At 40.0% G+C, this 461,373-nt stretch carries 367 protein-coding genes, 9 tRNA genes, 1 rRNA gene, 1 other RNA gene and 9 pseudogenes (2 of these 387 only partly in view); 209 read left to right on the top strand and 178 right to left on the bottom strand.

Translation table 11 applies throughout. The annotated features are described in order from the left end of the window. A 16S ribosomal RNA gene (locus tag MSKOL_RS14240) occupies positions 1-471 on the bottom strand; it reaches 1,007 nt to the left of the window's first position. A gap of 718 nt (positions 472-1,189) precedes the next feature. Between MSKOL_RS14240 and eif1A the strand changes: the two genes are divergently transcribed. The 3 genes from eif1A to MSKOL_RS14255 are packed head-to-tail and all read left to right on the top strand — an operon-like array spanning position 1,190 to position 2,859. Next, positions 1,190-1,525 carry a translation initiation factor eIF-1A gene (eif1A, locus tag MSKOL_RS14245; protein ID WP_048157257.1) on the top strand — a complete coding sequence of 112 codons (336 nt, stop codon included), beginning with the start codon at positions 1,190-1,192 and terminating at the stop codon, positions 1,523-1,525. Position 1,526: 1 nt separating this feature from the next. Next, the gene (locus tag MSKOL_RS14250) at positions 1,527-2,309 is read left to right on the top strand and encodes a serine protein kinase RIO (protein ID WP_048121974.1); all 783 of its coding nucleotides are present in this window, start codon (positions 1,527-1,529) and stop codon (positions 2,307-2,309) included. Between the two features lies 1 nt (position 2,310). After that, on the top strand, positions 2,311-2,859 hold the full coding sequence (locus MSKOL_RS14255; protein ID WP_048121976.1) for a KH domain-containing protein: 549 nt from the start codon (positions 2,311-2,313) through the stop codon (positions 2,857-2,859). Positions 2,860-3,149: 290 nt separating this feature from the next. Here the strand turns inward: MSKOL_RS14255 and MSKOL_RS14260 are convergent, their stop codons facing one another. The 6 genes from MSKOL_RS14260 to MSKOL_RS14285 form a co-directional block, all read right to left on the bottom strand. Further along, on the bottom strand, positions 3,150-4,556 hold the full coding sequence (locus MSKOL_RS14260; RefSeq protein WP_048157259.1) for a dihydroorotase: 1,407 nt from the start codon (positions 4,554-4,556) through the stop codon (positions 3,150-3,152). 170 nt (positions 4,557-4,726) lie between these two features. Further along, positions 4,727-5,377, bottom strand: a complete 651-nt coding sequence (gene phoU, locus MSKOL_RS14265) for a phosphate signaling complex protein PhoU (RefSeq protein ID WP_048157261.1) — start codon at positions 5,375-5,377, stop codon at positions 4,727-4,729. Between the two features lie 5 nt (positions 5,378-5,382). Continuing rightward, positions 5,383-6,159 carry a phosphate ABC transporter ATP-binding protein PstB gene (gene pstB / locus MSKOL_RS14270; RefSeq protein ID WP_048157264.1) on the bottom strand — a complete coding sequence of 259 codons (777 nt, stop codon included), beginning with the start codon at positions 6,157-6,159 and terminating at the stop codon, positions 5,383-5,385. Between the two features lie 55 nt (positions 6,160-6,214). Then, complete coding sequence (gene pstA, locus MSKOL_RS14275; RefSeq protein WP_048124104.1) at positions 6,215-7,072, bottom strand: phosphate ABC transporter permease PstA; 858 nt, start codon at positions 7,070-7,072, stop codon at positions 6,215-6,217. A gap of 68 nt (positions 7,073-7,140) precedes the next feature. Continuing rightward, positions 7,141-8,031, bottom strand: a complete 891-nt coding sequence (gene pstC / locus MSKOL_RS14280; protein WP_048157266.1) for a phosphate ABC transporter permease subunit PstC — start codon at positions 8,029-8,031, stop codon at positions 7,141-7,143. A gap of 56 nt (positions 8,032-8,087) precedes the next feature. Beyond that, a complete protein-coding gene (locus MSKOL_RS14285; RefSeq protein ID WP_048121988.1) occupies positions 8,088-8,978 on the bottom strand; it encodes a phosphate ABC transporter substrate-binding protein in 891 nt (296 codons plus the stop codon). Positions 8,979-9,152: 174 nt separating this feature from the next. Between MSKOL_RS14285 and MSKOL_RS20420 the strand changes: the two genes are divergently transcribed. After that, positions 9,153-9,296 carry a hypothetical protein gene (locus MSKOL_RS20420; protein ID WP_156151105.1) on the top strand — a complete coding sequence of 48 codons (144 nt, stop codon included), beginning with the start codon at positions 9,153-9,155 and terminating at the stop codon, positions 9,294-9,296. Between the two features lie 541 nt (positions 9,297-9,837). On the opposite strand, the gene MSKOL_RS14295 is transcribed toward MSKOL_RS20420, so the two are convergent. The 5 genes and pseudogenes from MSKOL_RS14295 to MSKOL_RS21160 all read right to left on the bottom strand — a co-directional run bounded on the left by MSKOL_RS14295 (position 9,838) and on the right by MSKOL_RS21160 (position 18,248). Then, positions 9,838-10,515, bottom strand: a complete 678-nt coding sequence (locus MSKOL_RS14295) for a pentapeptide repeat-containing protein (RefSeq protein WP_048157271.1) — start codon at positions 10,513-10,515, stop codon at positions 9,838-9,840. Positions 10,516-10,758: 243 nt separating this feature from the next. After that, a complete protein-coding gene (locus MSKOL_RS14300; protein ID WP_231592256.1) occupies positions 10,759-12,288 on the bottom strand; it encodes a PKD domain-containing protein in 1,530 nt (509 codons plus the stop codon). Between the two features lie 523 nt (positions 12,289-12,811). Next, positions 12,812-14,926: a PAS domain-containing protein gene (locus tag MSKOL_RS14305; protein ID WP_052725521.1), complete on the bottom strand. Its 2,115-nt coding sequence runs from the start codon at positions 14,924-14,926 to the stop codon at positions 12,812-12,814. 923 nt (positions 14,927-15,849) lie between these two features. Next, positions 15,850-16,596, bottom strand: a complete 747-nt coding sequence (locus MSKOL_RS14310; protein ID WP_231592257.1) for a hypothetical protein — start codon at positions 16,594-16,596, stop codon at positions 15,850-15,852. Between the two features lie 854 nt (positions 16,597-17,450). Then, a pseudogene (locus MSKOL_RS21160) lies at positions 17,451-18,248 on the bottom strand (acetoacetate decarboxylase family protein). Between the two features lie 408 nt (positions 18,249-18,656). Between MSKOL_RS21160 and MSKOL_RS14320 the strand changes: the two are divergent. Beyond that, positions 18,657-19,127, top strand: a complete 471-nt coding sequence (locus MSKOL_RS14320) for a hypothetical protein (protein WP_048157274.1) — start codon at positions 18,657-18,659, stop codon at positions 19,125-19,127. 362 nt (positions 19,128-19,489) lie between these two features. Then, entirely contained in the window at positions 19,490-20,323 is an 834-nt protein-coding gene (locus MSKOL_RS14325; RefSeq protein ID WP_048157276.1) for an SDR family oxidoreductase, read from the top strand. A gap of 172 nt (positions 20,324-20,495) precedes the next feature. On the opposite strand, the gene MSKOL_RS14330 is transcribed toward MSKOL_RS14325, so the two are convergent. Together MSKOL_RS14330 and MSKOL_RS14335 are read right to left on the bottom strand one after the other, a co-directional pair. Then, positions 20,496-20,993 carry an inorganic diphosphatase gene (locus tag MSKOL_RS14330; protein WP_048121997.1) on the bottom strand — a complete coding sequence of 166 codons (498 nt, stop codon included), beginning with the start codon at positions 20,991-20,993 and terminating at the stop codon, positions 20,496-20,498. Positions 20,994-21,592: 599 nt separating this feature from the next. After that, the gene (locus MSKOL_RS14335) at positions 21,593-22,486 is read right to left on the bottom strand and encodes a NosD domain-containing protein (protein WP_048122000.1); all 894 of its coding nucleotides are present in this window, start codon (positions 22,484-22,486) and stop codon (positions 21,593-21,595) included. A 584-nt stretch (positions 22,487-23,070) separates the two neighbouring features. On the opposite strand from MSKOL_RS14335, the gene MSKOL_RS14340 reads away from it, so the two are divergent. From MSKOL_RS14340 to MSKOL_RS14355, 4 genes are all read left to right on the top strand, one after another. Then, a complete protein-coding gene (locus tag MSKOL_RS14340) occupies positions 23,071-23,478 on the top strand; it encodes a DUF1699 family protein (RefSeq protein WP_048122002.1) in 408 nt (135 codons plus the stop codon). Positions 23,479-23,983: 505 nt separating this feature from the next. Continuing rightward, positions 23,984-24,280, top strand: a complete 297-nt coding sequence (locus MSKOL_RS14345) for a Rieske 2Fe-2S domain-containing protein (protein WP_048157279.1) — start codon at positions 23,984-23,986, stop codon at positions 24,278-24,280. A 251-nt stretch (positions 24,281-24,531) separates the two neighbouring features. Then, entirely contained in the window at positions 24,532-25,359 is an 828-nt protein-coding gene (locus MSKOL_RS14350) for a sulfite exporter TauE/SafE family protein (RefSeq protein ID WP_048122005.1), read from the top strand. Between the two features lie 1,027 nt (positions 25,360-26,386). Beyond that, positions 26,387-26,884: a GNAT family N-acetyltransferase gene (locus MSKOL_RS14355; protein ID WP_048122006.1), complete on the top strand. Its 498-nt coding sequence runs from the start codon at positions 26,387-26,389 to the stop codon at positions 26,882-26,884. A gap of 360 nt (positions 26,885-27,244) precedes the next feature. Here MSKOL_RS14355 and MSKOL_RS14360 read toward each other — a convergent pair whose 3' ends face one another. From MSKOL_RS14360 to MSKOL_RS14370, 3 genes are all read right to left on the bottom strand, one after another. Next, complete coding sequence (locus tag MSKOL_RS14360) at positions 27,245-28,375, bottom strand: ABC transporter ATP-binding protein (protein WP_048157281.1); 1,131 nt, start codon at positions 28,373-28,375, stop codon at positions 27,245-27,247. A gap of 2 nt (positions 28,376-28,377) precedes the next feature. Then, a complete protein-coding gene (modB, locus tag MSKOL_RS14365) occupies positions 28,378-29,055 on the bottom strand; it encodes a molybdate ABC transporter permease subunit (RefSeq protein ID WP_048122010.1) in 678 nt (225 codons plus the stop codon). Between the two features lie 335 nt (positions 29,056-29,390). Beyond that, entirely contained in the window at positions 29,391-29,600 is a 210-nt protein-coding gene (locus tag MSKOL_RS14370) for a molybdopterin-binding protein (RefSeq protein WP_048122012.1), read from the bottom strand. A gap of 1,458 nt (positions 29,601-31,058) precedes the next feature. Here MSKOL_RS14370 and MSKOL_RS14375 point away from each other — a divergent pair. Genes MSKOL_RS14375 through MSKOL_RS14400 form a run of 6 tightly spaced genes read left to right on the top strand, consistent with a single transcriptional unit; the run spans position 31,059 to position 37,044 of the window. Next, the gene (locus tag MSKOL_RS14375) at positions 31,059-31,556 is read left to right on the top strand and encodes an FmdE family protein (protein WP_255352008.1); all 498 of its coding nucleotides are present in this window, start codon (positions 31,059-31,061) and stop codon (positions 31,554-31,556) included. Positions 31,557-31,568: 12 nt separating this feature from the next. After that, on the top strand, positions 31,569-32,609 hold the full coding sequence (locus tag MSKOL_RS14380) for a 4Fe-4S binding protein (protein WP_048157283.1): 1,041 nt from the start codon (positions 31,569-31,571) through the stop codon (positions 32,607-32,609). Beyond that, positions 32,610-34,364 (top strand): formylmethanofuran dehydrogenase subunit A, encoded by a 1,755-nt coding sequence (locus MSKOL_RS14385; RefSeq protein ID WP_048157285.1) that lies wholly within the window; start codon positions 32,610-32,612, stop codon positions 34,362-34,364. 4 nt (positions 34,365-34,368) lie between these two features. Beyond that, positions 34,369-35,274: a formylmethanofuran dehydrogenase subunit C gene (locus tag MSKOL_RS14390; RefSeq protein WP_048157286.1), complete on the top strand. Its 906-nt coding sequence runs from the start codon at positions 34,369-34,371 to the stop codon at positions 35,272-35,274. Between the two features lie 10 nt (positions 35,275-35,284). Further along, positions 35,285-35,680, top strand: a complete 396-nt coding sequence (locus MSKOL_RS14395; protein ID WP_048124112.1) for a molybdopterin dinucleotide binding domain-containing protein — start codon at positions 35,285-35,287, stop codon at positions 35,678-35,680. Next, entirely contained in the window at positions 35,677-37,044 is a 1,368-nt protein-coding gene (locus MSKOL_RS14400; protein WP_048157288.1) for a formylmethanofuran dehydrogenase subunit B, read from the top strand. Before MSKOL_RS14395 ends, MSKOL_RS14400 begins: the two co-directional genes overlap by 4 nt. Positions 37,045-37,492: 448 nt before the next feature. On the opposite strand, the gene MSKOL_RS14405 is transcribed toward MSKOL_RS14400, so the two are convergent. The 3 genes from MSKOL_RS14405 to MSKOL_RS14415 form a co-directional block, all read right to left on the bottom strand. After that, entirely contained in the window at positions 37,493-38,566 is a 1,074-nt protein-coding gene (locus tag MSKOL_RS14405; RefSeq protein ID WP_048157290.1) for a hypothetical protein, read from the bottom strand. A 1,156-nt stretch (positions 38,567-39,722) separates the two neighbouring features. After that, entirely contained in the window at positions 39,723-40,424 is a 702-nt protein-coding gene (locus tag MSKOL_RS14410) for a dienelactone hydrolase family protein (RefSeq protein ID WP_048157292.1), read from the bottom strand. 102 nt (positions 40,425-40,526) lie between these two features. Further along, positions 40,527-41,180, bottom strand: coding sequence for a phosphoribosyltransferase (locus MSKOL_RS14415; RefSeq protein ID WP_048122024.1), 654 nt, complete (start codon positions 41,178-41,180; stop codon positions 40,527-40,529). A 1,030-nt stretch (positions 41,181-42,210) separates the two neighbouring features. Here MSKOL_RS14415 and MSKOL_RS14420 point away from each other — a divergent pair. Together MSKOL_RS14420 and MSKOL_RS14425 are read left to right on the top strand one after the other, a co-directional pair. After that, positions 42,211-44,253 (top strand): MASE3 domain-containing protein, encoded by a 2,043-nt coding sequence (locus MSKOL_RS14420; RefSeq protein WP_082091147.1) that lies wholly within the window; start codon positions 42,211-42,213, stop codon positions 44,251-44,253. A 282-nt stretch (positions 44,254-44,535) separates the two neighbouring features. Next, the gene (locus MSKOL_RS14425) at positions 44,536-45,147 is read left to right on the top strand and encodes a hypothetical protein (protein ID WP_048157294.1); all 612 of its coding nucleotides are present in this window, start codon (positions 44,536-44,538) and stop codon (positions 45,145-45,147) included. A gap of 58 nt (positions 45,148-45,205) precedes the next feature. Here MSKOL_RS14425 and MSKOL_RS14430 read toward each other — a convergent pair whose 3' ends face one another. After that, positions 45,206-45,424 carry a transcriptional regulator gene (locus tag MSKOL_RS14430; RefSeq protein ID WP_048122028.1) on the bottom strand — a complete coding sequence of 73 codons (219 nt, stop codon included), beginning with the start codon at positions 45,422-45,424 and terminating at the stop codon, positions 45,206-45,208. Between the two features lie 591 nt (positions 45,425-46,015). Between MSKOL_RS14430 and MSKOL_RS19475 the strand changes: the two genes are divergently transcribed. Then, positions 46,016-46,876, top strand: a complete 861-nt coding sequence (locus MSKOL_RS19475; RefSeq protein WP_231592259.1) for a PRC-barrel domain-containing protein — start codon at positions 46,016-46,018, stop codon at positions 46,874-46,876. Between the two features lie 296 nt (positions 46,877-47,172). Here MSKOL_RS19475 and MSKOL_RS14440 read toward each other — a convergent pair whose 3' ends face one another. Then, positions 47,173-48,312 carry a DUF362 domain-containing protein gene (locus MSKOL_RS14440; RefSeq protein WP_048157296.1) on the bottom strand — a complete coding sequence of 380 codons (1,140 nt, stop codon included), beginning with the start codon at positions 48,310-48,312 and terminating at the stop codon, positions 47,173-47,175. Between the two features lie 90 nt (positions 48,313-48,402). Beyond that, positions 48,403-48,810, bottom strand: a complete 408-nt coding sequence (locus MSKOL_RS14445) for a hypothetical protein (protein WP_048122034.1) — start codon at positions 48,808-48,810, stop codon at positions 48,403-48,405. Positions 48,811-49,047: 237 nt separating this feature from the next. Between MSKOL_RS14445 and groES the strand changes: the two genes are divergently transcribed. From groES to MSKOL_RS14470, 5 genes are all read left to right on the top strand, one after another. After that, positions 49,048-49,326, top strand: a complete 279-nt coding sequence (gene groES / locus MSKOL_RS14450) for a co-chaperone GroES (protein ID WP_048122036.1) — start codon at positions 49,048-49,050, stop codon at positions 49,324-49,326. Between the two features lie 148 nt (positions 49,327-49,474). Continuing rightward, entirely contained in the window at positions 49,475-51,085 is a 1,611-nt protein-coding gene (groL, locus tag MSKOL_RS14455; RefSeq protein ID WP_048122038.1) for a chaperonin GroEL, read from the top strand. A gap of 428 nt (positions 51,086-51,513) precedes the next feature. Then, positions 51,514-52,341, top strand: coding sequence for a hypothetical protein (locus MSKOL_RS14460; RefSeq protein WP_048122040.1), 828 nt, complete (start codon positions 51,514-51,516; stop codon positions 52,339-52,341). 220 nt (positions 52,342-52,561) lie between these two features. Further along, a complete protein-coding gene (locus MSKOL_RS14465; RefSeq protein ID WP_082091149.1) occupies positions 52,562-53,230 on the top strand; it encodes a hypothetical protein in 669 nt (222 codons plus the stop codon). Between the two features lie 266 nt (positions 53,231-53,496). Then, positions 53,497-54,693, top strand: coding sequence for a pyridoxal phosphate-dependent aminotransferase (locus tag MSKOL_RS14470; RefSeq protein WP_048157298.1), 1,197 nt, complete (start codon positions 53,497-53,499; stop codon positions 54,691-54,693). Between the two features lie 85 nt (positions 54,694-54,778). On the opposite strand, the gene MSKOL_RS14475 is transcribed toward MSKOL_RS14470, so the two are convergent. Continuing rightward, positions 54,779-55,540, bottom strand: coding sequence for a hypothetical protein (locus MSKOL_RS14475; RefSeq protein WP_048157300.1), 762 nt, complete (start codon positions 55,538-55,540; stop codon positions 54,779-54,781). Between the two features lie 284 nt (positions 55,541-55,824). Here MSKOL_RS14475 and MSKOL_RS14480 point away from each other — a divergent pair, with 284 nt between their 5' ends. Then, the gene (locus MSKOL_RS14480) at positions 55,825-56,907 is read left to right on the top strand and encodes an FRG domain-containing protein (RefSeq protein ID WP_048157301.1); all 1,083 of its coding nucleotides are present in this window, start codon (positions 55,825-55,827) and stop codon (positions 56,905-56,907) included. Positions 56,908-57,186: 279 nt separating this feature from the next. Here the strand turns inward: MSKOL_RS14480 and MSKOL_RS20425 are convergent. From MSKOL_RS20425 to MSKOL_RS14500, 5 genes are all read right to left on the bottom strand, one after another. Continuing rightward, a tRNA-Trp gene (locus MSKOL_RS20425) sits at positions 57,187-57,378 on the bottom strand. A gap of 175 nt (positions 57,379-57,553) precedes the next feature. Then, positions 57,554-58,711, bottom strand: coding sequence for an ABC transporter ATP-binding protein (locus tag MSKOL_RS14485; RefSeq protein ID WP_052725525.1), 1,158 nt, complete (start codon positions 58,709-58,711; stop codon positions 57,554-57,556). Beyond that, entirely contained in the window at positions 58,708-59,385 is a 678-nt protein-coding gene (gene modB, locus MSKOL_RS14490) for a molybdate ABC transporter permease subunit (RefSeq protein WP_048157303.1), read from the bottom strand. The genes MSKOL_RS14485 and modB (MSKOL_RS14490) overlap by 4 nt, the downstream gene beginning before the upstream one ends. Before the next feature lie 21 nt (positions 59,386-59,406). Next, the gene (modA, locus tag MSKOL_RS14495) at positions 59,407-60,303 is read right to left on the bottom strand and encodes a molybdate ABC transporter substrate-binding protein (RefSeq protein WP_048157306.1); all 897 of its coding nucleotides are present in this window, start codon (positions 60,301-60,303) and stop codon (positions 59,407-59,409) included. 746 nt (positions 60,304-61,049) lie between these two features. Further along, entirely contained in the window at positions 61,050-61,259 is a 210-nt protein-coding gene (locus MSKOL_RS14500; RefSeq protein ID WP_048122053.1) for a molybdopterin-binding protein, read from the bottom strand. Positions 61,260-61,869: 610 nt separating this feature from the next. Here MSKOL_RS14500 and MSKOL_RS14505 point away from each other — a divergent pair. Together MSKOL_RS14505 and MSKOL_RS14510 are read left to right on the top strand one after the other, a co-directional pair. After that, positions 61,870-63,264 carry a formylmethanofuran dehydrogenase subunit B gene (locus tag MSKOL_RS14505; protein WP_231592260.1) on the top strand — a complete coding sequence of 465 codons (1,395 nt, stop codon included), beginning with the start codon at positions 61,870-61,872 and terminating at the stop codon, positions 63,262-63,264. A 112-nt stretch (positions 63,265-63,376) separates the two neighbouring features. Beyond that, the gene (locus tag MSKOL_RS14510) at positions 63,377-63,898 is read left to right on the top strand and encodes a gamma carbonic anhydrase family protein (RefSeq protein ID WP_048157307.1); all 522 of its coding nucleotides are present in this window, start codon (positions 63,377-63,379) and stop codon (positions 63,896-63,898) included. Between the two features lie 677 nt (positions 63,899-64,575). Here MSKOL_RS14510 and MSKOL_RS21165 read toward each other — a convergent pair. After that, positions 64,576-65,250, bottom strand: a complete 675-nt coding sequence (locus tag MSKOL_RS21165) for a transposase (RefSeq protein ID WP_048157310.1) — start codon at positions 65,248-65,250, stop codon at positions 64,576-64,578. Next, the gene (locus tag MSKOL_RS21170) at positions 65,220-65,867 is read right to left on the bottom strand and encodes a hypothetical protein (RefSeq protein WP_048157311.1); all 648 of its coding nucleotides are present in this window, start codon (positions 65,865-65,867) and stop codon (positions 65,220-65,222) included. Before MSKOL_RS21170 ends, MSKOL_RS21165 begins: the two co-directional genes overlap by 31 nt. A gap of 214 nt (positions 65,868-66,081) precedes the next feature. Between MSKOL_RS21170 and MSKOL_RS14525 the strand changes: the two genes are divergently transcribed. Further along, entirely contained in the window at positions 66,082-66,378 is a 297-nt protein-coding gene (locus MSKOL_RS14525; protein ID WP_048122071.1) for a nucleotidyltransferase family protein, read from the top strand. Further along, on the top strand, positions 66,375-66,725 hold the full coding sequence (locus MSKOL_RS14530) for a DUF86 domain-containing protein (RefSeq protein WP_048122073.1): 351 nt from the start codon (positions 66,375-66,377) through the stop codon (positions 66,723-66,725). Before MSKOL_RS14525 ends, MSKOL_RS14530 begins: the two co-directional genes overlap by 4 nt. Before the next feature lie 338 nt (positions 66,726-67,063). Here the strand turns inward: MSKOL_RS14530 and MSKOL_RS14535 are convergent. Further along, a pseudogene (locus MSKOL_RS14535) lies at positions 67,064-68,606 on the bottom strand (IS1182 family transposase). 407 nt (positions 68,607-69,013) lie between these two features. Here MSKOL_RS14535 and MSKOL_RS14540 point away from each other — a divergent pair. Both MSKOL_RS14540 and MSKOL_RS14545 read left to right on the top strand, forming a co-directional pair. Continuing rightward, positions 69,014-69,637, top strand: coding sequence for an isoprenylcysteine carboxylmethyltransferase family protein (locus tag MSKOL_RS14540; protein ID WP_048122075.1), 624 nt, complete (start codon positions 69,014-69,016; stop codon positions 69,635-69,637). Between the two features lie 175 nt (positions 69,638-69,812). Next, positions 69,813-70,250, top strand: coding sequence for a hypothetical protein (locus MSKOL_RS14545; RefSeq protein WP_082091150.1), 438 nt, complete (start codon positions 69,813-69,815; stop codon positions 70,248-70,250). A gap of 115 nt (positions 70,251-70,365) precedes the next feature. On the opposite strand, the gene MSKOL_RS14550 is transcribed toward MSKOL_RS14545, so the two are convergent. After that, positions 70,366-70,905: a tyrosine-type recombinase/integrase gene (locus MSKOL_RS14550; protein ID WP_231592261.1), complete on the bottom strand. Its 540-nt coding sequence runs from the start codon at positions 70,903-70,905 to the stop codon at positions 70,366-70,368. A 698-nt stretch (positions 70,906-71,603) separates the two neighbouring features. Here MSKOL_RS14550 and MSKOL_RS14555 point away from each other — a divergent pair. The 6 genes from MSKOL_RS14555 (at position 71,604) to MSKOL_RS19495 (ending at position 77,207) form a co-directional block, all read left to right on the top strand. After that, positions 71,604-71,945 (top strand): hypothetical protein, encoded by a 342-nt coding sequence (locus MSKOL_RS14555; RefSeq protein WP_048157318.1) that lies wholly within the window; start codon positions 71,604-71,606, stop codon positions 71,943-71,945. Positions 71,946-72,443: 498 nt separating this feature from the next. Then, positions 72,444-73,826 carry a hypothetical protein gene (locus MSKOL_RS14560; protein WP_048157320.1) on the top strand — a complete coding sequence of 461 codons (1,383 nt, stop codon included), beginning with the start codon at positions 72,444-72,446 and terminating at the stop codon, positions 73,824-73,826. 98 nt (positions 73,827-73,924) lie between these two features. Next, positions 73,925-76,048 (top strand): hypothetical protein, encoded by a 2,124-nt coding sequence (locus MSKOL_RS20430; protein ID WP_052725527.1) that lies wholly within the window; start codon positions 73,925-73,927, stop codon positions 76,046-76,048. A gap of 416 nt (positions 76,049-76,464) precedes the next feature. Beyond that, positions 76,465-76,794: a hypothetical protein gene (locus tag MSKOL_RS14570; protein ID WP_048157321.1), complete on the top strand. Its 330-nt coding sequence runs from the start codon at positions 76,465-76,467 to the stop codon at positions 76,792-76,794. Next, entirely contained in the window at positions 76,757-76,993 is a 237-nt protein-coding gene (locus tag MSKOL_RS14575; RefSeq protein ID WP_048157324.1) for a hypothetical protein, read from the top strand. Before MSKOL_RS14570 ends, MSKOL_RS14575 begins: the two co-directional genes overlap by 38 nt. Before the next feature lie 55 nt (positions 76,994-77,048). Beyond that, a complete protein-coding gene (locus tag MSKOL_RS19495; RefSeq protein WP_197078773.1) occupies positions 77,049-77,207 on the top strand; it encodes a hypothetical protein in 159 nt (52 codons plus the stop codon). 391 nt (positions 77,208-77,598) lie between these two features. Here the strand turns inward: MSKOL_RS19495 and MSKOL_RS14585 are convergent. The 9 genes from MSKOL_RS14585 to priS all read right to left on the bottom strand — a co-directional run bounded on the left by MSKOL_RS14585 (position 77,599) and on the right by priS (position 84,067). Then, positions 77,599-77,682, bottom strand: a tRNA-Ser gene (locus MSKOL_RS14585). 123 nt (positions 77,683-77,805) lie between these two features. After that, positions 77,806-79,179 (bottom strand): endonuclease Q family protein, encoded by a 1,374-nt coding sequence (locus tag MSKOL_RS14590; protein ID WP_048157328.1) that lies wholly within the window; start codon positions 79,177-79,179, stop codon positions 77,806-77,808. A 166-nt stretch (positions 79,180-79,345) separates the two neighbouring features. Continuing rightward, positions 79,346-80,116, bottom strand: a complete 771-nt coding sequence (locus MSKOL_RS14595) for a proteasome assembly chaperone family protein (RefSeq protein WP_048157330.1) — start codon at positions 80,114-80,116, stop codon at positions 79,346-79,348. A gap of 9 nt (positions 80,117-80,125) precedes the next feature. Next, positions 80,126-80,281 (bottom strand): RNA-protein complex protein Nop10, encoded by a 156-nt coding sequence (locus MSKOL_RS19500; protein ID WP_082091151.1) that lies wholly within the window; start codon positions 80,279-80,281, stop codon positions 80,126-80,128. A 6-nt stretch (positions 80,282-80,287) separates the two neighbouring features. Further along, the gene (locus MSKOL_RS14600) at positions 80,288-81,094 is read right to left on the bottom strand and encodes a translation initiation factor IF-2 subunit alpha (protein WP_048122087.1); all 807 of its coding nucleotides are present in this window, start codon (positions 81,092-81,094) and stop codon (positions 80,288-80,290) included. A 73-nt stretch (positions 81,095-81,167) separates the two neighbouring features. Further along, complete coding sequence (locus MSKOL_RS14605) at positions 81,168-81,356, bottom strand: 30S ribosomal protein S27e (RefSeq protein WP_011306561.1); 189 nt, start codon at positions 81,354-81,356, stop codon at positions 81,168-81,170. A 6-nt stretch (positions 81,357-81,362) separates the two neighbouring features. Beyond that, a complete protein-coding gene (locus MSKOL_RS14610) occupies positions 81,363-81,641 on the bottom strand; it encodes a 50S ribosomal protein L44e (protein ID WP_048122089.1) in 279 nt (92 codons plus the stop codon). Between the two features lie 493 nt (positions 81,642-82,134). Then, positions 82,135-82,857, bottom strand: a complete 723-nt coding sequence (locus MSKOL_RS14615) for a hypothetical protein (RefSeq protein WP_048157332.1) — start codon at positions 82,855-82,857, stop codon at positions 82,135-82,137. Continuing rightward, positions 82,823-84,067 (bottom strand): DNA primase catalytic subunit PriS, encoded by a 1,245-nt coding sequence (gene priS, locus MSKOL_RS14620; protein ID WP_048122094.1) that lies wholly within the window; start codon positions 84,065-84,067, stop codon positions 82,823-82,825. The genes MSKOL_RS14615 and priS overlap by 35 nt, the downstream gene beginning before the upstream one ends. 832 nt (positions 84,068-84,899) lie before the next feature. On the opposite strand from priS, the gene MSKOL_RS14625 reads away from it, so the two are divergent. From MSKOL_RS14625 to MSKOL_RS14650, 6 genes are all read left to right on the top strand, one after another. Next, positions 84,900-85,724, top strand: a complete 825-nt coding sequence (locus MSKOL_RS14625; protein ID WP_231592262.1) for a formylglycine-generating enzyme family protein — start codon at positions 84,900-84,902, stop codon at positions 85,722-85,724. A 484-nt stretch (positions 85,725-86,208) separates the two neighbouring features. Beyond that, positions 86,209-86,523: a hypothetical protein gene (locus tag MSKOL_RS14630; protein ID WP_048122098.1), complete on the top strand. Its 315-nt coding sequence runs from the start codon at positions 86,209-86,211 to the stop codon at positions 86,521-86,523. A 16-nt stretch (positions 86,524-86,539) separates the two neighbouring features. Further along, the gene (locus MSKOL_RS19505; protein WP_082091152.1) at positions 86,540-88,303 is read left to right on the top strand and encodes an SUMF1/EgtB/PvdO family nonheme iron enzyme; all 1,764 of its coding nucleotides are present in this window, start codon (positions 86,540-86,542) and stop codon (positions 88,301-88,303) included. 184 nt (positions 88,304-88,487) lie between these two features. Beyond that, entirely contained in the window at positions 88,488-90,917 is a 2,430-nt protein-coding gene (rqcH, locus tag MSKOL_RS14640) for a ribosome rescue protein RqcH (protein ID WP_048122100.1), read from the top strand. Then, positions 90,914-91,966, top strand: a complete 1,053-nt coding sequence (locus MSKOL_RS14645) for an mRNA surveillance protein pelota (protein WP_048157336.1) — start codon at positions 90,914-90,916, stop codon at positions 91,964-91,966. The genes rqcH and MSKOL_RS14645 overlap by 4 nt, the downstream gene beginning before the upstream one ends. Before the next feature lie 937 nt (positions 91,967-92,903). Then, a complete protein-coding gene (locus MSKOL_RS14650; RefSeq protein WP_048157338.1) occupies positions 92,904-95,135 on the top strand; it encodes an S-layer protein domain-containing protein in 2,232 nt (743 codons plus the stop codon). 232 nt (positions 95,136-95,367) lie between these two features. On the opposite strand, the gene MSKOL_RS14655 is transcribed toward MSKOL_RS14650, so the two are convergent. Together MSKOL_RS14655 and MSKOL_RS14660 are read right to left on the bottom strand one after the other, a co-directional pair. Then, entirely contained in the window at positions 95,368-96,087 is a 720-nt protein-coding gene (locus tag MSKOL_RS14655; RefSeq protein WP_048157340.1) for a DUF1614 domain-containing protein, read from the bottom strand. A gap of 280 nt (positions 96,088-96,367) precedes the next feature. Beyond that, entirely contained in the window at positions 96,368-97,243 is an 876-nt protein-coding gene (locus tag MSKOL_RS14660; protein WP_048158398.1) for a diadenylate cyclase, read from the bottom strand. Between the two features lie 420 nt (positions 97,244-97,663). Between MSKOL_RS14660 and thpR the strand changes: the two genes are divergently transcribed. Further along, complete coding sequence (gene thpR / locus MSKOL_RS14665; protein WP_048124138.1) at positions 97,664-98,209, top strand: RNA 2',3'-cyclic phosphodiesterase; 546 nt, start codon at positions 97,664-97,666, stop codon at positions 98,207-98,209. A 187-nt stretch (positions 98,210-98,396) separates the two neighbouring features. On the opposite strand, the gene MSKOL_RS14670 is transcribed toward thpR, so the two are convergent. Beyond that, positions 98,397-99,476, bottom strand: coding sequence for an epoxyqueuosine reductase (locus MSKOL_RS14670; RefSeq protein WP_048157342.1), 1,080 nt, complete (start codon positions 99,474-99,476; stop codon positions 98,397-98,399). 649 nt (positions 99,477-100,125) lie between these two features. On the opposite strand from MSKOL_RS14670, the gene MSKOL_RS14675 reads away from it, so the two are divergent. Beyond that, positions 100,126-101,130 (top strand): replication factor C small subunit, encoded by a 1,005-nt coding sequence (locus MSKOL_RS14675; RefSeq protein WP_048122111.1) that lies wholly within the window; start codon positions 100,126-100,128, stop codon positions 101,128-101,130. 118 nt (positions 101,131-101,248) lie between these two features. Then, positions 101,249-101,761, top strand: coding sequence for a small multi-drug export protein (locus MSKOL_RS14680; protein ID WP_048157344.1), 513 nt, complete (start codon positions 101,249-101,251; stop codon positions 101,759-101,761). Positions 101,762-102,081: 320 nt separating this feature from the next. Here the strand turns inward: MSKOL_RS14680 and MSKOL_RS14685 are convergent, their stop codons facing one another. Together MSKOL_RS14685 and MSKOL_RS20435 are read right to left on the bottom strand one after the other, a co-directional pair. After that, complete coding sequence (locus tag MSKOL_RS14685) at positions 102,082-102,303, bottom strand: histone family protein (RefSeq protein WP_255420828.1); 222 nt, start codon at positions 102,301-102,303, stop codon at positions 102,082-102,084. A gap of 154 nt (positions 102,304-102,457) precedes the next feature. Beyond that, positions 102,458-102,730 carry a hypothetical protein gene (locus MSKOL_RS20435; RefSeq protein WP_156151106.1) on the bottom strand — a complete coding sequence of 91 codons (273 nt, stop codon included), beginning with the start codon at positions 102,728-102,730 and terminating at the stop codon, positions 102,458-102,460. A 175-nt stretch (positions 102,731-102,905) separates the two neighbouring features. Between MSKOL_RS20435 and MSKOL_RS14690 the strand changes: the two genes are divergently transcribed. The 5 genes from MSKOL_RS14690 to MSKOL_RS14710 all read left to right on the top strand — a co-directional run bounded on the left by MSKOL_RS14690 (position 102,906) and on the right by MSKOL_RS14710 (position 109,358). Further along, the gene (locus MSKOL_RS14690) at positions 102,906-103,862 is read left to right on the top strand and encodes a class I SAM-dependent methyltransferase (protein WP_048157346.1); all 957 of its coding nucleotides are present in this window, start codon (positions 102,906-102,908) and stop codon (positions 103,860-103,862) included. Between the two features lie 518 nt (positions 103,863-104,380). After that, positions 104,381-106,102 (top strand): sodium-extruding oxaloacetate decarboxylase subunit alpha, encoded by a 1,722-nt coding sequence (gene oadA, locus MSKOL_RS14695; RefSeq protein WP_048157348.1) that lies wholly within the window; start codon positions 104,381-104,383, stop codon positions 106,100-106,102. Positions 106,103-106,124: 22 nt separating this feature from the next. Beyond that, on the top strand, positions 106,125-107,606 hold the full coding sequence (locus MSKOL_RS14700; RefSeq protein ID WP_048122142.1) for an acetyl-CoA carboxylase biotin carboxylase subunit: 1,482 nt from the start codon (positions 106,125-106,127) through the stop codon (positions 107,604-107,606). A 110-nt stretch (positions 107,607-107,716) separates the two neighbouring features. Further along, positions 107,717-108,694 (top strand): biotin--[acetyl-CoA-carboxylase] ligase, encoded by a 978-nt coding sequence (locus tag MSKOL_RS14705; RefSeq protein ID WP_048157350.1) that lies wholly within the window; start codon positions 107,717-107,719, stop codon positions 108,692-108,694. 67 nt (positions 108,695-108,761) lie between these two features. Further along, on the top strand, positions 108,762-109,358 hold the full coding sequence (locus MSKOL_RS14710) for an S-layer protein domain-containing protein (RefSeq protein WP_231592264.1): 597 nt from the start codon (positions 108,762-108,764) through the stop codon (positions 109,356-109,358). 309 nt (positions 109,359-109,667) lie between these two features. Here MSKOL_RS14710 and MSKOL_RS14715 read toward each other — a convergent pair whose 3' ends face one another. The 5 genes from MSKOL_RS14715 to MSKOL_RS14735 all read right to left on the bottom strand — a co-directional run bounded on the left by MSKOL_RS14715 (position 109,668) and on the right by MSKOL_RS14735 (position 114,861). Continuing rightward, positions 109,668-110,627 (bottom strand): coiled-coil protein, encoded by a 960-nt coding sequence (locus MSKOL_RS14715; RefSeq protein ID WP_048122149.1) that lies wholly within the window; start codon positions 110,625-110,627, stop codon positions 109,668-109,670. A 31-nt stretch (positions 110,628-110,658) separates the two neighbouring features. After that, the gene (locus tag MSKOL_RS14720; protein ID WP_048157355.1) at positions 110,659-111,282 is read right to left on the bottom strand and encodes a hypothetical protein; all 624 of its coding nucleotides are present in this window, start codon (positions 111,280-111,282) and stop codon (positions 110,659-110,661) included. A 122-nt stretch (positions 111,283-111,404) separates the two neighbouring features. Next, a complete protein-coding gene (locus MSKOL_RS14725) occupies positions 111,405-111,695 on the bottom strand; it encodes a DUF424 domain-containing protein (RefSeq protein WP_048122153.1) in 291 nt (96 codons plus the stop codon). A gap of 183 nt (positions 111,696-111,878) precedes the next feature. Further along, positions 111,879-113,981, bottom strand: a complete 2,103-nt coding sequence (locus MSKOL_RS14730) for a minichromosome maintenance protein MCM (protein WP_048157357.1) — start codon at positions 113,979-113,981, stop codon at positions 111,879-111,881. Between the two features lie 121 nt (positions 113,982-114,102). After that, entirely contained in the window at positions 114,103-114,861 is a 759-nt protein-coding gene (locus MSKOL_RS14735; protein ID WP_048124142.1) for an RNA methyltransferase, read from the bottom strand. 615 nt (positions 114,862-115,476) lie between these two features. Here MSKOL_RS14735 and MSKOL_RS14740 point away from each other — a divergent pair. The 10 genes from MSKOL_RS14740 (at position 115,477) to MSKOL_RS14785 (ending at position 126,844) form a co-directional block, all read left to right on the top strand. Beyond that, complete coding sequence (locus MSKOL_RS14740) at positions 115,477-115,860, top strand: ferritin family protein (RefSeq protein WP_048157359.1); 384 nt, start codon at positions 115,477-115,479, stop codon at positions 115,858-115,860. A gap of 673 nt (positions 115,861-116,533) precedes the next feature. Further along, entirely contained in the window at positions 116,534-117,211 is a 678-nt protein-coding gene (locus tag MSKOL_RS14745; RefSeq protein ID WP_048157360.1) for an NAD(P)/FAD-dependent oxidoreductase, read from the top strand. An 801-nt stretch (positions 117,212-118,012) separates the two neighbouring features. Next, complete coding sequence (gene hdrE, locus MSKOL_RS14750) at positions 118,013-118,792, top strand: dihydromethanophenazine:CoB--CoM heterodisulfide reductase subunit HdrE (protein ID WP_048122162.1); 780 nt, start codon at positions 118,013-118,015, stop codon at positions 118,790-118,792. 4 nt (positions 118,793-118,796) lie between these two features. Further along, positions 118,797-120,026 carry a dihydromethanophenazine:CoB--CoM heterodisulfide reductase subunit HdrD gene (gene hdrD, locus MSKOL_RS14755; RefSeq protein WP_048157362.1) on the top strand — a complete coding sequence of 410 codons (1,230 nt, stop codon included), beginning with the start codon at positions 118,797-118,799 and terminating at the stop codon, positions 120,024-120,026. 107 nt (positions 120,027-120,133) lie between these two features. Further along, positions 120,134-120,769 carry a DUF116 domain-containing protein gene (locus MSKOL_RS14760; RefSeq protein WP_048157364.1) on the top strand — a complete coding sequence of 212 codons (636 nt, stop codon included), beginning with the start codon at positions 120,134-120,136 and terminating at the stop codon, positions 120,767-120,769. Next, the gene (locus MSKOL_RS14765) at positions 120,762-121,391 is read left to right on the top strand and encodes a DUF116 domain-containing protein (protein ID WP_048122169.1); all 630 of its coding nucleotides are present in this window, start codon (positions 120,762-120,764) and stop codon (positions 121,389-121,391) included. Before MSKOL_RS14760 ends, MSKOL_RS14765 begins: the two co-directional genes overlap by 8 nt. 311 nt (positions 121,392-121,702) lie before the next feature. After that, positions 121,703-122,857 carry an NAD(P)/FAD-dependent oxidoreductase gene (locus tag MSKOL_RS14770; protein WP_197078774.1) on the top strand — a complete coding sequence of 385 codons (1,155 nt, stop codon included), beginning with the start codon at positions 121,703-121,705 and terminating at the stop codon, positions 122,855-122,857. 413 nt (positions 122,858-123,270) lie between these two features. After that, positions 123,271-124,395 carry a geranylgeranyl reductase family protein gene (locus MSKOL_RS14775; protein WP_048157368.1) on the top strand — a complete coding sequence of 375 codons (1,125 nt, stop codon included), beginning with the start codon at positions 123,271-123,273 and terminating at the stop codon, positions 124,393-124,395. 18 nt (positions 124,396-124,413) lie between these two features. Then, positions 124,414-125,538 (top strand): geranylgeranyl reductase family protein, encoded by a 1,125-nt coding sequence (locus tag MSKOL_RS14780; protein ID WP_048157371.1) that lies wholly within the window; start codon positions 124,414-124,416, stop codon positions 125,536-125,538. A gap of 130 nt (positions 125,539-125,668) precedes the next feature. After that, positions 125,669-126,844, top strand: a complete 1,176-nt coding sequence (locus MSKOL_RS14785) for a geranylgeranyl reductase family protein (protein WP_048157373.1) — start codon at positions 125,669-125,671, stop codon at positions 126,842-126,844. A gap of 138 nt (positions 126,845-126,982) precedes the next feature. On the opposite strand, the gene rnpB is transcribed toward MSKOL_RS14785, so the two are convergent. After that, positions 126,983-127,340: RNase P RNA component (rnpB, locus tag MSKOL_RS18975), an RNA gene on the bottom strand. 325 nt (positions 127,341-127,665) lie between these two features. Between rnpB and MSKOL_RS14790 the strand changes: the two genes are divergently transcribed. Genes MSKOL_RS14790 through MSKOL_RS14800 form a run of 3 tightly spaced genes read left to right on the top strand, consistent with a single transcriptional unit; the run spans position 127,666 to position 130,464 of the window. Further along, the gene (locus tag MSKOL_RS14790; protein WP_048157375.1) at positions 127,666-128,805 is read left to right on the top strand and encodes a methanogenesis marker 9 domain-containing protein; all 1,140 of its coding nucleotides are present in this window, start codon (positions 127,666-127,668) and stop codon (positions 128,803-128,805) included. Further along, on the top strand, positions 128,792-129,838 hold the full coding sequence (locus MSKOL_RS14795; RefSeq protein WP_048157378.1) for a triphosphoribosyl-dephospho-CoA synthase: 1,047 nt from the start codon (positions 128,792-128,794) through the stop codon (positions 129,836-129,838). The genes MSKOL_RS14790 and MSKOL_RS14795 overlap by 14 nt, the downstream gene beginning before the upstream one ends. Continuing rightward, entirely contained in the window at positions 129,835-130,464 is a 630-nt protein-coding gene (locus MSKOL_RS14800; protein ID WP_048157380.1) for a DUF447 domain-containing protein, read from the top strand. Before MSKOL_RS14795 ends, MSKOL_RS14800 begins: the two co-directional genes overlap by 4 nt. Positions 130,465-130,599: 135 nt before the next feature. Here MSKOL_RS14800 and MSKOL_RS18895 read toward each other — a convergent pair whose 3' ends face one another. Next, the gene (locus MSKOL_RS18895) at positions 130,600-131,079 is read right to left on the bottom strand and encodes a hypothetical protein (RefSeq protein WP_052725530.1); all 480 of its coding nucleotides are present in this window, start codon (positions 131,077-131,079) and stop codon (positions 130,600-130,602) included. Positions 131,080-131,274: 195 nt separating this feature from the next. Between MSKOL_RS18895 and MSKOL_RS14810 the strand changes: the two genes are divergently transcribed. Then, on the top strand, positions 131,275-131,994 hold the full coding sequence (locus MSKOL_RS14810; protein ID WP_048157382.1) for a dihydromethanopterin reductase (acceptor): 720 nt from the start codon (positions 131,275-131,277) through the stop codon (positions 131,992-131,994). Positions 131,995-132,281: 287 nt separating this feature from the next. Here the strand turns inward: MSKOL_RS14810 and MSKOL_RS14815 are convergent, their stop codons facing one another. Both MSKOL_RS14815 and MSKOL_RS14820 read right to left on the bottom strand, forming a co-directional pair. Continuing rightward, complete coding sequence (locus MSKOL_RS14815; protein ID WP_048157384.1) at positions 132,282-132,788, bottom strand: nitroreductase family protein; 507 nt, start codon at positions 132,786-132,788, stop codon at positions 132,282-132,284. 175 nt (positions 132,789-132,963) lie between these two features. Beyond that, entirely contained in the window at positions 132,964-133,794 is an 831-nt protein-coding gene (locus MSKOL_RS14820; protein WP_082091153.1) for a metal-dependent hydrolase, read from the bottom strand. 273 nt (positions 133,795-134,067) lie between these two features. Here MSKOL_RS14820 and MSKOL_RS14825 point away from each other — a divergent pair, with 273 nt between their 5' ends. Both MSKOL_RS14825 and MSKOL_RS14830 read left to right on the top strand, forming a co-directional pair. Further along, positions 134,068-134,487: a pyridoxamine 5'-phosphate oxidase family protein gene (locus tag MSKOL_RS14825; protein WP_048157388.1), complete on the top strand. Its 420-nt coding sequence runs from the start codon at positions 134,068-134,070 to the stop codon at positions 134,485-134,487. Positions 134,488-135,141: 654 nt separating this feature from the next. After that, entirely contained in the window at positions 135,142-135,552 is a 411-nt protein-coding gene (locus tag MSKOL_RS14830) for a pyridoxamine 5'-phosphate oxidase family protein (RefSeq protein ID WP_048122196.1), read from the top strand. Between the two features lie 311 nt (positions 135,553-135,863). On the opposite strand, the gene hdrB is transcribed toward MSKOL_RS14830, so the two are convergent. Genes hdrB through hdrA form a run of 3 tightly spaced genes read right to left on the bottom strand, consistent with a single transcriptional unit; the run spans position 135,864 to position 139,901 of the window. After that, positions 135,864-136,808, bottom strand: a complete 945-nt coding sequence (gene hdrB / locus MSKOL_RS14835) for a ferredoxin:CoB-CoM heterodisulfide reductase subunit HdrB (RefSeq protein WP_048157391.1) — start codon at positions 136,806-136,808, stop codon at positions 135,864-135,866. Further along, complete coding sequence (gene hdrC, locus MSKOL_RS14840) at positions 136,762-137,472, bottom strand: ferredoxin:CoB-CoM heterodisulfide reductase subunit HdrC (protein WP_048157393.1); 711 nt, start codon at positions 137,470-137,472, stop codon at positions 136,762-136,764. The genes hdrB and hdrC overlap by 47 nt, the downstream gene beginning before the upstream one ends. Beyond that, entirely contained in the window at positions 137,469-139,901 is a 2,433-nt protein-coding gene (gene hdrA, locus MSKOL_RS14845; RefSeq protein ID WP_048157395.1) for a ferredoxin:CoB-CoM heterodisulfide reductase subunit HdrA, read from the bottom strand. Before hdrA ends, hdrC begins: the two co-directional genes overlap by 4 nt. Positions 139,902-140,455: 554 nt before the next feature. Here hdrA and MSKOL_RS14850 point away from each other — a divergent pair. Then, entirely contained in the window at positions 140,456-140,857 is a 402-nt protein-coding gene (locus MSKOL_RS14850) for a transcriptional regulator (protein WP_048122205.1), read from the top strand. Between the two features lie 184 nt (positions 140,858-141,041). Here MSKOL_RS14850 and MSKOL_RS20440 read toward each other — a convergent pair whose 3' ends face one another. Continuing rightward, the gene (locus MSKOL_RS20440; protein ID WP_156151107.1) at positions 141,042-141,368 is read right to left on the bottom strand and encodes a hypothetical protein; all 327 of its coding nucleotides are present in this window, start codon (positions 141,366-141,368) and stop codon (positions 141,042-141,044) included. A gap of 1,114 nt (positions 141,369-142,482) precedes the next feature. Here MSKOL_RS20440 and MSKOL_RS14860 point away from each other — a divergent pair. Continuing rightward, positions 142,483-142,896, top strand: coding sequence for a transcriptional regulator (locus MSKOL_RS14860; RefSeq protein ID WP_048122209.1), 414 nt, complete (start codon positions 142,483-142,485; stop codon positions 142,894-142,896). Between the two features lie 537 nt (positions 142,897-143,433). On the opposite strand, the gene MSKOL_RS14865 is transcribed toward MSKOL_RS14860, so the two are convergent. Beyond that, positions 143,434-143,507: transfer RNA gene (locus MSKOL_RS14865), tRNA-Ile, on the bottom strand. A 59-nt stretch (positions 143,508-143,566) separates the two neighbouring features. Continuing rightward, positions 143,567-143,643, bottom strand: a tRNA-Ile gene (locus MSKOL_RS14870). A 224-nt stretch (positions 143,644-143,867) separates the two neighbouring features. On the opposite strand from MSKOL_RS14870, the gene MSKOL_RS14875 reads away from it, so the two are divergent. Then, positions 143,868-143,939: transfer RNA gene (locus MSKOL_RS14875), tRNA-Ala, on the top strand. A gap of 597 nt (positions 143,940-144,536) precedes the next feature. Here the strand turns inward: MSKOL_RS14875 and MSKOL_RS14880 are convergent. Continuing rightward, complete coding sequence (locus MSKOL_RS14880; protein WP_082091154.1) at positions 144,537-147,695, bottom strand: type I restriction endonuclease subunit R; 3,159 nt, start codon at positions 147,693-147,695, stop codon at positions 144,537-144,539. A 252-nt stretch (positions 147,696-147,947) separates the two neighbouring features. On the opposite strand from MSKOL_RS14880, the gene MSKOL_RS14885 reads away from it, so the two are divergent. From MSKOL_RS14885 to MSKOL_RS18900, 3 genes are all read left to right on the top strand, one after another. Beyond that, the gene (locus MSKOL_RS14885; RefSeq protein WP_048157401.1) at positions 147,948-148,619 is read left to right on the top strand and encodes a hypothetical protein; all 672 of its coding nucleotides are present in this window, start codon (positions 147,948-147,950) and stop codon (positions 148,617-148,619) included. A 287-nt stretch (positions 148,620-148,906) separates the two neighbouring features. Further along, positions 148,907-149,605, top strand: coding sequence for a hypothetical protein (locus MSKOL_RS14890; protein ID WP_048157403.1), 699 nt, complete (start codon positions 148,907-148,909; stop codon positions 149,603-149,605). A gap of 225 nt (positions 149,606-149,830) precedes the next feature. After that, a complete protein-coding gene (locus tag MSKOL_RS18900) occupies positions 149,831-150,010 on the top strand; it encodes a hypothetical protein (RefSeq protein WP_052725532.1) in 180 nt (59 codons plus the stop codon). A 467-nt stretch (positions 150,011-150,477) separates the two neighbouring features. Here MSKOL_RS18900 and MSKOL_RS14900 read toward each other — a convergent pair whose 3' ends face one another. The 5 genes and pseudogenes from MSKOL_RS14900 to MSKOL_RS14915 form a co-directional block, all read right to left on the bottom strand. Beyond that, positions 150,478-151,152 (bottom strand): hypothetical protein, encoded by a 675-nt coding sequence (locus tag MSKOL_RS14900; protein ID WP_048157404.1) that lies wholly within the window; start codon positions 151,150-151,152, stop codon positions 150,478-150,480. A 42-nt stretch (positions 151,153-151,194) separates the two neighbouring features. After that, a pseudogene (locus MSKOL_RS21665) lies at positions 151,195-151,476 on the bottom strand (DUF6884 domain-containing protein); the annotation flags it as partial. 88 nt (positions 151,477-151,564) lie between these two features. After that, positions 151,565-152,887, bottom strand: a complete 1,323-nt coding sequence (locus tag MSKOL_RS18905; RefSeq protein WP_052725534.1) for a restriction endonuclease subunit S — start codon at positions 152,885-152,887, stop codon at positions 151,565-151,567. A gap of 212 nt (positions 152,888-153,099) precedes the next feature. After that, positions 153,100-154,470 carry an ATP-binding protein gene (locus MSKOL_RS14910; RefSeq protein WP_048157405.1) on the bottom strand — a complete coding sequence of 457 codons (1,371 nt, stop codon included), beginning with the start codon at positions 154,468-154,470 and terminating at the stop codon, positions 153,100-153,102. Beyond that, positions 154,460-156,013: a class I SAM-dependent DNA methyltransferase gene (locus MSKOL_RS14915; protein WP_048157406.1), complete on the bottom strand. Its 1,554-nt coding sequence runs from the start codon at positions 156,011-156,013 to the stop codon at positions 154,460-154,462. The genes MSKOL_RS14910 and MSKOL_RS14915 overlap by 11 nt, the downstream gene beginning before the upstream one ends. Positions 156,014-156,484: 471 nt before the next feature. On the opposite strand from MSKOL_RS14915, the gene MSKOL_RS14920 reads away from it, so the two are divergent. Together MSKOL_RS14920 and MSKOL_RS14925 are read left to right on the top strand one after the other, a co-directional pair. Further along, the gene (locus MSKOL_RS14920; RefSeq protein WP_048157407.1) at positions 156,485-157,066 is read left to right on the top strand and encodes a nucleoside deaminase; all 582 of its coding nucleotides are present in this window, start codon (positions 156,485-156,487) and stop codon (positions 157,064-157,066) included. Positions 157,067-157,957: 891 nt separating this feature from the next. Continuing rightward, the gene (locus MSKOL_RS14925) at positions 157,958-158,956 is read left to right on the top strand and encodes a beta-propeller fold lactonase family protein (RefSeq protein WP_048158402.1); all 999 of its coding nucleotides are present in this window, start codon (positions 157,958-157,960) and stop codon (positions 158,954-158,956) included. Between the two features lie 383 nt (positions 158,957-159,339). On the opposite strand, the gene MSKOL_RS14930 is transcribed toward MSKOL_RS14925, so the two are convergent. Both MSKOL_RS14930 and MSKOL_RS14935 read right to left on the bottom strand, forming a co-directional pair. Then, positions 159,340-163,842 (bottom strand): PAS domain S-box protein, encoded by a 4,503-nt coding sequence (locus MSKOL_RS14930; RefSeq protein ID WP_048157408.1) that lies wholly within the window; start codon positions 163,840-163,842, stop codon positions 159,340-159,342. Positions 163,843-164,853: 1,011 nt separating this feature from the next. Then, the gene (locus MSKOL_RS14935) at positions 164,854-165,372 is read right to left on the bottom strand and encodes a hypothetical protein (RefSeq protein WP_231592265.1); all 519 of its coding nucleotides are present in this window, start codon (positions 165,370-165,372) and stop codon (positions 164,854-164,856) included. 550 nt (positions 165,373-165,922) lie between these two features. Between MSKOL_RS14935 and MSKOL_RS14940 the strand changes: the two genes are divergently transcribed. The 6 genes from MSKOL_RS14940 to MSKOL_RS14970 all read left to right on the top strand — a co-directional run bounded on the left by MSKOL_RS14940 (position 165,923) and on the right by MSKOL_RS14970 (position 170,529). Then, entirely contained in the window at positions 165,923-166,405 is a 483-nt protein-coding gene (locus MSKOL_RS14940) for a peptidylprolyl isomerase (protein WP_052725536.1), read from the top strand. A gap of 5 nt (positions 166,406-166,410) precedes the next feature. Next, a complete protein-coding gene (locus MSKOL_RS14945; protein WP_048157411.1) occupies positions 166,411-166,980 on the top strand; it encodes a peptidylprolyl isomerase in 570 nt (189 codons plus the stop codon). Between the two features lie 82 nt (positions 166,981-167,062). Beyond that, complete coding sequence (locus MSKOL_RS14950) at positions 167,063-167,575, top strand: peptidylprolyl isomerase (protein ID WP_231592266.1); 513 nt, start codon at positions 167,063-167,065, stop codon at positions 167,573-167,575. Between the two features lie 29 nt (positions 167,576-167,604). Then, positions 167,605-168,012 carry an OB-fold nucleic acid binding domain-containing protein gene (locus MSKOL_RS14955; protein ID WP_048157413.1) on the top strand — a complete coding sequence of 136 codons (408 nt, stop codon included), beginning with the start codon at positions 167,605-167,607 and terminating at the stop codon, positions 168,010-168,012. A gap of 411 nt (positions 168,013-168,423) precedes the next feature. Next, on the top strand, positions 168,424-169,602 hold the full coding sequence (locus tag MSKOL_RS14960) for an NDP-sugar synthase (protein WP_048157415.1): 1,179 nt from the start codon (positions 168,424-168,426) through the stop codon (positions 169,600-169,602). Between the two features lie 330 nt (positions 169,603-169,932). Then, positions 169,933-170,529, top strand: coding sequence for a diacylglycerol/polyprenol kinase family protein (locus MSKOL_RS14970; RefSeq protein ID WP_048157419.1), 597 nt, complete (start codon positions 169,933-169,935; stop codon positions 170,527-170,529). Positions 170,530-171,043: 514 nt separating this feature from the next. Here MSKOL_RS14970 and MSKOL_RS20795 read toward each other — a convergent pair. Beyond that, positions 171,044-171,208: a hypothetical protein gene (locus tag MSKOL_RS20795; protein ID WP_197078775.1), complete on the bottom strand. Its 165-nt coding sequence runs from the start codon at positions 171,206-171,208 to the stop codon at positions 171,044-171,046. A gap of 30 nt (positions 171,209-171,238) precedes the next feature. Here MSKOL_RS20795 and MSKOL_RS14975 point away from each other — a divergent pair, with 30 nt between their 5' ends. Both MSKOL_RS14975 and MSKOL_RS14980 read left to right on the top strand, forming a co-directional pair. After that, positions 171,239-171,439, top strand: coding sequence for a hypothetical protein (locus tag MSKOL_RS14975; RefSeq protein WP_048157421.1), 201 nt, complete (start codon positions 171,239-171,241; stop codon positions 171,437-171,439). Then, on the top strand, positions 171,429-172,520 hold the full coding sequence (locus tag MSKOL_RS14980; RefSeq protein ID WP_048157423.1) for a UDP-2,3-diacylglucosamine diphosphatase: 1,092 nt from the start codon (positions 171,429-171,431) through the stop codon (positions 172,518-172,520). The genes MSKOL_RS14975 and MSKOL_RS14980 overlap by 11 nt, the downstream gene beginning before the upstream one ends. 222 nt (positions 172,521-172,742) lie before the next feature. Here MSKOL_RS14980 and MSKOL_RS14985 read toward each other — a convergent pair whose 3' ends face one another. The 7 genes from MSKOL_RS14985 to MSKOL_RS15015 all read right to left on the bottom strand — a co-directional run bounded on the left by MSKOL_RS14985 (position 172,743) and on the right by MSKOL_RS15015 (position 183,449). Then, entirely contained in the window at positions 172,743-175,238 is a 2,496-nt protein-coding gene (locus tag MSKOL_RS14985) for a VWA domain-containing protein (protein ID WP_048157426.1), read from the bottom strand. Next, complete coding sequence (locus tag MSKOL_RS14990) at positions 175,235-177,118, bottom strand: VWA domain-containing protein (protein WP_048157429.1); 1,884 nt, start codon at positions 177,116-177,118, stop codon at positions 175,235-175,237. The genes MSKOL_RS14985 and MSKOL_RS14990 overlap by 4 nt, the downstream gene beginning before the upstream one ends. Positions 177,119-177,120: 2 nt before the next feature. Beyond that, positions 177,121-178,002, bottom strand: a complete 882-nt coding sequence (locus tag MSKOL_RS14995; protein ID WP_048157431.1) for a DUF58 domain-containing protein — start codon at positions 178,000-178,002, stop codon at positions 177,121-177,123. Between the two features lie 111 nt (positions 178,003-178,113). Further along, entirely contained in the window at positions 178,114-179,088 is a 975-nt protein-coding gene (locus MSKOL_RS15000; protein WP_048157433.1) for a MoxR family ATPase, read from the bottom strand. 195 nt (positions 179,089-179,283) lie between these two features. Beyond that, positions 179,284-180,177 carry an OadG family protein gene (locus tag MSKOL_RS15005; protein WP_048157435.1) on the bottom strand — a complete coding sequence of 298 codons (894 nt, stop codon included), beginning with the start codon at positions 180,175-180,177 and terminating at the stop codon, positions 179,284-179,286. A gap of 523 nt (positions 180,178-180,700) precedes the next feature. Further along, on the bottom strand, positions 180,701-181,582 hold the full coding sequence (gene pheA, locus MSKOL_RS15010) for a prephenate dehydratase (protein ID WP_048124148.1): 882 nt from the start codon (positions 181,580-181,582) through the stop codon (positions 180,701-180,703). 343 nt (positions 181,583-181,925) lie between these two features. Beyond that, positions 181,926-183,449 carry a DUF4139 domain-containing protein gene (locus MSKOL_RS15015; RefSeq protein WP_048157437.1) on the bottom strand — a complete coding sequence of 508 codons (1,524 nt, stop codon included), beginning with the start codon at positions 183,447-183,449 and terminating at the stop codon, positions 181,926-181,928. Between the two features lie 646 nt (positions 183,450-184,095). Here MSKOL_RS15015 and MSKOL_RS15020 point away from each other — a divergent pair. Further along, positions 184,096-185,694 (top strand): PGF-pre-PGF domain-containing protein, encoded by a 1,599-nt coding sequence (locus tag MSKOL_RS15020; protein WP_048157438.1) that lies wholly within the window; start codon positions 184,096-184,098, stop codon positions 185,692-185,694. 276 nt (positions 185,695-185,970) lie between these two features. On the opposite strand, the gene MSKOL_RS15025 is transcribed toward MSKOL_RS15020, so the two are convergent. Both MSKOL_RS15025 and MSKOL_RS15030 read right to left on the bottom strand, forming a co-directional pair. After that, positions 185,971-186,912 carry a nucleotidyltransferase domain-containing protein gene (locus MSKOL_RS15025; RefSeq protein WP_048157441.1) on the bottom strand — a complete coding sequence of 314 codons (942 nt, stop codon included), beginning with the start codon at positions 186,910-186,912 and terminating at the stop codon, positions 185,971-185,973. 433 nt (positions 186,913-187,345) lie between these two features. Further along, on the bottom strand, positions 187,346-187,837 hold the full coding sequence (locus MSKOL_RS15030) for a cupin domain-containing protein (RefSeq protein ID WP_231592267.1): 492 nt from the start codon (positions 187,835-187,837) through the stop codon (positions 187,346-187,348). Between the two features lie 711 nt (positions 187,838-188,548). Here MSKOL_RS15030 and MSKOL_RS15035 point away from each other — a divergent pair. Beyond that, entirely contained in the window at positions 188,549-189,826 is a 1,278-nt protein-coding gene (locus tag MSKOL_RS15035) for a M20 family metallopeptidase (RefSeq protein WP_048157442.1), read from the top strand. A gap of 36 nt (positions 189,827-189,862) precedes the next feature. Next, complete coding sequence (locus tag MSKOL_RS15040; RefSeq protein ID WP_048157444.1) at positions 189,863-190,300, top strand: GNAT family N-acetyltransferase; 438 nt, start codon at positions 189,863-189,865, stop codon at positions 190,298-190,300. A gap of 465 nt (positions 190,301-190,765) precedes the next feature. Here MSKOL_RS15040 and MSKOL_RS15045 read toward each other — a convergent pair whose 3' ends face one another. Continuing rightward, complete coding sequence (locus MSKOL_RS15045) at positions 190,766-191,467, bottom strand: glycoside hydrolase family 16 protein (protein ID WP_048157446.1); 702 nt, start codon at positions 191,465-191,467, stop codon at positions 190,766-190,768. 548 nt (positions 191,468-192,015) lie between these two features. Between MSKOL_RS15045 and MSKOL_RS21430 the strand changes: the two genes are divergently transcribed. Beyond that, the gene (locus MSKOL_RS21430) at positions 192,016-192,147 is read left to right on the top strand and encodes a hypothetical protein (RefSeq protein ID WP_255351941.1); all 132 of its coding nucleotides are present in this window, start codon (positions 192,016-192,018) and stop codon (positions 192,145-192,147) included. Positions 192,148-192,592: 445 nt separating this feature from the next. Here the strand turns inward: MSKOL_RS21430 and MSKOL_RS15050 are convergent, their stop codons facing one another. The 5 genes from MSKOL_RS15050 to MSKOL_RS15070 all read right to left on the bottom strand — a co-directional run bounded on the left by MSKOL_RS15050 (position 192,593) and on the right by MSKOL_RS15070 (position 200,588). Continuing rightward, positions 192,593-193,804: a glycosyltransferase family 2 protein gene (locus tag MSKOL_RS15050; protein ID WP_048157448.1), complete on the bottom strand. Its 1,212-nt coding sequence runs from the start codon at positions 193,802-193,804 to the stop codon at positions 192,593-192,595. Then, complete coding sequence (locus tag MSKOL_RS15055; protein ID WP_231592268.1) at positions 193,804-194,496, bottom strand: ATP-grasp domain-containing protein; 693 nt, start codon at positions 194,494-194,496, stop codon at positions 193,804-193,806. The genes MSKOL_RS15050 and MSKOL_RS15055 overlap by 1 nt, the downstream gene beginning before the upstream one ends. A gap of 239 nt (positions 194,497-194,735) precedes the next feature. Continuing rightward, positions 194,736-195,446 (bottom strand): PIG-L deacetylase family protein, encoded by a 711-nt coding sequence (locus MSKOL_RS15060; protein ID WP_231592269.1) that lies wholly within the window; start codon positions 195,444-195,446, stop codon positions 194,736-194,738. A gap of 1,822 nt (positions 195,447-197,268) precedes the next feature. Continuing rightward, positions 197,269-197,883 carry an integrase gene (locus tag MSKOL_RS15065; RefSeq protein WP_048122306.1) on the bottom strand — a complete coding sequence of 205 codons (615 nt, stop codon included), beginning with the start codon at positions 197,881-197,883 and terminating at the stop codon, positions 197,269-197,271. A 995-nt stretch (positions 197,884-198,878) separates the two neighbouring features. Further along, positions 198,879-200,588, bottom strand: a complete 1,710-nt coding sequence (locus MSKOL_RS15070; protein ID WP_082091156.1) for a glycoside hydrolase family 15 protein — start codon at positions 200,586-200,588, stop codon at positions 198,879-198,881. A 1,746-nt stretch (positions 200,589-202,334) separates the two neighbouring features. Between MSKOL_RS15070 and MSKOL_RS15075 the strand changes: the two genes are divergently transcribed. Continuing rightward, entirely contained in the window at positions 202,335-203,603 is a 1,269-nt protein-coding gene (locus MSKOL_RS15075) for a PKD domain-containing protein (protein ID WP_048157454.1), read from the top strand. A gap of 596 nt (positions 203,604-204,199) precedes the next feature. After that, positions 204,200-204,355 (top strand): hypothetical protein, encoded by a 156-nt coding sequence (locus MSKOL_RS20800; RefSeq protein WP_197078776.1) that lies wholly within the window; start codon positions 204,200-204,202, stop codon positions 204,353-204,355. Between the two features lie 223 nt (positions 204,356-204,578). On the opposite strand, the gene wrbA is transcribed toward MSKOL_RS20800, so the two are convergent. Next, entirely contained in the window at positions 204,579-205,208 is a 630-nt protein-coding gene (gene wrbA / locus MSKOL_RS15080; protein ID WP_048122314.1) for an NAD(P)H:quinone oxidoreductase type IV, read from the bottom strand. A gap of 278 nt (positions 205,209-205,486) precedes the next feature. Between wrbA and MSKOL_RS15085 the strand changes: the two genes are divergently transcribed. The 6 genes and pseudogenes from MSKOL_RS15085 (at position 205,487) to MSKOL_RS15110 (ending at position 211,801) form a co-directional block, all read left to right on the top strand. Next, a complete protein-coding gene (locus MSKOL_RS15085) occupies positions 205,487-206,635 on the top strand; it encodes a glycosyltransferase family 2 protein (protein ID WP_048157457.1) in 1,149 nt (382 codons plus the stop codon). An 8-nt stretch (positions 206,636-206,643) separates the two neighbouring features. After that, complete coding sequence (locus MSKOL_RS15090) at positions 206,644-207,813, top strand: glycosyltransferase family 4 protein (RefSeq protein WP_048157459.1); 1,170 nt, start codon at positions 206,644-206,646, stop codon at positions 207,811-207,813. A 355-nt stretch (positions 207,814-208,168) separates the two neighbouring features. Then, positions 208,169-209,474, top strand: a pseudogene (locus MSKOL_RS15095) (ISNCY family transposase). Positions 209,475-210,008: 534 nt separating this feature from the next. Further along, complete coding sequence (locus MSKOL_RS15100) at positions 210,009-210,923, top strand: hypothetical protein (protein WP_231592270.1); 915 nt, start codon at positions 210,009-210,011, stop codon at positions 210,921-210,923. Positions 210,924-211,006: 83 nt separating this feature from the next. Beyond that, complete coding sequence (locus tag MSKOL_RS15105) at positions 211,007-211,468, top strand: hypothetical protein (RefSeq protein ID WP_156151108.1); 462 nt, start codon at positions 211,007-211,009, stop codon at positions 211,466-211,468. Positions 211,469-211,609: 141 nt separating this feature from the next. Continuing rightward, on the top strand, positions 211,610-211,801 hold the full coding sequence (locus MSKOL_RS15110) for a hypothetical protein (protein ID WP_156151109.1): 192 nt from the start codon (positions 211,610-211,612) through the stop codon (positions 211,799-211,801). Between the two features lie 302 nt (positions 211,802-212,103). On the opposite strand, the gene MSKOL_RS15115 is transcribed toward MSKOL_RS15110, so the two are convergent. The 8 genes from MSKOL_RS15115 to MSKOL_RS15150 form a co-directional block, all read right to left on the bottom strand. Next, positions 212,104-213,111: a segregation/condensation protein A gene (locus MSKOL_RS15115; RefSeq protein WP_048122327.1), complete on the bottom strand. Its 1,008-nt coding sequence runs from the start codon at positions 213,109-213,111 to the stop codon at positions 212,104-212,106. Further along, complete coding sequence (gene smc / locus MSKOL_RS15120) at positions 213,104-216,631, bottom strand: chromosome segregation protein SMC (RefSeq protein ID WP_048157462.1); 3,528 nt, start codon at positions 216,629-216,631, stop codon at positions 213,104-213,106. Before smc ends, MSKOL_RS15115 begins: the two co-directional genes overlap by 8 nt. Before the next feature lie 52 nt (positions 216,632-216,683). Next, on the bottom strand, positions 216,684-217,772 hold the full coding sequence (locus MSKOL_RS15125; RefSeq protein WP_048157463.1) for a hypothetical protein: 1,089 nt from the start codon (positions 217,770-217,772) through the stop codon (positions 216,684-216,686). Between the two features lie 955 nt (positions 217,773-218,727). Further along, positions 218,728-218,967 carry a hypothetical protein gene (locus tag MSKOL_RS15130; RefSeq protein ID WP_048122334.1) on the bottom strand — a complete coding sequence of 80 codons (240 nt, stop codon included), beginning with the start codon at positions 218,965-218,967 and terminating at the stop codon, positions 218,728-218,730. A 258-nt stretch (positions 218,968-219,225) separates the two neighbouring features. After that, positions 219,226-221,205, bottom strand: coding sequence for a ferrous iron transport protein B (gene feoB / locus MSKOL_RS15135; RefSeq protein WP_048157466.1), 1,980 nt, complete (start codon positions 221,203-221,205; stop codon positions 219,226-219,228). 49 nt (positions 221,206-221,254) lie between these two features. Continuing rightward, entirely contained in the window at positions 221,255-221,920 is a 666-nt protein-coding gene (locus MSKOL_RS15140) for a metal-dependent transcriptional regulator (RefSeq protein WP_048124176.1), read from the bottom strand. 206 nt (positions 221,921-222,126) lie between these two features. Next, positions 222,127-222,606 carry an N-acetyltransferase gene (locus tag MSKOL_RS15145; protein WP_048157467.1) on the bottom strand — a complete coding sequence of 160 codons (480 nt, stop codon included), beginning with the start codon at positions 222,604-222,606 and terminating at the stop codon, positions 222,127-222,129. A 287-nt stretch (positions 222,607-222,893) separates the two neighbouring features. Beyond that, positions 222,894-222,968 (bottom strand) — tRNA-Arg (locus MSKOL_RS15150). Positions 222,969-223,463: 495 nt separating this feature from the next. Here MSKOL_RS15150 and MSKOL_RS15155 point away from each other — a divergent pair. The 9 genes from MSKOL_RS15155 (at position 223,464) to MSKOL_RS15200 (ending at position 231,916) form a co-directional block, all read left to right on the top strand. Then, the gene (locus tag MSKOL_RS15155) at positions 223,464-223,967 is read left to right on the top strand and encodes a biotin transporter BioY (protein ID WP_156151166.1); all 504 of its coding nucleotides are present in this window, start codon (positions 223,464-223,466) and stop codon (positions 223,965-223,967) included. Between the two features lie 121 nt (positions 223,968-224,088). Next, entirely contained in the window at positions 224,089-224,913 is an 825-nt protein-coding gene (locus tag MSKOL_RS15160) for an energy-coupling factor transporter ATPase (RefSeq protein ID WP_048157471.1), read from the top strand. Further along, entirely contained in the window at positions 224,889-225,725 is an 837-nt protein-coding gene (locus tag MSKOL_RS15165) for an ATP-binding cassette domain-containing protein (protein ID WP_048157473.1), read from the top strand. The genes MSKOL_RS15160 and MSKOL_RS15165 overlap by 25 nt, the downstream gene beginning before the upstream one ends. Before the next feature lie 139 nt (positions 225,726-225,864). Beyond that, entirely contained in the window at positions 225,865-226,638 is a 774-nt protein-coding gene (locus tag MSKOL_RS15170; RefSeq protein WP_048157475.1) for an energy-coupling factor transporter transmembrane protein EcfT, read from the top strand. Between the two features lie 107 nt (positions 226,639-226,745). Next, positions 226,746-227,093 (top strand): helix-turn-helix transcriptional regulator, encoded by a 348-nt coding sequence (locus MSKOL_RS15175; protein ID WP_048122348.1) that lies wholly within the window; start codon positions 226,746-226,748, stop codon positions 227,091-227,093. Then, positions 227,090-228,505: an SO_0444 family Cu/Zn efflux transporter gene (locus MSKOL_RS15180; protein ID WP_048157477.1), complete on the top strand. Its 1,416-nt coding sequence runs from the start codon at positions 227,090-227,092 to the stop codon at positions 228,503-228,505. Before MSKOL_RS15175 ends, MSKOL_RS15180 begins: the two co-directional genes overlap by 4 nt. An 85-nt stretch (positions 228,506-228,590) precedes the next feature. Further along, positions 228,591-229,349: a PspC domain-containing protein gene (locus MSKOL_RS19520; RefSeq protein WP_231592271.1), complete on the top strand. Its 759-nt coding sequence runs from the start codon at positions 228,591-228,593 to the stop codon at positions 229,347-229,349. A gap of 647 nt (positions 229,350-229,996) precedes the next feature. Next, on the top strand, positions 229,997-231,160 hold the full coding sequence (locus tag MSKOL_RS15195; RefSeq protein ID WP_156151110.1) for a 4Fe-4S binding protein: 1,164 nt from the start codon (positions 229,997-229,999) through the stop codon (positions 231,158-231,160). A 147-nt stretch (positions 231,161-231,307) separates the two neighbouring features. Continuing rightward, positions 231,308-231,916: a sulfite exporter TauE/SafE family protein gene (locus MSKOL_RS15200; protein ID WP_082091158.1), complete on the top strand. Its 609-nt coding sequence runs from the start codon at positions 231,308-231,310 to the stop codon at positions 231,914-231,916. Positions 231,917-232,356: 440 nt separating this feature from the next. Here MSKOL_RS15200 and MSKOL_RS15205 read toward each other — a convergent pair. After that, positions 232,357-232,431, bottom strand: a tRNA-Arg gene (locus MSKOL_RS15205). 352 nt (positions 232,432-232,783) lie between these two features. Between MSKOL_RS15205 and ilvE the strand changes: the two genes are divergently transcribed. The 3 genes from ilvE to MSKOL_RS15220 all read left to right on the top strand — a co-directional run bounded on the left by ilvE (position 232,784) and on the right by MSKOL_RS15220 (position 237,656). Next, positions 232,784-233,662: a branched-chain-amino-acid transaminase gene (gene ilvE / locus MSKOL_RS15210; RefSeq protein ID WP_048122356.1), complete on the top strand. Its 879-nt coding sequence runs from the start codon at positions 232,784-232,786 to the stop codon at positions 233,660-233,662. Positions 233,663-234,097: 435 nt separating this feature from the next. After that, entirely contained in the window at positions 234,098-236,026 is a 1,929-nt protein-coding gene (locus MSKOL_RS15215; protein ID WP_048157485.1) for a molybdopterin biosynthesis protein, read from the top strand. 535 nt (positions 236,027-236,561) lie between these two features. Beyond that, positions 236,562-237,656 carry a GTP-binding protein gene (locus MSKOL_RS15220; RefSeq protein ID WP_048122359.1) on the top strand — a complete coding sequence of 365 codons (1,095 nt, stop codon included), beginning with the start codon at positions 236,562-236,564 and terminating at the stop codon, positions 237,654-237,656. Positions 237,657-237,753: 97 nt separating this feature from the next. Here MSKOL_RS15220 and MSKOL_RS15225 read toward each other — a convergent pair whose 3' ends face one another. Both MSKOL_RS15225 and MSKOL_RS15230 read right to left on the bottom strand, forming a co-directional pair. Continuing rightward, a complete protein-coding gene (locus tag MSKOL_RS15225; protein WP_048157487.1) occupies positions 237,754-239,862 on the bottom strand; it encodes a methyltransferase domain-containing protein in 2,109 nt (702 codons plus the stop codon). 185 nt (positions 239,863-240,047) lie between these two features. Beyond that, the gene (locus tag MSKOL_RS15230; protein WP_048158407.1) at positions 240,048-241,310 is read right to left on the bottom strand and encodes an anion transporter; all 1,263 of its coding nucleotides are present in this window, start codon (positions 241,308-241,310) and stop codon (positions 240,048-240,050) included. Positions 241,311-241,463: 153 nt separating this feature from the next. On the opposite strand from MSKOL_RS15230, the gene MSKOL_RS15235 reads away from it, so the two are divergent. Then, positions 241,464-241,655, top strand: a complete 192-nt coding sequence (locus tag MSKOL_RS15235; protein ID WP_048122361.1) for a hypothetical protein — start codon at positions 241,464-241,466, stop codon at positions 241,653-241,655. 1,427 nt (positions 241,656-243,082) lie between these two features. On the opposite strand, the gene purH is transcribed toward MSKOL_RS15235, so the two are convergent. After that, positions 243,083-244,699 (bottom strand): bifunctional phosphoribosylaminoimidazolecarboxamide formyltransferase/IMP cyclohydrolase, encoded by a 1,617-nt coding sequence (gene purH, locus MSKOL_RS15240; RefSeq protein WP_048157490.1) that lies wholly within the window; start codon positions 244,697-244,699, stop codon positions 243,083-243,085. A 496-nt stretch (positions 244,700-245,195) separates the two neighbouring features. Here purH and nth point away from each other — a divergent pair, with 496 nt between their 5' ends. Next, on the top strand, positions 245,196-245,903 hold the full coding sequence (gene nth / locus MSKOL_RS15245) for an endonuclease III (RefSeq protein ID WP_048157492.1): 708 nt from the start codon (positions 245,196-245,198) through the stop codon (positions 245,901-245,903). Positions 245,904-246,064: 161 nt separating this feature from the next. Here nth and MSKOL_RS15250 read toward each other — a convergent pair whose 3' ends face one another. From MSKOL_RS15250 to MSKOL_RS15265, 4 genes are all read right to left on the bottom strand, one after another. Further along, the gene (locus MSKOL_RS15250; protein WP_048122367.1) at positions 246,065-246,370 is read right to left on the bottom strand and encodes a PDGLE domain-containing protein; all 306 of its coding nucleotides are present in this window, start codon (positions 246,368-246,370) and stop codon (positions 246,065-246,067) included. Then, on the bottom strand, positions 246,367-247,032 hold the full coding sequence (gene cbiM / locus MSKOL_RS15255) for a cobalt transporter CbiM (protein ID WP_048122369.1): 666 nt from the start codon (positions 247,030-247,032) through the stop codon (positions 246,367-246,369). Before cbiM ends, MSKOL_RS15250 begins: the two co-directional genes overlap by 4 nt. A 1,286-nt stretch (positions 247,033-248,318) precedes the next feature. Continuing rightward, on the bottom strand, positions 248,319-248,684 hold the full coding sequence (locus MSKOL_RS15260; protein ID WP_048157495.1) for a response regulator: 366 nt from the start codon (positions 248,682-248,684) through the stop codon (positions 248,319-248,321). A 174-nt stretch (positions 248,685-248,858) separates the two neighbouring features. Then, the gene (locus MSKOL_RS15265; RefSeq protein ID WP_048157497.1) at positions 248,859-249,821 is read right to left on the bottom strand and encodes a hypothetical protein; all 963 of its coding nucleotides are present in this window, start codon (positions 249,819-249,821) and stop codon (positions 248,859-248,861) included. A 1,113-nt stretch (positions 249,822-250,934) separates the two neighbouring features. On the opposite strand from MSKOL_RS15265, the gene MSKOL_RS15270 reads away from it, so the two are divergent. Both MSKOL_RS15270 and MSKOL_RS15275 read left to right on the top strand, forming a co-directional pair. Continuing rightward, positions 250,935-251,660, top strand: coding sequence for a nicotianamine synthase family protein (locus MSKOL_RS15270; RefSeq protein ID WP_231592272.1), 726 nt, complete (start codon positions 250,935-250,937; stop codon positions 251,658-251,660). After that, complete coding sequence (locus MSKOL_RS15275) at positions 251,653-252,474, top strand: nicotianamine synthase family protein (RefSeq protein ID WP_048157501.1); 822 nt, start codon at positions 251,653-251,655, stop codon at positions 252,472-252,474. The genes MSKOL_RS15270 and MSKOL_RS15275 overlap by 8 nt, the downstream gene beginning before the upstream one ends. A gap of 162 nt (positions 252,475-252,636) precedes the next feature. Here the strand turns inward: MSKOL_RS15275 and cbiQ are convergent, their stop codons facing one another. Together cbiQ and MSKOL_RS15285 are read right to left on the bottom strand one after the other, a co-directional pair. Continuing rightward, a complete protein-coding gene (gene cbiQ, locus MSKOL_RS15280) occupies positions 252,637-253,443 on the bottom strand; it encodes a cobalt ECF transporter T component CbiQ (protein WP_048122378.1) in 807 nt (268 codons plus the stop codon). Positions 253,444-253,476: 33 nt separating this feature from the next. Next, positions 253,477-254,460, bottom strand: coding sequence for an ATP-binding cassette domain-containing protein (locus MSKOL_RS15285; RefSeq protein WP_048157503.1), 984 nt, complete (start codon positions 254,458-254,460; stop codon positions 253,477-253,479). A gap of 678 nt (positions 254,461-255,138) precedes the next feature. On the opposite strand from MSKOL_RS15285, the gene MSKOL_RS15290 reads away from it, so the two are divergent. Then, the gene (locus tag MSKOL_RS15290; protein WP_157206109.1) at positions 255,139-255,327 is read left to right on the top strand and encodes a hypothetical protein; all 189 of its coding nucleotides are present in this window, start codon (positions 255,139-255,141) and stop codon (positions 255,325-255,327) included. 708 nt (positions 255,328-256,035) lie between these two features. Here the strand turns inward: MSKOL_RS15290 and MSKOL_RS15295 are convergent. Both MSKOL_RS15295 and tnpC read right to left on the bottom strand, forming a co-directional pair. Continuing rightward, positions 256,036-256,557 (bottom strand): hypothetical protein, encoded by a 522-nt coding sequence (locus MSKOL_RS15295; RefSeq protein ID WP_156151111.1) that lies wholly within the window; start codon positions 256,555-256,557, stop codon positions 256,036-256,038. A gap of 1,832 nt (positions 256,558-258,389) precedes the next feature. Further along, positions 258,390-259,826: pseudogene (gene tnpC, locus MSKOL_RS15300) on the bottom strand (IS66 family transposase). A gap of 314 nt (positions 259,827-260,140) precedes the next feature. On the opposite strand from tnpC, the gene dinB reads away from it, so the two are divergent. After that, complete coding sequence (gene dinB / locus MSKOL_RS15310) at positions 260,141-261,238, top strand: DNA polymerase IV (protein ID WP_048158409.1); 1,098 nt, start codon at positions 260,141-260,143, stop codon at positions 261,236-261,238. Positions 261,239-261,411: 173 nt separating this feature from the next. Here the strand turns inward: dinB and MSKOL_RS15315 are convergent, their stop codons facing one another. After that, the gene (locus MSKOL_RS15315; RefSeq protein ID WP_048157507.1) at positions 261,412-263,316 is read right to left on the bottom strand and encodes a phosphoadenosine phosphosulfate reductase family protein; all 1,905 of its coding nucleotides are present in this window, start codon (positions 263,314-263,316) and stop codon (positions 261,412-261,414) included. 3 nt (positions 263,317-263,319) lie between these two features. Here MSKOL_RS15315 and MSKOL_RS20445 point away from each other — a divergent pair, with 3 nt between their 5' ends. Further along, entirely contained in the window at positions 263,320-263,475 is a 156-nt protein-coding gene (locus MSKOL_RS20445; protein ID WP_156151112.1) for a hypothetical protein, read from the top strand. A 149-nt stretch (positions 263,476-263,624) separates the two neighbouring features. Here the strand turns inward: MSKOL_RS20445 and MSKOL_RS15320 are convergent, their stop codons facing one another. Together MSKOL_RS15320 and MSKOL_RS15325 are read right to left on the bottom strand one after the other, a co-directional pair. Beyond that, positions 263,625-264,317 (bottom strand): HAD family hydrolase, encoded by a 693-nt coding sequence (locus MSKOL_RS15320; RefSeq protein ID WP_082091159.1) that lies wholly within the window; start codon positions 264,315-264,317, stop codon positions 263,625-263,627. A gap of 401 nt (positions 264,318-264,718) precedes the next feature. Continuing rightward, entirely contained in the window at positions 264,719-265,156 is a 438-nt protein-coding gene (locus tag MSKOL_RS15325; RefSeq protein WP_048122392.1) for an N-acetyltransferase, read from the bottom strand. Between the two features lie 442 nt (positions 265,157-265,598). Here MSKOL_RS15325 and MSKOL_RS15330 point away from each other — a divergent pair, with 442 nt between their 5' ends. After that, positions 265,599-265,886 (top strand): hypothetical protein, encoded by a 288-nt coding sequence (locus tag MSKOL_RS15330; protein WP_048157510.1) that lies wholly within the window; start codon positions 265,599-265,601, stop codon positions 265,884-265,886. Positions 265,887-266,031: 145 nt separating this feature from the next. Here MSKOL_RS15330 and MSKOL_RS15335 read toward each other — a convergent pair whose 3' ends face one another. The 3 genes from MSKOL_RS15335 to MSKOL_RS15345 form a co-directional block, all read right to left on the bottom strand. Then, on the bottom strand, positions 266,032-267,369 hold the full coding sequence (locus MSKOL_RS15335) for a YncE family protein (RefSeq protein WP_082091161.1): 1,338 nt from the start codon (positions 267,367-267,369) through the stop codon (positions 266,032-266,034). Between the two features lie 201 nt (positions 267,370-267,570). Beyond that, positions 267,571-268,779 carry a C39 family peptidase gene (locus tag MSKOL_RS15340; protein ID WP_048157512.1) on the bottom strand — a complete coding sequence of 403 codons (1,209 nt, stop codon included), beginning with the start codon at positions 268,777-268,779 and terminating at the stop codon, positions 267,571-267,573. Between the two features lie 648 nt (positions 268,780-269,427). After that, positions 269,428-270,246, bottom strand: a complete 819-nt coding sequence (locus MSKOL_RS15345; RefSeq protein ID WP_231592273.1) for a Dna2/Cas4 domain-containing protein — start codon at positions 270,244-270,246, stop codon at positions 269,428-269,430. Between the two features lie 139 nt (positions 270,247-270,385). On the opposite strand from MSKOL_RS15345, the gene MSKOL_RS15350 reads away from it, so the two are divergent. The 4 genes from MSKOL_RS15350 to MSKOL_RS15365 are packed head-to-tail and all read left to right on the top strand — an operon-like array spanning position 270,386 to position 273,816. After that, entirely contained in the window at positions 270,386-271,126 is a 741-nt protein-coding gene (locus MSKOL_RS15350; protein ID WP_048122399.1) for a helix-turn-helix domain-containing protein, read from the top strand. 46 nt (positions 271,127-271,172) lie between these two features. Then, positions 271,173-272,222: a hydroxymethylglutaryl-CoA synthase gene (locus MSKOL_RS15355; protein ID WP_048157516.1), complete on the top strand. Its 1,050-nt coding sequence runs from the start codon at positions 271,173-271,175 to the stop codon at positions 272,220-272,222. A gap of 16 nt (positions 272,223-272,238) precedes the next feature. Continuing rightward, positions 272,239-273,411, top strand: a complete 1,173-nt coding sequence (locus tag MSKOL_RS15360; RefSeq protein ID WP_048122403.1) for a thiolase domain-containing protein — start codon at positions 272,239-272,241, stop codon at positions 273,409-273,411. A 6-nt stretch (positions 273,412-273,417) separates the two neighbouring features. Further along, positions 273,418-273,816: a Zn-ribbon domain-containing OB-fold protein gene (locus MSKOL_RS15365; protein ID WP_048157518.1), complete on the top strand. Its 399-nt coding sequence runs from the start codon at positions 273,418-273,420 to the stop codon at positions 273,814-273,816. Between the two features lie 477 nt (positions 273,817-274,293). Here the strand turns inward: MSKOL_RS15365 and MSKOL_RS20450 are convergent, their stop codons facing one another. Continuing rightward, positions 274,294-274,515: a hypothetical protein gene (locus tag MSKOL_RS20450; protein ID WP_156151113.1), complete on the bottom strand. Its 222-nt coding sequence runs from the start codon at positions 274,513-274,515 to the stop codon at positions 274,294-274,296. A 306-nt stretch (positions 274,516-274,821) separates the two neighbouring features. On the opposite strand from MSKOL_RS20450, the gene cyaB reads away from it, so the two are divergent. Beyond that, positions 274,822-275,355, top strand: a complete 534-nt coding sequence (cyaB, locus tag MSKOL_RS15375) for a class IV adenylate cyclase (protein WP_048122412.1) — start codon at positions 274,822-274,824, stop codon at positions 275,353-275,355. Positions 275,356-275,540: 185 nt separating this feature from the next. Further along, the gene (locus MSKOL_RS15380; RefSeq protein ID WP_048122414.1) at positions 275,541-276,152 is read left to right on the top strand and encodes an orotate phosphoribosyltransferase-like protein; all 612 of its coding nucleotides are present in this window, start codon (positions 275,541-275,543) and stop codon (positions 276,150-276,152) included. A gap of 112 nt (positions 276,153-276,264) precedes the next feature. Here the strand turns inward: MSKOL_RS15380 and MSKOL_RS15385 are convergent, their stop codons facing one another. From MSKOL_RS15385 to metG, 4 genes are all read right to left on the bottom strand, one after another. After that, positions 276,265-276,948 carry a hypothetical protein gene (locus tag MSKOL_RS15385; protein WP_082091162.1) on the bottom strand — a complete coding sequence of 228 codons (684 nt, stop codon included), beginning with the start codon at positions 276,946-276,948 and terminating at the stop codon, positions 276,265-276,267. A 54-nt stretch (positions 276,949-277,002) separates the two neighbouring features. Continuing rightward, positions 277,003-277,782, bottom strand: a complete 780-nt coding sequence (locus MSKOL_RS15390; protein WP_048157522.1) for a hypothetical protein — start codon at positions 277,780-277,782, stop codon at positions 277,003-277,005. Positions 277,783-277,836: 54 nt separating this feature from the next. After that, on the bottom strand, positions 277,837-278,517 hold the full coding sequence (locus MSKOL_RS15395) for a hypothetical protein (RefSeq protein WP_197078777.1): 681 nt from the start codon (positions 278,515-278,517) through the stop codon (positions 277,837-277,839). A 626-nt stretch (positions 278,518-279,143) separates the two neighbouring features. Next, positions 279,144-281,285, bottom strand: a complete 2,142-nt coding sequence (metG, locus tag MSKOL_RS15400; protein WP_082091256.1) for a methionine--tRNA ligase — start codon at positions 281,283-281,285, stop codon at positions 279,144-279,146. A 564-nt stretch (positions 281,286-281,849) separates the two neighbouring features. Here metG and sppA point away from each other — a divergent pair. From sppA to MSKOL_RS21175, 3 genes are all read left to right on the top strand, one after another. Further along, positions 281,850-283,034 carry a signal peptide peptidase SppA gene (gene sppA / locus MSKOL_RS15405; protein ID WP_048157525.1) on the top strand — a complete coding sequence of 395 codons (1,185 nt, stop codon included), beginning with the start codon at positions 281,850-281,852 and terminating at the stop codon, positions 283,032-283,034. Between the two features lie 227 nt (positions 283,035-283,261). Further along, positions 283,262-284,533 carry a serine--tRNA ligase gene (gene serS, locus MSKOL_RS15410; RefSeq protein WP_048122427.1) on the top strand — a complete coding sequence of 424 codons (1,272 nt, stop codon included), beginning with the start codon at positions 283,262-283,264 and terminating at the stop codon, positions 284,531-284,533. A gap of 621 nt (positions 284,534-285,154) precedes the next feature. Beyond that, the gene (locus tag MSKOL_RS21175; RefSeq protein WP_052725543.1) at positions 285,155-286,978 is read left to right on the top strand and encodes a PKD domain-containing protein; all 1,824 of its coding nucleotides are present in this window, start codon (positions 285,155-285,157) and stop codon (positions 286,976-286,978) included. A gap of 460 nt (positions 286,979-287,438) precedes the next feature. Here MSKOL_RS21175 and MSKOL_RS15420 read toward each other — a convergent pair whose 3' ends face one another. From MSKOL_RS15420 to purL, 5 genes are all read right to left on the bottom strand, one after another. Continuing rightward, on the bottom strand, positions 287,439-289,460 hold the full coding sequence (locus MSKOL_RS15420; RefSeq protein ID WP_048157527.1) for a glycoside hydrolase family 15 protein: 2,022 nt from the start codon (positions 289,458-289,460) through the stop codon (positions 287,439-287,441). Next, positions 289,457-290,266 carry a V4R domain-containing protein gene (locus tag MSKOL_RS15425; RefSeq protein ID WP_048157529.1) on the bottom strand — a complete coding sequence of 270 codons (810 nt, stop codon included), beginning with the start codon at positions 290,264-290,266 and terminating at the stop codon, positions 289,457-289,459. The genes MSKOL_RS15420 and MSKOL_RS15425 overlap by 4 nt, the downstream gene beginning before the upstream one ends. Before the next feature lie 37 nt (positions 290,267-290,303). Then, positions 290,304-291,500 carry a glycoside hydrolase family 57 protein gene (locus MSKOL_RS15430; protein ID WP_048157530.1) on the bottom strand — a complete coding sequence of 399 codons (1,197 nt, stop codon included), beginning with the start codon at positions 291,498-291,500 and terminating at the stop codon, positions 290,304-290,306. Beyond that, positions 291,497-292,633: a glycoside hydrolase family 57 protein gene (locus tag MSKOL_RS15435; protein ID WP_048157532.1), complete on the bottom strand. Its 1,137-nt coding sequence runs from the start codon at positions 292,631-292,633 to the stop codon at positions 291,497-291,499. Before MSKOL_RS15435 ends, MSKOL_RS15430 begins: the two co-directional genes overlap by 4 nt. Before the next feature lie 428 nt (positions 292,634-293,061). Next, a complete protein-coding gene (gene purL / locus MSKOL_RS15440) occupies positions 293,062-295,209 on the bottom strand; it encodes a phosphoribosylformylglycinamidine synthase subunit PurL (RefSeq protein ID WP_048157534.1) in 2,148 nt (715 codons plus the stop codon). Between the two features lie 339 nt (positions 295,210-295,548). On the opposite strand from purL, the gene MSKOL_RS20455 reads away from it, so the two are divergent. Then, the gene (locus MSKOL_RS20455) at positions 295,549-295,710 is read left to right on the top strand and encodes a hypothetical protein (protein ID WP_156151114.1); all 162 of its coding nucleotides are present in this window, start codon (positions 295,549-295,551) and stop codon (positions 295,708-295,710) included. Positions 295,711-296,014: 304 nt separating this feature from the next. On the opposite strand, the gene MSKOL_RS15445 is transcribed toward MSKOL_RS20455, so the two are convergent. Then, positions 296,015-296,263, bottom strand: a complete 249-nt coding sequence (locus MSKOL_RS15445; RefSeq protein ID WP_229394529.1) for a winged helix-turn-helix domain-containing protein — start codon at positions 296,261-296,263, stop codon at positions 296,015-296,017. Positions 296,264-296,922: 659 nt separating this feature from the next. Here MSKOL_RS15445 and yciH point away from each other — a divergent pair. The 3 genes from yciH (at position 296,923) to MSKOL_RS15460 (ending at position 299,084) form a co-directional block, all read left to right on the top strand. Continuing rightward, the gene (gene yciH / locus MSKOL_RS15450; protein ID WP_011023951.1) at positions 296,923-297,231 is read left to right on the top strand and encodes a stress response translation initiation inhibitor YciH; all 309 of its coding nucleotides are present in this window, start codon (positions 296,923-296,925) and stop codon (positions 297,229-297,231) included. A gap of 264 nt (positions 297,232-297,495) precedes the next feature. Next, positions 297,496-297,861: a transcriptional regulator gene (locus tag MSKOL_RS15455; RefSeq protein ID WP_048122441.1), complete on the top strand. Its 366-nt coding sequence runs from the start codon at positions 297,496-297,498 to the stop codon at positions 297,859-297,861. Further along, complete coding sequence (locus MSKOL_RS15460; RefSeq protein WP_048157537.1) at positions 297,858-299,084, top strand: Nre family DNA repair protein; 1,227 nt, start codon at positions 297,858-297,860, stop codon at positions 299,082-299,084. Before MSKOL_RS15455 ends, MSKOL_RS15460 begins: the two co-directional genes overlap by 4 nt. Positions 299,085-299,244: 160 nt before the next feature. Here MSKOL_RS15460 and purC read toward each other — a convergent pair whose 3' ends face one another. Then, positions 299,245-299,958, bottom strand: a complete 714-nt coding sequence (gene purC, locus MSKOL_RS15465) for a phosphoribosylaminoimidazolesuccinocarboxamide synthase (protein WP_048122446.1) — start codon at positions 299,956-299,958, stop codon at positions 299,245-299,247. Between the two features lie 485 nt (positions 299,959-300,443). On the opposite strand from purC, the gene MSKOL_RS15470 reads away from it, so the two are divergent. The 5 genes from MSKOL_RS15470 to MSKOL_RS15490 all read left to right on the top strand — a co-directional run bounded on the left by MSKOL_RS15470 (position 300,444) and on the right by MSKOL_RS15490 (position 305,096). Further along, positions 300,444-301,724, top strand: a complete 1,281-nt coding sequence (locus tag MSKOL_RS15470; RefSeq protein ID WP_048157540.1) for an ATP-binding protein — start codon at positions 300,444-300,446, stop codon at positions 301,722-301,724. A gap of 1 nt (position 301,725) precedes the next feature. Then, complete coding sequence (locus tag MSKOL_RS15475; RefSeq protein ID WP_048157542.1) at positions 301,726-302,466, top strand: MBL fold metallo-hydrolase; 741 nt, start codon at positions 301,726-301,728, stop codon at positions 302,464-302,466. A gap of 158 nt (positions 302,467-302,624) precedes the next feature. Beyond that, complete coding sequence (locus tag MSKOL_RS15480) at positions 302,625-304,013, top strand: deoxyribodipyrimidine photo-lyase (RefSeq protein ID WP_048157544.1); 1,389 nt, start codon at positions 302,625-302,627, stop codon at positions 304,011-304,013. 296 nt (positions 304,014-304,309) lie between these two features. Further along, on the top strand, positions 304,310-304,636 hold the full coding sequence (locus MSKOL_RS15485) for a hypothetical protein (RefSeq protein ID WP_048157546.1): 327 nt from the start codon (positions 304,310-304,312) through the stop codon (positions 304,634-304,636). A gap of 226 nt (positions 304,637-304,862) precedes the next feature. Continuing rightward, positions 304,863-305,096, top strand: a complete 234-nt coding sequence (locus MSKOL_RS15490) for a DUF378 domain-containing protein (protein WP_048122454.1) — start codon at positions 304,863-304,865, stop codon at positions 305,094-305,096. A gap of 160 nt (positions 305,097-305,256) precedes the next feature. On the opposite strand, the gene MSKOL_RS21180 is transcribed toward MSKOL_RS15490, so the two are convergent. After that, a complete protein-coding gene (locus MSKOL_RS21180; protein ID WP_231592274.1) occupies positions 305,257-305,448 on the bottom strand; it encodes a hypothetical protein in 192 nt (63 codons plus the stop codon). A 715-nt stretch (positions 305,449-306,163) separates the two neighbouring features. On the opposite strand from MSKOL_RS21180, the gene MSKOL_RS15495 reads away from it, so the two are divergent. From MSKOL_RS15495 to MSKOL_RS15505, 3 genes are all read left to right on the top strand, one after another. Continuing rightward, positions 306,164-308,329, top strand: coding sequence for a DUF2298 domain-containing protein (locus tag MSKOL_RS15495; RefSeq protein WP_048157548.1), 2,166 nt, complete (start codon positions 306,164-306,166; stop codon positions 308,327-308,329). A 123-nt stretch (positions 308,330-308,452) separates the two neighbouring features. Further along, entirely contained in the window at positions 308,453-310,177 is a 1,725-nt protein-coding gene (locus tag MSKOL_RS15500) for a flippase-like domain-containing protein (protein ID WP_048157550.1), read from the top strand. A gap of 341 nt (positions 310,178-310,518) precedes the next feature. Further along, the gene (locus MSKOL_RS15505) at positions 310,519-310,875 is read left to right on the top strand and encodes a helix-turn-helix transcriptional regulator (protein ID WP_048122456.1); all 357 of its coding nucleotides are present in this window, start codon (positions 310,519-310,521) and stop codon (positions 310,873-310,875) included. A gap of 154 nt (positions 310,876-311,029) precedes the next feature. Here MSKOL_RS15505 and nikR read toward each other — a convergent pair whose 3' ends face one another. The 7 genes from nikR to MSKOL_RS15540 all read right to left on the bottom strand — a co-directional run bounded on the left by nikR (position 311,030) and on the right by MSKOL_RS15540 (position 318,893). Further along, on the bottom strand, positions 311,030-311,452 hold the full coding sequence (gene nikR, locus MSKOL_RS15510) for a nickel-responsive transcriptional regulator NikR (protein ID WP_048122457.1): 423 nt from the start codon (positions 311,450-311,452) through the stop codon (positions 311,030-311,032). A 459-nt stretch (positions 311,453-311,911) separates the two neighbouring features. Further along, complete coding sequence (gene ftsA, locus MSKOL_RS15515; RefSeq protein WP_082091163.1) at positions 311,912-313,279, bottom strand: coenzyme F390 synthetase; 1,368 nt, start codon at positions 313,277-313,279, stop codon at positions 311,912-311,914. A 339-nt stretch (positions 313,280-313,618) separates the two neighbouring features. Beyond that, positions 313,619-314,398: an ABC transporter ATP-binding protein gene (locus tag MSKOL_RS15520; protein WP_048122460.1), complete on the bottom strand. Its 780-nt coding sequence runs from the start codon at positions 314,396-314,398 to the stop codon at positions 313,619-313,621. Continuing rightward, the gene (locus tag MSKOL_RS15525) at positions 314,389-315,408 is read right to left on the bottom strand and encodes an iron ABC transporter permease (RefSeq protein ID WP_048157552.1); all 1,020 of its coding nucleotides are present in this window, start codon (positions 315,406-315,408) and stop codon (positions 314,389-314,391) included. The genes MSKOL_RS15520 and MSKOL_RS15525 overlap by 10 nt, the downstream gene beginning before the upstream one ends. Continuing rightward, positions 315,401-317,173 carry a radical SAM protein gene (locus tag MSKOL_RS15530; protein ID WP_048157554.1) on the bottom strand — a complete coding sequence of 591 codons (1,773 nt, stop codon included), beginning with the start codon at positions 317,171-317,173 and terminating at the stop codon, positions 315,401-315,403. Before MSKOL_RS15530 ends, MSKOL_RS15525 begins: the two co-directional genes overlap by 8 nt. Positions 317,174-317,175: 2 nt before the next feature. Beyond that, entirely contained in the window at positions 317,176-317,799 is a 624-nt protein-coding gene (locus MSKOL_RS15535; RefSeq protein ID WP_048157556.1) for a class I SAM-dependent methyltransferase, read from the bottom strand. Beyond that, positions 317,796-318,893 (bottom strand): iron ABC transporter substrate-binding protein, encoded by a 1,098-nt coding sequence (locus MSKOL_RS15540; RefSeq protein WP_048157558.1) that lies wholly within the window; start codon positions 318,891-318,893, stop codon positions 317,796-317,798. Before MSKOL_RS15540 ends, MSKOL_RS15535 begins: the two co-directional genes overlap by 4 nt. A 521-nt stretch (positions 318,894-319,414) precedes the next feature. Between MSKOL_RS15540 and MSKOL_RS20460 the strand changes: the two are divergent. The 5 genes and pseudogenes from MSKOL_RS20460 to MSKOL_RS15560 form a co-directional block, all read left to right on the top strand. Continuing rightward, positions 319,415-319,537, top strand: a pseudogene (locus MSKOL_RS20460) (IS5/IS1182 family transposase); the annotation flags it as partial. Between the two features lie 61 nt (positions 319,538-319,598). After that, the gene (locus MSKOL_RS21670) at positions 319,599-320,138 is read left to right on the top strand and encodes a DUF134 domain-containing protein (protein WP_048157559.1); all 540 of its coding nucleotides are present in this window, start codon (positions 319,599-319,601) and stop codon (positions 320,136-320,138) included. Next, positions 320,131-320,481, top strand: coding sequence for a NifB/NifX family molybdenum-iron cluster-binding protein (locus MSKOL_RS15550; protein ID WP_048122477.1), 351 nt, complete (start codon positions 320,131-320,133; stop codon positions 320,479-320,481). Before MSKOL_RS21670 ends, MSKOL_RS15550 begins: the two co-directional genes overlap by 8 nt. A 98-nt stretch (positions 320,482-320,579) precedes the next feature. Then, entirely contained in the window at positions 320,580-320,861 is a 282-nt protein-coding gene (locus MSKOL_RS15555) for a DUF4405 domain-containing protein (RefSeq protein WP_255352009.1), read from the top strand. A 41-nt stretch (positions 320,862-320,902) separates the two neighbouring features. Continuing rightward, positions 320,903-321,592 (top strand): DUF169 domain-containing protein, encoded by a 690-nt coding sequence (locus MSKOL_RS15560; protein ID WP_048157569.1) that lies wholly within the window; start codon positions 320,903-320,905, stop codon positions 321,590-321,592. A gap of 557 nt (positions 321,593-322,149) precedes the next feature. On the opposite strand, the gene MSKOL_RS15565 is transcribed toward MSKOL_RS15560, so the two are convergent. The 4 genes from MSKOL_RS15565 to MSKOL_RS20465 form a co-directional block, all read right to left on the bottom strand. After that, positions 322,150-322,545, bottom strand: coding sequence for a hypothetical protein (locus MSKOL_RS15565; RefSeq protein WP_052725546.1), 396 nt, complete (start codon positions 322,543-322,545; stop codon positions 322,150-322,152). Positions 322,546-322,562: 17 nt separating this feature from the next. Next, positions 322,563-322,889: a carboxymuconolactone decarboxylase family protein gene (locus MSKOL_RS15570; protein WP_231592275.1), complete on the bottom strand. Its 327-nt coding sequence runs from the start codon at positions 322,887-322,889 to the stop codon at positions 322,563-322,565. A 53-nt stretch (positions 322,890-322,942) separates the two neighbouring features. Further along, entirely contained in the window at positions 322,943-323,539 is a 597-nt protein-coding gene (locus MSKOL_RS15575; protein WP_048157573.1) for a hypothetical protein, read from the bottom strand. A gap of 234 nt (positions 323,540-323,773) precedes the next feature. Beyond that, a complete protein-coding gene (locus MSKOL_RS20465; protein ID WP_156151115.1) occupies positions 323,774-324,091 on the bottom strand; it encodes a hypothetical protein in 318 nt (105 codons plus the stop codon). Positions 324,092-324,124: 33 nt separating this feature from the next. On the opposite strand from MSKOL_RS20465, the gene MSKOL_RS15585 reads away from it, so the two are divergent. After that, positions 324,125-324,700 (top strand): permease, encoded by a 576-nt coding sequence (locus MSKOL_RS15585; protein ID WP_197078778.1) that lies wholly within the window; start codon positions 324,125-324,127, stop codon positions 324,698-324,700. A 6-nt stretch (positions 324,701-324,706) separates the two neighbouring features. Here MSKOL_RS15585 and MSKOL_RS15590 read toward each other — a convergent pair whose 3' ends face one another. Continuing rightward, positions 324,707-325,036, bottom strand: coding sequence for a pyrimidine dimer DNA glycosylase/endonuclease V (locus MSKOL_RS15590; protein WP_048122486.1), 330 nt, complete (start codon positions 325,034-325,036; stop codon positions 324,707-324,709). A gap of 140 nt (positions 325,037-325,176) precedes the next feature. Between MSKOL_RS15590 and MSKOL_RS15595 the strand changes: the two genes are divergently transcribed. The 4 genes from MSKOL_RS15595 to MSKOL_RS15610 all read left to right on the top strand — a co-directional run bounded on the left by MSKOL_RS15595 (position 325,177) and on the right by MSKOL_RS15610 (position 330,371). Next, entirely contained in the window at positions 325,177-326,271 is a 1,095-nt protein-coding gene (locus MSKOL_RS15595) for a hypothetical protein (RefSeq protein ID WP_048122487.1), read from the top strand. Positions 326,272-326,989: 718 nt separating this feature from the next. Then, a complete protein-coding gene (locus tag MSKOL_RS15600) occupies positions 326,990-328,192 on the top strand; it encodes an MFS transporter (RefSeq protein WP_048157576.1) in 1,203 nt (400 codons plus the stop codon). A 255-nt stretch (positions 328,193-328,447) separates the two neighbouring features. Next, positions 328,448-328,711, top strand: coding sequence for a MarR family winged helix-turn-helix transcriptional regulator (locus MSKOL_RS21190; protein ID WP_231592276.1), 264 nt, complete (start codon positions 328,448-328,450; stop codon positions 328,709-328,711). A gap of 229 nt (positions 328,712-328,940) precedes the next feature. Next, entirely contained in the window at positions 328,941-330,371 is a 1,431-nt protein-coding gene (locus MSKOL_RS15610; RefSeq protein WP_231592277.1) for an aldehyde dehydrogenase, read from the top strand. A gap of 318 nt (positions 330,372-330,689) precedes the next feature. Here the strand turns inward: MSKOL_RS15610 and MSKOL_RS15615 are convergent, their stop codons facing one another. Together MSKOL_RS15615 and MSKOL_RS15620 are read right to left on the bottom strand one after the other, a co-directional pair. Continuing rightward, the gene (locus MSKOL_RS15615) at positions 330,690-330,962 is read right to left on the bottom strand and encodes a DUF3303 domain-containing protein (RefSeq protein ID WP_011305536.1); all 273 of its coding nucleotides are present in this window, start codon (positions 330,960-330,962) and stop codon (positions 330,690-330,692) included. Positions 330,963-331,535: 573 nt separating this feature from the next. After that, positions 331,536-332,870: an NAD(P)/FAD-dependent oxidoreductase gene (locus tag MSKOL_RS15620; RefSeq protein WP_048157580.1), complete on the bottom strand. Its 1,335-nt coding sequence runs from the start codon at positions 332,868-332,870 to the stop codon at positions 331,536-331,538. Between the two features lie 635 nt (positions 332,871-333,505). Here MSKOL_RS15620 and MSKOL_RS15630 point away from each other — a divergent pair. After that, positions 333,506-336,229: a calcium-translocating P-type ATPase, SERCA-type gene (locus tag MSKOL_RS15630; RefSeq protein WP_048157584.1), complete on the top strand. Its 2,724-nt coding sequence runs from the start codon at positions 333,506-333,508 to the stop codon at positions 336,227-336,229. 168 nt (positions 336,230-336,397) lie between these two features. Here MSKOL_RS15630 and MSKOL_RS15635 read toward each other — a convergent pair whose 3' ends face one another. The 12 genes from MSKOL_RS15635 to MSKOL_RS21200 all read right to left on the bottom strand — a co-directional run bounded on the left by MSKOL_RS15635 (position 336,398) and on the right by MSKOL_RS21200 (position 355,426). After that, positions 336,398-337,210 (bottom strand): winged helix-turn-helix transcriptional regulator, encoded by an 813-nt coding sequence (locus MSKOL_RS15635; protein ID WP_048157586.1) that lies wholly within the window; start codon positions 337,208-337,210, stop codon positions 336,398-336,400. Continuing rightward, positions 337,167-337,475: a hypothetical protein gene (locus MSKOL_RS15640; protein ID WP_048122499.1), complete on the bottom strand. Its 309-nt coding sequence runs from the start codon at positions 337,473-337,475 to the stop codon at positions 337,167-337,169. Before MSKOL_RS15640 ends, MSKOL_RS15635 begins: the two co-directional genes overlap by 44 nt. Next, positions 337,475-337,636: a hypothetical protein gene (locus MSKOL_RS20470; RefSeq protein WP_156151116.1), complete on the bottom strand. Its 162-nt coding sequence runs from the start codon at positions 337,634-337,636 to the stop codon at positions 337,475-337,477. Before MSKOL_RS20470 ends, MSKOL_RS15640 begins: the two co-directional genes overlap by 1 nt. 553 nt (positions 337,637-338,189) lie before the next feature. Beyond that, on the bottom strand, positions 338,190-339,050 hold the full coding sequence (locus MSKOL_RS15645) for a hypothetical protein (protein ID WP_052725548.1): 861 nt from the start codon (positions 339,048-339,050) through the stop codon (positions 338,190-338,192). After that, positions 339,047-340,114: a hypothetical protein gene (locus MSKOL_RS15650; RefSeq protein WP_156151117.1), complete on the bottom strand. Its 1,068-nt coding sequence runs from the start codon at positions 340,112-340,114 to the stop codon at positions 339,047-339,049. The genes MSKOL_RS15645 and MSKOL_RS15650 overlap by 4 nt, the downstream gene beginning before the upstream one ends. A 39-nt stretch (positions 340,115-340,153) precedes the next feature. After that, entirely contained in the window at positions 340,154-343,246 is a 3,093-nt protein-coding gene (locus MSKOL_RS15655) for a hypothetical protein (RefSeq protein ID WP_048157590.1), read from the bottom strand. Between the two features lie 425 nt (positions 343,247-343,671). Beyond that, entirely contained in the window at positions 343,672-345,948 is a 2,277-nt protein-coding gene (locus MSKOL_RS15660) for a hypothetical protein (RefSeq protein ID WP_048157592.1), read from the bottom strand. Positions 345,949-345,961: 13 nt separating this feature from the next. Then, entirely contained in the window at positions 345,962-348,139 is a 2,178-nt protein-coding gene (locus MSKOL_RS15665; RefSeq protein ID WP_048157594.1) for a hypothetical protein, read from the bottom strand. A gap of 23 nt (positions 348,140-348,162) precedes the next feature. Next, complete coding sequence (locus tag MSKOL_RS15670; RefSeq protein ID WP_048157596.1) at positions 348,163-349,602, bottom strand: hypothetical protein; 1,440 nt, start codon at positions 349,600-349,602, stop codon at positions 348,163-348,165. A 185-nt stretch (positions 349,603-349,787) separates the two neighbouring features. After that, positions 349,788-352,943, bottom strand: a complete 3,156-nt coding sequence (locus MSKOL_RS21195; protein WP_052725550.1) for a YncE family protein — start codon at positions 352,941-352,943, stop codon at positions 349,788-349,790. A 17-nt stretch (positions 352,944-352,960) separates the two neighbouring features. Beyond that, entirely contained in the window at positions 352,961-355,249 is a 2,289-nt protein-coding gene (locus tag MSKOL_RS15680) for a hypothetical protein (RefSeq protein ID WP_048157598.1), read from the bottom strand. A gap of 27 nt (positions 355,250-355,276) precedes the next feature. Then, entirely contained in the window at positions 355,277-355,426 is a 150-nt protein-coding gene (locus MSKOL_RS21200; RefSeq protein WP_231592278.1) for a hypothetical protein, read from the bottom strand. 621 nt (positions 355,427-356,047) lie between these two features. On the opposite strand from MSKOL_RS21200, the gene MSKOL_RS15685 reads away from it, so the two are divergent. From MSKOL_RS15685 to MSKOL_RS15695, 3 genes are all read left to right on the top strand, one after another. Then, positions 356,048-357,016 (top strand): ADP-ribosylglycohydrolase family protein, encoded by a 969-nt coding sequence (locus MSKOL_RS15685; RefSeq protein ID WP_048157600.1) that lies wholly within the window; start codon positions 356,048-356,050, stop codon positions 357,014-357,016. A gap of 96 nt (positions 357,017-357,112) precedes the next feature. Beyond that, the gene (locus MSKOL_RS15690; RefSeq protein ID WP_197078779.1) at positions 357,113-357,637 is read left to right on the top strand and encodes a DUF123 domain-containing protein; all 525 of its coding nucleotides are present in this window, start codon (positions 357,113-357,115) and stop codon (positions 357,635-357,637) included. Positions 357,638-357,739: 102 nt separating this feature from the next. Further along, entirely contained in the window at positions 357,740-359,287 is a 1,548-nt protein-coding gene (locus tag MSKOL_RS15695) for an MBL fold metallo-hydrolase (protein WP_048157601.1), read from the top strand. A 296-nt stretch (positions 359,288-359,583) separates the two neighbouring features. On the opposite strand, the gene MSKOL_RS15700 is transcribed toward MSKOL_RS15695, so the two are convergent. Together MSKOL_RS15700 and MSKOL_RS15705 are read right to left on the bottom strand one after the other, a co-directional pair. After that, positions 359,584-359,668, bottom strand: a tRNA-Leu gene (locus MSKOL_RS15700). Positions 359,669-359,764: 96 nt separating this feature from the next. Beyond that, positions 359,765-359,836, bottom strand: a tRNA-Gly gene (locus tag MSKOL_RS15705). 1,650 nt (positions 359,837-361,486) lie between these two features. Here MSKOL_RS15705 and MSKOL_RS15710 point away from each other — a divergent pair. The 14 genes from MSKOL_RS15710 (at position 361,487) to MSKOL_RS15775 (ending at position 376,420) form a co-directional block, all read left to right on the top strand. Then, positions 361,487-361,681: a hypothetical protein gene (locus MSKOL_RS15710; protein ID WP_156151118.1), complete on the top strand. Its 195-nt coding sequence runs from the start codon at positions 361,487-361,489 to the stop codon at positions 361,679-361,681. Next, positions 361,657-362,544, top strand: coding sequence for a geranylfarnesyl diphosphate synthase (locus tag MSKOL_RS15715; RefSeq protein ID WP_048157603.1), 888 nt, complete (start codon positions 361,657-361,659; stop codon positions 362,542-362,544). The genes MSKOL_RS15710 and MSKOL_RS15715 overlap by 25 nt, the downstream gene beginning before the upstream one ends. Before the next feature lie 151 nt (positions 362,545-362,695). After that, entirely contained in the window at positions 362,696-363,877 is a 1,182-nt protein-coding gene (locus MSKOL_RS15720; protein WP_048157604.1) for a radical SAM protein, read from the top strand. A 755-nt stretch (positions 363,878-364,632) separates the two neighbouring features. Next, positions 364,633-364,962, top strand: coding sequence for an ATP synthase archaeal subunit H (gene ahaH / locus MSKOL_RS15725; RefSeq protein WP_048122509.1), 330 nt, complete (start codon positions 364,633-364,635; stop codon positions 364,960-364,962). Then, positions 364,955-366,889 carry a V-type ATP synthase subunit I gene (locus MSKOL_RS15730; RefSeq protein ID WP_197078780.1) on the top strand — a complete coding sequence of 645 codons (1,935 nt, stop codon included), beginning with the start codon at positions 364,955-364,957 and terminating at the stop codon, positions 366,887-366,889. The genes ahaH and MSKOL_RS15730 overlap by 8 nt, the downstream gene beginning before the upstream one ends. A gap of 4 nt (positions 366,890-366,893) precedes the next feature. Then, positions 366,894-367,139 (top strand): ATP synthase, encoded by a 246-nt coding sequence (locus MSKOL_RS15735; protein WP_048109111.1) that lies wholly within the window; start codon positions 366,894-366,896, stop codon positions 367,137-367,139. 194 nt (positions 367,140-367,333) lie between these two features. After that, positions 367,334-367,885 (top strand): V-type ATP synthase subunit E, encoded by a 552-nt coding sequence (locus MSKOL_RS15740; protein WP_048122513.1) that lies wholly within the window; start codon positions 367,334-367,336, stop codon positions 367,883-367,885. Positions 367,886-367,891: 6 nt separating this feature from the next. Continuing rightward, positions 367,892-368,974 (top strand): V-type ATP synthase subunit C, encoded by a 1,083-nt coding sequence (locus tag MSKOL_RS15745; protein ID WP_048157607.1) that lies wholly within the window; start codon positions 367,892-367,894, stop codon positions 368,972-368,974. Next, the gene (locus MSKOL_RS15750; protein ID WP_048122517.1) at positions 368,974-369,276 is read left to right on the top strand and encodes a V-type ATP synthase subunit F; all 303 of its coding nucleotides are present in this window, start codon (positions 368,974-368,976) and stop codon (positions 369,274-369,276) included. The genes MSKOL_RS15745 and MSKOL_RS15750 overlap by 1 nt, the downstream gene beginning before the upstream one ends. Continuing rightward, entirely contained in the window at positions 369,267-371,003 is a 1,737-nt protein-coding gene (locus MSKOL_RS15755) for an ATP synthase subunit A (protein WP_048122519.1), read from the top strand. Before MSKOL_RS15750 ends, MSKOL_RS15755 begins: the two co-directional genes overlap by 10 nt. A gap of 2 nt (positions 371,004-371,005) precedes the next feature. Next, positions 371,006-372,388, top strand: a complete 1,383-nt coding sequence (locus tag MSKOL_RS15760; protein ID WP_048122521.1) for an ATP synthase subunit B — start codon at positions 371,006-371,008, stop codon at positions 372,386-372,388. A 5-nt stretch (positions 372,389-372,393) separates the two neighbouring features. Further along, the gene (locus MSKOL_RS15765) at positions 372,394-373,017 is read left to right on the top strand and encodes a V-type ATP synthase subunit D (RefSeq protein ID WP_197078781.1); all 624 of its coding nucleotides are present in this window, start codon (positions 372,394-372,396) and stop codon (positions 373,015-373,017) included. A 426-nt stretch (positions 373,018-373,443) separates the two neighbouring features. Next, on the top strand, positions 373,444-375,747 hold the full coding sequence (hypF, locus tag MSKOL_RS15770) for a carbamoyltransferase HypF (protein WP_048157608.1): 2,304 nt from the start codon (positions 373,444-373,446) through the stop codon (positions 375,745-375,747). Between the two features lie 217 nt (positions 375,748-375,964). After that, a complete protein-coding gene (locus MSKOL_RS15775) occupies positions 375,965-376,420 on the top strand; it encodes a DUF1699 family protein (protein WP_048122527.1) in 456 nt (151 codons plus the stop codon). A gap of 31 nt (positions 376,421-376,451) precedes the next feature. Here the strand turns inward: MSKOL_RS15775 and MSKOL_RS15780 are convergent, their stop codons facing one another. Continuing rightward, the gene (locus MSKOL_RS15780) at positions 376,452-377,702 is read right to left on the bottom strand and encodes a hypothetical protein (protein ID WP_048157610.1); all 1,251 of its coding nucleotides are present in this window, start codon (positions 377,700-377,702) and stop codon (positions 376,452-376,454) included. A 402-nt stretch (positions 377,703-378,104) separates the two neighbouring features. On the opposite strand from MSKOL_RS15780, the gene MSKOL_RS15785 reads away from it, so the two are divergent. Then, positions 378,105-378,512, top strand: coding sequence for a DUF1699 family protein (locus MSKOL_RS15785; protein WP_048122531.1), 408 nt, complete (start codon positions 378,105-378,107; stop codon positions 378,510-378,512). A gap of 1,013 nt (positions 378,513-379,525) precedes the next feature. Here the strand turns inward: MSKOL_RS15785 and MSKOL_RS15790 are convergent. The 4 genes from MSKOL_RS15790 to MSKOL_RS18925 all read right to left on the bottom strand — a co-directional run bounded on the left by MSKOL_RS15790 (position 379,526) and on the right by MSKOL_RS18925 (position 385,579). Beyond that, complete coding sequence (locus tag MSKOL_RS15790; protein ID WP_048122533.1) at positions 379,526-380,698, bottom strand: glycosyltransferase family 4 protein; 1,173 nt, start codon at positions 380,696-380,698, stop codon at positions 379,526-379,528. Next, the gene (locus MSKOL_RS15795) at positions 380,695-381,750 is read right to left on the bottom strand and encodes a glycosyltransferase (RefSeq protein ID WP_048157612.1); all 1,056 of its coding nucleotides are present in this window, start codon (positions 381,748-381,750) and stop codon (positions 380,695-380,697) included. Before MSKOL_RS15795 ends, MSKOL_RS15790 begins: the two co-directional genes overlap by 4 nt. A gap of 2 nt (positions 381,751-381,752) precedes the next feature. Then, positions 381,753-381,917: a glycosyltransferase gene (locus MSKOL_RS19545; RefSeq protein WP_197078782.1), complete on the bottom strand. Its 165-nt coding sequence runs from the start codon at positions 381,915-381,917 to the stop codon at positions 381,753-381,755. Between the two features lie 344 nt (positions 381,918-382,261). Further along, positions 382,262-385,579 (bottom strand): methyltransferase domain-containing protein, encoded by a 3,318-nt coding sequence (locus MSKOL_RS18925; protein WP_052725555.1) that lies wholly within the window; start codon positions 385,577-385,579, stop codon positions 382,262-382,264. A 669-nt stretch (positions 385,580-386,248) separates the two neighbouring features. Between MSKOL_RS18925 and MSKOL_RS20475 the strand changes: the two genes are divergently transcribed. Then, positions 386,249-386,398, top strand: a complete 150-nt coding sequence (locus MSKOL_RS20475) for a hypothetical protein (RefSeq protein ID WP_156151119.1) — start codon at positions 386,249-386,251, stop codon at positions 386,396-386,398. Positions 386,399-387,601: 1,203 nt separating this feature from the next. Then, positions 387,602-389,830: an amino acid permease gene (locus MSKOL_RS15815; protein WP_048157615.1), complete on the top strand. Its 2,229-nt coding sequence runs from the start codon at positions 387,602-387,604 to the stop codon at positions 389,828-389,830. 255 nt (positions 389,831-390,085) lie between these two features. Here MSKOL_RS15815 and MSKOL_RS15820 read toward each other — a convergent pair whose 3' ends face one another. Together MSKOL_RS15820 and MSKOL_RS15825 are read right to left on the bottom strand one after the other, a co-directional pair. Then, a complete protein-coding gene (locus MSKOL_RS15820) occupies positions 390,086-391,879 on the bottom strand; it encodes a PKD domain-containing protein (RefSeq protein ID WP_048157617.1) in 1,794 nt (597 codons plus the stop codon). Between the two features lie 304 nt (positions 391,880-392,183). Further along, positions 392,184-392,555, bottom strand: coding sequence for a hypothetical protein (locus MSKOL_RS15825; protein ID WP_156151120.1), 372 nt, complete (start codon positions 392,553-392,555; stop codon positions 392,184-392,186). A gap of 1,180 nt (positions 392,556-393,735) precedes the next feature. Here MSKOL_RS15825 and MSKOL_RS15830 point away from each other — a divergent pair. Continuing rightward, complete coding sequence (locus MSKOL_RS15830; RefSeq protein WP_048157619.1) at positions 393,736-393,996, top strand: hypothetical protein; 261 nt, start codon at positions 393,736-393,738, stop codon at positions 393,994-393,996. Between the two features lie 601 nt (positions 393,997-394,597). On the opposite strand, the gene MSKOL_RS20480 is transcribed toward MSKOL_RS15830, so the two are convergent. Further along, positions 394,598-394,810 (bottom strand): hypothetical protein, encoded by a 213-nt coding sequence (locus MSKOL_RS20480; protein WP_156151121.1) that lies wholly within the window; start codon positions 394,808-394,810, stop codon positions 394,598-394,600. Positions 394,811-395,535: 725 nt separating this feature from the next. Here MSKOL_RS20480 and MSKOL_RS15835 point away from each other — a divergent pair. The 22 genes and pseudogenes from MSKOL_RS15835 to MSKOL_RS15940 all read left to right on the top strand — a co-directional run bounded on the left by MSKOL_RS15835 (position 395,536) and on the right by MSKOL_RS15940 (position 412,562). Beyond that, the gene (locus MSKOL_RS15835) at positions 395,536-396,396 is read left to right on the top strand and encodes a transglutaminase-like domain-containing protein (protein ID WP_048158419.1); all 861 of its coding nucleotides are present in this window, start codon (positions 395,536-395,538) and stop codon (positions 396,394-396,396) included. A gap of 267 nt (positions 396,397-396,663) precedes the next feature. Beyond that, a complete protein-coding gene (locus tag MSKOL_RS15840) occupies positions 396,664-397,101 on the top strand; it encodes a hypothetical protein (RefSeq protein WP_048122677.1) in 438 nt (145 codons plus the stop codon). Between the two features lie 718 nt (positions 397,102-397,819). Further along, complete coding sequence (gvpA, locus tag MSKOL_RS15845; RefSeq protein ID WP_048122675.1) at positions 397,820-398,050, top strand: gas vesicle protein GvpA; 231 nt, start codon at positions 397,820-397,822, stop codon at positions 398,048-398,050. 36 nt (positions 398,051-398,086) lie between these two features. After that, entirely contained in the window at positions 398,087-398,317 is a 231-nt protein-coding gene (gene gvpA / locus MSKOL_RS15850) for a gas vesicle protein GvpA (protein WP_048122675.1), read from the top strand. A 36-nt stretch (positions 398,318-398,353) separates the two neighbouring features. Continuing rightward, positions 398,354-398,584, top strand: coding sequence for a gas vesicle protein GvpA (gene gvpA / locus MSKOL_RS15855; RefSeq protein ID WP_048122675.1), 231 nt, complete (start codon positions 398,354-398,356; stop codon positions 398,582-398,584). Between the two features lie 34 nt (positions 398,585-398,618). Next, positions 398,619-398,849 carry a gas vesicle protein GvpA gene (gvpA, locus tag MSKOL_RS15860; protein ID WP_048122673.1) on the top strand — a complete coding sequence of 77 codons (231 nt, stop codon included), beginning with the start codon at positions 398,619-398,621 and terminating at the stop codon, positions 398,847-398,849. A 549-nt stretch (positions 398,850-399,398) separates the two neighbouring features. Beyond that, positions 399,399-399,710 (top strand): hypothetical protein, encoded by a 312-nt coding sequence (locus tag MSKOL_RS15865; RefSeq protein WP_048122671.1) that lies wholly within the window; start codon positions 399,399-399,401, stop codon positions 399,708-399,710. Between the two features lie 702 nt (positions 399,711-400,412). Beyond that, positions 400,413-401,792 carry a gas vesicle protein GvpN gene (gene gvpN / locus MSKOL_RS15870; RefSeq protein WP_048157621.1) on the top strand — a complete coding sequence of 460 codons (1,380 nt, stop codon included), beginning with the start codon at positions 400,413-400,415 and terminating at the stop codon, positions 401,790-401,792. A gap of 179 nt (positions 401,793-401,971) precedes the next feature. Beyond that, positions 401,972-402,310 carry a gas vesicle protein GvpO gene (gene gvpO, locus MSKOL_RS15875; protein WP_048157623.1) on the top strand — a complete coding sequence of 113 codons (339 nt, stop codon included), beginning with the start codon at positions 401,972-401,974 and terminating at the stop codon, positions 402,308-402,310. A gap of 364 nt (positions 402,311-402,674) precedes the next feature. After that, positions 402,675-403,334 (top strand): GvpL/GvpF family gas vesicle protein, encoded by a 660-nt coding sequence (locus MSKOL_RS15880; protein WP_048122665.1) that lies wholly within the window; start codon positions 402,675-402,677, stop codon positions 403,332-403,334. Then, positions 403,334-403,615: a gas vesicle protein GvpG gene (locus tag MSKOL_RS15885; protein WP_231592280.1), complete on the top strand. Its 282-nt coding sequence runs from the start codon at positions 403,334-403,336 to the stop codon at positions 403,613-403,615. The genes MSKOL_RS15880 and MSKOL_RS15885 overlap by 1 nt, the downstream gene beginning before the upstream one ends. Beyond that, positions 403,590-403,898: a hypothetical protein gene (locus tag MSKOL_RS15890; RefSeq protein ID WP_048157625.1), complete on the top strand. Its 309-nt coding sequence runs from the start codon at positions 403,590-403,592 to the stop codon at positions 403,896-403,898. Before MSKOL_RS15885 ends, MSKOL_RS15890 begins: the two co-directional genes overlap by 26 nt. A gap of 293 nt (positions 403,899-404,191) precedes the next feature. Next, positions 404,192-404,365: pseudogene (locus MSKOL_RS21675) on the top strand (gas vesicle protein); the annotation flags it as partial. Between the two features lie 326 nt (positions 404,366-404,691). After that, positions 404,692-405,360 carry an Hsp20/alpha crystallin family protein gene (locus MSKOL_RS18930; protein ID WP_052725557.1) on the top strand — a complete coding sequence of 223 codons (669 nt, stop codon included), beginning with the start codon at positions 404,692-404,694 and terminating at the stop codon, positions 405,358-405,360. Continuing rightward, positions 405,344-405,715, top strand: coding sequence for a gas vesicle protein K (locus MSKOL_RS15905; protein ID WP_048122659.1), 372 nt, complete (start codon positions 405,344-405,346; stop codon positions 405,713-405,715). The genes MSKOL_RS18930 and MSKOL_RS15905 overlap by 17 nt, the downstream gene beginning before the upstream one ends. A gap of 301 nt (positions 405,716-406,016) precedes the next feature. Then, entirely contained in the window at positions 406,017-406,820 is an 804-nt protein-coding gene (locus MSKOL_RS15910; protein ID WP_048157627.1) for a GvpL/GvpF family gas vesicle protein, read from the top strand. A 26-nt stretch (positions 406,821-406,846) separates the two neighbouring features. After that, complete coding sequence (locus MSKOL_RS19550; RefSeq protein WP_231592282.1) at positions 406,847-407,362, top strand: gas vesicle protein; 516 nt, start codon at positions 406,847-406,849, stop codon at positions 407,360-407,362. Positions 407,363-408,240: 878 nt separating this feature from the next. Next, positions 408,241-408,609, top strand: a complete 369-nt coding sequence (locus tag MSKOL_RS15920; protein ID WP_048122654.1) for a PadR family transcriptional regulator — start codon at positions 408,241-408,243, stop codon at positions 408,607-408,609. A 101-nt stretch (positions 408,610-408,710) separates the two neighbouring features. Then, the gene (locus MSKOL_RS15925) at positions 408,711-409,301 is read left to right on the top strand and encodes a hypothetical protein (protein WP_048157629.1); all 591 of its coding nucleotides are present in this window, start codon (positions 408,711-408,713) and stop codon (positions 409,299-409,301) included. 353 nt (positions 409,302-409,654) lie between these two features. Beyond that, on the top strand, positions 409,655-410,095 hold the full coding sequence (locus tag MSKOL_RS15930) for a DUF2267 domain-containing protein (RefSeq protein WP_048122643.1): 441 nt from the start codon (positions 409,655-409,657) through the stop codon (positions 410,093-410,095). A gap of 518 nt (positions 410,096-410,613) precedes the next feature. Beyond that, positions 410,614-412,227, top strand: a complete 1,614-nt coding sequence (locus MSKOL_RS15935; RefSeq protein ID WP_082091168.1) for an ammonium transporter — start codon at positions 410,614-410,616, stop codon at positions 412,225-412,227. After that, entirely contained in the window at positions 412,224-412,562 is a 339-nt protein-coding gene (locus tag MSKOL_RS15940; RefSeq protein WP_048122641.1) for a P-II family nitrogen regulator, read from the top strand. Before MSKOL_RS15935 ends, MSKOL_RS15940 begins: the two co-directional genes overlap by 4 nt. 293 nt (positions 412,563-412,855) lie before the next feature. Here MSKOL_RS15940 and MSKOL_RS15945 read toward each other — a convergent pair whose 3' ends face one another. Then, entirely contained in the window at positions 412,856-414,538 is a 1,683-nt protein-coding gene (locus MSKOL_RS15945; protein ID WP_369799550.1) for a heavy metal translocating P-type ATPase, read from the bottom strand. A gap of 3 nt (positions 414,539-414,541) precedes the next feature. Then, positions 414,542-414,784, bottom strand: a complete 243-nt coding sequence (locus MSKOL_RS21205) for a hypothetical protein (RefSeq protein WP_231592283.1) — start codon at positions 414,782-414,784, stop codon at positions 414,542-414,544. Between the two features lie 419 nt (positions 414,785-415,203). Here MSKOL_RS21205 and cfbA point away from each other — a divergent pair, with 419 nt between their 5' ends. Both cfbA and cfbE read left to right on the top strand, forming a co-directional pair. Next, a complete protein-coding gene (gene cfbA, locus MSKOL_RS15950) occupies positions 415,204-415,596 on the top strand; it encodes a sirohydrochlorin nickelochelatase (RefSeq protein ID WP_048157631.1) in 393 nt (130 codons plus the stop codon). Between the two features lie 26 nt (positions 415,597-415,622). Beyond that, positions 415,623-417,230: a coenzyme F430 synthase gene (cfbE, locus tag MSKOL_RS15955; protein ID WP_048157633.1), complete on the top strand. Its 1,608-nt coding sequence runs from the start codon at positions 415,623-415,625 to the stop codon at positions 417,228-417,230. Positions 417,231-417,318: 88 nt separating this feature from the next. Here the strand turns inward: cfbE and MSKOL_RS20485 are convergent, their stop codons facing one another. After that, positions 417,319-417,465, bottom strand: a complete 147-nt coding sequence (locus tag MSKOL_RS20485) for a hypothetical protein (protein WP_156151122.1) — start codon at positions 417,463-417,465, stop codon at positions 417,319-417,321. A gap of 34 nt (positions 417,466-417,499) precedes the next feature. Between MSKOL_RS20485 and cfbD the strand changes: the two genes are divergently transcribed. The 7 genes from cfbD (at position 417,500) to MSKOL_RS15995 (ending at position 425,549) form a co-directional block, all read left to right on the top strand. Beyond that, positions 417,500-418,612 carry a Ni-sirohydrochlorin a,c-diamide reductive cyclase catalytic subunit gene (cfbD, locus tag MSKOL_RS15965; RefSeq protein WP_048157635.1) on the top strand — a complete coding sequence of 371 codons (1,113 nt, stop codon included), beginning with the start codon at positions 417,500-417,502 and terminating at the stop codon, positions 418,610-418,612. Between the two features lie 37 nt (positions 418,613-418,649). Further along, complete coding sequence (gene cfbC, locus MSKOL_RS15970; RefSeq protein WP_048157637.1) at positions 418,650-419,447, top strand: Ni-sirohydrochlorin a,c-diamide reductive cyclase ATP-dependent reductase subunit; 798 nt, start codon at positions 418,650-418,652, stop codon at positions 419,445-419,447. Between the two features lie 63 nt (positions 419,448-419,510). Continuing rightward, entirely contained in the window at positions 419,511-420,998 is a 1,488-nt protein-coding gene (gene cfbB, locus MSKOL_RS15975) for a Ni-sirohydrochlorin a,c-diamide synthase (RefSeq protein ID WP_048157639.1), read from the top strand. Between the two features lie 366 nt (positions 420,999-421,364). Next, entirely contained in the window at positions 421,365-422,417 is a 1,053-nt protein-coding gene (gene endA / locus MSKOL_RS15980) for a tRNA-intron lyase (RefSeq protein ID WP_048157641.1), read from the top strand. 124 nt (positions 422,418-422,541) lie between these two features. After that, entirely contained in the window at positions 422,542-422,937 is a 396-nt protein-coding gene (locus MSKOL_RS15985) for a DUF2209 domain-containing protein (RefSeq protein ID WP_048124232.1), read from the top strand. A gap of 2 nt (positions 422,938-422,939) precedes the next feature. After that, the gene (gene hflX / locus MSKOL_RS15990; protein WP_048157643.1) at positions 422,940-424,244 is read left to right on the top strand and encodes a GTPase HflX; all 1,305 of its coding nucleotides are present in this window, start codon (positions 422,940-422,942) and stop codon (positions 424,242-424,244) included. A 630-nt stretch (positions 424,245-424,874) separates the two neighbouring features. Beyond that, entirely contained in the window at positions 424,875-425,549 is a 675-nt protein-coding gene (locus MSKOL_RS15995) for a PHP domain-containing protein (protein WP_048157646.1), read from the top strand. 108 nt (positions 425,550-425,657) lie between these two features. Here the strand turns inward: MSKOL_RS15995 and MSKOL_RS16000 are convergent, their stop codons facing one another. Next, complete coding sequence (locus MSKOL_RS16000) at positions 425,658-426,284, bottom strand: type 1 glutamine amidotransferase family protein (protein WP_048158422.1); 627 nt, start codon at positions 426,282-426,284, stop codon at positions 425,658-425,660. Between the two features lie 221 nt (positions 426,285-426,505). Next, entirely contained in the window at positions 426,506-430,498 is a 3,993-nt protein-coding gene (locus MSKOL_RS18935) for an NB-ARC domain-containing protein (RefSeq protein WP_052725559.1), read from the bottom strand. Positions 430,499-431,003: 505 nt separating this feature from the next. On the opposite strand from MSKOL_RS18935, the gene MSKOL_RS21500 reads away from it, so the two are divergent. Together MSKOL_RS21500 and MSKOL_RS16015 are read left to right on the top strand one after the other, a co-directional pair. Continuing rightward, on the top strand, positions 431,004-433,358 hold the full coding sequence (locus tag MSKOL_RS21500; protein ID WP_048157648.1) for an exonuclease SbcCD subunit D: 2,355 nt from the start codon (positions 431,004-431,006) through the stop codon (positions 433,356-433,358). Next, on the top strand, positions 433,355-436,579 hold the full coding sequence (locus tag MSKOL_RS16015; protein WP_048157650.1) for a DNA double-strand break repair ATPase Rad50: 3,225 nt from the start codon (positions 433,355-433,357) through the stop codon (positions 436,577-436,579). The genes MSKOL_RS21500 and MSKOL_RS16015 overlap by 4 nt, the downstream gene beginning before the upstream one ends. Positions 436,580-436,741: 162 nt before the next feature. On the opposite strand, the gene MSKOL_RS16020 is transcribed toward MSKOL_RS16015, so the two are convergent. The 7 genes from MSKOL_RS16020 to MSKOL_RS16045 form a co-directional block, all read right to left on the bottom strand. Continuing rightward, positions 436,742-437,530: a C15orf41 family protein gene (locus tag MSKOL_RS16020; RefSeq protein ID WP_048157652.1), complete on the bottom strand. Its 789-nt coding sequence runs from the start codon at positions 437,528-437,530 to the stop codon at positions 436,742-436,744. A gap of 594 nt (positions 437,531-438,124) precedes the next feature. Continuing rightward, entirely contained in the window at positions 438,125-438,835 is a 711-nt protein-coding gene (locus MSKOL_RS16025; protein ID WP_048157654.1) for a hypothetical protein, read from the bottom strand. A 60-nt stretch (positions 438,836-438,895) separates the two neighbouring features. Further along, a complete protein-coding gene (locus tag MSKOL_RS16030; RefSeq protein ID WP_048157657.1) occupies positions 438,896-439,747 on the bottom strand; it encodes a ribose-phosphate diphosphokinase in 852 nt (283 codons plus the stop codon). 76 nt (positions 439,748-439,823) lie between these two features. Continuing rightward, a complete protein-coding gene (moaC, locus tag MSKOL_RS16035) occupies positions 439,824-440,291 on the bottom strand; it encodes a cyclic pyranopterin monophosphate synthase MoaC (RefSeq protein ID WP_048158424.1) in 468 nt (155 codons plus the stop codon). Between the two features lie 63 nt (positions 440,292-440,354). Then, positions 440,355-440,501 (bottom strand): hypothetical protein, encoded by a 147-nt coding sequence (locus MSKOL_RS20495; RefSeq protein WP_156151123.1) that lies wholly within the window; start codon positions 440,499-440,501, stop codon positions 440,355-440,357. 21 nt (positions 440,502-440,522) lie between these two features. Continuing rightward, a complete protein-coding gene (locus tag MSKOL_RS16040; protein ID WP_048157659.1) occupies positions 440,523-440,708 on the bottom strand; it encodes a hypothetical protein in 186 nt (61 codons plus the stop codon). A 161-nt stretch (positions 440,709-440,869) separates the two neighbouring features. Next, positions 440,870-442,378 (bottom strand): bifunctional ADP-dependent NAD(P)H-hydrate dehydratase/NAD(P)H-hydrate epimerase, encoded by a 1,509-nt coding sequence (locus tag MSKOL_RS16045; RefSeq protein WP_048157661.1) that lies wholly within the window; start codon positions 442,376-442,378, stop codon positions 440,870-440,872. Between the two features lie 726 nt (positions 442,379-443,104). On the opposite strand from MSKOL_RS16045, the gene MSKOL_RS16050 reads away from it, so the two are divergent. Beyond that, positions 443,105-444,571: a DHH family phosphoesterase gene (locus MSKOL_RS16050; protein ID WP_048157663.1), complete on the top strand. Its 1,467-nt coding sequence runs from the start codon at positions 443,105-443,107 to the stop codon at positions 444,569-444,571. 184 nt (positions 444,572-444,755) lie between these two features. Here MSKOL_RS16050 and MSKOL_RS16055 read toward each other — a convergent pair whose 3' ends face one another. Further along, complete coding sequence (locus MSKOL_RS16055; RefSeq protein WP_048158425.1) at positions 444,756-447,305, bottom strand: oligosaccharyl transferase, archaeosortase A system-associated; 2,550 nt, start codon at positions 447,303-447,305, stop codon at positions 444,756-444,758. 867 nt (positions 447,306-448,172) lie between these two features. Between MSKOL_RS16055 and MSKOL_RS16060 the strand changes: the two genes are divergently transcribed. From MSKOL_RS16060 to MSKOL_RS16085, 6 genes are all read left to right on the top strand, one after another. Beyond that, positions 448,173-449,270 (top strand): glycosyltransferase, encoded by a 1,098-nt coding sequence (locus tag MSKOL_RS16060; RefSeq protein ID WP_048157665.1) that lies wholly within the window; start codon positions 448,173-448,175, stop codon positions 449,268-449,270. A 76-nt stretch (positions 449,271-449,346) separates the two neighbouring features. Further along, the gene (locus MSKOL_RS16065; RefSeq protein WP_048122597.1) at positions 449,347-450,114 is read left to right on the top strand and encodes an ABC transporter permease; all 768 of its coding nucleotides are present in this window, start codon (positions 449,347-449,349) and stop codon (positions 450,112-450,114) included. 25 nt (positions 450,115-450,139) lie between these two features. Beyond that, complete coding sequence (locus MSKOL_RS16070; RefSeq protein WP_048122595.1) at positions 450,140-451,402, top strand: ABC transporter ATP-binding protein; 1,263 nt, start codon at positions 450,140-450,142, stop codon at positions 451,400-451,402. Positions 451,403-451,611: 209 nt separating this feature from the next. Beyond that, positions 451,612-452,967 carry a bifunctional 2-polyprenyl-6-hydroxyphenol methylase/3-demethylubiquinol 3-O-methyltransferase UbiG gene (locus MSKOL_RS18940; RefSeq protein WP_052725560.1) on the top strand — a complete coding sequence of 452 codons (1,356 nt, stop codon included), beginning with the start codon at positions 451,612-451,614 and terminating at the stop codon, positions 452,965-452,967. A gap of 66 nt (positions 452,968-453,033) precedes the next feature. Then, complete coding sequence (locus MSKOL_RS16080; RefSeq protein WP_048157667.1) at positions 453,034-454,203, top strand: glycosyltransferase family 4 protein; 1,170 nt, start codon at positions 453,034-453,036, stop codon at positions 454,201-454,203. Positions 454,204-454,205: 2 nt separating this feature from the next. Beyond that, the gene (locus tag MSKOL_RS16085; RefSeq protein ID WP_048157669.1) at positions 454,206-455,255 is read left to right on the top strand and encodes a glycosyltransferase family 4 protein; all 1,050 of its coding nucleotides are present in this window, start codon (positions 454,206-454,208) and stop codon (positions 455,253-455,255) included. A gap of 323 nt (positions 455,256-455,578) precedes the next feature. Here the strand turns inward: MSKOL_RS16085 and MSKOL_RS16090 are convergent, their stop codons facing one another. The 3 genes and pseudogenes from MSKOL_RS16090 to MSKOL_RS21215 form a co-directional block, all read right to left on the bottom strand. Next, complete coding sequence (locus tag MSKOL_RS16090) at positions 455,579-456,238, bottom strand: hypothetical protein (RefSeq protein WP_231592284.1); 660 nt, start codon at positions 456,236-456,238, stop codon at positions 455,579-455,581. Positions 456,239-456,496: 258 nt separating this feature from the next. Further along, positions 456,497-456,586 (bottom strand): annotated as a pseudogene (locus tag MSKOL_RS21680) (hypothetical protein); the annotation flags it as partial. An 890-nt stretch (positions 456,587-457,476) separates the two neighbouring features. Beyond that, positions 457,477-457,758, bottom strand: a pseudogene (locus MSKOL_RS21215) (DUF134 domain-containing protein); the annotation flags it as partial. A 2,071-nt stretch (positions 457,759-459,829) separates the two neighbouring features. Here MSKOL_RS21215 and cdhA point away from each other — a divergent pair. Beyond that, positions 459,830-461,373, top strand: the 5' portion of a protein-coding gene (gene cdhA / locus MSKOL_RS16100; RefSeq protein ID WP_048157672.1) for a CO dehydrogenase/acetyl-CoA synthase complex subunit alpha. The gene runs 877 nt beyond the window's last position; 1,544 of the gene's 2,421 nt are visible here — the first part of the coding sequence; it begins with the start codon at positions 459,830-459,832; its stop codon lies beyond the right edge, outside the window.

A 461,373-nucleotide genomic window follows, 5' to 3' on the forward strand; every position in this document is an offset into this window, starting at 1 on the left:
ACCGCGGCGGCTGGCACCGGTCTTGCCCGGCCCTTGCTAACAGGTGTATTTTACACACCTGGACAGCCAGCATATGATGCTAGCACTCGGTGTCCCCTTATCACGGTTTCCCGCATTGTAAAGTTTTCGCGCCTGCTGCGCCCCGTAGGGCCTGGATTCATGTCTCAGAATCCATCTCCGGGCTCTTGCTCTCACAACCCGTACCCGTTGTAGGCTAGTAGGTACATTACACCCACTACTACCTGATAGGCCGCAGACCCATCCTTGGGCAGACGAATCCATTTTACGCATAAAGCATTCCAGCATATGTGCGTTATCCGGAATTATCCCCAGTTTCCCGGGGTTATGCCGGACCCAAGGGCAGGTTATCCACGTGTTACTGAGCAGTACGCCATGTTCACGAAGAACATATGACTCGCATGGCTTAGGCGAACACCGATAGCAGTAACCTCTGGCAGGATCAACCAGAATTGTTAATGTATCGCACACTTCAAAATAAAGGTCTTGGTCGCAGAAACTTGCACTAACAACTATCAATTCAGTTATTTCAGTTTCGCGATGATATGTTATGAAAACTCTCACCGCCCAGAATTAACCGAACCGACAAAATCCTCGTCAGTCAGGAAACAACTCCTGACTCCATTATTAATGAATCGTAATTGCTGCATGTATGATGCAGGAAATTATAGTTATGTGCTCATAGTATTTAAAGGTATTTATCCCCTTCCAAATTAAGAAGGAACCTTAACCAGATGACTATGAGAAAAACCGCCCAGCACAAGAAATTCATGCTGAAACAGGGAACACATATACATCATTTTTAATATATAAAGCTTTTTGTTCAGGAACATTTGAGAAAAACAAATTAAATAAATAATGGAAATCTGTTTTGTAAAATTCCTGACTTTCACTCTTGAATTACAAATTCAAGAGCAATCCACGCTTGTTTTGCGCGTGGAACATACAAAGGAATATCCGATATATATACCTGTCGCCTGGGCAATTACTTAGAAAAAAATAATAATAAGATCGGAGAAAAAGAGAATAGAAAAGCGCAGCATTAAAATATTAGCAGAAAGTTGAAAGCTGCAAGACAAATAACCTTAAAACTCGAAAAAACGATATATAAGGGATTTAAGTGTATAAAAATAAAAAATATACCTATAATATAAACTACACATAATGAGGTATCAAACTGGCAGACTTAAAGAAACCTACATCTAAAGCCAAGCCCGCAACTGAAGAAACCGTTACAAGAGTACGCACACCGCGCAGAGAGAATAACGAAATCCTGGCAACCGTTGAGAGTCTACTGGGTGCAAACCGACTGAGACTCCGTTGCATGGATGGGGTCGTTCGTATGGGGAGGATTCCAGGTTCAATGAAGAAAAAAACCTGGATAAGAGAAGGAGACGTCGTTATTGTCGTGCCCTGGGAGTTCCAGAACGAAAAGGCAGATGTGATCTGGAAGTATACAAGGCCGCAAGTAGACTGGCTTGAGAGAAAAGGGTACCTGAAAGGATAATATGGGAATGGATCAGGAAAAGAAGATAAGGCGCATAGATAGCGCTAAAGATAAATCCAGGGCCAGGGAGAAGGACTCCGACCGGCTGAAAGTAGAAGAAAACGTATTCGATGTACCCACCCTTAAAATTCTTTATACCCTTTCCAACAAGGGCGTAATAAAAGCAATGGGGGGATCTATCAGTACTGGAAAGGAAGCAAACGTATTCTATGCCGAAGGCCCAGATAAAGAGCTGGCTATAAAAATATACAGGATTGCAAGCAGCACCTTCAGGGCCATGGATGCCTACATTATGAAGGACCCTCGCTTCACAAACATCCGAAATAAAAAGCGAGACATTATTTTTGCATGGACACGCAAGGAACTTCAGAACCTGAAACGTGCGAAAAGTGCAGGAGTACGAGTTCCGGAGCCCATACTTGCCGAAAAGAATATTCTTATAATGGAATTTATGGGGGAAAAAGAGGCACCTTACCCGCTCCTCAAAAACACGCATCTTGAAAACGAGGAAGCAAAGAGTATTTTTGATATCATCGTTGAATACATGCGTCTTCTATATAAAAAAGCAAATCTTGTACATGCCGATCTAAGTGAATACAATATCCTGATCGACCCGAATAACCTGACTCCCATATTTATCGATATGGGGCAATCCGTAACCCTGGAGCATCCTAATGCCCGGGAGTTCCTTTACAGGGACGTGCAAAATATACTCAGGTTCTTCAGCCGCTATGGGATAAAGGACAAACCTGAAGATCTATTTAAAAAAATACAGGCGGAATAACATGACCCAGTATGTCAAAATCCCCAAAGAAAGAGTCGGAGTAATAATAGGCCCGAAAGGAGAAACAAAAAAGTTTATCGAGGACAAAACTGCGTGCCAGCTTGAAATCGATAGCGAAAGCGGAAAGATAGACATTACCTGTGAAGAAGATCCACTAAAAGAGTTCAGGGTTCTCGAAACTATAAAAGCGATAGGAAGAGGATTCAGTCCAGAAAAAGCTCTTGAACTTCTGGATGATGAGATGCTTATGCTTGAGATCATGGATCTTTCCGACGTTGCTACAACTCCAAAAGAACTTCAGCGGATAAAGGGCCGGATAATAGGAAGAAACGGAAGAACCAGAGAACTTGCAGAAACCCTGATAAACGTTAAGATCTCAGTCTACGGAAAAACCGTATCCATACTTGGGCACCCTGAGCAGAACACTATAATTCGGACAGCTATAAGGATGCTGCTCGACGGAGCTACCCACGGTGCAGTCTACAAATTCCTGGAAAAAAAGCATCAGGAACTGTTGCAGTCACAGTTAGACTCGGTTGACTTTTTTTAAAAGAATAATATGAAATCTGCAGGACCTTAGAATATTATATAAATATTTCAAGGTCCCTATAATATTATTTTAACTTTTCTGGAAAACTGATTTGCAGTTTTCCGCTTTTGCTGAACCTTCTCAGCTAAAGCTTCTCACTCGAAGTTTCTCACTTAAAATATCTCACCTAAAATTTAGCATGAAAGTACTGCCATCTGCAAGCACTTTCTTTGATTGTGCATGTTATTCGAAGAATATCATGTGCGTTTTTCATGTAAAGTATCTCACCAGGCTTTTTCAAAATCTGTTTCTTAGTCCTGAGTTTCACCAGTTTCTTCCAGGTCTTCTTCGTCCTCTTCGGATCGTTCTCCTCTGCCTTCGAGGAAGTTACCCCGCCCAGGTTTTGCATTAATTGACTCCTCAATCCAGATAACTTCACCCCTGGAGAGAGTATACTCAGGGAAAACTCCTTCCATACCTTCAAAGGGAGTCCAGCCCGCTTTACTGTGAAGAAATTCGGCCTTTATAGGACGAAGCTCGCGGGGATTTACAATAATCAGATCTGCATCAAAACCTACCTCAAGCCGTCCTTTGGATTTGCGGTCCAGCCCAAAGGCTTTTGCCGGATTCCAGCTTGTAAGCATGATCATCCGTGAAAGCGGCAGGATGTTTTTTCTTACTGCAGCAAGCATAAGAGGCATAAGGGTCTCAACCCCGGGCACTCCTGAAGGAGCAACTCGTATATCGACATCTTTTTCAGACTCAAGATGCGGGGCATGATCCGAAGCCACCATGTCAATAGTGCCATCGTTAATCCCATTTACGAGAGCTTTAATACTGTTGCTTCCCCGGAGAGGAGGATTCATTTTTCCAAAAGACCTGAGCCTTTCCCAATCTCGTGTAGAAAGGAAAAGGTGATGAGGAGTAACCTCACAGGTGAAAAGGGGTTCTTTATTTTCCCTCCTTGCAAGGTATTTTTCCTTTCGTATAATACCTGTAGCTTCAAGCGTGCTCATGTGACAAAGATGAGCCCTTACTTTTAGTTTGGAAACAAGCTCCAGGGCTTTTTGAACAGCAATCGCCTCACAAGCATTAGGGCGTACCCTTGAATGGTACTCATAAGAAATGTCTCCTTTTAATAGCCCTTCCAGCTCAAGGCGCATTTTCTCGTCTTCAGCATGGATAGTTGCAAGCGCCCCAAGACGTTTAATTTCAGCAAGTGATTCTTCAAGGGTTTCTTCATTAATATTTAGCCCGCCTGTAGACTCGGCCATAAAGATTTCCCCAAAAGCCGTGATCCCCAGTTTCCATAGTTCTTCTAATTTCTCAATATTGCCTGTTACCCCACCATTGATTCCAAAATCAACGATAGACTTTCCTCTGGCAAGTTTAAGTTTCTGTTCGAACGCCCGCCGGTCTGTTGTGGGAGGCACAGTATTAGGCTGATCAATAACAGTTGTAACTCCCCCAGCCGCTGCCGCACACGAACCTGTATACCAGTTTTCCTTTGAGGTCATGCCAGGTTCCCTGAAGTGGACATGAACGTCAATCCCGGCAGGTAAAGTAAGAGCGTCGCCTGCATCTATTATCATATCCGAGCTTGAGACCCTGAGATCTTTTCCTATCCTGGTAACTTTGCCGTCTTCAATAATGATCTCGGCAGACTGAAGCGAATTATTGTAATAAATCCTTGTATTTTTGATAAGAATATCAGGCATGGGCGTCTATATGCTTATAAACGTACTTAAAACCTGACATCAGATAGAACAGGAAATGGTTAGTTAAAAAAGAGAGAAATGAAAAAGAAAATGAATAAGTGAAAAAGATAGAAATGAAAAAGTGAAAAAGATAGAAATGAGAAAGAAAAAAGAAAAAGAAAAAAGCCTGTTCAGTTCAGTTTGACTCTCTCAGCCGTAGCAAGATAAACTACACTTTCACAGATATTGCAGCAGTGGTCTGCAATTCTTTCAAGATAACGGATCAGGAAAAGTAAATTTGTGGCTCTCGAAATGATACTTGCATCTTTTGCCATCATTTCGAGCAGCTCGACCCAGACTGCGTAAAAGAGTTTATCGACCTCTTCGTCCCTTCTTGCTGCTGCTCTTGCAAGTTCGACATCCTGAGTCTCAAAAGCCTTGAGAGACTTTTCAAGCATAACTGCGGCAATATCTGCCATTTTTTTTGTATCTATAAGTGGTTTTACATGTTCGCCCTCTATTCTTCCCGGAATTTTGGCGATATTTATTGATAACCCCACAATTCTCCTCAGATCTGCCGTGATCTTCAGAGTAGATACTACAAGCCGGAGATCACTGGCCATCGGCTGCTGAAGTGCAAGCAGATCAAAAACCGAGACCTCGATACCTTCCTCAAGTTTATCCACTTCAGGCTCAAGGGCAAGTGTCTTTTCAGCAAGCTTGACATCGAGATTTATAACTGAAGTCATCGAGTCCCGGAAAATTAGTTCTACCGTTTCTCCAAGAGAAAGTACAGACTCCTTAAGCAGATCCAACTGCTTCACATATTGTTCTCGAGTCATTTAAATCACCCAAACCTGCCTGTAATATAATCCTCAGTACTCTTTTCCCCTGGATTTTGAAAAATCTGCCTGGTCTGGCCAAACTCAATCAATTTTCCCATTAGGAAAAATCCGGTATAATCTGAGATCCTCGCTGCCTGCTGCATATTATGAGTTACGATTACTATAGTATAATATTTTTTAAGATTCATGATAAGGTCTTCAATCCTTAAGGTAGAAATAGGATCAAGAGCGCTTGTGGGTTCATCAAAAAGAATTGTTTTTGGCTTTACTGCCAGAGTTCTGGCAATGCAAAGTCTTTGTTGTTGCCCTCCGCTTAGAGAGAGAGCAGGAGACTTAATCCTGTCTGAAATTTCATCCCAGATCGCAGCTGAACGAAGGGCCTGTTCAACAATGCCGTCAAGATCTTTTCTGTTTGCACCGTGAATACGCGGCCCATACGCAACATTATCATAAATCGACATAGGAAAGGGGTTGGGTTTCTGGAAAACCATGCCCACATCTTTTCTAAGCTCAACAACATCCACATCTGGTCCGTAGATATCCTTGCCTTCTATCGTAACTTTACCTTCGATTCTGCAGTTATTAATAAGATCATTCATCCTGTTTAAGCAACGAATAAAGGTGGACTTGCCACAGCCTGAAGGACCTATAAGGGCAGTTACACTGTTCTTAGGGATCTGCATGGAGACGTTCATAAGCGCCTGCTTCTCCCCGTACCACAGATTAAGGTTTTCTATTTTTATCTGAGGTTGAGATACGTTTTGAATACCTTCAGTCATTTAGGAACCTCATTATCATATAAATCCTGATAGATCACTATTAACAAAACTCTAGTTAAATTTTCAATTTGTTTTTGTAGTGCCTGCGAATCAGAACAGCTATAAGATTCAAACACAGGACGAGAAGTAACAGAACCAGAGCTGTCCCATATTGAATAGGTCTGGTTTTTGCAATATTTGTCCCTGCCGTTGCAAGCACGAAAAGGTGGTAAGGGAGCGCCATAAACTGCGAATAAATCGAATCAGGCAGCCTGGGCAAGAAGTAAGCCACACCAGTAAAAAGAATTGGAGCCGTTTCCCCTGCAACCCTTCCTATACTCAGGATAGAACCTGTAATGATTCCAGGAATAGCAGCCGGCAGTACCGCATGTCTGATTGTCTGCCATTTACTGACCCCAAGTGCAAGGGATGATTCCCGGTATTCCTTAGGAACCGCAATCAATGCCTCTTCAGTGGAACGGATAATCACTGGAATGATCAGGAGTGAAAGTGTAAGGGAAGACGAAAGTAGGGAAGGACCAAAACCAAAATATTTAACAAATAGTGCCAGCCCGAAAAGCCCAAAGACCACAGAAGGAGTCCCTGCAAGATTGTTGATTGCCATTTCAATTAACCAGGTTGTGCGGGTTTCTCCTGCATACTCATTAAGGTATATAGCAGCCATAACTCCCACGGGAAGGGCCACGCTCATGGAGCCTATGATGAGGTATAAGGTACCTACAATTGCTGGATAGATTCCGCCTTGAGTCATCATAAGTCTGGGCATTTCAGTAAGGAACTCAATGTTAATTGCACTATACCCATTGTAAATAATATAACCAAGAATAACTAGCACAAACCCCATTACTGTCAATGCTGAGAGGCCAAGCAGCGCAAAGGCGATTTTTTCACTGTTCTTTGCGTTTAATCTCATACTTAGTCCTCCTTGAATCCTGGCCACTTTACTATCGGTTTCTTTTACTTCTGCGTTTAGCTCCATGCTCAATCCACCTTGAATCTGTACCTTTTTTTGATTGAATCCGCAATCAGGTTAATCAGGAAAGTTATGATGAAAAGTACAGACCCGACCGCAAAGAGAGCATGGAAATGTGTACTTCCCTGAGGGACCTCTCCCATTTCAAGCGCAACTGTGGCAGTCATTGTCCTTACCGAAGCAAAAAAGCCTCCTGAAAAAGAAGGAATAACCGCAGTATTTCCAGTAACCATCATAAGGGTCATAGTCTCCCCTATAGCTCTTCCTATGCCCAGCATTACAGCCGCTGAGATTCCCGATAGTGCCGCAGGAACTATGACTTTATATATTGTCTGCCATTTTGTAGCTCCAAGAGCTAGCGAACCCTGTTCGAGAGTACTGGGAACAGAACTTATAGCATCCTCTGAAATAGTGATAATCGTAGGAAGTGCCATAATTCCCAGCATAATAGAACCTGTAAGAGCAGTTTGGCCAGTTGGCAGGTTAAAGCTCTTCTGTATAATTGGAACCAGTACAACAAGTCCAAAGAATCCAAACACAACAGAAGGAATTCCTGCAAGAATTTCAATAAATGGCTTCAGGAAATCTGCAACCTTTGGATTAGCAATTTCAGAAATATATATAGCAGTAGCAATTCCCAGAGGCACAGCAAAAAGAATAGCTCCGACAGTAACAATGAGAGATCCGAAAAATAGAGGTAATAACCCAAACTGCATGTTTATAGACGTTGGATACCAGAACTTTCCTGTAAGAAAATCCATAAGAGACGTATCCTTAAAAAGAAATAAACCGTCTCTAAACAAAAAAAGACATATAAGGAAGATAATTACAACCGTAAGGACACTGACTGAAAACAGTGTCCATTCGATTGTTTTTTCCTTATAATTTCTGCTTAGCATTTTATCCCTTAGATAAGTATATAATATAGTTTAGAAGTCTTTTTTTAGAAGTTGCTTTACTTCTTTAGTGGAATATACCCGACAGTGCTCACAATGCTCTGCCCATTCTCGCTCAACACAAAATCGGTGAATTCCTTTGTTAAGCCCGAGGGTTCCCCATTGGTGTAGAAGTAGAGAGACCTTGAAAGAGGATATGAGCCATTAAGTATAGCTTCGGCAGTTGGAGCTACAGATCCATTACCTTTGTCCAGGCTTAATGCCTTTACACTGCTGTCAAGGTATGCAAAACCAATATAGCCTATCGCATTGGTATTCTGAGATACCTCAGTAACTATGCCTCCAGTAGCAGGCTGAGTAAGAGCATCAGGTCGGTATTCATCGCCTTGCAAAACGTCTTTCTGGAAGTCTTTATAGGTTCCGGAACTGCTGTCTCGTGAAATTACAGCAATTTGCGCATCTGCTCCGCCAACGTCTTTCCAGTTGCTAATGCTTCCGTTATAGATACCACGTAGCTGGTCAAAGGTAAGGTTAGAAACAGAATTAGAAGGGTTTACAATTACAGTAATACCGTCATAAGCAATAGTAGTTTTAACAGGATTGATTCCTTTTGCTTCAGCAGATTTAATTTCGTCATCAGTCATTTCTCTGGATGCCGAAGCAATATTTACTTCACCATCAATGAGCGCAGCAATCCCAACACCGGACCCGCCTCCAGTTACTGTTACACTTTTTCCAGAGTTTTCAGCCATGAATTCTTCAGATTCAGCCTGTGCAAGAGGCAAAACCGTATCCGAACCCTTCAAGAAAATGCTTCCAGATTCCGCACCAGTAACGTTTTCTGCAGAAGATCCTTCGTTATTTTTAGTTCCGGTACACCCAATTCCCAGGAACACAAGCCCGATGATCAATAGCAAAAGAATTGTATACTTTTTTAACTTATTTGCCATGTGTACAGATACTCCATTATTAAATAATTTAAATTTACATTTGTCTAAGTTGTTTTCAGCATAATGCACAATAAATGAAAAATATATAAAGATTCGCCTGGTAGAATATAGAGAAGTACATATAAATAAAAAATAGGAAAGAAAGTAGTATAGTATATACAATCTATATAAAGTATGGAGAAACAGAGAGAAGAGAGAGTAGACAAAGAGAAAAATATCATTAAGAAAAATCAGTATAAGAGACCAATCGCAGGCAAAAAATTGATTGAAGCCCGGAAACTGCCTTTCCACAGATTTCCATTCAAATCTTCAACTTAATTCTCTTTTTGAGCATTGACCAATATAAGATAATATAAACAGAGGACAAGCACCATCGTCAAATCGTTGGCTATGTCAATTCACCTCCTGGGTCGCAGTGACCAATTTCTTAGACTTTATGGCAACCAACCAGAGCAACAGAAAATCCAGTATTAATTGGAATCTTTCCTAAAAATATACCTGTGCAAACTCAGAAGTTATCAAAAAAGTTGCTGAATCGAAGAGCTATCCGGAGACTGGAAAAAAAGACGGGAAAAAAAGACAGGAAAAAAGAGACTGGAAAAAAGAGACAGGAAAAAAAAGACGGGAAAAAAAGACGGGAAAAAAAGACAGGGAAAAAAGACAGGAAAAAAACAGTGATATTTCATTGTTTACAACACAATAGAACACTAAAAGAACATCAATAGCTTAGAATTAGATAGAAAATACAGATGAAAATACAGACTCTTACTAGCTAGAATTAGTAGAAACCTTTAAAAAAATTCGGTCCAAAGAAAAATACGGAAATTTTAATATGGAGAAATTTAGACAGAATGTCTGATCATTCTTCAGGCCCTTTAAACAGGGCAGGATATTTTTCTCTTAATGGAATCAGGATCTCCTCGTCTAATTTTGCGTTATAAAGTGTTTTTACTTTAGAAACTTGCTCAATGGATAAATCATGAACTCCAGTAAGGTTAGCCCCTTCAAGGTTAGCTTTCTCAAGATCAGCTCTCATAAGATGAGCTTTGTGAAGGTCTGCTCCATAGAGGTTAGCGCCTCTAAGGTTAGCTTCTTGAAGATTTGCTTCTTGAAGGCCAGCTCCATAAAGGTCAGCCTCTTCAAGATTAGTTCCCTGCAGGTGAGCTCCCTCAAGATTAGCCACTTGCAAGTTAGCCTTTTTAAGGTTAGCTCCTTTAAGATTGGCCAGATGAAGATTAGCCAGTTGAAGATTAGCTTTTTCAAGGTTAGCCTGTTCAAGATTAGTTTTTACAAGGCTGGCTCCCTGTAGATTAGCTTCTTGAAGATTAGCCCCTTGAAGATTAGCTCCTTTACCTTCAAGAAGGTGAGTATCTGAAAGGTTGGACCCTCGAAGATCTGCTTTTTTAAGGTTAGCCCCTCGAAGGTCAGCCCCTTCAAGGTTAGTTTTTACAAGGTCAGCTTCTTGAAAGTCCGCTCCTTGAAGTTTAGCTCCTATAAGATTAGCTCCCCTAAGGTGTGTTCTCCCCGGTATACCCATGAAAGTAAATCTGCTCTAAATTAAAATAAACATTGCTATTCTGGAGAAATATTTGAGAAATATTTTATACTTCTCAAAGTATGGTCCGTAATTTTTTACTCAGAAACCTATATGTTCACAGTTACACACGGTTCGTGTATACCTGAAGTTACACATGGTTACTGTATTCCTAAACAGAATAACTTAAGAACCCCCCACTCCTTTTTAGATTTGCCCTCTTTTACTGTTTCTTATTTAAGCTGCTCATTTTTTGGCTACTACGATATATCCAGATATTGTTTTAGTGTTACTTCCTTTTGCATTCTTTACCGTCAAACTGACAGTATATTTTCCGGCTTTACTGTAGGTATGTGAAGGGTTCTGGGATGTTGAATACGTTTTATCTCCAAAGCTCCATTTCCATGAAGTTGGACTATTGCTACTTTTATCAGTAAACTGCACATTCAGCGGGGCTTTTCCGGAGGTCGGTTTTGCAGAAAAAGTAGCAACCGGAGCTTTCAGCGAGTTTACAACAATATAGTTCTTTATTGTTTTCGTACTTGTCCCAGCCGTATTCTTTACTGTTAAGCTGACAGTGTATTTTCCTGCTTTACTATATGTGTGTACAGGATTTTTAACTGTTGAAGTTTTTCCGTCTCCAAAAGTCCATTTCCATGAAGTTGGACTATTGCTACTTTTATCAGTAAACTGAACCTTCAGTGGAGTTTTTCCAGACGTAGGTTTCGCAGAGAATGCAGCAACAGGTCGTTTTGGTTGTGATACTTCAATAGTAGCCATGTAAATGTCGCTGTTTTCACCATAGCCCTCCCCATATTGCCATACTATCTTGTTACCGTAAATAGCAGGCTGGTATGCTGATCCTTTGGCGCTAATTTTCATTTTCTGGTTAGTGGAAATATCGTACATGTAGATGCCATGATTTTCCCAACCATCATCATCACCACCATCATCCTCCCACACTATCCTATTTTCATAGATAGCAGGAGATCTCTGCCAATCTGGACTGCTAGTTATCTGAGTTTCCTTTTTAGTAGAAAGATAATACATATAGATATCAGCATTCCCACTACGTTCATCGGCCCATACTATTCTGTTACCATATATCGCAGGTTTTCCCGCCGATCCACTGTTGGTTATCCGAGTTTCCTTTTTAGTGGAAAGATCATACATGTAAATGTCATGGGCGGAGTTTTCATTGCGATAGGCATAATATACTATCCTATTACCGTAGATATCAGGAGAGTATGCATCGGCGGTGATGAAAGTTTCCTCTTTAGTAGAAAGATCATACACAGAAACACCCGAATCCTCATCGTAAAGATCTTGCCACACAATTTTGTCACTGTAGATTGCAGGTGCGACCTCAGCCACCATTCCATCAAAATTGGGGGGAATCTGAGTTTCCTTTTTTGTAGAGAGATCGTACATATGTATATCGGATAAGTCCCAATAGGGAAGCATGTGGCTTTCGTCTTCCCACACTATCTTATTCCCGTAGATTGCAGGAGAACGCTGACTTGATTCGTTTGTAGATATATGAGTTTCCTTTTTAGTGGAGAGATCATACATGTAGATACTCCAATTTCCATTGCGCCCATCTTCCCACACTATCCTGTTATTGTAGATCTTAGGATATTGTGCATGCCTACTGGTGGTTATTCGGGTTTCAGTGATCATGGGTGAAGCGCTTTTCTCAGTAGTTACCGACTCTGTAGACAATGTGTAATTATCTTTTTTGGTGGAGTTTCCGGTATCATTTTCAGTAGCTGCCAATGCTATAGATGAAACTAAAAGCAAGACTAAAGCTATTGAAACTAAACTTATCTTAAACATCGTCTTCTTTTTATTCATTATTTCCCATCTCTATTTTTTAAACTCAGAAATTTAATTTCATTAATCAAGTTTTGTGTATTATAATTAAAGTTTTTCTTTTAATTCATATATATATAAAGTTAAATTTATAGTTATAAGAAAAGTTGGCTTCATCGACCAGAAAAATTCGGAGGCAAAGAAACCAAAACAAGTTTATCTGTAATGGAAAATACTTGAGGACAGAAATGTTATAAAAATTAAAAGTGGCTCGCCGAATTTCAATAAAGAGATTCACGAAAAATTACTAAAAAGTGACTGGAGAGAGTTGAAGGAGCCTAAAAGTCTGATGGGCCAGGTAGTTTTATAGATACTGTTTATTATCATTAATCTTTGAATTGGACAGTTGATGATGAGAATACCAACCATACAAGCAAAAAGTTGCTGGCTATTAAATAACTGTCTTCGTTAAGTGGAAAGTGTGGCTTCATATCCCGATATTGTTAAACCATATAGTGAATTGCGTACCTTTACCACTTTTAATTTCTAAACAACCGTCTATTTGCTCAACAAGAATGTGTACTAGCTGGAGCCCAAGGGAATTTGAACCCTTAGTGTCTATCTCTTCTGGAATTCCTTTTCCATTATCCGATATTTCTAATATGTAACTGAAGCTATCTTTGCAACCTTCATCTAGACCGGACATCTCACTCTGGGCAATAGAAGTTTCATTTCTGCGAAGATTTACCTGGATTTCTCCTTTCCTTCCTGCAGGAAAAGCATGTTTAAAAGAATTTGTAACCAGCTCATTTACAATAATTCCAAGAGGGATCGCAGTATCCATGCCAAGATATATCTGATCAAGGTTCAACTTCAACCTGATACTTTTATTTCCGAGATTATATGAATTAAAAAGGTCTTCAGTTAATTTATTTAAATAAGCTGCAAAGTCAAGGGTATCGATATTATCGCCTTTATACAGCTCTTCGTGAATAAGAGCCATTGAAGCTACACGATCCTGACTTTCTCTAAAAGCCTCAACAATTTCCTGAGTTTTACAAATTTCACGGTTAAAGAATGTTTCTGATTGAAGGTCGAGTAAGGATGAAATTACCTGCAGATTATTCTTTATCCTGTGATGAATTTCCTTTATGCGGATTTGTTCTACCTTTGCAAGAGCCTCTTCTGCCTTTTTATGCTCTGTTATATCTTGAGTTGTCCCTCTGACCCTCACAGGACTGTTTTTCTCATCGAAAACAACTTCAGATTTCGCATGAACTATGCGTTCTTCTCCATTTGCTAGAATTATCCTGAAATTAATATCAGCAGGCTTTCCGTTTAATGCATCTTTAGCGGCATTATCCATACAATCTTGATCATCCGGATGCACGTAACTTAAGAAGATATCGTAATTTACTTTTAGTTCTTGTGGATTAAGTCCAAAAATACGATACATTTCGTCAGACCAACGAAATTCATTGCTTGCAAAGTCCAGTTCCCAGTTTCCAAGGTGAGCTATTTCTTGAGCTTCTGCAAGACTTTTTTCACTCTTTTTCAATGAATCATAAGCATTTTGAAGTTCTACTGTACGTTCTTTAACAAGTTTATCCAAATTGTCGAGCGTATCTTTCAGTTTGGCTTCCACTTTTTTGCGCTCTGTGATGTCACTGGCTGTACCAAACCATTCAACAATTTCGCCATTTGCATCCAGCATAGGAACCGCACGCGAAAAAATCCATCCTAAACTGCCGTCTGCTAGACGGACCCTGTGTTCCAGTTCGTAAGTGCTCTTTGTCAGGATAGCTTCATTGATAACGGCCATCACATTCATCTGATCTTCCGGAGGAACATATTCCTGAAGCCAGTTACGATTTGGGCTTTCCGTATTGACAAGAAACCCTCGGCCATAGAGATAACGCATCTCGCTCCAGTCAGGGCTCACCCGGTATACCATTTCTGAGCTGGCCGTCACCAGAGTACGAAACCGCTCTTCACTCACACTCAGTGCTTTCTCAACCTGCTCACATTCCTTATTATTTTTATGACAGGAGCATTCTATCTGCTCCCATTTGCCTTGTTTTTTAGTCAAAGCAAACTGGTGATTTGCAATAATGTCCAGAATTTCAAATGCATTGTACCTGTCAATTGGATAAGTGCAAAGAGCTATCATTGGGTACTTGCCTATTACAGAATCCAGTAATTTTTCGTGACCAGAAAAATTGTTTCCACTATACCTCAAACCATCGTATCCACTGGCGAGAGCCTTACCAGTTTTTTCAGTCAAGCAGTTTAATACTGTTTGTGGATCTAAAAAATCCGTTTCTACATGCCAGTAAGTATAGGGAACAATTTCGACTTGCCCATTCTTTAAATAAACGTCAATATCGGGAATGGCCACTTTCAAAGCTTTTTTTGCGCATTCTTCATTTACAGGTTTCGATATGACCCATAAGCAATACTCATTATCTTCAAGTCCTGCTTTGAAATAGGGGACAAGTATGTCCATTAAATCTTCTTTTGTCCTGTAGAACTGACAAAAATGTACTCCCCACGGTACATTCCCAATAATATCAATACCAGAAATTCTGCTGCTGTTACTCATATTATTCTTTGATAATCGGGTGTAAAGTCAAAAGTTTCTCTCAACATTATTGCTTTATTTAGTGTATTTACCTGGCTCAAAAATGCTCGAAATTCTTTTTGCAGGAATAATTTCTATGATTCTATTAGTAATATAAAGATTTATTTATATAAACGTAATCTTATAATTAATTGCCTGTCTTTATTTATATAAATAATAACTTCGTCAGGCATATTTCGTTATCAAGGTAACCTGACTGAAGGAATAATCTGCCAAGAAGTCCGCAGGAACCTTAGGCTTACACAAAAATTATCACATTTTGTAATTGTCTGTTATTAAAAACAAACATGATATTCTTTGAATAACATGCACAACCAATGAAAATGCTTGCAAATGGCAGCATTTTCATGCTAATATAAAAAAGGCTTAGAAGTTATCACAAAAATTTCAGCGATGGAGGGGTTCAGCCATTACGTTTTTCAATAGACTCTCAAAAATATTTCTCAGATATTTGGCTGAACCTTATCACGGAGGTATAATTTAATATTCAACAATACTGCAAAATTTAGGTGTAATTTTCTGGGATTTATCATTGGTTATTTAAGATGGTATTCGAGATATTTTATATCATCTCCTTGATTTTTTTGGGTTTATTGTAGGTTGCTTTGAAAGAGGAGTGGTAGAGATGCTTCATATCATCTAATGTTTCATATCATCTCCTTGATTTTTTGGGATTTATTGTAGGTTGCTTTGAAAGAGGAGTGGTAGAGATGCTTCATATCATCTGATGCTTCATATCATCTCCTTTTTAATTTTCGGTCTCCTATTTTTATCAATTTCATCTCACTTTTTAATCAGTCTGTCAACTATGTCTAAGTTTAAGCTTCAATACTGTTCTCAGCACTGTTTTCAAGCATCCATTCTGGGTTCATTGGGAAGTTGCCTTAGTGATGCATCGGGCTTCCAGCTCCCATTCCGGGCATTCCCTGAGCAGAAGATATGATTTCCTGAAGGTCTTCGAGGGACTCTGCTCCGCTGATATCTTCCATCAGGCCATTGAGTTCTGTGATCCTGCTGCTAAGGCCCTCACTCATATTCTCATCAGTTGTGTTGCCGCTCTCACTTGCCATCTCTTCAAGGTGTTCGATTTCCATTTTGAGTGAGTCAGTAGCCTGAGTTTGCAAATAGGTGAATACAACGTTTTGCAGTTCTTCTGCACTGGAAGCTGAACTTATTTCGCTGGATAGGTTTTCAAGATCAGTTACCTGTTCGCTGAGCATCGCAGTCATATTTTCATCAGTCGTGTTATCCAGCTGACCGTTAAGTGTTTCAGTCATATTTCCAAGGACATTAACCATTTCGGCCTGAACCTCAGTGTAATTATCATCAGTTACGTTCTCAACCTCGGCGAAGTCAAATAATCCGGGCATTCCACCAGGTCCCATATTCATTCCATTAGGCATACCCGCAAATTTCTGATTTGATAAGACTTCCTGAAGGTCAGATGCACTGGAAGCTTCGCTTACATTAGTATAGAAGCTCTGAAGTTCAGAAATTTGTTCACTAATGGAATCAAGCATTTCCGCCTGGACAACAGTAAAATTTTCATCAGTTATGTTCTCTCCAGGAGTAAATGCAGATTTGTTTTCTGAAGCAAAAGCTCCTACAGGAAGGATGCATAATACTATCATTACCGCTGTAAAACGGTAAATTGAGTTTAACACTTTTGTTTTTACTTTCATAGTATACTTCCGTTATTGACTTCAATCTCTATTTTTTTCGTTGGTTTTGTTTTTCGAGATACTTACCTTGTGGTGAATTGTTCTATTGTCTGGCTTTTACTGGGTTTCTTGCCTGGTTTTATAGAGGGTTTCTTGCCTGGTTTTTAGTGGTTTTCTTGCCTGGTTTTATAGTGGGTTTTGGCTCTTCGTTATTTTGTGTGGATATCCTCATAATGTCTTCATAAAAACCAATGAGGTCTCGAATTGAAAATCGTCTGATCCACAGGAAATGACGAAGAGCCGTGTTTTTTCTTGCCTAGTTTTTAGTGGTTTTCTTGCCTGGTTTTATAGTGGTTTCTTGCCTAGTTTTTAGTGGTTTTCTTGCCTGGTTTTATAGTGGTTTCTTGCCTAGTTTTTAGTGGTTTTTCTTGCCTGGTTTTATAGTGGTGTTTCTTGCCTGGATTTTTTATTGTTCCATTTTTTACGTATTTTCGGTTGTCTTCAGACTATTGATCTGCTGACAGTCACTAAATGAGCTGGCAAAAATATAAAGTTACTTTCAAAAATTGAGGGTTTAAAGAGATTTAATTTAAAAAAGAAGCTTTATTACAACTTTAAAATCTTAAAGAACCTTAATGTAATGAATGAATACTTATCAAAGCCCTTAAAACTTAATGTTTTTATTAAAAAAGGTTCTTTATATATTTCACAGGAACTTCCAATGCTGGCATACCTATAAAATGTGCTTATCTCCAAGTAATCCTGCAAAAATTTATGAAAAAACCTGCAAAATCGCGACAGGTATGTGACAGGTATATTTCCAGTTATTCGAGAACAAGCCCTTTATTCGGTTTCAAAACGACAATACCTTTCGACATGATGACCGTAGCTATTTCAAACATGGGAAGCTCTGCCAGCGCCTTTATTATATACCACTGGCCAGGGTTCTGTTCCCAGCTCAGTGGAGTCCATTTGATAGTACCGCTACCTGTCCAGGCGCTATGGATCTCGGCCCCCTGGGGATATAGAATGGGCTGGCTTAAGTCTGCTCCAGGACTTCCTTTGGGAATATAGCGCCATCCAAGGGCATTGATCGTGGCTGCAGAAGCCTGCATTTTCGATAACATTTCCCCTTCCACAGGCTTTGACCCTAGCATTTCCAGGCGGAGAAATGTGTTTCCTTCATAACTTGCACTTGTATAGTAGTTAGGTTGAATGATGTGCAGGTCCTCTATGTCAGCATAAATTTTTGGTATACCCGTTTCCTCTCTTCCTCCAAGAATTGGCCAGGTTTTATTTTCTCAGACCACCAGGATAAATTGTCCTTCCACCTGGTCACGCTTACCGTTGAAACGAGCTGGAACACTGACCTGAACTAAATTATATCCTCCTCCTGCCATCCAGTCGATCTCTCTGAATTGACTGTAGGAAATGTTCAGTTCAGGATGTAACAGCTCAAAACCCTCAGGCACGTAGTTTTCCAGCTGGTTTTCATCCGTGGTATATGCAAAAGTTATAGAAACTGCATCCCTGTAATACAGTGCAGCTTCAGGACCAGGGCAGTCAAAACCGCCAAAATGAGCTGGCATCCTGTAACATTTATTTTCTTCAAACCGAAACATAGTCAAACCCCCCAGGTATTCAGATTATAATTCTGAGATTATAATATAATAATATGCATAATATATGTAATCTAATCTGACAGGCATATGATACGTTATAGTGTTTACTTTAAGTTGAGATTATTATCTAATATTAGGCATATATCTAATATTAGTTATATATTATTAGGAATAATCGATCTCCAGATATGCAGCAATAAAGGGTCAAAAAGAGTTTCACAGTAAGTCACAGAAAGACTGCAGTCTGTCGTTTTATTGGGGAATTTTGAGGGATATTTATCATTTTACAGACATGCTTTGAGACAGGTTTTGATGCTTAATCCGCTTTGCATGAATAGGGGGAAATGATTGCCATAAATTAAGAATCTTCAAAAGATTCACTGCTTATTTTGGTAGTGGAGAGGAGATATGGTAAACCTGAGCTCAATTGATTCATATATTCATAAACAGGCTCTTGTGGCTGCCCTGATTAACATGGTGATAAATCCTCTTCTGGCATTTTACATCAACAGGAATGTGGACAGCGTTGCTTTATCCGGGATTATAATTGATACAATAATCACCTCAATCGTTATGACGTGGCTTGTGACGGTTTTCTCCGCAGCTGATATTAATCGCCAGCTTCACGCCAGCCGTTTCAAAAATGAAAATCTGCCCCATCCGGGACCAGTACTGTCACGGTTGCCCAGGCGAGGAGTACTACTTGGTACTGTACTGTTCATTTTCACGGTATTGATTATGATGATTTTAACTATCTCGATTTCCTCTCTATTTGGCATTAAAGAGCTTTCTGCTGAGAAACTGGCATTGTTCAAGCTGATTTATACCGGGCCGGTCGCCTATTTTGTAGCCCGTATGGCAATACTTCGCCAGTTGTAACTCTACTGGAAAATGCATGAGAGAAGTTTGTATTTCAAGAAAATCTTATTTTATCCTGGCAGAAATCTTATTTTTATCCTGGCAGTGTGCCAATTTTTCTATAAAATCATAAATCTCAAGAAGTTATTGGGTAGAAAATCACATATTGAAAGATTAATTTTCTCCATAGTACGCAAAAACTTGACTTCAAATTACAGCAAATTTGAGACACTGTGTTTATGCCTGAAAAGATCGACAAAAATCTTATCGATAATACAATGGTATATTTAACCGGAAAGTAAATCCTTACTGGTTCTTCCATCTGGATATACAGGAAAATTAGTCAAAAATACAAGCTGTGAAAAGGAAAAGGGGAAGTGAAAATGGGGGTTGAAGATTACTTCAAGGATAAGTGTTGCCTGGTAACCGGTGCAAATTCTGGAATCGGTTATGCTATAAGTGAAGCACTGTTGGAGAAAAGAGCAATAGTCTTCATGGCTGGTCGGAATGAGGAAAGCCTGGAATCCGCGGCTAAGAATCTTGATGCATATGCCGGACAGATTCGAATTCTGCTTGTTGATGTGACAAAACAGCCTGAGGTGGATAAAGCTATTCAGGACACCGTTGCTGCGGAAGGTAGAATTGACTTTCTATTTAATAATGCGGGTATTGGAGGTACGATGCCGACTGTTGACGCTACGCTTGAACACTGGCGATCCATTATTGATGTTAATCTCTGGAGTGTTATATACGGCATTAATGCCGCGTTGCCAGTTATGCGTCTTCAGGGTGGAGGGCATATTGTTAACACGGCTTCCCTTGCAGGAATTATACCTTTTCCATTCCAGGCTCTTTATTGCGCCACCAAGTACGCAGTTGTTGGGATGAGTGAAAGTATGCGGTACGAATTTGCTGAAGAAGGCATTCATTTCTCAGTTACATGTCCTGCAGCGGTCGTTTCACGGATATGGAAAAAGCCCATACTGGGCCCAGTTCATGAAGAGATTAAAGCCCCTGAGGACGCAATTCCAGCTGAAGAAGCCGCAAATATAATCCTTCAGGGCGTTGCGGATAAAAAAGGAATAATTGTGGTTCCGGAGCAGCCAGGTGGGTGGCTCTGGCATGAATACTCTAGTTCCTCTGAAGTCGCAGAAGACTTTCTGTTGAAAATGGCTCATGATCGACGGATAGAGTGGTCAAAAAGACAGAAGATATGAGGGAGTTGAATCAGTGAGTGGGACTTTACAACGCTCAATGAGAATAATCTGTCTCCGGGCATAGGCAAGACTATAAAAGTAATAGATTTTTAAGGGTCGCTTAGCTGGACAAATTATAGAGCTTAAGCCCTCACTGATGATTTTATTTCTTTTGTTCTTATTTAGTTTGTTTTTATTTCTTTTGTTCGAGATATCGATCTTTAGCTTCCTGAAGTACAGCGACTGCTGTTTCGAGGTCTTTCCAACCGATAACCTTCACGCGTTTTTCTTCTAAATTCTTATAAGTTTGGAAAAAGTTAGTAATCTCCTTAAATAGATGAGGTGGAACCTGCTCAACGGTCTCAATATAATTCCACATAGGGTCATTCTTTGGAACACAGAGTATTTTTTGATCTCTTCCTTTATCATCTTCCATGTCAAAAAGTGCCACAAGATGTACCTCTATTATACATCCCGGAAATGTAGGTTCCCAGGTTAAAACCATGGCATCTAAAGGATCACCGTCAAGGGCCAGGGTGTCTGGGAAAAAACCATAGTCCGAGGGATATACCATTGAAGAAAAAAGCATTCTGTCGTATTTAATTACTTTTTTTTCTTTATCGTATTCATATTTGTTTCGGCTTCCTTTCGGGATCTCGATAAGTACACTTTCAACCGGTCTTTCCGTCATACCATCACTTCCTTTTTACTCCTGCTTGCTAATTGCTTTTTATGATTGTAATAATTTATTAGTTCATAGATCATGTTCCCTGATAGAGTCATACTATTAAAACATGACCTCATGAGGTTAATTTTCTTAATATGAAAGGAGAAACTGAAAAAAAAGGGCTCTTCGTCATTTCCTGTGGATCAGACGATTTTCAATTCGAGACCTCATTGGTTTTTATGAAGACATTATGAGGATATCCACACAAAATAACGAAGAGCCAAAAAAAGATTCTAAATAAAAAGACACATAAATGACACCAATTTTAGTTGGTAAAAAATAATTATTCAAAAAACGAACATGATATTCTTTGAATAACATGCACAAAGAGATGAAAATGCTTGCAGATGGCACATTTTCATTCCAAATAAGGCAAGATATAATCGCAAATTTTGCTTTAAGTACAAATATCGTTGAGAAAAGCCCTTATGGGTAAGAAGGATCTACTGTATTTGCTTTTAATACGTGATCCTCTTACCTAAACTTAATATTCTAATTTGATTTCAATTTGCATGTTCATATTAATATTTTTCACTTTTTTGTTAGCAACTACGTTTTCAAAGTTACTCTTCCTGGGCAGGAGGTTCCGAAAAAACAATAAAAGAGGCGTTCAACGGTATAAGAGGTAGATAATCAACATAATTAGAACCTTCCAATTTATAAGGTTCATCTGCAAAACCATCCCTGTTTTTATCGGAATGGGTCTGTGAGAAACCGTCGCCTGAAGGGGTTGCCCAGCAGTTACCACCCAGATAAGAGCCGCCTACAATGTTTACACCACTTGTTTTCGTAGTGTTGAAGATGTTTTCGGTTCCATCAGAGATATTTACATTCACTGTATTGTTAAAATTATTATTAGTAACGGTACATGGAGCATCAACAAGATATAGTCCATTGTCACAGCCTGTAATTTTATTTCCACTAACTGTCATGTCTTGAAACATGAGATCAAAGGCGTATACTCCCGTTTCGCAGTTGTAAATCTCATTATTAAGAATATACTCGCTTCCGCTGTACATATAAAAACCAACATCTGCCGCCATATTAAAGTTATATATCTTGTTATCTTGAACCGTACAGTAAAAAGCACCGTTTGTACCTTCATTGCGGCCAAACGAAAAACAAATACCTGAAGATCTCCCTGGGCCTCTTATGTCAAAGTCTTTTATTGTAACATTCTTTTCATAAATATTGAAGGCGTTGTTTTCAGCTTTAATTATTGCTTTATATGGACTGCTTGACATTACGGTTATATTCGCAGTTGAGATTTCAATATCTCCACTGTATGTTCCCGGGTTTACAATTATTGTATCTCCGGAATTAGAACTATCTATTGCTTTTTGAATTGAGTTTCCAGACTCTACATAAATAGTTTTAGCAGAAGCATTGCAAGTAATAGCTTGAAGTGAAAGTAATACTGCTAATATCACCAACATAACTTTTTTTGTATCCCGCAAGACAAAACCCCGATAAAGTTCTCTAGTATTGATGAAATTTCTTAGTCTATTCTTTTGTTTAGTTGATTATCAAATAACTAGTTATCCAGAATTTAATTAATTATCAAGAGATTAATACTCAGAGAATTCAATTTTTGAATTAACTCGATTAGATTCTATTTTCAAATTAATTTGACTATTATCTAAGCTACAGTATTTTATTTAGAAAGGTATACGTATTAAGCTGTTAACCATATATAATAACTTAAGTCTGTAAGATTGAAATAATATATAATTTTTCCTATTTATTCATGTATATTTACTAATATTTTCTTAAATATTCTGAAATACATATTATTTCATTACCTTTTCATGAACTAACATCAGTTTTAATCTAACAATTATCTCAGCTGGCTAATTCCAGTCTTTAAATCACAACAATTCTTTCAGTTGGTTCATTCATTCGTTTAATTGAAGGAAATTACGGAATCAAGAGAAACAGAAGACTGTATGAAAAATAACTACACTGTAAGATAAACATTTATAGTCAGTGAAAGTAGTTTCTATTAATTAAAAACATAAAAATTTCATAGTGGGGGAAAAACATGAAAATCAGAATAGTTAGTTCAAGAGAAGAAATCTTTACATTGAATCCTAATGAACGCATTGTTCACCTAGCTTTCAGGCCTTCGAACAAGGATGTATTTGGACTGGTTGAAACCTGCCCTAAGATTGAGGTAGTTCAGTTACCAAAATCCTACATGGGCACGATCTCAAAGTCCATAGAGATGTTTCTTGAAATGCAAAAAATCCAGCTTATCGAAGGTGATGTCTGGGGTCACAGGAAGGACATTAATGAATATTATACCGTTCCGTCCTCGGTTATTGAAAGAATAAAAGAAATGAAAATCGAAGGCAAATCCAATGAAGATATAGAAGCAAAAGTTTCAAGGGAAAGCAAAATCAATCCCGAAATGGTTGCCTATATCATGAACAAGGAAGCGCCTGCCTGAGTTGATACTAAGATATCTTTAACTCTTCACTGGAGATTTGACCATATTCAAAGATAGTCAGAAAGGTCTCAGGCCTTTCAGGGATCCACTTTATTCCCTGATCTCCAGTTTAAATTTTCGGCTCTTCGCCATTCTTTATGGATAAAATGATTTTCAATTCAAGACCGCATTGGTTTTTATTAGGACATTATGAGGATATCCACACAAAACAACGAAGAGCCAAATTTTCCATTTACAGAAGCTCTATAAAGTTATCGAGCTTAAAATTTAGCCTGTGTTTCCTACTTAAGGGAATTCTACAGTGGTGTTTTTCTTTTTTATCACCGTAATGTTTACCTTTTTGTTGGTACTATTTTTGGTGGTACTATTTTTGTTGGAATCCTTTTTGGTGGTACTATTTTTTGTTGGAACCCTTTTTTGTTGGTACTATTTTTTGTTGGTACTATTTTTTGTTGGTACTATTTTTTGTTGGAACTTTTTAATTGAATCTCTAAAATTCCAATAAATGTTAAAAAACACTGTACATGTTCATGAAAAAGTTTCGCAGATTTTGCCTGGAGAAGGTGCAATTGTCAAAATCGAAGGTGAAAAGGTTGCAGCATACAGAGATGAGACAGGGGCGTTCCATACACCTGATCCTTTCTACAGGCATATGAGATGTATTGTTTCCTGGAATAATGCAGAAAAGACCTGGGACTGTCCATGTCGCGGCTCCCGTTATAATGCAAAGGGAGATGTAATTAAAAGTCCTGCATTATATGGGCTTCCGGAAAAGAAAGTAAATACGAAAATAAATAAGTAAGATTGATATCATGGTAATCAAAAAACTTAAGCTAAAAAGGATAATGTGAAAAAAAGTAAGTAGTCCAGGTGAACTGAGATAATTAACAGCAGAGCACTCAGGTTATCAAACATCAAAATTTTTGAGCAGATACTTTGATTAACTCATAGGCAAATGCATGCTCAAAAGAGGAAAAAGGACGTGTTTCTTCTTTTATTGGAAAAAAAGTACAGAACCTCAGGTAATTAGAAATAAATTCTACTTGACTGGAAATGACTCCTACAGACCCCCTTTATCTTGGTATCCTAATTCTTACAGGATTTTTTACTGGTATTGTCTCGGGTATGCTTGGTATTGGTGGAGGCTTTATCATGTCTCCTGTTCAGTACTGGCTTCTGCAGGAGACCGGGCTTCAGCATGACATTGCAATAAGAGTAGCTTTTGGGACAACTCTTTTTGTAGTTCTGATAAATGCTATAAATGTTGCTCACATTTACCATCAAAAGAATGCAGTACTCTGGAAACAGGCAACAATAATAGGGGTTTTCGGATCAATCTTCAGTTTTGTGGGAGCAGGCGTGGCTTCTTACTTACCGGCTTCCACCCTTAGCAGAATTTTCGGAATTGTAGTTTTAATTGGTGCAATAAGGACTTATTTTACTCCTGCTGTTGTAGAAAAGAAATATACCAGCTCTAATCCATTTCCTTATATTTTTTCAGGCATTCTCATAGGCTTTTTTTCCGGTCTTTTAGGACTTGGGGGAGGAGTTATTGGAATTCCAATCATGTTGATTTTTCTTCATTTAGATATGCGAAAAGCCATAGGGACATCAGCTGCAGTAATAATCTTTACCTCTTTTAGTGGATCTATTGGGTACATAATCAATGGCTGGGGAAAGGACGGACTTCCTCCTTATTCTGTTGGATACGTAAATCTTCTAAATTGGATTTTACTTGCATTTCCATCGTTTCTTGCAGCAAAAAACGGAGCTAAAATTGCTCATCTTATGAATCCCGAGCATTTGAAGTATTTATTTATAGTTATAATGCTCTATGTCGGGCTGAAAATGATAGGAGTTGTTGATCGTATTTTATATTGAACTCATTTGTTCTTTTTATAACCGCGAAATATAATCTTTAGACTGTATAGGACTTCTGTTCAATTTATGGCCCGTTTTCTAGTAAAATATTTATAGTATAAGGAGGAAATAGACTTCCATAGGGAAAAGTGAAAAGAAGAAATAGAAGAAAATAGAAGAAGAAAGTGGTTTTGTTCATGAAACATCTCAAAATATGTCCAAAATGCCATTCAAAACTGAAATTGCACTCCGATGGTGAAACTCAGTATTGTAATACTTGCAGTTACTGGACAAAAATAGGTACTGTAAGACTCGATTCAATAATGATTTACGGATAAGTAGCCTGCATAAAGGATGCTGAGATTTTTATATGGGATCATAAAAATTGAGGATTTCTTTCAGAATTCAGTGACTGAAATCAATAAAGACCCGGAGAACAAACTGATCCCTAAAACTGTTTTTAACCTTAATCAACGGGATTGTTAGAACTGCTTTCATTAGAAGAATTTGAGTAGTCACTAAAATACTAAATCCAAAGAAGCAAATTTTGAGTATAGGGGTCATTTCATATCCAAATTCTGTTATTTATTGGTTTAAAATTATGGAATGCCACTCACTTTAGCCATTTATAATTTTGCCACGCGTTGATCCGTTATTGATTCTATTATTAGTATGATCCTGCAGTAAGGACAAATTGTGAGCCTATACTTGAATTCTACGCTTTTACCCTCTCCTGAATAAAAGAGATGTTCTGATAAGCTGGTTGACCATCAATAATGAATTGGGATTTTTCTAAACAATTCGCATACTCATGTCTGCTTTCTTGTAAATTTCATAAGAATAAGGAAAAACTACAGGTACTTCCTCGTGCTTATCTCAAATTTTAAATTCCACGAATAGTGTTAGTATAATAGTTGATATTCAGTATTAGGTTGGATTGACCTATATACTTGGAATAATAACGGCCATCAGGAAACCTTTAAAATAATTCAATCTGATGGAATGACTTTTTAATACAAGAAAATTAAGTTTTTAAAGGCAGATCAAAATGTGTAAAGTTATTTTTGATGAAATAAAGGAAGAACATCTGAATGATGTTTTGGAAATTTATACTCACTATGTTCTCAACACAAATGTAACCTTTCACGCGCATGCTTTCTCAAAAGATGAAATGCGAGAATTGGTATTCTTTGAAAATCCGAAATATAAAACTTTTGTCATAAAATCTGCTGATAAAATTAATGGATATGTAATATTGACTCAGTACAAAAAGCGTGAAGCATACGATGGAACTGCTGAAGTAACTGTATACTTAAAGCCGGATTACATCGGTAAAGGTATAGGCAGCCAGGCTGTTAAGTTCATTGAAGATGTTGCAAAAAAGCAAAATATTCACGTACTTATTGCGACAATATGCGGAGAAAATTCTAAGAGTATTAATTTATTTGTAAGAAACGGCTTTAGCAAATGTGCGCATTATAAAGAAGTAGGAGAGAAATTTGGACAACTGCTAGATGTAATGGCATACCAAAAAATAATATTATAATGCTTACATCACAATGCTTTACACCATTGATAATATGTCCGTTATAATAACCAGCCAGAGATTAAAGTTTTTCTGCATATAGTCACAAGGCTAAATAATGCAACTGCCCAATGAGGTACAATGAAGTTTTTTGTTGCAACAAGTACAGTGTGACTATATATATTGGCCCTTCGCTGTTTTGTATGGGTTGAAAATAATTGTTTAGTTAGAAAGCATTAAGATCAAATATGAAAAAATCGAGCTTGAATGTGATTCTCAACAATAACTGTTTTCATATCTGAGATATGCTACTTTAACATTTAGAAACTAAATACAAGTTACCCACTCGAAGTAGTGAAGAGCCTAAATTTAGTTATTGAGTTATGATTTATGGAATGCCACTACTTTAGTCATTTCCAATTTTGCCAGGCATATATCACCTGCATGCAGTTTAAGAGAATCAACAAACTGTGCAGGTACATCTGCAGTCAGAGTCTTGTTGCATCTAACAAGTGTAAGTGTAATGCGCTTTTTTGGTCCCTTATTGATTATATTATTGATACGGACAGAGTAAGTATTTTCATATTGATTTTCATAGTTGGAGTCAGGTAAAAGAAGAGTTATGTTCTCAGGATGAATTCCCCAGGAAACTTTATCTCCAGGTTTGAATTTCTGAGTTTTTATCCTTAAAATGAGGTCTCCACTTTTTAACACTGTACTTTTTGACTCTTCGTCACATTCTTTAACACAAGCATCATCGAAAATATTGGAAATCCCAACTAATTCTGCCACATGCAGATTTTCAGGATGATAGAATATTTCTTCAGGGGTCCCGAACTGCTGAGCTTTTCCTTCGTATAAGATAAGAATCTTGTCGGCCAGATGGAAAGCTTCTTCCAGATTGTGAGTGATAAACAACACAGGTATTCCAATTTTTGCTTGAAGGTCTTTTATTTTTTCTGCAAGTTCGGTTCTTATTTCCAGATCAAGTGCAGAGAAGGGCTCATCCAGAAGTAAAATTTCTGGTTTGGGAGCCAGCGCTCTTGCCAGAGCAACTCTCTGCTTCTGCCCGCCTGACAGCTGGGACGGATATCGAGTCTCTAACTCCTCAATATGAAGAAGATTAAGCATTTCCAGAACCCTTTTTTCCTTTGCTTCTTTCTCCCAACCTTTGAGCCCGCATTCTATGTTTGTTCTTACACTCATATGGGGAAAAAGAGTATAGTTCTGGAAAACATAACCCAGGTTGCGTTTCTGAATAGGCAGATTTATTTTTTGATCTTTATCGAAATAAACTTTATTCTCTACGGTTATTTTTCCCTCATCAAGATCCGTAATCCCGGAAATGCATTTAAATAACGTGGTCTTTCCCGACCCTGAAGGCCCAAAAAGCACAACAAGTTCATTTTCCATTTCAAAGCTGACGTCTAACGTAAAGGATTTCTTAACGCTTTTTTTACCACTGTGAGCAGTATCATTATACTGTTTTTTAAGGTCAACTTTAATGCCCAAAATTATGCCTCTAATTTTCCTACGAATCGTCCGGTTAGAGATATAGCCAGCAGGGATATAAAAATTAGGATTAAAACCAGAGCCTGAGCAAGTTCATCATTACCTGCCTGAAAAGCGCTGTATATCGAGATAGACATTGTGTTTGTTTTCCCCGGGATATTTCCTGCCAGCATAAGGGTTGCTCCGAATTCTCCGACAGCCCTTGCAAAACTAAGTACCAGCCCTGCCAGTATGCCCCTTTTTGCAAGAGGAAAAGTTATAAGGAGAGCAGTTTCAATCTCACTTCTCCCAAGAATATAGGCCGCATATTCGAGCTCTTTATCTACTGCTTCAATGGCTGCCTGAGCAGCTCTAACCATAAGAGGAAGAGAAACTGTATAAGCCGCAATGACTGCTGCCTGCCAGGTAAACATGATCCCGGTGCCAAAAAAGTCGTAAATGAGGTGGCCAAGAAGTCCGTTTCTACCTACAAGAATAACCAGAAGATATCCAATTACTGTGGGCGGAAGAACTAGAGGAAGTGTTACTAAAAGCTCTGCAAGCTCTTTTCCCCGGAAATCATGCCTCGCAAATACATAAGCTATGATTACGCCAGTGCAAAGGACTAGAACTGATGATATGGTTGCTACCCAGAGCGTAAGAGATAAAGGAAACCATACCTTGTCCAACATAATGATCATGTCTTTTATTTTCGGGATAATCTTATTCAAGAGATAACTAAATGCTTATTTAATCAGGATATTCTGAGGTAAAGTTTTTTTAGCAGAGCACTTTAGATTCTGGAAATTGAGTTTAGATTATGGAAATCAAGTATTCAAAATAAATCCGAACTAAATAAGGTCCCGCTAAAGACATAAACTGATTTAAAATGATTTCACACTCTGCAAATGTACACTACACTTACCTTTTTAAGCTACCGCTAACAAAACTGGACAGCCATAATGGACTTATGCAGAGTGGAATGACTCTATTTACTAATATTTTCATGCACGAAGCATGAAACGAAAATTGGGGATTAATCTGTACCGATCATCACATTTGAAGCCTTGATGATTGCGTATACTTCGCTTCCTTCTTTTAGCTTCAGGTTTTCAGCTGAGGCCTTTGTGATGATGGAAGTCATTTCTGCTCCGCCTGGCAATTCTATTACAATTTCAGAATTGACCATCCCCGTGACAATACTTTTAACCTTTCCTTTTAAAACATTGCGTGCACTTAATTTCATTTCCTTGCTCCTCCTTCAAGTGTTCATAATAAACACCTGTGTTTTCACTTATGGCCTACTTGATAATATAGTTTGCGTATATATAATACAGTTTTATTCTATATGTTTGGTAACAATTTATAATCAACATCGAAAGCCAGAATTTACATGGTTTGTTAGGTACCAAATACCGTGATAAATTTTGCAAACTAACGTCAATTGATACCGTTTTTATATTTGCTGAAAATCTCCAATTGCTGCAAATTCCCAATATATATTTTCGACTCTTCGTTATTTTGTGTGGATATCGGTATTTGTGTGGATATCGGTATTTTGTGTGGAAATCGTTATTTTGTGCGGATATCCTCATAATGTCCTCATAAAACCCAATGCAGTCTTGAATTGAAAATCATTTTATCCATAAAGAATGGCTAAGAGCCAGTTTTATTAAATGAGGACCACAGAAATACAAGAACAACATATCCATTTCAAAATCCCAACATTTACATTCAAATTAAACCTTTTAAATTTATGAAGTAACTCTCGCCAAACCAAGTCCAACCTTCTTTTTTGTGAGGTTTAACTTCCTCTCCTGTCCTTCTCTTTCAGGAAAATCCAGTATTATATTTTATTTGGAGCAAGGATGTGAAATAATGGATTTTATTTTCCCTGAAAATGGGAAAGTTTCTGGAATAGGGAATAATTTTCCTATGGCCTATTCTCTTATACATAAAGATAGGAGCTCATAGGTAGGGTGGTTCACAGGTTAATTTTCGGTATATTACTTTTGCCCAGTAAATACCTGAATTTTTTATGGGATTTGAAACTTTTTTGGATAAGATTTTATCTTCTGTGATCCTCAATAACCATGAAAGCATACAAACTATATATAACGTTATGTTTCACAAAACATAACGATGTTTCATCCCAAAAATTATTTTGCTTTTTTGATTTTTTTATTGCAGTCAAATATCGTATAAAGATGGCTCATTATTTGAGCTCAACTTTAAATTTGCTTCTTTAACATGATCATCCTGAGTACCAAAATAGAATCAGAACAAAATAGAATCAAATAGAATCGGAATTGACTCAGTATTGAACTTTTTGCGTCACCTGATGTTGCATTGTGTATTGAACTTTCAAATGGATTTGAATCTGCGAAATCAATTCAGGATACAAAGATACAACCTGGAAAATTATAGAGATTCTTATGATACGGTTTTCTACAATTCATAGACAACACTTATTGAGAATAAGCATTGTTTAAAGATAAATATATATTCTATTTATTATATAAATGTACGCAATATCTTATCTGACGTTCCTGCTCAAAAATAAGAGCGTTTGAACCTGTGGGGGGTGTATGCATTGCATAAAAGCTCGCAATTAGAGAAAGAAGCAATGGAAGCGATCATAAAGCAGATAAAAGACCCTGAACTGCTTTTACAGATCGAATAGGTCGTTCCCTTTCACGGCTTCCTGACTTCCGGGGCATTAATTGGCATCCAGATGCTCAATATCGCAAGACGAGAACTCGACGTCCATGATAGGGAGCGCATATACGTGACCTGCGAAACGAAAAGCTGCATGCCGGATCCATTCCAGATCCTTGCCGGAGCAACCATCGGAAACAATGGGTTAAAGATCGTGAATTTGGGAAAAATGGCTGTCACGGTAAACAAACAGGCGCCTGAAGGAGTGCACAGCATAAAAGGTGTCAGAATCATTCTCGACCCTGAAAAAACGAAATATTATCCCAAACTCCACGCCTGGTTCCTGAACACTGAAAAGCTTCCTCATACAGAGGTTGTACCAATCCTTCTGGATGCAGGGGAAAAGGTCTATTCCTGGAAATTTATGGATGTAGAAGTTCCGGTACGCAAAAAAAAGCGAATTCAGTGCTGTGAAAGCTGTGGTGAAATGTTCATTCAACACGATAACGAACTGCTGTGCGGCGGTTGCACAGAACAATGTTGAGAGGTAAGCAAAATGCAAAAAGATATGCAATTGCCTGTCTTTGCTGAAAAAAAAGGCAAGCAGCTAATTTATTACCCCGAAAAATGCATTGGCTGCGGGACCTGCGTACAGGCATGCCCAAAAGGTATACTGGCCATTGGGGCTGTTGGAGCTGTAGTAAGAGGGCTGTTGGATGCGGATTTTTTGGAAATAACAGAAAGTGAAGCCTGCATTGCCTGTGGAATTTGTGCAAAAGTCTGCCCCACAGGCGCCCTTGAGTTGAAACAGGAAGGAAAAACCCTCACTGACATGTCCTATCTTTTCAGGGCCATGAAGCCAACATCAGTAAATGAAAGCTGTGTCCACTGCGGACTCTGTGAGGATATATGTCCCAGAGGCTGCATCGAGGTAACCCGCGGAATTTCAGAGGACGGAAATCTGAAGCTCGTCGGAAAGACCAATATTGATTTGGAGTGTTGCATCCACTGTGGCTGGTGTGCAGCAGTCTGTCCGGTGAATGCTATTTCGGTAGAAAAGCCCTTTGAAGGGCGCTGGAACAGAGATGAGAATGTCTGCCAGACCTGCCATACCTGTGTGGAAACCTGTCCTGCAAATGCTATTTTCAATAAAAAAGCTAAACCTGGAGAAAGAGTAGAAAAAATAAGTCACCGCCCTGATGCCTGTATTTACTGCGGGGCCTGTGCGGTTGCCTGCCCTGTAAACGCCATTGATGTCAGAAAAACTGCAATTATCCCTAATGTGGAGAAAAAGGGCGTTCTTGAGAAAAAAGTGCTTGAAATCCCGGTTCCTAATGCTATATTACGCACCTGCCTGGAAGTGGATGAAAACGCATGTCTTGGCTGTGGAAATTGTGTGATTGTCTGCCCTGTAAATGCTCTTTATAGCTCTGAACTTGCTGCAGGATACCTGAATGACATGGACGAAAAAGCTCTCCTTGAGGTTAAGAATGGCAAAATTTCGGTCGTAAACCAGGATGCGTGTGGAGCAGATGGAGCCTGCGCCATGATCTGTCCTGTGAATGCAATCTGGCTTGTGAAAAGAAAGGTGAAATAAATGGCAGGAACAATTGCAATCAAGAACGGATACGTCTTTGATCCCCTCAATGAAATAAATGGGGAAATTATGGATATCTTCATCAAGGACGGAAAAGTTGTAAGAGAGCTTTCTGCAGCCGAACTAAAAGACGCAAAGGTTATTGATGCCTCTGGTATGACGGTTATGCCCGGAGGGGTTGACTCCCACTCTCACGTTGCAGGTGCAAAGGTTAACGCCGGCAGGTCGATGCGTCCTGAAGACCATTATAAAGCAAATCTCCAGAAGACTTCACTTACTCATTCAGGCTCAGGTTACACTGTTCCCTCTGTTTACAAACAGGGATACGATTACGCAGCAATGGGTTATACAACTGTCTTTGAAGCTGCCATTCCTCCTCTTGAAGCACGTCACACCCATGAAGAGATGCGTGCGACTCCGCTCCTTGACATGGGAGGATACCTGATACTTGGAAACAACTTCTTTTTGATGCGCTACCTCAGGGATGGAGATATCGAAAAGGCTGCGGCTTATGTGGCCTGGATGATGAAAACTCACAAGTCCTATGGAATTAAGTGTGTCAACCCTGCAGGAGTAGAAAACTGGGGCTGGGGTAAAAACGTACACTCTCTTGATGAAGCCAACATCCATTTCGAAATTACCCCAAGAGAAACTATAAAAGGGCTTAGCGAGGTCAATGAACTCCTCGGCATGCCTGTACCTCTTCACCTGCACGCAAATAACCTGGGACATCCCGGCTGTTATACAATTACTAAAGATTCCCTCAAAATCCTCGATGGCATAAAACCCAGGCAGGATATGGATGTGGAATGGGCTGAAACCAAAATTGATCCTTCAAGGGACCGTTCCGTATACCTCGCCCACATGATGTTCAATAGTTTTGCAGGCACTACCTGGGGAGACTGTGAATCCGGGGTAAAAGATATTGCAGAATATATCAACAACAAAGACCATGTAGTAATCGATAGTGGATGCACGCCCTTCGGAGAAGCCACGGTTATGACAGGAGATGGGCCTGCCATCCAGGATATGTACAAGCTTACAGGAAACAAGTGGTCGAATACTGACGTTGAGATGGAGGGGGGGTCAGGTGTTATTCCCTTCACTTACTTAAAAGCTAATCCGGTACACAGCCTGCAGTGGGCAATGGGACTTGAATGTCTCCTGCTTATCAATGACCCCTGGAAGACAATTATGACCACTGACAGTCCCAACGGTGGGCCGTTTACGAAATATCCGGAAGTTATGACCTGGATCATGTCCGAAGCTTTCAGGAAACAGACCTTTAGCGAATGCCATAAATGGGCAAACGATAGGAGTGAACTCGGAAGCATAAACCGGGAACTTTCCCTCTATGACCTTGCAATCCTGACCAGGGCAAACCCTGCTAAAACAATTGGCATGGCCCACAGGAAAGGTTCTCTTGGATTGGGCGCTGATGGAGATGTCACAGTCTATAACATAAATCCACAGCAGCTTGACACAAACAACTATGAGGCTCTACTTCAGGCTTTCAGGAAGGCAGAATACACTGTAAAGGGTGGCGAAATTGTATCTGTTAAAGGAGATATTGTTTCCGTACCTGAAAAGCGGACCTATTATTCCGAAGTACATGTGGAAGACGAGCGGGAAAAGGAGATGCTGGTCGACGTGAAGGAATGGTTCAGGTACTACACCCTGGGCTTTGCTAACTATCCAACTCCAGAAAAGTATCTGAAAAATCCGACTCCCATACAGGTTAACGTGGTGAGGTGAGGTAATGACAGAGGGAGTTCTTATTAATAAAAATGAAGTTGAAAGTAAACTTGAGGCAGTTATAAAGCCTGCTTCAGCTGCCGGCAAAAGTGTCGAAGAAATGGGAGAAGTAATGCTTATTCCTAAAAAAGAGATTGACATCAAACTGGAAGCCGACGTTATAACTCCTGATTCTTTTGCAGGCAAAAGTGCCGAAGAAATTGGAAAACTGGCAATCTGGCAGGGGCCAAAGACCTATCCTCTCTCCGAATTTTTTGAAGTAATAGGCAATGCAGGTAGCTCTGCAGCTGAGACTCTGATCCGCATAAAAGGTGACGTAATGAGAGTAAAAAGGATAGGTGAAGGCATGAGTGCAGGAAAAATCGAAATTGAAGGTTCTGCAGGCATGCATGTAGGCACCGGGATGAAAGGGGGAGAGATCGTCGTTTACGGAGACGCAGATTCCTGGGCAGGTATGGAAATGACAGGCGGACTCCTGAACATAAAAGGCAACGCAGGAGACCATGTGGGCTGCGCTTACAGAGGTAAATGGCATGGAATGAAAGGTGGACGCATTGTTATTGAAGGTTCGGCGCGCCACCAGCTCGGAGGCGGCATGGACGGAGGCGAAATCCTGGTAGAAGGCAATGTTGAAAGCTTCTGCGGAATCCGTCAGAACGGCGGGCTAATCTTCGTAAAAGGCAACGCTCTTCGTGGAGTCGGTGCTGAAATGGCAGGAGGCATCATAGTAATTGGGGGCAAAATCGAGCGCTTCTCCCCGGGTTTCGAATTTGTATCCATGGAAAACAGCGTCACATCCGGAGAGGTTGAACTAATAGGCGAATTCAAGAAATTCACAGGGGACTATGCGATCAGCAAGCGGGCAAAAGGAGCGCTTTACGTGGTTGCAGACGCAAACCCGGAGCTTTGAGGTGAGAAGCATGGAAGTATTACTCCTTACTGGAAGTACAATTGAAGAAGGCAGGCTTGCAAAAGGAGGGGACAAGTTTACGGATGAGTATACTCTGGAGTGCGCATCGTGCTGGATTTCTCCTGTGGATTTTGAATCGCTTTGCTCTCCTTCTAAAGTAAAAGTAACAAGCGAGAATGGAAAATACTCGATTGTAGTTTATACAAAATGTACGGATGCAGTCCAGCCAGGGCAGGTGTTTATGCCAAGGGCTATCTGGTCGAATGTTGTTATCGATCCCGATACCCTTTCTACGGGTTCCCCACTTTATAAGGGTGCCCCGGTAACGATTGAACCCACTGAAGAAGAGGTCCTTAGCGCCGAAGAGATAGTATTGAAAGTTTATATCGGGGGGCGGGGAGTATGATTTACAAAAACATAATATGTCCGGTCTGCGGGGCAGCCTGTGACGATATCCAGGTTGAACTCGGAGACGGAAAGATTGAAGCTAAAAACGCATGTAAGATGGGAAATGCCAAATTTCAGGAAATTGTAAGTTCCCACAGGATTATGCAGCCTCTTATAAAAGTTGAGGGAAAACTGGCCCCTGCCGCCTGGGATGAAGCTCTTGAGAAAACTGTCGATATCCTTGTTTCGGCAAAGCGTCCCCTGTTTTTCATGGGCAGTGAAACCTCCTGTGAAGCACATGAAATCGGGCTCAAGATAGGAGAATACCTTGGTGCGATTGTTGATTCTAATTCTACTGTCTGCCACGGGCCAACAGCTATGGGAATTCAGGAAGCCGGAAAAGTCGGTGCAACAGAAGGACAGAAGAAAAACAGAGGAGACCTCATAGTCTACTGGGGAACCAATCCTCTTGAATCCATGCCGAGACAGATGTCGAGGTACGCGGTTTTCCCGAGAGGTTACTGGACAAAACGCGGACGTTTCGACAGGACAGTTATTACTGTAGACCCGAGAAAAACCCCAACCACTGAAGCTTCTGATCTGCATGTTCAGCTCAAACCTAACTCGGATTTTGAACTGATAAGTGCACTTCTGACCCTGCTCCACGGAAAAACTCCCCATCCCTCAGTAGAAGAGATTACTGGAGTTCCCATCCCTGTTATGGAAGAGATGCTCGATATGATGAAGAACTGTACCTTCGGAGCCATCTCAGTGGGCCTCGGGCTTGCTTCTTCAATGGGGAAGTACAGAAACTCCGAGATTGCCATGAATTTCGTAAAGGAACTGAACAACTATGCCAAGTTCACCCTTGGAGCTCTCCGTGGCCACTGCAACGTGGCAGGCTTTAATCAGGTGGCTGCCTACATGTACGGCTACCCCTTCGGGATTGACTTCATGCGCGGGCACCCGCGTTATAACCCCGGAGAATTCACAACAGTAGACGTGCTTCGAGAAAAAGATGTTGACGCAGCTTTCGTTATGTGTGCTGACCTTGTGTCTCATATCCCTGCAGATTGTGCGGCTTACCTTGCCAAAATTCCAATGGTCTGCCTGGACATTGCTCCCTGCCCGACAGTATCTGCTTCGGATGTCGTACTTCCTGGAGTCATTGATGCTATGGAATGTGAAGGAACCTTCTACAGGCTCGACGATGTGCCAGTATATTTTGAACCTTTCACGAGTTCACCTTTCGAGTTCACGAAGAGCAATGAAGACACTTTAAAACAGCTCTTTGAGAAGATTAGAAAAAAAAGAGGGCAGGCTATTCCTTTTCCTTCTCTAAAAAAGGAACACGAAAACCTAACACCTGAAAATTTGCCTTGATTTTCGGAGATCTATAAGTAAGCAATTCGAAATTATGCAATTAAGGACACAAAACCAAGTGCAGTCTATGTTATTCTGAAAGACTTGATTTACTCGTTCAATGATTAAAGAACATTGATTTTAGTCCAACTGTATTTTAGTCCAACTGAATTTTAGTCCAACTGCGTAAGTCTTAAACAAGCTATGAGCTTATCCCAAAACCAATTTTACTCTCAAATTAGTAAAGTTTCGAATGATTTTCATGATAAGAAACTTGATAGATTATTTGGAATCCAAAATTCTAAGAAATAATTTTGAGTCTTGGGATTAGTTTTAAGATAAAAATCAAGGGTTTGGATAAAAGTTTGGATAAGAGTTTGGACAAAGGTTTGGACAAGGACTTGGAGAAAAAAAATTAATCCTTATAAAAATTAGTCATTCTCCTGGATAAAAAATTAAAAAGGGATTTTCAGAATTTTTCATTGCTCAGAGAAAAATTGAAAATCTCCGGAAGTCCCAGATTAAATTTACATTTTTGATAACTTGAAGCTTCAAGAATCTGCTGCTGTATATAGTATAGCGAATTCAGAAGGGTATCACTGTCTTCAGAATTCATATCTCCGGCATAAGGGTGGATATTTTCTTCAAGGGCATTTAGAAGCCCTGGATCAAGGTCGTTTACGAAGTAAGTATCCAGAACCAGAAGGTTTGAAATCTGCTCGTAGAAAGCTATAAGTTTCCGAAGCCAATCTGGAACTCCGTAATCCCTTGCATACTTCTCTCTGTTCAGGAAAGCAAGGTATCCAGAGATAGTAGTTATGAGATCTTCAGTTAGCATGTTATCAGGAAACACGATTGGAAAACGTTTCATCGCTGCAGGAGCTACATAGCTCGGGTATATCATTTCAGAATTACAGACTGAAGGAAAGATCCTGGCAATCGAACTGTTAAGCACTGCAGTAATATAGGCATACCTGCCTGGATCTTTAAGAACAATACCGCATCCATTCTCAAATACATGGTTCCCTTCAGCGTCATATGCAGCTTGCAGATGATAGCCTTCAGTAGCAATAATCTTAGGAGTATTAAAATATTCCAGAAATTGTCTGCCTTTTATGCTATAGTCTGCAGATTTAAGAGGAGAGGTATCGTGGAGGAACTTTTCTTTGAATTCCAGAATTCTCCCGTAAGCCATAGGGAATTTTGTCTTGAGTTCTTCGGGCGGAATTACATTGTATTCTGTCTTTTTCTCCATTGACAATTCATAAGGCAGCATGAACCGATAAGGTGAAGGGCGAAATGCAAATTTTTCGGAAGAAGCCCCTGAAACATACGGGTAAACAAGTTCAGGCTCTATAAATACAGGTTCGCACAAGCCTTCGCAAAGATAATACGAATCTGAACCACCCTCTTCAGGAAGGTAAAGCCTGTGAAGCAGGCTATTTTTTGTGTTTATACCCTCAAAGATGCTCTCGGAAACATCTCCAAGTGTAACCGGGATTTCATAAATCTTTTCTACTATTTCGCTTTGTTTAAGAGACATCTATTTTTCACTTCTTAGAGGTACATTATGAAATATATTCTCATGTACTTTTTATTTTTCAGGCCACACTTATCCGGATGGAGTCTATCATTTGAATGATCATCCCTGAATCCTGGACTTTTGGATTCCAATAAATTGTCAAACCCTGCCAGAAATGTAGGTACGATCGGATCACTTATACAGAGATCTCATTCCCAAAATCAAAATTGGTTCACTAAATCTAGAAATTTAAACAGCCAATCAAGTTTCTTGTCATTGAATACTGACTTAAGAAGAAACCTGATTTTGGAATGAGCTCAAAGATTTGTTTAACTCTTTGGAGATCTTGGAGGTTGTCTAAAGGTTGTTTCTGGATAAATTTTTAATATGTCTCATTTTCATTTTAATATGTCTCATTTTAATGTTAATATGTCTCATTTTAATGTTAATAGGCCTCTAATTTTAATAGGCCTCTAATTTTAATAGGTCTCATTTTCATTTTGATATGTCTCATTTTCAGATTCAGTTTTAAGTTTAGATTAGTGTTGTATGAATAAATCGAAAATTTTCCATAATTTCAATTTTATCAGGAGTTAAAGGCATATCGTTGCCGAACAAAAATCCACTTAAAATTTAGTTTGAAAGCTTTTACTCTGTCATTTTATTGATTAACTGGTTCTCCTATGTCCTGAGTTTTATTTATTTCTCATTTAATACACGGTAATCAGTTTCCTAGTAATATTATAAATAACTTTGTATTGAGTGAATAAATTAAACGAATGTTCCACATATAGTCACGAGGCTAAATAATGCAACTACCCAATGAGGTACAATGAAGTTTTTTGTTGCAACAATTACAGACGTTACTATAGTATAAAGAATCCAGGTAAAAAATGAGTAACTGAAAAAGTCTGAACAACTACCTTCAAAACAAGCGTGGAGAATAATACGAGTGATAAGTATGCGAAAGTATGTTAGCGAGAAATACATTGCAAATAAAAAAAGTCGTAAAGAAAGAGGTTAATTATTTGTTACAGAAGCTCTTATTTTCACTGTGTCAAAAAATATAAAAAATAATAAAATTATAGGCTCACGAGTCATAACTGTATAATTCCAGGTAATATTAGTTTTGGGATTGTCTCAATGTGTATTTATCCAGCATTTTGTTGCTAACTTGTTATTTTTCTTCCATAAGTATTATTTTCGTTTCCAGAAGATATCTTTTAAACCATTCTCCAGCCAGATTTGCAACTTCTTCTAGCGTGCCCGGTTCTTCAAAAAGATGGGTTGCTCCGGGAACAATCTGAAGTTCTTTTTGTTCCGTCTTCAATTGGTCTAACGCCCACTGATTCATTTCTATTACCTGATAATCCTCCCCACCTACAATGAGTAATGTTGGTGCCTTTACGTCCGGCAGGGCTTTTTCAGCCAGATCGGGCCGTCCTCCTCTGGAAACTATCGCTTTTATAATATTTACATGCTCTTTTGCAGCTATAAGTGCGGCTGCAGCTCCCGTACTGGCACCAAAGTAACCGATACTGAGTCTTTTAGTATAAGGATTGCTTAAAAGCCAGTTTGTTACGTTAACAAGCCGATTTGCAAGCAGGTCAATATCAAACCTGAGGCGAGCAGTTATCATATCAATTCTCTCTTCCTCAGCCGTCAACAGATCAAATAACAGTGTTCCAAGACCTTCTTTCTGAAGTTCCTGCGCAACATACCGGTTCCGAGGACTGAAACGACTGCTCCCGCTTCCGTGTGCAAAAACAACAATTCCTTTTGCTCCTTCAGGAATTGTGAGGTTTCCTTCAAGTGTAATAGAATCAATTGGAATTTGGATTTCACTACTGCTTTTACCTTTACTTGATAATTCTCTCATGCCGACCCCCAAAATGGCCTTCCCCCCAAATGGCTTTACAATTAATTATAAATCTGCATATGAAAAATCTCAAATCTTATTTTAAAATATTAAACATTACTATCATCTTGCCGGAAGGGCTCTTGCTTTATCCAGAAGTTCGCAGACCTCTTCATCGGTGGTTTGACTGAAGTTTCCGTACCAGGCTCCAACCCCATAGAACGGTTCAGGGGTAGCTATACATATTACTTCATCTACCTCCCTTCCGAAAAGCTCACATGTATCGCGTGCACCAGTCGGCACTGCAACCACTATTTTCGCCGGGTTTTTAGTTTTAATGGCAGATGCAGCTGCACGCATTGTCGCACCTGTAGCAAGCCCGTCATCTATTAAAATCACAATCGAGCCGCTAATCTCAGGCTTGGGACTATCTCCACGGTAAGTGCGTTCCCTGCGTTCAAGTTCTTTGAGCTCGTTCTCAGCTACCATATTAATTACCCGTTCAGGTATCTGAAAAGACCTGACAATGTCTTCATTCAACACACGGATATTATCAGAAGAAATTGCTCCCATTGCCAGCTCTTCATTTCCCGGAACCCCCAGTTTCCTTACTATAAACACATCCATTTTTACATTAAGTTCCTTTGCAACTTCAAACGCCACCGGAACCCCACCACGCGGGAGAGCAAGTATCAATACATCTGAACGATTTGCATATTTTGAAAGTTCTTTTGCAAGTTTTTTCCCGGCATCCACCCTGTCTGTAAAAAGTGCCATTTGCTTCTCAACCCCCTGTCAAACTGGATTAATTGATAATAAACAATATTATATAGAATATATATTCAAACCCTTAAACGTATAGAGTATGAAATTTATGCTTAAAATTTATATAATTACTCCTCTTTGAAATGGAGCCCAGAAAAAAGTAAAAATTTGAAAATATTTATTTTTCTAGCTATTTGCCTGTTCTGTAGTGGAAAAGCGGACACTGGTCGAGCCCTATGAAGTAATACTCTGGGTAGCTATAATTAGTGTCCTTTAATTAACCAATCTCAGTAACCATCTTCTTTTTCATATTCTGGTTCATATTCTGGTAGAACTTTTCAGTGTATATGTCACATATATAAGCCTGATAGAAGTAAAGGAACAAAATTCGTAATTCGGTTTGGCAATATAGAGGACACAGAATTTAACTAGGACACAGAATCTAACTGAGTGACCAAATATAGTAAAATATTTTACATTGTTTTAATTAAGTAATAAATTTTATCAGGTGTACAAAATTTTTTAAGCCATATTATTTTTTACTTATAGACAATTTTTTGAATAATTAATTTAAAATAATTTCTGCTCTTTATATCTCATGAAGTTGGGAAGTGAGTTGGGAAGTGAGTTGAGTGTGAACAAGTAAAGAATTGCCTGGAGACCATTGATGATTCTTCTCGGGATCGGTATACTTGGGGGAGCATATCGTCTGCGCTGTAGGTATCGGAAAATACGATAAACAGCGTATAATGCCTCTGGGATTCTTCTTATTCTCGTTTCTGCAATGCTTTTTACTCTTCCGATTCCGTTATTTGCAGATTATTCAGGTATAAAATTGAATTAAACTCAGTATAACTCGACATTACAACCACTTACTCGACGTTACAACCATTTACTCGACGTTACAACCATTTACTCGACGTTACAACCATTTACTCGACGTTACAACCATTTACTCGACGTTACATTCACTTTGTAAATTTAAACGTTAAGTTTTATATGAAGCTCATGAATTCTTGAGGCGTTAGGTGCAAGGGGGTGATTGAACATTCCAGCTGTAAGGAAAAACATATTAAATGTAGACTTCTACGAATTAATGGTCTGGATAACCATAGTTATCTTGCTCTATCTAATTAGCCTTAACAATTACCTCCTCTTCCATGTAGTAATAGAACTGTTCAGCGTCTACTTTGCATACGTGATATTTCTTATTGTTTGGAAGGCGAGAAGTCACCTGGAAAACCGATACCTTCTGATATTGGGAGTTAGCTACTTTTTCGTAGGGAGTTTTGATTTTCTGAGTGCACTTGCGTTCCACCACACTGGGGCATTTCCCGGATTTGGTACAAACCTGACTGCTCAGTTCTGGACCATTTCAAGATTCCTGGAAAGCACTTCTTTTCTGGTAGCTCCGCTGTTTTTGATACGCACTGGAGAGAGGCAGGAGAGGAATGTCAAAACCCTTGAAAGCTCAATTTTTGCCTGGAAGGCATTTCTTGTATACTCAGTAATTAGTGTTACCTGCCTGATTTCAATCTTTTTTTCCGAAAATTTCCCGGCTTCTTATTTTCAGGATTCAGTATTTACTCAATTCAAAGTAGCAAGCGGATACTTAATTTCTTTCATACTTCTCTGCTCACTTTTTTTCCTGTATATTGTCAGAGATAGGTTCGAAGAAAAAGCTTTTAATTTACTCTCAGTCTCCCTGGTTCTTACAGGTTCTGTGTCACTGTTATTTGCATTTGACAGTCAAACGGGCGAGGTTCCGGGCATTTTAGGTCTCTTCTTTAAATTATTGTCTATTTATCTGGTTTATAAAGCAATCGTAGATATCGGGTTCGAAGAACCTTGCAGTCTTTTATTCAGTGAGCTTAAACACCGAGAAGAAGATTTCAAGCAGAAAGCCATTTTCTTTGGGGACGAGTATGGTCATATTTACAGAACGATAAACAAGAGATATCTGAACCGAAGTGCTAAGGAAGAAGACAATCCCGAAGATGGGCTAGACAGTTATAGTTCCTATATGCAAAATCTTCAAGGAATTGGATTTCAGTTTAATAAAGATTTTAAATTGATATTTCTATATGGTCCTGTTGAGGAAATGACAGGCTATCCGAAGCAGGATTTCCTCTCTGGAAAAGTTGCCTGGCAGGAAATAATAATACCTGAAGACCGCCCTGTTATTTCTAAAAAAAAGGATAAACTAAAGCTAAATCTTAATTCTATCGTTGAAAGCGAATACAGGATAAAGAAAAAAGACGGGGAGATAAAATGGGTCCGTGAGATTCTCCAGAGAATATCGGCTGAATCCGAAAGTTCGGGAAAGTTTCAGGGGCTGGTTTATGATATCACTGAACGCAAAATGGCTGAGGAAACTCTGGAAAAAATAGACAAAATTCGATTAAAAGAGGTCCACCACCGCATAAAAAATAACCTTCAGGTGATCTCATCTCTCCTCAGCCTGCAGGCAGAAAAATTCGAAGATAAAGAGGTACTCGAAGCCTTCAGGGAGAGCCAGAATCGAGTCGAATCTATTGCGATGATCCATGAGAGACTTCATGAGAGTGAAAATATGGATGCTTTTGATTTCTCAGACTACCTAAGAAAACTAACCACAGATCTTTTCAATTCCTATAATGTGGGAAACAGGAATATAAGCCTCAAATTGAGCCTTGAACCAGTTTATTTGGGCATGAATACTGCCATCCCTCTTGGAATTATTGTAAACGAGACCGTTTCAAATTCCCTGAAGCATGCTTTTCCCGCGGGAAAAAGAGGCGAAGTCAGCATAAATTTTTTCAAAGTTGAAACTTTAGTTGCAAAGTGCGGGACTTCATGTTCGGATAACTACTGTTCATATGAGGGAGACTATACGGATTATAAGGACTGTATAAACAATAATTTCCGTTACATACTTACAGTAGCCGATAACGGAATAGGAATTCCCGAAGAAATCGACTTGAAAAATACCGACTCCCTGGGGCTTCAGCTTGTAAATATTCTTGCCAAACAAATAGGCGGGCGTATAGAGCTTAAAAGAGATCAGGGAACAAAATATATTATCTGTTTTAGTAATGAAGGGTAATGAAGCCTTATAATTTAGAAATATTTGTCCGTCTAAGGCTTTCCTTTTTTAGATAACTTTTTCTCTTACCAATCTTCTTACCAATCTTCTTACCAATCTTCTTACCAATCTTTTTACCAAAACTTCTTCTTACCAAAACTTCTTCTTACCAAAACTTCTTCTTACCAAAACTTCTTCTTACCAAAACTTCGTCTTACCAAAACTTCTTCTTACCAAAACTTTTTCTCTTACCTTATCCAAGTAAAAAAGTCTATTTTTAGTTAGCTTTATGGAGGTGGCTCTATGAAACGCAACACAAAGGAATGGAAAGAAAAAAGAGCCGAGTTTCTAAAAGGTAAGACTTGTGAATGGTGCGGGTCTTCCGACTCTTTATGTATTCACATTCCCAGAGCTTTTTCTCCGGCGCAGGTTAGCTCCGAAATTTATAGTGCTGCGTATGCCAGGTTCAGAGAGGTTTACAGGCAGAAGTACCAGAAGTTCAATTCTATCCCTACCGGCAAGCACCGTCACAAAAGCCATCCGACCTGGCATAAAGCTTCAACCGTACATAAAACCGAACCCGACCATACAGGCCTTGAGGAGCGATTTATTGAAATTCTCCTTGAAGATTTAGAGGAAGGTAATTTCAAGAAGCTTTATCACGAATGGCTAGAAGAAACCGGAATTAAAGAATTAATTGAAGAAGAAACTAAAAAAGCCGCGGAAGAATGCGAGGCTCTGACAAACGCAATTGTGCTCTGCAAACGCTGTCATTTTGCAAGCCTCAGGGGCATGAATCTCTGCCCTAAATGCAGGAGTAAATATAAGTCTGTAAGCTATGAAACTTGCTTTGACTGCCTGCCTGACGAAAGAAAAGCAGAGTTTAGGAAAAGGCAAAATCGGCAGGCTCCCTGAAAATTCAGAGATTCTCTCTAAGTTGCCCCTTTCATTCCGTGATCTATAAAATTATTGTTCAAAGAAGAGCCCAGCCGCTTCCTCCACATACCCTGCAAGTCCCATTATCAAAAATCCCGGAACCGTTACAGAGAGGACATACTATTGCAGGCTGAGCAACGAGTACATCGCCCTGTCCCCCGCAAACTTCACAAATTTTGCCATTAACATGTCCGGTTCCATTGCAATGAAAACATTTCTCCGGAGCATATTCGGTATCTATATAGGTCTGGAGCATCTTATCACCTTCTAAGGTAAGATTACAGAAATATTATCTGAAAATTCTGATACGTATTTTCGGCTTTATGGGTTAAAAGAGCTTTCAAAAAGATAAAAAGGAAAAGATTATAACTTAATTGCCGGCTTTTCTCCTCTTTCAGGATCTGTAGACCTTATAACATAAATTGTTTAAATATTTTAAAAGAGTATAAAATCGCTGTAAAAAAATGGATTCGTGCAACTAATCGTGTAACTAATTGAAAATTTTCTTATTTAAATTTCGTTTTTTAAGCTGGCAGTTCAAGCAATAATTTTTGTCGCAGGAAAAAGTATTATCCAACGGTTCAGACGATCTGCCAGCTTGATATTCTTAAATATAAAAGAACACTTTCAAATGAACACTTTCAAATGAACACTTTCAAATGAACACTTTCAAATGAACACTTTCAAATGAACACTTTCCCAAAAAACTCGTTACATTTCTGCCTTATCTTTATTATATTTATCCATAAATTTATACTGAATAACATAAAATATTACTTTTAATGATTACGATAGTTATAAGTAACATCAAAAAAATAATATTAATTAAAGGAGATGTTTTGGAGCTGTGTCAGGGGGCGCAGGCTTTGGGACGGATGTCTCCGTAAATATAGGGAGTTGGAATATGGCAGATAGGGATTTTCCGGATTTTTTATCAACAGGCACGATAAAAGGAGGCAAGGTCGTCAATAGGGCAGGAGAGGACCTTGGGAAGATTGAAGAATTAATGATTGACCTTCAAAGTGGAAGGATAGCATACGTCGTATTGTCTTTTAGCGAATTTATGGGCCTGGGTGACAAATTTTTTGCTATTCCCTGGCAAACTCTTACACCGAGGCTACAAGAACACGCCTTCTTACTTGGCATTACTAAAGAAATCCTGGAAAAGGAAGGAGGCTTTGAAAAAGGCAACTGGCCTCTGGCTCGTGAAGAACTCGCCGGAACTTATACTTCCTACGGATACCAGCCTTACTGGCAGGTACAAACAGGAATGCCAGAAGAGGCCGAAACTAAAAGGATGACCCGGACGGGAACTATGGCAGGCAGAGACAATCCGGATTTTTTGTCAGCAAGTACAATAAAAGGAGATAAGGTTGTCAATAAAGCAGGAGAGCACCTTGGGAAGATTGAAGAATTAATGATCGACCTTGAGGATGGAAGGGTAGCATATGCTGCACTATCTTTTGGCGGATTTTTGGGCCTGGGCAGTAAGCTATTTGCTATCCCCTGGCAGGCTCTTCAAATGAAACTGCACGATCACGCTATCCTGCTTGATATTCCCAGGGATGTCCTGGAAAAAGCAGAGGGTTTTGATAAAGATCACTGGCCTGTAACTAACCGTGAGTGGCTTTCTGCAATGTACAGCTACTACGGATATCAGCCTTACTGGCAGGCACAGAGAATCGAAAGTCGGCCAGGCAATCTCTGAGCTTTAATCGGATGGCGTATACAGGCATCAATTTACTGTCAAATAGAGATGCGTAGAGATGCTGCTAAATTTGAAGTATAAAAACCTGCAACCAAAAATTAAACTTGATTAGTTGGGTTTATAGTAAAAGTTTTACATTTTTCATAATTCATAGGACTGACGCAGTTGAACAGGAATATACGCAGTTGAACTGAAAAATCAGCAGCATTAAACCGTTAACTGTTTGAAACGTGGATTTAATCCACAGTCTTTGAAGTAATTGCTTTTGGTCCTCAAGTGCGTAAGTCCTATCATTGTCAGGTTTTACGGATTAGATTATCTTTTTCTGTCAAAAGCCTTGCAAGCAGTGATTTTTTAATTTCTACCGCATTGCTGGGACAGAGTTCACGACAGCAATAACACAGGATGCATTTCTCCTCATTGATCTTGAAACTCCCATCTTCTAGCCGCTCAATAGCGTGGGGAGAACAGTTTAAATAGCAAGCTCCACAGTGAGTGCATTTTCTTCTGTTGATCCTGGGATAAATCTTATAATATTTGCCAAGGGTGCGGGTAAGAAAGGAAGGGGCTGTACTGACTCCTCCACCTGACGGTTTGAATTTCATTTTGACTTCTTTTAACGGAGTTCCGACTACAACAGGGCACTGATTTCCAAATCCTTTTTTCATGGCTCCTGCAGTCGTGGGAATTTTGAGAGGGTCAAAACCTATCATTTCCGCAGCAACAATATCCAGGGAAACACAGTCCTGGCTTGCCAGAATTACTCCGGAATTTACGGGCTTCCCATGAGAAGGCCCATTCCCTTCCATGCCTATAACCCCGTCCATAACTGCAAAGCTGGGCCTGACAACCGAATAAAGGTCGGCAACAGCTTCACCAAAAAGATCCCTTTTTCCAAGGAGATGTGTCTCTTTTCGGCACTTTAAAGGAAGAGTTCCGAAAAAGTTCTTGACCGCGCCTGTGTAGTAGGTAAGTTCATGAGTTTTTAATTTTGGGAGAGATATAACTACATCAGCTTCAAGGACAGGGTTTGCAATGTATAGTTTGCGGAATTGCAGGGGGTCAGGGACATCTACCAGGGTAAAGCCCGAAGTTTCGAAATTTACTACCTTTGCTCCGGCTTTTCGGGCGGCTTCTTCTATACCTGAAACTTTCAGGGCTTTTGAGGTGGCTCCTGGTCTTGAGATCCCGGCTCCGTCCCCGACTACAGGTGTTCCTCCGGCTTGAAGTACGAACTTACACATTGACGCTACAACTGAAGGATGAGTGGTTACTGCATTTTCAGGAGAAGAAGCCGCAATGATATTTGGTTTAAGGAGCACACTGTCACCGGGATGTATTATATTATCAAGGCCCCCGAGAAGCTCCAGAGCCTCAGCTATCGCTTTTTCTGTATCGGAATAATCAGGGCAGCGGACTACGGATACTCTATTCACGGCTGAGGAAATAAACGAGTTTATTGTTGAATTTCTTTCCGGTTCAAAGTTTTATTGTTGAATTTCTTCTTTATCTCTGTCTTAGTTTTCTCATCTATTTTTGATCCCTATCCTGAGATCTATTTCTTCAGCTATGCTTTCGAGCTCATCAAAAATTCTTTCCGAGTCTTTTCGCATCTCTTTTACTGCAGCTTTCAGGCTTCCCCCGCGTAGATATACCAGGCGTTTTTTTCTGTAAAGGAGACCTGAGTCATTAAGATTCCTGATGTGATGGTTTACTCTGGATATTTTTATCTCAAGGTCTTCAGCAAGGGATTCTGAGGAAGTTATTTGCTCATTTGAAAGTCTATCAAGCAGGGTAAAAACGATCCTGGTCGCGGTATTTTCCGTATCTCTGCCCGAAGAAAAGCCAAAGCTATCGCACAACCATAAAAGGTCGTCTTCCAGACTTTTGACGTGCGGTTTTTCAAGATATTTGAGGATTATCTGTTGGACCATCAGTGTATATTTTACAATAGTCCTTATATTTAATTTCTTTGTATTTTGTTGATATCATTTCGATTTTTTGGGAATCGTATTTATTTTTCCAGTAATTTTTAAATAGGAGTTCCGCATTATATGCAGATAGTCAAGCGCATGAGCGCTCAACATATTGATCAATCCCATACTGACTCATAGCTACCAGTTAATGTTCAGCTAACATGGGGTCACTTACACATAAGGAGGAACAATAAAGTGATTATCAAACCTATTGGCGAACGAGTCTTGCTTAAGCACCAGAAGAAACAAGAAGTTACAAAAGGCGGGATCTATATCCCGGAGTCTGCACGGCAGGAGAAAAAGGAAGGTATTGTTATTTCGGTAGGGACTTTTGAAGATGGAAAGGAGCTTCCCCTGAAGAAAGGAGACCGTGTGATCTACGGGGGATATCAGTCAGACGAAATTGAAATTGACGATGAAAAGTACCTTTTTGTCGACTTCAAGGATATTCTGGCAACAATTGCTGAAGAATAATGTTGAACGAGGCCGATCCTGAAGAACATAAGTATGAATGTATTCAGATTTGATTCATGGAGTTTAAGACTATATCCAAAATTTAATACTCCAAATTTAATTGGAGAAAAGATTTGATTCTATTTGACTTTAACCCAGGTGAATACAGATGGCTTCAAAGCAGATAATGTTTGATGAAAATGCAAGAAAGGCACTTTTAAACGGTGTAGATAAAGTTGCAAATACTGTCAAGATAACTCTCGGACCGAAGGGACGTTATGTTGTACTGGACAAAATGACAAAACCTGTGGTCACAAATGACGGAGTAACCATCGCAAAGGAGATCGAGCTTCATGACAAGTTCGAAAATATGGGGGCCAAGCTTGTCAAAGAAGTTGCTTCCAAAACTCAGGATAATACAGGAGATGGAACAACTACTGCAACTCTTCTTGCCCAGAGCATGATCAGGGAAGGCCTGAAAAATATCAGTGCCGGAGCAAACCCGATAGATGTCAAGAAAGGTATTGAGATTGCAACAGAAAAGGTTGTAAGCTATCTCAAGAGCAAGAGTAGTGAGGTAAAAGGTAAGGAGAAAATCGTACAGGTAGCTACAGTTTCTGCAAATAACGATGAAGAGATTGGCAATTTGATCGCGGATGCCATGGAAAGAGTCGGCTACAATGGGGTAATCACTGTTGAAGACTCTAAAACAATGGAGACTAACCTGGACGTTGTAGAAGGAATGCAGTTCGACAGAGGTTTTGTATCTCCTTATATGGCAACTGATTCTGAGAAGATGGTCTGCGAGTTTGAAGACCCTTACGTCCTGATTACGGACAAGAAAATCAACAGCATGAAGCAGATCGTTCCCGTGCTTGAAAAAGTCGCTTCTGAAGGCCGTTCTCTCCTTATTATTGCCGAAGATGTCGATGGAGATGCCCAGGCTGCTCTGATCCTGAATATCATTCGTGGAGCACTGAGGGTCTGTGCTGTCAAGGCTCCAGGATTTGGGAATGAGAGAAAGGAGATGCTTGAAGACATTGCCGTGCTGACCGGCGGGCAAGTAATCAGCGAAGACAAGGGCATGAAGCTTGAGGAATTCGATGATTATATGCTCGGAAGTGCCAGAAAAATCACAGTTGACAACCACAAGACCATCATTGTAGAAGGCAAGGGCGAGAAAGCACAGATTAAGGATAGGGTCAAACTCATCGAATCTCAGATTAATATTGCTGACACGGATTACAAGAAGACCGAACTCAAAAAACGCCAGGCAAAGTTAGGAGGCGGGGTCGCAGTAATCAAGGTGGGAGCTGCAACCGAAACCGAGCTGAAAGAGAAAAAGATGAGAATTGATGACGCTCTCAATGCCACAAAAGCCGCAGTTGAAGAAGGTGTGGTTATAGGGGGCGGAATAAGCCTTTTCCGTGCAGCTGCCATTCTGGACTCCCTGAAACTTGAAGGAGACAGAGAGATAGGTGTAAAAATAGTCCAGAGAGCTATCGAGGAACCTGTACGCCAGATCGCTGAAAACGCAGGCAAGGAAGGTGCTGAGGTCGTTGCAACCATCAGGGCTGAACCCCGCGAACTCTTTGGGTACAACGCGAAGAAAGATGTCTTTGAAGACCTCTTTGAAGCAGGTGTCATTGACCCCACAAAAGTAGTCAGAAGCGGCCTCCAGAACGCTGCTTCAATTGCTGGAATGGTACTTACAACCGAAGCTCTTGTCACGGACTTCAATGACGAAAAGGACGAAAAAGCAGCTACAATTATCATCTAATTTTAGCTTTTTTCTTTTTTCCTTTTTTGTTTCTTTTGTCCTATCTTCTTTTTTCTTTACTCTGTTTTGTTCTTTTTGCCTTTTTTGTTTCTTTTGTCCTATATTCTTTTTTCGTTACTCTCCGTTGTTCTTTTTACCTTTCTTTGCTTCTTTTGTCCTATTTTCTTTTTTATTTACTCTGTTTTGTTCTTTTTGCCTTTCGTTGCTTCTTTACTCCTTTTCTGGATTTTCTTCCAGCTTATCTCCCCTTTGCCCTGATTTTTTATTTTACTTATAAGTTATATATTTCGAATATCATATTTTATCAATAACCATAATTATTAATTTGCCATCTTGTAGCCCATCTTGTAAGATTACTGTTTATACATTTGGCCTACGTTTTAATCCAGTTTACAATAAAATCTTCTACTGAACAGGTGAAAATAAGTATGTTTGAGGTTTACTGTGATTCTTCCTTTAATGAAGGCGAAGACTCTTATATTGGTTGTACTGTGCTCCGGGACGGCAAACAGATCCACCAGTCTACAACAAAGGTCCCCGGTGCCCCTAAAAATAACCTTGACTGTGAACTTGAGGCCCTTTCTTTCGCTGTAACTCTTTCTAAAATTTTTTCCGAAAGCGATAGGGACATTACCATTTATAATGATTCTACTGAGGCTGTAAAAGTTTTCCAGAAGGAAAAGCCGGAAATTGAAAAGAAATTTCCGGATCTCAGCATTAATTTTGAATATATTCCACGCGAAAAAGTAAATCAGGCAATTGCAGACAGTTTATCTAAAAAATTTCCGGTATTTTTCCTGAATGTTCCCACCTGTGAGGTTGAATCTTTTTCCCGGAGAGAAGACATTCTTTCCGATATTGCCCGAAACGAGCGTAATATCTTTTATCTGGAGAAAGTCGACGAAAAATCCACGAATAAAAAGACATGCTACAGGTTGATTATCCGTACAATAGATAAAATCCTCTCGAATGACCGGTTTTATCTAATAAAAAAAGGAGGGCCGGGCACGCAGGTAAAAGCCGCAGAAGAGATAAGGAAAGACCTGTCCGACCCGCATTTCGTCTCCTCGATGGAAGCAAAAGGTGTCAGGCTTGAAAACTCTTACTTCCTGCTCACGGACGAAACCTGGGGGCTTCGGGGCACGGACAATCAGACCTGCTCCATTCTTCCAGGCTCAATTTCCCACAGGATCATCTGTGACGAAGTAGACCGCTCCCCTGAAAACCTCTTCAGAAGAGCTGAACGCTTCAAGTAATTTTTCTGCCCGAAACCAAACCTGTCTTATTTTTTCGACCAACCGTTGCGCCTGTTTATCACAAACTGTTGCGCCGGTTTATCACGCCGGATAGGGACCGGGGACAAGAGTCTCAAACTCAAACACTTCTCGGGTTTTCGCTCAAGCCTTTTTTTAAAAGGCTTGCGGGCAAGCAGTTTTTTGAAAAGGCTTGCGAAAGGGCTTGCAGTACCTAATATTTATGAGTAGTCACTATATACTATATGGGGTGCGAGTTACGGTAGAAGATCCTGAAAATAAGATATGGCAGACTGTCCCCGATGTTCGGCGGGAAACAGGAAAGGAATCTGAAGGAAATGCCAAAGAACCGAAAAAACTCGGTAAAGAAGAGGTTCAGTATGCTGGAGTTCCGGCCGGTGAAGGCAGTATGTCCTGCCTTGAGATGCCTGAAGAGCAACGTAAAAACTTCATCCTGGAGATACAGCAGGTGGCAGAAAAAATACTCAAGGCCCACGGGGTTATCAATGAAGTCTCTGATCTTTTGAAGGGCGAATGGTCCCTTAAGCTTCAGAAATCCGGGTTTGAGAATAAACTGGTTCTTGCAAAATACGGGGAAGAGGTTTCCATAGGGTTTTTTATTTACTCGGACGATGTACCGGTTCCAGATCCGAACCTTGTCTTGCTCTCACGGGATGGGCTCTGGTATCCCCAGAGAATAGAGGAAAAACTTGAGGAAACGGTTTCTTCCTTTTTTGCAGGGGCATATGGAGACTATGACTTCCTTAATATTATTCCTGAAAATCTTGAAAAGTTCCAGGTTTTCCAGCGAGATTTTGCGAAAACACTTGAAAGCCAGGGCTGGAGTGATCCGGAGGTAAAAGTTCTCGAAAAAATCATGCCAAGAAATTAAGCTATCTTATAAACTGGTTTCTGTCTTATAAACGAGTTTCATGCAGAAACTAACTTTTTTCCTCTGTTTTCCCAGGAGTTACCCTTTTTCTAATTCAGGCTTATCAGGATTTGACCTTTTTATTTCTGTTTTCTCAGTTCTGATTTTGTTTTTCCCACAGAATATTTAAATATTGAAAGCATACGCAGTTTCAGATATAACATCAACAGTGTTACTTGCTTTTACTTCAGCTCCTCTCACAATAATCGATTTTCAGAAGGTTTTCTATGTTTTCAATAAATTCCGAATGCATCTTATCAAAAAAATCTGAAGATATCCCTCCTTTCTATGTGATGGAAGTGCTGGAAAGTGCCCAGGCTCTGGAAGCTGAGGGAAGACACATAATCCACCTTGAAGTAGGAGAGCCTGATTTCCCTACAGCTCCCCATATCTGTGAAGCTGCCTGTGCTGCTATTGGTCGGGGAGCCACAAAATACACTCACAGTCAGGGACTTCTTTCGCTCAGAGAGGCAATAGCCGAATCCTACCAGCAGAAGTACGGAGTCGAACTGAGTCCGGAACAGATTATTGTAACATCCGGCACAAGTCCGGCTCTTTTGATTGTTTTTATGGCTCTGCTTGAGAAAATGGATGAAGTAATAATGTCGAACCCCCATTATGCCTGCTATCCTAACTTCGTGAAATACCTGGGTGGAACTCCTGTTTTTGTTTACACGAGCGAGACAAACGGGTTTGCCCTGGAACCGGAAACAGTAAGGCAGTGCCTGAGCCCGAATACTAAAGCCATCCTGATCAATAGTCCTTCAAATCCTGGAGGGCATGTCATGTCTCCGGAAAATTTGCAGGGCCTTGCCGAGATCGCGGATGAAAGAGGAATTCCTATTGTTTCGGACGAGATTTATCAGGGTTTGATCTATGGCGGGAACGATCATACTATTCTGGAATACACTAAGAACGCCTTTGTCCTGAATGGTTTTTCCAAATTATATGCTATGACAGGCTGGAGGCTCGGCTATATTATCTGTCCTCCTGAATGCGTCCGTGCAATTCAGAAAATTCACCAGAACTTTTTCATCTGCGCCAATTCTTTTGTCCAGGAGGCAGGAATCGCAGCCCTTAAAGGTCCACAGGATCACGTTGCCGAGATGGTACATACTTACAACACACGCCGCCAGTACATGTTGAAAAGGCTTATCGGAATGGGCCTTGAAGTCCGCAAAGAGCCGATGGGAGCCTTTTATGTCCTTGCCGATGCCCGCAGGTACGGCAGCGACTCTCTGGAACTGAGCCGCCGCATTCTTAACGAGGCTGGCGTTGCAGTTACACCAGGAATCGATTTCGGAAACGGTGCCGAAGGCTATCTGCGTTTCTCCTATGCCAACAGCATAGAAAATATAAAGGAAGGTATGGACAGGTTGGAAGCTTTTTTGGAAAAAGAGCTTGAAGGATTAGAAATTCTATAACTGAGTTTAGATCAATCCTTCCTTCATTTTCTGACCAATTTTCTTCTTCACTTTTTCTAACCAATTTTATCCTCTAATATTGTTTTTAAAATCCGGAAAGATTGCTCTGAAGCTTGCCGTTTTTTTCCGGGCAGAAAAGCCCTGTTATCATCCAGGTCCCATACGTGAAATGCGTCCCCATGATAAAGTAAAGTTCTTTCTCTTTCATGAAGTCCGAGAAATGCTCTTCTAATTTCATTTCTACGGCTGTCAGTTCCTGTTCATCTCTTATAATGTTCCGTACGGTTTCATTGAATTCCCAGTCGAGCAGGATTATTTTATGCCCCCTGCAGGCTTCTTCTCCCTCACACCTGAAGAAAAACCTTATCTCGACAGGCATGGCGGATTTTTCCCCTTTTTCCAGAAAATCCCCTATGAGGTTAAAATACTGCTGCCGGTCATAAGCCTCAGTGCTGTTAACCTTTATCTCGAAATCCAGGATTTCCGGCTTTACCACTCCAAGGCTTGCTCCTTCGAGATTCAGCTTTTCAATAGACGTTACGAGCGGCAGGATAAGCTCCTTTATTTCTCTTTCTTTAAGGGGCTTTTCCAGGTTTATATGACTGAGGACTTTCCTGCTCTCCCACCTGACATCATGCTCAGGTTTAGTAACCGTGACCTCAAGAAGGTCATTCTTTCGGAAATCAACCAGCCCTTCCCCGTATCTGAATCCCAGGGGGTAGAGCCTTAGCAGTTCGCCATGTTTATTGATGCCGATAACTCCAACGGCATGTCCGTCCCCATCTTTTTTGCTTTTTTCAGGAGTGGCTCTGACAAGGACAGCTATTTCTTCTTTTTCTCGTTTCAAAATAAGAACCTCGCTTGCTGTTGAGCAGGTTTTAGCAGGCAGAAGAAGATTGGATTTGCAGGTTATTAACCATTGGGGAAGTCACGTGAAAGTATTATTTCTTCAAATTCTACTATCTTCAGGCATGAAAAGTTAGATTCTTGAGTGTTGATTAGCATGAAAGTATTAAACCTGAGGACAGTGTACCGACTTTTCCGTAAAATCTAAAATTAATATGTTTTTGAGTCAAGAAATAGAATCTTTTTAAGTTATTGGCTTTATTCTATCAAGAAAGAGGCTAAAAAATGACTATTGATTTCAATAAAACAGATAAATATTTTGAAATTAACTTTTTAAATGAAGAAAAACCGCACTCATTATTATTAGATCTATATTTTAATCCTGCCAAAATTCTGGGCGACTATTTTGAAAAAATTTTTCCTCGAGATATTGAATATCAAAAAAATCATGCATTAATACCATATACTGTTGACTTTATAGAATGGAATGGATGGTTATTCCGGGGTCACAAAGATGCTGGTTGGAAATTAGAAACCTCATTCGAAAGACTAATCCACAACAGAACTATTTTTAAAAATGATTTTGAAATCGAGACTGACAGAGCCAAGTTTAGAGACTATTTTGAAATAGAAATGGGTATGATCAGAGAATTTAGAAGAAAAGTATTCGAATATGCTCCTCATTTAAAAAGCCTACGTGAAGAAGACTATTATGAATGGATTGCAAATATGCAACATTATGGTTGTAAAACAAGATTTTTAGATGTTACCTTTTCGTTTTTTGTTGCATTATATTTTGCAGTTGAAAGTATTGAATTTTCTAAGGTAAACGAAGACAGTAAAAAAGGAATGTTCACTATATGGTTTTTTAATAGAATGTGGATCGAAAAAAGATATAAGGATTTTCTTCCACGTGAAATAATGGATCTATATAATAAATATGATCAATTCGGAAAAGATGTTCGCATACAAGATAAAGTTTTAAACTACGTACCTGATTTGAAAAAAAAGAAAAAAGAATTCAAAGACGCATTTAAAACTGTGATTAATATGACCCCTTATTATTTAAACGAAAGGTTAGTAAGACAGAAGGGCTCATTTTTGGTTCCAACAAATCCATACTGTTCATTTGAAGAAAATCTGTTTAATATGATCAAAGATAAAAATGACATTTTTAGAATTATCAAGGTAAATGTTGAATATAATGATAAGTCGTTGTTGTATATGTTGAAATTCCTGGATGAAATGAACAATACTAGCAGTGTACTTTTTAACAGTATTGAAGGCCTATGTAAAAATATTAATTATAAAAGTCTGCTGCCCAATGATTCAATTATCATTTCGCCCAATAAAGGAATTAAGAGCTAAGAAAAACATAAGCAGACCCTGAAAATACGTCTAGGATTAGCGCCAACATTTTTACGAGAATATATAAGTGCGATTATTGCGATGCATAAACAAACCTCAATAATGAAGTCACTGATCGCTTTTAAATGATATCGTTTTTGATCTCTAAACATCATATAGTTGCTTTTACTTTCTGCACATTCCAGTAAATGAACCATTGCAAAGAGTAATGTAAAAAAGTATGTATGAAAAAAAATCTTAAAAGAAAATGTATAAAGAATTTAAAGTAAAGAAAAAACGTGGGGCTGGTGAGATTCGAACTCACGATCGACGGGTATCTCCGAACAACTGCTTACACAGTTTTCTGGTGAGCATCTATCAGTGCTCCAACGGTTCCTCATTATCTTGCCCCGTCGGGAAAGACTCAGTATACCCGTTGTTCATCATTTATCCGCTGGAGCCCATCGCCATGCCGGGCTAGGCCACAGCCCCTTTACAAGGATACTCAAATATCTTTTCTCTATTAAATACTTAACGGCAGGAAATGATGTTTTTCCGGAAATAAGAGGTTAATTTTAAGAAATTGAATGTAAATGTCCTGTTCAAAATAGAATATGTTAGAATAGATGCGTTATTTTCCAGTCCTAATCTATGTGGTATTTTCGAGTTATAAGCTACGGAACGCAACCACTTTACTCGTTTCCAGTTTAACCAGGCATAAACCACCTGCACACAGCTTCATGGAATCAACAAATTGCGCAGGAACTTCTGCAATCAGAGTTTTGTTTTGTCTGACAAGCTTAAGTGTGATTCGTTTTCTTGGCCCTTTACTGATGATGCTATTGACATGTGCAGAATAGACATTTTCATCATGATTTTCAGGACCAGAACCCGGTAAAAGAAGAGTTATGTTCTCGGGATGTATTCCCCAGGAAACTTTATCTCCAGGTTTGAGGTTTTGAGATTTTACTTTTATTCTCATATCCTCGCTTTTTAATATTATATTTTTTGATTCTTCATCATACCTTTCTACTTTAGCTTCATCAAAAATATTTGACAGGCCAATGAGGTCTGCCACATGCCGGTTTTCAGGATGGTAAAAAATTTCTTTCGGAGTTCCAAACTGCTGAGCCTTTCCTCCGTGCAAGATAAGGATTTTATCAGCCAGCAGGAAAGCTTCTTCAAAGTTGTGAGTAATGAATAACAATGGTATTCCAATCTTGTTTTGCAGATTTTTTATTTTTTCGGCAAGTCTGGTTCTTATTCTCGTATCAAGTGCGGAGAAAGGTTCATCCAGAAGCAGAATCCCTGGTTTGGGAGCAAGAGCCCTTGCCAGAGCAACTCTCTGCTTCTGCCCGCCTGATAGCTGCGACGGGTAACGGGTTTCCAGTTCTTCAATATGGAGAAGATCCAGCATTTCCGCAACCCTTACTTCCTTGTCCTCTTTTTCCCAGCCTTTGAGGCCGCATTCTATGTTTTTTCTAACATTCATGTGAGGAAAGAGGGTATAGTTCTGAAAAACATAGCCAAGATTGCGTTTCTGGATGGGCAGGTTAATTTTCTGGTTTTTGTCGTAGTAAACTTTACTTCCCACAGTTATTTTTCCATCATCAGGTTCCGTGATACCTGAAATACATTTGAACAACGTGGTCTTTCCTGATCCAGAAGGCCCAAAAAGTACAACAAGTTCGTTCCCCATTTCAAAGCTGATATCTAACGTAAAAGCTTTCTTAGTACTTGTAAAAGCTTTCTTAGTACTTTTTTTGCCATTGATTTCAGCTTCTTTATACTGTTTTTTAAGGTTAACTTTTACGCCCAATCTCATACCTCAAGTTTTCCTACGAATCTGCCGGTCAGTGCAATGGTCAGCAGGGACATAAAGACCAGGATTAACACAAGCAGATTGGCAAGTTCGTTATTGCCTGCCTGAAATGCGCTGTATATTGAAATCGACATTGTGTTCGTTTTTCCCGGGATATTCCCTGCCAGCATGAGAGTTGCCCCGAATTCTCCAATAGCCCTGGCAAAACTGAGTATCAGTCCTGCCAGTATTCCCTTTTTTGCAAGAGGGATTGTTATTTGCATAGCAGTCTCAAATTCACTTTTTCCAAGGATATAGGCAGCATACTCTATTTCCCTGTCCACTCCTTCAATGGCAGCTTTTGCGGTATGTACCATGAGAGGAAGGGAAACCGTATAAGCCGCAATAACTGCTGCCTGCCAGGTAAACATTATCCCGGTTCCCAGAGCATTGAAAATTATCTGTCCGAGAAACCCATTTCTTCCCACCAGAATCACAAGAATGTAACCAATTACAGTGGGGGGAAGGACAAGGGGAAGGGTCACGAATAACTCCGCAAGCCCTTTTCCCCGAAAATCACGCCTTGCAAACACGTAGGCTATGGTTACACCACTACAAAGTACGAGAATAGACGATATGGCTGCTACCCGGAGCGTAAGAGATAAAGGAAACCATATCTTGTCCAGCATGGAAATCATTTTTTGTTTTTAACTTGTTTTTTATTCGGATTCGGGAGTAAATCCGTATTTTTCCAGTATTTCCTGTCCTTCTTCTCCAGTTACGAAATCCACGAATTCCTGTGCTTCTTCTTTGTTATCAGAAGCAGAAACTAAGGCTATAGGATAACTGATGGAAGTATTAACAGGGACGGTAGCAACGATTTTTATAGTTCCGGGGTCTGCGGTCTTTGCATCGGTCATGTACACAAAACCTGCATCAACCTCTCCTCTTTCCACGTATGTGAGTACTTGTTTAACGTCTTCAGCAAGTATCGTCTTATCTTTTAGCTGGTTCCAGAGTCCTGCTTCAGTCAATGCCTGGGTTGCGTATTTGCCTACAGGGGCAGTTTCAGGGTTTCCAATGCTGATTTTTCCCACATCTGAGGCTGTCAGGTCTTTTATTCCGGTTATATCAAGATCGCTGTTTGCAGGGACTATGAGCACAAGGGAGTTCTCAGCAAAGTCTTTCCTTGTACTGTTGTCGATAAGGGTCTCATTGGCAAGCATGTCCATGTTTTTCTGGTCAGCAGAAGCAAAAACATCAACTGGAGCTCCTCCTTCTATCTGTTTACGCAGATTTCCTGACCCCGCAAAATTTAAATTCACATCCGTGCCAGGGTTTTCAGTTTCAAACTGGGATTCCATATCCGTAAAAGCTTCGGTAAGGCTGGCAGCGGCAGATACTGTTATAGCATCAGGGTTCTGCTCAGAAACCGACGTTTCATTTGTGGCTACACCCGTTTCATTTGTGGCTACACCCGTTTCATTTGTGGCTGTAACAGTTTCGTTTGTGACTGGAGTAACAGTTTCGTTTGTAGCTTCATTTCCATTACCAGTACACCCTATTGCAAGGAATACTCCTAATATTACTAACAGAACTATCAGTTCTTTTCTCATACTTTCACCTACTCAAAATATTATTATAATTAAGTACTTACGCGGTTGAACTCAGAATAGAGAACAATGAACTCTCGGTAGTATAATCACTTATCACTTTTTTGTATTTTTTCATATTAAGTTATTCAAAACCGGTAAAGTTGATGTAATAAAATTTACTCTAGTTATTATGGGTTTATTTATTTCAACTCACGATTTTCGGGCTAATTTCTCTAATTACATGAAGATAAGTTAAGGCAATTTTATAAAAAAGCTTCAATCACTTAAGTCATATATAAAATAAATGCAGATGAATCAATCTATTATTTTTAGGAGTTTATTGATACTGACGCTCAATAAGCAAATTTTCCGCGGGATGTTCTGCATTATGAAGTTATGTATACAGAACACGGCAATACAAATGGAGCGTTTTTAAATGTGTTAAGTTAGATCTATACTATGCAGATATGCGTAGATATGCGTAGATATGCGTAGATATACGTAGATATGCATAGATGTGTACATACATACAAAGCCGTAATACTTGTTTATTTCGTATTAAACGAGTGTTGATATTACCAGACAGTTTTTTGCGCTTCTGCGGAATGCAAAATTAATTATTTTTGACTATACATCCTCATCAATTGCTGAATAAGGGCTCTTCGCCATTCCCTATAGATAAGACGATTTTCAATTCAAGGTCGCGTTGGTTTTTATGTGAACATTATGAAGATATCCACACAAAACAACGAAGAGCCAAAATACAGTTAGTCTGTGGCTATCATCACACTTGAGGCTTTGAATGCTGCGTAAACCTCGCTTCCTACTTTTAAGTTCAGATTTTCAGCTGATGTTTTTGTGATGATAGAAGTGATTTCCGTTCCCTCTGGCAACTCTATTACAATTTCAGTGTTTACCATTCCGGGGATAATGCTTTTAACCTTACCTTTTAAAACATTGCGTGCGCTTAGTTTCATATTTGATCCTCCTTTTCAAGACGGAAGTTAAATTCCTTCAGCTATTATATAAACATATCTAAATATGAACCTTACGAACTTAATAAGATCAGTTTCCCATCTATGATCCACATTTGAAAAGAAACATGAAATCCCCACTCAAAAAAGTGAGTCGCCGATATGTTTATATTTGAGTTGTAAATTTATTTCTTAATGTAAATTCTTTATATGAAATGCATGAATTTGAAAGAGAAAATAGTTTACTGGTAACGAACGTAGGTCTGGAAATCTACTAACTGGTAAACGACAGCAAAAGACTTGAACACGGTTTTTTTCTATTGGGATCTGGAAAGTTATGGTCTCTCCTGAATTCCCCCACCCGTCTTCCAGGATGCAGGGAAAAAGGCGTATTCCTCAAAACCTGTTGACATTGAAGTACTAGTTCATAAAAATGAAACAGTGTTATGAAATTACTGTGCACTGTTCATTCGCATGAAAACGAACTGCTGTACAGTTGCATAGAACAATGTTAAGAGGTAAGTAAAATGCAAGATGAAACATTACTATCAATTTTTTCGGAAAAGTGCACCGAGGACACAATATTAAAATTTTATGCCGGAGAGCAGTGAGTATGATTCACAAAAACATAGTCTGTCCGGTTTGCGGAGCTGCCTGCGATGATATCCAGGTTGAAATCAAGAATGGAAAGATTGAAGCTAAAAATGTATGTAAGATGGGAATTTCCAGATTTAATGAGATTACAAGTCCTCGAAGATTTAAGCAGCCCCTTCTAAAGTTCGGAGGAAAACTAAGACCGGTTTCCTGGGACGGAGCCCTTCAGATAGCCGCAGACATCCTGTTTTCGGCAAAACGCCCCCTAATTTCCATAGGCAGCGAAACTTCCTGCGAAGCACATGAAGTGGGGCTTATGATAGGGGAATATCTGGGTGCAATCGTTGATACAATCGGCAATGGGGCCACAGTGATGGGAACTCAGGAAGCTGGAAAAGTCGGTGCAACTGAAGGACAGAAGAAAAACAGGGCCGACCTTTTGGTTTACTGGGGGACCAATCCACTTGAATCCATGCCCAGGCAAATGTCCAGATATGGGGTTTTCCCGAGAGGTTACTGGACAAAACGCGGGCGTTTTGACAGGACAATCATTACTGTAGACCCAAGAAAAACTCTAACTGCTAAAGCTTCTGACCTGCACGTGCAGCTTAAACCGGACTCCGACTATGAGCTAATAAGTGCACTCCTAACGCTTTTACATGGAAAAACGCCTCATCATTCCGTAGAAAAGATAACAGGAGTTCCCGTTTCTGTTATGGAAGAGATGCTTAATATGATGAAGAACTGCAACTTTGGGACTATCTCAGTAGGAGTTGGACTGTCTTCATCCCCCGGGAAGTACAGGAATATTGAAATTGCCATGAACCTTGTGAAAGAGCTGAACAAATATTCCAAATTTACCATTGGAGTTATCCGCAGTAACTGCAACGCTGCAGGCTTTAATCAGGTTGCTTCCTATATGTACGGGTACCCCTTCGGGCTTGATTTCATGCGCGGACACCCACGTTACAACCCCGGAGAATTCACAACCGTAGATTTGCTTCGAGAAAAGGACGTGGATGCAGCTTTTATAATATGTGCCGATCTTTTGAGTCAGGTACCCCCTGACTGTGCAGCTTACCTTAAAGAAATTCCTTTGATCTGCCTGGATACAATTCCCTGCCCAACTACATCTATCTCAGACATTGTGCTTCCGGGAGTCGTCGACTCCATGGAGTGTGAAGGGACTTTCTACAGGCTTGACGATGTGCCTATTTACTTTGAACCGTTCCTTGATTCCCCATTTAAATTTACTCAGAGTAATGAAGATACCTTAAAACAGCTCTTTGAGATAATAAAAGGGAAACAAAATCAGGATAGTATTTATCAGGACAGTATTTTTCCGGTTACATACATTGATGACCCTAATACTCAAAATTGCTCTTCCAGATCTCAGATTTCGAGTGTTCAGTAAAGTTTCTGAGAATGGAAAATAATTCTGAAACCTTATTGGTTTCAGAATTAAATTGGTTTGAGATAAGTTATATACAAATTAGTTTTCCTTATACACAAAAAGGAGAAATTCGATGATAACGAATTACAAAGACAAAAACCCGAAAATCTCAAAAACAGTTTTCGTTGCCGATTCTGCGGATATCATAGGGGGTGTAGAAATTGGGGATTATTCAAGTATATGGTTTAATGCCACAATCCGAGGAGACCAAAATAAGATAAAAATTGGAAACCGAACAAGTATCCAGGATAATGTGGTAATTCATGTAGACCATGTTAATGAGGTCCAAATCGGAGATAATGTTACTGTAGGACACGGAGCTGTACTCCATGGTTGCAGAATTGAAAATAATGTGATTATAGGAATGAACTCTACAGTATTGAACGGCGCTGAAATAGGGAAAAATTCCATTGTCGGTGCAAACGCACTGGTTCCTGAAGGAAAAAAATTTCCTGAAAGAAGCCTGATCATTGGAGTTCCGGGGAAAGTAAAAAGAGAACTCGAAGAAGTAGAAATCGAGGCTATATCAAGAAATGCCGAAGAGTATGTAGAACTTACAAAGGAATACAGGGAAAAAAGTAAAGTTAGTGTTTAAGTTAATAGCTTTTCGTTGAGCTTTTAACTTAAAGATTCACTTTTTTTGAGCGTTTAACTTAAAGATTCACTTTTTTGAGCGTTTAACTTAAAGATTAGCGCCCAGGGCAGAATTTAAACTTGCGTTCCCCCAAAGAAAAAACGGTTTTCGAGATCGTCGCCTTACCATAGTGCCTGAACACGAATTTTGCAGGTTAATAACCCATTTTCGTTCATTTGTTGTTATAAAATTAAATTCGGAGAGTCAATATATAAATTCGTTTCTCTATGAGTTCTTGCTCTTTTTTATTAAGTTTCTGTAATTCGATTTGGTTCTTTGTTCTTATTCTTCGGGTTCTCATCCAAAAGGGAACCAAAGCCTTTCGCTCTTACTTCTTCTTCTAGCCCTTCGTCTAATTCAGCCTTGTAAAGAGTTTTCGCCTTGGAAAGCTGGTCAACTGTTAGTTTTTTTGCTTCTTTTAGTGTCGCGTATTCAAGACACTTTTTAATTTATTCTGGGGCAACCAAAATTGAGACTAACTTTATGAAATTACGTTAAAAACTTCTTCAAAATTATAGTTGAATTTGCTTCCCGTTATAGAACTTACTAATTTTTTTATGGGTTTTATGAATTTCATCAGAATTTCTTGATAGCTATCGCTATAAGATTTTAATTTTTGATTGCAAATTTCCTTTACTTCATCCAGAACCATATAGGATTTTTGCCCTCATTAAGGGCGAAAATCCCCTCCATTTTCCAGTAGCAAAATACCTATTATTGAAATAAGTAAATAAGTTGTAACAAAAATTGGCTAAACCACTTTCGGTTTTGAAAGACCTTACATTCTCTATGATATCACGTATCAAAGAAAAAGTTTGTTCCATTGTGTTGTTCGTTACTGGTGTGAATCCTTTCATCATGTGGTCTACATTTCTCTTGAAAATCTCTTTTGCATAAGAGATTGCCTTAAGAGATGCTTTTGAAAGTTCCAGATAGGACTCTGAATTCAGCATATTTTGATAACGTACAACAGCTTCGACTACTGTATCTGATGTTATCAATTGGCAAATCTCATTGTATACAATTTCATCCTCAATGGGAATTTCATCACCAGCTTTAAACTCTTCAGAATACTTCTTGCTTACGTTTTTCAACTGATGATATACACAAAAAGAATGACTCACTTCAGGGAAGACAGTTTTTACAGCTTCAATTATCGCATTATCTTCATCAGAAACTATTCTTTTTATTTTGCCTTCAGGAAATCGGTTCTTTATACGTTCCATAAGAGGAATTAAGGCTTTAATATCCGGTAAACTGTCAGTTATCTCAAAATCTAAAATTACTTTTTCTTTTGTAGCAACAACGCACACAGATTTATATCGCAACTTCTTCCATTCTTTTTTGAAAGCTTTTTTCCAATCAACTCTTCAAGACTTTTTTTCCATCCCGTTTTGGTCCAATCTCCATCAACATATAAAGTTTCATCAAAATCAATTTTTTGATCTAAGAGTTCTTGCTTTGAAAGTTCTGCTTGTTTCTGCTCATATAACCACAATGAAGTTGCACAAGGAGCTCTTCCACAGACATTTATCACTCCTTCTGTATATGTTTCCCCAATTCGTCGAGAATTGTGTAGACTGCATCGTCCATTGCATCTTACAGACATTTGTTTGTCATAATATTCAGAACTGTAATTTGCAGAACCAGGAACGCCAATAATCTGATCATGAAAAGATTTCTTACAAGAAGGACAAATCCAGTATGTAACATTGCAAGCTATAGTGCCGTGGCTTGATAAAATCCAACGAGTGTGATGAGAGTTTACATGTAATTTACTGCCACAATCATCACAATGAGTAAATGATGATATGGAGAACATAGTATAGTAGCGATTTCCAACCAAAACCTTTGGTAAAGGAATTATTATTTTGCCGTCAACAACCATTTTTACCATTGACTTATCTATTGCGATGTTTCCTTTTCCCATAAATAGAAAATTATCTCAATATAATTAAAATTTTATTGTTTTGCACGATTTAGAGAGAAAATCTGAAGACCAGAAAATAATAAAAAGTCTCAAATTTACAGAACGTTTAATACACTGCCATAAAAATTGACAAAACAAAACTATTCTAAGACAAAACAATTGACTCTCTTTCATCAGGATATGTTTAAATTGTAACAAACGAAATTATGATGATATGGAGAGTGCTTCCCAGAATAAAGAGTTATTCGAAAAAATATCTTCATTCCTCAAGAAGGAAGGAGCAATAAAGGTAGCTATTTTTGGTTCTTATGCAAGAGGAGAAGAAAGACCAGAAAGTGATATCGATGTTCTTGTAGAGTTTTCCGAAACAAAAGGTCTGCTCACTATGGTCAGAATTGAGAGAGAGCTATCAGAGTTTCTTGGAGTAAAAGTTGATTTACTAACCGAGGGGTCGATAAGCCCATACCTTATTGAAGGAATCAAAAAAGAAGCAAAAGTGATCTCTGCATGAAAAAAAACGACTCGATTTATCTTAGCCATATCCTCGATTCAATTGAACGTATTGAAGAGTACACTAAAGGTATGGAAAAAAAAGATTTTTCGTCTAGCAATCTAGTTCAAGATGGGACTATCAGGCAAATTGAGATTATAGGTGAAGCCACTAAAAACTTATCCAAAGATCTCCGCGAAGAGTATTCTCAAATTCCCTGGAGGGACATTGCTGGGATGAGGGATCGATTGATTCATCATTATTTTGGAATTAATTTGGAAGATGTTTGGCATACTGTTAAAGTCGATATTCCTGCTTTAAAAGATGAGATTCTTGTGATACTCGATATTCTGGAGACTAAAAAATAATGATGTCTCTGATTGAATGGTTCCACTGCAAAAATTAATTTTCTAGATTTCTGCCTATGAGTTTGCAATCACAACGTTAGGAAGTATATAGAAATATACTTGTTTCCTCCGACAAACTGCAGTAAATGGGGTAAAAATAGGGAGAAACATATAGGAACTTTTATTCAATGGCTACTGCGATCGGTTTTTATAAGGTAGCAAGACAAATCAAATTGCGGGCGGCCACCCCACCCTAAACAGGCTGTCCGACAATTACTGATAGTAATGAAATAAAATAATATGTTGGTAGGTTAGAATTTTTTCTTTATACAAATTTGTTATCTATTTCTTGTGGTGACTCAATTTTTAAAATGAAAAATTCCATCTATTTCCAATTTTCTTTCCAATGATCTCGTTTTTATTTGAGTAAATCCATATTTTCCTTAAATTAGCTGCAGTACACACTAAATTAAATTCGTTTCTGACTGATTTCAGTCCTCTGGTTAAAAATTCTCTAAACCCTAAATTCTCTTTATAGTTTCCAATTACAGGTTCCACTACCTGCTTTCTTTGTCCATATATTCTTTTAGCTTCTTTTGTTCCCATTTTATTGGCTAATTGCTTTCTTTCTTTTGAAAATTCATCTATTTTTAAATGCCTAATTCCATCCATCCTTTTTGTACACTTTTTGCTGAATTCACATTTTTTACATCTAGTCCCCTTGTAAAGTCTATACTTTTTCTTCCTTTCTTTCTCATGACCCTCGTATAAAAACTTCAATCTTTGATTTTCAGGGCATATAAACTCATCATTTTCTTCGTCATATTGAAAATTGCTAGTGTCGAATATAGTATCTTCAACGTTTTCTGTTTTTGATTTAGCTATTTCCTTTTGCCCTGGAATATATGGATCCAATTTTTTATCATTCAAATAATAAATATTATTTCCACTATAGTATCCACTGTCTGCACATATTTTAGTGCCTTCTTTTAAGAAACCACAATTTTCTTCCACAAGTTTAATCTGTGGCTCCAATTGATACATATCAGTTCTATCTTGAGATACAGCATTTGCAACAATAATCCCCAGTTTATGATCCACAGTTATTTGAGAATTGTATGCCAGTTCAAATACTCTCTTTTTGTTTTTCATAAAACGAGATTCTTTATCGGTCAAACTTACTTTCTCAATACCGTCTTTTTTAAATTCTTCAAGTGCTTCTTCAACTATGTTTTTTATCTCATTTTTACGGTCATCAGAATTATCTTTATTTACTTGCTTTATGTACCTTGCAACTACAGCTTTTACTTTGTACTTTTCATTTTCATTCAATTGATCGTAACCACGGCAATTACCAAAATGCTCATCTTCAAGTTTGTCTACTTCAATACCTTTTTTTAATTCATTGTTAACGTATTTTCCAATAACTTTCAAGACCTCTTCCAAAACCACACTATTTTTTGACGCAGAAGCTTTTACTATGGATCCGTCAATGCTTAACTGCTCAAGACCTATTACACCTAGATCTTTAGCTGCTTTAACTGTGTTTTTGAACAGTTCTGTAATCAATTTTTCATTATCTTTTCTGAAGTCACTTATTGTTCTAAAATCCGGTTGTAGGTTTTCAGCCAAATACATGTAAACTACATTTTCTCGAACATTGCGAGCTATTGCTCGCGATGATCGAACTCTATCAAGCATCGACTGAATCAAAATTTTACACATTATGCACGGATGATAAGCTGGGTGTCCAGAACCGTCATACCTTGTTTCAAATTCACTGAAATCCATCTCATCTACAAAAGACTCAACCAAGTAGCAGATATGATCTGAAGGAATAAGATCTCGGATATCTGGAGGTAAAGTCCAAACTTGATTCTTTGAAGATTTGATAAACGCCATAAATCAAAAAATTAGTGAAATATTATATAATAATTGACATATTCAAAGCAGAAACCTCAATTAACTGAGATAATTGTCGGACAGCCTGTAAAGGATTGGGTATGCTTCGGGCCGCCCGCCCGGTTACTTGGATACAGATAATTAGGTTCTGTTGCAAAAAATCTGGTTACTTTACAAAACAAGTGAAAACCTTCACAATTAGGAAAGTTAATCATTCTCACTACCAGGAAAAATAGTACATAAAGGTACCAATTATAGCCTCAAAGTACGAGAAGAAAATTTTTTCAACACAACCGTTTGTTCTATATTGCCTGAACTTCTAATATTTTTAAGGAACTATAAGTAAGCTTTTCATATTGGTGTAGAAATAGAAGTTATTTAAATAAAAATAAGGGGGACTACTGGAATTGGTTTCTTCCAAAATTACTCCTGTTTTTTCTCTGGCAGCATTTGCAGTTATTCACAGCCTGACTGCGAGCCTGCCCTTCAAACGTCTCCTCGTGAGGGGCCTGGGTTCAAGGGCAGATTGGTTGTATCTACCGGTATATAGCCTAGTTGCAATGCTAACGATATTGCCGCTCGTTTATCAGCTCTACAAAAATCCTGGACGGGTTCTCTATAAAATACCTTCTCCTTGGCGCTGGCTGATGGTCGGCGGGCAGTTAATTGCTTCGATTATTGCCCCAAAGGCTTTTCTGGATGCACCCAACCGATTCAAAATACGCTCACAGCTCTCTGTTCCACAGACACCTGAAGCAGGTTCCCTGAATATCCGGGGTATTTACCGATGGGTAAGAGATCCCTTCCTGCTCTCAGGCCTTGTCATAATCTGGCTCACTCCCACTATGACCGTTAATCTGCTTGTCATATACCTTTTGACTACTATATACCTGTATCTTGGATCCCTGCACTGGGAAAGCAGGCTGATAGCACAGTTTGGTGACGAATACCGTGAGTACCAGAGAAGGGTAAATAGATTAATTCCCAAATCATGGAAAAATGCTAAAGATATTGATAAATTCAAAGAATAAGATATTTTATAGGTATCGCTAAAGCGTGTTTTCAGCAAAAGAAAAATATTATTAGTATTTTTTCCTGTCAGTTCAAAAGGGGGGAAGTTTCATAGCAGAAGATCAATACTCTTACAAACAGGATTTAAATTCTAAAAATATAGGTAACAATATCATTGGAAGGCTTTTTCCTGAAATAACATCAAAGTCTCTAGCAGGCGATGTTGTAACCCTCCCTGAGGTTTCGGAAGGAAAGGTTACACTAATCTGTATTGCTTTTGTGCGCAGCGAACAGAGCATTATCGACTCCTGGGCTGAACCTTTTGAGCAAGAATTCGGTAAAGACAGCAGGTTTGCTATCTATGAGGTTCCAATGATAAATGCAGCATGGAAAGTGTTCTCATGGATGATCGATTCAGGCATGAGAGGGGGAATTCCTGTAGAGAAACACAGTAATGTCGTTACCTTTTATGGAGATTACTCAGACTATCAAGAAACCCTTAAGATGAAAGATACGAACTTTGCCTATGTTTTTTTGCTGGATCAGAAGGGTTTTATTCGCTGGAAAGGGAAGGGATATTCAAGTCCTGAAACCATAAAAGAACTAATCGAGACTGCAGAATCTCTTAAATAAATGAATAAGTAGCTCTGTAGAAATCCTTAATTTCTAGTAGTAAGCTCAAAAGGTATATTTCTATTGTAATATTTTGGCGTAGCCTCCAATATTTGTAATTACGGACAACATTCACTTAAATTCCCCTTCTAAGAATTCCCCACTCAGTAAGTCTCTTTTCAATATCTCTCATTTCATAATCTGTAAAACTTAAACTCTGGTAGTGCCTCAATGACGTTACTGGGTCGTGTCCCTGTCTACTGTAAATCTCAATTTCCGGTACTCCAGCTTTAAGCATCCATGACTCTATTGTTTTCCTGGGAGTCTTCGGGCCGACTTTCGGGCTTATATCTGCTTTCTCAGACCACCTGCTAAGGTTATCCCACCAACTTGTACGATCCGGTGGTCTCCTGCCTTCCTGAAATGCCTTAATAAGATATGGAAAAGTAGTGGGAAGTTTGTCAATAGTGCGCTTTGGTACTTTCTGTTTGACCTTCTTCTGGGCTTCCCTTGGGAGTATTATTTGATTCCTGCTCTCAATGTACCAGGATGGATTATAATATAATCTTTGTAATTCAACATAGCGAAGCCCAGTAATTGTGTTAAGTTCAAAGATAGGCTTAAACTTTGCAGGCATCGCCTTAACAAATCGATCATACTCTTCGACAGTTAACACTTTAGTGCCGTCTGCTGTTATTAATCCATTTTCTATAAAAATCCCTTCAAAAAGTAGTATACCAACGTTCTATAAATACGTTGGTGTTTTCTATACTTTGTCTTCTAAATCAGTATTAAAAAGATACGTGATTTTTACTTGTTACTGTCGTTTTTGCTCTGTCACCATAATCAGAAATACCAACGTTCTATGTATAAACGTTCGTATATTTTAGAGGTCTATCAAGTCTAAGAGGAATTGATAATTTATGTGTCATACTGAAGCTGGAAGAAATTCTTATCCCTCTAGACTTAACAGTGCCCTAATTGTGAGTGTTTTCACTGATTCTGTACAAAAGCCAGATTTTTTGCAACGGAACCATAGGAAAAATATGACCTTTAAAATATAGGGTCATAAGATAGCTATTTTTAAAAAGCATTACATAGTATATGGAATGATTATGAACAAAAAACATAGGCACGTTTTACCGATAGCATAAGATATATTCGCGTAGGTTATTTATTAGGAATTTTCATTAATAGAATTAGTCCAAGAATATATCAAAAAAGAGAACATATAACTATTGAAATGGAGAATGAGACGGGGGTAAAGCTATATTTAACAAAACACTATGTAAATTAATAAAAAAACCGAAAGTCATTTTTGATGATATAATACATAATATTGAGCCTTATGCTTTGATTTATATAGAGTTAATTATGCTCATTGGCTCCATTCCCGTTTTCACAACGATTTTTGATCACGATAATTTTAAGTATGCAGGAATAGGTTCAATAATTTTTACGATATTTATATTTATTCCTTATTTTAGTCTACTAGCATTAAAATATATATTAGATTTTATAGGATTGTATAACAAAATAATTAACATGAAAATTGCAGAGTGTCCAGAAAATAGTGGGATAATAAAGACAGGTAAGAGTTTGATTGAAAATATTAGAGACGCTATTGCTGTTATTTTAGGAGTTATGATTGGTATATCGATGTTTGTTCTTGTTGCAGAGATGATATATTTTGATGTGCCTTATGAACCAGCATAATCACAATTACAAGATTTTGTAAAATAGCTAATCCCTGCCGATTTAAAAATATTCAATAATTAATGTCAAAAAAAATTATTTTCCAAAAATCTCTTTTATTACTTTAAAGGGTTCCATTGCAAAAAATGGTAGTATATCTAGAGTCCTGTAAATTCCAATTACCTATGTGTTTCTTCAGGTTTTTTTGCGTTTGATGGCAGGTTATCGGTGAAAGCAAGCATATTCCTAAATACTATGTAATGATCGAGAAAACAAACACATAGGCAATTGTGCAAATTTCTGCCCGAAATGAGCAGTTTTCTTTATAAAAAATAAACAATGAAAAAAGAATTACAATTTTAATGTTACTAATTTCAACAAGAGTATGATTATTTTGCGTATTGGAAGTAATTTGTAATTTTTCTGCAAGAATGATTTGTTATTATGGAACAAGTTAGATCTTCAATGTTTTTCATTAATTAACAAATTTAGTATATATGTTATTATGAATATGTACGCATGACTGAAAAAGAACATTTTTTAGAGCGACATAGCATACTAAATTATCAGCATCTAATAAATAAACACAATGGTACAGGAATTTTAAAATATGAAAATAATAAAGAATATCCATGTAAATTTGAAGTAGGCCAATTGGTAAATGGAAATATCGTGTTTACATGTGAATGTTCGAATAATTATATAAATGATTTTAATGAAGAAATTTCACTATATACTGTTCAGAAATTCAAAATTGTCGAAGGTTTAACAAATAAAAATGAAAACGTAGCTGGAAGAATATCTATTTTTACTGGGCTATCTCTTGGTTTAGAATCTTTTGAATTATCAGGTTTTTTAAATGAAATGACTGTCAAAACGAATATTAAAGAAAATTTGCAACGTGTGGTTTTTGGATTAACAAATTTTGTATTTAATGAAGAGGTTCTTACACTTGATTTAGAAGGAATGAAAAGGCTTCAAATAAAAAAAATAGATAAATATAAAGATGCTTTGAATTTTTTAAAAACTTTCAAGGCAGTTTGTGTTACATGTGAAGTAACAGTTAATATTAGTAAGGAAGAAGAAATCGAGAATATAAAATCAGTGGTTAGTGATCTATGTGCAATACTGTCAGTTGCTCAAGGAAGAAATATACAATGGATTTATTACAATGTTTATGATAAAGAGGAAAATATAACATCACAAGGACATGAAAATAGAGTTACAAAACCGTATTGTTCTTTAGAGATAATAGATGAGAGATCCGAAACTATGGAAAAATTTATTGAAATGTCCTATAAAGCGTTTGCAAAAGATCAATTTTTACTGAGGAATAACAAATATATAATAAATGCATACATTGATTCAAAATTAACAAATGATTATCTTGAACAAAGGGGTCTCAAACTCTCATTAGTGACTGAGCTGTTCAAAGAACTGCTGTTAAAAACTAAACCTGAATTTGAATATATTATTAATGAAGAGAATTTTAAAAAGATAAAACCAGATATAAAGAAGGCTTTTAAAGATATTCTCGTACAGAATGTTGATTCAACTTCTAGAAATAAAATGTATAAGAATGTTTCAGGACTTAACAGAACGCCTTTTCATGATATATTATCTTGCTTCTGTAAATACATTAACTTACAAATAGAGGCAGATGACCTACAACTAATCATTAAAATTAGAAACTCACTTGTTCATACAGGAACTTTTTTTTGTAGAAACACCGATTGTACGGATGATGATATAAGAAAATATCCGCAACTTAAAAGCCCAGCTACTGAATATTTCTTTCTATTGAACTTTGTCGATAAATGTTTCCTAAAGTTGTTATGCTATAAAGGACTTTATATTAACTGGAGCAATCCAAATGAAATAAAGGAAGAAGAACTAATATAAAAACTATTCATCGGTCTTTAGGATACGACAATTTCAAAAAGTAAATAAATAAGTTCTTTTTTTTTATATGTTATATTTGTAATATGCGAGGATTATTTATGGTTGCCTCTCCTGCTAACTTAGTAGAAATGGATAAGGATAACTTTTTTTCAATGGTTAACTCTTTGAAAAAGTGTCAACGTGCAGATCTAGCGGATATAAATGGCGATGAGGACATAATTGAAAAATTATATGTTGATCCTCTAGAGAATAATCTTGTTTTGAAGAGTTGTCTAGTTCCAAATACAACTTTTTTAATTGGTAGAAAAGGTACAGGGAAGTCAACTATAATAGCTAGGCTCCAGCATGAAATTAGAAAAACTAATGATAAACTTTCACTTTATTTAGATGTTAAGACAATTTTCGATGAATCAAGACCATTTGATTTTGATCCATCGCAGTACGATAATATTTTGTCTGGAGAAGCATTAGATAGATACCTTCTGTACAAAACATTTCTTAAAAAAATAATTGAAGAAATAAAAAAAGAAGTAAAAACCAATACTTTAAAATTTTACTTAGGAAAAATCTCGAAAGTATTTGGCCATGATAAAAACTCATTCAATGATGAGTTAGATAATATTTTTATAAATGTTGATACGAGATCTTATGAAGATATTTTAATTATTAAAGAGAAAAAAATTTATTTATCTGAACAGAAAGATGTCATTCAAGCTCATGAGTATGAATTCAACACTGGTGTAGAAATTGCGCCAAATGATGCGAAAATTAACGCAAATATGGAAAGCAATTTCTCCAAAAAAACAAAAGTTGGGGAAGAAACAAAATCTAAATTTTCAGAAATATTGCTTCAGTTTTTTGATCCAAAGTCGATATTGACTCAAATAAAAAATTTATTATCTCAAATTGGAATTAAATACGTTTTTATTTGCCTAGATGATTTCTCCGAAATTGATAAAGATGCGATGGAAATATTTGTTGATACTATTATAGCTCCATTAAATAATTGGTCAGAGGGTTACTTTAGATTTAAAATTGCTGCTTATCCAAATAGGCTGTATCTAGGAGATATAGATCCATCAAAAGTAGATCAAATAAAACTAGATTATTATGACTTATACTTGTCTAGTTTTGCAAAAAATATTGAACAAGAAGCTATTTCAAATATTTCAAAACTTCTTACTAGTAGATTCAATTATTTTTTAAACTCAGACCCAACGTCTTACTTTGATCTTTCAAAAAATAGTATCGATGATTACTATAAAGTTTTGTTTGATATCACTTCAAACGTCCCAAGAAATGTTGGTTGGATTCTTTGGTATGCAAATCAATCTAGTATTTCAAGAGGTTCGCTTATTACAATTAAAGATCTATATTTGGCAGCCGAAAAATATTATACAGATTCGATAGAAGTGTTTTTTTCGCAAAATAAATATATGAAAGAGTCTTTTAACGAAAAACTAGAAAAATATCATTTAAATGAGCTATTGAACAAAATAATAGAATTATCTAAGAATAATAAAGCTGAAATACGTAATACCGACTCTAAAATATTTGCAAATGAGAGATCAAGACCATTAACTAGTCATTTTTATATTAGAAAAGAACTGGAAAAACTACTAAATACATTAGAACTTAATTTTTTTATAACTAAGTATAATGAACAAAAAGATAAGAATGGAAAACTCATAGTATTCTTTTTCTTGCACTATGGACTGTGCGAAAAAGAGAACATTTATTTTGGGAGAGGGAGTGATCATAAGTATATTGTACAAAGAAGATTTGATTATTCTGAAGCTATCAAAAATTGTATTGATGCTGCAAAGAAAATTAAATGTAATAATTGCGGTGCTACATATTCAATAGACCAATTAAACAATTTAGAGTTATACCGCATGCTTTGTCCTCAATGTACACAAGGTAAATGTGAAGTAATGAATCTTGAAGTTGAACTGCCCGATGTCAAACAAGAAATCCAACTGTTGGAGTTTGATGTAAGGCTTCTTAATGCACTTAGAATAGATCAACCTCAATTTGCTAAGCTGCTTGCAAAAGATCTAGATTGTCATTATCAAAAGGTTTCAAAAAGAGCTCAAATTTTAGAAACTGAGTATGGTTTTATTTTAAGGAAGAAAGAAACATTACGAAAAGAGTTTGGAGAAAGAAATTATTATTATTTAACAAAGGAAGCTTATGAAACTTATTTTACTGAATTTACTTGAGAACAAAAAAGCAATGTTTTACTTATGCACAGGTTTTTTAATGTAAAAGACCTATGCATTTTCCCAGTTTTAGCCTTAATTTTAGCTCAAAATCAGGATGAAAACGGCAAAAATACATAGTTTTTGTTTAATCTACGTATCATACAGAATAATTACCAGAATCTCCACCAGGGCTTAGACAATATCGGTAACTAAATCGTGAAATTATATCTTCGTCATATTCCTAAATGGCATAATGGTAAATTTTATAATCCCAACCTAATATTGCTTTCGAGATAGTCTCTACTTTTCAAATACAAAATACAAAATAAGTATTCAAAGGCTCAGCGTAAAGATTAAGCAAATTTTGCTTAATTAAGAAAATTGAGTATGTTTAAATTAACTATTCAACTATTTTTAATAGGAGGCTTCGTACTATGAGCGATGTAGCTACTGATGATGGATTTAATACGTATGGCTTTAAAGATCTGAAATTTTCTAACGGATATGGCAAAATTGGGAACAAAACCGTTAAGGTAAGCATTTACTGTCCTGCAAAAAATGAAAATTCCGAGAGTGAAATTACTGAACTTTTCCCCAAGCTGAATATCTCCGAAAAAGTCGGGGATAAATGGCAGAATGCAAGCTTTGATCTTTCTGATCTTGAGGTCGTAGTACAGCGTTTTACCATGTACAGACAGGCCCTCCTTGATGCGGGAGGTGCTACGAATGGATCAGATCGAGAGCAAGGAAGTCAAGAGAAATAAAGCTATCAGGGTTATTACCCTGGCTCTGCTTGTATTCGGTTTAATTATCGCTCCCGCTTCTGCCGGATATACCTTTACAGGTAATCTTTCGGATATCGGGCAGGTCATTACTGACTTCCTGAGTTTACAGGACGAGCTTCTTCAGCTTGTCATTTTCGGGGTAATAATGACTGCTGCCGGAGCAATTGGGTCTTCATGATCCGGAAGGTCATCTGGACGAAAAATTTGGTCCTCATTGCTGCAGGCATTGGTTTATGACGTGGGTTAGAAGAGCATGTATGCCCAGGGCTTTTATCCAGGAACTTCGAGGCGATTCTAGAGGAGAGGCAATAGATATTTATGATCATATCGAGCTTGATGAGCTGAAAGCCTCTTACCTGCAGCACATCCCGCAACTCGGGGTAACTCCCTGAGTTTATTTTTGTAACTTGTTTATAATTTCTTCTATATGTGATTCGGTTCCGAATTCAGGATTCATTTTTTTAATTGTGTTCAAGGTATAGGAGAAAATTATTTTCATTTGAATAAGTTCTCTGTGAAGATGAGCAATATTGAGAGCCAAGAAGATTATTGTCAAGCTTATAATGGGACAAAAAAGAAGAAAAATGGTATTTTCTGGAGTTAAAAGATTCATAATGTTACATATGAAATAGTTTTGAAAAGCTTTTTTATTTGTGTTGAAGGCGCTGCCTGAGAATTACTTTTAAGAAAAAAATGCATAAAATGAATTATTTTAAAGAAACAAGTTATAAAAAGGGGTTTTTTGCTATATCGGAGTCAATCGAGCTTTAATTTGACAAATAACGCCCAGGGCAGGATTTGAACCTGCGCTCCCCCAAAGAGGAAACGGTTTTCGAGACCGTCGCCTTACCACTAGACTACCTGGGCATTTTGTTTTAAAGTAAGAATATTTCCGGGCGCTACCCGACGTATTTAATGCAACGTGTTTCAGATGCAGGGTAGTGAATATACTTTCTTTCTTATATATCTTATTATCCTCTAACCTATATATTAAAAATCGAAAAGTGAACTCTGACCTGCATCATCCGGTTCCCTATTATTCGATTCTTGATAATCCGACCTTTCTTTTTCGGTTTCGTCGGGTTTTTTCCGGAGATTTTTTTCTCTCTTTTTTTCGGGTTTGCTTGCTTTTGCGGGATTTATCTCTTCAAGATCTGCAAATGAAAGCTGTCCTGTTTGCCGGATTTCTTCATTTTTCAGGTTTTCAGGCAGCTCAAGCCAGCCATACTGGCCTCCTCCGCCGGGATGGATTATAACATTGCCTTTCCTGAAAGCCAGGATCGCGTTTACTACCCTGTCGTCACCCACGACCTTCAGGTCTTCAGGGTCGGAGTAAATAAGAGCTTTGACCTCGTTTCCGAAGCGTTCTATAAGTTGGTTCCAGGCCGTTTGTACGCCTTTTGTCTGAACGCTTGCATGACCGAGCGCCATCTGGATAATTTCGGCAAGAGGAATGAGATGGAGGTAAGGAGGACGGTGTTCAGGATGCTCTGGCTCTTTAAAGTCTGCGAGTTCATTAACGCGGTCGAAAACGCCTTTCTTTATGACGCCTCCGCAGATCGAGCAGCGCCACTTATTCTCAACGGCTTCGGGCAGTGGATACTGGGTAAAACACTTAATGCAGGCTGACCGGTTGTATTTTCCCTCTTCAGGAAAGAACCCTACATTCAGAGTAGCTTTATACCCCTGTTCCCTGAGTATGGCTTTTTTCAAGCCGTCAAAGGTAAGCTCAGGCACATCAAATTGCGTAAACTCCCTTGCCAGTTTATTGGTCGAAGGGGAATGAGCATCGGAATTCGAAAGAAAAGTCAGGCGGTGAAGGTCCTGGATTCTGTCTGCATAATCACTGTCTGCACTCAGGCCAAGCTCCAGGAAAGAAATATAATTTGTCATATCTCCATAACAACTTTTCAGGCTGTCATGGTAGCCGTAAAGTGCAGTCCAGGGAGTAAAGGCATGACAGGGGCCGATAAGAGCTCCAAGGTCTTTTGCAATTTCTGCAATTTCAGTGCCATCCAGCCTGACACTCGGGCGGCCATCGACTTCAAGGTTTCCGAAAGGAGCAATGCGCTCGGCCAGTTCTTCAGCCTTTGAAATCGAAGGTAAAATAAGGAGATGGTGTACGCGGTTTCTGTCTTCTATCTCGGTAGTTGGGATGAAATAAATCTCATCTATGCGGATTTCTTCATCTGAAACAGATACTCTTTTGATCTCTTCTAGCCACTTCGGATGAGTGCAGTCTGCAGTACCGATTAATTCCATCCCTTTTTTTGAAGCCTCCCTGGCAATTGTCGGCAGTTCCATTTTTCTGGAAGATGCCATGGAGTACTTTGAATGGAGATGGAGGTCTGTATTGACTTTCATTTCCTTCCCTTTACCGGAAAATCCAACTTTTAATGCTCACTTTTATGTTCACTTTTAGTGCTCACATTTAGTGCTTACTTTTAATGCTCACTTTTAGTGCTCACTTTAATTAGATATCTTTAGATTAAAACTCACATTTAATTCTCTGGTTATCTCTAAGGCCATATCATCCTATATAGCGCAGGTCTTCTTCGGTAGGTTTGACTTCCTGGATTGTCTGCTGCTCTTCTTTTTCCTTTAGTTTCTCAAGGATGCTTTCCATTTCCTCGGCCTTTTTCTCAAGAGACTCCATATTCACTTCAATTCCAAACATTTTACAGAGTACTTTTAGAAGAGACTGGGCGCTTTTAGGGTCCATTAAATATCCTGGGGTCATACCCATAAGGCAGGCAGCATCAATACCTCGCATCTTGCTGAAAGCCACAAGCAGGCCCGACGCTCCAACTATGCCTCCGCTAGGTTCGGATTCCCTGAACTCTACCCCATACTCTTTGATCTCTTCGATCATTTTCGTGTTATTGGCGACCCCAAGAACGGTTTCCTCATAGGTCAATTTGCCTGTGGGATACCCTCCGAGCGTGTAAATCGTCTTCACTCCAAACTCTTCTGCAATGTCAAGATAAAGCGAACAGAGTTCATAATGTCCCTGTGAAGTTGTACTTTGATGATCTCCCACAAGGAAAAGGATGTCATTCTCCTTTGCTTTTGCGTAGTATATAGTGTTGCTTACCGGACGAACCGTACAGTCTTTATTGACCAGGACCTGAGGTGGAAAATGCGGAGAATAAACTTCTACTATTTTTTCAGCCCCAAGTTCGTCTACCAGATGCTCTGCCACTAGCTTGCCTACGAGTCCTACTCCTGGAAGTCCCACTACAAGGATTGGAGTTTTGAATTCAAGATTTTCTTTCAGGCGGACAAGTGTACTTTGTTGCATAACAATTCCTTATCCTTTCTTTGACATTCTGCGGTACCTGCCATAAGGGTCCTGAGGAGAAAAGCGAGCCGGAATTGGGGAGAAAGTTTTTCCTCCACAACCCGGACAAATTTCCCTTAAAGTGTACCTGCCGCAATTTTTGCATTTGCGGATCTTTTGTCCCAAAGGGTATCACGCCTTTGCTGATTCGATATGCCGCTTGAAGGTCCCATGTCCGCCAAGTTTGGTAATACTATCGACTGCTGTCTGGGCAGATTTTTTAAGGACTGATTCAGCTTTCTTGTAATCAGGAGCAATTACCTTAATTCGGTATCTTGGAGCCCCTGTGTAACTTATTTCGAGCCTTATGTCTTTTTCATCAGCATCATTGATAGAATTTGCAGCACTGAGAGCCTGCTTTATGACTTCTATGCCGTTTGGAAGATTACAGGTCAGATCAACATAGCCTGCAATGTCTACAAAAGGCAGTTTGATGTTTTCCCCTGCGATTTTGATTATACTCTTTAAATATTTCTTATTGACTTTAATTCCTTTGAAGGCTCTCTCCCCTTCAATGGCAGCTTCTTCAAAGGCTAAATATGCACTTCCGAACTCTTCTACGAGTTTTTCGTGCAACTCTTGCAGAGTACTTTCATCGGTTTTTGTCTCTTCAGCCACGAACTGGAGCCATTTGGCGGCTTTTTGTTCATTTTTCCATTCCTGGATTTTAGCGCGCCTCTGGTGCTCGTTTACATCTTTCAATGAAAGGTCGATGTGGCCGCGGGAAGGGTCCACGTTAAGAACCTTGCAGACTATCTTCTGCCCTTCCCTTACGTAGTCCCTGACGTACTTGACCCAGCCTGCTTTTATTTCGGAGATGTGGATAAAACCTTCTCTCCCTCCGAACTCTTCAAGCTCGACATAGGCTCCGAAATCCGTCACATTCTTTACAGTACAGACAACAAATTCTCCGACTTCGGGCCAGTTATCGTTTCCCATTCGTACCACTTCTCAAATTTTATATTTTTATTACCTGTTACTCTAATGCTATAAAGCGCTTTTACCTGTCCGGTTATTCAAGCACTTCCAGAATGTGAGTAGTAATTGTCGATTTTCCACCGGTTGGTTCAGCAAGGGTCCTTCCACAGACAACGCAGGTGATTTTACGGCTGGCACTCCCGAATATAATCTGTTCGTTTTCGCAGTCGTTGCACTTTACGCGCAGGAACCTGCTTTTTGGCCTCTGGATATAATCTACCATTTTATCTTACTCCTTGAACTCAAACTTCTTTGCCCTGAAACAGGGTCTCTGGTGGGCTTTTTTACATACTGTACAGCGGTATCTGAGCCAGATGCGCTTTGTGGGTTTATCGCCACCGGGCACCTTGGAGAATTTTCCACTGTTTCCTATGCCTTGCTGTCTATCCTTCTGTCTTGCAATGTGAGTCATGGATGAAGCCTGACCCTTCTTGACCCTTTCAACCACGATTTCCTGATGGGTTTTACAGTAAGGGCAATAAGTCCTGAACTTCTTTGGAATCCTCATTCTTTACACCTTTTTAATGATTATTGGTATTCAGCTTGCCTTCTCCGTCTTTTGCGGAAAGGCACTATTACTCATATGGAATAATACGTATGGCGTTACGTATAGCGTTTAGATCCTGGGAAGATCTTATTTGGGAAGCCTTTGATTGGATGAACTTGATATTTTTCAGACCTATTTCGGTCTTGATATTACGATTAGAAATCTTCTATCAAGGCGAGGTCACAGAGTTTACCAGGTTAAGTTACTACTAGTTTTTGCTCAAGCTTTTTCTTAAAACGCTGTGCTAAGAAGGTTAAGCTAGTTTTTGCTCAAACTTTTTCTTAAAGCCTGGTACTAACAAGGTTAAGGTACACAAATATAGCTACACATATAAATACTCATACTATTACCTGATAGGCTTTCCGGCCTTCATGGCTTAGTTTAGAATCTCCAACACTTTAAACTGCCTTCCATCTTCTTTCTCAAGCCAAAACAAGCTGTAAATCTCAGGAAATTAATTTTCTCCAGGAAATGAGTCTTTTCCCGAGTCTTCCTGTCCGACAATCAGTTTAGCTGCATTCCGCTTTATCAGCCCTGTAGCATTGAGCTGCGGCAAAACAACGACTTCTTCTGCACTGACAGTATAATTCCGGCCGTCTGCGCCTGTGAAGGTAGGCAGATCCTTCAGTATTCGGACAACAACGTATTCCTCATTTATATTGTTTTTGTCTGGGACTAATCCTGTTTCCCCTCTGGCTGCAATGCCAGGAATTCCCATTTTTGCATCTGTTTTCCCCTTAAAACCGGCAGGAATTTGTCTTTCCACAATTTCAGGCCAGACTGCAGTATTCTCGGAACCAGGGTAAAGAATAGGACCTAAGAGTTCGGTTTTTGCGGCTTTAATTTCTTGCAGTACAAGATCATAAAGCTTCTTTTCTACAGGAAGTAATTTTTCTATGTCTTTTGAAATAGGTTTATTCGCATTAGACTGAATTGTTGCCCTGGTTATAACCTTTCCTATCCGTTTCATGAAGATAGTCTCAAGGTCCGAAAGTGCTCTTTCATGCTCGTCGTGAAGCATTTTGAACTCAGGAGAACGGGAATTGTCAACTTTTTTAATATCCTCTTCAAGTTTCCGGACATATTTCTCAGCCTCCAGGTAAAAATCAGCTGGAATTGTCTTTAATGTCTGGTTTTTTTCCTTATACAGGACCTGGCTGATTTCTTCTATGTCCATACTCAGCAACACCTCTACAAATTAAATACACTGCTGCATACTCAGGAATCTCCTGTATGCCCTCTTCTACTTTTAAGTCCTTGCCCTTTAACTGAACTGAAAAAGGTTTTAAAACCGTTACCTTTACCGGTCTTTCGCCAAAGACAACAGCATCGGTAAGTGGGTCAAACTTCTCTAACTCGGATAAGGCAAGTTTCTTTACCAGCATCCCTGATCCGCCGTGTAATGAACCCGGCACCCGGATCAAACGTTTGATGTCTGCAGTCACTGGTTCGTCGACACTGGCCCCGAATCTGTGCAGGAAATCTTCGACAGACTCTCTCATAAAATAGGCAGCAATATCTTTAAAGTTTCTGACGTCAAAGTCAAGCCGTCCTTTCTCCAGGATATCCTTTAAGCCATTTTCGCTATTTGTAAGACTGATTAGCTTTTTTACTGCAGTATCCCCGACTTTCTCATACCTGCGAAGTTCGGGAAACATATCTTTTTTGTACCTTTTCCCGCATTCAGCTTTCATATAATCCGTAAGATAAAGCGCAATCCTTCTTCCCCAGCCTGAATCATATCCCACAAGTGTGCATTTAAAAGGCACGTTTTTCATTCCTTTAAATGTCTTTGAGCCGGTCCCGAATTCTCCATCCATAGCAACTTCCCTGAAAAAATATTTAAAGTCAAGGTCTCTCCCGCTGAGATAATTCACGATTTCCCTTCTTTCAGCACTTCCAAGCTTCAGGACTTTTGGGCTTCTGACATGGAAATGATACCCTCTTCCTCCGGAGAATACCAGCTCAATCTCCTGTTCCGAAAACCCGAAATCATCTAAAAGGAAGTCCATGAGCTTGAAACTTTCCTTCTTTACAAGCTCCAGCATATCCGCGTAGTTTCTCGGGGCATCTGGAAGGTGGTCTGCATCAAGGTCAAAAATCAATTCTGCCCCTAGCCAGTTCTTCTCATTCATTTTCCGCGCATCGGGATATTCGTAATACGCAGTTGAATTGTAAACATGCGCAGGAGCCATGCCGTAAAGATAGTCAAGAGCTTCTCCGGGTGAGCCGAACGCCTTGTGCCTGTGCATCATCTTATCAGGCATATCGTCAAAGAAGATAAAAGCCCACTCCCTGTTAGGCAGGTGGTCAGGAAGACCTATTTCGGCATTTTTGTAATATTTCTGAAAGCGAGTTTTCAAAAAGCGGGCAGTTCGATTATCCATGATTTCAGGGCTTCTGGAGTTTTGGATCTTAATTTATGGATTCTTATGAGAGGTGTAGATTAGAGACTCTGACAAGATTATGGTTTATGGATTTTGACCAGAATTATGGTTTATAGATTCTGACAAGATTATGGTTTATGGATTCTGATTAGGAGCATAGATTAGGGATTCTGACCAGAATTACGGTTTAGTAACTCTAATCAAGGGTATGGTTTAAGAATCTGAATAGGTCTTGTTCAATGATTTCGATCAGGAGTTTTAATTAAGTTTTTGGTTTGGGACTTTTTAACTTTGATAGCATTTATCTAAGAGAGTCTGGCTGGTTTTTTTCTATGATAGATCAATCTCATATTTTACTTTTGGTTATATGAGTTTTTTTAAAAACGTTTAACAGTCAATTTAAATTTAGATACTTTTCTTTATTGCGATGGGATACATAAAGACTCATTGTCCAGGTGTTTTTGGCAGTAAGGTTCACTCTCAACTTGAACAACAATGTGCAACAACATTATAATAGAGTTCCAGAATCTAACAATAAAAGCTAAAAACAAAACTGAAATAGGTAAGCTGAAAACAAGCTGAAAACAAGCTGAAAACAAGCTGAAAACAAAAATTAATAAGTAAAAATTAAAATTCGAAGTTGACAAATATGAATTGAATTATAGCTGGGAAATTGTACTGAAAAATGAAAATTGACAAATCAGAATTTAAAAACAAAAAGTAACAAGAATTAAAAATGGATATAGACAACCAATAATCGAAAATAGCAATTAATAAGTAAAATCGTAATTCATAAGTAAAAAACTGACAGGTCAATAAATATCCATAGGGAGTGGGGCTTTTGGGAAATAAATTGAATATCAAGACTTACATTAATACAATTCGATACTACCTGAAAACTGAAGAAACTGAAGAGTCGTCTATCCTTGAACTGGCTGATAATCCTGATGATACTGAAACCTTTGTCAGTCCTTTTACAGGTATGCAATTTGCACTGATCCCGGCCGGCGAATTCGAGATGGGATCACCTTTAGAAGAGAAGGACAGATCAGATTCCGAGTCTCCAGTTCATAAAGTAAAAATTAATAACTCTTTTTATTTGGGTAAATCCGCTGTCACGCAAAAACAGTGGAAAAAGATAATGGGCAACAACCCTTCATACTGCAAGGGTGAAGACCACCCTGTTGAGATGATTTCCTGGAACGAAGCTCAGGAGTTTGTCATAAAGCTGAATGAAATGGAAGGAACTGACAAATACCGCTTACCCTCAGAAGCCGAATGGGAATACGCCTGCCGCGCCGGCACACAAACAAGGTGTTTCTTTGGTGAGGATGAGGCAAAACTTGATGAATACGTCTGGCATGCTGGAAATTCAGGAGATAAGACTCACGTAATTGGCTGCAAAAAACCAAATCCCTGGGGACTTTACGATATTAACGGAAATGTATGGGAATGGGTACAGGACGAGTGGCATGAAAATTACAACGGTGCTCCTTCGGATGGGAGTGCGTGGGAAGATGGAAGTAACTCTGGTAAGATTTCTCGTGGGTGCAGCTGGCTCTGCGAGACCGGGTTATGCCGTTCAGCGGGCCGTTTCAAGCGCAAAACTGAAAGTCGGCTTGCCAATCTCGGGTTCCGTCTGTTGAAGGAATTATAACTTTCCTCTTTTAAGGGAATTATAACTTTCTTCTTAAGGGAATTGTGATTTTCTTCTTTAAGGGAACTATAACTTTGGCTCTTCGTCATTTCCTATGGATAAGATGATTTTCACTTCAAGACCGTATTGTTTTTAATGAGTACAGTATGAGAATATCCACACAAAACAACGAAGAGCCGTAACTTTCTTCTTAAAGGAACTAGACCTTCCTTCTTTTACTCAAGTAAGCTTAAACATTGAATTGTCTGTAAAATTTTCGAAGAACTTTCCCTTTTTTGCAAGCTTGTTATTTATTATTGAACAAAAATCTTAAATCATATATTCTCTAAAGAAAAACTAAGTCTTAGATTGTGGAACAGTTGGTGGTAGAATACAGCAAGTTCTCGATAAATCTAATTTCTCTATCGTACTCACCTCTGAAGGCATTGAAATTTTTTCGGAATATTGGCAGGAGCAGTGCTGTCAGCTATATAGTTCAATTTGCATGAATATACCTGATGGCTGGATAGAACCTTTAAAATCCGATTGTTCTGAAGGAGATAAAGCTGATCTAACAACCATTTTCAGCACACTTGCAGTTTTCGGCATAACTGGAAAGGTCTTTGCAGAGATAATTCTTGAAGCAATGAAAAACTGGCTAGAATATAGGCCAACTGCTGAAATTGAACTAAAATACCCTGACGGAAGTACGGTTAAGATTTCAAAGTTGCCTCTTAATAAATTATCTAAGTTTTTTGAAGAAAACCCGCAGCTATCAGTCTTTGAAGGTCTGAGTTATTTCATGAACTCTAATAAATAAAGTGTGTGTTAGCGTCATGACTGGAAAAAGAGTCGGGCTTGTTATTGGAAATAATTATCCAGATTCCGATAAAAAATTGAGGTTTGCAGTAGCTGATGCTCTCGCAATGAAGGAGGTTCTGCTGAATAAAGATATTTGTGGGTTTGACGAAGTTATTGATCTGGTCGATCGAACAAGTAAGGAAGCTCTTGTTGAAGTCGAAAAGATTCTTAAAAGGGTAGATAGCAATCTTGTTTTTATCTATTTTTCTGGTCATGGGAAAAAAGACTTTGAAAATGATTTATGTCTTCTATTCAATGATACAGAAGAGGACACCTTAATGGCAACCTCATTAACTTTTGATTTTATTAACAAATGCAGGCGCTATCCTTCTCGAAAATCTGTAATCATAATCCTTGACTGCTGTTACAGCGGTGCTGCCGGAACAAGGGATACTTCTGATGTGATTGAAGCCTTGAAAAAACATTCCGGTTCAGGAACAATTATTCTTACTTCAACCGGGTTGACAGGTTCTCCTGCTGCAAGAGAAGAAAAAAAGTTCGGGCACGGAGTTTTTACTAATTATTTGATAGAAGGACTGGAGAAAGGTTACGCTGATAAAGGCAATGGTTACATATCCATTGAGGAGTTGTACGACTACGCTTTTGAAAAGACAAAATCTGAGGGGTACCAATCTCCAAAGAAGGAAGGGAACATAGAAGGGTCGATATTTATCGGCAGGAATCCTCAAAAGATAAGGGAAAATGAATACAATTTAAAGAAAAGTAAACTTCTAAGTGAATATATTAGAACACTTCACCCCCTCATACTAAATGAATCTCTTACAGTCTTGAGAAAAGCCTATGATGTGCCTCCTTCTCTTGAGTCGGTTGAAGAAACTATGTACGATCTGCTTAATTCACTATTGAAAAGTGAGCTTCAACCTGATAATTATAGCGATGCAGTACAGCATCTTAAGGGAATAAGTACAGGTTCTGATAGCTCTCAAAATATGAACAACGTTGGTAAATCGAATACTGCCGTTTCAATAAGTGAAAATAAAGAGCCTCCTGTGAACTCTGAAGAACCTAATATTCCCAAAACCTTCACCAGCCCTTCTACAGGTATGGAATTCGTACTGATCCCAGCAGGTGAGTTCATGATGGGGTCGCATTCTCTCGAAAAGGGTAGGTTTGATGATGAAGATCCAGCTCACAAAGTAACAATTGGATATTCCTTTTATATGGGTAAATATCCAGTTACTCAAAAACAGTGGAAAAAAGTTATGGGTGATAATCCTTCAACCTTTAAAGGTGAAAGTCGGCCTGTGGAAAGCATCTTTTGGGAAGATGTTCAAGAATTTATTAAAAAATTGAATAAAAATGAAGGTGCTAGTAAATATCGTTTACCATCGGAAGCTGAATGGGAGTATTGCTGCAGAGCCAGTACACAAACAAGGTATTTTTTTGGTGACAATGAGTCAAAGCTTGATGAATATGCGTGGTATGATGATAACTCAGGTTCTGAGACTCATCCAGTTGGTCAGAAAAAATCTAATAAGTGGGGTCTTTATGATATTGTTGGGAATGTTTGGGAATGGGTTCAAGATAAATGGCATCACAACTACCTCGTTACTCCTTCTGATGGTAGTGCATGGGAAGATGACTATAGCTCCTCACATGTAGTCCGGGGTGGCAGTTGGAGCTACCCTGCCAGACGCTGCCGTTCGGCAGATCGCCGCAGGAACTTACCTGAGAGCTGTAAGAGCGACATAGGCTTTCGTCTCTTGAAGAAACTGTAACCACCTTCTCCATTATCCCTTTACAACTAACGCCCTGACGATCCAAATTTTATTTATAAAGCTAAGTTCGAGCTCGAAGCGTGCGAAGCCGCCGAGCCTGAGTGCTGAGCCGCTTCACTTTACATCTAATTTCACTAAATTCTTCAGTAATGCTTATACCAAAAGCCTCTATTATATCCACTTCATGAAACAGGATATGTCAAGCGCCGACGTTGCTGCAGTTGTTGCCGAGCTGTCAGGAGGTCCCAAATCCATTATTGATGCGAAAATCGGGAAGATCTATCAGCCCACGAATGAGGAAATTCGCATCAACCTTTACGTTTTTCACCAGGGCAGGGACAACCTGGTTATTGAGGCTGGGAAGCGCATTCATCTAAGCAAATACCTCAGGGCAAGCCCAACGCTTCCCCAGGCTTTTCCGATGCTGCTTAGAAAATACCTGATGGGAGGCAGGATTACATCTGTTGAGCAGCATGAGTTTGACAGGATAGTGAAAATCGGAATTGAAAGAGCTGGAGTCCATAATACTCTTATTGTGGAACTTTTCGCCCCGGGGAACATACTTATTGTCGATTCGGAAAACAGGATTATTCTGCCTATGAATCCTGTAACCATGAAGGATAGGCGTCTGAGGAGTGGAGAAATTTACGAACTGCCTGAGGCACAGATAAGTCCTCTCAAGGTTAAGGTTTCTGACCTTATGAAGGAGTTTTCCACGTCTTCGGCTGATATCGTCAGGACGGTTGCCACAAGGTTCAATCTGGGAGGAGTTCTGGCAGAAGAAGTCTGTGCCAGGGCAGGAATTGACAAAGCGAAGCCTTCAAAGGAAGCAACTGAAGAAGATGCATCCAGGCTCTGCAATGCAATGCACGATCTCTTTTCTCCGCTTTTGAGGGTAGGAACCGGAGATAAAGAACTCGAAGAAGCTGAAGCCGAGACTGAACTTAAATCAGAGATAGAGCCTAAGCCAGAAACTGAACTTAAATCAGAAATCGAGTCTAAACCAGAAACCGAACTTAAATCAGAGATCGAGTTCAAACCAGAAACCGAACTTAAACCTGAAGCCGGAGTTGAAAGTGAGGCTCCCAAGCTCAGGCCTCAGCATGTGAAAAAGGAAATCAATGGAAAGCTGGAAACTTTCGATGTGCTTCCTTTTGACCTTATTCGCTATTCAGGATTTGAAAAAGAGTATTTTGATTCTTTTAACACGGCACTTGATGAATTTTTTGGAAAAAAGGCGCTTGAGCAGGTCGAAGAAGTAAAGGCAGCTCAGAAAAAGGAAAAAACCCTTGGCGTTTATGAACGGCGGCTTCTTCAGCAGGAAGGGAGCCTTACAAAGTTCGAAAAAGAAATCGAGAAAAATAATACTCTTGCCGAGACTGTCTACGCAAACTACCAGGTTATTGAAGAGCTTCTTTCCGTGCTCAACAGCGCAAGGTCAAAGGGGTACTCCTGGGACGAGATCCGCTCCATTCTGAAGCATGCTAAAAAGACCGTGCCTTCTGCGCAGAAAATCACAAATATTGACCCAAGAACCGGGACTATAGCTGTGAACCTTGACGGGAAGAGTATTAGTGTTGACATCCGCAAGACAGTGCCGCAGAATGCTCAGGAGTATTATGAAAAGGTCAAGAAATTTAGTAAGAAAAGAGATGGAGCTCTCAAAGCTATCGAAGATACCAGGATGGCTATCGAGAAAAAGGCTGTGGCAAAGGCTGCAAAGGCAGGACGGAAGCTCCAGGCGTCCAGGAAAAAGCACTGGTATGACAGGTTCAGGTGGTTTGTGTCCTCGGACGGCTTCTTTGTTGTGGGAGGCAGGGATGCAGATACCAACGAAGATATTTTTAAGAAATACCTGGAAAAGAGAGACCTTGTCTTCCATACCCAGACTCCGGGTGCTCCTCTCACAGTTATCAAGACCGGCGGGGAAGAGGTTCCTGAATCTACCTTACAGGAAGCGGCACAGTTTGCTGTTTCTTATTCCAGCCTCTGGAAAGCAGGGCATTTCAGTGGAGATTGCTACTGGGTTAAAGCCGAACAGGTCAGTAAAACTCCAGAATCAGGAGAATATGTGAAAAAAGGAGCTTTTATCATCCGTGGGGAGCGCAATTACTTTAAGGACATTCCTCTCGGCGTTGCAGTCGGGCTTGAACTCAAAGGCGAGACGAGGGTTATAGGTGGACCTGTTTCTGCTGTCAGAAAACATGGGGATTATATCCTCGAAATTGTCCCTGGGGCTTTTAACCAGAATGATATCTCTAAAAAGATCTACAGGATTTATGCCGATGAACTCAATGATCCCCGTTTTGTGAAGCAGATTGCCTCTCCTGACCAGATCGCTATGATGGTCCCGCCCGGAGAATCGGACTTAAAGAGCCAGAAGCCGAAAAGGAAGGGAGAAAGGATCGAGGGGGAAGGCGAGGAACATGAGGATTCGGAAGTTGAGGACGGACCCGAAGATAACGAAGAAGAACTTGAAAAGGAATTCGGAAAAAACTTTGGAAAGGGAACTGAAGACGAATCCAGGGAACAACTCGCCAACGAAGACACAGAAACGAAAACCGGGGAAGGAATGGAAGAGGAAATTGAAATGCATGGAGTGAAAAAGGCATGAGAGTTACAAACCGTTCCCTTAAGGGAAGGGAAGGGGAGATTGCAGTAACAGCCGAAACCCTCGATGACCTCTGGCACCTAAAATATATAATCGAAAAGGGGGACCTGGTCTTTGCGGTTACCAAACGGAAAGCCGATTCGGCAAGTGACAAAATCCGCCCTGAAAAGGTTGAGAAGGTAAAGGTCAGGCTTGGGATCAGGATTGACGATATCGAGTTTCACAAGTTTGCTAACCGTCTCAGGGTTCATGGGATGATAGAGCGTGGAATGGATGTGGGTTCTTATCATACTCTCAATGTCGAGATCGGAACCAATCTTTCTATCATCAAGGAACACTGGAAGAATGACCAGCTCCAGCGTATCCAGGATGCTGAAGAAGCTTCGAAGCGCCCTAAAGTCGTTATAGTCGCAATAGAAGAAGGTGATGCCGATATTGGCTTTGTGCATCACTACGGAATAGAGGTCTATTCTCATATCCGGCAGTCCTCTGGTAAACGAGAAACTGGCTTGAGGAACGAGTTTTTCAGAGAAGTTGTAGAACAGCTAAGGCATGCTGTTCCAGAGGAAGCATCCATAGTTATTGCCGGACCCGGGTTTACTAAAGAGGATTTCATAAAATATTTTCAGGAAACCGAACCTGCTATGGCCTCAAAAGCCCTGATTGAAGATACTTCCATGATAGGAATGTCCGGCTTTCAGGAAGTTCTGCGCAGAGGTGCAGTTGACCGTATTATGCAGGAATCCCGTATAGCTCGTGAATCCGCCCTGATGGAAGACCTTATCCGTGAGATCTCAATGGACGGCAAAGCTGCCTACGGCCTTGCCGATGTTAAGAACGCCCTTAATTACGGAGCTGTCGAAACTCTGCTTGTTGCCGATGAAACCCTCCGAGAAGGGCGGGAAAAAGGAGAGGATATCGATAAGCTCCTAATGGAAGTTGAACAGTCCCAGGGAAAGGTTATTGTTTTCAGTACAGACTTTGAGCCCGGAGAAAAGCTTCATAAACTGGGAGGAATCGCAGCTCTGCTTCGTTTCAAGGTGACAGGCTGATTTTCGGTCAAGACTTTGTGTAAAAGGGTTGTAGCTCTGCTTCGTTTCAAAGTGACAGGCTGATTTTCGGTCAAGACTTTGTGTAAAAGGGTTGCGACTCTGCTTCGTTTCAAGGTGACAGGTTGAGTTTCGGTCAAGACTTTGTGTAAAAGGGTTGCAGCTCTGCTTCGTTTTAAGGTGACAGGTTGAGTTAATCAAACGAGCCATCCAGGAGTATGGCAATTTAATTATTGAGCATGGTATTTGATAGCCTCTCTTCAATAAATAGCGATTTAGAGTTAATATGTGGCCAATAACTAAATTTTCAAGACTCATTTTAATTATTATCTTTTGACCCAGTGCTCTCATCGTTTCTTTCATGTTTATAAGAGCCCTGAGTTTCTTCAACTACTGTTGAACCTATAAAATTTACAGCCCCTGTAGATCTGACAAATCTTAATACAAAGCTATTTATAACATTACTAGGAAATAGGATTCCGTATTCCTTTAAAGATTATTAAATAAAACTGGTATAGAGGAGAATTAGTTGATTTATAAAACGGCAGAGAAGAAGCTTTCAAAACAAATTTCACACGGATCTTTGTTTGAGAGTGGCATTTTTTAACTTCTGACGAAATTTGTGGAAAAATTTGAGGGCTATTCGTACAACACCAATCTACGAGTTCATCCCAAAAACGCGTTTCTTCTCAAATATTTTAGAACTAATTTCTGTGACAAGAAACTCAATTGATAGTTTACAAGCCTCATTGCCGAGGGCTGCGTTTGAGATTAAGAAAAATCAATTTAGAGTTTCGAAATGAATTAATTAGTAAAATTTATCAACTACTTAGATTTATTTGTTGTTACTTTTTAAAAAATAAATATTACCAATACTGATATTATCGTAGATATTATGTTAAAACATATGATAACAAATAAAGAAGAGTGATAATTTCTTATGAGACCCCACGTTCAGAGGACTTTGATTTCCCTGCTTGCTTCGCTTATGATTTCTTTGTTGATCGTTCCCGCAGGTTTTGCAGCTCAAACTCCAGTTATCTCTGGTATTCCCCTCGACACAAACGAAACCTTATCAGATGGATTCTGCTGGAATGCGACCACTTTTGGCGGCTTTAATTATCCTGTAAACCAGCACAAAAACTTCGTAGCTTCTGAAAACTGGTCTGGTGAACGCCTTCAGTATGTAGAAAAAGACGGCAAAGATGAACTTGGAAAAAGCTATCCCGGAAACCATGTAATAGGTGAAGGAGAACTTGTTTATACTACCCGTCCTTTCTCTTCAAAATACAAGGTTGTTTCCGAGCTTGATCTTGACGCCAAAACAACTCCTAAAGAGCTTAGTGGGATGTTCTACTACAAACTCGCCTGGTTTGGAAAACCGTATATTACCGTCGGAGGCGACTCCACCCGGCTTACAAACCTTGTAATGGACCAGAAATCTGGCGATAAGAAAACATTAAAGGCCGGAGATTCCTGGGACCTAGGGAGTAATTATTCTCTGGTAGTTAACCAGGTTGATGTCGACGGCGAAAAAGTATGGTTTGAACTAGATAAAAACGGGGAAGAAATTGAGTCAGGAATTGTAAACACAAGTGGAAATGTTGCTGATAAAACCTTTACTGCAACTGCGGATTTCGGAGATAAGAAAGACCAGCTCTACTTTACAACCTATGTAGATTCCGTATTCACAAGTGCTACTGATTCTTTTGCAGTCTTTAAGTATACCTGGCTCATCGATAAAGATAAAGTGATGCTCATTGAGAATGGGGACGAATATCAGGGTTTTGAGGTAAAAGAAGCTTCTGAAAACGAAATCGTCCTTACGAATTCAAATTCTATCACTTTGAACCTTGATAAAGATAAAAAGAACTACTTTACTGATTCCTGGTATTTCCAGACCTCAGATGAAGGAAAGGGAAGCACTTCTCCGGAAGGGTATGTTATCTATCCGGCAAAAGAGCTTAACAGCTCTGGAAATTATACCTTGAGAGGTTTGCCTTTTGACACTAATGAAACCTCATCTGATGGTTTTATCTGGAATGCGGCCACTTTCAGCGGCTTTAATTATCCTGTAAATAAACATAAGAATTTTGTAGCTTCTGAAAACTGGTGGGGAGAACACCTTCAGTATATAGAAAAAGACGGTCAGGATGAACTTGGAAAAGATCATCCTGGAAACCATGTAATAGGTGAAGGAGAACTTGTTTATACTACCCATCCTTTCTCTTCAAAATACGGAGTTGTTTCCGAGCTCGATCTTGATGCCAATACAACTCCTGAGGAGCTTGGTGGGATGTCATATTATAAGCTTCCCTGGTTTGGAAAACCGTATATTGCCGTAGGAGGCGACTCCACCCAGCTTGCAAACCTTGCAATGGACCAGAAATCTGACGATAAAAAAACATTAAAGGCTGGAGATTCCTGGGATCTCGGGAGTAATTATTCTCTGGTAGTTAACCAGGTTGATGTCGATGGCGAAAAGGTATGGTTTGAACTAGATAAAAACGGGGAAGAAATTGAGTCAGGAATTGTAAACACAAGTGGAAATGTTGCTGATAAAACCTTTACTGCAACTGCGGATTTCGGAGATAAGAAAGACCAGCTCTACTTTATAACCTATGTAGATAAGATATTCACGAGTGCTACTGATTCCTTTGCAGTCTTTAAGTATACCTGGCTCATCGATAAGGATAAAGTTATGCTCATTGAAAACGGGGACGAATATCAGGGCTTTGAGGTAAAAGAAGCTTCTGAAAATGAAATAGTCCTCACAAATTCAAATTCTATCACTTTGACCCTTGATAAAGATAAAAAGAAATACTTTACCGATTCCTGGTATTTCCAGACCTCGGATGAAGGAAAGGGAAGCACTTCTCTGGAAGGGTATGTTATCTATCCAGCAACCGATGTTACTGTAGAGGATAACGCTTCTTCAGGTGTCAATAATTCTGAAAATACCTCGAATGAATCTCTCTCGAATGAGTCTGCACCCTCTACATCCTCTGCTTCTCTTCTCGAGAGTAAGGCTGACGATTTAAAAGATGTTAACAGCAGCAGTCCTGAGGAAAAATACGGAGTGGAAACTTCCGCAAAAGCTCCTGGTTTTGAGGTGCTTGCAGGTGTTTTCGGAATAACTCTTTGTCAGTACTTCATGAAAAGAAGGGATTAAGAGATTTATCTCAAAAATTGAGGATTAAAAAAGAGTAGTCTTTTTAAGTTCTCTTCCTTTTTCTCTTTTTTACTCTTCCTTTTTTTCAGTTCGTTTTCTTTTACATATTTAGCCTTACTACTTCTGATTCCTGTTAATTGATTCCTTTCAATTGATTCCTTTCAATTGATTCCTGTTAACTGATTCCTGTTAACTTCTCCCTATTAATTGATACCTGTTGACTGGTTCTTTGTTATATCAGGAGAAGAGCGATGAACCCGCTTAGAAAGATTCCGTCAAAGGTTCCTGCCCCTCCTATGCTGGCAACCGGAGCTCCAAGATTCTTAATTTTTCCCAGGTTAAGAAGATCGGCTCCAATAAGGGTTCCGAGTACTCCTCCTGTATAAGCAATGACAACGCGGCACTGGTCAATTGGACAACCTGGAATATGAATTATCGAGGTCAGCAAAATCGCAGCAAGGGCAGCTGCAAGGGGTGGGACCAGCGCCGGGGTTGCAATACCTATGCCGCGGATCGGCTTTGCTACAGAATGAGTTATGATTGTAACTATTAAGATGCCGGTTCCTGCAAGAAGGAGAGATGAAGGGAATTTCATAAGAAGGTAAGCTGAAATTAGAATCGGAATAACCGCTCCTCCTACATTCACAGCAATTGTCGTTTCATCTCTTATCACACGCCGAAATGGAACTCTGTAAGATACGCCAAAAACACGGACATATGTATCTCTAACTACCGGAGCATCGGATCTGAGGGTTGCCAGAGGGATATTGATACCGCTTCCGAAGAGGGACAGTAACATGATAAGGAGCGCATCCTCTATAGAGAAGCCGATCTTCGTAAAGGTGGAAACAATTATTCCAAAAAAAAGAGAACTAAGCCCGAAAATCAGAATAAAGATCAGAAGCAGAAGGAATGTAAGGCTAAAAGGAATGTAAAAAAGTTGTCTTCTCATGAAAATGCTCCACGTTCTTTATTTCCCCGATATTTAAACATATACTCCTTTTATTTTCCCGTATATTTATACTCTCTTTATTTTCCCGTATATTTAGATATATAATTTCTTTATTTCCCCGAATATTTAGAAATACACTTTCTTTATTTGAGCCTATGTTCTGCCCTTCTTCTTACACGTTCTGCTGAAAGCCTTTGCTCTTGAAAAGTTCGCAACTCAACACTCAGGGATGTAACTAAAAATGTTTAATCCTGTGTAAAAAAAGTTCTGATTTTCAGGATTAGATGTATCTTACCGCAGGCTTCAGGCATTCCATGCAAATTATTTCTTTCGCGTCTTTATATACCCTTATAATCCCGCCCGACTCGGATACCGTAACTGCAATCGCAACCGTATCTCTGCTGATTGCGGCTGCCGAGACGTGTCTACCTCCCAGTCCTTTATCAATATCCACATTTTTTGCATCAACGTCAAGGTAGCGTCCTGCGGCCTGGATTATTCCGTTTTCATCTACAACAAAAACCCCGTCAAGTTGGGAAAATTCCTTTATGGATTCCCAGTTTCTCTTGTCAAGGATATTCCGGTAAGTTTCATCATGGCCTGCGTAAGGATTCAGTATTAACTGGTGAGAGCGTTTCAGAACCTCTTCGGAATCGCCTATTATGAAGGCAGCTCCTATCTTTTTGCCTTCCCTGCCCGTAAGGACAATATCAAAAGAGATTTTCATGATTGCGCTCATCACTTCCGGCTTTATCCTTTCCTGGCATTCCTTCATAGCTTTTATAAGGGGATTTTCATCGAGGTTATGTACAATAATCGAACTGGAGCTGCGGGTTTCGATCACGCCTACAATAATCCCGTCTTCCAGTTTTCCAAGCACGTATTCTATGGCGGCGGCTTGCTGAAGGTGATCAGAATTACCTGCAGCCTCGCGGTTTATCTGGTCACCGAGTTCCTTTATAGGATTTTTTCCATCCTTTCCAGTGGAGACAAGGTGGTCTATTATGCTTTTAGGACGCATGGAGATGTAATAGACCGGAATTCCCCCAGTTTCGATCCCTTCAAAACTCAACTCTCCGGAAACCATAATTGCGGCAGCATCAAGTTCTCTGGAAATCTGGGCTGCCGTCTCTGCAATTATACGTGCTCTATTCATATGATCCACCGCTTTTTCTTTTTGCAGCAACCGATTTGAGGCTCCACTTTTTATTATTAGAGTTATTATTTTTTTTGAACTAACATTATTTTCTTAAATCAAGGTTATTATTTTTTAACTTAGCGTTTTTCTCCTGACTAAAATTCTATACTGCAGGTTAACATTGAGACCAACTTAATAAATACTTAAGCTTATTTCCTTCTCTGTACTTATCTCTTGTATATTATAATTGCCCTGTAATCCATTGATATGTCCTTTTTTTCCTGTCCTTTTGTACCATTGTCTCTTTCGTATTTTTCTAAAAGATTTTGTGGAGGGTTTACAATTCCTTCAAAAAATATACCTAAACTCAGTTTTTCCAGACGAAAATTAACAGGAAGATTTTTCTGGTTCGCTTTTCAATTAAGATTGGTGAATGCTTTGATCAGGACATTTATAGCAGTGGAATTAGATCCCAGTTTTACGGAGAAGATTCGAGAGCTTCAGGCCAGATTTTCTGGTTTTGATTTGAAGTTTGTTGATCCTGAGCTTGTTCACATAACTCTGAAGTTCCTGGGAAACGTGGATGAATCAAGAGTTTCCTCACTTTCTGCAGCTCTCGACTCTATTACGTGCGAGCCTTTCGAAGCAAAAGTAGGGGGACTTGGAGTATTTCCCAAGCCTTCGAATCCCAGAATCCTCTGGCTGGGTGCAACCGGAAACTTCAGGGAGTTACACGACAATGTAGAAGAGTTACTGGAACCTTTTAAATTCGAAAAAGATGACAGAGAATTTACTGCCCATGCTACTCTTGCCAGGATAAAGTTCCTCAAGAAAGATCAGAAAAACACATTAATAAATATAGTAAAGGAATTAATGGATATCGAAATTGGTACTATGTGGGTAAATAAAGTGCTTTTAAAGAAAAGCACACTGACTCCGAAAGGGCCGATCTATGAAACTCTGCATACTGTGTACATGGACTAATCGACGTATAGGGGACAGATGAAAAATGGATAGAACTCTGCATACCGTATACATGGACTGACCTGTGTTACATTTCTTTCTTCTCTACCTTTTCTGCCCTTCCTGCCTTCTCTATAGATCTTTCTTTCGTGCGGTAAGCGCACCTCATATTTGTGGTCCTTAATTAACTCCCCCTGTTCTGGATCGTTTACTCCTCTGGAACCGATTCGTACAGCTTTTTCCTCTCCGAAGGCATGTTTTTGAAATACTCATTTGCTTCTTCAGGAGACACGGCTCTAAGTGTTCCGTCTGGCTCCTGTATGACCACACCGCTTTCTGTTAGCATCCTGTATCTGGCTTTCCGGACTTCTTTGTCAGGATGGCAGACAAAGTGGCAGTTTGAACAGGTATATTCCATTCTGTTTCCTGGAATCAGGCATATGAAAAATCCGCCTTTGATACTTGGCCTTTTGAGGTACGCTTCTATTGTACCGGGCATCGCAGCGATAAAATCTTCATCCTTTTTGGGAATCTCAAAACGAGCCGGAGACCAGGTAGACCATTTTCCGGAGGCATTAAGACCTGTAAGTCCTCCGCAAACAAGGAAACATCGGCTGTTGCTTCTCCTTTTTCCGTAGCTAAACTCTTTTCCTCCAAGATTTACCGTTACCTTCTCAAGAGGGTCAACATATCCAGAAGAGCAGACTGCAAGGCAGATCTTACATTCGTCACAATAGTTTTCTTCTTCCGGCAGTGGCTCTGTTGGGATAAGCTCTGCATCAGTAACTACAGATGCCAGGACAATTGCTGATCCGTATTCCTTAGTAATTATGTTTCCTGAGTATCCGAAATGTCCTATTCCGGAGCGAACTGCCAGGTATCTATGGGAAATAGGGGGGTGCATATCCAGCAGCCAGTTTTCCGAATCCTGACGGTAAACGAAATTTGCAATCTGTGGGACAGCTTTGTACCCATACTGCTGTAAGAATCCTGCCATTTCCAGGGCTATCCCATTGGCGAGGGTGGTAGTTCGTACTTTATTGGTTTCAAGGGATTTATGGTCCTCTTTTCTAAAGTAAGGTTCTATAAGGTTCTGGTCAAAAGCAAGGGCAAAAACAATTGCCGACTTCGCCTCTGGCAACACATATGTCAGATCCGTAGAAGGAGGGCCACCTGCAAGGGTTTCGGTTGTTGCGATGCCTACTCTAAAGGCTCCAAGGGTTAGAGCCATTTCTTTGAGCTCTTCGGTTAGTTTCTCAGCTTTCGATTTATCAGTTTGTTCTTCCATTCTCGACTCCTCAGGCAAATTAAATAAAATTGATCTCAATTTATTTTATGTCAGACAAATGATATATTCATGATCGGCATTCGAATATACCAATTCCCTACAAGTATAGTCCAGTGACTTTTAAAATAATATATAGTATAGATTTTTTAAATTTGAAAAATTATTATTATATATATACGAAAATGACTATTTTGTAAAAGTGAGAAAAGATCAATTAGTCCAAAATAAAATAAAATCAAATAAATATAATGGTCAAATAATATTTTATGTAAGTAATAAAAAATTAAATAATATATAATAAAAGATATAGAAAAATTGAGTGACGTAAATATTACTAAAATCAATAATGGAAATGATAGTATAAATCGTAGAATTATTGATGGTGGCAAAACTGGAAACTTAAATAAGTTTGGCTGAGAGAGTAAAAGCGGACCAAGAAAATGAAATGTTATCGTTTTTCTTTAACCGTTCTACTTTAGAGTTGCCATTTTTCGTCTCTTGTTATTCTTTTATTTTGCTTTCTATACATTTATATATTGGTTGCATCTTGGCTGTAACGCACAAACTGTATTTAAAATGCAGTTAAACACAACAACTCAGAACATTCAAAAGTTTAAATATCATCTTCTCTAATATGGTGCAAGCATGAATGGAGGACTCTACGATTAAAGAAGAGATATGGATTGAGAAGTACAGGCCTGTGCGGCTGGACCAGGTGGCGGGGCAGGAAGAAACAATCGAACGCCTGAAGTCCTATGTTGCAATGAAAAATCTTCCTCATCTGCTGTTTTCCGGGCCACCGGGAGTCGGAAAAACCGCCTCTGCAGTTTCGATTGCAAGAGAGATTTTCGGGGAAGACATGTGGCGTGAAAACTTTACCGAACTTAATGCGTCGGATGAGAGAGGAATTGACGTTGTCCGGACAAAGATCAAAAACTTCGCAAAAACTGCCCCTATGGGAGAAGCCGAATTCAAGATTATCTTCCTGGATGAGGCCGATGCACTGACCTCAGATGCCCAATCTGCACTCAGGCGGACAATGGAGCGTTTCAGCAATAACTGCCGGTTTATCCTATCCTGCAATTACTCTTCCAGGATTATCGAGCCTATCCAGTCCCGCTGTGCAGTCTTCAGGTTCAGGCGACTTTCCGAGGAGGCTATCAGGAAACGCCTTGAATACATAGCTAAAGATCAGGGGCTGTCCGTTACTGAAGACGGATATGAAGCTCTTATTTACGTAGCCCAGGGAGATATGAGAAAAGCCGTGAATTCACTCCAGGCTGCTGCTTTCGTTGAGCCGAATAAATCTATATCCAGGGAAACAATCTATAGAACTACCGCAACCGCAAATCCGGAAGATATCAGAAACCTGATTGAAACTGCCCTGCGTGGAAACTTCAGGGCTGCTCGAAAGGAACTTAACAGATTGCTCTACGAAGAAGGGCTCTCTGGAGAAGATATAGTTGGACAGATTTACAGGGCAATCTCCGAAATGGATAACCGGATGATTCTGGACCTTGAGCTTTCTGAGAAGCGTATTGTTGAACTCGTAGACTTAATAGGTGAGATTGATTTCAGGCTCACGGAAGGAGCAACTGAAAAGATCCAGCTTGAAGCTTTACTCGCACATTTTGCGCTTTCTAGCTCAGATTAAAGGTTTTAACGACTCGGAAAAATCTTCTCCCCACCAGGTATCTCTAGAACTGTTAAAATGGCTTGAATTCGGCCATTTTTAAAATATGAACATACGGAATTAATAAATTCTGATTACCATGTCTGTTGAAATAACATTAGTAGAAATGTTGGGGTCTGTTCCCCACTGGCTTGCAGTTTTGATCATGGGAGCTATACCTATCTCTGAACTGAGAGCGGCAATCCCTGTTGCAATAGGCATCTATAAAATGAGCCCATTTGAGGCCTTCTTCTTCTCAGTGCTTGGAAACCTCCTTCCTGTAATTCCTCTTCTGCTCTTTCTTGAGCCGGTCTCAAACTATCTCAGACGTTACTCGATCTTTGATACTTTCTTCACCTGGCTCTTCTCAAAGACTCGCCGGAACCATACCGAGAGCTTTGAAAAGTACGGACTCCTTGCCCTAACCATCTTTGTAGCCATCCCCCTGCCGGCTACCGGGGCCTGGTCTGGCTGCGCAGCAGCATTTGTATTTGGGGTCAAGTTCAGGCAGGCCTTACCTGCAATTGCTGCAGGGGTGATGATAGCAGGAATTATAGTAACGGCAGTTACTGTAACAGGAATAGGGCTCGTTGATATGATAATGGGAGCATAATTTCCCTTTTTATCAAAGACCTGCCCTGTAGAATCCCTAACCGCAGCAAATCTGGGAAACGTAGCTGTATAATAGAATCTCAAGTAAAAAGTAATAGAGTCTCACGTAAAAAGTAATAGAATGCCACATAAAAAGTAATAGAATCTCACGTAAAAAGTAATAGAGTTTCACGTAAAAAGTAATGGAGTTTCACGTAAAAAGTAATAGAATCTCACGTAAAAATAGGAAAATGCTGGGTACCAGCATTTTATTTTCTGTTTCGTCCCGTAAAGTAAGATGATACCACTGGTGAATAGCGTTAATGGGTGGTCAGTCTTAGTTTACAGCATTTCTTTTGCTAATTTTATGTCTTCAGCTTTTACAGTTTTTCTACCTGCATGTTCTGCGAGTTTTATTGCTTCTCTTGAAATCTCAAGTCCATATTCTTCCAGAATTTCTGTAAGGGCCATTCCTGCACTCTCACTAACTCTATGAGCACCTGCAGTTCTTATTAAACGCTCAATTGGTGCAAATGGTATTACTTTTGCCATATTATCCTCCATTCTTCTTTATTTGTTAATATATATCCTTATAATTCCTGATTTTGTAATCAGATTCTATAAATAACTTTGCTTATGTTGGGGTTTTTACTTCCTTTCCAGCTTTTAATACCTTTTTCTCCTTTATTTTACTTTCCAGAGCCTCACTATTTGTTTTTTATTTATAGCATAAATTACGCTTCGGAGACTCCTGTCCGTTTTGCTCGCTTCGCCTGCTCAAAAAGACTGATCCACCCAAGTGCTGCTGGGAGCACAGAGAATAGGAAATTTTGTGAGAGTTGTGATATGTAATTTCAATAACTATGCCCTGCGAGAGAGTTGCGGCTTTATAGCAACCGTTGGGCCGCAACCGTTGCGCCGGTTGATCACGCCGATAGGGTCTGGGGATAAGTTCATCAAACCCAAATATTGGCTCAGGGTTTTCGGTCAAGCCTTTTTTGAAAAGGGTTGCGATCAAGCTTTTTTCAAAAGGCTTGCGGGTTAAGAGAGGAGTAAATTATGGGCGAGAATAACTGTTTTGATTTACGGTTATTGGGTGGGGAGTAAACCCAGTTTAGATCTCTTTTTCGAAATCTTGATATGAGATTATCCGAATCTAAACAGATATGCTTTTACAGGAACTCCTTGGCATTAATGAAGACGTCTATTTTGTAGAGGAAAGCTATCTCGCCCAGAGGACTATTGAGCGTACACTTGATTATCTTAAAGGGGTCCGGAGGTTTGCAGAGGCAAGGAAGGTGCGGCTCCTGAGAGTTTACGAAGGAGAGCAAACACTTGGGCTTTTACTTTTTAATTCGGCAGACGAGGAAGTCCCTGTAGATTTCTGGTCGGTTTTTACGGGAGCTCTTGCAGGAACTAGCTCTAAAAAGGATTTTGAAGCCATTAAAGACTCTCTTCTTGCTTTCAATATCCCTGAAAAAGAAATTGAAGTTTCTTCGGAAACCTGGCGAGATGCCGTTAATGAGTACTATTCGCTAATGCTTGTAAACCGGAATCTCTGCCCGGGCTGCGCGGTTAAATCCGAGTCTTACGGGAGCGTCTTTTCGGAAAATCGTGTGCAAAGGGTCGCAGAAATCTTCGATGTTCTTCAAAAAAAGGGGATTTACCCTGAAGGCAGGCTTCTTGAAGTCTGCTGTGGAAATGGGATGTCCACACTTGCCCTCTACAGACTTGGGCTTAACCCACTGGCTGTAGAAATTAACAAATGTACAGTCTGCCAGGGGCTTGAACAGGGAGTTTTAAACCCTCGAAGAACGGTTGTAATGGATGCAACGGCTCTTTCCAGATATTTCGAGCCGGGAAGTTTTGATGCCGTGATGGGATTTATGCTGGGGCTTGTCTATGAATTCAATAAAGAGCTCTGGATAAATATTGTAAGAGAGATGGCCTCGGTCGCAAGTGAGGGTGCTCTCATGCTTTTTACGGTTAGCAGCAAGCCGGAGGCTGAAATTCTTGCCGGAGCCCTTCTCAGGTCGGGAGTCAAAGGTGAGATCGTAGATAACACCGACTCTGAAGGGACTTACGATCAGTGGTTTTTTGTGGGAAGAAAACAAAAAGCTTAACCTGGAAGCTGCAAACTCAAGGAAATTGCTATTTTCCGGTTCAGACAAGTATATTTTTTTCGACGTTCAAAAAACTTTAGTTTTCTAATTTTTAATTTTTAATTTATGAAATGGCTTTTAATTTGTACCATGAACCTGGAACTTTTTAAAAGCTATACCCTTAATGTTAACAGGCGAAAAGTATATACTTGTTAACAATTGTATATTAAAGAATTCTTATCAACGCAGATCGATTAAGTACTGCGTTCACATCTGTAAAATTAATATCCTCTGGTTGCGGTTCTGGAAAGTCGGTTAAAAGTCGGTTAAATATGACCGGAAATCCCTCTTTCCGGCAAAACCGCAGAAAATCACATCAAAACCACAACCTGAGGACTTATACATTTTACTCAAACGGATCAAAATCTTAACCCGGATAATTCCGGAATATCAAAAGAAACCCCAAAAATAATCGTTCAAAGTATACTATCAAGAATATTAAATCCGGTTATTTTGATTCGACTTTAAGAGGTTCATCCATGAGTGTAAAAATTACCGAAACCATCCTCCGGGATGCACATCAATCTCTCCTGGCAACCAGAATGCGGACAAGAGATATGCTCGAAGTGGTTGAACAACTGGACCAGATAGGGTATTTCTCCCTTGAAATGTGGGGAGGCGCCACCTTTGACAGCTGTATCCGCTACCTTAATGAAGATCCCTGGCAGCGCCTGAGGGATATCAAAAAAGAAATGAAAGACACATACGCTCAGATGTTGCTCAGAGGCCAGAACCTTGTAGGGTACAGGCACTATTCGGATGACGTGGTCAAGAAATTCGTTACAAAATCCTACCAGAACGGAATTGACATTTTCCGGATTTTTGATGCTGTCAATGATGTCCGGAACATGGAATTCTCTATCAAAGTGGCAAAAGGTCTTGGTGCGCACGTACAGGGTACAGTCTGCTACACCATAAGTCCGGTACATACCGTTGAGAAATATGTTGAACTTGCAAAACAACTTGAAGGACTGGAGTGCGATTCCATCTGTATCAAAGATATGGCAGGCCTTCTTTCCCCAAATGACGCCACACATATAATCAGTGCCATGAAAAAAGAAATCTCCATTCCAATTTCTCTGCACTGCCACTGCACTTCTGGAATGGCTCCAATGAGCTATATGGCAGCCTGTGAAGCAGGAGTCGATATTCTGGACACTGCACTTTCTCCCCTGGCCTGGGGAACTTCTCAGCCTCCAACCGAAACAGTCGTAGCCGCCCTCAAAGGTACTCCTTACGATACCGGGCTGGACCTGACTGCTTTTGAAGAAGCCGTAAAATATTTCAAAGTATTAAAAGAGAAATACCGGGGCATACTTGACCCTATTTCCGAACAGATCGATACTAACGTGCTCATCTACCAGATCCCTGGCGGAATGCTCTCTAACCTTGTATCTCAACTAAAAGAACAAAACGCTCTTGACAAATATGATGCCGTACTTGGCGAAATGCCCAGAGTTAGAAAGGAGCTTGGATATCCGCCTCTTGTCACCCCTACAAGCCAGATCGTGGGCACCCAGTCGGTTCTTAACGTGCTCATGGGCGAACGCTACAAGGTTATTCCAAAAGAAGTTAAGGATTATGTGCGCGGCCTATACGGGCGCCCTCCTGCTCCCATAAGCCCGGAAATAATAGGCAAGATAATCGGGGACGAGGAACCTATTCACTGCCGTCCTGCCGACCTCCTTAAGCCTGAATATGAGAAAAGGAAGAAGGAAGCCGAAGAAATGGGTATTGCTAAATCTGAAGAAGACATACTTACCTATATTCTCTATCCGGCTATCGCCCCCAAGTTTCTGAAGGGAGAAATGGAAGAAGAAGCTCTTGCAGTAGTTGCCCCTGCCCCTGAAGTACAGCAGGAATATAAAGTCCCGACCCACTTCAAGGTAGAAGTGGATGAAGAAATATATGAAGTTAGGATTGAACCTCTTGGCGGGGAAGTTTCCATATCTGAGGCTTCTCCCAAAAAGCCGAGTGCTAAGGCTGTTAAAGGAGCGGTGAGCGTCTCAATGCAGGGCATGGTCCTCTCTCTTAAGGTCAAGGTCGAAGACACTGTAGAGGAAGGCGATACAATCGCTGTCATCGAAGCTATGAAAATGGAAAATGCTGTTCATGCTTCCCATTCAGGCACTGTAAGAGAGATTTTTGTTTCCGAAGGAGATACTGTATCTCCTGGCGACATAATAATGTCAATCGACTAAATGTAACGAGGTGGAAGGCATTATGTTCAAAAAAGTACTCATTGCAAATCGCGGTGAGATTGCAATCAGGGTTATGCGTGCCTGCCGTGAACTTGGGATTTCCACGGTTGCGGTCTGCTCGGAAGCTGATAAAAATGCCCTTTTTGCCAAATATGCAGACGAGGCCTACCTGATAGGCCCGGCCCCTTCCAGCCAGAGCTATCTGAATATGGAAGCTATCCTTGCAGTTGCAAAAAACACAGGAGCTGAAGCAATTCATCCGGGCTATGGTTTCCTCTCCGAAAACCCGGTCTTTGCAAAACGCTGTGAGGAAGAAGGAATTGTTTTCATAGGCCCTCCAAGCCATGTGATTGCCGAGATGGGAAGCAAGATAAGGGCCAGAAATCTTATGATGAAGGCTGGTGTTCCGGTTGTGCCCGGGACGAAAGATGCAGTTGAAGACCCGGTCGAGGCTGTAAAAATTGCAGAAGAGATCGGCTATCCTGTTTTGATTAAAGCTTCGGCAGGCGGCGGCGGAATTGGGATGAAAGTGGTTAATTCCAGCGACGAACTTGCCGCTTCACTAAGTTCTACCAGGCAAATGGCTGGCTCAGCTTTTGGGGACTCTTCGGTTTTCATTGAAAAATATGTGGAAGAACCCAGGCACATAGAGATCCAGATTATGGCAGACGGGTATGGAAACACGATTTACCTCTCAGATAGGGAATGTTCCATCCAGAGAAGGCATCAGAAACTTATTGAAGAAGCTCCTTCACCTATTATGACTCCTGAACTCCGGGCCCAGATGGGAGAAGCCGCAGTCAGGGTAGCAAAGACGATTGGTTACGTAAATGCAGGGACAGTGGAGTTTCTTTATTCAAAGGGCAACTTCTATTTCCTTGAAGTCAATACTCGCTTGCAGGTCGAACACGGGATAACTGAGATGGTCACAGGTGTCGATATTGTAAGAGAGCAGCTCAGGATAGCCTGGGGAGAAAAGCTTGAATTTAATCAGGAAGATATCATTATTAACGGGCATTCTATTGAGTGCAGGATCAATGCGGAAGATCCGTTAAATGATTTTGCTCCTTCTCCCGGAAAGATCCGTGGATACCGGTCAGCAGGCGGGCCTGGAGTCAGGGTGGACAGTGGAGTACATACAGGTTACACCATTTCTCCTTACTACGATTCAATGATTTCGAAACTCTGCGTCTGGGCAAAGACAAGGGATGCAGCGATTGCCAGGATGGAAAGAGCTCTTTACGAGTATGTGGTCGTTGGAGTAAAAACCAATATACCCTTCCATAAAGCAGTCATGCGTAACCCGGTCTTCCGCAGGGGCGACCTGACAACGGCCTTTATCGAAGATAATAATATTATGGAAGCCGTCGAAGAGGTTGTCAAAGCAGATGCTGAAAAAGGGGCTACTCTGGCTTCGGCTCTTGAAGCAAAAGACAAAAAAGTTGCGGCCATTACGGCTGCCGTGCACGCCTATGTGAGCATGGCCCAGAAAACACAGCGGTGACATGTGTCCTCCTGATAAACAGGAACAGGATTCAGGTCAGTTCGATATGAATCAATTTAAGCTAAAAAAATATATACGGTTGAACGCATACATTTGTATGGGGTACGAGGATGGGAGATAAAAGATCTCGAATTATCAAGGCACTTAAAGATGCACAGAAAAGTCCTGTTTCCGGCGAGGAATTGGGGCTCAAGTTAGGGATCTCGAGGACAATGGTCTGGAAATATATCAAGTCCCTTCAGGCAGATGGTTATGAGATAGAATCATCTCCGAAAAGGGGATATGTCCTGAAATCCGTACCTCAACTCCTGTACCCGGAAGAAATCCAGATGGGTCTCAAAACTACTCTTCTAGGGAAAAAAATCCATTATTACGAAGAGGTAACTTCTACAAATAGTACTGCAAAAGACATCGCGGCATCGGAAGAAGAAGGTACGCTTGTGATTGCCGAAGTGCAGAAAGGAGGCCGGGGCCGTCTGGGCAGGGAATGGGTCTCCCCTCATGGTGGGATCTGGATGTCCGTGATCCTGAAACCCGGGATCCCTCTGAGGCATGCCTCAAGGCTTACTCTGGTTGCAGGGCTTGCAGTTGCAAACGTTATTCGCAATATGGGCCTTGATGCTCGCATTAAATGGCCAAATGATGTCCGAATTAATGGAAAAAAGGTTTGCGGGATTCTTACCGAGGCAAAGGCCGAAGTGGATAGAGTAGATTATGTTGTGCTGGGAATAGGGATTAATGTAAACATGGATTTGAAAGATATCCCTGAATCGTTCCGTGCGGGTTCCACAACTTTGAAAGCCGAGCTTGGAAGCCATATAAAAAGGGTCTCGTTCCTTCAAGATTTCCTTTTTGAGCTTGAGCAACAGTATATACTCTTCAAGACCCAGCCTTTCTCGCACATTCTTAATGACTGGCTTGCCCTCTCCGATACCATAGGAAGAGAGGTAAAAGTCACGACACCCTCACGAATTATAGAAGGCAAAGCTGTAGGAATAACCCCAGACGGAGCTCTCGTAATAAGAAAAGCCGACGATACCAAAGAAGAAATTATTGCAGGCAGATGCATTTATGCGCGTTCCAAATAAACAAAGAAGAAAGGAAATTAAGAAGACAAACCTTGTTTCTGTATTTTTCTTTTTTTTCCTAATTTCCTTGTGCTTCTCAGTCTTTTACTCGATATCACCTGCTTTAGCTGCCACCGATAAAGAAAAACTTTCCATTATTCCTGCAGATGAAGAAAAACTTTCCATTATTCCTGCTGATAAAGACAGCCTTTCTATTATTGCTATCAATGGAGAGGAAATTTATATCAGGTCAGGTTACTCTCACAACTTTTTACAGGAGTATCAGCTTTACATAAAAGGTACGGATACCGAAGGCAAAAGAGTCTGGATTGAACTTAGCAGAAACGGAGTTTCCCTTCAGGATAGTATTGTTACTGAAGGCTCTCAATTTGTGTATTCTTATAACTCTACGGAAATCCTTAATCTTACTGTGGATACGATATACGAAGGAGCAGATGGAGTGCTTGTGAAGTTTTCACCTGTATACCAGTATCTTGACCCCAGGCTTCCTGTGCCTCAAACGCCAACCGAATCTTTTGACAATGCTTCGAATAATACATCCTCTTCCGCTGCCCCTGAACTGGAAACTCACGCTGAGGGCTTTGATATGCCTCTCTTCCTTCTTGGGCTTGGAGCCGTGCTTCTGGTAACAGGTTTCTTTGCAGGAAAAGGGAAGAAAAAATAAAATTTTTAACGATACAATGGAAAAATCGTTCCTTAGTTATGAATCATTATAATCCTTAGTTATGAATCATTATAATCCTTAGTTATGAATCATTATAATTAAGAAAAGAACTACGGACGGGGCGTTGTCTATGTATCAACGTATCATAATTAAGTTGCCATGACACCAGTTTCGGTCTCCGGCTTCCTGAGTTTTCAAGTGGCTCTTCGCGATTTCCTATGGATAAGACGATTTTCAGTTCAAGACCGCATTGGTTTTTATGAGCACAGTATGAGGATATCCATACAAAACATCGAAGAGCCTTCCAACTTACTCGTTGGAGAATTTAACATCCCCTTTTTCGATAAGGAGTTTAAGATCTTCAAGGCTCAAACGAGCGTTTTTCTGAAGCTTTTCGCGGGCATCGCTGTGTTTTTGGTTTACTTTAGTTTCTTCTTTCGTAAGCTGCAGGTCTTTTAACCTGTCCAGATATAAGGAAAGTTCCTTCCGGTTATTAGCAATACCATTCTTAAGCGGGTCAATTTTTTCTTTAATGGAGTTTATGTTTGTGATTTTATCCGTAAGCTGGGCATGATATGTATTTGCTTCTTTTCGGATTTCGTCTGCAGACTTGAAATTTTCGAGCATTTCCAGGTGGCAGGCCTGAGATCCGTCTGAGAGTGCCTGGATCTTTTCGTGGAGTTCGTCTCCCCTCTTATGGATTCCTTTTGACTCTTTATAACTTTCCTGGATTTGCGCGTGCAGTTCATTTGCCTTCTTTGCAGCTTGCAGACGTTTATTGAGGTCGTTCAGCTTCTGGAAGATTTTAATTTCCACTGCAAGAGGCAGTTCTTTATTAATAAAAGCGTCAATTTCGGCTTCATAAGCCTTTGTAAGGGAGTCCACGCTTCCGTGGGAACATTTATTGTATTCGTCCCGCTGTTCCTTGAGTCCCGCAATTCCTGAAAACAGTTCTTGCGTCTTTGAGTTCACGTCACTTCTTCTTCCCTTATACTCACCGATTTCTTTGTTAATCTCGTCCCGCTTGTCTCTTAGTTCCTGTGCTTTTGCAACCTTTTCCTTAACCTGATGGTTCAGAGAGTCTCTCTTTTCTTTCAGCTCGTCGATATCGGTCCTGTTAATCTTCAGTTCCTTAAAAATCGATGCCAACTGCCTTTCGCTTTTCTCTATCTTGCTCCTGAGCTCGTTTACCTTGCCCTTCAGCTCCCGTTCGCTAAGGTTTGAAAGGTCGGCCGTTGCAATTTCTGTGCTTGAAACGTCGTTGGTCATGTACTATCACCCGCGTGTTTTTGAAAAAGGGTTATATTTTCAACTTTTCCCAGTAATTTAGAGCTTCTTCGTGGTTCTTTATCTTGGTACTGAGCCATTTATGCTGGGATTTACCTTTAGAAATATCTTCACCTTTACTGCCATCATCCTCTGCAAGCTGTTTTTCAGACTTTATTATTTCTTTAAATTCAAGATTTGAATTCCTGGCTTCATCCATTCTGGAACCCACTAGCGAGAGAACATTTTCTCCAGGTCCGGCTGCCTGAATAGTTTCACGCAGTTTTTCCATAAATGAGTCTTTAAGTCTCTGCTCCTCTTCAGGTTCGATCTGCCCTTTGATTCTTTTAAACTCTTCCTTAAGTTTGTTTGCAGTAATCGGGTCCAGCTTAGGAAATATTTCTTTTTCAAGGAGTGCTTCGGTCTGATGGTAAAACTGCTGGCGTTTCTCCTTGAGGACTTCTTTTCTCTCCTCCATCTGGATTCTGAAATTCTTTACGTTTTTTACATTTTCTTCTACCTGGCTCAGCCTGCTGTCCAGCTCTCCAAATTCGTTTTTATATTCTTCCAGAAACCGTCTGTGTTTTTCCACAACTGCGGAGATCAGCTCCTCTTCTACCAGCACTCTGATTCCGGCTTCGTCAATGTTCTCAGTCACTGTATCACAATCTGCATTTTAGTTTATACATATGTTATCTATTCCGGTATATAATCAGCCCTGAAAACCAGTGGTTTGGCTTTCACTGACTCAGCCTCTCAAGGGATTAATTCACAACTGCATTAAACCCTGAAGATCTGGGCGTGAGGTACGCCGTCAATTATTATTACTGAATCCGGATCAATTAACCCGCATTTAATACCAAATTTGATTGTTTTTTCTCCAAAGATATTTGCAGTCGTAGCTTCTTCAAGGGCTTTCTTGAGTTCTTCTTCGGGAACGTGTTCCCCTTCATAAAAAGCCCTGCTGATCTCGACTACAGTACTGCCGTGTTTCAGGGTCTTTCCGAGCACTTCCTTATCGCAGGCTGCAACAAGCACATGCTCCCCATTTTTATAGATCTTTATATACATACTCTCCCTTTTAAATAGTATTGCCCTTTTAGTATTTACAGTTTAACCGTCCTCATATAATTGCTATGTATGTGTTATGTAGGTTTTTTTCGCGTTCCAAGGATCCGAAAAACAGATTCTGGAACTTTCAGCGCTTTGCTTCTTTCAGTTTAAACAAACCTTAAACTTAAACAAACCTTAAACTTAAACAAGCCTTATATGGTTCTGATCCGGAGAAAGCAAGTCTCCTCTTTGCTTCATTTTCTTAATATTCTCTTCAGCATGAACCCTGTTTATTCCGTGTTCGTTTTCAGCTATAGCATAAACCTCTTCGAGAGGAGCTTTAGCTCCCGGATGCTTCTCACTTACCTTCTTAATTATATCTCTCAGGATTTTTATCTTGTTTCTCTGGCTCATGCTTGTACCAGATGCAAGTATATCTGCATCAAGGGCTCCGGTTTCGGGGTCAACACCTACGTTTTTCAGGCAATTCATCACAATTTTGATAGTTCTTTTTGCATCTTCAAGCGTGACTGTATTGCTCAGGCGGATTCTTGCACTTGCTTCCGAGAGGCGGACAAGCGCTTCAAGTTGCCTCGCAGTTACGGGCACAGGGGTGTTTTTGCTCTCTCCGGTTTTTCTGAGATCCGTATAGAAATTTATGAGATGAGCTCTTGCATCCTCCTCCATTACAGGAAACACATTTTTCCGGGAATATGCAACGTATTTTCTCATGATTTCAGGCTGTATGACAGGTTCGATTACTTCCATTTCGGCTTCGACAATATCTTCCGTAATAGGGGATCCAGGAAGGTTTTCCCGCTGCTCGAAGAGTTCTCCTGCATAGTGAGACTGCAGGATATGGTTCGCAATTTTGGTGTCGAGGGTATGGTCAGGAGTATCGAGCAAAACAAAGATAAGATCAAAACGGGAAAGCAATGCAGGAGGCATGTTTATTTGTTCTGCAAGGCCTTCATACCGGTCAAAACGTCCGTATTTTGGATTTGCAGCCCCCAGGAGAGCACAGCGGGACTTAAGCGTAGCAATAATTCCCGCTTTGGCAATACTTATGGTTTGCTGTTCCATTGCCTCGTGCAGGGCACTTTTATCCTCAGTTTTCATTTTGTCCATTTCATCAACCGCAGCAATCCCCATATCAGCCATAACAAGGGCACCTCCTTCTATTGTCCATCTACCGTCATTGAGGTCATCTTTTACGGCAGCCGCAGTTAAACCGCTTGCTGATGCACTTCTCCCTGAAGTAAAAACGCCTCTTGGGGAGAGTTTGACAACATAGCGCAGGAGCTGGGATTTTGCAATTCCAGGGTCTCCTACAAGCATAATATGTATATCGCCTCTTATTCTGGAACCGTCAGGAAGATTTTTCACAACTCCAGAAAACAATTGAAGGGCAAGAGCTTCTTTTATGTCCTCGTAGCCGTAGATAGAAGGCGCAACAGAACTAACAATTTTGCCATATATTTCAGGATCACGGGAAAGTTCAAGGATCTCTTCTTCGTCTTCAGTAGTTATTTCAAGTTCGTCGTAATCCTTATCCAGTTGCTCTATGGAATTTGCTTCAAGCACAAGGTCATAAAAGGTAGATTTCCCATCTTTCAGAGTGCGCTGCCTTGATTTCAGAATTCCGTTAATTATAACCCTGTCTCCGGGGGTGACATTTCCTGTCAGGTCATCTTCAGAGTCCACCTCAAGGCTCTGGGGCTGTGAACCTCCTTTCAGGTTTTCGGGTGATTCCTGGATCTGCAGTTTCTGCGCATCGATAAAGGTAGACTCTTCTATCCTTATCTTAAAGGGCCCTTTCTTTCCACAACTCTCGCCTTCACAACCTGCGAAGGGCTCCTCGAATCTGAAGCTGTTTTGGTCTACAAAAGTAATATATCCACACCTGAGGCACTCAAAAGCAGCTTTAGTAATTCTTGGTCTCACCTCAGTTGCTTTCCTTATCATACCCTCAATTGCAATAAAGCGCGCGAGGTGCTTGCTTCTTAACTCTCTTATAGGTATTCGGTTTGGGATTCTTATTACCCTTACGTGAGCCTCTTCCAAGCTTTTTTCTACAGGAAGGTCAATTTCTTTCAGGGCAACTTCAGCTGCCATTATAAGTTCTTCTGGATGGTCAAGAAACTCTTTTGAAAGCTCTCTGTCAAACTTCTCTATATCCGTAAAATCTACGCTAAGGCTTCGCTGATCCGGATATTCGTTTGCAAGCTGGAGGATTTCATTCCAGTAGTAGTCTTTAAAAAACCTCTTTAGCTTTTCATCCCACTTGCTTTCTGTTTCGGTCATATCATTCTCAATCTGGCTTTAGGCAAAATTTTTATTTGTCGTTACGGTTTTCTGTCTAAAAAAGGATGAAAAAAAGTAATAATATGTATCACAAATTCTGATGTAAAAACAGGGTTTATTCTCATATGAACTTTTCTATGCTGGCCGAAGCTTCTGTTTCCTGGCCCTCAGGCTCGTTTAATTCGTATCCCATTTTTCGTTCGGTTTTTCTTATTATGCCCCTTAAAGTTTGAACTTCCCTGGGGGTTAACCCTGCCCTTCCGAATATTCTCCGCAACATCAAAAAAGTTTTGTCTTTTTTATGAGGGGGATAATCGATTTCCTCCAGCAGTTTTTCCATATGCTCGTATAAAAGCTGGAGATCAAACCCATCAGCAAGCGGACTGTTACCTCCTTCCAGCTCCGAGAGTTCGTAAAGCACCACTGCAACGGCATGTGATAGATTCATAATCGGATATATTTCAGAAGTTGGAATCGTAAAAAGCATATCAAAACTTTTTAGCTCATCGTTCCGGAACCCTGTGTCTTCGCGCCCGAAAAGAATTGCAATCGTGCCGCTGCAATCTTTCAGCCTCTCTTTGAGCTCTCTGGAAGTATAGAGTGGAAGACGGATGTGTTCCCCGGTTTTCAGGCTTGCTACCCCTGTAGTTCCTATCCTCAGGTTTGCGCCTTTCACAGCCTCTTCAAGCGTTGAGACAATTCTTGCTCCTTCAAGGACATCTCTTGCATGCGATGACATGGCTCTTGCTTCTCCTTCGAGTTTACAGGGATTTACAAGCACCAGGTCACTATATCCAAAGTTCTTCATTGCTCTTGCAACAGATCCGACATTTCCCTGATACATGGGCTCTACAAGTACTACACGAATCTTAAGTGACAAATTTCTCAATCCTTTTTTAAAGTCAGTTTTCAAGTGTGATTACATCTTCCACACAGACAGTCACACACATTCTGCATTGTATTTTTACAGCCTGTACATTTTTCTCATCAATATATATTTTCATGCAGATTATTTTCCGTGTGTTCCGGTTTCATTTGGTGTGCTTTGGTCTTATTATGTTTTGGTCTTATTATCTTCTGTTTTACTGTTCTTCGGTCTAATTGTGGTTATTTCGGTTTTATTGTCATTTCTTTTTCCTATATTTCAGTCCTTTCCTGTTTTAGCTTTTGCTTTTTTGTTTCTTCCTTCTTTGTAGTTTCTTCACTGTTTGAATTCAGAAATATTATCTTTCCTCACGTTACTCCTAAATATATTAGTCTTAAGTTCGATTAGCCTTAAGTTCACTGATGAGATCGAAAGATGAGATCGAAAGATGAGATCGAAAGATAAGATCGAAAGATAAGACCGAAAAACGAGATCGTAAGATAAGATCGGAAGATCAAATCGCCGGGTCCATTCTGGTATTGACCTCAACTGTGGCTAAACCTTAAATTCAAAGACTGCTCTATGTTTAAACTATAAAAGTGGTTATTTTAAAAAAGAAATGGTGATTCAATGACTCTTGAAGATATTCTAAAAAACACATTTAAAGGAGAGACTACTGAAGTTGGCTGGTATCTCGCAATGTCAAAGATTGCTGAGCGGGAAGGATTTCCGGATGTCGCGGTTTACCTGCGCCAGATCGCCATGGACGAAGCCTGGCACGCTACCGAGGTAGCTGAAATTCTGAGACTTGTAAAAGAAACAACTCTTGAAAATCTGGAAATGATGTTTGACGGGGAGAGTAAAGCCGAAATTGAGAAAGCTGAAGCTGCAGAATTAGCCAGGAAGGAAGGCAATACAAAAGCTGCCCTTTTCTTTGAAAAGGCATCTCTGGACGAAGCCAGGCATAAAGCAGGGCTTAATGGATTTCTGGAAAGAATGAGAAAACAGCAATGAGAAAACAGCAATGAGAAAACAGCAATAAGAAAATAGGATCCTTTGATCCTTTTTCCATATTTTAAGTTATTGAACTGGTATTTTTAACTGCTAACTATTTTTTATCGCTAATTACTCTGCTTGTCGTAATCAGGTTGGTTAATTCGTCCAAGATTTTAAGATTTTATTCCAATTTTGTGAATTATATAAAGTTCTGTAGAGCTATGAAAAGCTGAATTACGCCAGACATACTGTTTTTATATTTTCAGCAATATACATGAAGTTTTATATTATTTCGAGTAATATTACCTCTGGGTCTGAAATATGTTCCTGGATTCTAACATATTTAGTCCAGAAAAATGGGGGAATATCGGATTCTTCACCTTCTGTATGGGGGTCTAATTTCAGGGGGAGCTGAATCAGGACTTGCTATGTCTGCCAATTGATTCAGTAATTGATCGGCTCTGATCTATGAATTTAGCTTTTGCTTCCGAGTTTCGACACCGGTCTCAGGTCAATTAGGTCAAATAATTCTATCAAAACCTCAGGCAAGTAGCAATAAAATTGTGAAACAGACATCGAATTAAACAAATTTTGAAAATAAATACAATCGAACAAATTTGAAGTAAAGATCAAACTAAACAATCCAAGTAAAATATGAATGAATCAGTGAAGTTGGAGGAGTGTATAATATATGGTAAGTCATGAGTATGTGAAAGGAGATCTTCCCGAAAAAGCTGCAATTCTGCAAAGAGATGGAGAAACATATGCAATTGCTCCACATATTCCCGGAGGAATCGTATACCCGGAAACTCTTAGAAAAATAGCTGACATTGCAGAAAAGTATGGAGCTGCCGCCCTTAAGATTACCTCGGCCCAGAGGATTGCAATTGTAGGGTTAAAAGAAGAAGATCTGGATGCAGCATGGGGAGAACTGAATCTAAAACCCGGAGCTGCTATAGGACTCTGTGTCCGCAGCGTTAAAATTTGCCCTGGAACTACATTTTGCAAGAGAGGCAAACAGGACTCAGTAGGTCTTGGATTAAAACTTGATGAAAAATACCACGGGATGCAGCTTCCTTCCAAATTAAAAATTGGGGTTTCCGGCTGCCAGAATTCGTGCTCCGAACCTATTATAAAGGATATAGGGCTAATGGGTACAGCAAAAGGCTTTACTTTATCCGTCGGGGGCAGTGCAGGGCCACGTCCGAGACTTGGTAGCGTAGTGGCAAAAGACCTCACCGAAGAGCAGGCTCTGGATCTTGTTGAAAAAATAATTAACTTTTATAAAAAATACCCCAAGCCAAGAAGAATCGGAGAAGTTATTGACGAGATCGGGCTTGAGAAATTCAAAGAAGAAGTGGGGTTGTAAAAAGCCTTCTTAATTTGGCATGAAAGTTCTTCCAAGTACTTTCATTTCTTTGTGCCTGTGATTAGAGAATTTCATGTGCGTTTTGAGAGGCGCTTTTTACATAAACCAATATTTTTCGACAAGCACTTTTTGAAAATGGTTGGGACAGAACCGTTGACCCGCAACTGTCGCGCTGTTTGATCACAAACCGTTGCGCCGGTTTATCACAAACCGTTGCGCCGGTTTATCACAAACCGTTGCGCCGGTTTATCACGCCGATAGGGTTCGGGGATAAGGCAACCAAACTCAAATGTTTCGCGAGTTTTCGATCAACATTTTTTTTAAAAAGGGTTGCGGGCAAGCAGTTTTTTGAAAAGGATTTTTGAAAAGGATTATACTTTACTTTCCTTACTTTCCTTACTTTATTTACTTTCTTTTTTCTGCACTTTTACTTTTTACTTTTTTGTCGCTTAATTTCTTACTTTACCGTCCAAAAGAATTCTACGAATGTTTCGTATACTATTTGTTTTATAATTTAACTATAATATATTATACTTTCACTTTTTACTTTCCCGTTTGATTACTTTCACTCAACTCATTTTTGCGACTCAGTGGGCTTTTTAATCTGTTGATTAATAAAGATAATGTTTAAATATAATAGATACAAACACTAACAGACTATACAAACCTTATGTAGACAGTCGCTACGGCTATCATTCTGTCTTTACTATCATTGATGTTCTGTAACATGACAATTGTAAAAGCAGTATTAATTCCCAGTTTTTGGTCCATACATAGGAGGAATAAATTATCATTGAGGAAATGCTTTATTTTTCTGGGCTCTCGGATGCACTAAGGCTGACGTTTGTCCAGGTAATGATAATGGCTACATTAGCCTTTGTTATTTTCATATACGGTCTGATTGTCGCCTTCCAAAAATGGGGAACAGGAGTCACAGGTTATGCTCTTGAGCCTCAGGAAGGAAAAAAAGGAAGTGCAATCACATTCTTAAAAACCTGGTGGAAACAGGTAACAGAAGAATCTCATCATCATGGAACGCCTATTCTGGAGATTCTTATACTTGATATTGTCTTCCAGAGAAGAATTCTCAAGAGAAGTCCTTTCCGCTGGATTATGCATCTATGTATTTTTGGGGGTTGGATGACCCTCTTTGCCCTATCCGGACTCATGTTTACAGTTGAAATTACCGAAAAGATCGGAATTGAACTCCCGTTCACTCCTGACGTGTTTAGAGAATGGCTCTCTATTCCGAACTATGTCTTCGGGTATATTCTACTTATCGGAGTCCTTATAGCAATAGTAAGAAGACTATTTGTCTCTGAAGTCAGGGAAGCTTCAATTATGTACGATTGGGTCTTAATCGGAGTAATTTTCATAGTTACTATTTCCGGTTTCCTCGCCGATGGAATTCGAACAGGCTTAATCTGGAGCTTTGGGCTTGACCCCGCAGCAGCACCACCGGCCGCTCTCTTCCACTCCATATTTTCCCTGCTCTTCTGTATCGCATTTATACCATATAGTAAATATATTCATGTAATCGCCATACCGCTTGCACTTCTTGCAAACAAAGGAGGCGAATAAAAAGATGGCAAAACGTACCCCTTCAATCGATACGAAGAATCTTACCGCAGTCCAGCTCATGGAGCTTGATGCATGCGTTCGCTGTGGTGAGTGTGTAAAATGGTGTCCGACTTATGCCGCTTCCGGCGGAAAACCAGGATTAGCTCCAAGAGACAAGATCCTGCGCTGGAGGCAGTACATGAACAAATCCTATGGAATTAAAGCAAAACTCTTTGGTCCACAGGAAGTTTCTCAGTCAGAACTTGAAGAATTTAAAGATGATGTCCATGGCTGTACGACATGCGGTGTCTGTGCAACAGTTTGTGAAGCAGGTATTAACACTGTGGAACTCTGGGAAGCTATAAGGACAAATCTTGTAAAGAAAGGTATAGGTCCTTATGGGAAGCAGAACGCGTTCCCAAAACTTGTTGGTCAGTACCATAACCCTTACATGAAGGACCAGAAAGACAGACTTGCCTGGGTTCCCCCAGACGTGAAAATAGAAAACAAAGCAGAAATTGTCTATTTCACTGGCTGTACTGCAGGGTACAATCAGCTCGCTCTGGCCTTTGCAACATCACGTGTGCTCAACAAGCTGGGCATTAAGTTTACCATGCTTGGTGAAGAGGAATGGTGTTGCGGCTCAGCCCTTATAAGGACAGGCCAGGTGCATGTCAATGATGTTGCCCGTGAACTTGCAAGACACAATGTAGAGTCACTCCAGAAGAAAGGTGCTAAAAAGGTTCTGTTTGCATGTGCAGGCTGTTTCCGTGCTGCAAAGATCGACTGGCCTAGGCTTCTTGGCAAAGAACTGCCTTTTGAGGTTATTCACATTACACAGTTCCTTGCAGACCTTATAAAAGAGGACAAGATTAAATGGGAAAAGCCTATCAACAAGACGATTACCTATCACGACCCCTGCCACCTTGGCCGCCACGTTGGAGTCTTTAATGCCCCCAGATATGTGCTTTCCCATATTCCTGGTGTTAAGTTCGTTGAAATGGACAGGTCAAAGGAATTCCAGCGCTGCTGTGGAGCTGGCGGTGGTGTAAAAGCAGGAATTCCTGACCTTGCTGTGGCAATGGGAGAAGCCAGAGTTAAGGATGCTCTTGAAACCAATGCAGAGATCCTCTCGAGTGCGTGCCCCTTCTGTAAGAGGAACCTCTCGGATGGTCGTGACGCCCTCAAATCTGATATTGTTGTAGAAGATATAATTGAGCTGGTTGCAGAGGCTCTTGGCCTTAGCACCTCATAAGCGTGAAAAGGAAGGCTGGATTTCCAGCTTTCTTTATTCTCGTTTCTTTCTCTCTTTTTATTATTAGATAGCAAAACTTAAATATCGATACTTACTTCCCCTTGAACATGTATATCCCTTACGAATTTCTAGGAAAAATATTCATATATCTGGTTATTTTTGCTCTCGCAGGAACAGGGATCGCCCTGCTCATAGGGGCATATTCCTTTAAAAAACGCAGGATAATTTTTCCGGGGTTCGTGCTGTTTACACTTTATCTTTTTTATTCCCCTTCTAAATTATTGTGCAGATTTTTTAGAATCCGGGAAAATCTCGTAGATGATATTCTTATTGATTTAAGAAACGCCATAATGTTGGATCGCTTTGTTCACACAAAAGAAAACAGGGTTGTGTTCCTTCCTCAATGTATGAGACACCCGGAATGCAGGGCAAGGTGTGACCCTATCCATGGTTATGAGTGCAAACGATGCGGAAAATGTGACATTTCAAAGATATATGAAGCTGCAGATATGTACAATTTCAAGGTTTTTATAATCCCTGGGAGCAGCTTTGTCAAAAAGATCTTCAAGGAGTACAGGCCCCAATCTTGCCTGGGTGTGGCCTGTTACAATGAGCTTGCAGAAGATATGCAGGAAGTATCTTTTATCCCTGTGCAGGGTGTTCTTCTCCTTCGGGATGGTTGTTTCAATACCAAAGCTGACGTGGAAGAAATTATCAGAAAAATGGAGATGTGCGATGTATAGTTTTATAGGAAAAGCTCTGTTTTTTACCATAATTTTTTCGGTTTTGATCTCGATATCTGCTCTCCTGGTGAGTCGAATCAGCCTGAAAAGAAACGTATGGCTTGCAGGTTTCTTTTCAAATGTACTTGATTTTTTTTATTTACCTATAAAATATTTCTTCTGTAAGTTTTCAGACCCACGAATTCTGGACAAATGGATAGTATCTTTGAAAAACATAGCTAATGCATCAGATTTCTCAAAAACCAAAAATCGCATAATTATTGTTCCGCACTGCGTGCGTTCATTAGATTGCCCTGCGCCGTCAACAATTTTTGGAATTCAATGCCGGGACTGCGGGAAGTGCATTGTGTCTCAACTGAGAAAAGATGCCGTAAAATATGGATACGACTTATATATTACCACCGGCTCTTCGGCTATCGGAAACATCCTTAAAAATAAACCTGCCGATGGTCTACTTGGAATTGCATGTAATTATGAAATAAACAAAGGAATGTGCGCTTTAAATGGGAAAAAAGTTGTGACTTATGGCGTTCCTCTGTTGAACGATGGTTGTTATAATACGATAGTGGACTATGATAAAGTAATTGAAACGCTCAAACGTTTTGATAAAAAGAAAATCTAATTCAAATATTCAGCTCTGTAAAAAGACAGTGCGCCCAATTTTATCAAAAATTTGCTCGATATCCTGTATCTTCTTTTTATCTCCTTGTAATTCTCTTCATCATTTTTTGGCCTGGTTGTTGTTTTCTCAGACACGATCGGCTTTTCAAGGTCAGCCTCAAATAAAGCACTGTAAATCTATCTGAAAAAAGTACACTTTAAGCTCTTATTAACAACTAACTTTACACAGTTAGAGACTATTCGCATTTTTAGTAAAATCTTTGTAAGATTGATAACTATTATATTCAAACTTCCACTTTTATAATGATTTATATGAAAAAATATGATGTGATTATTATTGGAGCAGGACCTGCAGGGTCGTCTGCAGCATATATGTTAGCTAGATCTAAAATTAATGTACTTGTTATTGACCGATATCCTTTCCCACGTTATAAACCCTGTGCAGGGGGCTTAACTGTAAAAACATTCAAATCTTTTGATTTTTCGATTTCAAAGGAAGTAAAATACAGTACAAACAATGTTGTAGCCTCATACAAAAACAAGATATTTCATAATATTTCAGGTAATAAAACACTTACTAAAATGGTTGAGAGAAAAGAATTTGATAACTTCCTTATTAAAAGGGCTGTTGATTCGGGAGCAACGTTTCTTGATGGAACGAAGGTCACTGAAGTTGTTTGGAAGGATGGGGAATTCAGTGTCAAAACAGAGGAGCAGTTTTTCCAATGTAATTATTTGATTGGGGCTGATGGTACTAACAGTATTGTTAATAGAACATTTAACATTGTTGAAAAAGATCTTTACGGTTTTGCAATCGAAATTAATTGCCCTTTAAGCAAGGATAATATTGGTAAATTTAATATGACTTTCGATTTCGGAACGATTCCAAATGGTTATCTGTGGATTTTCCCTAAAGACCAATATGCTTGTATTGGAGCCTATACAACAAATAGAAAAATGAAAGATATCCAAAAATATCTTTTTGATTATATTGAGAGTCTTGGGCTTGTACCCGAATCTAAAGAACTTAAAGGGCATATTATTCCTTATTATGGAATCTACTATAAACAACCCGATTTTCCATGTATTCTAGTCGGAGATGCTGCAGGCTTTGGAGAATATTGTACCGGAGAGGGTATTTATTATGCAGTAAAAAGTGGCATCATTGCTGCTGAGGTGATTTCTTCAAGTATTAAGTCGGGAATTTTTGAGTATCGAACACTACAAAGAAGATATCAAAAAGAAATTATTCGAGGTTTGAAGTTAGCATATCATATAGGAAAATTTTTTTACAGCCATCTACCTCTCTCATTTAATCTTTTGATGTCTTATTTACTTGGAGGTATTCTGTATGAATCTGCTTCCAGAGGCTTTACGTTTGATCAATCATTTTCGAAAATCCATGTTATATTATCAAGCTTACTACTGAATAAATCCCATATTTCTAATAACAAGTATTATAAATAAATTTAAAACGATGAAACTGTCACATCAAATAAGACTAATGATTTTCACTGATTCCTCATTACAGAGGAATAAGCACAGAGTAGTTCTCAGATGTAAGTTTCATAACTTATTATTTGGGAAGTTTCCATATTTAATTTATATATAGTATATTAATTATTTATATCTTTAAATATTTTCGAGACCTCATTGCTTTGAGCAATAGCAAGTCGTAAAAAGACAGTAGTTGATGAATTTTCTAGTTTATCAAATATATATAGCTAAATTTAAACAATAAAATCAATCTTTATCGAATAATTAATATTGAATCCCGTCTAATGGCAAAAATTACACAATAATTATCCTGTTGCGTGACAGGGTAATATAGCCATCTGGTGTTTTTCATGACAGAGTAATATAACCGTCTGGTGTTTTTCATGTATGACGTAATCATTATTGGAGGTGGTCCTTCTGGATCTTCGGCCGGAAGAAGAGCAGGAAAACTTGGACTAAAGACACTGCTGCTTGAGAAAGAAAATTTTCCCAGATACAAACCCTGCGGAGGCGGGCTCTCAGAGCATGCTATGTCTTATCTCGATTTTGAACTTCCTGAGGATATTATTGAATGGGAAGTTACAGGGGCAAAGGTTATTTTCAAGGATCAATCAGTAAACGTACACAAAGGCCATCGGGTATTTGCGCTAGTATCCAGGAACACATTTGACACTTTCCTTCTTGAAAAAGCAAAAGAAACAGGAATTGAAGTCCATACCGGGGAAAAAGCTCTGTCTTGCAGAGAAATGTCCGACTTTATTGAAGTGGATACCAGGGAGGAGACATACCAGGCAAAGTTTGCGATAATTTCAGAAGGTGCTCAGGGACTCGTCAAAACCTGTGTGCGCCCCACGGATAATAAAGACGAATATGGAATTTGCCTTGTTACTGAAATCCCTGCTGAAGAAAGAGAAATTGAAGAACGCCTGGGAAAAACCTTAGAACTTCATTTAGGGGTTGCAAGAGGTGGATACGGCTGGATTTTCCCTCACAAAACCTATTATTCTGTTGGAATCGGCGGAGTTGTCAAAGACTTCTCGCATCCTAAAGAATCCATGCTTGAGTTCCTTAAGAAAAATGGATTTTCCGGGGATTATAAACTTCACGGACACAAGATCCCCTGGGGAGGGCTTAAGCGAAAAGTGGTGGGTTCAAGGGTCCTTCTAAGCGGAGATGCTGCCGGATTTGTAGACGCGTCTTCAGGTGAGGGGCTTTCCTATGCGATTCGTTCAGGGCAGTTAGCGGCTGAGGTAATTGCAGGAATTTGTCTGCAAGGCAAAAATCTGAAAGATTTGAACGAATATAAGGCTCTCTGCCGGGCTGAGTTCGGAACTCATCTTAAATATTCCCTTATTTTGTCCAAATTAATCCATAGTTTCCCAGAAAGATCTTTCAAAATGTTTATAGACAACAGAGAAATCCTGGATAAGTATCTTGAGGTTATGGATTTCAAGATTGATTATAAGGATTACCTGCGCTGGGCACTCCTGAATTTTAAACTCAGGTAATTTCGAAGGTGTTTGGATATGTATGATCTAATAATAATTGGAGGAGGACCTTCAGGAGCCTCGGCTGGTAGGAGAGCAGGAAAGCTTGGCTTAAACACACTATTGCTTGAGAAAGACGAATTTCCCAGATACAAACCCTGTGGAGGAGGACTTTCAGCTCATGCTATTTCTTATCTTGACTTTGAGCTTCCTCGTGATGTCATCGAGTGGGAAGTCACTGGGGTGAGGGGTGTTTTCAAAGATCAGACAATTGAAGTGCACAAGGATCACAATATATCTTCGCTGGTTTCTCGAGCTGTTTTTGATAACGTCTTGCTCAAAAAGGCAAAAGAAACCGGAATTGAAGTCCATACAGGAGAAAAGGTTCTGAGCTGTAAGGAAAAAACTGAGTTTGTGGAAGTAATTACAAAAGAACAAACTTATCAGGCAAAATTTGCTATTGTTGCAGAAGGAGCACATGGGCTCCTTAAAACCTGTGTCAGGCCTGCAGATACCAGAGAGGAATACGGGATATCCTTAGTTGCAGAAATCCCTGCTGAAGAAAGAGATATTGAAGAGTACCTGGGAAAAACCGTTGAACTGCAGTTAGGGGTTGCTAGTGGTGGATATGGTTGGATTTTTCCTCATAAAACATATTATTCCGTCGGAATTTTCGGGGTTGCCAAAAATTTTCCTCATCCGAAAGCTACAATGATTAATTTCCTGAAGGATAATGGCTTTACCGGGGATTACAAATTGTCTGGACATAAAATCCCCCTGGGTGGTATTAAAAGGAAAATTACCGGTTCCAGAGTTATTCTCATTGGAGACGCTGCTGGATTTGTAGACGCTTTTTCAGGTGAAGGATTAGCCTATGCCATTCGCTCAGGGCAGTTTGCTGCCAATGTGATTGCCGAGGTTTATCAGCAGAGAGGAAAAATAAAAGACCTTCATAAATACGAATCTGTTTGTAAGGCAGAATTCGGAACTCATCTTAAATATTCCCTTATTTTTTCCAGGTTAATCCATCGTTTCCCAGAAAGGTCTTTTAAAATGTTTATAAACAATAGCGAAATCCTGGATAAATATCTTGAGGTTGTGGATTTCACGATTGATTATAAGGACTACTTGCGTTGGTCCCTCCTGAATTTCAAACTCAGGTAACAGATAAGATAACTTTTTCAGATTTTGTTCTTTCTGCGGTCTTTTTATCGCTCCAGCCTTAATATATTTTAAGGGCAGATTATTCTTATCTGTATATAGCTGCACTTATTCCATAAGCGGGTGTCTTAGCATGTATGATCTGATCATAGTAGGGGGAGGACCTTCAGGAGCATCGGCAGGACAGACAGCTGGGAAAAGGGGCCTTTCAACCCTTCTAATTGAAAAAGAAAATTTTCCGAGGTATAAACCCTGTGGAGGGGCTCTTTCTTCTTATTGTTTATCTTGCCTGGATTTCAAGCTGCCTGAGTCCATAATCGAGAGAAATATCCCAAAGGTGAGAGTTTATTTCAGGGACCAATTTATTGAAGGAATAAAAGAAAATAACCTGGCCATGCTGGTTTCCAGAAAAGTCTTTGATAATTTTTTGCTTGAAAAGGCCAGGGAGACTGGAATTGAGATCCATACCAAAGAAAAGGTTCTTGATTTGATTGAAAAAGAAGATTGCGTTGAAGTCAGAACCACGTATAATACCTATCTGGGGAGGTTCGTTCTTATTTCAGAAGGTTCCGGTGGAGTCCTTAAATACAAGGTAAGGTCGAGAGATACAAAAATAGAATATGAACTGGGCCTGGTGTCGGAAATCCCTGATGACGATGAAGTAATAAATAACCGGTTTCCAGACACTATAAACATTCATTTTGGGATCGCGCAGGGAGGTTATGGCTGGATCTTTCCCCATGCCGGATATTATTCTGCAGGAATTGCATGGACAGCTCAATATCTTGAGCATCCGAAAAAAATACTGCTGGATTTCCTGGAGGAAAATGGCTTATCAGGGGACTTTCCGGTTCGTTCCCATATTATCCCCACAGGCGGGATAAAAAGAAAAATCCTCAATTCAAGGCTGCTTTTGAGCGGGGATGCTGCCGGATTTGTAGATGCTTTTACTGGAGAAGGTATTTCATACGCTATCCGGTCAGGACAGCTTGCTGCGGAGACTGTTGCCGATCTTGTGATGTACAGCCAGAAGTTAAGTAGCCTTAAAGCCTATGAGTCCGCCTGCAGACAGGAATTCGGGAATTATCTTGCCAGTTCACTTAAATTGAAGAAAATACTGAATCGTTTTCCTGAAACTTCTTTCAAACTGGCTGTTAGCAACGGGGAGATCCTTGATAAATATCTGGATGAGGTGATAACCAACAGGAATCATAAAGACTACGTCCGCTGGTTACTGCTGAACTTCTGCCTGACTGAGCCTGTATCCAGAATAAAGTCTCTTACACTGGAAGGAAACGATAAGGATTGATTTAATAAAATAGAGGCAAATAAAGGAAATTGGAGTAACAGAAGAGCAAATAAATAAATGAAAATCACGGAAAAACAAATAAATAAACCGGGATAAAGAAAAAACGAGTAGAAAAAATAGAGAAAAGTAAGTTTATGCGAGTGAGGCACGTAAGCTCCCTTCTGTTCCTGCAAAGATTTCCTGCCACCCATCAGTGGAGAAAATGGTCCTGATGACTCTTGCAGTGACGGCATTCGGCTATGCGTTTCCAAAAACAACCGGGAGAGTCCGGAATTCTCTTTTTCCCGATTTCCAACTTGCACCCACGAGGATTCGCCGTTTCATCCATTTATCCTGAGACCTCAGCTTCCGCATCATCGCACTTTCAGGGGATGGTTCTCGTTTCTGTGCCAGGGCCCGGGCTCTCGCCCGACATCCTTTACAGATATTCGTGTATCCGGAGCGGTGGGGAGACTTTCCTCAGACCCAAAGGCCCGTCAGCCGTCCAGCCTCTCTCGCATATTATCTTTTAGTGACCTCCATATATTTTTCTAATTATATATATTTTTGGGATGCCTGAGCTGAAAAATACTTTTATTTAATATTACGACATTTATTTCCTTCTCTGGGAGGTTACAGGTATGCCCTTTCCTCATAGTTTATATAAATTTTGTGTGTTTAGAGTGCGTCCAAATATTAATATATATGCATTATAATTCGTAAGTAATGGATAGACTTTTTCCATCTTCAAGACTTGTCCGAAAAAAGCTTATCGGTAATTTAATATCGGGCAGTAGCTATAATTCTTTTCAGTTTGCAGGCTTATTTTTAAGAGGTAAAACATGAGTGATTGTTTGTTCGATTTGCATATTGGATATGTTCGTTTTAAAAACCCTATTGCACTGGCGCCTATGGCAGGAACTGTCGATAGTGCTTTTGCCAACCAGTATGCAAGCAATGCCGGGCTGGTAATTCTTGGGGCCTTTAACCTTGATAAGGCTTCAATAGCTGTTGCTTCAGCCCTCGTAGCCCGGGGTAGAAAAGAGTTCATTTCCGATGAACCTATGGAGCTTATAAAAAAGGAAATCCGGGCAGTAACGTCCGGAAGTGCCGTAGCTGTAAATGTCAGGAGTACTACACTTGAACCCCTCATTGAAGCTGCAAAAATTGTCAAAGAAGAAGGAGCAATCCTTGAGTTAAACGCTCACTGCAGACAGCCCGAAATGCTCGAAGCCGGACTGGGAGAAGCTCTTCTCCACGACATTCCAAGGCTTTCGGCGTGGATCAAGGCAATAAAAGAAACCGGAGTTGTGCTTTCAGTAAAAGTAAGGGCAAACGTGGTTAATGATATCGAACTTGCAAGGATTATCGATAAGGCAGGTGCGGATATCATACATGTTGATGCCGAAATGGAAGGTTTCGGTGCCGATCTTGATGCAATCCTTAATTACAGGGACGCTACAAGGCTCTTCCTTATCGGAAACAATTCGGTCAAGGACTTTGAGGCAGCAAAGGAGATGTTTACCCGAGGAGCCGATATGGTCTCCGCTGCCAGGGGAGTCCTTGAAAATTCCGGACTTATACAGGAACTGGTGGAAAACGTTACCTCTTACCAGCAGTCAATAGGCTGGTATAATGCTCCTAAGCACGTTTGCAGCGAAGGGGACTTCAGGGGACTGGCTTTCTGCTGCCTGCCTGTAAAACCCTGTCCTGTACATGAAAAGTTCCAAAAACTGGGATATACGGCAGAGGAGTTTGCCAGGACAAAGTTTGACTTTGCGAAAGGCACAATGCTTGAATACGGAGAGGACACGTGCTTTGGAAGCCTTGTATGGTGTTGTAAAATCACCAAACCCTGCTGGATCAGAGACGGAGTGTTAAACACAATTGGGCTCTCTGATTCAGAATACATGAAGCTTAAAAAACAACTGGCAGATTACGTACTGGATCATGCCAGAATTCCGGTAAATGAATCCCATTAATACTGGTTTTACCTGCCAGATACCTGGACTGGCAGAAAACCCACATATTTCAAATCTTATTGCCCGTTGTGCCCAGTTAGCTATGCTACTTGAGGTTTCAGCCTCTCCAAAGCCAGGAAACGTCGATCGGGAGCATAACTATCCTGATACCTGCTTTGAGCATTTTGTAGCGTCTTCGGTAAGTGTTTACCCTGTTCTCGAACTGGCTGCAAGAAGCAGGAATGGTATAGGTGCACTTATCAGAAGTGCTGTTTGCGAAAGTTCTGCCTGGCAAAAAGGAGGGAATACTCATTTCGGCGCCTTTCTGCTACTGATCCCTCTTTCAATGGCTGCAGGCGAACTCTTGAATTCCTGCGAAAAACCCCCTGATAAGCTCTTACCAGACGAATTCGAAGCCCTTGCTACACATGCACATGCATTTGTTCAGGCAACAGATAGTGAGGACGCTGTCGAGTTCTACAGGGCTTTTGAAGTCGCAGGGGTCAGAGTTAACAGTGTGGATGAGTTCAGCCTTGGAGATCCGGAGTCAACAGCCGAATTAAGGGCCCAGGAAGTCACCCTTTACGAGCTTATGGATATCGCCAGGGGATATGACCTGATTGCAAATGAATGGGTTACGGGCTTCGGACGCTGCCTTGAGGGAGCAAAAAGCATAACTGATTTCATGCAGGCTCAAAATCCTGGAGCCGAGAATTCAGTTTCGAACTGCTCAGGCACAGGTATCAACGAAGCTATAGTATATACCTTCCTGAAACTGCTGTCCCGGCACAGGGATACTTTCATTGAGACCAAATTCGATAAAGATACTGCAGATTATGTTTCATCAAGAGCAGGCGGGATTCTCTCTGCCTGGGAGGAGGTTTCAGGTAATACTGAATCTTCAGGTAATACCACCAGAGACTTTGCAGCTCTGCTCCCTGCTGTACAGGAGTTTGACTCCGAACTTCTCAAGAAAAGAATCAATCCGGGCTCCACGGCAGATATTATTATTGCAGGGCTTTTTATTGCCCTTCTTGGAGGACTACGTTTTTGAAGAAATTTGATGAATCCGGAGATAACTGTAAATCAGCTATCGACATCTCTAAATACGGGATTCTGGCAGGTATCTCTGAGACAATCGTAAGTACGGGGCTTGATACTCCAAATGCGGCCCCTATCGGGATTATCAGGAGAAACCAAAAGACCTTTGTCCGCATTTTCAAAGGCAGCCAGACCGGGGAAAACCTGGTCCGGCAAGGGGTTCTTGTAGCAAACGTGGTATATGACCCTCTGCTCCTAGTACGTTCCACCTTTTTCGACATCGAATCTTCCGAATTCGATTTTGTGGATATTGGCGGGAAAAAGTTCCCTGTCCTGAAATCGGCCATTTCCTGGGTGGCTTTCAAGTGCACCAACCTCAAGAATATGGAACAGACTGTGGTGTCTGACCTCATCCCGCTCGGGGCGGGCTTTTGTGAGGCGAACCGGGGAGCGACTCCGGCCCCTAACCGCGGTTTCAATGCCGTACTTGAGGCTACTGTCCATGCAACCCGCTATCAGCTATCGGGAGACAAAAAATACCTCGAATGGATAATGCACTACGAGAGCCTTGCTTCCAGATGCGGGGGCGAGAGCGAAAAGAAAGCTATGAAATTGCTTTATGAGGTACTGGGGATATAAATTTTTCTTTAAACTGTAATCAGATCACTATAGAGCTTATATTTCTCTGTCTATAATCGATTATCCTTTCCCTTTTTGTCCTCTCGTATTCAGTTTAAATGGTAGAATACTTACGATAATATGTTTAGTGAGAAGTTAGTATGCTCTTGTTTTGTATATCATCTCTTTTAAGTTGGAAGCGATTATTGAACGTAGATGCTCTGTTGTTCTGTAAAAATGTATCCTCATAGGTGCAATATCAAAATGGATTTTTGTTCCTTCTTTCGCAATGAGCAAGATATCCAATGGCTCATTACCTACTCCATGAGCGTATCCAAGTTCATAGTATACATTTGGTCGTTCTTGAGTTAGATCAAAAATGATGAATTCAGCTTCTTCAATTAATTCGGTTATTTCTTTTATGATTAATCCTGATCCAATATTTTCATCTACTCTTCTAGCGTTTAATCCAAGCTTCGAACATTCGTCTTTGATAGCAGAATATTTCTCCTTGACATCTTCACCAAGAAATGGCATGGCAACAAAAACGAGGTTTTGTTTAAAACTTCCTTGATCATCAGGATCATAATCTGGTTTTTCAAATATCTCATCCATAAATGTATGTCCTCGACCCATCGCTTTTCTCCGAAAATCTTGAGTGTGATTATTCCATCGTGAATTCATAATCTACTAACAGAAATAATAGAAACTCGATTTATTTATTACTTCCGTGCTTATTTTCCAGTGTTTTTCCCTGAAATTATTTCAGGACTAAACAAGCTACTCTTTTTTAGAAAATTATATTATCCCCCTCGGGCATGACTTCTTTCCATGAGTTTTCAGAGAATTGCGTGGGGCATTACAGGTGCCGGGCATTTCCTGGACCGCAGTTATCAGGTCTTTAAGGAAATCAAGCTCAGAAACCCTGAAATTTCCGTAAACACGTTTGTTTCGAGGGCTGGAGAGGAGGTACTGCGCATGTACGGGCTTGAGCAAAAACTTGTTCAAATCTCCGGCGGGGACTACCTCGAAGAAATCTTCCGGGAAAGTGAGCAGGGTTCGAGTTCTCCCAAGGTCGGGCGCTTCGGTCTTGACCGATATGATGCCCTATTTGTCACGCCTGCAACCTCAAATACGGTTTCGAAAATCGCTTATGGGATTGCGGATTCCCTTGTTACCAATGCCGTTGCCCAGGCTGTAAAAGGAAGAGTACCTGTTTATATCGTGCCTGTAGATATTGAAGGTTCAATCATATCCGAAATGCCCTATAATATTGACAGAAAACAGTGTAAGCATTGCGAGGACTGCCCTCCAAGAGAAAACTGCCCTCAGGGTGCAATTACTGAAAAAAACGGTTTAACAGACCAGATTGATCTTCTGAAGTGCAAAGGCTGCGGGATCTGCAAGGAACTCTGCCCCTATAAAGCCATCAAAGGCGGGCCTGTGGAAGTCCTTGTCCGGGATGTGGATATGCGCAACGTTGAGATTGTAAAAAGCTTGCAGGGGATTACCGTGCTTGAAAGCCCTGAAAAAATTCTGGATTTCTTTTGAATTTTTATCAAGACTTTTCAAACAAGCCTTTTCAAAAAATGCTTGAGAACAAACCTTTTGAGAAAAAGTTTGATCGAAAACCCACCTAAGCAGCGTTTGAATTTGCTTTCAAAGATGAGTGATTTTACGTTATCCTGCGGCTTTATCTGTGTATGCCTAACAAAAGAATAATCCTGTCAATAACGATTAGATCAAGATGGCAGAACATTAAGATGGCAGAACATTAAGATGGCAGAACATTAAGATGGCAGAACATTAAGATGGCAGAACATTAAGATGGCAGAACATTAAGATGGCAGAACATTAAGATACTCATCGTAAGCGATTATTTCTTCAAGAGATTTCCTTTGTCTGGCAGCAGGCGATTCGGCTGGGACCCCCACGGTCAGTAAAGCTACAACTTTTTTGTCCTGAGGAATCTTGAGTAGTTTTTTGACTTCGTCTTCGTTGAAAGCGCCAATCCAGCAGGTGCCCAGTCCTAGCTCGACAGCCTCCAGGACAATATGTTCAAGGGCAATGGCAAGGTCGACCTGGTGCCATTTTTGGGAGGGATCTCCAACGCCTGCAATGATGTTTGAGGCGGTACCCACGAATGACTGATTATTGCAAGCAGCAACAAGCTGTTTTTTGACTTCCTCATCCCCGACAACAATAAATTTCCAGTTCTGCCGGTTTGCAGCCGACGGGGCAAGCCTTGCAGCCTCCAGCAGTTTATCTAGCTTATCCTTTGGTATGCGCTCGTCTTTGTAAGTCCTTATGCTTCTCCGATCCTTAATTGTGTCAAATACACCCATATTAGTCTCACCTGCGGTTAGAAGGTAATTGGTTATTTCTATAATATCACTGTAACTCGTATAAAGGATAATATGCAGCTCGTATAAAGGGTAATATGCAGCTTTACTTTTATAGCTGCATTTTCATGAACGAATGCAGGCTGAGAGAGTAGCGTTGTAAAAACTGTCTAAATAGTTACTTCCCAAGGTTCCTTCTTTTTCTGATATCTTCTTGCTTCCCTATTCTATCTACTGCTCTCTCTAATTCCCGTACCTTTTTAGCATCCCGTATCCATAGATTATCGTTGTCGGTCTTTGCGGTCAGAAGTATCAAACCCCATATCAAAGCAACAAATGCAAAAATAAGGAGATAAATACCCGATTCGTTTACATCTATAGCTCCCAGTGAATGTAGGATCAACAGTATTGCAGAGGCAAATAATAGGGAAACTCTGTATAAAAAAGGCCTGATATCCCTCTTTCCTTCAATTTTGTTGCCTGTGTAAATACTACCTTTTAACTCACGGGTTCCAAATGGAAATAACCAATTGATTCCTGAAATCGTACAGGAATCTTCGAGTAAATGTAAAAATTGGCCAGATATCAAACCTAGAAACAAGAAACCTATAAGAGCAGCATTTATTCCATGGAAAATAAAATAGCCGATTATTGCTGTCAACAAAGTGAGTACAAAGGAGCTTATGAATACTCCAATAGGCGAATGCATTATGCCTCTATGCTGCTCCTCTACAACGTATTGAAGATTCATCTTTTCTTTTAAGTTAAAGAAACTGAAAGAAAAAACTATCAGCTTGTGAAGAGGAACCATAATGTCATAAATTATTTTGAAATCATAGTGTAACTTGGGCTTTTCGTCACTGTCTGCATCAGGCATCAGCGAACCTATGACAGTAGCCGCAAGTAAACAGAAAGCGTATACAGGGTGGGAGTTCTCTGAAAATATCAGAGGAATCGTAAATGGAAATATCGTTCCAAGTGTTATAGAAACGTGATCTTTCCCCAACATATAAAAAATACAGGTCTAAATCTATATTAATTTATTTTATATGATATTTGAAAAAAATCCCAAATGAATATTCAAAGATAGAAAAATTCCCCGTGAACTCAGAATGGAATTCTCATTCTTCAGGCGAAGTTTTAAGCATATTTACGACTCATATTTATCGCAGCTTGCATATCTGATAAAGCTCTTTTCCGGGAATACTTCAGGATAAAGCTGCTTTCTCACTTCATTTTTCAGGAGAAGGGCCAGAAATAAGTTTGAGATAGGGGATTTAATATGACGTCAAAATTGATGGACTACTTTAACAAACAACCGAGAATTGGGGTTCTCAGCACATCGAGTAAAGACGGAAAAGTAGATTCGGCTGTCTTCGGCTCACCTCAGATGATTGATGAAAAGACCGTTGTAGTTGCAACTGGTAAGAACCGCACGTTCTCAAATCTTCAGGAAAACCCTTACGCAATGTTCCTGATTATGGAACCGGGAGAAGATATTATGGCATGGAAAGGGATCAGGGTCTATCTGAAGCTGAAGGAATCTGCAACGTCGGGGGAGATGCTTGATATGATTAAAAGCCAGATCGCAAAAATGGCCGGCGAGGAGGCGGCAAAGATGATATACGCAACTGCCACCTTTGAGATTATTGAGATGAGACCTCTCGTTGATATGGGACAGGGCTGGGAAAAATCAATCTGAGTTCTCAAAGTTATAGGCATCAAAATCGGAAATCAAAACCAAAGTTGTGATGACGCACCCGGCTGTAAGTAGAGGTATCGCGCTGCTGCCCCGGTTAAAGAGGCTATTCAAAATCAAGAATTTTTATATCCGACATTTTTCTTTTTTCCAATCGCTATCTTTTCCAAATATGCAAGTTCAACTTTGCTGCCCAGAGGTTCCCGCCTGAACTCCTGATACCCGGTTTCTGATTAAAAACTGATATCCATCCCGTGCTTGAGAACAGTTGAAAATACTCATGCCAGGTCGGAGGGCTCGTTTTGTATTCAATACCTTTCATTCTTTATTCCTGTAACATTTACTTTAACAACTGGAAACACAATCAACATAAAAGAAATATATTCTTTTCTTTTATATTTGTAAATTTGTTTTTATTGAATGTCTTTAACTTATTAGTTACAAGTTTTAGTCATAGACTCATTAATAGAGTATCGAAGTTCTTGATGGGATGTACATTAGCAGAATAAAAAGTTTTAAACATAATTAAGACGATTATTGATACAGTCTGCTGATTAATTATATTTTTTTATGACAATATTTTGTGACCAGGCAGCTTCGCAAACTCAACTCTTAAAGGAAAGAAAGCTAAAACAGGCTATAAGAGGAGGTTTAGATATGGCATCAAAATTGATGGACTATTTTAACAAGCAACCGAGAACTGGAGTTCTCAGCACAGCGAGTAAAGATGGAAAGGTAGATTCAGCTCTTTTCGGCTCACCCAATATGATTGATGAAAAGACCGTTGTAATTGCAACAGGTAAGAACCGCACGTTTTCAAACCTTCAGGAAAACCCTTACGCGATATACATGATAATGGAACAAGATACGGACTGGAAAGGGATCAGGGTTTATCTGAAGCTGAAGGAATCTGCAACGTCAGGGGAGATGCTTGATACGATTAAAAGCCAGATCGCAAAAATGGCCGGGGAGGAGGCCGCCCAGATGATGTATGCAACGGTTACCTTCGAGATCACTGAGCTGAGACCTATCGTTGATATGGGACAGGGCTGGGAGAACTCGATCTGAGTATTCAGAAGTGATGTGAATCAAAATAAAAAATTAAAAAATCGGTATCTATTCAGCGTAGAAAAAACAATCTCAATAGGCATCTTCTTAAATATAAAATGGACAAAATTCTATTGCCTAATTTTTCATAACTGTTGCTATTGATCGTGCTTTTCGGTTTTATACAGTTGGTAATTCTATGCTTATGAAACCTTAAAATCAATATCATTCGGCCTATTTTTTGTACGCTGAATAGATACAAAAATCGGAATAAAAAGATCAAAAGAAAAAATGACCGGCTAAAACCTTAAAATGGGGACTAACTCAGGTTTTTAGATTATGCCGGTCTTTTCCAGAAACCCTTCAAGAGGCACGGAGTGAGTCTGGAAACCGCACACTTTGTAAGGGTCAGCGCCCATTGAAAGGGCTACGAACTGAGCAATGTTCATGTGCACCATATCATATTTTACGCCAAACTCCTTTTCGATAACCGGCTGGTAGCGGTCATACTGGATCTGGCAATTCGGGCACATGTGAAGCATAAGCTCTACGCCTGCTCTTTGAAGGCTATCGAGTTTTGTCTTTGTCACCTGAAGCGAGGTACTTTTGTTAAGGTGAAGCTGGGAAAAGCCCATTCCGCAGGTAAGAGTCCGGTCTTCGTACCAGCGCACAGGCTCGGCTCCGCAGGCTGCGGCTATGTTATCTATCAACTGGGGGTTTTCAGGGTTTCCGAGGACATCGAGATATTTAACTTTATAGTAATGGCAGGCGTGATGGGACGCAGTTTTAACCCCTGAGAAGTCAAATTTCTTCTGCTCCTGGATTTTATCCACCTTGCTTAAAAGAATCTCTACTGCATGGTAGAAGTTTGTCCTCGGATTCATATCGTCTTTTTCGTAAACAAGATTATCAAAGCCCTTTTCTCGGAAGATAGAGTTGATTTTTTCCCGGACTTCTGCATTGGTATTCAGGGTTTCACAGGCTTCCTTATTTATGGCATAACAGGTTGAACAGAGGCAGGTTATATTGGGATAGCCGCATCTTCTTGCAACTGCAAAGTTTCGGGCCGCAATGGCTGCTGTTGTCAGTCCTTCAAATATATCAGTATAATGGCCTATTCCTGTGCAACAGGACTGCTCATCATTTATACAGTAATCTACTCCAAGCCTGTCAAAGACATAACAAGTGGAGGTTTCCACTCCTGGGTACTCTTGCCCGACCATGCAGCTTTTAAATAATAAAAGCTGGCTGTCCGGGATATCTTTTATCGCTTTCAAAGCCGAAATCTCCGCTTCTGTTTTCTCTCTTGATGCACTGGTTCTCCAGGAGCTGATGCAAAAGTTTTTCCTGTATTTTTGCTTTGATCCATTTTTCCCTTTCAAAATAGCCTGTGGCCTCAAGAATAGACTGAACTTCCCCATGGGTGTTCCTGACATCCTTTGAACTCAACCCCAGTTCAGTCCGGATTGACTCAAGATCCTTTTTGAAACTGATCCACCGTTCTCCGAGGTCTCTTTCCATATTTTTAACTCCAGCCCCCGGGACCTTGCTAGCTCCGTTTTCTGCAAGATATTCTCCGATCTCAAGGAAGTAGGCCAGCTTTTCAACTCCGATACCCTCGTTAATAGCCATCTGCCTGAGTACCTGTACGATTGTTACAGGGCTATTATTTCTGGGACAGCGCACATTGCAGGAATAACAGTAGAAGCAGGACCAGATCATTTCAGACTCAAGCACACTGCGGTCATTTTCCAGCACTTTTTTTACAATCTGACGCGGGCTGTAATCCGTAAAGCGGGCTGCAGGACAGGAAGCTGTGCAGGCTCCGCACTGGATGCAGCGGTCAAGCCCCAGAGAAACAGGTGTCCGGATGCTTTTCTTTGCGGTTTCTGCAAGGGTTTTACATTCCGGGGTATCGTATTCGTTTACATATGGAATCATTTGATCATCTCTCCTTCCTTGGCAAGGCTGGTAAAAGTGCCTGCAAGCCCTCTTGTGTTTGGAACATAAGCTTTTTTGAAATAGAGCCGGTTTCCTGAATCTCCAAGTTCTTTCTTCAATTTCTCGAAATGGCTGACAGTTAGAGGATATATAATCTCAGCTTTTGGGCTGTCTGGAGGGTCCTCTATAAAAAGGACAGCCGATACCCCGTTTTTGAAGGCGTGAAGTAACAGGTCTTTATCAACCACGAGGTTTGTGGGTACTTTGATTAACTTGACATTTGAAGGATAGGTCAGTGCACTATTTCCTATATTGTCGCAGGTTAAGGACGCGATTCCGCTGTTTACAAAGCCCAGCAGGTCTCCTTCTTTGGCTACCCCTTCAACTTCGGCTTTTAGCTGGCTTTTTGTAAAGCCTTCAATCTGAATAGCTCCGTTCTGACAGAGTTCAGTACAGTGTCCACACCCTGTACAGACAAGCGGGTCTACGATAATCTTTCCATTCTCATTCAAGGAAAAAGCCTCGAACGGGCACTTGAGACATTCCTTACACTGATTGCAGAGAAGCTGGTTGATAGTCGGAATTTCGTTTACCAGGGCTTTTGGGCTGTCGGCAATAAAGGCCCTTGCTCTTACAGATGCAAGTCCTGCCTGGGAAATAGTATCCGTAACATCCTTAGGGCTCTGTGCAGTGCCACAGACAAAGATCCCGTCCAGTGAGCTGTCTACAGGCCTCAGTTTCGAGTGCCTTTCCTTGATAAAGCCGCTTTCATCCTGGCTGATATTCAGTATACTGGCAATTTTTCGGGTTCCCTTTGAAGGGACCATGGCCGCAGAGAGTACGACGAGATCAGCAGGCAGCTCTGTTATTTTCTGGTTAAGGGTATCTTCGAGTCTGATAAGAAGGCTTTTATCCGGTTTCTCGACAATTTCGGCAGGTCTTCCCCTTACAAATCTAACTCCCATATCCTGGACTGCTCGATAGTAGTTTTCGTAAAAGCCAAGAGCCCGCAAATCGACATAACAGATCGTGACCTCCGTACCCGGATATTTTTTCATTATCAGGTTAGAGTGTTTTAAGGCTGCCATGCAGCAATACCTTGAACAATAGCGGTTTCCACTTTCTTTTTCGTCCCTTGAGCCCACACACTGGATCATAACTATCCTTTTAGGAGTTCCCGGAACGTTCTCTGAAAAATTCTCTGAAAAATTCTCTGAAGAATTCTCGGAGGAGATTTTACTACCGCAGGTGCCTGTTGAGCTGACAGCATCAGGGTCCAGGCTGAAATCCGAAGGCCTGACCAATCCACCTTTTGTAGGGCCATTGATCCCAAGCATTCTGGCGAGTTCCATCTGAGTCATAACATTTTTGAAAATTCCATACCCGTACTGGGGTTTCTGGGATGCGTCATACTCCTCAAACCCGGTAGCAACAATAACTGTACCGACATTGAGTTCAATAATCTCTTCCTTCTGTGAAAAGTCAATCGCTCCGGATTTACAGACCTCTGCACATTTTCCGCAAGTCTCGCCCTTGAATTGCAGACAGTGGTCAGGGTCTATGCAGTAGATTTTTGGAACGGATTGGGAAAAACGCAGAGAAATTGCCTTTTTGTCCATGTACCCGCAGTTGAACTCATTTTCAACGAGGACAGGACAGACACGGCTACACCGGCCACAGCCTGTACAGTTGTCATGTACGTATCTCGGTTTTTTCCTTAGCCTGACCGTGAAGTTGCCGGCACTTCCGCTTAAACGTTCCACCTCAGTCCAGGTTAGAAGGGTTATTTTCGGGTTAGCTACTATCTCATTCATCAGCGGGCTTAATGAGCACATCGCGCACTCTTCCGCGAGCTTGTCAGGAGAGAAAACTTTGCCTATTTTTGCCATATTTCCACCTATGCTGGAGTCTTTCTCGACCAGGTAAGTGGAAATACCATTATCTGCAAGGTTAACTGCCGCAGTTATTCCTGCAATTCCTCCACCAATAACGAGGGCCTGCGGAACGATATGTACTTTTAGTTCTTCAAGTGGCTCATGATTTTCCAGGCGGTTAATTTTTCCCCGAAGAAGTGAGAGAGCTTTTTCAGTCGCTCCGGCTTTGTCCGGATGCACCCAGGCACATTGCTCCCTTAGATTTGCGATTTCAAGCATTGCCCGATTTAAGCCTGCTTCCTGAATACACTTTTTAAAGAGAGTGCCGTGTTTGGAGGGTGTGCACGAACCTATTACTATCCGGTCAAGGTTCCCTTCCAAAATCTTATTTTTAATAAGTGTCTGTCCCTCTCTTGAACAGAGATACTCATAATCAAAGACCGGGACCCCTTCTGCCTTAAGGGTTTTCTTAAGTGAATTAATATCAATACGTTCGGAAATGTTCCCACTGCAATGGCAGATAAATACAGCGGTTTTGTCCAGGGCAGCGTTCATTATATTAAATCTTTCAGGGATTCATATTTAAGACTTGCCGGAATACTCAAATAGGTATCCCAATTAGGACAGAACGTATAGAATAATTGCAAAATACGGATAATTTGTGAGTGAAAAAGTGAACTTTAACGTTTCTTTTGCGTTGTTCGCACTATAATTCAATTTCATTGGCAAATGAAACTACAATCAAAATGCGTTTATCCTATATATAGGAAAGCTTGCAGAACCTATGGGTATAAATTGTCCTTCTGTCTGGAAATTCAAAGCCATCTGTCCACAAAAAACTAAAATGTAAAATTGTCGAGAAGTTTTTATAGGCGCATAATTATATATATGGAGAAAGTATTATTATTTAAATCAACAGAGAAAAACAGATTTTGTTAGATACTCCCACAGATCAGAAACCTATATAAATAGAAATATATTTAATAAAAGCAATAAAAATGTTGAAAATATAACAAATCTAAAATAATATGTTTCTATTGATCTGAAATACTGGACGGGAAACTAATATCGGAAGCAATCACACTCTGTTCTTTCGGTATAATCGGTAGATGATAGTTGTGGCAGATAATGAGTTTACATCAGAGGATAATGACTTTAGGATGGGAGAGGTTGAATACGAGATGGTGGAGCTTTTAAGAAAGCTTAATATTAACAGGCCAATTGCTCTCACCCTTGCATGCCTCTCTAAAGGAGAGGAAATTTCGTCCCAGCGCATCGAAATGGTATCAGGCCTGAGACAACCGGAAGTTAGCATTGCAATGCGCTATCTCCGTGAAAATGACTGGGTAGACATGCGGGAAGAAAAGAAGAATCAGGGAAAAGGCAGACCGGTTAAATTGTATAAACTGACGGTCCAGATGGAAACGATTATCAATTCAATAGAAGAAGACGTAATGACTGAAAGTAAGGCCGTGCTCCAGAACATAGAACGCCTCAAGAACCTTTCCTAAACTAATTTTAGAGCAGAAATATCACAAACTTTTTTCACAAATTCTCAGAAAACTTAATTCTTAGTTATAAAGTCTGGGTTTTATAACCCGGATTCGACTTCTTATTTGTTAAACGTCTATTATACGGCAGGATAGTTGAGGAAAGTTTAGCTTTTCCTTGAAATCAGGTCACTTTTTTCAATTCTTATGATCTCACTTTTGATTCTTGTGACTTCTTTATTCCATTTTTGCAATATCTTGGCATGAAAGTTCTTCCAGGTACTTTCATTTCTTTGTGCCTGTGATTAGAGAATTTCATGTGAGTTTTTTCGGTTCTTTTGATAGCTGGTTCTTTGGATATCTGATTCTTTTGATAGCTGGTTTTTTGATAGCTGGTTCTTTGGATATCTGGTTCTTTGGAGATCTGGTTCTTTGGATATCTGGTTCTTTGGATATCTGGTTCTTTGGATATCTGGTTCTTTGGATAGCTGATTCTTTTGAGATCTGGTTCTTTTGATACCTCTTTTTCCACTTGAATCTGAATTTTTAAGACGACAAAAGAGCAGCAATTATTAGGATATAAGATCCGGATTTCGCGCTTGAAACACAAAATTAAACAAAATAGACTCTCCAGTTAGACTTGTAATTTATAAAGTTAGAAATCCAGGTTATCGATTTTCTTAGTTCAACTGTACAATTTCTACAAAACAGAATATATAAAGGATACAAGGAGTAAACATCTGAATATAGGTCAGGAGGGCATATCGTGAGCTTTAGCAATTTTTAGTATAAAAATATCCTGCAAATTCTTTTTACACTTATATAAATTTAAAAAACTCGGGTTTAAAAAAAGTAGAGTTTGACGTAAAATTTGAATTTTAAAAAAGTTAAAGTTAAGACAAAGTTTGAGTCATAAAAAAGGTCAGAAATTAAGATTCTGTCATAGTTTGAAAAAGGACCCTGGTTGAGACGGAAGAATATTAAACTTCGATATTTTCAGGAAATTTTTAAGTTTTTAGAACATCGAAGCAAAATCCCTGAGTTTTCAAACGTGGAATGAATGCGTAATCGGCCTCAGCATCACGTGTTCAACTTTGAGAAAATAGTGGTATTGTTGTGTTTTATATATATGGCTCTTCGTTGTTTTGTGTAGCTATCCTCATAGTTTCCTCATAAAAACCAATGCGGCCTTGAATTGAAAATCATCTTATCCATAGGGAATGGCGAAGAACCATATATATTGTTAAGTTTTGTCTTGGAAGCTGGAAATGCTACAAGAGCCGCTTAACTTTGCTACTGGACTTAAAATAGAAGGTTATACAGAGTAATTCTGTAGGTAAAAATTTGAACGTTGATGGCGAGAACCGGAATAACAATTGCCCTGGGGCAGTATGGCATCGGTTGAAATTCCGTAGGTGCCCGTCAATTCATTACCGGGAGCTGTCACAAGATTTTAAAGTCAAAGAATACGAAGAGAAGAGTTATAACCTGCGCCGAAAAGGAAAAACAGTATCATCTGGACATTTTTTGAATAAATGAACATCAAAAACACTTAAAGAATTATTAGTTAGTAGTATATATTAAAAAGAGAAACATAAATAAATATTTATATTAATCAACTATATAATGGTTCTTTGGGTGATTAAATGGTAGATGAAAGTGGTCCAGTTATGGATATTTCGGACACAAAAGAAGAGGTTCCGGTAGCTATGGGACCAAACGAACATGAAATGATAGAACTATTTAGAAGAATTAACGTTAGCAGGCCAATCGCTCTGACACTTGCATGCCTTGCAAAAGGCAGAGAGATCTCATCTCAGAGCATTGAAATGGTATCAGGCTTGAGACAACCTGAAGTCAGTGTTGCAATGCGGTATCTCCGCGAAAATAACTGGATTGATATCCGGGAAGAAAAGAAATCAAAGGGTAAAGGCAGACCGGTAAAGTTATACAGGCTAACAGTCCCAATGGATTATATTGTCAGCAAGATCGAAGAAGATATTGTAGCTGAGAGTACAATCGTGCTTAGAAATATTGAACGTCTGAAACACATTGCTTGAAATTGTTCATGGGGATTCATCCCCACTATAATTTTTCCCTGAAGATTAATTCTTTTGTTACAGAGGTATTTAATTTCCGAGACTTTTGATTATTTTAATTTTTTGAAATATGTAGGTCAACATCATCGGAATTAATGCCAAATTTTGGTGATCCAAGAAGATATTAAAAAATCCCTAATTTCCGAAATTTATTCTTTTATTTTGGCTCTTCGTTATTCTCTATGGATAATACTATTTTGAATTCAAGACAGTGCTGGATTTTATGAGGCTTATGAGGATTTTATGAGGATTTTATGAGGATTTTATGAGGATTTTATGAGGATATTATGAGGATATTATGAGGATATTATGAGGATATTATGAGGATATTATGAGGATTTTATGAGAATACTATGAGGATATCCGCCCAAAACAACAAAGAGACCAGTTTTTAAAGAGACCTATTTTTTAAAGTGAAAAAGACTCAGAAATACACGAAAAAGATTCAAAACAGAATGACATTAATAAAAAACAAAATAGCATCAATAAAACATATAGTGGGCCCGCTGCGATTCGAACGCAGGACCTCACGGTTATCAGCCGTGCGCTCCACCAGGCTAAGCTACGGGCCCAAATGAAGGATAACTGGGTTATAAAACCTGTAAACTCCTGAGAAAGGATTGTCATATTGTGGTGGGCCCGCTGCGATTCGAACGCAGGACCTCACGGTTATCAGCCGTGCGCTCCACCAAGCTAAGCTACGGGCCCAAATGTCAGGTTTTTTAAAATTACCGAAGTAGAAAGGCTTTTCGGGAAAGCTTCCCAATCCGACAACACTTCTAATACTCAATTTACTACTTATAACTTTTGCTTGAAGCTCTTAAATTTCTAAGTTTCAAAAATTTATATGTAAGACGTCGAGCCTATGTGGCGACAGCTTTATATAAGATATTGAGTGTATGAGGGATGCTGATAAAGCATAAGCCTGATATGGGCCGGTAGATCAGGGGAAGATCGCTACCTTGGCATGGTAGAGGCCTCGGGTTCAATTCCCGACCGGTCCACTTAATAACTTTTAATAGTCTTAAACAATTCTTGAATAATACTCTTTTTTATGCGTTTTTTACACTTACTGGTATTTTGAAAAGCAGGTAGCAGCCAGAAATTTTCTGTTATTCCTTATACCTTTCTGCTTAATGACAAAGCACTGAAAAGCAAGGACTTATAACAAAAAGCGGGCTTATTTTCAGCCCCGCCATTGAGTTTTTAGAACCTCCAGGGTCCGATACAAACGTGTGTTGAGAGTGCCTTAAATAGCCTCGGGATAAAACTTTATCTGCCCATGACAACGGCAGTTTTCAAAGATTCAGTTTTTAAAGATTAAGCCCAAGCTTAGGGAACACAGAACCCATAAACTGGAACAAAAGCAGGTCTTCTCAAAAAGATCAAACTTCTTGAGTAGATTTCGGCAGGATAATATAGAATAAATTTAAAAATTTAAGGCAAGTTGGAAAATTAGTGAGTCAGAAAACTGCCTTGCAGAGATTTGCAAATGCCAATTGGCCCCTAAGGATTTACCTCTTCACTTAAAAGTGTTGATATTATTTATTTTCAACTTTTACTTCACATTCAGATACCAAGAAAAAACAGATTACTCCTTTTCACGCTACAACTGGATGTAACTGCTCCACACCTATACACAGGAGTTCAGCCTGCTTGAGGATATTCTCAGTAGCAAGTTTTTGTTTATCTGGAGGATATCCATACTTTTTCAGCAATCGTTTTACGTTTACTCTTATTTTTGCCTGGATATTTTTTCGAAGAGTCCAGTCAACGCCTGCATTTTGCCGAATAATCTTGACAAGTTCGGCTGCCATGAGTCTTAATGTTTCATTGCCCAGGATTTCCACGGCGCTTTCATTGTCAGCAAGAGCATCATAAAAAGCAATTTCTTCATCACTCAGGCCCAGCCCTTCGCCTCTCTTGTCAGCCTCACTGATCTTCTTTGCCAGGTCAAGAAGCTCTTCTATAACCTGCACGGTATCAATGCCCCGGTTCTTATATTCATTTATTGCCCTCTCAAGCATTTCGGCAAAAGATTTACCCTGAATCAAATTCCTCTTAGACCTGGTCTTGATCTCGTCATAAAGCAACTTTTTCAGGACTTCATATGCAAGATTCTTTTGTGGCAGGTCCCGGACTTCAGCAAGGAAGTCCTCGGAAAGGATTGAGATATCCGGTTTATTTATTCCAACCACGTCAAAGATATCAATGATCTCCTCTGTTGCAATCGATTTTGAGACAAGCTCTTTTATTGCTGAGTTCATCTCATACTTTGATTTTGCAGGTCTCCGTTCTAGTTTTACAAGAATTGACCTTACAGCCTGAAAATATGCAAGATCGTCCCGAATCCGATCAGCCTCTGGATGCGGCACTGAAAGAGCAAAGGCTTTTGAAAGCTCGGTTACATGTTGAATGAGGCGTTTCTTTTCCTGGGTTCTTTCGTCTTCGGTACGGCCCTGCGAGAGAATGAAATCCGCTCCCTCTCTGACAATTGTGAGTTTTTCTTTTGGAGAAGCGGAAAAGATTCGCATATAGTCAAAGCCATAAAAAAGATCCTGCACGATCTCGTACTTTTCTAGCATTAATGCAACAGCCTCGTCTTTATAGTCTGCAGGGCTGCCTCGGCCTCCGCTTCGAGTGTAATTTGCCATAGCATACTTAAGGTCGTAGAGAAGGCCCACATAATCAACAATAAGTCCTCCGGGCTTATCTTTGAAAACACGGTTTACGCGAGCTATTGCCTGCATGAGATTGTGCCCCTGGAGCCATTTCAGGAAATACATGGTATGCAGGCAGGGAGCGTCAAAGCCGGTAAGCCACATATCGCAGACGATAACAAGTTTTAGGGGATCATTTGGGTCCTGCATCCTGTCTCGAATCTTCATCCTGCGGCTTTTGTTCCTGATATGTGGCTGCATGGTTTCGTCGTCAGCTGCGCTGCCGGTCATGATCACTTTTATCTGGCCTTTCAGGTCGTCTTCGTCATGCCATTCCGGGTGAAGGGCTATGATTTCGTTATAAAGATCAACACAGATCTGCCTGGTCATACAGACGATCATGCCTTTCCCGTCCATAGCTTCAAGCCTTTTCTCAAAATGAAAGACAATATCGGCTGCAAGTTTTCTTAAGTTATCCTTACTTCCTACCACGACTTCAAGCCGAGACCAGCGAGATTTGAGTTTTTCTGCCTCGTATGAGTCCCAATCTCCAGTTATCTTCGAAAAATCAGAATCCAGTGTTTCCCTTGCCTCTTTGGCCAGATCAATCTTTGATAGGCGGCTCTCATATGAAACAGGAACCGTAACTTTATCTTTTACAGCTTGCTCAATGTCGTAAATATCAATATAATCCCCAAAAACTGCAGGCGTGCTCCTATCATCGAGTTCAATAGGTGTGCCGGTAAATCCAATAAAAGACGCATTCGGTAGAGCATCTCGCATATATTTTGCAAAGCCATAGGATATCTCTGCAACCTTTTCGCCTTCAACCTCTCTTTCCCGGAACTTTGCATCAAAGCCGTACTGGCTGCGGTGGGCTTCGTCAGCTATTACAACAATATTTCTCCTTTCGGAAAGGACCGGAAACTGGTCTTCTTCGCCTTCGGGCGAAAATTTCTGGATCGTCGTGAAGACAATTCCTCCCGAGGCTACAGAGAGAAGTTCTCTAAGGTGAGCTCTGGATTCAGCCTGGACAGGTTGCTGGCGCAGGATTTCACTGCATCGGGCAAAGCTATCAAAAAGTTGTCCGTCAAGGTCGTTTCTGTCCGTAAGCACTACAATGGTTGGGTTATCTAGTTCAAGTGCAAGCTTCCCCGCATAAAAGACCATCTCAAGACTTTTTCCTGAGCCCTGAGTATGCCAGACAACCCCGCATTTTCTGTCTCCGTCTGGCATGCAGGCAAGTTTAGTTTTTTCTACAGCTTTGTTAACTGCATGGTACTGGTGATAACGGGCAAGCTTTTTGATAACCTTTCCGTGGTCATCTTCAAAAACGATAAAATGCCTGATGAGGTCAAGAAGTATGTCTGGCCTGCACATCCCCCTGAGCAGTACCTCCATAGGTGGAACTTTAAAATCTGCGACTTTTTCCCCGTCAATTGTCTTCCAGGGTATAAACCATTCCCTGTTTGAAGTAAGAGTTCCTGCCATTGCATCCTGGCCGTCACTGATCAGCAGAAAAGCATTATACCGAAAAAGCCCGGGAATATCTTTTTTATAAGTCTGAAACTGCTGATAGGCGTCCCAGATGATCTCATCGTCTCCAAAACTGGAATCTTCGTCAGGCCGCTTTAACTCAATAACTACAAGCGGCAGCCCGTTAACGAAAAGTATAATGTCTGGCCGTCTGTTGTTACCATCTTCTATAATGGTAAACTGGTTAACCGCAAGAAACTCATTTTCTGCAGGTTTCGCAAAGTCAATAAGCCAGACCTTATCATAAACGGTTTCGCCGTCCTGACCCTGATATTCCACATCAACCCCGTTTACAAGCATATTGTGAAAAGAACGGTTGTTGTGCACAAGGTCCTGGCTTTCTTCCCTAAGCACCTTTTTTATTGCATCTTCCCTTGCTCCTGCCGGAACTCCGGGGTTCAGCTTGTCAACTGCAGCCCGAAGCCGGCACGGTAGAATTACTGTCCCGAAATCATCCCTTTCTGCGCAGTCTGTTTCCGGTGCAATGTCCGGGCCGTAAAGGTAGTCATAGCTGAGTTCGGAAAGGATTTCAAGAGCTGCTTCTTCAACTTCGGATTCGGGGATGATGGTTGGGATGGGGATTTCTCCTTTCTTTTTTGTCCGGTTATTCTCGTTTGGTTTTTAGGAATCAGGATTTCGTTTAAAAGATAGGCTTTCCTACCAAAACATGAAAATAAAAATCAGAAGTTAGTATCTCAGTAAATTTATTTAAGAGTAGCTATTTTGTTATACCCTTTTTTGAGAAAATGAAAGCCAGTAAAATCCGAATAAACCATAATTCAAATGAAAAACAATATTCTCAACAGGGTAATTTTCATGAAGACTATAAATGCGGTATTCAAAGAATTTCTTGACGAGCAGCAACAGTGCCTGGATCAGGATACGTATATCGATTATGCAGATGTGATTGATCTCTTTGTAAAGTTTCTTAACCGATCCGCTCACCTTTACCTTAGCCAAAGGGATGCAGACCGTTTCAAGGCCCTGCGCAATGAAGAAAACAAGAAGTACTGTGAGGTCTTCAGTCCAGGATACATCGAAAATTCCGAAGTTGAAGGATTCCTCAGTTATTATATGATCTGGAATGTGTATTTAGATGTGGATTTTTTGAAGACATCCGTACAAGTCATACATGACCTGGTTAAATGGATGCACAGAAATGGCTACATGAATGATGAGGTTTATGAAGAAACCGAAAAAGAGATCCAGGAACTCAAGGTTGATGTTCCTGCAGCCAAAGAACTTGCTTTTCTCCTCTTCGAGTATATCGAATCTCAACCATTATATAGACATCCCAAAAGTCTTTCAGGCTATTTTGAGATAGAAGAAATCAAACCTGGCAGACTCTGGTTATATGAATATTATACATTAGGTCAGACTATAGGTCCCTTAATTGTTTCTGAGGAAATCAGCTCAAAAGCTAAAGTCGGCTGGACTGTTTATCTTACTGTAGGAAAAAGCGGCAATATCTGGAATCCCATAAGCTGAGGGGTTGTTTATCCCCGTTTTTCAGGGGAACTTTGAAGTTTTTGAGAACTGAAGATTTCCCAGGCTGTTAGTATTTCAAAATATTAATCCGGAGAGTACCAATCATGATTAGTATTTTCCGGCAGCGGCGCAATCCAGTGTTTCTAAGAACTCATTGAATGAAACGAAGACGACATAAAGAACTGACTTGTCTCCAGTGACTATTCGCCAGTTTTTTGAATGAAACTACTCAGTAAAACCTGAATAATAATTCCGATGAAGAACAATATTCTCCCAGGGTAATTTTCATGAAGACTATAGATGCGGTATTCAAAGAATTTCTTGACGAGCAGCGACAGTGCCTGAAGCAAAGGACATATGGAGACTATGAAGATGTCGTGAACCTTTTTATGCAATATCTTAACAGCTACGCTTATTTGCGGCTGGGCATAGAGAATTCAGAACGCTTTGATGACCTGTATAAGGAAGGGGTCAAGGAATACTGTGATATTTTTGGTCCCGAATATATAGGGGATTCTGAAGTAGAAGAATTCCTCAGTTATTACATGATCCGGAAAGTATGTGCAGGCAAGGATTTTATGAAAACTTCTGTACGAGTCATGCACAAGCTTGTCAAATGGCTGCACGAAAAAAGTTACATGTCCGAGGAAGAATACGAGGAGACCGAGGAAAATATAGAGGAACTCAAATCTGATGTCCCCGAAGCCAAAGAATTATCTCTTCTCCTCATTGAGTACATCGAATCTCATCCTGTTAAAAAATATACAGAAGAACTTTCAGGCTATTTCCAGATTGATGAAATCAAACCCGGCAAACTCTGGCTTTCTGAAGACCTTATATCAGGACAGGCTGTGGGTCCTGTTATTGTTTCTGAGGAGATAAGCTCAAAATCTAAAGTCGGCTGGACTGTTTATCTCACTGTAGGGAAAACTGGTAAAACCTGGAAACCTCTTGCAGTAGGAGCGGCGTATCCCCGGTTCCCGTGAGCTCTTTGAAGCTTTTGAAATCAACTGGCGATTTAAGAGTTACACAACTACATGGATTTAGGAAGACCATGACAACGATAGAAAAAGCGTTAGAAGAGTTCCTGAACGAACAGGAACGGTAATGTAAATCTTAACAGAGAGGATCACAAATACTACGATGATCTTTATTATAAAGAAAAAGGATACTGCGAAATTTTCGGGACGGAACACATCCGTGCCACTGAAATGAGAGATTTCTTCGGAGATTTCATCACAAGGAAAGGGCCAGAAACCAAAACTTTCATGGTAACCGCCGGAAAAGTTATGCAAAAACTGATAAAATGGATGCACGAAAAAGGATATATGGTGGACGAAGAATATATCGAAAGTGAGTGTGTTATTAAAGAATTCAGGGATGAACTTTGATATATAAATTTCTACTTTAATATATTTTTTCTGCTGGCGGCGCAGTCCACCATTTCGAAAAAATTGTTAAATCAACGGAGCCAGCAAAAAGAATAGATTTAAATTAAAATCCGGCAGACGACTTTGAAGAAAAGTTTTTTTGGAATAACGAAAAACCATATTAGCCGTCTTTAACGTGTCTTGTCCCGCCCGAGTTTCGCTTCGGGAGCACGAGGTCCTTTTCGCTGCGCTCAAGAGGACTGAATTATAAATATCTTTAACCCATACAACCTTATTCGCTATCAAGCGTCGTTTTGTCACGCTCGACGAAGGAGAGCGGCCATTCCGATAATATCACAAAAAGAAGAGTCACTAAAATAATAATTACAGAAATGACACAAAACTCACATGAAATTCTTCGAATAACAGGCACAAACAAATGAAAATAATGAAAGCACCTTCATGCAAAAAAATGCGGTTAAAATCTGTTACTCAAGAAATCCGTTGATTCCAGCCGCATGTGACACTAAATTTTTGATTAGCTGCATATCCTCATCAGATAAAGGCTCTTTATATAATTCATTTACCACCCAGAACCCACTCTCGCTTATTTTTTCTTTTGGGGAAAACAAACCCAGCCATTTAGAAGAAGGACCGCATTCATCACACAGGGAAATTGTGGAGATAATTTTTGATTCGAGCTCAAGCCTTTTTTCCTGGGTTTCAACTTCAATTGCAACAAAACTGAAATTTGCCTGAATATATTGGCTTACTCTCTTTTCTATTTCATTCTGTTTCTCTTTCTGTTTCTCTAAGTCAATCAAAGCAGAATATTTTTCTTTTGCCTTCCTGCTGGTCAAATCGATTTCCCATTGCTCAAGAAACGGGTCTTTATCCCTGTTAAGTAAAGCTCGCCCTATATTCTTCCTGAAAACGCTCATATCTTTATTTTCTTTAATGAAATGTTGCTTAAGTCGTGATCTTAATCGGTTTTTGCCTTTATGAGTCCCTATGCGAACGATTCTATCCATACCGTGAGCAGTTTCTCCTTTTTCAAACAAAATATAGATTCCATTGCGAGGGATTTTCTTTTCATCAAATGGGAAATTTGTTCTTTCCAGATTATTGAACCATTGATGCAGTTGTTTGCATTTTTCACTCATTTGAACACCTCATTTTAAGATATTGAAGCTGTTCTCCAATTTTCAGTTCCTTAAGGGAAATTTAATAGTTAAAATATGAGGCTGCAAACACTTATTATATTTTCTGTATGTGAAGAAAATGAATTCATCTTCTTTCGGGTCTGCTTCCTTTTTTATTTGATTTATTACGCAAGCTGCCCATTTTCTAATTTCTTTAGATGGCATATCGTTCAGGGTTTTATCATAAGGCTCAATTTCCCTTTCTAGATCTACAAGACCGTATTTTGCAGAAAGAACAAAGATTTTGTCAGGATTCAGTGATTTTGCATATTTAAGGTTGTATTTGAAAAGAGTACTGACTTACAGCTCTTTTGCCTTTGCTTTATAAGGCAGTTTCTTACTCACGCAAGATATCAAAACAATCTTTGCCATTTCAGCACTCAACTCTGATTTTTCCTGACATGAGTTTGGGGAGAAGGGAATCACGAATTTTTCCTAAATTTATATATTCTTTTGAGTTGCTTTCTATTTTTTCAAATAAGGGTGTTATAATAGAATCAAATTTCTTGACAATTTCTCCTGCTGGGACGCAGATTAACAGCTGATCAAAACAGTCATTCGGCACTCTTTGCCTTCCAGATGTACCTGTCATTGAGTTTATTGCAGTTTCCCGGACATACTCACTTCTTGAAAGGCAATAAATGTAAGTTCCCGATACTATAGCCTTCGGCCCAAAGACTATAAATTCAGTTGACCCAAATGCAGTTTCTCCTTCATTCAGAAAACTCACAAAGGCAGTTTTCCCGTTTTCTAAACTTGGGGTGATTCTAGCAAAAAGAGTGTCTCCGTTTTTGAATTTTGGACCTGATTTGTATTCTTCCTCTTGCCACGAATCAATCCATGATTGCCAAGTGTTTAAATCTGCCATGCTCACTTTTGTTGCAAGTTTTCCTTTGGAAAGTCTTCTTGTAGGATTGACATCAATAACTTCAGAAAATGACTTTACCTTCCACCCCTCCGGAATTCCCCCCAATTCCGAATCTACCATCCTGCCGCCGCTTGATTTGTAAGGATTTCCATTTTCATCCGGGAACTCAAAATCGATGAACCAGTGTTTAAAAAGGGTTTGGGCGATTTGTTCAAGGGTTTTACTCATCTGATAATTCAGTTCAATTTTTTGATCTAATGAGTCAAGAATATAAACTATAGAATCTTGAATTTTTAAAGATGGAACTACAATTGGTAACTTTTTTAAGACTGAAAGATTAATTAATGGAATTGTTGAACCCGTATTGTAGTTTACAATTCGTTTGGTCATTTCTGGACTTGAAAACCAATAAAAAGCATATAAGGGGCAGACTTTTTTTTCATTAACTCTAAGTCTTAACTGTTTGTTTGATATAATGTATTTTTCAAATTTGGAGTTATTTTCTATAATTCCTACCTGCCCTAAAGTGCCAGCTGCTGTAAAGACAATATCATTTCTCAAAGCCCAAGTGTTTAGTTCGTCCGCTTTTTCAGGAGTTACGAAAACAAATCCCTCTTCAACGAATCTTTTCATATCAGTTGTAAGGTTGTTGCCTCTGATTACTGGTATTCCGGACTCAACAAAGTATTTTTTACTTATGTTTGATCCGAACGGACCTGATATTACTGATTTTTTTTCTTTAGATTTAATATCATCAACTGTTAATAATTCCCAATCTTCAGGAATCATCCCAATCTCGGTTTCTTTAAATTTCGTTTCAGAGGTCAATTGCTCTCCTCCATAATATCATTTTTATTACTTTTATGGACTTCTGACACATATTTTATTAATCAGGGTGGATTTTTGCATCTCTTTTTTAGCAGACTGGAATTTAGTTCTTCTGTTTCTTCTTTTATGATATTATCGGAAAGGCCGCTCTCCTTCGTCGAGCGTGACAATAACGACCCGATAAGATGAATACGGTTGTACGGGTCAGAACTTCATTTCTCAAGAATTTTCCAGTGGCCGCCTTTAGCAGGGCCTACCCTTTTGAGAAGTTTTTCATCCTTCAAGTTTTTAATTTGCCATTCAACACCTTTGTCAGTAATATCCAATTTTTCGGCCAGTTCTTTTGTAGTTATAGAAGGATTTTCTTTAATCAGGAAAATGATTTTCTCCCTAGTTTTCTCCCTAGTTTTCTCCCTAGTTTTCTCCTTAGTTGTTTCCCCAGTTACTTCCTTTTCCCCGGCTTTTTCTTCTGCTTCCACCTGTTTTCTCTTAAATGTGACAATAAACTGAGTCCCGACTTCTTTAAAATCTGTTTCGGGCTCTTTTGAAAGTATAAGGCTGATGCCTCTGCCCCATTTCTCGATTAAATGGATTTCATGCAGGATTTCGGCGAGCAGCTCATTTCTTCGCTCGGAAACCATTTCGGATTTGATCTGTTCGATAGTAAGGCCGCCGTAAAGCCTGCCTTTGTTTCGGATTTCAATCCGGTTCTTAAAAACAGCTACGTTTACAGAATCATACTCATAGTAGTCTCTGTGACAAAAAGAATTTACAACGGCTTCCCTAATGGCTTCTTCATTTATTTCCGGGACATCAACCCTTTTGAGGCCTTCAAGCCTCATGCCGATATGGATATTTTTAAGGATATATTTCTGGGCTTCCTCAATCAGATAGAATAAATCGCCTGTAAACTCCTGCATATCTATAATATAGGAAGTGTCATCTGTAGCAAAAACCGCGCACCTTAGCTTTGCATTTGGGAAAAAGGTTTCAGGATCTTTGCCAAAAAGAATCACTGCGGCATTGGTTAATTTTCTGTCCTGAAAGAGTTTCAATTTACTCAGGGAATTCTCAAAACCTGTATACTCTTTTCCTGCTGCTTCTATGAAAGCCTGCACTTTTTCTTCACTGAGGTCTGTCAGAGTTGCATCCTTGCAGATTGCAGTATCCCATCTAAGCTGGGATTTGTTTTTCCTGAGAATAATATTCTCAAGTTCTTTTCTGCTCAGGAGCTTGTCTTCGTCAGAAGTACGGATGTAAGCCCTACCGTAGGCAAAATAGGGGATATCATTTCCCTGAAATTCAACTTCTATGCAGGTCCTTCCTTCTAGAGTAACCTGCCTGATGTTTGGGTAAATCCTTGGCTCTATATATGAAGAAACAGCCTGGGAAATACTTCTTAAAGTGTCATCCCCAATATCCTGGCCAATCACGGTGCCGTCATCTTTTATCCCGAAATACAGTTTTCCTTCATGGTGCTTGTTGAGGATCGAAACTATAGAAATAAGCCCTGGCTTCAACTGGGCAGTAGACTTCTTTAGTTCCAGGATCTCGGATTCTTTCAGCCGGAAGTCAGAGTTCATACCCAAGCCCTGCCAGATTCTCTCTAATTTTCTTCTCCAGCTCCTCTGATTTCTTGAACTGCTCCGAAAGTTCTACAGTCAATTTTCTCATTTTCTCTTCAAATTCCTCATCATCATCTTCGGTCTCTTCAAAACCTACGTAACGGCCAGGAGTAAGTATATAATCGTGTTTTTTAATTTCATCAACAGTTGCAGCCTTACAGAAGCCAGGGATATCTTCATACTCCCCGCTTTCAATCTTTTCCCCACGCCAGGCGTGGTAGGTATCGGCAATCCTCTGAATTTCTTCATCAGTAAGTTCGCGGTGGGTACGGTCTCGCAAAACTCCCATATTCCGGGCGTCAATAAAGAGAACTTCACCGCGCCGGTCGCGGAAACCGCTGTTTTGCTTATCTCGGGCAATAAACCATAGGCAGGCTGGAATTCCAGTATTGTAGAAAAGCTGACCTGGAAGAGCAATCATACAATCTACAAGATCTTTTTCAATTATATTTTTCCTGATCTCTCCTTCACCGGAGGTGTTTGAAGACATGGAGCCGTTTGCAAGCACAAAACCTGCAATTCCAGTTGGGGAAAGGTGGTGGATGTAGTGCTGGACCCAGGCGAAGTTGGCATTGCCTTTTGGTGGAATTCCGAATTTCCAGCGCGCATCTTCAGTAAGAAGTTCACCTTTCCAGTCCGAATCGTTAAAAGGAGGATTTGAAAGGATAAAATCGGCTTTCAGGTCTTTGTGCAGGTCATTGTGGAAGGAATCACCCCATTTAATGCCATCGTTGTCTATTCCCCGGATAGCAAGGTTCATCTTGCAGAGTCGCCAGGTAGTCTGGTTTGATTCCTGGCCGAAAATGGAGATATTTTCAAGGCGGCCTTCGTGAGCTTCAATAAATTTCTCGCTCTGGACAAACATCCCGCCCGAACCGCAGCATGGGTCATAAATTCGGCCTCGATAAGGTTCAATCATCTCGACAAGAACTCTTACTATACTTCTTGGGGTATAGAACTGGCCACCGCGCTTGCCTTCAGCATCTGCAAACCTGCCGAGGAAATACTCATAAACTCGGCCAAGCACATCCTTACTCCGGCTTTCCTTATCCCCAAGGCCGATTGTGCCTACAAGATCAATCAATTCACCCAGGCGCTGCTTGTCAAGCCCTTCCCTTGCATAGTTCTTCGGAAGCACGCCTTTTAGAGTATTGTTGTCTCGCTCAATTGCAGTCATTGCTTCGTCTACAGTTTTTCCGATAGTAGGCTGCTTTGCACTTCTCTCCAGATGGTTCCAGCGGGCTTCAGGAGGCACCCAGAAAACATTCTCTGCAAGATACTCTTCCGGATCTTCCGGGTCGGCCCCCTCCTCAATTTCGGCTAGAAGTTTTTCGTGCATCTCCTCGAAAGCATCCGAGATGTATTTCAGGAAAATAAGGCCGAGTACCACATGTTTATACTCTGCTGCATCCATATTGTTTCGGAGTTTGTCCGCTGCCTGCCAGAGTTTTTCTTCAAAACCAAGATTTGCGCCGTTTGAGCCTGCTGTACTTTTTGCCATAAATTACCAACACTTTGATGATACCTTACGGTAACTCGTGAACTGTTATAAAATTGACGATTTTAAGTATTCTAAATGATATCAGTTAAAGAGCAAGAACTCTTACTACAGAATTTTAAGCCTTTTAGAGAGCTGCAGGAACATATCCTCTTCAAATTCAATGGAGAATTTTCCAGCTCGAAAAATATGCAACAATTTTATCATACAGTTACAAAGTTTTAATACATCGTCTGAGGTTGTTTTTCAAATGTGGTTAAATTTTTAAAATTTCAATACATACATGAAATTTACTTTTACCCATATAATTTAAAGAGGATACTGCAGGAAGCAGGAACTGCCTTCAAGCTGCCTGCATCCACAGTCACGCATAGATAATAGAATAGGTCGAGTTTTGAGACAACCAAAAAAGTTGATTTTTCAAGTTTTTGCGATTGCCAAAAATAATTTTATCGTTATTTGAAAGGGGAGTTTATGAAACACTTCATTACACAAGACATGCCTGTTACGGAAGAAGTGCTTAATGTTATCGCTCATTTGCCCACGAAAAGTCTTCCTGCGATAGTTGAAGATAAATTTTTTGTTAAACTGAGCGACCTAAATATTATGCGTATAGCAGTTTTACTTGCGCAAAAAAGCTATGACGAAGGTGGGTGCCCCATCGGCGGCGTTATCATTGATAACAATACGCGCCGGATTATTGGAAAAGGACACAATACGCTTGTGCAGGATAACGATCCTTACAACCACGGTGAAACGTCAGCCATACGCGATGCAGGACGACAGGACTTCAGTAATACTACGATTTTCACAACTCTTAGCCCATGTGACATTTGTGCCACGTTAATATATATGCGCCAATTCAGCCGCGTGATCGTCGGCGATGTTACTAACGCCTCGGGTAATGAACAGATGCTTCGCGAGAAGGGTGTCAAAGTCGATATCCTTGAAGACCCTGTGGGAATAGAATTGTATGCAAAATATCGTGCCGAAAAGCCGGAACTCGACATGGAAGATTGGAAAGGCCTGGCTGCCGTTCGTAAGGCTGCAAGATAGAATTAAAAAAATAGGCAGTCCAAATAATCCTGATCAATACCGCCTTTTTCGTTTCTTGAGCCATCTCTGAATGGCTCGATATTTGTCCTTGGAAACAGCAGTTTTGATCTGATTATATGCCTCAAAGGTTTTAGCGATCACATTCATTTTAGCAATCACATTCGTTTTAGCGATTACATTCCGCAAAGATGGAAAAAAAGAAGAAAGCAAAAAAGCGGTGTAACGTGGTTCACAAGGCTTGACCTGCACCAATGAAGTATATTACGGGATCAGTTTTGAAGCTGTCCTGAATTTGCTTCATTTTACGGATACGCGTTAATGAAGTATATTGCGGGATCAGTTTTGAAGCTGTCCTGAATTTGCTTCATTTTACAGATTACGCGCAATGAAGTATATTACGGGATCAGATTTCAAGCTGTCCTGAATTTACTCCAATTTACAGATTGCTCCCTCATGAACCAATTAATATTATATAGGTAACAATATAAAAAAGTAACGATAGAATTCAATTTTATTTAATCAGTGTTTATAATTAACAGGCTTATCCACGAATTGGTTACCTGCAGTTACCGATTTGAGTATTATTTTTCAGAATTCTTATTTTTCAGAATTATTATTTTTCAGAATATATCTTAACAACCACTTGGTTGCAGATGACCCGATAGCAACCTTTTACTATTACATCTCCTGCTAACCTTGAAGAAAATAGATTTATCTCAGCGCTTTGCTGATACGAAGCACCCCCACTTTTTAATGTATGTAATCTATTATATTCTTGTATTAATATACTCTTTTTGTTCAAACGGGGGAATTTGCAAGTAGTTGTATAAAATGATAAGACAGCTGCTGTAAGCTCTTTTCTCATCGCCAATAGTATTTTGGGGGATTAAAATGAAAGAAAGAACATATGCTAAAACACACAGTGGAAATGCCTTCATAAAAGTTTTGGGAATAGCAATGCTGGCTATTTCAATGATGGGGAGTATAGCAGGCGCAGAACCCTATGCATATATTACGAACTCCGGAAGCAACAATATCTCTGTAATTGATACAACCACAAACACAGTTACAGCCAATGTGACTGTAGGAAACTATCCTGTTGGAGTTGCAGTCTCTCCAGATGGAACAAAGGTATATGTGACGAACTCATTCAGCAACAATGTTGCTGTAATTGATAATGCAACCAACACTGTTACATCAACAGTGAATGTCGGTAAATGGCCTCTAGGAGTTGCAGTCAGTCCGGATGGAACAAAGGCATATGTGGCGAACGGGGGCAACAACAGCGTTTCTGTAATTGACACTTCAAATAATACAGTTACATCAACGGTGGATGTCGGTAAATGGCCTCTAGGAGTTGCAGTCAGTCCGGATGGGACAGAGACGTATGTTACAAACGCATTCAACAACAATGTTTCTGTAATTGACACTGTAACTAACAATGTTACAGACACCGTGCCTGTAGGCTACATTCCTGTTGGAGTTGCAGCCTCCCCAGATGGAAAAATAGTGTATATTACTAACACTGGCAGCAACAGTGTTTCTGTAATTGACACTGAAACTAAAACTGTCACATCAACGGTAAGTGTTGGAGAATATCCTGTTGGAGTTGCAGTCTCTCCGGATAGAACAAAGGTATATGTGGTGAACGCTGGCAGCAACAATGTTTCTGTAATTGACGCAGCAACCAATTCCGTTGCAGCCACAGTAAATGTAGGGAATATGCCTCATGGTGTTGCAGTAACCTCTGACGGAACAAAGGCATATGTGTCAAACTCCGACTACAATGGAACCGTCTCTGTAATTGACACTGCAACAAACACAGTTACAGCTACTGTACCTGTAGGAAACTATCCTGTTGCCATCGGGCTGTTTATAGTTCCTCTTTAATCAGATAGAAGTTTACATCAAGAATGGAAAACTTTCGTCAGATGGAGGACAGACGTTTATTGATCTGGCAAACATCGTAATCAATGCTTTAAAAACAAGCTGAGTAAGCAAAGATTATTAGGAATGCGCACACAACAAGCTGAGTAAGCCGTTAAAACTCGAGGAGGTAAAGAACTCCTCTTTAACTATTTAATTGAATATAATGTAGATAATGTAGATAATGTAGATAATGTAGATAATGTAGATAATGTAGATAATGTAGACTCTGTTCAAAAATCTAGTAATTTTGAAGTTTATATTTCTCACTGGATTTTGGTACTGAGTCAGCCAGGAGCCTGAACAAGGCCTTTAGAGATCCGTTATAACAAGTACAAATGGAGGCATTAGTCAATTAATTGTTTTAACGTAGCTTGTGTCTGATTATTATTTTCTTCTTTGACCGTGAACCTTATAGCAAATTCGGTTCCATCATTCCTTTTCAGCTCAAGTTCCCCATCTAACTGATCTACAAGGGTGGTCATCAACTGAAACCCAAGACTATCAAGATCTTCAATATTAAGGTCTTCAGGAATACCAACGCCGTTATCCGAGACGGTCAGAACAAAACTGGTATACCTATTGCATTCCTTTCTGTTTTCCCCATTTTCTTCTCTATGAAGTTCGATTTGGATCTCTCCATTGTCTCTGCCCGGAAATGCATGTTTTAGAGAATTGGAAACCAGTTCATTAACAATAATTCCTAGCGGGACAGCAATATCCATATCAAAGAATGCATTTTCTTCCAGATCCATACACAGATGGATTTTCTTCTTACTAAGGCTGTAAGTCTGGAAAAGGTTTTCAGCCAGTTCTTTTATGTATGCCGAAAAGTCAAGTGTCTCAGTTTCTTCTCCTTTATAAAGCTCTTCGTGAATAAGAGCCATAGATATAACCCGGTTCTGACTTTCCCTGAAAGCCTCAATAACTTTCGGGTTATCAAACTTATCAGCCTGAAGATCAAGAAGAGAAGAGATAACCTGCAGGTTATTTTTTATTCTGTGGTGAATTTCTTTCTTACGGGCAATCTCGAGATTTGCCAGAGCTTCTTCTGCCTTTTTCTTCTCGGTAATGTCAAGAACAAAGGCTATGCCTTCATCACGTGCCTGATTGAATGTAGCTACCCCAACAATAACAGGTACATACGAGCCATCTTTGCGGATGTACTCCTTCTCCTGGGGTTCTTTTACCCCAATGTTTCTCAGTTCAGCAATAGCTCGTTCGTCCAGGAACCGGTATTCCGGTGGAGTTATCTCGTCCCATTTAATCAGTCCAACCTGCAAGTCCTCGCGCGTGTAACCGATAATCTCTAGTAACTTATCATTGGCATCAGTGATCGAACCGTCTAGATTAAAGTAAAATACACCGAGCATATCTGATTCGTAAAACTGGCGCAGGCGCGCTTCACTCTCACGCAGTGCTTCTTCCGCCTTGATACGCTCAGTAACATCTCTTACAATAGCTGAAATTGCCACGAGTTTTCCAGCGACGTCAAACACCGGAGAGAGAGCTGCTGAAATATTTATAATAGTACCGTCCTTTCTTAACCGTAATGTTTCGTAGTGCTGGATCTTTTTTCCCTGTTTAATCTTTTCAGAAAACTGCTTAATTTCTCCTTTGATATTTTTTGGTTCAAGGATTGACACGTCTTTTCCCAGAATTCTTTCAGCTGAATAACCATAAATCTGCTCTGCCGCTTTATTCCAGCTGGTAATAATACCTTCAAGAGACAGAGTTATAATAGCATCATTCGAAGATTCCACAGCGTTCGCCAGTATCTGAAGTTTCTCTTCTGCTTTCTTACGCTCAGTAATATCCTGAACTACTCCCTTTACTCGAACAGGGTTATTCTTCTCATCAAAAATAATTTCGGGTTGAGAATGGACTGTACGTTCTTCTCCATTAGCCAGGACAATCCTATAATCAATGCCAAAAGGCTTCTCATTTAAAGCTTTCTTGATAGCGTCATCAACATAATCTCGATCGTCGGGGTGTATATAGTTTAAAAGTTCTTCGTAAGTTGCGCCTGATTCATGAGGATTACGTTCAAAAATCCTATACATTTCATCAGACCAGTATGTTTCACCAGTTACAAGATCCCAATCCCAGTTTCCAATATGAGCTATCTTTTGGGCTTCAGAAAGGCGTTTTTCACTTTCTTTCAATGAATTGTAAGCTTTCTCAAGCTCTGATGTACGTTCTTTAACTCTTTCTTCTAGATTCTCATACACTCTTTTTAGAGCTTCTTCTGCTTTCTTAAGTTCAGTAATATCACGTGCAGCAGCAAAAACCCCAATAACCTTACCATTCTCGTCTCTATAAACTGAAGCATTGTACAAAACAGGAGTTATGTGTCCGTCCTTATGCCGAATCTCCAGAGGGTAGTCCCTAACCTCACCATGCATGAACACCTGCTGATATCCTTTTCTAGCTTCCTCTGGCTCAGTGAAATAATCTGAAAAATCAGTCCCGATCAGTTCGCTTCTGGAATAGCCAGTAATCTGTTCTGTAGCTTCATTTACATCTGTAATTTTGCCGTCAGGCCCAATAGTTACCAGAGGATCGAGACTCGCTTCAATCAGACTGCGATTATAAATGTTCGACAATCTAATAGCTTCTTCTGCCTTTTTACGCTCAGTAATATCTCTCGCAATAGTTGAGATAGCCATGAGTTTTCCAGTGGCGTCAAAAATAGGAGAAAGAGCTACTGAAACATTTATGATTGTGCCATTCTTTTTTACCCGTGAAGTTTCATAGTGCTGGATCTTTTTCCCCTTTTTTATCCTTTCAGAGAATAGTCGTACTTCTCCTTTAAGATTCTCTGGTTCAAGTATTGAGATACATTTTCCCAGAACTTCTTCGGCCGAATAACCATAAACCTGCTCTGCTCCTCTATTCCAGCTGGTAATAATGCCATCAAGAGACTTAGTTATAATTGCATCCTCTGACGATTCGACAACATTTGCAAGTGTCTGAATTTTCTCCTCTGCCTTTTGAATCTCAGTTATATCACGTGCAGCAGCAAAAACCCCAATAACCTTTCCAGTCTCGTCTCCATAAACGGAAGCATTGTACAAAACGGGAGTTATATGTCCATCCTTATGCCGAATCTCCAGAGGGTAGTCCCTGACCTCACCGTGCATGAACACCTGCTGATATCCTTTTCTAGCTTCCCCGGGCTCAGTGAAATAATCTGAAAAATCAGTCCCGATCAAATCATTTCTTGAATATCCAGTAACCAGTTCAGTAGCGCCACTAACATCCGTAATCTTACCATCACGTCCAATGGTTACTAAGGGGTCCAGGCTGGCTTCAATCAGACTACGATTATAAATATTTGATAATTTCAGAGCTTTTTCCGACCTTTTTCTCTGCAGAGCCTGTGTCACAGCCGGCGCGATAGCTTCAAGATCTTCCTGCTGTTCGTAGCTATAGCCGTTTTCACGGTTTGCAACCGCAATCAAACCTATCGTTTTTCCATCCTGGACAAGGGGGACGCCAAGAAACGATGTAATCGGCGGATGCCCATGCGGCAAACCAATACTGTCGGGGTGTGATAATGGATCATTGGTAAAGAAACCTTTCTCGTTGTTAATGACACTGCCATAAAGGCCATGAACAGCAAAATTGGTAGGAGGACTACGATGTCCTTTCTTATCGTACATAAGGCACTGTTCCCATGCAAGCTCGCTTTTTGCAATATCGTGCAAGAACCCGTCAGCGCCCATTTCATTGATAAAACCAAACTGGCTGCTGGTTACTTCCAGGGCTACAGATAGACATGCTTCACCCAGTTCTTCTTCTGTATTTGCCTGTACCACGTTCCTGAAGATCTGATTGATTCCTTCAAGAATACGGTTGTATCTACGAATACGATGCTCTTCTTGCTTGCGCCTTGCGATATCACGGGCGACGTAAACACTCCCAATGAGTTTTCCTTCAGAATCATATAGTGGCGAGACATTTACTAAGAAATTATCACCAAGACAACCTTCACAAATCTCTGCGATGTGCTCATCCCAATCCGTAAGCAGCTGCCTTTGTGGGCAAAAAGAAGGAGGCTTGTCTGTCCCATGGATAACACGATAGCAGGTTAACCCTATGCACTCTTCAGGTGTCATCCCCGATCTTGCCGCAATAGCTTTGTTCACACGAACAACTCTATGTTTATCGTCAATTATGGCTACCAGATCTGGCACAGCATCAAAGGTATATTCCCAATTTTTTGCAGCCTGAATAGCTTCTTTTTCTGCTCTTTTTCTTTCGGAGTTTTCTACCCTCTCCCATTTTCCGTCCCTTTTGATCAAAGCAAATTGATGGCTGGATACTACATCAATAATCTCGACCGTACTGCACATATCGAGATAATATGGGCATAGGGCTATCACATGGTGTTTGTCGAGAACAACATCTACTTTATTTTCATAATCAATAAATTCGTTCCAGCCTTCTTTTTCCAGCCAGCGATTGTCCCCTGCAACCCTCAGTCCATCATAACCCCTTGCCAGAGCCTGGTTAATTTTTTCAACCCAGCTATTTACAACTCTATCCAGATCGAAAATACCCTTCTTTAAAAATCCACTGGTGTAAGGGATGATTTCTATTTGTCCTTTCTCCAGATAAACATCAAAATCAGGACCAGCCGTTATCATGGATGTTTTTGCCTCTTCCACTTCCAGAGGCTGTGAGGTAATCCATATGCATAACTCGTTATTTTCCAGCCCGGCTTTAAAATAAGGGACAAGTATATCCATCAAATCTTCTTTTGTCTGGTAGAACTGGCAGAAGTGTGTTCCCCAGGGTACTTCGCCAACAGTATCAATCCCAGAATCTCGAATGTTTTTTCTCATGGGTATTGTCTCCGGGTTTTAAGAATACCAGGATAGTTTTTTTTCTCATGGGTATTGTCTCCGGGTTTTGATAATACCAGGATAAAATTTGGCTCTTCACCACTCCCTATAGATAAGATGATTTTCAATTCAAGGCCACATTGGTTTTTATGAGGAAACTATGAGGATAGCTACACAAAACAACGAAGAGCAAAAAATTTTTTTGCACCAGTGTATTTGATTTCATTTTTACTTTATGATTTCTATTATATCTAAGTGCACTCTCTAAAGGTCTCAAGAGAAACTCAATAGTGCACAAGTCCTCTCGAAAGCTTACTATAATATCTTTTGTGAATTTAAGAAGATCTCTATTTGCCTTACAACTTTTTCTTCCTGACTACTGGAACTTATTATTTTGGAACTAACGGATTCTTATTCAAATGCTTTTACAGCCACAAGAACAAAAATGAATTGAAAATTATCTAAATTATAATATAAAAGTAATAGATATATTAAGTTTATTGACGTTAGTTACAGACTTTAGTTACAGGAAAGATTAATTCCCGCATCTCAAATGAGACACAGCCAAAAAGCTGAGATTCCAAATGATTAACTGAGTTTTCTGATTCTGGAAAATAATCATGAAACTTTGCTGATTTAACTTTGCTGATTTAAGAAAAAATGGCTCTTCGCCATTCCCTCTGAACAAGACGATTTTCAATTCAAAACCTCATTGATTTTTATGAGGACATTATGAGGATATTCACAAAACAATGAAGACCCGAAAAAATTATTTTTGAGATAAACTCATCAAGTAAACGATGGGATAATTGAAACGATGAAGTAATTGAAAAGATGGGGAAATTGAAACGATGAAGTAATTGAAACGATGGAGTAATTGAAACAATGAAGTAATTGAAACGATGAAGTAATTGAAACGATGAGGTGATTGAAACGATGAGGTGATTGAAACGATGAGGTGATTGAAGCGATGGGATAATTGAAAGGTCAGTTAATTAATAAACTAATTAATTAACAGATAGTCTTATCCTCGCTATTGCAGGCAACTCTCAAACTCTTTTGGTTATAAAGATCTCTTTCCAGTGATTCTGTTTGTCCGATAGTATCTTCTCCCCACTTTTGTTTAACTGCATCACTCCACTGGAGTTTATCGTCCCCAATCATAGATTTTGGAATTGCAAAAATGTTTTCTCTCGTTGTTCTGGAAATCCCGGATTTTGACAACTTATACTTATTCGTTTTCTGATCGTATACCATCTGGTGATCGAGTTTAAATGCACTAACGGCCTCTGAAAACTTGCAGTTAACCTGGTTTAATTCTTCGTTTGGATCTTTTCCCTTCCTTCGCTTCATTTTTTCCATTTCAATCTCTTCTTTTCGTATATCCTCCAGGTACCATAAACTCCTATCAACTTCACTTTTAAATACAATCATATGCCATTTGAGAGACAACGAGTACGGTTTTCTTAAATATTCTTGCAATTCGGCAATCAGATCGGAATCATCTGTCGTACTTTCAATTTCTTCCATTATTCTTTTCATTTTGGCCAGATTTGCCTTCTGTCTTTCCTGACTTGTTACCATAGCTATCCACAACAGACTAACTTTTATTAGACTGTTATATACAGAAAGTATATTTTAAACCTTCGATAATAGATCATAAAAGTTAAATTTAGAAAAAATTTCGACTTGTTTGCCACAAAATCTCACGAAAATCAGGGTCGCAGGAATAGTTGCTGTGATTTGAGCCTTTTCTCTGGGTTTGAATCCATTTTAAATTTATTGTCGAGTCAATCATCAAGGATTCAATAATTCCGAATAATTGCAATCGATTTTATACGACATTTTGTTGTTGACTCAACAGTGGGGCCTGCGCTCTTTATTGTGGGGTTCACATTTGTTTACTCATATATTGAATATCAAAAAGAATAACGGAACCAAATCTCAAATTAAAACTTAAAAATGAAGATTACAGGAATTCCTGTAATTCCGGATTCTGAAACTTCTGTTTACTCGGTTTTTGACTTTTATTTTATCATCACGTTTATCTAGCATGTTCTCGTTTGTTTTATTGATTTATATGGCCGAGGATATAACAAAAGATACCAGTAGAATAATTAAGAATGGGGATACAGTCTCAGTTAATTATGTAGGAAAACTTGAAGATGGTACAATCTTCGATACTTCCTTAAAGGAAGTTGCTATCGAGGCAGGGAAATACAATCAGATGAGAAATTATGAACCCCTTACATTTACCGTCGGCGTAGGCCAGATGATAAAAGGATTTGATGAGGGCGTTGTCGGAATGCAAGTGGGAGAAGAAAAAACCCTTACAATCCCGCCTGAAGAAGCATATGGAGAGTACAGAGAAGAATTTGCAAGAGAGATCCCGAATAATACTGTTAATTTTACTCCGGAAGTCGGGATGAAACTGGCTACGGACAATGGTCTGACAGGCACTATCACGGATGTAAACGAAAATAACTTTGTTGTAGACTTCAACCATGAGCTTGCAGGCAAGACCCTGATTTTCTCAGTCACAATCGTTTCTGTGGAGGAGTGAAAGTGATGAAGGCCAGGAAAAAAGCAGTTTTCTTCATAGCTATACTGCTCCTGGTAAGTACAATTCTTGGCAGCGGATGCACGGATAGCGGGAGCAAGGGAGGAGACAGCAGAGCAGTAAAGTCCGGAGATTCTGTCAAGGTCGACTATACCGGGAAGCTTGAAGACGGCACGGTTTTTGATACCTCAAAGGAAGACGTTGCAAAGCAGGCAGGTATATACGTTGAAGGACGGGAGTATACTCCTCTTAACTTTGTCGTTGGCTCGGGACAGGTAATCCCTGGTTTTGACGAAGGTGTAATCGGAATGAAAGTGGGGGAAGAAAAAACCCTGACGATCCCTCCAGATAAAGCTTATGGGGAATATGAGGAAGCAAGAGTCCTTGCTGTCCCGATTGAAGAATTAAATCTAACAAACCGATCCCAAATTCCTGAAGTGGGGCAAACCTTGAGAGATATGTACGGAAATCAGTACAAAGTAATAGCTGTAAACGATACGCATATCACTCTTGACGCCAATCATGAGCTTGCAGGTAAGACCCTGATTTTTGATATAAAACTAATCTCAATAGAATAAATTTAAGTTACTGAAGAGCAAATTGAGAGTTAGAGTATTTTTTTAAAATGTGCATCATTTCGGTATCCGGATAGATTTTGAAATGGCGTGGGTACCAGAGAAAAATGCACAGGAGAAAGAGATAATGGAAAATTCTCGTACTGTGAAAAAAGGGGATTACCTGCTTATTGATTATACTGGAAAATTCGAAGACGGAACGGTCTTTGATACCACTTTGAAGGAAAAAGCCCTCGAAGCAGGGATCTATGACGAAAAAAAAGGCTACCGGCCTTTTTTTTTCAGAACGGATACATTCCAGGCAATAAAAGGCATCGATGTGGGAGTGCTTGGAATGAAAGAGGGTGAAGAAAAAACCCTCATAATTCCGCCTGAAGAAGCCTACGGAATGTATAAGAATTACCTTGTCCAGGAGATCCCTCTCGAAAGGCTTGGACTCCAGACCCCTCCTGAGCCAGGAACAAAAATCATAACACCCGCTGGGAGTGAGGTTAAAGTGCTCAACTCCACGGAAACTTCTGCTACCCTGGATTTTAACCATGAACTTGCAGGCAAAACCCTCATCCTTGAAATAAAACTGGTCTCGATCATAAACTGATTCCAGGCCCAAAATCAGGGGGGTAAAGGATGGAAAAAGAAGAAAAAGTAATGGTACTGCTGCTGTTCATGACATTGACTTCTCTTATGACAGCTTATCTTTGCTTTGGGTCGGAACTTACAGCTTCTGGACAGGGGACAGGAGAAGAAGCCACGCCTTATAGCCGTGAATCCGGTGAAGGGGAAAAGGTGTTCCTTGAAGCCCAGGTTTTGAGCAAACGGATAACCTATACAGGCGGGCACCTGCTTTTACAGATAGACTGCAACTCCGAAGTCCTGAGCGTCTTTATTCCAAAAACCGCGGGCGCAGAAGCTCTGAATAATTCAATTCAGAAAGGAGATTTCATCAGCGTAACTGGCACCGTTTCGGAGTATGAAGGGAAAAGGGAAATCAAGGTGGAAAGAAAAGAAGATATTCTTCTGAGTTATCAACGTTAATCTGATTTCGTCATTTACCTGATTTCGTCATTAATCTGATTTCGTCACTAATCTGATTTCGTCACTAATCTGATTTCGTCACTAATCTGATTTCGTCATTGATCGGATTTCGTCATTAATCTGATTTCGTCATTAATCTGATTTCGTCACTAATCTGATTTCGTCATTGATCGGATTTCGTCATTAATCTGAATTTCGTCATTAATCTGAATTTCGTCATTAATCTGATTTCGTCATTGATCGGATTTCGTCACTAATCTGATTTCGTCACTAATCTGATTTCGTCACTAATCTGATTTCGTTATTCATCTGATTGATCGTCATTAATTGAATAACCATTATCAATAACCTTTGAGACAACGACAACAAAATCGTTAATAATATATTCATATAAGGACATTTGGGAAAAATATGAAAGCGTGTATCATGTGTGGAGGGGCTGGGACAAGGCTCAGGCCGCTAACTTTCAAGCATCCTAAACCCAGCATACCGATTCTTAATAAGCCGTCAGTCCTGCATCTGATAGAGCATCTTTCAAGGGAAGGGTTCAATGAAATAGTCATGACCCTGGGGTACATGGGAGATCTCATAGAAGAGCAGCTCGGAGATGGGCACATGTTTGGGGTACATATCGAATATGTGTATGAGAAAGAAAAACTCGGAACTGCAGGCGGTATTAAAAATGCTGAAGAATACCTGAAAGACGAGCCGTTTATCGTGCTTGGTGGGGATCACGTCCTCAACCTGGACCTGCGGGAGATGTACCGTTTCCATGAAGAAAACGATGCTCCGGTAACCATAGGGCTTATTTCGATTGACGACCCGAAAGAATTCGGAATTGCGGATATGGACATTAACAACCGGATCCACCGCTTCCTGGAAAAACCGAAAGCAGGCCAGATATTCAGCAACCTTGCAAGCACCGGCATTTATATTTGCAGCCCTTCGATATTTGAATGGATACCTGAAGGCAAGAAATTCGACTTTGCAAAAGACCTTTTCCCCTTCATGCTGGCAGCCGACAAAAAAATCAATGGTGTACTTGTGCGGGGACAATGGACTGACGTTGGAAGTTCGGCAGCTTACAGGCAGGCACAGCGCTGGATGCTTGATGCCCTTCCTGGAACAACAATCGAAGGGAATTTCACAACCCGGAACGCAAGAATAAAAGGTCCTCTGTCCATAGGAAACAATGTATGCATAGGTTCGAATTCGTCCCTTGTAGGGCCAATAGTAATAGGGGAAAATACAACTATAGGCGATAACGTCCTTATCGGGCCTTACAGTGTTATAGGCTCAAACTGCACCATAGAGGACAATACAAAAATCCTTTCATCCTATCTTTTTGATAATGTGTCCATAGGAAAGGGATCCAATATCTCAGGCGGGGTAGTGGCAGACGAAACAATCATCGGAGAACACTGCTTCCTTGAAAATGGAACTGTTATTGGACATAAAGTACTGATCGGAAGTAATTCAACAATACATTCCGGAGTTAAGATCTGGCCCGAAGTTGTTATAGATAAAGACTCAAGCATAAAGGAAAACGTGATCAATTCCGGTTATGACGCTGCACATGAAGGTTCGTAAAATTTGGATTTCAAAGATTTGGATTTCAAAGGGCAGAATTCAGTCTGAATAAATCAACTGGATTTCTGAATCCGCATTTTTCAGGTTGATTCAGGGTGAAATTGCTTTTTTGGAATCCGGGTTGATTCAGGGTGAAATTGTTTTTTTGGGACCCTGATTGATTCAGGTTGAAATTGCTTTTTTGGGACCCTGGTTGAATTTCGCTTTTCTGCTGTTTATTTTTCATATTCATCTTTTGACAGGCACCTGTGAAGTTTTCAGGACACGTAGAATAACAGACATACTGAAACAGATATAACTTTATACTAGATCCTGACAAGTCTTTTTGCCATGTCGTCCAGAGAATTTATCTTTGAAATCCTTAGAAAAAGTGTGCATCTGGTTTCAATCCTGATCGTGCTTATCTACGAACTTTACGGAAAAGAAGCCATCCTATGGGTGCTCATGCTATTTCTTGTAACTGTTCTCATTCTTGACTACTTCCGGGTTGAGCATGGAATTCGAATACCTTTTTTCCATATTATGTACAGAAAAAGTGAAGCTGACCGCTTCGGAGGACATATCTTCTTTGCGCTCGGGGCAATTTCAGTAATATCCCTGTTCAGTCGAGAGATCGCTTACGCTGCAATTCTTATGGCTACCTTCGGGGACCTGGCTGCAGCTCTTATCGGAAAATTCTATGGAAAGAGGAGAGTTTTTCAAAAAATATTTAAAAATGACAAATCGATTGAAGGCTCAGCTTCGGAATTTCTTATTGATTTCCTCATAGGGCTGCTTATTCTCGGGAATCCCATTGTCTCTCTAATGATGGCGTTTCTTGCAACCCTTACGGAAACGGCAGTCAATAAAATTGATGATAACCTTATAGTGCCGGTTTTCGCAGGTTTTTTCGGGCAGATAACCCTGAATTTTCTGGCATATTTATAATCAAAGTTGCGCTGGCGTCTTCGCTGAAAGCAACGGATTATGTTCACGCCAAAGCTCCAAAAAATGGACTTGATAAATTATATTATCATTACCTGTTTTCGGGAAAGTTTTCCATCCCTGCAGCAAGCTAGCGGGGTATTCGACTGAAATAACTGTTATATCAGTCCACAATATATAAATCATTAATTTTAGATGAAAACAAAATATAATATAAATTGGTTAAATATTAATATTTTTGAATATAAATAGTTATAAATTACATAAATTTATAGTATTTTTAATTAAAAAGATTCTTAAATAGATTATAACTAAAGATCGTAGTAGTTACACAGAAAAACGCAAACAAAAAGAGGATTAGTAAACTAGAAAAAAGACAAATCTACTCTTCTTATTTAATTCAATCAATAGATCACTGATCCGACCTAAAATAGTGGACTATTTTACTCATAATAAATGTATATTAAATATTTAGGGATGATTATCTGGACTGATGAGAAATCAATATGATAAAACCTTATTGTCCAAAACACGGAACTATCATGACTCCTATGAATATGGATTCCTTGTCAGGTGCATATAAATCCCTTGAAAATAGTTGCGTAAGAACCCCCACTTTTGAATCAACGTTTATTCTCTCTGGTTCGGTTATTTTTAAATAAAGAATTATTTCAACCCACAAAACAACGAATACACGTCAAGGGTTACAAATATGATTGCTGGTACAATAAACAATACCCTGAAAGCAAAAGATCCGACGAAAACAATAGCAGAAGATTCGGTGAAAACAGCAGAAGATTCGGTGAAAACGAAAGGGCCAATGTGGAAAAAAGAAGATTTAGGTACCCAAATACGCTCATTTGAATATCAAATTTATGGAATAATGGAAAAAGTGGTGTCTTATGAGTCCTGAGACGGAGTCAGCTTACATAGTTGTCTCAGATGTGCATTTGGGTAGTGAACAATGTAATCAAAATGAGTTTTGTTGTTTTCTTGAGTGGATAAATAGTTTAAGCAGTCAAGAAAATACTGATCAGATTGTAAAATGTAAGAATAAAGAAGTCAAAATTAAAAAACCTTGCAAAATAATTCTGCTGGGAGATATTGTGGAATTGTGGGGTCCTAAAGATGGTGATAGAGATAACGTTATTAAAGATTCTATGAGACCTCTCTCCTTACTCACAAGTGTCGGTTGTGACAAAATATACGTGGTTGGAAATCACGACTATTCTCTGGGTGAACTGGAAGGAAAGATTAACTGGGAGCAACTGTGCAATGAAACAGAACTTGATATTTATGATAGTCACTATCCTAAAAAGGATGAAAATGGCATTGCCCATGGTTTCAATATAGGAAACAGGTCTTATTTCTTCCTTCATGGTCATCAATTCGACAAAGAGCAAGCAGTTCTTGCATACGTGTCTCATCTCATCGGTGAACTTTGGAATCCATTAAACTGGTTTCAGGTCCTTTATAATATCCCATTTACTAAAAAACACTGGAAAAGAAATTTTGTTATATTTTTAGGCCTGGTTTTTGGTGGAAAATATCTTATGTGGAGTGCGTTTCTACAATCCAGCTTCTGGATCACTGCTATATGGGCTATAATTACTGGTTTTTTTGCATTTAGCTCCATTCCCGGTATTGTTGCACATACACAAAAAATTTTATATGAGTCTACAAATCCGCGGGATAAAACCGCAGAAGAAGTTATAACCGATGAATATTACAAGAAAAAGAAGGATACTATACAGGCAGATGTTGTTGTTTTTGGGCACACTCACTTTGCAAGTTACTATCCCCTTGAGCTCTCTGAAAAAGAGGGTCAGAAAAAGAAAAAGTTATTTGTTAATAGCGGATGCTGGGTTGGAACAGATGAAGATATAAATGGAAAAATGCGTTACTCAAATACGTTTATATATATAGACAAAGGCGGAGCATATATTATGAGGTGGTGTGGTTCCGGTAAAATCGATTGTATTGATGTTGTGTGAACTGCCTACTACCTGCTGATGAAAGCGAGGATGGAATTTTCCGCTGTTTCTCAATCTCACAAAGTTAAAAGAACCCTTTAGGGGTTCTTACTTTCAGGATTATTACTTTTGGGATTCTTACTTTCGAGACTCTCACTTTCGAGACTCTCACTTTCGGGATCCTTACTTTCGGAATTTTTACTTTTGGGATTCTTACTTTCGGAATTCTCACTTTAGAGATTCTTATTTTTCAGCTTCAATCTCAACCTGCGCATTCTTGAGATTTCTCATTTCCCTTATGCGCCTGGCAAGGATTTCTCCCAGATAAAGCACAAGCGCAGCAAGGAGTACATACACTTTCAGGCTTACCTGCTCATCAGATTGTTTCACTGAATTCTGCCGCGCATCTTTCAGTAGAAGGGCTCTTGCCTCTTTCTCATTGTAAATTTTCCCTCCTGTCGCAAGGACAAGAGGCTCTATATCCTCATTGAGCCCTACATCCCGATACTCAAGCTGATAATTTACCGCAAGTGGGTAGCCTGAGATATCATGAATCCCAATACTATCCGGATTCACAGTTGTCTCATAGGTATTTCTTCCGGTTAGAGCAAGGTCCAGAGCATTACCATCAAGTTTTAGCTTCGGAATTCCTTCATCGTACATTTTAAGCGTCAGGTTGGAAGGAGTGCCGAGCCAGGTATCCGGGCTGTCCACAACAGTCCCTTCTTCAGCTCTCGGGTTCGCTACTGCCCAATTGATCATGCTCGAAATTAGTTTGGCACTCGACCCATTATAAACATTAGTCGCCCAGCGAGAACCGTCACCTTGTCCATTATCTGTGGTAAAGGCCGCAACTCTCCCAAGTCCGAAACGCCATGTGGTAAGTACTGGTTTTCCATTTGAAGTAGTTATGACCAGGCGTTCAGCCCCGGATTTTGGAGTCACGTCGTTATATCCCGTGATATTGGAAGTAAGGTTCACATCTTTCGTAATGAAGCTATTTGGAGAATAAGTATAGAGAGAATAGTCAGACGTTACATTTTCTTCTTTATCTTTATCTTCTTTATCTTCTTCCTGAGACTTATTGGTTGACTCAAAGACTATATTTGCCCTTTCACTCATATTAATGTGGAAATAATTATTTTCAAGCCCGAGTTCCTTCATAAACATCTCAGCATAATAATTTCTGGATTTGTCAGTCTGAGAAGGAGCTACAGAACGGACATGGATAAAATACAGGTTTACGCCGAGTTTCTGCAGTTCTTTTGCAGCCTGAAGGCCTGGCTCATAGGAATCCTCGATTGCTCCGTCTGAAATAATAATCGCATCAAGTTCACCTTCCTTGCCTGTAAGCATTTCCTTTGAAATGTTGAGTCCTGCGTCTAAGGATGTCTTGCTCTCCTCATCAGGAGTCAGCCGCTCAATTTTGTCTTTAAGAGTTGCCTGGTTCTGAGCAAGTCCAAGGAAAACAAAACCTCCGGAAACATCATATCCCTTGCTCCCGAATGCGATAACTTCAGCATTTGCATCTTTGAGATTTTCGTTCTGAAGAATATATATGGCATTTCCCAGGATGTCTCCCTGGGTTTTGTGGGCCGCAGTACTGGGAGAAACGTCAAGGATCAGGACAAGGTTTCTTCCTCCCTTATATTCGGAAGGCTTTGAAAGCACAGGTAGGATTTTTTCAAACGAGGAATTAAGATAATTGCCGTAATTATATGCTCTTTCTCCTCCTACAACTACCAGTCCACCCCCATTAGTAACATACTTCCGAATTTCTTTTACCTGAGTTTCCGTAAGATTATCGGCGAACTGGTTATCAAGTACAAGAGCTTTGCTACTATTCAGAGCACTTGCTCCAGGGTAAGTAGTGAAAACAGAAGTGTTGTAAAGTTTATTAAGGATTTGAGCGAGGGGTGAATTTGGCTCACCGGTAACAAGAGTGAGCTTTGGTTTGGGAATTACATACACGGATTTATAAAATTCATTGTTAATACTGTTCAGATCTTCTCCGGAAGGAGTAATCTTTACACTGATATTGTGAGCACCAAGAGTGCTAAAAGTTTGCCTGAGATTGGGGGAAATACTATACTGCGTTGCGTTTTGAGTTATATCGCCGCTCTGGGAAAGTTCCCCATCTACGTACGCTTCATAGGAATAGCTAACACTTTGATTTGAAGCCTGATGGACAACTATTTCAAATTCGTTTGGGTTATCCACAACTACACTTTTGTCCCCAAGAATTTCGACACTGAGGTCATTTGTCTTGAGTTCAGGCTCGACAAGGTAGACTGAAGTATTGGTTTCTTTGGCAAACCCGAGAGCATCAACAAGGCTCTTTCCTGAGTTATTGTTTCCATCAGTAATAAGAATAATCTGATTACCAGTGCCAGAATACTGAGTCACAGCATCTCCAAGATTTGTTTTATCGCCTGTAAGCTGGACTAAGGTCGTAGAGGTGTCAGCTGCAAGGGCTTTATACAGGTCGGTACCTGTTTCATTAGAAAAAAGCTCCATACTTGAGGTCTTATCCTGAATTAGTATAAGTGAAGGATTTTCTTCATTAGCAGTCTGCGTAACCGTTGTAAATGGAGCAGCCAGAGCGAGTATAAGGAGGAAAACTACAAGCATCCTCCATTCCACAATCTTCGTTTTTGTCTTCCGCAGGAGATAAAACCCGGCAACTGTCACAGGAATGATGAGTAAAAGCATTTCCGGGTGTTCAAGGGATATGTTCATAGTTCACCCCGCCGGCGCACGATTATAATTTCAGCTAGTATGAGAAGGAACATAACTCCTATCAGGTAATCAGTAATGTCATTTTTGACAGTATAAGTATCAGCCCTTACAAGTGTGGACTTATCTTCCGCAACCGCCCGCTGAATAACGTCAGATGCATCAACTGTTGTGTTTGATTCCTTGTCATTATAAAGGTTGACTGCAATCTTCTTTCCTGAAATTTCGTAAATTCCCGATTCATCAAAGAGAATATGGTTTGAAGTGAAAGTTTTCGAGGGAGTTTTGATTTCCTCGGTCTTCGAAAGAGACGTCAAAGTACCTGTATTCAGGTTATATTCAGAAATATCACCTGTCCCTCCGAGCCATTCAACAAGTTTTATCCAGAACACAGGATACTCAGGCAAGTTATGGAAATTGTTCCAGGCATCGTCTCCGAGCTCGTCATCCAGGCCCATATAGAAAACGGTCCCTTTACCTACCTGCCAGTAACTCAAGAGAGGAACTCCATTTTCTAGAGCTACCAGAGTTGTCGAACCGGTCCTTTCAGTTGCGTTCAGGTATGTGTGGACTGATATCTCATCACTTCTAATGTCCGTTGTAATACTGCTTTGCTGAACTTCCTTAACTCCAAGATCGTTTCCGTTTGTTTCATTCTCAATTCCGGTAGGCTTTACAGGCAGGATCTTTATCAGGCCAACCTCAGTTTTCTCGGGGGCTAAGGCGCCACTTGCAATGAAAACTGCATTACCGCCGTTTCTGACATAATTTTCAATTGTCGCTACTGAATCGCTAGCAATTGGAGTTTCTTTCTGCGCAAGCACTACAAGCGTGTAATTGTCAAGGGAAGAAGGCACGGCTTTTACGACACTGATATTGCTGTTCGGGAGCAGGGAAAGGGCAGTTCTCGAAGGCAGTTTCCCATCGTCAGTGACATAGAGTATACGCTGCTCTGAAGTATCTGGAATGGAAATGTAAGCTTTATTGTCAACAGACAAACTATCCTTCACATTAAGCTGAACTGTTGTAATCCCTGGCCCAAGGTTTTCAAGCGTGAACTGGTTTGTCCCACCTGCGGGAACGTTAAGGGAAAACGACGTTGAGTTTCCGGAAGTCCCTGTTCCAGTCTCGATTTTAACATTTTCGTCTTGATCTTTGTAGTTTTTAATTACACCTGTGTAGCCGTATTTTCCGTCCGTGGATTGGATCCATCCGTTGATGATCCCTATATTATCGGCAGGCTTTCCGACTTTTACGAAATTGACTGAAATCCCATAAGACTCAGCCAGATTTTTGGAACTAACAGGATCGTCTCCTTTCGAATTCGTGAAATCCGAAATAACGATGATTCTTCCTCCTCCTTCCTTTGATAAAAGACGCATACCTGTAGTTATGGCCGCAGACAGGTCGGCAGTGCCTGCCCCTGGCTGAACTTTACTGAAAATACCCTTTGCAGAGGACGCGTCGCCTCCATCAAGAGCAAGAAGAGGCGTATCCGAAGCCAGGATTATGCTGTTTTTCTTGCTCACATAACCATCAGCAATCTTAACAGCATCATCAAAGCGAGAATCAACCTGCATACTTGCAGAGGTATCAAGGACGAGCACTGTATGCTCTCCACTTAGCGGTTCCTGTGAAGTATAGTAATACCCTGCTGCGCCAATGGAAAGAAGAATAAGAATCAGGAGCTGAATAAGAAAAAGTGGGTCCTGCACGATTTTGGTAAGTGATGCATAAACCCGTTTTCTTTCCCTCTCAAGTTTAAGGACAAACATGAGTGAAGGAATTGCAAGTACCTTCGGTCTGGGACGGAGCATGTAAATAATAATAAGCGGGATTACACTCAGGAGAGCGATAAGAGCAAGGGGGTTTTCAAAAGGCATTTTTAGCGTCTCCTTCTCCTGATGGTATGGTAGAAAGCATCAAAAATAGGGGTGTCGGTTGTAAAAGTATAGAATTCAGCTCCTGTCTTCATACAGGCTTTTTTAATTCTTGCGCTGTGATCATCGAGCTTTTTAATGTAGCGTTCTTTAAACTTTTCACTAACATATGTCCTGACTTCTTCTCCGGTTTCAAGGTCTATAAGCTTGCTGTTACCCTGGATAGGGAGCACTTTTTCCGTGGGGTCGAGCACCTGGATCAAAATCAGGTCATGGTCAGATAACCTGGAAACTGCAGTTTCTATTGCTTCTGGTTCCTGAAGAAAGTCCGAGATAAGGATTACAAGGGATCTTGACTTGATTTCCCTGCTGTACTTTATAACAGCTTCCCCAATAGAAGTGCCTCCAGATAGTTCAAGCTCTGTCAGCCTGTCAATTGCCCGCAGAAGGTTTTTTCGCCCACGGCTGGGTTTGTGTATATCGACTTCCTGTGTAAAGGTTGAGATTGCAAACCTATCGTTATATTTTGTTACCATGTAGGCATAGCCTGCAGCGAGCATGGCAGCATATTCGAATTTCGAAGTCCCTTTTTCAGGGTAGTCCATACTTTTACTGGCGTCCAGAAGGATATGGGTTGTAAGGGTTTTCTCTTCCTCAAACTGCCGCACATAGAGCTTTTCAGTTCTCGCATAGGCTTTCCAGTCGATATCTTTCAGGCTGTCGTTAAGATCATATTCCCTGAACCCGATGGTATCGATGCCGTGCCCGCTTCGGGTGGAGGGACGGTTTCCGGCGTAAACGGTAGATACCCTTTTCCGGACAGAGAAGGTAAAGCGGTCAAGCTGCCTGAAAAAGTCCGTTTCGATGTTTTGTTTTGTGCGAGTCATTCTGGATCGTCAATAAAAAGCCCGGTTTATTCCGGGCCCGGAAAACCCTTCAGGGTTATTTTAACTTATTTTTCAATTCCTTCACTGACCTGTGAATCCCAGGCTCAGGTTTCATTTGAGCTTCCGGATAATCTCCTCAATAGCCTGATCAGGAGTCATCCCACTTCTTTCGGCTTCGAAGGTCAGGATGAGCCTGTGGCGGAGAACCGGATATGCCATATAATCGATATCCTCTTTGCTTACGAAGTTTCTGCCTTCTATAAGGGCTCTGGCTTTTGCGGCAAGGATAAGGCCGATGGATGCCCTTGGAGAAGCCCCGTACTCTATATGTTCTTTGTCTTTTCTTGTCATGCCCACAATAGAAAGGACGCGCTGCTTGAGTTCCTCGGAGATTGGGACCTGCCTGGTGAGCTGCTGCAAATCGAGGAGTGTGGATTTCTCAAGGCCCCTGGAAATTTTTGGGACTTCGGATTTCGTATAGCGGTTTATTATTTCCATTTCTTCTTCATGGGAAGGATAATCTACAAGGATTTTTAAGAGAAAACGGTCGAGCTGGGCTTCAGGCAGGGGATATGTGCCTTCCATTTCTATGGGGTTCTCGGTGGCAAGAATAAAGAAGGGACGGTCAAGCATGAAGGTATCGTTTCCGACCGTTACCTGTTTTTCCTGCATAGCTTCCAGCATGGCTGACTGGGTTTTCGGGGATGCCCTGTTAATCTCATCCGCAAGAACAACATTTGCAAAAACCGGCCCTGGCTGGAACCTGAATTCTTTTTTGTTGTCCTTCTCTTCAATAACGTTTGTCCCTGTAATGTCAGAGGGCATGAGGTCAGGAGTACACTGGATCCTGCTGAATTTCAGGTTCATGGCCTTTGACACTGTGGAGATTATAAGCGTTTTTCCAAGCCCTGGATTGCTCTCAACTAGGGCATGCCCTTCGCAGAGTATTGCGATCACGATTTGCTCCACTACTCTATTCTGGCCCACCACAACATTTCCAATATCTTCAAAAAAGCTTTTGAAAATTCTGCCTGCGTTCTGGTAGGTCGTGGCAGCCTGGCCAGAATCGGTATTAGTTTCATTCATATCCGCTTCACCCTTTAAGTTTCTGTTTTTAGAGGCTTAAGAAGCCCGCTTTTTCTGGATGTTACCTGATCCCGCAGCAGTATATCTCCAGAGCAGTATATCTCCAGTACACTGTCTGTTATTCAAAAACTGCTTTTAGACAACCTTCGATTAACCTGAGTTCAGATAAATCCTACTTTAAATAAATTTTTCCAATTATTCTTCTGCAAGTCCTTCAAAGTAACTCTGGATAACGTTCCTGTACCCTTCCGGTAAATTATCATAATAAGCCTTGGAAGCCTCAGCTTCAGGATTTACCATGCCTGACTGGGTAAATGATTCGTTCATCTGTTCCCCTTCTTCTTGACTTGTAAAGCCCTGACCTGTGCCCGGAGGAATCGTCAGATCAACATCTTTGCCTTCCACCACAACAACGGCAGGCTTTCCGAAGATGTTTTCCTGGCTGGTGTTATTTGAGGTCCCGCCGTTTTCGTCCACTGGATAAAGGTCAGAGTTTGAATTTGAAACTAAGGGAAGCTTGTCGATTACTCCGTTAAGGGCAGTAGGGCTGAGAGTTGTCTGGTATCCGGTCCCGACAACATATGCTAGAACGGTAACTGCAAAAACTATTACAATCAGGTCTTTTGTAAGTTTTCTTCTGTCAAGAAAGGAAGATGACTGTACGGGTTTTGAATCGATTATGACTCCGCCTATAAGGTCCCGGACAATAATGTTATCCGTATTGCGGTTATCATAGGCAGTCCTCAATCTCTCCCTGAGTACAGGGTGTGTCTCTTCTAGAAGGGCAATCGCATCTTTCTTTTCAGCCCTGTAATGCCTGATAGCTGTAAGGATAAGGGAGAGGGCAAAAGCCAGAAAAATAAGCCCCAGAGTTTCAAAAACAACCCCAAAGCCCAGAATGCTGTATTTCGCATCGGTATAAGGTTCGAAGATGCTAAACATTAAAAATAAATCTCGCATATTGAAAAGCACGAAAAGGACATAAAGGACAAAATAAGTTGCAAGCAGGTCTGCAAAGGCATAGAGTCCTCTATATTTTTTTAAAACCGATTCGTGTTTGTTTACTATTTCTTCAATACTCAGAGCCATCTCGCTCCTTTTTGCAGCCTGGAAAAAGACTGTGATTGGAAATAATTATGAGAAAGAATTATGTTTACGGAACATACAAATATACTATCAGAAGATATTCTAGGAAGAGAATAGAGAAAGATAGTATATAAAAGTACACGTTCCTGAATATGAATTTTTTAGATTCGTACAACAATCCAATTTTTGCCATACTTTGTGTTTAAATTCACGGTTTTGAATATGCTGTAACTCCTTTATTGCCTTCTGTTAAGTTCACAGGATTTTGCTTCTAGTGTCGAGTCAATCATCAAGGATTTAATAATTCCGAATAATTGCAATCAATTTTATACGATGTTTCACGTTTGACTCGACACTAGACTTTTACTTGTTTCAAAGTTAAATAATTACGATCATTCAAGAATGGATAATTGCGATCACATAAGTAGATAATTACAATTTTTTAACGGAATAAGTAGGCCCCTCAAAGATGAATGATAAAGATATTAAAGATGGATAATTGCAGCGTTTTAAAGAAAGATGACTACTATGCTTTAAAAGCGGGATAAGACCCCACTATTTTTAGAGTATCGGTTTTACTTTTTATGTCTTTTAAGGTCTCTTCTATAAGTACATCGCCTGTGTGCCCTTCAAAATCAATATAGAAATAATAATCCCCAAGTTCTTTTTTAGATGGCCTGGACTCGATCCTGGTCAGGTTAATCTTGTTCTTTGCAAAAGCCCCGAGAATTTCGTATAATGCTCCTGGCCTGTCTTTTTCCAGATATACTATAATAGAGGTCTTGAAGGCTGAATGGCTGGAATTCTCAGGCTTACCCGTTTCACCATCTGGAACACATAAAACCTGCTCAGCCGGGCTTTTTCCTGCGGCTCGCAAAGCAATGAAGCGGGTGTAGTTTTCTTTCCTGTCCTGTATATTTGGAAGAAGAACCTTCAGCCTGTAGCACTCTGCAGCCTCCGGAGAAGCTATTGCTGCCATTTCTTCAAACTCTCCTGCAAGCCTTGCTGCATGGGAAGTGCTGCCCGTGCTCCTTAGTTCAGCCTCAGGGAAATATTTTTTTAAAAAATGCCTGCACTGGGCAAGCCCCTGAGGATGAGAAAGAATGACCTTAATTTTCTCAGGCCCGCCTTTTGAGAGCAGGCAGTGCTCGATTTTGACAACAATCTCTCCGACTATCTCAACACCATTCTCAAGAAGTAAATCAAGAGTAACACCTACAGAACCTTCAATCGAGTTTTCTATTGGAACTATCGAGATATCGGATTTTCCCTGTACTACAGCCAGAAACGCATCCTCTATATCTGAAAAGTACTGAATTCCTACACTATCTAGCCTATGTTTCAGGATCCAGGTTTGTGCTGCCTTTTCCGAGTATGAGCCTTCGGGCCCCAATACACCGATAATCATCTGAGGGGTTAATTGCGGCGATAGTAATAATATTTTTTGCCTCCCGAAGTTCCGTCTCCCGAGTCCCGTCTCGGGAGGACGGTGCCCTTTTCGCTCACTTCGTTCGCTCAAGAGGGCTGAATGGTTGAATTATAGTGAAGATTCTTAGCTGAGCTGATATGACTTAATTATGGGCAAGTAAATTGTCTTTCAACTAGCTAGGGGGCTGGCTTATGGGATAGATATTTCCGTTTTTCCGTTTTCCGTTTTTCTATTTATTCCACAGTTATAGGTTCTGGATTGGATTTTTTGCGGGTTTCGGCAGTATAAATTCCGTTTTTGGCAATTTGCTGTGGTATTTGGATTAGTAACTGCGTTCCACAGTGTAGGTAACTTTCTTTGAGCCGTCTGCGGGTACGGTTATTTCCCATTCTGCGGTATAGGCATCTTTTTTCTCGTATGGGTCAGAGGTGGTTGTGATTTCCCAGTCGCCGTAGAAGTTTTCTACGATTTTTACTTTTTGGGACTCAGATTTGTGGTTTTTGATTTCGGTTTCGTAACTTTCTTTCCAGACATTCGAGCTGATTTTATTGTAATTTGTCTGGGTTCTTTTTCCTGTTACATCAAAAGCGTTTCCGACAACAACTTTTATCTCTTCATCTTTTGGGGTATGCTTTATACTGTCTTCCCCGAGAAACTGAAGCTGACCTTCGGAGTCAGTTTTGTATACTCTTAGAACACCGGCAGGAAGAGGCATTCCAAGACCTTTTTCTTTTGAATTGTTGAAGCTCAGAGCGACCTGGACATCACTGCTTTTTGAGACGTCAAAAACCATTTCCTTTTCTACAGGCACGGAATTAACAGAAAGCAGGGAGAGTTGTTTTACCTGATTATTCCTGAGAGTAGCCGGCCTTTGAAGAGTATAGAGGTGATACTCAAAGAAGGATTCCTCAACAAAGCTTTCCTCGGCTGTTTCGTATACAACATCTCCTTCTGCAATTGCCTTTCTCGCAGGCGTTTCCTGTGGCACAGTTACGCGGTTAACTTCTCCTGCAACCAGTTTAAGTTTGGCATTTTCATAGGTTGTTCCTGCTTCATTATTAACAGTAACCCAACCCTGGATATCGGCCTTCTTATCATCCGCACTGGTCTTTACGATGTAGTTTGCTTTCCAGCTCATCCCATTTGTAAGATAGGAAGTGAGGACGTTTCTCTTTCCTGCGGCAGGCGAGTAGACCTGCCAGATAAGGGTAGGCTTTGTAAGCAGCCCGGCAGAGTCAGGAAACTCCACTTTCGAAACTTCGGAAAGGGTTACAACTTTCCCGTCACTTAACCTGAGCACCAGTCCCTTATTGTCATCATAGCTCATGAGAACTCCTGTGTATGTACCTCCTTCTTTTTCGGTTACAGTTATTTCTTTATCCAGAAATTTCTCCAGAAGCTCCTGGTTGCTCACGAGATCGTACTCATAGTTCTGCTCCAGTACGACAGTATTCTTATTTTTCGTATCCTCAAACATTACTGATGTCGGATCAATAAGAGCAGCAACATCCTTATATTCAACCCTGTTCACTCCGGAATCAAGATCGAGTTCCCTTTTTTCTTTTACAAGGGCAAGGTTATTATTGTAAACAGTAACCTCAGTACCCGAATCAGTTGCCTGAGCACCTGCTGTGAGGATCGCCAATGGGTTTGAAACCTGTACTCTGGTAACTATGCTTGAACTGGATTCTATTCCGTTAACTGCAGTTTCAGACATATCTGCTTGAGCCGTATTTTCCGCAAAACCGGGACGGAAGGTAAAATCAGGATACACAAAAGCTGCAGATGCGGTCAAAATCAAGCCTGATGCCAGAATAAGCCAGATATAACTTTTCTTTATTTTCATGAAAGAGGAGTTGGCAACTTTATTATTTATATTTAGCTTTAGCTGCAGTTTTGTTTGAAGTTATTTATTTGGTCTCCAATACAGCTTGTGGCTCTTTGTTGCCTTGTGTGAATATCTCATCATATTCTCATAAAATCCAACGCGGTCTTGAATTGAAAATAGTATTATCCATAGAGAATAACGAAGAACCTGGTGGCAGTATTAAAATATAGCATCATTTCGACTATAGCTATTTAGAATCACTTGACCTTTGAGTATTGACGTGACAATAGCTTTCTACAACGCTTTAAATATGAACTCATGATTTTGAATAGCTTCCTATCATATTCCCTATTCGATTTCTCCTTTTTCAAAGGCTACAGGCTGTAATAATTCTATTTTTTATTTTTAGAAGAACAGGAGAGAAGACAGTTATAAATAATATACACAACTACATACTTAATAATTTTATAGAGTGTGGGTTTAATTGATAGCTTAATTGATGGCTTAATTGATAGCTTAATTGATGTTTGAAATAATCTAAAAATGTGCGCATAACAGGAAACAAACTGGACGATAAATCAGAAAAAAACAAGCTCAAAAACGAATCCGATGGCAGAAAATCGGGTAACCGAAAAATATGGAAAAGAACTAAGGATCCGCTCTTATGAATCTCATCAAAGCCTTCAGGAATAAAAGCCGTATTGAACTCTCAGGCCTTATTTCAGGCTTCGCTCTGATTATTCTATTTGCCTGGATAATTCTCCCTGCCTCAGCCGCAGGGATAGAAGCAAACAGGGAGATTTCTGCCGGAAAGGTTAATTCAGGCGAAAATTTTGCGGTAACCGTACATATAATTACAGATCAGGATATTGAAGCCCTGACGCTCGATGAAAATCTCCCTGAAGGGTGGCAGGTAAGCCAGTGGGAAAATAATGGGGCTATGTTCCAGGAAACCAGTACATTCAAAGCATCCACTCTGGAATGGATATGGGTTGAGAACCTTTCAGCAGGGGAAGAAAAGACAGTTGTATATAATGTGACCGTGCCTTCGAATTCCAAGCCTGGAAACTTTACACTATCGGGCAGGATTTCTGCTTATTCTGTTCCTGCTGTCTCCGTGGGAGGATTTTCAGAAATAATGGTTACTTCTTCGCCCGAAGCCAACTTTTCCGCAACTCCTCTCCTTGGGCCTGCACCTCTGATTGTCCAGTTCACGGATTTATCTAACTTCAATCCTGATTCCTGGGAGTGGGACTTTGACGGAAACGGGAACATTGACTCAAACGAAAAGAATCCGGTTTACACGTACGAGAATCCCGGAAACTACACTGTTATATTAAAAGCAGCTAACAGTACATATGAAAATAACACGTACGGAAATAACACATACGGAAATAACACATACGGAAATAACACATACGGAAATAACACATACGGAAATAACACATACGGAAATAGTACCCGGAAAAAAGCGGGATATATAACTGTGACCGAAAAATCTTCAAATTCTGGAGAAAACGTAGGAAGTGAAGAAAGTCGCGGGGGAAGTAGTGGAGGAGGTGGAGGAAGTGGGGGAGGCGCAGGTTCTCCAGAATCAACCAAGAATGTCGAGCTGAAGGAAATTTCAAATGAACAGGTTTTCAAAGGCACTCATACATGTTTTACTTTTAAAGGCGAGGCAAATGAAATAGTCAGTGTGGAATTCGATCCGAAAAGGAGTTTCGGAAAAACAACCGCTATTGCAGAAATGCTAAAAAATACATCTTCAATTGTTAAGGAACCTGCCCCCGGAACCGTCTACAAGAATATAAATCTCTGGGTTGGGAATAGCGGCTTTTCAAACCAGGAAAATTTTGAAAATGCCCGAATAAATTTCAGGGTTAGCAGGACCTGGATTATCAAACAGAAAGTCAGCGAAGATGCCATAACCCTGTACCGCTACAGTGAAGGAGCATGGAATCCGCTTCCTACAACCCTCAGCAGAGAAGATGAAGTTTACTTTTACTTTACCGCAGAAACTCCAGGCTTTTCTCCCTTTGCAATCGCGGGCAGCGAAAAGAGAATTCAGTCGGTTGAAATTCTTTCGCCCATAACCGGAAAAAATCAGACCCTGAACGAGGAGAAAACATCTGAAGAGGATAAACAGGGAATTCCTGCTTCAGATATTAAAAAAGAAGAGGCAAAGAGTTCTCCAGGATTTGAATTGGACTTTGTAGTAGTTGAATTACTGGTTTTGTATGGCTTATTTAATAAAAAGAGATAATCCGGGAGTAAAAAAGGGAATCTGAAAGAAAATTGGAAAAGAGAGGCTTTTCTGGGAAAATCTTTTTTCTACAGGTTTTATTTCCCTGTTGATTTCCCTGTTGATTTCCCTGTTGATTTCCCTGTTGATTTCCCTGTTGATTTCCCTGTTGATTTCCCTGTTGATTTCCCTGTTGATTTCCCTGTTGATTTCCCTTTTGAGTTCTCTTTTAACCTGTAATCTCAGCCCGGATACCTTAAACAGAACTTACATTCCTTGAATTTGCATTTTGCTTTCTCAGTGATATCCGCACTTCTCAAGCCAGGTAAGAGACTTTATCCACTCTCCTTTTGGCTCCCTTGAAGTGCCTACCACAAGCCGCTTGAGATCTCCGACTTCTTCAACGATGCCGCGAGCTTCTATTAACTCTCCGGGGAGCGCCTGGCCTGCATAGGTGTGGGTATACGAGAGTACATGGTCGATCTCATCGTGTTCGACCTTGTAATAAGCAGGACTGTCAAAAGCAAAGTCAGCATTTGTAACTCTGGCTTCGATTTTCATTTTGACGGTATCTTTCCCGCGTAGAAGAGGCTCTTTTATCTGGTCCCATTCCCTTACGAAAAGGAGGTCAAAATAAGTGCCTTCGACCATACCCCGGTTGCCTTTTCTCGATTCGTGCAGCATGAATTCGTCAAATGAGATCTCAGGAATCCTCTTATTGTAGATCCTCTTCCACATTTCTTCATTGATTTCTTCAATGGGACCTTCCTGTTGTTTTGCAGAAGTTATTGCATCCCTTGCCCTGAACCATACAGGGCCGTACACAACAAAGTCAATATCTGAGCTCTCATTCTGGAGGCCTGCAAGCATCGAACCCGTAACTCCCATGCTTGTCCTGGGAATGCCTGCCATGTCAAGGGTCTTTACGATTGCCCTTACGCGGCTGTCAGAATTTACAAGCCTGGGAATTGCATCTGCAGGACGAAGCACCTGTTTTACCTCAGATTCAGGCACCACGTGAACATCCTGCACCCATTCCGGCCTGTGCTTCCTCATGAACTCAAAAGCCGGACCAAAATCATATTTTTTGTATCGTATTCCGTTTAACTCCCTTTCTCCGTTCTCATCGGGCACGTAACGGAGTGTGGCGCGGATTCCATCCCTACGGAAATAGTCGGAAACCGCAAAAAGCCAGTTATCTTTCGTGACAAGAAAATCCCTCAGGCGTGTTTTTAGCATTTGATACCATCATCCCTGGAACTTATAGGAGTACTTTAGAGTACTCGGATCTATGGAACCTTAACGGCCAGGCTTTATAATAACTGATAACGAGTAACGTGAGATGTATTGTAACATTCCTGTATATAATTGTCAGGTATTTTGGCTTCGTAGAAATTCTCTAAAATCTACTTTTATCCAAAAAATTATAAAAAAGAATTTTAACAATGCTCCTGATTTTCCTTCTAAGAAACTCCAAGAGGATCCACACAACTGATGTTTTTAGAAAGTGTAACTTAGAACCTATCCGAAACACGACTAGCATGAAGATTCATAAGATCCGTAATGTGGAGACTTGAAATTCATGTAAGTACCAGAAAATTAAGACCTAAATTTCAGAAGAAAAAAATAAAATTGCTTTATGAAAATAAAGCTTATTTCTGTTTTTTATATTTTATTCAGTAGTCACACCATCAAATTCCTCAGGATTTGCTTCAGCTTCTGCTTTTGTGGCTCTCACGATGCCATCCTTATGTTGTGGCGGTGAATAGATAGTAAAGAACTTCAGTGGTTTGTTTTTCATAGTGTTGATTACATTGTGATAGGCACCAGCCGGTACGACCACTGCAGATCCTTCACTGACGTCATATTTGTTACAATTAATTATGCAAGTCCCTTGACCTTTCACAAAATAGAAAAATTGGTCATTATCCTCATGCACTTCCGTCCCTATTTCTTCTTTAGGCTCGAGGCTCATTAGTACCAATTGGCTGTACTGAGCTGTATAGAGCACCTGACGAAAATTGTTATTTTCCAAAGAGGCGTTTTCGAGATTAATAGAATATCCTTTCTTTAATGCTTCAGCGCTTACTGCTGTTGCTGCCATTGACACTAAAAAACATACCGCCAAAAAAATAGCTACTGTCCTTCTGATTTGATTTTTCATTGATTTACTCACTCCTTAATGGTCACTACTTTTGAAAAACCTTCATATTAAAAAAGAACCTTGTAGTAGCCGATTTTTCGTTTTATACCACTACTCGCAAATCTCCCCGTTTTGAACAAAACTGCCTTAGTAGTCTAAGTCCATTCGCTTTGATTCGTTCGTTTTTATCTGTTCTCTATTTTCTGTGAGGTTACAATCTGGAATAAGGTTCCAACTTATTTAAAATAAATTATATGAAAAATTAGTTCTAAAAAAATAATATGTCGATGAAAAATATTTATTTAGTAAACAACATTTAAATATTAATTCTGATTTCAGATCCAATCTTTGTTTTATCTGCATTTTAAACTTTAAAATGTTCACTTTTTAAAGTTTAAAATGCAGTAATTTTTCATCTAAACTACCTCATTTTGCTTTCTATTTGGAAACGTGTTGAATTTTCTATATTTACAGAAAAAGCGGCACACGATGGAAAAGTTCTGAGTAGATGACAAAAAAATGGAATAATATACATGAAGTTACAGATACTAAAAGGAAATATATTGAAGGAACTAGTAAAATACAACTAAAATATATTAAAATAAAACTTCCTGAAGTACGAAATACATAACCTTACGATAAGTAGAGATCTATTAGAAGAGATCTTTGACAGATAACAAACGTCGCAGACCATTAAACGGAATAAACTGCAAATGCATAACATCCGAGGGAATGCTTTTGAGAGAAAATCCGAGTGCAGAAGAACTTGAAGCCTGGATTATCCAGCTCAGGCGCGAATTTCACAGATACCCCGAACTCAGTTTTGGAGAATATGAAACCCAGAAGAAAATCCTGAAAATTCTTGGAGAACTGGGAGTCGAAGCAAGAAAAATTGCAGACACCGGCGTACTTGCAAGCATCCGGGGGAAGTTACCTGGGCCCTGTATCGCCCTTCGATCAGATACGGATGGACTGCAGGTACAGGAAGAGTTGATTGAAAGAAATAGCGATTATATCTCCAGAAACGATGGAGTAATGCACGCCTGTGGACACGATGGACATATGGCAATGCTTTTTGGGGCTGCACGGCTTTTTCAGGAGAACAGGAATTTTCCAGGGGAAGTTCGTCTTATCTTCCAGCCTGCCGAGGAAATTCCGCCAGGAGGTTCGGAGAGAGTAATTGCAGAGGGAGGGCTTGAAGGTGTGGATGCGGTTATGGGCATGCATATCTTTACCAATCACGAATCAGGAAGTGTGGGTTTCCGTCCCGGGCCTTTCATGGCAAGCACCAATCGGTTTGAAGTGATCATTAAAGGAAAGGGAGGCCATATCTCAAAGCCTAAAAGCTGTATTGATCCCGTCAGAATAGCAACGGATTTTCTAAGTAACCTTTATCCAGCCCTGGAAAAACAACTTGACCCGGATAAGTATATCATTGGAGTGGGAAGGATTCAAGGAGGAGCCCAGTTTAATAGGATTCCCGATACTGTAGAGATTCTCGGAAGTTACCGAACCTTTGACCGAGATACTACGGATATCATTGACAGGACAATAAAAGAGTGCCTGGACGAGGTATTAAAAAGATACGTAAAGCAGGGAAACGAATTTTCAGGTTTTCCAGACTACGAGCTTGATATACTGCACGGATATCCTGTCCTTGTGAATGACCCTATGTTCACAAACGCTGTAAATTCAAAGCTGCAGGGGAGTTTCCCAAAACTTACAATCTACCCTGAACTCGAAAAAACCTTTGCAGCCGAAGATTTTGCAAGTTACCTGCAGAAAGTTCCAGGAATTTTCATTTCCCTGGGTACTTTAAACCCGGAAAAAAAGATAGTGGAAATCAACCACTCTTGCAAGTTTGATATTGATGAAGATATCCTTATTACCGGCACGGAGATATTTTATACTCTTTCCCTGGATTTCCTCAAAAATCCGAAAAAATATATCAGTTCTCAGAGCTATTTCAACCCCGAACCCGTAAGAAAGAGCCTGAAAACCGACAGGTAAACAGAAAAGAACTGTACGGCTTGTGAAGTGAGTCAAATGATAATACAGAGATACGACGATACCAGAAATGAAGAAGTTCATGACGTTGTGCTTGGAGTGTTGAAAGAGCACGGTTTTGAACCCGACAGGCTAAAAGATGCCGACCTCAATGACATAAACGGTTATTACTTTGGAAGCGGGGGCGCGTTTTTCGTGGGGATCGTCGACGGCAAAGTCGTAGGCACCGCAGGCATCCGAAAACTTGGCGAAAACCGGTGCGAAATCCGGCGTATTTATCTTAAAAAGGCCTTCAGGGACAAAGGCAACGGAAAAAAGCTCTTCAGGACTGCTCTCGATTTTGCTGAGAAAAACTGCTCAGGCGTGTTTCTTAAAACCGATTCAACCCTCACGAAAGCGATAGACATGTACCTCAAGCATGGCTTTACTTTCAAGAAAGAAGAGAGAGGTTACCTTTATTTTGAGAAAACGTTTTAACGCCCGAGGAGGACGGTGCCCTTTTCGCTCACTTCGTTCGCTCAAGAGGGCTGAATCTGACCTTCCGCAGGTGCCTGATATATTTATTTATTTTTTCAATTAATATATGAACTCAATATATGAGCTCATTCCAAAACTCAAAATTACTTATCTTAATCCATATTCATGCGCCTTCGGTTAAATGAGAAATCGTGACAAACTGCGTCTATTCCCACAACGTTTGTTAAATATGTAAGTAAGTTGTGGGCTGGAATAGGGTGTTGATTTCATGTGACCTAACTTCCGGCTTTTTAGGCGCAGATATGCTTTTCCGTATCTCTGTGAGGTCAAATGATTGCTATTTAGAAATGTTACCTTGCATATGATGTGCTTAAGTTTAAGCACATGCATCGATATCAGGCGATAGTTACGTGCTTAAAAATGTGGAAATAAGGATGTAAACAGGCCAAAATTGAAAGCTTGTTTCTAATTCAAAATCGGTCCATGGCAAAAAAAGTCCTTATCCGATGACCAATAAAAGGAGCGTATAATCACTTCTACTGGTTTGTCATTACTTGGTGGTACACCACGCTGCAACCAGAGGTTCATCATTACTTTTGCATTTACTGTAGGAATAGATCCAGTATCTGTACAGTACCAATTAGCAATAATTTTACCATCTGATGCTATAGCAGTGTAATGTATGTAAGTTGGTTGCCAGTCAAATGTATAAGTCACACCAGTTGCGTTTATATAACTAGAAGTAGGTGGTACAAACGTTATTGTTTGGTCTGGTTGGCATGTGAAATGTAGATGGTCTGAGCTTGAGTCACCCCACTGACCGGATTCAATATCAATCTCATGATTATCATCTGTATATGTGAAGAGTCCAAGCACTACATTTTCATCAAGATTTAATGATTGTGAAGATACTACCCATGTATATTTACCGTATTTAAAGTCTTTAACACTGTCTAGTTCAACACAATTCCAACGATCATCTGAATAATTTAGTTCAAGGTGTAAATTTCCATTTGAATCTACATATGCGTTATTTGGGTTCCAATAGTTTGACCCGGGACCTTTTATACCACTTTTAAGTGTCCAGTCATATCCCGACCAACTAAGGGCACTTGCATTTGATATAAGTAATATAATTCCAATTAATATGAATATCGATTTTCGCATGTTTTCACCATATTACAAATCCTTTTTATTTATTATAAAGTTTTATTGCAAAAAATCTTACAATACAGATTTAATTTTATGTTATATGGATAAAAAGTTACATATAATACATTAATATTAAATTAGGATTCTAAATTTTCTATATGGATAAAATAACATCAAAAATCGTTTTTATTAATATTAGGTGAGTAAATTTTAATATTTTTATATTTTCTGGTTTATATAGTATTAGTTACAAATCATGCCAAACAATAAAATTTTAATTTCATTGAAATAAATTATATTTTACCTTAACTCTGCCACGAATAGGAAATATCTTTTTCAATAAAACTGCTCTTGATAATGTTTCACTCAGAATCATCAAAACACAGTATTGAATTTTTCAGCGTGCCTCCCGCAGAGAGAAAGATAAATTGATGTTTGGGCCTATAGATATCGAATTTAAAAAATAAGTACATTTTTTATACCATATAGGGAATAAATTTTCTTCATATTTTTCAGTTTATTTCATACAAAATTTTTGGCACTTAAAGAATAAATAGCATTAAATGTATAAAAAATTTCTGGTAAATTTAAAAGCGATAGAGAGGGAAAATGCAAAACCCCGTGGAAAAACAATATCAAAAGACAGAATTCGTGAATTAGTTTATTCCCTAAGCGAGGGAGAGTTAAGATTTTGAATGAAAAAGAAAACAATTTCATTGCAAAAAATTATGAAATAAATGCATTGAACTAACTAGAAATTTAAGGGTATACATTACACAGGTGTCCTCTGGCAGTGTGCCTTAATTTCTGTAAACTCAAAAAATTATTAAGTTTATGTTTTGAGAATTCGAGAACAAGAGAACTTAATCATGTTAAGTATACAAAAATTTGACTTTGAATTAGCCGGTCTGTTGCAAAAATTTTCGCCTCGGGTTTTAGGCTACGTTTTTAAGCTATTTTAGGCTATTTTAAATTATTTTAGATTATTTTAAGCTATTTTAGGCTATTTGAATCTATTTTAGATTATTTTAAGCTATTTTAGGCTATTTGAATCTATTTTAGGTTATTTTAAGCTATTTTAGGTTATAATTGTACCCTTGCAGAGGAATGTATTTCTGCATATTATTGCGTTGGGATCTCTCAGCGGCTTACAATACCGGTCCGATCTAGCTTGTTCCATTTTGCCTCCTCTCTACGCAGCTCAACGATGATCGCCCATAACATTACTATATCCATCATAAAGGAATATAGTACCCATAATGGTATCACGTAGAAGTATTTTAAATCGAACCAAGCTCGGTCAAGGGCAATAGAAAATAATAATGCAAAAACGGAAGAGAACATACCAAGCCAACCCATGATGCCTATCCAGCTCAAAGGGATGGGATTAATGTTGAGAAATAGCAAGATTGGCAACATTATGATTGATATCAACTGTAGCAAAGGTATGATAATCATTGATATTAAGTTAATCGGCAAATAAAAGGCAAAAAGGCCATACTTTGGATTGAATAACATATCTCGGTGAATATAAGCGGTCTTAAGTAGCCCACGCGCCCATCGCACGCGCTGCTTCCACAGGCCCGTGATAGTTGAGGGTGCTTCTGCATATACTATGGCCCAAGGTTGAAACACTATTTTGTAACCTGCTTTGTGCACGCGCCAGGTCAATTCCATGTCTTCGCCTATAAATCCCTCCAAGAAGGGTCCAGTCTTTTCAAGAGTGCTATGTCGGAAGGCGCCTATATTCCCAGACACGACCGGAAGGCAATCGATAGTAGACAGCGCTCTACGCACAAAGCCTGTACCTACGTGAGTAAGCAAGTTTGCCAGTTGTGTCTGAAGCTTATCAAGGTTAATAGGAGCATCGTTGCCACATACTGCACCTACATCTTCGCTGATAAAACCACTGAGCATCTTGCTTATGGTATCAGGAGCAAAGATGCCGTCAGCGTCGACGAAGAATAGAACTTCTCCTTTGGCCAGGTTCAGTCCCACGTTAAGAGCTGAGGCTTTGCCTCCATTTTTCTTGGTTACCACAATTACACGGGAGTTCGTTTCATAAAGCTGCATTTCTTCAAGTGTATTATCAGACGAACCATCATCCACCAGGATGACCTCATATTCCGAATAGTTTGATGCTAAAATGGACTCTATACAATGGCCTATCACTTTTCCTTCATTATAGGCCGGTACCACTATAGAGACAAAGGGATTCTTGCTGTGGAATATATGCTGTTTGCTTTTGCGCATTTCGAAAGCTAAAGATAGTGGATAATATGGAATTGTCAGAATACCTACAGAAAAGCAGGTGAATCCTATAATATAGAAGAATAAAAGAAGTGGCTCCATTAGCAAACTCCAAAATCTTCCAGAACTGCATCCAGTACTTCTTTGGCCTGGGCAATATTTGCTCCAAACCTGGCATTGACCTCCAGAACTACAGGATTGTGATCGTTTCGACGGCGAATATCTATGTCCATTGGACCGGTCAGATTCATGGCCTTTGCTGCAGATATAGCTAGATCTGCCACGTCAGGAGCGTTTACACGCTTCACTTCAACTGCGTTGCCCACGATTCCCTCTTTTAGCCTGGTCTTTTCTAAAACTACGATAACAGATTTTTTCCCAATATATACCTCAGGTGCGTAATCCTTTCCAGGGATAAATTCCTGCAATATATATCTGTCATCAAGCATGGAGATTGTAGGCCAATCCTCTATATTTCTGACAATTACCTCTCTACCGCCTCTACCTACTCGCGGCTTACTCAGGCACGGCCATCCCAAATTAAGCGAGATCTCCTCAGGCGAAGAGACCTGTGAAGGCAGTAAGTACCTGGGAACACATACTCCGTGGCTCGAAAGCCGTTTATATGTCAGAAATTTATCATCTGCATCGGAGACTGGTTGATATTGGCCAATGACCGCCGGGATGTCACTCCATTTTTTCCATTCTGAGGCTAAGATTGGCAATTCCTCACTCACAGTTGGAATCAGCAGTTGAATGCTCTCCTCGACCGTAAGAGTATATAGTTTTTCCAAGAACGAGGGGTGTGAAGCAGGAGGAATCCTATGCACCTTGACCCCTGGAAACGAGATCCTCTGCATATCAACGCCAATGACGGTATGTCCTTTTTCTAAAAGGAGTAATGTAACATTACGACCGGCTGGGCCTCCAATACCAGTCACCATAATTTTTACCATAAATAATTCCTCTTGCCCAATTTATGACGTGCCCTTTTAAATTTACGATTGTTTATGCTATATTATTACAGATGTAATTAAATTGGTAAGTTAATTCGAATTGCCTCAAAGCCTTCTGCTTTTTCCAATTTTGCTTGAGTACCTCGGAAGATGGCTTTTCCATAGACCTGCTCTGGCTGCACATACCTCTTTTTGTTTTGATCTTTATGTTCCTGGATACTTTCTATTTTGATATCTATATACTGTTCGATATTTACAAAAACATTTGGCTTGAAAGCCTTGGTAGTGGAAGGGCTTTCATAGCATAATATAGTGCTCAGATTGCGGCAAGCACGCAGTGTTGCATCGTGAACCGCTTTATGATCCTGATGTAGATCGTGAATTGAGTGTGTAAATACCATATCCGGGTTCAACTCGTTTACGATTACTTCGATTTGTCTGCTAATCTCCGAGACGAACTGGTCCAGTCTAGTATCAGGAAAATCCATAATTTCGACCTTATTTACACCTAAGAATTCAGAGCTTTTCGTTGCTTCTATAAGCCTGGAGGAACTATTACCCCCCTGTTCCCCTTTGCTTACGATCAAGCCCACTATAGTGTGCCCTGCATCGGAAAGCTTTGCGAGAGATCCTCCACAGGCGATCTCCATGTCATCTGGGTGGGCTCCAACCACCAAAATTTTCCTCGGTTTTGGACTCGGTTCAGCTATCAATTTCATCCACACAATCCCTATCAGGAGTGCACTCTGTCCTATGATGGCCAGGGAATCGGCAAATAAATGGTACAATATATCTAAATCTGAATTTACTAGGCAGAAAAATTGAAGGGTAGCTGAAAAGATATTGCTGATTATTATAAGCCAAAAAAAAATTTTAGACCTACGGACCGTTCTCCTCAATGTTATCTTTTTCGTTAAAATGAATATGATCACTATATTGAAAATTATGTAATTAATCAGTTCTATAAACTCTTCCAAGTCAAACATATGCGCCCTCTAACTCTAATTTAATCTTTTGGTTGGGGTTTCAATTTTTATAATTCTCTCAAAAATTTGGTGGTTTACTAATAGTCAGTTGATATTTTCCAGAAGATACACACATTCGCATTCCGCTCTCAATTTCTGTTTCATATACACTCAATTTTCCTGTATGTAGACAAGCTTAAAAAGCAAATGCAATTAAACAAATAGGACTTATGCTATTCATTTTTCAGTTCAACTGCTTATGTCCTAAAGCAAAGATGCTAAGACAAAATATCAACCATCCAATAACGCACAGCCCATATTAGACATAAATGGAAAATCTTAGAAATACAGTAGTTTTCCTATAAAACTACTGTATTTTCATCCTTTATCTTAACATATATTTCTTAATAATAATTTTATCAACCAATAATACAGTAGTTTTAAGTAAATAACTTTACTATAAACTATATAAATATATAAATATATAAATCGAATTAAAATTTTTTGATTGATAGGGTAATTTAAATAGTCACAGTTCATGACTCCCACATTCGACAGGTCGACATAATAATCCATTTAATTATTTTATTGATATCGTTTCTTGTCAAAACTTTTATAATTTTATTTAAATTAGAAATTACTATATGTTAACCATAACATGAGCCTATCCCAAAAGCTCATTTACTCTAATTATTCTGCTACCTCACTTTCCGCAGATGTCTGATAAATTTCACTATTTTTTTCGATATTGCTTTTTCCAACATTTCTTTTTATTATTTTTAATTGTATTTTTTTCATTTACTCATTCATTTAAAACTTATATATTCAGTAAAGGTTTTCCTTCTTGTTTTTTGGTAGTAACAAGTGAGATCCCAGATAATCTCAATACTAAATTTTTAGAAATATCTCCAAAAACGATAGCAGAAAAAGTATTTATTTCAAGAGGACATCTGCGGAAAGACAATTTAAAAGTAAAATTTAAATATAATATATTATATACTGTTATAAAGGTTCTGTAAAATCACAATTGGAACTAAACTGAGAAAACGCAGAAGGTTTCAATAAACCTCTATGTATACTCAAATATTCTTAAAAATTTACTGCTAGAATTAGCATAAATAAGACTAAAGTGGAGGGATTTTATGAAAATCGATGTAGAAAATGGTAATTATGGTCTACTAAGTGGATCTGCAAACAGGCTACGCAGCATAATAAAAATTTATTGTGCACTATAAAGAGACTAAAATTCAAATTGTATTAATACAGTTATTTTCTTAATAATACTGTATTTTTACATTAAATATTTTATTTCAATGACAAAATGCCTAAGAATCTATAGAATAACCAGTAGTTTTATAGGAAAACTACTACATTTATCTACAAGATCGTATAAAACCAATATCAGATAAGTAGATTAAGTTAATTAAGACAATAACTTTATAATCTCACATCTCATCAAACTATGACTTTTTTAGTTGTTGTCTTCTTAAATGTTATTTAGTATCGTTTTTCCGTATGTATTCCAAACCTAAAATTTGACTTTGAAGTTACAGAAAATTAAAAATGATTCTTACAAATATAACTTAGCCAGTTGGTTAAAGAGCAAATATTATAAGATTTTAGACCATCTAGACTATAATTCTTTTTAATTATCTGTTTTAAGAATACCCCATTCCATTAATCTTTTTTTTATCTGGTGCATCTCTATATCCGTAAAGCTGAGTCCTTGATAATGATAAAGAGATGTCTGAGGATCGTGTCCCTGTCTTTGGTAAACTTTAAAAGGCGGTACTCCTGAACTTAGCATCCAAGATTCAATACTTTTTCTTGTAGTTTTTGCTGAGATTCCAAATGGATTAAAATCAGTTTTAACAGCCCATCTTTTAAGGTCTTGGTTCCAAGTGTCAATATCTGGAGGAGCAGGCCAGTTAAAAAATTGATCAAGAATATAGGGAAAAGTTGAGGGTAACAAATCAATGGTTCTCTCCTTCGCTTTTCGTTTCACTTTCTTCTGTGCATCTTCATTAAGACGAATTTGGTTCCTGCTCTCAGAGTACCATTCAGGATGATCGTATAGCCTTTGAATTTCAGCATACCTCATGCCAGTGATTGTTGATAGCTCAAAAAGAGTTTTATGTCTCTTTTTTGGAATTCCTGCCTTAAACTTATCATATTCTACAGGAACAAAGATACGGATTCCATTTACATAAATGGCTTCTTTGTCCCTTGTAAATCCTGAAACCGGATACTTTTCTTTCATTTATTAGTATACAGTTGTTTTTCATAAAAATACTTTAGTATTGTTTGACTAAAATTTGTATCGGTGAATGTCAATTGAGATAATATGAAAAATACAGTATTTTAATAATAACTACTGCATTTAATTATTAATAATATGTTAAGACATTGAAAGGAAAACCGATCCCAGCAAATAGAAGTACTGTAAATGTTCTATATTATTTAAACTGTTTGGTTACATCTTCACTTGTCTTATTTGGAAATTCTTTCATTTTGGAACTCTTGTAAGTTTTATGAATATATTTATAAAATCGGACTTATGCAGTTGGACTGAAGATCAATAGCATCAGACCATTTGCTGGTTAAAATACGACTTTGATCCGCAGGCTTTGTCGTAATGGATTCTGTTCCTCAAGTGCGTAAGTCCTATAAAATATAAACTATGGCATTTTTCTTCATCCAGAGATATTGAGAAAACTGTCTAAGTGTTTCTTATGCTTTTTTGATATTGGATGGGTTTATTAAAGGAAACAAGCGTATTCTCTGATAGGATGTAACATTTGGATTTGTATAGGCAGTATACGAATATTTTATGTCAAAAGTTTTGTATTCCAAAATATCCTGAAAAATTAGGTTTTTACAACTGAACCAAAAAAAGTTTAACTTCTGTGAAAGGAGCTTATAATCACATCTACTGGTCTGCCATTACTTGGTGGTACACCAATGCTGCAACCAAAGATTTATCATTTTATTCTGGGTAAAAATGGCAGAGAACATACCAAGTCAACTAATGATACTTATCCAGTTCAAAGGGATGGGATTAATGTTGAGAAATAGCAAGATTGGTAGCAGTATGATTGATATCAACTGTAGCAAAAGTATGATAATCATGTATGTTATGTTAATTGGCAAATAGAAGGCAAAAAGCTAAAAATTTTAAGGCTAAAAATTTTGGAAAATTTCAAAAATACATATTTAAGTTATCAGAGGGTTTTTCAGGAAAATCCTTTATCGTTTTTATTTTTCTGGACAATTGCAGAAACTACTTTCTTTTTTCTCAAGGGCTTGCAGGTATTCAAGGACTGCAAGGACGTAGGTTGAGTGGGACCAGGCCAGGGGGAGGACGGATACAGGGTTACCTCTGTCATCGATCTGTTCAGATAGGAGGCCGGTGGGGTGGGCGTGAGCTGCGCACCATTTTAGGAGTTCAAGAGCTCGGTCTAGGTTGCCGACTGCTGAATGCCACTGTGAGAGCCAGAGAGTGCAGATAATCCAGCTGTTCATATAGCCAAAATAAGTGTCGTGAAGATACCTGGCAATCCCGCCTGAAGAGCGTTTAAGTTCGCATTCGATAGCTTCCATTGTACGGATGATCCTTGGGTCATCGGGTGGGAGAATCCCGAAGTACCAGACTGCAAAAATTGAGGAATCAAGAGTAGGGTCGTCAAGCGAACGGCGGAAACGTTGTAGTCGGTTGTCGTAAAGTTTCTCCAGAATAGACTTGCGAATAAGGTCTGCAGCTTCCTTCCAGATGTTTGCATTGTCATAATCGCCAAGAGAGCGGGAGAGTTCATAGGCCCCGTTAAGGCCGGCATAGACAGTACATGCGCTGTAGGTATGTATGCCTTTTCGTTCTTCCCATAGGTCAAAACTCGAAATTGGAAGGCCTGTTTTCGTGTCAATGGCTTTTATAAGATAGTTAGCTGTGGGAATCACAAGCCTTCTGTAATACCTGCCTGTGGTCCAGACACTCTTTGCAATTTCCCAGTTGTTATAAAGGGCATAAAGAGGAAGCCCTGTTTCATCGATCTGAATCATAGGGACAGGATGCCATGTGCTCCCGAAGTCTCCGGCAGGCGTGTACTTGTGAAGGAAGTTTCCTCTAGGGGTAATGGTTTTTGAGAAAAATTCGAACGTTTCAAAAGTAAGGTGGTGATACCGCGCCCTGTCGAGCGCAAGGCAGATCCAGGCTGCATCTCTTGGCCAGCAATATGTATAAAGATCTGCTCCGAATTGCTTTATATCCGAATCGCAGGACGCAATTATCGAGCCCGTGATATCCATGTGGGCGACAACTGCAAGAAGGCTCCTGTAAAAGCACTTTAAGACACTCTGCGGGAGTTGAGGCATCCGGGAATATTCCGGAAGGACGGATACTCTCTCAATAAAAGAGTTCCAGAAATTGAAGCTATGATGGAAAAGGGTTTTTCTTCCGGCTTCCTTTTCCTGTTTATGAACCTGAAGCACGCTGCAATACTTTTTTCCGAGAACTATCCAGTAGTGTAACCTTGTCGATTCTTCTGGCTTCAGTTCGGGAAGGGTCCAGCCAAGGGTAGAATCTACCGAGCCGTGAGCTACAGGATTTCCACTAAGGGAGGCATCGCTTTCCATGTCTCTCCAGGTGCCTTCAAGCCCTCTCCATTCAGCAGTTCCAACTGCATACTGGTCAAATGCAGGGTCACTTGCATGCAGGAAATAACGGTCGCGCTTGTAATGGATAAGCGTATGTTTATCGATTACAGCCGTTTCTCCGATTTTGGTCTCAAGAATTCGGTAATTCTGGTTTGAGAATAGGCGCAAATGTTTGGGCTTATTAGAGGTATTGGTGACCTTAAAAGTCCTGTAAAAAATATTTACCGAGGGGTGGACAGTTTCCCAGACAGTGATTCTGAGTCCAATTTCCGGATTTTCGAACACTGTTTCCCCTATATTAGAGACAACTTCCATGCAGGCCTCGGGAACTTCATGGTTGCCTTCCAGAATCTCTTCTTTTCTTCTTACGCTTCCCCTGTTCTCTCTTGAGGTTTCAAGGATACGCTTACAGAACTCCTCCTTAAACTCGGATTTATACCTCTGTTTAATCTTCCAGTTTTCAAGCCAGCTGCAATAAAGGGAATCAAGATCGCATATGCCAACCTTTATAGAGTTTCCGTGATTTTCGAGTCCTACATATGGAAAATAGATATCCCTTATAGTTCCTTTTTCGTCTTCGCATATCAGGATTCTTCCATTTCCAAAAATTAGCGGCCTAATCCCAGGTCCCCCTGCTTTTTTAAATTTTCATGACCCTACAAATAATACAACTCGGACATTTAAGCTTCAACTCAGGTTCCCAAAATATAGTGACCCAACCCGGTTGAATTATCTTTTTTGAATATAATCCGTCATGAAAAATGAATGTATACCTCAAATAGTTTAGTACAGAACATTTTAATAATAACCGGATTTTAGCTTTGTATTTTGCTCATTTAGCCTTAAAATGTCTTGCTCATTTATAGTTCTAAATGTCCAGGATAATACCAAAAAGATACATTATCAAACATGTCTCCTTCTAGTCTTTTTGCTGGCTGCAAATAATAAGTTTAGAACATCGAAGCAGAATCCCCGCGGATTCAAATGTGGGATGAATGCATAATCGGCCTCAGTATCATGTTTTTAACTCAAATAAAAATATTAATATTATTAAATATTATATAAATTTTTATATAAAATATTATATAATGTCTTGTATATATTATTAAGTTTTGTCTTGGAAGCTGGAAATGCTACAAGAGCTGCTTAACTTTGCTACTGGACTTAAACTATAAAGTTCTACAGAATAGTTCTGCAAAGTAATTCTGAAAAATAGTTCTGTAAAGTAGTTCTGCAGGTAAAAGTTTGAACGTTGATGGCGAGAACCGGAATAACAATTGCCCTGGGGCAGTATGGCATCGGTTGAAATTCCGTAGATGCCCGTCAATTCATTGGCGGAAGATGTCACTTCCGATAAACTACTATAACATGAGGTGGTGGAAGATTTACTTTTATCAAAATGTAATATTAATTAGAAAGTGACTTGTTTAATTTTTTACAGAATAGTAGATGCCTTTGAATTAATAATTTAAAATAAGGATCTATTTTGTTTGTTTTTATTAATCATTATATATTAAAAGTTCATCTTTCAAGAATACACCTTTAAGGTTCTAGTTTAAAGAAGTTGAACCCCATTAAGCTTGAAAATAAAATTAGAGATAAATAAAAGTTTTATATATTTAGCTTCATTTTTTTATAATTGTGGCTCTTGAATCTGTTTTTCAATATATTTAATTTTTACGTTAAAATAGGATGTAATGTAGCTCCAAATTTAAATTAAAGTTTAATTAATGTATTAAATAATTAATAAAATAACTGTTGTTTTTAATTTAATTGAAAAATTCGTAATAATACATTAATTTGTCATATGAGGCTAAATATCCCCTAAAAAATAAATTTTTGTTTGAGGACTCTGAAAAATAGATTTATATATAAGTCAGTCGATTTTGGGACTGTCAAACGGCGGATAGCCGGTAAACAATCAAAAAAAATGGGACTTAAGCAACTGAGCTAAAAATAAACAGCATAAATCTTCAAGCTGCATGAACCCTAATGTTTAGGGTAAATTTACTCTTGCTTTATTTTGCACATTAAGTGCACTAGTCCTGAGGAGAACTCGATATGAAAAAAATTTTCTTGCCTATGGTTTTATTAGTACTGGTTATACTTCTAATGCCCACGGCTTTAGCAGCAGGCAATGTAACAATTAATGATTTTTCCTCTAACGTTACAAATGGGAATGTTACTTTACTTACCAGGCTTACAGGTGATATCACTGGAAATGTTACTAATTGGAAGTGGACATTTGAAAACGTAGAAACAGGGGCTACCACTTACAGCGCTTCAGAATTAACAACCCATCATAATATTAAAAAGCTTGGCGTTTATAACGTTACGCTGATAGTATGGGGACCTGAAGGAAATGACACACTTACAAAGATAGCCTATATAACTGCCAGCAAAGATAGTTTAAAGGCGCCAGTTGTTGATTTCTCTGCATCACCCACATCTGGAAATGCTCCCCTGAATGTATCATTTACTGACAACACTACAGGTGCAACTTCTTGGTTCTGGAAGTTTGGGGACGGACAAACTTCCAAAGAGAGGAACCCCACGCATAACTACACTACAACAGGAAACTATACTGTTATCCTTGTTGTAAACAACGGACAGGGCTGGAGCTCAAAAACTCAAGACATAACTGTACAAAGTGGTCTTCCTATAGTTGATTTTAGTGCAGATAATTCAAGTGGATCTGTGGAGTTTACAGACTTATCCCAAAATGCAACCGAATGGAACTGGGACTTTGGAGACGGAGAGAACTCAACAAATGAGAACCCGACCCATACTTATTCCGCAGCAGGAAACTATACAGTAACACTCACGGCAAGTAATGAAGCTGGATCTGTCTCAAAAGATAATGTAGTAAACGTAACGGAAGAAGCTATTGCTAACGACGAAAGCGACAGCGACAGCGGCAGTAGCAGCAGTAGCAGTAGTAGCAGCCACCACCACAGTAGTAGCAGCGGTAGTATTGGCATCAGTAGTGAGAACGTCAGCACTTCTAGTGAAATAATACATGTGAATGGAACAGAGTCTGAATCTACTGATATTGAGCAAAATAGTACAGCAACAAACGTTAGTGATAACGGAAGTGTTTCTCCTGAACTTCAAAGTAATGTAACAGAAGCTGTGAATGAGACACCGTCCGAACCTGAAACTCAGGACCTTGAACAGGATAACGAAAGTACAGCAGCAGAGACTGAACAGACACCTGAGCAGACACAAAGCTCAAATGCTTCTGGAAATGAAAGCACAAAGTCGCCTGGATTCGAAATGATTTATGGAGTCATCGGACTTCTTGGAGTGTCACTCTATAGAAGAAGATAAAACATAGTCAATTGTAGCTAAGTACGGAAATGATTATAGTTATATCGAGTAAAGCTTACATAAAAATTTGAGCAAAAAATTAACACAAGTTAAAGCAAAAAAGAAGAAAAAAATAGATATTGAATCTACTAAACCCTATATTTCTGGTTATTTCCATAAACCAATATAAATATTTACGGTAGAACAAAATCAAATCTGGCAAAAAGGGTATATTTGCCTTATTTTGTCAGATTTGAAAGTTATTTTTTCTTATTTCCAGGAACTTCTTTAGCTTCTAAGGCTTTGGCAAGCTGGCCTAAAATTGCTGCATACGTCTTTGGTTATCTGCCATTTGCAATATTCAGTTTATTTTTAGTACAGTATTTATACCTGATTCTAAAGATTAGTTAATTTTAAGACAGCCTTTTAATATAAATGTCCTTTTTTACAATAATATTAATAAAGACGTCTTAACCTGTCCAGTAAAGGGATTTTAATTTCTCATAAAAGATATATACAAGCTTAATAAGAAAGTTTATATTTTATTGTGCTCTCTTAGTAAATGTCTTAAAAACGAATATTTAAAAATCACTCACTACTGAGAATAAGTGTTTCCAATGTCTTACGTAAAAAAAACATGCCCTATATGTGGAAAAGAATTCTTTGTCCTTAAAAAGGCTGAGAAAAAAGCAACTTACTGCACTCTGGCATGCCTGATAACAGCTCAAAGTAAAGTTGAATACAGAGGCATGACATTCCCGAGTCTTGGGTGAGCATTTATAAGTGGAAAAAATTAAAAATGCGGAGAACATCCTTAAAATGCACATTTCGAACCCCTGCCAATTTGAGATAATAATCCCTTGATATTTGGTCGTTTTGTTAATGGATGACTATAAAAATTATACTTTTGTGATTTTTAATTGTACAAAAGTATCAAAAATCGGAATGTGAGTTAAAAGGAAAACGTTTTCCAATCTATTTATTTTTATGTTCCTTTTATTTTCCAGCGAGTTTTTTTGCAATCTGAGTTACATATCTTCCCTGATAACGGGCCATTGCAAGTTCATTTTCAGAAGGCTCGCGGTTTTCGTCCGCTCCTGCAATCGTTGAAGCTCCGTATGGGCTGCCACCTGTTATTTCATCCATCCTTCTTTGACGTTTTTCGGAATACGGAAGCCCGACAATAATCATTCCGAGATGAAGAAGGGTAACATGCGTTGTGAGGATTGTAGATTCCTGACCTCCATGCTGTGTTCCACTTGAAGTAAAGACACTTCCTACCTTTCCAACAAGAGCGTCTCTACTCCAGAGTCCTCCAAGGCCGTCAAAAACTGTACGCATCTGAGCTGACATATTTCCATAACGTGTAGGTGTCCCAAAAATTAGGGCATCTGCTCCCGCGAATACATCTTCATACATGCTCCTGGTCACTACAGGAATATGAGCAAAAAGATTTTTTGTTTCGATTGCCCCCATTTTTTCCAGAACTTCGTAAGGCAGGGTTTCAGGCACCTGATAAATCTCCACTTCAGCTCCTTCGACTTCTCTCGCTCCTTCAGCTATAGCTTCTGCCATTTTGTAAATGTGGCCATGAATACTATGGAATATCACGTTTATCTTAACCATTCGAATCACCTTTAAAACCAATATAAGTAGAGCGTTTTAACCGTACATGAAATTGATTGATAATTCCCGGAAAAATCCGGTTCCCTTCTTAAAAATAGTTTTCTGATGCCTTATATAGCTTGTTAGCAAGAATTGAGTTTCTTTCCCTACTCCTGTAATCTTGATCTTCTGATCCGATTTCTTGCTTTGTTTTTAATTCTGTTGAGAATACTTTGAGAATTAAAGAAGACTACAAATTCTTGAGAAATAATACGTATCAAAATAGTTATTAGGCTATAATGCTTTATAAGCTGGACATGTCTTCTCTTTCTATCGTAATGCCTTCCATGAATGAAGAAGAAACCATCCGAATTTGCATAGAGAAAGCTCAGTCTATATTCGAAAAATATGGTATAGAAGGAGAGATAATAATTGCTGACAACTCGTCAGACAGGACTGCGGAGATTGCAGCTTCAATGGGTGCAAAGGTAATAGGCCCGATAAAAGGTTATGGAAACGCTTACCTCAAAGGACTGGCCAAAGCAAAAGGAGACTATATTGCTATTGCCGATGCTGACAATACCTATGACCTGCTTGAGCTTGATAGGTTTCTGGACCCTCTTATGGCAGGAGAAGCGGATTTCATAATGGGTACCAGGCTGAAAGGCGATATCAAAAAAGGAGCTATGCCCTGGCTGCATCAATATATAGGCAACCCTTTCCTGACGGCAATGCTGAATCTTCTTTTCGGGACGAAAATTTCGGACGCTCATTGCGGGATGCGAGCTTTCACAAAAGAAGCCCTTGAGAAAATGAACCTTAAAACGCATGGCATGGAACTTGCATCCGAGATGGTAATTGAAGCTGCGAAATGTGGATTGAGAATAAAAGAAGTCCCCATAACCTATTACTCACGCCGTGCTCCCTCCAAACTTCGTTCTTTTCAGGACGGCTGGCGGCATATAAGGTTTATGATGCTATATCGCCCTTTACCCTTTCTTTTTCTACCCGGAGCTGTGGTTTTCGTCCTTGGAGTCCTTATAACCGGTTCTCTCCTTCTTACCGGAGATGTGGCAGAAAACCGGCTGCATTCCTTTATTTTGGGCTGCATGCTTCTAATCCTCGGAGGACAGACGCTCTCTACTGGAGGCTATTTGAAAACATATGGCCTTATCCGTGGTATGTACCCCAATAATAAGGGAAACACTGCAAAATGGCTGAACTATCATTCTCTTGAAAAAGAACTGTTTGCAGGTTCAATTATACTTATTGCAGGCCTCCTTTTAGGGCTAAAAGTAGTATACACCTGGATCAGCTCAGGATACGGCTCTCTCTCTGAAGTGAAAAATGCAGTTATTTCGATGGTATTTGCCTTTATTGGCCTTCAGATGATTTTTTCGGCAATTGTCCTGAGCGTAATGCTCCTTGAAGTGGACACTGACTGGTAAGTGGTGCAATGAAAATCGCCTTTGTGTACGATGCTGTTTATCCATGGGTCAAGGGCGGCGCAGAAATGCGCATTCATGAACTGGGAAAGCGGCTCTCGGCCGGTGGACATGAAGTACACATTTTCGGAGTCAAGTGGTGGGAAGGAGAAGATACTTTTGAGTATGAAGGCATGACTCTTCATGGCGTCTGTAAAGCTCGAAACCTGTATGTCAATGGCAGACGCTCGATTTCCGAGGCAATAATCTTCGCTGCAAAACTGTTCCCTGAGCTCAGGAAAGAAAATTTTGACCTTATAGATGTGAGTGTCTTTCCCTATTTTTCCTGTTTTACCGTAAAAGCGGTTTCAATCCTGAAAAAAGCGCCTTTAGTACTTACCTGGCACGAGGTATGGGATGATTACTGGTATGAATATTTAGGAAGGGCAGGAATTTTTGGATTGCTGGTTGAGAAGGCGATCTCGAAGCTATCAGACAATAATATTGCGGTCTCGAAGTGGACAAAGGATAGACTGGAGGGACTCGGGGTGCCTGGAGAAAAGATCGCGGTTATCTCTAACGGGATCGATCTTAAAAGAATTTTCGGGATTGAGTCCAACTGGGGAGAATTACCTGTTGGCCCTGAAAATAAAGCTTATGATATCATTTTTGCAGGCCGGCTTATAAAAGAAAAAAACGTTGATCTGCTGATTAAAGCTGTAGCTCTTCTTAAAGCCGATTTTCCAGATCTCAGGTGTTGCATTGTTGGGGATGGACCTGAAAGGGCAGCACTGGTGGAACTCGCAAAGAGAAGTGGGGTTTGCGAGAATGTCGAGTTTGCAGGCTTTCAGGAGTATGGAGCATTGATCGGGAAAATCAAGGCTTCAAAGGTGCTTGTGCTGCCTTCAAGCAGGGAAGGATTCGGAATGGTGGTTATCGAGGCTTTTGCCTGTGGAGTGCCTGTGGTGACGGTTAAAGCAAAGTATAATGCTGCACAGGGTCTTGTTGAAGATGGAATTGATGGGTTTATTGTGGAGCTTGAGGAGAGGGAGATTGCAAAAGCCGTGGCAAAAATAATTGGGAAAAACTCAAAGAACAAAAAAGCTTCAGAAGCCGCATTGCGGAAAGCTGAAAACTATGACTGGGAAGAAATAGTTAAAAATGTTCAATTAATGTTTGAAGCTTGCATAAAAAGAGATTAACGCTGAGTTTATCTGCATAAAAAGATTGGATATTCTCCGTTTAAAGTATGGCATGAGTATTTTCTATCCACGTACTTCTCTATCCACGTACTTCTCTATCCACGTACTTCTCTATCCACGTACTTCTCTATCCACGTACTTCTCTATCCATGTACTTCTCTATTCATATACTTCTAACACGGGTGAGTTGCCCAAAGAAACTTACTATTTCTATTTCAAAACATTTCTATTTTAAAATATTTATATTTTAACTTATCTGTAGACTCAGTCCCAAAATCTAGTGATAAAAGTAAGTGTAACATCACTACACAAAATTATAATTCTATAATTATGTAATGATGTTACGGCAAAAACAATGGTAACTATAAACCTTACTCTTAATAACTTTTCGGAGCTCCCTGCTCTCTTAGATGTTTTTGGTTGTTTTGGAAACGATTATGAATATACTACACGAGGAATTTTTCGTAGAAAAATTCCTCCAGTCTGCTCAATTTGTAGTACTCCAATGGTTCATAATGGCTATAATCCCCATACTAAAGAAGGTCTTGGAGAAATCAACATTGGTCGATATAAATGCTCAAATTGTGGTAGTACACACGAAGAAGATCATAGTTTTTGGGAAGATCTGAAGACTTTACTTTTTAATTCATTCAATGATTTCTTCCAGTTACTCAGATACCATAACGTTTCATACGATGGAATTTCTGATATAATGGACTTCATCTATCCAAGATCAAAAAGCACTATTTTAAGAGCATTCTACGAAGAAATGGAACAGAAAACTGTTCCATTTTCAGAAAATATACATATGGTGCACTATGACGAACAACATCCAAAAGAAGGAAGATGTCAGAAATACCGTTTAACCTTACTGGATGCAAAAACTCAAAGAACGATAGCAGATGAACTTTTTGAAGATAAGAGTTCAGAAACCATCAAGGGATTTTTACAGAAAAAATCTGGATGCATCAGAGCCTGTGTTTATCGTTACGGATTTTGATAAGAGATACCCTGATATATTAAAGGAAATTTTTGGTGATAAGTTAGTCCATCAATATTGTTTGATGCACTTAAACAAGCTTATTGTTAGTGATTTCCCAAAAAATACAACAATTGAACAGGAACTATTGAAGTACAGGTTATTGAATATATTTTACAATCGAGAGAATGAGATTAAATTTCTGGAAGAACTTCTATCTAAAGAACCGAACCTAGTTAATAAAGAAGAAAAACATCAGGAATGGAGTAAAAAAGCAAAAAAGAAATTTTACAAGTATAGAAATGAATTAAAGCTTGAAAGAAGACGAAAAAAGGAAAATCTTCCACTTAATAGTCTTGAAAAAGCAAAATATAATTTCAATAAATTAATGGAAAATATAAGAACATATGATGAATTGGTTCAAAAACGATTGTGGATGATCAATAAACACTGGCTAAATCTTACTTTGTTCCATTATCTTCCAGGAGCGCCAGCGACAAATAATCCTATTGAAAGCTATTATTCAAAAAGTCTAAAAACGGATAACAAGAAGCAGTTCAGGACTGATAAAGGAATTGAGAATCAGATTAAACTTACTCAAATGAGAAGATTAAATTTGCTCAAGAAACCACAAAAGTCATTTCTGGAATTGTTCAGATTATTTACTCCATTTAAGCTTTAGTAAAAGATATTTTTGAGAGCTGAGTTAAGGATTAAGTAGCGAAGCGTATCGATTTTAGTCAAAAAATTCAGTGAAAAAATTAAAGGAGTAAAATAATTCTTTGGCATTCCTGCCAAAGAAATCATTTCTCAAGGATTATTACAGTTTATTTGAGCAGTTAGCAGAGAAAAGTGAAGTTTTAAGGACGGAAAAAATGAGAAATCACTAAATTATGAAACTGAGTCTATCTGTATTTTAAAATATTTATGCTTTAGAATATATTCACTCGCCGGAAAACATTTAAAATAAGTTAACACTGACCTGAATTTTATGTACGGTATTTAGGAACTCCGATAAGTATTAATTTTGTTTTTTAAGGTTTAATTTGAATTCAAAGAGACAATAAAGCTTCTTTCTAAAAATGATTCTCTTTAATCTCTTTATCGTGAGAAGTAAGCTTATATTTAAGCCAGCTAATTTCAAAGCTGTCAGCAGGTTGATAGCCTGCAAGAAAAATGGAACATGAATAAGTCAAGAATGGATGAGAATATGAAGATGACAAAATCATTAAAATCAATTTCCCGTTTTGCAACGGTACTAATGGTGTTATGTATTCTCCCTTCAGGAGCCTATGCTGCAGAAAACAGTCCAAAATTTGTTCCTGCACAAAACATAACTGAAGAAAATTTCACCGACGTTCAGGCCGATATACTTGATTCTATCAGTGAACAAATTGCTAACCTTCAAAGTTTCTATACTAATGTAAGTGAAACATCCAATGCCACCGAGCTTCAGGAAGTTCTGCTCAATCAGGCACAAGGAAACGGATGTGGACCGGATGGGAAGCACGGAGGACCGGGGGGAATGACTCAGGGACCCTGTGGAATGCCTGGATTATTTAATCTTGATCAGGTCGCAAACGTAACTGATGACAATTACACTGATGTCCAGACCGAAATTGTCAGTTCAATCGGGAATATGACTGAGATGCTTAACAAGCAGCTGGAAAACACTACTGATGAAAACAGGACTGAGATGGTAAATGAGCAGATAACTGATCTTGAAGATTTATCCACTAATGTGAGTGCAGCTTCAAGTGCAACAGAACTGCAAGAAGTTGTATTAACTCATATGAAGACTCAAGCTGTTGACTCAATTGAAAAACAAATTGAACACATTCAAGCTAAAGTGAGCGAGAGTGAAAACATAACCGATGATAGCGGTGAGAATGTCACAGAACTCAACAACCAAATCACGGACCTCACCACTCTAATGGACAATATCAACGCAGCTGAATCTCTTGAAGACCTTAAAGAGATCATGTCCTCTTCACAGGGGATGCCGGGAATGGGCCATGGAATGGATCACGGGATGTGTCCCGACCAAAATCCTATGCAGCACGGAGGTAACTTCCCAATGTGCCCCGGAAGAATGCCTGAAAACTGTACCGATAACAGCACCGAAGCTTAAGCTTTGGATTTAAAGCTTGATTAAAGTGAGATGGGAAATTAACAAGGAAAAGAGACGGGAAGTTAAAAAAGGATTATATTAAAATGCACCTTTCCATCTTTTTTCCAGACGTATGGAAAAACGAATACTTAACCAAAACATATCTTTCAAACCAAATCAAAAACACCTTCAAACCAAACAAAAAACACCTTCAAACCAAATCAAAAACACCTTCAAACCAAATCAAAAACACCTTCAAACCAAATCAAAAACACCTTCAAACCAAATCAAAAACACCTTCAAACCAAATCAAAAACACCTTCAAACCAAATCAAAAACACCTTCAAACCAAATCAAAAACACCTTCAAACCAAATCAAAGAACACCTCAAACCAAATCAAAAACACCTTCAAACCAAATCAAAGAACACCTCAAACCAAATCAAAAACCAAAACACACCTTCAAACCAAAACACACCTTCAAACCAAAATTCACTTCAAACCAAACTCTACCTCCCAAAAAACAGGAGATTACTAAATGTTATTGAAAAAATGCCCAAAGTGTAACTCCAAGCTTGAAAATGATACATTCAGGGATTTTCAGTACTGCTCTGTGTGTGGATACTGGACAAGAAAAGATACTGCAAGGCTGGAACCACTAATAATCCTGGAGTAATATTTTTGAACTTTCTTTGGGGTGACAATAGTATGTTTAAATTCTCTTTAGAGTGTGCCCGTTGTGGTACACTTCTCAAAAAGCAGGTACTTGGCTCAAATGAGTTTTACTACTGCCGAAAGTGCGGATCTATATCTTCAGTAGCACCTATGAAAGTGCCTGCTCAATCTGTGAGTCAGCAGATTAATGTTGAGCTGACCAAGAAACAAAAGTTGTTTCTGTGAATTGGCGTTATGAACAACCATTAAAGTTTCTGATCCTGAAAAATGGTTTTGATATAATCCTTAAAATTTTATTGAGGAGAATCAAATTGGTTTTGGCATCAATTCAAAGAAAAAAACATAATGAATAGCTAGAAATTCTGAAAATTAAACCGAATGAAGTATTCTAAAGTAACTTCTCAAAATTTAAAAGATGTTCATTTTTTTCTTTATAAATTTAGTTTCATGAAACAAATTTCAAAGTACAAGGGTAATTTCAAAGTACAAGCGTAATTTCAGAGTACAAAAGTAAATATCAATGTGCATTAACTAAGGCTCTTAACCGGATTTTCATGCTGAGAAATCTCCCCTGGTGAGTCCGGTCCTGAAGAACCTTTAATACCAGGTTTTGAAAGTTCGGGTTTTGATTTAATTAACATCTCATGGAAAAGGGACGGATTTGCCTCGGTGGAAAAGCCGGATTCTTCTCCAGGATAGATGTATAATTCTTCGAAAAGTTCATTCTGGAAAAGCCAGATCTTCCTGCTTGAAGCAAGAAAAAGAAGAGAAAGATAATCCATAATTTTATCTTCGCTTTTTTCCAGTATACTCGAAAAAACCACTACGGATTGCTTATTAAACAGTTCGGCAAGCCTTTTCCACATAAGAGACAACCGCGAGCCAATGGCTTCGTCATGTGCAATGCCCAGGACATCTCCGGTAGTAAGCTTGGGGCGAGGATCGGATTCTTCTGAAACCTGGCTGGCTTTTTTTTCATTTTTTCTTGAGAGGTGTTTTTCGGCTTTCTTGAGTTCAAGAATCAGTTCATTGAGTGTTACCGGCCTTGTGGATACACGACGAACTGGAAGCTTTGGTATAGGAAACTCTGCAGGCTCAGGGAAATCAGGATCATCAGGAAAATCCGAATCAAAGGTATCAACTTCTTCCTCTTCCACATCAAGGATTCCCGAAGATTTCATACGCAGGAGTATAGCAGAATAAAGAAGCGTCCTTGAAGAAATTCTAAGGTCCATCTGCTTTAGCTCTTCCACCTTTCTCAGGAAACCGTCAGTAAGCTGTACTATGTCAATATCCCAGGGATCAATTTTTCCTACCCGCGCAAGTTCAACCAGTATACCCAGAGGTTCGGAAGTTTCAAACTCCGAAATATCAAGCAGATTCCAATCAATTCCAAGGCATGAAAGAGTACCTGGCAGCCCATAAATTTTGGATTTCACAAAAAAAGAGTTGTTTTCCCCGGATTCAGAAATCGTACTAGCTTGAAGAAGCGGAACTTCAAGCGCTGCCCCCTCGTTATCCGTAAGTTCAGCCATTAAGTCTCACCCCGGTAATGCTGGTAAGGTTATTTTCCTGCATTGTAACCCCAATTGTCCTGGATGCGGCCTGAATCATAGGTTTTCTTAAGGAAACAACAATAAACTGGACTTTTGATCCTGAGGTTTTAACGCGCCTTGAAACCCTTTCCACATTCCAGCCGTCAAGGAACATATCAATTTCATCAAAAGCATAGAAGGGAGCAGGACGGTATTGCTGAATCGCGAAAATGAACGCAAGTGCGGTAAGGCTTTTTTCTCCTCCGGACATTGCCTCGATCCTCTGGAGAGTTTTCTCTTTGGGCTGCGCCCGAAGTGTCATTCCTCCTGCAAAAGGGTCATCAGGCTCATCAAGCAAGAGTTCACCCACCCCTTCGGAAAGCTCATGGAAAATCTCCTTGAAGTTGGCATTAATGCTTGTATAGGCTTCCATAAAGGCATCCCGTTTTAACTGCTCATACTGATCAATGCGCTCAAGGAGCTGTTCTCTCTCGGTAAAGAGAGTGTCTCGCTTTCCCTGCAAATCCGAAAGCCTTAGTTCTACCTCATTGTACTCGTCAATTGCCCGCATGTTTACGGGTTCGAGCCTTCTGAGCGCTTCATCAATTGCCTGAATCCGCATGTAAACGGTTTCGTAATTAGGAACTTCATCAGTTTCTTCTATGCCTCTTTTCAGGATTTCTTCGACAAACTGCTTTTCCTGATCTAAAAGCGCGTTTTTGGTAGCTGTGAGCGTAAGTACCTGCTGCTTCGCCTTTTCAAGCGTAGTTGCGGCAGTACTTACCCTGCGCTTGACCGCATTATGTTCGGTCTGAACCTTTTCCCGTTCCTGCTGAAGCCCTATCAGTTCATCCGAAAGCTTGACCTCCCTGGCTTTCTTCTCCTCAAGTTTTTCCTCAAGTTCCTTTATTTTTATCTTCAAAGAGTTAACTTTTTCTATTCTTGAAGCTTTCTTTTCCTCAAGTTCCTTTATAAGTTCCTTTGCTTCGTTAATTTTCTGTTCAGCATACTCTTTTTCAAGCTGCAGGGCATTTAATGTGGCTTCAGTATCCCGGATCCGACCATCCAGCCTGCGGAGTTCCTCGTCAATGAATTCTATTTTTTTATTTATTTCAGGCAGAGGAGAATCCGCAAGTTTTGCTTCAAGTCCCGAGATCTGCCCCTCAAGTTCGGATACGGCTTTTTCTTTATCAGCTTTTTCCGCAGTTACCCTATCCATTTCAGTCCCAAGTTCGGTTCTGGACTCCTCAATTGCTTTAAGGTCGGCCTGCTTTGATTCAAGAAGTTCAGCAAGTTTTGCTTCCCTGCCTGCGATTTCATCAAGCTGGTTCTCTTTTCGTGAGATCGTAGCTTCACAGTCCCGAATTTTCCTGCTCAGCTCGAAAAGGTGGCTTTCAATGCTGTCCTGCTTGCTTATTGCTGCATTCCGGCTTGCATCCAGGGATTTGATCTCCTCTGCAAGTTCAACCAGTTTGTCTTTTTCTGCAGCTGCAAAAGAAGTGCCCGATTTAGAGGATATTGACCCTCCTACCATTGCTCCGTTCTTTTCCAGAAGTTCGCCTTCAAGGGTTACCATTCTTGCCTTTCCCATGAGGCGGCGGGCACTTTCAAGGCTTTCCATAACAAGAGTATCCTGAAAAACGTACCAGAAAGCAGACTCAAAACCGGAATCAAATTGAATAAGGTCAATTGCGTATCCTATTACCCCGTTTTCGTAACTTAGATTTTCAAGCCGCCTGGGCTCTCTCAGTTTGTTGAGAGGAAGGAAGGTTGCTCTACCTCCTTTTCTCCGCTTCAGGTACTCGATTGCTTCGGCAGCATCGGCGTCCGTGTCAACAACAATCGCTTGCATCCGGTTTCCTGCAGCAACCTCCAGAGCTGTTGAGTATTGTCTGTCCACTCTCCCAAGCTGGGCAATGGTCCCATGAATTCCGAAAAGGTCCTCCTGCCTTGCAGCCCCTATTACCATCTCCACGGCCCTGGAATAGCCTCCGCCCTGTTCCGATGCTCGCACTCTTGCCTCCGTGATTGTGTATTCCTGCTGGAGGCCGTGAAGTTTGTTCTCAAGTTTCCTTATATCTTCTTTTATCCTGAAATGGCTGCTTTCGATATCATCACGGTCCCGGATAAGAGACTCCAGGTTTTCGGAAAGCTTTTCAATTTCGTACTTAACAGAAAGCGTGTCACTATCAGAAGTAGCAACTGCGGCTTCAGCGTCTCTGATCTGGTTTTCTATCTCCCGGAGTTCTAAAGATTTTCTCCGGAGAGTATCAAGGAGCCGGTCTTCGGTTCGGATTAACTCGTTTTTCTCGTTTTTTACATCCTCAAGCTTCTTCCTGGCAGCCATGAGCTCATCCCGTGTAGCAGCAAATTTTGAGTCCACATCCGCAATCCTGCTCTGAAGCAGCATGCGCTCGGTTTTGCGCTCGGAAAGCTCTGAAGAAATGCTTTCTTTTCTCAGGTTTTCGGCTTCAATTTTTTCATCGAGTTCCCTGACCTTGCCTTTGGTGGAATCGATCTCTACAAAGGATTTCCTGCGCCGTGAATCAGCTTCCTCAAGTTCGGATTCCGAAAGCTCGATACTATCTACGCAGCGAGAAATTTCTCCCTTTGTCTCTTCGATCTCCCTCTTAACCTGAAGCTGTTCATCCTCTCCTTTTTTTCGGATTTCAACCGAAAGCTCTTCCAGAGTTTCTTCAAGCGCCTGAAGTTCCTGCGTTCTCTCGTTGAGGACAAGCTGGACTTTTTCAAGATGCTCGTCTTTACCTGTGAGTTCCTTATCCACATTCTGCAGTTCAGCCCTTGCGTCCTTGAGTTTGGAAAGGAGAAGATAGCCTTCGAATTTGACTTTTTCAGCTTTGAGCGCCTGATATTTTAAGGCCTGGTCACGTTCTCCTGCCAGTTTTCCTAGCTGGGTGCGTACCTCTTCAAGGATGATATCTACGCGCTCGATTTGCTGTCTTACGACTTCCAGTTCACCAAGAGCCTTTTGCTTGCGTTCATCAAATTCTGCGACCCCTGCGATTTCGTCTATAATCTTTCTTCTTTCTACAGAGGTCATGGAGATTATCTGCGTTACATCTCCCTGCATAACCACATTGTAACCTTCAGGCGTTATCCCGGCTTTTGCAAGCTGGGAATGGATTTCTCCAAGACTTACGGCTTTTCCATTGAAATAAAAATAGCTGTAATACCCGCTTTTTGTCCGTCGAACCTTTCTTGAGACTTCAACCTCGTCAAGCTCTAGAGGTAACTTATGGTCAGAGTTGTCAAAACGGATCGTAACCTGAGCAAAATCAGGCTTTTTTGACGCATCGCCATTGTAAATCAGATCGGTAAGTTTTTCAGCGCGAAGAGTCCTTGAACTTGTGAGCCCAAGTGCAAAAAGAATCCCGTCTATTATGTTAGACTTCCCACTCCCATTCGGACCCGAAATTGTAGTAAAGTCATTATAAAAGGGAATCTTTACTTTTTTTCCGAAAGACTTAAAATTAACAAATTCAATCTCTTTTATATACACAGAATGCCTCTGTAATCTTACGTTTTTGAGAAAGTTTCTGTCTTTTTAAGCTTTATTTCGCCCGAGAATCTTTCCGGCTACATGTGATAACCTCGGCATCTTCATTTTCCCGCACATCCACTGACTCTTCTATGAAGTGCTTTTTCGAAGATCTCTCGGCGATTATATACTCACATTTATATTCATCAGCGGGTTTTTCCACAGGTTCCGTTTTAACAGCAGAAGGCTGCCTTTCAGGTAACGACGATCCTGGAGGTTGCTGCCTGAACTGTGTTCTAATCGGCGGTTGTTGCCTGACAGGTTCTCTAATCGACGGTTGTTGTCTGGCAGGTTCTCTAACCGACGACCCCTGCCTAACAATGCCTCTAAGCCCTCTTTTATCGCCACTTTCTGCAATAATATATTCGCACTTCGTTTCGGCTTCTTCTCTATCAAGATCTGCCGGCTCAACCTCCCTGAGCTTTAGCTGAACCTTTGCGCCTGTACCTGGTAAGGGGGCAGGAGCTTCCTTGAATTGGCCCAGTCTGTATGCCGGTTTTTCTATTCTGAGCTCAGGTTTCGGTTTGGTTTTTCTGGAAAGAGGCGGAAGGTCTAGAGGGTCTTCAGGAAGAGTCAGAGTAATAGAAGATGGCACTACAGAAGATGGCACTACAGAAGACGGCACTACAGAAGATGGCACTACAGAAGACGGCACTACAGAAGGTGGAGCAACAGGAGCAGTCTTTTTTGCATCTTCCAGTTGTTTAGCGAGATCTCCAATCTGTGTTTCCAGTTTCTTTATAAGCATTTTCTGGTCAAGCAATTCGCGGACAAGCCCATCCTGAATGCCTGAAAATTCCCTCAACTTCCGGTCAGCTGCTTCCGAGTCATTTTCCCCTGATGCTTTCAATTCTGTTCTTAATTCATTCAGGATGGAAGCTTTGAGTAGAGCAGGGTTAGGGATTCCCATGAGCTCTGTCCTGATTTCGGAGAGGACAAGATCCTTGATGGAATCCTGATCGGAAACGTTTTCCATTTCGGCCCGCAGTTCATTGAGAACCGAAACCTTAATCGATTTCTTGAGAGTCTCGAGCTCCTCATAGGTTATCGATAGTCGCCTTTTAAGCGGTGTATTATGCACGTCCCTCTGTCCAGTTCTCATAAAAGTACCTCTTATGACAAATTCGGGTTCCGATTTCCTGACAGCCTGGAATTTTCTAGTGACAAGGCAGTCAGCACAACAATAATTAAATTGATTAGATCATAGGAATTTAAATAATATGTACAAAGTACATGTAATCTTACTTTAAATATATATGGTAATCGATAGTTTTTCGACTCAGTACCAAAATCCAGTGATAAACGTGAAATTGAAAATCACTAGATTTTATAATTGGTTATAATCCATTAAATACGTCCTCTCGATGGAAGTCTTTCGATATCAAATATTGAGTTTGATTGAAGAACGAATTCTTCCTGCAAGTTCATGATTTCAATCGAAAAATACAAAAATCACTAGATTTTGGACCAGAGTCTAGTTTTTCTGGCCTTATATAATACTTTTAATAAAGAGGAACAAAAATCTTTTTATTTAATCTTTTTTGAAATACTCCATAAATGGGCTGAAAAGGCAGGAAAATAAGGATAAAAAGTTTTCAGAATTGAAAAATGGCCTTTTAAGGAAATAACAGAAAAGGATTCAAAGAGAATCAGGGAACAAAAAAGGGCTCTTAGTCATTCCTTATGGATAAAATGATTTTCAATTCAAGACCGCATTGGTTTATGGTGATATTATGAGGATATCCACACAAAACAACAAAGAGTCCAAAAAAGATTCGGAAACAAAGAGGAACAATTTGGATGAAAATTAGGATAAATATTTTTCGATATGTCTATAATAAAAAACAATAAATAGGAGATACCTGCGCAAATCTTGCATCCCTTAACAAATCGAGCAAGAATGATGTTTAAACTTCGCGTAGATTCACAGGGAAGCCCAGAGAGAAAAATGCTCATAATATACAAAATAGAGGAATGAAACCCAAGCTTAACTTTAAAATACAAGGAGTTAAAGAGTTGGATTTCAAGAAGGGGTAATAAATTTTAGGGGAAAAGTGTTAGTTCATGGATGAAAAGGAGCCCTCAAAGTCGACCAGTACATTCTCCCTTGATTGGATTTTGGAAGAGGTACAGTCCATTTCCGCAGCAGTTTCATTAACAACGGAACCGTGAGTTCCGGTACTTTCAAGGAAAAATTGAACCTCATCAAGTTCAGGCTCGCGGAAATGATCCATTTCAATTATATCCATAATAACACTCAACACGTTTTTGTGTAAGTGAGTGGTAATTCGGGTCATCGGGAATAACACTATGTACCAAATATTAATAATTTGCGGTAAAGGTAGAATATTTTAAAAAGAAAAGACACACTTGCAAATATATAAATGTTGTGCCCGATTAGAGAAACTTACCTTCCAAATAAACCACATAGACTGTAGAGAAAGATAATTATTTTGAGGAAAGCCAGGGCAAGAAAATCTGCAACAGAATGTGAACTACCCCAGGACTAAACTCAGGGATTTTACGCTTCGTCATATAAAAACGGAAAAAAGAAGTCAAAGAAAAGAAGGCCCAAAAATCCTAATCAAGATGCCCACTCCAAGAGCCAGCAGTATAGTGAAAATAACTATTAAAGCCGTATCCTTTGCTCCAAGTTCGTGCTTCAGTACTGCAATCGTCGCTACACACGGCATATAGATTGTCGTGATTACAGCAAATTGGTACATCTGGACAGGTGTCATTACAGCTGCAAAATTGGCTGTACCTGCAAGTACGGCAAGAATCTGAAGCGCCATTTCTTTTCGGAGAATCCCAAAAACCAGGGCAGTCGCCGCAAATGCCGGAAGGCCCAGCAGGCCTACGGATATCGGCTCTACAAAGTCCTGGAAGATTGAAAGAAGGCCCAGAGCATCGGCAATCCCCAGAAAAGCGCTTCCAACGAGCAAAAGCGGAAAAGCTATATATAGAAATTCTCGGCTTTTCATCCACGTCTTCCTGAGAGTGGATTTCAGCCCCGGTTTTCTGAGAGGAGTCATTTCCATGATAAAGCCACTTCTCTGGCCTGGCAGACTTTTTCCCAGAATTAATCCCATCCCGGTAATAATGATAATCTCCAGAATATAGATTGAAACCGCAGGCCAGAAACCTACGAAAGTTCCAACAAGCCCCAGGATTATGACGGTTCGCGCTGAGCAGGGAATTAGAGATATAAGAAGGGAAGCTATCCTCTTTTCCCGCCGTGTGCCAAGGGAATGCACTGCCATAATTGCAGGGACGTTGCAGCCAAAGCCAAGAACCAGCGGAATCACGGCTCTTCCGTGAAGCCCAAGCTTATGAGTAAGATTGTCAAGCAGAAAAGCTGCCCTGGTAAGATAACCCGAATCCTCAAATATTGAAAGAATGGCATAAAAGACTGCAATATATGGAATCGCGATTGCAAATCCGGCCTCTACTCCTCGAAGAGAATAAACTATCAGGTTTTTCAGGACAGGCGGCATGCCAGAAGTTGCGGCTTCGGCAGGAAGAATCACATGAGGCTCAAAGATTTCATTTACAATCCAGGTCTCAAGGAACCCTCCTACCCGGAAAACAAGAAGGAAAGTGATGAGCAGGGCAGATATGAGCACTGCAATCCCGAAATTAGGGGATGTAAGGATAGCATCTATTCTTTCCCTTATATTTTTTTTAGGTTCAAACCTTGAAACCACGCTGTCCACAATATATCCTGCTTCCCCATAGAGATCTCTTGCAACAGTATCAGGTACCGAAATCCCCTGCTCTATCTCCAGGTTCTGTCTTAACCGCCTGGCAGAAGAGAGCAAGGCATTAGCCTCTGGTGGCATACAGCAGAGTTCTACAAACTCGGCATCGTTTAGCAGAGCTGCCATTTTTACGATTGGAGATATATTGGGAAAGGTATAGTCAAGGCTAGAAAGAGCCTGCTGGACCCACTGACTATATCTTACCTGATGGTGCTCCTGAGCCTTATTCTGTTCGTCAAGGGCTACAAGCATTACTTCATCAAGCCCTACTCCCCAGGTCGCAACCGTTGGTACTACAGGCAGGCCAAGCAGTTCGGAGAGTTCGTCTGTATCAACGAGAATCCCGAGGTCTGCAGCCAGATCTACCTGATTTAACGCAACAACCATAGGGATATCGAGTTCCAGAAGCTGCAGGGTCAGGTACAGATTCCTTTCGAGCCTGCTCGCGTCAACGACATTGATAATAATATCGGGTCGGTCCTCAATCAGAAATTGCTTGGTTACTTTCTCATCTTCGTTTGTGACTCCAAGGGAATAAATGCCTGGCAGGTCAACTATTTCAATAGTTTTGCCCCGGGCTTTTACAATTCCTTTTTTAAGTGCAACTGTTGTGCCAGGATAATTTGAGACCTCAACCCCTACCCCCGTAAGCCTGCTGAAAAAGACGCTTTTTCCAACGCTTGGGTTGCCTATGAAAGCTATTGTCAAATCATAGGGACTTTTGCTCTGACTTCCACTTCCGGAAGTACAGCATGAACTGGAAATTCCTATCACATCTCCGGTTATTTTACTCCATGCCAGTTATATGCCTTCTCTTTATTTTTTACACGTTTCTGCCCTTCGGAGCTATGAAAATTTTCTTTGCAATATCCCTTCCGAGAGCAATTTCCGACCCTACCGCTATAACCGAGATACAGCCCTGCCTTTGCTTTCGCCTGACTTCAATATCTTCTCCCATAAGAATGCCAAGAGAGAGCAGGCGCTCTTTCATTTCTCTTGGAAGGGTCACCCGGGCAACTCTGCCTGAACTTCCTTCTTCCATCTCATCAAGCGGGACAAATTTTTCCTCTTGACCGATATTATTTTTATCAATATTGATCGGGTTCCCGTCAGGGCAATACTCGGGGCATCCCAGAAATTCGTAGATCTTTTCAAGTACGGCATCTGAGACCGCATGCTCAAGTTCACAGGCTTCTTTATGCGCTTCCTTCCTATCGAAATCAAGGACATCAACAAGGAAAGTTTCAAGTACCTGGTGTTTTCTTTTGATCTTGATAGCCTGATCAGTTCCTCTTTTTGTTAATTCAACTCCCTGATAAGGTGTATACTCTACAAGTCCCGAAGAATGTAACTTTTTTATCATTTCCGTCACGCTTGGCGGAGATACGTTGAGTTCTTCAGAAATCTGTTTAGTCTTTGCAGGGCTCTGATTTTTTCTAATGAGGTAGAGAATAGTTTCAAGATATTCTTCAAATCGCTCTATATGCATTACATCATCCCGCCAGCATATGCCTGACTCCATATCCGATAATTAGGATAGCCTAAAAACGTAACTGCCTGAATAAATAATTTTTGATCTTTAGCTATTTATATTAATTTTAAATCCTGAAAATTGAACTCCTATAGTTTTGAATTTAAAGCCTTAAATTCAAAAAAATAAAAAACAGGATATCAGAGAAGAATTTTAAAAGCAATTCAGGAATGAATCGACTTCAGAACAGCAACTTCGTTACAATCCGGAAACTTGGGGCACCTCAAACAGCCGGACCAGATTTTTCTGGGAAGGGTGTTTTTGTCCACAACCTTAAAGTCCAGAGTCTCGAAAAAGCCAGGCACATAAGTAAGTGCAAAAACTTCCTTCATGCCAAGGTGTTTAGCGTCCTCAAGACAAGACGTGACAAGCTTTGTACCTATTCCCTTTCTTGCACATACCGGGTTCACGGCAAGGGCAAGTATCTCTGCAAGGTCTTCCCACACTACATGCAGGGCACAACAGCCCACAACTTCTCCATCAATCTCACAGACGTAATAATCCCTGATGTTCTCGTACATCTCACTCAGCGAACGGGCGAGCATTAGCTCTTCCTTCGAATAGGTATTGATGATTTGTTTCATTACAACTACGTCATTTACTCTGGCTTTCCTGATCAATTCGTGTTTCCTCTGGGTTAGCATTTTCTTTTCGAATAAAATAGAATGCACTGGGATATGATCAATAAAAATGTATTGTATACTTCTATGGAATACTTACTTTCCAGATAAGAAATTTTCCATTGTTTGCACGAATATTTACATAGGCGGTAGTGTTCAGAAATATCTGGTTCTTCTGAGCAGGCAGAATGTCCATAGCGCCTTAGAATGAAAACCCTGGAGTTAGAAAATAGAGTTTCGTTTCTTAGAAAACTGAGATAAACAGGTTAATGGAATACGGGACAAGAAAAATACAGATTAAAGGAAATTAGCGGGCGCGAAGGGATTTGAACCCCCGATTTACAGCTTAGGAGGCTGCCGCCATATCCTGGCTAGGCCACACGCCCATGAAACACTTTCCGAAAAATGCAATCTTACAACTACCTGCTGAATTTGCATTTCAGGTGATCCATAATACCGGTATAAGATGTATATCAAATTATCGCTCCGAATAGAAGAAATGTATGCCTGGAAAATAAGAACTGTGGTATCAGGAAAGTTTTAAATCTAATGTAAACCTTTAACTCAAAAATGGTTAACAATACTTTAAATTTTCAGTTGCTATACAGCTTTCAGGACTGGAATTAACCATCATAAGTTATCATTATAAAGCTGACAAGGTTATTCGAGTCTTCAGTTTCTATATCAAATATTACAGCTTTAAAACATATTACAATCTTAAACTTACACTGGATTTTCCTGCCTGCCAATTCAAGGACGTAAAAAACTGACAGGCTTAAAAAAGGCGAAAAAATGAGAATAACTGAGTAAAATTGATACGAGGAAAAAATGTGTACATAAAAAACAAAGAGCCTTACTTCAACCGGACTCCTGAACTAAGGATGATGGTTTTCGCATCTCTTTTTGCAGCCCTGACCGCCGTAGGGGCTTATATACAGATTCCTATACCTTTCTCTCCTGTCCCCGTTACACTGCAGGTATTCTTTGTCCTGCTTGCAGGAAGCATGTTGAAAAGCAAATGGGGAGGCTTGAGCATGATAGTGTATACCCTTCTCGGCATAGCAGGGCTTCCTGTGTTTGCAGGAGGCAGTTCTGGAATGGGAGTGCTTTTTGGGCCCACAGGCGGATACATAACTGGCTTCATTCTGGCGGCATATGCTATAGGAAAGCTTTCCGAAAAGGCTGATAAATCCGGTCTCTTTATCAATGCCCTTAATATGAGTGCAGGAGTCCTGATTCTCTATGCATGCGGATTTATTCAATTGATGTTTGTAGCTGACATGGGACCTGGAACATCCCTTGCTCTTGGTGTCATTCCTTTTCTGCCTGGAGAAATTGTAAAAACTGGAGTTGCCGCATATATTGCTTCAACCTACAAGCTCTAAAGCTACTTCCATTTAATTTTTTGTAGATCAGCAGAAAATAAAGGCGAAACTCAAATTTTCAGTACAAGTTATAATAATTTATAATAAATTTGAAATGAGACAATAAAAATTTAGAGTAAACATGATCAGGCTTGAAAAAGTGAGTTACAGTTATCCTGATGGTACCCCAGCGCTTGAGAATATAAACCTGGTTATAAAAAAAGGGGAATTCATAGGGGTAATAGGGAAAAACGGAAGCGGCAAATCCACACTTGCCCTTCAACTCAGTGGACTCCTGAAACCTCAGGCTGGCAGAGTGATGATAAGAGGAATGGACACCCGTGACCCCTCAAATCTTCCAGGAATCAGGAAACTCGCAGGTATCGTTTTCCAGAATCCTGAGACTCAATTTGTGGGTAGGACAGTTGAAGACGACCTGGCTTTCGGCCCAGAGAATCTCTGCCTTCCACCTGTGGAAATTAGAAAGTGTGTGGAGATGGCGCTTGCCGAAACCGGGCTTGAGAAGTACAGGCACCGTTCTCCGAAAGCCCTGAGTGGAGGACAGGGACAGTGTGTAGCTCTGGCAGGAATTCTTGCAATGAATCCTGAATGCCTTATCGTTGATGAGGTAACTTCCATGCTTGACCCTGAATCCGGAATAGCTGTTCTGGAAATCATAAAAAAACTGCACAGGAAAGGAAAAACCATTGTATATATCACTCACAATCTCGAAGAACTTCATGACGCAGACAGAGTCATTGTCATGGAAAAAGGGAAAATAAGGCTTGAAGGCGAGCCAGAAAGCATTTTTTCCGATGTTTCCCTCCAGACATTTGGGCTTTCCCTACCTTCTTTGATTGAGCTGGCTGAGAACTTGAAAATGCACGGAATAATAATTCCCTGGGAAAAAACCTCTTCTCCCCAGAGCTTTGCAGAGGAAATATGCCGATTATTCTTGAAAACGTAAGTTTTTCCTACTCCAGAAAGACTCCTCTCGAAACTCTCGCATTGAGAGATATCAACCTGAAGATAGAGAAAGGAGAGTTTGTGGGAATACTGGGAGAAAAAGGTGCAGGGAAATCGACTCTAACAAAACTTTTCAACGGGATTTTAAAACCAGAAACAGGAACCATTCGCGTGGATGGGCTTGATCCTTCTTTAAGAGAGACGAAACGCAGGATAGGAATGGTTTTTCAGCAGACTGCTGACCAGCTCTTTTGTAAGACCGTATATGAGGAAATAGCTTTCGGGCCCCTGAACTTTGGGTACTCGAAAAAAGAAACCGAGGAAATGGTATATGAGGCAATTGAAGCTGTCGCTCTTGACCAGAGTGAGCTTTCTCGAGACCCTTTCAGCCTGAGTGGAGGAGAAATGCAAAGAGTTGCTCTTGCAAGCGCCCTTGCCCTCAGGCCGGACTATCTTGTACTGGACGAACCAATAACAGGGCTTGACCCGGCCGGGAAAAAGGACATTCTTGAGACACTTAAAAGAGTTAAAGAGAATGGTACTGCGATCATAACTGTAACCCATAATCTTAAAGGGTTCTTTCCCTTGCTGGAAAGAATAGTGCTCATAAGGGAAGGAAGAATAATTTTTCAGGGAAGCCGGGAAAGCTACCTCGAAAAAGGATTCGAGCCTCTCCCGCCTATAGCTTCCATGATGAAAGAACTCAGAGCAAGAGGACTGCCAGTAGACACTGCAGTCTTCACGGTTGAAGACGCTCTTAAAGAGGTTCTGAGATTAAAATCGACCCATGAAACAGAAAATAATGGGAACTAAAACTGTAATTCACTAAAAAAGGAATTCACTAAAAAAGGAATTCACTAAAAAAGGAATTCACTAAAAAAGGAATTCACTAAAACGGGAAGCTTCGGAAAATTCCTGAAAGATAATTTATAAGGAGAAAGTCGAAGGAAATATGCAGGAACCTGTTTTTAGTTACGTGCCGGGGGCTTCCATTCTCCACAGGCTTGACCCCAGGACAAAAATTGCAGCCGTGATGCTGCTTGGAATTCTGACGTTCAAAATCGGGAATTTTGCAGGAATAGGGGCTCTTTTCGCTTTTTTCTTTGTCCTTGCTTTACTCTCAGGACTGCCAATGAAAGTGTTTTTCAGGGCAGTAAGGCCGATGATGCTGTTTATATTTTTTATTTTTCTCACACAGCTATTTTTTACCGATGGAAAAACCCTTGCTTCGTACTGGATTCTGCAGCCAAGTCTGGAAGGGATGGAAAAAGGGCTCAAACTTGCTGCCCGATTTATACTACTTTTGCTTTTTGGAGCCCTCCTGACAGCCAGTACTGACCCATCGGCAATTACCTGCGGCATAGAAAGGATGCTAAGGCCTTTACCATTGCGCTGGTTGGGAATCAGCTCTTTTGAACTTGCTACGATGATGAACATCTCTATAGCGTTTCTTCCCCTTCTGTTCGAGAGAGTAGAGCGGACAAAAGCAGCTCAGAAAGCAAGAGGAATGGATTTCGTAAAAAATCCTCTCCGTTCAATCCCTGCTCTTGCAATTCCTTTGCTAAGAGGTGTAATCAGGGACGCTGAAGAACTGGCCCTCGCAATGGAGAGCAGAGGTTATCAGGGAAGCAAAAGGACCTCGATACACGAACTTTCCATGCAGAAAAGTGACTGGGAAGCTCTTTTTATCCTTGCACTTATTATCACCTTCATTTTGGTTCTTTAAATACAGTATAAAGAAAAATTTTAAGATACAACCGAGGTTCTGACAATTTTCTTAGATAGCGCAGTTCTTAAAAAGATATTAATATATGAACAACTGTTCATATGTTCATGCAAGAGAAATGTGAAAGAGTGGATTCAAAGCAACTGGAAAAACTGTTAGAAAATGTTCCGGGCCCCGAAAGTGTCACGCGGATGGCTGCGGTGTTTCAGGCGCTCCAGTCCGATACACGCCTTAAGATCCTTTTTTTACTAAAGCAAAAAGAGATGTGCGTCTGTGAACTTGAACAGGCGCTTAGTGTCACTCAATCTGCAGTTTCTCATGGGCTTCGCACCCTAAGGCAGCTTGACCTCGTTCGGGTCAGAAGGGAGGGAAAATTTACGATTTATTATATTGCAGACGAGCATGTCCGCACGCTAATTGAAATGTGCCTTGAACATGTGGAGGAAAAAGCATGAACTTCGAATTTCTAAACACTCTTCTGGTCTTTTTTTCAGGGGTTCTCATAGAATCCTGGAAAACCTTCGTAGAAATGGCTCCCTATCTTATTTTCGGCCTGGGTATTGCAGGTCTTCTGAATATCCTGGTACCTGACCAGAAGATTGTGGAATACCTTGGAGCATCGGCGGGAAAAATTCGCTCTGTTATCAATGCCGCCCTTGCAGGTCTTCCCCTACCTCTCTGCTCCTGCGGAGTGATCCCTGCCGCGATGTCGATCCGAAAAAGGGGAGCTAATAGGGGAGCAACCCTTTCTTTTCTGATCTCAACTCCCGAAACAGGAGTTGACTCGATAGCGGTTACTTATGCTCTTATGGACCCCCTGATGGCAGTTTTCCGCCCACTTGCTGCTCTCGTTACTGCTGTTCTTACAGGGCTTGCAGATAATTTTTTGATAGGGGAACATCTGGAAAAGAAGAACATCCAAAAACAGGAAATCCAAAAACAGGAAAATCCTGGGAAAAAAGCAGGAGTTCTTGCAGTCTCAACCTTGATTGGAGCTCCCTTACAGGAAAAAACATGCAGCTCTTCCTCATGTAGTTGCCATAAGCCAGCAGATTCCGGTAACAGAGAAAACGAGTATGTAAGCACTACAACTGAGGCTATGGAAGTAATGTCCTCAGGAGCAAAGCCTCTGGAAATCAATAATAAATCTGAAAATGTCCGAAAACTTGCCTTAGTAAGCCCAGACTTCCAGAAAGAGGGCTCTTCATGCGGCTGTGGGAAATGTGGGTCCGAAGAAAAAGAATCGAGAAAAGAAGGGAAAGATAAAGAACCCGGAAAAGATAGAAATAATAAAGAATCGGTAAAAGCCAGGTTGATTAAAGGAATAAAATATGCTTATATCGAGCTGCCAGCCGAGATTTCCAAATGGATGATCATCGGAATCTTTTTTGCAGGAATAATTTCCTATGCGGTTCCCGATAGCCTTATCCAGAATTATCTGGGAGGAGGATTTGTATCAATGCTGGTCATGCTCATTGTGGGAATTCCTCTTTATATCTGCGCTACAGCTTCTACCCCTCTTGCCGCAAGTCTTATAGCCAAGGGCATGAGTCCAGGCACTGCTTTTGTTTTTCTCCTCGCAGGGCCGGCAACCAATGTAGCAACTATAACGATGGTCGCCCGCTTCCTTGGAAAACGTTCGGCAGCTCTGTATCTTGGGATGATTTCTCTCTGCGCTCTTGGGGCAGGTTTCCTTCTGGACTGGTTTTATCTAAAACTCGGGATCAGTGCGATAGCAACTGTGGGGACTGCAAAAGAACTGCTCCCCGAAGACCTGAAGTTGGGTTTTGCGTTTATCCTTCTCCCCTTGATGGTATATGGAATTTTTCGAAACGAAAAAGAATGCGGCTGCTCGGAATGCCACTAAAGTAGAAGATGCCAGAAAAAGGAAACATGAAAATAGTAAAGGGGATGGAAAAGGTACCAGAATAATATAAATCCTCACAAATAGAATGATCTATATGCAGGAAAATCCCGAATCTCAAGAAAAAAAAGTAACTAAAGGATACTTTTTTGAAGTTCCAGGGGTACCTAAAGCCAAATATGAAGAGGAACCATGTGTGAGACCTGAGAGAAAAAACGAAGAGGAAATTAGTGGAAGTACTGCACCTCTGGAAAGAGAAGAGCCGAAAAAAAGCGAATTCAAACCTGAAGGGGAACTTGAAACTGGCTATACCGAGGAGTCCTGGGCAAAACCTGAAAGAGATATGGAAGAAAAAGAAAAGCAAGGAAACCACAGATCCGAAGAGAAAATAATCCCGAAAGAAAGTGAATTCAAGGCTCCAGGAGAACTTGAAACCGGCTATACCGAGAAATCCTGGACAAAGCCTATAGATATTCAAGAGAGAGTCGTTATAGAACCTGAGGAGAAAAAAGAAGAGGAAGCCGCTAGAGGGGCTGAAGAGAAAGTCAGAGAAGAAGCAAAGGAAGCCGGGGAAGAAGCTAAAGAAGAAGCTAAAGAAGAAGCTAAAGAAGAAAAGCGCACTGCCTACACTATGAAAAAGCGTCTGACTAAAAGCAAGAAAGAACGTATGCTCTTCGGAGTTTGTGGAGGGTTGGGTGAATACTTTGACATTGACCCGACCTTTATAAGGCTTGCTTTTGCAGCCCTAGCTCTGCAAGGAGGAATTGGTATTGTCCTGTATATTATCCTGGCAATACTTATGCCCTCGGGGGATGGATATAAAATGATTCCCGGCTCAGAGAAGTGATTTTCAGCGATGAAATCTTACAAAGTTTTATCTGACATAAAAGTTCTTGAAATAATTTTCATATTTTTGTGCATGTTATTCAATGAATTTCATGCTCGTTTTTGAAATTTTCGTTTTCTTAGCTTCCCGTTTTTCAGCTTTTAAATCTATATAGGAGCTAGACTATATTAGTATGAAAATTAGCATGAAAATTAGCATGAAAATTAGCATGAAAATTAGCATGAAAATACTGTTATCTGCAAGCACTTTCATTGGTTGTGCATGTTGTTCAAAGAATATCATGTGCGCTTTTTGTAAACTGAAACACAAATATTGAAGAATTACAGGATACACATTTTTTTAACTGTGCTCTTTTCTTAAATTACCTGATTCAGACACTCTCTATCACTGTCATGTGAAAATGAGATTCAAAGCGCAAGTCTGTGAATTTTCGGAGTAAACATTAACTTATTAATTTTTAAGTCCGTCAGTTTGTAAAGTCTCAGAAAACAATAACATTAACATGTGACTGGCGCTTAAATGGTCAGCATTTCGTATCAAAAAATTTAGACAAGCTTTTATATAAGCGATAGAAAAAATAATTTTAAGAGAAAAATATTCTTATTATTGAGCAGGCCTAGCTTTTTGGCGCCAGATGAGGTAAGCAAGTGTTTCAATCAAACAAAAGCGAGAGTAAAGGAGCACGATGCGGTACAGACCATTTAAAGTATTCTTTCGCGGTCAGTTTTACTGCAGCAGTTATCACTGGTTTAATCTTATATTTTCTTGTAGGAAGGGGAGATTCTTCTTCAGCTCGCCTGGCAGTCACCGCATTTATTGTCATAATAGGTACAGCGCTGACTTTTTTCATCCTGTGGACTGGAAGAGTCAACTTTCTTCGCATGGTAACTTTTATTGGAATAGATGGTTTAATTTTCACCATCGCACTTAGTCTGGAACATGAAGTGCAAAGGGGCAGCATTCTGCTGACCAACCAGGCCTTGAACAATAATAGCGTTCCCATCTGTCCGATCACCATCCCGTTTGTAGCGGTACCATACTTTACCGAGGGAAAAATGGTCTTCCCATCCCCAGTCACATCGCTATTTGCCGTTCTCTTTATGTGGCTTGGTCTTGTACTTATCCTGGGAAGAGGGTGGTGTGGCTGGATATGTTTCTTCGGATGGATGGACCAGTTTTTTGCTTCTCTATTAAAGAAGCCGATCATACCTCTTGAAAACCCCCCAAAATGGGCTAAGTTGTTTCCTTACGCATTTATGTTGTTCCTGATCCTTGTCAGCGCTGTCTTTCTGATACCTATCTTCTGCGCTTTTATATGCCCGCTTCGGATTATCTACGATCCACCAGGTGTAACAACGACCTTCGAGTGGATCACAGCTCTGATATTCGTGACGGGTGGGCTGATCTTCCTGGTGATAGGCCCGCTGCTCACAAAGAAAAGGCTGTTCTGTAGCTTTATATGCCCGCTTATGCCTGCCAATACTCTAATTGGGGTTATCAATCCGTTTAAGGTAAAAATCGACACAACCCTCTGCAAGAAATGCGGCTTGTGCGTGAAAAGTTGTGAGTTGTTCGCGATCACCAAAGAATCACTTGCGAAGGGAAGAACAACAATCGAGTGCGCCAAATGCGGAAAATGTATGGACAAATGTCCTGCAGGTGCGATCAATTACAAGCTGATGTTTACTGACCAGACCATAAGATTATTTTTTATTCCGCTGGCAATTATCGTTAACCTGCTCATTGCTTCAGGCTTCATATGGATGGTTGTACACTACCTGATGACCGGCGAAATAGTGAGTTTCCAATAATTGCATTTACTTATTGACTGGTAATAATGGAAGTTTCTGAAATGGCTATTGACAAAAAGAATATCAGGATATGGGTAATGTATCTGTACATGGTTCTCATTGTGATCATTGGCTTTTCTTTGTTAGCAAAGTCATGAGCGGTGGCTGATGATCGTAGAGACTATTTCCCGGGGCATGTTGCTGGGGTTGTCCACGGGCGTTTTCTGCCTGGTCACCTGCGCTCCTGTATATGTGCCTTTTGTCTTATCGGAAGACCGAAAGCTGCGGCGGAATATACTATCCATTGGACAGATTGCAATGGGCAGGCTAATTGCCTACCTGTTTTTCGGCCTGATCCTGGGAATTCTCGGCAAGCAGATAGACGGACCATGGCTAAATAAAGCTATAGGGTCTGCTATGATTCTGCTTTCTGTCCTGATGCTAGCTTTTGTGGCGGTAAAAAAATGGCCTCATTTCGGGTTGTGCAAGCTGAGTAAAAAATACGTGAATTATCCCGCTTTCTTTGGCCTCCTGACAGGAATCAATGTGTGCCCCCCATTCCTTCTGGCGATGTCCGCAGCTCTGTCTTATGCCAGTATTACAGGCAGTATATTGCTATTTGGAGGATTTTTTGTTGGAACCTCGTTTTATCTCATATTGCTGGTGCCGCTGGGACTCGCAGCTAAAGTGGAAAGTATCAGGCAGATAGGGCTGATTACAACAGTAATGTCAGGAGTAATGTTTCTCGCGCTGGGACTGGGGTACCTGCTATTATGAAGTCAGATCCTGTTTAGTGGCTTTTTGAGCTTCCAGATTAGGTTTAGTGGCCTTTTATGTTTCCGATTTTACAGAATTTTTGTTGCATTATTCTATCTACGTCTCCTACAATTTTGATCCTGCAATTTTGATCCTGCAATTTTGATATGAGATTTCCCAAAACAAAAGTTGCGCGCACTCCGGTAAAACTGTAGTTTGTGTTAAGACTCCTTACTGTAAAGAAGGCCTAAAAACAGAGAGGGCCGGCAGAAAGTATAAAAGCTCTACAGAAATGGTCAAAAAACAGAGATGGGCAGGTAGAAAGTATAAACCTCTACTGAAAAAGGGTAAACATGTCAGAAAGAAAGAGAGTGAAAATAGTTTGCGCAGGTTAATTTGAAGTAATTAGAAAATTCAAAAACGGTTTTTTTAAGGTTAATTAGAATAGATAAAGAATTAAGCGGGCTCGAAGGGATTTGAACCCCCGACGTCTGGGTTAGAAGCCCAGCGCTATATCCTGGCTAAGCCACGAGCCCTGTTTGCTTTTCTTAGTGCGGAATACGAAATGAGCGTTTTAACATAAAAGCTTTTTGTATGGATACATTAATTGGGACTGTAAATATCTTAAAATATTTATATAGAATCGGAATTGTAATATATATTTAGTATATACTGACTTATTCGGCATTTTACTTAGGAATTTGCCAGTATGGAAACTTCCCTGAGGCTTTGAATTTTTAAAACCCCGCGCAGAGCTTACATACTGTCAATGAGTGAAATAAAGTAAATGGTTTATAGGGTTTGCATATTACAATCATATTTAATTGACATTATCAAGAATATAAGTGAACTCTATAAAGTAGTAAGATTGCAGAGGATTGTTCGCAAATGAGTGAGTTATTAATCTACTTGGATGGGAAGTTTGTTCCCAAATCCGAAGCCAAAGTTTCGGTCTATGACCATGGTTTCCTCTACGGCGACGGTGTTTTTGAAGGCATAAGGGCATATAACGGCCGTGTCTTTAAACTAAAAGAGCATGTTGACAGGCTTTATGACTCGGCAAAGGCAATTGCAATGGATATCCCCCTTACAAAGGAAGAAATGAGTGAAGCAATACTTGAAACCCTCAGGAAAAATAACCTTAAAGATGCATATATCCGTCCTGTTGTTTCGAGGGGAGTTGGAGATCTCGGGCTTGACCCCCGCAATTGTGGGAAACCCTGCGTTGTTGTCATAGCCCAGGGTTGGGGAGCCATGTACGGCGACCTGTATGAAGTCGGGCTCAAAGCCGTCAGTGTCTGTGTCCGAAGAAATGCACCTGATTCCATATCCCCTAATATCAAGTCCCTGAACTACCTGAACAATATCCTGGCAAAGATTGAAGCTAACGAGAAAGGAGGAGACGAAGCTATCTTCCTGGATCATAATGGTTTTGTCTGTGAGGGTTCAGGAGATAATATCTTCGTAGTCAAGAATAATAAGGTTCTTACTCCCTATACAATCAGCAACTTAAAAGGGGTCACCAGAGCCACAGCTATCGAGCTTCTGGACGAGATGGGATACAAAGTCATCGAAGCAAATCTCGGTCTATTTGACCTTTACACAGCCGATGAAGTTTTTGTCACAGGCACTGCAGCTGAAGCTGCTCCTATAACCAGACTTGACGGCAGGGTTATAGGCACAGGCAAACCCGGGCCCATGACAATGAAGATGGTTGAAGCTTTTGAGAAAATAACCCAGAGTACGGGTGCACCAATTTATAAATAAAAAGGCACCTCTGATAAATGAAAGAAACAGAAAGGGCAATAAAATCAAGCGGGACTTTTCCCGCCACGATTTTTTTGGATAATTTTCTGAAGCAGCTTTTGTCTGTTCCTCTTTTTAAGTTTCTACTTAAGCTGTTCTTAAGTCCCTGTTGAAGTTTCTTTAAGTTCGTGTTTTAAACTTATGTTCTAAATCCTTTGACTTTCTACTTAAGCTTCTATTTGGACTAATTTTGAATTTTTAGTTAATCTGCTGCCTGGACTAATTTTGAGTTTCTTTAAATTTCGATTTGAGCAGCTCTTAATTAACTTGCTTTTTAGATTTTTCGAGGAAAAAAGTAAGTATAAAATGTCGGGATAAAACAGTATAAAACATGCCTGGAAATGCTATTAAACTAGAACACTTATCTGAAGACCTGTAAATTAAGGTTGAATTTCTATGAAACGCAAAGAATTTCGGGAACTTATCTCTGTAGAGAAGGCACGGGAAATAATAAATAACCTGCAAGTTTTTCCCAGGCAGGAACGCTTAACCCTTGAAAACGCTTACGGTAAAATCCTTGCAGAGGATATTGTTACCGAAATCAATGTCCCTCCTTTCCCAAGAGCTATAATGGATGGTTATGCAGTCAGGGCAGAGGATACGTATGAATGCAGCGGAACCGAGCCTGTAGAACTCAAACTCATCGGAAACCTCCAGGCCGGCTCGGATGTAAAATTCAATGTTTCAGCGGGGGAAGCCGTGGAAATAGCTACCGGAGCTCCGATTCCCGAAGGAGCTAACGCTGTGGTAATGGTTGAATATAGTTCTGAAGAAGACGGAACCGTATCGATTTACAGTCCTGTAACCGTGGGAGAAAATATCATGAAGGCCGGTTCTGACATCCAAAAAGGAGAGCGTATGATCAGGGCAGGTCGGAAGCTCGGGACCAGGGAAATCGGAGTGCTTGCTTCTGTCGGGAAAAAGGATGTGCCTGTCCTAAAACTGCAGGTTGGAATACTCTCAACAGGAGACGAGCTTGTGCGTCCCGGAGAAAAACTTACTTTCGGAAAGATATATGACGCAAACTCTTACACCTTATATGCTGGCATACATGAATGTGGCGCCTTCCCCCTGCTTTACGGGATCGTAGAAGATAACAAGGCAGCCATGAAAAAGGTACTTGAAACTGCAGTTTCGGAGTGTGCCCTTATTCTGACTTCTGGCAGCACGTCATCGGGGTCAGGGGACGTGATGTACAGACTCGTAGATGAAATCGGAGAAACCCTTGCCCACGGCATAAGTGTAAAACCTGGGAAACCTGTGGTCATTGGAATAATACAAGGTGTCCCTATAATAGGGCTTCCTGGAAACCCTACATCTGCATTAACAATTTTTAACGAATTCGTAGCTCCCCTACTTAGAAAAAACCTTGGAGAAGAGAAAGCGCTTAAAAAAACGGAAAAAGGAGTTATAGGCACACGTTTCCGTTCAGAAGGAAGGCAACAACTTCTTCCAGTAGGCCTGATCAGAGGAAGGGTTTATCCTGCAGATAAAGGCTCGGGTGCCATAACCTCTCTTTTCGGGGCAGATGGCTTTATTGAAATCCCACCCAGTACAGAGTTTATTGAAGCGGGAACCCCTGTAGAAGTGACTCTTTTCGGAGAGGTTGAAAAACCTGACATCCTGATAGCAGGCGGCTTCTGTCCTGGCCTTGACCTTCTTGAAGACCTTAGCGGACTTCGTTTCCGGACCCTTTACACAAGTTCAAGCGGGGGCTTCAGTGCAATTGCCGCAAATACAGCCGATATTGCAGGCGTGAATATGCCGTCACGAGACCATAGAGGACAGGACGGAGTCCTGTATAACGTCCCTACAATCGAGAATATGGGACTTTCAGGCATTGTTCTTGTTAAAGGGTACAGGCGGGAAGTAGGGCTTCTTGTCAGGCAGGATAGGCCGGTTTCAGGGCTTTTTGACCTTCCGGGAAAACACCTGATTAACCGGAATCGTGGTTCAGGTACAAGAGCTCTTTTAGACCTGAAAATTGCAGAATTCATAGCTGGGAAGAGAATTGATAAAAAGGAGTTTACAGATTCGATTCCTGGATATGCATCCGGAGCAAAATCGGAAGTAGCTGTCTGTGAGGCCATCGTCTCAGAAAATGCCGAAGTAGGTGTGGGAATAAGAAACTGTACCGAAAAGAATGGGCTCCAATTTGTAAAATTTGCAGAAGAAGAATATGATTTCCTTATAAGGAAGGAAATTCTGGAAACTCCCGAAGTCTGCAAGTTTCTGGAAACTCTTAACTCCGCAGAATTCGCTTCAAAGCTCCCCGAAGGGATACATGTGTATGAGAGGACAGGAGAAATAATCTTCTTTGAATGAAAATAATCTTAATGGATAGGAGAGATTGTCCCTTTGAGACAGTTCTTCTCTTGAATAAGAGATGTAGGATCTTTAAGACAGTTCTTCTCTTGAATAAGAGATGTAGAATCTTTAAGACAGTTCCTCTCTTGAATAAGAGATGTAGTCTCTTTGAGACAGTCCCTTTGAATAAGAGATGTAGTCTCTTTGAGACAGTCCCTTTGAATAAGATAAACGACCACTCATTGTAATAAGTAAGACTGTACCTTTGAATCCAGTTCTGATGAAGAAATTTTCACCGGAAGCAGCCTTTAATAAGCTTTAAGTATTATTATAATTATTATGAAATAGAAATGTTTTGAGTAGCCTTATTATTCAGAACCAGTAAATGAAAACATTCCATAGTTATATATATTGCATTCAACTATTCAGGATAAAATATCCAGATACGGATCTCTTTTGGATCAAAAAAGGTTTGTATAAACCGTTTGGACACGGTTTCTTTTTCAATTAATATGAAAATCATTTCTTTAGTCCCTAAATCGGCAGGTTCCAGATGAGCAGCATACAGGAGCAAATACAGGACGTCGAAGACGAACTTCGAAAGACCGTGTACAATAAGGCAACTTCCCATCATATAGGCCGCCTCAAAGCCAAGCTAGCCCGCATGAGGGATGAAGTTGAGAAAAAAGCCTCGGCAAAAGGAGGAGGAGAAGGGTACTCGGTCAGAAAATCAGGAGATGGAACCGTCACCCTTGTAGGTTTTCCATCAGTAGGGAAATCTACGCTTCTGAACAAAATCACGGGTGCCAATTCTGCAGTGGCAGCATATGAATTTACTACCCTTACAGTTGTGCCAGGCGTACTGGAACACAAAGGTGCAACAATCCAGTTCCTTGATGTCCCTGGGCTTGTAAAAGGCGCATCTTCAGGGCGTGGACGTGGAAAGGAAGTCATATCTGTTATCAGAAACTCGGATATGGTTATATTTTTGCTTGATGTATTCCAGCCCAAGCATTACGAAGTACTTATGGACGAACTTTACCAGGCCGGCATTCGTGTGGATGAAGAGCCCCCTGATGTGGTAATCAAGAAAAAAGATAGAGGTGGGGTAGTGATCAATTCAACCGTTGACCTTGACCTGGATGAGGAAACTATCAAGGCTGTGCTGGATGAGTATAAGATCCACAACGCAAGTGTACTTATAAGAGAAAACATAACGGTTGACCAGCTTATTGACGTTGTCCTGAGCAACCGCAGCTATGTCAGGTCTCTAATAGCTGTTAACAAGGTTGACCTGGCCTATCCCCAGTTGATTGAAGAATGCAGAGAGTTATACCCTAACTCGATCTTTATTTCAGCCCATGAAGGCATTAATATCGAGACTCTCAAAGATGCTATTTACGACAGGTTGGGTTTCATTCGAGTCTACTTAAAACCACAGGGTCAGCCTGCAGATATGGAAGAGCCCCTGATAGTTATGAGTGGGACCAACATAGGCCAGATTTGCGATCGCCTGCACAGGGATTTCCGCAGGAAGTTCCGCTATGCTCATGTCTGGGGCACCTCCGCAAAACACCCGGGGCAAAGAGTAGGCCTTGACCATAGAATGCAGGATGAGGATATTCTCACAATTATCATTCAGAAGTAAACATTCGGAAGTAAAAGAAGTAACAGAACTATAAAGAGAAAAAACGAGACGCGAAAAAGAAATACCCGATCTTTTCGCATCCCACACTTTTTTGAGTTTATATGCTCTCAAAAGCCTGTACTGTTCCGGAAGTTTTTGAAAAAACACTTTTCTTCCTGTTATTTTCGGAATCAATACCATTTCTAGCTTCAATTTCTTCCTCAAACTCAGCAGCGCATTCATCCGGGCTTTTTCGGGGAGTGGTTTCAGGCATTTTCCTTGGCTCGAGATTTTCAGAAGCTCCAAGGCCATACCTTTCCTTTGCAGCTTCTATAATGGCCTTAAGCATTTCGGAATAGGAAATATTAGCATAAGCCGCCATCTTTGCCAGATGACCGTCCCAGCACCAGCCAGGATTGGGGTTTACTTCAAGAAGTTTGGGTTTGCCTTCGGCATCAAGCCTCCAGTCAAAACGGGCGTAATCCCGACAGCCCAATCTGGTAAAGAGAGCAAGGCAGCATTTTACGATTTCCTTTCGGGTTTTTTCTGGGACATCAGCAAGCACGGACTTTATGTTCCAGTACGGAGAACCTGGAATCCATTTAGCTTCATACCCGCAGATCTTTGGAAGGTCTTCAGGCACTCCCGAGTAATCTTCTTCCGTAATAGGCAGTACAGTACATGCAGGCGGATTTCCAATAATGCCAACACTGATATCTTTTCCGGGGAGAAACTCTTCCAGCAGGAAAGGCCGGTTCGAGCCAATTTTTTCCCGGGTTGTCGCAAGAATTTCAAGAAGTTCCTCACGGCTGTGAGCAATGCTTTTCTGTGTAATCCCAAAACTTGAGTCCCCTGAATTGGGCTTTACAAGCAGGGGGAAAGAGAGAGAAAGCTTTGAAAGCTCCGAGTCTTCGGTTACAAGCATTCCCTTTGCTACAGGAATGCGCATCTCTCTGGCAAGGCCTCTTATAATGGATTTGTCATAACAGAAAGCAAGACATTGAGGGCCCGCCCCTGTATATGGAATGTTGAGCTGTTCGAGCAAAGCCGGAACATGAAGCTCTTTTGTGGGGTCATTATTAAACCCTTCATCACAGAGATTAAGTACAAGATCAATTTTTGCTGCTTTTTTCTTCAGTTCCTCCAGCAACGTTTCGTGCCTGTCAAGGAAAGTAAATTTCATAAAAGGAATCTCTGCAAGTGCTTTTTTCATTCTTTCAAGAGTATCAAAATCATCATCATCGAAGACACAGGCAGGCTTAACCTGATCTTCTTTTCTCGGATCTCCAAGCACAACTGCAATATTCATTGGTTTTTTATTCCCGGCTGCCTGAAGAGAAGGAGGCCATGGTTTTTCAACAGAGGCCGAGACCAGGATTCTCTGTTCCATCATGCCCGCATCCTGAGTAACTGCGGATACCGGGCTAAAAGTAGTGTGAAAAGTCGGACTACTAAACCCTGACGCAGTAAGCAACTCAAAAAGGCTTCCTTTATTGTATAACCTCTCAGCGTAAAACTGGTCTGCAATTACTCCTCTGTCAATACGGCTTATCACTTCTCTGCAAATTAGCCGATCACCATCAGCCGAGAGGGCTCTTTCCCTGCAGACAAAGTATTTCCTGTCCAGCCATTCCCATGACCTGGGCTGGAAACTTTTTTTCATGTAATCTCCGTCTACAACATCAACGAAAACTCTGCCTCCGGGCTTCAGAACCCTGAAAATTTCTTCAAGAACTTTTTGGTCCTGGAGCGTTGAGTCAAAGTAGCCAAAACTGTTGCCCATTATAGTAACTATGTCAAAAGTATCAGATGGGTAGGGAAGTTTTCTTGCATCTCCTTCTCTGAACCTGACCTGCAGGTTCTCTTTCTGTGCTCTGGTTCTTGCTTTCCTTATAAGGTACTGGGACCTGTCATATCCTTCAATATTTGAAAAACCTCTCCTTGCCAGTTCAAGTATATGTCTTCCCTGACCACAGCAAAGATCAAGAATTTTTTCTTCAGGAGACACTCCTAAAATGGAAACAATGAGATCGACCTCTTTTCTAGTAACCTCCATATCATCCAGAAGATCGGCATCGGTCTTAAGGTAAAGTGAGTTAAAAAGAGTCTGCCACCAGTCGGACCGGACATGAGTTTCAAGGTCTTCAACAGGCCCAAAGGTTTTCTTCTGTACAGTGCACCTGGTGCGTCTGCGCCTGGTATTTGGATCTGTATTATTCAGGGTCATGATCTTATATCTTCCAGAAAAAAGTGTATGTGCTTTGAGTATATCAAGTTTATTGGAGAGTTGAAAATACTTACGTACTCGTAGAAATAAAGTAGATGCATTAAAGATCAATAGGCCTATAAATCTGGTTTAAGGGATCATTACATCTTTAAAATTTATTACAAGAGGAATATGGGTTTAAAAAGTTAAAGAAAGATTAAGTAAGTAATAGCATCCAAAATAGTAATTAAAACTCCAATTTTGGAAAATTCGGCAAATGATAGAGTTTTTCCTTCTTTTTCTGCGTTTTGGATAATTATGACGTTGCTTGCAGCGCCCAGGATCAACAGGTTTCCTGCAATTGTACTTCCTGCAGCAAGCGCCATCAGTTGCACCTGAGAAACTGTACTGCCCATGGCAGGCAGATAGAGCGCAACAAAGGGAACATTAGAAATAAGTTGACTGAGTCCAATGCTGAGCGCAAGGATCATTGACACCGAGCCTAACTGAGGAGACATCCTGGTAAGCAATTCCTGGCATGTTCCGGAAATCCATACGCTTTTCATTAGCACAAACATTGAAACGAAGAAAACCAGGGTTGACCAGTCAATATTTTTCAGGACCTCAATGCGTTTTCTATTGAGCAGGACAGGCGACGCGGAGAAAAGTGCAATCCAGCTCAAATCAAAGTCCCAGGCAGGGAAAAATTCCACCAGGAAAATTTTACAGACTATGAGAATCAGCAAAAGCAAAAGAGAGATTTTTGAAGCACTGGCAAGTTCAGGGTCAGTAATAACTTCTTCAGAGTGAATAAGGGTTGATTTTCCAAATTCCTCCCGGAAAAAGAGTTTTAACACTGCGTAAGCAATTAAAAGACATATAAGGGTTGGTATGGCGAGTGAATGCAAAAATATTATAAACGGAGAATCAAGGTTTCCCCCGATTGCTATGAGGAGGTTCTGCGGGTTTCCAATAGGGCTCATAACGCTTCCTGTAGTTACCCCAAATGCCAGGGAAAAGAGCATGAGTTTGGGAGATATATTGTACTTTCTGGAAAAACCCAGAACCAGTGGAGTCCCCATGATAGCCAGGGTATCATTCATGAGAATTGCAGAAAGAATTCCTGTAGAAAACAGCACAAGTAAAACAAGTTGATCCGTATCCCTTGCCCTGGAAACTATCCGGTTCCCGAGCCATGCAAGATACCCACTCATGTTAAGTGCTTCCCCAACGCAAAAAGCCCCGAAAAGGAAGATGAGCACATCCATATTAATAGCTGCAAGAGCTTCTCGGAGAGAAATCTCACCGAGCAACAGTACCAGTATCGCTCCAAAGGTCATGATCTGCCAGATCTGCAGCCTTAAAGATCCGACCTGCCTGAGAGCGGTAAGTACAAAGACACCCAGAAGAATAAGCACGGAAAGGTCAGGTAAAGGTACAGGAGAAGACAGTAAAAACTCTGCTGGCATAGGACACACGAACTTAACAATATATATTTAGAATGTGATACCAGCTTAAGTATAAAACTCCTGCGCTCAAGGGGGAGATTTTTTGCAAAAAAAGACCTTAATGAATAGGAAAGTACGAAACATTTAAACGTAGACTAACAGATTTTTTAAAACATGACAATCTTTTTTCCTTTTTCTGCAACCATCCGCCAGGAAGAAGACTTCTATATCTCAATCTGCCCTGAAGCTGATATAATTTGCAAGGGAATCACTATTGAAGAAGCCATTGAAAACCTGAAAAAAGAAATGGAAAAATTCCTTGGGGAAGAACTGTCCCAGGGATTTTCAAAAATTACATTTTACTGAATCTGAAATTTATAATTTCCTTCCGGAAATATAATCTCTTCTGATTGGAATCAAGACAGTTATCAATGACTTTCATCAAAAACCAGGAACTCTGTAAGAATAGATCAGATCGATAGCAAAGAGGTTCCTGGTTTTATCGATATCATGAACACACAGTAAAATGGTTTTAAAAGGGTTTTTAAAAGGGTTTTTAACAGAACTAGTAGAAAAAACAGTAGAAAAAACAAGAGAAAGAAAAAACAAGAGAAACATACATTAAAAGGAGGATAAGGAAAAACCCGAAAACTTATGTTCCTTTTGCCGTAGCCCCCGTTACGGTAGATCTGAAAATACGCTCCCCCAAGCATATTATTCAGAACAGGACCAAAAAGCTTCCGGGCAATTCTTTACTATTCATACCCTTTACTCACTCTTTTGTTATCTCTAGTGTACAGTATAGAATAATCCCTATGATTATTTTAAATTAATTATACCAAAAATTAGTTCCAAACGAAAAATGTTTTCGCATAAAAAGTTTTAAAATCGGAGTATGATTTTATGTTATACGAGTTTTTAGCGTTAACCAGAGGTTAATAGACTTTGAAACGGGAATACAGTAGTAAGAGGTTTGATTGTGAGTTAATTTACAACTTACCATCTGGCAAATTTTTCAATAAAAATCTACAAAGGTATTTTCAACTTTTCAAAGAAGCAATAAGATAATAAAAAGACCAGAAGACAAAAAGGATAAGAGGATAAAAAGACAAGAGATCAGAGAAAACAAAAGATTTAGTAAATCCAGAAAAAACGTAAGAAAATGCCCGGAGGCGCTGTACCTGTTCACTGTATCCCCCAATAAAATCTCCCTGATTACCATGCTCCCCCGAGCATGATTCTCAAAGAAGGATCAGCAGCCTCCAGACTATTCTCTTATCTATTGAGGTTTCTCTTATCTACTGAGTTGGTTACCAATCTAACTATCTAACTCCATAATATACTAAGAACATAAATTATTTTAAATTAATTATATGAAAAATTGTTTTTAATCAAAAAATCTTTTGACGCCAAAGATTTTAGTTCCAGAATAGATTCAAATACAGGACAATATTTTTAGATACTTCCGTTTTTTTGGCCAATGCTATTTTTTTATAGATTCGCCTATTATATTCATTGACGGCAAGAAATTAACTCATGAAAGTAAAAAGAAACTAAGAACGATAGAAAGTTAAAACTAAAAAGAAATATTATTTAATAAATTCATATGAAGAAGCGTAAAACCCTGAGTTTTTAGCTCAGGGATATTCACATATTATGGTTCTTCGTTGTTTTGTGTGGATATCCTCTCAATAATATTCTTATAAAAATCATTGCGGCCTTGAATTGAAAATTATCTTATCCATAGGGAATGACGAAGAACCCATATTATTTATATCCACACATGAAAATTATTAATGAAGGAAGTGGCGCATGCCTGTAAAGACCATGGAAACTCCTAGCCGATTTGCAGCAGCAATGACTTCGCCATCCCGAATTGATCCGCCTGGGGAAACTATGTAGCGAATATCATTTTCTGCTGCATGAATTATGCTGTCATCGAAGGGGAAGAAGGCGTCTGAGGCCATTACGCATTCTGACATAACTCTCTGGCAATAATCTTCAAAGGAGGTTTCAGGATTTTCCCGTTCGTAAATTATCCTGAGATTTTCAACAGCTTTTGTAGCTGCAAGTTTACGAATCGAGTCCACCCTGTTCGGTTGTCCTGCGCCCATAGCAAGTACCATGAAGAAACCTGGCTCGTACTCGTGAGCAAGGATCACTGAATTGGATTTAGTTGACTTACAGGCTTTAAGGCAGAATTCCGAAAGAGAACGCTTCTCTTCAGGATAAGGAATGTCTGTGACTGATTCCCATTTTTCGTAGAGGCCAATATCGCGACTCTGCTTGAGCATGCCTCCGATTACATACTTATATGTGTAGTCCGTCCCGAAAGCTTCCCTGAGATCAGGCAGTTTAAGGAGTCTAAGATTTTCACTTTTCTTTTTCAGGTATTCAAGAGCATCGGGCTTGAAGTCAGGAGCAAGAATAATCTCCACAAATTTTCCGTTCAGAAAAGTCGCAGCTTCGAGGTCAAAGATTTCATTAGTGCAGATTATGCTTCCGTAAGCTGAAATTGGGTCTCCGTCCCAGGCAGCCTGAAGAGCCTGCAGGAGTGTGCTGCCGGTTGCAAGCCCACATGGGTTATTGTGTTTTACAATTGCCACGCCAGGATGAGCACTTCCTAGTTCTTTTACCGTTTGAAGAGCATTATCGGCGTCCACATAGTTATTGTAGGAGAGTTCTTTTCCGTGCAGCTGAGTGGCTTTTGCCAGGGTAGGGCCTTCAATTTGGGAATCTTTATAAAAATAGGCTTTCTGATGCCAGTTTTCGCCATAGCGAAGTTTTACACCGCCGGTAAAATTCAGGCGAAGCACGTTTTCTTCGAGCAGGGTTTTGCTCAGGTAGGTATCGATTGCTGCATCATAATCCGCAGTATGCCTGAAAGCCTTAACTGCAAGGGCAGCTCGAGTTGCCTCCGAAACTACCCCTGTTGAGCGGAGTTCTTTGAGGACACGCCCGTAGTCCGACGGGTCTGAAAGTACTATAACCGAACGGTAGTTTTTAGCTGCCGAACGAAGAAGAGTTGGCCCTCCGATATCTATGTTCTCAATGGCTTCTTCGAGTTCGACGCTTTCCTTTGAGACCGTTACCTCAAATGGATAGAGGTTTACAGCCACCATGTCAATAAGCGAGATGTCTTCTCTTTCAGCCTCAGCCATCTGTTCCTTGCTCTCTCGCAAACATAAGAGCCCGCCATGAATTCTTGGATGGAGAGTTTTAACCCTTCCTCCCATCATCTCCGGACAGCCTGTGACTTCCGAGACATCAGTAACTTCTATGCCGGCGTCGCGAAGAATTTTCGCTGTCCCGCCTGTTGAAATAATTTTCACGCCAAGTGATTCAAGCCCGCGTGCGAATTCTGCAATTCCGGTCTTGTCTGAGACGCTGAGCAGTGCCCTCTTTACCAAAAAATCACCAATATCTTTGGTTTAAAAATTCTTAGCTATAAAACTTATGGTCTACGCATTATTATATTAAAACAGAGAGTTTTTTCTGGATAAACTGAATTTATATTTTACAAATTCAGTATTTCCGTGAAGGTGCTTCCAGAATTCTTCTAGGAATATAGTTCTTTAAGTTTTTGGTACGTTTCATACACAACTCCCCCAAGTTATACATTTTTTGCTTCTTTTTTGGTAACTCGTATAAAAGGGTAATATGCAGCTTTACTTTTATAGCTGCATTTTCATAAAACAAACATAGGCTGAGAAGTTAGGGCTCAAATCCTCGGACATGAAAAACTGGTCTTTACATATCCTATTAAATGTTTGGATATTCCTTATATGCTGTAACCTGCTGGATCGGACATCGAACTCAAGCTTCAAAGAGGCATAAGAAAATACCATTTCCTCAAACAAACAATTTCCGGCGAAAAACGGGACAAAACTAGAAGAAGGAGTTAGCATGCCTGAAAAAAAGTCAAAAAAATCTGACACTCAGGACTTCATTTCCGAATATGATATTCCTGATAACAGACACAATTTCGACCGCATCTGGGCTCTTTTAAAAGAAGAGTATTCTGACGTAAAACCCTCTCTTAACTACAGCAATCCCCTTGAACTACTTGTGGCGACTGTTCTTTCAGCCCAGTCAACTGATGTACAGATTAATAGAGTAACTGATAAACTGTTCAAAAAGTACAGGACTGCAGAAGATTACGCCAGTGCAGACATCAGAGAACTTGAAAACGATTTATATTCCACAGGTTTTTACAAAAGCAAGGCAAAAAATATCAAAACTGCTGCGCAGATTATTGTTGAGAAGTACAACGGAGAAGTCCCAAAGACTATGGAAGAACTTATCAGTTTGCCAGGGGTCGGAAGGAAAACGGCTAATATAGTACTTTCTAGAGCATTTGGAATAGTAGAGGGAGTTGCTGTAGACACTCACGTAAAAAGGATTTCAAGACGGTTGGGACTTACGAAAAACTCCGACCCCGCTAAAATTGAACAGGACCTTATCTCACTTGCCCGAAGGGAAGATCTCGATTCAATTTCCATGACCCTGATCTATCATGGGAGGAAAGTCTGCCAGGCAAAAAAACCAAAATGCAAAATCTGCATTGTAAAGGACTTATGTCCTTCGAGTGTAATATTTATTAGCAATGCTTGAATTTTTTTCCAGAGACAGGAGGACTAAATTATTTTGTTGAAGCAAAATCTGTAAAGTTTTACTGAAAAGATTACTTTTTCAAAGATCTTTTAATATGCGAGCCGTTTCTCCCCTACTTTTTGGGAAGAACGGTTTTTATGGAAGAGAACTCTATTTTATGTTCAGACTTTTTTGCTAAAAACTTTTCCTAACCCTAAACTGATTACCAGCACTGCAAGTGTTCCAACAGCTATTGCTACTACTTCCCCACTCTTTCCCAGGCCTTCGATGGAATAGTCAGACATCGGAGAACTTACTGCAGGTTCAGTCTCTTCAATTTGGGACATCTTCGACTCTTCAACTACCCCCCCAGCAGCACTTTCAAGCCCGTCAGGGTCGGAGGATGCGAGGAAAGGAGCTAGAACCGCAAGCAAAAGTGCAATCACAATTCCGGCATAAAATAATTTCATGTTTGCTTTTCCGCTCATGCATGAGCCTCCTTTTTATGTTTATCTGGTCTGGCAGTGAAATTATCCTCAAGGAGATCAGGACGGGATTTTGCAATCGCTGTGATTACAACTGAGGTGATCAGTCCTTCGCCTATAAAACCAATTATCAAGTGGTATGTCCCCATTGCAATTAGACCTGGGACAAGGGGGAAGGTGCCTGCAATCCACATTTGGATCGCGCAAACTATTGCCGAAATAAATAGTCCGAGCCAGGCGCCTCCGAAGGCTGCAATGCTTGTACCTACCCTACTTCGAAGGGCAACATATGTATAATATCCAACAAATCCGGAAATGACACCCATATTCAGAATATTTGCTCCCATTGTAGTGACTCCCCCGTCCCCGAAGGCGAACCCCTGCACAAGCAGGACTAGAGTAAGCACAAGGACCCCAGCCCAGGGGCTTCCGAACACGATGGCAACAAGGACTGCTCCTACCATATGCCCACTTGTTCCCATCCCTATGGGAATATTCATGGCCTGGATTGCAAAAATTCCTGCCGCAAGAGCCGCAAGAATCGGTACTTTCATCTCATCAAGCTCGTTTTTTGCCCATTTCATTGACATTATAATAAACGGAAGGGCAATAACCCAGTAAATTACTGCCTGGCTAAGCGGTATGAATGAATCAGGTATGTGCATTTCACTTTCCTCTTTTACCCCTATCTTTTATTTAGCATGAAAATGCTGCATCTGCAAGCACTTTCACTGGTTGTCCATGTTATTCAAATAATATTATGTTCGCTGCCTGTAAATCCAAACAAAAGTTCTTTAGGTTCAGAAATATTCCTAAAGAAAAGAATTGAAAACTATTCTTAACATAAAGCCTGAAAATTCTTTTTCAGGAATAATCTTAGCATTTTTGAGTTTCTTGTACTGTTTTCAGTGACTGTTTTCAAAGAACACTTCCGATAATACCACATTAACCAGTATTACATATATACGTTTTGGTATTACTTTTTTTGACAATTTTTATATTGAAACCTTCTCATGTATCTCTATTTTTAGTTTTTAGTCGAATAAAGTAACCTAGTATCTTCGATTAAGTCGCACATCTGTTCATATTAATTTTTTGACTTTGTCTCTTACTCTGTTTTGAAAACTTAAAGAAAAGAAGAATCGGAGATCTTATTCCAAAATGGATAGAGTAAATTTGTCAATTAGGTTAAAAGGGTTCAGCCTATTTTGTTTTCCTGAGTTGTGTTTATTCGTAATTATGTAACTTTTTGGTAACTATTCAGCCTATATAAAACAGAATCAATACCCATCTTTATTAAAATTCAATAGACAAATTTCTGCAAATTGATTTAATGGAACTGTTGGCGACTGACTGCGTTTCGTCCTCTTCTAAAGGTTATTTCTTTGAGTTCTTGCATTCACTCAAATCAATATCAATAGACATGTTTTGATAGGCTGAATAGTTACAACTTTTTAACCTCTTTTACTCATTATCAATGTTTTGTTACTGCAAGATAGTAAATTCTCCAGAAAATAATGTCCTGGCTGCGTAAGAAAATCATTGCAAAAGTTAGCAATTTGTAACAGAAAACAAACCAAAAGTCTTAAATATCTACTGGTAATATCGATAAGGGATCTCTGGCGAACAGACACAAAATAAAATTACCTCCTACATCGCCTAAGTCATCTGAACTCCTTTTTGCCCTGCCTGTGGTAACAAAGCAGGCAGGGATTGAATTCAAAACTTAAGAACTCCAGGTTAAACTGATGATTTTTTTCATAGCCATTTGTTGTTTGAGCTTATCAAACTTTTATTACCTCTTGCAATGAAGTGTTCTTATTTTAGCATATTAGTGAGAGAACCAGGTATACTCAATGTGGCATAATACAGAAGTAGTTTTGAGATTCAGACTCTGACAGACTCTGATTTATTATTTCAGTCATGAAAGTCCGATTTTGAGTTAAATAATCTAATTTGGCTCCGAAATTTTTCTTATTACATCCAGCATTCCGTGAGGTTTAAAAGTCTTTACTATAAATCCCACAGCGCCTATTTTCATTGATTCGGTTATGAGCGCCGGCTTCCCAATGGAGGAACACATTACTACTTTTGCCTCAGGATCTATAGTAAGAAGTTTTCGCAATGCTTCTTTTCCATCCATGTCCGGCATAATTACATCCATTAATACAATATCGGGTTTTACTTCAAGATAAGTTTGAATTGCCTCTTCCCCATCACCTGCTTCAGCAACAACTTCATGCCCGTACTTTAAGAGAGTGTCTTTGATTACCATTCGCATAAATTCGGTATCGTCCACAATCATGACTCTGGCCATGCATTTTCCTCCCCTATTACAAATCAAAATATATATTTTAACTAAGAATGATATACTGTTGTATTATTTCACTCATATTTTTCTCCCGTTCCTTCATTTTTCTTTCTGATATCTTTCCAGTCCTTGATGTTCAAGATTTTCAAGGGAATTATTCAACTTATCTCACCCTTAGCTCTAGTTATCGTCAATTCTGTCATACAGTTTTTCCAGATCCATTTGCAACCTGTTAATTTCCTTTTTCCAGATTTTTTTATTAAATTCCATACAGAGACCCATTTTCAAAGCTGCCAGTTTCACATAATTCTGAGAAATTTTTCTGTTGCTGCAGGGAAGGCCGAAAGCCAGATCGGTTTTTTTGATGCTATATTTTTCGTGGATTAGAAACTCGTAAAGCTCAGTAACCAGGTCTGGTTTTTCTTCAGACTGTTTGGAAAAATCCGGGCAAAGATCAACCAGATTCCGCAGGTGGGACTGGACGCCACAACATTCAGGGCACAATTGCTTTGAATTTGCAAACTTAAGCAGCTCTTTGAATTCAAGAAAAATACTCGTCTGCTCAAAACCTGAGGGTAGAGTTTTTCCGAGGAAGATAAGGATATGGATGCATTCATGAAAGAGGATTTTTGCTATCAGGAATTCAATTCTATCCCGAAGGTTCCATAATTTTTCGACCAATTTTCGTTCCCACAACTCATATGGATTTATCAGGACAAGGGATCTGTAGATTATTTTCTTGTCTTCTTTAGAAATGATTTTTTTAGGCTCGAAGGCTAACCCCGGCATCATTCCAACAAATTGCACTCGGACCGCTAGATCCCAGCAGTATTTCCATTCCCCTAAACGCGCACATTTTACCCGATAGTATTTTCCGTCAAATTTGACTCTTTCAATTAGCCGGTACAGCTCCTCATTTTGTTTTTTGATAAGGGTTTTTATTACAGTTTCCCTGTAAATGTTCAGGTCGAGATAGAAAAGCCCTGGAGATAAAAACGAACAATCAGGAGCAGGATTAGGAGAGAAGTATAAGTCAACAGGAGAGGCTGGTGAAGAGGCAAGGAATAACTTGTCCTTCACTCTATGTAACGGCAAGCTATTTTTTTCCTTTGGCAAAACTTTCTTTGTTCTTATTCCCTGCACCGCAAATCTACCCCTCTTGAACCCATTACCCACAATAAGAGGTCATTAGTGTTACTAAAATTTATTTTTGTATTATTAAATAGTAAAACATCCTAACCAATAAATACTTTATTCTACAAAATTGAAATATAGTAACAATACCACAGAGGATATGAAGAAACTCATATTTCCTTAGAGCTTTTAGAACCCTCTTAACTCTAAAAACAGAGAAGCCTAAAGTTTTTAATTTTCAAAACAACCTTCTGCAGATTTATTGGACCCAAATCTACTGGAATATCTGTGTTCTTTAAAATAACTTTTTTAACTTACTGCATCATTAAATTTCACAAGGGTATTATTTCTATAGACAAATTTATTAACTTTGTATACAGATTAGTACCAATAGGAAATAATTTATTTTAAGAAATCTATTAAAAGTATAATCCATGAGTTAAGAAAATCCTGTCTGTTCAGGAAAGGAGTAAAATATGTCTGAGAAAGTTGCAAGAGCAAATATTATTAGGTTAAAAAATACGCACATAAAATGCCTGAAAATTAGACTTCGGAAGTCAAAACCGTTTATTGCAAAGAATGAAACTGAAGGATACAACAACCAATAAGCTAAATCTAGAAATTTCCGAACCTGATTAAGTTTAACATAAAATATACAACGCTGCCTAAAAAGTTCTAAAACTCTCTTTTTTGAAATTTGAAGAGGATACCTAAATTCCCCTAAAATGCCGCAACAATTTTATTTTCACGCTGTGAACAAATATTATTTTTTTGTTTTCGTATGGTTTAAATGATTTTTACTAAGCCATCTTACGTTTTTTGTCTTATTTTTTACTTAATGCAATGAATTTTTTTAATATACTTACTTTTTTAAGATTATAGATAAGTTTATATATGTTCAACAAAAATTAATCATATATAAAATATATTTTTATTAATATATTATTGATTAATAACACGGAGTAGTGTGATCTCATGAACAGCTTACTAAGTGCTGAGGGCAACAGTTTACTGCCCATTTTTCAAGACTATGAGCTGCAATTATATGACATCAGGTCCCATATCTTACATTTTTACAACAATATTAAAGATCGTGATTTAAGTATAATTGCAGAATCAAATATGGCTGAACTTTATGAGATATTTTCCGAGCTCGATGAGCTTGGGCATCTGGATATTTCTGAAGATCTCTGTCAGGCCTTACTTAGAGACCCGGTGATCCTTTCCGTTCTTCCTGCAATTTACACCAGTTATACTCTTTTTTTTAGTTTGCATGAGACTCAGCTAGCAAAAAATATTCTGGCTTACAAGGAACCCTGGAAAATACTGGAATCTTTTCCTCTATATCCCAGATACGAAAAAATGATTAAAACTCAAGTTCGGGCATCCCCTGGAATTGAAGTGCTGGCTTTCATAGGCTGCGGTCCTCTTCCTGTTACTCTACTTATTTTCAGTAAATTATATGGCATCCGTTGCATTGGAGTAGATCATGACCCTGAAGCCGTGGATCTGGCAAAAAGCTGTATAAAGCACTTTGGGCTTGAAAAGGAAATCACTATTCTTGAGGGAGACGAAACCGTACTTTCAAAAATGGAATGGGACTCTGTGCTTATAGCAGGACTTGCCGAACCCAAACAGCGTATCTTTGAAAACTTACATACGATGATAAAAAATCGAAAATCGAGTTCCAAAAAACCAATTTCAGTGTGTTATCGCAATTATAGCGGCATAAGACAATTGCTATACTGGCCAGTCCAGCCGGAACAGATTAAAGGTTTCAGAAAAATAAACGAAATCTATCCTGCTGGAAAAGTAAACAATACCCTGGTTTTCATGGAGTGTGAGTAACATTCAAAAAATAGATGTTAAGCCCCTAATTGCCGAATTTCGCCAGATCTATACCCAGATAAAAGATCTTAAAGAAACTGATATCCTGGATAATTCCTCTCCTGAACTGTATGCTGTGTTTAAAAGGCTGGATGAACTGGTATCTCTGGATATAGATGAACAGTCTATTGAGGTACTCTTTGAAAGCCCGGATTTTAATATTCTGATTGTTGAGATTTCTCGCTTTCGGTTTTTATACAATTTGAAACTTGAAATCGAAAAAGCAAAAAGTCTTCTTGAAAGCTCGAATCCGTGGCAAACTCTCCAGAATTTTACGTTTTATCCGAACTACCTGCAGCTTGCCAGTACCGAATATACAGGTTCAGGTCTTAAACCAAAGGATTGTGTTCTTTTTCTTGGAAGCGGCTCTCTACCTCTGAGTCTAATAATGCTCTGTCGCGAACACGGTCTTTTCGGAATCGGAATTGAACAGGATGGAAAAAGGGCAAGCCTCTCCAGGGAGGTAATTGCTTGTCTCGGTCTTTCCGAAAGTATTGAGATAATCGAAGGAAACCATTTCATCCTGCCCCTTAAAACCAGATGTGACCTTTACATGGTTGCTGCCCAGGCTGAACCCAAAGAAGAGATATTCGAGCACCTTGCAAAAGTCCTTCCCAAAGGAAGTAAAGTTTCCTACCGCCTTTATGAAAAGGGCCTTCGGAGAATTCTGGACAGTAATTTCCTCTTTAAACTGCCTTCAGGATTTGAAGAATATCTCAGGGTTCAGCCGGAACCTCCAGTTAATAATACGGTTGTATTTTTGAAAAAGAGATAAAATCTTCTGGCTGTAGGAAGCGGTTTTCAAAATTTTCTATACCAACCAATTCTCAGAAACAATCAGTTCTCAGAAATAGTCAGTTCTCAGAAATAGTCAGTTCTCAGAAATAGTCAGTTCTCAGAAAAGCTAAGGGAGTAGTGGAAGCAGTGGAAGCTCCTTTCAGACATAAAGATGTGTATATAATATGCAACCTGCACTCAGGAGCAAAAAGAAGATGTCCTGAGCTCTGATTTTTGTCCTATAATAAGCCTTTTCATGACCACTTCCGTAACCTCTGCAAAGCATACTTATATAGGTCCTTTCTCCCTGCTCGTAGGAGCGTATGAAAATAGAACTTATGCTGTTTCCTACCTGCTCGATGACCCATTTTCTTGGCACATCTTTGTTCCATATATCAAAAAGCCTTGTTTGCTGTGCGGTCCTTATCCTTTTAAGAACGGCCCAAAACAGGAAAAGATAGCGTATCATCATGCTCAAAAGCAGAGTAAACTCTCTTGGAATGCCTACCCTGTCTGCAGCTGCAACCATATCTCTCAGCCGCGTAGTAGAAGAAAACAGGATAATAGCTGTTATGCAGACCAGAAATTTTGCAAGCAGGGTGATTCCAAAGTCAAGTCCTTCATAAGTTATACTGAGCCCGAAAGGCAGGTCAAGAGGGTATAGAGTATAATTTTCTATAAAGGAAGGTCTAAAGAATGGCTGGATAAGGGCTATTGTGAGTCCGAATGGTAAAATTGCAAGAATACGAAGGAAAAAGTATCTTAAGTCGAGCCCTGCAGCAAGCACCAGAAGCAGCAAATAAACCTCGATGGCAAAAAGGCGGACCATATTTTTTTCGTGAATCCGGGGCAGGCTAACTGCATAAATGATTATTGCAAATGTAAAAAGCAGCTTTATCCGGGGGTCAAGCCTGTGTACTGGACTGTCTTTATATGATTCGCGTTCAATATCCGTGAGCGTTACCATTAAAAATTCTCCTCTGAGGACTATTTCCGGCTTTCAATCAAGCCTCACATTTTGCTGTCCCGAGCTTATAAGCCGCAGTACTTCGTCTCTGGCTGCTTCGGCTGTTATCTGTATGTTAACATTGAGTCCTTTTTGCTGGAGCATCTCGAATACTTCAGCCACTCTCGGAAGTCTGAGGTGAGCTTTCCTGAGGAGTTTGGGATCACTAAATATCTCATCCGGGCTTCCGTCAGCCTCAAGTCTTCCATGATGGAGAACAAAAACCCTTTCTGCAAAATAAGGAACCACATCCACGTCATGGGTAGAAAGGAGCAGGGTGATTCCAAGTTCCTTGTTCATCTTCATAATTAACTCAAGCACGCGAGCAGAACTGAGAGGGTCAAGGCCAGCTGTTGGCTCATCAAGGACTATAACTTCAGGGCGCATGGCAAGGATGCCTGCAATCGCCACAAGTTTCTTTTGCCCTCCGCTTAGATGATGCGGAGCCCTTTCCTCAAAACCTGTGAGTCCGACCATCTCAAGGGCTTCTTTAACTCTCATTTCCACCTCTCTTCTGGACAAACCCATATTAATCGGCCCAAAAGCAACATCTTCTTCAACACTCGGAGCAAGCACCTGGTCGTCAGGATCCTGGAAAACGATTCCTACGGTTTCCCTGCAGGCCCGGAGATTCTTCTTAGTCATTTTTTCCCCTTTTATCAGGATTTCCCCTGAAAGAGGCCGCAGAATTCCATTAAGGTGCTTGAACAAAGTCGATTTTCCGGCTCCATTAGCTCCAAGCACTGCAACTCTCTCCCCTTTGAACACTTTGAGATTGATTTTATCCAGGGTATTTGAATCAAGATGAGAGTATCTATGGCAGAGGTCTCTGACTTCCAGTACAGGAACGCCATTTCTTTCGGGAAACTTGCCCGAGTTTTCGGAACCTGTTCCGGATTTCTGGCTCATTCTGCCTGTTGTTTCTTTTGGGAAAGTTACTGTTTCTTCGGAGTTATGTGGGGAATTCGAAGTGCTCATACTGAAAACATCCTGTATGAAGATCGCGTTTACATATGAAAACTAACTTTTTTAAAAATAGTATTACAAGTAATGAAGTTATCTTTCTTATGTATTATGGTTTGTACTTTACCTTTAACTTATCCATCTATTGTTTAGTTCCATTTCATTATTTGCATTTAATTTTATATATTAGTTTAAGTGCCTTCAAAAAAGATTCTGATTAAACTTGCCTTTCAAAGATGTGTGATTTTACGGCATCTATAGACTTTGTTTGTGTATGCCTAATAAAAGAATAACCCTTTCGGTAACGATTTTGTTAGGATGACAGGTGTTTCTTTAACAAAATTTTTGAAAGATTTTAGTTTTCGTACCTGTAGCTTTATTTTTTCTAGAATAACAAATGATCAAATACATATTTTGCATGGCCACAAAAAAACCCGTATTCAAAATATCGTATACGAGTGGCCTTCTAAACAGATTAATGTATTGGTCAGTTGTGGATTTTTTATACTATCTCGTTGTAACATTAATTGTGAACTAAAATTAAGATCTACGTTTATAGATTTTTTGCGAAAAAAACGAAATGAACAGACTTTTTAAAGTGAGTTTATTAATTAGGATCAACAATTCAAGCAAAAAATGAGAAGTCGCTTGATGCTGATTTTAAGGAAAATTTTTGGCAAAAAACACATTTCTTTGAAAGGAAAGTCAAACCATAACGAGGAAGGAACAAAGGCAAATGGCACATTTATGACGATTGTTCAGACGGCAAAGAAACTGGGTGTAAGTGCATATCATTACATATGTGATAGAGTCGGCGGTACATTTGAGATGCCATCTCTGGCTCAACTCATCAAAGAAAAAAGCTTGGTGAGTGAAAGGTGAGAGATTTCCACTCAACTTGAAGAGGATACGAATCCAGTTTTTATCAAAATAGATATTCGCTATCTAAAGACTTAAATCACTATGTTGTATTACACAGATGATGACCATTTACAAAATCTAGTGATTTTGAATTTTATATTCATCACTAGATTTTGGTACTGAGTCCTGTAATGAGAACGCTTAGTATTATTTCAACGCAGCCTATAATGAGAATGCTCAGTATTATTTTTTTGTTAACCAAAATCTAAAACCTCCATTTTCGATTATTAACCCTGTAATCTCAATTATGAAAGTGAAGAAGTGAGAAATTCATCAAAGAACATTCATATTCTTGCAATTTCAACGGGGATTAATCTCCTCCTTTCGTACTTGTTACTATTAGTTATTGGCTAATTACCAAGAATTTTGGATAGGTAATAGGTAATTACCACTACCAGTAAGCTTTGTGTTGAAAAAGAAGTTAATAAATGATTAACTCGGAAAATCTGTTTGTAAGAAAAAAAATCCCTTGGGCAAGATCAAAATACTTATATAAGATTATGTGAGGTAGATCCAAAATATGGGGTGACTGTTGTTCTGGAAATACCTTCTGCCTGAGTAGATAAATATAAAAAAGGAATGAATGTGTCGTTTTTATGACGTGGATTATTAAGTCTGTTTAAAAATAAAATATGGTAAATAGATATATTTGCCCTATGATGAACTATCTCATTTTCCAAGTTTACGAACTTGGAAAATATGGGATATTGAGGCGGCCATGAAAAGAAAGTTTGTAAACAGCATCCACTTAGAACTTGGGATCCATTTTATTAACCCTGCAACTATAAGGAAACCGCTGACTGTGGCAAATATGCTCAGGCCAAGATAGAACTGGCTCCAGGGTATATCTCCTTTATTAACAGTTTCCAGGTAAATGTCAAATTCCTGGGAGGCTGGGAGAAGTTCCACAGTGTCCTGCTCTCTATTGTAGGCAACGATTCCCATATTTTCCATTTTTGGGATATGTGTCTGAAGCAGTGAAACATATATGCTTTTCCTAACACCCCTATTTGGCTCTTCGTCTTGGGATTCAATACGGGCGATCTCTTCGGACAGGGAACGTACACTCTGGTTTCCCTGAATGCGGAGGAGTTCAAGCACAAGCCTTCTTCGGTCGTTCTGGAGTACTCCAAAAATGTCACTCTTTGATAACTGCGATTGTGTTTGTACAGTTCTCTGAGTATTAAACATTTTATTTAATAGATAATAAACATTATTTCTGAGGGAGTTCAAGCACAAGAATATCTCTCCATTTTTTTAATAAAAAACTTATGTATCCTCTTCAGATTCAATGGAGAATTTTCCAACTTTACACGTGTGTGATAATTTTGACATAGTTAGGTACTCGAATATATCGCTTGAGATTGTTTCATAAACTTGGAATAATTCTTAAATTTTTGTAACTATTCAGCCTGCCGGAATCTATTGATCTATATCGATTTTGATGAAATCGGCATGTATGAATTCTAACTAGTGAGGATTGAAAAAACGTAATCAATAGCCAACAATTAAATAAAATACATTTTCTGAAATTTGCCAATTGAATTCGGGTAAATCAGGCTAATGATGTTGTTTTTCCTAGGCTGAATAGTTACAAATTTTCAACAAATATATGAAATTTATTTTTACCCATTGAATCTACATGGCTCTTCGTTGTTTTGTGTGGATATCCTCGTAATGTCTTCATAAAAACCAATGCGGTCTCGAATTGAAAATCATCTTATCCACAAGGAATGACTAAGAGCCATACAACCTTACTCTTTTTTGGAATTGGCAGGTACTGAAAGTTCTGTGAACCACAAAATTTTAAAAAAATCGTAAAAATTGAGAACTTGATCTAGGTAGACCAGTTTCAGATACAGTGTACAAAACACAGTATACAAAAATGTGACTTAAAAATTACAACATATTCAGAACACTGCCTTAGAATTAATTACTAATTATGAACATGACTCTCTTTTTGTGTTTTGGTTATTTATTATGCAATGTTATTCGTAATGTTATTGGTAATGTTATTTGTAATGTTATTGGTAATGTTATTTGTAATGTTATTTGTAATGTTATTTGTTAGAACGTTTATAATGTAGTCCATATATATAAATATATAGGATTTCGCATATATTTATGGTTTTTAATATAAGTGTATGAATTTCAATATAAATATTCATTTTTAGTATTTATTGAGCATACTTAATAGAAATCTTGAGTTATTAATTGGAAATCACCATAATCAGTATTTTTGTGTTGAAAAAAATGGTTATAGGACCTATGCACTTGAGGAACAAAATAAGCACTTGAGGAACAAAATCAATTGCAGCGAAAACTGTGGATTAAAATCATGTTTTAGGTAGTTAACAACCTAATGATGTTGATTTTTCAGTTCAACTTTGTGAGTTCTATTATACTTCAGACTCTTCATTGTTTTGTGTGGATATTCTCACAATATTCTATGTTTTATCCCAAAATAATTTCGCTTTTTTAATATTTTTTATTTTAATCATACATCATATACAGTTGACCCACTATTTTACTCCAATTTCGAACTTGTTTCATTTTACATGATTAGTCCACAATACCAAAATGGAATTTTACTTACTCAACGTTTAACTCTTTGCGTCGCCTGCTGTTGTATTGGGCATTAAACGTTTAAAGGATTTTGGGTCGTTTCCCTGAGTTATTGATCAATTCCGAAAAAGCGAGTACATCTCACGTATTTAATGAATATATTGAGAGATTCTTGCGCTTTCGGTTTTCAATGATTCAAACCCACTACCGGATTTTGAATCTGCGAAATTATTTCAGGATACAACAATTGGAGGAGTTTTGGATTTGAGAAAAAATGTAAAATTCTGCATGAACCTCACATTTCGACCCCTCTCAAAAGACACAACTTAATTTTTTATTCACGCAGTTTATTACTAATTTTACCCTTTTATTCTATATAAATAGTTTAACTCCCCCTATGTATCTATATAGATACCTAAATTTTCATTTGTTTTTATAAATTTAAACTTGATTTGTAACTATTCAGGGATAGCTAGCGGCGCTCCTTTGAGCGCCGCAAGAATACCCTCTAAAACAGGTAAACCATTCTTTCTTATTGTGGAAATATATGCTCTAATTCTGCAGAAAGCTTCCGCTCCCCGTGTAGTTCTGAAAGTTCCTGATATTTTCTGCTGTAGTTTCATCATCCTGACATCTCTTTCTGCTTGATTATTCTCAAACGGAACTTTCAAGTCGTTCAGGAATCTCAGAATCTTTTCTTTATGTTCTATAAACCTATCAAGCAGATTCCTTGCTTTGGTTTTTGGATGCACACCACGTTTTCCTTGTCTTTCAGGATTTAGAGAAGGTGGATTTTCTTCAATTCCTTTCGCGACTACAGTATCGAACCTTTTTTCTAATGCCTTAACTTGTTCAAAATCCAGATATTTGCCCTGCTCTTTGCACTCATCAGTATACTTTTTCATTTCAGATAACAGCTCATTCATATCTTTAGCCCATTGCTGTTTATAACTCTCCTCAATTCCAATAAGTTCTCTTTGGAGATGGGCATTGCAAAGAGCATGATCACAATTATAACCGTTGTAAGGTTTCCATCCATCATGAACTGCTACCCCTTTAAACTCTGGAAGAATTCCCATAGCATCAATAGCTTCTGATCCTCTTTTCGGATGAGCAAAATAACAAGTGTATTTGTCAGTAGAAGCTACATGAAGCCAATGTCTTTTTCCGTGAACTTTCATTCCAGTTTCATCACAATGGATAACAGGAGAAGAGAGTAACTTTTCTCGAATTACGTTTTCAAATTCTTCAAGGTTCTGGAAACATTCTCTTTCTGCTTCAATAATGGTAGCAGAACTGATTTTTATCCCCATTACATCATGAAACAATTCAGAAATCCTTTTATAAGGAATGAAATGGTGATTTTTAAAGTAAATTGCTGAAGCTACGATATTAGGACCATATTGAACTGGGGAATTTACTGATTCTGGAAATTCAGCTTTATTTAACCTTCCACAGCAAGGACAGATCTTAATCTGACTTTGATGTTCTGTAACAATAAGATTTACAGGGGGAATATCAAAAACCTGTCTTTTCTCATAAGCTTTAACTTCAACATTATTAAGATTATGTCCACATTCTTCGCAACAGTTCAAAGAATGCTCTATTACCTAATCAGGATTATCAACCATTTCGAGAGTTGTCCCGGGATGACCTTCTTGACCTCCAGGTTTCTTGCCACTCTGTTTACGGAGACTCTTTGGATTAGGTTTTCCTTTGGAAATATAGTCACTAGAAGGAGGTTTACTGCTGTTTCGGCTGTTTTGATTTAAGCGAAATTCTAAAACTTGCAATCTTTCAGTGAGGTCTTTAATTTGAGATTCAAGACTTATAATATAAGCAATAACTTCAGGGTTTGAAGCACACAAAGCAAGAATCTCTTCACGTTTCATCAAGGAAGAAAATGGTTCATTTTATATCCAATTTTTCCTCGGAACGAGGAAAAATTGTGTAGCCTTAACAAGGCTACCTGAATAGTTACCTTGATTTTTTTGAACGTTGTGGGATTCGAGCCAAAATCATTGATTTTGTTGAGCACATGCCCACATATGATTCAAGAAGTTTTTCAATTATTGCAAAAATCACCTTATTTTTGAAAGAGAGGGCGGAATGTGAGATTTAATGTAAAAACATCAAAATATAAGAGGACATCTTCCTGATAGAGAGCTTGAGAGATAACTATACAAATCTTCCCAACCTATTTTTTTCGATGCAGCGTATCGTTCTCCATGTAGATATGGACTATTTTTTTGCAGCCATTGAAGAGCGGGAAAAACCTGACCTTCGGGGAAAAGCCATCGTAGTCTGCATGCTTTCCGGAAGAGGTGAGCTCAGTGGAGCTGTAAGTACCTGTAATTATACTGCACGAGAGTCAGGGATCAGGGCAGGAATGCCCTGTTCGAAGGCAAAAAAACTGAACCCTGAAGCTGTGTTCCTGCCTGCCCGAAAGGATTTTTATACTTCAGTCTCGGATCGGGTTATGGAAATTCTCAGGAGTTATGCGGATGTCAGGGAGACAGGGGAAGCGTTTGAACAGATAAGCATAGACGAAGCCTTCCTGGAAATTACCGAAAAAACAGGTGGAGATTTTAACCTTGCCTTTGAGATTGGAACCCAGATAAAGAATGACGTAAAAGATAAAGAGAAACTGACCTGTTCGGTGGGGGTAGGCCCTAATAAACTTATTGCCAAGATGTCATCCTCTGTCCAGAAGCCAGATGGAATTACTGTTATAAGTCCGGGTAAACTCGAAAACTTTCTCTGGCCTCTCAAGGTGTCCAAACTCTGGGGGATAGGAAATGTAACCGCAGGAAAGCTGCAGGAAATGGGCATCGTCACAATAAAAGATCTTGCTGAACACGATGTTATTGACCTGATCTCAACTTTCGGAAAAACAAGGGGGATCTGGCTTAAACAGGCTGCATCAGGCATCGATGATTCTCCCCTGAAAGAAAGGGACGGCTCCGAACAGATAGGGAGGATTGCAACCCTGCCTGAAGATACTCTCGACGTTAATCTTATCTCTCAGCTACTTGACAGGCTGGCAGGGGATGTAATTTCAAAACTCGATTCGAGGGAGCTTTCCTTCAGGACTGTAACGATTACTGTCATAAATTCAAAGTTCAGGATGTACACTAAAAGCCGTACACTAAACCACCCGGTCTATTCAAAGGAAACTCTTCTAGAGGTGACTCGTGAAATCCTTAATGAGTTCCTTTCGGAAAGCCGAACTGAGTTCAGGCGTGTAGGTGTAAGGGTAGGAGAACTTCAAAAAAGGATGGGACAGAAAAGCCTTTTTGATTATTAGTTTCACCCTTTTTGAGATTATCAAATTTGATTTGTTGAGTATTAGATTTGATTTTTTGAGTATTGAGTTTGCCTTTTTGAAGTTTTACATTTCCCTCTATCTGAATTCTCACTTTTTCTTTTTGTAAATTACTCCGTTTTAATTCATGTAAATGTAAGAGTTTAGGGAAGAGTTCAAATAAATTTAACAAGAGGGCAGACTTCAATACATGCTCCGCAGTGAATGCAGTTTTCTTTAATCCTTACTTTCTTTTCTTTCATTTCAATCGCATTATGCTCACAGTGGCCCACGCAAACTCCGCACCCCTGGCAGAATAAAGCCCTTCTTATCGAGAGCTCAACAATTCTCATAAGCTTTTTTAGCTCTTTTTCGTCCTCGCTTCTCCCATTAACATTACCTGAGGCAAAAACCTGTGCCCTGGATTCTCTGAAAACGACGGACGCGGCTCCTTCTATGAAAGAAGCTTTGCCGATGGGTGAAAGCATCCCGCTTTCTTTAAGGGTTTCTATGTCAATTGCCTGCCCAAAGCTTCCGTCCGCAGATATTCCTCCTGCTTTGCAGGGCCTGTACCCTGTTGCTACTTCAAAATGAAGTTCTGTTGGGGCTTCCTGGGATGGGAGAAGAGAAATTCCTTTTTTCTCAGCAAGGTTCTGGAGAACACGAGGATACCGCTTATAGCGCCATAAACCGTACTTTACCCACTCAGGAGAGAGACCCATTTTCTCGGCATAGGCAAGGAGATAGAAGTTCAGCTTTTTTGCAAGTTCGGGATGGCTTTCCTCAAGCTGGAAGAAATCTGCAAGAGAGGAAGACGGGCAGAGCCAGCACCCCATCCTGTCATATCCTTTTTCATAAGCCGGATTATAAGGAGCTTTTGTCCTGAAAAGGTAAAGCCAGACATGAAGAGCTGTCCATTCCTGTATAGGGGATGCTCCTACCTGATTTCCCACCCAGGGATTTTTCCAGACTTTCTTGCTGATTGAACGGGCATGGGATTCATACTGGCGCTGTCCTATGAAACTAAGGCATCCGCCTTCATAGTTCTCGTCAATTAACCTAGTGATCGGCCCGAGTTTGCAGATCTTGCAGCACCAGCGAGTATCCATTGTAGGAGGGCCAAAAATACTTATTGAGTTCCAGAAAGCGTCTCCTGCACTTGAGCTCCTTAGTTTTTTCCCATAGTGCTCTACAACCTGTTTGACGTTTTCAACGGTTTCCGGAAACTCAAGCCCGGTATCTGCAAACATAATTTCGTAATCGTCAAGACTTTCACTAACTAGCTGGAGTACAGCAAGGCTATCCTTACCCCCGGAATAGGATACGCTTACTTTCAGGTCCATGCTTCCGGCGACATTTTTTATGAAGGCATGGGACCTTTCTATCATGCCGTCCAGAATTTTTTCGTTGGCTTTTACGGCATCTTCCCAGGTCTGCTCTCCAAAATTTTCTTTTTGAGGCTCTGGGTTTCCGCTCCAGCGAGGTTTTACTGCATGCCCGTGGTTTTCTTCACACATTTCCTTTCCTGTCATTCGGGCTCGCCCACAGCAGATTACTTCTCCTGCAGGGTTCAGCACAACTACCTCGTCTTCTTTTTGGATTTCAGGATCGGCATCAAGAACCCCGGGTGCCAGAACACTTGCTCCCTTTTCCAGGATAAAAGGTACAACTGCCTGATCAATAACAACCCATTTTTTCAGGGCTTTTCTATCCCTGCCCTGGAAAAGCCTTCTTGCTCCTTCGAGCCTGGGAAGTAAAACCCATTCACAGCTCTCAATTTCAAATCTGAGAGACGCAAACACTTCCCCGTCAACTATAATCTCATCCATACGGTCTTCATACGGAGCTTTATTTAGCACTACAAGGTGTCCTTCAGGTATAAGTGGCGCATTGAACTGTTTTTCCGAAACCGAGTTTATGCGTTTTATATCATAATCAAAAGCAGGGCGGATATCCCCTGGAGGGGTTACCTCAACTTTTTTTGTACTTTTACCGCATCCGCACTTTTTTCCTAGCACAGGCACATTACAGGCCTCACACCAGTGCAGAAGCATTTTTCCAAGATATGCTGGTCTGGACATGTCATGCAGATTGAGAGAGGTTCACCTTTAAAAGGCTTTGGCTCAAGCTTTTTAAAAAAAAGCTTGACCAAAAATTCATTTAAAAAGTCCTGGATTTTCGTAAGCTCTTTAGAAAAAGCTTGGCCAAAAATTTATTTAAAAAGTATTGTCTTTTCTTAAGCTCTTTAAAAAAAGTTTAATCAAAAAGTTATTTAAAAAGTCTTGTTTTTTCTTAAGCTCTTTAGAAAAAGTTTAATCAAAATTATGTATTGGAACGTACTGTTTTTTCAAATGCTCTAATCTTTAAACAGGGCTCAATAATCCAATGATTATGACACATTCTCGCATAATACATTGGCAAGTTCTTTCAATGAGATAATACTTTTAACATTTTTACTTATTAATATTTTGTTATTTCTATTAATCCATATACCTTTCATTCCAATATTTTCACATGGTATTATATCCGTTTCGATAGTGTCTCCAACATAAAAGCATTTTTCTGGTTCTTCACCATTTCTTTTACATGCAATTTCAAATATTTCCGTATGGGGTTTTGAAACATTAAATTCTCCTGCTACTACGATATCAACAAAGTAGTGAGAAATTTTCATTTTATCTAGCTTTAGTTTTTGTTGCCCTGGATCTCCATTACTGATGATACCCATTTTTAGCTTTGAAAGTTTTTTCAAGCATGGTATTACATCATTAAAAGGTTTCCAACTTAATTCATAATTGCGTAAATAGTGATCAAATACTTCAAGTGCTTCTTCACTTGACAGGTTAATATTTCGTTTTAAATAAAGTTCTTTAATTCGCTCTATTCGCTGCTCTTCAAAAGAGCATTTTTTGGCTAAATATTTTTCAAAGTGTTTGTCTGATAGTTTACACCAAATAGAATAAAATTCATTAAAATCCATATCAAAAAAATTTTTATGGTTCTGGTAAAATAATTTGACCCCCGTAAATTCTGCACTTTTATGATCCAACAGAGTGCCATCTATATCAAAGAAAACCATCATGCTTTTTCCTCAAACTCAATAATATGATAGTACGAAAATTTAGCAGGAATATCTTTGTATCAGTATATCTTTGTATCAGTAATACAATAGGAAAGATCTGTTTTCTTCAAGTCATAACTTCTGTTTAATAATTAGTTAAAATTTCCTGATAATTAGTCATTTGTCGTCGGTCAAGGAACTTTCTTGCCTGAAATATATCGATTTTGTACCCGAAGCCTGCTTTAAGTTTTGGAGTATTTACATGAAATTGATTCTCTGTTCCAGCCTATAATAAAATTAAATATTTAACAACTGTTGAGGAAATGAAAGCAATTTCTCTTGATTTCTCAATTAACCGAAAACACATGTCTGAGACTCTTTTAACAATAACGTCTTGACAAAATCTGTCTGAATGTTTCAGTTTAGTGTCTAGATTCTCTGAATTTGACATCCGGATAATCCGGAATATGCAAATTGGGTTTTTTACTAAGAAGAAAATGAGTTTCTGTATTTCCAATTTTTTCAAAACCAAGTTTGTTGTAAAAATTTTGAGCTATATAATTAACTTTTAACACTCTGAGATTTATTTCTATTTTTGCCTTTTGAGCATCGGCAATAATATCTGAAATAATTAAAGTTCCTATTCCTTTATTCTGATATTCAGGCAATATTTGTATTTCATCAATAACAATGGATTTTTCACTTCGACTGAAAGCAACAATGCCAACATTTTTTTCATTTACAACAATAAGCTGGAATTCTATAGTTTGGAAATACCTGCTGAAAAACTCTCTTTGAAAATCTTCGTTCCAATTGCCCCATGTTTTTATTACATAATCTTCTATGTTAGCCTTATTCAAGTTATAAATGAAATTATAGTCCTCTTGTGTTGCTATCTTTAAAATATATATTTACTCACCCATCCAATAAAATTTATTGATAATATCAAGCAATTGGTTCAGTTCATTATATCAGGAAAAGTGTTAATTTTTGTTCTTTTTCATTACAAAATAATCTTACTTGATAATATACTCTTCCACATCAACTTATATTTCCCATCTTATATCTAAACGCATAAGTTATGCTTCTTTGAATATATTGCTGTGGCCGGTGTGCTGTGTGAGTATGTAAACGCAAGCAAAGCCATGTTTTAGACTATGCCATGAAAACATCAATCAGGTATTAGTGGACGACCATAATATTAGACTGCTATTAATTAGACTGGTTTCAGAATCGGCTCATGATATAGATATATACAAATGCAGAAATAATGGATATTGGAATGGATATTGGGGGAATATCATGGTAGTCATAAAAGAAATTAATTCAGTCGGATTCGGGAAAATTCTTACAATCTTTTATGGAACAATGGGTTTAGTTTTTGGGTTTTTTACAACAATAGCTGCTTTAATGGGAATTTCCATGACAAAAAAATTCGGGATTTTTTCCTTGATTTTCGGAAAATGGGCTGTACTCAGTCTACCTATATTTTATGGAGTATCTGGATACTTCATAGGGCGTATTGCAGCTAGTTTATATAATACTATAGTGGGCTCGAAAAAAGGATTCAGGGTGGAGGTTTTGCGTTAAAAATTGGTATTCATAGAGGCAAATATCAAAAAATTATCAATAAGTGTTGTTTGTATAATTTTATTTTTCCTTTTTTCCCAAGCATTCCTTGTCTTCAATGCAAGTTCAGTCCAATAAGTAACGACATTAAACCCCATTTTGGCACTTACTTCTTACCGAACTTCCATCCTCCAAAAAGGCAGGCCAAGCCGCACAATAATCCGAAGCCTGGAGTAGAGTTATTTTTGCTCGATTCATTTCCATTTGAGATACTACCATTATCATACTCAGAATTATTGTTCTTTGAATTATTGAGTTCAACAGCTTTTTTTTCTTCAAATGATAGGTTAGCTTCTTCGGCTTCTGTATCTTCACGTGAATTGGAAGCTACCCTTGTGCTTTGATCAGTAATATTAGAATCTATTAAAGGCCCAATAGCAACTCCAGCAGGATAGTTTAGAGTATATTTCCCTGAATTCACAGTCGCTGTAACTTTGTTTGTATCTGTATCAATTACGGAGACATTGTCGCCTTCGGCGTTTGTCACATATACCTTTTTTCCGTTCGGTGTGACTGCAATTCCCATAGGCTGTTTTCCTACAGGCACGGTGGCTATAACAGTGTTTGTTACTGTATCAATTACGGATACGTTGTTGCTTTGCCAATCTGCCACGTATACCTTTGTTCCGTCCGGTGTGACTGCAATATCACCTGGGCCATCTTCTACAGGCACGGTGGCTGTAACGGTGTTTGTTTCTGTATTGATTACTGATATGTCATTGCTGCCTGTATTGGTTACATACACCTTATTCCCGTCAGGACTGACTGCAATATCAGAAGGATGGTCTCCTACAGGCACCGTGACTGTAATTTTGTTTGTAGCCGCATCGATTACAGAAGTAGTGTTGTTGCGGCTGTTTACAGCATAGATTTTTTTTCCATCTGGAGCGATTTCAACGTTAACAGTACTTATTCCGATATTAATCATGGCCGTTACGCTATTCGTTGCCGTGTCAATTATTGAGATATTGTTGCTGTCATTATCCGCCACACTGTAGCGATTTGTCACATAAACCCTTGTTCCTGCAGGGTTGACTGAAACTCCCCAGGGATAACTTCCTCCTGTATTCACTGTAGCACTAACCATATTTGTGGCTGTGTCAATTACTGAGACGGTGGGGTCAAATCCGGTTGCTACGTATACCTTTGTTCCTGCAGGGTTGACTGCAACACCTGCCGGCCAGCCGCCCACAGGCACCACGGATGTAACATTGTCAGTTGCTGTGTCAATTACAAAAACAGTTCCAGTGTCGACCCCCAAACTCGTAACATATGCAAATGGAGCTGCACCTGCTACGCTCACCAGTATTGAAATCGTAAGTACTGTTATTCCAAAAGCTCTTAGGAAAGTATCTTTTCTGCGTGCTTTATTAGACATTACCACAGATGAGGGTGGAACCGGAAAAGTAGCAATCGACGTTGTTGATATAGTTTTACCTTTCATATTTTATCCTCAAAAGCTGTTTGTCTTTCGCCATAGCGCTGTTTAGCGCTGTTACAAAAAAATTTGGAGATTTCAATAAATATATAAAAAATAGTGAGAATTTTGATAAACCTCACTTTTCGGCTGGCTATATATAGCTATATACAAAGTGTACATATGCAACCGTTGAAACCAAGAGTACATCCAACTCTTTAAAGGATTTTAACGTATATAGATACGTTTTCTTTCTGTACCGTTTCCGATCTTTTCAATCTTTGGTGTACCACTTGACCCAACAGGCAATGGATCATTAATATACATATAGTAATACCCATTCTGAATCAGGTATCCCTGGCAAACCCGATAATGATTTGAAGTCATACTGAAAAAAGGTCTTCTTTTGTTAATCTCTGTAACAGCGCCAGAACTAGTACAACTACTAGTTAAAGTTCCTGTTTTTCCCCATTTAATATTAGCCCATTCTATAATTTCAGAAGGATTGAGCCCAGCCGGATCATCGTTAGAATCGAAGAAATATTTATAGATTGATGTTTGTTTAGGAGTTGGTCTTCCATAGTATAAAGAAATCATTTGAATAGATGCTTCACCACAATAAATATCGCATTCTTGTCCACGACAAAGAACACCAAGTTTTATACTTGTTGAAGTCGTTGTTGCTGCATCGGCACTGAGTTTCTTCATATTTTCTTCAGTGACTGCCGCATTAATATTAACTCCCTTATTAGCCGCTGCTTGTTCTATATATTTTGTGAGTTGATCACTTTCCTGCCACTCTTTTAAATTTTCTTCAACTCCATTCTCCAATTTCATCTCATACATTGACCAAACTCCAGGCTCGGTTTCAGTTACAGGTTTATCTTCTACCTTTTCAAGAGTATATGCATCTACAAATATCCGATGTTCAAATCCAGTGGTCTTGTCTTTTACAACGGTCATTGCCCCTATACTCGGATAGTTGTATACAACCAAACTGGTTGATTTGATTTCTCCAGTTGGATAATTTTTCTTGGCGATATCTTTTGACTTTTTTATAGCTTCAGTCGTTTTATAGGGTTCAGGATCAAATGCAATGTCATTGAATGAATTTCCTAGCTTTTTATTGGCATAAATATCAATTGTACCTATCAATTTTTTTTCTTTATAGACTGAAAATTGATAAAATAATTTCTGACCATTTATGTCATAAAGCTCAATTGGTTTGGGATCAATAGATGCCCCTGTCCAATCTTCAAAGTTTGGTGCTTTGGCTGCTATAAAACTTATCATATTCGCATTAGCATGCTTAAAGGCGTCTTCAGCAGTTACAGAGTAATTATCCTCTTTCTGTGCACTTACGGCTGGTATCAATGTAATACCAACCAGCAATATTACTAAAATTAGCGCTACTATTCCAAATTGTTTCTTAATCATTCATTTAACTCCTAGTTACTTTTTCCTAGGAAGCAGAATCAGGCAAACTTGATATATACACAAAGCGAACATGACCATTGCCTCTTAGGACATGTTTTATGGAGTCAGGGTTATCTGGAAAGTACTGATAAACTCTATAAAATTCTATTTATTATTCCTTTATATATTTTAGGATCAAGTTATCAAACAATCTGATACGATGTAATATTTAGGATTATTTTTTTCAGAATTATTACTTAATAGGTCGAATTATTTGAGGATTGGGCTAGAAAATTTATATACTTATACTGAACCCAAGCGCAGTTTTAAACTTAAAAAGTGAGAAATGGTGTTTTTAAGAAAAGTATAAACTGTCCTGGCATATTCAAAAAAATCGTCACAACTAATTATAGGACAGCATGTTTCGTTTTTCATCTCTTTATAGTCCCTTTGAGGACCACCTTCTATTACCCTGGTAGTTTACTTTATTCTGACTTTTGCCTTTCGTGTTTGTTCATTGTGTTGTAATCTTTTTCCATTTTATTTATTGTATTATAATTTTTTTCCATCTTTTTCATTGTATTGTAATTTTTTCCATCTTTTTTATTGTGTGGTAATATTTTTCCATATTTTGCATTGTGTTATAATCGTTTTCCATCCACTTCTATTTCAGAAAAATTTTGACATAAGGGAAGACTCTGACACGCAGTGTTCTGAAAAGTTACATTCTTTGCAGAATTTCTCTTCCTTTCTCTCAGGCATAACTCCGGCTTTAATTTTTTCCACTTCCCTGCAGATTTTAAGAACTTCCCGCCTATCCGTGCTTCGAACAGCTACCCTTCGGAGAAGGCCGAAACTTACATATTCCACAAAGGCAAAGGGAACCTCTTTTCCATTTTCAGCTTCAAGAAGCATGACAAAAGCTGCGGCATGTATCCGATCAGAAGCCCATACTCCCTGTTGAGGGCAGCTTCCTGGCTTTAAGATTGACGGAACCTGCGCACCTTCAAAGCAAACGAGTTTTGACGGAACACCTTTAAGGTTAAGTCTTTCTGAGGACAGAAATGGCTCGGTTTTAACAGGCGTAAGTGCCGCAAGCATAGGCTCTTTCCCAAATTCTTCAAATGCTGCCCGCAGGTTGGCTGCAATTTCGGGAAGTTTAGCTCTTGCCCGCGCTTCTCCTTCCTCAAAAATCTCTTTTGTAACACCTGCGAGTTCTCGCGGAAACAGGAGTGGAAGATCTGTACATACCTTTGCCAGAGAAAGTTCAAGCTCCTCATAAAGGTTATCGGCGTTTAACGAACACTCTTTCACAATTTCGGGATAATTTAGGGAGAGTTCTTTCAGGATTATTCTCTCGAGCCTGGAGGCAGTAACTTCCGAAAACAATTCAAAGCCCCGATTGACAAAGTATACCCTCCTCGGGCAGTTGATATATAGAAGAAGGTCTGAGACGTTTATCTCCTGATTGGACGAATCGACTGGCATCATATACTAATTCGTTTACAAACATTATAAATTTTCTTAAGAACGTGTGCTGCACATTGATTTAGAAGTTCTGCGACAATTGCCGAATTCATATTCGTTAGATATATAAGGTAATGTTTCCTCTTAGAGTACGTAAGTCATGACATCCAATGAATCCTCAGAAAATCTGCGCAACCGTCTGGCGGAAAAAATGGCTGGAGATATCACCCTTTCGGAAAAGCCGGGAGAGTCACTCAAAAAATGGAGATCAAATTTTGAGATATCCCAGACCGATCTTGCAAATTACCTTAAGGTTTCCCCCTCCGTTATCAGTGATTATGAAAGTGGGAGACGAAAGTCTCCAGGAACGCTAATTATAAAAAAAATTGTTGAGTGCCTCCTTGAAATTGATATGGATCGGGGAAGCAAAAAAATTCACGCTTACGAATCTATACTTAATGCCGAAAGCGGTACGAAATCCATTTACTCAACATATGAGTATACGATCCCGATACAGCTTGCTAAACTGGTCAACCTTATTGAAGGAGATATTATCTACAAAGGAGTTGAAAGGCCTCTTTACGGTTTCTCTGTCATTGACAGCCAGAGAGCAATCCTGGAACTTTCTTCCCATGAGTTTCAGAAGCTCTATGGCTGGAGTACCGACAGGGCCATGATCTTTACGAAGGTCAGCACCGGAAAATCCCCAATGGTAGCCATCCGGGTTACCAACCTTAAGCCCGGTGCCGTGGTACTTCACGGTCTTCGAAAAGAAGAGGTCGAACCTGTTGTAATCAAAATGGCAGAAGTCGACCGCATCCCCCTGGTCGCAACTACGATGGATCTTGACCAGATTGTCCAGTTACTGAGAAAATACAGTCAATACTATGCCAGGGAATAAACCCTGAATTCTGATGCCCTGAAACACTCAAAAACAGGTGGAAATAATGACTATTGGAATCGTATCTTACGGTGCTTATGTCCCCCGATACCGTATCAAAGTAGAAGAAATCGCCCGGGTATGGGGTGATAATGCAGATGCTCTTAAAAGTGGCCTTATGGTATATGAAAAATCTGTGCCTGATATCGATGAAGACGCAGCAACTATAGCTGTGGAAGCGGCAAGATACGCGATGGCAAGAAGCGGGGCTGATCCAGAGAGGATTGGGGCGGTATATACAGGCTCGGAGAGTCATCCCTATGCTGTAAAGCCAACAAGCACAATTGTCGCCCAGGCTATAGGAGCAACCCCAAATATGACTGCAGCAGACTTCGAGTTTGCATGTAAAGCAGGGACAGCCGCAGTTCAGGCCTGTATGGGACTGGTAAGTTCAGGAATGATCGACCTGGGCATGGCTATAGGAGCCGATGTTTCTCAGGGTGCTCCTGGTGATGCTCTTGAGTATACTGCGGCTGCAGGGGGAGTTGCCTGCCTCATTGGAAGAAACGAATCAGAGATTGCCGCAATCATTGAAGACACTTATTCCTTTACAACTGACACCCCTGACTTCTGGAGAAGAGAAGGGATGCCCTACCCTGAGCACGGAGGCCGTTTTACAGGAGAGCCAGGCTACTTCAAGCATGTGACTAACGGCGCAAAAGGTCTTCTGGAAAAACTCGGGACAAAGCCTACAGATTATGATTATGCGGTTTTCCACCAGCCAAATGGAAAATTCCCTACCAAAGCTGCAAAAACCCTGGGTTTCACCAGGGACCAGATTGCTCCAGGGCTTGTAGTTCCAAAAATTGGGAACACGTATTCAGGTTCCTGTCTTATGGGAATTGCTGCGACTCTTGACCAGGCAAAACCAGGGGACAGGATTTTTGCGACTGCCTTTGGGTCAGGTGCAGGATCTGATGCTTTTAGTATAACGGTTACAGACAGGATTGAGGAAATCCGAAACAAGGCTCCGATGGTTTCCGAATTGATTAAAAATCCTGTATATATTGACTATGCAAGATACGCCAAACATAAGGGTAAAATCCGCCGGTCATGAAAACGGAGTGAAGAATATGAGAGACGTAGCAATTATCGGAGTAAAGAATACCAAGTTCGGAGAACTCTGGGAACGGTCCCTGAGGGATATAGTAGTAGAAGCCGGGGCCGGAGCACTCGCAGATGCAGGCGTTGGCGGAAAAGAAATCGACGCTCTCTACGTAGGAAACATGAGCGGAGGGCGATTTATTGATCAGGAACATATAGGTGCTCTTATAGCGGACTATTCGGGACTTTCCAAAAACCTGCATGTCCCAGCTACGCGAGTTGAAGCTGCCTGTGCATCAGGCGGGCTTGCCCTGCGGCAGGCCATCATGGCTGTAGCTTCCGGTTATAATGATATTGTGATTGCAGCAGGAGCCGAAAAAATGACTGATGTGGGGTCTGAGGAAGCGTCTTCAGCTCTTGCAGCAGCGGCTGATCGGGAGTGGGAAGGGATGGCAGGAGCAACTTTTCCCGGAATCTATGCAATGATTGCAAGATTGCATATGCACAGGTATGGGACTACCAGCGAACAGCTTGCCGAGGTTGCCGTAAAGAACCATAAAAACGGCTCTTTAAATCCCATTGCTCAGTATAAAAACAAAATCACTGTGGACGACGTGTTGAAATCTATAATGGTAGCTGATCCTTTGCATATTTTTGACTGTTCCCCTATAACGGATGGCGCTTCAGCTCTTGTGCTTGCCCCAGCGGATATTGCGCACAAGTACACGGATACTCCCATTTATATCAAGGCAACCGCTCAGGCAAGTGATACAATTGCGCTTCACGACCGGCGGGATATAACAACCCTCGACGCAACCGTGGTGGCTGCAAAGCGGGCCTATTCCATGGCAAAGCTGAGGCCTGAAGACATCGACCTTGTAGAAGTGCATGACTGCTTCACCATTGCTGAGATTTGTGCAATTGAAGACCTCGGGTTTGCAGAAAAAGGAAAAGGCGGAATTGTCACAGCAAACGGAGAAACTGCAATCGGAGGTAGGATTCCTGTCAATACCTCAGGCGGCCTCAAAGCCTGTGGACATCCTGTGGGAGCAACTGGCATAAAGCAGGCTGTAGAAATCGTAACCCAGCTGCGCGGAGAAGCAGGCAAGCGTCAGGTAGAAGGCGCAGAGTATGGCATGACCCATAACGTAGGAGGGTCAGGAGCAACAGCTGTAGTACATATTTTCTCGAGGGAGAGGTGAGATCCGATGTCTTCCGTTCCAAGATTCTGGAGAAGTCTCGGCAGCAGGTATAACCTTGAAGGTACCCGCTGTAAAGAATGTGGGGAACATTTCTATCCCCCGCGTAATTTTTGCGTAAACTGCAGGCGTGTAGGCCATATTGAGCCTTACAGGTTCAAAGGCACTGGCGAAATAATATCATATACAGTAATCCATACAGCTGCAGAAGGTTTTGAAGACCAGGCTCCTTATACCCTTGCGATAATTCAGCTTGGTGAAGGTCCCCGCCTGACCTCGCAGGTAATTGGCGATCCTGAAAAAATTCACATTGGAATGAGGGTAAGATCCGTATTCCGCAAGCTTGGAGAGGACGGAGAAGGTGGCATGATCTATTACGGCACCAAGTTCGTCCCCGAAGATGCATGAAAGATCCGGATTTTCCGGATTCCATTTTTTTAAGCGTTTATTTCCGGATTTTATTTTTAGCGTTTGTTTCCGGATTCTATTTTTTAACATTTATTTCCGGATTCCATTTTTAGCGTTTGTTTCCGGATTCTATTTTTAGCGTTTGTGTTGAAAAACGTAAGCACTATATTTTCTCATATCATATTTACTTCTGCAGGGCGATTTGATGAGGATAAAGATTGCGATGGCATTGATGTCTGTTGTCTTTATGTTTGTAGTTGGAATTCTATCCAATGGATTTTACTTGCTGCCTGGTACCGATGAAGATGTCCTTTTAGAATTAATGAGCACTATCTCTCTTTTTGGTTCTGTACTTTTCGTATTAGAAGCAAGAAAAGTACTACCCAGATGGCATATGGCAGTCCCGTTTTGTGTTTCACTGTTTTTACTGGTTATCGTAAGTTTTTGGAAAGTTAGTGGTACAGAATTTCTTAGTGACTACAGGTACCTCGTAACACCCATAGTAATAACGCTTCTGGCGTTACTGTCCCCATTCTCATTACTGGTCTTCTTATCTTTGCATAGACATCCATACTCGATGAAAGCATATCTTGCAGTTTCATCCATAGCAAGTGTTATTTCTATATTTTCTCTTTTCTTTGCAGTCTGGGAACTTTCATCAAGGCATTCACACGAGGCATCTTTTAGTGATGGTCTCATAGCAATTTATTTACTTTATTGGTTAATTGTGATGCCGATTATAGGATTGAGTTTTTTGCATCGTGCAATAAAGTAAAGGAATACCAGGGTTATGCCAAGTCGATCGGGATGGACAATTTCATGAGTTCTATTCTTCCGTGCTTTCAGTGGTTTTCAAAAAATTCATTTTGGACATACTTTGGAATCGATGCACTAGACTTGATAGAACCGCCCCAAACAAATATTATATATCGTTTTAGTGCAAGTGTTTTAGCCAGCAAATATTTACCAATTTTAACCGGATTTAACTGGAGATTCCTGAAAACTATGATTGAAATCGAGGTCAAGGTCAGAGCAGACCATTCAAAAGTTCGCTCCATCCTTAAGAACATAGGAGCAACAAAAATTGGGATTGAAAACCAGTCTGACGTTTATTTTGCAGCTCCTCACAGGGATTTTGCAAAAACCGATGAGGCACTAAGGATTCGTTCCCTGGATGGTCAGGCTGTGCTGACCTACAAAGGCCCCAAACTCGATGGCATTTCCAAAACCCGAGAAGAATTCGAAACTCCTGTAGATGAAGCCACCACAATACAAATACTGCATGCCCTTGGCTTCTCGGAAGCCGGAGTAGTCCGAAAAAAAAGGGAAGTTTTCAGCGCAGGAGAAATTACTGTCTGCCTCGATGCCGTCGAAGGGCTCGGGGAATTTCTTGAAGTCGAAATTGTGGCTGAAAGCGAAAAAGAACTCGAAACTTCAAGGGCAAAATTATTTGAATTGCTTAAACAGTTTGGCGCAGGGGAAAAGGATTCTATTCGGACTTCTTATCTTGAGATGGTACTGGAGAAAAATAACGGTTAATACACCTGGTAGATGTATGTACCAATCTTTCAAAGTTTTTCATACTACTCTTTTTACAGGTAGTTTCTTGTAAAGAGTTAATCTTAAGCTGAAGAAATTGATATAACGCTTGATATTATAATATTATCTTAATTTGGAAACCCCGGAAATATAGCCGGATAAAAATTTCAGGTGGGCATGGAGGCATGAAGGATATAGAAGATTTAATACAGAAAGCTGTGGAACTGCAAAGTAACGGACTTGTAACCGGTCAGATCGCCGAGGAACTCAATGTTTCAAGGGAAACGGTTACCTGGCTTTTAACCCGTTCAAAAAAAGAAGAAATAACTCCCGCTCCAAAAGATATTTCTGTAGACTGGAACAGTATCGGGAAAAGTGCTAAACGTCTTCATAACATCTCGCTTGCACTCTGCGACATTGTGCTTGAGACCCTGGAAAAAATAAATGCCGAAGTAGATGTAGTTGTTGGCGTTGCAGCCAATGGTATTCCTCTGGCAAGCATGATGGCATATGAACTGGGTGCAGATTTGGCTATTTATCACCGCAAAGGGCAGGAAACCGTTAGCACAGGACACAAAGGGACCATAAGCAGAAATTTTGGATCAGTTGCCGGTAAAAACTGCGTTATCGTGGATGATGTTATTACCACCGGTTCAACCAGTATGGAAGTGATTGAGCAGCTCAGGGAAATGGATGCAAAACCAAAACTTGTAGTTGTACTGGTCGACAAAAAAGGTGTAGATACAATCTATAATGTCCCGATTAAGTCTCTTGTAAGAGTTGTACGTTTGGACTGAATTGGTAAAAACTCATACAAGCTAAATAAGAGCGTGTTTTAAAATTAAGTCGGTGATTTTGGGACACGCTCTTTTTATGAAGGTTGCACAAACTCCCCTTCCGCAGTTTTTATTAACTCCTTCTTATATATAGGACTGCCCCCAACATTACTGCAATCACACTGACAGAGCTCATGAAAGGAGTAGTGTTTGATTTCTGAGTCTGATTGGAACTGTTTTCCTGCTCGCCTGCTGTTCCCGTATTTTCTGTCATTCCGATATCATTTGTCTTATTTTCGGTTTGATTTTCTTCTTGCTCTACATATGCGGCATTTTCGATTTGTTTTATCTCATCTGTTTTGTTCTCGATTTGGTTTTCTTCCGCCCACTTGCCCTGAGCTTTCAACTCCTCAATTACTATATTTCTGTCTGTAGCCGGATGTTTTCCCAAAAAACCGAGAGACATATAAAAAACTCCTTTATCGGGCCTTTGGTCCTTTAACATAAGGAGCACGGATTCGTTTTTAGTAAACTCTGCCTCGTCTTCAGTAGAGGCATTGGTCCCTATATTAGTCCTTACTATTATGGTCTTTGTTGGTAGAGGATTATAGAGCCATTCTTTAACTGTAATTGTGTTATTCGTGTAATAGTCAGCTACATCAATCTTACTTACTGTGCCAATAACAATACGGTCAGAGTTGTTTATCTGGTACGGAATTTCGGAAGCTTCTGGAGTAAATAAGGCTGCTGCGAGGTTTGAAGCTAAAAGAAGCAGTATAAACGTAAAGAGTATCATAAAAAAACTTAGGCGTTTCATCAAAATTCTCCTGCTTTTTATTTTCAGCCCATACAAAATAGCGAAGAACCATTGTTAGTTCTTCCTTTTTAAGTATACAATTGCACCAAGCATTACGGCAATCGCACTGACAGAGCTCATGAAAGGAGTAGTATTTGGTTTCTGGGTCTGATTGGAACTTTCTTCCTGCTCACCTGTAATTTCTGTATTCTCTGTAATTCCTGTTTCATTTGTCTTATTTTCATTTGTCTTATTTTCATTTGTCTTATTTTCATTTGTCTTATTTTCATTTGTCTTATTTTCATTTGTCTTATTTTCATTTGTCTTATTTTCTGTTTGATTTTCTTCTTGCTTCTCTACTGTTCCAATATTCTCTATCACTTCGGTCTCGTTTGTTTTATTTCCTATTTGGTTTTCTTCCGGCCACTTTCCTTGAGCTTTCAGTTCCTCGATTACCGCATCTCTGTCTGTAGTCGGGCGTTTCCCTGGAAAACCAAAAGTCACTTTGAAAAGTTGTTTATCTATATCTACATCTTTTAGCATTATAAGTACGGATTCGTTCTTTGTAAACTCAGCTTCATCTTCAGTCCAATGACTGCTTCCTGTTTCAATTCTTACTTTTATAGTCTTTGCAGGCAGGGGATTATAGAGCCATTCATTAACTGCAATTGTGATAATAGTGTATCTGCCGTAATCAATTATCTTACTCACCGTGCCAATCACTATGCGGTCAGAGTTATTTATCTGGTACGGAATTTCGGCAGTTTCTGGAGCAAGTAAGGCTGCTGCGATATTTGGAGCTAAAAGAAGCAGCATAAGCGTAAAGAGTATTGAAAACAAATTTAGGCGTTTCATCAAAGTTCTCCTGTTCTTTATATTCAGCCTACGCAAAATAACAAGAAGCTGTTGTTAGTTTTTCCTTTTGACGTATATGATTGCACCAAGCATTACTGCAAACACGCAGACAGGACTCATGAAAAGAATAGCGTTTGGTTTCTGGGTCTGATTGGAACTTTCTTTCTGCTCGCTGGGTGTTCCTGCGTCCTCTGATGTTTTGGTATCATTTACGTTGTCAACATTTTGATCTTCCTGTTTATCCTCTGTTTTTGTATTTTCTACCGCTTCGGTTTCGCTTGTCTTATTTTCTGTTTTATTTTCCTCTTGCCATTTACCCTGAACTTTCAACTCCTCGATTACTGCGTCCCTGTCTGAAACAGGATATTTTAGTCCCAAAGGTACTCTAAAAAGTAGCTCATCGAGATTTCCGTCATTTAACATCAAAAGGGCAGATTCGTTCTGGGTAAACTCGACTTCATCTTCCACAGCTAGATTAGTCCCTATTTTACTTTGTATTTTTATGGTATCTGTGGGAATAGGATTATAGAGCCATTCTTTAACTTTAACGGTATAAATTGTGTAGCTGCTATATGTGTCAATCTTGCTGACTGTACCAATAATTATTCGGTCAGAGTTGTTTACTTGATAAGGGATTTTTGCAGCTTCTGCATCAATCAATGCTACTGCGATATTTGGAACCAGAAGAAGCAGTATAAGCGTAAAAACCATAGGGAACAAATTTAGGTGTTTCATTAAAATTCTCCTGTTCTTCATTTCAATTTTCTAAAGAGTAGGGCATCGAAATTCCTGGCTGGATTTTTCAGGATTTATTTTAATAACTGTCTGTTTTCCATTTATTAAGGCAGATTAGTCTAACTCCCCCAAGAGTTAAAAATAAAGGATGAAACTAAGAGGATTTATCTAGACAACTTGCGTTATATCTATTAAATCGGCCTAACTATATAAAAATGTTTTTCACATCGGTAAAAAATTTTTGTTAAGGGTTACATGCTTGATGCTTGAGTAAAAAATAATGGATTATTCGTAACTCTTATGAATTAAAAAAAGAAAGCAGAAAATAAGAGTAAAAAACAGAAAATAAGAGTAAAAAACAGAAAATAAGAGTAAAAAACAGAAAATAAGAGTAAAAAACAGAAAATAAGAGTAAAAAGCAGAAAATAAAAATGAAAACCCTACATCATAAATAACAGGGTTGAATTCTACCTGCACGTTGCTCTTTTCAAATAGTATTTTACCTTTTTTGCCTAACTCTACCTTTTCTGGGGTGCGCTGTCAGATAAACTGGTAGGCGTCCTCTAATGTATAATTAGAAGACGGTTCTAAGCCAGTAGAAGTATTTTTGAATTCAAGAGGTCGTTTCAGCGTATCCTTGAACCCGGCTTTATCTCTTTGTCCGGCATCAGGGCTGCTACAATCTCTCCGCCATCGTCGGCTGCAAGCATCATACCGTTTGATTCGACTCCACAGAGTTTGGCAGGTTTCAGGTTGGCGAGTACAATTACAGTTTTTCCTACAAGCTCTTCTGGAACATAATAAGAAGCAAGGCCTGCAACAAGCTGCCTTGGCTTTTCTTCGCCAATGTCCACTTCAATCCTGATGAGCTTTTTTGATTTCTTCACAGGTTCAGCAAGCAAAACTTTTCCTACGCGGATATCGAGTTTTGCAAAGTCTTCGTACTCGATCGTGGGAAGTTTTTCTTTTTCCTCTGTCTCGGGTTTTGCAGTGTCAGCTTTCTCGGCTGTTTTTGCTTCTTCGGCAGTGCCCATCCCTTCGGATTTGGTGGGCTCTTTTCCATTGCCTTTTCCTGCGGCTTTCTTTGCATCTGCGGCTCTGACTCTCTGGTTTGCAATCTCTTCCATTTCCTCAATCCTGTCATCTTCAAGCTTTGTGAAAAGGATTTTGGGCTTTGCAAGTTTTGTGCCTGCTTTCAGAGGCACGAGCGCATCAGCATACAGTGCGGTGTGCAGGTCTCCTTCCTGCCCGAGTTCTTTCCAGGCGGTCTCCGTGCTTCCGGGGGTTACTGGCTCAAAAATAAGACACAGAGCTTTTGCCAGGTGAAGGCAGTTGTAAAGCACCTGTCCGCAGGCGACTTTATCCTGTTTTATCAGGCTCCAGGGCTCGTGGGACTGGAAGTAGGTATTTCCGAAAGACGCAAGGGACATTGCAGAATCAACGGCTCTTTTGAACTCATATTCGGACATTGCAGCTTTTACTTCCTTCAGGGCCTTTTCTATCTCTTCCTTTACCTCAGACTCAAGCTCTCCTGCTGGAACTTCTCCATAGTTCTTGTAAGCGAAAAGCATTGTCCTGTACAGGAAATTCCCGAGCACGGCAACAAGTTCGGCATTGATCTTTTCCTGAAGCACGCGCCAGGAAAAGTTCAGCTCCTTTGTGTGTGAGGTATAGCTTGCCAGATAATATCTCAGCAGGTCAGGATGGAAACCGTGGTCAAGGTAATCTTCTCCTACCCAAACCACATTACCCCGGCTCTTGGAAAACTTTTTATTTTCAATTTTGACCATGCCTGAAGCTACAACAGCTGTAGGGACCGAATAATCCGCGCCTTTAAGCATAGCCGGCCAGAAGATACAATGATGATAGGTAATGTCCCCTCCGATAAAATGGACAATTTCCCCGTCGTTTTTCCAGAATTTTTCCCAGGAATCCCCGGCTTTTGCAGCCCATTCCTCGGTAAAGGCGATATATCCTATAGGAGCATCTACCCAAACATAGACCACGAGGTCATCATGCCCGGGGAATGTTACTCCCCATTCCAGGTTCCTAGTTATGCACCAATCCGTAAGCCCCTGCTTTACCCAGCCAAGTGCATAATTTCTGGCATTGATGGTTCCTCCAAGGTCATTTGAGAGATAGTCCATGAGGTAATCGCTGAATTCGGAAAGCTTGAAAAAGAAGTGTTCCTGTTGCCTGTACTCGGCAGGCCCTCCGCAAATAGTGCAGACAGGGTTCAGAAGTTCTCCGGGCTCAAGGTGTTTTCCACATCCCTGATCGCACTCGTCTCCTCTTGCAATTTCACCGCAGTGAGGGCAGGAACCTTCTACATAGCGGTCAGGAAGAAAACGATTGCACTTAGGGCAATAGGCAATTTCGATGGTTTTCGGATACACATAGCCTTTTTCAATCAGCCTGTTTACAATATCCAGGGTCCGGTTGTGATTTTCAGGATCGTCAGTAGTCCCAAAAGCATCAAAGTAAACTCCAAGCTGCTTGAAAGTCTCGTCAAAATGTTTGTGATATACTTTTACAAGTTCTTTGGGAGTAATCCCTAGTTCTTCGGCATTTACGACAATAGGGGTGCCGTGAGTATCCGAACCGCAGACAAAAGTAACGTCCCTCCCTTCTTTTCGCAGGGAACGGGCATAAATATCAGCGGGCACATAGGTCCGGAGATGCCCGATATGAGCCTTGCCATTAGCATAAGGCAGGCCACAGGTGACAAGTACGGGTTTACTGGATGATTCTGGCATTCTTATCTCCATATATTTTTTATGAATATATTCCTCTTCGACAATTGCAACTCTGAAATATATTTCGCTCACGCTTTTTGATCAAACTTTTTTGGAAAAAGTTTGTTGAAACTCTGAAATATATTTCGCTCACGCTTTTTGATCAAACTTTTTTGGAAAAAGTTTGTTGAAACTCTGAAATATATTTCGCTCACGCTTTTTGATCAAACTTTTTTGGAAAAAGTTTGTTGTAACTCTGAAATATATTTTGCTCACGCTTTTTGATCAAACTTTTTTGGAAAAAGTTTGTTGAAACTCTGGAATCTGTTTCGCTACTGTGTTTTACAAGGTAATCTATTTGAGGAATAGTTAATAATAATATATAAAGAAGGGTGGAATGTAGAGACAGATTAATAATAGCTCCGACAAATGAACTGCTGAGTAAATTATATTGCCTGCGAACTTTTGTAAGTTATCCTTCTTGCACCGCTGCTACAATAAATATTCTCTTGATTAATAATTCAAACAATGCTCAAGACCGCAAACTAAAGTGGTAAATCTAAAATATACGATCCTAGATATACGGTTCCATCATATATGAGCGATAAAAACATAAACCCTGAGAACACGAACTCAAAAGATCTGTCTGGAGACGACAACTTACAAAGCAGTCCTCACAATGGAAGAGATGACTCCGTCCCTGATAATGGAACATACGGTACGAGTAATAACTCCTTCGATAGCTCTGCCCCTTATGGTCCGGAAAAAATAGATGATCATGGGCCCCACGTTGAGATCTCTGAAAATAAAGAAATTAAAAACAAGAGTTTAAGCATGAATCCCAATCCGTATCCACAGAACAAAAAGCATAGATGGATGCCCTACCTGCTGGTCGTACTGGCTCTCATTACTATCATACTGGTGAGTCTTGCGGTGATCTCCTCCAATTTTGGTGTTGGTGGAAGCCTGGGAAATTCGGAGAAGGTAGCTGTTATCTATGTCCAGGGTACTATATTTTCTGGAAACATTGCTGAAGGGCTTGGTTATGCTACTTCAGAAGAGATTGCAGGAGATATTCGCAGGGCTGCCGCAGATAGTGGAGTCAAGGCAATTGTGCTTAGAATTGACAGCCCTGGAGGATCTCCAGCAGCAGCCCAAGAAATTGTAGAAGAAATTAAGAAAGCCCAGGCAAAAGGAATTCCTGTTGTTGTATCCATGGGAGACCTTGCAGCCAGTGCTGCATATTATATCTCTGCGCCAACTGATTATATTATTGCAAACCCCTCTACGAATACCGGATCTATTGGAGTGATCTGGGTCTTCCAGAATAATTCTCTCTCTAATAAAGAAACAGGTGTAGATTACTACGTTGCAAAATCTGGAGAGATGAAAGATATGGGAAGTACCTGGAGAGGACTCACTGATCGGGAAAAAGAGTATGCTGATTCTGTAGTTATGGATAGCTACGAAAATTTCGTAACTGAGGTTTCAGAAGGGCGCAACATGTCCAGAAGTGATGTAAAGGCTCTTGCTGATGGCCGCATATACACCGGAGCCAGGGCAAAGGAACTTGGGCTTGTGGATGGTTTCGGAAATCTTTATGATGCAATTGACAAGGCTGCGGAACTTGGAGGAATTTCCGGGGAACCCAAAGTTGAATATATGAATAAAGCAAGTCTTTCAAGGCTCCTTTTGGGTTCGGATTCCAGAGGATCTAATGAGACAGCAAAACAGTCTGTCAGTTACTTTGAAGAAAGTCCATATGGAAAACTTCTTGCCTGAAACCCTAACAGAAAGAGCATTTAATAAGTGATATAGTTAAGTGATATAGTTAAGTAATATAGTTTTAATTGGGAACAGTTAGGGTTTTCAGATTTTTTAATTTTATTTTTATCTTAATATTTCCCTGTTTTTCTCTTTTTTCGACTTTGCTGATTTTCATAACAGCTTTACACCCGAAAAATCACAAAATATATATTCTCTCACATGCAGGATATCTCGGGCTTAATATGCTGGATCTCAAACTTGTACGTAATAGTCCCGATATAGTTAGACACGCTCTCATTAATAGGAATATGAGCACCGAGCTTATAGATAACCTTCTTGAGTATGATGTAGCGTGGAGAAAATGTCTCGCCGAAGGTGATGAGCTAAAACATAAGCGCAATGTGGTCACCCGTGAGATAGCGAAGCTAAAGAAAGAAAATAAAGATACTTTATCCAAGATAGAGGAAATGCAAGGCATTAATAGCCGTATAAAAGAAATCGATGATACAATACGTGATTACAAGTTAAACATACATGAAATAATGCTCAGAATTCCCAATATCCCATCCACGACAACTCCAGTAGGTAAGGACGAGAATGATAATCCAGTTGTAAGGGTTGTTGGCGAGCCAAGAGAGTTCACGTTCACTCCAAAACCCCATTGGGATATAGGAGAAGCACTGGACATACTTGACTTTGAGAAAGGGGCCAAGATCGCAGGCCAGGGTTTTACAGTCTATAAAGGTATGGGCGCAAAACTCGAAAGAGCTCTCATAAACTTTATGCTGGACGTACATGAAAGGCAGGGTTATCTTGAAGTTTTTCCACCAGTACTTATCAATGAAAAAGCCATGACTGGTACAGGGCAACTCCCAAAATTCAAAGATGACATGTACTTATGTACTGATGGTTACTATCTTGCACCTACCGCAGAAGTCCCTGTAACAAATCTCTTTATGGACGACTACATTGAAAACCTGCCGGTCTTCCTTACAGCGTATACTGCCTGTTTCAGGCGTGAGGCAGGAAAACATGGTCAGGACACCAGAGGCATCATCCGCCAACACCAGTTCAATAAGGTTGAACTTGTTAAGTTCGTAAAACCGGAAACCTCATATGAAGAACTGGAAAAGCTCACCAGTGATGCGGAAGAAATCCTTAAACTTTTAAAACTGCCATATCGCGTTGTAAACCTGTGTACTGGAGACATCGGATTCTCAGCAGCGAAGACTTACGACATCGAGGTGTGGGTACCCACACAGGAAAAATACAGGGAAATATCTTCGTGCTCCAATTTCGAGAACTTCCAGGCCAGAAGGGCGAATATCCGCTTCAGGACTCCTGAAGGTCCGCAGTTTGTCCATACCCTTAATGGCTCAGGCCTTGCTGTAGGGAGGACTGTCGTTGCGATACTCGAGAACTATCAGCGTGAGGATGGAAGCGTGGAGATCCCTGAGGTTCTCAGGCCATACCTTGGCGGGGCAAAAGAGATTAGTAACGAAACCAATACTTAAACTAAACAAGTCTAAATTTAAACTTATAAGCCTATATTTAGACAGATGTATGGGATTACCAAAGTAGATCCCAAAACTACTGTCAACGCGAAAAAGCGTGGAAGAAAAATTTAAAGGCGCAATTTTTCAGTGCTTTGCGTACTGTTAGCGTCTGTTTTCTTTTCTAATTTTTATATGTAATATTGAATGAGTTTTCTCAAAATAATTTTGTTCCCAAGTTCATAAAGCTTCAGAACTATTTTTGTGATGAGAAATCGATTGATTATTCAGATTATGTGATTAAGAGGAGTATTTTGAGTTTTGGGATTAGATACTTGTTTTACAATATTAAGAGTCTTCCTCATATTCGCGATTTTCAATAACTAAATCTTACGATCCTTATCTCTTAACTCTTTTTAAACCATTTTTTGGATTTTAATGCCTCTGTTTTGTGTTTTTGCACTAAAATACTGTTATTTCACCTTAATCAGCTTCAATTCGATTCTTATATAGGCATATTCTCTCTAATTCGAGAATTTTTATGAAACTCTGGTTTTAATAAAAAGGCTTAAAAATTAACATGAAGTTTAAAGTATTAATATCCTTTATATAAAAAATAAACTAAAGAACCAGGGTAAGATAATGAAATTTAACGAAAAATTGAATTCAGTAGCCTTAGTGTCAGTAGCTCTGATCTTGTTTTTAATTTTCGTTTCGTCTACAACGTCGGCAGCTACTGAGCAGAGTGCTTCATATGCAGGGACGTATGCATATATTACGGACCGTTACAGCGACACTGTCTCTGTAATTGATACATCTACAAACGCTGTTACAGCCAAGGTACCTGTAGGAAATCATCCTAGTGGAGTTGCGGTCAGCCCAACGGGAACAAAGGTATATGTGGTGAACTCTGATAGCGGGAGTGTTTCTGTAATTGACACAACCACAAACACCGTTACAGCCACTGTTTCTGTAGAACGTGGTCCTTATGGGGTTGCAGTAAGTCCTAATGGAAAAAAGGCATATGTAGCGAGCATGGGCTTAGATACTGTCTATGTAATTGACACAGCAACAAACACTGTTACAGCCACTGTGAATGTAGGAACTTATCCTAATGGAGTTGCAGTCAATCCAGCAGGAACAAAAGTATATGTGACGAACAATATGGATGGTACTGTCTCTGTAATTGATACAGCTACAAACAAGGTTACAGCCACAGTAAATGTAGGAACCAGTCCTGAAGGAGTTGCAGTCAGCCCGAACGGAAAAAAAGTATATGTGACAAACAATGGAGAAAATACCGTCTCTGTAATTGATACAGCTACAAACAAGATTACAGCCACTGTGAATGTAGGTGATTATCCTAAAGGAGTTACAGTCACACAGGACGGAAAAAAGGTGTATGTGGCGAATTTCGGCAAAATTGGCGATCTAGGAGGTACTGTCTCTGTAATTGACACAACCACAAACAAGGTTGCAGCCACTGTGAATGTAGGTTTCTATCCCTGGGGAATTGCAGTCAATCCAGCAGGAACAAAAGTATATGTGGCGGACTATGGAGATGGTTCTGTCTATGTAATTGACACAGCAACAAATACTGTTATAGCCACCATTATGTCTGCAGGACACAAGATTATTGCCTTCGGACAGTTTATAGCTTCTGTCCCGATACCAGTAATTCCTGTCGCAAACTTTTCCGCAAAACCTACCTTTGGAATGGCACCAATGATAGTTAAGTTTACTGACAAAAGCACGGGCTTACCGGATAAATGGAAATGGAATTTTGGAGACGGGGATACTTCAACCGAGCAGGATCCAATCCATAAGTATTTCAAAGCAGGAACATATACGATAACATTGACAGTGACCAATGCAGCCGGCAGCAATAAAACAACAAAAACAAAGTATATAACTGTTCTACCTCGTCTTAATAACCCTAAAGTTCCTGTTGCTTCTTTTTCTGCATCTCCTACTACTGGAAAAGCACCTTTAAAGGTTGTCTTTACTGACAAGAGTAAAAACACACCTACTTCCTGGAAATGGAGTTTTGGAGACGGAGCAGCTTCAACCGAGCAGAATCCAGTCCATAAGTATTCAAAAGTAGGGAATTATACGGTTGCCCTCATAGCGATAAATGCAGCAGGTAATAATACAACAACAAAAGAAAATTATATAACAGTAATAGAAAAACCTGTTGCAAACTTCACCAGTAATGTCACATCAGGAAAAGCCCCATTAACTGTTGCCTTTACTGACAAAAGTACAGGCTTACCTGAGAAATGGAAATGGAACTTTGGAGATGGGACAACTTCAAGAGAAAAGAATCCGACTCATAAGTATTTACAGGAAGGAAAATATAAGATTACACTTACAGTAAGCAATACCGCAGGCAGCAGTACTGTAACCAAGACAAATTTCATAAAAGTAACAACAAATACAAGACCGGGTATATACTCTGAAAATTAATAAACCTCGAATTTAGAACGAAAAAAATTCAAGTCTAAAGGGAGTGGGGGAGTTTTTATAAAGTACCCCCGATTACCACGTTTTGAGTATGGACGAATTTTATAACTAAACAAAAAGGCTGGTTAGAATAGATCTACGACAAATATTGAAAAATATTTGTAACTATTCAGCCTATATAAAACAACATCAATAGCCATCTTGTTTAATATTTAATGAGCACTTTTTTGGAAGGTTCATTTTTTTAAATTGTTGGTTATTGATTGCGTTTTTCAGTCTTGCATGGGTTAGCAATTTCACGTATGTGACAACTCTGAATCAACATCAGTAGACTGATTTGGGGTACCTGAATAGTTACAAATATTTAAATATTTTACTGCATTTATCTCAGGAGCTTCCTACTCTTTTTACATCCTTCAATCCTTCTCTTCTGCTTATAAGATCCTCTCCCTTTTGTTACTCCTTAATTTTCTTGCATATTCCCGGCTTTTTTCCTGCAAATTTTGTCCAGAAGCAGAATGTTATTAAGTATCAGAGATCCACTCCATCCGAGAGGGATTGCCCAGGCAGGGGTGCCTGTAGACTTATCCACCTGCTCCGGGAGAAGTCCTGTACTGGTTGCTCCGGCAAGAGACCATTTGAGGTATTCAATCCCTTCTTTGGTCAGCCTTTTTACTGTTTCTTCCGGCTTTTCTTCTTGTTCATAGAACTTCTCATGCGTGGAGGTAGAGCCTTCTTTTTCATCGGAAAGTTCAAGGGCAAAGGTAAACATTGCTTCCGAAAGCCAGAGCGTAGTTACTACCCACGGGTTTCCGTTTATGTAACTGTCATTTTCATACCTCTTGATGCCGTAACCGATATTTATGGGTACTGAGAGTTTTTTCTGGATGTTCTCTATCATGAACTGAATCATATCCTTTTCCAGGGGGTCTTTTGCAGAGAGCATTCCAAAAGGAACATAAGTGCCGAGAATACTTGCATCAATCGTTTTGTCCAGCTTCTCATTAATTACACCTTTTGCAAAGTAACCTTCCTGAAGCCAGAAACGGTCAATCGTAGCCCGTTTGACGAACTCCGCCCTCTTTTTCCAGCGCCTTGCCATGCCAGCTTCTCCATTTTCTTCAGCCAGGTGTGAAGCGCCCATGAGTCCGGCATAAATTGAAGCATTTGTATATGTAAAAATTCCGTAGTAAGTCTCCCAGAGATCCATACATCTCTCGTGAATTCCGGATTTGGTCCGCTTCATCAGGTATTCGGCAGCCCTGAGCACCGAGACCCAGACCTCTTCTAGAAATTCAGCTTTCTTCAGGCCCTCGAGAATCCCGTAATAAACATCCATAGCATAGAGCGTAGACCCGGTTTCGTCAATCTGAGTTGAGTAGTCAAAATTACCCCAGGAGGGAGCTATATTTCCATTTAGCCAGTAGCGTTGAAACCAGGAACCATCAGGGAGTTGAGTCTGGATGCACCACTTGAAAAACATGTCACAGTAGTCGGGATAGCCTGAATGCTTTAATGCAAGCACGATTTCTGCAGCATCTCTATTCCAGCAGAACCCATATCCTCCACATTTCTCGAAGTTTGAGTCAAATTCCGGAGCAGCTACAAAAGACCCATATTCGCGGTCGTTAAGGAGGTAAAGCATTAGAAGAGCCCGGTTATAGGCATTGAATAGATCCTGACGAAGGTTGTCGTGTTCTTCAAGCCCCGGAATTTTGATTACCTGCTTTCTGGAAAGCCACATAACCCAGTGTTCCCGCGTCTTTTCAAAAATATATTCAAGAGGCATTTTTGAGAGCTCTTGCATTCTCTTATATAAGAGGCGTCGGGAAGAAGCAGCACCTATAAGGATCACAAACTCATTTGCTCCGTCAGCATCCAGTTCAAGATCCCAGCCAGCCGCATTATTAATGTTTCCTATATCTTCTTTGTTCCCCTGGAGTTTTCCGTCTTCCATATCATATTTGGCATTCGTCCACCATATAGTATCCATTGCCTTTCCAATTTGCCACTCATTAAACTCTGGCTGAGAATAGATCCCTATATGATAGTTTTGCCAGTACTGTACGAGCAAATGAATATCGGTATCGCAAAACCCGGAGTTTTTCTTGGAGGTTTCCCCGACGTTAAAATTCGAGTAATAAAAGAATTTTCCTGAAAGCTTTTTCTGGGACTGGACCTTGAACCTGCGGATAAGGACAGGCACGTCAGGGTGCACAAGGTCAAGAATGGAAATTCGGATTCCCGAATCATGATAAAGTTTTGTTGACACAATATTTGTGTCCTCTATATAGTTCTGGATGCCATGCCATTCGTTATCATTAGTCCAGAGAAGCTTTTCTCCTGTATGAATACAGGCAACAGATTCCTCGACATGTTGAGCATGGTCTCGGCGGGGATAAAAAAAACCTATTATTTCCCCCTTTTTTCCCATTGTTACAAGCAGCTCGTCATTTCCAAGAATAACGTTGGGTTGCTTTATCACCGTGTCTCCCCTCTCAGTTGGTATTCCTGACTTGTACCGCCAGACGGTGCCGGCGAGATTATGTGTTCACAGACTTCTTTTCCTGTAGCTTTACAGCTTACCTCCCTCACACTTATATTTTTCCCGAAATATTCGGTCAGGTAACCTGCAAAATAACCACTCATAAAGGCACAAACTGGCTGTTCCGACCCTCCGTAAACATCAGCTATAAACGAGTCTTTCACAACGATTTTTCCTTCATAAGTTTTGGGATCACATTCGATTTCCAGGATTCCCCAGCCCACGCCTTTAAAGAGTTCTGCAAGCACGCTTGCAAAATTACTGTCATTAAGGTCCAGAATACTCTTGAAATACTTTGCTGCGTGAGTCCCCCCCTTAAGTCCTGAAAGAGTGAGAAGGCCTTCTGCATGCGGAGCACTCTGGTTAAGAGTTTTAATGATATCAACAATGGTAAGTGCCCTTGCCATAACTCCCCTGACTCCTATAACATTTAGGGGGAAGTCCACGGAATAAACCATTCCATATTCTGAAAGCCCATATTCGACCTCACTTACAACTTCAAGTTCCTTTATTTTTCGGGCGAAATCCTCCGGATTAACATCTTTGTTAAGCTCGGTAAATACTGAATATTCTCCGGTTTTCTGTGTAATATTATCCAGATGACCAAACATAATGAACGCATTCTCTTTTTCGAGAAAGTCAGTTATTAAAGATAGAGATCCCGGCTCTTTCGAGTAGATTATCTTAAACCATACAATCTGCGAGTTTTCATTGAAACCTGCAAACATGAATAAGTCTCTTACCATGTGACCTGACTCCCATGAGTTAGTATGTGTTCTTTAGTTAAGCTATTGTGCGAAGTTTTCTGAATACCTGTGCTTTGAAGTCCATAAGTACAGCCATGAAATTAACCGCTGCATCGAAAGGCGTGGAATGGACACTGAAATATGAATGTACATCCCCATCTCCGAGCCATTTGGTACACATATAGTAGTAATGGTCCGAAGTCAGCAGATGCTTCCATATACGCAGGATTTCAGGGTCCTCCGTCTTCCTCACAAAGGGTTCAAGCAGCTTTATTTCTTCAAAGCAGCGCCTTTGCATGTCGTTTCCAAGCCATGCGCTTGTATCGCGTTCCATATCAGCCCAAGAAATTGTGGAAAAGTCCCCAACATCGATCTCGGCTACAGGGGAATATTTTTCGACAAGCTCAAGAGGGGTGCTGAAGTCCAGGTGAGTCTTGAGCACTTCCCCGGGAAGTTCTTTCAGGAAGGAAAATATCCCGGTTTCTTCCCACTGATGCTCTCCGAAGGTCTCATAGTCCATAAAGATATTAACGCAATCTTCATTATTCCCTGAAGCCCATGAGGCCCATTTCTCTGCAGTCAGGGGATACCCTTCCCACCACCTTGCAGAAAACCTGTATCCTATATCGTCACTCAACTTGTAATTTCTAAAGATAATAGGAAGTCCTGAACCTTTTGCCCTGTAAAGTACGTTGGGTGACCTTCCCTCAAGCATATGGTCCGCTCCTTCGGTAAGGATCGCCCTGTACCCAAGACCCGAAACAAGCTTTGCTATAGTGTTATTGTAAAGCAGTTCGGTATTCCGGAATACCTGAGGTTTAACTCCCAGAAGGTCAAACATAAGTTCTCTATGTTCTTTTATTTCCTCAATAAACTCGGTTTTGTCTTCAAAAAGACTTGAAAGGGAATGATAAAAGGTTTCGTCCAGAAATTCCATTGATCCGGTTTCCGCCATCTGCCGGAAGCCTTCGAGGGCATCTTTTCCCCAGAGTTCACATTGTTCGAGCAGGGTCCCGGTAACCGAAAGAGAAAACCTGAATTCTCCTTTATGTTCGTCAAGAGCATCCAGGAGGAGTGTATTTGCAGGAATGTAGCATTTCCGGGCTACTCTTTCAAAGATCTCCCTGTTGCTTCTCTCGTCAAAATAACGGAAAAACCCTGATCTGTCATCAGGCCAGAACCTGCGCAGTCTGAAAGGCTGGTGTACCTGGAAATACATACAAACCGAGGTCATGCTCCCTCCTCCAGCACAGCTCTCCTGAAATCGGACAGGATGGAAAAGTAATTGACAGCCCTTTCATATCCTTCCCTGATATTCCCAGAATTCATAGAAAAAAAGATTTCACTCTGCTGAAGGTAACCGAATATATGTTTAAGTTCTCGATAGTTCTTATTTTCTTTAAGCCCTGATAGTTCCTCTTCGATTCTTACCAGTTCTCGCAGGTAAAGCTGCTGAGCATGGTTACCTAATGCGTTATTTATCCCATAACGGATTGTCTGTTCGGTTCCCAGGGTAGGAAGCTTTAAGGGTTCAAATCTACTGGCAGCTTCAGAAGGCGTGAGCATATCAATTCCCCTGGACTTTAGGGCATCTGGAAACGTCCTGATAAAATCGTCTATCATGCTTTTGTTTCTGTAGTGAAAGCAGAGGCTTGTATAATTAAAATAAAGAGTCAGGATGTCACCTTCCATGCTGGCAATCCAGTCCGCAAACTTTTCCGGAATAAGAGGGTAGCCTTGCCAGTTTTTTTCCGAAAAGCGCAGTTCAAGGTCTTCGCTCAGGTTTATGTGCCTCAACAAAGTGGGGAGATGGTTTTCAAATACATGTACAGGGTCATATCCATTCATAAGGTTCCTGGACCCCTCGGCGATAAGGCAGTTAAAACCCAGGTCAGTAAGAATCGTCCCTACTCTTTCGGTGTATAGGAGCTCTGTGTTTACGAAGGTTTTAGGGGTGATATCCAGTAATTCCCGGATCATTTCTCTATAAATGAGCACTTCTTCCTTAAACCAGGAAAGATCAGGATATAGCGAGCTCAGAGAGTGATAACTACAGCTCCCTGTGAATTCCACGCTCTCATTTTCCCCAAATTCGCGGAATGATTCGAGAAGTTCGGGATCCCATCGACACTGTCCAAGGAATGGCCCGGATAGATCAAAGGAATATTTTCCCCCTCTTTCTATGGACTCCATAATCAGATCATTAAGGCGTAAAAACTGTCGGCTTGTTTTTAAAAATTTTGAAAAAATACTATTCCGGTCAAAATACCGGTCCATTTCAGGCACCCCGAAAAATCCCTCTACAGGCCAGTACCACTTAGGACTGTAAGGCAGATGCACTCCCATACAGATGCATACAGCTTTCATAACACAGTAATCTAGTGCGGAAACCTACTAAAAACTATTGTTTTGGTTAACTCAAAACTATTTTTTATGCCAAATCTGACCTTGCAAGGAATCAGAAAATACTGATAATAGCTCAAGGGTAAAAAGAACAACTTAGATTAAAAACAAATTAAAAGGTAAGATAGATGGGATCCCATCTAAATTGGAAACAAAGAAAATCTCTTGGAAACAAAGAAAATCTCTTGGAAGCAAAGAAAATCTCTTGGAAGCAAAGAAAGTCTCATGCTTCCAAAAACAAGGCATGGACGAAAACCGTAGCCCTGTAAGTTATCACACTTGAGTGAAACTTATTTACGTGAAACTTATCTACAATATTTCTTAGCCCTCTTGAGCGAAGCGAAAAGGGCACCGTCCTCCCGAGACGGGACTCGGGTGACGACTCAGGGATTTTATCTCATCATAAACCTTGTCAAGCTGTCGTATGCATCGGAGATTTCTTTTAGGGATAGGGAAATCTCGAAGTCTTTTCCTTTAACCTCAAGGGAATTGCCTTCTACTTTGCCGATAATCATATGAGGCACATCTTTGAGGATTTCGAGTACAGTTTCGGGTTCACCTGTAGCAAGTAGAGCTCTTGCCGGGGCTTCTGAGAATAAGAGTTCCTCAGCTTTTAATTCTGAAACTTCACTCAAGTCTACCTTTGCACCAGAATTCTTGCACATCCTCGCAAGTCCTGCTGCAATTCCTCCAAGGGAAAGGTCATGTGCCGAGCTGAGTTTTCCGCTTCTTGCCGCTTCGATTACTGCTTTTATAATCTCAGGAGCATTTTTCGGGACAGAAGGAACTTTTCCGGCATTCTGGGCCTCGAAACAGGCATAGTATTCGGAACCTCCCAGATCTGCAGTTGTCTCTCCTACCAGGATGATGGTGTCTCCTGATTTTGCAAAGAAGCTTGAAGGGAGAAGAGTCTCAAGGTTGACTTTCCCTATTATTCCTATTGAAGGAGTTGGGAGAATTGCGGTCTTAAATTCATCGCTTTCGTTATACAGGGATACATTTCCTCCCACGACCGGGATTGAGAGTTCCCTTGCTCCATCTCCAAGTCCAAGTACGGAGTTTTTGAGTTGCCAGTAGATTTCCGGGCGATCCGGGTTCCCAAAGTTCAGGCAATTTACAATTGCAAGCCCTTCAGCCCCTTTTACTGCAAGGTTCATGGCGTTTTCAACTACTATATTCTTTCCTCCGTTATAGGGGTCAAGAAGGGTAGCTCTTGGCTGGCAGCCGCAGGAAAGTACGAGTCCTTTTTTATCAGTTATTTTGAGCACGCCAGAGTCTTCTCCGGGTTTGACAACTGTTCTTAACTGGACTTCATGGTCGTACTGCCTGTAGATCCATTCTTTTGAGGCAATATTGTAGGAAGAGATAACTTTCAGGAAGGCTGCCTTAAGGTCTTCCGGAGTTTCGGGGGCTTTACTTTCTTCAACCTGAGGAATAGGAGCTACTGAAGATTTCTCGCAGGTCGGAGCTCCGCCTGTCAGGAAATCAATTGGAATATCTACAACGACTTCCCCTTTGAATTCAACCGTATAGTTTGGTTTCTCTGTTAAGTATCCTACTACGGCCCCATTAAGGTCGTACTTTGCTACCAGAGCAAGTACGGCATCAACGTCTTCAGGAGCTACTTCAAAGACCATGCGTTCCTGAGATTCTGCAAGCAGGATTTCATAAGCATTCATATTGGGTTCGCGCTGGGTCACGGCATCTGCAATAATGTAGGCTCCAAGTCCTCCCTTTGCAGCCAGTTCTGCGCTTGCTCCTCCAAGACCAGCAGCTCCCAGGTCTTTGCAGGATTTTATATAACCTTTCTCCATGGCTTCCAGCGTCATTTCAATTACGAGCTTTTCAGTATATGGATCTCCCACCTGGACGCTCGGACGATCTTCCGCTTCGGCTGATTCGGAAAGGTCTCTGGAGGCAAAGGAAGCTCCTCCAAGTCCGTCTTTTCCTGTGCTGGAGCCTGCGAGCACAAGCTTGTTTCCGGCTTTCTGGGAGCGGGCAGTTATGACCTCATCTTCCCGGCAGAGCCCTACTGCAACAACATTTACAAGAGGGTTTCCACTGTATTTTCGGTCAAAGAAAGTCTCACCATTGACCACTGGCACTCCTATGCAGTTTCCATACCCTGCAATTCCCTTAATTATCTGTTCAAAGAGAAACATATTTTTTGGAGTGTCAAGAGGTCCGAAATAGAGGGGATCCATAAGGGCTATTGGACGGGCTCCCATGGAGATTATATCTCTTACGATACCTCCTATACCGGTAGCAGCTCCGTTGTAGGGGTCGACATATGAAGGGTGGTTATGGCTTTCCATACCTATAGCAAGTACATAGCCATCATCAAATTTTATAATTGCAGCATCGTCCCCCGGGCCAATAATCACATTTTCGCCCGTACTGGTAAAAGTTTTCAGGAGAGGGGCACTTGAGCGGTAGGAACAGTGTTCGCTCCATAAATTTAAAAAGCAGCCCTGTTCTACCAGGGTGGGCTCTCGCCCCAGTTCTTTTTTAATGATCTTAAGGTCTTCTTCAGGTAACATTGCCTTGCCTCTGATACTTAGTCCTTTTTTGGATGCCGAAGCTCTGGTTTTTTCTTAATATAATTATCTCTTCGCTATTCCGTATGGATAAGATGATTTTCAACTCAAGACTGCATTGGTTTTCATGAGAATATTATGAGGATATCCACACAAAACAACGAAGAGCCATATAAATTGATTATTCCCTTAAATTCAAGAGTTTCAGTATTAGCGTTAACAGTTTATGCCGACATAAAGGGATAAGAATTAAATAAATATTTCTAACCCATACCTTTTCAAAAAACTGCTTTACCGCAAGCCTTTTCAAAAAAGGCTTGAGCGAAAACCCTGAGTGACGGCGTGATCAAACGATGCAACGGTTGTAGCGCAAGCCTTTTCAAAAAAGGCTTGAGCGAAAACTCTAGCAACAACGTGGTCGGCATGATCAAACGGTGCAACGATTACGGCGCAACGGTTGCGCTCAATTGTGATGACAATCTTAGCTGGAATCAGGAAAATTGAGAATATTGAATTATTGAATCGAATTTTTTATAGCTTTTTGGATTCCCGTAATTATCAAATCTATAGTAAGCTTTCTATTTTCGCGTTTTTCGCAAAATATTACACTGGACGAAAAAGTGATAAGCAACTCTTAATCCGAGATTCAGGGTTAATTCTCCAAGTTGCGTATTATCAGCAGTCATCGGGCCTTTGATTCTCAAAATAGGCTTAAAAATTTTGTCAACTTGGAATGAAATTGGTTTTGGAATGAGCTACGGATAAAAAAGGATTTAAAATGAAGTGGATAAAAGAAATATGTTTAAAGTTATATTTGCTGGATCATTTTTTCCACTTTTACTCCAGATTCGGTAAGGGAGTACATTTCTTCTTTTTTAGTAATTAATTCCTTCTGTTCAAGTTCATCGAGAGTTTTTGCAATGGTGGGATGTGCAACTCTCAGGGTTTTTGATACTCTTGTCCCTTCCATTTCTCCTTTTGAGGAAAGTAAGGAGAGCACTTTTTGCCTTATACTGTTTCCGTTTACAAAACCTATTAAATCGTTCAATTCGTTCATCAGGTGCCCCCGATTTATTAGTGTACCATATATTTTTATGCTGCTATATTTATATAATAGAAGTGTATATATATGCAATAGCAGGTTATAGGGAGAAATGGAATTCAAGATATATCTAACTTGTTGCTGGGTATGAAAGGCTCTTTCCGGTAAAATCAGGGATTTTAAGCTTGTTTAGTTTTCTCGGCTTTTTATCTTTTGTGGCTTTTCAGCTTTTCGGCTTAGATCCTTTCCTGAAGCGTTAATCTTTTGAATTTCTTTTAAATATCCAGCTTTTTCGCTTGCAGTCTATACAAATCTGTACTTACAAATCTGTACTTACAAATCTGTACTTACAAATCTGTACTTACAAATCTGTACTTACAAATCTGTACTCTTCACTAACAATAATGTTATTAAATTTACTAGAAGTAAACAGTATAAAACAAACATTACAAAAGAATATATTGATATATTAAAAAATTGAAAAATAATAAAGCTCTGGCTGGCTTTTTATATTGTCAAGAGTTTCGGGTTATTAGCTGAAATTCAATATAAAGTGCCTGTAAAATACCATTAGGCTTTAATACCATCATTGATAAGTACTTTATATCTATCTAGTTATTTTTAGATGTAAGTTACATATACAATGATTACAAATTCGGAGGATATACCAACAAATGAGCAGCGGAATGTGCCCAGTATGTGGGCTTCCAAAAGAACTTTGCATTTGCGAAGAAGTTGCAAAAGAGCAACAGAGAATTACTGTGAAAGTTAATAGAAGAAGATATGGCAAAGAAGTTACCGTTGTTGAAGGTTTCGATGCAAGTGAAATTGATCTTCATGAACTGTCCACTTATCTTAAATCAAAGTTTGCATGCGGCGGTACGGTAAAAGGAAATACTGTGGAACTTCAGGGTAATCACCTGGCCCGCATGAAAGAAGTCCTCATGGAAAAGGGTTTCTCTGCTGAACAAATCAAAAACTAAATCCTGACGATAAATCCTGACAAGTTTCAGGGATAAACCGGGTCTGAGAAATAGCAATAATATTTAGCAATAGCTTTTCAGGTCTGGGATTACTATGTTTTTGTCGGTATTTCAATAGCATGCGTTTTGGGTAAATTAAGAGATATATTTTCTACTCGAAAAGTAAAAGTATGCCGACATATAACTGGTTATGAAATTGATGGATGTAATTTTGGTTAAGAGAATCTTTCAAAATTCACCTGATTTATGCGGTGTTGGTCTCCCATGAAAACAACATGTGAAATTATGGTACAGAAAGTCTTGCCCGCAATAAGGGCAGAACTTTCCAGAACAATGATTTTTGAGCATGGGTGCACGCAGCAGGATGTAGCGGACGTCCTAGAGCTTTCAAGGGCTGCGGTATCCCAGTACGTGAGTGAAAAGCGTGGGGCTGAGGTTGATTTTTCCGAGGAGACTCAGAACGAAATTCGGAAATTTGCATCAGTGCTTCTAAATAAAGACTTATCCTCTCAGGAAAAGGTAGATGGCATGTGCAATGTTTGCAAGTTTGTTCAGAAATCCGGTTGGCTATACAGGAATGCTCCTGAAGCTAAAGCCTGTATCATTTGCGAGGATACGGATTTAAAGTGAATGGAACACTGTGTGTCAAATGTAAAGGAAAAGGACTTTGCGGGCGTCCCCGTTGTCCAATTCTTGAAAAATTCAAATCTTTTCAGTCTATCGCTCCTGTAGTCTCGGGAGATTCGGTTTTTGGAGCATCCCCTCCTGCTGTTTTTGTCGGAAGTTTTGGTTACCCAAGGGTTTCGGCAGGCCCGCTCATTCCCCCTCTGGCAAATGAAAGCGAAGCTGCAGTTTTTGAAGATACCTCTGCATGGGCAAACATGCAGATTGAAGACATTATCTCCATACGTTCCCGTATGGTCAGGGCAAACACAAATTTCCATGTAAAAGACGCCCGCAGCAAAGAAAACCCCCTCCTTGTAAAAGCGCAGGAACTTGCCCTCTCCAGAAAGCCGGTGGATACCGAAGCCTGGTTTTTTAAAGCCCCTAAACAGGAACTCAAATTCGATGCCGTACTGACGCCTATGGGTCCTTCAGGACTTGTCAAAAACTTTGAGCTTGCAGAAAATCCAAATGTTCCGAAAAAAGTGGATTACATTGTCTACGACACTGACGCCCTGGCAAAAGATGCAGTGCTTGAGCTCTATAAAGGAGATATCCCGGCTGAACATATTACTCGCCTGTTCTCAATTGGCCTGCTCGGAAAAGAAAGAAAAATCGTGCCAACGCGCTGGTCAATTACAGCCGTGGATGATATGGCAGGAAAGGAACTTGCAGACCGCATTAAGGATTTTCCCTGGATCTCAGAGATCCAGCTTTTTAGCGGGACCCATTTTGGGAACCATTTTGAAGTCCTTATCCTTCCACGGGCTTATTCCTTCGAACTTATAGAAATCTGGCTTCCAAAAGCCGTCTGGTCTGGAGAATCAAGCTGGATTGGAGAAGACAGTGAGAGTTACGATGGAAAAAAAGGTTATTCTCCTCTGGCTGGAGGCTATTATGCCTCACGGCTGCCTGTGCTTGAATATCTGACAGAAATCAAAAGGCAGGCCTCGGTCTTCGTACTCCGGGAGATAACTCCGGATTACTGGGCCCCCCTTGGAGTTTGGGTCGTCAGGGAGGGTATGAGAAAAGCTCTCAGGAACCCTCCTAAAAAATTCGATTCTCTCGAAGCCGCAGTTTCAGATCTTGCAGGCAGGATAAGCACACCAAAAGCCGAATGGATGCAGCAGGCAAAGATACTTTCAGACTTCCGTTTTCAAACGACTCTGGACTTCTTTTTAAAAACATAACTTAAAAGCAGAAACAGCGTTAAAACATAAATCGCGTAACAGCAGAACTAACAGAAATACGGATAGAACGCCGATTACAATATAAAAATAAAAATAAGCAGGTAGGAAAACATTGAAGCCTTTATATGGCTAACTCAAGTTTCCTGGCCTTTTTTCACGTTTATTCAAAGATTTCGGGCACTATGCGCCGTGCAACTTCTTCGTAAGCTTTGGAAATGTCGCCTTTATCAAATCTGAAGACATCTTTATCCATTGACTGCCCGGTCTTCTTGTCCCAGAAACGGCAGGTATCACAGGAAATCTCATCTGCAAGGATGATTTCTCCGTTCCTCCTTCCGAATTCTAGTTTGAAATCCGGAAGTAAGATACCTTTTTTGTCAAGATAAGGCACAAGCAATCCGTTAATTTTCAGAGCGAGTTCCCGGAGTGTGGCGAGTTCTTCCTTTGTTGCTAACCCAAGTGCAAGAGCAATATCGTCATTTAGCATGGGATCCCCATACTCATCGTTTTTGAAGTCAAAAACAAGTACAGGAGACTTAAAAACCGTGCCTTCTTTAATGGGATATCTTTTTGTAACCGAACCTGCGGCAATATTCCTGACAATGACCTCGATTTTTATAATCTCGACTTTCTTCACAAGCATATCGATGTCAGAAAGCATTTCGACAAAATGAGTTTTTATTCCCTCGGTTTCGAGCATCTCAAAGAGTTTTTTTGAGATTTGGGCGTTATAATACCCTTTCTTTTCCATTTCCCCTTTTTTTTCTCCGTTAAATGCAGTCAGACTGTTCCGGAATTCGGTAATAAGGGTGTCGGGATCATCTGTCTTATAGATAGTTTTTGCTTTCCCTGAATAGAGCTGTTCTCTTGTCATGCATTGGTCCTCTCTAGGGATAATTCTGGATTTCCTTAGATAGAGAGATCTTAGGAATGATAGTTTTAATATACTAGTTCTGATAATGCAGAAGTTTTGATAATTCCGTGATATTCCAGAAACAAGCTATTTAGATTAAATCATCTCTAAGACGCGAGTAAATCCACACGGAGACATGATTCGCTATTTCCAGAATTCACAATCACACTCTCTGAAAATGAAACATTTTCCGGAGGCGACAAAGGCTTTTTCCGAAAATACGCTTGAATTCCCAAAAGAGATAGAGTAGATGATAACGTCTTCTGCTAGATAAAGCTATCATCTCCAGCCGATCTTTTCTTTTACTGTCGGCAGCTTCGTAAATTTTATCATTGAAGAAAATCAATTATTAGGTTCAGAAACTTGAAGAATAATTTAAGAACTTACCGCATTTGAGTGCCCAACACTTGATAGTGGATTAGTCCAAGCACGCAACAGGTAAAAACATGTCAGGCCCTATATTAGATATCTTAGAACTACTGCTAACCGCAGAGATCTATAATCGCTATCCAGAACTGGATGTAAATGATCTCCCAAAAAACATTAGAAAAAATTACTGGAACAGCACAGAAAAAACAGTTCCCAAACCCATCACAGCCACGTTTATTCGTATTGAAAAACTGTACGGGCTTAAGGATATCGAGAAAATCGTCAGGAACGTTCCCTTCATAAATACTGACAAGTCTCACTTTGAACTTCGTCTGAGCGCTTTCGAACTTGCCGCAGAATGGTTTGAAAAGCAGGAAGGTTCTCAGGAACGGATCGAAAACAACCCTGTCCTGGCTTATTACTTTGAAAAAATAAGGAAGGACGAGGCCGCAAACTATGCACTTGCAAAGTCGAAAATGAGGCCCAAGGAAGTCGACAGGGAATGGATAGAGTCCCTGGTAGCGGAGATCCGGAAAGAGGACAAAGGCGAAGATATGCTGAAGCTCGTTGTCATTATCGCTCCTGAGGACGTAAGACAAAAAGTCAAAGACCTTGTGCTCACCGAAGAACAGAAGAACGAAGTTGAAAAGATCACTAAAGCCATCGAGCACAGAGAATACCTGCGGGAGATTGGCCTGCATGATATCGGAAAACTCCTGTTTGTCGGACCTCCCGGAACCGGAAAGACCTCAGTTGCCCGTGCACTTTCAGAACGGCTTTCAATCCCGTTTGTTGAGGTCAAACTCTCCATGATAACAGACCAGTACCTTGGTGAGACTGCAAAGAATATTGACAGAGTCTTTTTGCTTGCAAAGAAACTGAATCCCTGCATCCTTTTCATAGATGAGCTCGATTTCGTAGCAAAAGCAAGGACGTCTGACGAGAACGCCGCCATCAAGCGAGCAGTAAATACCCTCCTAAAGGCCATAGATGAAATCAGCCTTGTGGACCACGGAGTTCTTCTGATTGCCGCGACCAACCACCCTCGCATGCTTGATAGTGCAGCCTGGAGACGTTTTGATGAGATTGTTCATTTCCCCCTCCCTGACCTTGAGATGCGTAAAGATATACTGAATATAGTAACCCGACACATCGAAGGGGATTATGACACAGGAGAAATTGCAGAATTAACAGACGGCTATTCAGGTTCGGACCTGCGTGTAGTTATAAGGGAAGCCGTCCTGGGTGCTCTTCTAGAAGAGCGTAAAAAACTTACACAGCAGGACCTGCTGGAAGCTGTAGACTCTTTCAATGAGAGGGCTGGCCTCAAGTCTGAAGAGTACGAAAGGAAGAAGTAAGATGAGGCTAACACTGCTTGGGACCGGCGATGCTGTCGGAACTCCTAAAATTGGATGTAAGTGCCCTGCCTGCGAAGACGCCCGAAAAGGTGGAAAGAGCCAGCGCCTTCGTTTTTCTATCCTTGTAGAGTCCGAGAAGGGCAAGATCCTCATTGACACCAGCCCTGATCTAAGGCAACAATTTATCAAACAAAACCTGTCCTGTATAGATGGAGTGATCTGGACACACGGACATTATGACCATTACTCCGGATTTGGAGAGTTCTACAGGGTTCAAAATAAGGTTGATGTTTATGGGGTTCAGGAAAATATTGAATACATAAATCAGTTCGTTTACTTCCTTAAACCCAGGTATCATTATGTGAAGCTCTATGAGCCCTTCGAACTAATCGGGCTGCAGTTCACTCTTTTTAAGGTCACCCACCCTCCTGTAGAGGTTCCTACAGGGGTTATAATCCGTGAAGGCGATAAAAAAGTAGTGATTACAGGAGATACAAACTCAGAAATTCCCGAAGCCAGCCTGGAGCTTATGAAAAATCCGGATCTTCTGATTGCCGATGCTATAGTGCCGCCCAATATTCATATTAAAAAACACATGAACTCCGAAGAAGCTATGGCACTTGCAGAGCAGCTCAATGCAAAAAAAATAGCTTTGATCCATCTCAGTCATTTATTTCGTCCTCATCATATCGAATCCTTATTTTTACCCCTTGGATACGACGGGCAGGTTTTTGAATTTTAAAAATTTTTAAAACATTGTAATTATCACTTTATATTTTGTCTAAAATTCCTGTTTAAATTGATCCGGGATATTTCTTTAACACGATCTTTGTTTAACACGATCTTTCTTTTTATTATCCTTATGTTAGATCTATATATTCTGGATCCCAAAAACCATTAATGAACACTAAACGTATTCGGCCTATCCTATCCGGGAAACCAGGTAAAGGACCGGTTGCTTACTGGATGAGCCGTGACCAGAGGGTGGAGGACAACTGGGCTCTTCTTTTTGCCCGAAAAATAGCATTTGAAGCCGATGTGCCTGTTTTTGTGGTCTTTTGTCTGGTAGATAGATTTCTGGGAGCTACAAGAAGAAAATATGAGTTTATGCTCAGAGGGCTGCAGGAAGTTGAAGCTACCCTTGCAAGAAAAAAAATTCCATTCTTTTTCCTTCGAGGAGACCCTGAAGAAGAAATTCCAAATTTTATTAAAAAATATGAGATTGGAACTCTTGTTACGGATTTTAGTCCACTTAGAATTAAGAGGACATGGACAGAAAAAGTCGCATCAGGCATTAAGGTACCCTTCTTTGAGGCGGATGCTCATAACGTCGTTCCCTGCTGGGAAGCTTCTAAAAAGCAGGAATACGCTGCCCATACTTTCCGTCCTAAGCTCTTAAGGCTCCTTCCTGAATTCCTTACGGAGTATCCTGAGCTTGAAGCAAATACCGAATTTCCTGAAATCATCGTGAGCTCCGGAAAATCGGAAACGTTTTCAGAAGTTCAAAAAAACGGAATTGGAACTCTTCTTCCAGGGGAGTTTCTTGAAGAAAAAGATGGTTTTTTACCTGACCTCGCGCTTTTCGAAGCTGGAGAAACAGCTGCACGAAAAGTTATGGATGAATTTCTCACTAATAAGCTTGGCTTTTACTCCACCCTGCGAAATGACCCAACTAAAGATGCCTTATCCAATCTCTCTCCTTATCTGCACTTTGGACAGGTCTCGGCTCAAAGGGTAGCTCTCGAAGTAGAAAAAACAAAAGCTGACCTGGAGTCAAAAAGAGTATTTCTCGATGAGCTCCTTGTGCGTAAAGAGCTCGCCGATAATTTCTGCTATTATAATCCTTTTTATGATAGTTTTGATGGCTTTCCTGAATGGGCAAAGAAAACCCTTAACTCTCACCGGCATGATCAAAGAAGTCATATCTTTACACTGGAAGAACTGGAAACAGGGAGGACATACGATCCCCTCTGGAACGCCAGCCAGATAGAACTCCTCAGAAGAGGGAAAATGCACAGCTATATGCGGATGTACTGGGCAAAGAAGATTCTCGAATGGAGCGAATCGCCCGAAAAAGCCCTTGAGACTGCAATCTATCTGAATGATAAATACGAACTGGATGGACGAGACCCGAATGGATATGCTGGAATCGCCTGGAGTATTGGAGGGGTTCATGACCGCGCCTGGCAGGAAAGAGAAATTTTTGGAAAAATCAGATACATGAGTTACGACGGTAGTAAAAGAAAATTCGATGTTAAATCATATATTGCAAAATATTCGGCTCTGTAGAAACTCTTAATTATATCTAAACAACTTATGCAACTTTTTTGTTTATTTTGCAGTTAAGATATTAACTTTTATCGATAGGTATACAAGCTTATTGAAGTTTAAATTTACTTTTTCCTCTATGATTGAAGTGCTTCGTCTGATTCCAGAAGTAGAGCTTAAAATGAATCTATTTCTTTAGATAAACTGGCCTTCAAACCTACCAATCGGCGGGTAAACATAATTCGCATTAAAGCATTAAGTTAATATTTATCTTAATGTTTTTTATTTTATCAAAGGAATTTATAAGGTGTACAAGCATGAATCAGCATTACTTTTCTCTGGATAATTATTATAAGTATTTCATAGGTCTTGATGGCATTATACTTACTTTCTTAATAATAAAAAGTTATCCGGCTGTTGTTAATTTAGCAACAAAAGATAGCTTTTTTATTCTGTTAGTAGGAGCATTTTGCATATTAATTGATAATTGGAATCGAAAATCGATAAAGTACAGATTATACGTTGAGCTTTACGAAAACGAGTATCAAGCTATTTCTGACTATAAAGCTGGTAAAGTATTCATAAACTTAATTTTTTATGTAATTTCTATATATTTAGTATCTGGCTTATTTGGCGCGCTCTGACACTTGCCAGTGGGAATTTCATGAAGGAATTGATTCTTTAACCCGGGCTTGAGGACAAGGCTTTAATGAAATTAAATTCCTTCTCTTCTATCTTTTTTCTTTAAGAAACTCTAATTTTTATATTAGTCACGTATAAATACAAGTACATCTGATTTTAATATAGGGGTTTTTATATTTCTCCCGGCTATAGAATATAGGAAAATAAAGCAAAAAGGGAGTGATATCTATGGCAGTAAGAAATCCAGTAGATTTGCTCGCACTTATACTTGTTATAGTGGGCGGATTAAACTGGGGGCTTGTAGGGCTCTTCGACTTTAACCTTGTAGATTATATCTTCGGGGTGGGAAGTACACTTTCGAGAATTGTGTACATAATTGTTGGGCTTGCAGCACTTTATACGATTTATTTCGCTACAAGAGCTGACACGTATCACGCTCGTGAGGCCCCGGTACATCATTAAGCAAAAAGATTGGGAAAGCTCCTTTCCAGCGTAATACTGTGAAAGAGATCTTAACCAGCTATGTTTTTTTCAAAAGGCTGGATATGAAATTAAGATAAGGGGTTATTTTTGCTCCTTTAAAAAACTTTATTTTATAAATTTATCCTCATTTCTTTTGTCTTCATAACAGGAGAGCCCAGAGGGCCACGAATACCCCGACCTTTACAAGCTGTCCGACAATGTAGATGAGATGGATTCTAGTAAATGAGATGATCTCAAAACTCAAAATTACCTTTCTTAATCCTGTATTCATAATCCTGTACTCATAATCCTGTATCCTGCTTTCGGCAGGTCGACATAAAAATCCATTCAATTTTTCTATTGATATCGTTTTTTTCAGAACTTTTGAATTTCCATTTAAATCAAAAATTACTAAATGTTAACCATGATATAATTAATATATATTTATAGTAATTGAGATAAAAGACAAACCCTGCTATATACATAGTCCGTATGATACTGGTTATTAACTGAACCTACAAAAAATAACAATTAAAGATATTTCAATGTTGGGATGTGCTTGCTGCCGAATGTAGGCTGTATTCATAATCCTGTATTCATAATCCTGTACTCATAATCCTGTATTCATAATCCTGTACTCAGAATCCTGTACTCAGAATCCTGTATTCATAATCCTGTATTCTTAACCCTGTAAAAGATGTTAAATGCAATTCTTTAGCTAAAAAAGTAATTATAGGCCGTTTATCTGTGTTTAAAGCATTTTCGTTGATTTTGGCAAAACCTCAAATTAAATAATTTTTTTACGATAAAAATATAAACCTATTTACGAAATAGATCTTATCGGTACTTCTTGTCAAGTAAATAAAAGTTGGGGGAACAGGAAGACCGACTGCGAAAGTATTTGGAAGATTTCAATAACTTCTCGGAACCGATATGACCTTTTATGGCTTTTCGGAGCTAAGAAAAAGCTCAGGCTTTGAGTTATTTTTACGCATAAAAAGTACACTTTAGAGAGTGTGTATTTAGAAAGTGTACGTCAAACAACCGATTTTAAAGGGAAGAGTGCGGTGCTAGAGTATCTTCACGTAATTTTCTGGTTTATATTTATAGAAATACTGGGCCTGGTTTCCATGCCTCTTGCCGGAATAGCTGGAAATCGGCTTGCTGACAGAGGTTATTCTGCAGCTAGGACTCTGGGAATAGTGCTCATTACGTACCTGACCTGGCTTTTTTCCTATGTATGGGGTTTTAACAGACATACGATCCTTATCTCAGTATTTCTGCTTTGCCTAATATCGGGAATTATCTATCGAAAACAAAGGAATTTACCGGAAAAGAAGATCCTGTTGTCAAATGAGCTCGTATTCGCTGCAAGCTTCTTTTTTTTTCTGCTTATACGCATTTATCTCTCTGAGATCTACAGGCATGAAAAGTTTATGGATTTTGCTTTTTTGAACGCAGTGATGAGAACCTCTTCATTTCCCCCGGCAGACCCCTGGTTTGCAGGCGGTTCCCTTGATTTTTATTACTATTTCGGATACCTTTCAGTGGGAGTTCCGGGAAAACTACTTTCTGTCGAACCGTCCATGCTTTTCAACCTGGCTATTGCGCTCACCTTTGCTCTATCCTTCAATCTCCTTTTCGGGTTTGGATATAATCTTACTCATGGAAAAATAAGGTATGGACTTCTTACTGCTTTATCCGTGATCCTGCTGGGAAACTTGCAGGGACTTAAAGAATTCATATCCATGTATCTTACCAGAGAAACTGCACCAATAGAATACTACTGGAACAGTTCGAGAGTTATCCCATATACAATAAATGAATTTCCTTATTTCAGTTTCATACACGGAGACCTGCATTCTCACATGCTTGCAATTCCGTTCCAGCTTCTGGTACTTGCTTGTCTCCTGAACATATATCTCAGGAAGGACAGCAACCGGGTCTTTGAAAGTATACTGGAACTTCTGATTTTTTCAGTATCACTTGGTTTTTTATTTCCTTCCAATTCCTGGGATTTCCCGATATATCTCAGCCTGACATTTGCAGTTGTTTTTGCTTTTTACTACGGGAATTGTATCCACAATAAAAGCCTATCTAGATCCGTTAATGGCTTTCTGGGAACAGTTGTTTCAGTTTTCACTCTCAGCCTTCTTTCATATTTGCCCTTTTATCTATCATTTAAACCGCAAGCAGCCGGTGGATTTGACTTTGTTCCGCCAGAACTTCGCACAACAATTGGAGAATTCCTGGTCCTTTTCAGTCTCTTCCTTTTTTTGACCTTTTCTTTCCTCATGACCCGCCTGGAATCCAGAAAAAAAATACAATATTTCATCTTGTGGACTGGAATATCAGCATTTCTTGCCAGAGAACTGGCTATTTCCCTGCTTGTAATCCTCCTCCCACTACTTGCCCTTTCGCTCTATTCTTTCCTGAAAGACCTTCCTGAGAGAAGTAATGCAGGATTCAGCTCGCTTCTGATAGCAATGGCGGCATTCATAGCGATTATCTGTGAAGTTCTCTTTCTCGATGACCCCATTTCCGGGAATTTTGCCCGCATGAATACGGTTTTCAAATTTTACATGCATTTATGGGTTTTTCTGGCTATTGCAGCTTCTTATTCCTTCTATCAACTTTATTCCCGCTACAGGTCCTTTCCCGAGAATGGTCTTCCTACGAACAGGGTTTATGGAAAAAAAGTCTGGATGTTCTCACTCGTGCTTCTGGTTCTCTCATGCAGTTTCTTTCCTGTAGTAGCTACTTTTACGAGAATAGAAGATATGAATGCGAAACCTGCCCTTGACGGCATGGAATACATGAAAGAGCTGGATAGCGGAGATTATGCTGCCATAAAATGGATTCAGGAAAACCTCAGAGGAATTCCGGTAATACTTGAAGCTTCCTCAGACGACAGCAGTTATCATTATATCTCGCGTGTATCGGCAAATACCGGACTTCCTACGGTTATTGGATGGACAAGCCATGAGAGGTTCTGGGGAAGAGACAACGAAGAAATCATGACAAGAATTGAAGACGTAAATGCCATTTACAGTACCGGCAGTATAAAAAAAGCTCTTGAGCTCATGAATAAATATAACGTAAACTATGTTTATATCGGTCAACTTGAACGGCAGACGTATGATATAAAGACGGATAAGTTCGAGGACAAAACTTATTTTGAACCGGTTTACCAGGGTTCAGTCCGGATTTATAAAGTAAAAAAAGGATTCTGAGTTTTCGGTTTTTAGGGGGAACCTTAAACTCAGAGTTATATAAAAATCTATTTATACAAATCGTAGATTCGCTCCCAATAATGGAATGAAAATAGAGGGGTCTTATCCATTACCAGCGTATCGGTGGTTTTACCAGCTTATAACGAGGCAGCGAATATCGAGAAAGCGGTCTTAGTTACAGCAGAGACACTTTTTAAAACAACGGATCAGTTTGAGATTATCATAGCAGAAGATGGCAGCACGGACGGTACAGACCGGATAGCTTCCGGGCTTTCGGAGCAGTATGCTTATGTTGTCCACCTGCATTCGGATAAACGGCAGGGACGGGGAAAAGCTCTTAACCGGGCTTTTAAGGCCGCTTCAGGAGAAGTCCTCTGCTATATTGATGTGGACCTTGCGACAGATATGAGGCATCTGGAAAAACTTATCAGGGCTGTGAGCACGGAAGGCTATGATTTTGCTACAGGCTCAAGAATGATGCCTGAAAGCGATGCAAAAAGACCTTTTAAGCGGGAGTTTGCAAGCAAGGGATATAATTTTCTTGTGAGGCTTTTTCTGCGTTCAAAACTCTATGACCACCAGTGTGGTTTTAAGGCTTTCAGGAGGGAAGCTCTCTTTGAACTTCTCGATGAGATCGAGAATGAACACTGGTTCTGGGATACTGAAGTACTCGTCAGAGCCCAGCATAAAGGATATAGGGTAATAGAATTTCCGGTTTGCTGGAGACATGGAGGGTCAAGCAAGGTTAATCTGGCAAAAGATGTCAAAGGAATGGGGTCCGAGATATTCCGGCTCTGGAGGGAACTCTCATTCCCGTTCGAAGTTTCAGGAAAAGGAAAAGTCTTTTTAACAACTTCCCTTGCAATTCTGATACTTGCGTTTGTTGCAACCTTCCTGGGTGCATCCGATATTCTGGAAAATGTAAAGCAAGCGTCCTTCAGGACTCTGGTTCTAGCCTCTCTGGTGTACTGTGTTTCCTGGCCTTTAAGAGGAGTTCGCTTCCAGCAGATCCTTAAGAGACTTGGAAATCAATACGGGCTTGGGTTTCTTACAGGCAGCATTTTTATCAGCCAATCCGCAAATGTAATTCTTCCGGCACGGATAGGAGACCTGAGCAGGATGTATATCCTGAAAAAAAGCAAGGACCTTGCCTTTACAACTAGCTTCTCCTCGATAACCGTAGAAAGAGTCTTTGATATAGTTGCAATAACTTCCATAGCAATACTTGCGTCTTCAGGTGCTGCATCCCATTTTGAACTTGCCCCCTGGATGGAATCCCTGATAAAGCTGTCCGGACTTGCAGTAGTGCTTTTTTTCTTAATTCTCTTTATTGTGTCTTTCCGAGAAGGCAACACAAGAAAAAGATTGGAAATGAAAAAATCCCAGAACGGGCTCTCTGGAAAGATAAAGAGTTTTGCCTCTACTTTATTACATCAGATGAGCGTCGTTGCCGTACGTCCGAGCTCGTTTCTGGCAGTAACCGTCTCTTCTCTTCTTATATGGGGAATAGATATATTCACCTGTTTCCTTGTCCTTAAATCTTTTCCGACAGTCGCCGAAAGCGTCTCGTCCACATATATGATATCCCTGATTTTTCTGGCTGTAGCCCTGGGAAATATTGCAAAAATCTTTCCGATAACACCTGGAGCCATAGGAACATATGAAGTTGCCCTTACTGCAGTTTTCGGGCTTGGAGGAATCGAACCGGAAATAGGATTTACGGTTGCCGTACTTGATCATATTATAAAAAATTCAATTACTTTGATAGGAGGCGGTCTCGCTCTCTCTGAGCTCGGACTCAGGTGGAGAGAAGTGCTTTGTACTGATAAAGATGTTTTGAAAGGGTAACTACCACCTGGGTAAAGACCAGCTGGCTTCTTGATTCACATATGGCCATATGGCCATCTACACCTCCAAAGAGCTTTAGTTCGGACCTCACTGGCCCTATTGAGCTATTTTTCCATTTGTCCGTTAAGGCTTTACACGAAAACAATCTGGTACAGCATATTTATAAAAGAATAACAAGAGTAAACAGGATAATGTAAATCTGATCTGAATATTTAAACCGGAGAAACTAAGAAAAATCTGACACTTAATCCGGAGAAACTAAGAAATAAATGAAGCATTAAACACAAGAAATTAAAATAATAACCACATGCTTTATTTGAACTAATGGTTAAGTGGAAGAAATGTCTGAGAAAAAAATAATTGAAGTAAAGGATGCATATTGTCTTCCGGAGGACGTGCTTGATGCCGTGCATGCGGCAATGAATGAGGATGTAGGAGAAATCGGTAGCCTGTTTAAGATACTTTCAGATCCCACCCGCCTCAGGATTCTTAAAGCCCTTGAAGTCCAGAGTCTCTGTGTCTGTGTCCTTGTGGAATGTACGGACCAGCAGCATTCAGCTCTTTCCTATCATCTTAAACTGTTAAAAGAAGCGGGCCTGGTGAACTCGCGAAGAGAACGGAGTTTTCAGATTTATGAACTCACAGAGTTCGGAAACCTGCTCCTGAAGCATATTGAAAATCACTTTGAAAAAGCTTAAAAATAGAAATCAAGAGGAATTTAGTATCCTCTTTGAAATCTTTTCTATCTAGAAATCTTTTCTATCTAGAAATCTTTTCTATCTAGAAATCTTTTCTTTACTCCAGTCTTACTTTCTCATGGCTGTTCGAGAGAAACTTCTGCCTGGGGAAAAATCAGATTTTATCGTTTGATGCTACGGTGGTGAGCTTTGAAAACTTTACCCCTTTGAGGGCCATTATAGCTTCGGCAAGCTCCTTTATCTCTTCACCTTCCCCGTCTAGAACAATCACTTCAAAGCAGTTGTCATGATCAAGGTGTATATGCACCGAAGATTTTATCAGGTGAGAATATTGGTGCTGAATATCTGCGAGAGCATTTGAGAGCCCCCTTTTTGTATGGTCGTAAATAACCGAAACGGTTCCAACACGGTAACCCTTAATATCACCCATCCATTCGTAATAAGAAATATAACTCCTTATGGCATCTCTTATGCCTTCAGAGCGAGAAGAATAACCTCTTTTTTCGATAATCTCATCAAATTTATCTAGAAGGGTATCAGGAAGGGAAACTCCTATCCTCATAAGTTCTGTTTCCATAATATCACCAAATAATCTTGGACTTGTTTACGAGTTAATACGTTAGTATATTATATGTAGCACTATATATGTTTTTTTCACATAGCCACTAATATAAAAGAGTTGATAACAAATATTCATTCTTTACAAATATTAATCTTTGGGAAAGCTCACATCTGCCACCAAAAAATATATCGGCTTTTTTATGTTAGAAAAGGAACAATCCAGCCTGGAATTAATTAGAGATTAATGGATTAATATAGGAAAGACAATATAAAAAAATAATAAAAGATAGAAGAAAGTCTTAAAACAACTTATGTTTCAACAGGACTTTAATAAAATTGTATTGAAGATTGCTTTCAGGAATGAGTACATTTTCCAGGTAAACCATTTTTCCGCCATCAACAGTTTCACATTCTCTGTATCTTTTCATCATATTCTGTGTCCTTGCTTCTTCTCCTTGCTCTCTTCTTGTTCTCTTTATCGCCTGTCCACCAGCCTTTTAGGCCTGCCTTTTATCCTGTTAAGTTCGAGCCCTATAGGGCCTGTGAAATTGAATACTATTTTGAAAGTGCCTTCGGCATAAGCCCTGGAAAGTGGAGGCTTATATCTGAGAAAAGTACGAAGAAAGTTCTCTTTTATAAGGTCCCGGTCGCACACCTCAGGATTTTCACATTCCATACTAACTCTGAGTACGGTTTCTCCTTCATCCTCTGTGCCATAAAGAAAAGCCTCATATTCTCCGGTTAGATAGTCCATGTTTTCGCGCTGAAAAACGCCCCTTTCCACATCTACGCGGTTAAAAGGAGTGCCTTCCACCCACGCGGTTTCAGCCTCCCGCTGAGGAGTCAGAATTTTCATATGCGTCCTTCCACAGGGACACTGTTTGCGCGTAAGCACTACAGTCGTGTCTTCTGTATCATAATTTAAAAGAAGGGTTCCTGCTTTTGCCCCAACCGGCAGCAGCGTGCTCAGGATAACTCTTCCGCACTCTCCGTCAGGTACATAATTCTCGAGATGGGGATCATAAATATCAACATGGACAAGATCTTCAGGCACATGCAGCCCTGACACCTCATCACACTCGCCGCACATCGTGCCTTCCGTGCTTCCATAGATATTATACACAGGACAACCCCAGATTTCGGAAAGGTAATTCCTCGACTCGTCAGCAAAGGCTTCTCCTCCCACAACCAGTTTATCTATGCCTGACTCCCGAGGGTCGATGCCCTCTGCCCGTAACCTTCTGGCAAGGCTCAGGAGCTTGAATACGCTGCCTACTATGCCTGTAGGCCTGTAAGCTTCAATAACACGCAGGGGAAATGTGCACTTGCCCTCAGGAATAATGCTCATACCAAGCTGCCTGGCCGCAAGGGTCATGGTGTTTGCTCCTACGTTCATCCCATAAGAAGCACAGACAACAACCCTGTCTCCAGGGCCGAAGCCCTGTGACCTGAAAATACGAGCGTATTTTTCCGAATACCGTTCCCAGTCTTCCCATGTAAGGAAAAAACTCTTTGGGTTTCCGCTGGTTCCGCTGGTCTCATGAACTGTGAAAACATCCTCCCAGCCCACACTCCTGAACATGAATTCGCTCGTTTCCGGAGGCTGGTTTTCGCGGATTGTATTTCCCGAGATTATTGGAAGGTCCAGAAGGTCTTCATGGGTTTTGATCTCAGCCGGGTTCACGCCATGCTTTTCAAACCATTTTCTGTAAAAAAGAGAATTTTCTGCCGCATATTTTACCGTGTACCGTACCCGCTCCTCTATGAGAGCATCCAGTTCTCCCCTGTCCATAGTCTCGATTTCAGGGTTGAAATAAGGTTTTGAGTTGTCTATAGAAAGCACCCCCAACTGGAATAATAGGATATAGAAAGATAAGATATAGAAAGCCTATTATTATTGGCTTCAAAGATGAAACGTTTTCTGGCGGCTTTTAAATTAATAGCCTCTTTAAACTTTAAAAATAGTAAGGTTGGACAGATAAAATCCGGACCTCTCCCCTTCCACTTTTTTTCTTTTTAAGCTGCGTTTTATGGTTCCATATTATGGCTCTGGTTTATGTTTCCATTTTATAGCTATGTTTTATGGCTCTGCTTTATGGTTCCATTTTATAGCTATGCTTTATGGCTACGCTTTTTTCCACCGTATTTTTCTTAGACTTTTTAGATTTTTGTCGTATTTTGTTCATCTTCTTAAAGGTAAACACACTTTCCTTTTCATATCCTCAATTTCCCTGACAGCTACATTTACACCATAGACTGAAGACATCATCTTACTGGTTACAACGGTTTCAACCTTTCCTACGGCAACCAGTCTACCTCCAGACAGTGCTGCAGCCCTGTCACCTAACAGAAAAGCATGGTCTGGCATGTGTGTATTCATTACAATGGACATTCCAAGTGAAGCCAGTTTCTGGACAGTTTCCAGCACAAGGACCTGGTTTCCAAAATCAAGGTGAGAAGTTGGTTCGTCCAGCAAAAGCAAAGCAGGCTTCTGGACAAGAGCCCTGGCAATAAGCACCATTTGACTCTGTCCTCCACTGAGGTTAGCAACCGGCCTTTCTGCAAGATCAGAAATTCCCACCATTGCTAGCGATTCTTTTGCAAGTTTAATATCATCTGCACCAGGGGATGAGAACATGGAAAGATGAGGGGCACGGCCCATGACTACAAAATCCAGCACAGTAAATGGAAAAACCACTTCATTTTGCTGAGGTACATAACCTATATGCCTTGCAATTCCCCTTACCCCAAGAGAAGCTGTATTCTCTCCCTGAATAAAGACAGACCCGGCAGCGGGTTTGAGAATTCCTGCAATACATTTGATAAGTGTAGATTTTCCTGCTCCGTTTGGGCCCAGGATACACATGATCTCGCCTTTTTTTAACGAAAAAGATACATTTTCAAATACTGGCCTTTTTCCATAAGAGAAAGCAAGGGACTTTACTTCTAGCATCAGTTCCATCCCATACGCCCCTTCTTGATAAGATATGCAAACAACGGAGCTCCTACAAGGGAAGTGAGGATTCCCAGGGGAATTTCTGTAGCTACAATAGTCCTTGAAAGGTCATCCACAATTAGCATAAACGATGCTCCAATAACCATGCTCATAGGCAGGAGGCGGCTATAATTGGGACCGACGATCATTCTTGATATATGGGGCACAACCAGCCCGACCCAGCCAATGACACCGCTGATACTGACTGCTGCTGAAGTTACAAGGGTCGCACAAACAATGATGACCAGGCGCATTTTTTCCACGTCCATCCCAAGAGCTTTAGCTTCCTCATCCCCCAGGGACAAAATATTGATGCGCCACCTGAAAAGAAGCAAGACGAGAGTCCCAATAAATATAGGCAATAATATGTAGAGCAGATCACCGTACCTGACAGTGGCAAGGCTTCCCATAAGCCAGAATACTATTGCAGGAAGTTGATCATAAGGATCTGCTACATACTTTGCCAGCGACGTAAGCGCCGTGAAAATAGAGCTCACAATAATTCCCGAAAGCACAAATACCAGAGTTCCAGTACCTTTGCTGACTTTACCCATACTTATGGCAATAAACATCGCAAGGAGTCCGAAAGCAAAAGCCATCAACTGTATAATCAGATAATTGTTCCAGAGCAATATTGCAAGGCATGCTCCAAAACCAGCTCCAGATCCCACTCCCAGGATATAAGGAGACACAAGAGGATTACGAAAGATTCCCTGGAAAGAGGCTCCAGCTATGGAAAGAGCTGCACCTACCAGTAAAGCTGCAAGTATCCTCGGTAACCTTACATTGAACAGTACTGTGTGTTGAGTGGAAACCGAAGCAGGAGTGCCGAAAAAAAGAGATGAAAAAGCACTAATGCTTTCATCCGCAACTGCCGCCAATGGAGTCTGATATCTTCCGACAAAAAGGGAGATTACGAGTAATGCGATAGGTAACAGGTACACCAGAGTAGTGCGATTAAACTTGTAATCAGGCATGAGTATACCTCATAACATGCCTGAGCCAGATACCGGAGGTAGGTCTGTGAAATGACCTGTTAGGTTTTGCTTCCTCAAAAGGTATACCGTAAAACCTTAAATAAAACTCATCTGCTTCCTTTTTCAGGTCAATTGCTGAGCTTCCTGGGTTCAGTTTGTCTGCTATGTACATGAGTCCCAGTATCCAGCGAGGGTTTCCGAAATCCCAGGATGGTGGGATTTCATAGACCCGGTGCTCTTTTACCGCATCTGCAGATATGCCGTATTGCTGGCACAGTCCATAAAACTCATCTATAGGTCGAGAAAGGAAACCTGAAATAAAAATTGTCTCAGGGTTCTGTTCATTTATAAAAGAAGGAGAAACATTTACCCCGGGTTTGCCTTCTTTTTGAATCTGTTTATTGATACTGACTCCCCCGGAAAATGTCACAAGGTTGTTTTCCATTCTCCCGGCGTTCAGAGCAAAAAGAGGAGAACCCATACAATAATACACCTTATGACCACTATTTTCCGCTGCAAGAGATTTGACAAGTTCCAGGCGTTCACGAATAAAAGAAATAAGTTCTTCTCCTTTTTCCGACTCATTTGCCTTCTCAGCAATAAGCCTGACAAATTCAAGGTAGGAATATGGTTGTTGTATCATATGATGTATTTGACTAAGGGTTTCGGGATTGGAGACCTTTACCCAGATTTCGATTACCCTGTGGTCGTCCAGTATTCCCAGGCATGTAAGTACTGAATGGACCATACTGAAAGCCCGGCTTATCCTGTAACCACCCATGAAACCTTCCTCGTTGAAGCTTTCAGTTGCAGTTGTCCCTTTAACCGGAGTATTTTTACCACAAGTACAGGTGTAATTTATCCAGGGTTTTAGAGGTTTGGAACCCATGGGCCCGTAAAACTCCCTTTCTGCAAGAAGACTACCGCATTCAGGACAGTACGTGTTTAATGATTCCGTACCTGGAGAATTGAAAAGATAGACATAGTCTACATGCTCACGCAGAGCGGCACACAGGCTCTCAGCTTCTCCAATAGAAGGTTCAAGCTCAATCGGGGCATCCCCAAAAGGAATGAATCTCATTACCTGAACCGGAATGGTGGGGGAGATATTAGACAATGTTTTTGCAACATTTATTACGTCGTCCTCATTTCCCCTTGAGTATACGACCGAAGTTTCAACATGCACACCCATATTGAAAAGCCGGGAAATATTGTGGAAAACAGGTGCAGAGGACGGAACTCCACAGTTTACGTAACTCTGATCGGAATAGCCTTTAATTCCGATATTCATGAAATCTACAAGCTTTCCAAGCTCCTCAAGTGTCTCATCTGTGAAATAACAGTTAGTAGAACAGCCTGCAAGTAAACCTTTTTCTTTTGCCTGTAATGCAAGTTCCCTGAAAAGATAATAGTTTGCAGCAGGCTCATTGAGTGTAGAAACTACACCAAGGCATTCCTGCTGCAATACCTTTTCCACCACCTGAGACGGGGTAAGCGCAGGAAGGTCAAGCGATTTCCCTGAAGCTAACAGGCGAGCTACGCAGCCTGAACACTGGAAGTTGCATCCGGTACTGAAAACCTGAAGGAATTTACCTGAGGGATAATAGTGAAGTAAGGGAATGGTTTCTATAGAAACAGGATATGCTCCAAGATATCCTATATCAGGGTCTTGGATGATAGTATCACCATCACATACGTAGTTCCCGCACCTTCCCCTGCTCCATTCATCGATTTCACACCTGAATTCACACACATTGCACTTCATTTTTAACCTTCCTTGCTTAATACCATCCAGAACCCAGAGTCATCCTGGACTACATGACAGGAAACCTCTGTCTGCCTTCCAGCTTCCTTTATAGCCTGAAGGTTTTCAGGACTGAGACGTTCTTTTGAACTTGTATGCCAGTCCGGATCTATTTCGACCATTTTTTCAGAGATCTGTGCTCTCAACTCTTTTGTGCCGAAGCCACCTCCTACCCATGCCTGCCCACCCGGAGCAAGAACGCGAGAGATCTCATTAAAGGCAACAGGCAGGTTATTCCAGAAAAATACGGAACCTCGGCTTACGATGAGGTCGGCACAATTATTCCTGAAAGGGAGCAGGTGTACATCAGACTGCACAGGAGCAACTTTACCTGAAATGCAATGGCGTAAAGCTTTGTTTCTTGAAAGCCTGCACATCTCAGTTGAAATATCGACTCCATATACCTGCATATCCGTTATTTCCGCAACAGCAATTCCGAGGGATGCTATACCGCATCCCAGGTCAAGGCATATACCTTTCTCTATCCCGCTTTGCTTGACAATATTAGCGGCTATTACAGGGTAGATGGGGGCAAAGATATTCTCTGCGATATAGGGAAAGCCCGGAGATTTGTCTTTCTCGCTCACGTCTTGGCCTCTGCTGAAGGGTTAAGTAATGTATCAAGTTCTTTATCTGTTAGATCATAGTGGAAGAATTCCGAGTAGAACTCACGGGTCAGTTCGGAGAGGTCCATATCTGTGAAAAGATCAGGATACAGCATTTTTGCAGTCCAGGCAGTTCCGAGAATAAGGTGAGGACCCTGTGGCCTGTCAATCCAGCAGAAAGGATTCTGAGGAGCAAGGTACACTCTTTTATTTTTCACAGCATCTACACTTGACCAGAGAGAATCAGAGTAAACTGTTGAATAGAACTGTGGATTTGAAGTGATGATTACCTGAGGATTCCAGTTCATAACCTGTTCGATTGAAACCTGCGTCATGCCATTCCCTGGCGTAAGCTGACAGTCTGCAACGTTAATGCCACCGCAGATATCAATGACCTGGGAGTGCTGAGAACCTGAAGGATCGGTCATTAGCCCTTTTGGACCTTCGGCATAATAAACACGTACTTTCTGGTCTTCAGGAATGTCTTTTACAGTGTTATTTATCTCACTAAGGACTGAACTGCGGAAATCAATCAGTTTTTGCGCCTGGTCTTCACAATTAAGAAGTTTACCCACATATTGTATGGTAGGATCGGATTTGTTGACGAAGATAATAGAATCATTAACAGCCACTACAGGAATGCTTCCAAAATTTTCCTGTCTGCGCTCTATAGCCTCATGGATTTCCCCATCAGTGGTGTATCCTTCAATTACAATGTCAGGATGCATGTTGATTATAGTTTCATAGTTCCCGGTCTGTGTTCCGAACCAGCCCCCTATTACAGGCAGGTTTGAATAGTTTTCAGCCATGAAAGGTTGAGTAAAATTATTTTTGAAGTTCCACCCTGCAAGTTTGTCCGGAGCAAGCATATACACGAGGATGGTAGACGGCGGAGAAGTGGCTACAACTGAAGAGATTTCCGTTGGCACAGTTAACTGCCTGCCCAACATGTCGGTGATCTGTATCGTGCTTGAGTTTTGAACATCCTGCTGATTCGCATTTTCTGCACATCCACCGGATGCAACAGCCAGAACCAGAATAGAGAGTAGTAGTATTGTACTTATTTTTCCACGCATAGAAATACCTGACCGACTTTTATAGTTTAATCGTTATGTTTGCATGAACATAATGTTATAAATATATATTCTTAAAGGTGGAAACTGGAAAAACGCTCTTGAACACGCTTTTTACAAAGTTTCTTCGTTTTCACGGCCGACTGATAGTTTTCAGCATGTTTGCTATATCAGTTGATTGTTTTCATGGCAGATTAATAGGAAAACGGTAACCTATTTCCTACTTCTATCTATATATAAGTTTGCGTTTAACGATTTATAGATTACTCCGCCCACTTTCTGCAGAAAAAGTGTAGCATACTTGCAATCGCTTCTGTTATCGATTTTTAATTTAACACGACTTGATTGGATTTTTATGCAGGAGTTAAAAATAGTGAGATGACCATGTTTAAGACAGTTAACAGTTCGATGCTGTTGATTTTTCAGTTCAACTGCGTAAGTCCTATAGACATCACCAAAATCACAGTTATGTCTTTTTCACACAATGAATATCGTCATAAGACGCTGAATTAAAACAAAAAACAACTATAGATTGGCTTATTACTGGACTCATTATAAGACGGGAAAAGAAAATTGAGAATTACTTTGCTATTCTTCATTTCGCGTGTTCATGGATTGCATTTAGAGCAGCAAGACTTTTTGGATAGGTTCTAAGCGAATCAGCAGTATTCGCAAGTTATTTATAATAAATCGCATATGAGTAATTTGATGGTGAATAGAGTTAAACGCAGGGTATCGTGCCTTCCAAAAGCCACATATTATAAACCCAGGAAGGCTTCTCTCTGCGATCTCGAAATTATTAACTTATCCATAGGAGAGCTTGAAGCTATCCGCCTTTGCGATCTCATTCACATTGATCAGAACGAGGCCGCAGATATGATGGGTATCTCCAGAAAAACCTTCTGGAATGATCTGCAAAAGGCCCGACAGAAAGTGACTGATGCCCTTGTAAATGGAAAAGCAATAGAGATCTCCGGAGGAGAGTATATAAATAGAGGGGAGTGCAAAGTCGAATTCCTCTGCAGCGGGTGTGAGTATAGATGGGAATTACAGTGCAATACTGAGCGCCCAGCTAGCTGTCCAAAATGCGGCTCCGAAATCGTTTATCAAGTAGGCGGCAACGGAAGAGGAAATAATTTCATTGAGAACGATTACTGCTGCTCCAAAAGCAAGGGGAAAACAGCAGCGTTAAACGTTAAAGCAGGAAGTGTGAAAAGTGACAAAAATTGCTATACCATCGATGAATGACAGTGGATTGGAATCTGACGTTTGTTATCATTATGGCTCATGCGAATATTTTACTATCGTGGATGTAAAAGAGAAAGATATTGAAAGTGTTAAAACAATAAGTAACCTGTCTCCTGAGATCGAGCATAATTGCGCTGCTCCGTCAAAAATTTTGGAATCAAATAATGTTAATGCTGTGCTCGTCGCGGGTATTGGGGGAAGGCCGTTAATGTCACTGGCGGAAAAGAACATCAAAGTATTTGCAGGAATAACGGGTAAGGTTTCCAATGCAGTTGAAGACTATAATAATGGATTGTTGCAAGAAATATCTATGAACGGCACCTGTAATTGTTCTCATCACTAAACTACTTAATTAACAATGCTTGAATTGGGGCTTGAATCAGAGCTATCTAAAGAGGTGAAACCGTAAGCCGACAAGAAACCAATTACTTAATTGACCTTATTCTGACAACTTTATTTTTTATTGTTGCAGGTACAGGTTTAGTTATGTATTTTTTAATACCTTCAGGAATTCCAAGAGGACAGTATGTAGTATATATGGGATTAACGAAAGCTACCTGGATTTGGATACACAGCAAAGCAGGGATCTTGATAGTTATTCTTATAGTTGTCCATCTTATCCTGCATGGTCAATGGATTCTATGTACCACAAAGAGATTTTTCAGAATAGGAAAGAAAAACGCTGTTTGTGAGACTAATACAGTGACTGATAAAGTCCGATAAGAAAATATTTCAAAGAGAATCTAAAAGTCGGAGTTGAGAGAATGGATATTAAAGAAATAAACAGATACGGGCAAGAACTTGTAGACTGCCTGAAACTGAAAACGTCTCCTGTTGCAGTAAAGCTGATCCCAAAAGGAGGAGAAGTTCCCGAAGGAATGAAAGAAGTAGATGAGACTATGAGGCACTGCCAGCTGGTTGATAGGGTTAGAAGAACAGGTGAAGAGTTCTACACCCTTGGGGAAGACCAGATGTGCAAAGGCGGAGCCGGTGCAATGGGCCTTGGCGAAATGCCCCCAAAAGTCGCAAGTGGAGAATTTTATTTTAATAAACTCAAACAGTTCAGCACCCAGGGCGCTGCAAGGCGTACCCTTGAAAGAGTTCCAAAGCTTCCCCCAAACTCAACAGAAGCTATCCTGTATTCTCCTCTGGAAAAAGCAACGTTTATCCCTGATGTTGTTGTGGTTATCGGTTATCCTAAACAAATAATGTTACTTACACAGGCTGCAATGTATAAAGCAGGCGGCAGGGTCGAAGCGAGTTTTGCAGGAAAGCAGAGCCTGTGCTCAGATGGGGTCGTGAATGTATACAAAGAAGGCAAGATCGGAGTCACAGTCGGTTGCAGCGGTAGCAGGACATACACCAAAATCACAGACGAAGAAATGATTATGGGAATACCCATCGAACTTCTGGCTGATGTAGCTGCTGGCCTCAAAGAAATTTGTCCGAAGTAAGTTTCGAAGAGCGTACTTCAGGTTTATAAAGTTCGCTGAAATAACAAACTCCACAACCTGAGTGAATACTCTGATACATTTTGTTTGTTTCATCATCTTGAAGCGGATCTAGATAGGTTTTGCACAAGACCTATCTAACCTTCAAGTAAATAACTGTCACAAAATAATTTTCGTTCTGATTAATAAAATAAATAAGATTCTGTATTTGAGAGATTCAGCAAATAAAATAAGATTCTGTTTTCAAGAGATTCAGCAAATAAAATAATATTCTGTTTTTGAGAAAGTCAGTAAATAAAATAAGATTCTGTTTTTGAGAGATACAGTAAATAAAATAAGATTTTGTATTTGAGAGATTCAGCAAATAAAATAAGATTCTGTTTTTGAGAGATTCAGTAAACAAAAATGTATATGCCCATGAGGTATTTTATAAAAGGAAAAGAGGTTATTAATTACTATTAAGTAACTTTCTTGGTTACACATATTAATTTTAGAATATTTTTGGAGAAAATTTACTTCTATTTTTTGACTTGAGCTAAAATAAAGTCTTTTTGGAATTATTAACTCTCAAAAGGTACAAGATACACGCCATCTGTTCTTTTTTGCCCTTTTAACAGCTCACAATGCCTCAGAATAGCAAACTGGTTCTCGGTTTCCAGAAGGGATATTTGAAACTTTTTTGCAATTTCTTCCTTTTTTGCCCCACCACTGGAGACGATAAATTCATAGATGGCTTTTTGTAATTCAGTCAGGCCCTCTGTACCTTCAAGCCCGGCCTCCTTTCTGAAGGCTTTCTTGGAATAAGCTGCCCAGGGATCACAGACCTGAATCTTATGGTGAGCTTCTATGAAACAATCTTCACAGAAAACCTTGCCTTCCTCTTCTATACAATCTTCTTTTTCCATTTCACGCCCACAAATGTGGCATTTGACAGGATTGGTTATCTCTTCAGTCAATTTCTCACCTCATTTTTTCAAACGTTCAATTCATCCAGAATTGTAAGAACCACCACAGATCCATATGCTACTGCAGGCCCGCCAGCCATTACTATGGCAGTACTGACAGCCTCCATAATCTCTTCACGGGTAGCTCCCAGGTTTACAGCCTCCGGAACATGCTTCCACAGGCAGGGTTCACAGCGAAGGGCAACTGCAATCCCTACCATCATCAGCTCTTTTGTCCTGGCGCTTAAAGCCCCGTCTTTGACGACTTCGGAATGAAGTCCCATTATAGCGTTCATCACTCCCGGGAGTTCCCCGGCCATTTCTTTCATCCTTTCATTCATCTCGGTTTTATCCATCAACCGTTCACCTCAGTATGCTTCAGAGTACACACATACACTGCATAAGAAATTCAAGAGTCAAAAGGCACCATATACATTTCTTCTCCCATTTTTCTCCACTTCAAAAGCTCACAGTGCCGCAATATTGCAAGCTGGTTCATTGTTTCCTGAAGGGTGAGTCCAAAAAGCTTCGAGATCTTTTCGGGGGTTGCTCCTCCTTCTTCCAGGATAAATTCATAGATCTCTTTTTGCAGTTCGGTCAGTCCGTCTGTCCCTTCAAATCCGTGCTGTTTTCTGAAGAGTTTTTTAGAACGCACTGCCACAGGGTCTGCAAACTTTATTTTCTGGTGCCCTTCCAGATAACAGTCCTCACACATCGGCCTTCCGTTTTCTTTGACATATTCACTTCCCGGGATATTCTTTCCGCACCCCTGACACGTTACAAAGTAAGCTACAGATTCGTCAATTTCTCTGTTTCCGGCTTTATTCGTATTTATAAGGCCGTGAAACTCCAGATAACCTACGATTTCGTAAACTGTCGACCTTGATAACCCATATCCGGCTTTTGCTTTTTTTATAACGTCTCGAATATGAAATCCACGCTCGATTTGGACTTCTTTAATGCATTCAAGGACTCCAATTTCTTCTTCATCCAGCACAAGCATCATTACAATCTCCGGAGCCAGAACCCATTCAGATTCAGTCTTATAAAGTAACGTTATAAAGGGGGACTAAGATCCCGACCAGCTCCAAAAACTGGACCTTAAAACGAGCTTTTACACTGAACTTTTTTCTATATCCATCAAATCAGATTTTAGAACAGTGTTATTCCCATAAGTCAGTTTCTCTATCTATTTAATGTTAATAGTATATAATGATTACGATATATTTATATATAAAAATTAGATTTCCGAAAAGAAAGAATGGTCAAAGAAGGAAGTCCTGTTCACACCGGAAACGATCTCAAGACTGATTGGAGCGGAGTCCGGCCCATTCGGGATTGCAGTTGCCCTGATTGCAGGATCGGTTACCCTTATCCCCAGTTTTGTTACTTTCCCTCTGGGAGCTGCCCTTCTTAAAGATGGGGCAGGGTATGCCCAGATTGCTGCTTTTGTCTCCACTCTTATGGCTGTTGGAGTTATGACCCTTCCTGTGGAAATAAAATATTTCAACAGATACACGGCAGTCCTCAGGAACATCTCGGCACTTCTGGTGTCCATAATTTTTACGGTCGTAATCTGGAGGCTTATGTGATGATAAGCAATGAAAACAATGCCATGAACCTCGGAATCTCCACCATGTTGAAGAAGTACAGGTTTGCGATAGGTCTTGCTCTTGTAATTGCAGCCATATATTTTACAAACAGGTCAGTTGGAACAGAAGCCTTTGACATATCCGTTTCGAATACAAAAGAAATGCTCAGCCTTCTCCCTCCGGTTTTCATCCTTGTGGGGCTGCTGGACGTCTGGGTCCCGAAGGAGACGATCATTCGATACATGGGAGAAGATTCCAGCTGGAAAGGAATACTTATGGCTCTTTTCCTGGGATCCGCAGCTGCAGGCCCTCTCTATGTCGCTTTCCCTATTACGGCTCTCCTCCTGAGAAAGAGAGCAAGGCTGGCATACATATTGTTTTTCTTGGGAGTCTGGTCCACCACAAAGCTCCCCATCTTACTTTATGAAATCTCATATATGGGACTAAAGTTCACAGCAATCCATGCAGCCGTTGGGCTCCCTTTTTTCCTGTTGTTCTCAATAATAATCGAAAAGGTGATGCCGGAAGATTCCAGAGAATCCCTGTACAGGAAAGCCGAAATGGAGTTGCCCTGAAGAAAGTCATACCCTGCACTCGCACCCTCTTTCTTTCAGGATCTGAACCTGTTTGTCATAGGAATCTACAAACTCATCCTGCACAGCTTTTCCTGTAGCAAGAGCAGGATCAAGAGGGGTATGATGTTTATAACCCCTTTCAGTCATTTCCCTGACAAGCGCTTCGTGCCGCAGATAAAGAGCTTTTAGCTTTCCTTTCCATCGAAGGGTCTCGGGGTGGTGGGCATAAGCTTTCTTGTTATTGGTGATTATAGACCATAGAGCATGTAACTCACGGTGTTCCCCTAGAAGGTGCTGCCTGCACATCTTCTCAGGAGGTATGTCCCAGATTCTCATAAGATGAATTCCTGACACATATAAGAAAGGGTTTTCGGAGATGGAGAAAAGTTTACTTAATCTAAAAATTAAAACCCATGTTCTGCGTCTGATTCTTTATTCTTATACATATTTACATACTATTTGAGAAAATATAGTCCATGAGACAGGGCATCCTCTGGTATTCTGGAATTTTTCTGCTGGTTATTATATTGGTTATTATATCCTTTTTATCCGCTCCTGCGTTTGCCCACGTGCCGGTCTTCGGAGGGGACGGGAAAAGTCCCGAAGCAGCAATCCATATTGAAGACCCTTCGAAATCAAGGGTGCTTTACGGAGAGCTTGCTTCAGGAGATCTTCGGTATTACAGTTTTAATGTGGAGAAAGGAGAGAGAATAGTACTCGGCCTCACTATTCCCGTTGAAGATGGACATAAGGGTTTTACCCCGAGCCTGATTCTTATCGGACCAGGACTTACGGACGAAGAAAAAATATCCGAGAAATTAGAAGTCCCCGAAAGATACGGTGCAAAAGTGCTTTCCTACAGCCTGCCTGAAAGCCCTGTATATGAGGGATTTACTCCAAGTGCCTTTTACTCACTTGTTAAGCTCGATATCAAAGCTCCGGAAAGTGGAACATATTACGTTGCAGTAGGTGCAATACAGAAAGCAGGTTCGAGAAAAGGAGAAGATGAAATACAGGAAAAAGGTTTGCAGGAAAGAGAAATCCCAGGAGAAGGAAATTATGGGCTAATTCTGGGATACAGAGAAACCTTTACCTTGAGAGAATGGGTATCTGTACCCCTGAGCCAGATAAAGATTTATCGTTGGGAGGGGCAGGGACTGTTTTTGATCTCTACTCCACTTGTGCTAACTCTTGCAGCCGGGCTTCTAGCAATTTTCTTAAAAAGAGAGTCTGTAGTCGGGTTTAATCCTGCACGCATTTCAGGAATACTTGCAGGCTTCTTCTTTCTTGGCACAGGAATGTCATATATATTTCAGATGTTGATCTCACTGAGTAAAAGTTCATTTTCCTCAGAAGTTTTTATTACTTTCATTCTGATTTTTGCCAGTATAGGACTTGGAGTTATTGCAATAGCCTTAAGCCTCAAAGATGAAAGCTACGGCACTGGGTTCGCAAGAAAACGGCTTTACTTCTCTGGTCTGGGAATAGCTGGGCTTCTGTTCTGGGCAGGGTTGTTCATTGGGCCTCTTCTGGCATTTGAAGCTGCAATATTACCCTGGAAGCGCAAATGATAAAGTTTAAACTCGAAAAATAATTTATTTAATGAGATCATCCCAAAACCGATTTTATCATATCCTCTTCAAAGTGTACGAATAAAAGCAGTAATATATTTTCAACCGAATAATGTTTTATCCCAAAATTATTTCGCTTTTTAAACATCTTTTATTACAGTTGTATATCGTATACAGATGACACATTATTTTACTTAAACTTTGAATTTGTTTCATTTTACGCAATCATTTCACAATACCAAAATGAAATTGGAATTTATTCAACATTTAACCTTTTGCGTCTCCTGCGATTGTATTATGAATTAGACTTCCAAATGGTTGTAAGTCTGTGAAATCATTTCAGGATACAACAAATTCGCATCCAATTTGATTTCATTAGTAACTAATATATACATTAAAAATGTATAAAGATCAAATTATTTTCATAATGTAACTAATTCAAACATAGTACTTCTAGAATAATTCTCTGAGAACAGTTATCTGAGAATAGTTGTTCGAGAATAGTTATCCGAGAATAGTTATCCGAGAATAGTTCAACATATGAAAAAAGGCTAGACCGAAACAGCCTCTGGTCTAGTCTGCCACCAAACAGATACGGTAAACCTGTATGCTAGCTTTCCGAATTCGATTATGGCTTTTTTAAATACACAAAAAGTAGCACGTTTTACTAATCTTAAGAGATCTCCAAAAGAAAAAGAGACATAACGAGACATAATATATGAATTCAAAAAAATCAAGATTATGGACTAACGATTTTGTAGTCATTTTCGTTGAAAATTTTATAGCTGCTTTAAGTTTTTACTTATTGATGATAGTCATATCTGGATATGCGATGGGTAAATTTAATTCATCACCAGGTGAAGCGGGCTTTTCTGCCAGCATATTCATAATTGGCGGACTTATCGCACGTCTGTTTGTCGGAAAATGGATCGGACAACTCGGTCATAAGAAGACCCTTTACGCGGGAGTTATTTTAAGCTTAATTATGACGCTATTATATTTTAGGATTAATAATATTTTTCTTCTGTTTACTGTCCGCTTTCTTCATGGCATGGGATTTGGCATTACTACTACAGCAACGGCTACAATAGTTGCAAATATTATTCCTATGGAGAGGAAGGGTGAAGGGATTGCCTATTTCGGATTGAGTCAGATACTCGCAACCGCTATCGGCCCCTTTTTAGGTATGTTCATTAGCCAGCACGGCAGTTTCGTCATGATTTTTGCTACATGTGCAGTTGCCTCAGCAATCAGTCTTGTGATTCTGCCATTTTTATCACCCTTACATAAAATGGAATTAACAAAAGAACAGCTTGAGAAAATGAAGGGATTCAAATTTAACAACTTCTTTGAACCCAGTGTAATTCCAATTTCAGTTGTTTGTATGTTTATTTTCAGCTGTTATTCGAGTGTTGTGTCCTTCCTTGAAGTGTATTCCAAGGAAATTCATCTCGTGGATGCAGCCAGCTTCTTTTTCATAGTATATGCCGCAGTAATTTTAGTTTCGAGGCCGATTATTGGTCGACTGTTTGACTCCAAAGGTGAAAATGCAATCATGTACCCGGCAATTCTGATATTTACGGCTGGAATGATATTGTTTAGCCAAACTCATCACAGTTATACAATTTTGTTAGCTGCAGCTTTGATAGGGCTTGGATTTGGAGCTATACAGTCCAGTACTCAGGCTATTTCTGTTAAAATAACTCCACAACACCGTATGGGCTTGGCGAATTCAACCTATTTTGCGTTTTCAGACATCGGAATGGGAATTGGGCCTTTGATGGTTGGATTTATCATTCCTTTTACTGGTTACAGAGGAATATACATGCTCATGGCAGTTTTTGCGGTGGTGTGCCTGCTATTGTATTATTTATTACATGGGAAAAAAGCTATGCGCAGCAAAGGCATTGGACATTTTTAAATAGTGCCTGAAAGAAAATATAAACCTAAAAATCTACGAAACCTAAAAATCTACGATTGTAATCTCAAATTAGTTTCATCCGTTATTAATTCATAACTAACTTATTCCAAAGCAAACTTCCCGGTGTTATAAAATAGAGGATAAAATCATGGCAGATCCAAGAGAAATTCTCGGTTCTATCGCCATCATCTACCGGAGCCATCTAGCTTTGTATGGCAAAAGAATTCGAAGCTTACAGGATCGGAAGCGGACAATTTGATTTTTTTAATGGTTTTATACATCAAGGATGATGGCATATTGCAGGGAATTCTTGCAAAAACGCTTAAAGTTAGCAAAGCAACAAGTACAAGATCGATCAAGAACCTGGAAAAAGAAGGTTACGTGTACAGAGAAAGGGACGAAAAAGACCTTCGGGCTTACAGGGTTTATCTAACTGAAAAAGGAAAGGAAGTAAGAAAGGTGATTCTGGAAAAATTGGCTTTTTTTTGCCGATATGCTCCTTTCGGATTTCACACTTGAAGAAAGAGAACTTCTCAGGCGGTTGATTCGTAAGGCTTCATTTAAATTTCATGAATCGGAATTCAAGCTCCTTATTTTTGACAGGCTGATCGATGAATAAGCGTGATAAGAAGTTAGTGGATTTGTTCTATTATCATCGACTATCTGTTATAGCAAGGATGATCTGATTTTCAAATAATCTCCGTACCTCTTGTTATCTTAAAATAGGTCTTTATGAATACTGATAGATATGAAAATGCAGATTGGCGGAAAAGCTGTGGACGCATGCAGCGGCGAATTTTTTGATATCATAAACCCGGCAACAGGTGAACTTATTGACCGGGTCCCAAAAGGCACTGAAGATGATGCGGCAATAGCCGTTGAGTCGGCATCGTCAGCTTTTAATGGCTGGGCTTCCACGTCTCCACAGCAAAGAGCCAGGATTCTTTACACAGCTTCGGGAATTGTAAGACAGAGACAGGATGAACTTGCCTTCCTGCTTACTCGGGAACAGGGTAAACCTCTTGCCGAATCTAAAAACGAGATAGAAGGTTTTGCACATGTCCTTGAGTATTATTGCGGGCTTGCAAGCAGTTTTCACGGAGATTTTGTTCCAGTTCATCAAAATGGATACGCTTTTACTGTAAAGAAGCCTCTAGGAGTCTGTACAGCCATAATTCCCTGGAATATGCCTGCACTTATTATGGCATGGAAAATAGGCCCTGCTCTGATCTCAGGAAATACACTTGTCCTGAAACCTGCAAGCAATACCCCTCTTACTAACCTTACCCTGGCTTCTATCCTCAGCGAGGCAGGGCTTCCTCCAGGTGTGCTCAATATCGTTACAGGCCCTGGTGAGGTTGTGGGAGAAAGCCTGGTTAAGAGCCCAAAGGTTAAAAAAATCTCCTTTACCGGAGAAGCGAGAACAGGGAAACGTATAGCCGAACTTGCAGCCGGCGGGATGAAAAGAGTAACCCTTGAGTTAGGGGGAAGTGATCCCATGCTGGTCTGTGATGATGCTGACCTTGAAGCTGCAGTCGCAGGAGCCTTAAGGGGAAGATTTTACAATTGTGGGCAGGCCTGTACTGCTGTAAAGAGGCTTTTTGTTTTTGAATCCGTAGCAGAAAGATTCATAAAAAAGCTTGAAGCAGGCGTCCGAAATTTAAGGGTTGGAAACGGGCTGCATGAAAACGTTGATATGGGACCCCTTAACAACCGCAGGCAATGGGAATATATAAAAGAGCTTGTCGCAGACGTCGAAGAAAAGGATGAGGGCAGGATAATTACAGGAGGCAGAGTTCCAGAAGTTAGCACCTGCAGTAAGGGATATTTTTTCGAGCCTACGCTTATTGTAGATGTTCCCAGGGAATCCAGGCTTCTGAAAGAAGAAGTATTCGGCCCTGTCCTGCCTGTAGGCCAGGTAAAAGACCTTGATGAAGCAATTGAAGAAGCCAATAACACCTGCTATGGGCTTGGCGCCTCTATATGGACAAAAAACCTAGATAAAGCTCGTCCAGGATGCGAACAGTTGAATGCAGGAATTGTCTGGCTTAATCAGCACCTTAAGGTTGCTCCTGAAGTTCCTTTTGGGGGTACCAGGGAGAGTGGGATTGGAAGAGAAAACGGGCCTGATGCTCTTTCTGAATATCTTGATCTGAAAACAATAATGCTAAAAATCTAAAACAGTAATGCTAAAATCTAAAACATTAATGCTGAAATCTAAAACATTAATGCTGAAATCTAAAACATTAATGCTGAAATCTAAAACATTAATGCTGAAATCTAAAACAGTAATGCTGAAATCTAAAACAGTAATGCTGAAATCTAAAGTAGTAATGCTAAAAACTTGATATACTCAGTAAAAAAGGCTTCAAGAAAGCCATGACAGTCAAGACTGATAAAATAAAGATTTTTCGATGAGCCAGTTAACATGTAGCTCATCGGACCTTTTTCTGAAAAACCGTATCAATAAATTATAAAACTTATTGAATCATAAAATTTATTTTTTCTGATATTTGGGCAGAAGTTGCATAAATTCGGAAGCTTCCATAACCGGCACGCTGTCAATTACGCAAACATCCGACCAGGGCAGATTGAAAGCTCCATAAGCTTCGGCACTTTCGGCTTCGTAAAGGATGTAATAGCGATTTCCGGAAAGGTCAACCCACTGGTTAATGATATCGATTCCTTCTGGAATCTCCAGTTTCTTAAAATGCTCAAGGATCTTATCGCGGTTCGAAGGGTCCCAAGTACTAACGTCCATGAATAACATCTTTTACCACTCCTCTTATTTTATGCTGCCAATACCCCTTCCCGGAAGCCAGGGCAGCTTTTTACAGCATCCGGGATCTCTTTTTGAGAGCAAAGCTCAAGGGAAAACAAGTCTATTCTCCTGTGCCATCTCCACAAATGCGGATTTGACCAGCAAGCCCCCAAATGCCGACTAACGGCAGAAGTCCAGATTTTTTAGAGTTTTACTGTCTTTTCCTAATTCATCATTGCTTAAATCCCCATAAATGATAAATCCGAAAGGACAGGTAATCATGCAGAACTTCTTTCTGCACGCAGATACAGACAATATATTATCATCCCTTAGCCTATATAATAGTTAGTCCTAAAAAACTAGATTAAGTCCGTGGACTTCATCAGGTGCACAAAACTTTTAATGAAAATACAGGAAATGAAAAACATAGGAAATGAAAAACATAGGAAATGAAAAACATAGGAAATGAAAAACATAGGAAATAAAAACATAGGAAATAAAAACACAGGAAATGAAAAACACAGGAAATGAAAAACATAGGAAATAAAAACACAGGAAAATAAAACACAGGGGGCAGGTTTCTCAGTCAAGCCAGCAAACCTCGCACTTTTCTTCTTTTTTCGTGAAGAATTTTGCAGCTTCAAACCCGGCTTTTACAGAGCCGTTCATGCTTCTTTCCGGATAATTGGTTGATGAGAACATTCCTGCCAGGTAAAGTCCGGATGGGCCTGGCGCAAACGGCAGAACCTTTTCAAGGTACCCCTGTTCATATACAGGTGCAGTATCCATTCTTCGGAAGAGTTTCGTCCAGTGGATATCGTTTCTTGAGAAATCAGGAAACATATTTTCCAGGCCATTCAGGTAAGAATCCAGAACTTCGTCTTCCGTCTTCAGCCAGAGAGCATCGTTTTCATCCTGGAAATAGGAGGTTACATAAACGAGGTGTTCTCCATAGTCCTCAAAAGGCATAAAATTGGTGTGCTCAATTACGGCTCCAAAAGGCACGTCAGCCTTTATGTTCAACCAGTAATTCCCATCTTTCATAAGCCCTTTCTCAAGTCCTATGAGGGCACACGCAGTCCCTTGATACCGAATATCCTGCAGGGTCGCGTGAAGTGTCCCAAGTTTGCCTTTCGTAAGGATATCCAGTACTCGGGGTTCAACAGTTGAAATCACCGCATCGCAGGGTATGAAATCCCCGTTTGCCATCACTCCCTGCACTGTATTGTCTTTGATTATGATTTCCTTTACTGCTTCATTCTGTAAGATCCGGCCTCCCTTTGCAGTGATTTCCTTTGCCAGAGCTTCTATAAGAGAATTAAAACCTCCTCTCAGGTACCCCAGTTTTTCTCCTTCTTTTCCCCTATCTGACCTTATTTTCACACGCCCTATAAGCCAGGCTGCAGAAACGTTTTCAGCATTTTCACCGAATTTGCTTTTCATGAGAGGAGCAAAAAAGTTTTCGTATACGGATTGTCCCGCAGTGTCAAGAATCCAGGTTTTTGCCTTTATTCTGTCGTAGGAAGTCGTATCATTTATTAGCTTTATTCTGAGCACCAGCAGCCCAAGTTTTACCAGATCAGTAAAAGAAAGAGGTTTAAACCTTGAAATTTCAGCAGGGGTATTCATGGGATAGTTTTTACCGTCTACAAAATAGGCGTTTTTTCCCTTAAGCCACAACATTTGACCTTCAAGCCCCAATTCTCTTATCATGTCAAGAAGTTCCGAATCACTCCTGAATATGTGGTGATAATATTTCTCTATAAAGTACTTCTTTCCAGCAAAATCCTGACAATAACTTGCAGCCATCCCCCCGATTTCCGCATCTTTTTCAAAAATAACAATCTCATTCGATTTGCAAAGCTTATACCCTGCTGACAGTCCTGCGAGCCCACTTCCTACTATTACGATTTTCATACCCAACTTTTCCCTTATCTGTTACTTTTAAACAGAATCTTAATGCCCCTTAAGAAATCAAACAGATTTCAAACAGATTTCAAACAGATTTCAAACAGATTTCAAACAGATTTCAAACAGATTTCAAACAGATTTCAAACAGATCCCAAACAGATTTCAAACAGATTTCAAACAGATCCCAAACAGATTTCAAACAGATTTCAAACAGATTTCAAACAGATTTCAAACAGATTTCAAACCCCTAACTTAATAGAAAAAAAGCTAAAGTGATATATCTCTTTTTCCACAAAAGTTCTTATACAACAGTTCTTTGAAAACCCCTTAACCTATCGATGGGTTTTACCACATATATACTTTGAAAACCCCATACTCTGTCGATGGGCTTTACCACTATATATCCTTTGAAACTTATATTAGATAAGCAGATATATTATAGTCGAGGACCAAAATTTCGTCACCAATCTGAAGTAAAAGGTTAACCACGAAAATCACGGAAACCACAGAAAAGGAAATATGGGTCCAATTCTTCCGTGTTTTCCACGTTTCCCATAGCTAGAAAGTAAGTGCAAATACTTACGTTAAGGACTATAGTTGAGAATCTCTCCAGATAATCCGGAGGCTTGAGGGGTAAAGGGGTGTATTACGACCAGGAAATAAACTCCGTTTTTGAAGAGTTTGGAGTCTCAGAAGCAGGTTTGAGTTCTGAGGAAGCCGAAAAAAGGCTTGAGGAGTATGGTGAAAATGAGCTTAAAGAAAAAGAAAAAGTTTCGGTCCTGAACCTCTTTGTCTCACAGTTCAAAAGTATCTTGATCATTATTTTGATAACGGCCTCTATTGTTTCGGCTCTTCTCGGGGAGTTCGTTGATGCAATAGTCATTATTTTTACGGTATTTCTTGCAGGTATTCTCAGCTTTGTGCAGGAATATCGAGCCGAGAAAGCAATTGAGCTTCTAAGGTCTCTTACCTCGCCGGAAGCGACTGTTATAAGGGACGGGGTTGAAAATAAAATTCCCTCAAAGAATCTCGTTCCTGGAGATCTTATCCTTATTCAGACCGGAGACCGCATTCCAGCCGATGCCAGGATAATCAAAGGGTTCAATCTTAAAACTGACGAGTCCTCCCTTACAGGAGAATCCGTGCCGGTTCAGAAAAGCATCGAAGCCCTTCCTTCCGAAACTCCTGAAGCTGACCGGACAAACATGGTCTACACAGGAACTGCAGTTGCTTACGGAAGAGGCAGTGCGATTGTTACTGCAACCGGAATGAATACGGCTTTTGGGGAACTTGCCGGGCTTCTGGGGACAATAGAGAGGTCCAGGACGCCTTTACAGGAAAGCCTTGACAAGTTCGGCAGATGGATTGGTACTGCGACTCTTGTAATTGTAGCTTTTGTTGCAATGCTTGGGGTTTTTTACGGATTTCCTCTCCTTGATATGTTTTTATGGGGTGTTGCTCTTGCAGTTGCTGCTATCCCTGAAGCTCTCCCTGCAGTTGTTACAGTAGGGCTTGGGCTCGGGGTGAGGCGTATGGTCAAAAGGCACGCCCTTGTAAGAAAACTGCCATCCATAGAAACGCTTGGAGCCACAAATGTTATCTGTTCGGATAAGACAGGCACGCTTACACAGAACAAAATGACAGTTGAAAAAATTTGCGTCAATAAGCAGGTTTTGAAAGTTACTGGAGCAGGATATTCTCCTGAAGGAGAGTTCTTTAAGGGAGATGAAAAAGTTTCTACAGATGATCCCCATCTTCAGATTCTCTTGCTGGGAGCTGTTCTCTGTAACGATGCTGGTCTTTTTAAGAAAAGTGATAAATGGGAGATCAAAGGAGACCCTACGGAGGCAGCTCTTGTGGTTGTTGCTGCAAAGTCAGGGTTCCATAAAGTTGAGCTTGATCAAAAATATCCTCGCCTTGGAGAAATACCCTTTTCCTCTGAAAGAAAAAGAATGACTACCTTCAATAAACTGGAAGCCGATTCTGGCAGCTTCCCTGTAAAAGGACTTACTGCCTTCTCAAAGGGAGCCCCTGAAGTAATTCTCGGCTCATGTACGAAGATTTTTCTTGACGGTGAAATAAAATCCTTATCTTCCGAAATGAAGCAGTTGATTGAAGAAAAAGTTAAGGAAATGGCTGATCAGGCCCTCAGGGTTATGGCTATTTCATTTCGTCTTCTGGATGAGGAACTCGATATCGAAAAATCTTCTTCAAAAGAGATCTCTTCAGAAAGAATAGAAGAAGATATGGTCTTTTCAGGTTTAATGGGCATGAGAGACCCTCCAAGAGAGGAAGTAAAGGTTGCAATCCAGAAATGCGAAGATGCAGGCATTAAAACCGTAATGATAACAGGAGACCATAAGATTACGGCGTCTGCAATTGCAAAGGAACTGGGGATTTTAAAGGAAAACGATCTTACTCTTACAGGCTCGGAGCTTGATAATCTTGGGGATGCCGAGTTCGAAGACAAGGTCGAGAGGGTTTCGGTTTATGCCAGGGTATATCCTATCCATAAGTTGAGAGTAATAGACGCCCTCAAGAAAAAGGGCTATGTCGTAGCAATGACCGGGGACGGGGTAAACGATGCTCCTGCCCTTAAAGCTGCAGATATGGGAATAGCTATGGGGATTACTGGCACGGATGTCAGCAAAGAAGCCTCAAGCATGATCCTTACGGATGATAATTTTGCGTCGATTGTTGCAGCGGTTGAGGAAGGACGAAATATATTCAAAAATATTAGAAACTTCATCACTTACGGGCTCTCAGCCCATATCGGTGAGGTTCTCATAGTTCTCATTTCTATCCTGGGATGGCAAATCCTGCCTCTTATTGCTGTTCAGATCCTCTGGATTAACCTGATTACGGACGGGCTTCCTCCTATGGCTCTATCAGTTGAGCCTCCTGACAATGGTATTATGAGACAGAAGCCAAGAAACGTTGAGGAAGGGCTCATCACCCGTCGGGAAATCTCAGCCAGTCTGGGAATTGGAGGGTTGATTGCGCTTCAGGCTCTTCTCGTTTTAAACTGGGCTCTTGACAGAAATTTCTCTATTGAGAAACTCCAGACCCTGATCTTTACGCTGGTAGTTTTCTCAGAGATGTTTAACGCCTTTAACTGGCGGTCTGACCGATACTCGATCTTTTCCCTGGGGCTTTTTACAAACAAACCTCTGGTTTATGCAGTCCTGACAACAATAGTTCTGCAACTCGTGGTAATTTATGTTCCTTTTTTCCAGACTGCTTTTCGGACCGTTCCACTTTCTCTCTTTGAATGGGGAGTGGTGCTGTCTCTTGCCTCTACCACGCTGATCTCAATGGAACTCGTAAAATATTTCTCAGGGAAAAGTTCTCAGAAAAAAAATTAAGAGACTTTTTATTATTTTCTTGTTTTTTTAGCGATGTTTGCCAACTGTCATTGAAATAAATACCATATTTTGACGATCCCGGAAGATATCAAAAGTCTCTATTTTAAAACTGGGTTTCTAAAACCAGTACTTTGCACAGTTAGGGCTGCGTCTTTCTTTTTAAGGTGTTTACGTATACGTGTTAATGTAAGAGTCCTGCAACTGCCGGATATATTTTTCAATATGGGGTTTATATATAGGATTTATTTTGTAGATTATGCTTCTTCCTTCTTTTATCTCTATTATAAGGTCATTTTCTTTGAGATTCTTCATATACCAGCTAATTGTTGGCCTGGAAACTCCAAATTCTTGTGCAAGAGCTACATTAGTGTTACAATTTCCATTTATTATCTCTATAATTATCTTCTGGTTAGTTAAGTTTTGAAGAACAGAAATAACTTTTTTTTCATCCTCATTGTAAACAAGAAGGTTTTCAAAATACCTTGTCTTCACACCGTCTTTATAGGATTCAATCTTTTTATTAGCTTTAAGGGTTTTAATGTGATATTTTACTATTTCTCTATCTAAACCAACCTGTTCTACAATTTCACCAATATATGCTCCAGGTTTGGTTTTTATATATCTATAAACTCTAAAACGGCTGGAATTTTCAAGTACATTCCCAGGATTTACAATTCGATATCCAACTATTGAGAAAAAAAGTTTCTTAGGGTAGAAAAGGTCAACTGTGGCTAAAATATACATCATACCAAGCCATAACAGAAACTGCCAGTAGGATATTTCAGTGACCTCAAGCTCTGTTACTTCTTCTCCGTGAATTGGGACTCCTACCTGGTCACTTGAAATGGGTTGTACTATATACTCATGAGCCTCAGATGTTGATATTAAAAGAACAAATGAAAAAAATAATAAACAGAAGATGAGCTTTTTTTGAAGCTCAATGATGCGCATAGACTTTAAATGTGTAATCCTCATTTCCATGGACAGATACACCTTTTACCTTGAACCTCCAGACTCCCGATTCCATACCATATCGAGAGGATATCTTGAGGCTTATTTTACCGTCTACTCCTTTTGGATCATCCTTATCATAGTAGGTCCTAAGAATGTGTCCTTCAGGGTCATAGGGACTAAGGGACAGTTTACTTTGTGTATTTCCCCAATTCAACATCAAGGTAAAAGCAGTTGTTCCTGAAGGTACAGTTGCTTTGTGAACTTTACTCTGTCCCTGCTTTATGTATGTCATTATGGCACCTCTTCTTCATCTTCTTCTTCCTCTACCAAAATAGGAGAAAGTGAGATTTCAGAACCAGGAGACATTTCGTTCAAGCGTTCGACAATGTATTCTTTTCCGGTAGAAGTCAAAATAACTTCCCCATGTGAGTCTACTAAGTTCGAAGTTGTCAAAGTATCACCAAAAAAAAGGTGAAAAGAACGGTATATAAATCTTTTGATTAAGTATTAAATAAATTAAATCACAAGATTTTTAAAAATTGTATTTTATATTTAGTCTACTATTTAATGTACAATTTTTAACCATAAAGTTGATTATACCTGATTGATACTATTCAGGCACCTTGAATCTGCATCGAAAGCCGTAATTAAAAATGTTTGGCATTTACAATACACTTCAGTCTTTTTTTTAAACTGATGCCAAATGATGCCATTTTTTAATTTTGCGATGAGTCCCTTATTAGAGAAAGATCCGTATAGCCAAAATCGATATCATTTGACGTATTTATGGTATCTATATAGTAACACATGGTTTTATTTATAATGTATACGAGTCATATTTTTTCATAAATGAAATTTTTCGATATATTTATTAAGTATACTAACATAACGCATCCTCTTTTTCTATATATTGGAAGGGATCACTATATATATTCAAATTATTTAACAGTTTTATTGTTAACCTCTGTAGAATCTCTGGTAATTCATGAAACCTCTCCCTATCACACTACAGATTTTTTGGTACATTGCCAAATTTTCTGGCAATATCCAGAATTTGCGAGTACCAAACATCCCCCACATAGGCATTTCCACATATTGGTTTCTTTTCTGAATTCTCGATATCCTCATTACACTGAACCCAACCAAAATCTCTCATGAGCCTAAAGCTTTCCTCCAGTTGTTTTGCACCGCACTCTATTGCATGGTCAACTGCGTAGACAAACTCTGCCCGGTGCGGATAGAAAGGAGTCAAGGTGCTGGTCTGGAAGCTTAAGCCTTTAGACCATCGGATTCCGTCCTCGATCATCTCACAAGTCTCATTAAAGCCTTCAAGGTCATCGAGACCGAGATATGAGAGCAAAGCAATCACATTTGCATTGACGCAGCAGTCCACAATATTGAATCGGCCAGGCCTGAGCCAGGTGAGAAAAGCTCCAGGCCGGACCCAGGGTGGTGATGGTGTAGGTACATCAATCAGCCTGTATGGAAGCAATACTGAATGAGCTATCATTCGTGCTGTACATTTGTCAATACGCTGATTCCTGATCATCTCAATTAATATAATCGAAGTATCATCCGCATCTGGGGGCAGCTCAGGTATTCTGCCGGGTTGCATCCCCTTTGGCCAGAAACAAAAAGCTCCAGGTTTCTCTGGAGATTCACATCTTTTGAGAAAATCTAGAGCCAGGTGTCTGGCATTTTTTAGAATGTCAGATTCAGGAACAGATCTCAGAGCTCGCAATACATGGGCAGTGGTAAACCCGTTCCAGTCAGTATATCTTTTTGTTCTGCTGCATATTATGGAAGGGAATGCCCCTGTGGGCGCCTGGCTACTAAGGATAAACTCGAGCATCTCATTTTCTGTCATGATAGGTCCTCTGGAGGTCTGAGATAAAGACTAAGTGCCGGCTGACTCTCTGGCTTAATAACAAACGATACCATTCCATGCCTGGTATCTCCTCCTTCTCTCTCGGCTACAGGCAGGCTGAGGGTCTCATAGCATTTCAAATCCCAGCCTTTAAGTTCAGCTAATTCTAAAACGCGTTTTCTGATACTTTTATCACTTCCAAATATAGATCTGGCAGGTTTGAAAATTGAAAAAACCATATCTTCCCTGCCTTTTTTCGCAGAAAAACTAAATCCTACCCTGGATTGGGAAAGAGCCAGCTCTGCTCGATGCCCGTATGCTTCTTCAATAAGAGAAAGGAAGCCAGAGCATTGGTTTTTCATCCCAGCCAATGAGAGGAGACGTTTAATTTCCCAGAACTCAATACCATTTATACTGAAATATAGCTCCAGCTGTGAGGTAGATGGCTCATATCCTATCATCTGTAACCTGGGCTTGCGGCCCGGAAGCAGGCCAACATCCCCAAGCATATCTCTTATAAGGCATTCATGCTCACTAGAATCGGACTCCGGAACTTCCACATAAAGCTTGTATCGATCTCCTCCTGAATTATGTCTCCCTCCAATCCATGCGCCGAACTTAAGAGGGCCTGACAAAAGGATTTTATGAAGAATCTCGCTAATCTCCTTTCTTACAGGAACATCTCTTAGCAGCTCCAGTTTTCGTTCAGCGATCTCTAGCCTCTCTGCTGAATCTATTTCGGGGCCAGAGACCTCTGCTGTATAACGTATAGTGTTGTCTGCCGTTGAGAAAGCAAACTCAACTGGAAAGCCATCATAAGTCAACCCGCTAAACTCCCAGGCCACTTCCTGCCAGCTGGATCTATATACTCCGTCAAGAATAAGATCAAGGGCAGCACTAGCGCGTGCAGCGGGCTTGGGAGCATATTTTCCCATACTTGCAATAGCCTGAGAGATCTTTCTGTGTCCTCTTGATGAAATTGCGAGGTCAGAATCTACGTTTAGGTCTAAGCCTTGATTTAAGTTAGAATCCAGGCCAGAAGGTCTCAAGCACACATTGCTCATTCCTGAATTTCATGTCGAATTTCATGTCATTAGAATTGTTTATTCCAGGACGCCTATCAGCGTTTCCTCAGTTTCAGTGAATGGTCCCCTCTTAATCTCGTTATTATTCTCGATGAAAGTGAACCTGTAGCTGAACTTTCTTTTCGTTGGATCTACCAGGGAGATCCTGAGCTTGACCGAGTCTATAGCGCTTCCCACAAGCTTCAAACGCTCCTCCCTCTCGTAATTGTTTTCAGGGTCCTTATACTCTATATCGATGAAAACATTCCTGACTGTGGCAGGATCAAAAAGTGGGACAAATTCGATATCTAAAGCTCCTGTGAAAGGATCATTAACAGGAACGACTACTGCCCTGGTGGTCACCGGACTTGTTGTCCTTGTTGATCCGTCTTTCATATGGTAAACAAAGCTGTAAGAGTACGACCTGGCTTTTGGATTGCTTAACCTGAGCCTCCAGAACTGCGATACAGAGTCTGGTTTCAGGATGAAATATTTGTCCAGAGATAGGCCTTCCTGATCCTGATAATTTAGGTTTACGTCTATAGAGTTCAGAACTCCCCAGTCAATATCATTCGGCATTACCTCTATTTCCAGGAAACCTATATCATCGTAGGGATTCAGATTCAGAGCCCGATCTTCCGTTTTTCGATCTGAAAAATGATAAGAGTAACTCTGTCCATCCCAGCCCGATTGCGGATCGAAGTTGTAATCCAGCCCATAGGTATAGGAAGTATCAAGAGCTTTATTCATGAAAACCTCAAATTTCTTCTCGCTTTTTTCTTGGGCATCAAAAATAAAGTCTCCATGCTTTTGGTTTGCCACGTCAATTGGATCTCCGTAGTCTAAAGATACATGAGCCGAACTCAGGCCGATCCTGTTGAAGTCAATGGGAGAGTCTACTGTGACCGCAAAAGTTCTGAAGAACGGATCGTCCAGATCTACCTCCAGGAAATGCTTATCCTGTTCTTCGAGAAGCAAACCGAAGAAGCCCTGCGGAGCATAGGTTCTCACTACGGCCTCAGAGCTATGATATTCCAGAGAAACTGTCTTTAGCTCATTCTGTCTGATGTACTTGAGCTTGAGAGATATGGCTGGATTTCCAGGAGTGTCCTGAGATTTTTTTTGATCAGAATTATTTCCGTTATCTTCCTTTTTATCACCATTATTCTTACTTTCATCCTGGTTTTCCTCTTCCTTTTTATCACCATTATCCTTACTTTCATCCTGGTTTTCCTCTTCCTTTTTATCACCATTATTCTTACTTTCCTGGTTTTCCTCTTCCTTTTTCTCTGGCAGCGGCCTCGATATAATTGCCTCGATTTTCACATTTGGGCTACCTGCAGCAATTCTGCCCTTTATCCTGGCCACACAATCAGTAGAATCGTTCATTCTATTGGAAGCCTGAGCCTCGTTCTGGCCTGAAGCGATTTCACTCTTTATAGGGGCCAGATTATCTATGATCCCAATTGCGACATCTTTTCGGCGCTCGGACAACTTCTGGTTATAATCTAGATTATCATTATTTCCTTCATAACTGGAATGGGCATCTATAGAAACTTCCTTTGGAGTGGCCAGACGAGTTTTGATCCAGTTTCTAAGGGCTTCTGCTCCTTTGAAACCCGAACCGCCTGATGGTGCTGTGCTTTCCAAGAATGCACCATCCTGTGGATCAGGTGTATTGTTCAGGTATCCTGTGTAGCTTTTGCTCTGAGGCCATGTGGACCAACCCTGCTCAGAGGGTTTTCCACAATCAAAAAATAGGTTGAATGTTTCATTAATATCTGGAGAAGAGGGATAATTTACTGTGATTTTTTTGCTAGAACCTGCAGGGATATCGATAGTCAACCGCCTCTGATTGTCAAGTTGCTGGACAATTCCATCTACCTTAACTAAAGGATTATTCCCGCCTGTAATCGTAAGAACTTCAGAGTCTCCGGAGCTTGAAGGATCATGACGAATGTCATATCCTTTCGGCAGAGGGTCAGGGTCAGTGCTCTTTTTCTCCAGCCTGGCTGGTTTACGGACATCTGTGCTACCATCTGTGTCCGTTCCTTTATTACCTCGTCCACCGGTTGATCCCGGTAATGGTCCTGCAGTAATTGAAGCTCCACCTTTAGGAGCTGCACTGGCACTTGATGAGCCTGCTGTTTTTGACTTGCTTTCTGACGAAGATTTGTTTTCTGACGAAGATTTGTTTTCTGACGAAGATTTGTTTTCTGACGAAGATTTGTTTTCTGACGAAGATTTGTTTTCTGACGAAGATTTATTTTCCTTAGTAGAATCCTCCAGTTTTTGTGCTAAGTCTCCAGGAAGTTCTCCAGGTGATAAAGTTGGTTTGAACCATTCATTTAGGATACTATTTTCAAAGAAATCAAGAGCCCATTTTTCTTTCTCCTTCTTGTCTCCTTCTGTGGTAAAGTTGGTAACCTCAATTTTTATGGCTCCATTCTGAACAAGTTTCTCGAATCCTATATCTATTCCAGCCTTGAAGAAATAATACTGACCGCTTAAGCTTGCACTGAACTGGTCGTACACTTTCTTAAGATCCGCGGTTATCTTGACATCAAGAGCAGGCCGAAGGCCGGTAAACTTGAGGTTGTAGATGACACCAACCGGAGTTAAGCCCTCCTTAAAGGCTTTCTCTAGTATGATCGCCCCTTCCTGGTCCAGTGTAAGACTGAAAGCGGCTGAGTTGTCTCCAAAGAGCGAGGGGACTGAAGCTCCCAGTATTTTCTCCACTGCATTGAAGGTTCCTTCCTCTGCCGGGCTTGCCGTAGTTCCTCCCGAGCCCTGCAGGTTAAGAGCTATGCATTGAACCGAACCTTCATCAAACTGGATCGCTGACAGCCTGGGCTCTCCTTTTGCTCCAGCAGAGACTTCGGAGAGGATTTTGTTTTCCAGTAATGGGTCCAGTTGCATGTTTACTCTAAACATGAGGAAGCCTCCCCCTTTAGCTCCTCCGGCTACTGCCGCCGGTTTATACTTTATAAACGAAAATTCTGCTTTTTTATCTGGACCATTTCTGGCAAGGGCAACAGGTCCTGGCAGGTACCAGAACTGATTAGGATCTGCATGATCTGCAAAGACGGTAATTCCATCTACTGTTATTGTCTTGCTGCCGAATATCAACATATTTCATCACTCCTATAACCAACCTCTATTTCTAATCTAGTTACGTCAAATTTCCAAAGTTAGTTTCAACTACCTGGTTCATTGATCATCCAAAATTGCATCTATCAAAAAATAATCAATATAATATCACAAAATAATTGTAGTGCCGAACACGGGTGCTTAATTAAAATCAACAAAGGTTCTGTAAAAACAGAAAGCAAAGCTGGTATAAACACACACTCCACGCTTTATTAAATTGGAAGTACGAAATATCTGTACTTGTGTTTTCTTAGCTCAGTGTCTTCTGAACTCTTAGCTCAGTGTCTTCTGTGCTTTCTGTATTTCAAAAGTTATTTTGAGGCTAAGCAGATATTAACATTCATTTTTTTGATTTAAATAGTTCAAACCTTTGTTTCTTGCGAAATTTAGAATCGACACACTGGTTCTCAGGCCACTCGAATACTTAGTTCTCCATCATTATTGTTCTTCCAGTCCTCAGTCCTGTAAAGGCCGTTCGTGTAGTAATAAGTGACTTTGTAACGATACGTAGATCTCTGATCATCCACGTAATCGAATTCAAAATAGGCTTTGTCATCTGCAGATTTGAATGTGAATATATCATCAAATCTCAGTCCTGCAGCAAGATCCTCGTAACTCATCTCGATATTTATCTCTTTAAGATTTTTGGATGTAAATTCCAGCTTTTGTGGACGGATCTGGATGATTCTATGGCCTTTCATATCGCTTCTTACAAGTATTCGTCTATCCCTGGTAAGCGATGCAGGATTTTCAAAATATCTGCCATCCCTGAAAAGTACAGTAACCCTGTATGTGACAAGACGCTGGTCTGGATCTGCAAGATCAACTGTAAAAGACTGGGCTTCCGTAGCTGTCGGACTAAATGTTAAAAAGCCCTCTTCATAAATTTCATTTTCAGCGTCTTCATAGGACAAATCTACAAATGCGTTTGTAACATCATCCCAGTTCAGGTTTGGTACTACCTGTACTGTGCGTTTCATTGGGAACGGGTCCCTTACGGATATTTGCTCTTCACTTGTATCGACCCAGCCCATGTCCACAGCTTTATTATTGGAAGCATGATATACGATCCTGTACTTGAAAGCCCTTTTATTGGGGTCGCAGATAAATATCGGCAAGGTTTTTTGTGTATTGTCTGCATCCATAAATACTACGCTATCAAAGCTGATTTCATTTGGTTCATCGATGTACTGAAGCTTCACTTCTACAGCAGGATAATGTTCCCATGGAAAACCGTGAGCACCTATTGGAACTGAGAGTATCGAATAAAGCTCTCTTGGATTGACCTCAAAGACCTCATCCGTTACCACCTGTTCCGGAGCTGTGAGAACTACAGGCCTCTCTGTCCCGTTTACCCCTTTGAAGTTCACCTTATAACTGACTGTAACTTCTCTTTTCATCGAACCGGACTCGATTATACTTGGCCAAATTACTGATCCTTTTGAATTGTTCGAGTCAAGAACGACATTCTGGGTCTTGTTACCATAAGTCAGCTTAACATTTATGGAAGCTATGGAGTCCTCATCGAGATTTGCCCTGGATATGACGTCTACCTTTCGGGAATCAAACCAGGGTTCATCCACATCCACTGAGATAATAAAATCCTCAAGATTCAAACCTTCTGAAGTGAGGTCTCTAATTATGCCGCTTAAGTGACCCTGAGGATAGATACTTCTCCTGACTGTGGTCCTCTCGCTGATATTAACGTTCAGGATCTTCTTGTCTATCCTTGTCAAATCTACTTTCTGGTAGCTGAACATGCAACCTTCATACGCTGGGCCAAGCGTTGAACCCTGGTTTGCTATCATTATTGATCGATCTAATGTATTTACAGCCTTATCCCAGGAGTCTTCATCTTTTTTGATAGGGTCAAGAGAGGGCTTGAAGAATGCATCAGTCACCATGTCCCGAACTTCATTTAAGGCCTGGTCTTTATTCTTGATTATGCCGCTCGTGTCCTCTCCTTCAGGCACAAAGGTATCGGCCTCTATCTCTATTATTCTGTTCTCTATCAGCTCATCTACAGCTTTATCGATATCTACAGAGAAAACTAATGAAGAGGCACTGAACTTTTCATCCAGATGTTTCTGGACTCTGTCCCAGTCTGCATGCAGCCTGACGGAATATGCAGGCCTGAGAGCGAGATAATCCAGGGAATAAACAATGCCTATAGGGGCAATCTCACCCTGAATGGCTTTATCAAGAACTGTCACACCATACTGATCCAGAGCAACTGAGAACGCTGCCTGGTTGTCCCCATACAATGACGGCTTAGCATTCTGGTCTATTTTTGTAACAAATTTAAGCTTGTCCAGATCATTTGATGGCTGTTCTCCTGTCTGTGTGCCAAAGAGCATCATCTTCACCGATCCATCAATAACAGGAATGGGTGACAGCTTTGGTTTATCACGCAGCCTCGCCAGAGAGCTTAGCTTCCCACTAATGGCATCCAGTTTATCCTGGTCCACACCGATATTTACATCGAAGTTGAGAAAGCCACCATTGCCTGCCTCGCCTCTAAACTTGATTATCTGTATCTGGGGAATGATTTTGCCAGATTTCTCTTCCTTAATCTTTGTTAATTTGGGAGCTACTGGAAGATAGTAGAACTGCAAAGAGTCGGCATGGTCTGGATAAATTGAAATGCCATCGATCAAAAAAAAAGGGGGATTGAGGTATAGCATATTATCCCCTTCATTAGTTTATTGGAGGAGCCAGTACTACAGGAGCCTCAGGCAAGACGGTAAGATCACTTGTAGTTACAAGATCTGTCTTCCTGGTAGAACCGTCTTTCATGAAGAAGGTAGCCTGCCACTGATAAGCGTTCTTATTTTTATCCTTGAGTTTGACGGACCAATCAACAGGGTTTTCAGAGTCAGGTTTTATAATCACGTCCTTTCTCTCAACTATACCATTCTCTGGGTCCTGATAACTCAACGAAACCTTGGCAAGCTTTACAATGCTAAAATCTATAAGGTCTGGAAACACCTGCACTTGCAGCATATCCGCATAATCTCCAGGATATATACTGTCTGTCTTAACTTCAGTCGGAGGTATTTCTTTCAGATCTCCATTCTTATATTGTATCATACCAGAGTAGGTGACTTTGCCTCCGGTCTCGCTTACAACAGGGAACACCCAGTCTGCAAACGGATTTGCTTTGTTCAGGGCATAGGACTGGGAAGTTCTGTAGTCATTGCCAGTATCTTCATATTTTAGATCGATATAGATATTGGCAATATCATTATCCATGTCCCCTACAGGTCTTATGTGTATTACTTTATCGACGAATGGGCTACCAATTAAAAGATCTTCTGACTGGGCGGATGTCCAATCTTTCAGATACTCCTTACCATCTGCCATATAGTATTTGACACGGTAACGGTACTGGTTTCTCCTGGGCTGGAATATGACCTTGAGCATTTCTTGGTTTTTGCTGTCTTTGTCCAGCATGAAGACTTCTTCTATGAGGTCTACACCTGCACTTCTGTCCTCATACTGAATTGCGACCTCAACCTGAGGGATCTTGCTGAAGTCAAGGTGGCCCGGTTGAATATTTACATGAAGTATGCCTATGTCATCTACATTAATGACCAGGTTCTTCTCATCTGTCTGTTTTATATCTGATATGTAGGATTTGCTTTCAAACTTGTAGTTTACCTGGTACCAGTAATTGTACTTCCAGTTATTATTCTCAATAAATGTCCTGAATGTGGACACGTCATTGGGGCTCTTGAACATGAACTCATCTATCTTGTGGGTTTCTCCTTCATTGTAGTCTATGTGGACTTCAACACTGTATATAGGCAGGTTATCAAAGTCAGCGTTCACATAAATCGGGACAGTGAGTGTTTTGAAGAAAGGATCATCCAGATCTATTTCCTTGAAGTAATCCTTCGGGTCGACACCTGGTAAGTTAGTGATATTTGGCAGTGTACCGCCTGGATGTGGGTCCCATTCCATAGTCATTCCCTCTGTATAGTTGACGGTAACACTCGAAGTTTTATTGGTTATCATGGTGCGAGTGACATGTTCCATATCATCCGGAACCTTTCGGTTCTCGTCTGAGACAGGAGTATTTTCCTTTATGATGTTCCTGGCTATGGCATCATCGAAGGTTCTCTGGATTGACTCCCTTATCTCATTCTGTAGTGTAGTATCCTTCAGATTACGAAAATCAAATTCAGTAGTGTAGAACTCTGAATTATGAAATCTTTCTCTTATGTACTCATAATAATTATCATCTGCACACCAGTTTTCATCAACAGTGATTGTTTGATAGAAACTGTAAAATTTCTGAGCATCCCAGTGGCAATATGCTGTAATAGGAGGAAGACCCACTTGAAGCACGAAACTATAAGATACCTGGACAGACCCTCCTTTTCCCTGCAAAGCGTTCCAGAATAAAGCAGCGCCATCTTTTGTGAACTCTACAGTAATGGGTGTTATGAAGTCTCCGTATAGAGACGGAGAAGCGGGGTTCCAGGCCTTTTCGACCAGGTTGTTACTCATATCCGTGAGATTCACGGAGACACCTCCTTCGATGGGTTTGATCTTCTCTATTTTGACTTCCCGATGAGGAGCATTACGTTGATCAGCCAGGTTATCCACTCTTTTCTGCAGTTCTTCCTTAACTGCCTTCTGTTTATCATCTGTGATTTGGAGTGCTACATCGAAGAATGCAATCCCTCCAGCCTTAAATTCACCTGACCTGTCTATCTCTGTCCTGTACTTAAGAAACTGGAATACTGGCTTGCCTTCACTGTCTAGACGGAAATTCGGCGTCTTAGGAAGGATATAAAATGTGTCCCATTCCTCATCATCCGAAAAAACCGAAAGATCGTTTATAACCTCTTCCGAACCAAACTTAAACATATTTTTTACCTCTTCTTACTTTTTCAAAGCTTTATCTCTGTTTTATCTGTACTTCTCGATGGGTTAAACTTCACAGAACCATCGGCAGCAGTCTCTCTCCAATCAAATTCCAGGGAGCCTTCCAGACCTGCTGCCGAACGGGTTACTAAAAACCAGCTTGCAGCCCAGCTTTCGCGCCTAAAATAGATTGTACGGTCGTCCTTAGTCCCCTTTCCTGACCTTGATGGTCTATACACTACTCTGACCCTGACATCTCTGGATCCAGATGCTTTCGGACCTGACCCATCAACTGTCACCCTGGATAGCCCAAGGTCCTCTGGCTTCAATGTCCAGCCTCCGGAATCGGTTAAGGAAAGCCTGGTCTCAAATACTGGTCCTCCGTCAGTGTAGTTCGTTATGGCCAGCAGTTCGCTAACAGCTTTTACAGGCAGTGAAACCTCTGCGAACTCCGGTCCAGCCAGTTTTGCAACTGCCTCTCCAAGTTTTAGATCGATGAATGCAACAGGCAGTTCATTGGTATCAAAGCCCAGTTTGACGAACTTTGTCTCTGAAGTTTTTTGTCCAACTGGTTTTGTGATTGAGCTTTTGTCTGGCTCTGTGATCGTGACTCCTGTTTCTATAATATGATCTGCTCCAGTTCCATTCCGGAACCAGGAGCTAATGTCGGCTGAACTCTCAAGGGACAACTGCGCAGTTTCAGTCCTGTATACTGTAGATTCAAGCTTAGCCTGCCCGGAATGTCCCGAGTTTCCTGAAACTATCGAAACAATTGCTGAAGCAGCCTTTTCCTTAGCTTTGCGGTAAGTGTCATCCTTTAAATCCTGTGATACACCTTCATCTTCAGATTTTTCGACACTCAGCCCGCCCTTTGAGATAGCAGACTCGACTACAGCCAAAGCCTCTTCGAGGGATATGCTCTTGTCCAGAACAGAAATTTCCCGGCTTACATCCCCGAAGATTAATACTTTTACCCCTCTCTCCACTGGCAGAGATCCTTTATAACTCACTAAGAGGACATTTTGCTTCCCGTTAAGCGAAGAAATTACCTTAACCTTGTCTCCGGAGTTAAGTTTGACATTAAACATAGCAGTAAACGGAGGAAAACCCGATGTTTGAGCTGATTGGAGTTCATAAAACTCGCCTGATTTGTCTGCCAGAAACAATGTTGCTTCGGACACGGAAATTTGAGCCGGAGAAAGCCTTATCAGCTCTTTTTGCAACTCCTGAAACTTTCCAGACAGATCGTCCTTCAATGAATTAAGTATGGAAGATTTGACAGACCACTGAGAACTTAACTGGAGGATAGCACCTTTATCCGATGCTATGAGCTGCAGAGCAGGTCTTCCGTCAGGGCCAGTTTCTGGAAGCGGTTTTCCAGGCAGATAAAAGAAGGTCGACGGGTCCTCTTTGCTTCTATAAACATCTACGCCTCTTAAATTGAAGCCGTCTTTTAAATCTATCATATTATATCTCCTGATTTTATCCCATTATATCTCCTATTTAGTCTGAACAATCAGATTCTCCCTGAATTCCACCTTTTATGCATAGAGTCCTCTATCGATGTCGATTAAGTGCTTAACTTAAACACAAAAATGCGATTGTTACTCCTGAAATTGAAGCAGAAAGGTTTGCAGCGGAAAGTGTTGACTCAAAATCTGAGAGTACCTATGAACTGTCCTAAAGTCTTAGGAAGACTTCCTACATTTATCGTCGTTGTAACAGTATTGTTTCCCGTGTCAATTATAGAAACAGTGTTTTCGTGATCATTCGTCACATATACCTTTCTTCCATCCGGGGTAACTGCAACTCCGTAAGGGCTTTTACCGACCGTTACCGTCGCTTCAACAGTTTTTGTATTTGTGTTAATTACAGAAACATTATTGCTGTCAAAGTTCGCCACATAGATTTTTGTTCCATCCGGGACAACTGCAACTCCTTTAGGGTTATTCCCTACAGGCACCGTGTCTGTAACCTTGCTGGTTGCTGTATCGATTACATAGACATTGTTGGTGCTTCCGCTCGTCACATATGCCTTTGTTTCAGTGACTGCAATTCCACCAGGTTTTTGATTTTCCATATTCACTGTGGCTGTAATGGTATCTGTGGATGTATCAATTACAGAAACAGTGCTGTCGTTGTCGTTCGTCACATATACCTTTGTTCCCGCGACTGCAACTCCAAAAGGGTTATTTCCTACGTCTACCCTGGCTGTAACAGTATTGCTTGAAGTGTTAATCACAAAGGTAGTGCTGTCGCCGTAATTTGTCACGTATACCTTTGTTCCATCAGGGGTGATTGCAACTCCTTTTGGTTTTGTTCCTACTTTCACAGTTGCTGTAACATTGTTTTTGGTAGTGTCAATTACTGAGACAGTGTTACTGCCCAGGTTTGCTACATAGACCCACCTTCCATCAGGGGAAACTGCAACTCCTTCAGGGAGGCTTCCTACAGGTACCGTAGTTGTAACGTTATTTGTTGTTATGTCAATAACAGAGACATTATTGCTCCCTCCGTTCGTAATGTATGCACAAGTACTGTTATTTTCACCTGGTTTAGTGCCTTCATTTTCTGTTTTAGGAAAGTCGTTTTCAATTGGGTTAGGGGATATGATAAGAATTGGTACTTCGGAAATTTTTTCCGAACCCCAACCTCCCTGATGATCGTAGTAAATGTTACGAACGCGATATTTGAACGTTCGATCACTATCTACATTGTTCAGTAATTCCTTCAGAGAGCGTTTCATGGAGATCTGAACTTTAGCTTCATTACCCCTTCCCAAAAATAACTGTTGAGGAGCATGGCCCTCTCGGAGGATTTGTACTTCCAATTTGTATAAAGTTTGATACGTAGATGGCACTGAATCTCCCAGAAAGGGAGGACATTCTGCTGTGATAATCCAGCTCACAGTGCAAGGATCTTCCACTTGATGGATTCGGTCGAGTACTTCTGTAGGGGTTTGGATAAGTTCTTGTCCTATTAGTTCAATCGCAATTGCGTTCCAGATAATGTTGCTATCCTTATCCACGGGTTCAATCTTTACATCTATTAATCCCTTGTCTTGTGGTGGAAGAGTTATTGGAAACGAGGGAGAAACGGTAATGGCTTCGAACACTTTTAGTGGAACAGCAGAGTTATTATCAATCTGCAACAAGCGTGGAACGCAGTTTGTCATGCTCGTTTCCATGGGCATCATGTTAATGAGTTGCACCTGATCAGGACATATGGAATTTTCTGGTACTTTCGGCTCTACCCTCAACCCGGCCAGGTCGTTGAAATTCAGTCGCATTGGAATATGCTTTGTCACCAGTTGAGGTTCTTCATACCCTGGCAGGTACTCCATCAAAGTAACAGTAACTTCCCCGGTGAGTCCAACAGGCCCAGTGAGTAGTTCAGCAAGGTTTTTATAGAACTCAATCGTTAGATCCAGAACAATCTGAAAACCATCCAGATCGATTTCCATGTTCTCCTGGCTTAAGGTGTTGATAAACTCCGGAAACGCACTGGTAAGCTTAACCTCTGCCTTTTCGTATCCCCCAACAACGATATCAGGAAACGCGAGTTCCCCATGACTCTCCTGGTACAGGTGATCACGCAATTCAACTAGTTTTTTCGGGTCATGCCAGGGGGTGATTCCAAAAGTAACTCGAACTCCGTCTCCATCCTCGGACGGATATAATACAGGGATCATGTGTGGAGTTTTCAAGTCCTGGTTATAAGAGAGTCTAAACTCGTCAGGTAGACGGTATACGGTATTTGGGAAAGGCGCTATGCAAATCATGCCAAAGTCGGTCCTCATGAAACTTGTCGGGAGGGATGTACCGACGATGGCCGAGAAAATAGTCTTATTGAATTCCAGAGTTCCATCAAAGACGACGAAGGGAATAACACGATTCAGAGAGACGGTTTTATAGTTTGTTTGTTTTTTTCTTTCTTCAGCTTTATTCATAATTTCTAAAGGTTTGTCTTTAAAATTTCTAAATGGTCGAAGAGTAGGAGATAAAACCAGATTACTTAGTTTCGGTAGATCTGTAGATAAAACTACATCATTTCGTTTCTCATTTAAAGGGCTAACAAGCTGTTTTCCAGAGGTTTTTAGAACATATTTTTCCCCTAAATTGGGAACCGCATAAGGTTTTTTGCTAGGCTTATAAACTGGACCCAAAACAATTTCCGAGTCAGGTTTAGTAATAGGCGAAGATTCTTTGTCGAGCCAATAGCTATAGGATAATGTCACATGGAGCTCTGTATTCAAATTTGACCTGCTCAGAGCATGAAAAAGGGGCTGAACCTCATCGGCCTGGAGTTGAGACTCCACCCTGATGGAGAAGCTGGATTTTTCTCCTTTGATGTTATTATTCGTACCTTCCAGGAGTGGTTGAGGAAAATCACGTTTATGTTCCTGGCCATTCTCGTCTTTCCATCGCAAAGTTATTTTCTCAGCGCTAATATTAAAGGGCTTAGCATCGGAAGGATAAGCAGTCTGGTCTTCTTCCAGCCAGAACTCCAGGCGATACATGCCTTCGGGTCCATTTTCCTTTAAGAACCAGACCTTGAATACAGAATCATTTCCTGTTGCAACATGCAGTTGGGGACGATAGTAAGACTGTTCATCGGTGGATTTATACGTCCTTCCGTCTGCAATAGGCTCCTGATCATTAACGAAATGAGGTGCATTCTCATCTCCATGTAGCTGGACCAGGTTCTGTATCCTGGACATGTCCATCCCTGCTGCCACGTTAAACTTTTTGGAACTTATCCTGACGGGTAGGGAACTGATGGTGATACTATTCTTAGTCTCAGGCATTTCAGCGCACCTTCCCGTCACTGGATGACCAGTAATGTATCATTGAAGGATGGGATCTTTTCTTCCCGGTTGTTTGAGGGATCGGCAGCGATAAATCTCAGATTGTAGCTGAAGGCACGCTTGTCCTTGTCACGTATTGGAACTGTCCAAATCTGGTCATTGAGATTCTCTTTACGGAAGACTAAGTCCTTTGTTGCATGAACATCATTGGAGTCGTCGTCGTACTTTAAGTTTAATAGTACCAGTTTATACTTCTCCCAGTCTATCAGGCTAGAAATTATAGTAACCTCTATCCCATCCGAGTTGCCAATGCCAACTTCATAAGACTGTCCTAATTGGCCTTTTTTCTGATTTGTCTTGGACGACCCTTTCTTATATACGATAATTTCATTGTAATCAAACTCAAGCAGGTTGGGGTCGCGAGTACCAGTAACCCAGGAGCTGGTCTCACCATTGGCTTTGAGTTCAGCATGATGACTGGCAGAGAAATCGTTGGCATCATCTCGATAAGTGGTATCAATAATGATCTTTTCGACATCGTTATTGAAATCGCCTCGAGCAAAGAAACGAGTCGTAAAACTGTCTTCAAATGGATTGGAAATGGTCATAATCTCTGCTTGGCTGCTCTCTTCTTTAAGATCCATACGCTGACCGTCAGTCAACAGATAGCTTATCTGGTAGAAATATGGGCCCGGTTCGGCAATACCGCCCGTATAAGTGAAGTAGGTTGCAGTCGGTTTCTCCCTGGTTAACTCAAAAGATTGTTTGGCGCTGTATCCGGCATAGCCTGGATAGCGTATGTTGACGTATGCAGCCTCGATATTGTCAGGCATGACACCTAAAACCAGGATTACCTTTATGAAACCCAGCCTCTCATAAGATATTTTCAAATCTTTCTCTTGTGTTTCCAGCCATTCCCCCGGTTTACCTGGGACGCGGATGGTCTCTCCGGTTTCCTTATAGACAATCTGGCTCCAGTACCTGTAGGTCTCTTTTGATGTACCGTCAGAGTTCTTAGCCATAATGGTTCGGAATCTACCTGGAGTATCTTCTTTGAACGAAAACTCTTTGCGATGGTGTACGCGCTCGTTACGCAAATCGTCCTGCTGGTCATAATCCAGGGAGACCACAAGTGCGTAAACCGGATCATCTTTGAAATTGACGTTTGCATTAACTGATACATCAAGTTCCTGAAAGTAAGGGTTACTCAGGTCGATATAGACAGTGTTTTTCTTGATCTCCTCCAGAGTAAGCATTTGAGACAGTTCCGCGTTTGGGTTTACCGGTATACTTACTATCTCCGACTTTTTAAACCACATATCAATACGGTCTGTGAATCCATCTGGGGTCTTGGCATTTGGATCTTCTTTCTCATTAGTTACATCCTCAATGGCCTTCTCAAAGAACGTAGGCAGCACATTGGTCTTTAAAATTTCCATAGCCATAGACTCTAATTTTTCTTTCATCTCGTTTTTTTCTCCGCCTGAAACAGGCAGATCTAAGTCGGCTATCTCGACCTGGATACCATGAAACGTATTACGAAATTTCTCGATGCTGGACAATTCATCCCATTCTTCAAAATAAGAGTGACTAGTTACACCAAGTATACGCCTTTCCTGAGTGACGAGCCTTGATTTATGAACATATTTTCTTACTTCTTCATAAAATTCATGCTTATCCCCATGTATATGGATGCTGACTGAGGGAATACGAGCTGCTAAGCTAAGCGTGTACCAGACAGTGACAGGAGTTTTGCCTTCCTTAACTGCCTTGCAGAAAAGTTCTGCGCCAGTCTGGTTGAGATCAGCAACAAAAGAAGCCACGTTTGTGCCCATGAGTGAAGGCTGTGTCGTGCCGGTAGAAAAGTTGACCATGTCTGACCCTACAACGCGGAGCTCAGCTTTACCATCGAGCCATAATGGTGGATAACTAAGTTCAGGCTCTGTGTTTGTAATTGGTTTGAAGAGAAAGCGTCCTCCATCTTTGAAGAGAAAGTGACTTCCATTATTCCTCTCGTTTTGCAACATCTGACGTAGATAAGCCCTTATTTTGTCCTCTATATCCCTGGACACGGCAGCCTGCGTAGTTGCAGCTAAGTAACCTCTTTCAATTTCTAATTCTTCGGGTTTCAGTTTATCCACGTCGCGGGCGTAAAGGATGAAAGTGAACAGAGGTTCACCTTTATCGTCGCGAGCAATGGCGGCTTGTGAAGGCACCATATAAAATTTATGAGGAATTTCATCATCACGATAGATTGCAACATATGGTATATCGGGGGCTTTGTACTCTTCATATAGTGAAAGCATAGTTTCCTCTCCTCTTAAAGAAATTACTTACTTTAATCGATCATTTACATTTTTTTGAGTAATTTCCTTTGAAATTATAAGCGGCTCTTCAATGCTTACGGGGTAGAAACTGTATAATCGTAAAAGCTCAATATCAGAGCTAGGGGGGTCTTCTGGAATTACCTCATATTGTGTCATCTGCGCGAATAAGCAATTTTTGAGCTCTGAATATTTTCCTTATTAAGGAGGGGAGCTAATCAAGGTTGGAATTTATAGCTTCCTGATGTCTTTTTTTAGCTCCAGGAACTACTACTTTTACTGAGATTATAACCCTTATTACCATAATCTCTAACATTTTAGTCATTAATTATTATTATAAAAGTAAAAACTGTTCCATAAAAATAAAAAGAAAATGAAAATGAAAAAGAAAATGAAAATGAAAAAGAAAAAGAAAATGAAAAAGAAAAAGAAATTCAACTTTATTTGTGATTCGTTCAGGTTTTAGACATAAATTGCTTAAACAAAAGCACAAAGTTCAGGTTATTCATGAGTATTTCATAGTGTATTTTAATAATTCATGAGAAAACAAGCATATTGTGGGGCAATCTACTACAATTGCAGCATGCATTTTGTGATCATAAAAAGAGTTCATCCCAAAACAAGTCTCATTTTCACATTAACAAGAGTCAGGATTAATTTCATATTCTAACTGGTTGATCATTTAGAGTTTGAAAATTTGGAGACCCATTCTAAATTTTGTTGGGATACACTCATACATTATAAAAGCCGTAATCAGGAGAGAGGTATAGGATCGAAAAAATGAGAACCAGAGATATTAATAATGCTTCAAATATCGAAAAAAAACTTTGCGGATACCTTTACGGCACCGCCTGCGCGGATGCCCTCGGACGTCCGGTAGAACATCTAACCCTTGAGCAAATCCAAAAGAAGTATGGGGAGGAAGGAATCCTTGAGCTCCCATCCAATTCTCCCTGGACCGATGATACCCAGTTAATGCTTGTACTTGCTAGGGCTCTGCTTCGAGGAGCAGAACTTGAACTTCCCGAGCTTATGGACAAGATTGCAGAGGAACTTGTACTCTGGCTGGATGAGCCTGATCTTGGTGCAGGAGCAACTACTAGAGGCGCAGCCCTGAACCTTAGGGACGGAATTCACTGGAGCAATTCCGGACTAAATTCAAAAACCTGCGGAAGCCTGATGCGAGCCGGAATCCTCGGTTTCATTTACAGAAATGATCCAAAGAAACTGGTTAAAGTTGCCCTGGCTTCAGGCCGGATTACTCACTCTCATCCAGTTGCAGAAGCTGCTTCTCTTGCAGGAGCATATGCAGTGAAACTGGCCCTTGATAGGATAGAACCCATGGAAATGTTTGAACCGCTTCTTGAGGTAACTCAGGGAATTTCTCCGGAATTCACTCAGGCACTGAAAAGTTCCTATATCACGGCTTATAGTGACATCGAAGACGGAGAAGGTTTGAAGAAACTCGGGCAGGGATGGTATGCAGACGAAACTTTTGCCCTGGCATACTTTTGCATATTACGTTATCCGAATGATTATAAAAAAGCAATTAAGACCGCAGTGAATATTACCGGAGACTCGGATTCGGTTGCTAGCGTAGCAGGAGGTATTCTTGGAGCCAGACTGGGAGTTGACGCAGTGCCTATTTCCTGGATTGAAGCGCTTAAGGAGAAAGAAATACTGGAGGAAATGGTCGGGCCTTTGCTTGAAAAATATTTTCAGCTTTCAGGAAGTAAATTGAGGTCTTGAAGTTAAATTGAGGTTTTGAAGTTAAATTGAGGTCTTGAAGTTAAATTGAGGTTTTGAAGTTAAATTGAGGTCTTGAAGTTAAATTGAGGTCTTGAAATGGATTTTTCCGAAAAAAATGGTTCTCCAAGAAGAAATGTTTACTCTGAAAAAAATGACTGTTTTGAAAAAGATTCTCCTGAAAAAGATCTTTTTTCCGGAAAAGGTGTCTACTGTTTGATATTCGAAAACCGGGCCTGCAAGATTGAGGTCGGTAAAAAGGGCGAGTTCTCTTTCAGCCCAGGGTTTCATATCTATGTGGGGTCTGCTCTGGGGCCAGGTGGCCTTAAAAGATTACAGAGGCACATCAAACTTTCCAGAAATCATGACCGAAATCCCAAATGGCATGTGGATTATCTTCATCTGAATCCTGCTTTCAGGCTAGTTTCAGCGGTTTATGCTTTTACTTCTGAGCGGCTTGAATGTGAAATTGCCAGCAGGATCGGAGGTGATTCGGTGTCTGGCTTTGGGTGTACAGACTGTAAGTGTAGTTCTCATCTTTTTTACCGAAGCAAAAATCCTCTATCAGAGATTACTGAAGCTTTTGAAGCCTCTGGACTTTCTGCTTTTGTGCTGGAACTTTAACCCTGGATCTTCTTTTTTCTGTACTGGTAGGAAAGTTTAAGGTAAAGCAGGATTTATTTATATTATCAAAAAAATAGAGTTGTTTTAATCAGGGGATGTCCAATGGAACAATTCTCTTTTATTGCCTGCATGCCTGATATACCAGGAGCACTGCACAGGGCAGCCGAAATTATCACGCGGTACGAGGGAAATATTAACAGGATTCAGTACGACCGCAGGATAGATACACATACTGTTTTCTTTGAAGTGACTGCTCTTCCTCAGGCTTATGAAAAAATTCGTGAAGAACTGGAAAAAATAGGCTATCTCCAGACTTCCCTTCACCTTGTAGCTTTTGTGAAGTTCCATGTCTATCTCCCGAACTGTCCTGGCGCTTTATTTGACCTCCTGAACTATATCACTTCATCGAAATCAAACATTACTTTTCTTGATTTTGATGACAGGGGACAGCATCCTGAAAGGCTTGTCGTAGGTCTTCACATTGAGGACCCTAATATGATAGATGCCCTCCTGAATCAGCTTAAGTCCAGATACAGGCTAGATATTTTAGAATATGATACAACCGGGGAAAAACTTGATGATACGGTATTTTATCTCAGGCTGGCACAGAAGCTCAGGTCGTTTATCGGGAGTGCTGAAGATGCTTTTTTGATGAGGTTCTTGCAGGACATTAATCATATTACTCAGGAACTCTCAAACCTTCAGAAAGATCCAATTGAGATTTTTGAGAACATCCTGAAAGTTGGGGAGTACCTTAACCGGACTTCAGGAGACAATTTTTATGCCGATGTACAGAGGGTCAGAATAAAGGACGATATCGAACTTTTCTGTTTTCAACCTCCCTGTGGGGGAAACATCTATCTTTTTGATACCCCTTCCGAAAGGGTTATGATTGACACAGGGTATGGAATTTATTACCCGGATCTCGTGAATATGCTCCAGCACTACGAGCTTGGAGATCTGAGCCGGCTTAAAAGGATTTACATTACTCATGCCGATGCCGACCATTGTGGGGCAGCCGGTTGTTTTCCCGTACCTTCCTACCTCAATCACGAAACTTTTCTGATCACACGGGAAACCAGCAGAGCCTATGGGTCAAGTAACCAGGACTGTATTCTGGAAGAGGTTTATACAAAGATAATTAACCTTTTTTCCAGATTTACTCCCCCTTCAAATACGGTTCTCTTTCCCGAAGTCTCCTTCTCAGACAAAACAACCGAAAAGCGAGGCGCATTTCCTGTTATCGCTCGGTTCCGGATCGGCGACATGGATTTCGAAGCTCTTGAAGGGATGGGCGGGCATATGCATGGAGAAGTCTTCTACCTCTGCCCCGAAGAAGGGCTGCTCTTTCCTGAAGATGCGGTGATTAATTTCAGAAGCCTGAGCCCTGATAGAACTGCATATAATGTTCTGGCTGATTATCTTATGACATCGGTGAATGTTGACAGCAAGCTTGCACGGGAAGAACGACATGCCCTTCTTTCCCTCATTTCCGAGATTGATGAACAGCTCGCCGGGAAAAACAAAAAATGCCTTATCTGCTGCGGTCACGGTTCAGTATCCGTACTGGACAATGGAAAACTTGTCGAATACACAGGTTCTGAGAGATATATGGCAGGGCAGAAATGCATCTCTAAAGAAAATTTGTGAAAATTTAAACAAAAAGGGGCAAAAAATCTCAAAATCAAATCTCAAAATCAAAAGAACCAAGATCCATAGGCCACAGATCCACATTTCCGTTGTTTTCTTTTCAGGGTCCATTAGGATTTTTCTAACTTTAGAAACCAGTCTTTATAATCTATAAAGAGTAAATTCGATCTCTTCTACGCCCAATATCAATGTATTTCCCGCGGCTGAAAATATCTTTTAAGAGTGATATTGCTGTATCTAAAAGGCACTACAAAAATCCGGCCTGAAGAGTTTCGAAAAATATTGGGTAAAAGAGATGCGAGGGGTGCGATTCGAACGCACGAATTCCTACGAAAATGGGTCCTAAGCCCATCGCCTTTGACCTAGCTGGGCAACCCTCGCACTGATGTCTGATGTTAGTATTTCATTTAATATGTTTAAATTTATACAAAATAGGAAAAAGAGCAGTTCAGATTTTCTAATTCGAGAATTATTTAATGCGCCGACCGGGATTCGAACCCGGGTTTTGGGCTTGGAAGGCCCAAGTCATAGCCGCTAGACCATCAACGCAAACTGCAACACATCTAGAGGTATTTGTCATATATATTCTTTTCGCTACCAGAGTCCCGTCTTGAGAGATTAGGGGTGTCTGCGTTGAGAAACTCTAAAAAACATTTTTCTACGCGTGTATTTTTTGTGATATAGTAACTGGATGAGTTAAGTACAAATATTCGTTTGAGACTGTCCAGGGGGGTTAAAACTGGATATTATGTACAATCTATCATTAATGAGTAAGCTCATTTCAACACCAATTTTATCCCCAAATCCATAAAGTTTTCATAACTATTTTCATGATTCAAAGATCTATTGATTGTTTGGAATTCGGGGTTCTAAGAAATGATTTTGATTTTTGGGATCCGCTCGATGTGAAAATTTTCCACGTATGCTGGCGTTCCGCTATATCTCTTAATATTATATAGATAGTTTTATCTTATTGTCAACCTTGGATATTGAGACGAAAATATTTTTCGAACACATATATTTAAGAGTATATTGTAGAAAATATACTCTCAATAAGTATATTTTATTACACTGTTAAAACCAGATTTTTTCATTGATTTCTCTATATTTTTATTAATTTTTTAATAAAAATACCTTTTTTTCTGTACCAATCTCTCAAAATATTATTATTTAACATCCAAAGCGATATAACACTTTAAATGTAACAATAATTTCTCCCTGATGAGGGGGTAACAAATGTTATTTATTTGTGCTGTAATAAGCAAATATCTAATCTTCCTGGCCTATTGCCATCTTAATTTCTTATTTTCTTGCTCCCTTACTCTTACTCCCTTACTCTTACTCTTGCCCCCTTACTCTTACTCTTGCTCCCTCACTCTTGTTCTCTTACTCTTGTTCTCAACTCTTGCTCTCTTACTCTTGCTCTCTCATCCTCTGAGTCTCTTGTTTTTGTTTTCTATCGGTGTATCTCTATGATGTAGGATATGTATCTCGTTTACTAACCTTAATATAAATTTCAAAAGAGACTTTCACTTTCTAACGATCTGGTTCCAGACTTGACATAAAAATTGTTCTATTCTGGGGTTTGTTTCCTTGGGGTTTTTTATTCCTGAATTCTTTACTCCTGAGTTATTCGCGTCTAAGTTTTTTATTCATGAGTTCCTTACATATGAGTTCTTTAATTCCAATTTCCCCACTTATAAGTCCCCTAATACTGATATACTCACGTTTAAGTCCTTTAATTTTAAGTTTCTCACTTTTGAGTTCTTCGTTCCTAAGTTATTTATCCCGAATTTTCGGTCAAGCAATTTCCTATAACTTGCATATTCTTTTGTATAACTGACAAAATATCCAGAGCTTAACAAAAAGTTAATGTAATGATCGTGTTATACGGAGTTTAAACGAACACAAAAGAGAATACTGCTCGCACTTTTTCTTACTGCTGGTCTGTTCTGGCGTGTGCGCTTTGGAGTGTTCTTTATAAGGCTGCACGATATTGAGTCTGCAGATAGGCGTTTTGTAATAGCTTAGGTTCTATCTAATCTCCCAGCTCATATCGGGCAAAAGGTAAAATTTCAAAACTAATTATAAAATTCCAGAAAATAATTATAAAATTTCAGGAAATAATGAGAAATTCCAGAAAATAATTGGAAATTCCAGAAAATTATTCAATATGGAAATCTTAAGATGGCCCCCAAAATGACAGTTTTTGAACTAAGGGACGAAAATAATGAGAACTTGAAGGTTCATCTAGAATATACAGGCAATTCTCCAGGCAGCTCTCCTTCTAACCTTGCCGAAGGAAACAATAAGTATTTACGAGACTGTGTTTCTGAACTTAAGCTTGAGGCGAATAAGATCGTTACCAGATGCCCGTTCAAGTACACGGAGTAATATTGATGAATATTGAAGAGTGGGAAGAATACAGATATGTTGAATCAGGAATAAATAACTTCATTGATCAAATGAACGAGTCCAGCTTAAAAAAAATGGTAGAACATGTCTGTAATACCGGAGGAAAACGAATTAGACCAATAATCCTCCTTCTCTCCAGTGAGATCTGTTCAGGTGCATACCATCAGAGCCTCAATGCAGCTCTTGCTATCGAAATAATGCACTCGGCTTCCCTCATCCATGATGACTTGCTGGATCAGGGGCTTGTTAGAAGAAACCTGCCTTCAGCCCCTGAAAAATTTGGCCCTTCCAGGGCTCTTCTTTGTGGCGATTATCTGATTGCAAAATGCTTTGAGTTTATTTCTCCATATGGGGAACAAGTGGTCCGAGACTTCGGGAAAGCCGGGATGGATATGGCTGAAGGAGAAGTCCTTGATCTGAAGCTCGATAAGGACAATTTTGGAGAAAACAACTATTTCGAATGCATTTACAAGAAAACGGCTTCTTTATTTGCCATCAGTGCTTCCATAGGGGCATACACTGGAGGGGCTGACGAAACTCTGACCAGGCGTTTTAATGTCTTTGGAAATTGCCTGGGAACTGCATACCAGATTGTTGACGATATTCTTGAGTTTCTTGAAGTGGTCGAAGGCAAGGAATCGAAATTCACATCTGAAACTCTGCCGCATGTTTACATGAAGAATATGTCAAAAGAAGAAGCAATAGAAAAATCTATAGAAGCTGTAAAACTGCGTGTTAATGCCGCAAAAGAGACACTGTTGACATTTAATGAATGTCCGGCAAGGGACAAACTCTTTCAGATTACCGATTATATAACTGTTGATATGCTTGAGATTGTTTAATGCTCAGCTTTTCCTGAAAAATGAACTGTGACACTGCCAAATTTCCAGTATCTAAAATGGAAAATAATATTATTTAATTATCTAATCTAATAAGTTCTCTAACTTCTAATAAGTCTTCCAACTTTTGCCAACAACTTTACCAGGTGTATCCATGCGAGTATATGATAGTCCGGTGCTTAAGGTAAATGCCAGTACAGAAAACGAAAAAATTGTGCTTGATACAGAAGGTCCTCTTTCCCAGCTTGCAAAGCCTTTCCTCAAACGCATAAACAACATTTTTGCAGAAGAAAAACCCATTTCAGTGGATGAAAATGAGATTATTTTTTCTACATGGATCCCACCTATTCCGGGGCCTGTTTTCAGCCGGGTGATAGGTGCTGAGATCGCAGCTATCCGGAAAAAAAGGGTTCCTGACCAGTTCTCAATAGGAATTACGGCTCGTTGTCCTAACCGCTGTATCCACTGTGGGGCAGCCGGTATCAAGCCAGAAAAGGAGCTTACCCTGGATGAAATTTCCAGAGCTGTAAACCAGAGCCTGGAGCTTGGGTCTTATCTTATTTCTTTCGACGGCGGGGAGACCATGCTTCGAGATGATCTTGTAGAGATGGTAGCCAGAGTAGATAAATCCAGGGCAATTACTACCTGTCTCACCTCAGGTTTCAAGCTTTCCGAAGAAAGGGCAAAGGATCTGAAAGCCGCAGGGTTATATGCATCAAGAATTAGTCTGGACAGCCCATTTGAAGCCGAACACGACCGTATTCGGGGCCGAGAAGGTGCATACAAAGATTCAATCACCGGAATCAAAAATTCAATCAACGCCGGGATCCTGACTGATATGTTTGTGGTTGTTTCTCCTCACAATATCGATGACCTTGAAGAATTTTACAACCTTGCATTTAACCTTGGAATGCATGAACTTTCAATCTATGAAATTATTGCAGTCGGGCGCTGGCTTGAGCACGAAGATGAGGTAATAGGGGAAAACGATGTCTCAAGGCTTGAGAAATTCCAGAAAAAAATGAACTCTAAACCTGAAGGCCCCAGGGTAACCGCGTTTCCGTATTTCCTGGGCCCGAGTCTTTTTGGGTGCTTTGCAGGAAGACGGTGGGTGCACATTGCTTCGGACGGGGAAGTAATGCCGTGTGCCTACACTCCTCTCTCCTTTGGAAATATCTGTGAAGAGCCCCTGGAAACTATCTGGAAGCGTATGGGTAAGCACAAAGCCTACAAAAAAGATGATGCCGCATATTGCATGATGCGCAACCCTGATTTCAGGAAAGAATATATCCATACAATACCCCAGGGCGCAAAGATCCCTTACCGAGTTAAATAACATTTTTTATGTTATTTTTTAACTTTATTTTTTCAATTGTTGACTTCAGTAATAAGTATTTTTAGAGCTTTTTTCCTGAAATAATCATTTTTTCTTTGAAAACTGGTTAATTTTCTATGTCAAATTTTGAATACTGATGTTTGCATACTGGATCTATCTGTCTTCTGAGCCTGGACAAAAGTCCATTTTTCAAAAGTTAACTTTTGATGGTTTGATTTTCTCGAAAATGGACTTGACTAGATAAAAATTTTCACAGTTTTGGTGGAATAAAGCAACTTATTATAATTACTTAAAAACCTCATTAAAAGCGTTTATTTTAAAAAAAAGAGGCTAGAATTCCTTGAATAAATTGATTCATTTATAATTTTTTAACTGACTTTAATAGAGTTTTGAATATATTCTCCATATTTTATTTGACTTATTCAGGTTACGCTTCACACTTTTTTTTCAGCACTTTATTTGATAATTTTTCGATACTTAATTATATTTCACTGTCAGTATTCAATTATTTTTTACTGTTATATTTAATCTTTTTCATTTTAACCTTATATTTTGCTATTTATATTATTAATTTTCTTAAAAATATCTTATAACTTGTATATGTAATGATTTTTCATTATAGTTCTTCGACTCTTCTTTGATAAAACCGAAGCTGTTATATAGTTCTTTCGCGAAGGATTTGTTAACTACCTCCATTGGAGTAGGGATTTTTAATTATTAATTTATATATTAAATTTTGAGAGACGGAGATTCACATGGCTAAAAATGAAATCTTATCTGAAATCAAAAAAGCAGAGGAAAGCGCTAAAACAATGGTTGACGAGGCCATTGAAGCTAAAAACAGGCGTATCTCCGAAGCTCGGGCTGAAGCCAGGGAAATCCTGAAACAGTCCGAAATCGATGCACATAAAGCTGCACAAGACTCTTTTAAAGAGGGTGAAAAAAAGATCCTGGAGGAAAAAGATAAGATCATAAACGATGGTGAGAAAAACGCATTAGCCATGTCCCAAAAAGCTCAAGCTAACATCGACAAATCCGTCAATTACCTTGTACAGGAGTTTGAGAGGGCGGTCCTTAATGAGTAGACCTAAAGAGATGACAAGGGCCGTTATTGTCGGGCATAAAAGCATTCTAAAAGAAACCATCGATGCATTACATGATACAAATCTTTTTCACGTCGAAGACTTTGTCGAAGACGAGTCTGGTTTTAAGATCAGCAAGCCATTTAAAAACGCAGAAGAAGTCTCTAAAAAGCTTGTGAAGATCCGCTCTATCGCCAATTATTTGGGGATTGAAAGCAAAAAACCGGTAGTTCAGAAATCTGATGCTGTTCTGCGTGAACTTGACTCGAAGTTAAATGAACTGGACAGGACAATTTCAGCTAAAACGGAATCAATTTCCCAGCTTGAAAATGAATTAAAAGATATGGACTCCCAGAAAAGGGAAATCATGCCTTATCTGCCCATTGATCTTGACTTTGAATATTATCGTGGTTATGAAAACCTCAAGGTTTTCGCAGGCACTTTAAAAAATAATGTAGAAACAAGTCAGATTTCAAGTATCACCCAGGCTTACGAACTGTACTTTGATTCCCAATCAAAAACAGCGGTACTGTTTGTAGCTAAAAATGATGCCGATAAAGTTTACGAATTACTTCAGGGTCTTGGATTCAAAGAGCTTAGAGTTCCAGAAAGAGGTGGTGTCCCAAGCGAACTTTTGAGATCCATTGAACAGAGAGAAGCCGACGTCACTAGAAGGATTGAATCCTTAAAGGGCGAGATCGAGTCCTTGAAAACAAGGTATGCCGATTTTATCCTTGCAAGCGACGAAGTCCTGAGTATCGAGAGTCAGAAAGCAGAGCTGCCTCTTAGAATAGCTACATCTGAAAACGCATTCATAATCGATGGATGGACTCCCACCGAGAGTTATGACAAGGTTGTCAGTGTAGTTAACAGTGCCACTAAAGGCAAGGCATACATCACCAGCCTCGAAGTCCATCATGAGGAAGAAGATGATGCTCCTGTCGAGTACAATAATTCAAAAGTTGTGGCACCGTTGCAGCAGGTTATGGATCTGTATTCTAGACCTAGATATTTCGAAATTGATCCATCTTCAGCGATATTCATTACTTTCCCGCTGATCTATGGAATGATTCTCGGAGACATCGGATATGCACTGATATTGGGCACAATTGCACTGGCTATTAAAAAAGCAATGAAGTCAGATGCAGTTAGTGATCTCATGAATATTCTTATCTATTGTCAGATTTGGTCTATAGTCTTTGGACTTATTTATGGTGAGTTCCTTGGGTTCCCTCTGGCGAGTACGCATGAAGAACAAGGTTTAATTCCGTTCTGGCATACAATAACCCTGTTCAATTCAATCGGAGGAGAGGCATTTACTTTCCCAATTCACAGGGCTCACATGGTAATGAGTATGATTGCACTAAGCGTCTTCGTCGGACTGATTCACTTAAATCTCGGGTTCTTGTTCGGATTTTCAAACATTGCAAGACACCACGGGATGAAACACGCTATTCTTGAAAAAGGCAGTTGGATGATTATTGAGCTTGGTGTACTTCTTGCAGCTGTTGGTTATTTTGGCGGTTCAGCATTGATGTATGTCGGTGCTATTGTTCTTGTTCTTGGAATTGCGATGCTCGCTATGGGTGAGGGTATCGCCGGTGTGGTCGAATTGCCGTCTCTGATGGGTAACGCTCTTTCGTATGCCCGTATTATTGCAGTCGGTCTTTCTTCGATTTATATCGCAGGTACAGTAAATGATATCGCCTTTGAAATGATCTGGGCTGATCATTCTCAGATTGGTTTCGCGGCAATAGCTGCAATTATCGTATTTATACTCGGACACGCTCTTAACACCGTTCTGAGTATCATCGCTCCCGGACTGCATGCACTCAGGTTGCAGTATGTAGAATTCTTTGGAAAATTCTATCAAGGCGGGGGCAGAAAATTCAACCCATTCGGATATATAAGAAAATACACGGAGGAATAAAAACATGGTAGATGGAGCAACAGCAGGTCTTTTTCTGGACGCAGCAGGAATGAAAGCACTCGGTGCAGCAATCGCAATCGCAATTACTGGGTATGCATCTGCAATCGCTGAAAAAGATATCGGTACAGCAGCAATCGGCGCAATGGCAGAAAACGAAGGATTATTCGGTAAGGGCCTGATCCTTACTGTCATTCCAGAAACCATTGTTATCTTCGGTCTCGTCGTCGCACTGCTTATCAATTCTGCTTAAATTTAAGAGCTCTGCTCTTAAATTTCTTAGAGCATTGCTTTAGCTTACCTGGGCCTTTTTCCTTGCCAGGTAGGCCTGAAGCTGTTATAATGCTCTAAGTTTTCTTTAGGTATCGTTGCACTCTAAGCAGCTTAGAGTTTTTGCTCTAGGCTTTAGAGCACTTTTTTGCTCTAAATTTATTTGGAGGTGTAAGCATGGGACTAGAGATTGTTGTAAAAGACATCCAAGAGGGTGCAAGAGCTGAGGTTTCCCGTATAAAAGCCGAAGGCGATGCAAAGGCCTCCGAGATTCTAAATGAAGCTAAAGAAGTACAGAAAAAGACACTCGGAGACAGTCTTGCCAAGGCAGAAGAGGACCTCCAAAATCTGCACCAGCAGGTCATATCAAGTGCAAATCTGGAAGTGAAAAGAATTACGCTTAATAAGCGTAAGGATCTTCTAGATAAAGTTTATGTCCAGACAGTTGAAAAAATCAAGTCAATGCCGGCATCCAAAAAAGAAGAGCTGTTGAAAACTATTCTCAGCAAGTACGAAGCTAGCGGTGCTAGAGTTTACTCTTCTAAAGATTCAGAAGATATCGTCAAAAAGTTGACTTCTTTATCTTATGCTGGCAATATTGGTTCTATCGGCGGAGTTATTCTGGAAAACGAGGACGGGACGGTCAGGTTAGATTTCACATATGATTCAATCCTGAAAAACGTGTATGAGCGTTCACTGAAGCAGATATCTGATATATTATACGGGTGATGTTCGATGCGGCTTTTGGAGAGACTCTGGGGACAAAAACCCTCACGAAAATCCGATAAGAAGAAAAATGGCACTTCAAATTATCCCTACGCCGTAACCCGTGTCCGCGCTATGAAGAGCAAGCTGCTCCCAAAAGAATCGTATCCCCGGCTTCTCAATATGGGGATTGATGAAATTACCCGCTTTATCCAAGAGTCTGAATACAAAAACGACATTGATGAACTGGCAATGAAATATAGTGGTGGCGATCTGGCAGAACACGCATTGAACAGAAATCTTGCGCTCACCTATGATAAATTGGTACGAATCACCTCAGGAGAATTGAATTATCTGGTTGTCGCATATCTCAAAAAATATGACATCTGGAACATAAAAACACTTCTCCGTGGTAAAATTTACAACGCGCCTGTTGAAGAAATTGTCGAGTCTTTGATTGCTGCCGGTGAGTTTACTTACACTTCAATGTCAGAGCTTGCAGCCAAGGCCACATATCAAGAAATAATTGAATCCCTGAAATATTCCGAGTATTACCCCTTGCTGCAAAAGTTTGACGGAACTAACCTGGCATACATCGAAAACGAACTCGACAAGGTATACTATACAGGCTTGTTTGAAGCAATCGGAAAACCAAGATCCAAGGACCGCAAGCTCTTTGTTAAAATTGTCAGATTGGAAGTAGACGTTAAGAATCTAATTAACCTCTTCAGGCTGAAAAAAGCAGGAGTTGTGCAGCTTGATGAAATCATGCCTCTCATGATTGAAGGCGGTCTCGAGCTAAAACTTGAGAAACTGGCGACTCTCCCATATGACGAGTTTGTCAATGAGCTTCAAAGGACTCAATACTGGGATATAATTTCAAGTGTTACGAGTTCAGATATGAATTCTTTGACTACTCTTGAAAGCAGGCTCACAAGATATTATCTTGAATCTTCAACCATTCTTTCGCATGTATCCCCGATCTCAGTTGCACCTATTCTGGATTATATCATTCATAAACATAATGAGGTAGTTAATCTCCGGATTATCTTCAGGGGTAAGGAGACTGGCCTCAGTGATGAGTTAATCAAAGACCAGTTGGTGGTTATCTAATGGAATTAGCAGTGATCGGAAAGAGCGAGTTTGTTACAGGATTCAGACTGGCGGGTGTCAGGAAGGTTTATGAAGCCGCGGACACCACAGCTACCGAATCCATTGTAAAATCGGTGCTTGAAGATAAAAGTGTCGGGATTCTTATAATGCATAATGATGACATTAGTGATCTGCCGGAAATTCTAAGGAAAAACTTGAATGAGTCAGTCCAGCCTACAGTGGTAGCCCTGGGAGGCAGCGGATCAGGCTCGAGTTTAAGAGATAAGATAAAACAAGCGGTAGGTGTTGATCTGTGGAAGTAAAAGGTGTAATTTATCGTGTGTCTGGGCCTGTCGTCACCGTTACCGGCTTGCAGGCAAAAATGTATGACCTGGTCAAAGTCGGTAATGAAGGTCTAATGGGTGAAGTCATCCAGATATTAGGGCCCAAGACCATCATCCAGGTATACGAAGAGACCGCAGGCATCAAGCCAGGGGAACCCTGTTATACTACAGGATCGTCTCTGTCCGTGGAACTTGGTCCGGGTCTTCTTTCCAGTATTTATGATGGGGTTCAGAGACCACTGCATGTCCTGCTCGAAAGGACGGGCGGTTTCATTGGCAGAGGTGTCACTGCAGATGGACTTGACCACCAGAAACTCTGGGATTTCAAACCCATTGTCAAGAAAGGCGATGTCGTAAAAGGTGGAGAAATAATCGGTGTTGTACAGGAAACCGTGAATATCGAACATAAAATCATGGTGCCACCTGATATCTCAGGCACAATTGCCGATATAAAGAGCGGAAACTTTACGGTAATGGACACAATCTGTACCCTGACTGATGGGACCGAATTGCAGATGATGCAAAAGTGGCCTGTCAGAAGGCCCAGACCTGTTAGAGAGAAACGCACTCCAACCAGGCCTCTGGTTACAGGAATGAGAATCCTTGATGGGCTTTTCCCTGTTGCAAAAGGCGGAACGGCTGCAATTCCAGGACCTTTCGGGTCGGGAAAGACCGTTACTCAGCAGTCGCTTGCAAAGTGGAGTGACACCGAAATTGTGGTCTACATCGGTTGTGGTGAACGCGGAAACGAAATGGCAGATGTTCTGAGTGAATTCCCTGAACTCGAAGACCCGCAGACCGGGCGCCCACTGATGGAACGTACTGTTCTTATTGCTAACACTTCAAACATGCCTGTGGCCGCAAGAGAAGCATCTGTGTACACCGGGATCACCATTGCAGAATACTACCGTGACATGGGATTAGACGTATCCCTTATGGCAGACTCCACTTCCAGGTGGGCAGAAGCTATGAGAGAAATCTCCTCCCGTCTGGAAGAAATGCCTGGTGAAGAAGGTTATCCTGCATACCTGTCTGCAAGGCTTGCTGAATTCTACGAGCGTTCCGGGGTTGCGGAGAGTCTCTGCGGTGAGAACGGTTCCATTACTGTTATTGGAGCAGTATCTCCACCTGGTGGTGACTTCTCAGAACCTGTTACGCAGAACACCCTGCGTATCGTAAAAGTGTTCTGGGCTCTCGATGCCAAACTGTCTCAGAGGCGTCACTTCCCGGCTATCAACTGGCTGAACAGTTACAGTCTGTACAAGGACAGTCTTAATGACTGGTTTGGAGAAAACGTGGCTCCTGATTTTGTGGCTTTGAGAGAAAGAGCAATGGAAATGCTCCAGACAGAATCCGAACTGCAGGAAATCGTGCAGCTTGTAGGTTCCGACGCTCTGCCAGAAGATCAGCAGCTTCTGCTTGAAATCACCCGTATGATCAGGGAAATTTTCCTGCAGCAGAATGCATTCCACCCAATAGATGCCTACAGCCCGTTCTCTGAACAGTACGAGATCCTGAAGGCTATCATGAAATGGGGAGACGCTGCGATGGATGCCTTGAAATCAGGTGTTTCAGTACCTGAAATTCTCAAGCTTGAATCCAAAAATGTGCTTGCTAAGGTCAAGTATGAGGAGAAGTTTACTGAGTCTATGAACGTTGTCCTGGCACAGATGGATAAAGAGTTTGCATCTCTGAGAGGTAGGTAAGCATGGTAAAAGAATACAAGACAATCACTCAGATTGCGGGGCCACTTATCTTTGTTGAAAAAACAGAGCCTGTAGGCTATAAAGAAATAGTTACTGTCAATCTGCCTGATGGAACCAGCCGCAGAGGTGAGGTGCTGGACTCGTCTTCAGACATAGTAGTTATCCAGATTTTTGAAGGTACTACTGGTCTGGACAAGGAGTGCGGTGTAGTTTTCACAGGGGAAACCCTGAAGCTCCCTGCATCCATTGACCTTCTCGGAAGGATCCTTTCAGGTTCAGGAGAACCACTTGACGGTGGGCCCAGGATTGTGCCTGACCAGCTTCTGGACATCAACGGAGCTGCAATGAACCCATATGCCAGGCTGCCTCCAAAGGATTTCATCCAGACAGGTATCTCCACAATAGACGGGACAAACACCCTTGTCCGTGGACAGAAACTGCCTATTTTCTCAGCTTCAGGTCTTCCACACAACGAAATTGCTCTGCAGATCGCAAGGCAGGCTGCTGTGCCAGGATCTGAATCTGCTTTCGCAGTAGTTTTTGCAGCAATGGGTATTACCAATGAAGAAGCCCAGTACTTCATGAGCGACTTCGAAAAGACCGGAGCTCTTGAAAGGGCTGTTGTGTTTCTGAACCTGGCAGATGACCCTGCTGTCGAACGTATAGTTACTCCGCGTATGGCTCTGACTGCAGCTGAATATCTGGCATACGAACACGGCATGCACGTACTTGTCATTCTGACTGACATTACCAACTATGCAGAAGCTCTTCGTCAGATGGGTGCCGCCCGTAACGAAATCCCTGGTCGTCGTGGGTATCCTGGTTACATGTATACTGACCTTGCAACCCTCTATGAGCGCGCAGGTATTGTAAAGGGCGCAAAGGGATCAGTTACCCAGATTCCGATTCTTTCGATGCCTGGTGACGATATTACCCACCCGATTCCTGACCTGTCCGGGTATATTACCGAAGGGCAGATTGTGGTTTCAAGGGAACTGCACAGGAAAGGTATCTACCCGCCAATTAATGTGCTTCCATCTCTGTCAAGGCTGATGAACTCCGGTATTGGAGCAGGCAAGACAAGGGAAGACCACAAGGCAGTTTCTGACCAGATGTATGCAGGTTATGCAGAAGGTCGTGACCTGAGAGGTCTAGTGGCTATCGTCGGTAAAGAAGCTCTATCTGAGAGAGATGTCAAGTTCCTTGAGTTTGCTGACCTTTTCGAACAGAATTTCGTTACACAGGGCAGAAACGAAAACAGGACAATTGCAGACACCCTGGACATTGGATGGAAAATCCTTGCACACCTGCCTGAAAACCAGCTGGGTAGGATTGACAACAAATACATCCAGAAATACCATCCTGCACACAGAAAGGGTCAGTGATTACCATGGCTCAAGACGTAAAACCAACTCGGTCGGAGCTGATTGAGCTCAAGAAAAAAATCAAGCTCTCTGAAAGTGGGCACAAGCTCCTTAAGATGAAGAGAGATGGTCTTATTCTTGAGTTCTTTAAGATTCTTAACGAGGCAAGGAACGTCAGAACCGAACTAGACGCTGCCTATCTAAACGCTGCAGAAAAAATCAATCTTGCCTCTGCTGTAAATGGAATGGTTGCAGTCAAGTCAACAGCCTTTACAGCAAAGGAATCTCCCGAAATTCAGCTTTCAGGTCACAACATCATGGGTGTTGTGGTGCCACAAATCAGCTCTACTGGTGTCCGCAAATCTCTTGTTGAGAGAGGTTATGGTATCGTTGGGACAAATTCATATATTGATGAGTCTGCAGATGCCTATGAGATCCTGGTAGAAAAGATTATTACGGCAGCAGAGCTGGAAACAACGATGAAAAGACTTCTTGATGAAATTGAGAAGACTAAGAGACGTGTAAACGCTCTCGAATTCAAAGTTATTCCGGACCTCATTGCAACCATGAAGTACATTCGTTTTACCCTCGAAGAGATGGAAAGGGAAGGTACTTCCAGGTTGAAGAGAGTCAAGGCGAGAATGAAATAATCAAGCTTGATTTAAAATGGCTGCATGTGACGATCGACCTAATTTGGTTGAAAGAGCAGTATTCAAGTTGGGTGAACCCAAAAACCAGGCCCGCCTGTTGCAGGTGGCCTGGAGAATTTCCCTTTTGATGATGGTTTTGGGGTTCATCATTATGATAAGAACAATTTCTCCGCTTATATGACCTGAATTTCAGGATGATTCTGATCCTGAATTCAGTCATAGATTTTTGAATCTGTCCAAATTTATTTTGGATTAATATATCATTTTTATGCCTGTTTTAAAAATGTTATTGTTTACCTGGATTGAAACATGACTTTTCTGTTTTTATAATCTGTGTAGTTGAGGTTTGAATTTATTTCCCATGCTGTCGGACACTTTTATTATTTAGAAAGCTATTTTAACGACAAACAGTAATTTCTATTTTATATGCAAAACGAAGCAAGGCTTCTTCATATTACCGGTACTGTTCAGGGGGTAGGTTTTCGCCCTTTTATATATCAGCTTGCAAAAGCCCATAGGCTTTTTGGGTACGTGAAAAATCTCGGAAACTATGTGGAAATCCTCATAGAGGGAAATAAGGAAAGCCTTGATAATTTCATAAAAGAACTCCCGGAAAAAAAACCTCCTCTGGCTAAAGTTAAGGAATTAAAAACAAAAAATGTCCCTTTTTCCGGGTATTCAAAATTTATTATCGTGCCCAGTGAATCCGGGGTTTTTGAAAATTCCATAATTCCTCCTGATACGGCTATTTGCGAACAGTGCAGGTCTGAGATGTTTGATCCTTCTTCCAGGTATTTCCATTATCCTTTTACAGTCTGCACAAACTGCGGGCCCAGATATACAACCGTCCGAACCCTTCCTTATGACCGGGAAAATACCACGATGGTAGATTTTCCTCTTTGCCCGGAATGTGAAACCGAATATATCGACCCTCTCAACCGGAGATATCATGCCCAGCCTGTCTGCTGCCCAAAATGCGGGCCAGAAATCTGGCTTTCGGACTCCGAAGGAAATGTCCTGGTAAAAGGTTATGAAGCAATTGCACATGCTTCGGATCTCCTTCAACAGGGCTCAATTCTTGCTGTAAAAGGATTTGGGGGTTTTCATATAGCCTGCAATGCGAGAAAGGAGGAGCCTGTAAACGAGCTTAGGAGGCGGTTAAGGCGCCCGGAACAACCTTTTGCGGTCATGGCAAAAACTGCTGCAGTTACGGAAACCTTTGCAGAACTTGAAGGTGCAGGCAGGGAATATTTAACTTCTTACCGCCGGCCTATTACCGTGCTCCCCAGGTCAAAGGAATCAAACCTGGCAGAATCAGTTACTTCTGGCCTGCACAATATAGGGGTTATGCTTCCCTATACAGGCACTCAGAATCTGCTTTTTGATCTCGTGCCTGATGCAGTATACGTTATGACCTCGGCAAACCTTCCAGGAAGGCCCATGGTCGTTGAGAATAAAGAGGCGCTTGAGAAACTTAAAGGGATTGTCGATTATTATCTGCTGCACAACAGGGTTATCGCAAACCGGAATGATGATACGGTTATCAGGGTTGTAAATGAAAGGGCGGCCTTTATTCGCCGTTCCCGTGGTTTTGTGCCTGAGCCCGTAGAATTGCCTTTCGAAATCCAGGCTTCTGTAGGCGTGGGGGCTGAAATGAATTCTACGGTTACTGTAGCAAAAGGAAAACTTGCCTATGTTTCTCAGTATATAGGAAATACCAGTCATGTAGAAACCTTCAGGTACCACTCCGAAGTTGTCAGGCATCTGATCCAACTTACCGGAATCGAGCCCCTTTACTGGGGCTGTGACCTTCATCCTGCATTTAACACAACACGTTTCGCGCTAAAGATGGGAGGGGAGGACACTCTTCAGGTTCAGCATCACCACGCTCACATGTTAGCGCTTATGGCTGATAACTCTCTTCCCCTGGATTCCCGAATTCTCGGAATCGCGCTTGACGGCGTAGGATATGGCACTGACGGTACAGTATGGGGAGGGGAACTCTTTGAATCCTCTTACTTTGGATACGAACGTATTGGGCACTTACTCCCTCAACCAATGCCAGGTGGAGACCTTGCCTCGAGGATACCTTCAAGAATGGTTCTGGGGATTCTTTTTGAGAAGCTTGGGAGAGCAGAATTGGAAAAACTTCCCCTTTCTTTTCCGAAAGGAGCTATGGAGTTTTCAACTGTGATGAAACAGCTTGAAACCGGGATAAATATTGCTCAAAGCAGCAGCACAGGACGAGTACTGGATGCAGCAGCTGCCCTGCTCGGGATCTGCAAGATGAGAACCTATGACGGGGAGCCATCAATGAAACTCGAATCTGCCGCAACAAAGAGTACCCATTTCGTAGATCTTCCCATAATATTCAGGAAAGATCAATTCTCCGGAGTTCCTCTGCTTGACACCACCGAGCTTCTTCTGGGAGTATATGAACTTTCCGGAAAGTATTCCCCTGCTGATCTTGCTTTTGCGGTTGAGGAAAACCTTGCAAAGGGAATTTCGGAACTTGCCATATCTCTTGCCGCAAAAAGAGGGCTTGAGAAGATAGGCTTTAGTGGAGGAGTTGCCTATAACAATCATATCACTTCGTGCATTGCAAGAACTGTTACAGAAGCAGGTTTTGAATTCCTGGCTCACCGCCAGGTTCCCTGTGGAGACGGATGCATCTCATTCGGGCAAGCTCTTGCGGCAGGGTTGAGCATAAATCCTGAGAATAAATTTTAAAAACTTTTCTGTCCGTCGGGCAGGCTATTTCTTATAAAATATGATTATATCTTCTCTTAAACGATGGGATTTAGTAAGATTTCGGCATTCTCTTACGCATTTACTTTTTTTTCGAAAAATTTGAGTATTCATAATACAATTGTACGGAAATTTGATTAGAAAGACTAAAATACAAAATTAAATAAATGATACATACTTAGTAGAAAAGGGAGCATAAATGGGGCTAGGTAGTGTACGCATCAGAGTTGTAACAAACAGGGATGAGATTTCCAGCCTGGAAGCCGAGGAGAAGGCAGTACATCTTGCTTTTAGACCTTCGGACCGAGACCTTTTCAGTCTGGTTAAGGCATGTCCTGAGATTGAGTTACTTCAGCTTCCCGCGTCTTCCTACGAAGGACTCTCTAAATTTATCAAGATGTATCTTTCTTCTTCAGGTATTCATCTGGTAAAAGGGGATGTCAGCGGGCACTGGCATGATCTTAACAATTACTTTGTAATACCCGCTTACGTGCTTGAAAAAATAAATGAACTTAAAGTCCAGGGAAGATCTGAAGAAGAAATAATATGTGAGATTACACATATAAGAAAAATTAGCCCTGATATGATTCTTCACTTACTTCACAGCTCTTTTCTGACATCAGGCCCTGAGCGGCCGCGAATGAACAAAGTTTAAATAGAAGAATTCTGGCTTTTCTTCAGTGGGTTTACAGGCGTTTCCACCACTTTTTTGAGGCTTTTTGTTCGTCTATCTGCCTTAACCCCTCGGATGCTAGTTTTTGCTGCATTTTATATTTCCGGTTTTCCTCACTAACCCTCGAAAAAGCTTCTTCTTTACTTGCAAGGGTTCCTTTTAACTGTTTTATAAACTCTTCTTTTTCTCTGAGCTGAATTGCCAGTTTTTCTTCTCCTTCAAAGGCCGAGAGCTGTTTCTCAAGTTTTTTTACTTTTTCTTCTGCTGTTGTAAGCATAGTTTCCATAGTGCTTATTTTTCTTTCTTTCAAGGTAAGTTTCTCTTCAATTTTTTTCATCTCTTCAACCCTTGTAATAACCTCTTCAGCCAGGGTCTTAAGATCTTTATCTTTTATGGAAATGCTTTCCTCGAGTTTTTCAATCTCTCTTTCTTTCGCTGAAAGTTTCTCTGTAAGGATCTTTACGTTTTCTACTTTTTCCCTGAGTTCCTTAGTAAGACCTTCAATCTCATCTTCTTTTTCTGTAATTCTGGACTCAAGGTGTTTTTCGTCTTCACTTTTTTCCGTAAACTTTTCCTGAAGGGCTTGCAGTTCCGAATCCTTCTCAAGGAGAAGTTTTTCACGTGCTTCAATTTCTGTTCTCAGACTGCCGATTTCTTCTTCCCTGTCTATAACCTGTTCGTCAAGTTCTTTTATTTTCTGGCTTTTTTCCTTAAATTCGGCTTTCAGGTCTCTCGTTTCTATCGGCTTGCTGTCAGGCTGAGTATAAACAGTATTTATTTCTGAGTTCTCTTTGTCCTCTTCTACAATAAAAGCTGGAGACATTTCATTTTCACTCTCAGAAGTATACCCTTTTTCCTCGGAAAGGAGCCCTATCTGTCCCCGGGTGTTTTCACAAATTTCAGCCCAGGCAAGGATGGAAGCTACAGGGACAGTTCTCTTAAGTACGGGATCGCCCATCCTGCAGCCGTAAACTTTACTGGCAATGTAACCTTCCAGGGTATCAAGACCAAGATTTTGATCCCCCAACCTTGAGTTTGTTGCGTTTCCTTTCTTTACTTTCCCGCCATTTTCCTTTATACAATTGACAGCTTCGGTAAAGATTTCCCAGGGGAGAAATGGTTCTTTTTTCAGGTTGTCAACATAGACTCCATCCATTTCGGATCGGGCTTCAAAGAATTTTTTCCCGCTCATCAGCGGAATCTTTGCCGGATTTCCTTTCTTATCGAATTGACTCTTTATTTTTGAGATAACAGGATCTTCCATGCATGAGCCTCTTCAAATGATATCTGAAGTATATTGAACATGGCATTTTATAAAAGTTGTGTGATTTTGCCGGGAACCTGGATTAATTTAATTTTGTAACATCTAAAATATATTAAAATTGCCCTGACCTGACGAAAATGAAATTATCTCCAACAAAATTATGGATTTTTTATGGATTTTGTTCTTGACGCAGCCACAAAATCTCTCAAATATTTCTTTAAGTTTTTCTAAAAACACTGTTACACATATTGATTTTTATTATTTAGATGGAGTTTTTGCAAAAACGCCTGATAAAACACAAATAAAAATATCTTTTAAATGAGTTCAGTAATTATAGAAAAATATTTAATGAAGAATTTTTTACTATCAAGTGAAAAAATAGATACATCTGGAGGTTAAACTTTGAAAATAAGGGTTGTGAGTTCAAGAGAAGAAATCTTTACACTGAATCCAAATGAGAGAATAGTACATCTGGCTTTTAGGCCTTCAAACAAGGATATTTTTTCATTGGTTGAGAACTGTCCAAAGATTGAAGTTATACAGCTTCCTAAATCTTACAGGCGTACAGTCTCAAAATCCATAGAAATGTTCCTTGAAATGCAGCGTATCCAGCTTATCGAAGGCGATGTCTGGGGCCACAGGAAGGACATAAACGAGTATTATCGTATTCCTTCATCAATAATTGAGGAAATCAGAGAGCTGAAAACTGAAGGTAAATCTACTGAAGCCATCGAGGAAAAGGTCTCAAGAGAAAGCAAACTTAATCCTGAGATGGTTGCTTACATCCTTAGAAAAGATGTTACAGCCTGAGAGGCTGAAGCAGTAGCTTTAACTTCTCCTCATTTTTCTTTCTTTTTTATATTTTGTTTACTATTGTTTTACGATTTGTATTCTTTTTATAAGCTCATTATTTCTTCAAAATATGCTTTTTTTATAATTTGAGGCTCTTATAATTATGATCTTTTTTACTTTTTTACTTCCCAAACATATTTAATTTTATTATTCCATAACTTTTAATACTTATAAAATTTTATTTTCTTTTTATTTGTTATACTCTTCTATTTTGTCTAACAGTGCTTTCGAATCTTTTGTAGACCTTAATGGTATAACTTATTTAATAGAAAAAGCGTAATTTTCTGCTGAATTAGCAAGTTCTCATTGGTGTTTTTGATTAATGCAAATAGTTCCAGTGCCGAGACAAACTAAATTTCTTTTGAATAAGCGAAAGGAAAAATTCTCATGAACATTTTCTCAATTATAGAGACTTTTTAATATCTTCTGAGATCCTCAATTTGATAGTGATTCTACTGGCAGTTGACAGCCATCATTCAAAAACCAGAAAATAATGAAAAGTCTCTAAAATATACAGAACTTTATGCCATAGCATATGAAAATGGATTGACATTACAAGATGCGGTCTTGATTGAAACTCATCTTATCCATAGGGAATGGAGAAGATACGAATAAATTTATGAGTCTGATTATTGGATCTTTCCGAATTTCAGATTCTTCTAAAATTGTTGGTTGCCTACTAAACAGCTAATATTTGGGATATTTTTGTTCTACAATCCGAGTTGAAATTTCATTTTTTGCTTGAAACCGATGGATTCCAGTTATACGGGGGTGGGATCAGGGACAAAGGATGTTATCAAGCTTTCCCCGAAAAACAAACATGATACTCTTTGAATAACATGCACAACCGATGAAAATGCTTGCAGATGGCAGCATCTTCATGCTAAACGCACATGATATTCTTTGAATAACATGCACAACCAATGAAAATGCTTGCGGATGGCAGCATTTTCATGCTAAATATAAATTGATCAATTTTCATCATCAATTTTCTGCAATATTGAAATATACTCATTTTCTATATTTTCCCATGAGTAATTTTGCAAAACGAACTCCATCCCATTTTTACCCATAGCATTCCTCATATCATCACTTGCCAGGAGAATGTCCAGGCACGCCTTAAATTCCTCATAGTTTTCATAGTACAGGCCGGCATTGCCTCTGATACATTGACCTTTTAACACGTCACACTTCCCATTTACAAGTACAGGAGTTTTACAGAGCCAGGATTCCAGCAGGACCATGGACAAACTTTCGTACTTTGAGGGCATTACTAACAGTTTTGCCGCTTTGATTCCTTCAAACTTGTCCTGCTCAGAGACAAAACCTAAGGAAAGAATATCAGGGTTTTGAGGGATCTCCATAGTTTGTTTTCCCAGCAATACGAGTTTAACAGAAGATTTCTTTTCCTTATTATATCGAAGAAAATACTCAAATAGTTCATGGCAACCTTTAGACTCGTCTACTCTGCCGACAAAGATAATGAAATTATCCAGGTTATATTTTCGGGCAAACAAAGCTGCAGTAGTTCTATCCGGAATATCTATACCTACACCCACAACATCAGAAGGTATATTAGAAACTCTGAATTTTGAAGTGACAAAATTCTTCTCTTCTTCGGTATTAAAAATAAACCGGCTGGGGGATTTGAAGAGCGAATCAAATATCGACAAATAGATCGGAGGTTCGTCATGTGCCGTAGGAACAAGCAGAGCTTTTTCTTTCACCTGTGGGAGGCCGAAAAAGGTAGTACAGTAAAGATAGGTAAAAAAGATAAAGCAAGTATAATCATCTTTAGCATTTTTTATATAATTTAAAAGATGGGTTGAGTACGGGCCCTGCATTTTCATCCATTTAATTTCATCTTCGTAGGTGTGAGTATCCCCAAAAATTTTCTCCGAGAATTTATTAAATGCCAGTAAATCTCTTTCATAATCAACACGAAATCTCCTGACCCGCACTCCATTTAAGGTTTCGATCCCTGCAGGGTATTCATTCTTCCAGGTTGTGTAATCTACCGCACAGGTAGTTAACACTTCTACCTTAAAGTATTTTGATAAATGTTCAGCAACGAGCCTGCAGTGGAATTCGGCACCTCCGTTAACTTCCAGGCCATATCGCTGGACGACTAAGGCGATTTTCATTCGATCACCTTTTGAATATACTCTTTTAGTAAATTTTCCATAGTCGGTCTTTCAAAATATTTTAGTCTTTCTCTTTGTTTCCGGATGATTTTATTTCTGAAAACTTCATCCTGTACTACAAGATTAATCATTTCTGCAATCTCATCACTTTTAAGTTTGTTAATCAGAATTCCCGAGTTTCCGAGAGTATCCGGGATTGCAGTACAATTATAAGCAAGAATAGGCGTGTCAAAGTACATGCTCTCAACAAGAGGAACACAAAAGGTTTCCCATTCGCTCACGCACAGGAACACATCAGCCAGTTTATAGTAAGAAATTAGATCATCCATTGAGACTTTTCCAGGAATATAAACGTCTTTTAACTTCAGCTTCCGAATGATCTCCTGCAATTGATCAAGATAACTTTCGCAACCTTCATAATTCCCTATCAAAAACAAACGCGATTTTGGATTTATAAGCTTATAATATGAGAAAATTTTGAGAATAAGATGCTGATTCTTTTGAGGAATAATTCTTCCAACAAAAAGAAGATTCACGTAATCATCATCAAATCTCGACAAGATACTTTTATTCGGACTCTTATTGTAAATATTGAGGTCCAGTAAAAGTGGAAAAATCTCAGTATTTTTAAATCCCAGGCTATTCAACTCTAGCTGGGTATATCGAGAATTTGCCAGTGCCAGGTTTGTTATCTCTGGGTATAAATTGAGCTCTTCTCTTCCCCATGCCAGTAAATACTGGATGTAATTATTTATTCCATAAAGATATTTTTCGGGCACAATCCCATGAAACCTTATTATTTTCTTGTCTGGCAACGTTCTTACATAATGAGATACATTGGAGCCTATTGAGAAATGAAATATTAACACGTTGTCTTTTGAAGAGACTTTGTTATATTCAAGATGTCTTTTAGCATCCATTTCGGGGTGAATATTTTCAGCGTATATATTTGAGTTATAACCCCATTTTCTAAGAGTTTTGTTAATCTCAATAACCTCATTGCCTATTGCATCACCAGGACTAAAGGTTGGCAATATTTGATGAATTTCCATATTCAAGCCTCTTCAAGAAACCGTACATATTTTTCAACAATCCGGTCCCAGTTAAAATCCACATCTACATATTTCTTCCCATTTATAGACATTTTTCTTCTTAAATGAGGGTTCTGTAAGTAATAATTAATGCATCCTTCAAATTCCTCATAATTCTCAAAATACAATCCATATCTAATTTAATACTTTTGAACTTTCGCTACACTGCCGTTACAGTGCATCCTAATGAACCAGAAATGGGATAAGATATAACCACAATTCGAGGATCACTATTGAAAAACTTTCATTTACTGAAGGTTGACAAAGAAGACTTGTAGCAGCAAATGCATCATATTTATCCTGTTTCTGAACAAAACCCATCAAGTATCTCTTTTTTAAACTTTTCCGGGATAATGATCTCTCCGCTTCTATCAAGACGAGCTTAAGCTCATTCTGATTCTCGTTCACGTTCATGGAGATGCCAATTGTCGTCTATGAGTGAGAAAACGCTAAATCTTTAGTTTAGCAGTGTTCATTTTTTCCCGATTATTGCATAATCCTGGGCCCCATATAAGGCTTCGTTTATCATGTCTATGTTCTGGTTAGAGATCTCAATCATTGATTTATTCTGGTCCGTGTCCTCGAGATTCGGAAGCTTTTTCAATTTCATATCAGGAGGTATAGGGGATGAAAATTTCGTTTCGATATCACGGAAACCTGCGGTACTAACCAAAAATTTTAGAGTTTCCGGATGCACAGGTTTTACGTGGGAGAGGTCTACATAAAAGTTTGCGAAAGAGAACAAGGAGAGGGGGTTAACGGTCTCGAGAATTATGTAAAAACCGTATTTCATTTTTTTATTGCAAAGGTTCAACATATTAACAAGATACCTGGGATTGAGGTGTTCAACCACCTGACTTATGAAAATTCCATCGAGACTTTTATCCTTGATTTCTTCAAGAGCTTTTATGGCATCTTTTAGTTCAACATTTAGACCCTTAGATTTACAGAAGTTTATCATATCCTCATCGACATCAATTCCTCTAGCATTGATGTTTTGCTGTTTTGCCAGTTCCAGAAACTCTCCCCGCCCACACCCAATATCAAGCACATTGGTGCAATTCTCAAAATAGCCTATAAAGTTTTTATGATGCTGCAGAATATTTTCTCTCGAACCGCGGAACCTTTCTTCAAACACATAATAGTTAAGCTGAGGGTCAGTGTTTCCAGAGGCAGTAACCTGAGTATTAGTGTTTCCAGAGGCAGTAACCTGAGTATTAGTGTTTCCAGAGGCAGTAATCTGGGTGTTAGCCTTTCCGGATGAATTATTCTGAGCGTTAGCCTTTCCGAAGGAATTATTCTGAGCATTAGTTCTTCCAGAAGAATTAATCTGGGCATTAGTCTTTCCAGGGGCATTTGTCTGGGTGTTAGCCTTTCCAGAGGTATCTGTTTCCTGGTTTCCGAGTCCTTTCTGTATTTTGGACTCAAGTACTCTGTTAAGCCAGGCTTTGTTTTCAAGGTCCAGATTAACAGTAGAAACTATAGATTCGACTTCTTTCTTTATACTGTCGACAACTTCAGATTTTAACTTTTCAGTTTCACTGCTTAATTGCTCAACTTTGGATTTTAGTAGTTTGTTTTCGTCCTCAAGTTGTTCAATTTCTAATTTTAACTTTTCTACTTTATTAGAGCAGGAGTCTGCTGTTTCCTTTGCATCACTGAGAACTCCGGCAAGGTTATAATTAAGTTGGCTTTGCTTCTGGAATACGGGATCGACATAACGTCTGATTTCTCCGTGCACTAATTTTCGACCTTTTATCAAAAATGTGCCAAAAAATGGACGATGAGAACTGATAGAATAGTTGTCGTTACGAATATCATAATCCGAATTAATTACTTCGGATTCCTGGGGACATCTTACATTTGAGGAGGCCTCTGAAAATACATGTTCTACTTCTTCGATATTTTTTGGATCGTCTTTTTCTTTTCTTTCCCTTATGTTCTCACGAATTTTTTCCATAATCTCTTCAACATTTATTTCATCGTCTTTAATCTCGAACGTATTCACTTTTGATTCCTCTGACCTGCATTCATCCGGGTTTTGCTCAACTTTTGCACTAATGTTAAGTAAAGGCTTATTAGTAATTCCCTGAAGCCAGAAACAGCCTTCTTGCACGAGGTCAATTTGCAACTTATATTCCCCATGCTCTTGAGGAGCGACGATATCTACTTGAAGATCCCGCTGTTCATTAGGATTTAAAGCAGGCAGTATTTCAGTCCTGAGTCCGTCAAAAACTTCATATGTACCGTCAGTTTTCAGCCAGTGATACGAGATATTCACAGGACAAGGAGGTAGAGATACAAGCCGCTCTTTTCCGTTATTCTTAAGAGTTATATGCAACTTGAATTTTTTATTTGAAAAAGTATTAATTGAATCTTTTTCCGACAGAGCTTCTATATTTACTCCATTGCGGTCAAGTTTTCTGGGAGATAATAATTGAACAATCCTGTCCCTGTCCAGATCTTCAAAAGAGCTTACAGCAAGGATAGTTCTGGCATTATTGTACTCTTCCGAACTAAAAGAGTGAGTGAGCGAGCCTGCTAAATCTTGAGAATCGTTTACCCATGTAAGTATATGTGAAAAATATTTATTTAAATTAAGGAACAGGCTTTGAGGAGTTTGCTCATTGATATGTCTCAGATCTTCATAAAACGTCCTGGGATTTTCAGGAATATAAAGTCCGATTGACTTTGCGATTTTTCGCTTTTCCTCGTAAGTATATTGGTAGTACAACTTATTGGGATAAATATATGTAATAAATAAACCGTCTTCTTTAAGGAGTTCTGCGATTTTTAGAATAACTAATTCAAGTTTATCTTTTGGAACGCGCTCAATCAGATCTGTTGCAATAATTCTATCATATTTTTTATTAAACTTATGATTTAAAAAATTGTCTTGAATAAATTCCAGATTCTTCATCGAGGTATTGGCTAAATATTTGGCTTTAGCTGTCTTAATCGCTGAAGAAGAATCGTCAATTCCGGTCACATGAGCTCCGGATTTTGATAAGGTATAGGAGATCTCCCCTCGACCACAACCCACCTCCAGTATATTCATGTCTTTATTCGGATTAGCAAGACAGGATATGGAAATTAAACGAGAATCTTCAAATTCTCTGCCCTTATACCTTTTATAAGAATCAATAATATCTTCTAAATTTGAATTTTCCTTGCTCAGGCCGTCTACAAACATATGCTTAGCCGAGCTTTTGGTTTTAATCAGCAGTTCACCTGCATAGGAAGGTATTGTTACAGCAAATTCGATAAAGTCTTTATATTTATTTAGAAAATACGTTGCACTCAATAAATGTTCATCAGATTTGAAATAACCGTCAACAAGAATCCATTTACTTTTTTCCAGTGCAAGTTTTAAATCATGGAATATACCGTCTCCGTCCTGATGATCATCAATATGAATAAGGTCATAGAAATCTCCAGGTAATGTAGTCATTGACTGACTATTGGCCAGCAAAAATTCTGCCTTGTAATTTTGTGTGATTCTTTTGGCCCAGTTACCTTCCCCTTTGTTTTCTCCAAAAGTTTCCGAATCGTTGTCTATCCCCAAATAAGTTGCATTTTCTGAAGCCTTAAGAAAAGTTATCGCACTATAACCGTACCGGACCCCGATTTCCAGTATAGACGTTGGACGGATCATTTTTGCAATTGCATATTTCATGCGATAATAATCAATCCACTCATTGAATAGATCTGATAATTTATCCCCAGGAAATGCATAATTCCTGAAATCGTAGTTAGTACGGTTATAAGTAGAGATTAACTCATCCAGCATACTCCGTTCTCCACAAAGCAATTTATTAACACAAGCGATTAACAGTTTATATGATTATTTTTCATAATAAGTACTGGTGTCATGGCAAGTTAATTATTGGGCATAATCCTTGGTACCTTCTCATCAGTTTACAACGATTCAAAGTTTACTAGATGATCAATAACTAAGTTTTCTTGACACTAGTGGACTAACAATTAGTGGACTAACAATTAGTTAGACTAAATAATTAGTGGACTAAATTAGTGGACTAACAATTAGTGGACTAACAATTAGTGGACTAACAATTAGTGGACTAAATTAGTGGACTAAATTAGTGGACTAAATTAGTGGGTTAAATTAGTGGGTTAAATTAGTGGACTAAATTAGTGGACTAAATTAGTGGACTAACAATTAGTGGGTTAAATTAGTGGGTTAAATTAGTGGACTAAGTTAGTGGACTAACAATTTGATTTAGTTTGGATATATTATAAGTGAATAATAGTAGACTAACAATTTGATTTAGTTTGGATATTTTATAAGTGAATAATAGTAGAATAATAACTTGATTTAGATTGAATATTTCATATAAGTAATAGTTGAATAATAATTTGATTCTTTTAATACATCACACTTTCCATTTTAGTTCAAGAAAGCATTCTTAAAAATTTCAATATAAAGAGACCTATAGGAATGCCTGTTAATAAGCCTTCCAAAGTAACAGATGATGCAATGTATGATACAGCTAAAATTAATAAATATAACAGGGGAAGAAAGATAAAGTCCAATATGGCAGTAAATAAAAAAATTGGAAGATACAGTACAGATTTAATCTCCTTTTAGACACAGTTATCTTTGAAAAACTGCATATACCAAATGCCATTTGGATGAAATAAATGAAAGAGTTGAAAAATCCAGAAAACAAACATGATATTCTTTGAATAATATATACAACCAATGAAAATACTTGCGGATGGCTGCATTTTCATGTTAAATTCGTTTTAGAGTTTAGGGAAAATTTCGTATAAGTAGGGTTAAAACATAAGAATCCTGTTTATTAGTAGTAAACATTATTTATATATTTATTTATTGTCGTTTAAGGCTACTCCTCGTATCTCTAATAGTTCAGATAATCTATTCAAAGCGTATTTTTTTTCGTTTATCGTAATCTGTAATTTGTTAATCTCGGCTTCTAATTGCGCGATCTCGATTTTTAACTGTAGTATCTGCTCTTTAATAAGATCATTACTTTGCATTATATCGCCCAATAACTATGCATTAACCCCTTAATTCAATAATATTGGTTATGTAAACGCTATTATAAATCGATCCTATGTATAAAATCAATACTATATATAGATCAATGTTATGTATAAATCAATGTGTTTTAACTTTTTGATATTCACTTTATCATACTGCACCGATGTTAACAAACTCTCATTATCCGTTTCTCTGCCTGGGGTTGCTGCAATTCAAAAGTCTTTTTAGTTAATATACTCACAGATAGAACTCTCTGAACAGAAACTGAAACACTTACCTATTAATTTCCAGATTTTCCTATACTGTTCTCTTTATTCCCTTATTCCTTTTAATACCACTTTTAGCAAATGCTAACCGCAGGCTAAGAAATATACCTCCCGACGGATAGATATATGTACTATTCGAAAACAAAATTCACTAAAATATGAATTGAAATACCTTAATCAAGAGCAGGATACATTGTTTTTTAAAATAATCAAAAAGAAAGCTTAATTAAGAAGACACATTGAAGCCGTTTAGCCAAAAATACATTGAAGCCGTTTAGCTAAAAAGACATTGGAGCCGTTCAACTAAAAAGACATTGGAGCCGTACTGCAGAAGAAATCACTTGCTTTGAAGTTATTCCATTCAAAAGGCAGATCCAGTGCAACAGGATTGAAAAACCTGCTGCATGCCTGACGTATGATGTGAAATGTACGTTCAGTATTGTCAAAGTAAAGTTAATACAAAGATTTAAATAAGATGGATTTACCGTTTTGAAATCCCTGTGACATACGGAGTAAAAAAATGGCACCAGTTGAAACGACTGAAAGGTTGGGATGTAGCCTTGGCTTTTTCTCAACTTTTGCAATCGGCACCGGCACTATGATTGGAGCCGGGATATTCGTTCTTCCAGGAATTGCGTTAGCAGATGCAGGTTCTGGAGCAATAATCTCTTTTTTGCTTGGTGGGCTTATTTCAATAGCCACAGCCATCAGCATGTCAGAACTGGCAACCGGCATGCCTCTGGCAGGCGGCAGCTACTACTATATCAGCAGGACGATGGGAGCTGCGCTTGGTGCAGTAATCGGCCTTGGTTCCTGGCTGGCCTTAATCTTCAAAGGCACATTTGCACTCATCGGGCTTGCAGAATACGCTCGGATCTTCTATCCCTTGCCCATATATGTCGTAGCAGCTGCAACCGGCATGATCTTGTTAGTGATTAACTACCGTGGGGCAAAAAGTAGCGGTTCACTGCAGAACTTTATTGTGGTCTTTTTGCTGGTAATTCTGGCTATCTTCATAGCCCGAGTATCTTTTATGGTTAATCCAGCTAACTTTTCACCTGCAACATCTCATGGTATAACCTCGATAATCACGACAGCAGGAGTTATTTTTATATCCTATCTCGGGCTCGCAGAAGCTGCTGCAGTATCCGAGGAAGTAAAAAACCCATCAAAGAACCTGCCCCTGGCATTTATTGCTTCAGCCGTTGTAGTAACCATCTTCTACGTTGGCATAATGGCTGTAGTTGTAGGGTTCCCTAACCTTCAAGGAGCCGAGAAATCGATTACTCCCCTGGCCGATATTGCAGGTCTGATAGCAGGAGAATCCGGGAGAATAGCAATAGCCCTGGGTGCGCTGCTTGCTACACTTTCCACAGCCAACGGCGCTATATTATCGTCTTCCAGGTTTCCTTTTGCCATGAGCAGGGATGCACTTATGCCTGAATGGTTTGTCCTTATCCATCAAAAATTTGAAACTCCCCATAACGCTATACTTGTAACAGGAATATTAATGGTCTTGCTTTTATTCCTGTTCGACATAGAGGAGCTCGCAAGACTGGGTGGAGCTTTTAATATTTTGATATTTATCCTGTTAAATATGGCAGTGATAATCCTCAGAAAAAGAAACCTGCCAGGATACGAACCCACTTTTCGCGACCCGTTTTTCCCCTATACACAAATCTTCGGGATAGTTGGGAGCATAGTACTGCTTCCCCTGCTTGGTGGGTTACCTCTTCTTTTCACCGTAATGATGATTTTTGCTGGAATTGGCTGGTACTCATTCTATGGAAGGGGTAAAGCTATTCCAGAGTACAACTTATTCGACCTGCTGGAGAATACTGTCGAAAAGAAGGAAATAAAACCTGTTCCTCTGGTTAAAGTTCTCGTGCCGATCTCCAACCCGAAACATGAAAGTGCTCTTTTGAAACTGGCAGATTTTATGGGAAGCGAGATAATTTGTCTCCATGTTATCGAGGTTCCGGATCAAACAAACTTAAAATTAGCTCAGGAAGCCTACCATGAGAAAAAAATAGCAATGGACTGCCATTTCAAAGAAGAATTCGAGAGTTATCCTGCAATTCTCGGGCATAAAAGAGAATATATTGCTGCGTTTGACCACAGCATATCAAACTCAATTCTGGAGCAGGCTGAAATTGAGCATGCAGATATGATTATTATGGGATGGCACGAGCCAAAGAGATTCGAGTACTCACATGGTGTTACAAACCAGGTTCTCCTGTCCTCAAAAAGGCCGATCGCGTTATTAAAGGGGCATCTGCCTGACAGCATCAACAAAATCCTAGTAGGGTATAATGGTAAAGAAAACTCGGTCTATGGCCTCTATCTCGCAGAAAAACTGGCTGTAAACACAGGCGCTGGAATGGAAGTTATCAGTATCATTAGCCCGGATGAAGTTCAGGAAAACAGGCAGAAAATTACTGATGAACTCGAGAGCCTCGTTGAGAAAATAACTTCCATACCTGTTAATTATAAAATACTGGAGAAATATTCCATAGAAGATGCTCTACTGGAGGCCTCAAACAACAACGACCTGATAATCATTGGCGACTCAAGTGAAAGATTTAAGATTTCTTTACTTGGGAATCTATCACAGAGGATTGCCAGACATTCTAAGAAACCTATAGTGATAGTCAAGAAATCAAAACCGATCTCAAAAGAAAGTTTTAATTATCTGGTTAAAAAGCACGCCCATAGAATATATGCAAGTCTCAGGGAAAAAAGGTCGTAATAAACTCAGATAAATCAAACAAGCAGTTTTGAGTTAAATGAATTCCGTTCATATCGTCGCATAAGGTGAAATAAACCGACGAAATTGTTTTGATAACAAAATAGAAGTTTCAGTTGAAATAAGAGTCTTTTGAGACTTTTTATTATTTTCTGGTTTTTTGAAAGATGGCAGTCAACTGTCATCGGAATCAATGTTAAATTTTGAAGGTTCCAGAAGATATTAAAAAGTCTCTTGTTTTTCAATTCAGGGTTTTATTCATTCTTGAGAGTATATTCCCGGTCTTGTATTTGTTGTCACTTTTATGAAATTTGTCTTCGTTATAGTACTGCTGCCTGCAGCATTGCTTACAGTAAGTGTAATCTTATAGTTTCCTTCCTGTAAATACTGATGCTTTGGATTCCTTTCTCTTGAAGTTGCTCCATCTCCAAAACTCCATTTCCATTTAGTGGGGTTTCCTGAACTCTTGTCAGTAAAGGCAACTGTTAATGGTGCTTTTCCTGAGGTAGGAGATGCAGAGAGTGAAGCCGCAGGTTTTGAGAATACTATTATGTAATTTTTCTTTGTTACCGTGCTACTGCCGGCGGCATTTGCTGCTGTTAAAGCCACTGTATAATTACCTGCTTTGGAATACTTATGGATTGGATTCTGTTTGGTTGAAGTTGCTCCGTCTCCAAAAGTCCATTTCCATTTAGTAGGTTTTCCTTTGCTGGTGTCAGTAAAGGCGACATTTATTGGTGCTTTTCCTGAGGTAGGTTTCGCAGAAAAGCTTGCTACAGGAAGGGTACTTATCCAAGTATTTGTTACCTCGTTAGAAGTTATTTTACTTTCTTGGCTGTTTATAAAGCTTGCTACAATAGTATCAGTACCTGCAGTCTTTCCAGTGTATGAAAATGTTGCTGTACCGTTTGCATCTGTTGTTGCTGTACTGCTTTTCCCTTTATTTGGGCCGTCAGTTATCTCAAATGTCACGGTCGTCCCTATAACAGGATTTCCAGAGTTGTCCTGGACTGTTGCGGTAAGTTTGTGCGTAGCTCCCACGTAGGTAGTAGCACTCAATGGTGAGAGAACAATTCCTTCTCCAACTACTGCTCCGGTAGACTTAAAGTCAAAATATCCAAAGAAAATATTATCATCCGTAGAGGGGTTTTGTGTATAAACAGAGATTTTTGTATCACCTTGAGAGACAAATGGGAGGAGGTTGTACAGTTCATCATCTGAGCGTGGGTCTGTAGGTGTTGCATTAGGATCGGAGGGGTTATTATTACTGTCACCTATACCCCCTACCGTCAGAAGTGCACCATTTCCATGGTCTCCGTCATCTTCCCCACCAGCAGAGGTTGTCAGACGCTTATTATTAACATCAATTAAGCTGTACTGATCCCCTCCATATTCCTGGTAACCATATGAAATTCCAAGACCCATGTCAATAGCCAGTTTTGGATCGGTTAAATCGATAGGTTGAGACGTTTTAATGTTGAATGTGTCACCTTCAGTAGCTTGAGCTCCAAAGAGTAATACTATCGTGTTGTCGGTCTTCTGGTTAGGGTCATCAAAAATCACTGCTAGAATTTCTCCATCATCGTCATATGTTTTCGTCTCTGTTATGTCTAGATTAACTAGCCCTGCCGGAGCCGAGTCAACAATTGGTTTTACGATAGATGTTACGTCTGCCCAATAGCTATAAGAACTAATAGCACTGGGAGTCTTATCTGTCCAGCTAACATCCTGATTGTTGATTTTGACATCTCCATCGACAAGAGTATCACCACCAAAACCAGTAGAAGCAGCTATTAAATATGCTTCTTTTACTGTTGCACCTTGCGGTTTTTGTACTTGAATGGTCCCGGTATCAGATAATGTACCAAGTCCATCTACAGATAAGCTAATTTTACCTGTTTCTGTTACAGTTGGCGTAATTGCCCCTGTTATTGTTACTTGTTTGTTGAGACCTTGGGCAGTCCCAGGATCTGCGCTTACTGTATCACTTATCAATAGTATTAGAAAGAGTACTCCGATAAATGTTAATATTTTTGTATTTATCTTTTTCATAAATTATCCCCTATTGAAATTTATGATTTTACAGAAAAATTGACACACTACCGTTAAACCCACATTCTGCAGTATTTTTTGAGAATCAATACTATTATGATAACATTTTTGGAACAGATCCAAGTAATTTGGACATTTTATAAAATTTGGTGAAAATTGAATGATATTGTTTTTTGTCTCGAATACACCACATAGTTGCTTTATCTCCTGCTAAAAGTCTAAAAAAATGTACGTTAAATTAAAAACAGATAGCATGAAGATCTATGAAATACGAGATTTTACTGCGGAAGGTGGATGTATGGGATTATTTAGTATTTACTACTAATCCGACGATCTTGTTTCCACAGTACCAGACCTTAACCTGGAAGATGTCAGGGTTAGCAAATGCCTGTTGTACAGAGGTTTCAATATTTACGGATGGACTGGGTAAATATCTCCAATCATTACCTGCATAGAGCCACAAAGCTCTGGTGTTGGAGGAAGGATAAGCCTTCAGTTCAAGCCAGTACTTGGTTGCTATGTTGCTGGTCACAGCTGCTGTATCGACTGGGGAGTCTGATACTGAGACTGGGACTGAGGTCGGGGCTGTTTTCATACTGCTGGTTATCGGAACTATTCCCTGATTATCAGCAGCACTCAAAACCGATGGAATCGCTGCCAGGATTAAACACGCCATTAAACCTGCTATTATAAGCCGATTTTTTAACATATATTCACCTCATTTCGTTCCCTACTATTGTATTTTTCATACTCACCATGTTTTGTAATTTTAAGTTCTTTCTTGAGAATCTTCAGATACTAAGAAAGAAATTTATAAAGATGACCCTCGAAAAAGAGGTCAACTATTTTGCAACATGTGGTAAACACCTATATCGCGTCCTTCTATATGATACTTTTGGCGAACTCTATATTTATGCAATTAAGTGTCAAAATCAAGTATTGTAGCTTCAGTTTATAACTCCATATTTAACAGTCATTTTAGACTTGTGACCATAGGATTATCCTTGCTGATGTGCCTTTATTAAGCCTGCATGAGTGCGTTCTACAATCAATTTTCTTACTATTTGTGCCAAACTTGAAAGTCGATAATGATTAAGATACGGCTTTGCTAAAACATATTTCCTATATTATATGTCAATTTATCAATTTTCAAGATCACTCTAATTTTAAATAACGGCAAGTTTTCATTAATGAAAAATAACAACGCCTAATTATTAGATGAAATTATATATTAAAATTCAAATAACTTATAAAATTGGATAATTTGTAACATTAAATTGAAACCTGGGTAGTAATTTTTCCGAAATTCAGGTACATGTTGACCTTAAAAATAGTACTTTACCTATAAGATCTAAGTGCTTAAAACATAAAATTAAGTACAGTAAAAACTACGGCTTAAATATAAGTCTTAACCATTTAACAGATATACTCGCCCCAAAACCAATTCTACCCTCACTCTATAAGATTTTCAAGACAATATTTCAGAATCATAAACTACATTGCTTATTTATGATAGGCTTGACTAATGCTGTCGTTTTTCGGTTAAATTCATAAGTTAGGTCTCACTTGCGAGATCAAGTTTAATTTTAAAACACGTTTTAGGCTCACTAAAACTGAGTTTTGAATCTGCAAAATTGGAAGTTTTTAAAAGGGAAAATGCTTTCTGCCTTTCGATTCCACCTCAATAGTTTGGATTTTTAGTTAGAAAGTCGAGCTATATATAGAAGGTCAATATAAGAGTAATATAACATTATAAGCAAAAGCTTATAAAAATAATTAAATTTGATAATTAATAGCTTTTGTTTTTTTAAGTGCACAGTCCAAATGGGCAATGCACATTTGATAGGGGGAGCACTATGTCAGTTAAAATCGAATGGCAAATTTTTAAAGCCGAAACCCGGAGCGATGGTACGTGGAGCTCGAACAGTCCTGCCCTTGCAGAGCTGCTCAACGCCATAGCAAGCCCGGACAAAATAAAGGAACCTGCTCTGGATATTGAAGATGCTATGGCTCATCTGGCTATCAAAGGATTGCCATATTTTAAAATAACTGAAATAAATTCAGGGAATAACAGAGAGAATAACAGCATCAATAAGTCCTCAATGGCCATATGCTAGCATGAACTTGCAGGTAAAAACCAGTAAAAACAAGTAAATTGTATCCGGTCAAAACACAATCTGAAAGAAATGTATTATTTTCATTGCATTTTATAAATCTTTAGTATGGGAAAAAATAGAACATTATAATCTTTATATTAAATATAATATTTTTATTTTATTTTATTTTATTTTATTTTAGTTAATTGTACAATATCTGTTTTACATATTCTGGTTTTTCGTAATTATATGTCTATGCTGTTTGAGTGAAAGACACATGAGAGACAAGTGAGCTACAGTCAGGTTTTATACAAAATCCTTTTAAAATAATTTCCTATATTTAAATGGGGGATAAACACCGTATAAAACTAATTCTGAACTACCGAAAACGAGTGGGGAAAAACTGCCGGAGCACGGACAGGATATTTCTAGGAAACGTTCAACAGCGCCTGGGAAGGATATAAAGACCTTTCGAAAAATGAGCAGGTAATAAAATAGAAGAGACTGACCACAAGGTTGCCTGGAACGCGGTGAGGAAATATATGAAAAGAATTCTAAAAGAAACTGGATAAAAAACATATTTTTGATTTTTGAGACTCTGCCGGTTTATTTTTTAAATTTCTTAAAGTTTTTGGGATTTATCAGCAAGACGACTAGTGCATCGATTCCAAAGTATGTCAGAAATGAATTTTTTGAAAACCACTGAAAGCACGGAAGACACGGAAATCAGTAGTAAAGGCGTGTTTCTTCCGTGCTTTCCGTGTTTTCCGTGGTTGTAATATCCAGATAGAATAACTATGCGACAGGCTATGTTTTCCGTGTTACAGAATTCCATGTGACTTGAAAATAATATTTGCGTTATAAACTGTATTTATTTTCTTATTATATATATTTGAGAATCGATATACTAGCTTGAAGATAGCTGTGATGCTCTCCGTGAAAAGGGTAGCAGGAGCTTTCCTACCCGCAAGATAACCAGTTTGGAGATAACTGTAGTGATACTTAATTGTTAAAGGCCTGAAAAGTGAGGCAACATTTTTGGGATAGAGAAAAATCAGAGCAACTTTACACTTTAAATATTTGGATAATGTAGTTATTATAGGGGGAGGGTGTAAAAATGAATATACTATCCTTTGTAATAAACACTAAATGCAAATACTGTACTTCATGTCCACATTTCCAGAAAGGAGGCAAATATTGCGAAGGATTGGACTACTGTAAATGCGGGATATTTTTGAAAAGGAAAAGAGAAAGATAAACTTTTAGAGAAAGATAAACTTTTTCGGTTTTCGCTGTTGAAGTACTTGTTATTAGTCCTTATGCTAGAGTCTCAAACATTTTAAGTTTAAAGAGCTTGAGCGCATAAGTTCGGACTTATAAGCTATTTACAAATTATAATTTAGAAGTTTATACTTCAAGGCTTTTTCAAAAAATTAAATAGCTTACAAATTTATACTTTGCAGGTTTATAGCTACAAAATCTGCATTATAAATTAATACCTTCTTTGCACTGTATTTTATTTCAATTATATGTATCCAGGAAGTCGACAGAGTGATCAGGATGAACTATTTTAAATTTTTAAGTATACTTCTTCTTTTTGCATTTGCTTCCGGATGTATATATCCTGACGCTACCGATAATATTCCTGTTGCAGGTCTAAACTCCGAAGATCTGGCAAAGGATTTACAGAATTTAACACCTAACGGAACGAATAACCCTTTGTATGATGAGACAGGATTGGAAGACCAGAATAAGACCGAAAAGAATGAGAGCACTGTATACCTGGTCGATTCGACGTCTTCTGAAATACCAGAGGTTCCTACTTATCATGAAGAAAAAACAAACGTCGTATATCCCAGGGAATACAGGCTATTGTCCGTGAATCTCCAGAGAGGTATTGGGTCAGAAAATGAGAAAATCGCATCCGAAGTTTTCAATATAACTGGAAAGACCTCAGGATACAATATTAAAGATGCCTGTGATGTTTTTGATTACGTGAACAAGCATTGGGAGTATCGTTATGAAAAAAACGGCGAGTTTTTCTTTGATGCCTCTCAGACTATAAAAGAAGGTTATAAAGGAGACTGTGACGACTATTCCATAGTCATGTCTGCCCTTTTAAAAAATATGGGGTTCAATACAAGAGTCGTTACTGCAACAAACGAGAGCTACGGACACGCCTATCCTGAACTTTACATCGGAGACGACAGGGAAACTGCGTCTGAAATCCTCAGGTATTTACAGGGCAGATATTACTATGCTGAAAATATATGGTACTCAGGAAGAGAACCTAAAGATGGGAAGCTTCAGTACTGGCTGAATTTTGACTGGAGTGGGTCAAATGGATACAGACATCCTGGAGGCATATATTTTAAAGGAACAGAGGTAATTTATTACCCTAATGGACTAATCGAGTTATGAAATAGGAGATAAGTAAGGATTCCCAAAAAGAACCCTTTCTTAATATGTAAAAATTCATTTTTTCTTGCAACAGCTTAGAAAACAAACAAAAACGGGGAAAAAGTGTGTTCACTTCTTTTTCGTTTACAAAATCAAGTCTTAAAACTAAGTTTTTCTGATTAACTTTATATTCGTGTACCTCTACCCCTTTTAGGAAAGAATACTCAGGTCTGATAAAGCAACTCAGGTCTGATTATTTGAAAAAAGATTGTTAAGAGGGGGAATTTTATGGAAGTGAGCAATTACAGCGAACTCATAAGAGGAGATAGGGTACGGGCGAATACACCTCCTGAGATTAACCAGGCAATAGATACAGAGATAGCTGCAATGGTCAGGTTTTATGCAAGCAAAACCGACTATGAAATAGGCAAAAGGATTGAAGAACTTGATAAGGAGTGGGATATAGGACGCATTATGGAAATTCGCGCATCTACAGTTTCTTTAATTGGAATAATACTTGGCTTAAAAAGAAGCAAAATATGGCTTATTTTGCCTACAATGGCTTCAACCTTCCTGCTCATGTACGCTGTGCAGGGCTGGTGCCCTCCTGTATCTATACTAAGAAGATTTGGCTTTCGTACGAGACCGGAAATAGATCTGGAAAAATATGCACTTAAAGCTTTACGCAGAGATTCTGAAAAAATTGCACCTCAGGAGAGCAATTAAACAGCGCAAGTTTGAGAATTGAATCTTAATAAAGAGCTGGTCCCAAAACTCAAAATTGCTTCTCTGAATATCATATTCTGGATTATCAATTGAGCTCCAGACCCTGAATAATAATTTGGAAACTCTTTCTGATGTGGAAATAAAATTGGTTTTGGGATTAGCTCAAAGACAATTATCGATGTTGTCTTATCCAAGCTGACCACTTGCGAAAGTTAAACGCTGTGAACGTCACATAAATAATTATTTATAAGTGTAGAGTTATAAGTTACATGTTGGGAATTACCATCTAAGTTTTAATCTTTCATAAAACATAGAAAACGATTTTATACAATTTGAAAAAAATGTTATTTTTGAAATAAAATTTGTATAATAATTTAGAATATTTTTTTGAATAAAGCTAGTATGAAATTTAGAGTATTTTTTCATATAATATTTACACATTTATTTAATCTGTTTTTTAAAACAAAATATATTACATACTAAAGTATATAAAGAAGAGCAACTATAGTAAGGTATACCGTTATGGATTTACTCAATTAAAAACGAACAAAATTTGTATAGATTTAGAGACATGAGATTTTATCTTACTGGATTTTTTGGTATATAAAAAGGTAATTTTGAGTACAATTTATGCCAAAGTATGTCGCTTCCATCAGAGATGAAATCTTCTCTCTAACTAACAAATGCTAAAAATTAGAGTATGGATGGTGAGTAAATAATGGTATCACAGAGTCCAGACAGTTCCAGTCTAGCAGAAGTGCTTGACAGAATTCTCGATAAAGGTATAGTTGTTGACACATGGGCAAGAGTCTCACTTGTTGGCATTGAAATACTGGCTATTGAAGCAAGAGTTGTTGTCGCATCTGTTGACACTTTCCTGCACTATGCAGAAGAGATTACAAAAATCGAAATTGCTGCAAGAGAGGAAAAACCAGTAATTGCAGCATAATTTCTAAAAAAATAAAAAAAATCGAAAGTGGTAAAAATGGTATCACAGAGTCCAGACAGTTCCAGTCTAGCAGAAGTGCTTGACAGAATTCTCGATAAAGGTATAGTTGTTGACACATGGGCAAGAGTCTCACTTGTCGGCATTGAAATACTGGCTATTGAAGCAAGAGTTGTTGTCGCATCTGTTGACACTTTCCTGCACTATGCAGAAGAGATTACAAAAATCGAAATTGCTGCAAGAGAGGAAAAACCAGTAATTGCAGCATAATTTCTAAAAAAATAAAAAAAATCGAAAGTGATATAAATGGTTTCACAGAGTCCAGACAGTTCCAGTCTAGCAGAAGTGCTTGACAGAATTCTCGATAAAGGTATAGTTGTTGACACATGGGCAAGAGTCTCACTTGTCGGCATTGAAATACTGGCTATTGAAGCAAGAGTTGTTGTCGCATCTGTTGACACTTTCCTGCACTATGCAGAAGAGATTACAAAAATCGAAATTGCTGCAAGAGAAGAAAAACCAGTAATTGCAGCATAATTTCTAAAAAATAGAAAAATTGGAAGTGATATAAATGGTTTCACAGAGTCCAGACTGTTCCAGTCTAGCAGAAGTGCTTGACAGAATTCTCGATAAAGGTATAGTTGTTGACACATGGGCAAGAGTCTCACTTGTTGGCATTGAAATACTGGCTATTGAAGCAAGAGTTGTTGTCGCATCTGTTGACACTTTCCTGCACTATGCAGAAGAGATTACAAAAATCGAAATTGCTGCAAGAGAGGAAAAACCAGTAATTGCAGCATAATTTCTAAAGAAATAAAAAGATTGTATCAAAACTTGACTCACTTTGATAATTGGATAATGAGCATTGTTGACCTTAAACTCAGACAAAAATGTACTCCAATTTCAGTTATAAATTAACCTTGTAGTAAGATGCTTTAATCCAATTGTAAAATCAAACATAGTTTTGAGACAGTTGACTAGTGGATTATTAGAACTTAGTTCCAGAATCTAGTGACGCATGTAAATAAAAGATAGTTATGTTTTTAAAACAGATTCCGAACTGTGTAACACTTTCTGTTAATTGATATCAGGAAGTGTTGAATATCAGGTTAATTAAGGACTAAGCCATCTTGAAAAAAAGAAAATGTCACTGAATTTAGTAATAGAGTCATTATTAAAGACCGGATACCACGAATTATAACTCTATTGCAAGATTCAGTGATAAAAAACAAGAATCAATAGATTCTGGAACTAAGCTAGCTATATTTGAATTAGAATGATAAAAACTTTTCTGCAAGATGTAGAAAAACAAACCACAAAAAAATATAGAAAAAGAAAAGGAAGTTAAAACATGCACAAAAGCGTTGCTGATCTAAACAGAGACATAAGTGCTAAGGCGCTAGAACAGAAAGAAGCAGTATCGATGATTAATTCTGCAATAATAAAGCTTCAGTCGGAAAGTAAGGAAAAAGCTGCCCAGATCAATGCTGGAGCCAGTCAGATCCAATCCGCAGTCGCAGAGATCAAGAAAGGAGTAGATGAAGAAATTAAACTCTTTGAACAAAAATCAAGCTGGATGAAAGATCAAGTCTGTAATCTGGAATCCGATATAAGTGGATTACAGAACGAAATTGATCTCTATACCAAAGAATTCTATGGATAATCTGTGGATGCAGAGAGTTTAAAAAGAATAGAAAATCCACTTGTATTCGGTTGGGATCCACACCAAAATAACAAATTCAATAACTCTACCTCAAGCGTATTATTTCAAAGCTTTTGGAGTTAATTACCAGACAACAAATTAGAGCATTGAGGAAGTTATTTTGTAATAGTCCCTTTAAGGAGAGTTTATCGACTCCAAAGTGAATACTCATAATAAAAGTATACTCTTTAGATTTGGTGATAAGCATTCTAAATATAAGAATATTTTCATTACACTCTAAAAGAGTTTTATCACTCTTTTACTTGTGTTATTACTCCAGAACTTACATTTTCTTATTTGCGTTTCCACAGATATAATTTACTGTTTTACACCCAATTTAAAGAGGATACAAATCATCCCCTGGTATTTCACGTCTTAACCGAAGACAATTTCAAAAGATCTGTGGCTCTTTGCGACTTTGCATGGGTAATAAAAAACTGTATAATTCATAGGTCACCGTTTGAGAGAAGATTGCCTGCAAGAAACAATGGAGAAACAGTCTTTTGAAATTTTATATTCATTATACTACTGATTGTTCGATCACACTTTCACAATATTAAATTTAGTAATTTTAAAACTGTGTTTTTTGCCTCAAAGCACAAGGTAATAGCCCGATATAAAACAAATATTGAAGACTGTAATTACAAAAAAGAGGAAAGAAAAATGAAATATAAAGCAACGCATCAGAGAATAGTAAGAGGTAAACCTATTCACAAAACTTTAGAGGAAACAAAACAGGAATCAGACACTGAGGACCTGAATCCCATAAAGGAACCACTTCCATATAGTGTAAATTTGAAAAACTGCTCTGAAGAAAAAAAGTACCTTGTTCCTGAAATGGAATATTTTATAAATAATACTGAAATCCAGAAATTAAGTGAAAGAATTAAATTGTGGATAAAAGTCGGATATCCCGTTCATTTAATTGGCCCTACAGGCTGTGGAAAAACAAGTCTTGCTGTACATATTGCAAAAGAAATTGGACGCCCTGTTATATGGATTAATGGGGATGAGTCACTTACAACAAAGGATCTCATAGGTGGATATGCTCAAATCAAGCAGGAATCTGTCAGAGATAATTATATTCATAATGTTTTTAAAAGTTCAGACATTATAAAGCCCGAGTGGATTGACAATCCTCTGGCTATTGCATGTAGATACGGATATACCCTCATATATAACGAGTTTTCCAGGGCAAAACCAATTGCAAACAATGTTTTACTTTCGATTTTTGAGGAAGGAATCCTTGAATTGCCAGCCAGGTTTGGTGAGGAAAAATACATAAAAGTGCATCCGGATTTCAGGGCAATTCTGACAAGTAATTCAATTGAATATGCAGGAGTTCACGTTCCTCAGGATGCTTTACTGGATCGAATGGTGGGCATATACATGGACTACTATAGCTTTGAAACCGAGGTCCAGATAGTAAAAGAACATACAGGCCTTCTGGAGAAAGACACTGAAAAAATTGTATCAATCATCCGGAAGATCAGGGACCAAACTGATGATGTCCAGAAACCTGGAATCAGGTCCGGCATTATGGTTGGAAAAGCTATGAAAAAACTGAACGGCAATACAAAAGATTATTTTGATCAATTGTTTGTCGATGTGATTGCAACTAAAACAAGTTCCAATGCAGAGCTTCTTAAGAAAGAGAAAATTGTAAATGAAGTTATTTTAGAGCTGAATTCAGAAAAAGAGAGTTCCAACGCTGAAATGCATGAGACCGATAAGTCCGTAGATAAAACAGCCCCAGAGATTAATAAGAAGCAAGATCCGGTACCGGTGATCAAGGCAGAAAAAACTGTAAGTAAAACAGCTCCTGCGGTTAATAAGAAGCAAGATCCAGCACCGGTGATCAAGACAGAAAAAACCGTAAGCAAACCAGCTCCTGCGGTTGATAAAAAGCAAGATCCAGCGCCGATGATCAAGACAGAAAAAACCGCAAGTAAAACAACCCCTGAAATTAATAAAAAACAAGATCCTGCAAAGGTAATCAAGAACGAGAAACTCGTAGATAAAGCAGTTTCAGAACTTGCATAAATGTTTTTGAAATTCCTGTGGGAACAAACAAGAATGCGCTGGCGCATCCGCAGTAAGCAAACGGGAATTTGATGAAATAAAAAAGGCGTATTTAAAATAAGGGACAAGAGACTTAAAAACGCACAGGCATATTCAAAATTCAGGGATAAAAGGCTCAGAATAAGTTTGGGAGAGTTGAGATGGAAACAAACAGGAAAAAAACTGGAGAGAAAGGAGAAAAAATGAGCGCTAATGTTAAAGAAGATGGAATTAAGATAAATTCACTGATGGAAGAACTTAATAACGCAACATCATTGATCGAAAGCATTACTAGAAAAAAAGCTGAGGGGGTTGTAAGTATGTCCAGAGAAGAAGGTATACTTAAACTCCTGGTAGAGGTCCTTGAACGAAAATCAATTCCCGACTCGCAGGACATATTGAGCATTTATGAAATGAAACTTAACTCAAATATGGATATAATAGACTATAGTAAAATCGGAATGCGGCGAAGAAGTGATATGTTCACGCAAGAAGAATAACTATAAGCAAAATTCAATACATTTATCATCAATTAATAATTCATATACACAGGATATAATGTAAATTATAGAAAATTTCCTGTATATTTCGTATACTTTAATATAAATAGCGTAGTTTGTACATTTTGTATCTTGTCCGAGTACAAATGAGTCTGAAGATATAAATAAGTCTCAAGGTACAAATGAGTCTCAATAATCCCATTAAACCTGAATAATGAATATACTACAAAGGTAACTGAAGAAGATATAAGCACACGATGATTGTGTTATTGTAATTATGTAAAATAAATTCCAGTAAGTATATTAAACGAAGCTCCGAATAAATATTGGAAAATTGCTTTAGAAAGCCTGGAAGGAAGATTCGATGAAGAGTGCTCCTGAAAATAGTAAATATGTCTACTGCATAATCAAATCCCCCGAGGAAGCTATTAACTTTGGTAATATAGGTTTTCAAGGACATGAGGTATACACGCTGGATTGCAATGATTTTTGTCCTGTTGTAAGCAATGAACCCTTCAAAAAATACGAGATTGATGATGAAGAGGAAATAAGTATTCATCAAAATGTTGTCAATGAAGTAATGAAACATTACAGTATTATTCCAGTAGCTTATGGAATGATATTTAAAAACAAGAAATTGATCGAAGTATCCATGAGGGCTGGAAAAAAAGCTATTAAAAAAGCCATTACAATTGTGGATAATAAAGTTGAACTCGGGATAAAAATTTTTTTGCCAAAAGACGCTAAGATTGACAATCAAAAAATGGAACAATGTAAGTCCGAATCAACTGAAAGGCTTGAGGAAATAGCTTCCCATTCGAAAACTCTTAACCTTTTCAGTTCTCGTCTTTTGATGAATACTTCTTATCTTATAGATAAGGAAAAAGTTCAGGATTTCTCAGGTGAGGTTGAAAAGCTTAAACTAAAATATCCTGAGTATAAATTTCAATATAGTGGGCCCTGGCCTCCCTATAACTTTGTAGATATACATATTTTATCTAATAAAAAAGGTGGCTTCAGGTAATGTTTTTCTTTGATGATCTTTTTCTGAGGATGCTAGGAATTGAAATCCCTGGACTCGACCTTATTTCAAACATTGAAATAATAAAGGACTTTGCTTATAAGGAACTTTATAATGTTGATAAAATTAAAAACAAGATCAAGGAAAACCAAATGCTCTATGAGTTTGATGAGCTCTCAAAGGAAGAATATGAGGAAAGGAAAGCCGAGCTTATGAGACAACTAAAATTTGCAGAAAGAGTATTGGAGACGAATCTCAATGTCCGAACCGACATCTTGTCCTGATAAACCATTGCATGAAAAGGAAAAAGAGAATTCAAAATCGCTAACAACCGAAGAAAAACCTTCCAAGTTATTCAATTTTCTAAAATTACTTGAGGAAATGGAGACTCAAAATATCAGTCAAAAATCCGGATCTGGCACAGCTAAAGGGCCTTTTAGCTCGAAAGCTGAGTATGGTTACAGTATCACAATTGATACAAAACCCAATGACTTCCATACTCTAAAAATGTACCCAAAACTTTTGACCAAGAGCCCTGTAACACGCCACTTAAAAAGAAGAAAATAAGCATTTCATTTGTCTTCGGTTAAACGACTACGATCTATAAGGAATGAAGATTTTTCAATATCTTCGAGACTTTTGATTGATGACGGCCAGCTGTAGTTAGAACTAATGCCAGGTATAGAACTTACGCTCTGAAGTATAAAATCAATTATGATAAAGGTTATAGTTTTAATTTAAAATTAAAACAGTCAAAGGTTTGATGCTACTGATTTCTCAGTTCAATTGCGTAAGTTCCCGAGATATAAAAAAGTCCCTGAGATAATCAATTGAGGAAATACTATGAACGGAGGAATAATATGAGCAACGGAAGTGTTGTCAGGGAAACCGGCGGACTTGCGGATGTAATAGATAGGATTCTGGATAAAGGACTTGTACTGAATGCTGATATTTCAGTATCTATCGCAGGAACTGAGCTTCTTGGAGTTAAAATTACAGCTACTCTGGCATCCTTTGAAACCGCAGCAAAATATGGGCTCGAGTTCCCTTCAGGAACAAAGATTGATACCCCGGCCTGGGAGAAAGTACACGAAGCCCATGCTTATTGCCCGGAATGTGGAAATCGAAGGGAAGAAAAGCTTTTAATTGAAAAAGGGTGCCCAATCTGCGGATGGACAAGCCCACTTTCTAAGAAAAAACGTGCAATAATCCCTGCAAGTTACATTGAGATTGAGCAAGAAGGAAACTCCACACTTGAGGAGCAAAATTAACAGTATTAAACGTTGCTGCCAGTTCCGTATTTTATACAGCACACTTCCCTAAAAAAATTATAATTCGAGTAACTGGGAGAGATCTATCCATGGGTAATGATGATGAAAAGGATAACAAAGAGAAAGAAACAAAAAGTGATACAAAAGCTGAAGATCTAGAAACTAAAATCCAGGACCTGGGGAATAGAATTAAAGAACTTGAACAGAAACTTGAAGAGAAAGAAAACAGAGCTACAGATTATGAACATCCCAGCTTTGTAGAAGATATCGTGGGATCAATTCCGGGCTTCGGGAAAATTGTAAAGATCCTTGAGAATAGTTCCCCGGAATTCAGGCAGAGAATTGCTGAAACAGATATGGAAATAAAGCACAGGCTTGAAACCGGCTGGAGCAGCAAACCAGTAGTGAGCTATGGACTGTCCATAAGACCTATGCCCTCTAGAAATGAATCTTCTAAAAGTCCAGGTAGAGCTTCAAGAAATATAAAAAATGTAACCGTCGAAGCTCCAGAACCATCCGGACCGATTTTTGATGTATTTGAAAAACAGGATTCTGTTTATGTAATAGCTCAAATTCCTGATGTAGAAGAGAAGGACATAAACATAGAAATTCAAGGCGATACGCTGGATATTTCTGCCGGTGTCTATAGTAAGAAAATATCGTTGCCATGTAAATCGGGGTCCATCGAAGAGAAAAGCTACAAAAACGGGGTACTTCAGCTTAAGATAAAAAGGGAAAACAATGACAATCACAATTGATGAGGATAATTTAAAGAAGGGATTATTAGGCCTTGTTGTGGCTCTTGTTGAGATTATTCAGGACTTACTCGAAAAACAGGCATTATTGAGAATCGAAAATGAATCTTTGAGCGACGAAGAGATTGAAAGGCTAGGAGCGGCTCTTTCAGACTTGCATGAAGCACTTGAGAGAATAAAAGAGGATAACGCACTTGAGAATTGTGTTGCTTCTGTGCGGGAAGGACTTGATCAAGTTGTAGATGATGTAGTCGACAAATTCTTAAACCCAAGGTGGTGGGCTGAAGAAGTAAAAAATGGTGAACTACGCGACGACGAACATACTTTACCTATACTTGATTCTCAATACAGCCACTAAGGAATGATAAAAATATAACTTCAAATTTTCAGCTTGGAAATTAATCTATAGTTCCATTTCCCTAAATAATTATTTTTGGCAACAAAAATCTTTGATATTATATTTGAATCATTCCTAAAAGGACCTGAAGCCTATTGGAACTAACTCAATTTGGATCTGCATGACGTACTTGAGAATGGTAAAAGCTGATAATGCATTTGAATTTGTGTTTATTCTGTGCGGGACGGACTTGATAAGGTAGTAGACGAGGTAATTGTAAAATTATTAAATCCAATAGGGTGGATTGAGGAAGCCGATTAAAATGAATGAAACAGAACAGGAAAACTGCCTTTATATTTACTCGATTCTCAATACAGCTACTGAACAGAACCTGGGGACGATTGGGATTGATGACAATCCTGTGTATACAATTGTCTATAAAGACATTGCTGCGGCTGTGCATTTTTTGGAAAAGAAACCCGAACCAGCAAAGGATGAACAGCAAGCAAAAGAATGGGTATTCACTCATAACTATGCAATCGATAAGATGACTGAAAAATTTGGTACTTTGCTTCCATTTTCGTTTGGATGTGTCGCACTCGGGAATGACGAAACCATAAAATCCTGGCTGCAGAAAAATTATGAACCCTTTAAAAGTGAACTTGAGAAATTAAGTGGTACTGCAGAGTATTTAGTCCAAATTTTTTATGATCCAAAAATTCTTGCTGAAAAGGTCCTCAAAGACAGCCCTGAACTTCAAGAATTGAATACAAAGATTCAAGGAATGTCAAAAGGAAAAGGCTACATCCTTCAGAAGCAGTTTGATGTTCGGCGAGATCAGGCAATAACAAAGGAACTTTCAAAACTTGGAGCCGAATTTGGAAGAGCTATCCATGAGAATGTAAAAGAGACGGTTCCTGAAGAAAAAAAATCCAATGTTCCAGAGAAATTCAAAGGTAAAAAATCTGTGATTACACTTTCCTGTCTCGTTTCTAATGAAAATGTTGAAAATCTGGGGCAAGTTCTTGAACAAATAAACGAACATGAAGGTTTTGCAGTCAGGTTTACAGGACCCTGGTCACCTTATAGCTTTATTGATCTTAAAAAGGATTTTGAACATACATGATGCCGGAACGTGGAGAAGACTCCTTAGTGGAACTTCTTGATAGGTTACTTAACAAAGGACTCGTTTTAAACGCCGATGTTCTGATCACAGTTGCAGGTGTACCCCTGATAGGCTTGAGTCTCAGACTATTAGCTGCTGGAATTGAAACAATGCTTGAATACGGCATATTTGAGCAGTTTGACCAGAGTACAAGAGCCTGGGCACTTGAACATAGAGTGACTTCGCCAACTCTTATGGCGGAAGAAGAAACGAAAATGAATTTTTTTGGTTCCTATTCTAAGGATCAGGGGAAAGCCTGGAATTATGGTTACATGTATTTGACAAATCGCAGAATTTTTGGCTGGCACAAGGCCTTTAATAAAATATTGTACGAAATCGCACTGAAAGATATACTGGAAGTCGTTCTAGTCACAAATGTTCACGAGGAAAAAGAAAGGAAAGAATTGTGTATCAAGATTAACAATAACAATGTCCTCTGGATACACTCTCCAGATATAGAAGATGTTCACGACGCACTTATAAGCAAAATTTATAGCGAATAGATTGGATGAATAATCGAAATGGTATGGATTAGAAAACCATTTCGATTTAAAAATTAATAAAAATAGTATTATATAGCCATAATTAAATGATAAATTTTCAAAGTTTGTAAAAATATTAACAAATTTAAAAAATTCATGGGATAAAAGATTATATATAGGATAGGTCAAATATATTTAAAGGAGTAGTATGCAACTTCAGGAACCTTCTTGTGACTTCCCGATAATCTAGATTGCAATATTGACCAATATTTGGAATTATAATAGAATAAGAAAACTTTAGACCGAATCAAGCAATTAGTCTGAATAAGTATGTAAATATATTAAGTGCATGAATAAAAGATATTAAAAAATGATGACTACGAAAAAAAGTTTAGGAAAATATATTTAAAATGTGTGGGATCATGTGATCAGGCAGTTTATTAATTTTTCTGTAAAATCACAAATCTCAAGGATTCCCTGGAAAAAACATCACTTCTAAAGAATCTATAGATTATACAGTATAAAAAACGGTACTTTAAATTTACAGCAATTTCACTGCGCTACCCAGAACTGTATATAAAAATAGAATATTGAAGTCGCTCTAAACATCCAAAAACCAGGTGAGTAGGGCATTTACTTACTAAAAATATTGCATCGACACAGAATCGTTCAAAAAAAATGGAAAAAGAAAAAATAAAAAAAGTAATGCCGAACTTTGAATTATATCAGGAAAACAGAAACTTGAACCCCATCTATACACCAAAAAACATATGTTTCTGTCAAATTCGGGATGAAAAGTCGGTGTAATGGAAAATATGAAATTATCAGACCCGAGAATAATTTGACAATTAAATTACAGTATCGTATATGACAATTTTGGCATCGACTAAGGTGAAGCAATGGATCCTGAAAATGAGAAACATATAACTCAAGCCCGAGAATCGGATTCCCAAAATGTTTACATTGAAGACATATTAAAGAAGCATCTGAACGTTGCAGTACTTTCTACGATCAGGAATAATTCGATGTCTGGGCAAGATATTGCAAAGGAACTTTTTTTTAAACATCGTGTTTACATATCCCCTAGTGCAATATATTCTATATTGTATGCATTGAAAGATCAGAACTTGCTTGAAATCGATACTGTAAAAGGTGACCTGAGAACAAAATATTATGTTCCCACAGAAATAGGGAAACAGATAATCGATATAAGGTTAAGAGAATTTAAAGAAGCTCTTGAGTATTTTATAATTTGGATAGATGAATAGGCTGTATTAAAGTTCAAATTCATTATCATCAATTCAAAACCAATTCTATTAAAAATTTGACTAATATGTTTTTCTAACAGTTACTGATATAGCGTGGGAACATGAGAAAGCTTGTATATGTAAGAATTGTCCATACCTCTGCAGATATGGGTTCTTTAAGTAAAGAACTAACACAGGTAGCTATTTCTAAACTCGGCAGGGAAAAATGGGAAAATAATCAGAAGCTTATCGAAAAGTTCTGGGATGAACTTGAAAAAGAAATTTTTGGGCTCAATCTTAATCTTGAGAATACTAGAATTTATCAGGATGGCTTACCATGTGAAGGTGAAATGGGAATTAAAATTATTCACAATACAGCAGAGCTAGGAAGTAAAAATTACCAGATTATTGAAAAAATGGTGGCAAAGGGAGCCAGGATCATTGCCACTGAAAATCCTGAGCTTCTAATTGAAGAACGTAATTTGTTGCTTGATATGTTAAAAGTCTCTTCCACTTCCGAAAAGGAAGAGGCAAAAAAGAGATATATTGCTAAAAAAGATTTTTTGCTTGAACAAAGGGATGCATACATAGCTTCAAGGATAAACAAAACTCTGGAGAACGAAGAAACTGGAATTTTGTTCATCGGAGCTGAACACAACGTGATTCCAAAATTGGCTGATGACATAGAAGTTCTTGATTTGGTAAAGCATTGAAATACCTTGCTGGTCTGTAAAAATAGAGCTTTTTTCGGTTTTCTGATCCCGAAATCCGTCCATGACCCGGACTTCCTCTTCTAGTTTTGTTCTTAGATATTATTATATAAATACAACCCATAATTTATTCTTGCTAACGATATTCTTGCTAACGATATTCTTGCTAACGATATTCTTGCTAACGATATTCTTGCTAACAATATTCTTGCTAACGATATTCTTGCTAACGATATTCTTGCTAACGATATTCTTGCTAACGATATTCTTGCTAACGATATTCTTGCCTAATAATATTCTTGCTAACGATATTATTGCCTAACGATATTTGTTTTTAAGCTTAAGGGGGAGTTGAAATGACTACGGGAGTAAGGAATCTTGAAAACAGTATAGACTTAACCAATGTATGGCTCAGAGATATTCTGACCCAGTTGAAATGGCAGAGCAAGGATAGTGCATATCAGGCATTGAGGGGTACATTGCACGCTATCCGGGACAGGCTTCCGGTAGAAGAAGCAGTTGATCTTGCTTCACAGTTGCCCCTTATAATTAAAGGAATATATTATGACGGCTGGACTCTCAGGGATAAGCCCGAGAAATTCAAAAAAGAGGAGTTTGCAAGAAGAGTGCACGCACAGTTTGAGTTCGATGAGAATGTAAATCCGTCTGAAGTTATTCGGGCTGTCATGTGGGTCATGTACAGGCACATGGGAGAAGGCGAACTCCGGGATGTAAAATTCAATATGCCAAAAGAGATTCAGGAGTGGTTTCCGGAAGAAATCGCGCCGAAAGGATGAATACGCGTGAATTTAAACTGAAATTATTCTCCGGAATCCTTTTACCTTTTTATCTATTTCGGGTGTTCCTTCTCCCATATTTTTCTTGTAAAGATGCTTTTTTAGATCCTTATAAAAATTACTCTACTTTTGTTTTCTCAAAATTTAAAGTATATGGCTTTTTATGCACCGCTATTGCTGCATCTTCATATAGGAATCAGTCATGAGTATTCATTTATTTTTAATATAATTATTAATATTTATTTATATAGTTTCGATATATTAATATATTATAAAAGGGGAAGCACATTTCCTAGACATACGAAAGATTAATATAGAAACACAAGGCAATAAATTGCTGGTGATATGATATAGGGCTATTAGACGGATGATATACAGAGAATAAGATAATACAATCTCGTATATCATATAATAAGATAATACAATCTCGTATATCATATAATAAGATAATACGACCTCGCATGTCGCTGACCGCCTATTATTAAAGCCCGAATAGAAAAAATTAAGGAGTTTATTGAATGCGAAACAAAATAAACGGGTTATTTGTTAGTTTTTTAGTACTATTTATTTTGGTCGTTGCTTTTCCGGCTATAGTGCTGGCGGACCAGCAGGCAGACCCTACAGGAGCTGATACGGATTATTCCAGCTATGTAGCGTCGAGCACCGGAGGTGCACCTTCTTTAGCAGACGTTACCAGTGCTGTAGGACATAACAGCGTAGCCATAAATATAATGTGGACACTACTAGCGGGTTTCCTGGTTATGTTCATGCAGGCCGGATTTGCGATGGTCGAAACCGGGTTCGTTCGTGTAAAGAATGTCGCACATACGATGGCTATGAACTTCTTTGTGTATCCACTGGGTATGCTAGGTTTCTTCCTCACGGGCTTTGCCATCATGTTCGGAGGTGTCGGTCCGCTGGCCACTCTAGGAGGCTATACCGGACTTAACCATGAGTTTTATATTACCCTTTTAGGGCATCAGTTCGGGCTCTTTGGAATGACTGGATTTGGGCTGATAGGCACTTATGATGTTGGTGTATTTGCCTTATTCTTATTCCAGATGGTCTTCATGGATACTACCGCAACGATTCCTACCGGAGCGCTTGCAGAACGATGGAAATTCCTGGCATTTTGTTTCATGGGATTTGCTATTGGTGCCTTTATATACCCACTCTTCGGCAACTGGGTGTGGGGCGGAGGTTGGCTGTCCCAGCTTGGAGTTAATTTTGGCCTGGGTAACGGCCATGTGGATTTCGCCGGCTCGTCGGTAGTGCATATGACCGGAGGAGTTATCGGTCTAGTAGGCGCATGGCTAATCGGACCGCGTATAGGCAAGTATAACAAAGACGGCTCGGTTAATGCAATACCCGGTCACAGTATCCCTATGGCCATAATCGGCACTTTCATCCTGGCTTTCGGCTGGTTCGGATTCAATGCGGGCTCAACCATGGCAGGTGAAGACCTGAGACTAGCTGTTGTAGCCACAAACACTATGCTGGCTTCAGCTACCGGTGCTGTCGCAGCTACGGCATGGATGTGGGCCGTGCGCACGAAAAAGCCAGATCCTGGAATGGCATGTAACGGTATGCTGGCAGGACTTGTCGCTATCACTGCACCCTGTGCATTCGTCAATCAGATAAGCGCTGCAGTCATTGGCCTTGTTTCGGGCATTCTTGTAGTCGAATCAGTCTTCTTCGTTGAAAGAAAGTTAAAAATAGATGATCCGGTTGGTGCTGTCTCTGTACACATGGTCAACGGCGCATGGGGCTGTCTAGCTCTAGGTCTGTTCGCAGACGGAAGCTATGGCGCTGGCTTGAATGGAGTGCCTACCGCAGTTACCGGTTTGTTATATGGCCAGCCTCTGCAGTTTGTGGCAGAACTTATAGGCGTGGCTACCAACTTCATCGTAGTTGGTGGACTGGCTTTTGTCATCTACAAGTTGATCAATCTGATCACGCCGATGCGTGTGAGTACCGAAGTTGAGATAGGAGGGCTTGACGTGCCCGAGGTAGGCTGCCCTGGCTATGTTGGGGACATCCCTGAGACTGGAATGAATAAAAGCCCTGAACCGAGTCAAATTCGTGGTCAAATAGCGTTAGCTACCGAGACTAAAAAGGGGAAGGCTATATGAAGAAAATAGAAGCGATCATCAGGCCCACAAAACTTGAAGAAGTAAAAGCCTCGCTTGAAAATGCCGGTTTCAATAGCCTCACAATTGTTGACGTAAAAGGCCGCGGCCAACAAAAAGGTATTATCCAGCAATGGAGAGGCCAGGAATATCGGGTTGATGCCCTACCGAAGATAAAGATCGAGCTGGTAGTAAACGATGAAGACGAGGATAAAGCTACCGATGTTATTGTTAGTTCAACCAGAACCGGCAACATTGGAGATGGTAAAATCTTTGTCTTACCCGTAGAAAAGGTAATCAGGATAAGAACAGGTGAAAGAGATGGAAAGGCCATTTAAAGGCCTTTCCTATATAAATTTCCGGGTAAACGGACGCACTTATAAACTTCCTGTACACAGGTAAATTCAGGAAATAGAGTAACCAAGCAAATATACAGGTAAACTCAGGAAATAGAGTAACCAAGCAAATATACAGGTAAACTCAGGAAATAGAGTAACCAAGCAAATATACAGGTAAACTCAGGAAATAGAGTAACCAAGCAAAAGTATTCAAAGATAAATATCAACATCTACTAATGCAATGATCTACTAATGCAAGGAAGAAATAGCCCTGAGAGAATTTTTGTTTATTCTCAGTCTTTGGGACTGTACGTAATTAATCTTGCTGAGTTCATTATTACTGGAATTGACGAGAGTTCGTGTAGTAATGCTCCTGTAACGGGTGTAAGTATGCCCGGTATAGTTAATATAACTGCCATTGAGAGAATGCTAAGCGAGAATACAACATTTTGCCAGATAGTGCTTATCGCCTTCTTGGATACGCTTATAAGGTACGGAATTTTTAAAAGGTCATCTGATAATAGTCCAACTTCTGCTGTCTCTATTGCCACATCTGTTCCTGTAAGTCCCATAGCTATTCCTACATCAGCCGTGACAAGTGCCGGACCATCATTAACACCGTCGCCTACGAAGATGATTTTATGACCTTCAAGCTGTAGACGTTTCACAATTTCGACTTTTTCCTGGGGCATTACTTCGGCATATATTTCATTTATACCAAGGGTTTTAGCTGCCTGTTCTGCAACTACTTTGCTGTCACCTGTGATCATTATTGTCTTTATTTCGAGTCTATGAAGGTTCTCTATAGACTTTTTTGACTCCGGCCTGATTCTATCCTCAAATGTTAGCAATCCTGCGATCTCGTTATCAATGCCTATCATGACTACATTACGTCCCAATTGAGATTGTTTTTCAATGCTTTCTTCAGCTTCATGAGAGATTAATATATAAAATTCGGATGCTTGTTTCAGACGGCCTACAAAGATGTTTTTCCCTTTGGCTTTAACCTTTATGCCTGTTCCTGATAAGGATTCAAATGATTCTGGGTCCGGGATTAATAACCCCTTCTCTTCCGCAGCTTTGACAACAGCTTTTCCAAGCGGATGCTCACTGAACTTCTCTGCGATTGCAGCCAATAACAATAAGTCTTCAGCTTTATTTTTGTTCAATGCTATGATGCTGGCAAGTTTTGGTTTACCGTGAGTAAGTGTCCCTGTCTTATCAAAAATAACGGTATCTATCCTGGCCATAGATTCTATCGTAGCTCCTTTTTTAATGAGATTGCCTTTTAACGCCGCATTACCAACTGAAGCCACCAGTGCTGTAGGCGTAGCGAGTACCATCACGCATGGACAAAATACAATTAGCATAGTTATTGCTCGTGTTATATCCCCACTCCACCACCAGAGCAAAACGCCTAAGATAATTGCAGTAGGCGTGTAAACCTTCGCGTACTGGTTCAAAAGTCGCTCTACTTTTGGCTTCTGAGTCTGCGCTTCATCGATCAAACGATGTATTTGTCCGAGGGTCGTCTCATTTCCAACTTTTGCGGCTAATATTTCCATTGCACCTGCTTCATTAAGAGTGCCTGCGAAAACGTTATCTCCTTCCTGTTTATCAACTGGCAGACTCTCTCCGGTAATAGCAGCCTGATTTACTGAAGCAGTGCCTGAAAGAACAGTTCCGTCAACAGCAATACGTTCTCCAGACTTGACCAGGATCGTGTCACCTACCTTAATTTCCTCAAGAGACACTACAATATCGTGTCCATCACGCCTGACTGTGACTCTATCAGGCAATAGTTTTGCCAGAGATTCTAGTGCCTTTCCTGCTCTTGCAGAGACAAGCTCCTCCAGCATACCCCCCAGAAGCAAAAGTACGGCTACGACTGCAGCGGCTGAATACTGCCCGAAAGCAATAGCAGCAATTGTTGCGATAGTAACCGGGATATCAGCAGTAAAATCCCTTTCTTTAATCCCCTAGTAGGCAGACCACCATATGAATGATGATCCGACCAATGCAGATAATAAATATAACCAGTTGCCTTCGCCTGTCTTACCAAGCATATTTTGCGGATAAACAGCTATTGCTATTATAAGCAAAACCCCGCTTGCCACAGTAAATAATGTTCCGGGGTCAAGTAAAAACTCCTGATAACGAGTTGCCAGGTTATGGATGCTGCTCCAAAAGCTTCCAGTATGACTGTAAGTGTTGTCCGTCATATTATCTACCCAAATAAAATCAAAATTTTAAATGTTAAAACATATAAATATCAATAACATAAAGCTATTACGATTTAATACTAAATAACAAAATTAGATTTAATTGTAAGAAACCAAAGTTGCGCTGGCGAGAATATATCCAAAGCAGCTACAGGAATTCGACTGAAATAACAACCTTAGCCCCAGGCAAATGATGCATATCAAAATTGAAAAAACTTAAATCAATACGATAAATACATACATCCACATTATAATTGTATAATAATAGTAGGTTACGTCCAGATCTCTCAAAACTTTCTCCCGCTGTTTCTTTTTCAAAAGGATTATATCATATAAATCCTAACTATGTTAAACTCTTCATTATTACAAATTCAAACAATTGTGTTAAGCCTGAACAGATAGATATTGAGGTTTTTAATATGACAGAAAAACTCGGAATTCTGGCCATAGGCCACGGGAGCAAGCTGCCTTACAATAAAGAAGTAGTCACTAAGATCGCAGACTATATTGCACGTAAACACTCTGATGTTGTTGTAAGAGCCGGCTTTATGGAAAACAGTGAGCCAACCCTTGAAGAGGCAATTGAAGGCTTTGCAGGTACTGGCGTGACAAAAATTGCAGCAGTACCGGTTTTCCTGGCATCTGGAGTTCATATCACAAAGGACATCCCTGAGATCCTGAGCCTGGACAAAAATGGCTGCGGCACCCTGGAAATTGACGGAAAAACCATTCCTTTATGCTATGCAAACCCTCTAGGGGCCGATGAGCTTATCGCAGACCTTGTGTTCAAAAGGGTTCAGGAAGCCCTTTAAATTCACACCTGGGGTCCGGTTTTATCATGGACCTGTACCGAAAGAAGTTCGCCGTGCTCGACCTGACCCACGGCGGCATTCCTATCGTAAAAAGCCTTGCAGCCGCTGGAAATGAAGTAAGCGGAATAGACGTATACGGGACAGTCAAGCCTGAAACGCTGCTTGAACTTGAGGAGAAGTACGGGATACACTGCTCAAAAAATCCTCTTCCTGCCTCAGGATTCGACATCATTGTAGCGCCTGTGCATCTTGATCCTGCCTATCCGATGCTTGTAGAAGCCAGGGCGCAGAAAAAAGACATCCTTTCGCACCACGAAATTGTCGGAGAAATACTTAAAAACGATTCAAGGCTTTCAGGCATAAAAACGGTTGAGGTTACCGGCGTAAAAGCAAAAACAAGTACCTCCTCCCTCCTGGCCGATATGCTCTCCAGGCATTTTGAAGTAGTGCTGCACACTTCACGGGGGCTCGAATACTGGAAAGCAGGTATTTCTTCTCTTATTTACAGGGGTCTGAGCATAACTCCAGGAAGTATCTTGGTTGCAGTTGAGAAAGTTTTTGAGGCCGGACTCAGGCCGGATTTTTTTATCTTTGAAATCTCAATAGGAGGCACAGGCACTGCTGACCTGGGAATTCTTACAACCCTTTCTCCGGACTACGGAATTGCAAACAATACAGCCCTTGCAAGCGAGGCAAAACTCCAGCTTGTAAAGCTCGCAAAAGCCGGGAGTATCCTTCTAATCAATGCCTGGGCCAAAAAAGCCCTTAAAGCTGCAAAAACAGACAAAGTAAAAGTATTAACCTTCAAAGACCCTTTCAGTGGCCAGCTTTCCGGAATTTCAGACCAAACAGCCGATTTTGTGCTAGAAACCGGGTCCGGGACTTCAGCCCTATCAGTACCCCCAGAGTTAGTAATGCCTTCAGACTTACCAGGGCCAGACGATCTATCAAGCTCATCAAGGCCAACCGGGCTATCAAGTTCATCAATCGGCCTATTAGATTCATCAAGGTCAACTGGTCTATCAAGTTCATCAATGCCAGCAGGCTCAACCGAGCTACAGGCTTCGCCTACATTTTCAAGCTATGGCATTCGATTCATGCACAGGGGAAAGGAAATTTTGTCAGCTTCCCTGCGTCCAGGATATAATATTTCAGCTTACAGAACTGCCTTTGTCGCAGCGTCGGCAGCAGCCCTCGAACTTGGAATTGAACCTGAAGCTATTATTTCGGTAATTGAAGGATTCAGAGGGCTTTCAGGCAGGATGCAGGAAAAAGAAATGAATGGTATTTCCCTAATAGACAATTCCAATTCAGGCATGGATATTCTCTCAGCCGAAAAAGCCCTTGATTATGCCCTCCTTAAGAGAAAGGACGAAAAAAAGAAAGGCATCATCCTTGTGTTGGGAGAAGAAGCCTCTCAGGTCTGTGAAGGGCTGCCTCCTGAACTCGTGCAGGGCTTTGTAGAAAAGTTCGGTACAAAGTGTAAGCAGATTATCCTGGTAGGAGAACGGATGAAGACAGTAAATGGGAAAAATATTTCTTATGCAAGGAGTCTTCCGGAAGGTCTTTCAAAAGCCTCGGAATTTGCAGGAGGCGATGATATAATACTCTCTTCAGTGAAATGCTTCCGTTAAAGCTCGTTAAAGCTTCCGTTAAAAGCCGATTCTGGATACAGGCCAGAATAAGACTTCAGATGTTTGCCGAAATTTTTATGATAGAGTTTTATACAGGCTCTTCCAATCTGTATTCGTTTCCATTACTCGCATTAATTTCAACTGATCGTGTTTCCCAATCCCATTTTGGTACAGGTGGTAGTTCATATCCTGAGGATACAGAAATTTTCAGGGAAATGCGTTCTATCATTTTCATCAATATCCCTATTATCTAAGCAAGAGGATTCGCCATGGCTGAAAAAGAGATTTCAATCATTCATCCCCGCCCAAGTTCCATAGTTGCGGCTCTTTACACTCTGAGAGACTTAAATGTTGATGTTGCTATCCTGCATGGGCCTCCCGGATGTTCCTTTAAACACGCAAGGCTGCTCGAAGAAGACGGTATACATGTGGTTACCACAGGCCTTGACGAGAACAATTTCGTTTTCGGAGGGCATGACAAACTTGTCCAGCTTATCAACAAGTCAGTGGAACTTTTCAATCCGAAACTTATAGGTATTGTAGGAACCTGCCCCAGCATGATTATAGGAGAAGAAATGCATGACGCCGTGCTAGAGGCAAATCCTGATGTCCCTGTAATCGAAGTTGAGGTGCATGCAGGTTATCACAATAACACAAAAGGAGTACTCTTTGCCCTGGAATCCGCACTCGATGTAGGGATTATTGATCACAAAGAGTTCGAGCGTCAGAAATATCTCCTTGAAAAAGCGACCGAAGTGGAAAAACGGTTTGGGGCTGCGAGCAGGGAATACCTTGCTCCCTCCCGCGGGGATGTTAAATACAAAGCCGCGCAGCGTGTAATTCAACTCCTCAAGGAAGGAAAGAAGGGCCTTGTCATCATGAATGCCAAAAAAGAAACCGGCTACATGTTTGCAGACATTACCCTTGCAGTCAATGAGGTTGCAGCAACTCTCGGGAAAAAAGAAAACCTTATCAATATGGCAAATATCGATCCAGAGCTCGGGCTTCCCAGAGTAAGGCAGCATGCCGAGTACATAATGAGAGACTTCACAGCACATGGAATTGAGGTGCATGAGATCATTGGCGGAATGGACGAGTACCCGGTTGCAGGCGAAAAGGTCAGCGAATTAATAAAGGAAAAATATAGTGACTTTGATTTTGCGATCATTACAGGTGTTCCGCACGCAATCCCTATGGAACACATAAAGCACATGGAGCTTATTTCGATTACTAACGGCCCTAGACAGGTCCTGCCCTTAAAAGAGATGGGGCATGAGTACGTGCTGGTTGAAATTGACCTCCACCCGAAAACGCTGGGAGTCAGTGAAATTGTGGAGTCAGAGTTTGGGGCTACCTTAAGGGAAGTTGCAAAGGAAGCCTGAATAGGAAGATCCAGGATAAAATCAGGAGGAAGATCCTTTGAAAAACCAGAAGATCATAGCGATCTACGGAAAAGGCGGCATAGGTAAATCAAGTACGGCCTCAAACATTGCCGCTGCCTGCGCCGAGGCAGGAAAGAAGGTTATGATTATAGGCTGCGATCCTAAAAGTGACTCATCAATCACCCTTCTAAGAGGCAGGAGAATTCCAACGATTCTCGACCTCCTGCGCGAGGGTGTGGACATAAAGAAAGAAGATGTGGTCTTTGAAGGATATGCAGGCGTCAAATGCGTAGAAGCAGGCGGCCCGGAACCAGGTATAGGGTGTGCAGGGAGAGGAATCATTGTTGCCATCCAGAAATTGAAAAGCGTCTCAGGAAATCTCTTAAAAGAGCAGGATTTGATCATTTACGATGTACCAGGAGACATCGTCTGCGGAGGGTTTGTTGCCCCTGTCAGGAAAGGGTTCGTAAATGAGATTTATGTACTGACCTCAGGAGAGTACATGCCCCTTTATGCAGCAAATAATATCTGCAAAGGCTTATCGAAGATAGGAATGCCGCTTAGCGGGGTAATCTGCAATTCAAGAAACGTGAGCAGGGAAAAGGAAATCGTTTCGAAGTTTTCTGAGGAGATAGGCAGCCAGCTTATGGCTTTTATCCCTAAGAGGCAGGTAGTTCAGGACTGTGAAAGGGAAGGTTACTCTGTAATGGAAAAGGCACCTGAATCCGATATTGCTCATATCTATCGCGAGCTTGGGAAAGCAATCCTTGAAAACGAAAACAGAGTTACAGCCGATTCCCTGAGTGACGAGCGGTTGAGGGAATTGACAAAATGAATTAGAGTGGAAATAAGTTGAGTAAACACATCAGGGTGAATAAACACATCAGGGGTATCAAAAATGCTTAATGGCAAGCAATCCACAGCAGGGAATATTCCCAGGATTCTCATTTCCGCAGACCGTTCTTCCTCAGGCAAGACTACAATCTCCATGGGCCTGATGGCTGCTCTCGTTTCAAGGGGATACAAAGTCCAGCCTTTTAAGGTCGCTCTGGACTATATCGACCCGAGTTATCATACTGAAATAACTGGCAGGTTCTGCCGAAACCTTGACGGCTACCTTATGGATGAGAATGGGATTCTGGATGTCTATACCCATGCCTGTGATGCCGGTGAGAAAGCTGATATTGCAATTATTGAAGGGGTTCGCGGTCTTTACGAAGGTTTTGACAGCTTAAGCGACCTTGGAAGCACTGCTCAGATCGCAAAGATCCTTAACTGTCCTGTGATCTTCGTAATCAATGCCCGGAGCATTACCCGTTCGAGTGCTGCTCTTATCAACGGATACAGGAACTTCGACCCTGATGTGGAAATTGCAGGAGTTATCCTTAATAACATAGGAAGCCGCCGCCATGCCGAAAAAGCAAAAGAGGCAATCGAACACTATACAGGCGTTCCGGTTATAGGAATTGTTCCAAGAGACCCCGCAATGCAGATTTCCATGCGCCATTTAGGGCTTATGCCAGCTCTCGAAGGCCGAAGACGACTTGGAGACGGGGGCTTTGAAGACCGCCTTCACGGCATTGAAGAAATTATCAATAAAGGAATTGATGTAGACCGCTTTATGGAAATCGCAAAAAGCGCAAAACCCCTGAAAACCCCTGATAATAGCGTTTTTACTTCTGTCTCCGATCCCGGAGCAACCAGGCCAAAGATAGGGGTCGCCCTTGATGAGGCTTTTAACTTCTACTATCGCGATAACATAGATCTCCTGAATCTTGCAGGCGCAGAAATCGTTTACTTTAGCCCTGTTAAAGACCACTCACTTCCCGAGGTTGACGGGCTCTATATAGGGGGAGGTTATCCCGAACTCTTTGCAGCCGAACTTGAAGCTAACGAGTCCATGCGCCAGGATATTAAAAAGGCGTCTGCTGCAGGTATGCCTATTTATGCTGAGTGCGGAGGGCTTATGTACCTCACGGAAAAAATAAGCACAGGCGTCCCCGGAAAAGGCACCTATCACGATGCATCAATGCCGGAATCTACATACTCAATGGTTGGGGCCCTGCCAGGGCATACTATAATGGGACAGACAAGAGTGGTCAGCTACAATATAGGAACCCTTAATCAGGACTGCCTTCTAGGGAAAAAAGGCAACAGCTTCAAGGGACACGAATTCCACCATTCTGAAATATGGGAAATTCCCGAAGACGCCGAATTTGCAATAACTCTGTCAAGAGGTACAGGCATAAAGAACGGCATGGACGGGCTTATTTCGGGAAATACTCTGGGCTCGTATGCCCACCTGCACGGAGTTGCGTACAGGGAGCTTGCAAGCTCACTTGTAGATGCGGCAAGAAATTTCCGAGAGTCTAGGGTTCTTCCATGATTTATGAAGGCTAATTCCTTAGTGTATGCAAACCCTATTCTCTATTTCAGGTCGAAAAAGCAATATTATATTAATCGATTATAACAATTTAGATTAAAACAGATTTAGATTAAAACAGATTTAGATTAAAACAGATTTAGATTAAAACAGATTTAGATTAAAACAGATTTAGAGTACAACAGATTAGATTACAACAAACATAACAAATTATTTTAATAATAACTTATTTTAATAATAAATTATTTTAATAACAAACTATTTTATGAGAACCTAATCAAGAGAAATTACGCTATAGCAAATTAAACTACAGCAAGCCATACTGGTAAAGAACTTATTTTCATTTCATTTTCTTCTCAGGTGAATCTATTGAAAACACAACTTAAAGGAGACCGGGTCCTTGCCGGAAAGGAAGCGGTAGCCGAACTTTATAAAAATGGTTACTTCGGGCGTCCTAAAGGCGAGGGGCTTGAACTCTCTCTTGTAGAAGCTGCTTTTCTCCTGTCCAGAGGAAAGCTCGAGATCGAACTCGAAGGCATACTGCTAGATTTCAGAGCCCTTTTCGAACAGGCTTCTTTGAGGCAGCCGAATTTTGAGCTGAAATACATAGTTTATAAGGACCTTAAAGAACGGGGATATTATGTCCAGCCATCAGCTGCGGATTTCCGGGTGTATCCCAGAGGCAGCCACCCGGGTAAAAGTGCAGCAAACATTTTTGTTCATGTCCAGTCTGAAAGGCAGCTCCTTCCCGTAAAACTTCTTCAGGACTCAGTTACCTCGGCAGAGAACGTGCATAAGCAGTTTATCCTTGCTGTGGTGGATGAAGAAAGTGACCTTACTTTCTATGAGGTTAAAACCGCAGCTCCTGAAGGAGAAATGTCTGAGCTATATCCTGCTGTCAAAGCCGATGCCACTTTCCTGGAAGACAGGGTAATAGCCTGGGATGCTCAGGCTTCGGAAACTCTCTATAAAAGGGGTTTTTACGGGAAAATGCTGGACTCCGAAAGGCTTCAGCTTTCCCTTGTAGAATCCCTTTACCTCTTTTCAAGAGGCGTAATAACGGTTCGGGACAGGAAAGGTAAAGTGTTTTCGTTTGACGAGTTTGTCGAGAAAGCCTCGGAGATTGAGAGCTCTTTCCTGAGAAAGTACAGCGCATATAAAAATCTCAGGGATTCGGGACATGTGGTTAAAACCGGTTTTAAATTCGGGACGAATTTCAGGGTATACCGAAAGGTTGAGTCAATAGAAAAAATTCCGCACTCGGAATATCTTGTAAATTCCATTCCTGCGGATTTTGAATTCAGGCTTCCGGTTATGTCCGGAGCTGTCAGGCTCGCAAACAGCGTCAGGAAAACAATGCTTTTTGCGGTTGAGAAAGGAGAAGAAATCGAATACCTTGACATCAGCCGGACGAAGATGTAAATATTCGGGTATTTATTCGAGTGTTCATTCGAGTGTTAGTTCGGACTTGATCGGAAGGAGTTTCCCTGATCTTAACGGTTCTGAATTTTATGAAAAAACAGATTTTCAGCCGATGGTGAAGCATATGTGGGATATTATCGCAGTAGACATCTCTGGCAGGCACAGGATTAAAGGAGGGTATTATATGGTATGTGCGGCTGCAGCGCTTACGGTTTCGGCTAGCCATATTGAAAAAATCAAGCAGATCAAAATACTTCCTCTCTGGCAAAAAAGAGCCCCCAGCCTGCTGGACGTCGTACAGCTAATCGAGGACACGGCTGACCAGCTTTCCTTTGAGGGTACGATTGTGGCAGAAAAGGGGGATATGTATAATAAACCCAAATGGGTAACCGAAAGTATGTTTTCCAGGGCTTTTAAATATCAGGAATCAATTGCCGAGAGACAATCGATTGAACTCGTGCACCATATATCCCTGAGCGCCCGCAATTTACTGATAAAAGAACTTGAAATCGAGGCGTAAGAATTTCAACTGAACAGAAATCCAATAACGGATCCGACAACGGTAACAGGGTAATTCTCGTTAAAAGAACAATTCCCAATTCGGACCCTGAACGTGAAGAATACCTATTTCAAGAGCTCAGAGAGCTTGCAAAGGCTGCAGGTTACCTGCCGGTCGTTGAGCTTAAGCAAACCAGGAATCCTGATTCAAAATACCAGCTTGGCCGGGGAAAAATAGAGGAACTTGCCGAACTTGTTAGGAGTGCGGGTGCAGAGAAAGTCATTTTCTATAACAGGCTCTCTACGACCCAGCTCTTCAATATCTCGGAAATCTGCAGATGCCAGGTTATCGATAAATTCCAGCTCATCCTTGAGATATTTGCAAAAAGAGCAACTACCCACCGTTCAAAACTCCAGGTCGAACTGGCAAGACTGAGATATGAGGTGCCAAGGGCAAGAGCTGTTGTGTCTCTCCTTAAAAAGGAGGAAAGGGCAGGCTTCATGGGGCTTGGAGACTACGAGGACTCTTATGAACAGGACCTGAAGAAGAGGATAACAAGGATTCAGAATGAGCTTGAATCTGCAGAAAAGGATGACGAATCCCTGCGGGCCTTAAGGCACAGGAAAGGTTTTTCCTTAATTTCCCTTGCAGGATATACAAACGCCGGAAAAAGCACGCTTTTCAATGCAATTGTAAATGAAAGTGTTGAGGCAAAGAACATGCTTTTTACAACGCTTGTGCCCATGACCAGAGCTCTGGACCTCGGGGGGCGAAAAGCTCTTTTGACCGATACCGTGGGTTTTATAGAAGACCTTCCTCACTGGCTGGTTGATGCCTTCAAGTCCACCCTTGACGAGATTTTTCTCTCGGACCTTATACTCCTGGTAGTGGATGCAAGTGAAAAACCCGAAACGATCCTTCAGAAACTTTCGACATCTCACGATACTCTATGGGACCGGATACAGGGAGTTCCTATTATTACCGTACTTAATAAAGCCGATCTGGTTAATGAATCCGAACTTGAAGCCATTATGGATCATATAGGCTATATGGCCCCGAATCCGGTCTTTGTTTCTGCAAAAAAAGGCACAGGTATGGCTGCGCTAAAAGACGAGATAATAAAGCATCTGCCTCCCTGGTGTTTTTGCTCACTTTCCCTTCCTAATTCGGAAAAAGGGATGTCAATCCTCTCATGGCTGTATGAAGAAGGAATTGTGCACAGTGTTGAATTCGGAGAGAGAATCTTTCTGGATTATGAAGCAAGAACAGAAATAATTAGCCGGGCACATGCACTCCTTGAACCTCAGGAAGCTCAAAGAAGTGAGTGATTCTGCTTCGATGTTCTAAAAAGCCTGCGTCTTTGATCAAACTTTTTCAAAAAAAGTTTGAGTCTGATATTTCAAAAAGACCTGGTTTTTGATCATACTTTTTTTAAAAAAGTTTGGATCAAATCTCTCTAAGATTTGTGCCCGAGAATATGTATCACTCCAGGGTTTTTCCGAAGAGTATAAAGCTTTTTGAATTTTATAAAAACTACTGGAATATTAATATAACGTTTTCCAATATCTTTTTCTCAGGGAGTTTTTTGTATGACCTGAATATTGTTCGTATATTCACGAAAGATATTTATATCCAGAAGTTGTTTGTTTACATGCGAACGGGTGTTTACTGAAAATGTCAGACCCTCCTAATATCCTAAACTACACCCTTAAAACCAGATTTTTGCTATGTTTCGGCCCGTTCGCAATTCCTCCATAATTTTTATCTCGTTTTTAAAACATGATTTGATCGTAAGTAAACGAAATTTCTTGTCGTAAGTAAACGAAATTTCTTGTTGTAAGTAAACGAAATTTTCTGCCGTAAGTAAACGAAATTTTCTGCGGTCTGTAATAAACTCGGATGTCGATGGACTCCCGTTTCAAAATTTATATAAATCCATTCCTCATTTTCCTGTTAGCATGAAATTCGATCTGCATGTACATTCCGAGTATTCAAAAGATAGCAAATCAAGCCATGACGACATCCTTAAAACTGCACGTAAAAAAGGGCTTGACGGGATTGCTATCTGTGACCACGACAATGTGGAAGGCGGGCTTGCCTGTGAAAAAAGAGCCCTGGAACTTGGCCTTGGGCTTACGGTCATTCCCGGGGTTGAGGTTAGTTCTTCGAAGGGCCATATCCTTGTTCTCGGAATCAGCCAGAATATCGAGCCTCATCTGAGTCCGGAAGAAACGATAGATAGAGCCAGGAAACTCGGAGGCACGGTTATTATCCCTCATCCCTTCAAGCGCAGTTCCCACGGGATAGGAAGTTTTGAAGGGCTTGACGTTGATGCCATTGAGGTCTTCAATTCCCGCTGCCTTTTTAATAGAGCCAACCGAAAAGCTGCAACCGAGGCAAAGAGGCTTGGAATTCCGGGCGTTGCAGGAAGCGATTCTCATATTCCCGAAATGGTAGGCCAGGCATACACCACGATCAATGCCTCGGAAAATACCCTTGACGCCATACTGGAAGCAATCAGGGAAGGAAAAGTCGCCCCTGCGGGAAAAAATACGCCCACGCCCATCATTCTTAAACAGATGTCAGGCAGCGCCAGGCGAAAAATTAAGAAAAAATTGTTTCGTAAAGCTTAGTTCCAGCATAATGAATGTTTTTAACAATTGAAGGGTTAAAACATATTGATTTTTTGGTTCAACCGTGCAAGTCCTAATCTTTATAAAATTAAATGAACTTTTTGCAATTCACTGAATAGAACTAATTAGCTCATAGAAATATTTCGGTTCGTGAGTACGATAAAGATTGTACCATGAATCCAACGTTTCCAGCGAGAATACACCCAGTTTCTTCAACACATGAACAGTAAATTCCAGTGAAGCTGTTCCGGAAGCAGTAATCAGATTTCCGTCAGTTACAGCCGGTTCTTGTTTATAATACATTTCTCCTGCATAGTTTGGACACATCATTTTAAGAAATCCGAGATCATTGCTGGTGTGCCATCTATTATTCAGCATCCCTTTTTCAGCAAGTCCCATTGTAGCGCCGCAAATCGCCCCAACAACTACACCTTTCTGCAAACACTCCTCAGCCTTTTTTAGAATTGGGTCATGAATCGGTTCTGTCCATGTATTTCCGCCAGGGAGGATCAGGGCTGCAGCATCTTCAATGATAAGTTCTTCATGTCCGATATCAGGTATTATTTTTATGCCACCCATTGTAATTACAGGAGTAGTATCTATGCCAACTGTGACTATTTTTAATGGCTGCGACTCTTTTCTATAGAATCTTCCCGAGTTTAATTCAGCGCTTAAATAACCGATTTCCCAGTCAGTCATTGTGTCAAATACGTAAAGATATACTGTGCTTTTCATAATTGGTCCCGCTGTCTTTAAAATATCAAAGATATCTGATTTCATATTTTGATTTCATTTTATCCGGTATGTACTATCTTCACATAAAATATCTCTATTCATAGAAAGGCTCTGTGAGGTACTGTGTAATTGATGGGTTTTTATCTCCATACAGACGTCATTGAATACTGAAAATTTAACACATACTCCGTAGACTACATAGTACCATCAGAATACTTACTTTACGGAAACCAATTAGACACGTCTATAATAGCCCGAGAAATTTCAAATAAGGTTTCATCTTCACCTAAATCATTCATAACTGGAATTAATGTGATGATATTAGAAAGTAAGTTACTTCGAGGATATTCTCTGAGGATTCTAATTCCTTTTCGCCACAAAAAATAAAGTTTATTCGATGGCGAATTTCTCATGGAGGATAATGCAAAACAAAGTACATCTACTCCTACATAATCAAGTTGAATCTTTGAGGCTATTTCAAGGGCTTTTTCCATCGCTTCTTCTTTTCTTTGGCTATCCAAATGAGGGACAAGAACAGAAAGGGCATCTGCTCTGAGAATATCATCTTGAATCTTTGAAGCGATTTCAAGGGCTTTTTCTATCACTTCTTCTTTTCTTTGGACATCCAAATGAGGGACAAGAACAGAAAGGGTATCTGCTCTGAGAGTATCATCTTGAATCTTTGAAGCGATTTCAAGGGCTTTTTCTATCACTTCTTCTTTTCTTTGGCCATCCAAATGAGGAATAAGAGCAGAAAGGGCATTTGATCTGTGATAGTCATCTTGAATCCTTGAGGTGATTTCAAGGGCTTTGTCCATCACTTCTTCTTTTCTTTGACCATCCAAATGAGGGACAAGAACAGAAAGGGCATTTAATCTGTAATAGTCATCTTGAATCCTTGAGGTGATTTCAAGGGCTTTTTCTATCACTTCTTCTTTTCTTTGGCCATCCAAATGAGGGACAAGAGCAGAAAGGGCATTTGATCTGTGATAGTCATCTTGAATCCTTGAAGTGATTTCAAGGGCTTTGTCCATCACTTCTTCTTTTCTTTGACCATCCAAATGAGGGACAAGAGCAGAAAGGGCATTTGATCTGTGATAGTCATCTTGAATCCTTGAGGTGATTTCAAGGGCTTTGTCCATCACTTCTTCTTTTCTTTGGCCATCCAAATGAGGGACAAGAGCAGAAAGGACATTTGATCTGTGATAGTCATCTTGAATCCTTGAGGTGATTTCAAGGGCTTTGTCCATCACTTCTTCTTTTTTTTGGCTATCCAAATGAGGGACAAGAACAGAAAGGGCATTTAATCTGTAATAGTCATTTTGAATCTTTGAAGCGATTTCAAGGGCTTTTTCTATCACTTCTTCTTTTCTTTGGCCATCCAAATGAGGAACAAGAGTAGAAAGGGCACGTGCTCTGTAATAATTATCTTGAATCCTTGAGGTGATTTCAAGGGCTTTGTCTATCACTTCTTCTTTTCTTTGGCCATCCAAATAAGGGACAAGAGCAAAAAGGGTATTTGATCTGTGATAGTCATCTTGAATCTTTGAGGCGATTTCAAGGGCTTTTTCTATCACTTCTTCTCTTTGGCCATCCAAATGAGGTACAAGAGCCAAAAGGGCATTTGATCTGTAATAGTCATTTTGACTCTTTGAAGCGATTTCAAGGGCTTTTTCTATCACTTCTTCTTTTCTTTGGCTATCTAAATGAGGAATAAGAGCAGAAAGAGCATTTGATCTAGCATAATCAAATTGAATCCTTGAGGCGATTTCAAGGGCTTTGTCCATCACTTCTTCTTTTCTTTGACCATCCAAATGAGGAATAAGAGCAGAAAGGGCATTTGATCTGTGATAGTCATCTTGAATCCTTGAGGTGATTTCAAGGGCTTTGTCCATCACTTCTTCTTTTCTTTGACCATCCAAATGAGGGACAAGAACAGAAAGGGCATTTAATCTGTAATAGTCATTTTGAATCTTTGAAGCGATTTCAAGGGCTTTTTCTATCACTTCTTCTTTTCTTTGGCCATCCAAATGAGGGACAAGAGCAGAAAGGGCATTTGATCTAGCATAATCATATTGAATCCTTGAGGTGATTTCAAGGGCTTTGTCCATCACTTCTTCTTTCATAGATTCATCATTTATTATTCGATAAATTGAGATTAATTTAGTTACTCTTTCATAAGAATCAGGTTCTTTTTGTGCGTATATAAACACTTTAGTTTCATTCCATTTTTTAGTTTCAAGAAGTGCAACCAGTAGTTCTGTAGAAATATTAGATGACAAACTGTTTATTGAAGTGTATATAAGAGCATAACGAAGTTCCAGTCCAATGAAAGAAGTTTTATTACCTTGTTCTATTTGGTGCTCTGAATTTTTTTCGGATAAATTCCAAGCTTTCATAAGATCTTCAATAAAAACTGCATTTAATTCGAGGGATTCAAGGGCTTCATACCACCCATTTTTTCCGTTTTCGGTTTCTTCAATTAATAAATTATGGATATCTTCAATCTTTCCTGCTTTCTCCATATGCCAGGTCAGGTGACTGTGGATGTAAGCATCATCTTCTAATGTATGCCATAAACCCTCTTTCTGCATTTTTGATTGATAACGGTTTAATAAAAAAGCATTAGCTTCATTAAGCGTGAATCCTAAGCCTGGAAGTTCTGTGCTATTTTCCGTATTAGGGGAACATGTCAAGTAATGACAAGCAATATCATGAAAAAGGTCATGTATACGATATGTTTTTAGTTTTTCATTTCCCAATTGAATAATTGAATCTTGTGTAAGCAGACCTTCTTCCCATAGAAATTCCAGCACATTTCCAGCTTCTTCTTTATCTATGCCCCAAAGAGTGGAAGCCATTTTTTCATTCACTTTAACGTCTTCAGGCAGAACCCCAAGCCATATAAAATTTAAAAAAGCTTTTTCATTATAGGACCTGAGAGCTTTCAAACTTAAATTTAAAGATGCTTCCAGCCCTTCTTCTCCTTTTCCTAATATTCGTGGACTTAAAACACTAAGACGAGCAATTTCTTCTTCAAGCGCTTCGTGTATTTTGATCCAGGAATAGTCCCTTTTTCTTCTTTTAGCTGCCAGGTTTAAAGCTAATGGAAGGTAACCAACATCTTTGGCGACTTTAAAGGCGTCCTCTTTTTCACTTTCTTTCCAGGAATCTTTCAGGACTTTGGCAAATAACTCTAAAGATTGCTCTTCTGTCATTAAATTCAAAGAATAACATTTTGCACCTAAATCATCGGCTATGTAAGCTTTTCTTGTTGTTATTATAGTCTGACATCTGGACCCGCCTACTAAAAAAGGTTTTACATCCTTAGAGTTCCAGGCATCATCTACGACTAAAAGAATGTGTTTTTCGTAAAGCAATGTTATCAAATGATTCGATGCTGTTTCTACCGTTGTATGATTAGATTGATAATCTCCAAGTTCCTTTATCCAGCCGTTTAGCAAAGAGAGTTTATCAGGTTCCTGACCAAGAGTAACCCAGAGTATTCCATTTGAAAAATAACGTTGAACCTCTTTATCATGAGCTATGATTTTAGCAAGGGTTGTTTTTCCAATGCCTCCCAGTCCCTGAATTGCAGTAATAGCAAGTATCCCTTGTGAATTGCTACCATTGAGGAGATGGCTTTTAATCTCTTGCATTACAGGGAGTTCTACAAAAGATTCTGTTAATGCTGGGACTTGAATGGGTGCTATATGGAAAGGCTCTTGAACTGGATTTCTAACTGGGTTTCTATTATTAATTTCCCAATTGTGAACAGCTGAGCCTACAACGCTGGCAAGTTCGTCGGGTGTATTAAAAAAGCTAACCTCTTTTTCATCAGACAATTCGTTTCTTAAAGCCTCAATTTTCTTTAGATCTTTGTCTTTATCAATAAGATTAAAAGGCCAGGGAGCAGTTTCATGTAGTAAAAATATTAAGCAATGTTTTCCTGTTTCGACTGCTTTTCTATACTCAAGTTCTGTAATGGATTTATCATATCCTTTAGGCACAAAACCGTATCGCCACGCAAAAATACCTATGTATAGATCGCAAGAGGCAACATCTTCCAGGCATTTGTCAACTGGTCTTTTGTCTTCTGCAACATAATATTCCATTGCTATATCTTCATGGCTCATTTGCTTCAAAGTGACTCTGACCTTTTCACGGCATTCCTCAAGATCCTTAAAAGTAGAAGACACATATATACGAGCCATTTTATCCACCAGTTTCAACTAATTATCCAAAGCTTATCGCTAAGCATTTTTCAGCCCACTGCTGAAGTCCTCTGATCTTTTTATATTGTCACGATAGGTATACTTATGAATATATAAACATGCTCAAAGTTTAACAGACGATAATGCCTCTAAATTCAAAAAAGTTTGCAAAAAGACAGATCATAAAAACAAGTGGTAGGATTGTGCATAATTTTTCAGTAAAATCAAAGTTGCACTGGCGCACTCCGCAGCAAGCTAGCGGGGTATTCGACTGAAATAAAAGCATCATTGTAGTTCCTTGAATTGACAATTATACACACTGCCGACCACCAGAAGCCCTCCCAAAGTTTATTTTTGAATCTTATGCCAGACTTATGTCAATTAGTCAGCATTCCGGCATGAAAGATGTTAATTTCCCATCTGGAGGAAGTCTATCTTCTGTAAAAATTAGTTAATTACTAATATAGAAACCCTCATAGGATAAAAATTAGAGACTGATAGAACTATGGCCAGGGAAATTAGGATACTCCACACTGCAGACACGCATCTGGGATACAGGCAATATCATAGCGAGGTCCGGAGAAACGATTTTTTTGCAGCTTTCGAACTTGTTGTAAATGATGCGGTTGAGATGCAGGTCGATGCCGTAGTGCATGCGGGAGACCTCTTTGATTCGAGAAACCCGACCCTTGAAGACCTCCTTGATACAATAAATCTCCTGTCCAGGCTGAAGGCGGCTGACATACCTTTTTTAGGAATTGTAGGGAACCATGAGAGCAAACAGAATACCCAGTGGCTCGACCTTTTTGAGGAAATGGGACTTGCGGCAAGGCTCGGAAAAAAACCTCTAATGGTAGGTAATGCAGCCATCTACGGGATTGACAGTGTCCCAAAATCAAAAATTCCTATATTTGACTATTCAGGATTTGAGGCGCCGGGCTCTCCTGACAGTTCCAACTCTTCTACTTCTTCCACTGATTCCACTGATTCTACTTCTTCCACTGTTTCTACTTCTTCAAACCTTTCCAATTCTCCCATTTCGTCCACGTCTTCAACTCCTCCCAACCCATCTACTCCTTCCGCCTCTTCTGTCTCTTCTACTTTATCCAGCCCTTCTACTCCTTCCATCTCTTCTATCCCTTCCTCCCCTGCAGAAAACGGCTGGAAACTGCTTGTGATGCACCAGATTATGAATCCATTTCCATATGCGGAATGGGACTGTGATGAGGTGCTTGAAAACCTTCCTTTCAAGGTTGATGCAGTTCTTCTTGGCGACTACCATGAACATTCAATACTCAAAAATAAAACCGGCGAGACCTGGATTACTTACCCTGGCAGTACGGAACGGAACAGTCTGTCCGAAAAAGAAGCTCGTTCCTATAATATTATCACGCTTTCCGAAAAAGGACTTGAAATTAGCAAACGCACGATTCCAACCCGGAGATTCCTTTCCATTCGAGTAGATTTGAAAGGGGAAGATAAGCCCTATGAACAGATATTTTCTAAAGTAGATGAATATCTGGAAGATATCCCTGAATCCGTGACATTTCTGGAAATTTTCGGAGATTCGGGGGCAGTCCTGTCACAGAGCGAACTTGAGGAATACCTGCTTAAAAAAGGATCTCTTGTGTCAAATTTTATAGACCGGAGGGCAAAAGAGTCCTTCCCGGAGGAAGTCTTAACGGTAACCTTTTCTGATCCTGACCATGCCGTTGCAAGCGAGATCCGGAAAATGAACTTAAATGACGGCGGGCTGATTATTGATGAAATTGTCCGGAGCCCTGAGATCTCAAAGTCAAGGGTAGACGAAGAAACCGAGGACCGCCTATCGAAACTTATTGAAGCTAAAGCTACGGACTTCAAAAACCCTGATTTCAGGATAGAGATTCCCGCCAATTCTTCCAGTCCCGATGGTTCTGCTGACATTCCCAGCGCTGCAAGTTCTGCCATCACTCCCAAACTTCTGGAATTTGAAGAAATAAACCCTGATACTGTAGGAGAGGCTGGGTTTGTTGGTAAAAACGGGTCAGAGGGAATAGTTTCCGACAGGCTTGAAATTACTGAACTTTCAGGAATTCTGAGGACTTCAGACCGAATTAAGAATGCTGAAAAAAATGGTACTAAAAAGAGTACTGAGACATCAAAGAGCATTGAGACATCAAAGAGCACTGAGACATCAAAGGGCATTGAGACATCAAAAAGTACTGAGATTTCAGCCGTGAGTCCCGATAGTTCCGAATTACCAGCATCAAACTCTCAGTGTTCATCTGATTTGGAGCTTTTGAAGCCGCCTGATTCAAGATCAACAGAGCCGGACAGTAAACCTGTAGTGCCGCCTAAATCGGATATTCCACAGGAAACTTCCAGGACTTCAGGAAAAACTCAAGAGGCTGAAACCGAGTTAAGGATAGACAAAGATAGCGAGCCTGAAATTCAAGCTGAAAGTAAACCTGAAATTAAACCTAAAAGCCGAGCAGAAAGTAAACCTAAAGTTAAATCTGAAAGTAAAACTGAAACCGAACTTGAAAGTGAATCTGAAATTAAACCTGAAATTAAATCTGAAGGTAAATCTGAAGGTAAATCTAAACGTCGAGCCGAAAGTAATCTTGAAAATGAACCTCAAAATAACCCGGAAAGTGAATTTCCTGAAAGTAAACCTGAGAAGAAGAGTAGAAAGCGTTCTGAGCCCGGGGTTAAAGGCAAACCTGTAAAGGAAAAAACAGACAAAGCTAAAAAGCTGCCTGAAGAGGAACCTGCCATGGCTACAGAGCTAAGTGAAAAAACGGGGACAGCCGGACCAAAAAAAGGACGGAGAAAGACTGCTGTACCTCGACAGTATAACCTTGGTGATTATCTGTGAAACTCAAAAACCTGCATATTGAAAACATCCGGAGTTATAAAAAACTGGATTTTACATTTGAAGATGGAGTTACAGTCATTTCCGGGGTGAACGGGAGCGGGAAGTCCAGCCTGCTTGAAGCATGTTTTATGGGGCTTTTTGGGAGCAAAATTCTTTCAAAGGACTTTGTGCTTGCAGATGTAATCTTCAAAGGGGCTGAAAATGCGAAAATAAACCTGGGTTTTGAGCATTTAGGGCAGGACTACCTTATAGAACAGGCTTTCAGGTATTCTTCTAAAAGTGAGAACGCTTCGAATTCGAAATGCGTGCTCTATGCCGATGGGGAAAGTATTGTCGATCAGGCTACACGGACTTACGAAGAGGTATGTTCTCTTCTGAATATGGACGAAGATGCATACAGGAACTGTGCTTACATCAGGCAGGGCGAAATTGATGTACTCATTAATGCAAAACCAAAAGACAGGCAGCGAATGATCGACGGCCTGTTGCAGCTTGGAAAGCTCGAAGAATACAGGGAAAGAGCAGGAAGCGCAAAAACGGCTGTAAAAAGGCTTCAAAGGGACACAGGTAACAGCCTTTCGAGCGTAAAATCTGAAATTGAGGGAATTGAAAGTACAGAACCGCATGCCGTTTTGAATGGGCTCAGGCAGAAGATAAAGGAAAACGATGCTATCTTAAAAAAATATAATGAAAATAAAGAGACTGCAGCCGCCCAGAAAGAAAAACTCGACCTTATGATCACAGAGCACAGGGAACGTCTCCAGGAAATCCAGGCTCTGAAGCAGGCCCTGGCTAAATCTCAGGAAGACAAGGCTGGCTGTATCCGGGAAAAAGAAAACCTCGCAGGAGAATCCCGTGAACAAAGGCAAGCTCTGCTCAGACTGGAAGAAGAAAATAATCTTATTCGAGAAAAATGTGGTTTTGGAGATCTTGAGATTGAGGCTCTGAGCCTGCAGCAGGAAAAAGAGGAATTTCTTGCCAGAGAAAAGGTAAACGCAATCTCAAAAGAACTTGCTCTTCTACTAAGGGAAGAAGAGGTTCACACTCAGGCTCTGCACGACCTTGAAAACGAAAAGGCTGAGACCGAACAGACTTTGATCCATTGCAGGGAGGATATCGGGTCTACAAACCGGGAAATTGAAGGAAATAGGAAAAATATACTGAGAATCGAGGATGAAAATAAAAAGCTAAAAGAAACTGCAAAAGAGACTACAGGCTTCACGGACACTTATGAGATTCCTTTATTTATAAATGAGCTCGAAGAAAAAGAAAGCCTTCTGCGGGAACGAAAAAACGAAGCCTCGACAAAACTTGCGCTTGCTTTCAAAGAAAAAGAAACCGGAGACATAAATCTTCTCACACTCGATAAGGAACTTCAAAATGCCAGGGTCGCAGTTCGGAAAAGTAAAACAGAGATTGAAATTCTTGAAGAGGAGCTCAGGGAAAATGAAAAGGCAGTTCTGGAAGTCCAGGAGCAAAAATCCGAAGCTTCTGCAGGGTTAAAGGGTCTTGGCTTTACCGGAGAACAGCTAGAGGACCTGGAGTACCTCAGTGAACTTCTGCTGGAAAACAAAAACAGGCTGCATGGGCGGGAAAAAGAGCTTGAAGCTACCGTCAGGGAGCTTGATAAAGTTATCCGTAAAAACCGGCAGCTGCTTGCCGAAGGAAAATGCCCTACATGCGGGCAGGATCTTAAAGGCTCTGAAATCGCATGCACAACCGGGGAATCCGAACAGAAGAGAGAAAAGCTTGCAGCAGAACTTCTCGATATAAAGCTCCAGCAGGCCGAAGTCGAGAAAAAACTCAATCGGCTTAAGGATGCAAAAAAGCTGGAGAAGCGGATTTCGGATTACGACATGGAAACCGAAAGACTCAAAAATAAGGCAAAAGACCTGCAAGAAAGGATAGAGATCCACAAAACCCGAACCGAGGAAGATTCCCTTAAACTTGAAGGCCTTAATAAACAAAAGGAAGAACTTGAGACCAAGATGGGTAAGCTTCTTCCTGACATTAAAGCCCTGCAGGGATGGGAGGCAGCAGCTCAAAAAGCCCATGGTGAGAGTGAAAGAGTACTTCGAGAGGCAAAAGCCTTTGAGAAAAAGCTTGCCGAAAACACTTCTGAAAGAGAAAGCCTGAACGGGAAAATCAGGACTTCCCTGGCACTGATCGAAAATTACGGGCAGAGGCTTGAAGAGCTCAATGAGAAACTAAAAGTGCTTGCCGAGCGGGAGACTCAGGAAAAGGAAAAACTCAAAACCCTGGGAGTTGAGCTTGAAACCCTGCGGAAAAAAGAAGCCGCGGTAAAAGAAACCTATGAAGAGAGTGCAAAGCGTCTCTTGAAGACAAAAAAACTCGGGGCAAACCTGATCCAGATGGATAACGTTAAGCACAAGATCTCCGAGCTTGAGGCTTCAATCAGGAACCTTGCCGAAAAAGTCGGCTTCTTTGACAGGGAAATCCTTGAAAGAAACGAACGGGTAAAACAGCTTGAAGGAAAGCTGCAGGGGAGCAGGTTCGAAGATCTTCAGTCACAGCGTGCCCAGCTTGAAGCGTATCAGGCAAACCTTACTGAAAAAATCCGGCAAATAACGGCTGCCAAAGATGCGCTCTTAAAAGAAGTCGGTATGGTCGAGAATAGTCTAAAACGTCGCAATGAGCTGAAAGAAGAACTCAAAGCTCTTGAGAACAGGCAACAGTATCTCGAAGCCGTATATAACAACGCCGAGGAGCTTGAGAGCATGTATATGCGCGTTCGGGCTGATATGCGGACAAAAAACATAGGAGCTCTTTCTACCCTTTTGAATGAAATGTTCAGCTTTATGTATACAAATAATGCCTATTCCCATATCGAACTTGACCCAGAATATAACCTGACGGTTTACAGAAAAGACGGCACTCCCCTTGAACCAAAACTCCTTAGCGGGGGAGAACGTGCAATCTTTAACCTCGTCCTGCGCTGTGCGATCTACAGGCTTCTTGCCATGGGTTTTGGTGGAGATAGAGCAGACGGGCTCCCCCCTATGATCCTTGACGAGCCTACAGTTTTCCTGGACCGCGGGCATATAAACCAGCTTTTGAAACTCATAGACATGATGCGCGGCATAGGTGTAGGCCAGATTATTGTGGTATCCCATGATGAATCCCTGATAGATTCGGCAGACCACGTCTTCCAGGTAGAAAAAGACCCTATTACCAATATGTCGTCTATTGCAAAGATTTAATACAACCGTTGCGCCGGCTGGACCAAAACCGTTGCGCCGGTTTATCACGCCGATAGGGTTTGGGGCCAAGTTTCTTAAACTCAACAAATGTTGCTTGGGTTTTCGCTCAAGCCTTTTTTTAAAAGGCTTGCAGGCAAGCAGTTTTTTGAAAAGGCTTGCGATTCACCAGTATACCAGATAATTAAATAGCTCGTCAATATCCTCTTGATATTCTTCAAAAAAGCTGTAGTTCTTTACAAGATAGCCCTCGGCAGGGAGATCTTCGAGATACCCGTACCAGTAGACAACCATACCTTCTCCGAAAATCTCTGCATATTCCCGAAATTGTTTCTTTGAATAATGTTCATGCTCGAACTCGTCTCCAAAAAGCGCTTTGCTTTCAATCCAGTTGACCATCAGATTGTCTATACATACAGGATTTTCCAGGACAAAATCAGGAGTCTTGCCTTCTCCCTTGGCCCGAATGTCTGCTTCGGTGCAATACGAAATTTCCCTATCATCGAGCCATTTCTGGATAAGTGCTTCTCCCATCTCTCCTTTCTTACACTGCATCTCATGGGCATGAGGCGAAAAGAAGTGATCGACATCAAGAGCTTTTTTGACTTCCTTTTGAAGACGGCGGTTTTCGATTAAATCCACATTTTTGAAGAGCCAGTTTATGCTTTTCTTGGAAATTTGACAATTTTTCATAATAAGGGATGCCATAAGGGTTGGAGGAAAGCCTGTGTATTCCGCAAGGTCAAGAATAGTGCGTCCCTGTTTCCATTTTAAAAAAAGTTCAGTTTCTCTTGAATAAACTTTCCTGTGTTTGAACCGAGTCTTTTTCACGACTTTCTGATTGAGAATTGTTGCAAGCACACCTACGGGTTTGGAATATTCCTCCGAAAGTCGAAAAACATCTTTAAAGTCATGCAGTGAGCTGTAGATTGTCTGGTATGTCTGGCGGTCCATCCTGAATCATCATATCCTTTTTTGTTTCCTTCCCGAGCATGCAAAATAAAAGTTAGCAGCATAAGTTAAGCAGCATAAGTTAAGCAGCATAAGTTAAGCAGCATAAGTTAAGCAACATAAGTTAAGCAGCATAAGTTAAGCAGCATAAGTTAAGCAGCATAGTTAAACGGCACAAAAAATGAGAATCTTAAGATATCAAAATTCTCTCTCAGACGTATAGTTGATTTCCTCATAATTCCTTCTATATTCATGGATTATAATCATTCAACATCTTTAAACTCAATGTCTTAAAATCATGAACAATCGGTTTCATAAAGGAATCAAGCAAATTCACTTAAGGAACGCCGGCGTAAAGATAATAATTTTTTTCTTCAAGGGTAAGAACCCCTTTCCGGAACTTCTGCCTGTATGTCTGAGCTATTTCTTTGAGCTGGGGGGTGGTTAACTGCCAAGCCTTTTCAAAAAAGGCTTGAGCGAAAATTACTGCTAAATCTAAAACGCTATGACAGCGTGATTAACTGGCGCAACGATTGTGGGTCAACGATTGTGGGTCAACGGTTGAGCGAAAAACAGCCATTTTCGGGCTGAAAACGGTTAACTCCAAAAATCATCTTCGTAAGTATCAGGAAGGTCTATCTCCATCGCTTTATCAAGCTTTTTGCGTTTTTCCCTGTTTTCAGGGGACTTTTCTGCTTTTTCTTCTCTCCCTGGCGGGCAAGATGTCTCTTTTTTATCAGTATCAGAAGGTGCAAAGATTGTCGTATGCTTATCTCTTGAAATGACCTTTTCCGGGGTATTTGACTTTTCATGTACTTTTGGCTGATTGTTTGCATATATAACCGAATTCTGTTCAGCCAACTCAGTTTTCAATCCTGGTTCCAGCCTTATAGAGACTTTCTCAGTATCGTTTGGAGCATATCTTTGCCTTTCTTCAGGTTTTTCCTCAGGCTTTGGGTCAGGCTTCTTTACAGTTGTGTCCTGGAAGTACCGGCTCTTAGATGTATTCTTTTCATTTCCTTCAACAGGTTTTTCCTGAGGTCTTTTTGTGAGCCTTGAAGGGGTCCAGTCTCCTTTATTAGAGACATTATTTCTCTTAGAAAGCGGCTGCCGCCCTAGTTTTCGGAAAGTATCTTCAGCATAGGTATCCCTGTTACGGTCAGCTTTTCCGGATTTAATTTTACTTGTTACACTGTAGCCTATAAGGCAGGTGGGTTCTCTTGTTCTCCATTCAAGGCAGAAGAGGTGACACTCCCGCCCTTTACATGTCTGACTTTCATCAAGTGGACAGACTTCTGGAAGAGTCATAGTACTAGAAACAACAGAACATAAAAAATAGTTAACGGTAATAAAATTAAACTATTTTAATCAGAGTCCTTTAAGGGCATCTGCAATAAGGGGAGCAACGCTCAGCCTGCTCTCTGCTCTTTCAAGGGTGTCGGTTCCGAGAATATCCTTTACGCCCGCATTGAAGAGCCTTAAAGCTGCGTTCCTTGCAAGTACTGGATGTACACAGGCAATGTAAACATCTGCTGCTCCCTGAGATCTGAGCATTTTGATAGATTCAGCCATTGTCCCGCCTGTTGCAATCATATCATCTACAAGGACAACATTCCTGCCTGTTGCATCGAGATTCTTTGTCTTGATTACAACCGTGTCCCCACTGAGTCTCGTTTTCTCCAGGTGATCGTAATCAAAGCCCAGGCCTGACGAGACGCGCTTTACAAGCCCTTCAGCTCCCGAATCCGGAGCAATCAGAAGTGGGTTTTCCAGGTTAAGCCCTGATATGTACTCCCCAACAAGTTTAGCTGCGTCAAGGTTTTCCGCAGGGCCAGGGAAATGTTCAAGCACGCTTTTTTCGTGGATGTTTATCGTAAAAACACGGTCAGCCCTGATACAGCGGGCAATTGCGCGGGCACTGATCGGCTCTCCGGGCTTGAACTTCTTGTCCTGTCTGGCATATCCCATGTAAGGAATCACGACATTGAGTTCTTTTGCCCCTTCACAGGCATCAATAAGCTGGAGCAGGGAAACAAGATCGGAATCTGTGGGCGTACTCTGAATAAGGGTTACACGCTCGTTTTCGATATCTTCTGCGATTCGGAGATAAAGTTCCCCATCAGGAAATCGATTAAACTCGGAAAGTACAGGCTCTATCCCTAAAGCCCGGGCAGTGCGGCTGGCAAGTAATTGTGATGCTGGTCCACCTATGATCTTCAAGATATATACCTCAGTCTGCGGTCTTGATATATCCCATCCTTTAAAAAGCTTATTTTTTATGGGCTTACCCTGAGCCTTATCCTTTGAGCTTTTCGAGCACCCTGATATTTTGTATTGAAGTATTTGGATAATTTCCACTGTCGTCTTTTTCCACTGATTTAACCATATCCCAGATCGTCAGCAGTGCTGCCGAAACTCCTGTGAGGGCTTCCATCTCAACTCCTGTTTTCCCGACCGTTCGGACTTTTACCTCTGCTGAAATCATCCCTTTGCCGATCTCAAAATCCACATCTATGGCAGTTATAGGGATCTGATGGCACATTGGGATTATTTCAGGGGTCTTTTTAATCGCAAGCAAGGCAGCAACCCGTGCAGTTGCAAGCACATTGCCTTTTTCCACGTTTCCGGTTTGGATCTTCTCTATAGTCTCCTCGGAAAGTATAATTACCCCTGCAGCCCGCGCCAATCTCGGAACTTCACGTTTTTCGCTGATATCTACCATATGCGCTCTGCCGGACTTAATATGAGTAAACTGCTTTTCCACAAAATCACCACGTTTTTCGTACATATATAACCTTGATTTCTCTTGTTTGAGCCAACCTGGATTTCAATTCCCTTTTTCTGAAATTTTGACACCTATTTTTGAAATTAAATCTCTTTTTTGGCATTTTTGGTATTTCAATGCCTTTTTCTGACATTCTGATGTTTTCCTGACATTCTGATGTTTTCCTGACATTTTATGCTTTTCTGGCATTTCAACAAATATTTTCTCGGATCAGTCGATTCTGATCTGCTTTCTTTGGGAATAGTCTTCAATTACTTTATCCAGCTCTTCTCTAAGTTCTCTGGCTTCTTCAAGGTTGAGTTTTATGACCTGTTCGTCTTCCCCATGAAAAATCGTAACTCTTATCCGGTTTCTTTCTATTTTCAGCTCGATTTTTCTTTCAGTTTCATGTACCATACTAATTGCCTCCCCATTAGCAAATTTACAATATTTTACACTTACTTTACTCTATCTCTGATACTCAATCTCTTATACTCAATCTCTTATACTCAATCTCCGATACTCAATCTCTTATACTCAATCTCTGATACTCAATCTCTGATACTCAATCTTCTTTTTTACCCCATCTCAGCCGCTTTAATTATTTCAGGAATTTTCTCCAGAACATCCGTTGCAAGCAGCCCGTTTCCTGCTTTTTCAAAAGCCAGATCACCGGCTGCCCCGTTGATATGTGCAGAACAGGCTGCCGCGAGGAATGCGGGATTTCGGGAAAAAAGCGATCCTGTAAGCCCTGCAAGGACATCTCCTGTGCCTCCCACGGTCATGCCCGGATTTCCTGTCCTGTTCAGCAGGGTCTGCTTTCCGTCCGAGATAATATCGATTTTTCCTTTGAGAAGTGTTACAACCCCTTTTTCCTCCGAAAACTCCCTGACGGCTTTAATACGGGATTCCATGTCCTCAGGAGTTTCCACATTTCTCAGGCGGGCAAATTCTCCTGCATGCGGAGTTACTATCAGTTCGCAGTTACCTGCAAGGCTTTCAAAAATCGCGCCTGAGAGAGCTGAGAGTGCATCGGCATCAAGAACCGCTTTCCTGCAAAAAGGCAGGATTTTTCGGACGGCTTCCAGGGTTTCTGTCGCTCTTCCGAGCCCCATCCCCATCACAACTACATCATGGGAATTTATAAGGTCCATAAGGATTGAAAGATCTTCAGGGCAGAGGACATTTGAAGAGAGTTTTCGGACGATCAGGTTTGGAGAATATGATGCTACTATTTCGGCCACAGGTCCTGGAACTGCTACAGTTACAAGGTCTGCTCCAGCTTTAAGGGCTGAAAGGGACGCAAGGGCCGGAGCTCCTGAATATGGGCCTCCTCCTATAACAAGGATTTTTCCGGAATCACCTTTGTGTTCCCCGGACTCTCGCCTGTGCAGCATCATAAGGTCTCCGGGACCAACATACTGTTCGGCGTCAGCACAGATTCCGATGTCTGCAACCTTTATCATGCCAGTGTATTCTTTTGCCTTCTCGCTCAAAAGCCCGGTCTTCATGTGGTGAAAAGTGACTGTAAACTCTGCATGCACGGCTTTTTCAAAATCTCCACCATCAGGGTCAAGTCCTGAGGGTATGTCAACCGAAATTACGGTTTTTCCGGCTTTTCCTTCCCGGTTTATAAAGTCGATAGCCTTTGATTCAGGTTCTCTGAGCTTTCCTCTTATTCCGGTTCCGAATACCGCGTCTACGAGTAGATCGGCTTCCTGAAACCATTTAGAAGCCGAAGCTTCAATCTGGCTTGAATCCGTTATTTCTAGAACATCAACACGGCTGAACTTCAAGAGGGAAAAGTTATGGAAAGCTTCTTCCGTTCCTATATCCCTGGCTTTTCCCAGCAGGATTACCTTTACAGTGTATCCTGAAGAGCCTGCAAGATGTCTGGCTGCGACAAATGCATCTCCCCCGTTGTTTCCCCGGCCTGCGAGAAGAAGTACCATGCCACTCTCAAGCTTTTCCCGTATGTGCTGTGCAATAACAGCCCCCGCATTTTCCATTAACTGGACGGGTAGAAGCCCAAGACATTCGCAATTTCGGTCTATCGCTTTCATCCTCAAAGAATTAATGCACTTCATAACTATTACCTGCCGGATTATCTCATGTGATCTTCTGTTAACCATTTAATCCTTCAAATCTTTCTGCAAGCCTGAACTATCTGACTCATATGGACTCGCTTCATAGATTGTAGTAGATTCCTGGCTCGTAAATTGCAGTAGATTCCTGGCTCATAAATTGCAGTAGATACTCTGGCTTATAGATTGTAGTAGATTCTCTGGCTTATAGATTGTAGTAGATTCTCTGGCTTGATTGTAGTAGATTCCTGGCACATAGATTGTAGTAGATACTCTAGCTCATAGATTGGAGTAGAAATTTTTATATATCTCCAGAGCAATTGAGGGAATTTATTTCTTATATTTCTACACCGAGGAAAACCTATTTGATGTTATTAAGTATATATGTTACATTCCAATATAACATAATATACCGGAATTTATACCGGAATTTTTGAATTTCCCATAAAAAGCATATTATTTCTTAAAGAGTACGATATATAAAACGCAGTTTCATAAGAGTGTCTAATCAGCAAGAAAAACAGTCCAAAAAACTACAGTTAGCCTTACAGTTATAGTCACGCCTGTAATTGTTGCAACAAAAAACTTCATTGTACCTATTGGGCAGTTGCATTATTTAGCCTCGTGACTATAACTAACTGTAGTAAAATGTGAATAGGCAGGATTCTGATCAAATGTTTGCTTTCCTTTACATGTGTCTGGACTTATATAAAACAGGGAGGACTATTTTTGCTTAACTTATCAAAAGATGCGGATAGCAATCTTAAAAGTACAGTCAAACCCAGATACCTTGTTCTGGGCAGTGGAAGTGTTGGTTTTGCGCTTGCAAAAGAGCTCAGGGAAAGCAATAAGCTCGTGATTATTGTAGATAAAGACGAAGCTAAGGTCGAGACTCTCAGGGAAGAGGGCTTTGAAGCGATTGTAGGCGATATTTCCGACCCTGAGCTTGTCGATAAGATTGACCTTAAAAATGTTGTTGTTATACTTTTCCTGACTTCCAATAATGAGGCTAACAGAAAGGGGATTGAGAATTTCAAAAAAGCAGTTAACCCTGATGTTCAGCTATTTTCCCGAGCTTCAGATATTATCAATAAGGAAAAAATGGAAGACCTTGGGGCAGATTATGTCTTTATGCCTTCCAAGCTTGTCGCAAGTTCCCTTTCCCGTTCTCTTGAGAGAGCCGAATCGGTCCACAGAGGTAACAGGCTTGCGCGGTGGCTGAAGGGAATAAGGGACAAAAAACTAGCTATAGTAATCCACGATAACCCCGACCCTGATGCCATTTCGAGCGGGCTGGCCCTGAAAGAGATTGCAAAAAGTATCGGGGTTGAAGCAAACATCCTCTACCATGGCCGAATCGGGCATCAGGAAAATAAAGCCTTTGTAAACCTGCTAGGGATCGATCTCGGTAAGATGGAAGAGAACGGCCTCAAAGGCTACGATGAAATCGCCCTTATAGACTGCTCCATTCCAGGAGTTAACAATATGGTTCCCCTAAACTCGTTTGTGGGTATTGTAATTGACCATCACCCTCCAGGAGAAACCGAGATAAAGGCTGAGTACATAGATATCCGGCCTAACTTCGGAGCAACGGCTACTATAATGACAAAGTACCTGCAGCAGCTTAATATCAATATTTCCAAGACTCTGGCAACAGCCCTGCTCTATGGAATCCGGACTGATACCCAGGACTTCAAGAGGAAGACCGACCCTGCTGATCTATCAGCCGCTTCATACCTTTACCCCCTTTCAAACCACGGAATCCTGGACCAGCTTGAGCAGCCATCGATGGCCACTGAAACCCTTGAGGTGCTTGGGGAAGCCATAAGAAACCGGCAGGTGCTGGGAAGTTACCTTCTCTCGAATGTAGGGAACATAAGGGACAGGGATACGCTTCCACAAGCTGCAGATTACCTCTTGAGCCTTGAAGGGATCTCTACAACCGTAGTCTTTGGAGTAACTGAAGACCGCATCTACATCTCCGGACGAAGCAATGATATCAGAATTAACCTCGGCGAAGTTATGCGACAGGCTTTCGGTGAAGATGCAGGTGGACATGCAAACGCAGCAGGAGCCCAGATCCCCCTTGGAGTTTTCAGCGCTACAAAAGACCGACAGACGTTACTCAGGCTGGTTAATGAAGCCGTAGTGAAAAGGTTCCTGAGCGCCGTAGGAGTTGAAAGTGCTGGAGAATGAAAACTTCAAGATTTTCGGTGCAGCCCCATTACTAAAGTTGTCTTCCCAAAATATTGAGTAAAGCCGATTTGAAAACCAATAAAAAGAAGAGGAAAAAGAGAATGAAAAAATTTCTTTTTCTCTTTTCATATTCTAAAAGATTTTAATTTCTGTTTTCATTTTAAAAATCCGGCTCAAAAGGTCCTCATTTTGAGTCCGGGATTTTCACCTCTATCTTGTTTCCTTTCAGGACATCATCTTCCGTTACCTGGATTTCTGAAACGGTTGTATTTCTTCCTGCATTCAGGGAATAGGTCGATAGAGCACTAACTCCACCTGCATTGTTATCGGTCGAGTAAGGTACGGTTATTTCAAATGAACCATTTTTATCCGACATTACTTCATTCTGATATGTGAATTTTCGGCCTGTATTTGAACTTAGCTCAAGGGTCGCAGTAATGTTTTGCCCTGGGTCTGCAGTACCTGAAAGCCTGGCTCCGGGGACAAATTCGAATATCTTTACGTCACTAACTGTGTCATTATCATCCACAGATGCAGTACTTTCATGGGCAAGCCTCAGGTTTCCGAGATTTGATCCGTCAAGTTGATGAAGTTTGTATACTTCGGTCTCTGTGAATTCCTTTTTAGCAGTTGCAATCGTTTGAAGCCCGCCATTTACGTTGACGGTTTGAACATTTACATACTTGCTTATGTTCTCGCCTGCAAGCTTAACAATAGACCCAAATTTGCCGCCTGCCATCAGATTGTCGGTCATTACATACTTTACTTTAAGCTTTTCTATAATTGCCTTTGCTTCTTCCTCGGAGTCCGTTGTGAAGAAATGTGCAGAATCGTCTACGCCGGTCTGGAAGTTATTTGAAACTGCAGGCCTTTGAGCCTGGTAAACAATCCAGTTTCCGTAGTCCCACCAGCTCAAAACCCCATATTCGGGAGTCCCGGCAGGATCAAGGTAGTAAGAAGTTTCAGGGCTCGAAGCTCCAAGCCAGGTGAGAGAGTCCTTCCATACAGGATCAATCAAGCCTTGATCTTTTGCAAAGGCAAATCCTGCCAATATGCAGGGTATAAACACAAGCCCTATAAGTACCAGGGATGAGAAAATTTTGAAATAGTCCGGCTGAGAATTCTGTTTTGAACCTGATAGATTATTAATTTTCGATTTTGATTTTATTTTTGACTTTGTTTCTTTTTCTGCTTTTTTTGACTTTGTTTCTTTTTCTGCCCTTTTTGACTTTGTTTCCATTTCTGCCTTAGATGTAATCATTGCATTATTTCCGTGAATCGGAACAGATTTTGCCAGTTTTTTTACTTCAGTCTCAAAGTCAAAGGAGTCCAGTAAAACCCAGAGGAAATATGATGTAAGGATTGCAACGTTTACTGCAAACAGATATGAGAAACGCCTCTGAGAGAGTGTTAAATATGCGAAAAAGACCGACCATAATAGGAAAAATACTCCTTCCGGCTTTGATTTTTTTCCTATCCACTCAAGGCCGAGCAGGAATAATCCTCCCAGAGCGGTAATGAAACAAAGCCCAAGACTTCCCAATATTGGCGAAAAAGTAAGTGTTCCATCTGTAGTTAAAAATATTGGCAGGGCTTCGGCAATCGTGCTTATGTATTCACCTTTTCCGAGGAAGAAACTCATTCCTTCAATCACAAAAGAATAAGATTCGGCAGATAAAATTTTAAGGGACAGAAGACCTGCTACAGAGATCAGTATTAAGGCAGCTGGATAGTATTTCCAGTCAAGACCTTTTTTCGAGATATATAGGGAAAAGCCCCAGAGGATCAAGGTTCCGGCTAGCATGCTGAACACATAGAATACCTGGAACCAGGAAAGATACATTGCACTCATTTCCAGGCCTGGACGCAAGGACCCTGCTGATAGTGGAATTGTAAAGATAAGCGTTGCAAGAAGGGCTACTGTAGAGCATATAAGAAGATAGTCGGAGTTTTTCTCAGCCTTAAGGTCGATTATGGTCTGTATGAATGCGTAAAGTAAAATAAAGCTTACAAAGACAAGGGCACCTATCCATGTGTAAATCAGAAGTGCAAAGAATAGTCCGGATGCTCCTGCGAAAGCTAGCGATTTAATTAGTTTCTTTTCGGAAGAGATAGTTTTAAGAGAGGCCAGGGAAAGAGAGCCCTCTCTTGCCCATTTTAAAGCAAGTATGAAGCATGCATAAGCTGAGGTTGAGAGGAGGGTTTCTGCTACGTGATGGTCAACTGCTCCAAACCGTGATACGTAAACATGGGCGGGAATCACTGCAAAAACTAAGGCTCCAAGAAGTGCGGTTTTTCGGTCAAATATCGCAGCAGCTGCGATATACAGTGGAATTATTGTCAGGACTCCCAGAAGCACTGGCAGCAAGGCTCCTGCAAATTCTGTGGTATACAAACTAGGGTTGCCTACTCCAAGGACTTTTGCAAGGAGCGCACCTAAAAAGTCAAAAAAAGGCGGCCATCCGACTTCAAATCCCGCAGGATAATTAATATAAGTATCGAAATTAAGGGGATGTGGAAAATTGAAAGTTGTATATAAAATGCGCCGCATATGGTAGAAACTATCATATCCCATAAGATTTATGCTTCCGTTTGCAGTAGCGGCGGAATATGAGATCATGCGCATGAGAAAAGCAACCAATGCAACTGCAATCAAAGAAATAATACTGAATTTTAACCTATGAGCGGGCCGTTTTGCCACCGGACATCCCATGCCTTTGTTCGTAGTAATCATCTCTTTTAGTTTTTTAACTCTTGAATTCATCGCACTTTTGAATTCATTTCGCTCTTGAATTCATCTCGCCCCTGAATTCATTTCGCTCTTGAATTCATTTAACTCTTAAATTCATTTAACTCTTAAATTCATTTAACTCTTGAATTCATTTAACTCTTGAATATCTTAATCTTTGATAGTAGTTGAATTTATATAATAACTTTAAGGTTGTTTTGACTCAGTACCAAAATCTAGTGATGAATGTAAAGTTCAAAATCATTGGACCTTGTAATTAGTCACAATCCTTGTGATACGACTTAAGAATTGAAGTCTTTAGATATCGAATATTGGTTTTGATGATAACTGGATTCTTCTTGCGAATTCAGATTTTCAATCCAAAAATGCAAAAATCACTAGATTTTGGAACAGAATCCATCTGGGAAGTATTATATATATCTAATGAACCATCTCATCTGGAAAGTATCGTATGTCTTTACTGTTGATATACAATTTTCAATATATTTATAATCGTTGAGTTCAATGAATTTAGGACTTATGCACTTGAGGAACAAAATCAATTATGTCAAAGACTATGGGTTAAGGTCACGTTTTAAACAGTTAACCTTCTGATGCTGTTGATTTTTCAGTTCAACTGCGTAGTAAGTCCTGGAATTGTTGAAATCTTGCAGGAAATTGGGTACTATTAATCGGAAATCAGAAACCACAGATAACTTTTATATTGATATTTCAAGGATAGATAGGAAACTTTAAATTATAAAAACATTACACGATACTCTTCCTACTACTGGGGGACTCGATGTTTACATTTATAATTAAATTAGCTTTTTATCTGTATTTGTTTAAACCCCTGAAAAAAGTGAGAAATCAATGAAAACAGCTATATTTCATGATTATTTCGGAGCCATTGGCGGTGGAGAGAAACTTGTCCTTATGCTCGCAAAATACCTCAATGCCGATGTTATCACTACTGACTTGAATATGGAGTCCGTAAAAAAGATGGGGTATTCCAACATACACATAATCAGCCTGGGAAAAACTCCAAAAATACCTCCTCTGAAGCAGATTTCCGCATCATATCATTTTGCAGCCTGTGATTTTTCAAAGGAATACGATTTTTTTATTTTTTCAGGCAACTGGGCATATTTCGCAGCAAAGAAACATAAGCCCAACCTGTATTACTGCCATACTCCTACACGAGCTTTCTATGACCTTTACGAGACCTTTATCAGTAGGCAACCTATCTGGATCTCGATCTTCTTTCGGATCTGGGTCAGGCTTCACAGGCCAGTTTCGGAATATTACCTTTCCCATGTGTGTAAAATCGTAACTAACTCTAAAAATACCTCCACAAGAATCAAAAAGTATTTCCACAGGGACGCTGAAGTTATCTACCCCCCTGTCGAAACTTCAAAATTTACCTGTAAAGAATATGGAGACTTCTGGCTTTCAGTAAACCGGCTCTATCCTGAAAAACGGGTGGAAATTCAAATTGAAGCATTCAAGAAAATGCCCGAAGAAAAGCTTGTCATTGTTGGGGGGTACTCCAAAGGAGATCACGCAAAAAGTTATGCAAAAAATATTCTTGACAACTTACCTGAAAACGTGAAGGTTCTTGGGGAAGTTTCCGAGACGGAATTGCTTGACCTTTATTCCCGCTGTAGAGGTTTTATCTGTACTGCCATGGATGAGGATTTCGGGATGACTCCTGTGGAAGCTATGGCAAGTGGAAAACCTGTAGTAGCTGTAAATGAAGGTGGGTTTAAGGAAACGGTAGTCGACGGGAAAACCGGCGTGTTTGTGGAAGCGGATGTTCAAAATATAATCAGGGCAGTAAAGAATATCTCGAAAAACCCATCAAGCTATGGAAATGAATGTTTTAAAAGAGCAGCTATGTTTGATATCTCTATTTTTGAAAATAGCATAAAAAAAAATATTGCCTGCGAAAATTGTTTTTGTGATAGATAACTTCCGATAATCAGATTGTTTCTCAAAAAATATAATATTCTTCCCCCCGGCGAAGTAATAATCAGGAGATATTAATTTGAATATAGGTTTAATTCTTGAATTAGCAAAAAGGGATATTACTGAAAAGTACTCCGGATCTACTTTAGGAGCTTTGTGGAACTTTATTTATCCACTTGTGGATATTTTTATATTTACCGTCATATTTGCTAATCTTATGGGATCGCGTTTGCCTGGTTCGTCTTCGGTCTACGCTTATGGGTTTTATCTTACTTCTGGTGTAATTGCATGGAATGCTTTTTCGAATACTGTCACAAGGACATCTAGTGTTTTTTTAGACAAGAAATATATCATATCCAAAGTTAAGGTTGATCTGTCCTCATTTCCTCTCTATATTGCAGTTTCGGAGAGTATTACTTATGTTGTGACAATGGGAATATTCCTGTTTTTACTTCTAATCAGTGGGTATGGAATAAGCCGTGTAATTCTAGTAGTCCCATTTATATATATTATCCAGCAGATCTTCGCTTATTCCCTTGGATTTTTTATTGGAGTATTTGTTGTTTTCGTAAGGGACTTAAAAGAAGTTGTAGGAATTGTACTTAAAATCTGGTTTTGGTTTACCCCAATAGTATATCTTTATGATGTACTCCCAGATGTTGTAAAAAAACTCATGAATTATAATCCGGCGTTTTCATTCATCCACCTGTATCAAACTATATTTATATATAAAGAAATCCCGAGTTTAAAACCTATTTTATATTTGCTTTTGTTAAGTTTTGTAATTCTATTCTTTGCAGAAATTATCTTCAAAAAACTGGAAAAAGATATTCGAGATTTCATATAATTAAAATCACAAGTTGTGACTCAATATGATCAAAGTATCAGGTGTTTCAAAAAAGTTCAAGTTGTATCATACACCCACTGACAGATTAAAAGAGAAAATCTTAAGGAAAAAGTACCATCGAGAGATCACTGCATTAGAAAATATTTCTTTTGAAGTGAAGGACGGACAAACCCTCGGGATAGTAGGGCAAAACGGAGCTGGCAAATCTACGATATTAAAGGTACTTTCCGGTGTCATGCTTCCTGACGAAGGATTAATCGAAGTAGACGGAAAAATCACCGGTTTACTTGAATTGGGAACAGGTTTTGATCAAGAACTTACAGGTCTTGAAAATATATTCATGAATGGGACATTTCTAGGAATGGATAAAACCGAAATTGAAAGGAAAAAAGACGAGATTATTGATTTCACAGAGCTTGAGGATTTTATTTATGACCCGATTAAAACATACTCGTCGGGTATGCTTATGAGGCTTGCATTCTCAATAGCAATGCATGCAGAACCAAAGTGCTTTTTGGTCGATGAAGCGCTCTCTGTAGGAGACGCGTATTTTCAGCAAAAATGCATGAGAAAGATTCTGGAATTTAAAAATAATGGTGGATCTATTATTTTTGTATCTCATGACATGAATGCTGTGAAAATTGTATGTGATTCAGCAATCTTATTAGACCACGGTCATATAATTAGTTCCGGCGACCCAAAAGATATAATTGATTATTATCATGGAATGATTTTACAAAAAGCACACATGGGGGACGCAGAAGTAATAGTATATGACATGAATGATACGAAAGATTGCACAGGTCGAAAAAATCCGAATGCTTCAACCGGGGAAGTTGAACTTATTTCCTTTAAAATTCTGAACTCAAAAAACGAGGAAACATTATACATTGAGAGTGAACAGGTAATTAAAGTTATATATCAAGTCAAGGCCCTAAAAGAATTATCTGATCCTCACTTTGGCCTTCACGTTAGAAACAATCTGGGTGTATCAGTATTTGAAACAAATACATATTGTAGCGGCATTAAGACTTTTACTCTAAAAAAGGGACAGATTGCAGAACTAGTCTGGGAATTCTTTTTTCCGCTTTCGGCAGGAGACTATTCATTCTCTGTTGGTGTGGCAAATAAAGGATATGGAAAAGATGCTTTTGAAGAATATTTGCTTATGGCTCACGATATAGAGGTTTTAAAAGTAATTCCTAATGATAGTGCAATTATCTATTCCGGCGTTTTCAACATGAAACCAAAAATCAAAATTCAAGAAATGTACGGTAATAAGTCATAAGCATTGCTCGGTGAAAAACTGTAATGCTTTTGATTAAATCAATAATTTTTCTGTTGAAACAGATACCGAAAATGAACATGTTGTCTTAAGGGATAAAAAACTGAGATAAATAAACGTAACCTCGGGTTAACAGACTTCATGCCATATCCAATAAACACATACTCTGGAAATGGATCCATATAATAATCAAGTTCATTGAGGAATCTAAATTGGATACACTGGAAATTAAAGACGAAGAGGTAGATGTCGAGAAGATCATGGAAAAAATCCGTGAGAACATAGACACGAGAAAAAAAGAGGGTATTTATACAGAAAATGAACCGGAAATAATGAGTGAAACGTTTTCTGCAGTTTCCCCTATAAAAAGAGATATTCCTGAAGGTCTCGAATTTATAAATTATTGTGACATCTCCAATGAAAGTTATACAATAAGTTCTCATCGTCCATTAACTGGAAAATTTCTGATTGAAGGAAGAAAAATGGTTCACGGAGAGGTCCGGAGATATGTTGATCCAGTTTTCCAAAAACAAAAAGAGTTTAATTTTGGCGTTGCAGATGTTGTAAAAGATTTAAAAACTGAATCCCAATACTTAAAAACTAATGTAGAAAATTTGAACACTGGTCTTGAACGTCTAAATGATAACTCAAAAAGTTTAAAAATTGATGTTAAATCTTTGAAAACAGACACCGGATATTTAAAAACCGAGCTTGAACATTTAAAAGTAGATTCCCCCCAAAATATCAAATCTGAAGTTAATAACTTTATTTCTGCAATTGATCTGGACCTGAATAACAAAAGCTGGCTTAACAGTGTGCTTGAGAATCGTTTTAAAAAAAACTTGCAGAATCATAAAGTACAGAAACCTGAAAACAATGAGTCTGAAATAAATTATTATGCATTTGAAGAACAGTTCAGAGGCTCAAGGGATCATATTCAACAACATCAAAAAGTGTTTTTAGACTACTTCAAGGATTGTAAAAATGTGTTGGATATCGGTTGTGGAAGAGGGGAATTTCTGGAACTAGCCAGGCAGAAAGATATCGGTGCAAAGGGAATAGACGTCGATGAAGATATGGTTAATTTCTGCAAATCAAAAGGTTTTAATGTAGAGTTAAAAGATGCAATAGAAGCCCTCCAAAGTATGGAAGACAAAAGCCTGGATGGAATTTTCATTAGTCAGGTAGTTGAACATCTGGCTCCTAACTACCTTATCAAAATGCTACACCTTTGCAACAAAAAACTTAAATATGGTTTTTATTTAATAGTAGAGACTGTAAATCCCCTGTCATTCTTTTCTTTTACCAACTTTTACATTGATTTTACTCATATAAAACCAGTACATCCCGAGACACTCAAGTTTTTATTAAGTGCAGTTAATTTCCGTGAAATTGAAACAAAATTTATTTCTCCCGTTCCGGACAGCATGAAGTTGAAGAAGTTGCCAGAATTTGGTGACCTGAAAGACAGAGAGAAAGTCCTGTTTGAAACTTTTAATCAAAACATCAATATGTTAAACAATACTTTATACGGAGAGCAGGACTATGCGGTCATCGGAAAAAAATGAGGGACTAAACAATGTTTGAATTATTATCATAATTTGATATTTTGAGAGACCCGGGGATAAATTAATATGAAACTAGCATTTGTAACTCCTTGGTACGGGAACATTCCTGGTGGAGCAGAAAGTGAATGCAGAAGAACAGTTGAAAACCTGCAAAAACATGGTATTGAGGTTGAAATACTTACTACTTGCATCAAAGAATTCTTGAGTGATTGGAGCACTGATTTTTATGAAGAGGGCATTTATAATTTAAATGGGGTCAATATACGCAGGTTTTCAGTCAGGAAAAGAGATACTGTCCGTTTTGATAAAATAAACTACAAACTTATGCATAGTCTTAAGATCTCTCCCGAAGAAGAGAAGACGTTTATGCGGGAAATGGTTAACAGTCCCGGTCTCTATTCTTATATTGCTGAACATGGCGTAGATTATGATTACTTTTTATTTATTCCATATATGTTCGGTACAACTTACTATGGATCTTGCATATACCCTGAAAAATCAGTTCTAATTCCATGCCTTCATGACGAAAGCTATGCTTACCTGAATATTTATAAGACTATGTTTGAAAATGTCAAAGGCATTATTTTTCATGCGTTTCCTGAAAAAATACTAGCGAATCAGCTTTATACTCTAAATAACAGGCAGATTGTTTTAGGAGAGGGAATTGATATGGATTTTGTGTATAATCCAGATCGATTCAGGGAAAAATATGGTATAAAAACCGACTTCATTCTTTATGCAGGCAGGAAGGAAGCCGGGAAAAATGTCCCTCTTCTAATTGATTTTTTTACCAGATATAAAAAGCATAGAAAGAATGAATTAAAGCTCGTTCTTATTGGTAGTGGAACAATAGAAATACCCTCTGAAAACAGAAATGATATTATCGATCTGGGCTTTGTACCACTTCAGGATAAGTATGATGCATATTCAGCAGCTACTTTTTTGTGTCAACCTTCATTGAATGAAAGTTTTTCTATTGTAATAATGGAGTCATGGTTATGTAAATCTCCGGTACTGGTACATGGGGATTGCGCAGTAACTAAAGACCACTGTATCAAATGTAATGGTGGACTTTATTTTAATGACTACTATGAATTTGAAGGATGCCTCGATTTCTATATAGAACAACCTGCCGCCAGAAAAATTATGGCTGAGAACGGGAGGTCTTATGTTATTGAAAATTTTAGCTGGGATAAAATTGTAGAAAAATATATTGAATTTTTAGGGAGCCTTTGAAGATGGAGATTCACCAGATCTTACCAACAATTTCTCCAGGAGATGCCATAGGCAATGAAGTCCGGGAAATTAAAAGCGTCTTGAATGAATGGGGATACAAATCCGAAATCTACGCTCAAAATATACATCCCGAAATTAACGCAAAAAAATATACTGAATATAAGAAGGTTTCTTCAAAAGAAAACATATTAATCTTTCATTTTTCCATAGGTTCCGAAGTTTCGGAGTTTGTTGCAAAACTTCCAGACAAAAAAATAATGATTTACCATAATATTACCCCCTCTGAATATTTTATTGGAGTCAATGAGACTCTTGTAAACTTACTGGAAAATGGAAAAAAGGAACTCAAGTTACTTGTTGACCACATAGACCTTGCTGTTGGAGTTTCCGAGTTCAACAGACTGGAACTTCAAAAAATGGGATTTAAAAATACCGATGTTTTGCCTATAATAGTGGACTTTAATGATTACAAAAATCCAAACGAAAAATTGCTGTCGAAATATAATGATGATTTTGTGAATCTCTTATTTGTAGGAAGAGTGACCCCGCATAAAAAACAGGAAGATATAATAAAAATATTTTATTATTATAAACGTATTAACCAAAAATCAAGACTTTTCCTAGCCGGCAGCTATGAAGGCTGTGAAATTTATTCAGACTATTTGAAAAAGATGATCCAGGACTTAAATCTGAAAGATGTTCATTTATTAGGTCCGATCAAATTTAACGACCTGATTTCTTACTATAAATTAGCTGATGTTTTTATCTGTATGAGTGAACACGAAGGCTTTTGTGTTCCTATACTGGAAAGCATGTACTTTGAAGTTCCAATTATAGCGTACAAATCTACAGCTATCCCCTTCACTCTTGAGAATACAGGAATTCTGGTTAATGAAAAGAATTACTGTGAAATTGCTGAAATGGTAAATATATTGGTAGAGGATGAGAGATTGCGATCAATTATTGTCAAGAAACAGAAAGATAGATTGGAGGCTTTCAAAAGAGAAAAAATAATCTCTCACTTAGAAAGTATTTTGTCCAGGATGAAATAATGCTGCAAATAAGTTATCCCGCTTTCAGCAGTGCAACAAGAAGCTATACTATGAATTGCGTTATTTCATTCGAATACCCCGCTAGCCTGCTGCGGGGATGGAAACTTCTCCGGTAAACGTTGATGATTATATTATTTCTCAATCCCATTTTTCGGTTGTTAACTTCTGCTCAAACTAAACTGCCCAGGGTTATTATTTCTTTTGAAGGAATTTAGAGTGGGGGCGCGAACATATCCCGTTGCTTGCAGCAGGGTGCGCCAGCTCAACTTTGAGTTTTACGTTGGGGGTCGAAATATAAACTCGCTAAGTTATCTTGACAATAGTTAGTTCTGGTTATCTGAGCTTTTAACTACACCTCGATGAAGTTTATCTTTAACAAGATAGAAGAGGCCTCCATAGGAGAAGAATGTGAGTATCGAGAATATAACAAGTCCATTTTTGGCAGTCTCCGTATCCCCATTCAGGACCTGAACTATGGCCATCATGTCTACAGAGGTTCCAATAGTAATGAAGAACCCAAAGAACAGGAGCAGTATTGAATATGCTTTTTTTGGCTTTGAAAGCATAAGGAATAATGCTAGAAAGCCTAATGGAATACTTACTCCAAGGTCAAGATACCTTATAGCCCAGAATGCAGTTGGAGCTGCTTTGTATGAGCCGTCTGGAAGGTCGCCAGTACTTGTAACTTGCTGGATTTGGGATATCCACATTACTGCAAAGAGCAGGAAGAATACGGTCATCAGGCCCACGTAGATTTGCAGACCTCTGGGTTTGAAGTCAGGAGCATCTGCTTCGGTAAACATAGACAGGCTGCCTAAAAGCAGTATAAGCCCGCCTATTACAAGGATTCCGAAAAGCCACCAGTAGTCCTCAACATTGCCGCTGTAAGCTGAATTGCTCCATTCCTGGCCAATCCCCATAGAGAGCCCTGTGTACATTAACGTTATTGGTGTAAGTATTAACAAGTATTTTGAACCGGCCATTCTGGCCAGACATAGAATCCCACCAATTAGCGATATCGGCGCGATCAATACCAGATTTGCAAGATCCTGCCCTGCGATTTGCCATATGCCAGATTGAGATGTTCTATACTGTATTATTTCCTGACCAATGGGCCCAAGAAAAGCAATTAAAACCAGAGTCGCTGCACAAATGATTGCAGTTACTCCAATTATGCACCAGGGAATTAAGTACTCATTTGATGGTTTATTTGATGGTTCATTTGATGGTTTATTTGATGGTTCATTTGATGGTTCATTTGATGGTTCATTTGATGGTTCATTTGATGATTCATTTCTTGTTTCATATTGCTTTTTAAGAACAGAACTCATGCTTTATAATAAAATTTTCACATTTATATAGTTCCCTGTTTGTTTCGTTATTCAGAGAAGGCTTGTAGTTTTAGATCTTAAAAAAGGGACTTAAAAAAGGGATCTTAAAAAAGGGATCTTAAAAAAGGGATCTTAAAAAAGAGATCTTAAAAATTGTTGGAGATAACAGTTGTTTAAACGCTTTATTCTTGGAAAAATGGTTAACATTAATTTCCCCATCAAAAATACAGTGGAGACGGAAAATGTTGATGGTTCATCTTCTCGACTTTCTTAAGTACCCCATTTGTTCGTATTTTGACTACCTGTGCATAATTCAAATAATCAGGGAGAACAATTTCTGGTTTCTTTGGTCTTCCTCTTTTCCCATAATATAAACATATGACTGCATCTTCGGTTAAGTGAGGAATCGTGACAAATTTCACCGATCCCACAAGCTGTCTAGCTCAAAGATTATAAAATAGTTAAATAAGTTATAAGTTGTAACAGGGCATCGATTTCAAGTAAACAGGCCAAAATTTAAGGACGTCTCCTAATGCAAAATCGATAGCTTTCAGGCAAGAAAATTCCTTAACCGATGACCAATGAGAAGCCACTCAGTCTTTAGCTGAGTGGTAGTTCACGGATAACTAATTGATCAATGTTGATTTTGAAGTCCAGTTTTATTGTCACTTTTTTTTGCTTACTTCATCAGTATCCCTACTGCTTTCCCTTTTTTTAGGGCAACAGTAATTATTCTCAATAAATCTCCTTCCTCGTCCATCTCCGCCAATTCGGAAAATTAGAGTGGAGCCACAGTTCGGACAGCTTGTGGGGCGAGACTGGTTGTCCTTTGCTTCCCACATATGATCACATTCTTTGCAGAGAAAATGGACCTTGCATTCACCGGTGTTAACATACTCTCCTCCAGAGATCTCGATTGCTTTTCCGTTAACAAGAGCATCAGCAATCTTCTCCCGTGCCCTTTGGAGGTCACTCCAAAAAGTTTTTCGGGATACTCCCATCCTGTCAGCAGCCTCATTCTGCTCTATCTTGAGAAGGTCACAAAGACGAACAGCTTCAATCTCTTCTATGGATAGGTTAATGATTTCTAAACAGCAAAGAGGGATTTCTCTAGGCTTATAATAAGTGGCCTTTGGAAAGCAAGATACCCTGCGCTTAACTTTATTGACCATCAAATTACACTTAATGTGACACGTAATAAATATCTATCGATCAATATATTTTACTTAAAGCGTTTATAAAGTTTGATCCTAACATCGTCATTAAGGATTAGAGTAGACACAAACTATTATCAAACATAAACTACCATCATCGATGGCAACATACTTTCAAAATTGTTTCTTAAAAAATAGTCACAGAATAAATTATGCACAGATTTGTTTTATCCAAAAATTATTTCGCTTTTTAAACATATTTTATTACAGTTGTATATCGTATACAGATGACACATTATTTTACTTAAACTTTGAATTTGTTTCATTTTACGCAATCATTCCACAATACCAAAATGAAATTGGAATTTATTCAACATTTAACCTTTTGCGTCTCCTGCTATTGTATTATGAATCAGACTTCAAAATGGTTTTGAGTCTACGAAATCATTTCAGGATACAACATTTTAGAAAGTTTTCAGGGATACCTCATTCTGTCGAATGCTTCAAGCTCTTCCAGAGATACGTTAATAATCACGAGAACACTTGTGGAATTTTCGCTGAGTTTGTAATAAGTATCTTTTGGGATTTTTGATAGGCTGCTTAATTCAATTGAACTTCAAATTACGCAAATGTGTAATAAGATATATAGCTAACGCTGCATCACTTAACTATTGACACATTAGTAATATGTAAATTCAGTTCAGGGTTCTGCATATTAGATATAAAATCAATAACAATAAACTCATGTTTGAGACAAATGAGATTATAACTATAACATTTACTCAATATTTTTGTATCATATATCTTTTAGTCCTGCAGCTATTTTCTGCCTTTTACACCTGATTTAACGTAAAAGTTCCGTTAATCAATATACTTTCGTTTTACCTATTATTCGGATAATTTATTCTGCCCTTCTTTTAAAAAATCAGTAGCTAATACCGTTTTTCATGATTTTAGTAGGAGTCTATGATTCATAAGAGTTCATATATATATTATAGATCTAAATTCTTCCATTTTTATATTTAATTCAAACATAACTGATAACTATATATATCACATCGCCTATGTGTAATTTAAGGACTGTCCGAAAAGTGTTGTGACCTACTGGAACTTCTATAATCAGCGATCACAAATGAACGGATTCCGGATAATAAACACTAATTGTCCAGATGTAATTATACAACATGCGTAGAACTTTTCGGATAGTCTCTAAGATCTCTTTTACTCTGGGATCATAACATTTACTTATAGTACACCCACTTGAAATTTAGATAAGGCAGTGAAATCCAAATTATTTAATAATCTAAGATTTAACTGCTTACTTTTCTATTTTATATTTTAGCCGAACTAAAATGGAAGCTATTTATACTACGCGCGTATGTGTAATTTAAGTGTTTATTTAAAAAGTGCTGTGACCTGCTGTAATTTCTACAATAGGCAGGTCACAAATGACCGGATTCCGGATAATAAACACCAATTGCCCAGTGACATGATTTTCATTTGATATCTAAAACAAAAACTGTGAACTTTGAACTCTCTATAAATTCACGTTTTAACTGCTTAATTTTTATTTTTATATTTATACCAAACAAAAATGGAAGTTATTTATAACACGTCGCTTATGTGTAATTTAAGAGTTTATCTGAAAAGTGCTGTGACCTACTGTAACTTCTACAATCGGCAGATCATAAATGAACGGATTCCGGATAATAAACACTAGTTGTCTAATTGTAAATTTTACAACATTCATAGAACTTTTCGGATAGTCTCCAGGATCTCTTGTATTTTGAGATCTCAAGGTTTACCATTATAGAACTTACCCACTTGATGTCTAAAACAAAAGCAGTGAACTTCAAACTTTTTAAAAATTCAAGTTTTAACTGCTTAATTTACTGTACTTGATTTTGTATTGTAAGTGTGTAAATTCTATAAAAAATTAAAAACGACCTACTGAAAATGTCATTTAAATAGCTGAAACTTTCAAGCAGACGTCAATATAGATTGGACAATCATTATCGGTATGCCACATATCATAAAATACAATCGTCTGATGAAGCGACATTAAGCGTATTTAGGAGGTAAAGCTAAAATGAGTAAATTAACTACCGGGAGTTTTTCTATAGAAGATCTAGAATCCGTTCAGATCACTATCAATAATATTGTAGGAGCAGCAAAGGAGGCTGCTGAAGAAAAAGGAAAGGAGCTCGTTAAAGCAGGTCCCACACTTCTCCCAGGACTTGAGTCTTATAGGGATGACTGGAACTTCAAACTGCTTGACCGTTACGAGCCTGTTATCACCCCAATGTGTGACCAGTGCTGCTACTGTACCTATGGACCCTGTGATCTCTCAGGGAACAAGAGAGGTGCATGTGGTATTGACATGATGGGCCACAATGGAAGAGAATTCTTCCTCCGCGTGATCACAGGTACTGCCTGTCATGCAGCTCACGGTCGCCACCTACTCGACCATTTGATCGAAACCTTTGGAGAAGACCTGCCTCTCAACCTGGGGCAGTCCAACGTGCTTACCCCAAACATTACAATCAGTACCGGACTTAGCCCCAAAACCCTTGGAGAAGTTAAACCGGCAATGGAATACGTTGAAGACCAGCTGACCCAGTTGCTTGCAACAGTTCACGCCGGCCAGGAATCCGCAGAGATTGATTACGACTCCAAAGCCCTCTTCAGCGGCAGTCTTGACCACGTAGGCATGGAAATTTCCGATATTGTACAGGTTACAGCCTATGATTTCCCGAGAGCTGACCCAGAAGCTCCATTAGTTGAAATCGGAATGGGAACAATTGACAAGTCCAAACCTTTCCTCTGTGTTATTGGACATAATGTCGCCGGCGTCACCTACATGATGGACTACATGGAAGACAACAACCTGACTGACAAGATGGAGATAGCTGGGCTCTGCTGCACTGCAATAGACCTTACAAGGTATAAGGAAGCCGATAGAAGACCTCCATATGCAAAGGTCATCGGTTCAATGGCTAAAGAGCTAAAAGTAATCCGTTCCGGAATGCCAGATGTCATTGTTGTAGATGAACAGTGCGTCCGCGGCGATATTGTACCTGAAGCTCAGAAACTCATGATTCCGGTAATAGCATCAAATCCCAAGATCATGTACGGGCTTCCGAACAAGACAGATGCCGATGTTGATGAGACCATTGAGGAACTCAAGTCCGGAAAGATTCCAGGCTGTGTAATGCTTGACTATGACAAGCTCGGAGAACTCTGCATCAAGCTCACAATGGAAATGGGTCCGATCCGCGATGCCTCCGGTATCACTGCAATTCCTACAGACGAAGAATTCAAAAACTGGGTTACAAAATGTGCAGACTGTGGAGCCTGCATGATTGCTTGCCCAGAAGAACTGGATATCCCCGAAGCCATGGGATTTGCAAAAGAAGGAGACTACTCATATTTAGAAAAATTACACGACCAGTGTATTGGCTGCCGCCGCTGCGAACAGGTCTGTAAGAAGGAAATACCAATTCTCAACATAATCGAAAAGGCATCCCAGAAACAGATTTCTGAAGAGAAAGGCTTGATGAGAGCTGGCAGAGGTCAGGTGTCTGACGCCGAAATCCGTGCAGAAGGTCTTAACCTGGTTATGGGTACCACACC

The sequence above is a fragment of the Methanosarcina sp. Kolksee genome (assembly GCF_000969945.1).
In the GTDB taxonomy this organism is placed as follows: domain Archaea; phylum Halobacteriota; class Methanosarcinia; order Methanosarcinales; family Methanosarcinaceae; genus Methanosarcina; species Methanosarcina vacuolata.

What these genes read in the sequence shown, in the direction of transcription:
- MSKOL_RS14250 (WP_048121974.1), top strand. Translation starts at nt 1,527, where the DNA reads ATGGGAATGGATCAGGAAAAGAAGATAAGGCGCATAGATAGCGCTAAA.
- MSKOL_RS14255 (WP_048121976.1), top strand. Translation starts at nt 2,311, where the DNA reads ATGACCCAGTATGTCAAAATCCCCAAAGAAAGAGTCGGAGTAATAATA.
- MSKOL_RS14260 (WP_048157259.1), bottom strand. Translation starts at nt 4,556, where the DNA reads ATGCCTGATATTCTTATCAAAAATACAAGGATTTATTACAATAATTCG.
- phoU (WP_048157261.1), bottom strand. Translation starts at nt 5,377, where the DNA reads ATGACTCGAGAACAATATGTGAAGCAGTTGGATCTGCTTAAGGAGTCT.
- pstB (WP_048157264.1), bottom strand. Translation starts at nt 6,159, where the DNA reads ATGACTGAAGGTATTCAAAACGTATCTCAACCTCAGATAAAAATAGAA.
- pstA (WP_048124104.1), bottom strand. Translation starts at nt 7,072, where the DNA reads ATGAGATTAAACGCAAAGAACAGTGAAAAAATCGCCTTTGCGCTGCTT.
- pstC (WP_048157266.1), bottom strand. Translation starts at nt 8,031, where the DNA reads ATGCTAAGCAGAAATTATAAGGAAAAAACAATCGAATGGACACTGTTT.
- MSKOL_RS14285 (WP_048121988.1), bottom strand. Translation starts at nt 8,978, where the DNA reads ATGGCAAATAAGTTAAAAAAGTATACAATTCTTTTGCTATTGATCATC.
- MSKOL_RS20420 (WP_156151105.1), top strand. Translation starts at nt 9,153, where the DNA reads ATGGAGAAACAGAGAGAAGAGAGAGTAGACAAAGAGAAAAATATCATT.
- MSKOL_RS14295 (WP_048157271.1), bottom strand. Translation starts at nt 10,515, where the DNA reads ATGGGTATACCGGGGAGAACACACCTTAGGGGAGCTAATCTTATAGGA.
- MSKOL_RS14305 (WP_052725521.1), bottom strand. Translation starts at nt 14,926, where the DNA reads ATGAGTAACAGCAGCAGAATTTCTGGTATTGATATTATTGGGAATGTA.
- MSKOL_RS14310 (WP_231592257.1), bottom strand. Translation starts at nt 16,596, where the DNA reads ATGATAGTATTATGCATCCTTCCTGTAGGAGCTTTTGCTTCAGAAAAC.
- MSKOL_RS14320 (WP_048157274.1), top strand. Translation starts at nt 18,657, where the DNA reads ATGGTAAACCTGAGCTCAATTGATTCATATATTCATAAACAGGCTCTT.
- MSKOL_RS14325 (WP_048157276.1), top strand. Translation starts at nt 19,490, where the DNA reads ATGGGGGTTGAAGATTACTTCAAGGATAAGTGTTGCCTGGTAACCGGT.
- MSKOL_RS14330 (WP_048121997.1), bottom strand. Translation starts at nt 20,993, where the DNA reads ATGACGGAAAGACCGGTTGAAAGTGTACTTATCGAGATCCCGAAAGGA.
- MSKOL_RS14340 (WP_048122002.1), top strand. Translation starts at nt 23,071, where the DNA reads ATGAAAATCAGAATAGTTAGTTCAAGAGAAGAAATCTTTACATTGAAT.
- MSKOL_RS14345 (WP_048157279.1), top strand. Translation starts at nt 23,984, where the DNA reads ATGTTAAAAAACACTGTACATGTTCATGAAAAAGTTTCGCAGATTTTG.
- MSKOL_RS14350 (WP_048122005.1), top strand. Translation starts at nt 24,532, where the DNA reads ATGACTCCTACAGACCCCCTTTATCTTGGTATCCTAATTCTTACAGGA.
- MSKOL_RS14355 (WP_048122006.1), top strand. Translation starts at nt 26,387, where the DNA reads ATGTGTAAAGTTATTTTTGATGAAATAAAGGAAGAACATCTGAATGAT.
- modB (WP_048122010.1), bottom strand. Translation starts at nt 29,055, where the DNA reads ATGATCATTATGTTGGACAAGGTATGGTTTCCTTTATCTCTTACGCTC.
- MSKOL_RS14370 (WP_048122012.1), bottom strand. Translation starts at nt 29,600, where the DNA reads ATGAAATTAAGTGCACGCAATGTTTTAAAAGGAAAGGTTAAAAGTATT.
- MSKOL_RS14380 (WP_048157283.1), top strand. Translation starts at nt 31,569, where the DNA reads ATGCAAAAAGATATGCAATTGCCTGTCTTTGCTGAAAAAAAAGGCAAG.
- MSKOL_RS14385 (WP_048157285.1), top strand. Translation starts at nt 32,610, where the DNA reads ATGGCAGGAACAATTGCAATCAAGAACGGATACGTCTTTGATCCCCTC.
- MSKOL_RS14390 (WP_048157286.1), top strand. Translation starts at nt 34,369, where the DNA reads ATGACAGAGGGAGTTCTTATTAATAAAAATGAAGTTGAAAGTAAACTT.
- MSKOL_RS14395 (WP_048124112.1), top strand. Translation starts at nt 35,285, where the DNA reads ATGGAAGTATTACTCCTTACTGGAAGTACAATTGAAGAAGGCAGGCTT.
- MSKOL_RS14400 (WP_048157288.1), top strand. Translation starts at nt 35,677, where the DNA reads ATGATTTACAAAAACATAATATGTCCGGTCTGCGGGGCAGCCTGTGAC.
- MSKOL_RS14405 (WP_048157290.1), bottom strand. Translation starts at nt 38,566, where the DNA reads ATGTCTCTTAAACAAAGCGAAATAGTAGAAAAGATTTATGAAATCCCG.
- MSKOL_RS14410 (WP_048157292.1), bottom strand. Translation starts at nt 40,424, where the DNA reads ATGAGAGAATTATCAAGTAAAGGTAAAAGCAGTAGTGAAATCCAAATT.
- MSKOL_RS14415 (WP_048122024.1), bottom strand. Translation starts at nt 41,180, where the DNA reads ATGGCACTTTTTACAGACAGGGTGGATGCCGGGAAAAAACTTGCAAAA.
- MSKOL_RS14425 (WP_048157294.1), top strand. Translation starts at nt 44,536, where the DNA reads ATGAAACGCAACACAAAGGAATGGAAAGAAAAAAGAGCCGAGTTTCTA.
- MSKOL_RS14430 (WP_048122028.1), bottom strand. Translation starts at nt 45,424, where the DNA reads ATGCTCCAGACCTATATAGATACCGAATATGCTCCGGAGAAATGTTTT.
- MSKOL_RS14445 (WP_048122034.1), bottom strand. Translation starts at nt 48,810, where the DNA reads ATGGTCCAACAGATAATCCTCAAATATCTTGAAAAACCGCACGTCAAA.
- groL (WP_048122038.1), top strand. Translation starts at nt 49,475, where the DNA reads ATGGCTTCAAAGCAGATAATGTTTGATGAAAATGCAAGAAAGGCACTT.
- MSKOL_RS14460 (WP_048122040.1), top strand. Translation starts at nt 51,514, where the DNA reads ATGTTTGAGGTTTACTGTGATTCTTCCTTTAATGAAGGCGAAGACTCT.
- MSKOL_RS14465 (WP_082091149.1), top strand. Translation starts at nt 52,562, where the DNA reads ATGAGTAGTCACTATATACTATATGGGGTGCGAGTTACGGTAGAAGAT.
- MSKOL_RS14470 (WP_048157298.1), top strand. Translation starts at nt 53,497, where the DNA reads ATGTTTTCAATAAATTCCGAATGCATCTTATCAAAAAAATCTGAAGAT.
- MSKOL_RS14480 (WP_048157301.1), top strand. Translation starts at nt 55,825, where the DNA reads ATGACTATTGATTTCAATAAAACAGATAAATATTTTGAAATTAACTTT.
- MSKOL_RS14485 (WP_052725525.1), bottom strand. Translation starts at nt 58,711, where the DNA reads ATGAGATTGGGCGTAAAAGTTAACCTTAAAAAACAGTATAAAGAAGCT.
- modB (WP_048157303.1), bottom strand. Translation starts at nt 59,385, where the DNA reads ATGATTTCCATGCTGGACAAGATATGGTTTCCTTTATCTCTTACGCTC.
- modA (WP_048157306.1), bottom strand. Translation starts at nt 60,303, where the DNA reads ATGAGAAAAGAACTGATAGTTCTGTTAGTAATATTAGGAGTATTCCTT.
- MSKOL_RS14500 (WP_048122053.1), bottom strand. Translation starts at nt 61,259, where the DNA reads ATGAAACTAAGCGCACGCAATGTTTTAAAAGGTAAGGTTAAAAGCATT.
- MSKOL_RS14505 (WP_231592260.1), top strand. Translation starts at nt 61,870, where the DNA reads ATGATTCACAAAAACATAGTCTGTCCGGTTTGCGGAGCTGCCTGCGAT.
- MSKOL_RS14510 (WP_048157307.1), top strand. Translation starts at nt 63,377, where the DNA reads ATGATAACGAATTACAAAGACAAAAACCCGAAAATCTCAAAAACAGTT.
- MSKOL_RS21170 (WP_048157311.1), bottom strand. Translation starts at nt 65,867, where the DNA reads ATGGGAAAAGGAAACATCGCAATAGATAAGTCAATGGTAAAAATGGTT.
- MSKOL_RS14525 (WP_048122071.1), top strand. Translation starts at nt 66,082, where the DNA reads ATGGAGAGTGCTTCCCAGAATAAAGAGTTATTCGAAAAAATATCTTCA.
- MSKOL_RS14530 (WP_048122073.1), top strand. Translation starts at nt 66,375, where the DNA reads ATGAAAAAAAACGACTCGATTTATCTTAGCCATATCCTCGATTCAATT.
- MSKOL_RS14555 (WP_048157318.1), top strand. Translation starts at nt 71,604, where the DNA reads ATGCTCATTGGCTCCATTCCCGTTTTCACAACGATTTTTGATCACGAT.
- MSKOL_RS14560 (WP_048157320.1), top strand. Translation starts at nt 72,444, where the DNA reads ATGACTGAAAAAGAACATTTTTTAGAGCGACATAGCATACTAAATTAT.
- MSKOL_RS20430 (WP_052725527.1), top strand. Translation starts at nt 73,925, where the DNA reads ATGGTTGCCTCTCCTGCTAACTTAGTAGAAATGGATAAGGATAACTTT.
- MSKOL_RS14570 (WP_048157321.1), top strand. Translation starts at nt 76,465, where the DNA reads ATGAGCGATGTAGCTACTGATGATGGATTTAATACGTATGGCTTTAAA.
- MSKOL_RS14575 (WP_048157324.1), top strand. Translation starts at nt 76,757, where the DNA reads ATGGATCAGATCGAGAGCAAGGAAGTCAAGAGAAATAAAGCTATCAGG.
- MSKOL_RS19495 (WP_197078773.1), top strand. Translation starts at nt 77,049, where the DNA reads ATGACGTGGGTTAGAAGAGCATGTATGCCCAGGGCTTTTATCCAGGAA.
- MSKOL_RS14590 (WP_048157328.1), bottom strand. Translation starts at nt 79,179, where the DNA reads ATGAAAGTCAATACAGACCTCCATCTCCATTCAAAGTACTCCATGGCA.
- MSKOL_RS14595 (WP_048157330.1), bottom strand. Translation starts at nt 80,116, where the DNA reads ATGCAACAAAGTACACTTGTCCGCCTGAAAGAAAATCTTGAATTCAAA.
- MSKOL_RS14600 (WP_048122087.1), bottom strand. Translation starts at nt 81,094, where the DNA reads ATGGGAAACGATAACTGGCCCGAAGTCGGAGAATTTGTTGTCTGTACT.
- MSKOL_RS14605 (WP_011306561.1), bottom strand. Translation starts at nt 81,356, where the DNA reads ATGGTAGATTATATCCAGAGGCCAAAAAGCAGGTTCCTGCGCGTAAAG.
- MSKOL_RS14610 (WP_048122089.1), bottom strand. Translation starts at nt 81,641, where the DNA reads ATGAGGATTCCAAAGAAGTTCAGGACTTATTGCCCTTACTGTAAAACC.
- MSKOL_RS14615 (WP_048157332.1), bottom strand. Translation starts at nt 82,857, where the DNA reads ATGGACATAGAAGAAATCAGCCAGGTCCTGTATAAGGAAAAAAACCAG.
- priS (WP_048122094.1), bottom strand. Translation starts at nt 84,067, where the DNA reads ATGGATAATCGAACTGCCCGCTTTTTGAAAACTCGCTTTCAGAAATAT.
- MSKOL_RS14630 (WP_048122098.1), top strand. Translation starts at nt 86,209, where the DNA reads ATGAATATACCTGATGGCTGGATAGAACCTTTAAAATCCGATTGTTCT.
- MSKOL_RS19505 (WP_082091152.1), top strand. Translation starts at nt 86,540, where the DNA reads ATGACTGGAAAAAGAGTCGGGCTTGTTATTGGAAATAATTATCCAGAT.
- rqcH (WP_048122100.1), top strand. Translation starts at nt 88,488, where the DNA reads ATGAAACAGGATATGTCAAGCGCCGACGTTGCTGCAGTTGTTGCCGAG.
- MSKOL_RS14645 (WP_048157336.1), top strand. Translation starts at nt 90,914, where the DNA reads ATGAGAGTTACAAACCGTTCCCTTAAGGGAAGGGAAGGGGAGATTGCA.
- MSKOL_RS14650 (WP_048157338.1), top strand. Translation starts at nt 92,904, where the DNA reads ATGAGACCCCACGTTCAGAGGACTTTGATTTCCCTGCTTGCTTCGCTT.
- MSKOL_RS14655 (WP_048157340.1), bottom strand. Translation starts at nt 96,087, where the DNA reads ATGAGAAGACAACTTTTTTACATTCCTTTTAGCCTTACATTCCTTCTG.
- MSKOL_RS14660 (WP_048158398.1), bottom strand. Translation starts at nt 97,243, where the DNA reads ATGAATAGAGCACGTATAATTGCAGAGACGGCAGCCCAGATTTCCAGA.
- MSKOL_RS14670 (WP_048157342.1), bottom strand. Translation starts at nt 99,476, where the DNA reads ATGGAAGAACAAACTGATAAATCGAAAGCTGAGAAACTAACCGAAGAG.
- MSKOL_RS14675 (WP_048122111.1), top strand. Translation starts at nt 100,126, where the DNA reads ATGGAGGACTCTACGATTAAAGAAGAGATATGGATTGAGAAGTACAGG.
- MSKOL_RS14680 (WP_048157344.1), top strand. Translation starts at nt 101,249, where the DNA reads ATGTCTGTTGAAATAACATTAGTAGAAATGTTGGGGTCTGTTCCCCAC.
- MSKOL_RS14685 (WP_255420828.1), bottom strand. Translation starts at nt 102,303, where the DNA reads ATGGAGGATAATATGGCAAAAGTAATACCATTTGCACCAATTGAGCGT.
- MSKOL_RS14690 (WP_048157346.1), top strand. Translation starts at nt 102,906, where the DNA reads ATGCTTTTACAGGAACTCCTTGGCATTAATGAAGACGTCTATTTTGTA.
- oadA (WP_048157348.1), top strand. Translation starts at nt 104,381, where the DNA reads ATGAGTGTAAAAATTACCGAAACCATCCTCCGGGATGCACATCAATCT.
- MSKOL_RS14700 (WP_048122142.1), top strand. Translation starts at nt 106,125, where the DNA reads ATGTTCAAAAAAGTACTCATTGCAAATCGCGGTGAGATTGCAATCAGG.
- MSKOL_RS14705 (WP_048157350.1), top strand. Translation starts at nt 107,717, where the DNA reads ATGGGAGATAAAAGATCTCGAATTATCAAGGCACTTAAAGATGCACAG.
- MSKOL_RS14715 (WP_048122149.1), bottom strand. Translation starts at nt 110,627, where the DNA reads ATGACCAACGACGTTTCAAGCACAGAAATTGCAACGGCCGACCTTTCA.
- MSKOL_RS14725 (WP_048122153.1), bottom strand. Translation starts at nt 111,695, where the DNA reads ATGTATATAAAGATCTATAAAAATGGGGAGCATGTGCTTGTTGCAGCC.
- MSKOL_RS14730 (WP_048157357.1), bottom strand. Translation starts at nt 113,981, where the DNA reads ATGACCGAAACAGAAAGCAAGTGGGATGAAAAGCTAAAGAGGTTTTTT.
- MSKOL_RS14740 (WP_048157359.1), top strand. Translation starts at nt 115,477, where the DNA reads ATGACTCTTGAAGATATTCTAAAAAACACATTTAAAGGAGAGACTACT.
- MSKOL_RS14745 (WP_048157360.1), top strand. Translation starts at nt 116,534, where the DNA reads ATGGTAAGTCATGAGTATGTGAAAGGAGATCTTCCCGAAAAAGCTGCA.
- hdrE (WP_048122162.1), top strand. Translation starts at nt 118,013, where the DNA reads ATGCTTTATTTTTCTGGGCTCTCGGATGCACTAAGGCTGACGTTTGTC.
- hdrD (WP_048157362.1), top strand. Translation starts at nt 118,797, where the DNA reads ATGGCAAAACGTACCCCTTCAATCGATACGAAGAATCTTACCGCAGTC.
- MSKOL_RS14760 (WP_048157364.1), top strand. Translation starts at nt 120,134, where the DNA reads ATGTATATCCCTTACGAATTTCTAGGAAAAATATTCATATATCTGGTT.
- MSKOL_RS14765 (WP_048122169.1), top strand. Translation starts at nt 120,762, where the DNA reads ATGTATAGTTTTATAGGAAAAGCTCTGTTTTTTACCATAATTTTTTCG.
- MSKOL_RS14770 (WP_197078774.1), top strand. Translation starts at nt 121,703, where the DNA reads ATGAAAAAATATGATGTGATTATTATTGGAGCAGGACCTGCAGGGTCG.
- MSKOL_RS14775 (WP_048157368.1), top strand. Translation starts at nt 123,271, where the DNA reads ATGTATGACGTAATCATTATTGGAGGTGGTCCTTCTGGATCTTCGGCC.
- MSKOL_RS14780 (WP_048157371.1), top strand. Translation starts at nt 124,414, where the DNA reads ATGTATGATCTAATAATAATTGGAGGAGGACCTTCAGGAGCCTCGGCT.
- MSKOL_RS14785 (WP_048157373.1), top strand. Translation starts at nt 125,669, where the DNA reads ATGTATGATCTGATCATAGTAGGGGGAGGACCTTCAGGAGCATCGGCA.
- MSKOL_RS14790 (WP_048157375.1), top strand. Translation starts at nt 127,666, where the DNA reads ATGAGTGATTGTTTGTTCGATTTGCATATTGGATATGTTCGTTTTAAA.
- MSKOL_RS14795 (WP_048157378.1), top strand. Translation starts at nt 128,792, where the DNA reads ATGAATCCCATTAATACTGGTTTTACCTGCCAGATACCTGGACTGGCA.
- MSKOL_RS18895 (WP_052725530.1), bottom strand. Translation starts at nt 131,079, where the DNA reads ATGGGTCGAGGACATACATTTATGGATGAGATATTTGAAAAACCAGAT.
- MSKOL_RS14810 (WP_048157382.1), top strand. Translation starts at nt 131,275, where the DNA reads ATGAGTTTTCAGAGAATTGCGTGGGGCATTACAGGTGCCGGGCATTTC.
- MSKOL_RS14815 (WP_048157384.1), bottom strand. Translation starts at nt 132,788, where the DNA reads ATGGGTGTATTTGACACAATTAAGGATCGGAGAAGCATAAGGACTTAC.
- MSKOL_RS14820 (WP_082091153.1), bottom strand. Translation starts at nt 133,794, where the DNA reads ATGTTGGGGAAAGATCACGTTTCTATAACACTTGGAACGATATTTCCA.
- MSKOL_RS14825 (WP_048157388.1), top strand. Translation starts at nt 134,068, where the DNA reads ATGACGTCAAAATTGATGGACTACTTTAACAAACAACCGAGAATTGGG.
- MSKOL_RS14830 (WP_048122196.1), top strand. Translation starts at nt 135,142, where the DNA reads ATGGCATCAAAATTGATGGACTATTTTAACAAGCAACCGAGAACTGGA.
- hdrC (WP_048157393.1), bottom strand. Translation starts at nt 137,472, where the DNA reads ATGATTCCATATGTAAACGAATACGATACCCCGGAATGTAAAACCCTT.
- hdrA (WP_048157395.1), bottom strand. Translation starts at nt 139,901, where the DNA reads ATGAACGCTGCCCTGGACAAAACCGCTGTATTTATCTGCCATTGCAGT.
- MSKOL_RS14850 (WP_048122205.1), top strand. Translation starts at nt 140,456, where the DNA reads ATGATAGTTGTGGCAGATAATGAGTTTACATCAGAGGATAATGACTTT.
- MSKOL_RS14860 (WP_048122209.1), top strand. Translation starts at nt 142,483, where the DNA reads ATGGTAGATGAAAGTGGTCCAGTTATGGATATTTCGGACACAAAAGAA.
- MSKOL_RS14885 (WP_048157401.1), top strand. Translation starts at nt 147,948, where the DNA reads ATGAAGACTATAAATGCGGTATTCAAAGAATTTCTTGACGAGCAGCAA.
- MSKOL_RS14890 (WP_048157403.1), top strand. Translation starts at nt 148,907, where the DNA reads ATGAAGACTATAGATGCGGTATTCAAAGAATTTCTTGACGAGCAGCGA.
- MSKOL_RS18900 (WP_052725532.1), top strand. Translation starts at nt 149,831, where the DNA reads ATGAGAGATTTCTTCGGAGATTTCATCACAAGGAAAGGGCCAGAAACC.
- MSKOL_RS14900 (WP_048157404.1), bottom strand. Translation starts at nt 151,152, where the DNA reads ATGAGTGAAAAATGCAAACAACTGCATCAATGGTTCAATAATCTGGAA.
- MSKOL_RS14910 (WP_048157405.1), bottom strand. Translation starts at nt 154,470, where the DNA reads ATGAACTCTGACTTCCGGCTGAAAGAATCCGAGATCCTGGAACTAAAG.
- MSKOL_RS14915 (WP_048157406.1), bottom strand. Translation starts at nt 156,013, where the DNA reads ATGGCAAAAAGTACAGCAGGCTCAAACGGCGCAAATCTTGGTTTTGAA.
- MSKOL_RS14920 (WP_048157407.1), top strand. Translation starts at nt 156,485, where the DNA reads ATGAAACACTTCATTACACAAGACATGCCTGTTACGGAAGAAGTGCTT.
- MSKOL_RS14925 (WP_048158402.1), top strand. Translation starts at nt 157,958, where the DNA reads ATGAAAGAAAGAACATATGCTAAAACACACAGTGGAAATGCCTTCATA.
- MSKOL_RS14930 (WP_048157408.1), bottom strand. Translation starts at nt 163,842, where the DNA reads ATGAGAAAAAACATTCGAGATTCTGGGATTGATACTGTTGGCGAAGTA.
- MSKOL_RS14935 (WP_231592265.1), bottom strand. Translation starts at nt 165,372, where the DNA reads ATGGAAGAAATTGAAAGTACGACAGATGATTCCGATCTGATTGCCGAA.
- MSKOL_RS14940 (WP_052725536.1), top strand. Translation starts at nt 165,923, where the DNA reads ATGGCCGAGGATATAACAAAAGATACCAGTAGAATAATTAAGAATGGG.
- MSKOL_RS14945 (WP_048157411.1), top strand. Translation starts at nt 166,411, where the DNA reads ATGAAGGCCAGGAAAAAAGCAGTTTTCTTCATAGCTATACTGCTCCTG.
- MSKOL_RS14950 (WP_231592266.1), top strand. Translation starts at nt 167,063, where the DNA reads ATGGCGTGGGTACCAGAGAAAAATGCACAGGAGAAAGAGATAATGGAA.
- MSKOL_RS14955 (WP_048157413.1), top strand. Translation starts at nt 167,605, where the DNA reads ATGGAAAAAGAAGAAAAAGTAATGGTACTGCTGCTGTTCATGACATTG.
- MSKOL_RS14960 (WP_048157415.1), top strand. Translation starts at nt 168,424, where the DNA reads ATGAAAGCGTGTATCATGTGTGGAGGGGCTGGGACAAGGCTCAGGCCG.
- MSKOL_RS14970 (WP_048157419.1), top strand. Translation starts at nt 169,933, where the DNA reads ATGTCGTCCAGAGAATTTATCTTTGAAATCCTTAGAAAAAGTGTGCAT.
- MSKOL_RS14975 (WP_048157421.1), top strand. Translation starts at nt 171,239, where the DNA reads ATGATTGCTGGTACAATAAACAATACCCTGAAAGCAAAAGATCCGACG.
- MSKOL_RS14980 (WP_048157423.1), top strand. Translation starts at nt 171,429, where the DNA reads ATGAGTCCTGAGACGGAGTCAGCTTACATAGTTGTCTCAGATGTGCAT.
- MSKOL_RS14985 (WP_048157426.1), bottom strand. Translation starts at nt 175,238, where the DNA reads ATGAACATATCCCTTGAACACCCGGAAATGCTTTTACTCATCATTCCT.
- MSKOL_RS14990 (WP_048157429.1), bottom strand. Translation starts at nt 177,118, where the DNA reads ATGCCTTTTGAAAACCCCCTTGCTCTTATCGCTCTCCTGAGTGTAATC.
- MSKOL_RS14995 (WP_048157431.1), bottom strand. Translation starts at nt 178,002, where the DNA reads ATGACTCGCACAAAACAAAACATCGAAACGGACTTTTTCAGGCAGCTT.
- MSKOL_RS15000 (WP_048157433.1), bottom strand. Translation starts at nt 179,088, where the DNA reads ATGAATGAAACTAATACCGATTCTGGCCAGGCTGCCACGACCTACCAG.
- MSKOL_RS15005 (WP_048157435.1), bottom strand. Translation starts at nt 180,177, where the DNA reads ATGGCTCTGAGTATTGAAGAAATAGTAAACAAACACGAATCGGTTTTA.
- pheA (WP_048124148.1), bottom strand. Translation starts at nt 181,582, where the DNA reads ATGATTATCGGTGTATTGGGGCCCGAAGGCTCATACTCGGAAAAGGCA.
- MSKOL_RS15015 (WP_048157437.1), bottom strand. Translation starts at nt 183,449, where the DNA reads ATGAAAATAAAGAAAAGTTATATCTGGCTTATTCTGGCATCAGGCTTG.
- MSKOL_RS15020 (WP_048157438.1), top strand. Translation starts at nt 184,096, where the DNA reads ATGAATCTCATCAAAGCCTTCAGGAATAAAAGCCGTATTGAACTCTCA.
- MSKOL_RS15025 (WP_048157441.1), bottom strand. Translation starts at nt 186,912, where the DNA reads ATGCTAAAAACACGCCTGAGGGATTTTCTTGTCACGAAAGATAACTGG.
- MSKOL_RS15030 (WP_231592267.1), bottom strand. Translation starts at nt 187,837, where the DNA reads ATGAAAAATCAAATCAGAAGGACAGTAGCTATTTTTTTGGCGGTATGT.
- MSKOL_RS15035 (WP_048157442.1), top strand. Translation starts at nt 188,549, where the DNA reads ATGCTTTTGAGAGAAAATCCGAGTGCAGAAGAACTTGAAGCCTGGATT.
- MSKOL_RS15040 (WP_048157444.1), top strand. Translation starts at nt 189,863, where the DNA reads ATGATAATACAGAGATACGACGATACCAGAAATGAAGAAGTTCATGAC.
- MSKOL_RS15045 (WP_048157446.1), bottom strand. Translation starts at nt 191,467, where the DNA reads ATGCGAAAATCGATATTCATATTAATTGGAATTATATTACTTATATCA.
- MSKOL_RS21430 (WP_255351941.1), top strand. Translation starts at nt 192,016, where the DNA reads ATGTATAAAAAATTTCTGGTAAATTTAAAAGCGATAGAGAGGGAAAAT.
- MSKOL_RS15050 (WP_048157448.1), bottom strand. Translation starts at nt 193,804, where the DNA reads ATGGAGCCACTTCTTTTATTCTTCTATATTATAGGATTCACCTGCTTT.
- MSKOL_RS15065 (WP_048122306.1), bottom strand. Translation starts at nt 197,883, where the DNA reads ATGAAAGAAAAGTATCCGGTTTCAGGATTTACAAGGGACAAAGAAGCC.
- MSKOL_RS15070 (WP_082091156.1), bottom strand. Translation starts at nt 200,588, where the DNA reads ATGGAAGTTGTCTCTAATATAGGGGAAACAGTGTTCGAAAATCCGGAA.
- MSKOL_RS15075 (WP_048157454.1), top strand. Translation starts at nt 202,335, where the DNA reads ATGAAAAAAATTTTCTTGCCTATGGTTTTATTAGTACTGGTTATACTT.
- MSKOL_RS20800 (WP_197078776.1), top strand. Translation starts at nt 204,200, where the DNA reads ATGTCTTACGTAAAAAAAACATGCCCTATATGTGGAAAAGAATTCTTT.
- wrbA (WP_048122314.1), bottom strand. Translation starts at nt 205,208, where the DNA reads ATGGTTAAGATAAACGTGATATTCCATAGTATTCATGGCCACATTTAC.
- MSKOL_RS15085 (WP_048157457.1), top strand. Translation starts at nt 205,487, where the DNA reads ATGCTTTATAAGCTGGACATGTCTTCTCTTTCTATCGTAATGCCTTCC.
- MSKOL_RS15090 (WP_048157459.1), top strand. Translation starts at nt 206,644, where the DNA reads ATGAAAATCGCCTTTGTGTACGATGCTGTTTATCCATGGGTCAAGGGC.
- MSKOL_RS15100 (WP_231592270.1), top strand. Translation starts at nt 210,009, where the DNA reads ATGACAAAATCATTAAAATCAATTTCCCGTTTTGCAACGGTACTAATG.
- MSKOL_RS15105 (WP_156151108.1), top strand. Translation starts at nt 211,007, where the DNA reads ATGCACCTTTCCATCTTTTTTCCAGACGTATGGAAAAACGAATACTTA.
- MSKOL_RS15110 (WP_156151109.1), top strand. Translation starts at nt 211,610, where the DNA reads ATGTTTAAATTCTCTTTAGAGTGTGCCCGTTGTGGTACACTTCTCAAA.
- MSKOL_RS15115 (WP_048122327.1), bottom strand. Translation starts at nt 213,111, where the DNA reads ATGGCTGAACTTACGGATAACGAGGGGGCAGCGCTTGAAGTTCCGCTT.
- MSKOL_RS15125 (WP_048157463.1), bottom strand. Translation starts at nt 217,772, where the DNA reads ATGAGAACTGGACAGAGGGACGTGCATAATACACCGCTTAAAAGGCGA.
- MSKOL_RS15130 (WP_048122334.1), bottom strand. Translation starts at nt 218,967, where the DNA reads ATGACCCGAATTACCACTCACTTACACAAAAACGTGTTGAGTGTTATT.
- MSKOL_RS15140 (WP_048124176.1), bottom strand. Translation starts at nt 221,920, where the DNA reads ATGCATATAGAGCGATTTGAAGAATATCTTGAAACTATTCTCTACCTC.
- MSKOL_RS15145 (WP_048157467.1), bottom strand. Translation starts at nt 222,606, where the DNA reads ATGCTAACCCAGAGGAAACACGAATTGATCAGGAAAGCCAGAGTAAAT.
- MSKOL_RS15155 (WP_156151166.1), top strand. Translation starts at nt 223,464, where the DNA reads ATGATGGTTTTCGCATCTCTTTTTGCAGCCCTGACCGCCGTAGGGGCT.
- MSKOL_RS15160 (WP_048157471.1), top strand. Translation starts at nt 224,089, where the DNA reads ATGATCAGGCTTGAAAAAGTGAGTTACAGTTATCCTGATGGTACCCCA.
- MSKOL_RS15165 (WP_048157473.1), top strand. Translation starts at nt 224,889, where the DNA reads ATGCCGATTATTCTTGAAAACGTAAGTTTTTCCTACTCCAGAAAGACT.
- MSKOL_RS15170 (WP_048157475.1), top strand. Translation starts at nt 225,865, where the DNA reads ATGCAGGAACCTGTTTTTAGTTACGTGCCGGGGGCTTCCATTCTCCAC.
- MSKOL_RS15175 (WP_048122348.1), top strand. Translation starts at nt 226,746, where the DNA reads ATGCAAGAGAAATGTGAAAGAGTGGATTCAAAGCAACTGGAAAAACTG.
- MSKOL_RS15180 (WP_048157477.1), top strand. Translation starts at nt 227,090, where the DNA reads ATGAACTTCGAATTTCTAAACACTCTTCTGGTCTTTTTTTCAGGGGTT.
- MSKOL_RS19520 (WP_231592271.1), top strand. Translation starts at nt 228,591, where the DNA reads ATGATCTATATGCAGGAAAATCCCGAATCTCAAGAAAAAAAAGTAACT.
- MSKOL_RS15200 (WP_082091158.1), top strand. Translation starts at nt 231,308, where the DNA reads ATGATCGTAGAGACTATTTCCCGGGGCATGTTGCTGGGGTTGTCCACG.
- ilvE (WP_048122356.1), top strand. Translation starts at nt 232,784, where the DNA reads ATGAGTGAGTTATTAATCTACTTGGATGGGAAGTTTGTTCCCAAATCC.
- MSKOL_RS15215 (WP_048157485.1), top strand. Translation starts at nt 234,098, where the DNA reads ATGAAACGCAAAGAATTTCGGGAACTTATCTCTGTAGAGAAGGCACGG.
- MSKOL_RS15220 (WP_048122359.1), top strand. Translation starts at nt 236,562, where the DNA reads ATGAGCAGCATACAGGAGCAAATACAGGACGTCGAAGACGAACTTCGA.
- MSKOL_RS15225 (WP_048157487.1), bottom strand. Translation starts at nt 239,862, where the DNA reads ATGACCCTGAATAATACAGATCCAAATACCAGGCGCAGACGCACCAGG.
- MSKOL_RS15230 (WP_048158407.1), bottom strand. Translation starts at nt 241,310, where the DNA reads ATGCCAGCAGAGTTTTTACTGTCTTCTCCTGTACCTTTACCTGACCTT.
- MSKOL_RS15235 (WP_048122361.1), top strand. Translation starts at nt 241,464, where the DNA reads ATGACAATCTTTTTTCCTTTTTCTGCAACCATCCGCCAGGAAGAAGAC.
- nth (WP_048157492.1), top strand. Translation starts at nt 245,196, where the DNA reads ATGCCTGAAAAAAAGTCAAAAAAATCTGACACTCAGGACTTCATTTCC.
- MSKOL_RS15250 (WP_048122367.1), bottom strand. Translation starts at nt 246,370, where the DNA reads ATGAGCGGAAAAGCAAACATGAAATTATTTTATGCCGGAATTGTGATT.
- cbiM (WP_048122369.1), bottom strand. Translation starts at nt 247,032, where the DNA reads ATGCACATACCTGATTCATTCATACCGCTTAGCCAGGCAGTAATTTAC.
- MSKOL_RS15260 (WP_048157495.1), bottom strand. Translation starts at nt 248,684, where the DNA reads ATGGCCAGAGTCATGATTGTGGACGATACCGAATTTATGCGAATGGTA.
- MSKOL_RS15270 (WP_231592272.1), top strand. Translation starts at nt 250,935, where the DNA reads ATGGCTGAACTTTATGAGATATTTTCCGAGCTCGATGAGCTTGGGCAT.
- cbiQ (WP_048122378.1), bottom strand. Translation starts at nt 253,443, where the DNA reads ATGGTAACGCTCACGGATATTGAACGCGAATCATATAAAGACAGTCCA.
- MSKOL_RS15285 (WP_048157503.1), bottom strand. Translation starts at nt 254,460, where the DNA reads ATGAGCACTTCGAATTCCCCACATAACTCCGAAGAAACAGTAACTTTC.
- MSKOL_RS15295 (WP_156151111.1), bottom strand. Translation starts at nt 256,557, where the DNA reads ATGTTTAATACTCAGAGAACTGTACAAACACAATCGCAGTTATCAAAG.
- dinB (WP_048158409.1), top strand. Translation starts at nt 260,141, where the DNA reads ATGCAGCGTATCGTTCTCCATGTAGATATGGACTATTTTTTTGCAGCC.
- MSKOL_RS15315 (WP_048157507.1), bottom strand. Translation starts at nt 263,316, where the DNA reads ATGTCCAGACCAGCATATCTTGGAAAAATGCTTCTGCACTGGTGTGAG.
- MSKOL_RS20445 (WP_156151112.1), top strand. Translation starts at nt 263,320, where the DNA reads ATGCAGATTGAGAGAGGTTCACCTTTAAAAGGCTTTGGCTCAAGCTTT.
- MSKOL_RS15320 (WP_082091159.1), bottom strand. Translation starts at nt 264,317, where the DNA reads ATGATGGTTTTCTTTGATATAGATGGCACTCTGTTGGATCATAAAAGT.
- MSKOL_RS15330 (WP_048157510.1), top strand. Translation starts at nt 265,599, where the DNA reads ATGGTAGTCATAAAAGAAATTAATTCAGTCGGATTCGGGAAAATTCTT.
- MSKOL_RS15335 (WP_082091161.1), bottom strand. Translation starts at nt 267,369, where the DNA reads ATGAAAGGTAAAACTATATCAACAACGTCGATTGCTACTTTTCCGGTT.
- MSKOL_RS15340 (WP_048157512.1), bottom strand. Translation starts at nt 268,779, where the DNA reads ATGATTAAGAAACAATTTGGAATAGTAGCGCTAATTTTAGTAATATTG.
- MSKOL_RS15345 (WP_231592273.1), bottom strand. Translation starts at nt 270,246, where the DNA reads ATGCCAGTCGATTCGTCCAATCAGGAGATAAACGTCTCAGACCTTCTT.
- MSKOL_RS15350 (WP_048122399.1), top strand. Translation starts at nt 270,386, where the DNA reads ATGACATCCAATGAATCCTCAGAAAATCTGCGCAACCGTCTGGCGGAA.
- MSKOL_RS15355 (WP_048157516.1), top strand. Translation starts at nt 271,173, where the DNA reads ATGACTATTGGAATCGTATCTTACGGTGCTTATGTCCCCCGATACCGT.
- MSKOL_RS15360 (WP_048122403.1), top strand. Translation starts at nt 272,239, where the DNA reads ATGAGAGACGTAGCAATTATCGGAGTAAAGAATACCAAGTTCGGAGAA.
- MSKOL_RS15365 (WP_048157518.1), top strand. Translation starts at nt 273,418, where the DNA reads ATGTCTTCCGTTCCAAGATTCTGGAGAAGTCTCGGCAGCAGGTATAAC.
- MSKOL_RS20450 (WP_156151113.1), bottom strand. Translation starts at nt 274,515, where the DNA reads ATGAGACCATCACTAAAAGATGCCTCGTGTGAATGCCTTGATGAAAGT.
- cyaB (WP_048122412.1), top strand. Translation starts at nt 274,822, where the DNA reads ATGATTGAAATCGAGGTCAAGGTCAGAGCAGACCATTCAAAAGTTCGC.
- MSKOL_RS15380 (WP_048122414.1), top strand. Translation starts at nt 275,541, where the DNA reads ATGAAGGATATAGAAGATTTAATACAGAAAGCTGTGGAACTGCAAAGT.
- MSKOL_RS15385 (WP_082091162.1), bottom strand. Translation starts at nt 276,948, where the DNA reads ATGAAACGCCTAAGTTTTTTTATGATACTCTTTACGTTTATACTGCTT.
- MSKOL_RS15390 (WP_048157522.1), bottom strand. Translation starts at nt 277,782, where the DNA reads ATGAAACGCCTAAATTTGTTTTCAATACTCTTTACGCTTATGCTGCTT.
- MSKOL_RS15395 (WP_197078777.1), bottom strand. Translation starts at nt 278,517, where the DNA reads ATGAAACACCTAAATTTGTTCCCTATGGTTTTTACGCTTATACTGCTT.
- metG (WP_082091256.1), bottom strand. Translation starts at nt 281,285, where the DNA reads ATGGAGATAAGAATGCCAGAATCATCCAGTAAACCCGTACTTGTCACC.
- sppA (WP_048157525.1), top strand. Translation starts at nt 281,850, where the DNA reads ATGAGCGATAAAAACATAAACCCTGAGAACACGAACTCAAAAGATCTG.
- serS (WP_048122427.1), top strand. Translation starts at nt 283,262, where the DNA reads ATGCTGGATCTCAAACTTGTACGTAATAGTCCCGATATAGTTAGACAC.
- MSKOL_RS21175 (WP_052725543.1), top strand. Translation starts at nt 285,155, where the DNA reads ATGAAATTTAACGAAAAATTGAATTCAGTAGCCTTAGTGTCAGTAGCT.
- MSKOL_RS15425 (WP_048157529.1), bottom strand. Translation starts at nt 290,266, where the DNA reads ATGGTAAGAGACTTATTCATGTTTGCAGGTTTCAATGAAAACTCGCAG.
- MSKOL_RS15430 (WP_048157530.1), bottom strand. Translation starts at nt 291,500, where the DNA reads ATGACCTCGGTTTGTATGTATTTCCAGGTACACCAGCCTTTCAGACTG.
- MSKOL_RS15435 (WP_048157532.1), bottom strand. Translation starts at nt 292,633, where the DNA reads ATGAAAGCTGTATGCATCTGTATGGGAGTGCATCTGCCTTACAGTCCT.
- purL (WP_048157534.1), bottom strand. Translation starts at nt 295,209, where the DNA reads ATGTTACCTGAAGAAGACCTTAAGATCATTAAAAAAGAACTGGGGCGA.
- MSKOL_RS15445 (WP_229394529.1), bottom strand. Translation starts at nt 296,263, where the DNA reads ATGAACGAATTGAACGATTTAATAGGTTTTGTAAACGGAAACAGTATA.
- yciH (WP_011023951.1), top strand. Translation starts at nt 296,923, where the DNA reads ATGAGCAGCGGAATGTGCCCAGTATGTGGGCTTCCAAAAGAACTTTGC.
- MSKOL_RS15455 (WP_048122441.1), top strand. Translation starts at nt 297,496, where the DNA reads ATGAAAACAACATGTGAAATTATGGTACAGAAAGTCTTGCCCGCAATA.
- purC (WP_048122446.1), bottom strand. Translation starts at nt 299,958, where the DNA reads ATGACAAGAGAACAGCTCTATTCAGGGAAAGCAAAAACTATCTATAAG.
- MSKOL_RS15470 (WP_048157540.1), top strand. Translation starts at nt 300,444, where the DNA reads ATGTCAGGCCCTATATTAGATATCTTAGAACTACTGCTAACCGCAGAG.
- MSKOL_RS15475 (WP_048157542.1), top strand. Translation starts at nt 301,726, where the DNA reads ATGAGGCTAACACTGCTTGGGACCGGCGATGCTGTCGGAACTCCTAAA.
- MSKOL_RS15480 (WP_048157544.1), top strand. Translation starts at nt 302,625, where the DNA reads ATGAACACTAAACGTATTCGGCCTATCCTATCCGGGAAACCAGGTAAA.
- MSKOL_RS15485 (WP_048157546.1), top strand. Translation starts at nt 304,310, where the DNA reads ATGAATCAGCATTACTTTTCTCTGGATAATTATTATAAGTATTTCATA.
- MSKOL_RS15490 (WP_048122454.1), top strand. Translation starts at nt 304,863, where the DNA reads ATGGCAGTAAGAAATCCAGTAGATTTGCTCGCACTTATACTTGTTATA.
- MSKOL_RS15505 (WP_048122456.1), top strand. Translation starts at nt 310,519, where the DNA reads ATGTCTGAGAAAAAAATAATTGAAGTAAAGGATGCATATTGTCTTCCG.
- nikR (WP_048122457.1), bottom strand. Translation starts at nt 311,452, where the DNA reads ATGGAAACAGAACTTATGAGGATAGGAGTTTCCCTTCCTGATACCCTT.
- MSKOL_RS15520 (WP_048122460.1), bottom strand. Translation starts at nt 314,398, where the DNA reads ATGGAACTGATGCTAGAAGTAAAGTCCCTTGCTTTCTCTTATGGAAAA.
- MSKOL_RS15525 (WP_048157552.1), bottom strand. Translation starts at nt 315,408, where the DNA reads ATGCCTGATTACAAGTTTAATCGCACTACTCTGGTGTACCTGTTACCT.
- MSKOL_RS15530 (WP_048157554.1), bottom strand. Translation starts at nt 317,173, where the DNA reads ATGAAGTGCAATGTGTGTGAATTCAGGTGTGAAATCGATGAATGGAGC.
- MSKOL_RS15540 (WP_048157558.1), bottom strand. Translation starts at nt 318,893, where the DNA reads ATGCGTGGAAAAATAAGTACAATACTACTACTCTCTATTCTGGTTCTG.
- MSKOL_RS21670 (WP_048157559.1), top strand. Translation starts at nt 319,599, where the DNA reads ATGGTGAATAGAGTTAAACGCAGGGTATCGTGCCTTCCAAAAGCCACA.
- MSKOL_RS15550 (WP_048122477.1), top strand. Translation starts at nt 320,131, where the DNA reads ATGAATGACAGTGGATTGGAATCTGACGTTTGTTATCATTATGGCTCA.
- MSKOL_RS15560 (WP_048157569.1), top strand. Translation starts at nt 320,903, where the DNA reads ATGGATATTAAAGAAATAAACAGATACGGGCAAGAACTTGTAGACTGC.
- MSKOL_RS15570 (WP_231592275.1), bottom strand. Translation starts at nt 322,889, where the DNA reads ATGGATAAAACCGAGATGAATGAAAGGATGAAAGAAATGGCCGGGGAA.
- MSKOL_RS15575 (WP_048157573.1), bottom strand. Translation starts at nt 323,539, where the DNA reads ATGATGCTTGTGCTGGATGAAGAAGAAATTGGAGTCCTTGAATGCATT.
- MSKOL_RS20465 (WP_156151115.1), bottom strand. Translation starts at nt 324,091, where the DNA reads ATGGACACCAGAAGTGCCGAGATGTTCCTGAGGACTGCCGTGTATCTG.
- MSKOL_RS15585 (WP_197078778.1), top strand. Translation starts at nt 324,125, where the DNA reads ATGATAAGCAATGAAAACAATGCCATGAACCTCGGAATCTCCACCATG.
- MSKOL_RS15590 (WP_048122486.1), bottom strand. Translation starts at nt 325,036, where the DNA reads ATGAGAATCTGGGACATACCTCCTGAGAAGATGTGCAGGCAGCACCTT.
- MSKOL_RS15595 (WP_048122487.1), top strand. Translation starts at nt 325,177, where the DNA reads ATGAGACAGGGCATCCTCTGGTATTCTGGAATTTTTCTGCTGGTTATT.
- MSKOL_RS15600 (WP_048157576.1), top strand. Translation starts at nt 326,990, where the DNA reads ATGAATTCAAAAAAATCAAGATTATGGACTAACGATTTTGTAGTCATT.
- MSKOL_RS15610 (WP_231592277.1), top strand. Translation starts at nt 328,941, where the DNA reads ATGAAAATGCAGATTGGCGGAAAAGCTGTGGACGCATGCAGCGGCGAA.
- MSKOL_RS15615 (WP_011305536.1), bottom strand. Translation starts at nt 330,962, where the DNA reads ATGTTATTCATGGACGTTAGTACTTGGGACCCTTCGAACCGCGATAAG.
- MSKOL_RS15620 (WP_048157580.1), bottom strand. Translation starts at nt 332,870, where the DNA reads ATGAAAATCGTAATAGTAGGAAGTGGGCTCGCAGGACTGTCAGCAGGG.
- MSKOL_RS15635 (WP_048157586.1), bottom strand. Translation starts at nt 337,210, where the DNA reads ATGGAAATGAGGATTACACATTTAAAGTCTATGCGCATCATTGAGCTT.
- MSKOL_RS15640 (WP_048122499.1), bottom strand. Translation starts at nt 337,475, where the DNA reads ATGACATACATAAAGCAGGGACAGAGTAAAGTTCACAAAGCAACTGTA.
- MSKOL_RS15645 (WP_052725548.1), bottom strand. Translation starts at nt 339,050, where the DNA reads ATGACAGAAAATGAGATGCTCGAGTTTATCCTTAGTAGCCAGGCGCCC.
- MSKOL_RS15650 (WP_156151117.1), bottom strand. Translation starts at nt 340,114, where the DNA reads ATGAGCAATGTGTGCTTGAGACCTTCTGGCCTGGATTCTAACTTAAAT.
- MSKOL_RS15655 (WP_048157590.1), bottom strand. Translation starts at nt 343,246, where the DNA reads ATGTTGATATTCGGCAGCAAGACAATAACAGTAGATGGAATTACCGTC.
- MSKOL_RS15660 (WP_048157592.1), bottom strand. Translation starts at nt 345,948, where the DNA reads ATGCTATACCTCAATCCCCCTTTTTTTTTGATCGATGGCATTTCAATT.
- MSKOL_RS15665 (WP_048157594.1), bottom strand. Translation starts at nt 348,139, where the DNA reads ATGTTTAAGTTTGGTTCGGAAGAGGTTATAAACGATCTTTCGGTTTTT.
- MSKOL_RS15670 (WP_048157596.1), bottom strand. Translation starts at nt 349,602, where the DNA reads ATGATAGATTTAAAAGACGGCTTCAATTTAAGAGGCGTAGATGTTTAT.
- MSKOL_RS21195 (WP_052725550.1), bottom strand. Translation starts at nt 352,943, where the DNA reads ATGCCTGAGACTAAGAATAGTATCACCATCAGTTCCCTACCCGTCAGG.
- MSKOL_RS15680 (WP_048157598.1), bottom strand. Translation starts at nt 355,249, where the DNA reads ATGCTTTCACTATATGAAGAGTACAAAGCCCCCGATATACCATATGTT.
- MSKOL_RS21200 (WP_231592278.1), bottom strand. Translation starts at nt 355,426, where the DNA reads ATGACACAATATGAGGTAATTCCAGAAGACCCCCCTAGCTCTGATATT.
- MSKOL_RS15685 (WP_048157600.1), top strand. Translation starts at nt 356,048, where the DNA reads ATGAGAACCAGAGATATTAATAATGCTTCAAATATCGAAAAAAAACTT.
- MSKOL_RS15690 (WP_197078779.1), top strand. Translation starts at nt 357,113, where the DNA reads ATGGATTTTTCCGAAAAAAATGGTTCTCCAAGAAGAAATGTTTACTCT.
- MSKOL_RS15695 (WP_048157601.1), top strand. Translation starts at nt 357,740, where the DNA reads ATGGAACAATTCTCTTTTATTGCCTGCATGCCTGATATACCAGGAGCA.
- MSKOL_RS15710 (WP_156151118.1), top strand. Translation starts at nt 361,487, where the DNA reads ATGACAGTTTTTGAACTAAGGGACGAAAATAATGAGAACTTGAAGGTT.
- MSKOL_RS15715 (WP_048157603.1), top strand. Translation starts at nt 361,657, where the DNA reads ATGCCCGTTCAAGTACACGGAGTAATATTGATGAATATTGAAGAGTGG.
- MSKOL_RS15720 (WP_048157604.1), top strand. Translation starts at nt 362,696, where the DNA reads ATGCGAGTATATGATAGTCCGGTGCTTAAGGTAAATGCCAGTACAGAA.
- ahaH (WP_048122509.1), top strand. Translation starts at nt 364,633, where the DNA reads ATGGCTAAAAATGAAATCTTATCTGAAATCAAAAAAGCAGAGGAAAGC.
- MSKOL_RS15730 (WP_197078780.1), top strand. Translation starts at nt 364,955, where the DNA reads ATGAGTAGACCTAAAGAGATGACAAGGGCCGTTATTGTCGGGCATAAA.
- MSKOL_RS15735 (WP_048109111.1), top strand. Translation starts at nt 366,894, where the DNA reads ATGGTAGATGGAGCAACAGCAGGTCTTTTTCTGGACGCAGCAGGAATG.
- MSKOL_RS15740 (WP_048122513.1), top strand. Translation starts at nt 367,334, where the DNA reads ATGGGACTAGAGATTGTTGTAAAAGACATCCAAGAGGGTGCAAGAGCT.
- MSKOL_RS15745 (WP_048157607.1), top strand. Translation starts at nt 367,892, where the DNA reads ATGCGGCTTTTGGAGAGACTCTGGGGACAAAAACCCTCACGAAAATCC.
- MSKOL_RS15750 (WP_048122517.1), top strand. Translation starts at nt 368,974, where the DNA reads ATGGAATTAGCAGTGATCGGAAAGAGCGAGTTTGTTACAGGATTCAGA.
- MSKOL_RS15760 (WP_048122521.1), top strand. Translation starts at nt 371,006, where the DNA reads ATGGTAAAAGAATACAAGACAATCACTCAGATTGCGGGGCCACTTATC.
- MSKOL_RS15765 (WP_197078781.1), top strand. Translation starts at nt 372,394, where the DNA reads ATGGCTCAAGACGTAAAACCAACTCGGTCGGAGCTGATTGAGCTCAAG.
- hypF (WP_048157608.1), top strand. Translation starts at nt 373,444, where the DNA reads ATGCAAAACGAAGCAAGGCTTCTTCATATTACCGGTACTGTTCAGGGG.
- MSKOL_RS15775 (WP_048122527.1), top strand. Translation starts at nt 375,965, where the DNA reads ATGGGGCTAGGTAGTGTACGCATCAGAGTTGTAACAAACAGGGATGAG.
- MSKOL_RS15780 (WP_048157610.1), bottom strand. Translation starts at nt 377,702, where the DNA reads ATGGAAGATCCTGTTATCTCAAAAATAAAGAGTCAATTCGATAAGAAA.
- MSKOL_RS15790 (WP_048122533.1), bottom strand. Translation starts at nt 380,698, where the DNA reads ATGAAAATCGCCTTAGTCGTCCAGCGATATGGCCTGGAAGTTAACGGA.
- MSKOL_RS15795 (WP_048157612.1), bottom strand. Translation starts at nt 381,750, where the DNA reads ATGGAAATTCATCAAATATTGCCAACCTTTAGTCCTGGTGATGCAATA.
- MSKOL_RS18925 (WP_052725555.1), bottom strand. Translation starts at nt 385,579, where the DNA reads ATGCTGGATGAGTTAATCTCTACTTATAACCGTACTAACTACGATTTC.
- MSKOL_RS20475 (WP_156151119.1), top strand. Translation starts at nt 386,249, where the DNA reads ATGCCTGTTAATAAGCCTTCCAAAGTAACAGATGATGCAATGTATGAT.
- MSKOL_RS15815 (WP_048157615.1), top strand. Translation starts at nt 387,602, where the DNA reads ATGGCACCAGTTGAAACGACTGAAAGGTTGGGATGTAGCCTTGGCTTT.
- MSKOL_RS15820 (WP_048157617.1), bottom strand. Translation starts at nt 391,879, where the DNA reads ATGAAAAAGATAAATACAAAAATATTAACATTTATCGGAGTACTCTTT.
- MSKOL_RS15825 (WP_156151120.1), bottom strand. Translation starts at nt 392,555, where the DNA reads ATGGCGTGTTTAATCCTGGCAGCGATTCCATCGGTTTTGAGTGCTGCT.
- MSKOL_RS15830 (WP_048157619.1), top strand. Translation starts at nt 393,736, where the DNA reads ATGTCAGTTAAAATCGAATGGCAAATTTTTAAAGCCGAAACCCGGAGC.
- MSKOL_RS20480 (WP_156151121.1), bottom strand. Translation starts at nt 394,810, where the DNA reads ATGGAATTCTGTAACACGGAAAACATAGCCTGTCGCATAGTTATTCTA.
- MSKOL_RS15835 (WP_048158419.1), top strand. Translation starts at nt 395,536, where the DNA reads ATGAACTATTTTAAATTTTTAAGTATACTTCTTCTTTTTGCATTTGCT.
- MSKOL_RS15840 (WP_048122677.1), top strand. Translation starts at nt 396,664, where the DNA reads ATGGAAGTGAGCAATTACAGCGAACTCATAAGAGGAGATAGGGTACGG.
- gvpA (WP_048122675.1), top strand. Translation starts at nt 397,820, where the DNA reads ATGGTATCACAGAGTCCAGACAGTTCCAGTCTAGCAGAAGTGCTTGAC.
- gvpA (WP_048122675.1), top strand. Translation starts at nt 398,087, where the DNA reads ATGGTATCACAGAGTCCAGACAGTTCCAGTCTAGCAGAAGTGCTTGAC.
- gvpA (WP_048122675.1), top strand. Translation starts at nt 398,354, where the DNA reads ATGGTTTCACAGAGTCCAGACAGTTCCAGTCTAGCAGAAGTGCTTGAC.
- gvpA (WP_048122673.1), top strand. Translation starts at nt 398,619, where the DNA reads ATGGTTTCACAGAGTCCAGACTGTTCCAGTCTAGCAGAAGTGCTTGAC.
- MSKOL_RS15865 (WP_048122671.1), top strand. Translation starts at nt 399,399, where the DNA reads ATGCACAAAAGCGTTGCTGATCTAAACAGAGACATAAGTGCTAAGGCG.
- gvpN (WP_048157621.1), top strand. Translation starts at nt 400,413, where the DNA reads ATGAAATATAAAGCAACGCATCAGAGAATAGTAAGAGGTAAACCTATT.
- gvpO (WP_048157623.1), top strand. Translation starts at nt 401,972, where the DNA reads ATGGAAACAAACAGGAAAAAAACTGGAGAGAAAGGAGAAAAAATGAGC.
- MSKOL_RS15880 (WP_048122665.1), top strand. Translation starts at nt 402,675, where the DNA reads ATGAAGAGTGCTCCTGAAAATAGTAAATATGTCTACTGCATAATCAAA.
- MSKOL_RS15885 (WP_231592280.1), top strand. Translation starts at nt 403,334, where the DNA reads ATGTTTTTCTTTGATGATCTTTTTCTGAGGATGCTAGGAATTGAAATC.
- MSKOL_RS15890 (WP_048157625.1), top strand. Translation starts at nt 403,590, where the DNA reads ATGTCCGAACCGACATCTTGTCCTGATAAACCATTGCATGAAAAGGAA.
- MSKOL_RS18930 (WP_052725557.1), top strand. Translation starts at nt 404,692, where the DNA reads ATGGGTAATGATGATGAAAAGGATAACAAAGAGAAAGAAACAAAAAGT.
- MSKOL_RS15905 (WP_048122659.1), top strand. Translation starts at nt 405,344, where the DNA reads ATGACAATCACAATTGATGAGGATAATTTAAAGAAGGGATTATTAGGC.
- MSKOL_RS15910 (WP_048157627.1), top strand. Translation starts at nt 406,017, where the DNA reads ATGAATGAAACAGAACAGGAAAACTGCCTTTATATTTACTCGATTCTC.
- MSKOL_RS15920 (WP_048122654.1), top strand. Translation starts at nt 408,241, where the DNA reads ATGGATCCTGAAAATGAGAAACATATAACTCAAGCCCGAGAATCGGAT.
- MSKOL_RS15925 (WP_048157629.1), top strand. Translation starts at nt 408,711, where the DNA reads ATGAGAAAGCTTGTATATGTAAGAATTGTCCATACCTCTGCAGATATG.
- MSKOL_RS15930 (WP_048122643.1), top strand. Translation starts at nt 409,655, where the DNA reads ATGACTACGGGAGTAAGGAATCTTGAAAACAGTATAGACTTAACCAAT.
- MSKOL_RS15935 (WP_082091168.1), top strand. Translation starts at nt 410,614, where the DNA reads ATGCGAAACAAAATAAACGGGTTATTTGTTAGTTTTTTAGTACTATTT.
- MSKOL_RS15940 (WP_048122641.1), top strand. Translation starts at nt 412,224, where the DNA reads ATGAAGAAAATAGAAGCGATCATCAGGCCCACAAAACTTGAAGAAGTA.
- MSKOL_RS21205 (WP_231592283.1), bottom strand. Translation starts at nt 414,784, where the DNA reads ATGACGGACAACACTTACAGTCATACTGGAAGCTTTTGGAGCAGCATC.
- cfbA (WP_048157631.1), top strand. Translation starts at nt 415,204, where the DNA reads ATGACAGAAAAACTCGGAATTCTGGCCATAGGCCACGGGAGCAAGCTG.
- cfbE (WP_048157633.1), top strand. Translation starts at nt 415,623, where the DNA reads ATGGACCTGTACCGAAAGAAGTTCGCCGTGCTCGACCTGACCCACGGC.
- MSKOL_RS20485 (WP_156151122.1), bottom strand. Translation starts at nt 417,465, where the DNA reads ATGAAAATGATAGAACGCATTTCCCTGAAAATTTCTGTATCCTCAGGA.
- cfbD (WP_048157635.1), top strand. Translation starts at nt 417,500, where the DNA reads ATGGCTGAAAAAGAGATTTCAATCATTCATCCCCGCCCAAGTTCCATA.
- cfbB (WP_048157639.1), top strand. Translation starts at nt 419,511, where the DNA reads ATGCTTAATGGCAAGCAATCCACAGCAGGGAATATTCCCAGGATTCTC.
- MSKOL_RS15985 (WP_048124232.1), top strand. Translation starts at nt 422,542, where the DNA reads ATGTGGGATATTATCGCAGTAGACATCTCTGGCAGGCACAGGATTAAA.
- MSKOL_RS15995 (WP_048157646.1), top strand. Translation starts at nt 424,875, where the DNA reads ATGAAATTCGATCTGCATGTACATTCCGAGTATTCAAAAGATAGCAAA.
- MSKOL_RS16000 (WP_048158422.1), bottom strand. Translation starts at nt 426,284, where the DNA reads ATGAAAAGCACAGTATATCTTTACGTATTTGACACAATGACTGACTGG.
- MSKOL_RS18935 (WP_052725559.1), bottom strand. Translation starts at nt 430,498, where the DNA reads ATGGCTCGTATATATGTGTCTTCTACTTTTAAGGATCTTGAGGAATGC.
- MSKOL_RS21500 (WP_048157648.1), top strand. Translation starts at nt 431,004, where the DNA reads ATGGCCAGGGAAATTAGGATACTCCACACTGCAGACACGCATCTGGGA.
- MSKOL_RS16020 (WP_048157652.1), bottom strand. Translation starts at nt 437,530, where the DNA reads ATGGACCGCCAGACATACCAGACAATCTACAGCTCACTGCATGACTTT.
- MSKOL_RS16025 (WP_048157654.1), bottom strand. Translation starts at nt 438,835, where the DNA reads ATGACTCTTCCAGAAGTCTGTCCACTTGATGAAAGTCAGACATGTAAA.
- MSKOL_RS20495 (WP_156151123.1), bottom strand. Translation starts at nt 440,501, where the DNA reads ATGCCAGAAAAGCATAAAATGTCAGGAAAACATCAGAATGTCAGGAAA.
- MSKOL_RS16040 (WP_048157659.1), bottom strand. Translation starts at nt 440,708, where the DNA reads ATGGTACATGAAACTGAAAGAAAAATCGAGCTGAAAATAGAAAGAAAC.
- MSKOL_RS16045 (WP_048157661.1), bottom strand. Translation starts at nt 442,378, where the DNA reads ATGAAGTGCATTAATTCTTTGAGGATGAAAGCGATAGACCGAAATTGC.
- MSKOL_RS16055 (WP_048158425.1), bottom strand. Translation starts at nt 447,305, where the DNA reads ATGATTACTACGAACAAAGGCATGGGATGTCCGGTGGCAAAACGGCCC.
- MSKOL_RS16060 (WP_048157665.1), top strand. Translation starts at nt 448,173, where the DNA reads ATGAAAACAGCTATATTTCATGATTATTTCGGAGCCATTGGCGGTGGA.
- MSKOL_RS16070 (WP_048122595.1), top strand. Translation starts at nt 450,140, where the DNA reads ATGATCAAAGTATCAGGTGTTTCAAAAAAGTTCAAGTTGTATCATACA.
- MSKOL_RS16080 (WP_048157667.1), top strand. Translation starts at nt 453,034, where the DNA reads ATGAAACTAGCATTTGTAACTCCTTGGTACGGGAACATTCCTGGTGGA.
- MSKOL_RS16085 (WP_048157669.1), top strand. Translation starts at nt 454,206, where the DNA reads ATGGAGATTCACCAGATCTTACCAACAATTTCTCCAGGAGATGCCATA.
- MSKOL_RS16090 (WP_231592284.1), bottom strand. Translation starts at nt 456,238, where the DNA reads ATGGCCGGTTCAAAATACTTGTTAATACTTACACCAATAACGTTAATG.